The sequence below is a fragment of the Cupriavidus neocaledonicus genome (assembly GCF_000372525.1).
In the GTDB taxonomy this organism is placed as follows: Bacteria; Pseudomonadota; Gammaproteobacteria; order Burkholderiales; family Burkholderiaceae; genus Cupriavidus; species Cupriavidus neocaledonicus.
Genome location: NZ_AQUR01000104.1, coordinates 1 through 324,262, shown reverse-complemented (window position 1 = coordinate 324,262; position 324,262 = coordinate 1). Strand labels below are relative to the sequence as shown.

Genomic DNA, 324,262 nt, shown 5'->3' with positions numbered 1-324,262 from the left:
CACCGCATGGGCACGATGGAGATCGAGTCGGCGCTGGTGGCCAATCCGCTGGTGGCGGAGGCCGCGGTGGTGGGCCGCCCGGACGACATGACCGGCGAAGCGATCTGCGCCTTCGTCGTGCTCAAGCGCGCGCGCCCGAGCGGCGACGAAGCCGTCAAGCTCGCCACCGAGCTGCGCAACTGGGTCGGCAAGGAGATCGGCCCGATCGCCAAGCCCAAGGACATCCGCTTTGGCGACAACCTGCCCAAGACGCGCTCGGGCAAGATCATGCGCCGCCTGCTGCGGTCGCTGGCCAAGGGCGAGGAGATTACGCAGGACACCTCGACGCTGGAGAACCCGGCCATCCTCGAGCAGCTCAAGCAGGCGCAGTAATCCGCCGGTGACCCGGCAAGCCGGAGCCGAACCCTGAACCCGCCGCCGCGCACCCGCGCGCCGGCGGGTTTGTTACGATAGCTTCCCACCGATACGGACTGTCCCCTCATGCCCGAAGCCCAGGCGCGCTTTCGCCGACGGTTGCTGCTCTACTACGGCCTGTTCACGCTGGGGCTGTTCGGCTTCGTGGGCATGATGGGACTGCTGGAACGCTCCAATGCCGATGCGCTGTGGCTGGGCTATGTATTCCTGTTCATCACCATCGCGATCTACGCCTGCATCGGGCTGATCTGCCGCACCTCGGATCTCAACGAATACTACGTCGCGTCGCGGCGCGTGCCGGCCATGTTCAACGGCATGGCGATTGCCGCCGATTGGATGAGCGCGGCCTCGTTCATCGGCCTGGCCGGCATCCTGTTTTCCTCGGGCTACGAAGGGCTGGCCTATGTGATGGGGTGGACCGGCGGCTATTGCCTGGTGGCCTTCCTGCTGGCGCCCTACCTGCGCAAGTACGGCGGCTACACCATCCCCGACTTCCTCGCCGCGCGCTATGGCAACGGCAAGCCCGGCGGGAACCTGCCGGTACGCGCGATCGCGGTGCTGGCCGCCTCGCTTTGCTCGTTCGTCTACCTGGTGGCGCAGATCCAGGGCGTGGGGCTGGTGGTGACACGCTTTATCGGCGTCGAGTTTGCCGTCGGCATCTTTTTCGGGCTGGCGGGCATCCTGGTCTGCTCGTTCCTTGGCGGCATGCGCGCGGTCACTTGGACGCAGGTGGCGCAGTACATCATGATGATCGTGGCGTTCCTGGTCACGGTATCGATGATCGCGTGGAAACACCACCAGGAACCGCTGCCGCAGCTGAGCTACGGCACGCTGCTGACACAGCTGGATGCGCGTGAACAGCAGCTGGAGCGCGAGCCGGCCGAGCAGGCGGTGCGCGACTACTACCGGCAGCAGGCCATCCTGCTGCAGGAGCGCATCGCCCGCCTGCCCCAGTCTTTCGCGCAGGAGCGCGACGCGCTCGACGCGCGCCTGCAGGACCTGCGCAGCCGCAATGCACCGCTGCGCGAGATCAAGGCGCTCGAGCGCGAACGGCTCGAATTCCCGCGCGATGCCGCCGCCGCGCAGCAGCAGTGGCACCAGCAACGCGAAGACGCGCTGGCGCGCAGCCGCCATTCGATGTCGTCCACCGAACCATATCCCGCGGCATCGGAGCAGGAGCGCAAGACCAAGCGCCTCAATTTCGTGCTGCTGGTGTTCTGCCTGATGGTGGGCACCGCCAGCCTGCCGCACATCCTGACGCGGCTCTACACCACGCCTTCGGTCAGGGAAACGCGCAATTCCGTGGCCTGGGCGGTGTTCTGCATCGCCTTGCTCTACGTGTCGGCACCCACGCTCGCGGCGCTGGTGAAATACGAGTTCTTCGAGCACCTGGTCGGCACCCCGTACGCAGACCTGCCCCAGTGGGTGGTGCAATGGCGCAAGGTCGATCCACCGGTGTTCGGCATCCGCGACGTCAACGGCGACGGCATCGTGCAATGGGCCGAAATCCTGCTGCAGCCCGACATGATCGTGCTGGCCGCCCCGGAAATCGCCGGCCTGCCATACGTCATCTCCGGGCTGATCGCCGCCGGGGCACTGGCGGCCGCGCTCTCGACGGCGGACGGCCTGCTGCTGACCATCGCCAACGCGCTCTCGCACGACGTCTTCTATCACATGGTCGACCGCCAGGCGAGCCACCAGCGCCGCGTCACCACCGCCAAGATCGTGCTGCTGGCGGTGGCGCTTTTCGCCTCGTACGTCACATCGTTGCGTCCCGGCAATATCCTGTTCCTGGTCGGCGCCGCCTTCTCGCTGGCGGCGTCCAGCTTCTTCCCGGTCCTGATCCTCGGCATCTTCTGGCGCCGCACCACCGCCGCCGGCGCGGTCGCCGGCATGGTCGCCGGGCTCGGCGTGGCGGTGTACTACATCTTCGTCAACTATCCCTTCTTCACCCGCATGACCGGCATCTTCGGCAACCGCTGGTTTGGTGTCGACCCCATCGCCTCAGGCGCCTTCGGCGTCCCCGCAGGCTTCGCGGTGGCGATCGTGGTCAGCCTGCTGACGCCGCGCAATGCGCCGGTGATCGACCGGCTGGTGACCTACCTGCGCAAGGGATAGGGGAGGGTGGTGACGAGGTACTGGATTCGACGGGCAACTCTGCTATAATCGCGGACTTCCCGGAGAGATGGATGAGTGGTTTAAGTCGCACGCCTGGAAAGCGTGTATGGGTTAATAGCCCATCGGGGGTTCGAATCCCCCTCTCTCCGCCAGAACAACGTCTGTAGTGATGCAAAGCCGTCCGTTTGGACGGCTTTTTTGTTTGCTGGCCCATGGGATGTCTTGGGAGCCAATTCGCCGCTGGTCGTCCGAATTCGGGCGCCATCGTCCCGACGGGGGGCGGCGCAGCCTGCTCGGCCATAACTGCGCTGGAGGGCGGAGGCTGTGTTGCGGACGCAAAGCACACGGCGGCGTCGTCACCTAATGGGCAGCAAAGGATGCCGCCCATTCAAGATCTCGTTCCCTACTGTACGCCAGCCCCATGTAAGGACGCGTGCAAGGAGAGCATCAGCTTGGTCAAGCGCGAGGGGTGGTACGACTCGAGCACTTTTCTTCTGCCGTTTTCTGCGACTTGCTGCAGATCCTGATTGCCGGCGAAGACCCTTTCGAGAAGATCGGTCAGCTGTTCCAGGCTGCGGTATAAGAGCATCTCTTCATTTATCAGGAAATTAGTTTCGAGTATTTCATTTGGCGCCGCGATGACGGCGGCGCCACTGGTAAATGCAGCCAGGGCACGTTCGTGGAAGCCGCTATAGTGCGGGAGAGGGCAGATGACACTCTTCGAGTGTGCCATGGTTTCAATGAGTCGGGGAAATGTTCTCTCCTCTATGAATTGAAGTCTGCTGGCGCCGGCTGGGGGAGCAATCTGCCGATCGGAAATAACGGTAATGGGGAGATGCTGGACTGCGTGAATCAGGCTGTGACGTCTTGAGAATTTAACGAAGTCGAGAGTCGTGGTGATAAGGAAAAGAATATCCGGGTCATCCATCGCAATCGCCACTCGCATTTCGGAAAGAGCCCGGAAGATCTCGAGCAGCGGATCGCAATCTAGGCGATCCAGGGCTTTCTCTGTGACCGCATGGAAGATTTCCTTCAGAAGCCGCTGTCTATGGTTGCGGGGTTTCTCATATCGGTCGAGGACGAGCGTCGGACTAGCCAGGCCCATAGGTAATAGAATATCGATCTCCCGCGACTGGAGTGGTTCGATGCGATCCGGCGAGGCCTGCGGAAATGCTATGCTGGGCGAAAAATATACACGCCGGCTTCCCAGCATCCTGGCAATATTGGCATACGAATAATCGGTGATAAGTAACGTTCTGTAATCACCGGTGGAGCCGATTTGGTGGGACATCGACTCGTGTGCCGGACAGTCGTGCATCAAATCGAAGAGCGGTTTCTTGTAGCAGGCAAAGAGGGAGCGTAAGTCGCCGGGTCCAGCGTTGAGCAGAAGTTCCGAACCGAAGCCGTTATAGCAAACGAAGAAGATGCAATGCGGGTCTTGCGCCGCTTCTGTTACCTGGCGCGGATGAGCAAGGTAGTCAATGGAGGTTGTGCCGATGCCTTGCGTGGCAAAGCATGCGGCCAGTTCATTTGTGAATACCAGGTTGTGCTGATGCTTGTCCGCGCCAGGGTTGGTGAGTGTGGCCACGTAGTTTTTGAATGCTGCCGGCTTCATTATTTGTGGTCTTCTTCCAATTAGTTCATGGTCTGACGGAAATGCGAGGCAATGCGGCTGAATATAATCCGGGCCCGCCTCAATGGCGTCAACCTCAACGCGCGTAGCGCCATGACCTCTGCGCGTCCGTGGGCTTGCATGGGAGATGGCGTCGGCGTGTGGACGACGGTTTCCGCCTGAGCCAGCAGTCGAGCAGCCAGCCTCTTGTTTTCCTCTGCCACGCTCTCGAATCCGCTTGCAAGCTTTCGATATTCAGCCAACAGGTTATCGTGACGCCGTTCTGCATCCAAATGGTTCCCCGCTGCCTGCCTTAGCTTCTCGGTCAATTCGCTGAAAAGCGACATGTCCATGTCGCTCCTTCGCGACGGTGGGCGAACGATCAGCTTTTCTTCGGCGAGCAGTTCATTGGTAATGAGTTGGCAGCGTTTCCACAATTGCTGATTTTTATCGAAGACTTCCAGATACTTTTTCCAGTTGCAGTAGGCGAGCCCGTACAGCTTGTCAAGGTCCCGCAGCAATGCCGCTATCCTCTGTGCTGATTTGTGCGTTTCGTAGTCCAGTAGAATAATATCGACGTCGTCGGTGAATGCGACGTTCATCCTCAGCGGATCGCTAATGCAGTTGAGCACACCGCTGAATCCGGCCTCCATGCAGGCGCCGGTCGGAAAGCCGTCAAATGCCCCGCTGCCGCCCTCGTTTGCAGGCCGGTTGACGGACAGGATGATATCCATGCCCGGATAGAATTCTTTGAAGAAGGAGTTCGGTTGCTTGCCGTGAAAAGTAATGCGGTCGGCAATCTCGTCGAGCGGAATCTGGTCCGACGTATAGTCGCCGACGACGTGAAGGCGCAGGTCTGGGAAAGCGGGGGCCAAGGCTTTTCCTATGGCGATGAACTGATCATATCCTTTTTTCCTGACATCGTTGCCATATCGATGTGCGACGAAGCAAATGTCAAGGGTGTCTTTGTTGCGGCCGTAGCGCTTTTTGTCCCGGTGGAAATCGAATCCATTGTGGGTTTCGTATACCCCACCGTAGATGAATTCGAATTTTTCAATCGGTGCCTGGGTTATGTCGAGCGCGTACGTCTGCGAGAGGTTTTGCGAGACGATAACTTTGCGGCACAGCGGTGAATTTACGACGCGGCGAAGTCTAGCATCGGCTACATCGGTATGCAGGTCAAAACCACCGCCCGGGTAGAGCTGCAAGACAAAAGGGATTGCGCGCTCTTCCAAATACGGGAGTAGCTGGTCGGCGTTGTTCAGGAACGTAATGTAGGCCAGCTTCGGGACGATATTGCGAAGTTCATCGAACTTGAAAACACGTGATTTCGCCTCCGCCGGCAAGTTGCTTTCACTCAGCTGCGACGAAAATCCTAGATTGGAGTAGCCGCCGTGCCAGCCTTCAGTGGTAAGAAGGATCGAGGATCTGAAGTGCGTTAGGTAATGTGAATATTCCAGCAGCCTGAAGGTTGAGAAATTGCAGGGGAGCATTTCATCAATAATGAGCAGGTCGCAGTATTTTGTGCCGATCGAGTCTTGTTCTTGCATGATTTTGAGCTCGGGATTGCGTGGTTAAGCTGCGTTAGCCTTCAATCTTGGGCCGGGCTAATAGATCTGGAGACAAGGTACTGTACAGCACAAGGGTCTGCACGGTTGCGTACGCACGGAGGGACGGGCGAGTCTGCCGCGCAAGGCCTGCCGCTTTACACAGTCCCGGTTATGCTCTCGCCCCATGACCAAACTCAATACGAATTTCGAAATCCGCCCCGCCTTGCCCTCTGACGCGCAAGCCGTGGAGGCCATCCTGATCGATACCTACCTCGGCACCTGGAAGCCGCAACTGACGCCGGCCGCCGCCGCCGCCTTCGAGCAGCAAGGCAAGACCCGCAGTTACGTCGAAGCACGTTTGCAGGAGTTCCATGTTGCCTGCCTGAACGGCGTGCCGGCCGCCATGGTGGATTGGGAAAACAACTTCATCTGGGCATTGCATGTCGGCCGTGCCTGGCAGCGGATGGGGCTCGGCGCGGCGCTGCTGGCGCATGCGGAGGCCGAGATGGCCCGCGCCGGGCATCGCGAGGCGCGGCTGGAGGCGGATACGTTCAACCAGCAGAGCCGCGCCTTCTATCGGCGCCAGGGCTATGCCGAGATCGATTTCTATCCCGATGAGAGCTGGGACAGCGGCTTCACCACGGTGCTGCTGTCAAAGGCGCTGGCGCCGGGCTGAATCCGGGCCTCCGCTGTCGGTGGGGATGCGGCCGCGCTCATGCGTAGATTGCATGACCTTGCGGGGCCGCCCGTGAAAGAATCGGGCATCCCTTTCGAACTGTCCCATGCATCCCATGTCCGACCCCATCGTCCACCTCAACGGCACCCTGACTCCGCTCTCCGAGGCCCGCATACCCGTGCTGGACCGCGGCTTTATCTTCGGCGACGGCATTTATGAGGTGATCCCGTACTACCACGGCAAGCCGTTCCGCGGTGCGCAGCACCTGGCGCGGCTGCACCGGAGCCTGGAGGGCATCGGCATTCCCGATCCGTACAGTGCGGCGCAGTGGCTCGAGCGCGTCGGCGAGGTGGTTCAGGCCAATGGCTTGTCGGATCAGCTGGTCTATATCCAGGTGACCCGGGGCGTTGCCAAACGGACGCATGCCTTTCCGAAGGAGGTGGTGCCGACGGTGCTGATCATGACCAATCCGATGGCGCTGCCGTCGGCGCAGATGGTCGGGCAGGGCGTCGCGTGCGTGACCATGGAGGACCGGCGCTGGCTGAACTGCCAGATCAAGTCGACCTCGCTGCTCGGCAACGTGCTGGCGGCGCAGCACGCGGTGGAGCAGGGCGTGACCGAGGCGATCCAGTTCCGCGATGGCTGGCTGACCGAGGCGTCGGCGTCCAACGTGTGGGTGGTGCGCGATGGCCGCGTGGCGGCGCCACCCAAGGACAACCTGATCCTGGAAGGCATCCGCTACGGCTTCATGGAGGAAATCTGCGAGGCGATGGGGATTGCGCTGGAGTCGCGCCGGATCGCCAGGGACGAGGTGTTTGCCGCCGACGAGGTGCTGCTGTCATCGGCCAGCAAGGAGTTGCTGCCGGTCGTCAGCATCGACGGCCGCCCCATCGGCAAGGGCGTGCCGGGGCCGGTGTTCGCGCGCCTGTACGCGGCTTACCAGGCGGCCAAGGCGGCGCTGTAGGCGCCTGCAAGGGTCTCCCGGCGCGTGCTAGGATGCGTTGGGGATTCAGCCAGGAGTCAGTCATGGCCAAGCGTGAGCGCGGCCGGCGTGCCTTGCAGGACGAGGTCGGCCGGCGTATCCAGCAAATCGATGAAATCGGCGAAGACGGTGCCCGGATCCGGGTGCCGGCCCCACGGCCGCATCCGCGCGATGCGCGCGGCCGCAACTGGGACATGGCTTTCGACAATCTGCACGGCTATGCCGCCAGTGTGCGCGCGGTGGTCGACAAGATGCGCGACGAGTTCGACCTGAACGAGGCGCTGGAGAACCGCGCGCCCAATCCCTTCGACGACTGAGCGGAGGCGCTAGTCCACTGAAACGATGATGGCGACGCGCCGGTTCTCGGCGCGTCCCGCGGCGGTGCGGTTGTCCGCCACCGGGCGGGTCTTGCCCAGCCCGCGGACTTCGATCTGGTCCCGTGCAAAGCCGGCATCGGCCAGCAGCCTGGCCACCGCCTCGGCGCGCCGCACCGACAGCGACTGGTTGTAATCCGCCGTGCCGGCATCATCCGTATGGCCGTCCACGCGCAGTCGTTCGATCCCCACGCCGCTCAGTGCCCGGCCGATGCGCTGCACATTGGCAGCGCGGTCTCCTTCGATCAGGTCCTCGTTGAAACCGAACAGCACCTTGTCGGTGAGGCCCAGTTCCCAGCCTTCGCCGGTCTGCATGAAGCCCTCCTGCTGCAAGACCGCCAGCTGCGCCGGCGACAGGCGCCCGGCCGGCGGTGTGGTCTGGCAGCCGGCCAGCGCCAGGCTGGCCAGCATGACGGCCGCCAGCCAGGGTTTCCATCTGGTTGTGTGCCTGGAGGGGAAGCTGCTTGCAAACATGTGGATTCTCACGGCTTGATGTCGACGCGCGGGTCGAGACGCGGGTCGCGGCGCGGGTCGAGGCGCGGGTCGGGGCGCGGGTCGAGGCGAGGCTCGGCACTTTGCCAGATGCCGCCGGAGCGCCGCTTGGCGCCGTACATGGCGGCGTCGGCGGCGTGCAGCAGGGCCTGGCTGCCTTGCGCGTGGACCGGGAAGACGGCGAGCCCGATGCTGAGCGAGGCCTGCACCGAGCCGCCGTCGGGCAGGTCGATGGGACTGGCCATCGCTTGCAGGATGTGCTCGGCGATCTGGATCGCATCGGCGGGCGCGCGCAGCGCGGTAGCCAGCACCGCGAATTCATCGCCGCCGATGCGCGCCACGGTGTCGCGGCCGCGCAGACTGGCGCGGATGCGCTGGGCCACCGCGACCAGCACCGCGTCGCCGGCGGCATGGCCGTGGCGGTCGTTGACGTGCTTGAAATCATCGCTGTCCAGATATAGCACCGCGGCATATTCGTCGTTGGCGGCGGCGTGGCGCACGGCGTGTTCCAGCGCTTCGACGAAGGCGGCGCGGTTCAGCAGCCCGGTCAGGGCATCGTGGTTGGCGCGGTGGGCGAGCGAGCGGTTTTCGTGCTGCATCTGGTTCTGCCAGGTCTGCAGCTCGTCGAGCAGGCCGTTGAAGTCTTCGCTCAGGGCATTGAGCTCGGCGATGCTGGCCGGCGGCGTGCGCTGCGCGAAATCGCGCTGCGAACGCACCGCGTGCGCCACCCGCATCAGGTTGCGCAGCGGCTCGATGATCTGTACCAGCAGCCGGCTGGCCAGGTAGTGCGCGCCAACCGCGGTCAGCAGCAGGCACGCCAGCAACCCCAGAGCGCCTTGCAGCAGGAAATGCAGCAGGTTGCGCGGATCGCCGCTGACACGCAGCATGCCCACTTGCTGCGCCTGGTGCAGGATGGGCTGCTCGACCGCATCGGGGCCCAGCCATTCGACCAGCGCGTGGCGCAGGCCGGTCAGCGGCGCCTGCCCGGGGCGCTGCCATACCGCCAGCACGTGATGGTCGCGGTCATAGACGCTGGCGCTGGCGATGTCTTCCGAGGCCGCGATCGCGGCCAGTGTCTCGGCGGTCGCCGCCTGGTCGCGGAACACCACCGGCGCTTCCAGCGTGTAGGCGATCGAGCGCGCCACCAGCCGCACGTTGTGGTCGGCGTAGACGCGCAGCGCGGTGACGCCGATCGCGGTCAGCGCCAGGCCGGCGGTGCAGACCGCGATCAGTGCCACGCCCAGGTGGATGCGGCGCAGCACGCTGTAGAGGGTGGGGCGCGCGCCTTGCCCGCGCACCGGCCGGGGCTGGCTCATGACGGCGCCCCCTTGCGGCGGCCGAGCTGCAGCACGCCGGGGTGCATATGTACGCCGCTGCGGGCGAGGGTATCGAGGTTGACGCGGAACGAGACCTGGTTGTCGCGGATGTTGAGGCAGAACATGCTGCCCACCTCGCACTCGAAGTCTTCCTCGGCGATCACCAGCACCGGGCGGCCGGTCAGCTCCGCCGACAGGCGCTTGCGGCGGGGTTCGTTCATGGTGCCCACGTACAGCGCATCGCACGCCGGGTGCAGCATGTCGGCCAGCACGTCGACCTGGCGGGTCTGCACGGCGCGGCCATTGGCGAGCGTGCCGCCTTCCTTCAGGCGGGCCGCATAGCGGCTGGCGTGGTCCACGCACAGTCGCACCGGATCGCGTTCCACCGGCCAGCGCGCGTAGCCGAGCAGGCTGATGACCACGCGCGCGACCAGGTCGGCCCGCTGGGGTGCGGGCTGCGCGGTGACCGCGGGCGGCAGCATGGCCGGCAGCACCGCCAGCGTCACGGCCAGCAGTAGCGCGGTCAGGCCGCGGCGCAGCAGCGGTCGTGCACGGGCGGCGGGCGTGGTCGGCGGGGGGCTGGCTGGGGCAGGCGCCATGGTCTGGAACGAAGGGGGCGAAGCGACCGGTTGCGGTGTCGTTGTGGTGTGGCCGCGGGTATTGTCTGGGGCTGCGTTCCGGGCGGTCAAGCGTGCGGCCTTGCGGCGGATCGGGCGAAAACCGGCGTCACGAGCGAGATTCTGCGGAGACCGGCTCGTGGCGCGGCGTGATACGAAATGTTTATCGGCCCCGGTGTTGCTTTCCTGAAGCCCGCTGTGCCAGCTGTGACGCGCGGCGAGGCTTCGCCGTGGCGGACACAACACTTAGAATGTGGCCATCGCTCCGACTCGTCATCAACTCGCGCCCTGCCGCCGCCGCCATGATCGCCGATCCTCTTCTCCGCTTGCTGCACCTGACCAGCGTCGCCGTCTGGGTCGGCGGCATGTTCTTCGCCTACCTGTGCCTGCGGCCGGTGGCCGGCAGCCTGCTGGAGCCGCCGCCGCGGCTGCGGCTGTGGCGCGGCGTGTTTGCCCGGTTCTTCCCGTGGGTGTGGGCGTCGGTGGTGGCGATCCTGCTCAGCGGTGGCGCGATGATGGCGGCGACGGGCATGGCGGGCGCACCACGCAACTGGCACCTGATGCTGGGCATCGGCGTGGTCATGGCGGGTATCTTCTGCTATGTCTGGTTCGGCCCCTACCGGGTGCTGGGCCGGGCCGTGGATGCGCAGGACTGGCCAGCCGCCGGCGCTGCGCTGAACCGCATCCGGCAGGCGGTAGGGACCAACCTCGTGCTGGGGCTGGCCAATATCGCCGTGGCGACGCTGGGCCGCTGGCTTGCCTGAGCGGACCAGCGCCGCCTCGTCTTGTCACAACCACGCAAACGGAGAGCTGCTATGCGCGTCCTCGCATGTGTTGCCGTCGTCGGCCTGGCCATGGCGGCCATCCCCGCCGCCGCGCAACATGGCGGCCCGAATCGAGGCCTGAGCGCCGACTACGAGCGCTGCATGGGCAAGGCCGTATCGACCGCCGATATGCTCAACTGCGCCGCGCTGGAGTCGCGGGTCCAGGAAACGGCGTTGAACAGCGCTTACCAGGGGCTGCTGCGGCGGCTGGAGGCCCCGCGCACCGGACAGTTGCGGGTAGCGCAGCGAGCCTGGCTCGAGTACCGCCAGGCCAATTGCGCTTATGTCGCCAATCCGGCCGCCGGCAGCGCGGCGCGCGTGGCCGGCGCGTCCTGCCTGCTGGAAATGACTGCCGCGCGCGTGCGCGAATTGCGCGCCTTCGCCACCGAGGCCGCCGGCCGGTGAGCTTGCAGGCCTTGTGCTAGAGTTCCCTGACCCCTGTGCTGCGGCACGTCTCAACCGGAGATGGATCATGGCAACCGAATCGCGCCACAACCTGAAGGCTTTCGTGCAGACCGCACCCCAGTCGGGGCGCTATGTGTGGGTCATCGCGCTGGTGGATTTCAGCGCGCAACAGGTCAGGCGCGCGATCGTGTCGGACGATACCTTCACCACATCCGATGCCGCGCGTGTTGCCGGCGAGGCCCAGCTCAAGGCGATGGCCGAGGATCACTAGCAGCCCGTGCGCGCAAGCCGGGCTTGCACGGAAGTGTTGCGCGCCAACATCCGTAGCCGGCCGGATCGAATCTCGTCTTGCCGGCGTGCCACGGCGCACTAGACTATGGGCATGTTCCTCCACAAGAAAGGACTCCCATGACGGATTGCGCGCTTCGCCCGGCCAGGGCCCTGCTGCTGGCCGCGTTGCTCGGTTCGGGCCTGACCCTCAGTGCCGGCTCGCTGGCCCAGGTCTCGGTCAACATCGCCATCGGCGTGCCGCCGCCGGCGCCGATCTACGAGGCCGTGCCCGCGCCGCGCGCCGGCTACGTCTGGATGCCCGGCTACTGGGACTGGGACGATCACCATCGCAAGCACGCCTGGAAGAAGGGCCGCTGGGAGCGCGAGCGCCCGGGCTATGTCTATGAGTCGCCGCGCTGGATCCAGTCGCGCGATGGCTGGGTACTGGTGCCGGGCCGCTGGGACCAGGGCGGGTACAAGGACAAGGGCAAGGGCAACGGCAATCATGGTCACGGCAACAAGGGCGGCCATTGCCCGCCGGGGCAGGCCAAGAAGGGCGAGTGCTGACCAGCCCGCCGCCCGGCGCGGCGCGGTGACGCCGGACATCCCTGCCATGCTACGATCCCCGCCATGACAACCGCGCCCGCGCGGCGCATCGGCAGCGGATTCCGGAGGTAGCGATGGCAAGGCACGTCTTCACGCGCGCGCAGTATCTCGACATCCTCAACGACAGCCTGCGCAAGCATCCCGGCTGGCAGCCTGGCATGGCCTTTGTGTTCCTGCCGCCCGGTGCCGATGCCAGCCAGGCCACCGCAGTGGGCTGCACCGGACCGATGGAGGCGATCGCGATCTATGCGGAAATCCAGCGGGTGGCGGCCGAGCTGATCGAAGTCAGCGACGCATAAGCGACGCATACACCCGCAGCGGACAACGCCACTGCGGCACCGGCCGGGCCGGTGCCGCGGGTGCGTACAATACCGCCCTCTACAGACTTTCGGAAATTGCCGTGAAGAAAACGGACCTGGAAAAAAACAAGGGCCTGAAGATCGCCAACAGCCTGAAGCAGGCGGCGGCGGGGCGGGGCGGCATTCCCGGCGCCGCGCCGCGCCCGGACCGGCGCGAGCAGCGCCGGCTGGACCAGGAGCAGGGCCTGGTGCCGTTCGCGTGCAAGCTGGATGGCGAGCTGGTGAAGCGCCTGCAGGCGCTGGCCGCCGATCACCCGGGCGGCATGACCGGGCTGCTCAATGAAGTCCTGCCGCGCGCGCTGCCGCAGGATCCGGGCCAGGCCTGAGCGCCGCGCGGCGGCCGCGCCGCCGCCGGCCCGGGCGGTATTTCAGTCCTCTTCCTCGTCGTCGAGGAACTCGCGGCGCAGCATCCAGTTGGCGATGGCTTCGTCGCAGATGCGCTTGAACTTCTGCTTGTCCGGCATCTTGTCGAACAGCTGGAAATTGACCAGCGCCATGCCGGCATCGGTGATGTAGAACATGCGACTGGGGTCGTCATCGTGGACGATGCGGCCGTCGATGGCGTCTTCTTCGCTTTCGGCCGGCATGTCCTCCAGCTCGACCACGCGGCAGGTGAAGCGCGGGCTGCGGGTGTGGGTCAGGTACTCGAATTCGTCGTGCATGACCTCGCCGCCCTTGCCTGCGATCACGGCGAAGCCCCAGATAAAGCGGGGCATCGGCAGATCGGACAGATCTTCAATCTCGTCCATGGTGTTCTCCCTGATTCAATTCCCGCATTATCGCCCGGAACGGCGCGGCTTCAAAAGATGGCGCGGCGCGGCCCTGCCGCTGCCGTGCCCGTTACGGCGGGGCGTGGCAGTTGGCCAGCACCGGCGCGGCGCTTTGCGCCTGCATCAGGTCGCGCAGCGTGCCTGACTCGCCCTTGGTCCACCATTCGTAGCGCCCGCCGACATAGCGCGCGCCGGACGCCGCCACCGTGCTGACCGCCAGCATCGGCTTGCCTTCGATGCGGAACACCGCGGCCTGGTTGTCCGGGCTGTTGAAATAGCGCACTGACAACGACTTGCCGCCGTCGCACTGGTAGCGCATGGTGCGCACCTCGGGAAAGCGCACGCCGTCGATGCCCGGCGCGCGGGCCGCCTGGGCCGTGGCGCTGGCGCAGAGGAAGGCAAGCAGGGCAACGGTGCGGGTCCGCGACGGGAACAAGTGACGGGGCATGGCGTAGGTCTGTGCGAAGTTGGGGTTCGATGGATGGCGCCGGATCGAGGCCGCGCGGCCGCGCCGGGCGATCAGCCCAGCATGTAGCCGGCGGCGAGCGTGCGGAAGCTCTCCACCTCGCGGGCTTGCCAGGCTTCATCCTCACCGAGTTCCTCGGCCAGGATCGCCGCCACCGCCGGTGCCGCCTCGACGGCGGCGCGGGCGTCCAGGAACAGCGCGCGGTTGCGCCGCGCCAGCACGTCCTCGACCCGGCGCGCCAGTTCATGCCGGGCGGCAAAGCGCACATGGGCCTCGGTCAGGCCCGACGCGGCGGCGAGCACCCGCTCATGTCCCGGCAGCGCGCGCAGCAGGCCCAGTTCGTTGCCGTAGTAACGGTCCGGCGCACCCGAATCCGGCGGCGGCAGATCGGCCGGCAACCCGGCCGCGCCATGCAGCGGCAGCTCCGCGGTCACGCACGGCGCCGAGCGCACCATCTGGCGCTGGATCGCGGTCTCGATCACGTCTTCGGCCATCTTGCGGTAGGTGGTCCATTTGCCGCCGGTGACGGTGATCAGCCCGGCCCTGGACACCAGGATCGTATGCTCGCGCGACAGCGACGCGGTGGAGGCTTCGCCGGTGGCCCGCACCAGCGGCCGCAGGCCGGCCCAGACGCTGGTGACGTCGGCGCGGGTGGGGTCCTTGGCCAGGTAGCGCGACGCCGTTTCCAGGATGAAATCGACATCGTCGGCGCCCGCGTCGGGCTCCAGCGGCAGGTCGCGGCGCGGCGTGTCGGTGGTGCCGACGATGGTGTGACCGTTCCACGGCACCACGAACAGCACCCGCCCGTCGTCGGTCTTGGGGATCAGGATGGCGCGCTCGCCCGGCAGGAAGCTGCGCGGCAGCGTCAGGTGCACGCCCTGGCTGGGCGCGACCATGGTGCGCGCATGCCCGTCTTCCATCTGGCGGATGGCATCGACCCACACGCCGGTGGCATTGATCACGCAGTCGGCGCGCAGCCGGAAGGTGGCGCCGCCGAGCACGTCCTGCACCGTCACGCCGCTGATCACCCCGCCTTGCTGGCTCAGCCCGGTCGCGCGCATGTAGTTGAGCGCCGTGCCGCCGACGTCGAACAGCGTTCGCATCAACGCCACCGCCAGCCGCGCATCGTCGAACTGGCCGTCGAAGTACAGGTTGCCGCCGCGCAGCGGGCGCCCGCCGACGTGTTCGGCCAGGTTGGGCGCGGCCGCCAGCACCTCGCGGTGGTTCAGCCAGCGGCTGCCGGACAGGTTGAGGCTGCCGGCCAGCATGTCATAGAGCTTGAGGCCGATGCCGTAGAAGGGCTGGTCGAACATCTGGTAGGCCGGCACCACGAAGCCCAGCGGCCACACCAGGTGCGGCGCGTTGCGCGCCAGCAGGCCGCGCTCGTGCAGCGCCTCGCGCACCAGGCTGATATTGCCCTGCGCCAGGTAGCGCACGCCGCCATGCACCAGCTTGGTGGCCTTGCTCGAAGTGCCCTTGGCAAAGTCCGCGGCTTCGACCAGCAGCGTACGGTAGCCGCGCGAGGCGGCATCGACCGCGGTGCCCAGGCCGGTGGCGCCGCCGCCGATGACGATCACGTCCCAGCGCGGCTCGCGCTCCAGGGTAGCGAGCAGGGCGGCGCGGCCGGGCGGCTGGATCGGGGTGGGAAGGCTGTGCATGACGCTGTGGTGTGGTGGGTGCTGGCTTAGATGTTCAGGTTGTCCGGGGCGTGGCGCGGGGCGGGTTTGATCGACGGTCAGCCGTGGCCGCCGCCGGCGTCGTCCTCGCGCGCCCAGTCGCGTGCGCGCTCGACCGCCCGGTGCCAGCGTGCGAGCCGGTGGCCGCGCTCGTCGGCCGACAGCTTGGGCTCGAAGCGCCGCTCCACCTGCCATTGCTGCGCGATCTGCACCGGGTCGCTCCAGTAGCCGGTGGCCAGGCCCGCCAGGTAGGCTGCGCCGAGCGCGGTGGTCTCGGTCACGCGCGGCCGTACCACCGGGGTGCCGAGCAGGTCGGCCTGCATCTGCATCAGCAGGTCGCTGCGAGAGGCGCCGCCGTCAACGCGCAGCTCGGCCAGCGCGATGCCGGCGTCCTTCTGCATGGCCTCGAGCACGTCCACGCTTTGCAGCGCGATCGATTCCAGCGCCGCGCGCGCAATCTGCGGGCGGCCGGTGCCGCGCGTCATGCCGACCAGCGTGCCGCGCGCAAAGGCGTCCCAGTGCGGTGCGCCCAGCCCGGCAAAGGCTGGCACCAGCACCACGCCGCCGCTGTCGTCGCACTGGCGCGCCAGCGCCTCGGCCTCGGGCGCGCTCTGGATGATCTTCAGGCCGTCGCGCAGCCACTGGATGGTGGCGCCACCCATGAACACGCCGCCCTCGAGGCAATACTGGGTCTGGCCGCGGTACTGCCAGCCGATGGTGGTCAGCAGGCGGTTGCGCGACGTGACCGGCTGCGCGCCGGTATTCATCAGCAGGAAGCAGCCGGTGCCATAGGTGTTCTTGGCCATGCCCGGCACCAGGCAGGCCTGGCCGAAGGTGGCGGCCTGCTGGTCGCCGGCGATGCCGGCAATCGGGATCGGCATGCCGAACAGTCGCGCCGAAGTGCGCGCGACCTCGCCGCTCGAGGGCACCACCTCGGGCAGCAGCGCGTGCGGGATGTCGAGCAGCGCCAGCAGCGCGTCGTCCCACTCGAAGCTGTGAATGTTGAACAGCATCGTGCGCGAGGCATTGGAGACGTCGGTGACATGGCGCGCGCCGTCGGTCAGCTGCCAGATCAGCCAGCTGTCGACGGTGCCGAAGGCCAGTTCGCCGCGCTGCGCGCGTTCCCGCGCGCCTTCGATGTTGTCGAGCATCCAGCGCAGCTTGGTGCCGGAAAAATAGGCGTCGATGACCAGGCCGGTCTTCTCGCGGAACAGCTCGCCGTGGCCGGCCGCTTGCAGCGCCTCGCACATCGGCGCGGTGCGGCGGTCCTGCCAGACCAGCGCGCGGCCGACCGGCTCGCCGGTCTTGCGGTCCCACAGCACGGTAGTCTCGCGCTGGTTGGTGATGCCGATGGCGCGCACCTGCGAGGCGCCGATGCCGGCGTCGGCCAGCACCGTGTGCGCCACTGCAAGCTGCGATTGCCAGATCTCGTAAGGGTCGTGCTCGACGTGGCCGGGATGTGGGTAATATTGGCGGAATTCGCGCTGCGCCAGGCGCACCACGTTGCCGGCATGGTCGAACAGGATGGCGCGCGAGCTGCTGGTGCCCTGGTCGAGCGCCAGCACATATTGCGGCTCGGCGGGAAGCTGGGACGGGGCAGGGCGCTGCGCCTGCGCGGCGGGCTGGTTCATGCGTTCGATCCTGACAATGACAAGGCGCGCCGGCGGGGCCGGTGCATGGAATCCTGATGGCTGAAATGTCTTTCCTTACGGCAGCCGATGCGGACGCAGGTTCCGCTGCCGCCTTCCTGGGCGGATCCGTGGCCGCATCCGCGGCCGGCTCCGTGGCCGATCTCACGGCTGGGATCGCCGCCTCGCTGGCGGCGCGCAGCGGTTTTGATGCCGCCGCCAGGCTGCGCCTGATGGCGGAAGGCCGGCAGGTCGGCTGGCTGCCGCGCACGCATGCCGGCGTTTTGCGCGGCATCGGCGCCGTGCTGGGCCCGGAGCAGCCGCTCGCCGACGGCTCCGTGGCGGTGGCCTTGCTGCCCGGCTGCGACGATTTCGATGCGCGCAGCGACGCGCTGCAGGCGCTGGCCCGCCAGCTGGCCGACGCCGGCCATGTGCGCGGCTGGCGCGACGAACTGTTCGCCGTCACCGCCGCGCTGGACGCGCCCGCGGTCGCGGTGGTGGAGCGCGCCGCGGCGCGCTTCCTGGGGCTGCTGACCTTTGCCTCGCACATGAACGGCATCGTCGACGGCGCTGCGGGCGCCCCCCCGGCCCTGTGGATTTCGCGCCGCAGCCCGGCCAAGTCCGTCGACCCCGGCATGTGGGACAACCTGGTGGCCGGCGGCATGCCCCACGGCAGCGACCCGCTGGCGACGCTGGTGCGCGAGTGCGAGGAAGAGTCCGGCATCCCGCCCGAACTGGCGCAGGGCGTGCAGGCCCACGGCATGATCGAGGTGTTGCGCGACCTGCCCGAAGGCGTGCAGTGGGAGCAGCTCTACGTCTACGACCTGCTGCTGCCGCCGGACTTCATGCCGCGCAACCAGGACGGCGAGGTCAGCGAGCACCGGCGCGTCGAAGTGGCGCCATTGCTTGCTATCATGTCGGCCGGCGCCATGACGGTCGATGCGACACTGGTGACGCTGGATGCCCTTGGACGGCGTGGCTGGCTCGATGCCGGCCATCACGACTGAGCCGCCGCGTGATCCGGCGCCACCGGCCCGGGCATTGCCCGCGGTATTGACCATTGCACTGACCGAGCCCCCCTGGCTTCCCCGGCCCCGCGCCGCGCCACCCAGACAGAACCACACACCATGAGCAACACCGGATTCATCCTGACCCTCTCGTGCCCTGACCAGCCGGGCATCGTCCACGCTGTCTCGGGCCTGCTGTTCCAGCACGGCTGCAATATCGTCGATTCCGACCAGTACGGGGACGAGTTCGCCGGCCGCTTCTTCATGCGTGTGCATTTCACCCCGGCCGCCGGTGGTCCCGACCTGGCCACGCTGAAGGCCGCGTTCGCACCGGTGGGGGACCAGTTCGGCATGCAGTGGGAGCTGAACGATGCCGCGGTGAAGCCGCGCGTGATGATCATGGTGTCGAAGATCGGCCATTGCCTGAACGACCTGCTGTTCCGGGCCAAGGTGGGCGGGCTGCCGGTGGAGATCGCGGCCATCGTGTCGAACCACCGCGACTTCTACCAGCTGGCGGCGTCGTACGACGTGCCGTTCTTCCATTTGCCGCTGATGAACGCCTCGGCGGAGCAGAAGGCCGCGCAGGAAGCGCGCGTGTTCGACGTGGTGCAGGAGCAGAAGATCGACCTGGTGGTGCTGGCGCGCTACATGCAGGTGCTGTCTGACGACCTGTGCCGCAAGCTGGCCGGCCGCGCGATCAATATCCACCATTCGTTCCTGCCCAGCTTCAAGGGCGCCAAGCCGTACTACCAGGCGCACGACCGCGGCGTGAAGCTGATCGGCGCCACCGCGCACTACGTCACCGCCGACCTGGACGAAGGCCCGATCATCGAGCAGGAGATCGAGCGCGTGGACCACAGCATGGACCCCGACCAGCTCACCGCCGTCGGCCGCGACGTCGAGTGCGTGGCGCTGGCGCGCGCGGTCAAGTGGCATGCCGAACACCGCATCCTGCTGAACGGCCACAAGACCGTGGTGTTCAAGTAATCCTTCTTCGCTGCGGTTTGCTCCCCACGTCCGCTCGCGGGCGCGGGGGCGGCCGAGGGAGCAGGCCTGCCGCATCGGCGAGGCAGGCCTCATCGCCCGCTCGGCCCGCGCCAGCGGGGCGGCCCGGGATCGAATCCGGGCGCAATCACTCGCGCTCTGCCACCACACACTGCACCCCACTGTCGGCCAGGATTTGGTCGAACGGCGCCGCCAGCGGCGCGTCGGTAAACAGCCGGTCCACCTCCGACACATGCGCCAGCTCGACCATGGCCTGGCGGTTGAACTTGCTGGCGTCCGCCGCCAGCCAGACCTCGCGTGAATGCTCGATGATGGTCCGCGCCACCTTGACCTCGCGGAAGTCATAGTCGCGCAGCGTGCCGTCGGCCTCGATGCCCGAGATGCCGATCAGCCCGATATCGACCTTGAACTGGCGGATGAACTCCACCGTGGCTTCGCCGACGATGCCGCGGTCGCGCGAACGCAGCACGCCGCCGGCGACGATGACTTCGCAATCGGGGTTGTCGGCCAGGATATTGGCCACGTTCAGGTTGTTGGTGATCACGCGCAGGCCGCGATGGTGCACCAGCCCGCGCGCGATCTCTTCCACCGTGGTGCCGATGTTCAGGATCAGCGAGCAGCCCTCGGGCACCGCCGCCGCCACCGCGCGCGCAATGCGCGCCTTGCCTTCGGCATTGAGCACCTGCCGTTGCCGGTAGGCGATGTTCTCGGTGGTGGAGTCCTCCACCCTCACCCCGCCGTGGAAGCGCGCCAGCATGCCGTTCTCGGCCAGCATGTTGACATCGCGGCGCACCGTCTGGAGCGTGACGCCGAACTTGCGCGCAAGTTCGTCGATGGAGGCAAAGCCCTGGGTGCGGACTTCTTCGAGCAGGGCCGTCTGGCGGGGATTGAGGGTCATGCGGGGATTCTAGTTCAAACAGAAACGAAAACAAAATGATGCGGTGCACTATTGTTTTCTGTTCGTTTTGTTGCTAAAACGAGCGTGAAGCCAAGATTGGTGCGCCTGCATCGAATGCAAGCAGTGATGCCGGCAGCATATCGAACATGGAGACCGGATGCAGCTACGTTTGGAAGGCGTCGCACAGCAGGCAGGTTCGCAGGCGTATCTCTATCCGATGACGCTGGCCCCGGTTCCCGGCGCGGTCACCATCCTGCTGGGCGCGACGCAGGCGGGCAAGACTTCGCTGATGCGTGTCATGGCAGGGCTGGACCGGCCCAGCGCCGGGCGCGTGCTGGTCGACGGCGGCGACGTCACCGGCATGCCGGTGCGCGAGCGCAATGTGTCGATGGTCTACCAGCAGTTCATCAACTACCCGTCGCTCAGGGTCTTCGACAACATCGCTTCGCCGCTGCGGCTGCGGCGCAAGGCGGCGGCCGGCGAGATCGCCGCGCGCGTGCGCGAGCTGGCGGCGCGGCTGCATATCGACCATCTGCTGGAGCGCTATCCGGCCGAGCTTTCCGGCGGCCAGCAGCAGCGCGTGGCGCTGGCCCGCGCGCTGGCCAAGGAGGCCCCGCTGATGCTGCTGGACGAGCCGCTGGTCAACCTGGACTACAAGCTGCGCGAGGAGCTGCGCGACGAGCTGACCCAGCTGTTCGCGCACGGCGACGCCACCGTGATCTACGCCACCACCGAGCCCGGCGAGGCCCTGCTGCTGGGCGGGCACACGGCGGTGCTCGATGCCGGCGAGCTGCTGCAGTACGGCCCGACGCCGCAGGTCTTCCACTATCCCGATTCGCTGCGCGTTGCGCGCGCCTTCAACGATCCGCCGATGAACCTGGTCGAGGGCAGGCTGGCGGGCGGCAAGGTGGCTTTGCCGGGAGGGATCGAGGTGCCCGTGCCCGGCGTGGCGGCGCACGACGGGCCGGTGACACTGGGCGTGCGCGCCTCCGCGTTGCGCCTGGCGGGCGAGGCCGGCGCGGTCGCCGTGCCGGGCCGCGTGGCGCTGGCGGAGTTGTCGGGGTCGGACACCTTCGTCCACGCCGATACCGCGGTGGGCAGCCTGGTGGCGCAGTTCGCGGGTGTGCTCGACCTGCAGCTGGGCGCGCCGGTGACGCTGCACCTGCTGCCCGAACAGCTCTACCTGTTCGACGCGGACGGGCGCCGCATCCATGCGCCGCGCCGGCCCGGCGGGCTCGCCGCCGAGGTGCCTGGCGGCGCCACAACGGCAACGCCGGCGGCGGGAGGCTGAGATGGCGCGCATCGACCTGGACCTGGCGCACTCGTACGTGCCCCATCCGCGCAGCGACGAGGACTACGCGCTGCTGCCGCTGCGCTTTACCTTTGAAGACGGCGGCGCCTATGCGCTGCTGGGCCCGTCGGGCTGCGGCAAGACCACGCTGCTGAACTGCATTTCCGGGCTGCTGCGCCCGTCGCACGGCACCATCGCCTTCGACGGCCGCGACGTCACCGGCGCCACGCCGCAGGCGCGCAATATCGCCCAGGTGTTCCAGTTCCCCGTGATCTACGACACCATGACCGTCGGCGACAACCTGGCCTTTCCGCTGCGCAACCGCGGCGTGCCGGAAGCCCAGGTGCGCGAGCGGGTCGGCCGCGTCGCCGAGATGCTGGACCTGTCGGCGACGCTCGGACGCCGTGCCAGCGGCCTGGCCGCCGATGCCAAGCAGAAGATCTCGCTCGGGCGCGGGCTGGTGCGCCCGGACGTGTCGGCGATCCTGTTCGACGAGCCGCTCACGGTGATCGATCCCCAGCTCAAATGGCAGCTGCGGCGCAAGCTCAAGGAAATCCACCATGAGTTTCGCCTGACGCTGATCTACGTGACCCACGACCAGACCGAGGCGCTGACCTTTGCCGACCAGGTGGTGGTGATGTCGCGCGGCAAGGCGGTGCAGGTGGGGCCGGCCGACGCGCTGTTCGAGCGCCCCGCGCATACCTTCGTCGGGCACTTCATCGGCTCGCCGGGCATGAACTTCCTGTCCGGGCAATGGCGCGACGGCGCCATCGACGTGGCGGGACGCCGCTACCTGCCGTCGTTGTCGCCGGGGGTGGAAGCGGCGCTGCGCGCGGCCGGCAGCTTCCGCATCGGGGTGCGCCCCGAATACCTGCAACTGGCGCCCGAGCGCGACACGCAGGCGGTGCCGGTGCAGGTGCAGCGCGCGCAGGACATCGGCACCTACTGGCTGCTGACCGGCGCGGTGCAGGAGGCGGGCGCGCAGGCCGGCACGCTGCGCGCGCGGTTGGGCGCCGAGGCCGCCGGCCTGCGCGCGGGCGACACCGCGTGGCTGTCGGTGTTCAACCGGCATACCTGCTACTACGTCAACGAGGAGCTGGTGCCATGAAACCGGTAAACCAGAAGGCCTGGCTGCTGGTGCTGCCGGTGGTGGTGTGCGTGGCGTTCTCCGCCATCCTGCCGCTGATGACCATCGTCAACTACTCGGTGCAGGACATCATCTCGCCCGAGCGGCGCGTGTTCGTCGGCACCGAATGGTTCCGCACCGTGCTGCGCGACGGCGAGCTGCACGACGCGCTGCTGCGCCAGCTCGGCTTCTCGCTGGCGGTGCTGGTGGTGGAGATCCCGCTCGGCATCCTGCTGGCGTTGTCGATGCCGGCGCGGGGCTGGAAAGCGTCGGCGGTGCTGGTGATCATCGCGCTGTCGCTGCTGATCCCCTGGAACGTGGTCGGCACCATCTGGCAGATCTTCGGGCGCACCGATATCGGCCTGCTCGGCGCCGCGCTGGCCGGGCTGGGCTTCGACTACAACTACACCGGCAGCGCCTTCGATGCCTGGATCACGGTGCTGGTGATGGACGTCTGGCACTGGACGCCGCTGGTGGCGCTGCTGTGCTACGCCGGCCTGCGCGCGATTCCCGACGCCTACTACCAGGCCGCGCAGATCGACGGCGCCTCGCGCCTGGCGGTGTTCCGCCATATCCAGCTGCCCAAGCTGCGCGGCGTGCTGATGATCGCGGTGCTGCTGCGCTTCATGGACAGCTTCATGATCTACACCGAGCCGTTCGTGCTGACCGGCGGCGGACCCGGCAACGCCACCACCTTCCTGTCGCAATACCTGACGCAGAAGGCGGTCGGCCAGTTCGACCTGGGTCCGGCGGCGGCATTTTCCATCGTCTACTTCCTGATCATCCTGCTCATGTGTTTCATCCTCTACAACTGGATGCAGCGCGCGGGCACCGCCGGCAGCGAGGACATGCCCCATGGCTGAGATCTCTTCGGCAGTGCCTGCCATGATCCCCACCGCGATCCCGGCAAAGGCCAACCGCGCCGCCTGGTGGCGCGCCGGCTTCCTGCTGGCCTACCTGGTGTTCGCGATCGTGCCGATCTACTGGATGGTCAACATGTCGTTCAAGACCAACGAGGAGATCGTCTCGACGCTGTCGCTGTGGCCGGGCCAGTTCACGCTCGAGCACTACAAGACCATCTTCACCGATCCGTCGTGGTATTCGGGCTATCTCAACTCGATGATCTACGTGGCGATGAACACCGTGATCTCGATCGGCGTGGCGCTGCCGGCCGCCTACGCGTTTTCGCGCTACCAGTTCATCGGCGACAAGCATGTGTTCTTCTGGCTGCTGACCAACCGCATGACGCCGCCGGCGGTATTCCTGCTGCCGTTCTTCCAGCTCTACAGCACCATCGGGCTGATGGATACGCACCTGGGCGTGGCGCTGGCGCACCTGGTCTTCAACGTGCCGCTGGCGGTGTGGATCCTGGAGGGCTTCATGTCGGGCGTGCCGCGCGAGATCGACGAGACCGCCTATGTCGACGGCTACTCGTTCCCGCGTTTCTTCCTGACCATCTTCCTGCCGCTGATCAAGGCCGGCGTGGGCGTGGCCGCCTTCTTCTGCTTCATGTTCAGCTGGGTCGAGCTGCTGCTGGCGCGCACGCTGACCTCGGTCAACGCCAAGCCCATCGTCGCCACCATGACGCGCACGGTGTCGGCCTCGGGCATGGACTGGGGCGTGCTGGCCGCGGCCGGCGTGCTGACCATCGTGCCCGGCGGCATCGTGATCTGGTTCGTGCGGCACTACATCGCGAAGGGCTTCGCGATGGGCCGGGTTTAACGCAGGCCTTCGCAAGGAGACGGCGCCAATGCTGAGCTGGATGGTATGGACCACACCGGTGGCGGTGTTCTTTGGCTGCATCGTGGTGATGCTGATCGGCATGACGATCCTGGAAATCCGCTCGCCGTCGGTGCTGCGCAAGGGCTTTTTGCCGATCGCCACCACCCGCGGCGACCGGCTCTTCATCGGGCTGATGTGCGCGGCGTGGATCAACCTGGCGTGGGTCGGGCTGGGCGAAAAGGTCGCCGCATGGCTGGCGCTGCCGGAAGAGCCGTCGGTGTGGATCAGCTTCGTGGCTTCGATGCTGATGCTGGCGCTGATCCTGCGCAAGGGCTAGCGCCGCGCCGGCCGGCATCGCCAGGCATTGAACAAGCATTACAGGGAAACGCGGCTTGTCCCCATCCCGGGGCCGCCACCCAGACCAAGACCGGGGCAGGGGATTCTTGAGGAGACACCGATGAAAGTGCACGTGACGTTGGGGATGTCAGCCCTTGCCTGCGCCGCCGCGCTGGCTTGCGGCGCCGCCTGGGCCGGCGAAGCGGAAGCGAAGAAGTGGATCGACAACGAGTTCCAGCCCTCGTCGCTGTCCAGGGACAAGCAGGCGGCGGAAATGAAGTGGTTCATCGACGCCGCCGCCAGGCTCAAGGCCAAGGGCGTCACGCAGATCAACGTGGTGTCCGAGACCATCACCACGCACGAGTATGAATCCAAGACCCTGGCCAAGGCGTTCGAGGAGATCACCGGCATCAAGGTCAACCATGACCTGATCCAGGAAGGCGACGTGGTCGAGAAGCTGCAGACCTCGATGCAGTCCGGCAAGTCGATCTACGACGGCTGGATCTCCGACTCCGACCTGATCGGCACGCACTACCGCTATGGCTCGATCCTGCCGCTGACCGACTACATGAACGGCGCCGGCAAGGAATGGACCAATCCCGGGCTGGATGTGAAGGACTTCATCGGCACCAAGTTCACCACCGCGCCGGATGGCAAGCTGTACCAATTGCCCGACCAGCAGTTCGCCAACCTGTACTGGTTCCGCGCCGACTGGTTCGCGCGCAAGGACCTGCAGGACAAGTTCAAGGCCAAGTACGGCTACGACCTGGGCGTGCCGACCAACTGGTCCGCCTATGAGGACATCGCCAACTTCTTCACCAACGACGTGAAGGAGATCGACGGCAAGAAGGTCTACGGCCACATGGACTACGGCAAGAAGGACCCGTCGCTGGGCTGGCGCTTCACCGACGCCTGGCTGTCGATGGCCGGCACCGCCGACAAGGGCCTGCCCAACGGCATGCCGGTGGACGAATGGGGCATCCGCGTGGCCGAGGACAAGTGCACGCCGGTCGGCGCCTCGGTGGCGCGCGGCGGCGCCACCAACAGCCCGGCGGCGGTCTACGCGCTGACCAAGTACATCGACTGGATGAAGAAGTACGCCCCGCCGCAGGCGATGGGCATGACCTTCTCCGAGGCCGGCCCGGTGCCCGCGCAGGGCCAGGTGGCGCAGCAGATCTTCTGGTACACGGCCTTTACCGCCGACATGACCAAGAAGGGCCTGCCGGTCGTCAACGCCGACGGCTCGCCCAAGTGGCGCATGGCGCCGTCGCCGTATGGCCCGTACTGGAAGCAGGGCATGCAGAACGGCTACCAGGACGTGGGTTCCTGGACCTTCTTCAAGAACACCGATCCCAACAAGCTGGCCGGCGCGTGGCTGTACGCGCAGTTCGTGACCTCCAAGACGGTATCGCTGAAGAAGTCGCTGACCGGGCTCACCTTTATCCGCGACAGCGACATCCATCACGAGTACCTGACCAAGAACGCGGCCAAGTATGGCGGCCTGGTCGAGTTCTACCGCAGCCCCGCGCGCGTGGCCTGGACCCCGACCGGTACCAACGTGCCGGACTATCCGAAGCTGGCGCAGCTGTGGTGGAAGAACGTGGCCACCGCGGTGACCGGCGAGAAGACGCCGCAGGCCGCGATGGACACGCTGGCCGAAGAGATGGACCAGGTCATGGCGCGGTTGCAGCGCGCCGGCATGAGCCACTGCGCGCCCAGGCTGAACGCGAAGGGCGATCCGGGCAAGTGGTTGTCGAGCGACCACGCGCCGTGGAAGAAGCTCGCCAATGAGAAGCCAAAGGGCGAGACCATTCCATACGACAAGCTGCTGCAGGCGTGGAAGGAGGGGCAGGTGCGCTGAGAGCTTCGAAGCCGCGGCAAACGTCGGGCCCTGAATCGCACATTGGATGCTCCCTCTCCCGCTTGCGGTAGAGGGAGCGAAGCCGCCGCATCCATTCCGCCTGAGCTAGCTTGCTTGGGATGCCAGGCCGGACGGCTCTGCCGTATCGGCCGCCTGCGCGGCATAGCGGGCCTTGCCATGCCGCTTGGCCTGATACAGCGCCATGTCGGCGTGCAGAAACAACTCGCTCACGGTCATGGCGTGCCGCGCATCGCGCAGTGCCGCGCCGACGCTGGCCGACGCCGCCAGCGTATGGCCATCGATCACGAAGGGCAGGCGCGCGGCCTGCACGATGGTGTTGGCCACCGACGCCATCGCCTGGCGGTCGGCAATGCCGTCAAGAATCACCGCGAATTCGTCGCCACCGATGCGCGCGACCGCGTCGCCCTTGCGCACGCAGGCGCGCAGGCGCTGCGCAAACGCCACCAGCAGCTGGTCGCCAATCGGATGGCCGTGGTTGTCGTTGACCGCCTTGAAGTCGTCCAGGTCCACCAGCAGCAGCGCCAGCGGCCCCGCACTGGCTCCGGCGCGTGCCATGGCTTCGGCCAGGCGCCGGTCGAAGCCCTTGCGGTTGAGCAGGCCGGTCAGATAGTCGGAGACGGTCTGTGCCTCCAGGCTGCGCAGCTTCTCGCGCTCGTGCGTGACGTTGCGCCCGAACATGTGCAGGCCGACCACGGTGTCCTGGGCATCGTTCCACGCCGGCTGGCAGGTGATCTCGATGCACTCGCTGCCGTCCGCGCTTTCGCGGTTAAAGGTCACGGCCTGGCCGGTGCCGGCCTGCTGCAGGTAGGGCTGGCAGGCCAGGTATTCCTGCGTGCCCCACAGCTCGCGCAGCGACAGCCCCACGATCTGCTGTGCCGGCAAGCCGTACCGGCGTGCATAGGCCTCGTTGACGAAGACGTAGCGCTGCTGCATGTCGATGAACGAGATGAAGTCCGGTACATGGTTGGCAATCGCCTCGATGCGCTTCTCGCTGGCGGCGGCACGGTCCTTGGCGGCCTGCAGCGCGGCCTCGCGCTCCGACAACTGGGCCACGACCTCGGCGAAGCTCGACGCCAGCTCGCCGATCTCGTCGGCACGGCCGACCGGCAGGTTCGCCACCGCCGACGGGTTGGTGCCGAGCTGGCGCACCGCGCGGTGCAGCCGCTGCAGCGGCGCCAGCAGGCGCCACATCACCAGCCACATCAACACTGCCGCGATCACCATGGTGATCGCCCCCATCACCAGGGTCCGCTGGCGCACGGTGATCAGCGGCGCATAGGCTTCGGCCGCGGGCAGCACCGCGACCACCTCCCAGCCGTTGGCGGCCAGCAGGTAGCGGGCGACGATCGGCTGGGTCGGCGTCAGGACTTCCAGCAACGCCGGCGGCTGGTCGGCGCCGCAGGCCTCGCCGATGGCGCGCGCCGGCGTCAGCACGCGCGACACGTCGGCATGCATTGCATAGCGCGGGTTGGTGCCGGCAGACACCAGGCAGAAGCTGCCGGTGGTGCCGACCCGGCTGTGCGACAGCTCGCGCAGGAAGTTGCTGTCCGCCAGGTTCAGCACGCCGCCGACCACGCCGCGCAGTTCGCCGGCGGGCCCCAGCATCGGCACCGCGAGCACCACGCCCGGTGAGTTGGTCTGCTTGCCCTGGATCAGGTCCGACACGGCGAACGACTGGCCCTGCAGCACGTCGCGGAAATAATCGCGGTCGTTGACGCGCAGGTGCACGCCATCCGGCACGGCGGTGCTGAACGTGAGTTCGCCGTCTGGCTCGGCCAGGAAAACGGCGTTGAAGGTGTCGGGAATATCCACCAGGCCCTGCGCCGCCCGGCGCAAGTCCGCCGGCGTGGCCGCGGGCATGGCGGCAAACTGGCGCGCCAGCCGCTGCAGCACGGCGGCGCGGCCCTGCAGCTTTTCATCCAGCTGCTCGGCGACCATCTCGACCAGCGTGTCCTGCTGCGCCTGCAGCAGGTTCTTCAGGCTGTCATAGGCGTAATACTGGGCGTAGAGCGCGCGCAGCACGACGATCAGCGTCACCACTCCCGCCGTGGCCAACGCCATCCGATACTTCAAAGAGTGCTGCATGATTGACTTCTTTCTTGTGCGCACCGACCCGTTTCCCGTCCGCGCTGGCCGCTGAAAGCCGGCGCTGGAATGACAAGAAGATTAACAGAAGTCAAGCGGCATTTCGAAACTGTTTGCAACAGCGGCGGGAGATCGATGGCTTGCTGCGGGCAGCCTCGCCAAAGCGCGGGGAGTCTTTCCGGGTGCCCGAGGTGGTTTGGGGGAGCGGGAAGCCGGATGCGCAAATGAAAAAAGCCAGCGCGAGGCTGGCTTTTTGAAACTGGTGGGTGGTACAGGGATTGAACCTGTGACCCCTGCCGTGTGAAGGCAGTGCTCTACCGCTGAGCTAACCACCCCTGTCTGCGTCGTCGTTGCCGTCGTGCAGCAGAGAAATGAGATTATGCAGAGGTTCTTGTATCTTGTAAAGCCCTTTTTTGAACTTTCTTATGCGGCCAGCGTTCCGGGCGCTTCGGCCGGGTCTTCCTGCCACACCGTTTTGCCGCCGCTGGCCTTGTCCAGTCCCTTCAGCAGCGCCAGATGGGCCTGCTGTTCCTCGTCGGTGGCGCGCAGCACCGGCAGGGCCAGCCGGGACAGGTCGGCGGTGGTGACCACGCCGCCCTGGCCGCTGGCGCTGTCGAGCGTGTCGATCACGAGCGAATCCTGGCCGCGTGTCATCGCCAGGTAGACCTCGGCCAGCAGTTCGGCATCCAGCAGCGCGCCGTGCAGCGTGCGGTGGGCGTTGCTGATGCCCAGGCGCTCGCACAGCGCATCCAGGGAATTGCGCTTGCCCGGGAACATCTGGCGGGCTTCGCGCAAGGTATCGATCACGTTGCCGACATGCTGGCGAAACGGCGGCAGGCCCAGCAGCTGGAATTCCATGTCGAGGAAGCCGAGGTCGAACTGCGCGTTGTGGATGATCAGCTCGGCGTCCTGCACGAACTCGCGGATATCGTGGACGACCTCGGCGAAGCGCGGCTTGTCGGCCAGGAACTCGACGGTGATGCCGTGGACCGCGATCGCGCCTTCGTCGATATCGCGCTCGGGGTTGACGTAGAAGTGCAGGTGGCGTCCCGTCAGGCGCCGGTTCATCAGCTCGACGCAGCCGATTTCGATCAGGCGGTCGCCGGTGGCGGCATTGAGGCCGGTGGTTTCGGTATCGAGAACGATTTGTCGCATGGCGGGCATTCTAGCGGAGCGGGGCGGGCGTTCCGCGCTTGTTGTTGGCGAGGCTTGCGGGATTCGCTCAGCGGCCGATCGATTCGACGCCGCGGTTGGCCAGCGCGTCGGCGCGCTCGTTGCCGGGGTGGCCGTTGTGGCCGCGCACCCAGTGCCAGGAGATCTGGTGCGGCTGCGCCAGGGTGTCCAGCGCCTGCCACAGGTCGGCGTTCTTGACCGGCTTCTTGTCGGCGGTCTTCCAGCCGCGCGCCTTCCAGCCGGGCAGCCATTCGCTGATGCCTTTCTGCACGTACTGGGAGTCGGTATAGACACGCACCACGCAGGGCCGCTTGAGCGCGCGCAGCGCTTCGATCACGGCGGTCATTTCCATGCGGTTGTTGGTGGTGTTCGGCTCGCCGCCGAACAGCTCTTTTTCGCTGGTGCCGGCGACCAGCACTGCGCCCCAGCCGCCGCGGCCGGGATTGCCCTTGCAGGCGCCGTCGGAGTAGATCGTGACTTCTTGCATGTGATTCCGTGGTGGCCGCCCGCGGGGCGGGCGGCGCATTGAGGGCCAGGGCGCGGCGCGCGCGGCCGCACCGTGTCAGCGTTCCTTGCCCGGGGTCTTGCCATGGGTGCCGGTGGGCGTGGCCACCGGTGCCGACACCGGCGCCAGCGCCGGCTTGGTCTTCCAGGCGGGGCCGACCAGCCGGATATTGCGCACGCGCTTGATCGCCGAAATCATATAGACCGCGCCGAAGATCGGCCACCAGCGATCGCCGGCCTTTTCCATGAAGGCGGCGCGCTGCAGCCAGCGGTCGGTGCGGTACGGCGGGCAATAGCAGCCGAAGCGGCCGCGGATGATATCGAAGCCGAGCAGCTTGAGCCAGTCCTTGATGCGCACGAAGCCGATCTGCTGGGCGTCGGTCGGCAGGAACGGCGTGGCGCCGAGCCGGTTCATGCTCTGGCGCGCGCCCCACAGGCTCATCGGGTTGAAGCAGGTGACCACCACGCGGCCTTCGGGCATCAGCACGCGCGAGACTTCGCGCAGCACTTCATGCGGGTCTTCGGCGAACTCCAGGATGTGGGGCAGGGTGACCAGGTCGATGCTCTGGGTGTCGAACGGCAGTTCGTCGAAACGGCACAGCAGCTGGCGCGCATCCGGATGTGCGGCCCGGGGCCCGTGCGGGCCGCTGGACGGGTCCAGCGCCAGCGCCGAGAACGGCATCCGGTTCTCGCGCAGGGTGTCGACATAGGGCAGTCCCAGCTGGACCGCGTGATAGCCGAAGATGTCGGCCACGGTCCGGTCGTACTGCTGCGCCTCCCAGCGCAGCATGTACTCGCCGGGCGGCGAGGCCAGCCAGTCTTCCCAGCTTACAATCGGGTGATTGGGACGATTGGACATAGGAGCATGCGCATGTTGAAGGTTGAGCCGATCCCGGCGTTCCAGGATAACTATATCTGGGCCATCCACGACGGGCACTGCGCCGCCGTGGTCGATCCTGGCGAGGCCGCGCCGGTGGAGCGCTTCCTGGCGCAAAGCGGTCTGGCTCTGGGCGCTATTGTAATCACCCATCACCACGGCGATCACCAGGGCGGCGTGGCCGAGCTGCTGGCGGCGCATCCGCGCGCACCCTCGGGCGAACCGCTTCCCGTGCTGGGGCCGGCGGGCGAGCGTATCGGCGGGCGCACCCGGGCGCTGCGCGAGGGCGACGTGGCGACGCTCGAGGCGCCGGCGCTGACGCTGCGCGTGCTGGACGTGCCCGGCCATACCGCCGGGCACATTGCCTACGTCGCGGACCTCGGCCAGGCCGGCCCGGCGGTGTTCTGTGGCGATACCCTGTTCGCCAGCGGCTGCGGGCGCCTGTTCGAAGGCACCCCGGCGCAGATGCTTGCGTCGCTCGACAAGCTGGCGGCGCTGCCCGGCGACACCCGCGTCTATTGCGCGCACGAATACACGCGCAGCAACGTGCGCTTCGCGCGCGCGGTGGAGCCCGGCAACGCCGCGCTCGAGGCGTGGGCGCAGCGCGTCGAGGCGCTGCGCGCCGCGGACCTGCCGACGCTGCCGACCACCATCGCCCATGAGCGCCAGGTCAACCCTTTCCTGCGCTCGCGCGAACCGGCGGTACGCGCGGCGGTGTCGGCGCACGGGGGCAACACCGGGGGCGATGCGCAAGCGTTCGGCGCGCTGCGCGGCTGGAAAGACAATTTTCGCTGAGCCCGGACGGCCTTCGGATACCGGCTATGTGGAAAATCTGATTGACGCGATACGCGGTTTTTTTTAGCATCACGCAACCTTTTAGCGTCACGATTTGAGAACTTAATGAAAATTGGTCGATTACTGGCGGTGGTCGCGTGCGCCGCGCTGCTTGCAGCGTGCGCCAGCACCCCCACGCCGCCTGAAGGCGCCGACGGTGCCGCGACCGCCCAGACTGCCAGGCGCCAGGACCCGCTCAACACCCTCAGCGACAAGTCCGCGCTCTCTTCCACTTCCACCATCAACGTCGACCAGGGCGGCCTGGACTGGCTGCGCGGCCCGTCCAACGATATCTGGGACCGCATCCGGCGTGGCTTCGCCATGACGGACCTGGAGGGCACGCTGGTCGACGATCGCACCCAGTGGTATGCGCAGCGGCCGGAGTACATGGAACGGATGGTCGGGCGCTCGAGCCGCTACCTCTATCACATCGTCGAGGAGCTGGAACAGCGCAAGATGCCGACCGAGCTGGCGCTGCTGCCCTTTGTCGAGAGCGCGTTCAACCCGCAGGCGCAGTCCACCGCCAAGGCGGCCGGGATGTGGCAGTTCATTCCCAGCACGGGCAAGTCGTACAACCTGAAGCAGAACATGTTCCGCGACGAGCGCCGCGACGTGCTGGCCTCGACCGACGCCGCGCTCGACTACCTGGCGCGGCTCTACGACATGTTCGGCGACTGGCACCTGGCGCTGGCCGCGTACAACTGGGGCGAGGGCGCGGTGTCGCGGGCGATCGCGCGCAACCAGGCGCGCGGGTTGCCGACCGACTACGCCAGCCTGCCGATGCCGAACGAGACGCGCTACTACGTGCCCAAGCTGCAGGCGGTCAAGAACATCATCGCCAACCCGGCCGCGTACGGCGTCAAGCTGCCCGAGATCCCGGACCACCCGTACTTCGTCACGGTGACCACCTCGCGCGACATCGACGTGAATCTCGCGGCCAAGCTGGCGGATATGTCGGTGGAGGAGTTCAAGGCACTGAACCCGTCGTTCAACCGGCCGGTGATCCTGGGGGCGTCGAACCCGCAGATCCTGCTGCCGTTCGATAACGCCGAGCGCTTCCAGTACAACCTGAACACCTATCGCGGCGGGCTGTCGAGCTGGGCCGCGGTGACGGTGGACAGCCGCGAGCGTGTCGAATCGCTGGCGGCGCGGCTGAATGTCGATGCCGACACGCTGCGCGAGATCAACAGCATCCCCAAGGGCATGCGCCTGAAGGCGGGCTCGACCGTGATGATCCCCCGCTCGGGCCGGCATGACCAGGACATCAGCGCCACCCTCGCCGACAGCGCCATGCTGGCGATGGAGCCGGACCTGCCCGATGCCCGCCGTGTGGTGGTGCGCGCCGGCCGGCGCGATACCGTGACCTCGGTGGCGCGGCGCTATGGCGTCTCGACCGGGCAGGTGCAGTCATGGAACAAGCTCTCCGGCACCAAGCTGGTGGCCGGGCAGAGCCTGGTGCTGATGGTGCCGGTGCGCGGCGCCGGCGCCGTGCGCGCAGCGCGTGCCGAGCGCGCCGACCGGGCCGAACGGGCGGAACGGGCCGAGCGTAGCGAGCAGGCCAGCCGCAAGGAACCTGCCGGCAAGGCCGGCAAGGACGCCAGGGTGGTGCGGGTTTCCGCCAAGGGCAAAAGCGACGGGCGCCAGCGTGTGGTGGTCGAAACCTCGCCGCGACGCGGGGCCAAGACCCCGGCCGTGGCCAAGGTGTCGGCAAAGACCACCACCAAGGCCAGTGCGAAGGGCGTCAAGGCGCGCTGACGGGACCGCATCGGCGCGATGCCGGCGGCACGCCCCTTTTTTCATGTGCCGGCGCCGTCCCGTGCGGCAGCGCGCTGAAACCGTGGCCACGAGCGCCCGGGCCGGTGGCAAACTACGGGCAGATACCAACGACCGCAGACGCGGAGGAGACAGACATGACGGCAAGCCATGCCGTGCATGCCCGTTCGCTGGCCGACCCCGAGGGGTTCTGGGCCGAACAGGCGGCACGCATCGACTGGGAAACCCCGTTCAGCCAGGTGCTCGACAACAGCCGCGCACCCTTCACGCGCTGGTTCGTCGGCGGGCGCACCAACCTGTGCCACAACGCGGTCGACCGCCACCTCGCGGCCCGCGCCGGCCAGCCGGCGCTGCACTGGGTCTCGACCGAGACCGACCAGGCCCGCAGCTTCACCTACGCCGAACTGCACGACGAGGTCAGCCGCATGGCCGCGATCCTGCAAGGCTTGGGCGTGCAGCGGGGCGACCGCGTGCTGATCTACATGCCGATGATCCCCGAAGCCGCCTTCGCCATGCTGGCGTGCGCGCGCATCGGCGCGATCCATTCGGTGGTGTTCGGCGGCTTCGCCTCGGTCAGCCTGGCCGCGCGCATCGAGGATGCCCGGCCGCGCGTGGTGGTCAGCGCCGACGCCGGTTCGCGCGCGGGCAAGGTGGTGCCGTACAAGCCGCTGCTGGACGAAGCCATCCGGCTGTCCTCGCACCAGCCCGAGAAAGTATTGCTGGTGGACCGGCAACTGGCGGACATGCCACGCACCGAGGGTCGCGACGAAGACTACGCCGCATGGCGCGAGCGTGTCGCCGGCGTGCAGGTGCCGTGCGTGTGGCTGGAGTCGGGCGAGCCCTCCTATGTGCTCTATACCTCGGGCACCACAGGCAAGCCCAAGGGCGTGCAGCGCGATACCGGCGGTTATGCGGTGGCGCTGGCCACGTCGATGGAGTACATCTTCTGCGGCAAGGCCGGCGACACCATGTTCACCGCGTCGGACATCGGCTGGGTGGTCGGGCACAGCTATATCGTCTATGGCCCGCTGCTGGCCGGCATGGCCACGCTGATGTATGAAGGCACGCCGGTTCGGCCCGATGGCGGCATCCTGTGGCGCCTGGTCGAGCAATACCGGGTCAACCTGATGTTCAGCGCGCCGACCGCGATCCGCGTGCTGAAGAAGCAGGACCCGGCATGGCTGACCCGCTACGATCTGTCCAGCCTGCGCCTGCTGTTCCTGGCCGGCGAGCCGCTCGACGAGCCCACCGCGCGCTGGATCCAGGACGGCCTGGGCAAGCCGGTGGTCGACAACTACTGGCAGACCGAATCCGGCTGGCCCATCATCGCGATCCAGCGCGGCCTCGAGGCGCTGCCGCCCAAGCTGGGCTCGCCCGGCGTGCCGGCCTACGGCTATGACCTGAAGATCGTCGACGAGAACACCGGCGCGGAATGCCCGCCCGGGCAGAAGGGCGTGGTCGCCATCGATGGTCCGCTGCCGCCGGGATGCATGAGCACGGTGTGGGGCGACGATGACCGCTTCGTGCGCACCTACTGGCAGGCGGTGCCGAACCGGCAGTGCTATTCCACCTTCGACTGGGGCGTGCGCGATGCCGACGGCTATGTCTTTATCCTGGGGCGCACCGACGACGTGATCAACGTCGCCGGCCACCGGCTGGGCACGCGCGAGATCGAGGAAAGCCTGTCGTCCAGTGCCGCCGTGGCCGAGGTGGCCGTGGTGGGCGTGCAGGACGCGCTCAAGGGGCAGGTGGCGATGGCGTTCTGCATCGCGCGCGATCCGGCGCGCACGGCCACGCCGCAGGCGCGGCTGGCGCTGGAAGGCGAGCTGATGAAGACGGTCGAGCAGCAACTGGGCGCGGTGGCCCGTCCGGCGCGCGTGTTGTTCGTCAATGCGCTGCCGAAGACGCGTTCCGGCAAGCTGCTGCGGCGCGCCATGCAGGCCGTGGCCGAGGGGCGGGACCCGGGCGACCTGACCACCATCGAAGACCCTGGCGCGCTGGAACAGCTGCAGGCCGCGTTGAGGGGCTAGGGGCGCGTTGAAGGGCCAGGGGAGAGGGCGATGCGGGTGTCGCGCGCGGCACACCGCATCGCCCCGCCTTGCCATCGGTCGTGATGCAGTCTAATATTTGAAGCATAAAATATTTAATCTTGATCTAGATGGCGGTGTGAGCCGGGACCGTGCGCGATGCGCGCCGCGCCCGGCGCAGCCGGCAGGAGGCAACAGATGCGCGTGCTTTGTATTGGCGGAGGCCCCGCCGGCCTGTACTTCGGCCTGCTGATGAAACTGCAGGAGCCGGCCAACGAGGTCATCGTGGTCGAGCGCAACCGGCCCTACGACACCTTCGGCTGGGGCGTGGTCTTTTCCGACGCCACCATGGACAACCTGAAGCAGGCCGACCCGGCCAGCGCCGCCGAAATCAACGCCGCCTTCAACCACTGGGACGACATCGACATCCATATCGGCGGGCGCACCATCCGCTCGGGCGGGCATGGCTTTATCGGCATCGGCCGCAAGCGCCTGCTCAACATCCTGCAGGCGCGTTGCGAAGCGCTCGGGGTGAAGCTGGTGTTCGAGACCGATGTGTCCGACGACCAGGCGCTGGCGATGCAATACCAGGCCGACCTGGTGATCGCCGCGGACGGCCTGAACAGCCGCATCCGCACGCGCTATGCCGACACCTTCCGGCCGGATATCGATACGCGCCAGTGCCGTTTTGTCTGGCTCGGCACGCACAAGCTGTTCGATGCCTTCACCTTTGCCTTTGAGAAGACCGAGCACGGCTGGTTCCAGGCGCATGCCTACCGCTTCGACGACAACACCTCGACCTTTATCGTCGAGACCCCGGAAGCGGTCTGGCGCGCCGCCGGCATCGAACAGATGAGCCAGGAAGAGGGCGTGGCGTACTGCGAGAAGCTGTTCGCGCGCTACCTCGACGGCAACAAGCTGATCAGCAATGCGGCGCACCTGCGCGGCTCGGCGATCTGGATCAGCTTCCCGCGCGTGATCTGCCGGCAATGGGTGCACTGGAACACCTTGCCCGACGGCCGCCGCGTGCCGGTGGTGCTGATGGGCGACGCCGCGCACACCGCGCATTTCTCGATCGGCTCGGGTACCAAGCTGGCGCTCGAGGATGCCATCGACCTGGCCGAAGAGATCCGCGGCAGCGGCCACGACGGCCTGCCCGATGCGCTGGCGCGCTATGAGGCCACGCGCGGCGTGGAAGTGCTGAAGATCCAGAACGCGGCACGCAACTCGACCGAGTGGTTCGAGAACGTCGAGCGCTATGCCGGCAGCCTGCCGCCGGAGCAGTTCGCCTATTCGCTGCTGACACGCTCGCAACGGATCTCGCACGAGAACCTGCGCGTGCGCGATGCCGGCTATGTCGCGCAGTTCGAGCACTGGCTGGCGCAGCAGGCCGGGGTGCCGGCCGACAGCCTGAAGCTGCAGGCCCACCAGCCGCTGCCGCCGATGTTCACGCCGTTCCGGCTGCGCGGCGTCACGCTGAAGAACCGCGTTGTGGTGTCGCCGATGGCGATGTATTCCTGCACCGATGGCGTGCCGGGCGACTTCCACCTGGTCCACCTGGGCTCGCGCGCGCTCGGCGGCGCCGGCATGGTGGTGGCGGAAATGACCTGCGTCTCGCCCGATGCGCGCATCACGCCCGGATGTCCAGGCCTGTGGAACGATGCGCAGCGCGATGCCTGGAAGCGCATCGTCGATTTCGTGCACGCCAACAGCGATGCGCGCATCGCCATGCAGATCGGCCACGCGGGTCGCAAGGGCTCGACCCAGCTCGGCTGGGAGGCGATGGACCATCCGCTGCCGCAGGGCAACTGGCCGGTGATCTCGGCCTCGCCGCTGCCTTACCTGCCGGGGGAATCGCAGACCCCGCGCGAGATGACGCGCGCCGACATGGAGCGCGTGCGCGATGACTTCGTCGCCAGCGCGCGGCGGGCGGCCGAGGCCGGCTTCGACTGGCTCGAGCTGCATTGCGCGCACGGCTACCTGCTGTCCAGCTTTATCTCGCCGCTGACCAATACGCGCGACGACGAATACGGCGGTGCGCTGGCGGCGCGCTTGCGCTTTCCGCTCGAGGTGTTTGCCGCGGTGCGCGCGGTATGGCCGCAGGACAAGCCGATGTCGGTGCGCATCTCCGCGCATGACTGGGTCGAGGGCGGCATCACGCCCGATGACGCGGTCGAGATTGCGCGCGCCTTCAAGGCCGCGGGCGCCGACATGATCGACTGCTCGTCGGGCCAGGTCAGCCCGGACCAGGCGCCGGTCTACGGCCGCATGTACCAGACCCCGTTCGCCGACCGCATCCGCAACGAGGCCGGCATCGCCACCATCGCGGTCGGTGCGATCTTCGAGGCGGACCATGTCGACTCGATCATCGCCGCCGGCCGCGCCGACCTGTGCGCGATCGCGCGGCCACACCTGGCCAACCCGGCCTGGACGCTGCAGGAGGCCGCGCGCATCGGCTATCGCGACATCGCCTGGCCCAAGCAATACCTGGCGGGCAAGCGGCAGCTGGAAACCAATCTCGAACGCGCCGCGGCGCAGGAGAAGCAGGCATGAGCGGCAGCACGGCGACATTGACCGGCCGGCACGCGCTGGTCACCGGCGGCGGGCGCGGCATCGGCGCGGCGATCGCGCGGCGGCTGCTGGCCGATGGCGCCAGCGTCACGCTGCTGGGGCGCGATGCCGGCACGCTGCAGACGACGGTGCAGGCGCTGCGCGCGCAGGCCGCGGCGGGCGCCGCCGTTTCGTATGTCGCGGCCGATATCGCCGATGCCGACAGCGTGGCGCGCGCCTTTGCCGCGGCCACGGCGCAGGCCGGCCCGGTCGCGATGCTGGTCAACAACGCCGGGCAGGCGCACAGCGCCCCGTTCCTGAAGACCGATGCCGCGCTGTGGCAGCGCATGCTCGACGTGAACCTGACCGGCACCTTCCTGTGTACGCAGGCGGCGCTGCCGGCGATGCTCGACGCGGGCTGGGGCCGCATCGTCAACGTGGCCAGCACCGCGGGGCTGATCGGCTATGGCTACGTCAGCGCCTATTGCGCGGCCAAGCATGGCGTGATCGGCCTGACCCGCGCGCTGGCGCTGGAAACCGCGGCCCGGGGCGTGACCGTCAACGCGGTGTGCCCGGGCTATACCGAAACCGACATCGTGCGCGACGCGGTGGCCAATATCGTCGGCAAGACCGGCCGCAGCGAGGAACAGGCGCGCGCCGAACTGGCCGCGCGCAACCCGCAGCGCCGGCTGGTGCAGCCCGACGAAGTGGCCGACGCGGTGGCCTGGCTGTGCCAGCCGTCCGCGGCGGCGATCACCGGCCAGGCGATCCCCGTTGCCGGCGGCGAAGTGATGGCGGGCTGAAGCACACTGACTGCAGCAGACAACGAGAGAACCCATGACAGAGATCGCACTCGACATGCGCCACCACAAGCGCAGCTTTGCCGGCTACCAGCCCGAGCATTTCCTGTGGTCGGTGTCCGCCGACGGCAAGGTCGGCACGGTGACGCTGAACCGGCCGGAACGCAAGAACCCGCTGACCTTCGATTCCTACGCCGAACTGCGCGACCTGTTCCGTGGCCTGTGCTACGCCAGCGACATCAAGGCGGTGGTGGTGACCGGCGCGGGCGGCAACTACTGCTCGGGCGGCGACGTGCACGAGATCATCGGCCCGCTGACGCGCATGTCGATGCCGGAGCTGCTCGACTTCACGCGCATGACCGGCGACCTGGTCAAGGCGATGCGCGCCTGTCCGCAGCCGGTGGTGAGCGCGGTCGACGGCATCTGCGCCGGCGCCGGCGCGATGATGGCGCTGGCTTCCGACATGCGCCTGGGCACGACGCAGGCCAGGACCGCGTTCCTGTTCACGCGCGTCGGCCTGGCCGGTGCCGACATGGGGGCATGCACGCTGCTGCCCCGCGTGATCGGGCAGGGCCGCGCCAGCGAGCTGCTGTACACGGGCCGCTCGATGAGCGCGGAGGAAGGGCTGCAGTGGGGCTTCTTCAACGCGCTGCACCCGTCCGAAGCGGTGCTGGCGCAGGCGCAGGCGCTGGCCGCGCAACTGGCCGCCGGCCCGACCTTCGCCCACGGCGTGACCAAGAAGCTGCTGCACCAGGAATGGAATATGGGCCTGGACGAGGCCATCGAGGCCGAGGCCGAGGCCCAGGCCATCTGCATGCAGACGCGCGATTTCCGCCGCGCCTACGAGGCCTTCGTCGCCAAGACCAAGCCGGTGTTCGAAGGGGACTGAAGCGCCATGTCCGACAAGACCTACCTCGATCTGCCGCTGTTCGACGACACCCACCGCGCGCTGGAGCGCGAACTCGACGCATGGTGCATGCAACACTTGCGTGTCGACCACAGCGATACCGACGCCGCCTGCCGCGCGCTGGTGCGGCAGCTGGGCGAGGCCGGCTGGCTGCGTTATTGCGTCCCGGCCGCGCATGGCGGCGCGCTGCCGGCGCTGGACTCGCGCTCGCTGTGCCTGCTGCGCGAGACGCTCGCGCGCCATGACGGCCTGGCCGATTTTGCCTTTGCCATGCAGGGGCTGGGCTCGGGCGCGATCTCGCTGGCGGGCAGCGACGCGCTGCGCGCGCACTACCTGCCGCGCGTGGCGCGCGGCGAGGCGATTGCCGCGTTCGCGCTGTCCGAGCCCGAGGCCGGCTCGGATGTCGCCGCGATGCAATGCAGCGCGAAGCTGTCGGAAGACGGCAGCCACTATGTGATCGATGGCGCCAAGACCTGGATCTCGAACGGCGGCATCGCCGACTTCTATTGCGTGTTCGTGCGCACCGGCGAGGCCCCGGGTGCGCGCGGCATTACGGCTTTGGTGGTCGACGCCGACACGCCCGGCCTTGCCATCGCCGAGCGCATCGACGTGATGGCGCCGCATCCGCTGGCAACGCTGCGCTTCGACCAGTGCCGCGTGCCGGTGGGCAAGCGGCTGGGCGAGGCGGGGCAGGGCTTCAAGGTGGCGATGATGACGCTCGATATCTTCCGCGCTTCGGTCGCCGCGGCGGCGCTGGGCTTCGGCCGCGCCGCGCTGGACGAGGCGCTGGCGCGTGCCCGCGCGCGCCCGATGTTCGGCGGCGTGCTGGCCGACCTGCAGCTGACCCAGGCCGCCATCGGCGACATGGCCACCGCCATCGACGCCGCGGCGCTGCTGACCTACCGCGCGGCCTGGCTGCGCGATGTGAAGGGGCAGCGCACCACGCGCGAGGCGGCCATGGCCAAGATGGTGGCCACAGAGAACGCGCAGCAGGTGATCGACCGCGCGCTGCAGATGTTCGGCGGCCTCGGTGTCAAGGTCGGCACGCGCGTGGAAAGCCTGTACCGCGAGATCCGCTCGCTGCGCATCTATGAAGGCGCGACCGAAGTGCAGAAGCTGATCATCGCGCGCGAGACGCTGGCCGGGCATCCGGCCTGAGATCGGACCTGGCGCCCCCGCGCCACCGACGAACTGCCGTACCGATACCGAGCAGACAGGAGACAAGCCATGGCGACCACAGCCCACCTCGACACCTTCGCGCGCGACCGCCTGCCGCCGCAGGACCAGTGGCCGGTGTTCCGCTTCAATGCCGATACCGACTACCCAGAGCGCATCAATGCCGCGGCGGAGCTGGTCGACCGCCACGTGCGCGAAGGCCGCGGCGAGCGCGTTGCCATCCGCCATCGCCGCGACGGCCGCATCGAGACGGTCACCTATGCCGAACTCGCGGCGCTGGTGAACCGCATCGCCCATGTGCTGGTCGAGGACATGCGGCTGGTGCCCGGCAACCGCGTGCTGCTGCGCGGCCCCAACAACCTGATGATGGCGGCCAGCTGGCTGGCCACGCTGAAGGCCGGGCTGGTGGCGGTGCCGACCATGCCGCTGCTGCGCGCCAGGGAGCTCAAGCAGATCATCGACAAGGCGCAGGTCACCGCCGCGCTGTGCGATGTGCGGCTGCGCGACGAGCTCGACGCCAACCAGCGGGCCGGCGGCGATTGCCATTGCCCGAGCCTCGCGCAAACGCTGTATTTCAACGGCGCAGGCGAGGGCTCGCTGGAGGCGGCAATGGCCGGCAAGCCGCAGACCTTCGACGCCTGCGACACCGCCAGCGACGATGTCTGCCTGATCGCCTTTACCAGCGGCACCACCGGCCAGCCCAAGGGCACCATGCATTTCCACCGCGACGTGCTGGCCATGTGCGACCTGTTCCCGCGCCATGTGCTGCGTTCCGCGCCGGACGATATCTTCTGCGGTACCCCGCCGATCGCCTTCACCTTCGGGCTCGGCGGCATGCTGTGCTTCCCGTTGCGCATCGGCGCCAGCACGGTGCTGGCGGAGAAGCTCACGCCCGAGACGCTGCTCGAGCTGATCCACGACTTCCGCGCCACCATTGTCTTCACCGCGCCCACCTTCTACCGGCAGATGGCGGCGCTGGCGCCGCGCTTCGATATCTCCAGCCTGCGGCACAGCGTGTCGGCCGGCGAGGCGCTGCCCGACGCCACGCGGCAGAGCTGGAAGGCCGCCACCGGCATCGAGATGACCGATGGCATCGGCGGCACCGAGATGATGCACATCTTTATCTCGAGCGCCGGCGCCGAGGTCAGGCCGGGCGCGATCGGCAAGGTGGTGCCCGGCTACGTGGCACAGATCGTTGACGAGGAGATGCGGCCGCTGCCGCCGGGCCAGGTCGGCAAGCTGGCGGTGCAGGGCCCGACCGGCTGCCGCTACCTGGACGACCCGCGCCAGGTCAACTATGTGAAGGCCGGCTGGAACCTGCCGGGCGATACCTTCGTCGCCGACGCCGATGGCTATTACTTCTACCAGGCGCGCTCCGACGACATGATCATCTCGGCGGGCTACAACATCGCCGGGCCGGAGGTCGAGAGTGCGCTGATGCAGCACGAGGCGGTGGCCGAATGCGGCGTGGTCGGCGCGCCCGACGACGGCCGCGGCCAGGTGGTGATGGCCTACGTGGTGCTGCGCGAGGGCGTGGCGGCGGACGACGCCACCCGCACCGCGCTGCAGGACCACGTCAAGCGCCAGATCGCCCCCTACAAATACCCGCGCCGCATCGAGTTCGTGCCGGCGCTGCCGCGCACCGAGACCGGCAAGCTGCAGCGCTTCCGGCTGCGCCAGATGGCGGAGCAGGGGCCGGGCGCAGCCAATGGCGGCAAGCCACACCAGGGGCAGCCATGAGCGAGGTGTTCCGCAATACCGTGCAGGTGCGCTTCAAGCACTGCGACGCCGCCGGCATCGTGTTCTATCCGCGCTACTTCGAGATGCTCAACGACCTGATCGAGGACTGGTTCGGCGAGGCGCTGGGCTGGCCGTTCGATGCCATGCACGGCGAGGGCCGCGCCGGCGTGCCGACGGCCGAACTGGAGTGCCGCTTCCTCGCGCCCAGCCGGCTGGGCGAGGTGCTGACGCGCGAGTTGCGCGTGCTGAAGCTGGGCCAGTCCAGCTTCACGCTCGCGGTTCGCTTTGCCGGCCCGCACGACGATACCCGCATGGAAGTGACGCAACGGCTGGTCTGCGTCGATACCGGCGCGATTGCGCCGCAGCCGCTGCCCGAAGCCGTGCGCGAGGCCATGGCGCGCTATCTGGTCGCCGCGGCCTGACCCCGGATTTCCATCCACCCATACCAAGCAACCACAGGGAAACGACATGAAGATCCTCCAGCCGCCCGACTGGGCGCCGCCGCGCGGCTACGCCAACGGCATGATGACCGAGATGCAGGCCGGCAGCCGGCTGCTGTTCATCAGCGGCCAGATCGGCTGGAACAGCCAGTGCGAATTCGAGACCGACGACTTTGGCCTGCAGGTGGCGCAGACGCTGCGCAACGTGGTCGCGGTGCTGGCGGCCGGCGATGCGCGGCCCGAACATATCGCGCGCATGACCTGGTATGTGAAGGACAAGGCCGAATATGTCGGCGCCTATGCGGCGATCGGCGAACATTACCGGGCCATCATCGGCCGCCACTTCCCGGCGATGACCGCGGTCGAAGTGGCGGACCTGGTCGAGCCGCGCGCCAAGGTGGAAATCGAGGTCACGGCGGTGGTTCCGCCGCCGCGGTAATCCGCCGGCGGCAGGTGCAGCCGCGGTAATCCGCCGGCGGCAGGTGCAGCCGCGCATGCGCGAACGGGCAGCACGGCGGCGGCCGGCGCGGCGGGATTGCCGCCTGCCGCGCGCAAGTCCTTGAAAACTTGAGAAATTGGGTGGCTCGGGATATAATTCGAAAGTTTCGCTTTCAGAACCCTTCACCCTAGCGCCTACCGCTTTCCACCTTCCGCCGCCCCCATCCGCGCCGCCGTTGCCGTCTGCACCAGATGTGACGCAATGAGCATGCCGCGACCGGATCCGACCGCATCGGCGCAATGCCGCTGCCGACGTCACGGATCCAGCCTGGGAGGCACGAGGCGTCGATTGGTCGGTCACGGGGTGAGTCCAGCAGGAGCCTACCCGTGTTACCGTCTTTTCCGTCCGCCATTCTCGCGCTAGCAGACGGCACGGTCTTTCGTGGCTATTCCATTGGCGCTTCCGGCCATACCATCGGCGAAGTGGTGTTCAACACCGCCATCACCGGTTACCAGGAAATCCTCACCGACCCGAGCTATTCGCGGCAGATCGTCACGCTGACGTATCCGCATATCGGCAACTACGGTGTCAATCCTGAGGATGTCGAAGCCACGAAAGTCCATGCCGCCGGCCTGATCATCAAGGATCTGCCGATCCTGGCCTCCAACTTCCGCAAGGAACACACCCTGGCCCACTACCTGAAGCAGGAAAAGGTGGTGGCGATCGCCGGCATCGATACGCGCAAGCTGACGCGCATCCTGCGCGAGAAGGGCGCCCAGAACGGCTGCATCCTGGCCGGCGAGGACAACGTGCAGAAGGCCATCGACCTGGCCCGCTCGTTCCCCGGCCTGGCCGGCATGGACCTGGCCAAGGTGGTGTCGGTCAAGGAACCGTACCAGTGGACCCAGTCCGAATGGAAGCTGGGCGAGGGCTACGGCAAGCAGCAGCAGCCGCAGTTCCACGTGGTCGCCTATGACTATGGCGTCAAGTACAACATCCTGCGCATGCTGGCCGAGCGCGGCTGCAAGGTCACGGTGCTGCCGGCGCAAGCGAGCGCGGCCGACGCGCTGGCGCTGAATCCGGACGGCGTGTTCCTGTCCAACGGCCCCGGCGACCCCGAGCCGTGCGACTACGCCATCGCCGCCACGCGCGAGTTCATCGAGCGCGGCATCCCGACCTTCGGCATCTGCCTGGGCCACCAGATCATGGCCCTGGCGGTCGGCGCCAAGACCCTGAAGATGAAGTTCGGCCACCACGGCGCCAACCATCCGGTCAAGGACCTGGATGACGGCCGCGTGGTGATCACGTCGCAGAACCACGGCTTCGCGGTCGACGCCGACACGCTGCCCGCCAACGTGCGGGTCACGCACAAGTCGCTGTTCGACGGCTCGCTGCAGGGTTTCGCGCTGACCGACAAGCCGGCGTTCTGCTTCCAGGGCCACCCGGAAGCCTCGCCCGGACCGAACGACGTGGCTTACCTGTTCGACCGCTTCATCCAGCTGATGACCGACGCGCGCAAGTAAGCGCGCGGGCAAGAGCGAGACAGACACGGGATCCCCCATGAACGCCTTCATGCATACCGCTTTCGGCATCACCGACTTCTGGACCTATGTGCTGGGCACGATCTTCATCGTGCTGCTGCCGGGCCCGAACTCGATGTACGTGCTGTCGGTGGCGGCGCAGCGCGGCGTGCGCGCCGGCTACAAGGGCGCGTCCGGGGTGTTCCTGGGCGACGCGGTGCTGATGGTGCTGTCGGCGGCGGGCGTGGCCTCGCTGCTCAAGGCCAGCCCGGCGCTGTTCTACGTGGTGAAGTACGTCGGCGCGGCCTACCTGGCGTGGATCGGCTTCAACATGCTGCGCGGCGCGCTGCGCAGCTGGGCCGCGCGCGGCGATGCCGCCAGCGCGGCGGCGGTGCCTGCGGCCACGACGGACCAGTCCGACCCGTTCCGCAAGGCGCTGCTGATCAGCCTGCTGAACCCGAAGGCGATCCTGTTCTTCATCTCGTTCTTCATCCAGTTCGTCGACCCGGCCTTTGCTTACCCGGTGCTGTCGTTCGGCGTGCTGGGGCTGGTGTGCCAGATCTGCAGCTTTGCCTACCTGACCACGATCATCTTCGTGGGCGCGAAGCTGGCCGAGGCGTTCCGGCGCCGCCGCCGGCTGTCGGCCGGCATGGCCAGCGGGGTAGGGGCGATGTTCATCGGCTTCGGTGCCAAGCTGGCCACGGCCACGATGAACTGAGCCAGACCACATTTTCGAATCCGGACGGATTCCCTGATTACCGGCGCGGTCCGCAGGCAAGGCGGGCCGGCCCATAAAGAGAGCGTGCAATGCCAAAACGCACAGACATCAAGAGCATCCTGATCATCGGCGCGGGCCCCATCATCATCGGCCAGGCGTGCGAGTTCGACTACTCCGGCGCCCAGGCCTGCAAGGCCCTGCGCGAGGAAGGCTTCAAGGTCATCCTGGTCAACTCCAACCCGGCGACCATCATGACCGACCCGGCCACGGCCGATGTCACCTACATCGAGCCCATTACCTGGGAAGTGGTCGAGCGCATCATCGAGAAGGAGCGCCCGGATGCGATCCTGCCGACCATGGGCGGCCAGACCGCGCTGAACTGCGCGCTCGACCTGCACCGCCATGGCGTGCTGGACAAGTACAAGGTGGAACTGATCGGCGCGTCGCCCGAAGCCATCGACAAGGCCGAGGACCGCCAGAAGTTCAAGGACGCGATGACAAAGATCGGCCTGGGCTCGGCCAAGTCCGGCATCGCCCACTCGATGGACGAGGCCGTCGCCGTGCAGGCCCGCATCGCCCAGGACACCGGCACCAGCGGCTACCCGATCGTGATCCGCCCGTCGTTCACGCTGGGCGGCACCGGCGGCGGCATCGCGTATAACCGCGAAGAGTTCGAAGAGATCTGCAAGCGCGGACTGGACCTGTCGCCGACGCGCGAGCTGCTGATCGAGGAATCGCTGCTGGGCTGGAAAGAGTATGAGATGGAAGTGGTCCGCGACAAGCAGGACAACTGCATCATCATCTGCTCGATCGAGAACCTGGACCCGATGGGCATCCACACCGGCGACTCGATCACCGTGGCCCCGGCGCAGACCCTGACCGACAAGGAATACCAGATCCTGCGCAACGCCTCGCTGGCGGTGCTGCGCGAGATCGGCGTCGACACCGGCGGCTCCAACGTGCAGTTCTCGATCAACCCGAAGGACGGTCGCATGATCGTCATCGAGATGAACCCGCGCGTGTCGCGTTCGTCGGCGCTGGCCTCCAAGGCCACCGGCTTCCCGATCGCCAAGGTCGCGGCCAAGCTGGCGGTCGGCTACACCCTCGACGAACTGAAGAACGAGATCACCGGCGGCGCTACCCCGGCTTCGTTCGAGCCCTCGATCGACTACGTGGTCACCAAGGTGCCGCGCTTCGCCTTCGAGAAATTCCCGCAGGCCGACAGCCACCTGACCACCCAGATGAAGTCGGTGGGCGAGGTGATGGCGATGGGCCGCACCTTCCAGGAGTCGTTCCAGAAGGCGCTGCGCGGGTTGGAAGTGGGCGTCGATGGCCTGGACGAGAAGTCCACCGACCGCGACGAAATCGTCGAGGAGATCGGCGAGCCGGGCCCGGACCGCATCTGGTACGTCGGCGACGCCTTCCGCCTGGGCATGTCGCTGGAAGAGGTCTATCACGAGACCGCCATCGATCCGTGGTTCCTGGCCCAGATCGAGGACATCGTCCGCACCGAGGGCCTGGTCAAGTCGCGCACGCTCGACAGCCTGTCGACCGCCGAACTGCGCTTCCTGAAGCAGAAGGGCTTCTCCGACCGCCGCCTGGCACGGCTGCTGAAGACCGACGCCAAGGCCGTGCGCGAAGCGCGCATCGCCCAGAACGTGCGTCCGGTGTACAAGCGCGTCGATACCTGCGCGGCCGAGTTCGCCACCAACACCGCCTACATGTACTCGACCTACGAGGCCGAGCACGGCGAGTGCGAGGCCGCTCCGACCGACAAGAAGAAGATCATGGTGCTGGGCGGCGGCCCGAACCGGATCGGCCAGGGCATCGAGTTCGACTACTGCTGCGTGCACGCCGCGCTGGCGCTGCGCGAAGACGGGTACGAGACCATCATGGTCAACTGCAACCCGGAAACCGTGTCGACCGACTATGACACTTCGGACCGGCTGTACTTCGAGCCGGTGACGCTGGAAGACGTGCTGGAGATCGTCGCGATCGAGAAGCCGGTCGGCGTGATCGTGCAGTACGGCGGCCAGACCCCGCTGAAGCTGGCGCTGGATCTGGAGCGCAACGGCGTGCCGATCATCGGCACCAGCCCCGACATGATCGACGCGGCCGAAGACCGCGAGCGCTTCCAGAAGCTGCTGCAGGACCTGGGCCTGCGCCAGCCGCCGAACCGCACCGCGCGCGCCGAGGACGAGGCGCTGCGGCTGGCCGAGGAAATCGGCTACCCGCTGGTGGTGCGCCCGTCGTACGTGCTGGGCGGCCGCGCCATGGAAATCGTGCATGAGCCGCGCGACCTCGAGCGCTACATGCGCGAGGCGGTCAAGGTCTCCAACGATTCCCCGGTGCTGCTCGACCGCTTCCTGAATGACGCCATCGAGTGCGATGTCGACGCGCTGTGCGACGGCAAGCGCGTCTTTATCGGCGGCGTGATGGAGCACATCGAGCAGGCTGGCGTGCACTCGGGCGACTCCGCCTGCTCGCTGCCGCCGTACTCGCTGTCGGCCGAGACCGTGGCCGAGCTGAAGCGCCAGACCGCGGCCATGGCGCGCGCCCTGAACGTGGTCGGCCTGATGAACGTGCAGTTCGCGATCCAGCAGAACAACGGCGTCGACACCGTCTACGTGCTGGAAGTGAACCCGCGCGCGTCGCGCACCGTGCCGTACGTGTCCAAGGCCACCGGCATGCAGCTGGCCAAGATCGCCGCGCGCTGCATGGCTGGCCAGTCACTGGACGAGCAGGGCGTCGCCGATGAGGTCATCCCGCCGTACTACAGCGTCAAGGAAGCGGTGTTCCCGTTCAACAAGTTCCCGGGCGTCGATCCGGTCCTCGGACCCGAAATGCGTTCCACCGGCGAAGTGATGGGCGTGGGCAAGAGCTTCGGCGAGGCCCTGTTCAAGAGCCAGCTGGCCGCGGGCTCGCGCCTGCCGGAGAAGGGCGCCGTGCTGATCACCGTGAAGGACAGCGACAAGCCGCGCGCCGTGGCCGTGGCCCGCATGCTGCACGACATGGGGTATCCGATCGTGGCTACGCGCGGCACCGCCTCGGCGATCGAGGCCGCCGGCATTCCGGTCAAGGTGGTCAACAAGGTCAAGGACGGCCGTCCGCATATCGTGGACATGATCAAGAACGGCGAACTGGCGCTGGTGTTCACCACCGTGGACGAAACCCGCGGCGCGATCGCCGATTCGCGCTCGATCCGTATCTCGGCGCTGGCCCACCGCATTCCTTACTACACCACCATCGCCGGCGCGCGCGCCGCGGTGGAAGGCCTGAAGCACATGCAGAGCCTGGAGGTCTACGACCTGCAGGGCCTGCATGCCTCGCTGGCCTGATGCCGTCAAGGTAACCAGGCAACACATGGCCACAGGGCCGGCCGCGTTGCGGCGGTCCTGCCGGGAAAGCCCGCCGGAGTTGCTGCCGGCGGGCTTCCTGGCCTAAACTACGTCAAATTCGTCGATCGAACCGGCGTGCCCGCGTTCGATCCTGTCTGAAAGCCGCGGTTGAGCGGACGTGCCCTGGCGGGGTTTGCCGGGGTTGGCTCCAGCTCCGCTGCGGCTCATTTTTTTGTTGAACGAAGACATGAGCACCATTCCGATTACCAAGCGTGGCGCAGAGCTCCTGAAGGAAGAGCTGCAGCGCCTCAAGGCTGTCGAGCGTCCGGCGGTGATCAATGCCATCTCGGAAGCGCGCGCCCAGGGCGACCTGTCTGAAAACGCCGAGTACGACGCCGCCAAGGAAAAGCAGGCCTTTATCGAGGGCCGCATCCTGGAAGTGGAGGCCAAGCTGTCGGCTGCGCAGATCATCGACCCGACCCAGCTCGATACCGATGGCCGCATCGTCTTCGGCGCGACCGTCGACCTGGAAGACCTGGAGTCCGGCAATCCGGTCAGCTACCAGATCGTCGGCGACGACGAGGCCGACCTCGACGCCGGCAAGATCTCGGTCAGCTCGCCCATTGCGCGCGCGCTGATCGGCAAGTTCGAAGGTGACGTCGCCACCGTGCTGGCCCCGGGCGGCGAGCGCGAGTACGAAGTCATTACCGTTCGCTACATCTGATGCCGGCCCGGCCGGCGGGCTTGTGCCCGCGCCGGCCACCGGAAAGGCCGGCTTGTGTTCTCCACTTCCTATAACAACCTGCCGCCGCTGCCGCACCGCATTTTCCTGCTGCTGACGGTGGTGTGGGCGGGCAGCCTGTGGACCGTCGGCTACATGGTGGCGCCGACGCTGTTTTCGGTGCTGCCCAGCCGCGAGATGGCGGGCATGATTGCCGGGCACCTGTTCCATACCGAGGCCATCGTCGGCGTGACCATCGGCGTGCTGCAGCTGGTGCTGTGCAACGTGATGATCCGCCGCGGCGCCCAGCGCTATCGCAGCCTGCGCTGGCTGGTGCTGGGCATGCTCGGCTGCGTGCTGGTGGGTTACTTCGGGATCCAGCCGTTCATGGGCAGCCTGAAGGAAAAGGCGCTGGCGCTGGGCGTGGGGGTGTCGGAATCGCCATACCAGGCGCAATTCGGCATGCTGCACGGCGTCTCCAGCGCCTTCTACCTGCTGCAAAGCCTGCTGGCGCTGGCGCTGGTGTGGCGCGCTTCGGCGCCGCGTTCGGCCGGGGAGTGAGGCCGGCCGCGGGCACGGCCGCTGGCGCGGCGAGCCGCATCGGGGCGCCTGGCGGCGCCCGCTTAATCCTGATGCCGGCGCTTCAGCCCAGGGCCTTCTTCTTCTGGCTGGTCGGGCGGGCGCGCGAGCGCTTCACATTGCCGCCCGCGGTGACGCGCTCGTTGCCAAGCACCGTGACTTCCTTGCGGGTCGGGCGACGATTGGGCGCGGCGCTGGGCTTCTTCACCGTGACCGTGCGCGGCGCGGCGCCGCCGCGGCGGGCGGGCGTGTGCCGGCCGAGGTCTTCGGCCTGGTTTTCCTTCAGGCGGGCTTCGCCCGGACGCCAGACCACCAGCAGCTTGCCGATATGCTGGATCGGCGCGGCGCTGAGCTGGTCGCAGATTTCTTCGTAGATGGCGATTCGCGCTTCGCGGTCGTCGCCGAACACGCGGATCTTGATCAGGTCATGGGCGGCCAGGCTGCGGTCGATCTCGGCCAGCACGGCGCGGGTCAGGCCTTCGGCGCCGACCATCACGACCGGGTTCAGGGCATGGGCACGGGAGCGCAGGTCGGAACGCTGGGCGGGGACTAGTTGTAGAGCGGGCATAGGTTGGCGCCGGATAAGGCGCTTGAAATAGTGATAGAGCGCGTGGCGCTGGTAATCGGGCGCTGCCGCCCGCGCCGGTCGCGACACAGCGCGCGGGAACTGGCTGCCGACAGCCGCCGAGGGCGGCAAGCCGGGATGCGGATTGGCGCGTATTATCCGTCAATCCGGCACTGTCGGGCAGCAAAATCATCAAAACAGTAGGAAAACCTGCGCCGCCGGCCCGGCCGGCGCGCGCGGGCAGGGAACAGGCTGGTATCTGGCATGGCAAAGAACAAGTTCAATCATTCGTGGCTGCACGACCACATCAACGATCCGTACGTAAAAATGGCGCAGCGCGAAGGCTACCGCGCCCGCGCGGCGTACAAGCTCAAGGAAATCGACGAGCAGGACAAGCTGATCCGCCCGGGCCAGGTCATTGTCGACCTGGGCGCGGCGCCCGGCAGCTGGAGCCAGTACGCGCGCAACAAGCTGGCCGACTCGCCCCGGGCCAGGGACGGTAGGATCGACGGCGCCGTCGTGGCGATCGACCTGCTGCCGATGGAACCGGTCGCCGACGTCACTTTCATCCAGGGCGACTTCCGCGAGGAATCGGTCTTCCGCGAGCTCGAAAGTGTGGTGCTGGACGCCTCCGGCGGCAACAAGATCGACCTTGTTTTGTCCGACATGGCCCCCAATTTGTCCGGTGTGGCCTCCGCCGATGCGGCCCGGATCGAATACCTGTGCGACCTGGCGCTTGAATTTGCGCAGGCCCACCTGAAGCCGGAGGGAGCATTGCTGGTAAAGTGTTTCCACGGGAGCGGCTACAGCCAGATCGTGGAAAAGTTCAAGCGGCAGTTCAAAGTGGTCGCGAAGCGCAAGCCCAAGGCGTCGCGCGACAAGTCTTCCGAAACCTTTATCCTTGGGCGCTACCTCAAGACAGTGGATTGACCGATCTCGATACAAGCCAGGGCGGAATAAGAAATGTAGAGGGAAATACCCTCACCCGGTGCTATCGGCATCATAGTTTCTCTGTTTCCCCTCGAGGGCGGGGGCTGCATTACAATGCAGCTATCCGTTGGCAAGGCAATTGCAAAGGAGTTCGGCCTTGAATAACAACCTGTTTCAAAAGGCGGCAATCTGGCTCGTGATCGCGCTGGTGTTGTTTACCGTCTTCAAGCAGTTCGACAAGCCCCGTGCGCAGGACAGCGTCACCTATTCGCAGTTCATGGATGACGCCAAGAACGGCAAGGTGTCGCGTGTCGACGTGCAGGGCCGCAACCTGGTGGTCTCGCCCAAGGAAGGGGCCAAGTACACTATCATCTCGCCGGGCGACATCTGGATGGTCGGCGACCTGATGAAGTACGGCGTGCAGGTCACCGGCAAGGCGGACGACGAACCCAACGTGCTGGTCCAGGCCCTGTATTACCTCGGGCCGACCCTGCTGATCATCGTGTTCTGGTTCTACATGATGCGTCAGATGCAGGGTGGCGGAAAAGGCGGCGCATTCTCATTCGGCAAGTCGCGTGCGCGGCTGATCGACGAGAACCAGAACGCCGTCACGTTCCAGGACGTGGCCGGCTGCGACGAGTCCAAGGAAGAAGTGGTCGAACTGGTCGACTTCCTCAAGGACCCGCAAAAATTCCAGAAGCTGGGCGGCCGCATCCCGCGCGGCGTGCTGCTGGTCGGCCCGCCGGGCACCGGCAAGACGCTGCTGGCGCGCGCCATCGCCGGCGAGGCCAAGGTGCCGTTCTTCAGCATCTCCGGTTCCGATTTCGTCGAAATGTTCGTCGGCGTGGGCGCGGCGCGTGTGCGCGACATGTTCGAGAACGCCAAGAAGCAGGCGCCCTGCATCGTGTTCATCGATGAAATCGACGCGGTCGGCCGCCATCGTGGCGCCGGCATGGGCGGCGGCAACGACGAGCGCGAGCAGACCCTGAACCAGATGCTGGTCGAGATGGACGGCTTCGAGGCCAACTCGGGCGTGATCGTGATCGCCGCGACCAACCGTGCCGACGTGCTCGACAAGGCGCTGCTGCGTCCGGGCCGTTTCGACCGTCAGGTCTACGTGGGCCTGCCGGACATCCGCGGCCGCGAGCAGATCCTGAAGGTCCATATGCGCAAGGTGCCGATCGGCAACGACGTCGACGCTTCGGTGATCGCGCGCGGCACCCCGGGCTTCTCGGGCGCCGACCTGGCCAACCTGGTCAACGAGGCCGCGCTGTTTGCCGCCCGCCGCAACAAGCGCGTGGTGGACATGCAGGACTTCGAGGACGCCAAGGACAAGATCTACATGGGTCCGGAGCGCAAGTCGACGGTGATGCGCGAGGAAGAGCGCCGCGCCACGGCTTACCACGAGTCCGGCCATGCGGTGGTCGCCAAGCTGCTGCCGAAGGCCGACCCGGTGCACAAGGTCACCATCATGCCGCGTGGCTGGGCGCTGGGCGTGACCTGGCAGCTGCCGGAGCATGACAAGTATTCGAAGTACAAGGACAGCATGCTGGAAGAGGTCGCCATCCTGTTCGGCGGCCGCGCGGCGGAAGAGGTCTTCCTCAACGCCATGAGCACCGGCGCTTCCAACGACTTCGAGCGCGCCACCAAGATCGCGCGCGACATGGTGACCCGCTTCGGCATGAGCGATTCGCTCGGCGCCATGGTCTATGTCGATACCGAGCAGGACGGCATGTTCGGCAAGCTGTCGTCAAAGACCGTGTCGGAAGCCACGCAGCAGAAGGTCGACGCCGAGATCCGCCGCATCATCGACGAGCAATACGCGCTGGCCAAGCGCCTGCTCGAAGAGAACCGCGACAAGGTCGAGGCCATGACCAACGCGCTGATGGAATGGGAAACCATCGACGCCGACCAGGTCAACGACATCATGGCCGGCAAGCCGCCGCGCCCGCCGCGCAGCGCATCGGGCCCGAACGGTGGCGGCAGCACGCCTTCGGGTGGCTCCCCGGTGGCGCCGACCAACGCGCCCGCCACGGCCTGATGCGGCGCTCGTCCCACTGACGACGCCGTAGCGATGGCCGTGTAGTGCCTGTCCCTGAAGCCGGTGCCTGGTGCACCGGCTTTTCCTTTTTGCGCGGCCGAGCCGCGCGCATCGCCGAAGCCTTCCGACCTTGCAGCAGACGATCCAGACCCGGCACTTCCAGTGCGGCCGTTTCCGTTTTGCCCTGGACCAGCGTCCGCTGGTGATGGGCATCCTCAATGTCACGCCCGACTCTTTTTCCGACGGCGGGCAGCATGCGAGCCGCGACGCGGCGCTGCGCCATGCCGAGCAGATGATTGCCGAGGGCGTCGACATCATCGACATCGGCGGGGAATCCAGCCGGCCCGGTTCGGCGGCGCTGCCGCTGGCAGACGAGCTGGCGCGCGTGATCCCCGTGGTGGAAGCGCTGCGCGACTGTGGCAAGCCGCTGTCGATCGACACCTACAAGCCCGAGGTCATGCGCGCCGCGCTTGCGGCCGGAGCCGATCTCATCAACGATATCTGGGGCTTGCGCATGCCTGGCGCGGTCGAGGCGGTGGCGGGCGGACAGGCGGGGCTGTGCGTGATGCATATGCAGCGCGACCCGCAGACCATGCAGGAAGACCCGCACTACGACGATGTGGTTGCCGAAGTGGCGCGGTTCCTGGCCGAGCGCGTCGCCGCGCTGCGCGCCGCGGGGATCGACGATGCCCGCATCTGCCTCGATCCGGGATTTGGCTTCGGCAAGACACCCGATCATAATTTGCGCCTGCTCGGGCAATTGCCGAAGCTGGCGCTGGACGGCCTGCCGGTGCTGGCGGGCATCTCGCGAAAATCCACGCTGGGCGCCATCCTGGGTGGCCGCCCGCCGCAGCAGCGCGTCGCCGCCAGCATTGCCGCGGCAGTCTGTGCGGTGGAGCGCGGTGCGTTGATCGTACGCGTGCATGATGTACAGCAGACCGTCGACGCCGTGAAGACCTGGTGGGCCGTGCGCAACGAATCTGTCAACGCGGACTGAGCCAGGCGCCGACGCCGGTCGGCTACCAGGACAGAACACAGAAGAGAAAGGAAAACAACGAATGACACGCAAGTATTTCGGGACCGATGGCGTGCGGGGCAAGGTCGGCGAGGCGCCGATCACGCCGGACTTCGTGATGCGGTTGGGCCATGCCGCGGGCAAGGTGCTGGCGCACGGCGCCAGGACCGGGCAGGGCAAGCCCACCGTGCTGATCGGCAAGGACACGCGCATTTCGGGCTACATGCTGGAGGCTGCGCTCGAAGCCGGCTTTACCTCGGCGGGCGTGCATGTGCTGCTGACGGGCCCGCTGCCGACCCCCGGCATCGCCTACCTGACACGGGCGCTGCGGCTGTCGGCCGGCGTGGTGATCTCGGCCAGCCACAACCCTTACTACGACAACGGCATCAAGTTCTTCTCGGCCAGCGGCGACAAGCTGCCCGACGCGGTCGAAGCGGCGATCGAAGCGGCCCTCGACGAGCCCATGGTGTGCGCCCCATCCGACGACCTGGGACGCGCCCGCCGCATCGACGATGCCGCCGGCCGCTATATCGAATTCTGCAAGAGCACCTTCCCGTACGAGCAGGACCTGCATGGCCTGAAGCTGGTGGTCGACTGCGCCCATGGCGCGGCCTATCACATCGCGCCGCCGGTGTTCCATGAACTCGGCGCCGACGTGATCGCCATCGGCAACCAGCCCGACGGCCGCAATATCAACGCCGGCTACGGCGCCACCGCGCCCGAGAAGCTGATCGAGGCGGTCAAGGCCAACGGCGCGGACCTGGGGCTGGCCTTCGATGGCGACGCGGACCGGCTGCAGATGGTGGATGCCGATGGCCGGCTCTACAACGGCGACGAGCTGCTGTATCTGATCGTGCGTGATCGCCAGGCCGCGGGCCACGCGGTGCCCGGCGCGGTCGGCACGCTGATGACCAATATGGCGGTGGAACTGGCGCTCAAGCGCGAGGGCGTCGACTTCGTGCGCGCCAAGGTGGGCGATCGCTACGTGCTGGAGGAGTTGAACAAGCGCAAGTGGACGCTGGGCGGCGAGGGCTCCGGCCACCTGCTGTGCCTGGATCGCCACAGGACCGGCGACGGCATCGTGTCGGCGCTGCAGGTGCTGGGCGCGCTGCGCCGCAGCGGCAAGACCCTGGCGCAACTGCTCGACGGCGTGAAGCTGTTCCCGCAGACGTTGATCAATGTACGTGTGCAGAAGGGTTTCGACTGGCAGACCCATGCCGGACTGCAGGCCGCGCGCGCCGAGGTGGAGCCCGAACTGGAGGGCCGCGGCCGGGTGCTGATCCGCGCCTCGGGCACCGAGCCCGTGGTGCGCGTGATGGTCGAGGCAGAGCAGGCCGAGATGGCCGAGCGCGCGGCCAGGAAGCTGGCGGACGCGCTGGGTGCCTGATAGCTCTCATCCACGGAACGGAACGCCGGGCTTGCCCGGCGTTTTTTTATCTAGTAGCGCAATTAACCGCCGTCATATTCCGCTCCCCGCGGCGCCGGAAACTCCGTCATTACCTTGCTGCAGGCCAGTTTCAAGAAGATTTAAAGATGTCACGGAATTGTCATACGGGCAGCATAAAGTTCGTCTTGTCAAAAATTTGTCATTCCCAACCAATGTTCTCTGGAGGACATATGAAGCTGGTCAAGACTGCCGTGGCAGGCATCGTTTCGATGGTGGTGGCGGGTACTGCGTTCGCGGCGGAAATTACCGGTGCAGGCGCTTCCTTCCCGGCGCCCGTGTATTCCAAGTGGGCCGACGCATATAACAAAGCAACGGGCAACAAGGTCAACTATCAATCCATCGGCTCGTCGGGCGGCATCAAGCAGATCGGCGCCAAGACGGTCGATTTCGGCGCCTCGGACGCGCCGCTGAAGGACGAGGAACTGAACAAGCAGGGCCTGGTCCAGTTCCCGACCGTGATCGGTGGCGTGGTGCCGGTGATCAACCTGCAAGGCGTGAAGCCGGGCGAACTGACCATCACCGGCGAGGTGCTGGCGAATATCTACCTGGGCAAGATCAAGAAGTGGGACGACCCCGCCATCAAGGCGCTGAACCCGCAAGCCAAGCTGCCGAACCAGGACATCCTGCCGGTGCGTCGCGCCGATGGTTCGGGCACCACCTTCATCTTCACCAACTACCTGTCCAAGGTCAGCGCTGACTGGAAGGGCACGGTAGGCGAGGGCACCACGGTCAACTGGCCGGGCGGTGGCACCGGCGGCAAGGGCAACGAGGGCGTGGCCGCCTTCGTGCAGCGCCTGAACGGTGCCATCGGCTATGTCGAGTACGCCTACGCCAAGCAGAACAAGATGACCCACGTGAACATGAAGAACGCGTCGGGTGCCGTGGTCAAGCCGGGCGACGACGCCTTCAAGGCCGCCGCCGCCGGCGCGGACTGGAGCAAGAGCTACTACCAGATCCTGACCAACCAGCCGGGCAAGGACGCCTGGCCGATCGCCGGCGCCACCTTCATCCTGGTGCACAAGAACCAGGAAAAGCCGGCGCAGGGCGCGGAAGTGCTGAAGTTCTTCGACTGGGCCTACAAGAGCGGCGCCAACATGGCCGCCGACCTGGACTACGTGCCGCTGCCGGAGAACGTGGTCAACCAGATCCGCTCGACCTGGAAGAGCAGCGTGAAGGACGCCTCGGGCAAGGCGCTGTACTGATCTGACGGCATCGCCGGCCCCGCGCAAGCGCGGGGCCGGTGTCCGGGCAGCCTGGTTCTCGCCTGGACACCGCGCTCCCGCCCAGGCGGGAGCGGCGATCCACCCTGAATTCTCCGATATGGCGACTATCCCCTCCGACACCCGCGGCGTGCAGCCCCCAAGCCGGCTCGGCGACATCCTGTTCGGCGGCCTGACGCGCGGCGCCGCCATCGTGACGCTGTTGCTGCTGGGCGGCATCATCGTCTCGCTGGCGATCAGCGCCTGGCCCTCGATCGAGGCCTTCGGCGCGCGCTTCCTGTGGTCCGCGGAGTGGGATCCTCCCGCCGATGTCTACGGCGCGCTGGTGCCCATCTACGGCACCATCGTGACCTCGCTGATCGCGCTGATCATTGCGGTGCCGGTGAGCTTCGGCATCGCCCTGTTCCTGACCGAGCTGTCGCCGGCCTGGCTGCGCCGCCCGCTCGGCACCGCCATCGAACTGCTGGCCGCGGTGCCGTCGATCGTGTACGGCATGTGGGGCCTGCTGGTGTTCGCGCCGATCTTCGGCGAGTATTTCCAGAAGCCGCTGGCGGCCACGGTGGGCCAGCTGCCGGTGATCGGCAAGCTGTTCCAGGGCGCGCCGCTGGGCATCGGCCTGCTGTGCGCGGGCGTGATCCTGGCGATCATGATCATCCCGTACATCGCCTCGGTGATGCGCGACGTGTTCGAGGTCACCCCGGTGCTGCTCAAGGAATCCGCCTACGGCGTGGGCTGCACCACCTGGGAGGTGATGTGGAACGTGGTGCTGCCCTACACCCGCGCCGGCGTGATCGGTGGCGTGATGCTGGGCCTGGGCCGCGCGCTCGGCGAAACCATGGCGGTCACCTTCGTGATCGGCAACACCAACCTGCTGGACAGCGCCTCGCTGTTCTCGCCGGGCAACAGCATCACCTCGGCGCTCGCCAACGAGTTCGCCGAAGCCGGCGCCGGCCTGCATACCGCCGCGCTGATGGAGCTGGGCCTGATCCTGTTCTTCATCACCTTCGTGGTGCTGGCGCTGTCCAAGCTGTTGCTGCTGCGACTGGCCAAGAATGAGGGCGCAAAATGAGCCAAGCGAGCCAAGCCATGACTTCCGTATCGATTCCCGCCGTCCGTCCCGATGCCGATGCCGTGCGCGCGCGCCTGCAGGGCCGCCGCCGCCGCGTCAACCTGTACGCGCTGACCGCGTCGCTGGTGGCGATGGGCTTCGGCCTGTTCTGGCTGGCGTGGATCCTGTGGACCACTGTCACGCTGGGCGTCGGCGGGCTGTCGCTGGACCTGTTCACGCAGATGACGCCGGCGCCCAATACCGCCGGCGGCGGCCTCGCCAACGCCATCTTCGGCAGCTTCGTGATGGTCGGCATGGCCACGCTGTTCGGCACGCCGCTGGGCATCCTGGCGGGCATCTACCTGGCCGAGTACGGCAAGAGCTCGCCGCTGGCCAGCCTTATCCGCTTTATCAACGACATCCTGCTGTCGGCGCCGTCGATCGTGATCGGCCTGTTCGTCTACGCGCTGGTGGTGACCCGCATGGGCCACTTCTCGGGCTGGGCCGGCATCTGCGCGCTGGCGCTGCTGCAGGTGCCGATCGTGGTGCGCACCACTGAAAACATGCTGAACCTGGTGCCCAACGCGCTGCGCGAGGCCGCCTTCGCCCTGGGCACGCCCAAGTGGAAGATGGTGCTGTCGATCACGGTGAAGTCATCGTACGCCGGCATTGTGACGGGCGTATTGCTGGCCGTGGCCCGTATCGCCGGCGAAACCGCGCCGCTGCTGTTCACCGCGCTGTCCAACCAGTTCTGGACCACCGACCTGAACAAGCCGATGGCCAACCTGCCGGTGACGATCTTCCGCTTCGCCATGAGCCCGTTCACCGAATGGCAGCAACTGGCCTGGGCGGGCGTGTTCCTGATTACGATCGGCGTGCTGGCCCTGAACATCCTGGCGCGCATCCTGTTCAAGAAATAAGCGGCGCGCCCGTCATCCGGACCGCCCCAAGACTGCAAGCGAGAAAACGCAATGACCTCCACCGTCATCGACATTCCCGATTCGGTTCGCGCCAAGATCGACGTGCGCAACCTGAACTTCTATTACGGCCAGTTCCATGCCCTGAAGAACATCAACATGTCGATCCCGGACCGCAAGGTCACCGCCTTCATCGGCCCATCGGGATGCGGCAAGTCGACGCTGCTGCGCACCTTCAACAAGATGTACGCGCTCTATCCCGAGCAGCGCGCCGAGGGCGAGATCAACATGGACGGCGACAACCTGCTGACCGCCAGGCAGGACATCGCACTGCTGCGCGCCAAGGTCGGCATGGTGTTCCAGAAGCCGACGCCGTTCCCGATGTCGATCTATGACAACATTGCCTTCGGCGTGCGCCTGTTCGAGAAGCTGTCGCGCTCGGAAATGGACGACCGCGTGGAGTGGGCGCTGACCAAGGCGGCGCTGTGGAACGAGGCCAAGGACAAGCTGCACCAGTCGGGCTACGGCCTGTCCGGCGGCCAGCAGCAGCGCCTGTGCATCGCGCGCGGTATCGCCATCCGCCCCGAAGTGCTGCTGCTGGACGAGCCGTGTTCCGCGCTCGACCCGATTTCAACCGGCCGCATCGAAGAACTGATCGCCGAACTGAAGGACGAGTACACCGTGGTGATCGTGACGCACAACATGCAGCAGGCGGCACGCTGCTCGGACTACACCGCCTACATGTACCTGGGCGAACTGATCGAGTTCGGCGAGACCGAGAAGATCTTCATCAAGCCGCACCGCAAGGAAACGGAAGACTACATCACCGGCCGCTTCGGCTGACAGGCAGGGCAGGGACTAGCATATCCATAAGCGCCCAGGAGAATCCCATGACTGACAAGCACCTGTCGACCCAGTTCGACGCAGACCTCAACGCCATCAACACCAAGCTGCTGCAGATGGGCGGGCTGGTGGAATCGCAGATCGAGCTGGCCATGCGCGCGCTGACCGACTTCGACGCCGAGATCGCCGACCAGGTGATCGCCCGCGAGATCCAGCTCAACGCGCTGGAAGTCGAGATCGATGCCGATTGCGGCAACATCATCGCGCGGCGCCAGCCGACCGCGCGCGACCTGCGCCTGGTGATGGCGATCTCCAAGACCATCACCAACCTGGAGCGCGCCGGCGACGAGGCCGAGAAGATCGCCAAGCGCACCAAGCACATCATGGAAGACGCGTCGGCGCACAGCATCAACTACGCCGAGGTCAAGCTCTCGGGCGAGATGGCGATCTCGCTGCTGCGCCAGGCGCTCGACGCCTTTGCCCGCCTGGACACGGTCGCGGCTGCGCGCATCGTCAAGGACGACAAGGCCATCGACGAGGAATTCCGCGGCTTCGTGCGCAAGCTGATCACGTACATGATGGAAGACCCGCGCACGATCTCGGTCGCGCTGGATTTCCTGTTCATCGCCAAGGCCGTCGAGCGCATCGGCGATCACGCCAAGAATATCGCGGAATTTATCATTTACATTGTCAAGGGCACGGACGTCCGCCATGTCTCGCGCGAGGACATGGAGCGCGAAGCGCTGAGCTGAGTACAGCCGCCCACGGAGAACCATACACATGCCAAGCAGTATTCTCGTTGTCGAAGACGAACCGGCGATCGCCGAGCTGATCGCCGTGAACCTGCAGCACGCGGGGCATTATCCGATCCGGGCCTATAACGCCGAGCAGGCGCTGTCGCTGATGAGCGATGTGCTGCCGGACCTGGTGCTGCTCGACTGGATGCTCCCGGGCAAGTCGGGCGCGAACTTCGCCAAGGAGTTGCGCGCCAACGACCGCACCCGCCAGATTCCCATCATCATGCTGACCGCCCGCGGCGAGGAGCAGGACAAGGTGATGGGGCTGGAAGCCGGTGCCGACGACTACGTCACCAAGCCGTTTTCGCCCAAGGAACTGCTGGCGCGGATCAAGGCCGTGCTGCGCCGCCGCGCGCCGCAGCTGACCGACGACGTGGTGGCGATCAACGGCCTGCGGCTGGATCCGGCCACGCACCGCGTCACCGGTCAGGATGAGAGCGGCCCGATCAAGCTCGACCTGGGCCCGACCGAGTTCCGCCTGCTGCACTTCCTGATGACGCACCCGGAGCGCGTGCACAGCCGCTCGCAACTGCTCGACCAGGTCTGGGGCGACCACGTCTTTGTCGAGGAGCGCACCGTCGACGTCCATATCAAGCGCCTGCGTGCGGCGCTGACGCCGGGCGGCTACAGCAACATGATCGAAACCGTGCGCGGCAGCGGCTACCGGCTGGCACGCACCCCTGGCGCCTGAGCCGCCGCACGGGTCTCGAGCCGCTGGCAGGGCGCGGCGAAATCGTGGCACACTCCGTCGCAACCCTGCAGGCAGCCGTTTCCGTGGCTGCCTGCGAGCCTGAACCCTGCGCATGAATGTCATCTGGGCCCGTTCCGCGGCCATCCTGATCAGCCTGCTGGTGCTGTCCGCCGGCGTCTACCTGGTCGCCGGCCCGGTACCGGCGCTGGCGCTGGCCTGCGTGTCGCTGCTCGGGCTGCTGTTCTACTACCTGTACCAGATCAACCGGCTGTGGAAGGTGCTGGACGCTCCTGTCTACGGCGAGATCCCGAGTGCGCTCGGCCTGTGGGGCGAGGTGTATTACCGCCTGCACCGGCTGGTCAAGCGCTGGCGCACCCAGGTGCTGCAGGTGGAGCAGCAGCACACCCGCTTCATCCAGGCGATCCAGGCCTCGCCCAACGGCGTGCTGATGCTCGATGACGCCGACCAGATCGAGTGGTGCAACGACGTCGCCGAGCAGCATTTCGGCCTGAACGCCCGGCGCGACGTGCGCCAGCGCATTACCCACCTGATCCGCCGGCCAGAGTTCGTCCATTACCTGACGCGGCAGCAGTTCGACGACCCGCTGGTGATGCGCGACATGGGCGAGCACAAGCACAGCGTGATCGCGGTGCAGATCCTGCCGTATGGCGACAACCGCAAGCTGGTGATCACGCAGGACATCACCAAGCTGGAAAACACCGAGGCGATGCGGCGCGATTTCGTCGCCAATGTCTCGCACGAGCTGAAGACCCCGCTCACCGTGATGACCGGCTTCCTCGAGACCGTGCGCGACCTGCCGGTGTCCGAGGAGGACCGGCGCCGCTATATCGACATGATGCTGGCGCAGTCGGTGCGCATGCAGAGCATCGTCGAAGACCTGCTGGCGCTGGCCAAGCTGGAAAGCGACGCCCAGCCGCCGGGCCATGACGTGGTGCCGGTCCGCGCCATGGTGGCGCACCTGATGCACGATGCCGAGGCGCTGTCGCAGGGCCGGCACCACGTCGCGGCCGAGATCGACCCGACCGTCGGCATGCGCGGCGCGGAAACCGAGCTGATGTCGGCGCTCGGCAATTTGGTATCGAACGCCGTGCGCTACACGCCGGAGGGCGGTCGCATTACCATGCGGCTGGCCTGGGAAGATGGCCACGCGGTGTTCTCGGTGGCCGATACGGGCCTGGGCATCGCGGCCGAACATATACCCCGGCTGACCGAGCGCTTCTACCGCGTCGACCGCAGCCGCTCGCGCGACACCGGCGGTACCGGGCTGGGGCTGGCCATCGTCAAGCACGTGCTGTCGCGCCATCACGCGGAACTGCGCGTCACCAGCGAAGAGGGCCGGGGCAGCGTGTTCCGCGTGGTGTTTCCGCTGGAGCGCAGCGTGCGTTCCGCCGTCGACAGCGCGGACAGCCCCGTGCCGGGCGCGGGTTCGTCGGTCGCGCCGCAGTCGCCCGACAGTTCCCGGCGCGCCGCCTGATCACCATGAAAAAAACCCCGCCATGGCGGGGTTTTTCGTTGCCTGTGCGCGCACTCAGGGCGTGCCGCCGAACATCACCAGCAAATCGTTCTGGCTGATGTGCGGATGCTTGGAGCGCGTCTGATTGCGCATGTAATTGCCGTCCGATTGCATGATCCACGCCGAGGCATTGTCGCGCAGGTGGACCTGCAGGCTCTCCTTGATGACGCGCGCCTTGAGCGCCTTGTCCAGGACCGGGAACGCGACTTCCACGCGGCGGAACAGGTTGCGGTCCATCCAGTCGGCGCTGGAGAGGTAAAGCACGTCTTCGCCGGCGGCCTGGAAGTAGTAGACGCGGTGGTGTTCGAGAAAACGCCCGATGATCGAGCGTACCGTGATGTTCTCGGACATGCCCGGCACGCCCGGCATCAGCGCGCACACCCCGCGCACGATCAGGTCGATCTTCACGCCGGCGCGCGAGGCCTTGTACAACTCGTCGATGATCGACGGTTCCAGCAGCGCGTTCATCTTGGCGATGATGCGCGCCGGCTTGCCCGCGCGCGCGTTGCGGGCCTCGGCGCGGATATGGTCGACCAGGTTGCTCTGCATGGTGAACGGCGATTGCCACAGGTGGTTCAGCCGGATCGTGCCGGCGGTGCCGGTCAGCAGCTGGAACACATGGTGCACGTCTTCGCAGATGGCCTCGTCGGCGGTCAGCAGCCCGAAGTCGGTATAGAGCCGGGCCGTGCGCGGGTGGTAATTGCCCGTGCCCAGGTGGGCATAGCGGCGCAGCTTGACCTGCTTGGCCTTCGGCCCGGTGGGCTCGCGCCGCACGATCAGCAGCATCTTGGCGTGGCACTTGTGCCCGACCACGCCGTAGATCACGTGCGCGCCGGCGGACTCGAGCCGCTCGGCCCAGTTGATATTGGTTTCCTCGTCGAAGCGCGCCAGCAGTTCCACCACCACCGTCACTTCCTTGCCGTTGCGCGCGGCGGTCATCAGCGCTTCCATCACCAGCGATTCGTTGCCGGTGCGGTAGACCGTCTGCTTGATCGCGACCACGTTGGGATCGGCCGCGGCCAGCTGCAGCAGGTCCAGCACCGAGCTGAAGCTCTCATACGGATGGTGCAGCAGCACGTCCTGCTGGCGCATCACGTCGAACATCGACGCGCCGCCGGAGAAGGCCTTGACCGGGGCCGGCACATACGGCGGGAACTTGAGCCCCGGCCGGTCGACCATGTCGGGGATCTGCATCAGCCGCACCAGGTTCACCGGCCCGGAGACGCGATACAGGTCCTGTTCGGCAAGCCCTGATTCCAGCAGCAGCCGGCGCGCCAGCGGCGCCGGCGTATCCGACGAGATCTCCAGCCGCACCGTGTCGCCGAAATGGCGCGCAGGCAGCTCGCCCTGCAGCGCTTCGCGCAGGTCGGTGATGTCGTCTTCCGAGACGAACAGGTCCGAGTTGCGCGTGACGCGGAACTGGTAGCAGCCATGCACGGTGATGGCCGGGAACAGCTCGTGCACGAAGCCCTGCATGAACGACGACAGCATGACAAAGCCGTACGGATAGCCCGACAGCTTCTCCGGCATCTTGACCACGCGCGGCAGCGCGCGCGGCGCCTGCACGATGGCGAGATCGGCATCGCGCCCGAAGGCGTCCTTGCCGGATAGTTCCACCACGAAGTTCAGGCTCTTGTTGAGCACGCGCGGGAAGGGGTGGGCCGGGTCCAGCGCGATCGGGGTCAGCACCGGGGCCAGTTCGCGCTGGAAGAACTCGCGTGCCCATTCGCGCTGGGCATCGGTCCAGGTGGTGGTCAGGTGGAAAAAGACCCCTTCTTTTTCAAGTAGTGGAAAAATGGTGTTCTGCAGCATGTCATACTGCGAGGCCACCAGCCGTTGCGTGCGCTCGGTGACAAGCTGGTAGGTCTGCTGGAACGAAAGACCATCCGGCGTCAGGCCCGAGGCATTGTCGCGCATCTGTTCCTTCAGGCCCGCCATGCGGATTTCAAAGAACTCGTCCAGGTTGCTGGACACGATGCAGATGAACTTGAGCCGTTCCAGCAGCGGGACTTTCGGGTCCGCGGCTTGCGCCAGCACGCGGGCGTTGAATTCCAGGATGCCCAGTTCGCGATTGAGCAGCGTACTGGACGGAGTCGTCGACATGGTCATGACCTTCTTTTGGTAATGTGGCGACTTTTTCATAGAATCGTGTCACTTTCATGACAGTTTGATTTTGTCATGATGCGGACATGACCACGACATATTTTCTCCGGGCCCGAATCGCGGCAGGCCCAGGCACCAGCGTGTCCCTGCCGCGCTTCGCAACGCCAATGCGAACCTGCCCTTCAAGCACACGATGAACAACACTCCACGCCTGCTGGCCGCCGTCGACATGGGCTCGAACAGCTTCCGCCTGATGATCGGGCGGGTGGACGAGACCCCGACGGCCAATGGCCCGGCCAGCCAGATTTTCCAGGTGGACGCGCTGCGCGAGCCGGTGCGACTGGCAGCCGGGCTGACCCCCGACAAGTACCTGGACCAGCCCGCGCGGCGGCGTGGCATCGATGCGCTGCGGCGCTTCGGCGACCGCCTGCGCGAGTTCGCGCCGGGACAGGTGCGCGCCGTTGCCACCAATACGCTGCGGGTGGCAAAGAACGCGTCCGAGTTCCTGATCGAGGCCGAGAACGCCCTGGGCTTTCCGATCGAAGTGATCGCCGGGCGCGAGGAGGCGCGGCTGATCTATCTGGGCGCGTCGCACGATGCGCCGGCCTGCCAGGGCAACCGCCTGGTGGTCGATATCGGCGGCGGCTCGACCGAATTCATCATCGGCAACGGCTACCAGTCCAGGCTGATGGAAAGCCTTTATATCGGCTGCGTGTCGCACAGCCGCCAGTTCTTTCCCAGCGGCAACGTCGACGAATACGCGATGAAGCAGGCCGAGCTGGCGGCGCGTCGCGAGATCCAGGTGCTGGTGCGCCAGTACCGCGCCGCGGGCTGGGAGCAGGCGGTGGGCTCGTCGGGCACCGCGCGCGCGCTGGCCGAGCTGATCGAGCTCAACGGCATGAACGACAGCAATGCCGAGCATGGCATCACGCGCGAAGGGCTGGAGCGGCTCAAGCGCGCGCTGATCAAGGCCGAGAACACCAACCGCGTCAAGCTGACAGGGCTCAAGCCCGACCGCATCCCGGTGCTGCCGGGCGGCTTGTCGATCATGCTGGGGGTGTTCGCCGAACTCGATATCGAGCGCATGGACGTGACCGACGGCGCGCTGCGCCTGGGCGTGCTGTACGACCTGCTCGGACGCAGCCACCATGAGGACATGCGCACGGTCACGGTGGACCAGTTCATGCGCCGCTATGGCGTCGACCGCGCCCAGGCCAGCCGCGTGCGGCGCACCGCGCAGACGCTGCTGTCACAGTTCCCGGACCCGGCCAATGAACGGCGCGAGGACAACCTGGCGCTGCTGGGGTGGGCCGCCAGCCTGCATGAGATCGGCATGTCGATCTCGCACAGCGGCTACCACAAGCATTCGGCCTACATCGCCACCCATGCCGACATGCCAGGCTTTTCCAAGACCGACCAGGCACGGCTGGCAACGCTGCTGCTGGGCCACGCGGGCAAGCTGGGCAAGCTGTCGGGCAGCGGCAAGTTCGTCGACTGGCGCATGCTGTTCAGCCTGCGCCTGGCCTTCGTGCTGTGCCGGCGCCGCTCGGATGTGGCGCTGCCTGACATCCGTGTCACGCAGCTGGCCGAAGCGCTGGATGAAGGCTTTACCGTGCGGCTGCCGAAGGCGTGGATCGACGCCAATCCGCTGATCGAATACAGCCTGGCGCAGGAAGCCGACGAATGGCAGCGCATCGGCAAGCGCTACAAGGTGGTCTACGACTGAGCGGGAAGGCGGCGAGCGGCCGCCGATAGGGCGGCCGCGGCCGGAAGGGCCTTGGTGGCGGGAGCGCCGCTCAGGCGGCGTTGTTCAGGCCCAGGAAGTGGCGGGCGTAGCGCGGGTTCATGTCGTTCACGCGCAGCAGCGTGAGAAAGTCCGCCACGTTGAAGTCCGGGTCCCACGCGGGCTGGCCGCAGATCTTCGCGCCCAGGCGCAGGTAGCCCTTGATCAGCGCGGGCGGCTCGACCGCCAGTTGCTGGTTCAGGTCTTCCACCGGCAGCGGCAGGCGCGGGAAGGCGTGGTACTCGATCGGCGCCAGCGAGCGCTCGGTGAACAGCCGGTGCAGGCTGGCCGCGTAGTGGCCGCCGTCGCTCATCGGCACGCTCGCGCAGCCCAGCATCGATTCGATGCCCCAGCGCTGCAGGTACTCGCCCAGCCCGCCCCACAGCGCCATGATGACACTGCCGGAGCGGTAGTCGCGGTGCACGCACGAGCGGCCCAGTTCCAGCATCTTGGGGCGCAGGTGCGACAGGCGCACCAGGTCGAATTCCGATTCGGCGTACAGGCAGCCCAGGCGCTTGGCCTGGTGGGGCGGCAGCACGCGGTAGGTGCCGACCACGCGCAGCGTGGCCATGTCGCGCACGATCAGGTGGTCGCAATAGGCATCGAACATGTCGACGTCCAGTTCGGGTACCGAAGACGTCAGGCGTGCGCCCATTTCCTCGGCAAAGACCTTGTAGCGCAGGCGCTGGGCCTCGACTACTTCATCCTGGTGGCGCGCCCACGCCACGCTGAGAACAGGCGACTCATGTGCCGGTGTATCCGATGGGCGATGAAGACGCCTCCGCGCCGTCTGGCCGCCGAGGCCATTGGGCAGGGAGTCGAAGAGCGGCTGGGTAGGCGTCGGCAGATCTCGCATCAGTATGTCCTTTTGGTGACGAAACTGTTGCGATGCAATGTAGTCAGGGCCGGTGACATTGCCGTGACCCGGCGATGACGGTTGCGTGACTTCGACTGCCGCGCCGGTCCGGGAAGCCTCCGGGAGCACCCGGGCGGGCACGCACCCCGGCCGGTGTCAGAGGAATTCGGGGTTGATGACCGCGCGCAGCACCGTCTGGGCCTCGCTTTCGCGTGTACGGCCGGTCAGCCACCAGACGCCGCCCTTGCGCACGCTCCAGTTCATTTCCGTGCCCGCCAGCAGCAGGCTGGCGACGCGGCCGATCCAGGGCTGATGGCCGACCACCACCACGTGCTCGGGGCGCTCCGGCCATTCGACCGCGGCGAGCACGGCGCTGACGTCGGCGCCAGGGGCCAGGGCATCGAGGATGTGCGCCTCGCCGGTCAGCGCCGCCGCCGTTTCGCGGGCGCGCACGGCGGGACTGCACAGGACGCGGGTATCGGCTGGCAGATGCGCGCGCAGCCATTTGGCCGAGGCCTCGGCCTGCTTGCGGCCGCGGCGCGTCAGCGGGCGCTGCAGGTCGGCATGGCGGCTAAGGCTGAGGGCGTCGGGGAGGTCTTCGGCTTCGGCATGGCGCCACAGGATCAGGTTCATGTCGGACGGTGCAATGAGCGTGCTTCGAGTATGGTGAAGCGGCCCGACCGGCGCAAGCGCGGCGCAAGCAAAAGCGGGCTGCCGGTCAGGGCAGCCCGCAAGTGTCTCCGGGCGCGGTGTCAGCGGCGTGACAGCGCGTCGGCGCAAATACGCGGCGGCGCCGGTGGCAATGCGTTGCCATCGGCGCCGTCGGGAAACTCAGGACTTGTGGCGGAAGTTGATGCGCCCCTTGGTCAGGTCGTAGGGCGACATTTCCAGGGTCACGCGGTCGCCGGCCAGGATGCGGATGCGGTGTTTCTGCATCTTGCCCGAAGCGTATGCCCAGATTTCAACGCCGTTTTCCAGCGTGACACGATAGCGGTTGTCAGGCAGGGCTTCCGACACCACGCCGCCAAATTCAATGAGTTCTTCCTTAGCCAATCTGTCTTCCTTTTCGGCAGCCCGCGAAGGCTGCATGGTTACGTTTCAAAAAATTCGGTTCGATACGCCCGCCACGGCGCCAACCGCGGCATTTGCGCCGATACGGCCAATCGCGCCTGAGGCGGTTGGGGCAGGGCGCGCATGCTGCGGCGGCAGGCGCCTGCATGACCGGTTCAGTCGGCGGCGTCAGCGGTGTTGCCCTGCGGGCGCGGATTGCTTGGGCGAAAGCCTGGTCGCTGACAGCCGGAGAGGCCGTGTGCTACGCGGAGCAGGCGGGCAGGTGTACCCGGTGGTTCGCCAGTTCGGTGTCGTCGCGGAGGGCCCGCGCCGGCGGCTGCTGTTCGCTCGCAGGAGCGCGCTGGTGAGAACGCCCGGTTACAGGGATGCTCGGACACCCCGGGGGCTACTGCGACATTGTATCACGTACGCGGATGCAGCATTGCCCGCGCATCGGTTGCACCTGCCTGGGGTCCGGCGCAATAAAGTGGCGATAAAGCCGCAGCCTGCGTCGCGCTCCGCTTGGTATTTGTGTCACATGAGCTAGAACTAACGCGTACGGCCGTGCCGGGCCGGATCTCGCAAGGAGACTGCCATGGAACTCCATCTGGAATCGCACCGCTACGTCCGCTGCCGTCCCGACTGGCGCGCGGCGGTGCTGGCGGGGCTGATTGCGGGCGCGGTCTACATGGTGCTGGAGCTGCTGACCGCGCGTTTTTTGCTGTACCAGGGCGCCTGGGGCACCGTGAAGATGGTCGCCGCGATCATCCTCGGCCGTGAGGCGCTGTCGGCCGATGCCTTCAGCTGGACCATCGTGCTGGCCGCGGGCACGGTGCATTTTGCCTTGTCGATCATCCTGGCGACGGCGCTGGCGCTGATCCTGTCGTCATTCCGGCTCGACACCAGCCTGGGACTGGCTTCGGTAGTCGGCATCGTGTTCGGCGTAGTGGTCTACCTGGTCAACTTCTATGTGTTCGGGCGCTACATGAACTGGTTCGACGAAGCGCGCGGCTGGGAGAGCCTGTTTGCGCATGCGCTGTTCGGACTGGTTGCGGCCGATGTGTACTGCAACCTGGAGCGGCGGCGCGGCGAGGCGCAGGCGCAACCGCAGCCGCGCGCCTGAACCGTTTAGCCCATCTGGTTGATATGACGATTAACGCGCTCGCACTACGCTAGAGGCGAACAACCCTAGCGTCTGGCGCCTGGCACGTCCGCGCACAGCCACACCGGAGCGCCCATGCGGGTCGCAATCGTCAGTACCGAGACCACCGGGCTCACGCCAGCCGACGAGCCCGTCAGCATCGGCTTGCTGCTGGTCGAGGTGTCGCCGCGCGCCGGCGGCCTGGTGCGCGAAGTGGCCGAGTACTACGGTTCGCAGGAGCCCACCGTGCCGATCAGCGCGGCGGCCACCGAGACCCACGGGCTGACCGCCGACATGCTGCGCGGACGCCGCTTCTACCTTGGCGCCATGCGCGCCATTGTCGACGAGGCCGAGGTGCTGGTGGCCCACGGCGCCGCCTTCAACGCCAGGATGCTGGAGAAAGTGCTGCCCGGGATCCATCACAAGCGCTGGCGCTGCTCGGTGCGGCAGGTGCGCTGGTCCCAGTATTTCTACGCCGCCAACCACAAGCTCGATACGCTGTGCGAGCACCTGCACATCTTCCGTCCGCGGCCACAGGTCGCGCTGGACGATTGCCTGGCGCTGTCCAGGCTGCTGTTCCGGCCGATCGACGCTACCCGGCAGACGACACCGATGGGCTTCCTGCTGGCCGAAGCCGATTTCATGAGCCTGCTCGCGCCCACCGGCTGCGGGCCCGCCGCGCCGCCCGCCGCGCCGCCGCCTGCGGCAGCGACTGGAGGCCTCAGGTCGAAGCCAGCCAGCACGGCCCCGGGCGGGGACTGGCCATGGCCGCCGTGATTCTGATGCTATGCGCCGGCGCGGTGATCTGGCCGGACTTGCTCCCGTGGTGACCGGGCGGTGCCAGCGCCGCATGCCGCACCGGACGGGCAAGGGCGCAACCGCCCTGCGCAAGCGCGCCGGAAAAAGACGCCGGGAAAGGACGCCGGGAAAGAAAAACGGCCCGGATCTTCCGATCCAGGCCGTTGTTTCCATTGGGTATTTCTGGTCGGAGCGATAGGATTCGAACCTACGACCCTCTGATCCCAAATCAGATGCGCTACCAGGCTGCGCTACGCTCCGAAGCCGGCCATTGTAGCCGCGACGGCAAGCCACGGTCAACGTGCGCCGATGCCGGCGGGTTGGGGCCGGCCGGGGTGCGCCGCGATGCTCCCCCTTCTGGCGGGGGCGCTTTGTCTTGACTTGGGTTTGCGCGCTGCGATAATCCGCACACCGCTCCAGTCCGACCGGCGTGCTGTCGAGAACGCCCGGTTTCGCGTATTTCCTTCCGGACTGACCTGATCACCACAATAAGAACGGCGCTCTCCGCCCTGGGCGAGCGGCTCGGTCTGTCTGCGTTCGCCAACTGGCGGCATGGGCGGCCTGAAACAGGAGTGCGGCATTCGATCACAACGATCCGGCACAGGATCGGCAAAAAATGCAGGCAAGCGCGGTGGCACGCGAAGCGCGGCGGCTTGCCTTGGACGGGAATAAAGATGTTTCAGTCGCACGTGGTTGTGCTCATCGCGGGGCTGTTTGCCTTGCAGATGGCGGTGGTTTGCGTGGTGTTGCGCCGGTCGTCGGGCATGGAGCGCAGCGGCCTGACATCCTGGGCGCTGGGCAGCGTGCTGGCGGCCTTTGCCGCGGCGCTGGCGGCGGTGCAGGCATTGCGGCCGATGTGGCTGGTGCCGGAGTCGACCGACCTGGCGCTGCTTGCCGCGCTTTCGGTGATGGCAGTGGGCGCGCGGCACTTTGCGCAACGGCCGGGCCGTGCCGCGGGCCTGCTGGGGCTGAACCTCGCGGCCGCGGCAGCGGTGGCCTGGGGCGATCTGGCGCCGCGCTACCCGGCCACGTTGGTGGCGCTGCCCGATCTGGCACCGGTGCTGAGCGCCTGCCATATCGTGCTGCTGCTGGATCTCGCCCGCAGCGTGGTGCCGTCGGTGCCTGCCACGCGCGGTACCGGCCGGCTGGCGGCGTGGTCGCTGGCGGCGATCGTGATCGCCGCGGCCGCCATCAATGTCTGGACCGTGTTGCGGCCGCTGGCGGCGATGGCACAGGGTGGCGCCTGGCCGCGGCCGATGCCGTGGGACGGCGAGCTGGCCATCTTCAACGTCTTTGCCCTGGTCGGGGTGTCGGTCAGCTTTGCGCTGATGGCGCACGACCGGCTGCGCCGCATGCTGGAGCGGCGCGCGCGGCACGACGACCTCACCGACGTGCTGTTGCGCGGCGCCTTCTGGGAGGAGCTCGAGGCCGCTTGCCTGCAGGCCGAGCGGCAGCGCAAGCCGATGACGGTCGCGTTTGTCGACCTCGATCACTTCAAGGCCATCAACGATGTCTATGGCCATCTGGCCGGCGACAGCGTGCTGCGGCACTTTGCCGGCCTGCTGCGCAAGACGCTCGGCCATGGCCACCTGGTGGGACGCCTGGGCGGCGAGGAGTTCGCCATCGTGATGCCCGATACCACGCTGGAGACCGGGCGGCTTGCCTGCCTGCGACTGGCCACGGCGGTGCGCGCCACGCCGTGCCCGTCCGAACCCGATCCGATTGCCTATACCGTCAGCATCGGCGTGGCCGCGCGCCAGCCCGGCGAGGGCGCCGATGCGCTGATGCGTCGCGCCGATCGCGCGCTGTATGACGCCAAGCTGAAGGGGCGCAACTGCGTGTCGCTGCACCCGGGGGGCGATACCGCCGAATCGACTGCCGACGCCGCCGGCGCCGGCCGCTACGTCACGCGTGCCCAGCCGCGCGCGGCGTCCTGAGGCGCATCGCTTGTCACCGTGGCCGGGCGCTGCGGTAGAATGCACGCCTTCGCGTCCTTAGCTCAGTTGGATAGAGCACTCGCCTTCTAAGCGAGCGGTCAGAGGTTCGAATCCTCTAGGACGCGCCAGCAGGCCCATCGATTCGCGCCGCCGGATCGTCCCGGGCCGCTCCTGCCGCTGCGCCGGCATCGTCCCGGCGCTATCGCGCGGTCTCCCAATGGCAGTCCAATGGCAGTCCAATGGCCGTCCAAGGGCGGTCCAAGGGCGGTCAATGGCCAATGGCCCAGCCCTGTGGCCAGGCCGGCATGCCCGTGTAGCGATAAGCATACCTTTCGAGGTTGTGCCGGCCTTACCCCTCATCTAGACTGGATTTCACCCGTCCAAGCGGTCAGTACTTAACCTGACCTGCCGAATGCGCGGCGGCGAGGTTGCCGTTCCTGGATCTTGGTGGTGATCTGCAGGGGGAGACAAGCGATGATGCCCACGCCAACTTCGGAGCGCGTGCTGTCGCGCGGACTACTCGATGTGCTGATCCGCGCGGGGCTGATCGCGGTGCTGGCGATCTTCTGCTTCCAGATATTCCGGCCCTTTCTCGACCTCATTGTCTGGTCGGTGATCCTGGCCGTCACCATCTACCCCCTGCAGGTCAGGCTCAGGCGCAAGCTCGGCAACAAGGACGGACGCGCCGCCACGCTGATCGTCGTGGCCGCGATTGCCATCACCGCGCTGCCGGCATACCTGCTTGGCGCCGCCATGGTCGACTCGGTGGCCAGTGCCGTGTCCATGGTCAAGAAAGAAGGCTTGCATATTCCGCCACCGGCCGAGTCAGTCGCGAGCTGGCCGCTGGTGGGTCAGCGCCTGTACGACGTCTGGCTGCAGGCCGCCTCCGACCTGACCGGCGTGATCCAGGCCCATGCGCCGCAGGTCCGGGAGATCAGCCTGGCCGTGCTCGGCGCCGCCGCCGGCATCGGCAAGGGGCTGCTGATATTCGTCTTTGCCTTGATTATCGGGGGCATTTTCATGGCCTACGGCGAGGCCGGCAACCGCAGCGCCGTGCAGATTGCCGCGCGTGTCTTTGGCCCGGAACGGGGCCAGCGCACCGTCTCGCTGTGCACGGCGACCATTCGTGCGGTGGCACAGGGCGTGGTCGGCATCGCCTTTATCCAGATGCTGCTGATCGGCGTTGCCTTCGTGATCAAGGGGATCCCGGGCGCGGGCTTGCTGGCCATGGCGGTGCTGCTGCTGGGCATTGCGCAGTTGCCGGCCACGCTGATCACCGTGCCGGTGATCATCTATGTATTTGCCAGCGAAGGGGCCAGCGTAGCCACCGTCGTCTTCGCCATCTATGTGTTCGTGGCGGGGCTGGCCGATAACGTGCTCAAGCCGCTGTTGCTTGGGCGGGGCGTCGACGTGCCGATGCCGGTGGTGTTGATCGGCGCGCTGGGCGGAATGGTGACCGGCGGCGTGATCGGCCTGTTCATCGGCCCGGTGGTACTGGCGGTCGGCTATCAGCTGTTCTGGCAATGGGTGGAAGACCCGCCGCCGCAGACCGAGCCTGGCAACCAGCAACAGACCTGAAGCCAACCGCGCCGCCCATGCCGCGCCGGAGCCATCGTCTGCGCGCATTGCTGGCCGCCTGCTGCGTGGGGGGCTGCGCGCGCCTCGGGCCGGATTTTCAGCCACAGCAGGAACCGTGGACGCAGCAGTGGCGCAGCCCGGCACTCGATCAGGCCACCGTGCAGCGGGCGTTGCCCGACATCCGCGAGTGGTGGCAGGTCTTCGGCGACCCGGCGCTCGAACGCCTGATCGCCGCAGCCGACGCGCACAATGCCGGCCTCAAGATCGCCGGCCTGCGCGTGATGGAAGCGCGTGCCCAACTGGGCATCGCGCGCAGCGGGCGCTTCCCGCAGTTGCAGCAGGCGAGCGCCGATGTCCTGTACACGGACCGGCGGCAGGCCGGCGGCCGCAACCCGCAGAACAGTCGCTTCTGGCAATACAGCGCAGGGTTCGATATCGGCTGGGAGCTGGATTTCTGGGGGCGCTTCAGCCGCGCCATCGAATCCGCCGATGCCGCCTACTTTGCGGCCCGCGCCAACCGTGACGATGTGCTGGTGCTGCTGCGCGCCCAGGTGGCGGAGACCTACTTTGCCTTGCGCACGGCCGAGGCACGCCTGCGCATTGCCCGCGCCAACGCGGCGCTGCAGCGGCGCAGCCTGGAAATCACCGAGCGCCTGTTCAAGAGCGGCGAGACCGACGAGCTCGACCTGCAACAAGCGAAGACCCAGTACCTGGGCACCCTCAGTACCATCCCCGAATTCGAAAGCCAGATCGCGCGCACCCGCAATGCCCTGGCGGTGCTGATTGGCCGCCCGCCGGGACCCTTGCCGGATTTGCCGGAACTGTCCGGCCAGGAAGGCGTGATTCCGCTGCTCGATCGCGCCGTGCTGCAGGACGTGCCGGCCAGCCTGCTGCAACGCCGTCCGGATATCCGCGCCGCCGAGCTGCAGATCGCCGCGCAATCGGCGCTGGTTGGCGTGGCCGAAGCCGATCTGTATCCGTCGCTGACGCTCCTCGGCAGCATCGTCTGGTCCGCCAGCACGCTGGCGGGCACGCCCAACAGCCTCGTGCTGGCCGGCGGGCCGGCCTTGCGCTGGAACGTGTTCGACTATGGCCGCATCAAGAACACCGTGCGCGTGCAGGATGCCCGGCTGCAGCAGCTGATCGTTGCCTACCAGGATGCCGTGCGGCAGGCGGCGCGCGAAGCCGACGATGCCGCGAGCGCGCTGATCAAGGCGCTGGAGCGCGAGCAGATCCTGCGCGACAGCGCGCTGGCCGCGAGGCGCTCGCTGACGCTGGCCAACGCGCTTTACCGCGAGGGCTATTCGGACTTCCAGCGCGTGCTGGAGGCACAGCGCGCGCTGGCGGCCCAGCAGGACGCCTACGTGGTCAACCGCAGCAACGCCGTCAGCGACCTGATCGCCGTGTACAAGGCGCTCGGCGGTGGCTGGTCCAGCGAGCAGCCGCTGCTCGACCCCGCCACGCGCGAGCAGATGCGCCAACGTACTGACTGGGGCACCCTGCTGGACGAGCCAGGGCCGGCGCCGGCTTCCCCGTCAGGCAACGGTAAACCCTGAGCGAGTGCCGATGAACGACACCCCCCAGCCCTCCGCGGCGCCGACGGTTACGCCGACCCCCGCGCCGCCGCCGCCGCCGCCGCCGCCGCCCGCAGCCGACACGTCAAAGAAGGGCGTGCGCTGGGTGCTGCTGCTAATTGTGCTCAGCCTCGCCTGGTACCTGCTGGCCGACCGCCTGACCCCATACACGCAACAGGCGCGGCTGCAGGCCTTCGTGGTGCCGGTGGCCGCGGAAGTGTCCGGCCGCGTGACCAAGGTGCATGTGCGCAACAACCAGGACGTGGCGGCGGGCACGGTGCTGTTCGAGGTGGATCCGCAGCAATACCGCATCGCGGTGGACCGTGCCCGCGCCGAGCTGGAGTCGACGCGCCGGCAGATCGGCGCCAGCACGGCAGGCATCGAGTCGGCGCAGGCGTCGCTGCGCGCGGCCCGTGCCAACGAAGTCAAGGCGCGGCAGGATAGCGAGCGTCTGGAGCGGCTGTACAGCGAGGACCCCGGCACCATCTCGCTGCGGCGCCTCGAGATGGCGCGCGCCAGCCTGGAGCAGGCCGTCAGCCAGGTCGCCGCCGCCAGGGCCGAGGTCCAGCGTGCGCGCGAGCAGCAGGGCGGCAGCGACGAAGACAACGCCAAGCTGCGCAGCGCCGCCTCGGCGCTGGAAAAAGCCGAACTGGACCTAGCCAATACGCAGGTGCGGGCGCGCGCCGCCGGGCTGGTCACCGACCTGCGCACCGATGTCGGCCAGTTCGCCGCGGCCGGCAATCCGGTCATGACGCTGATCGCCATCCATGATGTCTGGGTCAGCGCCGAAATGACCGAAAACAACCTCGGCCGTGTCGAGGCCGGCACGCCGGTTGCCATCGTGCTGGACGTCTTGCCGGGCAGGGTCTTCGAAGGCCGGGTGCGCAGCGTCGGCTACGGCGTCAACGTCGGTCCGAGCACGCCGCCGGGCAGCTTGCCGACGGTGCAGAACAGTCGTGACTGGCTGCGCCCGGCGCAACGCTTCCCGGTCATTGTCGAGTTCGACCGCGGCGAGCTGGCCGCGCTGCGCGGCATTCGCGTGGGCGGGCAGGCCGAAGTCATGGCGTTTCCGACCGAGGGCAATCCGCTCAATCCGCTTGGCCGGTTGTTCCTGTACCTGATGAGCTGGCTATCCTATGTCTACTGACAGCCGGGCGCCGGCATTGCCCGCGCGCGATCCACGTAGCCAGCGTTGCCTGCGCCTGGCCAGCGGCACGGCGCTGTGCCTGGCGACCAGCTTTGGACTGGCCCTGCCGGTGCCCATGGTCGCGCCGGTGCTAGGGGTGTTCCTGCTGGCCACCCTCAACCGCCCGATGTCGCCCCGGGCCGGGCTGGGCCTGGCGCTGGTGGTAATGCTCACCACGGGCACCGGCCTGCTGCTGGTCCCCCTGCTGCGCTATTACCCCGCCAGCGGCGTGCTGCTGGTCGGCCTGCTCCTGTTCCTGGCCTTTCGCTACGGATTGCGCGGCGGCAACGGCCTGGTGTCGACCTTCCTGGTGGTGGGGCTGACCATGATTTCAGCGGCGGGCACCGTTGATTTCGGCCTGGCGGTCACGGTCATCGAAGCGCTGGTCAAGGGGCTGCTGGTCGCCCTGGTGGCGCTGGCGCTTGGGCACTGGCTGTTTCCCGAACCCGCTGGCGCAAGCGCCCCGCCCGCACCGGCGGACCTGCCGGAAGACCAGGCCGCCCGGATTGCACTGCGCGCCGCGCTGGTGGTCATGCCGGCATTCCTGCTGACGCTGAACGATCCCGCGGCGTACCTGCCGATCATCATGAAGGCGGCGACGCTGGGCCGGCAAACCTGCACTACCTCGGCCCGCGGCGCGGGGCGGGAACTGCTGGGCTCGACCCTGCTTGGCGGTGTGCTGGCGGTCCTGTTCTGGGGCGCGCTCAGCCTGTTCGTGCATTTGTGGATGTATTTCCTGTGGATGCTGCTGTTCGGCCTATTGCTGGGGCGCAAGCTGTATGGCCTGAGCCCCTCGCGGTACCCGCCAGGCTTTTGGGTCAATACCCTGGTGACGCTGATCATCCTGCTGGGCCAGTCCGTGCAGGACAGCGCCGCCGGGAAAGACATCTACATCGCCTTTGCCGTGCGCATGGGCCTGTTTGTCGGCGTTACGTTGTATGCGTGGCTGATGGTCGCGTGGCTCGACCAGCCGCGCGGCGCGCGGCAGTGGTCCGGCTGAAGGGGGCGATCATGCTGCACAACCTGGCGGTCGGCCTACCCGTGATGCTGGTCTGCCTGCTGTTGCAGGCGGTGTTTGTGGCCGTCTGCCTGCGCTACTACGTACGCTTCAAGCATGCGCGGCAGGCAGGCATATCGATGGGCCAGGAGATCCTGCTGCTGACGGTGGTGATGGTGATGACCCTGTTCGGCAACTTCGTCCAGATGGCGATCTGGGCCATGCTCTTCATGGTGCTGGGCGAGTTCGGCGATTTTGCTACGGCGCTGTATCACTCGGGAGTCAACTTTGCCACGCTGGGCTACGGAGATATCGTCATGTCGCCCACGTGGCGACTGCTGGGGCCGCTGGAGGCGGCCAACGGCATCCTGATGTTCGGTGTCTCCAGTTCCGTGATGACCGCGGCAGTGCTGGACGTGGTCAAGTACAACCTGGCCGGGCCGGGACGGGACGGCGGGCCATAGCGCCAGATTGCCGCGCCCCGGCCTGGTTCCGCCGAGGTGTCGGCGAGGTGCCGGCGAGGTGCCGGCGAGGTGCCGGCAGGATTCGCGTTTTTGCCGCACAATACGGCCTGCGCGCCGCACAGGAGCACGCTGGATCGAGCAGAGGCGAGGACTACCTCGCCCGTCAGCGGGCGGCATTTCGTTGAACCCTGCAAATCCTGTACATGGCCGCCCCACATGCACAATCCGCCGCGGATCCTGACCGCGGCGCCGATGCTTCCCCGTCTTCCCGCGCTCACAACCCGTCCGGTCCGCTGCCGTTGCTGGCGCTCGGCGTCGGCAGCTTCGCCATCGGCACCGGCGAGTTCGTCATCATGGGCCTGCTGCCCGACGCCGCGACCGACCTCGGCATCTCGATCCCGCAAGCCGGCCACCTGATCAGCGCCTATGCGCTCGGCGTGGTCGTTGGCGCCCCGTTGCTGGCAGTGCTGGGCGCACGCTGGCCGCGGCGCAACCTGCTGATCGCCCTGATGGCGGTGTTTGCCGCCGGCAATATCGCCAGCGCGCTGGCGCCGTCATACCTGTCGATGATGGTGGCGCGCCTGCTTACGGGCTTTCCGCACGGTACGTACTTCGGCGTAGCGGCGCTGGTCGCGGCCAGCCTGGTGCCGCGCGAGCGGCGCGCGCAGGCGGTGGGTCTGGTGATGCTGGGCCTGACCACCGCCACGCTGGTCGGCGTGCCGATCGCCGCCGCGGTCGGCACCTGGCTGGGCTGGCGTTCGGCCTTCGTCATCGTGGGCGCGCTTGGCGCGCTGACGGCGCTGCTGGTATGGCGCTGGGTGCCGTTCGTGCCGGCCGACCGGCGTGCCAGCCCGCTGCGCGAGCTGTCGGCGCTCGCGCGCAAGCAGGTGTGGCTGACGCTGGGCATCGGCGCGATCGGGTTTGGCGGCATGTTCTCGGTGTTCAGCTATATCAAGCCGACCATGCTGGAGCTGGCGCACATGCCGGCGGCCGGCATCCCGGTGGTGCTGGCGCTGTTCGGCATCGGCATGGTGGCGGGCAACCTCGCTGGTGCCAGGCTGGCCGACAAGGCGCTGATGCCCACGGTGGGCGGGGTGCTGGCGTGGACCGCGCTGGTGCTGGGCGCCTTTACCCTTACCGCGTCGCATGCGTGGCTGGCGGCCTTCAATGTGCTGCTGGTGGGCACCGCCGTGGCGCTGGGCCCGGCGCTGCAGATCCGGCTGATGGACGTCGCCGGCGATGCCCAGACGCTGGCCGCGGCCCTCAACCATTCGGCCTTCAATCTGGCCAATGCGCTGGGCGCGTGGCTGGGCGGGCTGACCATTGCGGCCGGCTTTGGCTGGGAATCGACCGGCTGGGTCGGCCTGCTGCTGGCGCTCGGCGGGCTGGTGATCTATGCCTGGTCGATGCTGAGCATGGAGCGGCGCGTCCCCGCCGCGGCGTAGCACGCGGGCGTGCGCGCCGCGTCGGATCCCAAGTAAAAAGGGGGTGCCATACCGGCACCCCCTTTTTACTGCGCATGTTGCCGGCGGCGGATTTATTCCGCGTCCGCGACGCTCGCGCCGACCACGTTGAAGCCGCCGTCGACATAGGTGATCTCACCCGTCACGCCGCTGGCGAGGTCCGACAGCAGGAAGGCCGCGACGTTGCCGACTTCTTCGATGGTGACATTGCGGCGCAGCGGCGCGGCTTGCTCGAAATGGCCGAGCAGCTTGCCGAAGCCCTTGATGCCGGAAGCGGCCAGGGTCTTGATCGGGCCGGCCGAGATGCCGTTGGCACGGATCCCGCGCGGGCCGACCGAGGCGGCCAGGTAGCGCACGCTCGCTTCCAGCGAGGCCTTGGCCAGGCCCATGGTGTTGTAGTTGGGGACCACGCGTTCGGCACCCAGGTAGGTCAGCGTCAGCAGCGAGGCCTTGTCCGACAGCAGCGGCAGGGCGGCCTTGGCCAGTGCCGGGAAGCTGTACGCGGAAATGTCGTGGGCGATGCGGAAGCCTTCGCGCGACAGGCCGTCGAGGAAATCGCCGGCAATCGCCTCACGCGGCGCGAAGCCGATCGAATGCACCAGGCCGTCGAACTTCTCCCAGCGCTGGCCCAGTGCGGCAAAGGTGGCGGCAATCTGCTCGTCGCTGCCGACGTCGCATTCGAACACCAGGTCGCTGCCGAATTCCTTGGCAAAGTCGCTGATCCGGTCCTTGAACCGTTCGCCGACGTAGGTGAAGGCCAGTTCGGCGCCTTCGCGCTTGCACGCCGAGGCAATGCCGTAGGCGATCGAGCGGTTCGAAAGCAAGCCGGTGATCAGGATCCGCTTACCTGCCAGAAATCCCATAAATTCTCCAAGGTGGTGTATCAGGCACGCTTCGTGCGTCCGCCGTGCGGCGGTGCGGGTGCCGGGCTGTCCTGCGGCCCTTTTATTGCGCCGCGCAGAGGGAATGTCCGGATGGCTGGGGCCACCCCGGACGCATGTAAAATTGTCTCATACTTGGCCCGGCCGCAGAACGCCGGGCCCCACAGGTGACAGTGGAGGAATCCAACAGGATGCCTATTCAAGCACGTTGGCCGCTTCAGGTGGCATGGCAGTGCTTCCGGCGGGATGCAGTACTGCGTGGTTGGGCGGCAATGAAGCTGGCGCCGGCGCTGGCGCTGGCGGCGGGGGTCTCGCTCTTTTCTGATCCGGCATGGGCGGCGCATGGCTTTGCGCTGCATGGGGACCTCAAGTACCAGCCGAATTTCTCGCACTTCGATTACGCCAATCCCAACGCGCCGGTCGGCGGCACGCTGACGCTCGCTAATCCTGACCGGCGCACCAGTTTCGACAAGTTCAACCCGTTCACGCTCAAGGGCACCTCGGCCCCGGGCCTGAACGCGCTCATGTTCGAATCGCTGCTGATCAGCAGCGCCGACGAAAGCGCCAGCGCCTACGGCCTGCTGGCCGAGGACGTCACGGTGGCGCCCGACGAGCTGTCGGTCACGTTCACGATCCGCCCGCAGGCGCGTTTTTCCAATGGCGATCCGGTGCTGGCCTCGGACGTCAAGTACTCCTACGACATGCTGATGAGCAAGGCCTCGAGCCCCGGCTATCGCAGCATGTGCACCGACGTGAAGGCGGTGGTCGTGACCGGCGAGCGCGCCGTGCGCTTCGACTTCAAGCAGCGCAACCGCGAGCTGCCGCTGATCGTCGGCTCGCTGCCGGTGTTCTCGCGCAAATGGACCGCCAAGGTGCCGTTCGAGAAGCTGACCTTCGAGCCGCCGGTGACCAGCGGCCCCTACCTGATCGAGCGTTTCGACGCCGGCCGCGGCATCATCTTCCAGCGCGACCCGAAGTACTGGGGCAAGGACCTTGCGGTGCGGCGCGGCACCTTCAATTTCGCGCGCGTGGTCTACCGCCTGTACAAGGACGAGACCGCCCGGCTCGAGGCCTTCAAGGCCGGCGAGTTCGACGCCATCGTCGAATACAAGGCCAAGAACTGGGCCAAGAGCTACCAGGGCACGCGCTTTCGCAACGGCGAGCTGCTCAAGACCGAATTCCCGCACCGCAACGGCGCCGGCATGCAGGGCTATGTCATGAACCTGCGCAAGCCGGTGTTCCAGGACGTGCGCGTACGCCAGGCGCTGATCCTCGCGCTGGATTTCGAATGGCTCAACCGGCAGCTGTTCTATGGCGCCTACAAGCGCCTGGACAGCTGGTTCTCCAACAGCGAACTGTCGGCCAGCTCCACCTTCGATGGCCGTCCCGGACCCGGCGAACTGCAGTTGCTCGAACCGCTGCGCGCGCAGCTGCCGCCAGAGGTGTTCGGCCCCGACGTGGTCCAGCCCAGCACCGCGCCGCCACGCTCGCTGCGCGACAACCTGCGCCTGGCGCGGCGCCTGCTGGCCCAGGCCGGCTGGACCTATACCGACGGCGCGCTGCGCAATGCCAAGGGCGAGCCGCTGGTGTTCGAGTTCCTCGACGACGGCGGCGCCATGAGCCGCGTGATCACCACCTACGTGCGCAACCTCGAGAAGCTCGGCATCCAGGTGCACCAGCGCACCACGGATTTCGCGCTCTACCAGAAGCGGCTCGAAGACTTCGACTTCGACATGGTGTCGATCCGCTTCCCCGATTCGCAAAGCCCGGGCAACGAACTGCGCGACCGCTTCTCCAGCGAGGCCGCCGGCACGCCGGGCTCGGACAACCTGTTCGGGCTGAAGTCGCCGGCGGTCGACAAGCTGGTGGACAACGTGCTGCGCGCCGATACCCGCCAGGAGCTGGTCACTGCCGGCCGCGCGCTGGACCGGGTGCTGATGCATGGCTATTACATCGTGCCGAACTGGTACAGCGCGTCGCACCGGGTCGCCTACCGCAAGACGCTGGCGTACCCGGGGCGGCTGCCGTATTTCTACACGGCGGAAGGCTGGATCCTCAGCCACTGGTGGCGCACCGACGTGCAGGCGCAAGCCCGCTGAGGCGCTCAGGCGCTGGCGTATTCAGCGCGGACAAGGAAAGAGACGGCCCCAATGCTTGCCTATCTGCTCAAACGCATTCTGCTGATGATTCCGACGCTGGTCGGGGTCATCACGCTGACCTTTGTCGTGATCCAGTTCGTGCCCGGCGGTCCGGTCGAACAGATGATGATGGAGCTGAAAGGGCGCGGCGGCGCCGGCGAAGCCAGCGGCGGCGGCGCCGAATACCGCGGGCGGCGCGGCGTCGATCCCGACAAGATCAAGGAGATCCAGGCCCTCTACGGCTTCGACAAGCCGCCGCTGGAGCGCTACTTCCTGATGCTCAAGCGCTTTGCCCAGTTCGACCTGGGCCAGAGCTATTTCCAGCACCGCAGCGTGTGGGAGCTGGTCAAGTCCAAGCTGCCGGTATCGGTCAGCCTGGGCCTGTGGACCTTCTTCCTGACCTACCTGATATCGGTGCCGCTCGGCATCTCCAAGGCGATCCGGGCGGGCAGCCGCTTCGACGTGGTGACCAGCGTCATCGTGCTGGTGGGCTATGCCATTCCCGGCTTCGTGCTGGGCGTGCTGCTGCTGGTGGTGTTCGGCGGCGGCACCTTCGTGCAGTGGTTCCCGCTGCGCGGGCTGACTTCCGACAACTGGGAGCAGCTGTCGCTGATGGGCAAGGTGATGGACTACCTGTGGCACCTGGTGCTGCCGATCACGGCGTCGGTGGTGGGCAGCTTCGCGGTCGTGACCATGCTGACCAAGAACGCCTTCCTCGAGGAAATCCGCAAGCAGTACGTGCTGACCGCGCGCGCCAAGGGCCTGGGCGAGCGTCGCGTGCTGTGGAAGCATGTGTTCCGCAATGCGCTGATTCCGCTGGTGACCGGCTTCCCCGCGGCATTCATCGGCGCCTTCTTCACCGGCTCGCTGCTGATCGAGACGCTGTTCTCGCTCGACGGGCTGGGCCTGCTTTCGTATGAGGCGGTGCTGCGGCGCGACTATCCGGTGGTGCTTGGCACGCTCTACCTGTTCACGCTGATCGGGCTGGTCACGCGCCTGATCTCCGACGTCTGCTACGTGCTGGTGGACCCGCGCATCCATTTCGAGGGCTTGCACCGATGAAACCGTTCTCGCACGCGGCACCCAACGGCCTGCCGCATTCGCCTTCGCCGCGCCAGCGCGCCTGGCAGCGCTTCCGCCGCAACCGGCGCGGCTACTGGAGCCTGGTGATCTTCGTCTTCATCTTCGTGCTCAGCCTGGGCGCCGAGCTGCTGTCGAGCAACCGGCCGCTGGTGGTGCACTACAAGGGCGAATGGTATTTCCCCATCGTCAAGGTCTATCCGGAAACCACCTTCGATGGCGATTTCCCCACGCCGGCCGACTACCTGGATCCGTATATCCGCGACCGCATCACCACCAACGGCAATTTCGCGGTATTTCCGCTGAACCGTTATTCGTACGATTCGCTCAACTACTTCGCCAAGGAACCCAACCCGGCGCCGCCCTCGGCCGAGAACTGGCTCGGCACCGACGACCGCGGCCGCGACGTGCTGGCGCGGCTGCTGTATGGCTTCCGCGTATCGGTGCTGTTCGCGCTGGCGCTGACCGTGATCGGGGTGCTGGTCGGCACGCTCACCGGGGCGCTGATGGGCTTCTTCGGCGGGCGCTTCGACCTGTTCTCGCAACGCGCCATCGAGATCTGGAGTTCGATGCCCGAGCTCTACCTGCTGATCATCTTCGCCTCGATCTTCGAGCCCAGCCTGGCGCTGCTGATCATCCTGCTGTCGCTGTTCGGCTGGATGGGCCTGTCCGACTACGTGCGCGCCGAGTTCTACCGCAACCGCTCGCTCGACTACGTCAAGGCCGCGCGCGCGCTGGGCCTGTCCAACGTGCAGATCATGTGGCGCCATATCCTGCCCAACAGCCTGACCCCGGTGATCACCTTCCTGCCATTCCGCATGAGCGCCGCCATCCTGGCGCTGACCAGCCTCGACTTCCTTGGCCTGGGCGTGCCGCCCACCACGCCAAGCCTGGGCGAATTGCTGGCGCAGGGCAAGGCCAATCTCGACGCGTGGTGGATCTCGCTGTCGACCTTCGCGGTGCTGGTGGTGACGCTGCTGCTGCTGACCTTCATGGGCGACGCGCTGCGCGATGCCTTCGATACCCGGCTGGGGCTGGCCGCGCTGCGCGGCCGTGTCGAGCCCAAGGTACCCGCAGGCGCGCCCACCGGCGCGGCACCGGAGGCCACGCCATGACCACGGTATCGCCGATGACCTTGCCGGACGTGGAGCCGGCACCGATGCCCGCGCCGGGATCCACGCTGATGTGCGTCGACAAGCTGTCGGTTACCTTCGGCCACGGCGAGCATGCCACCCGCGCGGTGCGCGATGTCAGCTTCGACCTGCGCGCCGGCGAACGCTATGCGCTGGTGGGCGAGTCGGGCTCGGGCAAGACCGTGACGGCGCTGGCCATGCTGCGGCTGGTGGAAGACGCCTATTACGATGGCGCGATCCGTTTCGAGGGCAAGAACCTGCTGGAGGTCTCCGACCGCGAGATGCGCGCGATCCGCGGCGCCGATATCGCGATGATCTTCCAGGAGCCGATGACCGCACTGAACCCGCTGTACACCATCGGCAACCAGATCGTCGAGACCCTGGCGCTGCACGAAGGCCTGGACCGCCGCGCCGCGCGCGAGCGCGCCATCGCGCTGCTGGAGCGCACCGGCATCAGCGATGCCGCGCATCGCTTCGACAGCTTCCCGCACCAGCTGTCGGGCGGCCAGCGCCAGCGCGCCATGATCGCCATGGCGCTGGCGTGCCGGCCCAAGCTGCTGCTGGCCGATGAGCCGACCACGGCGCTGGACGTGACCATCCGCGCGCAGATCCTCGACCTGCTGCGCGACCTGCAGGCCGAGTTCGGCATGGCGGTGATGCTGATCACCCATGACCTCAACCTGGTGCGCGCCTTCGCGCAGCGGGTCGGCGTGATGGAGAAGGGCGTGCTGGTCGAAACCGGCGAGACCGCCAGCGTGTTCGCCGCGCCCCAGCATCCCTATACCCGCAAGCTGATCGACAGCCGCCCGCGCCGCGAGGTGCTGCCGCTGGTGCCGCTGGCGCCGGTGCTGCTGGAGGCCAGCAAGCTGGGCGTCAGCTATGCGCGCAAGCGCCGCGGCCTGGCCGGGTGGTTCGGCAAGGACCAGTTCGTGGCGGTCAAGGATGTCGATTTCCAGCTGCGCGAGGGTGAAACCCTGGGCATCGTCGGCGAGTCCGGTTCGGGCAAGACCACGCTGGCGCATACCGTGCTGGCGCTGCAGCGCAAGAGCGCGGGCACCATCCATTTCCTGGGCCGCAGCTTCGACGCCGCCACCCGCGACGACCGGCGCAAGTTGCGCGCGCGCATGCAGGTGGTGTTCCAGGATCCGTTCGGCTCGCTGGCGCCGCGCATGACCATCGAGCAGATCGTCGGCGAGGGCCTGGCGCTGCACCAGCCCGGCCTGTCGCGCGAGGCCACGCGCCAGCGCGTGATCGAGGCGCTGCGCGAGGTCGGCCTCGACCGTACCGCACTGGGCCGCTATCCGCACGAGTTCTCGGGCGGGCAGCGCCAGCGCATTGCCATCGCCCGCGTGCTGATCCTCAAGCCCCAGATCCTGGTGCTGGACGAGCCCACCTCGGCGCTGGACGTATCGATCCAGCAGCAGGTGCTGGCGCTGCTGTCGCAGCTGCAGCACAAGTACAACCTCAGCTACCTGTTTATCAGCCACGACCTGGCGGTGATCCGCGCCATGGCGCACCGCGTCATCGTGATGAAGGCGGGCGAGGTGGTCGAGGCAGGCGACACCGAAGTGGTGCTTGGAGCGCCGCAGCATCCCTATACGCGCAAGCTGATGGCGGCGGCGCAGGTCGGTGCAGCGTAACCGGCAAGGGTTTTTTGCTGCCGTGCGGTGACCGTGGCGGCCCGCGTCGGCTAGCACCGAATCATGGGATTCATCCGATAAAGAAGATGCGAAAACCGGTCTATATCGTTGATTCGGAAGTCAAATCCGTCGAATTTGTAACGAACTTTGACATGTGAATGACAACCCTTTACCATCCCGCCAGAACTAGTTTTGGGGGTGGTCCGCCCGGCGCATTTGCGCATGCCGCGCACAACTGCGGTGCGGCAACCGGCACGACGGCCTGGCGCGAAGGTTGCGTAGGCTTTGGCCCCATAGTTCACCCGATGATCGCCCGACGTCATTGAAACGTCCGCGCGACATCCACCCAATACCCAGCTGCCCCGGACCTTGTGCCGGGGCTTGCTTTGGAACGATCAACAGGAGAACCAATGCAGCGATCGGTGCTTCATTCCCTGGCGCGCGCCGCCGTCGGATTTGCCCTTGCCTGCGGTGCGACTGTGTCGAATGGAGTGCTGGCGGATACGGTATTCAAGGATGCCGACACCCGTATCGAGTCCGCGGCTCCGGCCGCGGATGCGCATCCGGAAGGCAAGCGCGGCTTGCTGTCGTCGGTGGTGAATTCCACCAGCAACGTCGCCAGCAAGGCCGGCGACCTGGTCATGAATGCGCTGGGCCTGATCGGCGTGCGTTACCGCTTCGGCGGCAATACGCCCGAATCCGGCCTGGACTGCAGCGGCTTTGTCCGCTACGTATTCCATGACACTTTCGGCTTCATGCTGCCGCGCCGCTCCGTCGAAATCAGCCGCGTCGGCACCACCGTGGCCACCAGCGACCTGCGTCCGGGCGACCTGGTGTTCTTCAACACCATGCGCCAGACCTTCTCGCATGTCGGCATCTATATCGGCGACAACAAGTTCGTGCATGCGCCGTCCACCGGCAGCAAGATCCGCGTCGATGACATGCGCGCAGCCTATTGGGTAACCCGCTACAACGGCGCCCGCCGCATCGACGAAGGCAAGGAACGCAGTGCCGAGGGTCTGAGCGACATGGTCGAGACGCTCAAGCGCTACGATCCCAAGGCGGCGCGCGCGTCGATGTACGGCGGCTGACGGCTGGCGACGCGTCAAGCAAAAAAGGACTGCTGCGGCAGTCCTTTTTTGTTTTCCGCAGCAGCGCCGGCGCGGCTACTGCGCCGCGACCTTGCCGGCCGGCGCCAGCCGGGCCTGTTCCAGCCGCTGGCGCAGCGTCGCCATGACCGCCGCGGTGGCCTGTTCGCCCGCCAGCACGGCGCGGTTGCGCGCGTTGAAGTCGCTGCCGCCCATGTCGGGCAGCTCGGGCCGGATCACCACGTCGGCGCGCGCCAGCGCCATCTTGTTGATCGACTGGCCCATGATCGCGGTGGTCTGCAGCAGCACGCCGCTCTGGCCGGCGTGCTGCTGTGCCGACGGGTCGGCCGAGATATTGACCGCAATGACAAAGTCCGCGCCCATGCTGCGCGCGGAATCCACCGGCACCGGCTCGACCAGGCCGCCATCGACATAGTCGTGCCCCTGGATCGAAACCGGCTGAAACACGCCCGGCACGCTGCTGGAAGCGCGCACGGCCTGGCCCGTATTGCCGCGCCGGAACAGGATCTTGTCGCCGCTCTTGAGGTCGGTGGCGACGATGCCCAGCGGCAGCTTCATGGCTTCGATGGGGCGGTTCTGCACCAGCCGGTTGACGTAGTTCTGCAGCGCCTCACCCTTGAGCCAGCCGCCGAAGCGGGTGCCGAACGGCAGCGCCCAGTCGGCAATGGCGGCCTCGTCCATGGTCAGGGCCAGCTTGTTCAGCTCGAAGCCATTGAGCCCGCTGGCGTACAGCGCCGCCACCACCGCGCCGGCGCTGGTGCCGGTGACCAGGTCGGCGCGGATGCCCTGGGCCTCGAGTGCCTTGATCACGCCGATATGGGCAAAGCCGCGCGCGGCGCCGCCGCCCAGCGCCAGCCCGATCCTGATGGGCCGCGGGGTGGGTGGCGTGGGCGGCGTGGCCGCGACCGGTGGCGCGGGGCGTGGGCCGAAGGCGCAGCCCGCCAGCAGGGCGGCGGCGGAGATGCCGAGAAAATGACGTCGTTGCATGCAGCGGGGAATCGGTAACAAGGTGGGACCGGACGGCGGCGATGCGCTGCGGGTGCTTTGCCAGCCACGTTCGCGTCGCCCGGCCTGGCTGCCGGCCACACCTCAGACCGGCGCAAGCATAAATGATTCCGCGCGGCGCCGGGGCGCGCTGCGGGACGGGGCAGGGTGGCGAGGCCACGCAATACGCGTTGGTATAATGCAGGGCCCGCACATACACCAGCCTGCGCGCCGCGGCGCGCGGGCTTTCTTGTTTTCCCCTGACCATGACTCAACGCGTCCGCACCCGCTTTGCGCCGAGCCCGACCGGCTTCATCCATCTCGGCAACATCCGCTCCGCGCTCTATCCCTGGGCTTTTGCCCGCCGCATGCAGGGCGACTTCATCCTGCGCATCGAGGACACCGACGTCGAGCGCTCGTCGCAGGAAGCGGTCGACGTGATCCTCGAAAGCATGGCCTGGCTGGAGCTGGATATCGACGAAGGGCCGTTCTACCAGATGCAGCGCATGGACCGCTATCGCGAGGTGGTGGCGCAGATGGTCGAGGCCGGGCTGGCCTACCGCTGCTACATGAGCACGGCCGAACTGGATGCGCTGCGCGAAGCGCAGCGTGAGCGTGGCGAGAAGCCGCGCTACAACGGCTTCTGGCGGCCGGAGCCGGGCAAGGTGCTGCCCGAACCGCCGGCCGGCGTGGACCCGGTGATCCGCTTCAGGAACCCCATCGGCGGCAGCGTGGTGTGGGACGACGCGGTCAAGGGCCGCATCGAGATTGCCAATGACGAGCTCGACGACCTGGTGATCGCGCGCCCCGACGGCACGCCCACCTACAACTTCTGCGTGGTGGTGGACGATCTCGATATGCGGATCACCCACGTGATCCGCGGCGACGACCACGTCAACAACACGCCGCGCCAGATCAACATCATCCGCGCGCTGGGCGGCACGCCCCCGGTCTATGCCCACCTGCCGACCGTGCTAAACGAGCAGGGCGAGAAGATGAGCAAGCGCCATGGGGCGATGAGCGTGACCGGGTATCGCGACGAGGGCTACCTGCCGGAAGCGGTGCTGAACTACCTGGCGCGGCTGGGCTGGGCCCACGGCGATGCCGAGATCTTCTCGCGCGAGCAGTTCGTCGAGTGGTTCGACCTGGAACACCTCGGCAAGTCGCCCGCCCAGTACAACCCGGAGAAACTGGCCTGGCTCAACAACCACTACATCAAGGCTGGCGACAACCAGCGCCTGGCCACGCTGACGCAGCCCTTTATCGAGGCGCTGGGCGGCAAGGTGGAGGGGGCCGACCTGGTCGGCGTGATCGCGCTGGTGAAGGACCGCGCCAACACGCTGAAGGAAGTCGCGCAGGCCGCGTTGCTGTTCTATCGCGGCGAGCCGCAGGCCGATGCCGCGCTCAAGGCGGAACACCTCACCCCGGAAATCCAGCCGGCGCTGGCCGCACTGTCGACCCGGCTGGCCGCGCTGCCGGCGTGGACCCGCGAAGAGATCAGCGCCACCTTCAAGGCCGTGCTGGCGGAGTTCGGCCTGAAGATGCCCAAGCTGGCCATGCCGGTGCGGCTGCTGGTGGCGGGGCAACCGCAGACGCCGAGCATCGACGCGGTACTGGAACTGTTCGGCCGCGACACGGTGCTGCGCCGCCTGGCTGCCGCGGGCTGAAGGCTGCCTGAAAAGGCGCAAAAAAAGTCCGCGCCGGGGCTTGCGCTTCGGCGAGGACTTGCGCATAATCTCGTTCTCCCTGCAGCGCGGCGGCTAACAAAGCAACCAAGCGGGCCGGCGGATCCGCAAGGATCCTCGTTTTCTCTGGCCGGATTATTGAAGGGCAGGGCAGGCGAAAAAAGCTGAAACGGGAACTTGCAAAGATTAATGATTCATATATAATCTTGGCTTCGCTTGAAACGGTAGTTAATTCGAGCGAAAACACAGCAAGTTGCGGTAAATGGAAGTACCATGGGGCTATAGCTCAGCTGGGAGAGCGCTTGCATGGCATGCAAGAGGTCAGCGGTTCGATCCCGCTTAGCTCCACCAAGATTCAGGCGTCAGTCAGGCAGTATCGGTTGGTGCCAGACGGAACATGTTGAAAGACAAGTTTCTGTCCCCTTCGTCTAGAGGCCTAGGACATCACCCTTTCACGGTGAGTACAGGGGTTCGAATCCCCTAGGGGACGCCATAACAGCAGGGCGTAATCAGACGTCCAGCATGTCGTCTCAAGCAATAGCTTGAGCCGGCAGCCGACTAAGGAGTGGTAGTTCAGTCGGTTAGAATACCGGCCTGTCACGCCGGGGGTCGCGGGTTCGAGTCCCGTCCACTCCGCCAAAACTAAACCCGCATGGTGCACCCACCATGCGGGTTTTTCTTTTGGGTGAGGGATTATGTTGTGAATCACGGTAAATGCAATAAAATATGTTGCATTCGTTGTGAAAACCGCTATATAATCCTGTCTTCGCTGCAAACGCTGCACCAGCGGCGGCGGCAGAGGAATCCAGCAGTAACCGTCCAGAGTATCGGATACGGGGCTATAGCTCAGCTGGGAGAGCGCTTGCATGGCATGCAAGAGGTCAGCGGTTCGATCCCGCTTAGCTCCACCAGAATCTGGGAAGTTTCTGAAAAGAAGCTTCCCAAGCGCGAAAAAGCCTGCTATGATGGCGGACTTTCCAGCGCAAGACAGAAAACGCGTTGAAGAACAAGTTTCTGTCCCCTTCGTCTAGAGGCCTAGGACATCACCCTTTCACGGTGAGTACAGGGGTTCGAATCCCCTAGGGGACGCCAAAACAGCCGGGCGTAATCAGACGTCCAGCATGTCGAATCAAGCAGTAGCTTGAGTCGGCAGCCGACTAAGGAGTGGTAGTTCAGTCGGTTAGAATACCGGCCTGTCACGCCGGGGGTCGCGGGTTCGAGTCCCGTCCACTCCGCCAAATTGAAAAGCCCGCGCAAGCGGGCTTTTTCTTTTGCACGGAGTGGAGCGAGCCGCCTGCGCGGCGCGCGGCGGGACGAGAAGGGCTGCGCCTGCAGGCGCAGCAGCGGCCTGCGGCACGTAGGCGAGTCCCGTCCACTCCGCCAAATTGAAAAGCCCGCGCAAGCGGGCTTTTTCTTTTTGCGCGATTCAGCTTTCCGAGTCCCTGCTGACCCGCCTGAAGTAACGCACCAGCAGCACACCGGCAACGGCCAGGCTGACGCTGTTGGCCAGCCAGAAACCGCTCGCGCCGCGCGTGAAGGCCGGCATGCCGTCGATCAGGCCAAAGCCCAGCACGTAGCCGCCACCCAGGCCGATGCCCCACAGCGAGCCGGCGTAGATCACGGTCGGGATCAGTGCGATCTTGTACGCGCGCAGGATAAAGGCCGTCATCACCTGCACCGCGTCGAAGGCTTGGTAGAACGCCACGAACAGCACCAGCGGCAGCGCCGCGGCGACCACCGCGGGGTCGCTGGCATAGGCGTCCAGCACGGGCTTGCGCAGCAGCCACAGCAGCGCGCCGGTCAGCACCGCGAGTACCACCGCCAGATGGATGCCGCGCCAGGCGAGGCGGCTGGCGCCGGTGCGGTCGCGCGCGCCGAGATGCTGCGCCACCAGCGTCGAGGTGGCGATGCCCAGCGACAGCGGCAGCATGTAGGCCACCGCCCCGAGGTTGGCGATGATCTGGTGGCCGGCAAGCGTCACCGTGCCCAGGCGCGTGATGAAGATCGACATCAGCGTGAACGAGGTGATCTCGATCAGGTAGGTCAGCCCCATCGGCACGCCGAGGCGCAACAGCGCACGCAGTGGCGCGGCGGCGGGCCAGCTCCAGGTGTCGAAGATGCGCAGCGCATGGTAGGCGCTGCCATGGCGCAGGATCAGCAGCCCGGCGATGCACCAGGTCCAGCTGATCAGCGTCGAGGCCAGGCCGCAGCCGGGGCCGCCCATCGCCGGCACGCCCAGGCCGCCGTGGATAAACCAGGCATTGAGCGGCACCTTCAGCGCCAGCCCGCCGACCTGCAGCACCGTCACCATGATCGGCCGGGACAGCGCATTGTTCAGCGCCGAGTAGATGCGGAAGGCCAGTGCCGCAGGCAAGCCGAAGGCGCCGAAATGCAGGTAGGCGGTAGCCTTCTCGACCAGCTCCGGCGGGGCCTTGGCGAAGGCCAGCAGCGGTCCCGGGAACGCCAGCAGCAGCACGCCCGGCAACGCCAGCGCCGCGCCCAGCCAGGCGGCCTGCCGCACTTCGGCGCCGATGGCCTCGAGGCGGCCGGCGCCGTAGAGCTGGCCGGCGATGGGCGAGAGCGCCTGCAGCACGCCCATCAGGCTGATATAGATTGTCACGTAGATCGACCCGCCCAGCCCGACGGCGGCGAGGTCGGTGGCGGACGCACGCCCGGCCATCACCGTATCGATCACGCCGAAGGCGATCACGGCGAGTTGCCCGGCCAGCACGGGGGCGGCCAGGGCGGCAATGCGGCGAAGGTCTTGGAACAGTGTCATTCAGGGCTCGGCAGGCGGGGCGGGGTGGAGCTCCAGCCCCCGCAGCCGCCTGCGGCCGGAATGGTTCGTGGGCGCGTCAGGCGCTGCGGTGTCTCGGGGTGGTGACGGTGGCGACTACCGGAAGACCGCGCTCAGGGCTGGCGCGGCAGGCGGCGTCGCGGCAGGTCGGGGCGCGGGTGGACCGCGCGTGCGGTATCGACCAGGCGGTACATGCGGAAGCGCTCGTCGCGGTCGGCCGGGCGCCGGCCTTCCCAGATCAGCCGCCACTCGAAGTGCGAGATATTGCCGGGCTCGCCGTAGTCGACCGAATCGTGGCGCAGCAGCACGTCGCAGCCGTCGTTGGGCCCGCCGAAGCGGATATGGCCGAAGTAGGCGAACGACGCCAGCTGCGCATCGCCCATGCGGATCGGCTGCACGCACTGGTACGCCGGCGGCAGCGCCATCGACGCCGCCTGGGCCACGTCGCGATAGGTCTTGCCGTAGTTGATCGACGGCAGCCACAGCGTCATCGCCATCACCCACATCAGCGTGGTGCCGGCCGCGGAAATCACCACGGGGCGCCAGATCTGCTTGGGCGCGCGCGACAGGCGCCAGCGCACGATCAGCACCCATGCCGCCGTCGCCGCCAACGCAAACACCACCGCGGCGATGGTGAATTCATGCTGGTAGCCCGGCAGCTGGCGGAACACATTGCGCGCGATGCGCGGCGGCCAGCCGGTGGTCTTGGCGATCCACATGAACCAGACCGTGCCGCCGAAGATGGTGAAGAACAGCAGCGCGAACCAGTCGATGGCGTTGATCACGCCGCGCGCCAGCGTCGGCAGGGCAAAGGCGGCCAGCACGGCCATCGGCGGCAGCAGCAGGATGAACTGCACGTCGCCGGCGCTGCGTTGCAGGAACAGCAGGATCAGCACCGGCAGCAGCAGCGCCAGTGGCGCCGCGACATGGGGCGCGCGGCGCATGCCGGTCCAGGCGATCCAGGCCCAGCCCGCGATCGGCCATACCGGCCACGTGTACAGGAACAGGTTGCGCATGTTGAAGCCGAACGTCGCCATATTGGGCGAGCCGTAGCTGCGGCGGTCATAGCGCGACCATTCGCGGATAAACGTGACGGCCTCGTTGCGGTCGGCAGCGCCGAAAAAAGCGGCCGCCAGCCATGCCGCCACGATCAGCAGCGCCAGCGGAATGGCGACCACCGCAAGCCGCCGCCATGGCAGCGGCTTGCACACCAGCGCGCACACCGCCGTGCCCAGCAGCAGCGCCAGCGCCAGCAGCGGCCCGCTGGCCAGCGTCAGGCCGCCCAGCGCGGCACCATAGATCAGGCTGCCCTGGGTAGGCTTGTCGAGGGAGCGCACCATGCCGTACAGCGCCAGCGCGATGAAGGCGACCTGTCCGACCTGCGGGGTGGTTTCGTGCCCGCGCATGGCCAGGCCCACGCAGGCGAGGAAGATCAGCAGCGCGCCGTCGGCCAGCGTGCGGCCGTAGTCGCGCGCATTGGGCTGGCCGCCGAAGGCATAGGCAAAGGGCTGGACCTCATCGCGCCGGCCCAGCAGGTAGGTGGAATACCAGATGCAGGCGCAGGTCGCGAAGAAGAACAGCGCGGTTGCCAGCCGCGCCGCGTCGGTTGCGCCGAGCCAGGCGCCGAAGCCGCGGATCATCAGCGCGCCGATCCAGAACACCAGCGGGCCGTCCTCGCTGTACGGGCGGCCGACGATGTTCGGCATCAGCCAGTCGTGAGTGCTGCCGGTGGCGAGTTGCCACATCACGCCGAAGCCGGCGGCGTCCTCGTTCTTCCACGGGTCGCGCCCGAACAGGCCGACCAGGCCGTAGATGGTGCAGATGGCCAGCAGCAGCGCGCGCGGCAGTGCGCCGGTGGCGGCAGCGGTCAACTGGACGGGTGAGGTGTTGGCTTGACGCATCGATGCTCAGGTCGGGCCGTGGCGCCATGGCGCGAAGGCCACAGTATCGCGCATGCCGCGGCCGCGTGGCCGTGGCATGGCGGGGAAGCCTCACGGAAAGTGGGGTAAATCCGAATGGCCGGCGCTGCCGGCAGCGCCGGTCCAATGGGCTCCGGCACAAATGCAAAGAGGCAGCCGATGCTGCCTCTTTGCTGGTTCGCGCACGCCCGGAACTGTCCTCGGCATGCGCGAAGCGGGGTCGCTGAACGCGATTACTTCGCAGCCTTGCCCAGCTTGTTGCCGAACTTCTGGCGGAACTTTTCCACGCGGCCGGCGGTGTCCATGATCTTCTGGGTGCCGGTGTAGAACGGGTGCGATTCCGACGAGACTTCGATCTTGGCCAGCGGGTATTCCTTGCCGTCCTTCACGATCGTGTCCTTGGTCTGGATGGTCGAGCGGGTGATGAAGCTGAAGTCGCTGGACATGTCCTGGAACACGACTTCGCGGTAATTCGGGTGAATGCCTTCTTTCATGATGAGTCCTTTCTGGTTGGGTAGCCAGTCCGTTGCAATCCGCAGTTCTCCGCCAGAGGGAGAAGGCATGGCGCGGCCACGAACGAACCACTTGCCGGTTACGGGCAAACCGGGATTATGGCAGAAAAACAAAGACTTGGGGAAGGGTGCAGCGGACCGGCCCGACAAAACGTTGCGCCGGAAAAAGAGGCCCTGGTTTCACATCGAAGCCGGATCCTGCCGATAGAACGTCGCCAGCGACTGGTAAACCATCGGCCAATGCCGCGCCAGTCCCGCAGGCTCGACAAAAAATGCCTCTGACGTCACTGCAAAGAATTCGCTGGGCGCCTCGCTGCCGTAGGGATCGATGATGCGCAGCGCCGCGGGCAGGCGCTCCGGCTGCTCCCAGTCGGCCTCGTCGCGCGCGTCCCAGGCTTCGGCGAAGCGGTCGTACTCGGTCAGGAAGGTCTCGGCCCAGGCCTCGGCGTCGACCTCCGGATGCAGCACGCGCGAGAATGCCGGCACGCCGTCGGGCTCGCCGTCGAGCATGTCGAGCTTGTGGGCGAATTCGTGGATGACCACGTTGTAGGTGTCCGCCGGCAGTTCATGGTCGCTGTCGATGCCGGCGCCGGGGCTGTGCACGTCGGGCCAGGACAGGATCACGGGCCCGTGTTCCCACGCTTCGCCGCTGGCTTCCTCGACCACGCCGTGGACCAGGCCGATCTCGTCCTGCACGGTCCGGCGGATGATGAATTCGCCCGGGTAGAGCACGATGCCGTGCCAGCCGCGGTACCACGGCAGCCCCAGTTTCAGGATCGGCACGCAGGCCTGCACCGCGACGCTGACCACCATGTCGTCGTCCAGCGCCAGGTCATGCGCGGTGGAGTATTCCTTCTCGGCGATGAACAGCGTCGCCAGCTCGCGCAGCGCCGCCAGGTCGGCGCTGCCGTAGCGCTGCACGAACGGCAGCCTGGCCACGGTGCGCGACCAGAGCGCGTCGGGGATGGCGTAGTGCTCGAGCTTGCGGGCGCGCGAGCGCGAACGCAGGAATGTGGTCAGTTTGCCCAGCATGGCATCGTCGAAAAACAAAAAAGGCGTGCCGCGGCACGCCTTCCTGTCTGCGTTGCGGCACGGCCGCAGCGAGGCTTAGCCGCCTCGGCGCATCATATCGAAAAACTCTGCGTTGTTCTTGGTGGCCTTCATCTTGTCCATGATGAATTCCATCGCCTGCACTTCATCCATGTCCGAGATGAACTTGCGCAGCACCCAGATCTTCTGCAGGATGTCCGGCTTGATCAGCAGCTCTTCGCGGCGCGTGCCGGACTTGTTCAGGTTGATCGACGGATAGACGCGCTTTTCGGCCAGGCGGCGTTCCAGGTGCACTTCCATGTTGCCGGTGCCCTTGAACTCTTCGTAGATCACGTCGTCCATGCGGCTGCCGGTCTCGATCAGCGCAGTGGCGATGATGGTCAGCGAGCCGCCTTCCTCCAGGTTGCGCGCGGCGCCGAAGAAGCGCTTGGGGCGCTGCAGCGCGTTGGCATCGACACCGCCGGTCAGCACCTTGCCCGAGGCCGGCACCACCGTGTTGTAGGCGCGCGCCAGGCGGGTGATCGAGTCCAGCAGGATCACCACGTCGCGCTTCAGCTCGACCAGGCGCTTGGCTTTCTCGATCACCATTTCGGCCACCTGCACGTGGCGGATGGCGGGTTCGTCGAAGGTGGAGGCCACCACCTCGCCGCGCACCGAGCGCTGCATCTCGGTCACTTCTTCCGGTCGCTCGTCGATCAGCAGCACGAACAGGTCGGCTTCGGGATGATTGTTGGCGATCGCGTGTGCAATGTGTTGCAGCATCACGGTCTTGCCCGACTTGGGCGACGCCACCAGCAGCGCGCGCTGGCCGCGGCCGATCGGCGCGATCATGTCGATGATGCGGCCGGTGATGTTTTCTTCCGCCTTGATGTCGCGTTCGAGCGTGAGCGGCCGGTTCGGATGCAGCGGCGTCAGGTTCTCGAACATGATGCGGTTCTTGACCGCTTCGGGCGCCTGCCCGTTGACCTTGTCCACCTTCACCAGCGCGAAATAGCGTTCGCCGTCCTTGGGCGTGCGCACCTCGCCCTCGATCGAATCACCGGTATGCAGGTTGAAGCGGCGGATCTGCGACGGGCTGATGTAGATGTCGTCGGTGCTGGCCAGGTAGGAGGTCTCGGGCGAGCGCAGGAAACCGAAGCCGTCAGGCAGAACTTCCAGGGTGCCGTCTCCGTAGATGGTTTCGCCCATCTTGGCGCGCTTCTTCAGGATCGCAAACATCAGTTCTTGTTTGCGCATCCGCTGTGCGTTGTCGATCTCGAGCGTAGCCGCCATTTCGAGAAGCGCAGACACGTGAAGCGATTTGAGTTCTGTCAGGTGCATAGACGAGGGGTACAGATGGGCCCGGACGGGCGAGACCTAAAGGAAGGGGGAGAAAATGAGCGAACGCTCGGGGAGTTGTTGGTGGCATCTTAGCACAATCCGACCGGCGCGCCAGGGTGTGGCGCACGCACGTCGGATCGTGACGAAACCGGGACCGCGGGTCGGGTCCCGGCGCGCAGCTTACAGGTTGCCGTCGAGGAAGGCAGTCAGTTGCGACTTCGACAGCGCGCCGACCTTCTGGGCCGCGACCGCGCCGTTCTTGAACAGGATCAGCGTCGGGATGCCGCGGATGCCGAACTTGGCCGGCACCTGCTGGTTTTCATCGACATTGATCTTGGCGATCTGCAGCTTGTCGCCGTAGTCCTTGGCGACTTCATCCAGGATCGGCGCGATCATCTTGCAGGGGCCGCACCATTCCGCCCAGAAGTCGAGCAGCACGGGTTTGTCGGACTGGAGGACGTCAGCGTCGAAGGAGGCGTCGCTCACATACTTGATTTGTTCGCTCATGGCGGAAAACCTCTGGTTTCGCTCTGTTTATGTTGAAGGCGGGACGGCCGAACCGTTACCTTACACGAGATTGCGCGGACCCGTCGGGCCGCCCCTTTACGCCTGAAGCAGGCGGTGGAGGCCGCTACCGCGCCCGGTGCTGTCGATATGTTACCAGTTTGCCGATTTTCAAGACCGGCCGCCGGCACATCCGGCAATAAGGGCCCGGACAATGCCGTCATTCTGGTGCAAAGGTTTAATTCATTGAAATGCTTATTTTCAATGGCGGCGAGAGATTTGCCCAATCGCCCGCCCGGCCGTTGGTAGGTGCCATGCAATGCACTTATGCGCGCCGGGGTGCCGGATGCGTACAGCGTGCGCGTAGAATAGAAGCGGTCCGCACGGCGCCCGCTGGGCGACTCGCGGCGCACCATTCCTGCACCCTGCGCCCCTGACTAGGTCATCGACATGAACACCGATCCCCGCAAGCCTTCGCAGCCCGAGCCCGGCCAGGCGCCGGACGTCGACCACCTGAGCGATGCGCTGGACCATCTCAGCAGCGCCGTGGAGACCAACAGCATCGCCAGCGGCGCCGCCCGCGGGCTGGTCTACAGCATCATCGAAACGCTCGGCACGCTGGTGGGCGACCCGGACCTGCCCGAGCACGCGCGCTCGGGCTACGAAGGCCTGCTCGAAACCGCGCGCGAAATCCGCGCCCGCCTGGAAGGCGGTTCTGACTGAAGCCGCGCGGCCCGTTCGCGTATCGCGGTGCCTGCGCCGCCGGACGCGCCGGCTGGCGGCGCCGCGCCATTGTTGCTCCGTTGCTCCCGTTGCTCCCGATTCGTTCCAACCCGACGCCGTTCCCGCACCCTTGCGGCCAACGCCCCAATGACGGTCCATGACGTCGCTGAGCTTTCGCCCCGGTCCTGATTTTCTCGTGCAGGCGGCCACCGCTGCCTGGTATTTCCTCGACCGCTGCGGCGGGTCCGAGGCGGATGCGCACGTGGTGGTGCCGACCGCTGCGCAGATTCCGGGCGTGCGCCAGGCGCTGGATGCCGCCGCGCGCGCGGCCGGGCGGCCGCGGCTGCTGCCGCGCGTGCTGACGCTGGGCCACTGGCTGCTCGACCTGCCGCCCGCCGGCGCGCCGGTGCGCAGCCCGGCCGCGCGACTGCTCGCGGTGCAGCAGGCGGTGCGCGGGCAGGACTGGCTGCGCCGGGCCTTCGGCGCGCAGAACGAAACCGCGGCCTGGGGCCTGTCGCAGACGCTGCTGGCGATCTGCGACGAGCTCAGCGCGCGCTGGCTCGAAGACGCCGCCATCCGCGACGACGACGAGATCGACGGCGACGATCGCGCGGGCCTGCTGCAGGGCGCGCTGGCGCGCACCTATGCGCATCTGTCGGAACGTTTCCTGGGCGAGGAGGCCCGCATCGTGATGGCGTTCTGGCAGGCGCTGTCCGGGCCCGACGATCCGCTGCCGGCGCGGCGCCGCGCGCTGCGCGAACTGTCGCAGCCGCTGCGTGGCCCGGTGGTCTGGATCGCGCCGACCCCGCCCACGCCGCTCGAGGCCGCGTTCCTGCGCGATGCCGCCGAACTGGTGCCGGTGCTGCAGGTGGGCTATGACTGGAGCGGGCAGGATCAAGGCGAGGCCGGCTGGTACCACGCGCTGCTGGCCTTGTGGCCTGAAGCCAGGATCGCCGGCGACGACGAGGCCGTCAGCCACGCGACCGCGCCCGCGATGCCAGCGCTGCCGCCGCAGCGCCCGACGGTGCGCGTGGTCGGCTGCGCCCGCTTCGAGGACGAGGCCGCCGCCGCGGCCGCGCAACTGGTGCAGTGGCTCAATGCGGGCCGCCGCCAGGTGGCGCTGGTCGCGCACGACCGCGTGGTCGCGCGCCGCGCGCGCGCGCTGCTGGCTCGCGCCGGCGCGCCGGTGCGCGACGAGACCGGGTGGAAGCTCTCGACCACGCGCGCGGCTGCCGCGCTGATGCGCTGGTTCGACCTGCTGGTGCGCGATGGCGATACCGCGGCGCTGCTGGACCTGCTCAAGAGCCCGTTCTGCCTGCCCGATGTGGCCGCGCGCGGCGCGGCCATCGCGCTGCTCGAGCGCCAGGTGCGGCGCGAGGGCATTACCGGCGGCTGGGCGCGGCTGCGCCAGTTGTTCGCGCACGCGCCGGCCAGCGCGCAGCAGGCCGCCGACGACGAGGACGCCGACCAGGCCCCGCGCCGCGCGGCCCATGGCCTGATTACATTGCTCGCCGACGAGGCCGCGCGCTGGCCGCGCGGTCTCGCCCAGCATCCGCTGGCGACGTGGCTGGAACGGCTCGACGGCATGCTCGATGGCCTCGGCATGCGCGCCGCGCTGGCCGCCGACGATGCCGGCAGCCAGCTGCTCGATGCGCTGGCGCGGCTGCAGGAGCTGCCGCGCGACGAGACCGGCGGCCATGCCACGCTGTCGCAGGGCGAGTTCCGCGCGATGCTGTCGGCGCTGCTGGAATCGGTCGCCTACAAGGAGCCTTCGGCCAGCGGGCCGGCGCGCATCACCATCCTGCCGCTGAACGGCGCGCGCATGCGGCGCTTCGAGGGCGTGGTGATCGTCGGCTGCGACGACGCCCAGCTGCCGTCCAGCGCCGCCGAGCTGATGTTCTTCTCCAACCAGATGCGGCGCGAGCTGGACCTGGAAGACCGCGAGGCACGCTTTGCGCAACAGGCGCGCGACCTGGCCGAGGTGCTGCTCAACAACGACGACGTGGTGCTGACCTGGCAGCGCTACGGCAGCCGCGGCGAGCCGCACCACGTGTCGGGCTGGATCGAGCGGCTGGCGGCGTGCTGCGCGCGCGCCGGGGTCAGCATCGAAGGCGCCGCCGCGCCGCAGGCGCACGAGACCTTCGCCGATGTGCGCGGCATGCCGGCCCCGGCGGCCGAGCCCGCGCTGGTGCCGGTGCGCTGGAGCGCGCAGGCGTACAACGCGCTGCGGCGCTGCCCCTACCAGTTCTTCGCCGGCCGCATGCTGGGCCTGGCGGGGCTGGAAGCGGTCAGCGACGAGCTGGAGAAGCGCGAGATCGGCGAGACCCTGCACCGCGTGCTGCTGACCTACCACAAGGACCTGCACGCGCGGCGCGAGCGCGGCGAGACGCTGTCCGAAGAGCAGCGCCTGGCGCGCCTGGGCGAGATCTCCGACGAGGTCTTCGGCGCGCTGATGGCCGAGGACGGCAACGCCATTGCCTACTACCGGCGCTGGCGCGAGGTGCTGCCGTCGTATGTCGCGTGGCAGTCCGCGCGCGAGGCCGAGGGCTGGTTCTGGCGCGGCGGCGAGCTCGATGCCGGCATCGACCTGCCGATGCCCGACGGCCAGCCGCTGCGCCTGACCGGACGCATCGACCGGCTCGACCAGGGCCCCGGCGGCGCGCATGCCGTGCTCGACTACAAGACCCAGAGCGCCACGCGCCTGAAGCGCAAGCTGGCCGAGGTCGAGGAAGACTGCCAGCTGCCGTTCTATGGCCTGCTGCGCGCCGATGCCGCGGCGGGCAGCTGGGTCTCGCTCGAAGGCGCCCGCGACGGCGCACCGGCGGCGCAGCGCGAGGTCGGCCTGCCGGATTTCGAGGCCGCGGTCACTTGGCTGGAGCGCCAGATGCGCGACGACGTCATGCGCCTGCGCCAGGGCGCCAGGCTGCCGGCCTTCGGCGATGCCTCGGCGTGCGTGTATTGCACCGCCCGCGGCCTGTGCCGCAAGGGTTTCTGGGACTCCACCGCCGTGCCGGCGCTGACATCATGACGCCTCACGATCTGCACGAGGTCCAGCCTTACCAGCGCGATGGCGCGCCGGTTTCCGAGGCGGAATTCACGCGCGCGGCCTGCGATCCGGCGCGTTCGGTGGTGGTCGAAGCCTGCGCCGGCAGCGGCAAGACCTGGCTGCTGGTGGCGCGCCTGGTGCGCCTGCTGCTGGCCGGCGCGGCGCCGCACGAAATCCTCGCGATCACCTTCACGCGCAAGGCCGCCGAAGAAATGCGCGACCGGCTGCTCGAGGTGCTGGCACAGCTGTCGCGCGACAGCGACGACGACGTGGTCGCCGCGCTGGTGCAGCGCGGCCTCTGCGCCGACGCCGCGCGCGAGGCGCTGCCGCGCGCGCGCCGGCTGCATGCGCAGGTGCTGGCCGCGCCGGGGCGCATGGCGATCGACACCTTCCACGGCTGGTTCGGCACGCTGCTGCGCGGCGCGCCGCTGGCGTCGGGCATCGTGCCGGGCGCGGCGCTGCGCGAGGATGCGCTGCGCATGAAGCGCGAGGCCTGGGCGCCGGTATGGCGCGCGCTGGCCACGCCGCCCTACGCCGAGCTGCGCACGGCCTGGGAAACGCTGGTCGATACCGTCGGCGACTTCCAGGCGCGCGCGCTGCTCGACGCGATGTTCCATGCCCGCAGCGAATGGTGGGCGATGCAGGAGGGCGGCGACCCGCTGCAGGCGCTGTCCGACTGCCTGGGCGAGGACGCGCAGGGCGACGTGTTGCTGCAGGCATTGGCCGACGAAGGCTGGCGCGATGCCTGCGAAGCGCTCGCGGCGCGACTGGGCAAGGCCGGCAAGAGCGAGCAGGCCCACGCCGGCCGCATCACCGAGGCGCTGATGGCGATCGCCGCCTGGCGCGAGGCCGGCGCCGCGCCGGGCAAGCCCGCCGAACGCGTGTTCGCGCAGCTGCGCGCCGCGTTCTTCACCACCACGGGCGGGCCGCGCGCGCTGCGGCGCACCGCGGCACTGGCCAAGGCCGCGGGCGGCGAAGGCATGGTCGATGCGCTGCTGGACGAGCATGCCGCGATCTGCGCGATGCTCGACGAGATCAGCGCGCGCTGCTGCGAGGCCGCGGTGCTGGCGATCAACCAGGCCCTGTTCCGTATCGGCGATGCGCTGCTGAGGCGCTACCAGCAGCACAAGGACGAGCAGCGCGCGATGGATTTCGCCGACCTCGAATGGCAGGCCGCGCGGCTGATGTCGGACGAGGAGACCGCCACCTACCTGCAGGTGCGGCTCGACGCGCGCTACCGCCACCTGTTGCTCGACGAGTTCCAGGACACCAACCCGTTGCAATGGCGCATCCTGCAGGGCTGGCTGGCCGGCTATGCGGGGCTGGGCGAGCGCCCGACGGTGTTCCTGGTGGGCGATCCCAAGCAATCGATCTACCGGTTCCGCCGCGCCGATGCCAGGCTTTTCGGCGCCGCCGGCGAGATGCTGCGCGACGCCTTCGGCGCCACCGTGCTGCGCACCAACCGGACCCGGCGCAATCGTGCCGAAGTGCTGGACTGGGTCAACGCCGTGTTCGACGGCGCGCGCGCCGAGGGCCGCTATCCGCTGTACTCGACCCAGACCACGGCGCTGGGCGGCTGCGGCGGGCCGGTGTGGCTGTTGCCGCTGGTGGAGCCCGACGAAGCCAGTGAAAGCGCGGCGGAAGATGCGGACGATGAATTGGCCGCAGTTGCCTCCGCGCATCGCGACACGCTGCTGCAGCCGCGCCGGCAGGCCGGCGATTCGCTGCGGCTGGAAGAAGGACGGCGCGTCGCGGCATGGCTGCGGCGGGTGCGCGAGACCGTGCCGGTGCACGAAGGCAACACCCAGCGGCCCGCGCGCTGGAGCGACATGCACCTGCTGGTGCGCCGCAAGACCCATCTGGCCGACTACGAGCGCGCCCTGCGCGAGGCCGGCATCCCATGCCTGAGCCCGCGCCGCGGCGGCCTGCTGGCCACGCTCGAGGCGCTCGACCTGTCGGCGCTGCTGGCCTTCCTGATGACGCCCGAGTCGGACCTGGACCTGGCGCACGTGCTGAAGAGCCCGCTGGTGGGCGCGACCGACGATGATCTGCTGGCGCTCGCGCAGATGGAGGGCGAGGGCGGCTGGTGGGCACGCCTCGAGGCGGGAGGATTGCCGGCGCAGGTCTCCGACGCGCTGCGCGAAGGCGTGCCGCGGCTGCGGCAATGGCTGCGCATCGCGCCGCACCAGCCGGTGCATGACCTGATCGACCAGATCTTCCACGGCGGCGAGGTGCGGCGGCGCTACGCCGAGGCCGCGCCGCCGGATATCCGCGAACAGGTGCTGGCCAACCTCGACGCGTTCCTGAAGCTGTCGCTCGACCTCGATGGCGGGCGCTATCCGAGCCTGCCAAAGTTTATCGACGAGCTGCAGGAAATCCGCCGCGGCGACGAAGGCGAAAGCCCCGACGAAGGCGGCATGGGCGAGCGCGCCGAAGACCTCGAGCCGGCCGGGGACGATCCGGCCTACGCCGGCCTCGACGCGGTCCATATCCTGACCGTGCATGCCGCCAAGGGACTGGAAGCGCCGTTCGTGGTGCTGCTCGATGCCAACCACAGCGAGCCGGCCGCGGACCGCGGCGGCATCCTGGTCGACTGGCCGCCATCGTCGCCGGTGCCGCGCCATTTCTCCGCGTACGGCAAGCGCAGCGAGCGCGGGCTGGCGCGCGCGCCGCTGTTCGAGGCCGAGGCGGCGCTGGGCGAGCGAGAGAACTGGAACCTGCTGTACGTGGCCATGACGCGCGCGCAGCAGGGCCTGCTGGTCAGCGGTGTCAAGGGCCGCGCCAGCCGCGCCGGTGCCGGCGAGGGCAATGCCGAGATCGCCGGCAGCTGGTATGTGCGGCTGCAGGCCGCGGGCGTCGGCGAAATGGTGCCGGCCTATCCGGACGCGCACGGCGATGCGGCCGGTGCGCAAGCACTGCTGCCCGCGCGACCGAGCGAGCCGGTGCGCTTCACCGACTTCCGGCTGCGCTACCGCGATGCCGTCGATGATCCGCGGCAGCCCGCCTTTGCCGACGACGAGGAAGCCACGGACGAGTCGGAGGGCATCGTCTTCAACGCCGCCGCGGCGCGCCATGGCGAACTCGTGCACGCGCTGCTGGAGCGCCTGACGCGCTATCCCGAAGCCTTTGCCGGCGTGCCCGCGCTCGATACGGTATTGCGCTGGTTCCCGCTGACCGGCGCGCACACCGAGGCGGCGCGGTCATCCTGGCGGCAACAGGTGGAAGAGGCGCTGGCGGCAGTGGCCGCGATGCTGCGCGCGCCGGCGCTGGCGCCGCTGCTGGCCGCGGACGCGGCGCGCAGCGCGCGCAACGAGGTCGAGCTGTACGACGCGCGTGGCCGGCTGCTGCGTATCGACCGGCTGGTCGAATTCGACGACCGTGTCGTCGTCGTCGACTACAAGCTGCGCCTGCTGCCGCAGGAGCATGCCGCCTATCGCGCGCAGCTGGGCCGCTACGCCGCGGCGCTCGCGCCGATGTTCCCGGGCAAGCGCATCGAGGCCGGCGTGGCGACTGCCGAAGGCGAGTGGATTCCCGCCGAGCACCTGGCGCCGCAGGTGCCGCAACAAGGCTCGTTGTTCTGAACGCCGGCGCGGTGCGCCGGCAAGGGCAGCGGAATCGGCGCAAAATGGGGCGCATGGCGCGCGCGATGGCGGCCTGGCTGTACTAAAGTGACAGGGACTGCGCTGCGAGCCGCTGGCGCGCGCGATAGACAGGCGGGAGGAAAGGGTACTGCGGAACGGGCGGAAGGGAAGCGTGAGGTGGACGAGCCTGACCCTCGGCACTGGCGGAAAACGGCTGTGGCTGCTTCGTTCCCGACCTGACCAGGTTGACCGCGCCACCATGCGAGGAGGCCCGTCCGAGCGGCATTGTACCCCAGAGCGCGGGCGCGCGCAGAATTTGCATCGAATGCCCTTGGCGGGCGCGGGTCATTGCCCGCGCCATGGCGCCGGGTTGATCTGGCGCAGGCAATGCGTGCCGCGCTGGCCCGACCATTCACCAACCCGCACACGTGGTGAGCCAATACATGAACGCAAACGACCAGATCATTCGCGGCGCGCTGGCGCCTCAGGAAATCTCCACCGAAGTCCTGCTCGAGAAATACGCCAAGGGCGAAGAGCGCAGCATCGCCGATGTCAGGCAGCGCGTGGCGCGCGCGCTGGCGCAGGCCGAGCCCGAGGACCAGCGCGAAGCCTGGAGCGCGCGCTTCCTGTGGGCGCAGGAAAACGGCTTCGTGCCGGCCGGGCGCATCAATTCGGCGGCGGGTACCGGCATCCAGGCCACGCTGATCAATTGCTTCGTGCAGCCGGTGGGCGATTCGGTGTCGGAGCCGCGCGACGGCCGCCCCAGCATTTACACCGCGGTGGCGCAGGCCGCCGAAACCATGCGCCGCGGCGGCGGCGTGGGCTATGACTTCTCGGCGATCCGCCCGGCCGGGGCGCTGGTGCGCGCCACGCATTCGCGCGCCTCGGGGCCGGTGTCGTTCATGAAGGTGTTCGACGCCTCGTGCGCGACCGTGGAATCGGCCGGCGCGCGTCGCGGCGCGCAGATGGGCGTGCTGCGCTGCGACCATCCCGATATCGAGAGCTTTATCCACGCCAAGGACAAGGGCGAGCTCAGCAACTTCAATATCTCCATCGGCGTCACCGACGAATTCATGCAGGCGGTGCAGGCCGACGCCGAGGTCGAGCTGGTGCACGAGGCCGAGCCGGGCGCCGACATGATCGCCGCCGGCGCGTACCGCCGCGACGACGGGCAGTGGGTGTACCGGCGCGTGCCGGCGCGCAACCTGTGGGACCAGGTCATGCAGGCCACCTACGACCATGCCGAGCCGGGCATCCTGTTCCTGTCGCAGATCAACGCCGACAACAACCTCTATTACTGCGAGCGCATCGAGGCCACCAACCCCTGCGCGGAGCAGCCGCTGCCGTCCTATGGCTGCTGCTGCCTGGGCTCGATCAACCTGACCAGGTTCGTGCGCCAGCCGTTCACGCCGCAGGCTGCGTTCGATTTCGACGCCTTCGCCGAAGTGGTGCGCGTTTCCACGCGCATGCTCGACAACGTGCTCGACGTGACCTTCTGGCCGTTGCCCGAACAGCAGGCCGAGGCCCACGCCAAGCGCCGCGTCGGGCTCGGCTTCCTCGGGCTGGGCAGCGCGCTGGTGATGCTGGGCCTGCGCTACGACACCGAGCCGGCGCGGCAACTGGCGGCGCGCATTTCGGAACGCATGCGCGACGAGGCCTACCTGGCGTCGACCGAACTGGCGGCGCAGAAGGGCGCCTTTCCCCTGTTCGATGCCAGTGCCTACCTGCAAAGCGGCTTCGCCAGCCGGCTGCCGGAGCCGGTGCGCGAAGCCATCGGCCGCCATGGGCTGCGCAACTCGCACCTGCTGTCGATCGCGCCCACCGGCACCATCACGCTGGCCTTTGCCGACAATGCGTCGAATGGCATCGAACCCGCCTTCTCGTGGACCTACAACCGCAGGAAGCGCATGCCGGACAACAGCTACCGCAGCTTCGAGGTGGCGGACCATGCCTGGCGGCTCTACCGTCACATGGGGGCCGACATGGCACAGCTGCCCGACGCCTTCGTCACCGCGCTGCAGATGTCGGCGCTGGACCATATGCGCATGCTCGAAGCGGTGCAGCCGTATATCGACACCAGCATCAGCAAGACCGTCAACGTGCCGGAGGACTATCCGTACGAAGCCTTCCGCAACCTGTACCTCGAAGCGTGGAAGGCCGGCCTGAAGGGGCTGGCGACGTATCGGCCGAACTCCGTGCTGGGCGCGGTGCTGTCGGTCGACGCGCCCGCCGCGCCGCCTGCCCCGGCGGCCGACGACAACCCGCTGGTGCGCCCGTTCGGCAGCCGGCCGGTGGGCGACCTGGAGGGGGTGACGTCCAAGGTCGAATACCTGACCTACGAGGGCCACAAGACCGTCTACCTGACCGTCAACTTCATGCGCGTCGCCGGCGTCGCCGACGGCAAGCCGGTGGAGATCGAGCGGCCGGTGGAGTTCTTCATGCCGGCGGGCCAGCGCAGCGAGGGCCAGCAATGGATCACCTCGACCATGCGGCTGTTGTCGATGGTGGCGCGCTCGGGCGGCTCGGTGGCCAAGGCCCTGGCCGACATGCGCAACGTGGTGTGGGACAAGGGCACGGTGCGCTACGGCACGCTGGTGCGCCAGGACGGCACCGAGGTGCCGCGCTTCCATGACTCCGAGGTCGCGGCGCTGGGCTATGCGCTGCAGCGCATCCTGATCAAGCGCGGCTTCCTCGATGCCGACGGTGGCCAGGTGCCGGTGGCGGCGCTGGCCGCGCGGCTGGCACAGCGCGACGGCGGCGCGCAGCTGGCGGCGGGGGCGGACCTTGCCGGGCCGGCCAGCGCGGCGCCGGGCGCGCCCGGCGTGGGTACCGGCAAGCCCTGCCCGGAGTGTGGCGCGCACGCCTTGCACAAGGTCGACGGCTGCGCCAAATGCGCCAATTGCGGCTACGTCGGCGAGTGCGGCTGAGCCGGGCCAGGGACGGCCGGCGGCCACCGGCGCGGGTCGCCGGCGCCCGGCCCGGATAAAGACGCCGGGGCCGGCGCCGGGGCGGCCGGAGCGGGGCCGCCTTTTGCTACAATCGCCGCCATGAGTTATCAAGTTCTAGCGCGCAAATGGCGCCCCAGGGATTTCACCACGCTGGTCGGCCAGGAGCACGTGGTGCGCGCGCTCACGCACGCGCTGGAACAACAGCGGCTGCACCATGCCTACCTGTTCACCGGCACGCGCGGGGTCGGCAAGACCACGCTGTCGCGGATCCTGGCCAAGGCCCTGAACTGCACCGGCCCTGACGGCAGCGGCGGCATCACCGCCGAGCCGTGCGGGCAGTGCAAGGCCTGCCAGGAAATCGACAGCGGCCGCTTCGTCGACTACATCGAGATGGACGCCGCCTCCAACCGCGGCGTCGACGAGATGGCGCAGCTGCTCGACAAGGCCGTCTACGCCCCCACCGCCGGGCGCTTCAAGGTCTACATGATCGACGAAGTGCACATGCTGACCAACCACGCCTTCAACGCCATGCTGAAGACGCTGGAAGAGCCGCCCGGGCACGTCAAGTTCATCCTCGCCACCACCGACCCGCAGAAGATCCCGGTCACGGTGCTGTCGCGCTGCCTGCAGTTCAACCTGAAGCAGATGCCGCCGGGACACATCGTCTCGCACCTGGACCATATCCTGGCGCAGGAAGGCATTGCCCACGACGGCAACGCGCTGCGGCTGCTGGCCCAGGCCGCGCATGGCTCGATGCGCGACGCGCTGTCACTGACCGACCAGGCCATCGCCTACAGCGCGGGACAGGTCTCCGAGGAAGCCGTGCGCGGCATGCTGGGCGCGATCGACCAGGGCTACCTGGTGCAGTTGCTGGATGCGCTGGCCGCCGAGGACGGCGCCGCCATGCTGGCGATTGCCGATGCCATGGCCGACCGCAGCCTGTCCTTCGCCGGCGCGCTGCAGGACCTGGGCTCGCTGCTGCACAAGGTGGCGCTGGCGCAGGCCGTGCCGGCGTCGGTGCAGGACGAATGGCCCGAAGCCGACGAGGTGCGGCGCCTGGCTGGCGTGTTCGACGCGCAGGAAGTGCAGCTGTTCTACCAGATCGCCAACCTGGGCCGCAGCGAGCTGGCGCTGGCGCCGGACGAATACGCCGGCTTCACCATGACGCTGCTGCGCATGCTGGCGTTCCGGCCGTCGTCCGAACCGGCGGCCACGGCGGGGCAGGGCGGCGGCGCAGCCCCCGCGCGCCCGCGCAATGCCGGCATGCCGGCCGCGGCGCGACCCGCCGAGGCACGCCAGGCGACGACTGCCGCCGCCGCGCCGGCTGCATCCGCTGCATCCGCTGCATCCATTATCGAATCCACCCAGGTGCCGTCCATGGCTGCGCCAGCCGCGCCCGTGGCCGAGCCTGCCGCTGCGCCAGCGGCCGCGCTTGCCACCGCGCCTGCCGCCACGGAACCCGCGCCGGCGCGCGCGGCAGGCGGCGCCATGTCGCCAGCGGCCGCGGCGCTTGCCGCCGCGCGCCAGGCTTCCGCTGCCCGCGGCGGCGCCCGCAAGGCGCCAGCGCCGGCCGTGCCTGCCATGCCGGCCGCTGCGCAGCGGCCGCCGGCGCAACCGTTGCGCGCCCCCGCGGCCGCTGCCGCGAGCCGTCCCGCTGCGGCACCTGCAACGGCTCCTGTTGCACGGCCGGCGGCGCCGCAGCCGCCCGTCGCGGCGGCAGCGCCCGCGGCACGCCCCGTGGCCGCCAGACCGCAACCAGAATCCGTGCCGCCCTGGGAAGTCGCCGGTGGCAGCGATGTGCCGCCGTGGGAAGAACTGCCGCCCGACCTGCCGGTGATCGGGCCCTATGACAGCGATCCGGGCTACAACGACTACGGTTTCAGCGAACCCGCGGCGCGTGCCACGGCACCGCGCCACGGTACCGCCCGCCCGGCCTCGGCCCCGGCGCGCGAGCCCGAGGCGACCCGCGAGCCCGCTGCCGTGCCGTCACCGCCGGCGGAGTCCGCAAAATTCGTCGCGCCGCGTCCGCCCGCCGCGGGCGAGGACGGCACCCCGCCGGCCTTCACCGGCGACTGGCCAGCACTGGCCGCCGGCCTGCCGCTGAAGGGCCTGGCGCAGCAGCTGGCGTACCAGAGCGAACTGACGCAGGTGGTCGGGCGCACCTTCCACCTGCGCATCCCGGTCGCGGCGCTGGGCGAGAACGGCGTCGCCGAGCGGCTGCAGCAGGCGCTGGGCGACCACCTCGGCGAGCCGGTGCGCGTGGTCTGCGAAGTCGGCGGGGTCACGGTCACCGCCGCCGCCGCCGACGCCGAGGCGCGTGCCGAACGCCAGCGCCAGGCCGAGGCCGCGATCGAGGCCGATCCCTTCGTGCAGGGGCTGCTGCGCGACTTCGGCGGCCAGATCGTGCCAGGCTCGATCCAGCCGCGCGCCGCCTGACCGGCGGCCAGCTGGCGTTACCGAATTTCCGTCACCGAACTCTTACCGAATCCAGGAGCATTCCATCATGATGAAAGGTCAACTCGCCGGGCTGATGAAGCAGGCCCAGCAGATGCAGGAAAACATGAAGAAGATGCAGGAGCAGCTGGCCCAGATCGAGGTCGAGGGCCAGTCCGGCGCCGGTCTCGTCAAGGTGGTCATGACCTGCAAGAACGACGTCAAGCGCGTCACCATCGACCCCAGCCTGCTGGCCGAGGGCGAGGACAAAGACCTGCTGGAAGACCTGGTCGCGGCGGCCTTCAACGACGCCGTGCGCAAGGCAGAGGCCACCACGCAGGAAAAGATGGGCTCGATGACCTCGGGCCTGCCGCTGCCCCCGGGCTTCAAGCTGCCGTTCTAAGGCCATTGTGAAAGCGTCGTCGCCGACTTCGCTGCAGGCGCTGGTCGAGGCGCTGCGGGTGCTGCCCGGCGTCGGGCCCAAGTCCGCCCAGCGCATGGCCTACCACCTGCTGCAGCATGACCGCGAGGGCGCGCGCAAGCTGGGCGATGCGCTTCGGGGCGCGGCGGACCATATCCGCCACTGCCAGCGCTGCAATACCTTCACCGAGCAGGAGGTCTGCGAGACCTGCCTGGACGACCGCCGCGACGCCTCGGTGCTGTGCGTGGTGGAAACCCCGGCCGACCAGGTCATGATCGAGCAGACCCTGACCTATCGCGGCAAGTATTTCGTGCTGATGGGCCGGCTCTCGCCGCTGGATGGCATCGGCCCGCGCGAGATCCACCTGGACCGGCTGCTGGCGCGCGCCACCGAGCCCGAGCTGGGCGGCCCGGTGGGCGAGGTCATCGTCGCCACCAACTTCACCAGCGAAGGCGAGGCCACCGCGCACTACATCGGCGAGATGCTCAAGGCGCGCGGCCTCAAGGTGTCGCGCCTGGCGCGCGGCGTGCCGGTGGGCGGCGAGCTCGAGTATGTCGATGCCGGCACCATCGCCCGCGCGGTGATGGACCGCCGCAACCTCTGAGCGCCGCCGCGCCGGCCGGCATGCCTGCCGCAGGCACTGCCACCGGCGCGCGCGCTTTCATTTCCCGTCCGCTCCCATGAACCTGGCTCGCTTCGATCTCGTCACGCTTGGCTTGTTCGTTGCCGTGGCCCGGCAGGGCAGCATCTCGGCCGGCGCGCGCCAGTCGCACCTGGCGGTGGCCGCGGCGAGCAAGCGCATTTCCGACCTCGAGACCGCGGTGGGCGCGCCGCTGTTCTTTCGCCATGCCGCCGGCGTGCAGCTGACCGAGGCGGGCCAGGCCTGCTTCCACCATGCGCTGACCATCCTGCAGGACGTCGAGCGCATGGCCGGGGTGATGTCGGACTATGCCTCCGGCGTGCGCGGGCAGGTGCGGGTGTGCGCCAATACCTCGGCGATCACGCAGTTCCTGCCCGATGACCTGGCCTCGTTCATGCAGCGCCATCCGACCATCCGCATCGAGCTGGAAGAGCAGAACAGCCGCGACATCGTTGCCGCGCTGGTCGAGAACCGCGCCGACGTCGGCATCTTCGCCGACCGCACGCCGGCCGCCGGGCTGATGACGGTCGAATACCGCCAGGACGAGCTGGTCATCATCACCCCGCCCAACCATCCGCTGGCCGCGCGCGGGCCGGTGCACTACGCCGATACGCTCGAATTCGACTTCGTCAGCCTGCCGCAGGAAACCTCGCTGGCGGCGCGCCTGCTGGAAGAGAGCAGCCGGCTGGACCGACCGTTCCGGCTGCGCATCCAGGTGCGCAGCTTCGACGCCATGTGCCGTATGGTGATGGCCGGGCTGGGCGTAGGCGTGCTGCCGCGCATCGCGGCCGAGCCGCATGTCAAGTCGATGGGGCTGTCGCTGGTGACGCTGCAGGATGCGTGGGCGCGCCGCTCGCTGCTGATCGGGCTGCGCGACCCGGCCGGCCTGACGGTCTCGGCGCGGCTGCTGATCACCCACCTGTGCGGGGACCGCGCGCCGTTCTGAGCCGCCGGCATCGGGGTCTTCGGCAGTGCTAAGCACCCTTAAGCAGCCTTAAGCGGCCTTTCGCGTTCCGAGAAAGCCCGCTTCTCCGATTGCCGATTCCTGGCAGGCCCCGCGCTGGGGCAAACTCCGTTCGAACCGCAATGTATGGCAAGCCAGTCAATGGCGCTGCCGCACTGCAACAAGACTGCCGCATCGCACGGAGAGACCCATGGCGCAACAGATCCTCGAGGGCATTCGCGTCCTCGAACTCGGACAACTCATCGCCGGCCCCTTTGCCGCCAAGACCCTGGCCGACTTTGGCGCCCACATCATCAAGGTCGAGCCGCCCGGGCAGGGCGACCCGCTGCGCAAATGGCGCATGCTCCATGAAGGCACCTCGGTGTGGTGGGAGGCGCAGTCGCGCAACAAGGAATCGGTCTGCATCGACCTGCGCCAGCCGGAAGGCCAGGCACTGGTGCGCAAGCTGGCCGCCGAGGCCGATGTGCTGATCGAGAACTTCCGCCCCGGCACCATGGAGAAGTGGGGCCTGGGCTGGGACGTGCTGCATGCCGACAACCCGCGCCTGATCATGCTGCGCGTGTCCGGGTACGGCCAGACCGGCCCGAAGAAGGACGAGCCCGGCTTTGCCGCCGTGGCCGAGGCCATGGCCGGCCTGCGCCACCTGACTGGCGAGCCGGGCCGCGCGCCGGTGCGCGCCGGCCTGTCGCTGGGCGACACCATCGCCGGCCTGCATGGCGCCATGGGCGTGCTGCTGGCGCTGTACCAGCGCGATGCGCGCGGCGGCGAAGGGCAGGTGATCGACGTGGCGCTGTACGAGTCGCTGTTCAACCTGAGCGAAAGCCTGCTGCCGGAATACTCCGCCTTCGGCGCGGTGCGCCAGCCCGCCGGCGGCGCGCTGCCGGGGATCGCGCCGTCCAACGCCTATCCCTGCGCCAGCGGAGAATACGTGCTGGTGGCGGCCAACGGCGATGCCATCTTCAAGCGCATGATGCTCGCCATCGGCCGCGCCGACCTGGCCGACGATCCCGCGCTGGAGCGCAACGACGGCCGCGTCGCGCGCGTCGACGAGATCGACGCCGCGATTGCCGACTGGACCCGCACGCAGACGGTCGAGTCGGCGCTGGCGGTGCTGCGCGATGCGCAGGTGCCGTCGGGCCGCATTTATACCGTCAAGGACATCGCCGAAGACCCGCACTACCGCGCCCGCGGCGTGATCGAGTCGGTGACCTCGGCCGGGGGCCTGACCGTGGAAGTGCCGGGCGTGGTGCCCAAGCTGTCGGCCAGCCCCGGCGCCATCCATGACCGCGCGCCGGCGCTGGGCGAGCATACCGATGCGGTGCTGAAGCAGGCCGGCTTCGACGACGCCGCCATCGCCGACCTGCGCGCGCGCAAGGTGATCGCATGAGCGCCGCCGCCAGCCCCCTGCGCGGCCCGGCCCGCGTCGAGATCAATGAAGTCGCGCCGCGCGACGGCCTGCAGATCGAACCGGTGGTGGTGCCGACCGATGCCAAGGTGGCCTTCGTCGATGCGCTGTCGGCCTGCGGCTTCGCGCGCATCGAGGCCACCTCGTTCACCTCGGCGCGCGCCATTCCCGCGCTGGCCGACGCCGAGGCGCTGATGCACCGCATGCGGCGCCAGCCGGGCGTGCGCTACACCGCGCTGGTGCCCAACCTGCGGGGGCTCGAGCGCGCCCTGTCGTGCCGCCCCGACGAGGTCAACCTGGTGATGTCGGCCAGCGAAACCCACAACCGCGCCAACCTGCGCATGACACGCGCGCAGTCGCGGCAGCAGCTGCTGGCGATGATTGCCGAGGCGGGCGCGGCCGGCGTGCCGGTCAATGTGTCGCTGTCGACGGTATTCGGCTGTCCGTTCGAGGGCGAGGTCGATGCCACCGAGGTCATGGCGCTGGCCAGCGCGTTCGCCGACGCCGGCGCGGCCGGCATCACGCTGTGCGATACCACCGGCATGGCGTATCCGAATCAGGTCGCGGCGCTGTGCGCAGCCTTCCAGGCCGCGCTGCCTGCCACCGGCCTGACCATCCACCTGCACAACACCCGCGGCATGGGCCTGGCCAATGCCGTGGCCGCCTGGCAGACCGGCGTGACGCGCTTCGACGCGGCCGCCGGCGGCCTGGGCGGGTGCCCGTACGCGCCCGGAGCCAGCGGCAACGTCAGCACCGAAGACCTGGTCCATATGTTCGATTGCATGGGCGTGCAGACCGGTGTCGACCTGGGCGCGCTGCTCGAGGTGGTTGCCGGCATGCCGGAACTGGTCGGGCGCGACCTCCATAGCCAGCTGCTGAGCGCGGGACCGCGCCTGCGCACGCACCAGGCGCCGGCCTGGCTGGCCGAGCATTTTGTCGGGCAGGCGTAGCCCTGCACACGCACCGCGACAACGTATCCACAAGACCAAACGGAGACCCTCATGAAGCAAGCCCATCAACACCAGCGCGCCATGCCCGCACGGCGCAAGGCCGTGGCCGCCACGCTGGCAACGCTGGCCGCAATCGGCACGGCATGGTTCGCCCCGGCGGCACTGGCGCAGGACGGCAGCTATCCGGCGCGACCGGTAACGCTGGTGGTATCGGCCGCGGCCGGCGGCACCACCGACATCGCCGCACGCATGATTGCCGAGCCGCTGTCCAGGGCGCTCGGCCAGCCGGTGGTGGTCGACAACCGTCCCGGCGGCAACGGCGGCATCGCCGCGAACCTGGTGGCGCGCGCAAAGCCCGATGGCTACACGCTGATGCTGCAGTACTCGGGCTTCCACGTGATCACGCCGCTGCTGGTGAAGAACCTGTCGTGGGACCCGGTCAAGGACTTCGCGCCCGTGGCCAATATCCTGTCGGCGCCGCAGGTGCTGGTGGTGCGCCCGAGCCTGCCGGTCAAGTCGCTGAAGGAACTGGTGGCCTACGCCAAGGCCAACCCGGACAAGCTCAACTACGCCTCGTCGGGCAATGGCTCGCTGCAGCATGTGTCGACCGAGTTGCTGAACCAGATGGCCGGCACCAAGATCACGCACGTGCCGTACAAGGGCACCGGCCCGGCCATGACCGACCTGCTGGGCGGCTCGGTCGACCTGACCATCACCACGCCGCCGCCGCTGATGGGCCATATCGCCGCCGGCAAGCTGCGCCCGCTGGTGGTGACCAGCAAGACCCGCCTGCCCAGCCTGAAGGACGTGCCGTCGGCGCCCGAGGCCGGCTACCCCGATCTCGACGTGTCGTCGTGGTTCGCGATGTACGCGCCGGCGGGCACGCCCAAGCCGGTGATCGACAAGCTGACCGGCGAGATCGACAAGATCATGCGCACCGAGGCCTTCCGCAAGAAGGCCGAGGAACTGGGCGCCGAGGCCAGGTACATGAACCCGCAGCAGCTGGCGCAATACCAGAAGGCCGAGCTGGCGCGCTGGGCCAAGGTGATCCAGTCCGCCGACATCCACGCCGAATGACGCCAGCGTTGCGGCAAGGTGATCGAAAGGTAAGGGCGCTAAGCTGGCGGATTTGCTAGGTATTGATACCGATGCGGTGCGTTGCACCGTCCGGTAGCATCGCAAATTGCCGCACCGCGGCGCCCCCCCTTCAAGCGCATCTGCCGCGGCGCCAGTCCACACGGGTAGGAGATCTCGCATGTATAACAAGAAATTCTGGAAGCAATTCCTGATCGCGCTGGCGCTGTTCCTGGCCGGCTGGTTTACGTTCGGCCAGGCGCAGGCGCAGGGCAAGCCCGAGAAGACCAAGGTCACCATCGCGGTGGGCGGCAAGAACCTGTTCTATTACCTGCCGCTGACCATCGCCGAGCGCCTCGGCTACTTCAAGGAAGAAGGGCTGGAGGTAGAGATCGTAGACTTCGCCGGCGGCGCCAAGGCGCTGCAGGCGGTGGTGGGCGGCAGCGCCGACGTGGTCTCGGGCGCCTACGAGCACACCATCAACCTGCAGGCCAAGGGCCAGCGCTACCAGGAGTTCGTGCTGCAGGGCCGCGCCCCGCAGATCGTGCTGGTGGTGTCGAACAAGACCATGCCCAACTTCAAGTCGATCGCCGACCTGAAGGGCAAGAAGATCGGCGTGACCGCGCCGGGCTCGTCGACCAACATGATGGCCAACTTCGTGCTGGCCAAGCATGGCCTGAAGCCGTCGGACGTGTCGTTCATCGGCGTCGGCGCCAGCGCCGGCGCGGTGGCGGCGATGCGTTCGGGCCAGATCGATGCCATGGCCAACCTTGACCCGGTGGTGTCGATGCTGACGCAGAAGAACGAGGTGCGCATCGCCTCGGACACGCGCACGCTCAAGGACACCCAGGCGGTGTTCGGCGGCAACATGCCGTCGGGCTGCCTGTATGCGTCGCAGGCCTTCATCCAGCAGAACCCGAACACCACCCAGGCGCTCACCAACGCCATGGTGCGCGCGCTCAAGTGGCTGCAGAAGGCGGGCCCGTCCGACATCGTCAAGACCGTGCCGGAAAGCTACCTGCTGGGCGACCGCGCGCTGTACCTGGCGGCGTGGGAAAAGGTCAAGGAAGCGATCTCGCCCGACGGCACCATGCCGGCCGACGGCCCGCGCACCGCGCTCAACGCGCTGGGCCAGTTCGACGCCGAACTGAAGGGCAAGTCGGTCAGGCTGGAAGAGACCTACACCAACGCCTTCGTGCAGAAGGCCAACGCCAAGTACAAGTAATTTTCCTGCCGTCGACGCCATCGGCCCGCTGCCCGCAGCGGGCCTTTGCTTTGCGGCAGCGACGGCTCCTCCATCATCACTCGCCCGCGCCGCAGCCTGCGCCGCCACGGCGGGTACGAGACGGTTCATCATGAGCATTCCCGCACTTTCACTCGACCAGGTCACCTGCACCTTTGTCTCGCGCGATGACCGCAGCCAGCGCTATACCGCGGTCAAGGACGTCACGCTGTCGATCCAGCCCGGCGAATTCGTATCGGTGGTCGGCCCCACCGGCTGCGGCAAGTCGACGCTGCTGAATGTCGGCGCCGGCCTGCTGGAGCCTTCCAGCGGTGAGGTGCGCGTGTTCGGCGAGCCGCTGCGCGGCATCAACCGGCGCGCCGGCTACATGTTCCAGACCGAGGCGCTGATGCCGTGGCGCAGCGCGCTCGACAACGTCGTCGCCGGCCTGGAATTCCGCGGCACCGCGCGCGCCGAGGCGGTGCAGCAGGGCGAGGAGTGGCTGCGCCGCGTGGGCCTGGGCGGGTTTGGCGACCGCTACCCGCACCAGCTCTCGGGCGGCATGCGCAAGCGCGTGGCGCTGGCGCAGACGCTGGTGCTGGACCCGGACATCATCCTGATGGACGAACCGTTCTCGGCGCTCGACATCCAGACCCGCCAGCTGATGGAGAACGAAGTGCTGGAGCTGTGGGCCGCCAAGCGCAAGGCGGTGCTTTTCATCACCCACGACCTGGACGAGGCCATCGCCATGAGCGATCGCGTGGTGGTGCTGTCGGCCGGCCCCGGCACGCATCCGATCGGCGAGTTCGCGATCGACCTGCCGCGCCCGCGCGACGTGGCCGAGATTCGCAACCATCCACGCTTTGTCGAGCTGCACGCCGCGATCTGGGATGTGCTGCGCGAGGAAGTGCTCAAGGGCTACGCCCAGCAGCGCAAGGTGGCCTGACCGGCCCTGCGTCCAATTCAAACAAGAACTGAATCCCGATGGCATTTCGTACTGATTCCAAGGGCATGCTGCGCGTGTGGCAGCTGCTGGTGCTGGTGGTGATCCTCGGCGTGTGGCACGTGGCCACGCGCTCGCAGCAGGTCGCCTTTTTCTTCGGCGAGCCGCTGATGGTGGCGCAACGCATCTGGAACTGGTTTATCGTCGAGCGCGATATCTACCTGCACCTGGGCGTGACCCTGATCGAGACCGTGCTGGCCTTCGGCATCGGCACGGTGGCGGGGCTGGGCGTGGGCCTGTGGCTGGCGCTGAGCCCGATGACTTCCGCCATCCTCGATCCCTACGTCAAGGCCATGAACTCGATGCCGCGCGTGATCCTGGCGCCGATCTTCGCGGTCTGGTTCGGCCTGGGCATCTGGTCAAAGGTGGCGCTGGCGGTGACGCTGGTGTTCTTCATCGTCTTCTTCAACGTCTACCAGGGCGTCAAGGAAGTGAGCCCGGTGGTGCTGGCCAATGCGCGCATGCTGGGCGCCAGCCAGAAGCAGCTGCTGCGCCATGTCTACCTGCCGAGCGCGACCAGCTGGGTGTTCTCGTCGCTGCATACGTCGGTGGGCCTGGCCTTCGTCGGCGCGGTGGTGGGCGAGTACCTGGGCTCGGCGCGCGGCGTGGGTTACCTGATCCTGCAGGCCGAGGGTACGTTCGATATCAACACCGTATTCGCCGGCATCGTGGTGCTGACCGCGTTTGCGCTGGTGCTGGACTGGATGGTCGGCATCGGCGAGAAGCGGCTGATGAAGTGGCAGCCGAAGACGGGGGAAACGGAGAAGCTGTGAAGCCGGCCTTGCCGGGGGTTTGAGCGCCTTTCCCGCTTGCGGGGGCGTGGCAGGGGAGAGGGCAGGCGGTGGCATTGCGCAGGCGTGGACTTCGTAGAGCCTGCGGCCCGCTCCCCAACCCCCTCCCAAGCGGGAGAGGGAGTACCCAAGTGGCCAACGGGATGTCCTGGTCCCAGCGCGTCAGCCGACGCGTCGAGGTCCGCCCGTCAAGGCACGATCACGATCTTGCCGGTGACCTTGCGCGCTTCCATGTCCTTGAGCGCCTGCGCGGCCTGCTCCAGCGGATACCGCGCCGAGATATGCGGGCGGATCTTGCCTTCCTTCATCCAGCCCAGCATCTGCGCCATGTTGGCCTGGTTGGCCTTGGGCTCGCGCCGCACGAAATCGCCCCAGAACACGCCGACCAGCGACGCGCCCTTGAGCAGCGCCAGGTTCAGCGGCAGCCTTGGGATCTCGCCGTTGGCGAAGCCCACCACCAGGTAGCGGCCGCGCCAGCCGATCGAGCGGAACGCCGGCTCGGCATAGATGCCGCCGACCGGGTCGTAGATCACGTCCGGGCCCTTGCCGTCGGTCAGCGCCTTGATGCGCTCGCGCAGGTCTTCGGTGCTGTAGTTGATCAAGGCGTCGGCGCCATGCTGCTTGCACACGGCGAGCTTTTCGTCGGTCGACGCGGCTGCGATCACGCGCGCGCCGATGGCCTTGCCGATCTCGATCGCCGCCAGGCCCACGCCGCCGGCCGCGCCCAGCACCAGCATGGTCTGGCCGGCCTGCAACTCGCCGCGGTCGATCACCGCGTGGTGCGAGGTGCCGTAGGTGAGCGTGAACGCAGCCGCGGTCTCGAAGTCGATGCCGGGCGGCATCGGCACCACCGACGCCGCCGGCGCCCTGGCCTGGCTGGCGAAAGCGCCATTGCCCAGGTAGGCGATGACCTTGTCGCCGGGCTTGACGTGGGTGACGCCTTCGCCCACCGCGTTGACCACGCCCGCCAGTTCCGAACCCGGGGTGAACGGCAGTTCGGGCTTGGCCTGGTACTTGTTCTGGATGATCAGCACATCCGGGAAGTTGACCGCGGCCGCCTTGACGTCGATGACCACTTCGCCCTTGCCGGGCACCAGGTCGGGCAGGGTTTCGAGGGTCAGCGAATCGGGCGGACCCCAGGCTTTGCACAGTACGGCTTTCATCTTGTCTCCGGTGGTGTGGTTGGCATGCCGCGCCAGTCAAGCTTACGCGGGCCGGCGGGGCAAGTGTAGCGCAGGAATAGCACGGTCGTTCTGTTTCATGCGGAAGGCGTGGAGCCGGTCATTTGCGGCCTGCATACCGCACCGTTTCGAGCCAGCATCGGGCGGCGCGCGGGCCGCTTGCGCGCCTGCGCTCAGGTACAATCGCGGCATGCACATCCTTCTCGCCAACGACGACGGTTATCTCGCGCCGGGACTGGCCGTTCTGCATGCTGCGCTTGCGCCGCTGGGCCGGATCACGGTCATCGCGCCGGAGCAGAACCATAGCGGCGCGTCCAATTCCCTGACCCTGCAGCGCCCGCTGTCGATCTACGAGGCGCGCGAGGGCGTGCAAAAAGGTTTTCGCTTCGTCAACGGCACGCCCACCGACTGCGTGCATATCGCGCTGACCGGGCTGCTCGACGAAAAGCCCGACCTGGTGGTATCCGGCATCAACCAGGGCCAGAACATGGGCGAGGACGTGCTCTACTCCGGCACCGTCGCCGCCGCGATCGAGGGCTACCTGCTCGGGATTCCCTCGGTAGCCTTCTCGCAGGTGGACAAGGGCTGGGAACACCTCGATGCCGCCGCGCGGGTCGCGCGCACCGTGGTCGAGCGCATCATCGGCACGCCGCCGGCCGAGCCGTTCCTGCTCAACGTCAATATCCCCAACCTGCCGTTCGAACATATCCAGGGTTATCGCGCCACGCGCCTGGGCAAGCGCCATCCGTCGCAGCCTGTGATCACGCAGGTCAACCCGCGCGGCGACACCAATTACTGGATCGGCCCGGCCGGCGACGCGCGCGATGCCAGCGAGGGCACCGATTTCCACGCGACCGCGCAGGGCTACGTCTCGCTCACGCCGTTGCAGCTGGACCTGACCCACCGCGGGCAGCTCGACGCGCTCGACCAGTGGCTGAAGTAGGGCCGCCGGTCCCGAGCCGCCCGAGCTGCCCGAGCCGTCGAATCGCCGCGCCGCGCCCCCGATGAGTTCCACGCCCCCTCGCAACAAGTTCCCGCTGCCGCTGGATGCGGTGGTCGAGCGCAAGCCCGCGCCGGAGCGCACCGCCGGCATGCCCGCGGTGGGCGCGCCACGCCCGGCCGCGCCGCTGTCGCCGCCGGCCACGCCGGCCAAGCCCAGGCTGCCGCGCACCGCGGCGCCAGCGCCCGCGCCGGCGCCCGCCAGCGCGGTCGCGCAGCGCGCCTCGGCAGCCACCGCGGGCGGCGGCGGCATGGCCTCGGCGCGTGCGCGCGTGGCACTGGCGGCGCGGCTGCGCGCCGCCGGCATTCGCGACGAGCGCGTGCTGTCGGCCATCGCCACGGTGCCGCGCCACCTGTTCGTCGAGCCGGGACTGGCGTCGCAGGCGTATGAAGATGCGGCGCTGCCGATCGGCCACCAGCAGACCATCTCCAAGCCGTCGGTGGTGGCGCGCATGATCGAGCTGCTGCGCGAGGGCCTGGGCGCCGAGGCGCCGCTGGAGCGCGTGCTCGAGATCGGCACCGGCTGCGGCTACCAGGCCGCGGTGCTGGCCCAGGTGGCACGCGAAGTCTTCTCGATCGAGCGCATCCGGCCGCTGCACGAGCAGGCCAAGGCGAACCTGCGGCCCTTGCGCGTGCCCAACCTGCGCCTGCATTACGGCGACGGCATGCTCGGCCTGCCGCAGGCCGCGCCGTTCTCGGCCATCATCCTCGCCGCGGCCGGCATGGAGGTGCCCGAGGCGCTGCTCGAGCAACTGGCCATCGGCGGGCGCCTGATCGCCCCGGTGGCGGTGATGCCGCCGGCAGGCGTGCCCGGCCAGACCGTGACGCAGCAGCTGCTGCTGATCGAGCGGCGCAACCGCCATCGCTTTCACCGAACCGCGCTTGAAGCCGTTTTCTTTGTGCCCTTAAAATCGGGCACCATCTGAGTCGAACTATGCACAACATCGTGAAATCGCAAAATTTCGCACGCGCCGGACAACTTTTTGCGGCGACGTCGCTCGCGGCCCTGCTGGCCGCCTGCGCCAATTCGCCGATGCCGGCACCGGTCGTCGACCGTACCTCCACCTCCGGTACCACCGCGGCGACGCTGGAACCGGCGCCGCCTGGGTACTATCGGGTCAAGCGAGGCGATACCCTTTACCGTATCGCGCTGGAGAACGGCCAGTCGTATCGCGATGTGGCAACGTGGAACAACCTGACCAATGTGAACCAGATCGAGGTCGGCCAGCTGCTGCGCATCGTGCCGCCGGGTGCCGACGTCAACACTGCGCCGGGCGTGGCCACCATGCCGGTGGCGCCGGGCACGGTGCAGGCCCAGCCGATCGACCAGGCGCGTCCGAACGGCACGCCGGTGCCGCCGCCGGCAGCGCCTGCGGCCGCCGCTTCGGCGCCGGCGGCAGCGCCTCCAACACCCTCAGCGACCGCGCCGGCATCGGCGCCGATGGCCGATGGCTCGATGAAGCTGAGCTGGCCGGCGACCGGCCAGATGGTCGGTAAATTCGACGACAAGGGCAATAAAGGCATCGATATTGCGGGCAAGAAGGGCGATTCGGTGCTGGCCGCGGATGACGGTCGGGTGATTCACGTAGGCCCCTTGCGCGGCTACGGGAATCTTGTCATCATCAAACACAACGAGACATTTCTTACCGCTTACGGGCACAACGACAAGGTGCTCGTCGCTGAGCAATCCACGGTCCGGAAAGGCCAGAAGATTGCAGAGATGGGCAACAGTGATACCGACCGGGTGAAGCTTCACTTCGAAGTTCGCAAGAACGGAAAACCGGTTGATCCGATGCGGTACCTGCCGCCACAGTGAGGGTTCATGCCACGCCAGAAAACTGTCTCCTCCGGAACCGTCGGCAGGGCTCGCCGTCCCAAGCAGCCGGAAGTGAAGGCTGGTGTGGCGCATCCCGACGAACGCGCCGATGCAGAGGGCTTCGAGCCCGACCTCGCCGCCGAGATGCTTCCCGTGACCGACGAGCCCATCGCCACGTCCGCTGCGGTGGGCCTGCGCGAGGCCGACCTGCTCGGCGATGACAATGATCGCAACGAGCGCCACCTGCGCGACGACGACGAGGACGAGTCGGAAGACGAGGAAGACGATGGCGCGGAAAACGGCACCGAAAGCGCCACCGCCGAGCATGACGATTTCCGCACGGTGCTGCATACCGAGCTGGCCGCCGACACCGTCCAGCATTACCTGAACCGCATCAGCATCAAGCCGCTGCTGTCGGCGCCGGAAGAACTGCATTTCTCCACGCTGGCCAAGGATGGCGACTTTGCCGCGCGCCAGGTCATGATCGAGCGCAACCTGCGGCTGGTGGTCAGCATCGCCAAGGGCTATCTCAATCGCGGCGTGCCGCTGCTGGACCTGATCGAGGAGGGCAACCTCGGCCTGATGCACGCGATCGAGAAGTTCGATCCGTCGCGTGGTTTCCGCTTCTCGACCTACGCAACCTGGTGGATCCGCCAGAGCATCGAGCGCGCCATCATGAACCAGGCCCGCACCGTTCGCCTGCCGGTGCACGTGATCCGCGAGCTCAACCAGGTGCTGCGCGCCAAGCGCCATCTGGAGAAGGGCGGCACCGACGGGCGCGATGCCAGCCTGGAAGACATCGCCCACCTGCTGGGCAAGACGCCGGACGAAGTGCAGGACGTCCTGGCACTCAATGAACATACCACCTCGCTCGATACGCCATTCGATCTCGATCCCGGCTCGAGCCTCCTGGATTTCCTCTCCGACGAGCACAACGCCGCCCCCGACCAGGAGGTGGCGCATCGCGAGCTGGAAGGGCTGATGAAGCTCTGGCTGGCACGCCTGTCGGAAAAGCATCGTTATGTGGTGGAGCGCCGCTTCGGCCTCAACCATATCGAGCCCGCCACGCTGGAAGAGCTTGCCGAGGAGATGGGCCTGACGCGCGAGCGCGTGCGCCAGATCCAGCAGGAGGCGCTGGTCAAGCTCAAGCGGCATTTCGCTTCGCAAGGTGTCAGGAAGGACGCCGTTTTATGACCCCTGTGCTGGTATTCGACATCGAGACCATTCCCGATGTCGCCGGCCTGCGCCGTTTGCATGACCATCCCGATGCGATGAGCGACGCCGAAGTCGCCGAGCATGCGTTCTCCGCCCGCCGGGAAAAGACCGGCAGCGATTTCCTCCCGCACTACCTGCAGCGCGTCGCCGCGATTTCGTGCGTGCTGCGGCGCACGCACCGCGACGGCTCGGCGGTGTTCCATGTCGGCTCGCTCGGCACGCCGCAGGACGGCGAGGCCACGCTGATCCAGAAGTTCTATGAACTGATCGCGCGCTACAGCCCGCAACTGGTGTCGTGGAATGGCGGCGGCTTCGACCTGCCGGTGCTGCACTACCGCGGCCTGGTCAACGGCATCACCGCGCCGCGCTACTGGGAGATGGGCGAGGGCCGCGACGAGGACAGCCGCGACTTCAAGTGGAACAACTACATCAGCCGCTACCACATGCGGCACCTGGACCTGATGGACCTGCTGGCGATGTACCAGCCGCGCGCCAGCGCACCGCTCGATGACCTGGCCAAGCTGTGCGGCTTTCCCGGCAAGATGGGGATGGACGGCAGCAAGGTGTGGCAGGCCTTCCAGGCCGGGCAGCTCGACGAGATCCGCGCTTACTGCGAGACCGACGTCGTCAACACCTACCTGATGTACTGCCGCTTCCAGCTGATGCGCGGCGGGCTGTCGCCGCGCGAGTTCGACCTCGAAATGGAGTTCGTCCAGGAATCGCTGGCCGAGCTGCCGGGCGAACAGTGGATGGAATACCTGCAGGCGTTCCGCCTGCAGCGCCTGACGCCCGAAGCCGAAGACCTCGAAGACTGACGGGCGAGCCGCACTGCCGCGCTAGACATTCAGCGACAGCAGGATCGGCTGGTGGTCCGAGGCGTCGGTGCCGGCGTTGACCTCGCAGCGCCGGATGCGGTCGGCGAGCGGCTCGCTCACGAGCATGAAGTCACAGGCAAAGGGCGGCTCGGGCCATTGTTCCTTGTCGTGCAGCGCGCAGGTGGGCGCATGCGGCTGGCCGGGGTGCGCGTGCAGCCAGGCGTCGCACCAGGCCGGGGTGCCGTCGTCGAACGGCTCCAGCATGCGGCGATAGGCGAGGTCGTCGGGTTTGCTGTTGAAGTCGCCGCACAGGATGGCTTCGGCGGGGCGCGGCTCCGGCGTGAACGGACCCGGCCACTGCTCGCTGCGGCCGGGCCGGCGCGCGTGGCCGCAAGCCTCGGCATGCCAGTCGCGCAGGGCTTGCGCCTGCGCCGTGCGCTGGGTCGCCGAATAATATTCCAGGTGGGTGCAGATCACGCGCAGGCGCGTGCTGCCGGCCTCCACGGTGGCTTCCAGCGCCACCCGCGGCATCGACGCAACCTGCGGATCCGCGGGCCAGGGCAGCGCATGCCGGAACACCTCGCGCACCGGCAGCCGGGTGGCGATCAGGTTGCCGAACTGCTTGAGCGCGCCGGTGCGGCCACGCCGGTCGACCGCCGGCGCATAGAGCAGGTGATAGCCGGGCAGCAGCGCGGTCAGCTCGGATACCTGGTCGGCGCCGGGCTCGCCGCGCAGTTCGCCAAAGCCGCGCGTCACTTCCTGCAGGCACAGCACGTCGGCATCGGCCATGGCACGCAAGGTCTCGACCTGCCGCGCCAGGTCGACGCGGCCGTCGGCGCCGCGGCCCCACTGGATGTTCCATGAAATCAGTTCCATGCCTGCTCTCCGTCGATGGCCTGACCTGCGCCGACGAAGGCGGCCCGGTCTGGCATACAATCGCGCTTTCGTAAAACAATACGTCAGGTTTGATCTGGTGTCCCAAGCCGTGTCCTCCCCACAAGAATCGCCGGCCGTGCCGGCTGCTGCGGCCGTCGAAGGTGCTGCCCCCGTCGCAAAGAACTCCCGTGGCCGTGGTGCCGCCCAGGGCGGTACGCCCGTGGACGACCCCGTGGTGACGATCGACAGCCTCGACATGGAGGCGCGCGGCGTCGGCCGGCTGGTCAACGAGGACGGCACGCCCGGCAAGGTGATCTTCGTCGAGGGCGCGCTGCCCGGCGAGACCGTCAGCTATCGCAGCTATCGCCGCAAGCCGAGCTACGAGCAGGCTCACCTGGGCGAAGTGCGACAGGCCTCGGTGATGCGTGTCGAGCCGGGCTGCCAGCACTTTGGCGTCTGCGGCGGGTGCTCGATGCAGCATCTGGATTCGCGTGCGCAACTGGCCATCAAGCAGCGCGTGCTGGAAGACAACCTGTGGCACTTGTCGAAGGTGAAGCCCGACGTGGTGTTCCGCCCGATCGCCGGGCCCGACTGGGGCTATCGCTACCGCGCGCGCCTGACGGTGCGCCATGTGGCCAAGAAGGGCGGGGTGCTCGTCGGCTTCCATGAGCGCAAGAGCAGCTACGTTGCCGACATGACGCGCTGCGAGATCTTGCCGCCGCATGTGTCGGCGATGCTGGTGCCGCTGCGCGAGCTGGTGATGGGGCTGTCGATCCGCGACCGCATGCCGCAGATCGAGCTGGCCGTGGGCCAGGAAGTGACCGCGCTGGTGCTGCGCATCCTGGAGCCGCTGACCGATGCCGACAAGGACCTGCTGCGCGCCTTCGCCGATGTGCATAATGTGCAGTTCTGGCTGCAGCCCAAGGGCCCGGATACGGTCTATCCGTTCTATCCCGCCGAGGCCGAACTGGCCTACACGCTGCCGGAGTTCGGCATCCGCATGCCGTTCAAGCCGACCGACTTCACGCAGGTGAACCACCAGATCAACCGCGTGCTGATCGGCCGCGCGCTGCGCCTGCTCGACGCGCAGCCGGGCGACCGCCTGCTCGACCTGTTCTGCGGCATCGGCAATTTCACGCTGCCGCTGGCCACGCAGGGCAGGTCGGTGATGGGCATCGAAGGCAGCGAGGCGCTGACCACGCGCGCGCTGGCCAATGCGGAATACAACGGGCTGGCCGCCAAGACGGAATTCGCGTGCCGCAACCTGTTCGAAGTCACGGCTGACGACATCGCCGCGTTGGGGCGCTTCGACCGCTGGCTGGTCGATCCGCCGCGCGAAGGCGCGCTCGCGGTAAGCAAGGCGCTCGGCGAGCTGGCGCAGCAGGGCAGCGACGTGCTGCCGCGGCGCATCGTCTATGTGTCGTGCAGCCCCGCCACGCTGGCGCGCGACGCCGGCCTGCTGGTGCACGAGGCGGGCTACCGCCTGAGCGGCGCCGGCGTAGTCAACATGTTCCCGCATACGTCGCATGTGGAATCGATCGCGGTGTTCGACCGCGACTGATCGCAGCGACCAAAAGAAAAGCCGGCCAACTGGCCGGCTTTTTTCATGCTGCGGCGTATGCCGTCATTCGCGGTTGCCGCCGAAGATGCCCAGCAGCGCCAGCAGGTTGGCGAACACGTTGTACACGTCCAGGTAGATCGCCAGCGTGGCGGTGATGTAGTTGGTCTCGCCACCGTTCACCACGCGCTGCACGTCGAACAGGATGTACGCCGAGAAGATACCGATCGCGATCACCGACACCGTGATCATCAGCGCCGGCAGCTGCAGCCAGATGTTGGCCACGCTGGCCAGGATCAGCAGGATCACGCCGACGAACAGGAACTTGCCGAGGCCGGAGAAATCACGCTTGCTGACGGTGGCGATCGACGCCATCGCGCCGAACACGGCCGCGGTGCCGCCAAAGGCGTACATGATCAGTGCCGGGCCGTTCGAGAACGACAGCGTGACGCTGATCAGCCGCGACAGCATCAGGCCCATGAAGAACGTAAAGCCCAGCAGCAGGACCACGCCCATGCTGCTGTTCTTGGTCTTCTCGATGGCAAAGAAAAACCCGAACGCGATTGCCAGGAACAGGATCAGCGACAGGCCGGGGCTGCCCGCCATGAAGCTGAAGCCGGTGGCCACGCCGATCCACGCACCGAGCACGGTGGGAATCATCGAGAGGGCCAGCAGCCAGTAAGTGTTGCGCAAGACCCGATTGCGAACGACGACGTCAGTGACGGTCGACGCACTGTTGCCGAAACCGTAGGTGTTCAGCTTGTTATCCATGGTGACTCCTGTCTCAAAACGGTGAGGCGCCGGCGTTGCGAGACTCCAGATGCGAAGTTTCGTATGGACGCCGGACGGAACCATCGTCAATGTGGCATCGGGCAGGCCGGATTGCAAGGGCGCGGTTATTCAGCAGTCACTTAGCGCGCGCTCGCGTCCGTTCGACGCCGCTCACATTGGATGTTAGCGGCGGCGCTGCGTTCCAGGGATGACAAGGTTGTAATGTGCGGTTCCTGCAACTTGATGGCGGCATGTGCGCGAGGGGCGGGCGGGCCCGTCCGGAGGTCTGCAAGACCCTCGAAACGGTCATAGTCTTCGTGCTAGAATTGCACGTTTAATCCATTTGTAACCCCTTCATTTTTCGGAGTTTTTCATGGCGATCGAACGCACCCTGTCGATTATCAAGCCGGATGCCGTGGCCAAGAACGTGATTGGCCAGATCTACGCCCGTTTCGAGGCCGCCGGCCTGAAGATCGTTGCTGCCAAGATGGTGCACCTGTCGCGCGGCGAAGCCGAGCAGTTCTATGCCGTCCACAAGGAGCGTCCGTTCTTCAAGGACCTGGTCGATTTCATGGTTTCGGGCCCGGTCATGATCCAGGCACTGGAAGGCGAGAACGCCATCGCCAAGAACCGCGACCTGATGGGCGCCACCGACCCGAAGAAGGCCGAGAAGGGCACCATCCGCGCCGACTTCGCCGACAGCATCGACGCCAACGCCGTGCACGGCTCGGACGCCGCTGAAACCGCTGCCGTGGAAGTGGCATTCTTCTTCCCGGGCATGAACGTCTACAGCCGCTGATCGGCTGCTGACTGACACCAAGCCGAGTTTGCCGTCATGAACACTCTCGTCAACCTGCTCGACCTCGACGCGGACGCGCTCACCGCCTATTGCGGCGAGCTCGGCGAGAAGCCGTTCCGTGCGCGGCAACTGCAACGCTGGATCCACCACTACGGTGCCAGCCGCTTCGACGCCATGTCGGATCTAGCCAAGTCGCTGCGCGAAAAGCTTGCGACCCGCGCCGAGATCCGCGCGCCTGCCGTCATCACCGACAACCTGTCGGCCGACGGCACGCGCAAGTGGCTGCTCGACGTGGGCGAGGGCAACGCGGTGGAGACGGTGTACATCCCCGAGGAAACGCGTGGCACGCTGTGCGTTTCCTCGCAGGCGGGATGCGCCGTCAACTGCCGGTTCTGTTCCACCGGCAAGCAGGGCTTTTCGCGCAACCTCAGCACCGGCGAAATCATCGGCCAGCTGTGGATGGCCGAGTTCGCCATGCGCGAGCAACTGGGTCGCGGCCCCAAGGATGACCGTGTCATCTCCAACGTGGTGATGATGGGCATGGGCGAGCCGCTGCTGAACTACGACGCCGTGGTGCCGGCCATGCGCCTGATGCTGGACGACAACGCCTATGGCCTGTCGCGCCGCCGCGTGACGCTGTCCACCTCCGGCGTGGTGCCGATGATGGACCGCCTGTCCAAGGACCTGCCGGTCGCGCTCGCCGTGTCGCTGCATGCGTCCAACGACGCCCTGCGCGACGTGCTGGTGCCGCTGAACAAGAAATACCCGCTGGCCGAGCTGATGGCGGCATGCCGCCGCTACCTGGAATTCGCGCCGCGCGATTTCATTACTTTCGAATACTGCATGCTGGACGGCGTCAACGACGGCGTCGAGCATGCGCGGGAACTGCTGAAGCTTGTCGCCGATGTGCCGTGCAAGTTCAACCTGATCCCGTTCAATCCCTTCCCCGAATCGGGCCTGAAGCGTTCCAACAACGAGCAGATCCGCCGCTTCGCGCAGGTGCTGATGGACGCGGGCATCGTCACCACCATCCGCAAGACCCGCGGCGACGACATCGACGCCGCCTGCGGCCAGCTGGCCGGGGAAGTGAAAGACCGCACCCGCCTTGCCGAACGCGGCAAGTTCGGCAAGATCACGCCGCTGGTGCCGGTCACTGCCAGCGGCCAGCCGCGGGAGGCGCGCCCTGCATGATCCGTCTGATCGCTGCGGCCCTGCTGGGGCTGCTGATGTTGTCCGGGTGCCAGCTGCCGCATGCGCCGGCGCAGGATCTCCAGACCGCTTCCGACCAGACCGAGGCAAGGCGCCGGGCCGGCATCCGGCTGCAACTGGCCACCAACTATCTCGAGGCCGGCCAGAACGCGGTCGCGCTTGACGAGATCAAGCAGGCCATCGCCATCGATCCGTCGCTGGCCGACGCCTATCATGTGCGGGCGCTGATCTACATGAGCATGAACGAGCCGACGCTGGCCGAGGACAGCTTCCGCACCGCCGCGTCGATGCGCGCCAATGACGGCGACCTGCTCAACAACTACGGCTGGTTCCTGTGCCAGCAAGGGCGCTACGGCGAGGCCGTGCCCATGCTGCAGCGGGCCGTGTCGGCGCCGTCGGCCGGTGGCGCGGTCAAGCCGCTGATCAGCCTGGGCGCGTGCGAACTGCGCCAGGGCCACAGCGCCGAGGCGGAGAAGAACCTGAAGGCCGCGCTCGGCTACGACCGCAACAACCCGGTGGCGAACACCAACCTGGCGCTGGTGTTCTACCGGCGCGGCGATTACGTCCAGGCGCGCCAGTACGTCCAGCGCGTCAACAACAGCCAATTTGTCACTGCGCAATCCCTCTGGCTGGGAGCGCGCATTGCCCACCGTCAGGGCGACGGCCGCACGCAGGATGCGCTGGGCGCGCAGCTGCGCAGCCGCTTCCCCGACTCGCGCGAGGTGGCCGCCTACGAACAAGGAGCATGGGATGAGTGAGCACGACCGCGCCGCAGGCCAGGCCGTACCGACGCAAGCAGTCGGCGGGGGCGCGCATGAAGGGGAACGTGAAACCGCGGCGCGCGAGATCGGCGCGGCGCTGGCACGCGAGCGCGAGGCGCAGCGGATGTCGGTCGAGGACGTCAGCGCCCGGCTGAAGGTGGCGGCGAGCAAGCTGCGCGCGATCGAGGCGGCCGACCTGAAGGCGCTGCCCGACGTGACCTTCGCCAAGGGTGTGATGCGCGCCTATGCACGCATGCTCCATGTCGATATCGACCCGCTGCTGGCGCGCTTCCAGCCGCGCCCGGTGGCGCAGGTGGCGGAAATCGCCCGCCAGCGCGAGGGCGGCATCAATGCGGCCTTCGACGACCGCAACCGCTTCCGCTCCGGCGGCAATGGCGGCCGCTGGGTCTGGCTGGCACTGATGGCGGTGGTAGTGGCAGCCGGCGTCTGGTTCGGGCTCGACCATATCCGTGCGTGGATCGATGCGCGCAGCAGCGCCGCCGAAACCGTGGCGGCCGAGGCACCGGCCGCGGACAATGCGAGCACCGAAGCCGGTATCGTGACCGCGGCGCTGCCGCCGGTGATGGCCGCCAGCGACTCGCCGGCACCGTCGGCCGAAACCGTTCCGGCCAGCACCGTTTCAGCTTCGGCAACCGCGGCAGCCCCCGCAGCGGCGGCAGCCACCGCGGCGCCGGCGGCATCGGCACCGGCTGCTCCGACGGCTCCGACGGCTCCGACGGCATCGGCCGCAGCGGTCGGCGAGGGCGAGCTGCAGATCCGCTTTGCCGCCGATACCTGGTTTGAAATCCGCGACAATAGCGGCAAGGTCGTCATGGGCGGCACCGCCAAGGCCGGCCAGACCATGGCTGGCGGCGGCGCGGCGCCGTACCGGGTGGTGATCGGCAACGTCAAGGGCGTCGAAGCGTTCACGCGCGGCGGCACGCCGGTCGACCTGAAGGCAGCGAACCGCAACAACGTGGCGCGCCTGACGCTGCCCTGAAGCAGGGTGCGCGGTGCGGCAAGGTACGTCTTTGCAAGGTGGTAACGCTATGAACCAACAGCTCTGTCTCCCGGTCCTGCCGGGCCCGCTGCCGCGCCGCCAGACCCGCCAGGCGCGGGTCGCGTGGGGCGACAATGTGGTGACCATCGGTGGCGACGCGCCGGTGCGGGTCCAGTCGATGACCAATACCGACACGGTTGACGCCATCGGCACCGCGATCCAGGTCAAGGAGCTGGCGCGTGCGGGTTCCGAGATCGTGCGCATCACGGTGAACACGCCCGAGGCCGCCGCCGCGGTGCCGTCGATCCGCGAACAGCTCGACCGGATGGGTGTCGACGTGCCGCTGGTGGGAGACTTCCACTACAACGGCCACAAGCTGCTGCAGGACTATCCGGCCTGCGCCGAGGCGCTGTCCAAGTACCGCATCAACCCGGGCAACGTGGGGCAGGGCGCCAAGCGCGATACCCAGTTCGCGCAGATGATCGAGATGGCATGCCGCTACAACAAGCCGGTGCGCATCGGCGTGAACTGGGGCAGCCTCGACCAGGACCTGCTGGCACGCATCATGGACGAGAACGCCGGGCGCGCCGAGCCGTGGCCGGCGCAGAGCGTGATGATCGAGGCGCTGATCACCTCGGCCATCGATTCCGCCCGCAAGGCCGAGGAGATCGGCCTGCCGGGCAGCCAGATCATCCTGTCGTGCAAGGTGTCGCAGGTGCAGGAGCTGGTCGCGGTCTACCGCGAGCTGGCGCGCCGCTGCGACTACGCGCTGCACCTGGGCCTGACCGAGGCCGGCATGGGCAGCAAGGGCATCGTGGCTTCGACCGCGGCGCTGTCGGTGCTGCTGCAGGAAGGCATTGGCGACACCATCCGCATCTCGCTGACGCCGGAACCCGGCGCGCCGCGCGAGAAAGAGGTGTACGTCGGGCAGGAAATCCTGCAGACCATGGGCCTGCGCAATTTCACCCCGATGGTGATCGCCTGCCCGGGTTGCGGCCGCACCACCAGCACGGTGTTCCAGGAGCTGGCGGCCAGCATCCAGGCCTACCTGCGCGAGCAGATGCCGCAATGGAAGACCGCCTACCCGGGCGTCGAGGAAATGGACGTGGCCGTGATGGGCTGCATCGTCAATGGCCCGGGCGAAAGCAAGCACGCCAATATCGGCATTTCGCTGCCGGGCTCGGGCGAATCGCCGGCCGCGCCGGTGTTCGTCGATGGCGTCAAGGTGAAGACGCTGCGCGGCGAGCGCATCGCGGAAGAATTCCAGGCGATCGTAGACGAGTACGTTCGCACGCATTACGGCCCGGGCGCTGCGCGGGCCGGCAAAGAAGTGGCAGCCTGAGCCGGACCGGCCAGGGCCAGCAGCCTGACTAGAACAGAATGACGCAAACCGAGAACATGGCCGCCGCCGGTGCTGCCAAGACCGAACCGAAGGTACGCCCCGCCAAGGCCCTGCAGGGCGTGAAGGGCATGAACGACATGCTGCCGGCCGACGCGCCGCTGTGGGAGCATTTCGAGAATGCCGCGCGCGCGATGCTGCGCGCCTACGGCTACCAGCAGATCCGCACGCCCATCGTCGAGCATACCCAGCTGTTCGTGCGCGGCATCGGCGAGGTCACCGACATCGTCGAGAAGGAGATGTACTCCTTCACCGATTCGCTCAACGGCGAGCAGCTGACGCTGCGCCCGGAGGGCACGGCGGCTGCGGTGCGCGCCACCATCGAGCACAACCTGCTGTACGACGGCCCCAAACGCCTGTGGTACACCGGCCCGATGTTCCGCCACGAGCGTCCGCAGCGCGGCCGCTATCGCCAGTTCCACCAGCTCGGCGCCGAGGCGCTGGGCTTTGCCGGCCCGGACGTGGATGCCGAGATCATCCTGATGTGCCAGCGCCTGTGGGACGACCTCGGCCTGACCGGCGTGCGCCTCGAAATCAATTCGCTTGGGCAGGCCGACGAGCGCGCGGCGCACCGTGAGCAGCTGATCAAGTACCTGGAAGGCTTCCAGGACATCCTCGACGACGACAGCAAGCGCCGCCTGTACACCAACCCGCTGCGCGTGCTCGACACCAAGAACCCGGCGCTGCAGGAGATGGCGGCCAACGCGCCCAAGCTGATCGACTTCCTGGGTGAAGCATCGCTGGCGCACTTCGAGGGCGTGCAGCGCCTGCTGAAGGCCAACAACATCCCGTTCAAGATCAACCCGCGCCTGGTGCGCGGCCTCGATTACTACAACCTGACGGTGTTCGAGTGGATCACCGACAAGCTGGGCGCGCAGGGCACCATCGCCGGCGGCGGGCGCTATGACCCGCTGATCGCGCAGATGGGCGGCAAGCCGGCCCCGGCTTGCGGCTGGGCCATGGGCATCGAGCGCATCATCGAACTGATCCGCGAGGAGGGCGTGGTGCCCGAAGCCGTGGGTTGCGACGTCTACCTGGTGCACCAGGGCGAGGCCGCCGCGCAGCAGGCGATGGTGGCCGCCGAGCGCCTGCGCGACGCCGGCCTCGACGTGGTGCTGCACGCCAGCCCGGACGGCAAGGGCGGCAGCTTCAAGTCGCAGATGAAGCGCGCCGACGCAAGCGGCGCGGCCTATGCCGTTATCATTGGCGACGACGAAGTGGCCGCCGGGGTGGTCCAGGTCAAGGAACTTCGACAGCGCGAGCAGGCCGAAGGCGGTGGGCAACAGGCCACCGTGCCGGCCGAAGGGCTGGTCGATTACCTGATCGACGCCATGGTCGGCGCCAGCGAATAAGCGCGCGCCGCAGCCCGACACCACGAGTATCCAACCAACGCAGGTGATTGCCTCGACATGGCTTACGATCTAGAAGAACAGGAACAGCTTGAGAATCTGAAGGCCTGGTGGCGCCAGTATGGCAATGCGCTGACGTGGGCGCTGATCATCGCGCTGCTGGCCTTTGCCGGCTGGAACGGCTGGAAGTACTGGGAGCGCAAGCAGGCCGGCGAAGCCGCGGTGCTGTACGAGCAGGTGCTCAAGGCCGCCGAGGCGCGCGATGTCGAGCGCGTCAAGCGCGCCGCGACCGACCTGGAAGGCAAGTTCGGCCGTACCGCCTACGGCCAGATGAGCGCACTGGTCGCCGGCCGCGTGCTGTACGATGCGGGCGACCTGAGCGCCGCCAAGAGCCAGCTGCAATGGGCCATCGACCACGGCGACGAAGCGTATTCGCACCTGGCGCGGGTGCGCCTGGCGGGCGTGCTGCTGGACGAAAAGGCCTATGACCAGGGCCTGGCGCTGCTCAAGGAAGAGCCGCCGGCCGCATTCGTCGCGCTCTATGCCGACCGCCGTGGCGACCTGCTCGCCGCGCAGGACAAGCGCGACGATGCCCGCACCGCCTATCGCAAGGCGCTGGACAAGCTGGGCCAGGCAGAGTCGGCGATGCGCCAGATCATCCAGTTCAAGCTCGATGCGCTGGGCACGGCCTGATCCGGCCACCGCTTGAACCGTAGCCATACCGTAGCCATACCGTTGATCCCGCGGATCGAACCACAGGACCGTAAAGTTATGACGTCAGTGCTTTCCCATGCCGTACATCGCCAGCCCGCGCGCACGATTTCCCGTGCGCTGGTGGCGGCTGCCTGCCTGGCCACGCTGGGCGGCTGCGCGCTGTTCAGCAAGGAAAACAAGCACCCGCCCGCCGAACTCAAGCCGGTATCGGCCACACTGGCGGTGCGCCAGGCCTGGAAGGCCGATGTCGGCAAGAGCGGCCCCTATTCGATGCAGCCGGCCGCGGCGGGCAACAATGTCTATGTGTCGTCCAACAACGGCAACGTGATGGCGCTCGAAGGCGCCAGCGGCCGCGTGCTGTGGAAGGCGAAGACCGACGTGGACCTGACCTCCGGGCCGGGCAGCGACGGCACGGTGACCGCGGTGGCGGGCGAGAAGGGCGCGGTCTATGCCTTCGACGCCAGCGGCAAGCAGATCTGGAAGAAGCAGGTCAACGGCGAGGTCCTGTCGGCACCGCTGGTCGGCAACGGCCTGGTGGTGGTGCGCACCACCGATACCCGGGTGTTCGGCCTGGATGCCGAGACCGGCGAGCGCCGCTGGATCTACCAGCGTTCGCAGACGCCGCTGAACCTGCGCGCGGCGATGGGCATGGTATTCGCCGGCGACGGCATCGTGATGGGCTTCCCCGGCGGCAAGCTTGGCGTGCTGACGCCGGGCAACGGCGTGCTGCGCTGGGAAAGCGCGGTGTCCTACCCGAAGGGCGTCTCGGAGATCGAGCGCCTGAACGACGTCACCGGCCTGCCCATGGTCAGCGGCCGTCAGGTCTGCGCCACCACCTTCCAGGGGCGGGTCGCCTGCCTCGAGTTGGCCAGCGGCCAGACCCAGTGGGGCAAGGATTTCTCGTCGCCGGCGGGTCTCGCGCAGGATGACAATGCGCTTTACGCCAGCGACGAGCAATCGGTGGTGCATGCCTTCGACCGCCAGAACGGCAGCGAGCGCTGGAAGAACGCCGACCTGCGCAACCGCCGCCTGGGCGCGCCGCTGGCGCTGGGCCGCTCGGTGGTGATGGGCGACTTCGAAGGCTATGTCCACTTCCTGTCGCGCGAAGACGGCCAGGTGGTGGCACGCGTGAAGACCGATGGCAGCGCCATCACCGCCGCGCCCGTGGTGGCGGGGCAGACCCTGGTGATCCAGACGCGCGACGGCGACGTCTACGGTTTCCAGCCTGGCTGACAGGACCCAATGCGCGCTGCCGTACACCTGTCGGTACGGCCGGCGCCGAATCCGGTAGCATGATCCTTGGCGCGGCAATTGCAGCGGGTCGGTGACCCGCGCCGCGCCCGACAGGACAGGCGGCAACCCGCGCCCAGGTGGCGCGGGCTGCCGTTGAAACCCTTGACTCCGGAGTTACCGGGGGGCGGCAGTTGCCGGCCCCCGTTTCCGTTTATGGTATGAAACCAGTTATCGCACTTGTCGGCCGCCCCAATGTGGGCAAGTCGACGCTATTCAACCGCATGACCCGTTCGCGCGACGCGCTCGTTGCCGACCTGCCGGGCCTGACGCGCGACCGCCATTATGGCGAAGGGCGCATCGGCGAACGTCCGTTCATCGCCATCGATACCGGCGGCTTCGAGCCCGTGGTCAAGGAAGGCATCGTCGCCGAGATGGCCAAGCAGACCAAGCAGGCGGTGGTCGAGGCCGACGTGGTGATCTTTATCGTCGACGGCCGCCTCGGGCTGGCGCCGCAGGACCGCGCCATCGCCGATTACCTGCGCAAGACCGGCCGGCGCATCATGCTGGCGGTCAACAAGGCCGAGGGCATGAAGTACACCTCGGTGGCCGCGGATTTCTACGAACTGGGCATGGGCGATCCGTACGCGATCTCCGCCGCCCATGGCGACGGTGTGCGCGAGCTGGTCGATGAAGCCATCGAGCTGGCGGTGCAGGAACGCCCCGAGCTGGCCGAGGAAGCCTCGGACGAGGGCAAGGGCGTCAAGATCGCCATCGTCGGGCGTCCCAATGTGGGCAAGTCCACGCTGGTCAATACGCTGATCGGTGAAGAGCGCGTGATCGCCTTCGACATGCCCGGCACCACCCGCGACGCCATCTATGTGGAGTTCGAGCGCGGCGGCAAGCCTTATACGCTGATCGATACCGCCGGCCTGCGCCGGCGCGGCAAGGTGTTCGAGGCGATCGAGAAATTCTCGGTGGTCAAGACACTGCAGTCGATCGCGGACGCTAACGTGGTGATCCTGCTGCTCGACGCGCAGCAGGATATTTCCGACCAGGACGCGCATATTGCCGGCTTTATCGTCGAGTCCGGCCGTGCCCTGGTGGTGGGCGTCAACAAATGGGACGGCCTGGACGGCCACACGCGCGACCGCATCAAGCACGACCTCGAGCGCAAGCTGCAATTCCTCAGCTTCGCCAACTTTCACTTTGTGTCGGCGCGCGAGCGCACCGGCATCGGCGCGCTGATGCGCTCGGTCGACGACGCGTATGCCGCGGCCATGGTCAAGCTGCCGACGCCGCAGCTGACGCGGGTGCTGCAGGAAGCCGTGGAATTCCAGCAGCCCAAGCGTGTCGGCGCATCGCGGCCCAAGCTGCGCTATGCGCACCAGGGCGGCTCCAATCCGCCCATCATCGTGATCCACGGCAATGCCCTGTCGGGCGTGGCCGAGACCTATCGGCGCTACCTGGAAAACCGTTTCCGTGCGGCCTTCAAGCTCAAGGGCACGCCCCTGCGCATCGAATTTCGCACGAACAAAAATCCGTACGCGGACTCGAAGGAGTGAGTCCGGAATCGGATCCCTGGCGGGCCAGTTTTCGTTTGCGTTCGTTTGGAACTGCGGCTAAATTCACGGTAGCAGGGGCTTCCCTGCGCATTGACGCCAACTTGGTACCGTTTTGATCTTTTTTCTGGCGCGTTTTTGCGCCGCCTGACTTGAACCGGGGATTTCCATCCCCATCATTCACCACTAAACCTATAAATTTGGAGTGTGCCATGAGCAACAAAGGGCAACTGCTACAAGACCCGTTCCTGAACGCGCTGCGCAAAGAGCACGTGCCGGTTTCCATCTATCTCGTCAATGGCATCAAGCTGCAAGGCAATATCGAATCGTTCGACCAGTATGTCGTCCTGCTGCGCAACACCGTGACCCAGATGGTCTACAAGCATGCGATTTCCACCGTCGTGCCGGCACGCGCGGTCAATTTCCGCGTGGATGATTCCGCCGAGGCCTGATCTGACCGATCTGCCCCAGGGCATCGTACGGGCGCCAGGCGGCGCCGCCACGATGCCCGGCGCCGGTGTGCCGACGCACCCGGTGCCGCGCGGCCCGGCGCTTGCCAATGCGCCCGCCGCCACGTTCCGCACCATGCGGCGGCCTGTCCCGGCAGGGGCCAGGACAGTGTCCGAGATCCGCCATCCCTTCCCCTGAACCCGAATTTCCCTGCGCCTTCGCGCCCGCCCTTGGACCCCAGAGCCACCTCCAATACCGCCCCTTCGCGCGCCATCCTCGTCGGCGTCGACTTCGGCAAGCATGATTTCCAGGAAAGCCTCAGCGAGCTGGCGCTGCTGACCACCACCGCCGGCTCGCTGCCGGTGCATACGCTGACGGGCCGCCGCTCGCGGCCGGATCCGGCCTTGTTCATCGGCTCGGGCAAGGCCGAGGAGCTGAAGGAAGCCGCCGACGCGCTGGATGCCGACGTGGTTGTCTTCAACCACGCGCTGAGCCCGGCGCAGCAGCGCAACCTGGAGCGCTTCCTGCACCGCCACGTGATCGACCGGACCGGCCTGATCCTCGATATCTTCGGGCAGCGCGCGCAGAGCCATGTCGGCAAGGTGCAGGTGGAACTGGCGCAGGTGCAGTACCGCGCGTCGCGGCTGGTCCGCGCGTGGAGCCACCTGGAGCGGCAGAAGGGCGGCATCGGCATGCGCGGGGGTCCCGGCGAGCGCCAGCTCGAGCTGGACCGCCGCATGCTGGACGAGCGCGCCAAGCGGCTCAAGTCCGATCTGTCGCGGCTGCAGCGCCAGCACAGCACCCAGCGGCGCGCGCGCGCGCGCAACGACACCCTCAGCATCTCGCTGGTGGGCTACACCAACGCGGGCAAGTCGACGCTGTTCAACGCGCTGACCAAGGCCGGCGCGTATGCGGCCAACCAGCTCTTCGCCACGCTCGACACCACTTCGCGCCGGCTGTTCCTGGATGGCCTGGGCAACGTGGTGCTGTCGGACACGGTTGGCTTTATCCGCGACCTGCCGACGCAGCTGGTGGCGGCGTTCCGTGCCACGCTGGACGAGACCGTGCATGCCGACCTGCTGCTGCATGTGGTCGATGCATCGAGCCCGGTGCGCCACGAGCAGATCGAGCAGGTCAACCGGGTGCTGGCCGAAATCAACGCGCTGGACATCCCGCAGATCGTGGTGATGAACAAGATCGACGCCGCGCCCGAACTGTTGGGCGACGGCCCGCGCATCGAGCGCGACGCGGACGGCATCCCCACCCGCGTGTTCCTGAGCGCGCGCGAGGGCCTGGGCCTGGACGCGCTGCGCGAGGCCGTGGTCGAGGTGGCGCAATGGCTGGCCAGCCGCCCGCCCGAGCCGCAACCCTATGATCCGCGCCTGGACGAGGTGGCGCAGTCCGATGACGCCGGCGAGGGTGACCATGATGGCGTCGACGAGGGCGTGGCGGACGACGGCGACAATGCCGATGCGGCGGATCCGCGCCGGCTGTAGGCCTGGCGGCCACCCGCAGGGCGGCCGCCATCTCGATGCCGCCTCGACGCCGGGTCGACGCCGCCTTGGCGCCGGTTCTGCCCAATTCCGGTGCGGTTGCCGCGGGGATTGCGCGAATTGGCCAAAAGTGGCGCCGATGACTGCTAGAATCCCCCTGTTACAAACTTCCCCGGACCCGTGCACTTCATGCCCCAGTTTCCCCGGAATGCTGATTCGAGCCTGACACCAGGCGGCCGCCTCGCGCTGCGCGCGGGCTGGCAGCGCCTGCGCGCCATCTTCTCGCTGAACGATCCGCGCTGGGGTCGGGATGGGCAGGACGATGACAAGAAGGACGGCCGCGACGACAACCGCCAGCAGAACCAGCGTCCGCAGCAGGATGGCGGCCCGCCGGATCTGGACGAACTGTGGCGCGACTTCAACCGCCGCCTGAACGGCCTGCTCGGCCGCAAGGACAACGGCGGCAACGGCAATCAGGGCTTCGGCGGCCCGCGCACCTCGGGCAAGGGCTCGGGCGTCGGCGCCGGCGTGATCGTGGCCGCGGTGGTGGGCATCTGGCTGGCCAGCGGCTTCTTCATGGTGCAGGAAGGCCAGACCGCGGTGATCCTGCAGTTCGGCAAGTTCAAGTACTCCGCCGGCCCGGGCATCAACTGGCGCATGCCCTGGCCGATCCAGTCGGCCGAGGTGGTCAACCTGTCGGCGGTGCGTTCGGTGGAGGTGGGCCGCTCCACCTCGATCAAGGACAGCAACCTGAAAGACTCGTCGATGCTGACGCAGGACGAAAACATCATCGACGTGCGCTTCACCGTGCAGTACGTGATCCAGGACGCCAGCGAATTCCTGTTCTTCAACAAGACCGACCGGGGTGGCGATGAAGAGCTGGTGACGCAGGCGGCCGAGACCTCGGTGCGCGAGATCGTCGGCCGCAACAAGATGGACGCGGTGCTGTACGAAAACCGCGAACAGATCGCGCAGCAGCTGGCCAAGTCGATCCAGGCCATCCTGTCGGCGTACAAGACCGGCATCCGCGTGCTGTCAGTGAACGTGCAGAGCGTGCAGCCGCCCGAGCAGGTGCAGGCCGCGTTCGACGACGTCAACAAGGCCAGCCAGGACCGCGAGCGCGCCATCAGCGAAGGCCAGGCCTACGCCAACGACATCATCCCGCGCGCCAAGGGTACTGCGGCGCGCCTGAAGGAAGAATCCGAAGCCTATCGCGCCCGCGTGGTGGCGCAGGCCGAGGGCGATGCGTCGCGCTTCCGCTCGGTGCAGGCGGAATACGCCAAGGCGCCGCAGGTGACGCGCGACCGTATCTATCTGGAGACCATGCAGCAGATCTACACCAATTCGACCAAGGTGCTGGTCGACGCTCGCCAGGGCAACAACCTGCTCTACCTGCCGCTGGACAAGCTGATGGCGCAGACCGAGGCTCGCGCCACGCCGCAGCCGGGCCAGCCCGGCGCGGCGGGCACGCCGGCGCCCGCGCCGGATGCCCCGACGGACAACCGGTCGCGCGAATCGCTGCGCAACCGCGACCGCGACTCGCGCTGAGGAGACCGTCATGAACCGACTGATTTCCTTCGCGATCGGCTTTTTCATCCTGCTCGCCGTGGTCTCGTCCATGCTGTTCGTGGTCGACCAGCGCCAGTACGCCGTGGTGTTCGCCTTCGGCCAGATCAAGGAAGTGGTGCGCGAGCCGGGCCTGCATTTCAAGCTGCCGCCGCCGTTCCAGAACGTGGTGTTCATGGACCGCCGCCTGCAGACCATCGATGTCGCCGCCAACGAGCGCTTCCTGACCGCCGAGAAGAAGAGCATGGTGGTGGACTGGTTCGTCAAATGGCGCATCACCGATCCGCGCAAGTTCTTCGTCGCCTTCGGCGGCAACCTGCGCGGCGCGCAGGACCGCATGACGCAGCGCATCGACTCGGTGGCGCGCGAAGAATTCGGCAAGCGCACCGTCGCCGACGTGGTCGCGGGCGAGCGCGAGCAGGTGATGCAGGCCATCCGCAACGGCATGAGCGAGTACGCCAAGTCGGTCGGTGTCGAGATCCTCGACGTGCGCCTGAAGCGTGTCGACCTGCTGCCCGCGATCAGCGAATCGGTGTACCGCCGCATGGAGGCCGAGCGCAAGCGCGTGGCCAACGAGCTGCGCTCCACCGGCGCCGCCGAAGGCGAGAAGATCCGCGCCGACGCCGACCGCCAGCGCGAAGTGGTGCTGGCCCAGGCCTATCGCGATGCCCAGATGATCAAGGGCGAGGGCGACGCCAAGGCGTCGCAGATCTATGGTGAGGCGTTTGGCCGCGATCCCCAGTTCGCGCAGTTCTGGCGCAGCATGGAGGCCTACCGCAACACCTTCCGCGACAAGCGCGACGTGCTGGTGCTGGAGCCCAACTCCGAGTTCTTCCGCTACATGCGTTCCAGCGGCGGCGCCGCGGCCGCGGCCTCGGGCAATGGCGGAGGCAAGCGCTAGCATCGTCGCCTGTGCGTGTGGCGAACTGACGAAACCCCGGCTTGCCGGGGTTTTGTCCGGCTGGAGCCGTCGCTGCGGAGTGATGGCGCGGGCGCGCGGTGCCCGCACCCAGGTTTTTGCCGGGCCCGGCCCGGTCCCTGCAGGCGCTGCGCCGGCAGGCAACTGAACGACTGAGAAGAGATTCACCATGTCCAACCATTGGCTGCTGCCAGAAAACATTGCCGACGTGCTGCCGTCGGAAGCGCGCAAGATCGAAGAGCTGCGCCGCCGCATGCTGGACCTGTTCCGCACCTACGGCTACGAGCTGGTGATGCCGCCGATGCTGGAGTACCTCGAGTCGCTGCTGACCGGCACCGGCCACGACCTCGACCTGCGCACGCTCAAGCTGGTCGACCAGCTGTCGGGCCGCACCATGGGGCTGCGCGCCGATATCACGCCGCAGGTCGCGCGCATCGATGCCCACTTGCTGAACCGGCCGGGCGTGACCCGGCTGTGCTACGCCGGCAACGTGCTGCACGCGCGCCCGGCAGGGTTCCACGCCACCCGCGAGCCGATCCAGATCGGTGCCGAAATCTATGGCCATGCCGGCCTCGAAGCCGACGTCGAGATCCAGGAACTGATGCTGGCCGCGCTGGCCGCGGCGGGCCTGTCGGAGATCCGCATCGACCTCTGCCACGCTGGCATCCTCGAAGCGTTGCTGGCCGGCCTGCCGTCGATCCGCAAGATCGAGGACGCGCTGTTTGCCGCGCTGGAAACCAAGGACGTGCCGGCCCTGCGCGAACTGACCGCCGGCATGCCGCAGACCGAGCGCGACGCGCTGCTGGCACTGCCGACGCTGTACGGCGGCGTGGAGGTGATCGAGCGCGCCCGCGCCACGCTGCCGCCGAGCCCGGCCATCGGCCGCGCGCTGGACGAGCTGGCGGCGCTGGCGGTGCAGGTGCGCGGCGCCAGCGTCAATATCGACTTGTCGGACCTGCGCGGCTACCACTACCACAGTGGCGTGATGTTCGCGGCCTATGTCGCCGGCCTGCCCAACTACGTGGCGCGGGGCGGCCGCTACGACAAGGTGGGCGAGGCCTTCGGCCGCGCGCGTCCGGCCACGGGTTTCTCGCTGGACCTGCGTGAAGTGGCGGCACTGTCACCCGTAGAGGTGCGCGCGCTGGCGATTTTCGCCCCTTGGGATGCTGACCCGGCACTTCGTGCCGCGATTGACGCGCTGCGCGCGTCGGGCGAGATCGTGATCCAGTCGCTGCCTGGCCACACCCATGAGCTCGACGAATTCAATTGCGACCGGCAGCTGGTGCGCAAGGATGCCGGCTGGGCCGTGGTGCCGCGCTGACGCATCGACGCCGCGGCGGTCCAAAAACCCGGAATCGCCCGGCAACAAGAGTAGAATACGTTTTTAACCTATTGACCAAAGCAATATGTCCGCATCCGCAGTAGGCCAGGGACGCAATGTCGTCGTGATCGGCACCCAGTGGGGTGACGAAGGCAAAGGAAAAATCGTCGATTGGCTTACCGACCATGCAAAGGGCGTGGTGCGGTTCCAGGGTGGCCACAACGCTGGCCACACGCTGATCATCGGCGGCAAGAAGACCATTCTCCGGCTGATCCCCTCGGGCATCATGCGCGCCGGCACGGTCTGCTACATCGGCAACGGTGTGGTGCTGTCGCCCGAAGCTTTGTTCCGTGAAATCGAAGAACTCGAAGGCGCCGGCCTGCAGGTGCAGAGCCGCCTGCGCATTTCCGAGGCGGCCACGCTGATCCTGCCTTACCACGTCGCCATCGACAAGGCGCGCGAAGCGCGCCGTGGCGCCGCCAAGATCGGCACCACCGGCCGCGGCATCGGTCCGGCCTATGAAGACAAGGTGGCACGACGCGCGCTGCGCGTGCAGGACCTGTTCGACCCGCAGCAGTTCGCCGAACGCCTGCGCGAGAACCTGGACTTCCACAACTTCATGCTGACCCAGTACCTGGGCGCCGAAGCCGTCGATTTCCAGCAGACCCTGGACGAGGCGCTGGCCTACGCGCCGCGCCTGGCGCCGATGGTCGCCGATGTATCGGCCGAGCTGTATGCGGTCAACGCCGCCGGCGGCAACCTGATGTTCGAGGGCGCGCAGGGCACGCTGCTCGACGTCGACCACGGCACCTATCCGTTCGTCACCTCGAGCAACTGCGTGGCCGGCGCCGCCGCGGCCGGCGCGGGCGTGGGCCCGGGCCGCCTGAACTACATCCTCGGCATCACCAAGGCCTATTGCACCCGTGTCGGTGCCGGCCCGTTCCCGAGCGAGCTGTACGACAACGACAACCCCTCGCGCCAGGACCCGGTGGGCGTGCGCCTGGCCAATGTCGGCAAGGAATTCGGCTCGGTCACCGGCCGTCCGCGCCGCACCGGCTGGCTGGATGCGGCCGCGCTCAAGCGCTCGGTGCAGATCAACGGCGTGTCGGGCCTGTGCATGACCAAGCTGGACGTGCTCGACGGACTCGAAAGCATCAAGCTGTGCGTCGGCTACACGCTCGATGGCAACACCGTCGACATCCTGCCGCGCGGCTCGGATGCCGTGGCGCGCTGCGAGCCGGTCTACGAGGAATTCCCGGGCTGGAACGAGTCCACCTTCGGCGTGAAGACGTGGGACGCACTGCCGGAGCAGGCCCGTGTCTACCTGAAGCGCGTGGAAGAAGTGGTCGGCATTCCGATCGACATGATCTCGACCGGCCCGGATCGCGACGAGACCATCCTGCTGCGCCATCCGTACAAGGCCTGAGCGCCTGCGCAGTATCCGCAGGACCGCCGCGCCACGAGCGCCGCGGTCCGCCAGAAAATATATCGGCCCGCGCAAGCGGGNCGAGCCATATCGGTCAACCGGCCGCACCAGATCACGAGTAAAACGATGAACCTGCCTACCAACGATGACGAGAACCTGTGGGTCTCCTGGGACGAATACCATCGCCTGATCGCACGCCTGTCGCTGAACGTGCATGAGTCGGGCTGGAAGTTCGACAAGATCCTGTGTCTCGCACGCGGCGGTCTGCGCGTGGGCGACCAGATGTCGCGCATCTTCGACGTGCCGCTGGCCATCCTGGCGACCAGCAGCTACCGCGAGGCCGCCGGCACGCAGCAGGGCGACCTCGACATCGCACAGTACATCACCATGACCCGCGGCGAGCTGAGCGGCAAGATCCTGCTGGTCGACGACCTGGTGGACTCCGGCATCACGCTCGAGCGCGTGGGCCGCCACCTCAGGGAACGCTATCCGGCGGTGACCGAAGTGCGCTCGGCGGTGCTGTGGTACAAGGCATGCTCGAAGGTCGAGCCCGACTACCACGTCACCTTCCTCGAGTCGAACCCCTGGATCCACCAGCCGTTCGAAGAGTACGATACGCTGCGCCCACACAACCTCGCCGCATGGCTCAAGCGCGGCAAGCGCGCCAGCCTGCTGGACGACGGCACGCGCGACTGAGCGCGGCGGCCGGCCGCGCCGGCGGGCACGGCGTAGTCGGGCTTAGTAGCCCACCGTGAAGCGCTGGCGCGAATGCGCCGGCTTCTCGACTTCATCGAGCATCGCGATGGCATAGTCTTCCATCGAGATCCAGCTCTTGCCTGCTGCGTCGCTCAGCAGGTCTTCCTTGCCAAGGCGGAAATGGCCGGTGCGCTCGCCCGGCTCGAACAGCGCGGACGGCGACAGGAAGGTCCAGTCAATCTGCTGCTCGTCGCGCAGCGCGTTCAGGAAGTCGCGGCCGGCCAGTGCCTCGGCCTTGTAGGCGTCGGGAAAGTCCGGGGTGTCGACCAGTTGCACGCCCGGCCCGACATGGAGGCTGCCGGCACCGCCCACCACCAGCAACCGCGGCACGCCCGCCTGGCGCACCGCCGTGGTCACCTGCTGCGCGTTCAGCTGGGCGAAGCGCGCGGTGCTGATGACGGCATCATGGCCGGCGAGGGCGGCGCTCAGTGCCGCGCTGTCGGTCGCATCCACATCCTTGCTGGTCACGCCTGCGCGCGCGGGCAAGCCGCTGGCCTGGCGCGCGATGGCGGTCACCTGGTGGCCGCGGCGCACGGCTTCGTCGGTCAGGCGCGTGCCAACGCGGCCGCTGGCTCCAATGATGGCGATCTTCATGGTCACTCCTTGGTTGGGTCAGTTGGATATGAAACTGATGTGGTTACATATCGGGGTAAAAAAATCAGCGCTTGCGGCGCTGGCTGCCACGCTCGACATCGGCCAGCATGCTGGCGATGGTGACGCCGGCCAGGGTTTCGTCCATGGCCGCCTGCGCGCGGTCGGCAACCTTGCGCAGCGCACCGGTGATCTCGCGCCCGACCATGCAGGCCGGATTGGGCGCACTCTGGTGCAGCGTGATCAGCGCGGTGGTTTCGACCACGCGGAACACCTCCAGCAGCGTGATCGACGCGGCCGGGCGCGCCAGCGCGGCGCCGCCGGTGCTGCCCATGGTGGTGGCCACCAGGCCCGCTTCCGCGAGCTGGCCGATCAGGCGCCGGATCAGCGCCGGGTTGGTGCCGACGCTGCCGGCAATCAGCGATGACGGCAGCGGCTCGGCGGAGCTGGCCAGCAGGGTGAGGATATGGACGGCGACGGCAAACCGGCTGCTTGTGCTCATGATGTCGGGTGCGATGTGAAACCATGATAGTTACACATTGGCGGAGCGTCAAGCGTCGGGAGAAAGCGATTGCGGCGAAATGGTTTGCCGTGGCCACCGGAATGCCGGAATCGCCACTGAAGCTGTTACACTCCCCGACATTGCCGTAACCTTGTGGTGCGGCTGCCGCGCGGGGTACGGTGCGCGGTTTCACGGACGGGAAAAAAATCCCGTACGCTCGCAGTTATGACATCGCGGCAGTGCCGCCAAGCAAGGAGTGCAAGTTGCCGGATCTGATGCGCGAAACAGGCGTCAAAAACAAAAAACCCGCAGGACTCGAAAGCGCTGCGGGTTTTCCGGTAATTTGGTGCCCAGGAGAGGACTCGAACCTCCACAGTGTTGCCACCGCTAGGACCTGAACCTAGTGCGTCTACCAATTCCGCCACCTGGGCAGGTGTCGAAACAACCGAAGCGCTCATTATAGAGAGCGCGAGAATTTTGTCAAATAGTTTCCAGAAAAAATTGAATCAGAATAACTATCCGATCCCCAGCCGGGAAGAAATCCTGGGCGTGCTGAGAACGTCGGGATCCCCCCAGTCGGCGGGCGATATCGCCAAGGCGCTGGCCGTCACGCGCAAGGAGCATGACGGCTTCCAGAAGCGCCTCGCCGCGATGGAGCGCGACGGCCAGATCGAACTCAACCGCAAGGGCCGCTATGAGCTGGCGCACCAGCCCAACTTCGTCACCGGCCGCGTGCAGGGCCACCGCGACGGCTTCGGCTTCCTGATCCGCGACGACGGCGAGGACGATATCTTCCTGCCCGAGCGCGAGCTGCAGAAGGCCATGCACAACGACCGCGCGCAGGTGCGCGTGGTGGGCTACGACCGGCGCGGGCGCCCGGAAGGGCAGATCGTCGAGATCATCGAGCGCGCCAACCGCTATGTCATCGGCCGGCTGCTCAGCGAGGGCGGCGTGCTGGTGGTGGCGCCCGAAGACAAGCGCATCAGCCAGGACATCCTGATCCCGCCCAAGGCGCAGGGCAAGGCCCGGGTGGGACAGGTGGTCAGCGTCGAGCTGACCGAATTCCCCGACCGCTATGTGCAGCCGGTGGGCCGCGTGGTGGAAGTGCTCGGCGAAATCGACGATCCCGGCATGGAGATCGAGATCGCGGTGCGCAAGTACGGCGTGCCGCACCAGTTTTCGCCGGCCGCCGCCCAGGAAGCCGCGGGGCTGCCCGATGAGGTGCGCCAGGCCGACCTGGACCACCGCATCGACCTGCGCGACATCCCGCTGGTCACCATCGACGGCGAAGACGCGCGCGACTTCGACGACGCGGTCTATTGCGAGCCGGTCAAGATCGGCCGCGCCAAGGGCTGGCGCCTGATCGTGGCGATCGCCGACGTGTCGCACTACGTGCGGCCGGGCACGCCGCTCGATGCCGACGCGCTCGACCGCGCCACCTCGGTGTATTTCCCGCGGCGCGTGATCCCGATGCTGCCGGAGAAGCTGTCGAACGGGCTGTGCTCGCTCAATCCGCAGGTGGACCGGCTGTGCATGGTGTGCGATGCCGTGATTACCGCCAAGGGCGAACTCAAGGGCTACCAGTTCTATCCCGCGGTGATGCACTCGACCGCGCGGCTGACCTACAACGAGGTCTGGGCGGTGCTGTCCAACACCAAGGGCCCCGAAGCGCACAAGCGCAGCGAGCTGGTGCCGCACCTGCAGAACCTGTACGAGCTTTTCCAGGTCCTGCTCAAGGCGCGGCGTGCGCGCGGCGCGATCGACTTCGACACCACCGAGACCTATATCGTCTGCAATGCGCAGGGCAAGATCGAGCAGATCCTGCCGCGCACGCGCAACGACGCGCACCGGCTGATCGAGGAATGCATGCTGACCGCCAACGTGTGCGCGGCCGATTTCCTCGAACGCTTCAAGCATCCGGCGCTGTACCGCATCCACGCCGGCCCCAGCGACGAGAAGCTGAAGAACCTGCGCGACTTCCTGCGTACCGCCGGCCTGTCGCTGGGTGGCGGCGACAAGCCGCAGGCGTCGGACTACGCCGAGGTGATGGACAAGATCAAGTCCCGCCCCGATGCGCCGATGCTGCAGACCATGCTGCTGCGCTCGATGCAGCAGGCGGTGTACAGCCCCGACAATATCGGCCACTTTGGCCTGGCGTACGAGGCCTACGCGCACTTCACCAGCCCGATCCGCCGCTATCCCGACCTGCTGGTGCACCGCGCGATCAAGGCGGTGCTGGCGCACACCAAGTACCAGCCGGCCTTTGCCCACGGCACCGAGCTGAACACCGCGATCTCGCCGAAGGCGCGCAGGTTGCAGGCCAAGGACGCCGAGCAGAAGGCCGAGCTGACCGCGGCGCGTGCGCGGCGCAACGAGGCCATCTGGGACGAGCTGGGCCTGCACTGCTCGGCCAACGAGCGCCGCGCCGACGAGGCCTCGCGCGATGTCGAGGCCTGGCTCAAGTGCTACTTCATGCGCGACAAGCTCGGCAGCGACTATGCCGGCACCGTCAGCGCCGTGACTTCGTTCGGCATCTTCGTGCAGCTCGACGAGCTGTACGTGGAGGGCCTGGTCCACGTAACCGAGCTGGGCAGCGACTACTTCCAGTTCGACGAGGCCCGCAACGAGCTGCGCGGCGAGCGCACCGGCATCCGCTACCGGCTCACCGACCGCGTGCGCGTGCAGGTGTCGCGCGTCGACCTGGATGCGCGCAAGATCGATTTCCGCCTGGTGCAGGAGCCCTCGGCGAAAACGCTGCGCGCGCGTGTCACGGGCGCCGAGACCCAGCCGCGCGTGCCGGCCGCGCATGCGGTGCCGGCGCGCAAGAAGGGCCGCCAGCTGGCGGCGCTGCTGGGCGGCTCGTCCAAGCCGGAAGAGTCGTTCGACGAGACGCTGGACCGCGTGATCGAAGAGCAACCGGTGTTCGAGGCGGTGATCACGCCGCTCAAGCCGCACCTGAAGACCGGCGGCAAGCCCGGCAAGCGCGCCGCCAAGCCCAAGCCCGCGCACCTGGAAAAGCCGCGCAAGCCGGCCTCCAAGGCGCGCCCGGCCAAGCCGGCGGGCAAGACCGCCGCCAAGCGCACGCCGCGCAAGCGCTGACCGGCGGCATCGGATTGGCCGTCAGGTTGCCGTTCCCGCCCGCGCGGGGACGGCGGCCGGGCGGGTACAATCGCGCCCATGGCTAAACAAAAACTCCTGATCGGCTTTCACGCCGTGACCGCGCGCCTGCGGCAAGACCCCAAGGGCGTGTCCGACATCTACATCGAATCCGCCCGCCGCGACCGGCGCATGCAGGACTTCGTGCGCCTGGCCGAAAGCCTGGGCGTGCGCCTGCATCCGGTCGATGCCGAGCGCCTGCGCGGCATGGCCGGCACCGACCGCCACCAGGGCGTGGTGGCACGTGCCGAAGACGTGGCGCTGGCGCTGAACCTGGACGAGCTGCTCGACGGCATCGAAGGCACGCCGCTGCTGCTGGTGCTGGACGGCGTCACCGACCCCCACAACCTGGGCGCCTGCCTGCGCGTGGCCGACGGGGCCGGCGCGCATGCCGTGATCGCCCCCAAGGACCGCAGCGTCGGCCTGAACGCCACCGTGGCTAAAGTCGCCAGCGGCGCGGCCGAAACCGTTCCCTATATCACCGTGACCAACCTGGCGCGCACCCTGCGCGAACTGCAGGAGCGCGGCATCTGGGTGATCGGCACGGCCGATGGCACCGAGAAGTCGCTGTACGACATCGATTTCAAGGGACCGACCGCGATCGTGATGGGCGCCGAAGGTGAAGGCATGCGCCGCCTCACGCGCGAGACCTGCGACGAACTGGTCGGCATCCCGATGGCGGGCGGCGTGGAAAGCCTGAACGTGTCGGTGGCCAGCGGCGTGTGCCTGTACGAGGCCGTGCGCCAGCGGCGCCTGCCGCGCTGAGGCCATGGCCGACGAGTCGCGTCTGCCGGCACTCCCCGGGCTCGAGGAAGCGCGTCGGCTGATCGACGGCGCCAGCAATATCTTCGTGCTGACCGGCGCCGGTATTTCCGCCGAATCCGGCGTGCCGACCTTTCGCGACGCCATGACCGGACTGTGGGAACAGTTCGATCCGGAAGAGCTGGCCAGCGAGGCCGCCTACCGCAGCCAGCCCGCGCTGGTGTGGCAGTGGTACGTGCACCGGCGCGAGCTGGTGGCTGCGGTGCACCCGAACCCGGCGCACCATGCGCTGGTGGCGCTGGCCGCGCAGAAGCCGGTCACGCTGGTCACGCAGAACGTCGACGGCCTGCACCAGCGCGCGGGCAGCGCTGGCGTGATCGAACTGCACGGCAACCTGTTCGCCAACAAGTGGCTGGATGGCTGCGGGCGCTGCAGCGAGGCCACCGCGGTGCCCGGCACGCCGCCGCGCTGCGATCGTTGCGGGGCGCTGATGCGGCCGGGCGTGGTGTGGTTCGGCGAAGACCTGCCGCGCGTGGCGCGCTACCGCGCCGAGCATGCGGCGCAGACCTGCGACCTGTGCCTGGTGGTCGGCACCTCGGGGCTGGTGTATCCGGCGGCCGGACTGCCGGGCGTGGCGCGCGAGCATGGCGCGCCGGTGATCGTGGTCAACCCGCAGCCGTCGGCGCTGGACCAGACCGCGGATATCGTGCTGTCGGCCGCGGCGGGCGCGTGCCTGCCCCGGCTGTGGCCGCAGCCGGCGCCATCGGCCGGCTGAGGCGAAGGGCAGCGCGCCGGCGCGCGGCGCTGCTTATTGCTGCGCCAGCCCGGCGATCAGCTTCTCCAGCTTGACCGCATCCGCGGCGAACAGGCGGATGCCCTCGGCCAGCTTCTCCGTCGCCATGGCGTCTTCGTTGAGCTGCCAGCGGAACGACGGCTCGTCCGCGGTGATGCGGGCGATGTTGGCCGCCTGGGCCTGGTCGACCGACAGCTTGTGCACCACCGGGCCTGCGCCGCCGGCGAGCTGCTCGAGCAGTTCGGGGCTGATGGTGAGCAGGTCGCAGCCGGCCAGCGACAGGATCTGCGCGGTGCTGCGGAAGCTGGCGCCCATGACCTCGGTGGGATAGCCGAACTTCTTGTAGTAGTCGTAGATCTGTCGCACCGAGCGCACGCCGGGATCGTTGTCGCCGCCGTTGGCGGCCGCGTCCCATTGCTCGCCCGCCTGCTTCTTGTACCAGTCGAAGATGCGGCCGACGAACGGCGAGATCAGCTGGGCGCCGGCTTCGGCGCAGGCCACCGCCTGCACCAGCGAGAACAGCAGCGTCATGTTGCAGCGGATGCCGTCACGCTGCAGGATCTCGGCGGCGCGGATGCCTTCCCAGGTCGAGGCGATCTTGATCAACACGCGCTCGCGCGCGATGCCGCGCTGCTCGTACAGCTGGATCAGGTGGCGCGCCTTGTTCACCGTGGCGGTGGTGTCGAACGACAGGCGCGCGTCGACTTCGGTCGACACGCGCCCCGGCACGATCGCCAGAATTTCGCAGCCGAAGGCGATCAGCACTTCGTCCATCACCGCGTCGACGCCGCCGTTGCCGTGGTGGTCCTGCACCGCGCGCTCCAGCAGGTGGCGGTATTCGGGTTTCTGCACCGCCTTCAGGATCAGCGACGGATTGGTGGTCGCGTCCTGCGGCGTATATTGCTTCATCAGCTGGAAGTCGCCGGTATCGGCCACCACCGTGGTGAACTGCCTGAGTTGTTCGAGCTGGTTCATGGTCGCTAGGTCGTCTGCTTGAGCGTCTGCAAAAAGCGTTCGCGGGGTGTAAGGGGCGCGTGCGGCACCGGTGCGGTCCATTGTACCTGCGCGGTTGCCGCCACTAGCGCGTCGCGCCGCCGCAATCCGCTACACTACGCCTTTTCCCCCAACGCAATCTGGCTGTTGTCATGACTCAGGATGAACTCAAGGCGCTGGTCGCGCAAGCCGCCGCCGACTACGTGAAGCAGGAAGTGCCCGAAGGGGCCGTGCTCGGCGTGGGCACCGGCTCCACCGCCAATCTCTTCATCGACGCCGTGGCGGCGTTCAAGGAGCGCTTCGCGGGTGCGGTGTCGAGCTCCGAGGCTTCGACGCGGCGCCTGCAGCAGCACGGCTTCAAGGTGCTGGACCTGAACGAGGTCGACGAGATCCCGGTGTATGTCGATGGCGCCGACGAGATCGATGCCAGCGGCGCCATGGTCAAGGGCGGCGGCGGGGCGCTAACGCGCGAGAAGATCGTGGCCTCGGTGGCCAGGCGCTTTGTCTGCATTGCCGACGGCAGCAAGCTGGTGCAGACCATGGGCACCTTCCCGCTGCCGGTCGAGGTGGTGCCGATGGCACGCGCCGCGGTGGCGCGCAAGCTGCAGGCCCTGGGCGGGCAGCCGCGTCTGCGCATGACCAAGGAAGGCGGGATCTACAAGACCGACAACGGCAATGTGATCCTCGACGTGGCCGGCCTGAAGATCGACGATCCGCGCGGCCTGGAGCAGACCATCAACCAGGTGCCCGGCGTGGTCACGGTGGGGCTGTTCGCGCTGCGCGGTGCCGACGTGCTGCTGCTTGGCACCGGCGACGGCGTGCAGCGTACGGATTACTAAGTCCGGCGCGCGCGTGTGCCACCAAGCAAAATGGGGTGCCTCGGGCACCCCATTTTTGTTGCCCGGCAGTCCGGCTCAGGACTGCGGCGGCACGTAGCCCTGGGCCTGGTCGGCGCCTTCGCCGAAAAAGTACTTCTCGGTCTGCTTGAGCAGGTACTGGCGCGCACGCGCATCGGCCATGTTCAGGCGGTTTTCGTTGATCAGCATGGTCTGGTGCTTGAGCCAGCCGGCCCAGGCTTCCTTGGACACGTTCTGCCAGATTTTCTTGCCCAGTTCGCCGGGCAGCGGCGGGAAGTCGAGACCTTCGGCTTCCTTGTTCAGCTTGATGCAATGGACCGTGCGGGCCATGGGGACTCCTTGGTATGTTCGTGAGCGCTTCGGCGCTGGCGCTATTGTAGCCAAGCAGGGCGGCCGGCCGCGGCGCGGCGGCGATTGCCCCTACGCCATCACAGCTTTTTCATCAGCACCATCGACTTGCGCTGCCAGTTGTAGAGCTTGCGCTTGTCCTCGGGCAGGTCGTCGACCGTGGCGTGGACGAAACCGCGCTTGAGGAACCAGTGCTCGGTACGGGTGGTGAGCACGAACAGCCGCTCCAGCCCCAGTGCGCGTGCGCGGCGCTCGATGCGCTTGAGCAGGCGCTCGCCGTCGCCCGTGCCCTGGGCCTCGGGCGACACCGTCAGGCACGCCATCTCGCCCATGTTCTCGCGCGGATAGTCGTACAGCGCGGCACAGCCGAACAGCACCCCGTCGTGCTCGATCACCGAGAAGTTGGCGATATCGCGCTCGATCAGGTGGCGCCCGCGCGGCACCAGCGTGCCGTCCTGCTCCAGTGGCGCGATCAGCTGCACGATGCCGCCGACGTCGTCGAGCGTGGCCTCGCGCAGGCTTTCCAGGTCGGTGTCGGACAGCATGGTGCCGACGCCGTCGTGCAGGAACAGTTCCAGCAGCACCGCGCCGTCGAGCGAGTACGGAATCAGGTGCGCGCGCGGCACGCCGCCCTTGAGCGCCTTGACCAGGTGCTGCAGGTAATTGGCCACGTCGGGCGGCAGGTGGTTGTTCTGCAGCCGTTCCACCGCGGTGCGCAGCGACATTTCCTGCATCATCTTGCCGACCGGGTCGGGCACGCCCGGCACCTCGGTGATGAAGATCAGCTTGTCGGCCTTGAGCGCGGTGGCGGTGGCGCTGGCCACGTCTTCCATCGACAGGTTGAAGGCCTGGCCGGTGGGCGAGAAGCCCAGCGGCGACAGCAGCACCACCTTGCCGTGCGACAGCGACATGCGCACGGATTCGGCGTCGATCTTGCGTACCAGCCCGGTGTGCTGGTAGTCGGTGCCATGGACGATGCCGACCGGGCGCGCGGTGACGAAGTTGCCGGAGATCACCGACAGCTGGGCACCGGCCATCGGCGTGTTGGGCAGGCCCTGGCTGAACGCGGCCTCGATGTCCAGGCGCAGTTCGCCGGCGGCCTCCTTGGCGCATTCGAGCGCGGCGTTGTCGGTGACGCGCACGCCGTCGACGAATTGCGATTCGACATGGCGCAGCGCCAGCTGCTCTTCCACCTGCGGCCGCGATCCGTGCACCAGCACGATCTGCATGCCCATCGCATGCAGCAGCGCGACGTCGTTGACCAGCGCATTGAGCACGCCCGACTTGACCAGTTCGCCGGCGAAGGCAATGACGAAGGTCTTGCCGCGGAAGGCATGGATATACGGCGCCACCATGCGCAGCCAGTCGACGAACTGCTGGTGGTCGGGGCCGCTGCGGTCCAGGTCGGCCGTGACGGGCACGGGGGAGGTCGGGGCGGGGGCGGGGAGTTCGGCCGCGGCGGGGGGCTCCGCCTGCGCCGGTGCGGCGGGGGCGGTGGGAGCAGCGGGAGCGGAGGCGGGCGCCGTCTGCGGCGCGTCGGTTCTGGCGTTCATGCCGCGGATTATAATCCCGGCCAATGTCAGAACAACGCCCCGTCAAGCCCAAACCACCGGCGGCGCCGCGCCAGCGCGCCGGTGCCGGCCAGCCCGCATCCCCAGTCCAGTCCCGTACGGCGCCGGCCCCGGCGCGGCCGCCGCAGGCCGGCCCGGCAAGGCCGGCCGGCGCGCGGCCCGCCGCCGAGGGCGGCCAGCGCCAGCCTCGTGGCGCGCGGCCGCAGCGACCCCCGCGTGCGGCCAACCCGCTGCCGCCGATCACCTTCCCCGAAGCCCTGCCGGTATCGGCGCGCCGCGACGAGATTGCCGCGGCGCTGCTGGCCAACCAGGTCGTGATCGTTTCCGGCGAGACCGGATCCGGCAAGACCACGCAGCTGCCTAAGATCTGCCTGTCGATCGGGCGTGGCCCCGGCCGCGAGGGCGGGGGGCTGATCGGCCACACCCAGCCGCGCCGCATCGCCGCCACCTCGACCGCCAAGCGGATCGCGCAGGAATTGGGCACGCCGCTGGGCGAGCACGTGGGTTACCAGGTGCGCTTCAACGACACCATGTCGTCGGGCGCGTCGGTCAAGCTGATGACCGACGGCATCCTGCTCGCCGAAACCCAGAACGACCCGCTGCTGCGCGCCTACGACACGCTGATCATCGACGAGGCGCACGAGCGCAGCCTCAACATCGACTTCCTGATCGGCTACCTGCGCCAGATCCTGCCCAAGCGGCCGGACCTGAAGGTGATCATCACCTCGGCCACCATCGACGCGCAGCGCTTTGCCCGGCATTTCGCCACCGGGGACAAGCCGGCGCCGGTGATCGAGGTCAGCGGCCGGCTGTACCCGGTGGAAGTGCGCTACCGCCCGATCGCCGACGACGCGCCCGCCGCCGGCGCGCCGCGCAGCCCGCAGGCGCGCGAGCGCGACCTGTACGACGGCATCGTCGATGCCGTCGACGAGCTGTGCCGCGCCGGCCCCGGCGACGTGCTGGTGTTCCTGCCCGGCGAGCGCGAGATCCGCGAAGCCGCCGAGGCGCTGCGCAAGCACCACCCGCCGCATACCGAGATCCTGCCGCTGTTCGCGCGGCTGTCGGTGCAGGAGCAGGAGCGGGTGTTCAAGCCTTCCAATGCGCGCCGCATAGTGCTGGCGACCAACGTCGCCGAAACCTCGCTGACGGTGCCGGGCATCCGCTACGTGGTCGATACCGGGCTGGCGCGGGTCAAGCGCTACTCGTACCGCAACAAGGTCGAGCAGCTGCAGGTCGAGGCGATCTCGCAGGCCGCCGCCAACCAGCGCGCCGGCCGCTGCGGCCGGGTCGCCAACGGGGTTTGCATCCGGCTGTACGAGGAAACGGATTTCACCGGCCGGCCGCGTTTTACCGATCCCGAAATCCTGCGCTCGTCGCTGGCCGCGGTGATCCTGCGCATGAAGGCGCTGCGGCTGACCGATATCGAATCGTTCCCGTTCATCGAGCCGCCGCTGGGCCGCGCGGTGGCCGACGGCTACCAGCTGCTGCAGGAGCTGGGCGCGGTCGACGACGCCAACCAGCTGACCGGCATCGGCCGCCAGCTGGCCAAGCTGCCGCTCGATCCGCGCGTGGCGCGCATGATCCTGGCCGCGCGCGAGCACCAGTGCCTGCGCGAGGTACTGATCATCGCCAGCGCGCTGTCGGTGCAGGACCCGCGCGAGCGCCCGCAGGAAGCGCAGGAAGCCGCCGACCAGGCCCACCGCAAGTTCATGGACGAGAAGTCCGAGTTCCTCGGCTGGGTCAGGCTGTGGAAGTGGTTCGAGGACGCCGTCGCGCACAAGAAGTCCAACCGCCAGCTGCAGGACCAGTGCCGCGCGCACTTCCTGTCGCACCTGCGGCTGCGCGAATGGCGCGACGTGCATTCCCAGCTGCTGACCACGGTGACCGAGCAGGGCTGGCGCCTGAACGACAGCGAGCCGACCTACGAGCAGGTGCACAAGGCCCTGCTGACCGGCTTGCTCGGCAACGTCGGCTGCCGCATCGAGGATGGCGACGGCAAGGGCCGGGAGTACCTGGGCGCGCGCGGCATCAAGTTCCACCTGTGGCCGGGCTCGCTGATCGCGCGCAAGGTCGGGCGCTGGGTGGTCGCGGCCGAACTGGTCGAGACCAGCCGGCTGTTCGCGCGCACACTGGCGCGCATCGAGCCCGAATGGCTGGAGCAGGTGGGCCGCCACCTGCTCAAGGTCAGCTGGAGCGATCCGCACTGGGAGAAGAAGGCCGGCCAGGTGCTGGCGCTGGAGCGCGCCACGCTGTACGGGCTGGTGGTCTACCAGCACCGCCGCGTGCACTACGGACCGATGAACCCGCGCGAGGCGCGCGAGCTGTTTATCCGCCGCGCGCTGGTCGAGGGCGAGTTCGACACACGCCTGCCGTTCTACGCGCACAACCAGCGCCTGGTGCGCGAGATCGAGAACCTGGAGCACAAGTCGCGGCGCCAGGACGTACTGGTCGACGATGAGCTGATCTACGCGTTCTACGACCGCGCGATCCCGGCCGACATCTGCCAGCAGGCCGCGTTCGAGCAGTGGTACCAGGCCGAGAGCGCCAAAGACCGCAAGCTGCTGTACCTGAACCGTGACGAACTGATGCGGCACGAGGCCGCCGGCATCACCACCGACCTGTTTCCCAAGACCATGGCGGTGGCCGGCGTGGACATGGGCCTGACCTACCACTTCGAGCCCGGCAGCCACCGCGACGGCGTGACCCTGACCGTGCCGCTGTACGCGCTCAACCAGGTGCGCCCCGAGCGCGCCGACTGGCTGGTGCCGGGCATGGTCAAGGAGAAGGTGCACCTGCTGCTGAAGTCGCTGCCGCAGAAGCTGCGCCGCCACTGCGTGCCGCTGCCGGACTATGCGGCGGCATTCGTCGCGCGCCAGCCGTTTGGCGAAGGGGAGCTGCTGGACGTGCTGATCGCCGACATCCGCGAGCAGACCGGCACCATGGTCCGGCGCGCCGATTTCAAGCTGGAAACGCTGCCCGCGCACCACGCCATGAACTTCAAGGTGATCGACGAGCACGGGCGCCAGCTCGACATGGGCCGCAACCTGGCCCAGCTGCGCGCCGAGCTGGGCGGGCAGGCGCAGCAGTCGTTCCAGCGCGTGGCCGCGCAGGCCGCGGCCCAGGCCGCCACCCAGGCTGCGGAGCAGGCGCCGGCGCTGGCCGCGGCCGAACCCGGCAAGTACGAGGGCCTGACCGGCTGGAGCTTCGGCGAGCTGCCGGAGCTGCTCGAGATCCGCAAGGGCAGCCAGACGCTGTTCGGCTATCCGGCGCTGGTCGACCGCGGCACGCATTGCGATGTCGAAGTCTTCGACGACCCGCAGGAAGCGGCCCGCATCCACCACCTGGGGCTGCGCCGGCTGTTCGCGCTGCAGCTGCGCGAGCAGGTCAAGTTCATCGAAAAGAACATCCCGGGGCTGCAGCAGATGGCGATGCAGTACATGACGCTGGGCACGCAGGAGATGCTGCGCGAGCAGATCGTGATGCTGGCGCTGGAGCGCGCCTGCATGCAGGCGCCGCTGCCGCGCAACGACGCCGAGTTCAATGCCCGCAGGGACGAAGGCCGTACCCGGCTGTCGCTGCTGGCGCAGGAAATCGCGCGGCTGGCGGGCGCCATCCTGGCCGAATACGCCGGGCTGCCGCGCAAGCTGCTGCAGGCCAAGCCGTTCCCCGGCGCCCATGCGGACATGGAGGCGCAGCTGGGCCGGCTGATGGGCAAGCGCTTTATCGACGAAACCCCGTACACGCAGCTGGTGCATTTCCCGCGCTACCTGAAGGGCATCGCCATGCGCGTGGACAAGCTCAAGGGCGATCCGGCCCGCGACAGCCAGCGCATGCAGGAAATGGCGCCGCTGGTGCAGCAGTGGCAGCGGGCCGAGAAGCAGCTGCGCACCCAGGGCCGCGGCGGCGAGGATGCGCGGCTGGAGGAATTCCGCTGGATGCTGGAAGAACTGCGCATCGCGCTGTTCGCGCAGGAGCTGCGCACGCCGGTGCCGATGTCGGTCAAGCGGCTGCAGAAGGTGTGGGAATCGATGCAGCGCTGAGGGTAGCGCGCCGGCATGGCGGTAAATGGTCGTGCCGGCGCAACAATCTGCCAAATTCTTGTCCGCCGTCAGTGGCGACGTCAGCGGAATTAGCCGGCCAAACGTTAGAATCGCCGATTCAGTTCTTCTGGTAGCGGGTCTTATGTTCGCATGGCGGCGGTGGGTGGCTGGTGGGATCACGGTGGGCGCGTTCGCGCTGGGCCTGATGGCGGTCCCGGCTCGGGCGGAGGTGGTGGTGATCCTCAATTCGGGTGATGCCACCGTCACGCTGATCGACAAGGATACGCAGAAGGTGCTCGACACCTTCCCGATCGGCAAGGAGCCTCATCACCTGATCGCCACGCCGGACGAAAAATCCCTGATCGTCGCCAATGCGGTCGGCAACGACCTGGTCTTCCTGGATCCGGTCAGCGGCAAGGTCCAGCAGCGCGTGCCCAATATCGACGATCCTTACCAGATCGGCTTCTCGCCGGACCAGAAGTGGTTTGTCGCCACCGGCAACCGGCTCGACCGCGTCGACGTGTACCGCTGGGACGGCAAGGCGCTGAAGCTGGCCAAGCAGTATCCGCTGGCCAAGACGCCCAGCCATATCGCCTTTACCGCCGACAGCCGCATTGCCTTCATCACGCTGCAGGACTCCAACGAGGTGGCCGCCATCGACCTGGTCACGCAGAACGTGATGTGGCGCATGGAAACCGGTTCGGCGCCGGCGGGGATCTGGGTCACGCCGGACCAGAAATACCTGCTGGTGGGGATGACCGGGGCCGACTACGTCGCCGTGATCGACTGGCGCACCCGCACCGTGGTCAAGCAGATCCAGACCGGCAAGGGCGCGCACAACTTCCGCGCCGTCGGCGACCGGCGCCACCTGTTCCTCAGCAACCGCGTCACCGGCAGCATCAGCATCATCGACCAGCAGACGCTGAGCAAGGTCGGCGACATCACCGGCCTGCCGCCGGGGCCCGATGACATGGAGCTGACCGCCGACGGCAAGACCCTGTGGGTGACCTTCCGCTGGGCGCGCTCGGTCGGGCTGGTCGACGTGGCCAGCCGCAAGCTGGTCAAGACCGTGCGGGTCGGGCGCTCGCCGCACGGCATCTATTTCCGCACGCGCGCGCCGCTGTACTGACGCAAAACGGGCAGGGCAGGGACCATGGCACGGATCCGGGCATTGCGCTCCGCGACGATGAACAGGTGGCTGGCCGCGCTGGCACTGGCGTGCGGCATGCCGCTGGCGCAGCTGGCCGCCGCCGCGCCGGCCGCCAAGGCATGCCCGGCCGGTACCCTCTACCTGACCTTCGACACCGGCAGCATGAGCCAGGCGCAGCTGATCGCCGACACCCTGCGGCGCCACCAGATCCGCGCCACCTTCTTCCTGGCCAACGAGCCGACGGTGCGCCATGACAGTTCGCTCGACCCGTCATGGGCCCCTTACTGGAAGGCGCTGGTGGCCGACGGCCACGCCTTCGGCACGCACACCTTCGATCATGTCTATCTGCGCAGCGTGCGCGCCGGCAAGGTGACCATGCGGCCGCAGTTCGGCGCGCGGGCGGGCCAGGACGTGGCCATGGACCAGGCCGGCTTCTGCAAGGAATTGCGGCGCAGCGCCGAGGCCCTGCGCGGCATGACCGGCGCCGACATGGTGCCGTTGTGGCGCGCCCCGGGCGGCCGCACCGCGCCGCAGACGCTGCAGTGGGCCGAGCAATGCGGCTTCCGCCATGTCGGCTGGGCGCCGGCCGGCTTCCTAGGCGATGAGCTGTCTTCGGAGCGCTATCCCAACGCCGTGCTGCTGCAGCGCGCGCTGTCCAGCCTGCGCGACGGCGATATCGCCATGGCGCACCTGGGCATCTGGTCGCGGCAGGACCCGTGGGCGCCGGCGGTGCTCGAGCCGCTGCTCGCGGGCCTGGAGCGCAAGGGTTTCTGCTTCGCGACGCTGCGCGATCACCCGGCCTATCGCGACTGGATCGCGCGGCCCATCGGAGCACAGGAGGGCGCACGCTGATGTGGGAGACGCTGAACGGCTGGATCGGCCAGATCGAAGGCACGCTGTTCCAGGACGTGGTGCTGCCCGTGGTCTATGACCTGGGCTTCGGGCGCTATGCCGAGGAAGCCTTCACCGGCACCGAGTGGCTGCTGGTGGGGCTGGTGCAGATCGCGGTGATGGCGCTGATCCTGGGTCCGCTGGAGAAGTGGCGCCCGGTCGAGGCCGTGGCCGACCGGGCCGCGATCCGCACCGACATCCTCTACACCGTGATCCACCGTCTCGGCCTGTTCCGGCTGGCGATGTTCTTCCTGCTGGCGCCGCTGACCGACGCGCTGGAAGGCCACCTGCGGCTGATGGGCTGGCACCGCATCAATGTGGAAGACTGGTGGCCGGGCGTGACCTCGGTGCCGCTGGTCAGCTTCTTTGTCTACCTGCTGCTGTTCGACCTGCTCGATTACTGGTACCACCGGCTGTCGCACTCGTTCCGCTGGTGGTGGCACCTGCATGCGGTGCACCACAGCCAGCGCCAGATGACCCTGTGGAGCGACAACCGTAATCACCTGCTCGACGACATGCTGCGCGACCTGGTGTTTGCGCTGGTGGCGCTGGGGGTGGGCGTGGAGCCGTCGCAGTATGTGCTGCTGGTGGCGCTGTCGCAGCTGCTGCAGAGCCTGCAGCATGCCAACCTGCGGCTGCACTTCGGCACCATCGGCGAGCGGCTGCTGATTTCACCGCGCTTTCACCGCACCCACCACGCGGTCGGCATCGGCCACGAAGCCGACGGCGCGCCGGCCAAGCTGGGCGGCTGCAACTACGGCGTGATCTTCCCCTGGTGGGACATGCTGTTCGGCACCGCGGTCTTCACCGAGACCTACCACCCCACCGGCATCCGCGACCAGCTGCCGCCGCCGATGGGCAAGGGCCACGACTACGGCGCTGGCTTCCTGGCCCACCAGTGGTACGGCATCAAGCGGCTGCTGCGGCTGCGCTGATGGCCGCGCGGTCTGCGCATTCGAGGCCATTCCCAGGCCGCCGCGGACGCCGGCGCCCCATGGCGACAAGCGGCGTATGCTAGTGTTCCGGGTTGCCGCCGGCCCGTCACTGCACTGACCCGGCCGGTTCCCCGCGACTTTCCTGTGTTGCCTTCGACTGCATGAACGATATCTTCCGCTCGTTTGGCCGCGCGCTGGTCAGCCAGCTGCATCCGCGCATGCTGATGCTGACCGTGCTGCCTTTCGTCCTCGCCACGCTGCTGTGGGGCGGGCTGCTCTGGTTGGGCTGGGACCCCATCATGGGCGCCACGCGCAGCTTCCTGGAAACCTCGGTGCTGACCAGCTGGATCTACAGCGCACTCGACTGGTTCGGGTTGCAATCGTTGCGCTCCGTCGTGGCGCCGCTGTTCGTGGCGGCGCTGGCGATCCCGGTGGTAATCGCCTCGATGCTGATGTTCATCGGCGTGTGCTCGGTGCCGGCGGTGGTGCGCCACCTCGAGCGCAGCTACCCCGACCTGGCCAAGGCCCGCGGCGGCAGCGTGCTGGGCAGCGTGTTCCATTCGCTGGGCAGCACCGTGGTGTTCCTGTCGCTGGTGCTGGTAACGCTGCCGCTGTGGCTGATCCCGCCGTTCTTCGCGCTGATTCCGCCGGTGCTGTGGGGCTGGCTGACCTACCGCGTGATGACGTATGACGCGCTCGCCGACCATGCCAGTACCGAGGAGCGCAAGACCCTGGTGCGGCGCCATCGCACGCCGCTGCTGGTGATCGGGGTGGCGGTGGGGCTGCTGGGCTCGGCGCCGACGATACTGTGGGTGTCGTCGGCGGCGGTGATCTTCCTGTTCCCGTTCGTGCTCGCCGGCACGCTGTGGCTGTATGTGCTGATCTTTATTTTCTCGGCGCTGTGGTTCGGCCATTTCTGCCTGCGCGCACTGGCGCAGTTGCGGGCCGAGCGCGCCGCCGTGCCGGCCCAGCCGTCCGCGCCCCCTGCGGCGCCGTCGGCGGGCGGCGATGTCATCGACCTGGCGCCGCACGACGTGCGCCGCATCGAAAACTCCTGAAGCGAGGGCAATATGGGTTTCGGCCTGATCGTCATTGGCGACGAGATTCTGTCCGGGCGGCGCGAAGACAAGCACCTGCGCCGCACCATCGAACTGCTGGGCGCGCGCGGCCTGGCGCTGGACTGGGCCGAGTATGTCGGCGACGACCGCGCCCGCATCACCGCCACGCTGCGGCGCACGCTGGCCGGCCCCGACGTGGTGTTCTGCACCGGTGGCATCGGCGCCACGCCGGACGACCACACGCGCCAGTGCGCGGCGGCGGCGCTGGGCGTGCCGCTGGTGCTGCATCCCGAGGCGCGCGAGCTGATCGCGCTGCGCATCGCCGAAACCGCCGGCGGCGACCCCGCCAAGGGCGACCTGACCCTGCCCGAGAACCAGCACCGCTTCAAGATGGGCGAGTTCCCCGAGGGCGCGCGCATCATCCCCAACAGCTACAACCGCATCCCCGGCTTCTCGGTGGGGCACCATCACTTCATGCCCGGCTTCCCGGTGATGGCGTGGCCGATGATGGAGTGGGTGCTGGACCACGACTATGCGCACCTGTTCCACCAGGTCTCGCAGCAGGAGCGGGCCTTCTACGTGTTCGAGGCGCCGGAGTCGACGCTGACGCCGCTGATGGAGAAGGTCGAGGCGGCGCATCCGGGCATCCGCGTGTTCAGCCTGCCATCGGTCGGCGACGTGCAGCGTGGCGACCGCTTCGCGCGCCGCCATATCGACCTGGGCGTCAAGGGCCCGGCCGAACTGCTGGACCCGGCCTATGCGATGCTGCTCGAAGGCGTGCAGGCGATGGGGTACGAGACCGTCGAGCAGCCGCCGCGGCAGGCAGCACCGGCCTAGACGGCCGGGCCGGCCAAAAGAGAAGGGGCAGCCTTGGCTGCCCCTTTGCATCAGGTCCGGGCGGAATCAGGCGCCATGCCAGGGCAGGCCGCGCACGCACCAGCCCTCGACGGTCTTGCGGTGGTGGTGATCGTCGCGGTTGCCCTCGAACCCTTCGAGCACGTCCATGGCGAAGTGGTAGCCGGCCTCGGTCGCCACCCGCGCCGCGTGCTTGGAGCGCGCCGCGCTGCGGCACAGGAACAGCACCGGCACGTCGGACGGCACGCGTGCGCGCAGTTCCTCGATAAAGCGCGGGTTCTGCGCGCCGCCCGGGTAGGACATCCATTCGACATGGGCGAACTGGGCGTCGGGCACATCGACGCCGCCGACCCAGTCCAGCTCGGCCTGCGTGCGCACGTCCACCAGCACCGCGGAAGGGTCGTTCTGCAGCAGGGCATAGGCTTCCTGCGGCGACAGCGCGCCGAAGTACGGCAACTGGTTTTGTTCCTGGCGCTGGCGGGCAGCCTGGAGGAGATCGTCTCGGGTGGTCATCGGCGTGACAAATTGTGTGGGTGGAATCGTGGCGCAAGGGCCGCAACCCGTTATTCTATAGCGCCGCGGTTGCGGGGCGGTGGCAGCGCTGGCCGGGAGGGCCCGGCAAGCGCCGCCACAGGGCGAAAGCAGATCGATTTTGGTGCGTGTGCACTAATACAGTGCCGAGACTTGCTGTTTGCACCATGATGGTGTTCCATGACGCTGGCAACGCTGGTTGCTTGTGTCGCGGGTGCGCCACATGGGCGCCCCGCCGGCCGGAAGGCGTTTTCGACGCCGGCCGGCATGGTGCGCGATTCGCCGGAGTTGCACAATTTTCGGGCCCGTCGCCGCATGGGACGTTTGATTGGCACGCTTTCTGCTAACATCCGTCGTCCTTTCGCGGCGAGGCCAGTCAGGCGCGGCAACGATGCAGCGGCGCCGCTGGCGACAGTCCCAAGAATTGGCTTTCACAGACATTTGCCGAATACCCAGGAGATTGGCATGGCCCACAGCGTTGCAGACGTGATGAAGCTGGTGAAGGAAAACGACGTCAAGTTCGTCGATTTCCGCTTCACCGATACCAAAGGCAAGGAGCAACACGTGTCCGTGCCCGTGTCGCACTTCGATGAAGACAAGTTCGAGAGCGGCCATGCTTTCGACGGCTCGTCGATCGCCGGCTGGAAAGGTATCGAAGCTTCGGACATGCTGCTGATGCCGGATTCGAACACGGCTCACATCGACCCGTTCTATGAAGAGCCGACGCTGGTGCTGTCGTGCGACGTGATCGAGCCGTCGGATGGCAAGGGCTATGACCGCGACCCGCGTTCGATCGCCAAGCGCGCCGAAGCCTACCTGAAGAGCACCGGCCTGGGCGACACCGCCTTCTTCGGTCCGGAACCCGAGTTCTTCATCTTCGACGGCGTGACCTGGAACGTCGACATGCAAGGCTGCTTCGTGAAGATCCATTCCGAAGAAGCCCCGTGGTCGTCGGGCAAGGAATTCGAGCACGGCAACGCCGGCCACCGTCCGGGCAAGAAGGGCGGCTACTTCCCGGTTGCCCCGATCGACACCTTCCAGGACATGCGTTCGGAAATGTGCCTGATCCTGGAATCGCTGGGCATCCCCGTTGAAGTCCACCACCACGAAGTGGCTGGCCAGGGCCAGAACGAAATCGGCACCAAGTTCAGCACGCTGGTGCAGCGCGCCGACTGGACCCAGCTGCAGAAGTACGTGATCCAGAACGTCGCGCACACCTACGGCAAGACCGCCACGTTCATGCCGAAGCCGGTCGTCGGCGACAACGGCTCGGGCATGCACGTGCACCAGTCGGTGTGGAAGGACGGCCAGAACCTGTTTGCCGGCAACGGCTACGCCGGCCTGTCGGAATTCGCGCTGTACTACATCGGCGGCATCATCAAGCACGCCCGCGCGCTGAACGCCATCACCAACCCGGGCACGAACTCGTACAAGCGCCTGGTGCCGGGCTTCGAAGCGCCGGTCAAGCTGGCCTACTCGGCCCGCAACCGTTCGGCCTCGATCCGTATCCCGTATGTGGCCAACCCGAAGGGCCGCCGCATCGAGACCCGCTTCCCGGATCCGCTGATGAACCCGTACCTGGGCTTCTCGGCGCTGCTGATGGCGGGCCTGGACGGCGTGATGAACAAGATCCACCCGGGCGAAGCCGCTGACAAGAACCTGTACGACCTGCCGCCGGAAGAGGACGCAAAGATCCCGACCGTGTGCTCGAGCCTGGACCAGGCACTCGAGTACCTGGACAACGACCGCGAGTTCCTGACCCGTGGCGGCGTGTTCTCGAATTCGATGATCGATGCCTACATCGAACTGAAGATGGAAGAAGTCACGCGTTTCCGCATGACCACGCACCCGGTCGAGTTCGAGATGTACTACTCGCTGTAAGCAGCCCTTGCCCGGCCATGACGCAGGTTGTGACCGGGCAACAGTTGCACCACAAGGGGGCGGCTTCGGCTGTCCCTTTTTGCTTTGCTCGCTAGAATGGGGCATCCGATTCTGTACCGATCCACCCCCCGTTCTAACTGACGCCATGCCCATGGATGCCTTTTCCCGCACGGCCTGCCGCACTCATGCCAGGCCCCGTTCCGTGCACCAAAGCCGACGCCGATTCCCCGTTCTGGTGAGCGCCGCGGCGCTGGCGCTGGCCGCGTGGGTCGGGCCGTCGCTGGCGCAGTCCTCGGATGTCTATGTCTGCACTGGGCCCAACGGCGTGCCGGAATACCGCAACGGCAATGCCGGCAAGGGCTGCAAAAAGCTGAACCTGCCCGAGGTCGTGACCGTGCCGGGCGGGCGCCTCGCCGCACCGGCCAAGAGTGCCGGCAGCAGCGGCGCCAGTGCCGGCAACACCGGTTTCCCGCGCGTGGACAGCGCCACACAGCGCAGCCGCGACAGCGAGCGCCGGACCGTGCTGATGCAGGAGCTGCAGGCCGAAGAGGCCAAGCTGCAGGGGCTGCGCGCCGAATACAACAACGGCCAGCCGGAGCGCCAGGGCAATGAGCGCAACTACCAGAAATACCTCGACCGCACCGCGGCGCTGCGCGACGACATTGCCCGCAGCGAGGCCAACGCGGCGTCGCTGCGGCGCGAGCTCGGCAACCTGAAGGACTAGACTTATGCGTCGCCTGATTCGCGGAGTATCACGCAAGGCCGGCAGTGCCGAGGGCGCGCGGGCCGAGCCGCCCGCGGCGGACCCGGCCCCGTCCGAAACCGGCGCGCGCGTGCTCAGCATCGGCGCGGCGGCATTCCATGCCGGCCTCGACGTGGTCGCCAACCCGGTGCTGCTGGTGCGCCAGCCGGGGCTGTGCGTGGTGTACGCGAATCCGGCCGCCGAGGCCACCTTCGGCGTGTCGCGCAAGGGCATGGTCGAGCTGAAGCTGCCCGACCTGTTCGGCAAATCGGATGAGCTGCACAACATGCTCGATACGGTGGTGACGCGGCAGTTCGACGTGCGCCGGCAGGACCTGATCCTGCATCCGCCGCTGCAGGACCCGATCCATGTGCATGTGGTGATCGCCGCGCTCGAAGCGGTCGGCGACACCGTGGTGGTCGAGATCCTGCCCAACGAGCAGAAGGTGCGCAGCGACCGCGAGGAGCGCATCCTGGACCTGACCTCGGCCAACAAGGAGCTGATCCGCAATCTGGCTCACGAGATCAAGAACCCGCTGGGCGGCATCCGCGGCGCGGCGCAGCTGCTCGAGTTCGAGCTGCCCGAGCGCTCGCTGCGCGAATACACCCAGGTCATCATCAAGGAGTCGGACCGGCTGCAGACGCTGGTGGACCGCCTGCTGGAGCCGCACCGGCATCCGCATATCGTATCGAGCCTGAATATCCACGAGGTGCTCGAGCGCGTGCGCTCGGTGGTGCTGGCCGAGTTTCCCAACGGGCTGGAGATCGTGCGCGACTACGACGCCAGCCTGCCCGAGCTGCGGGGCGACATGGAGCAGCTGATCCAGGCCGTGCTCAACATCGTCCACAACGCCGCGCAGGCGCTGGCCGACCGCATCGCGCGCGGCGATGCGCAGATCGTGCTGCGCACGCGCATCGCGCGCCAGGTAACCATCGCCAAGCGCCTGTTCAAGCTGGCATTGGACTTGCATGTGATCGACAACGGCCCGGGCATCCCCGAAGACATCCGCGAACGCATCTTCTATCCGCTGGTATCGGGCAGGGATGGCGGCAGCGGACTGGGTCTCACACTCGCTCAAACCTTCGTGCAGCAGCACGAGGGCTTGATCGAATGCGAGAGCAGGCCGGGCTGTACCGACTTCCGTATCCTGCTGCCGCTGCACTAGCCTTTGCCGGCGTCCGCAAGCGCGTGCACCGACGTGGCCAGGGCATGCGGAAGACCAACTGACACCGAGCAGACAAGCGACGCACATGAAGCCGATCTGGATAGTCGACGACGATCAATCAATCCGCTGGGTCCTGGAAAAGGCCCTCGCCCGTGAAAGCCTGCTCTCGCGCAGCTTCACCAATGTGCGGGACGCGCTGGCCGCGCTTGAGGAAGACCAGCCGCAGGTGCTGATATCGGATATCCGCATGCCCGGCGGCTCCGGCCTCGACCTGCTGCAGGCGATCAAGGCGCGCCACCCGGGCCTGCCGGTCATCGTGATGACGGCGTACTCCGACCTCGACAGCGCGGTGGCAGCGTTCCAGGGCGGCGCCTTCGAATACCTGGCCAAGCCCTTCGATGTCGACAAGGCGGTCGAGCTGATCCGCCGCGCGCTGGAAGAAAGCCTGCGCGAGGAAGAGATGGACGACCGCCTGGTCGACGCGCCCGAGATCCTCGGCCAGGCGCCGGCGATGCAGGACGTGTTCCGCGCCATCGGCCGGCTGTCGCAGTCGAACGTGACGGTGATGATCACCGGCGAGTCCGGCACCGGCAAGGAACTGGTCGCGCGCGCGCTGCACAAGCACAGTCCGCGCGCCAACGGCCCGTTTATCGCGCTCAATACCGCGGCGATACCCAAGGACCTGCTCGAGTCCGAACTGTTCGGCCACGAGCGTGGCGCCTTTACCGGTGCGCAGACCATGCGGCGCGGGCGCTTCGAGCAGGCCGAGGGCGGCACGCTGTTTCTCGACGAAATCGGCGACATGCCGTTCGACCTGCAGACCCGGCTGCTGCGCGTGCTGTCCGACGGCAACTTCTATCGCGTCGGCGGCCACAACCCCTTGCGCGCCAACGTGCGCGTGATTGCCGCCACCCACCAGAACCTGGAACTGCGCGTCAAGGAAGGGCTGTTCCGCGAGGACTTGTTTCACCGCCTGAACGTGATCCGGCTGCGCCTGCCGCCGCTGCGCGAGCGGCCGGAGGACATCACGCTGCTGGCGCGCCATTTCTTGCAGAAGAGCGCCAAGGAGCTTGGCGTCGAGCCCAAGCGCATGTCGGACGAGGCGCTGGCCTACGTCAGCACGCTACCGTTCCCGGGCAATGTGCGCCAGCTGGAAAACCTGTGCAACTGGCTTACCGTGATGGCGCCGGCGCAGACCATCGAGGTCAAGGACCTGCCGCGCGAGATGCTGGAAGCCGGCACCAGCGAGCCGGTCAATGCGCCGCGGGCGGAGCGCGCGCCCGACCTGCGCGTGGCCGAGTATGAAGGCGCCCAGGAACTGGCCGACTATGGCGGGTTTGCGGTGCCGGTGGCCGAGGCCGACACGGCCACGGTGGTCCGTGCGGCGCCGGCCGCGGCGGTGGCCCAGGCTCCGCAGCAGGCTCCGGCGTCCGCCGGATGGGAAAGCCTGCTCGCCGGCGAGGCGCGCGCCATGCTGGAGGCCGGCCAGCCCGAAGTGATGGACCTGCTGACGCGCCGGTTCGAAAAGGCGGTGCTGGAAGCCGCGCTGGGCGTCACCCGCGGGCGCCGCGTCGAAGCCGCGACCCGGCTCGGGATCGGGCGCAACACCATCACGCGCAAGCTGCAGGAGCTGGGCTTCGACTGAAGCAGGGCAGGGCACTAGGGCCCGGGTTGACTCCTGTTGTTTGCTCCCTCTCCCGCGTGCGGGAGAGGGTTGGGGTGAGGGCCGGCGTTTCGACGAAGTCAAGCCTGCGGTATGCCACCGCCTGCCCTCACCCCCGGCCGCTCTCCCGCACGCGGGAGAGGGAGCAAACCTTCCCTTTGCAAATGCCGCGGCACTAGCCGCGCGCTTCGATCAGCCGCTGCGCCATCTCCGCAAAACCCTCGCCGCCCGCGGCCGCGGTGATGTAAGCCGGCGGCACCGGCAGCTGCGGCAGGATCTCGCGCACGTTGGCCACGCCCACCGACAGCGGGAAATGCGCAAACATCGACGCATCGTTGGCCGAGTCGCCGATAAACAACCACTGGTCGCGCCGCGCATCGACGTCCTCGCCCAGCAGCTCGGCCACGCACAGCTTGCTCATCGACAGCTTGTCATGGCGGCCGAACCAGCCGTTGACATGGATGGAGCTGACGGTGGCCGTCATGCCGGCCTCGCGCATCAGCGTAGCAATGCGCGTGACGGCGTCCTCGGGCAACGGCACCACGTCCTCGGCATGGTCGATGGCCAGGTCGGCGGCATGCCAGGCCTGGTCCGACGCCAGCGCGCAGCCGGGCACCTCGCGCACGATGCGCTGGCCCAGGGCATGGATGCGCTCCAGGTTGCGCGCCCGCGTGGCCGCGTCGTCGAGGAAGCGCGTCTGCAGCCGGCCGTTGTGCAGGTGCGAATAGAACGCGCCGTTCTCGCCGATGATGGCATCGACCGGCCACAGCCGCGTCAGGATCTCGGCCCACGCGATGCAGCGCCCGGTCACCGGGATCACGTGCAGGCCGGCGCGGCGCAGTCCGTCGAGGGCCAGGTAGGTCGAGGCCGGCAGCCGGCCGTCGGTGGTCAGGGTGCCGTCGATGTCGGTCAGCACGCCGCGCACGTTGCGCAGCGCCGTATTAGAGAGCTTGTTCAGGGATTGCATGGCGGGCCATTGTAACCGTGGATCCGCGCCCAAATTCGTTTATTGCACTGCAAAAAGCCGGGGCGCGGCCATACTGGTGAATCTGCTGATTTGCTTGCGCGCGTGCGACCGGCGTAACATGCCGCTGTCACAAAAAAATCACATGCTGTCGGATTTTCGACTGACCGCAACAAGACAGACCAAGGAGAGCCTCGATGTCCGTATCCCGTACCGCGCTCAAACTCGCCGCGCTGGCCGCCCTGACCGGGGCCGGCAGCGCGCACGCCGCCGTTGAAATCCAGTGGTGGCACGCCATGCAGGGCGCGCTGAACGACAAGGTGAACGAGATCGCCAACAAGTTCAACGCCAGCCAGTCCGAATACAAGGTGGTGCCGGTCAACAAGGGCAATTACGACGAGACCATGGCGGCCGGCATCGCCGCCTTCCGCGCCGGCGGCGCGCCGGCGATCCTGCAGGTGTTCGAGGTCGGCACCGCCACCATGATGAGCGCCAAGGGCGCGATCAAGCCGGTGTCGACGGTGATGAAGGACGCCGGCGAGAAGTTCGACCAGAAGGCCTACATCCCCGCCGTCGCGGGCTACTACACCTCGTCCAAGGGCGAGATGCTGTCGTTCCCGTTCAACAGCTCGACCACGGTGTTCTACTACAACAAGGACGCCTTCAAGAAGGCCGGCCTGGACCCGGAAAAGCCGCCCAAGACCTGGCCCGAGGTGATGCAGTACTCGGCCAAGCTCAAGGCCTCGGGCACCAACTGCGCCTATACCACCGACTGGCAGGGCTGGGTCCATCTGGAAAGTTTCTCGGCCTGGCACAACACCCTGTACGCGACCAAGAACAATGGCTTCGGCGGCACCGACACGCGCCTGATCTTCAACAACCCGCTGCACGTCAAGCACATCACCAACCTGCAGGACATGGTGAAGAAGGGCTATTTCAGTTATGGCGGGCGCAAGGCCGAATCGCAGGCCAAGTTCTACAACGGCGAATGCGCCATGTTCACCGGCTCGTCGGCGTCGCTGGCCAATATCCGCAAGAACGCCAAGTTCGCGTTCGCGGTGGCGCAGCTGCCGTACTACCCGGACGTGCAGGGCGCGCCGCAGAACACCATCATCGGCGGTGCCTCGCTGTGGGTGATGGGCGGCAAGAAGCCTGAAGAGTACAAGGGCGTCGCCAAGTTCTTCAATTACCTGTCGCGCCCCGAGATCCAGTCTGACTGGCACCAGGCCACCGGCTACCTGCCGGTGACGATGGCCGCCTACGAGGCCACCAGGAAATCGGGCTACTACGACAAGAACCCCGGCGCCGACGTCTCGGTGCAGCAGATGGTGGTCAAGACCACCGACAAGTCGCGCGGCGTGCGCCTGGGCAACATGGTGCAGATCCGCACCGTGGTCGACGAAGAACTGGAAGCGGTCTGGGCCGGCAAGAAGGAGCCCAAGGCGGCGCTGGACTCGGCCGTGGCACGCGGCAATGACTTGCTGGAGCGCTTCCAGAAGACCGCGCGCGAATAAGGCGCCGGGTCTTGCCAGCAGGCTGACGTGACAGGCGGGCGGCGGCGAAACCTCCGCCCGCTTGCTTTGTGGCCGGCACCGATCGGGGCCGCCTGCCGCTTTGTACCTAATCCGTACCTAATCCGTACCTAGTCCGATGCCGCCATCCGCGGCATCCGCCGGAATCCGTTCATGGAAAAACGCGTCGTGTTCCGCTCGCCGTGGCTGCCGTATCTGCTGGTGTTGCCGCAGATCGCGATCACGCTGATCTTCTTTTTCCTGCCCGCCGGGCAGGCCCTGTACCAGTCGATGCTGCAGCAGGATGCCTTCGGCATCAACCTGGAGTTCGTCGGCCTGGACAACTTCCGCATGCTGTGGAACGACCCGCTCTATGTCGAGTCGTTCCAGGTCACCGCCATCTTTGCCGTGGGCGTGACCGTGGTCGGGCTGACCGCCGCGCTGGCGCTGGCCTATTTTGCCGACCGCGTGATCCGCGGCGCGGTGGGCTACAAGACCCTGCTGATCTGGCCGTATGCGGTGGCGCCGGCGGTGGCGGGGGTGCTGTGGATGTTCATGTTCAACCCGACCCTGGGCGTGGTGTCGTTCGCGCTGCGCAGGCTCGGCGTCGAATGGAACTTCCTGCTCAATGGCAACCAGGCCTTGCTGCTGGTGGTGCTGGCCGCGGCCTGGAAGCAGATCAGCTACAACTTCCTGTTCTTCCTGGCCGGGCTGCAAAGCATCCCGCGCTCGCTGATCGAGGCCGCCGCCATCGACGGCGCGGGCCCGTGGCGCCGCTTCTGGTCGATCGTGTTTCCGCTGCTGTCGCCGACCACCTTCTTCCTGATGGTGATCAACGTGGTCTACGCGTTCTTCGACACCTTCGCCATCATCGATGCGGTCACGCACGGCGGGCCGTTCAATTCGACCAACACGCTGGTGTACAAGGTCTTCCATGACGGCTTCCGCGGCATGGACATCGGTGGCTCGGCCGCGCAGTCGGTGGTGCTGATGGTGATCGTGATCGCGCTGACCGTGGTGCAGTTCCGCTACGTGGAACGCAAGGTCCAGTACTGACGGAGGCAGCCATGGTAGAACGACGTCCTTTCCTTGATTTCCTGACCCATGCGGTGCTGATCCTCGGCATCGTCATCGTGGTGTTCCCGGTGTACCTGACCTTCGTCGCGTCGACGCTGACCGCGGAAGAAGTGCTGGACGCGCCGATGACGCTGATCCCCGGCAGCCAGCTGATCGAGAACTATCGCACCGTGCTGTTCCAGGGCGTGGGCGAGGCCGCTTCGCCGGTCTCGACCATGATGAAGAACAGCCTGATCATGGCGCTCGGCATCGCGCTGGGCAAGATCGCGATCTCGATCATCTCGGCCTTTGCCATCGTCTATTTCAAGTTCCCGCTGCGCAAGACCTTCTTCTGGCTGATCTTCATCACCCTGATGCTGCCGGTGGAGGTGCGCATCCTGCCGACCTACAAGGTGGTGTCGGACCTCGGGCTGCTCGACAGCTACTTCGGGCTGACGATTCCGATCATCGCCTCGGCGACCGCGACCTTCCTGTTCCGCCAGTTCTTCCTGACCATTCCCGATGAACTGGCCGAAGCGGCGCGCATCGACGGCGCCGGGCCGCTGCGCTTTTTCTGGGACGTGGTGCTGCCGCTGTCGCGCACCAGTATCGCCGCGCTGTTCGTGATCCAGTTCATCTACGGCTGGAACCAGTACCTGTGGCCGCTGCTGATCACCACGCAGAAATCGATGACGCCAGTGGTGGTGGGCGTGACGCAGATGATCTCGCGCTCGGGCGATGCCGCCACCGACTGGAACCTGGTGATGGCCACGGTGATGCTGGCGATGATCCCGCCCGCGGTGGTGGTGGTGCTGATGCAGAAGTGGTTCGTCAAGGGCCTGGTCGAAACCGAGAAATAAGCGGAACACAATGGCAAAACTGTCACTACGCAACGTTCAGAAAACCTATGCCGGCGGCGCCCAGGTGGTGCACGGCATCGACATGGAGATCGCCGACGGCGAGTTCATCGTCATCGTCGGGCCATCGGGCTGCGGCAAGTCCACGCTGCTGCGCATGGTCGCGGGGCTGGAAACCATCAGCGGCGGCGAGATCCATATCGGCGACAAGGTGGTCAACCAGCTGGAGCCGGCCGAGCGCGACATCGCCATGGTGTTCCAGAACTACGCGCTCTACCCGCATATGAGCGTGTACGACAACATGGCCTATGGCCTGAAGATCCGCGGCATGGGCAAGGCCGAGATCGCGCAGCGCGTCAACCACGCCGCCGGCATCCTCGAGCTGGCGCCGCTGCTCGAGCGCAAGCCGCGCCAGCTCTCCGGCGGGCAGCGCCAGCGCGTCGCCATGGGCCGCGCGATCGTGCGCGAGCCGGCGGTGTTCCTGTTCGACGAGCCGCTGTCCAACCTCGACGCCAAGCTGCGCGTGCAGATGCGGCTGGAACTGAAGGAGCTGCATCGCCGCCTCGGCACCACCAGCCTGTACGTGACGCATGACCAGGTCGAGGCCATGACGCTGGCCGACCGCATGATGGTGCTCAACGCCGGCCGGGTCGAGCAGATCGGTACGCCGCTGGAGGTCTACGCGCGGCCGGCCAGCACATTCGTCGCCGGCTTTATCGGCTCGCCGCCGATGAACCTGATCCCGGTGGCGCGCAATGCCGGCGGCGACACCAATGCTCAGATGCGCGTGGTGGCAAAGGAGGGCGAAGCCGCCAACGCCACGCTGGGTCACCTGCCGATGGGGCTGCACCTGCCGGAACAGGCGCTGCTGGGGCTGCGTCCGGAGCATATCGAGCCGTGCGCCGCGCATGAGGCGATCGCCGAAGTCGATGTGCGCGTGGTCGAGGCGCTGGGCGCGGATTCCTTCGCCTACGGCTCGCTCGGCGGGCAGGCCGTGGTGGTGCGGCTGGACAGCCATGCGCGCGTGCGCGCCGGCGACCGCCTGCCGGTGACCTCGTCAGCCGAGCACCTGCATTTCTTCGCGCCGGACACCGGCAAGCGCATCGAGGCCTGACATGACCACGGCAACCGACCACGCCTGGCGCTATCCCCGCCATATCGCGCACCGCGGCGCCGGCAAGCTGGCGCCGGAAAACACGCTGGCCGCGTTCCGCCACGGCGCCGCCTTTGGCTACCGCATGTTCGAGTTCGACGTGAAGCTGTCGGCCGACGGCAAGCCGGTGCTGATGCATGACGCCACCCTGGACCGCACCACCAGCGGCCAGGGCAGGGTGGATGCGCTGACGCTGGGCGAACTGGCGCTGCTCGACGCCGGCAGCTGGCACGGCCCGGCCTTTGCCGGCGAGCCGGTGCCGACGCTGGCCGCGATCGCCCGCTATACCCGCGCCAACGGCTTCCTGGTCAATATCGAGATCAAGCCGGTGCCCGGCACCGAGGCGCGCACCGGCGCCGCGGTGGCCATCGATGCGCAGTCGCTTTGGGCCGGCGCCGAGGCGCCGCCGCTGCTCTCGTCGTTCTCGGAAGAGGCCCTTGCCGCCGCGGCGCGCGTCGCGCCCGGCCTGCCGCGCGCGCTGCTGCTCGACAAGCTTCCCGGCGACTGGCTGGAGCGGGTGCGCCGGCTCGGTTGCGTGGCGCTCGACGCCAACCATCGTGAACTGGATGCCGGCGTGATCGCCACTGCCCATGCGGCCGGCCTGCGGGTGCTGGCCTACACCGTCAACGATCCGGCGCGGGCGGCGCAGTTGCTGGAATGGGGCCTCGACGGGTTGATCACCGACGCCGTCGACCAGATCGTCCCCTGAATCAAATTGTTGTGCGGTTGTTGCGAATTCGCCTGACGCGCATGGAATTGTCACGCGCTTGTGTTTCGTATCGCGAAAAGCCCACATTGATCAAACGCAATCCGTGCTATCCTTACCGCCGTGAAGACTTAAGGTCCTTCCCCGCACAACTTGCCCTTTCGGGCCTTGTGAGGCGGCCATCACACGCGGCACCCTGGTGGTGCCGTTTGCGTAAGCGCCTCCGCTGGCTCCCAAGAGTTGTTTGCGATCCGCTAACCGGTCAAGCCGTGTCGCGGAAGGTTGAATAACCCGCTGAACTCCGGCAGACCCGGAGAAAAGTGAGCGTCCCATGATGCAGCAGTATCAGAGCAATTCGTACCTCTTCGGCGGTAACGCCCCCTATGTCGAAGAACTGTACGAAGCCTACCTCCAGAACCCCGCCTCGGTTCCCGACAATTGGCGCGCCTACTTCGACGCCATGCAGAACGTTCCCGCCGTCGACGGCTCGAACGGCCGGGATATCGCCCACGCTCCCATCGTTGCCTCGTTCGCCGAGCGCGCCAAGCAAGGTCCCATCCGCACCATCGTTGCATCGGCCGATTCCGACATGGGCCGCAAGCGCGTCGCCGCCACGCAGCTGATCGCCGCCTATCGCAACATCGGTTCGCACTGGGCCGACCTGGACCCGCTCAAGCGCCAGGAGCGTCCGCCCCTGCCGGATCTGGACCCGGCCTTCTACGGTTTTTCCGAAGCCGATCTCGATATCGTCTTCAACGCCAGCAATACCTACTTCGGCAAGGAGTCGATGAGCCTGCGCGAGCTGCTCAACAACCTGCGCGAAACGTACTGCGGCACCATCGGCTTCGAATTCATGTACGTGAGCGACCAGGCGCAGAAGCGCTGGTGGCAGGAGCGCCTGGAGACCACGCGTTCCAAGCCGGTGTTCACGCTGGAAAAGAAGAAGCACATCCTTGACCGCCTGACCGCGGCCGAAGGCCTGGAGCGCTTCCTGCACACCAAGTATGTCGGCCAGAAGCGCTTCTCGCTGGAAGGCGGCGAGAGCTTCATCGCCGCCATGGACGAGCTGATCCAGCACGCCGGCAGCAAGGGCGTGCAGGAAATCGTGATCGGCATGGCCCACCGCGGCCGCCTGAACGTGCTGGTCAACACCCTGGGCAAGATGCCCGCCGACCTGTTCGCCGAGTTCGAAGGCAAGCACGTCGATGACCTGCCCGCCGGCGACGTCAAGTACCACAAGGGCTTCTCGAGCGACGTCTCGACCGAGGGCGGCCCGATCCACCTGTCGCTGGCATTCAACCCGTCGCACCTGGAAATCGTCAACCCGGTGGTCGAAGGCTCGGCCAAGGCCCGCCAGGAACGCCGCGGCGCGGTCGGCAACATGGAAGTGCTGCCGGTGCAGGTGCACGGCGATGCCGCCTTTGCCGGCCAGGGCGTGGTGATGGAGACGCTGAACCTGGCGCAGACCCGCGGCTACGGCACGGGCGGCACCATGCATATCGTCATCAACAACCAGATCGGCTTCACCACCTCCGACCCGCGCGACGCCCGCTCGACGCTGTACTGCACGGACGTGGTCAAGATGATCGAGGCGCCGGTGCTGCACGTGAACGGCGACGATCCCGAAGCCGTGGTGTACGCCATGCAGCTGGCGGTGGACTTCCGCATGGAGTTCAAGAAGGATGTCGTGGTCGACATCATCTGCTTCCGCAAGCTGGGCCACAACGAGCAGGACACGCCCGCGGTCACGCAGCCGCTGATGTACAAGAAGATCGCCCAGCACCCCGGCACGCGCAAGCTGTACGCCGACAAGCTGGCCGCGCAGAACCTGGTCCCGGCCGACTTCGGTGACGAGAAGGTCAAGGAATACCGCGCCGCGATGGACGCCGGCAAGCACACCGCCGATCCGGTGCTGTCGAACTTCAAGAACAAGTTCGCGGTCGACTGGATGCCGTTCCTGAACCGCAAGTGGACCGACGCCGCCGACACCGCCGTGCCGGTGACCGAGCTCAAGCGCCTGGCCGAGCGCATCACCGCCATCCCCGAACACCTGAAGCTGCACCCGCTGGTCGAGAAGGTGGTCAAGGACCGCGCCAACATGGGCCGCGGCGACCAGCCGCTGGACTGGGGCATGGGCGAGCACCTGGCCTTCGCCTCGCTGGTGGCCTCGGGCTACCCGGTGCGCATCACCGGCCAGGACGCCGGCCGCGGCACCTTCACCCACCGCCACGCCGTGCTGCACGACCAGAACCGCGAGCGCTGGGATGCCGGCAGCTACGTGCCGCTGCAGAACGTGTCGGAGAACCAGGCACCGTTCACGGTGATCGATTCGGTGCTGTCCGAAGAGGCCGTGCTCGGCTTCGAATACGGCTACTCGACCGCCGAACCGAATGCGCTGGTGATCTGGGAAGCCCAGTTCGGCGACTTCGTCAACGGCGCCCAGGTGGTGATCGACCAGTTCATCTCGTCGGGTGAAGTGAAGTGGGGCCGTGCCTCGGGCCTGACGCTGATGCTGCCGCACGGCTACGAGGGCCAGGGCCCGGAACACAGCTCGGCGCGCATCGAGCGCTTCCTGCAGCTGTGCGCGGACCACAACATGCAGGTCTGCCAGCCGACCACGCCGGCGCAGATCTTCCACCTGCTGCGCCGCCAGATGATCCGCCTGTTCCGCAAGCCGCTGGTGATCATGACGCCGAAGTCGCTGCTGCGTAACAAGGACGCGGTGTCGCCGCTGTCCGACCTGGCCAAGGGCCACTTCGAGACCGTCATCGGCGATCACGAAGAGCTGAACGCCGGCAAGGTCAAGCGCGTCATCATGTGCTCGGGCAAGGTCTACTACGACCTGGTCAACACGCGCAAGGAACGCGAGGCCAACGACACCGCGATCATCCGCCTGGAACAGCTGTACCCGTTCCCGCACAAGGCGCTGGCCGCGGAACTGAAGAAGTACCCGAACGCCAACGAGATCCTGTGGTGCCAGGACGAGCCGCAGAACCAGGGCGCCTGGTTCTTCGTGCAGCACTACATCATGGAAAACATGACGGACGGCCAGAAGCTCGGTTATGCCGGTCGCCCCGCCTCGGCTTCGCCGGCGGTGGGCTACTACGCAAAGCACAACGAGCAACAGAAGGCACTGCTGGACGCGGCCTTCGCCAAGCTCAAGGGCTTTGTTCTGACCAAGTAATCAGTCGGCAGCCACGGCGGCGCGCGCAGGCGCGCCGTGGCCTCGCCAGCATCAAGACAACACGCATAACACGAGGAATTCACCACCATGGCTATCGTTGACGTCAAGGTTCCGCAACTCTCCGAATCGGTCGCCGAAGCGACCATGCTCAACTGGAAGAAGAAGCCCGGCGAAGCCGTTGCCCAGGACGAGATCCTGATCGAAATCGAAACCGACAAGGTCGTGCTGGAAGTGCCGGCCCCGTCCGCCGGCGTGCTGTCGCAGATCGTCAAGAACGACGGCGACACCGTCGTGGCCGATGAAATCATCGCCAAGATCGATACCGAAGCCACCGCTGGCGCCGCCGCTCCGGCCGCCGCTGCCCCGGCTCCGGCTGCCTCGGCTCCGGCCCCGGCCGCTGCTGCCGCGCCGGCCGCCGCCGGCGCAGTGGCGATGCCGTCGGCCGCCAAGCTGATGGCCGAAGCCGGCCTGTCGGCCGGCCAGGTTGCCGGCACCGGCAAGGACGGCCGCATCACCAAGGGCGACGCGATCGCCGCCGCCGCCGCTCCGGCCGCCAAGGCAGCGCCGGCCCCGGCCGCGGCCAAGCCGGCCCTGCAGCAGGTTTCGGCCCCGGTCGACTTCGCCGCCCTGGGCGACCGTCCGGAAGAGCGCGTGCCGATGAGCCGCCTGCGTGCCCGCATCGCCGAGCGCCTGCTGCAGTCGCAAGCCACCAACGCCATCCTCACCACCTTCAATGAAGTGAACATGAAGCCGGTGATGGACCTGCGCAACAAGTACAAGGACCGCTTCGAGAAGGAACACGGCGTGAAGCTGGGCTTCATGTCGTTCTTCGTCAAGGCGGCGGTGCACGCGCTGAAGAAGTTCCCGCTGATCAACGCCTCGATCGACGGCAACGACATCGTCTACCACGGCTACTTCGACATCGGTATCGCCGTCGGTTCGCCGCGCGGCCTGGTGGTGCCGATCCTGCGCAACGCCGACCAGATGAGCCTGGCCGACATCGAGAAGAAGATCGCCGAGTTCGGCGTCAAGGCCCGTGACGGCAAGCTGTCGCTGGAAGAACTGAGCGGCGGCACCTTCTCGATCTCCAACGGCGGCGTGTTCGGCTCGATGCTGTCGACCCCGATCATCAACCCGCCGCAGTCGGCCATCCTGGGCGTGCACGCCACCAAGGACCGCCCGGTGGTGGAAGACGGCCAGATCGTGATCCGCCCGATGAACTACCTGGCGATGTCCTATGACCACCGCATCATCGACGGCCGCGAAGCCGTGCTGGGCCTGGTCGCCATGAAGGACGCCCTGGAAGATCCGGCGCGCCTGCTGCTGGACCTGTAAGCCGGTCCCTCCGCGCACGCGCTGGCGTGCGCGGGGAGCGCGCTCCCGTGATCACGGCGCGCCGGCACAAGTTGCCGCCGGCGCCCAACAAGGAATTTCCATGAGCAAACAATTCGACGTGCTGGTGATCGGTGCCGGCCCCGGCGGCTATATCGCCGCCATCCGTGCCGGCCAGCTGGGCCTGAACGTGGCCTGCTGCGAAGGCAATGCGTATGACGATCCCAAGGGCGAAGCCCGCCTGGGCGGCACCTGCCTGAACGTGGGCTGCATCCCCTCCAAGGCGCTGCTGGCTTCCTCGGAAGAGTTCGAGAACGTCCAGCACCACCTGGGCGACCATGGCATCACGGTCGGCGACGTCAAGGTCGACGTGGCCAAGATGCTCAAGCGCAAGGACGATATCGTCGGCAAGATGACCAAGGGCATCGAGTTCCTGTTCCGCAAGAACAAGGTGACGCTGCTCAAGGGCTACGGCAAGTTCGTCGGCAAGAGCGCCGAAGGCTTCCAGGTCGAGATCGCCGGCGAAGTCGTGACCGCTAAGCAGGTCATCATCGCCACCGGCTCGAAGGCCCGCCACCTGCCCGGCATCGCCGTCGACAACGACCTGGTCAGCGATAACGAAGGCGCACTGAAGTTCCCGTCGGTGCCGAAGAAGCTGGGCGTGATCGGCGCCGGCGTGATCGGCCTCGAGCTGGGCTCGGTGTGGCGCCGCCTCGGTGCCGACGTGACCGTGCTGGAAGCGCTGCCCGCCTTCCTGGGCGCCGCCGACGAGGGCGTGGCCAAGGAAGCGCAGAAGCAGCTGACCAAGCAGGGCCTGAAGTTCAGCCTCGGCGTGAAGGTGGATGAAGTCACCACCGGCAAGAAGGGCGTGACCGTCAAGTACACCGACAAGGACGGCGCGGCACAGACCCTGGAAGTCGACCGCCTGATCGTGTCGGTCGGCCGCGTGCCGAATACCGACAACCTGGGTCTCGACGCAGTTGGTCTGGCGGTCGACCAGCGCGGCTTTATCGAGGTGGACGACCATTGCGCCACCAAGGTGCCGGGCCTGTGGGCCATCGGCGACGTGGTGCGCGGCCCGATGCTGGCGCACAAGGCCGAGGACGAGGGCGTGGCCGTGGCCGAGCGCATCGCCGGCCAGAAGCCGCATATCGACTACAACTGCATTCCGTGGGTGATCTACACCTTCCCGGAAATCGCATGGGTCGGCAAGACCGAAGCCCAGCTCAAGGCCGAAGGCCGCGAGTACAAGGCCGGCCAGTTCCCGTTCATGGCCAACGGCCGTGCGCTGGGCATGGGCCATGCCGACGGCTTCGTCAAGATGCTGGCGGATGCCAAGACCGACGAGATCCTCGGCGTGCACATCGTTGCGGCCAACGCCTCGGACCTGATCGCCGAAGCCGTGGTGGCGATGGAGTTCAAGGCCGCCAGCGAAGATATCGGCCGCGTCTGCCATCCGCACCCGTCGATGTCGGAAGTCATGCGCGAAGCCGCGCTGGCCGTCGACAAGCGCCAACTCAATATGTAAGGCGCGTGTCCGCCGTTGCCTGAGTACCGGCGCGCCGTCCTGCGGCGCGCCGTTTTCACTTGCGGCCCGTGCCGCGTGAGCCCCTAGCATGAACGTCACCGAGTACTACGAGAAGGAACTGAAGGAGCGCGGCTACCAGTCCGACGAGGCCCAGCTGCGCGCCGTGGCCCGGCTGCAGCAGTGCTACGACGAATGGGTCGCCTACAAGGGGCGCCGCAACAACGCGCTGAAAAAACTGCTGGTGCGTCCCGATGTGCCGCAGGGCGTCTATATGTGGGGCGGGGTGGGGCGCGGCAAGTCGTTCCTGATGGACAGCTTCTATACCTGCGTGCCGGTGGTGCGCAAGACTCGGCTGCATTTCCATGAATTCATGCGCGAGGTGCACCGCCAGCTGGAAGAACTGCGCGGCCGTCCCGATCCCCTCGACGAACTGGCCAGGCGCATCGCGCGCCGTTTCCGCCTGATCTGCTTCGATGAGTTCCACGTCAGCGACGTCGCCGACGCGATGATCCTGCATCGCCTGCTGCAGCAGCTGTTCGACAACGGCGTGCAGTTCGTGATGACTTCCAACTACCGCCCGGACCTGCTCTATCCGGACGGCCTGCACCGCGACCGCGTGCTGCCGGCGATCGCGCTGCTGCAGCAGAAGCTGGACGTACTCAATGTCGATGCCGGCATCGACTACCGCAAGCGCGCGCTGGAGCAGGTACAGGCCTACCACACCCCGCTGGACGCCAAGGCCAACTCGGCGCTGCGGGATGCCTTCACTTCCATCGCCGGCGTCGCCGACGAATCGCCGCTGCTGCATATCGAGCACCGCGAGCTGCGCTCGCTGCGCAAGGCCAACGGGGTGGTCTGGTTCGACTTTGCCACGCTCTGCGGCGGGCCGCGCTCGCAGAACGACTACCTGGAACTGGCCTCGCAATTTCATACGGTGATCCTCTCCGACGTGCCGCGCATGACGCCGCGCATGTCGTCCGAGGCGCGCCGCTTCACCTGGCTGATCGACGTCTTCTACGACCACAAGGTCAAGCTGCTGATGTCGGCGGAAGTCCCCGCCGACGAACTCTATACCGAAGGCCAGATGGCCAACGAATTCCACCGCACCGTGTCCCGCATCATCGAGATGCAGTCGCGCGAATACCTGGAATCCGAGCGCCGCACCATGGATACGACACTTACCTGACAGGTGTTCCAGGCCCGGGGCGACGTACCCGGGCCGCCTTGATCTATATCAAGTTGAAATCGGGGGGCGGCCTATATCCTCGACCGGGTAGAAAAAGGTCCCCATGTCGCCGCCCCCAGCCACCAGTCCTTCCGTCAGCCTGCTGGCGCCATGTCCGCCGCCCGGCGGGCGCGATCGCGCCGACACGGCTGCGCGCGGCGCCGGCGCGGCGCTGGCCTGCTTCCATTGCGGTTTGCCGGTCACCGATGCCGAACCGCTCGCCGCCGACCTGGACGGCAGCCGCCGCGTGTTCTGCTGCGGCGGTTGCCAGGCCCTGGCGCAGACCCTCCATGCCGCCGGTTTTGCCCACCTGTACGGCGACGAAGCCCGCTTCGCCCGGCCCATCGACGACGAAGCCCGGCGCGAGGCCGAGCCGATCTGGGCCGCCTACGATGCTCCGGAACTGCGCACGCAGTTTGTCCGCCCGCTCGACGGCGGCCGCGCCGAGATCACACTGGCCCCAGAGAATATCCGCTGCGCCGCCTGCGCCTGGCTGATCGAACAGCATCTGTCCCGCCAGCCGGGCGTGGAATCGGCGGTCGCCAACGTCGCCACGCGGCGCGTGGTGGTGCGCTGGCGCGACGGTTCCCAGACGGTCTCGGGGCTGCTGGCCGCGCTGGCCGGCATCGGCTACATGGCCTGGCCCTTCGAAGTCTCGCGCACCGACCAGCAGGATCGCCGCGCGCGCCGCGGCCTGCTGATGCGCATGGCGGTGGCCATGCTCGGCATGATGCAGGTGATGATGTACGCGTGGCCGATCTACACCCACGAAGCCACCATCGATCCCGGCCAGCTGCAGCTGATGCGCTGGGCCAGCTTCGCGCTGACCTTGCCGGTGGTGTGCTACGCCGCCTCGCCGATCTTTGCCGGTGCCTGGCGCAGCCTGCGCCAGCGCCATATGGGCATGGACGTGCCGGTGGCGATCGGCGTCGCCGCGGGCTTTGGCGCCAGTGCGCTGGCTACGGTGCGCGGCGTGGGCGAGGTCTATTTCGATTCGGTGACGATGTTCGTCGCCTTTCTGCTGCTGGCCCGCTACCTGGAGCTGCGCGTGCGCCAGGCCTCGCGCAGCGGTGCCGAAATGCTCGCACGCCAGTTGCCCGCCACCTGCGAACGGCTGGCCGCGGCCGGTGCGGCGGGCGAGCGTATCCCGGTCGCGCGCCTGCGCGCGGGCGACCTGGTCCGCGTCAAGGCAGGCGAGATCATCCCCGCAGATGGCGCAGTCACTTCCGGCATCAGCGAACTCGATGAATCCATGCTGACCGGCGAAAGCCGCCCGGTGCGCCGCTGCGCCGGCGACACCGTGCTGGCCGGCAGCTTCAATACCGCCAGCCCGCTGGAACTGCGCGTGACCCGCGTCGGCGCCGGCACCCGGCTGGCCGAGATCGTCGCGGTGCTGGACCGCGCCCTGGCGGAGAAGCCGCGCCTGGCGACGCTGGCCGACCGCGTGGCGGGCTGGTTCGTGGCGACGCTGCTGGTACTGGCGGCACTGACCGGCATGGTCTGGGGCCTCTGGATCGATCCGTCGCGGGCATTGCTGGTGACCATCGCGGTGCTGGTGGTCAGTTGCCCCTGTGCCCTGTCGCTGGCCACGCCGGCGGCACTGGCCGCGGCCGGCGCGGCGCTGTCGCGGCGTGGCGTGCTGCTGGCGCGCGGCCACGCGCTGGAAACACTCGCCCGCGTCACCGACGTGGTGCTCGACAAGACCGGCACGCTGACCGAAGGCCGCTTTGCCGTGGCGACGGTCGAGCCGCTGGGCGAAGCCGATACCGCCCGATGCCTGGCCCTGGCAGCGGCGATGGAGCGCGGCGGCGAGCACCCGATCGCGCGCGCGCTGGTGGCGGCGGCCCCGGATTCCGCCGGCCTGCCGCTGCAGGTCAGCGAGATGCGCAACGTGCCCGGCCATGGCCTCGAGGCGGTGGTCGCGGGCCGCCGCTTGCGGCTCGGCCGTGCCGATTTCGTCCTGGCGCTGGGCGGCGCTGGCCAACCCGCGCCGGCCGCTGCCGACAACCTGACGCATCCCGGTGCCACCGTGGTCTGGCTCGGCGCCGAGGCCGGCCCGCTGGCGCGCTTCGTCCTGGCCGACGTCGAGCGTCAGGAAACGCCGATGCTGCTGGCCCGCCTGCGCGAACTGGGCGTGCGCTGCCATCTGGTATCCGGCGACAACAAGGCGGCGGTGCACTGGTGGGCCGCGCACTTCGGCATCGAGCGTATCGCCGGCGAGGTCACGCCCGAAGGCAAGCGCGACTACGTGGCGCGGCTGCAGCAGGGCGGGGCCGTGGTGCTGGCGGTCGGCGACGGCATCAACGACGCGCCGGTGCTGGCGCAGGCACAGGTGTCGATTGCGATCGGCAGCGGCGCGCCGCTGGCGCAGGCCGGTGCCGACGCGGTGCTGACGCACGGCGGCGTGGCCGAGATCGCGACAGCGCTGGCCGTGTCGCGCCGGACGCGTCGGGTGGTGCGCCAGAACCTCGGCTGGGCCTTTTTCTACAACGTGGTCGCCATTCCGCTGGCGGCGACCGGGCTGGTGACGGCGTGGATGGCGGGCATCGGCATGTCGCTGTCGTCGCTGCTGGTGGTCGCCAATGCGTGGCGCCTGCTGCGCGCAGGCAAGCCGCGGCGCAAGTCGCGGCATAACGGAGCCTGACGATGGAAACGCTTTACCTGCTGGTGCCGATGAGCCTGGTGCTCGTGGTGGTCATCGCGGGCGCGCTGTGGTGGGCGCTTCATGCCGGGCAGTACGACGACCTGGACCGGCCTGCCGAATCGATCCTGCTGGACAACGACAAGCCGTGAGCCGGCGGCGCGGGCCTCGGACCGCGGCCGCGCGCGCAGGTTCAAGACGTGCCCGGAGCGGCTTGATAAAGATCAACGCACCCGTGGCCTGCTTTTTCTAAAGTCACACTGTCAGTAGGTTTTTTATTTTCTCTAAGCTTTGGGGGTCTGAATGGATGTCACTGCCGCGTCTTCACGCGTCGACACCTTCAATTACGGCGTCGTAAGACAGTTCGCTGTCATGACGGTAGTCTGGGGGATCGTCGGCATGGCCGTCGGCGTGCTGCTGGCAGCACAGCTGATCTGGCCCGAACTCAATTTCAATACACCGTGGCTGTCGTTCGGCCGGCTGCGTCCGCTGCATACCAATGCGGTGATCTTCGCCTTCGGCGGCAGCGCGCTGTTTGCCACCTCCTACTACGTGGTCCAGCGCACCTGCCAGGCGCGCCTGTTCTGCGGCCCGCTGGCCGCGTTCACGTTCTGGGGCTGGCAACTGGTCATCGTCGCCGCCGCCATCACGCTGCCGCTGGGCATCACCAGCTCCAAGGAATATGCCGAACTCGAATGGCCCATCGACCTGCTGATCACCGCGGTCTGGGTGGCCTACGCCATCGTGTTCTTCGGCACCATCGTCAAGCGCAAGACCCGGCATATCTACGTCGCCAACTGGTTCTTCGGCGCCTACATCCTGACCATTGCCATCCTGCATATCGTCAACAACATCGAGATGCCGGTGTCGCTGTGGAAATCCTACTCGGCCTATGCCGGCGTGCAGGACGCGATGATCCAGTGGTGGTACGGCCATAACGCGGTCGGCTTCTTCCTGACCACCAGCTTCCTGGGGATGATGTACTACTTCATTCCCAAGCAGGCCGAGCGACCGATCTTTTCCTACCGCCTGTCCATCGTCCACTTCTGGGCGCTGAACTTCACCTACATGTGGGCCGGCCCGCACCACCTGCAGTACACCGCGCTGCCCGACTGGGCGCAGTCGCTGGGCATGGTGTTCTCGCTGATCCTGCTGGCACCCTCCTGGGGCGGCATGATCAACGGCATCATGACGCTGTCGGGCGCCTGGCACAAGCTGCGCACCGACCCGATCCTGAAGTTCCTGGTGGTGGCGCTGTCGTTCTACGGCATGTCCACGTTCGAAGGCTCGATGATGTCAATCAAGACCGTCAACGCGCTGTCGCACTACACCGACTGGACCATCGGACACGTGCATTCCGGCGCGCTGGGCTGGGTCGCGATGATCTCGATCGGTTCGCTGTACTACCTGATCCCGCGGCTGTTCGGCGAGAAGCAGATGTACAGTGTGCGCCTGATCGAATGGCATTTCTGGATCGCGACCATCGGCGTGGTGCTGTATATCGCCTCGATGTGGATTGCGGGTGTGATGGAAGGCCTGATGTGGCGCGCCACGCAGCCTGACGGCACGCTGACCTACGCCTTCGTCGAAGCGGTCAAGGCCAAGTACCCGTTCTACCTGATTCGCCTGCTGGGTGGCATGTGCTTCCTCTCCGGCATGCTGCTGATGGCGTACAACATCGCCAAGACCATCGCCGGCAAGCCCGCCGTGGATGCGCCGATTCCGGCCAGCATCGCCGCCTCTGCCCACTGATCAATCCAGGATAGAAAGATGTCCGACAAACAACGCTTCTTTTCCCACGAAACGCTGGAGAAGAACATCGGCTGGCTGATCATCTGCACGATCCTCGTGGTCAGCATCGCCGGTCTGGTGCAGATCGTGCCGCTGTTCTTCCAGCACTCCACCACCGAGCCGGATCCGGGCATCACGCCGTATTCGCCGTTGCGGCTGATGGGGCGCGATATCTATATCCGCGAAGGCTGCGTCGGCTGCCATTCGCAGCAGGTGCGCACGCTGCAGGCCGAGACCGAGCGCTACGGCCATTACTCCACTGCCGGCGAATCGGTCTACGACCATCCGTTCCTGTGGGGCTCCAAGCGGACCGGTCCAGATCTGGCGCGCGTAGGCGGACGCTACTCCGACGACTGGCAGCGCATCCACCTGCGCAACCCGCGCGACGTGGTGCCGGAATCCGTGATGCCGTCGTACCCGTGGCTGGAGAAGGTCGAACTGCCCACCAGCGATATCCAGGCACGCATGCGCGCGCTGGTCAAGCTGGGCGTGCCGTACTCAGACGCCGACATCGCAAAGGCGCCGGAAGAGCTGAAAGGCAGGACCGAAGAAGACGCGCTGGTTGCCTACCTGCAGGGCCTTGGCGCCAACCGCCGCAACGTCCGCGTCGATGCCGCCGCAGCGGCTCCGAAGGAGTAAGCCATGGCCATGATCACCGCCATTGCGACCGTCGTGTCGATGGTCGTCTTCCTCGGCATCTGCTGGTGGGCCTGGTCCGCCGGCCGCCAGGCCGCCAACCGCGAATCCGCCATGCTGCCGTTCGCGCTGCCTGACGAAACTACGACAACATCGAGCCGGAACACCTAGCCATGAGCGATTTCATTTCCGAATTCTGGAGTTACTACATTGCCGCCATCGCGCTCATCGGCATCGTCTGGTGCGTCTGGCTGCTGTTTTCGCAACGCAAGATCACCAAGACCCCCGGTGGCACCGAAGATACCGGCCATGTCTGGGACGGCGACCTGCGTGAACTGAACAACCCGCTGCCGCGCTGGTGGATGTGGATGTTCCTGCTGGCCTGCATTTTCGGCCTGGCCTATCTCGTGCTGTATCCGGGCCTGGGCTCGTACGCTGGCGTGCTGAAGTTCTCCACGCAGGGCGAACTGGCCGCGCACCGCGCAGCGCAGGAGCGCATGCAGAGCGAGATCTATGGCAAGTACCTGAAGATGGACGTCAAGCAGGTGGCGGCGGACCCGCAGGCGCGGGAAATCGGCCAGCGCCTGTTCCTGAACTACTGTGCGCAGTGCCATGGCTCAGATGCGCGCGGCAGCCGGGGCTTTCCCAACCTGACCGACAACGACTGGCTATATGGCGGCGAGCCCGAGACCATCAGCCAGACCATCACCAAGGGCCGCAATGGCGTGATGCCGCCGTTTGGCGCGGCCATCGATGCCAAGCAGGCGGGCGACGTGGCGCAGTACGTGCGTTCGCTGTCCGGGCTGTCATCGGATCCGATCCGTGTATCGCGCGGCGAAGGCGCATTCAAGACCACCTGTGTGGCATGCCACGGCGCCGGCGGCAAGGGCAACCAGGCGCTCGGTGCACCGAACCTGTCGGACAACGTCTGGCTCTATGGCAGCTCGGAAGCCAGCATCGTCGAGGCCATCCTGAAGGGCCACAACAACCATATGCCGGCGCACGAGGAAATCCTGACACCCGAACGCATCCGCATGCTGACGGCCTATGTGTGGGGGTTGTCCAATACGGGAGGCGGAGCCGGGCAATGATCGACGACTCATGTGAGCGAGCGCTGTTGGCTCGCGGGAGAACTCGCCCATGAACGCGCCCGGGACCGAAGAAGTGGCCCGGGCGGCCGGCCTGCAGCGGTCGGCCGCCGCGCCGGGCGAAACCTCGGAAGAGACCCTTTACGAGGTCCGCCGCAAGATCTATCCGCGCTCGGTGAAGGGCGCGTTCTCCAGCTGGCGGGTCTGGCTGGTGATCCTGACCCAGCTGATCTACTACGGCACGCCCTGGCTCCAATGGAACGGACGCCAGGCCGTGCTGTTTGACCTTGGCGAGCGCAAGTTCTATATCTTCGGGCTGGTGCTGTGGCCGCAGGACGTGATCTACCTGGCCGTGCTGCTGGTCATCTCGGCACTGGCGCTGTTCCTGTTCACGGCGATCGCGGGGCGGCTGTTTTGCGGCTACGCCTGTCCGCAAACGGTCTACACCGAGATCTTCATGTGGATCGAGCGGCGGGTCGAAGGCGACCGCATCGCCCGCATCCGCCTCGACGGGGACCCGTGGAGCCTGCGCAAGTTGCGCATCAAGGCTACCAAGCATTTCCTGTGGGTGCTGATCGCACTGTGGACCGGCTTTACGTTCATCGGCTACTTTGCGCCGATCCGCGAGCTGGGCGGCGAGGTGATGGCGCTGTCGCTGGGGCCGTGGCAGGCGTTCTGGATGCTGTTCTATGCGTTCGCCACCTGGGGCAACGCAGGCTTCATGCGCGAGCAGGTGTGCAAGTACATGTGCCCCTACGCGCGTTTCCAGAGCGTGATGGTGGACCGCGACACCTATGTCGTGACCTATGACGTCGGCCGCGGCGAGCCGCGCGGCAGCCGCTCGCGCAAGACCGACCATCACCAGGCCGGGCTGGGCGATTGCGTCAACTGCAGCATCTGCGTGCAGGTGTGTCCGACCGGCATCGACATCCGCGATGGCCTGCAGTACGAGTGCATCGGCTGCGGCGCCTGCATCGACGCCTGCAACCAGGTCATGGACAAGATGGACTACCCGCGCGGGCTGATCCGGTACACCTCGGAAAACGCGATGCGCAAGGGCCTGTCCGCCGCGGCATCGCGCAAGCGCCTGCTGCGTCCACGCGTCATCATCTACTCGGTGATCTGGGTGGCGCTGCTGGGCGGCTTCATGGCGTCGATCATGCTGCGCACGCCGCTGAAGGTCGACATCATCCGCGACCGCGGTGCGCTGGGCCGCGAGGTGGACGGGCGGTGGATCGAGAACGTCTATCGGCTGCAGCTGATCAACACCACCGAAGCGCCGATGCAGATCCGCGTGCGTGCCGACAGCGATGAACTGAAGGACCTGACGGTCGAATACGACAAGCAGGCCGAATCGCTGGCGCCGACGTCCAACCGGCTGCTGCCGGTCCGCATCCGCGTGCCGATCGAGGCCGCCAGACAGGGCACGCACAAGATCCAAGTAACGGTAACGAGCGAAGGCACGGAGCAGGGGCATGCCGAAATCCGGCAATCCACCAGTTTTATCGTGCCGCGCGATTTGTGAAGCTAGGCGACTCTTATGCAGTCGCCAGGACCAAGGGGGCAAGATGAATCGGCAAGGCAATCCGTGGTGGAAGGAACCGTGGCCGTGGCTGCTGATGGCCGGTCCGCTGGTGGCCATGGTGGCATGCGGCGTGACGATCTGGCTGGCGTCGACGCACCCTGACATGCCGGTGCAGGGCGCGACGCGGCATGGCCTGGTGGTGGAGAAGGTGCAAGCTGTGCCACCCGGGTCCGCGGCAGCGAGGCGGCCATGAGGCTGCGCTGGCTGATGTGGGTGCTGTGGCCGGGCTTTCTGATGGCGGGCCTGGCGACGGCGACGGTGTTTTCCGTCGTCGATCCGGGCGACCTGAAATTCTTCGGCCATCCGATCGAATCGTCGCGCGAGTCGGTCTATACCGTCGGCTTCCTGCTGGCGTGGGTGTTCTGCGCGTTGTCCAGCGGGCTGACGCTGTACACCATGCCGACGCGGCTGGCGGATACGGACGAACTGGAGTAGGGAGGCGCCCACCGCGTTGCCGGCGCCGCAGGTGGCGCGGCAACGCCGCGGTGGGTCAGCAGCTACGGCTGTAGAGTTGCTTGATGCCGTCGATGTCGATCAGCTTGACATGCCGCTGGCGGATCTGGATCAGCCCCGCCTCGGCAAAGCGCGAGAACAGCCGGCTGACGGTCTCGAGCTTGAGTCCGAGGTAGCTGCCGATTTCTTCGCGGCTCATGCGCATCACGAACTCGGACGCCGAATAACCGCGCGCGGACAGCCGTTCCGACAGGTTGATCAGGAAGGCGGCCAGGCGTTCTTCGGCGCGCATCGAGCCGAGCGTGACCAGCATCAGCTGGTCGTGGGTGATTTCCTTGCCCATCAGGCGCAGGAACTGCTGCTGCAGCGACGGCAAGTCGGCCGACAGGGTTTGCAGATCGTTCATGCGGACCACGCATACCTCGGTGTCTTCGAGCGCGGTCGCATCGGATGCATGCTGCATTTCGCCCAGGCCGTCGAGCCCGACGATTTCACCGGGCAGGTGGAAGCCGGTAATCTGCGAGCGTCCGTCTTCGGTGGTGACATGCGTCTTGAGCGTACCGAAGCGGATGGCGTAGACCGCGGTGAGCGGGTCACCCATGCGGTAGAGGGTTTCCCCCTTGTGCACGCGGATGCGCTCCTGCACCAGCGTGTCGATCTTGGCAAGGTCTTGCTGCGACATGCCAACCGGAAGGCACAGCTGTCCCATCGCACAGGTGGAGCAGCGGGGCGACATCTCGGTAATGGGGATGGAGGTGAGCAATTGGAACCTGCTAGAAATGGCAGCGGGGCACGATATGGACATTTTACCGTGCGATGTGATCCGGCAGGGAGACAGAATTGACTTTTGGCGTCTTGATCAGCGTTTTCCTGCTGGCTCTGCTGGGCGGCGTGCACTGCGCGGCCATGTGCGGCGGCGTGGCGCTGGCTGTGGAGCAGCGACGCGGCAAGGCAGTGCCCGTCAGCCTGGTGCGCAGCCGCACTGCGTGGCTTGGCGAGTTACTGGTGATGCACTTTGGCAGGATTGCCACCTATATGCTGCTGGGTGCCGCGCTGGGCGCCGCCGGCGCCACGGCCTGGAAGCAGGACTACCTGCCGGTGCAGCGCTGGCTGTTCGGTGCCGGCAGCCTCATGCTGCTGTGGTCGGGCTGGCGCTTGCTGCGCGGCAGTACCTTCACCGTGAACTGGCTGGAGCGGCTGGCGGCGCGTGCCAGCACTGCGGTGGCCGGCCGGCTCGGTGGTCTCGCCGGCGCGATGCCGGCCTTCGTGCGGGCGCGCGGCGGGCTGGCGCGGCGTTTCGGCGTGGGCCTGGCCTGGGGACTGGTGCCGTGCGGCATGGTCTACGGCGCGCTGACGCTGGCGCTGCTGGCGGGCAATGCCGGCTCGGGCGCGCTGGTGATGGGCGTGTTCGGGCTTGGCACGCTGCCGAACCTGCTGGTGCTGTCCGGGCTGTCGGGCTATCTCAGGCTCTGGTCGCGGCGCCCGGGCGTGCGCCTGGGCGCGGGCCTTGCCGTGATGGCGTTCGGCGGGCTTGGCATTGCGCGAGCGGTGCTGCTGCCACATTCTTTGGCGGAACAGGGCTTCTGCCTGGTGTTTTGATGCGACACGGGGCATCCTGCGGCGTTGGCACCCCGCGCAAGCAGGATGGTGGTTGCAGGCGGAGGCGGGAATGCCATACAATCGCCAGCATTGCGGTATCGCGCGGAGTCAGACAGGCTGCGGTAAGCAGCGGCGAACAGCGCCTGGCGGCTTTCATATCCGAAAGCGCGCTCGGGACGCGGGAAGCGGAAGGCTTTCGATGAGCGCCAGTCCCCGCGGTCCATCCGGTTCAAAAGATCTGGTTCAAAAGTCCGGTTGGCGCTGCGGCGTGGTAGATGCCGGCCTTGCTCCCGATACCCGTATTTTCTTGCGTTCGAGGCGTTCAGGTCGCCGACCGCGATGTCCGTTTGTGCGGACGCGCGACGCAAGAGGTTCGCTGGCCGATCCATGACGGCATGCGGACGATCTCCTGCCGGAAGCCCCGGCAACTCGATGCAAAGAAAGGGAAGTGCACGGCCTGGGTACGGCAGGTATCCGGCTCGCTGCGCGATGAGATGGCGGTGGCTTTGGCACCGCTGTATCCAAAATCTCCGGTGCCCCGGATCCGTCCGGGAGCAGGTGCAAAGACAGGCTGCACACCATCAACATGAATACCCAAGAGGCGAAGATCGTCCTCGAGACGGCGCTGATCTGCGCGCAGGAACCGTTGCGCGTCAACGATCTGCGCCGCCTGTTCGACGATGACGTCGGCGCGGACACCATCCGCGTGCTGCTGGACGAACTGCGCCAGGACTGGCGCCCGCGCGGCGTGGAACTGGTGGCGCTTGCCAGCGGCTGGCGGTTCCAGAGCCGGCCCGAAATGCGGGAATACCTCGACCGCCTGAATCCGGAAAAACCGCCAAAATACTCGCGCGCGGTGATGGAGACGCTGGCGATCATTGCCTACCGCCAGCCGGTGACCCGCGGCGATATCGAGGAAATCCGCGGCGTGACGGTCAGCACGGAAGTGATCAAGAAGCTCGAGGATCGCAGCTGGATCGAGGTGATCGGCCATCGCGACGTGCCGGGCCGCCCGGCGCTGTATGCCACCACCAAGGCATTCCTGGATGACCTCGGGCTGCGCACGCTGGACGAACTGCCGCCGCTGGAAGATGCCCAGGCGCAGGCGCAGGCCGCCCTGCTGGAGCAGCAGGCGATCAATTTCGAGGACCTGGCGGCCAACAAGCCGGCCAGCGCCGATGAAGAAGCCTTTGCCGAGCCGGCCACGCCGGCCGACACATCGGCAGCGGCGGCGCCCGCGGGCGAAGGCGAAACCGCCGCGCGCGGAGACGGCGCCGATGGCTTTGACGCGCAGCCGCTGCCAGCGGCTGTCGAGGCGGATGCGGGCGATGCCATCGAGCCGGCCGCGCCCGCTGCGAACGGGGCGCGGGACCAGCTGCCTGACGACGGCACCCCGCCGCACCCGAGCGAGCACGACGAGCGCGTGCCGAACTGAACAACATGCAACATCCGATAGTGAATATCTTGTCTGATTCCGTTGAGCAAGACGCCCGCCATGCGGGCGCATCCGCCGACACCGGCGCCGCAGAACCCGGAACGGGCAGCGACGCCGCGCCCCGCCGCAAGGGGCTGCGCCGCGGTCTGAGGAACCTGGTGGCATCGCGCCGCCAGGCGGCGCAGGACCGCGCCGAGGGCGCCGAAGGCGCCGGCGCGGCCGGCCAGGGCGATGCCGGCGAGGCGGTTGCAGCCGCCAGCGCGGGCGCCGCCGGTGCCGGGCGCGGTGGCCAGCGTGGCCGCGGCAAGCGCAAGACGGGCGAGGGCGCGCAGGGCAGCCAGGGCACCAGCAAGGCGGACAAGATCGACCGCGCGGCCCGAGCCGAAGGCGCCGACAAGCCGGAGCAGCCGGCCCGCAAGCGCAAGCAGGGCCAGCGCAGCGGCAAGCCCGCAACGTCCGGCGACAACCAGGGCGCAGGTGCGCGCCAGCAGGGCCGGCGCAAGGATGGCAGCAAGCCGCAGGCCGCGCGCAAGGGCCAAACCGGCGCGGACAAGGCCGCCGCAAGCAGCGAAGACCTGTTCCGCTTCGTCATTTCTGAGCAGTACGACAGCGAAGACACCGTCATCCCGCGCACCAAGGCCAAGCCGGTGCGCGAACTCTCCGCCGAAGACGACGCCCCCAAGCTGCACAAGGTGCTGGCCGAGGGCGGCCTGGGCTCGCGCCGCGAGATGGAAGAGCTGATCCTGCAGGGCCGCGTCTCGGTCAACGGGCTGCCGGCCCATATCGGCCAGCGCATACTGCCGGCCGACCAGGTCCGCGTGAACGGCAAGCTGATCCACCGCAAGGTGTCGACCAAGCCGCCGCGCGTGCTGCTGTATCACAAGCCTGCCGGCGAGATCGTCAGCCAGTCCGATCCGGAAGGCCGCCCGACCGTGTTCGACAACCTGCCGCGCATCAAGACCGGCAAGTGGGTCGCGGTGGGCCGCCTGGATTTCAACACTGAAGGCCTGCTGATCTTCACCACCTCGGGCGACATCGCCAACCGGTTCATGCATCCCCGCTACGGGGTCGAGCGCGAGTACGCGGTACGCACGCTGGGCGAGCTGGCCGAAGCCGACCGCCAGCGCCTGCTGCACGGCATCAAGCTGGATGACGGCGAGGCCAACTTCCTGCGCATTGCCGACGGTGGCGGCGAAGGCGCCAACCATTGGTACCACGTGGCCCTGACCGAAGGCCGCAACCGCGAAGTGCGGCGCATGTTCGAGGCGGTTGGCCTGACCGTGTCGCGCCTGATCCGTACCCGCTACGGCCAGTTCCTGCTGCCGCGCGGTCTCAAGCGCGGCCGCTGGCAGGAAGTGGAGCCGAATGACGTCAAGGCGCTGATGACCAGCGTCGGCCTGAAGGTGCCGGGCAAGGGCGAGCAGGCACCCAAGGGTGCCACCAAGGTGGGCGGGCGCAAGCAGCGCACCGAGGCGGCGATTGCCGGCATGCCGATGCATACCGGCATGGATGGCCTGCCGCGCTTCGAACAGGGCGGTCCTCGTGGCGGTGGCGGCGGCAGCCGCAGCAGCCAGCCGGATCCGATGAAGACGTCGATGGGCTATATCAGCCACGGGCCGACGCTGCTGACTTCGCACGCCGCCAACCTCGGCGGTGGCCGCGGCGCCGGCGCGCGCCAGGGACGTGGCGGCGGTGCCGGCATGGGCGGCATGGGCGGCACTAGGGGCCAGGCAGGCCAGGGGCAGGGCAAGGCCCGCCGCGGCGGCGAGGCCAATGGCAACGTGATGCCGAAGGCAGCCAAGTCGGGCGGCAACCGTTCGCCGCGTGGCGGTGGCGGCAATCGCGGTGGCAACCGCGGCGGCAATCGTTAGGTGCCGCAGGCTGCGCACGGCAGGCAGAACGCCTGCCGGCGCCGCGTGCAATCCGCGGTAATGTCTGGCTTTTGCCTTTTCGACATAATCCGCGTATAATTCAAGTCTATTCAAAAAGCCATCCTCGTCCGAGGATGGGCGAATGATGGGCATTGCGCCCATTTTTTTTTGGTTCGCCCGTTTTTCGGTGCTTCCGCATGGGCGGAAGGGGTGGCGGACAGGCAGCGCTGCAGCAGGGTCGTCCCGGACGGCACCGGCGGGTTTGCCTGCCACGGTGTTGATGGCCATTACTCGGGATAACAGTGCATCTGGCAGATTTGATCGAAACCACCCTAAGCGGCATGGGATATGAGCTGGTCGAGCTCGAGCGTGCCCCGGCCGGATTGCTGCGTGTCTATATCGATCAGCCTGAAACCGGCATTGCCATCGAGGATTGCGAAAAGGTGAGCCGCCAGCTCACCCACGTGTTTACGGTCGAGAACGTCGACTATGAACGCCTCGAGGTCTCGTCGCCCGGACTGGACCGGCCGCTGAAGAAGCTGGCCGACTTCATCCGCTTTGCCGGCGCGGAGGCGCGCGTGACGCTGCGCCTGCCCGTCAACGGACAGAAGAACTTCACCGGCATCCTGCGCGAGCCCACCGGCGCCGCGGGCGAAGAGAAGATCGGCCTGGAGTTCGAGGGCAAGGATGGCCCGGCGCTGCTGGAATTTGCCGTATCCGATGTCGACAAGGCACGCCTGGTGCCGGTGATCGACTTCAAAGGAAATCAAAGAAAAGGGAACAAGCAATGAGCCGCGAAGTTCTGTTGCTCGTCGATGCGCTTGCGCGTGAGAAGAACGTCGACAAGGATGTGGTATTCGGTGCCCTGGAGGCGGCGCTCGCCTCGGCCACCAAGAAGCGTTTCGAGGAAGACGTGGATATCCGTGTCGCGATCGATCGCGAGTCGGGCGAGCATGAAACCTTCCGCCGCTGGCTGGTCGTTCCCGACGAGCTGGGCTTGCAGGAGCCGGACAAGCAGATCCTGCTGTTCGAGGCCCGCGAGGAAAACCCGGGCATCGAGCTGGGTGACTATATCGAGCAGCAAATCGAATCGGTCGAGTTCGGCCGCATCGGCGCGCAGGCCGCCAAGCAGGTGATCCTGCAGCGCATCCGCGACGCCGAGCGCGAGCAGATCCTGAACGACTACCTCGACCGCGGCGAAAAGATCATGACCGGCACGGTCAAGCGCGCCGACAAGAAGGGCCTGATCGTCGAATCCGGCCGCGTCGAAGCGCTGCTGGCCCGCGACCAGATCATTCCCAAGGAAAACCTGCGCACCGGCGACCGTGTGCGCGCCTATATCCTCAATGTAGACCGCGCCGCGCGTGGCCCGCAGATCGAGCTGTCGCGCACAGCGCCCGATTTCCTGATCAAGCTCTTCGAGAACGAAGTGCCTGAAATGGAACAGGGCCTGCTGGAGATCAAGGCGGCGGCCCGCGACCCGGGCGTGCGCGCCAAGATCGCGGTGGTCGCGCACGACAAGCGCATCGACCCGATCGGCACCTGCGTGGGCGTGCGTGGCACGCGCGTCACCGCGGTGCGCAACGAGATCGGCGGCGAGGCGGTGGACATTGTGCTGTGGTCGGAAGACCCGGCGCAGTTCGTGATCGGCGCGCTGGCGCCGGCGCAGGTGCAGTCGATCGTGGTCGATGAAGAGAAGCACAGCATGGACGTGGTGGTCGACGAGGAAAACCTCGCCGTCGCCATCGGCCGCAGCGGTCAGAACGTGCGCCTGGCGTCCGAGCTGACCGGCTGGCAGATCAACATCATGACGCAGGAAGAATCGGCGCAGAAGCAGGCCGAGGAAAGCGATGTGGTGCGCAAGCTGTTCATGTCCAAGCTGGACGTGGACGAGGAAGTCGCCGACATCCTGATCGAGGAAGGCTTCTCCACGCTGGAAGAAGTGGCTTATGTCCCCATCAGTGAAATGATGGAGATCGAGGCCTTTGACGAAGACACCGTCAACGAGCTGCGCAATCGCGCGCGTGATGCGCTCCTGACGATGGAACTGGCCCGGGAAGAAAAGGTGGAAGAGGTGTCGCAGGACCTGCGCTCGCTCGACGGCCTCAACCCGGAACTGATCGGCAAGCTGGCCGAAGGCGATATCCATACGCGTGACGACCTGGCCGAACTGGCCGTGGACGAGCTGGTCGAGATGACCGGTGTCAGCGAGGAAGAAGCCAAGTCGCTGATCATGAAAGCACGGGAACATTGGTTCAACTGAGGGACACGCCCTGGCCGCTGAAACCGGGCAGGGCGCGCTTTCCGCAACAATTTGTCCCGACGTAGAAACCAAGCATTGAAAGGGTTTGAATGGCAAGCACAACAGTTGCCCAACTGGCCGCAGAACTGAGTCGCAGCGCAGCTGCCCTGCTGGAACAATTGCAGGCGGCTGGGGTGGGCAAAGCGACGCCAGAAGACATCATCACGGAATCGGATAAGACCAGGCTGCTGGACTATCTGAAGCGCTCGCACGGCCAGGCCGACGACAGCGCCCGCAAGAAGATCACACTGACCAAGCGCGAAACCTCCGAGATCCGCCAGTCGGACGCCACCGGCAAGACCCGCACGGTCCAGGTGGAAGTGCGCAAGAAGCGCGTGCTGATCAAGCGCGACGACGCTGCCCAGGAGCCGCAGGCCGATGGCGCCGAGGCCCAGGCCCAGGTCGTCGATGCTGCCGAGGAGGCGCGCCGCGAAGCGGAAGAGCGCCGCCAGGCCGAGCAGCTGGCGCGCCAGGAAGCCGAGGCCAAGGCCGCCCGGGAGGCCGCCGAGCGCGAGGAAGCCGAGCGCCGCGCGCGCCAGGAGGCACTCGAGGCCGAACAGCGCCGCCAGGCCGAACTCGCCGCCCGCAAGGCCGAGGAAGAGGCTGCCGCATCGCGCGCCGTGACCGAAGCCAACGAGGACGCCTCGCGCAAGAAGGCCGAGGACGAGAAGGCCCGCGTCGCCGCCGAACGCGCCGAGGCGCAGAAGGCTGCCGACGAGGCCAAGGCTGCCGCCGACAAGGCCCGCGCCGAGCAGGAAATCGCCGCGCGCAAGCGCCGCGAGGCCGCCGAAGCCGAGGCCCGTGCGATCCAGCAGATGCTGAACGCGCCGGCACGCGTGCTCAAGGCGCCATCCGAGCGCAAGGCCGAGGAAAAGAAGGCCGAGCAGACCGGTACGCTGCACAAGCCGGTGAAGCCGGCCGGCACCGAGGCCAAGCCGGGCGAGAAGAAGCCGGTGACCGCCACCGCTACCACCACCACCGACAAGAAGGGCAAGGTCGTCAAGGCCGGCACCTCGTCGACGTGGCAGGACGAAGGCAGCCGCAAGAAGGGCAGCGGCCTGAAGACGCGCGGCGATTCGTCGGGCGGCGTGGGCGGCTGGCGCGGTGGCCCGCGCGGCCGTGGCGGCCGTCAGCAGCAGCATGACGACAGCCGCAGCAACTTCCAGGCGCCGACCGAACCGGTGGTGCGCGAAGTGCACGTGCCGGAAACCATCTCGGTGGCCGACCTGGCCCACAAGATGGCGGTCAAGGCATCCGAGGTCATCAAGCAGATGATGAAGCTCGGCCAGATGGTGACGATCAACCAGGTGCTGGACCAGGAAACCGCCATGATCGTGGTGGAAGAAATGGGCCACAAGGCGTACGCCGCCAAGCTGGACGATCCGGAAGCGCTGCTGGTGGTCGACGGCGAAGAGCACGAAGACGCCGAACTGCTGCCGCGTCCGCCGGTGGTGACCGTGATGGGTCACGTCGACCACGGCAAGACCTCGCTGCTGGACTACATCCGCCGCACCAAGGTGGCCGCGGGCGAAGCCGGCGGCATTACGCAGCATATCGGTGCCTACCATGTGGAAACCGACCGCGGCGTGATCACCTTCCTGGATACCCCGGGTCACGAGGCCTTCACGGCCATGCGTGCCCGCGGTGCCAAGGCCACCGACATCGTTATCCTGGTGGTCGCTGCCGACGACGGCGTGATGCCGCAGACCAAGGAAGCCATCGCGCACGCCAAGGCTGCCGGCGTGCCGATCGTGGTGGCGATCAACAAGGTCGACAAGCCCGAAGCCAACCCGGACCGCGTCAAGCAGGAACTGGTGGCCGAGCAGGTGGTGCCGGAAGAATACGGCGGCGATTCGCCGTTCGTGCCGGTGTCCGCCAAGACCGGCGCCGGCATCGAAGACCTGCTGGAGCAGGTGTCGCTGCAGGCCGAAGTGCTGGAACTGAAGGCACCGGTGGACGCCCCGGCCAAGGGCCTGGTGGTGGAAGCCCAGCTCGACAAGGGTAAGGGCCCGATCGCCACCATCCTGGTCAGCAGCGGCACGCTCAAGCGTGGCGATGTGGTGCTGGCTGGCAGCGCCTACGGCCGCGTGCGCGCCATGCTGGACGAGAACGGCAAGGCCACCAAGGAGGCCGGCCCGTCGATCCCGGTCGAAATCCAGGGCCTGTCCGAAGTGCCCGCCGCCGGCGAGGAAGTGCTGGTGCTGCCGGACGAGCGCAAGGCGCGCGAAATCGCGCTGTTCCGCCAGGGCAAGTTCCGCGACGTGAAGCTGGCCAAGCAACAGGCCGCCAAGCTCGAGAACATGCTGGAGCAGATGGCCGAAGGCGAAGTGCAGACGCTGCCGCTGATCGTCAAGGCCGACGTGCAGGGTTCGCAGGAAGCGCTGGTGCAGTCGCTGCAGAAGCTGTCGACCGCCGAGGTGCGGGTGCAGATCGTGCACGGCGGCGTGGGTGGCATCTCCGAGTCCGACGTCAACCTGGCGACGGCCTCGAAGGCCGTCATCATCGGCTTCAACGTGCGTGCCGATGCGGGCGCGCGCAAGCTGGCCGAGCACAACGGCATCGATATCCGCTACTACAACATCATTTACGATGCGGTAGACGAGATCAAGGCGGCGATGTCGGGCATGCTGGCGCCGGAGAAGCGCGAAACCACTACTGGCACGGTCGAGGTGCGCCAGGTGTTCCGCGTGCCGAAGGTCGGCGCGGTGGCCGGCTGTATGGTCACCGACGGCGTGGTCAAGCGCAGTTCGCTGGTGCGCGTGCTGCGCAACAACGTGGTCATCCACGACGGCGAGCTGGATTCGCTCAAGCGCTTCAAGGACGACGTCAAGGAAGTCAAGCAAGGCTTCGAGTGCGGTCTGTCGATCAAGAACTTCAACGATGTTCAGGAAGGCGACCAGCTCGAGGTGTACGAAATCACAGAGGTGGCGCGCACGCTGTAAGGCGTCGCAAGCAACGGCAGGCTTCGGCCTGCCGTTGTCATCTCGACCAGACTGTATTGCATGGCCAAGAAAGGCAATATCTCCTCCCGCAATCTCCGCATCTCTGACCAGATCCAGAAGGACCTGGCCGAGATGATCCAGCGCGAACTGCGCGACCCGCGCCTCGGCCTGGTCACGCTGCAGTCCGTCACGCTGACGCCCGACTACGCGCACGCCAAGGTGTACTTCACCGTGCTGGGTGCCGAAGCGGCCCAGGCCGAAGCCATCCTGAACGAGAAGGCCGGCTACCTGCACTCGCTGCTGTTCAAGCGCCTGCACATCCATACCGTGCCGACGCTGCATTTCCATCACGACACCTCGGTCGAACACGCGATCGAGATGTCCCGGCTGATCAACGAAGCGAACGCTACGCGTTCGAAAGACGAAGACTGATGCCGGCGCCCATGCCGGCCGGCATGGGCTCTGCTGGCGCGGTCGCCGCGCGTTGCGCCTCGCCGCCTTTCGCTTGTTCCCGATGACCGATTCCAACGCCAACCGTCCGCCGCGACTGCCGCGCCGCGAGGTCCATGGTGTGCTGCTGCTCGACAAGCCGCTGGGGCTGTCGTCCAACGACGCGCTGGTGCGTGCCAAGCGCCTGTTGCGCGCGGCCAAGGCCGGCCATACCGGCACCCTCGATCCGCTCGCCACCGGGCTGCTGCCGCTGTGTTTCGGCGAAGCCACCAAGTTCTCGCAGGACCTGCTCGAGGCGGACAAGACCTATGACGCCGAAGTGCGCCTGGGCGCGCGCTCCAGCACCGGCGACGCCGAAGGCGAGCTGCTCGACGTGCGCCCGGTCACCTGTGACCGCGCCGCGGTGGAGCGGGTGCTGGGGGGCTTCGTCGGCGAGATCGAGCAGGTGCCGCCGATGCATTCGGCGCTGAAGAAGGACGGCCGTCCGCTGTACGAATACGCGCGCGCCGGCCAGACCGTGGAGCGCGCGGCGCGGCGCGTCACGATCCGTTCGATTGCACTGCTGGACTGCGCCTTGCCCGAAGCCCCATCGTTCAAGATGCGGGTGACGTGCAGCAAGGGCACCTATATCCGCACGCTGGCCGAGGATATCGGTGAAGCGCTGGGTTGCGGCGCGCACCTGACGGGGCTGCGCCGCATTGCCGTGGGCGACCTGACGCTCGATGGCGCGGTGACGCTGGCGCAGATCGAGGCACAGGACGATGCGCAGCGCCCGGCCATGCTGGCGCCGGTCGATGCCCTGCTGCAGAAATGCGTGCCGGTGCAGCTGGATGCGGCGGCGGCGGGGCGCTTCCTGCAAGGGCAGCGCATTGCCCAGCGCGACCTGCCGGCCGGCACCGTGCTGGCCGAGCAAAGCCTGGCGCGGGTCTATGCCGGCGAGCCGGCGCGGCTGCTGGGCGTGGCACGCATGCGCGAAGGCGCGTTGCGGCCCGAGCGGCTGGTCAAGCTGTGAGGCGGCGTGCGGCGACGTAGCCGCGCCCGCCGACCGGACAGCCCTTATTCCAATGTGACCTTGGCCGCCTTGATCACGTCGGCCCACATCTTGCGGTCCTGCGCGAGGAAGCCGGCAAAGTGCTCGGGCGTATCGCCCACCGGCTCGGAGCCGAATTCGGCCATCTTCTTCCTGACTTCCGGATTCGCCAGCGCCTTGACCAGCGCCTGGTTGTAGCGGACCACGATCGCCTTCGGCAGGTCCTTCGGCCCGAAGATGCCTTGCCAGGTCGGCATGTTGAAGTCCTTCAGGCCGCTCTCGGCCAGCGTCGGGACCTCCGGCAGCAACGGCGAGCGCTTGCTGCCGGTGACCGCCAGCGCCTTGACCTTGCCGCTCCTGGCGAGCGCCGCCGCGGTGGTGATGTTATCCACCGTCATGGCGATATGGCCGCCCATCAGGTCGGTGATCACCGGCGTGGCGCCCTTGTACGGCGCGTGGACCATGTCGATGCCGAGGCGATGCAGCATGGTCTCGGCGATCAGGTGGTTGGACGTGCCGACGCCCGCGGTGCCATAGGTAACCTGTGGCGTCTTTTTCACGTACGCGGTGAAGTCGGCCATGGTCTTGACCGGCAGCGCCGGGTTGACGATCACGACATTGGGCTGCGTCGCCAGCATGGCGATGGGGGTGAAGTCATCCGCCTTGTACGGCGTGCCCTTGGGGTTGAGCACGTGCGTCACCGCCATTGCGCCGGCAGCGCCCATGCCGATGGTGTAGCCGTCGGCCGGCGCCTTGGCCAGCTTGTCGGCGGCGATATTGCCACCCGCGCCGGGCACGTTTTCCACCACCACCGGCACGCCCAGGCTTTCCGACAGCGGCGCCTGCACCAGCCGCGCCAGCAGGTCGGCCGAGCCGCCCGGGGCAAAGCCCACCAGCAGGCGCACCGGCTTTGCCGGCTTCCATTCCTGCGCCTGCGCGGCGGGGACCATCGCGGCGGCCAGGCCGATCCACATCATGCCGCTTGCCAGCGGCTTCCTCCACTTACCTACCTTTTCCATGCCTTCCAGCTCCAGCAGTGTCATGGGCAATCTGTCAGCGGGCTTGCCCTTACCCTGAATGCGTTCGCCGCGTGCGCGAATCCTGTGCGCGCCATCAAGCCGCCGCGCCAGCCAGTACCTGTCCCAGCAGCCGTGCCACCATGCGGTTCGACAGCAGCACCGGAGCCCCCGCATGGCGCGCCACCATGGCGCGCATGGCTTCGGTGTAGCCCATGCAGTGCATCACCACCAGGTCGCAGCCGCGCAGCGCCGCGCCCGCCTGCGCAAAGCGGCCGGTATCGCTCTCGGCGCTATCGGTATAGGGGGATGCATGCGTGACGCGCAGCTCGCAGGGCACCGGCTGGATCAGGTGAAAGCCGCTCATTTGCGCCGCCAGCGGCAGCACGATGCCGAGCCGCCTGCAGCCCTGCGCCAGCGCTACCGTCAGGTGGTCCACCACCTGCTGCGGTTCCAGCACCAGCGACTGCATCGGCGGCAGCGCGGTGCCGGTGCACAGCGGCACCAGCGCGTCGAAGCCGCCGTCGTCGAGCGAGTTCATCAGCCGCGCCAGCATGGCCTCGGCCGCCGGCTTGCCCATCACCGCCTGCGTGCCGTCGCGCAGGCGGCTGGCGAAGCGGTACTCGCCCGCAGCGGGCGCCAGAGCGGCGATCTCGTCGGACCCCAGCGCGTCCAGGATGCCGAATTCTTCGACTTCGGCCGGCAGGCCCAGGTCGGCCATCATCTGCGGCACCACGTCGGTCCGCGGCGACTGCCCGATGGTGACGAAGGCCACGCGCGGCAGGCGGGGGGCGGCCGCGGTCATGCTTCGGTCCCGACGGTCTGCAGGTGCGCGAGCGAGCCGTAGCGCCGCTGCAGCTCGGCCCATTCCTCGGCATCGTAGAAGGCGCACTGGCCCTGGCCGAACTGCTTGGCGACCTCGATGCAGAAGCGCGTCGCCACATCGATATCGAAGGCGTTGGTGACGCCGGTGGCGCAGCCCGGCACGGTGGTCTGCGCGGTCAGCGCCACGCCCACCACCGGCGCCGCGGTGACGATGGCCGGCTGCATGATCGAATTGACATGCCACAGGCCATTCTCATACGGGGTGATGTCCTGGGTGGTCAGCGGCAGCACCGACGGCAGTTCGCCGCTGACCCAGCCCATCAGGTCCAGCATCCGCTCCGGCAGGCGCAACAGCCAGCCTTGCTTCGCCACCGGCGTCAGCGCGACGCCGCGGCGGTTGACGAAGCGGTTGCCGCGCGTGGTGTCGACCGAAAGGATCGCCGCCATGCCGGGATGCACCTCGTGCGACATCATCGTGCGCATCGCGAAGGGCGATTTCATCATCGGCACCGGCTGGTGCGGCCGCGTCGCGGCGTGCGGGCAGATGTGGGTATGGATCCGCACCGGGCCGGCCAGCACATCGCCGCTGGCGGCCATGTCGGCCAGCTTGAGCGCGGTGGCGACGGCGACGATGGCGCCGTCGGCATCCGACACCAGGCCGGTCACGGCCGGGCGCGCGCCGACGCCGCCAAGGCGGCCGACCACGCCCAGCGCGGGCGCGTCGGGATTGCGGCCGGGCAGGGTGCAGGCGAGAAAGTCGGTGTAGAGGCCGTTCTCTTCCACGCGCGTCACCGTGACGTCGCGGATGCCGCGGGCGCGCAACAACGCGGCAACGGTCTCGCCGTCGACGCTGGCTGCGGACAGCAGCTCGATCGATTCAATTACCTGCTTGATGGACATCTTGCTTCAAGTTCCTTGCTTGACTGGATGGCGAGGGTCAGAGGCCGGCGGCGGGAGCCGGCACGGACAATGCGCCGGGCGCGACGTCGACGATCTGCTGGCCAAGGAACCAGCGTGCGCCATGCGCACCACCCATCTCCATGCGATCGCCCGAGACCCGCACCCAGTTGCCTTCGGGCAGGCCCAGCACCGGCGTCCGCGGCTGCAGCACCGTGAACTCGGCCAGCCGCTGGTCGCGCGTTTCGCCGCGGAAGCCGGGCACCACCAGGTTGAAGTAGTGCGGGTTGATCTGGAACGGCACCAGCCCGAGCGCGTCGAGGCCGCCAGGGTCGGCGACCGGCATGTCGTTGGTGGTGCGGATGGTCGGGCAGGCGACATTGGTGCCGGCGCTCCAGCCGATATAGCGTGCCGCGCCCGCGGCCACCTGGCGCGCAATCACAGGCAGCAGGCCGCGCTCGCGCAGGCACTGCAGCAGCCGGAAGGTGTTGCCGCCGCCGATGACGATCAGTTCGGCCGCTGCCACCGCCCGTACGCCATCCGCATGGTCCAGCCGGTGCGGCGAGTGCACGGCGATGCCGGCCGGAGCGAGTGCGTCGCGCACCAGCGCTTCGTAGCTGTCCCAGTCGCGCGTGACGCCGGCGAACGGCAGGAAGCAGGCACGGTTGCGACCGCCGGCCAGTTCACGGATCGCGGCGTGGGCATGGACGAGGTAGCCCGCGTCGCTGGAGGAGTTGCTGAGTAACAGGAGTTCCATGGGTCTTGGCTGCGGGATGACTATTGGGCGGCGATGTCGACGGGATGGAGCCAGAGCGGATCGCCAATTCGCTGCCCGAGCGGCGCCACCGCCTGCACCAGCGTCTCGCGCAGCGCGCGTGCCTGGGCCTGGCTGACCTGCATCGCGGTGAAGGACAGGCACAGACCACGCACGTCGCCCGAGAGCGGGTCCGCCAGCGTGGTGGCAACGGCCCCGATGCCCGGCATGCCTTCGTTGACGGCGATGGCACTGCGCTCGGCGCGGGCCGTGGCCACGCGCTCGCGCAACTCGGCCACGGTGGCAGGACATCCGGCCGGTGCGTCGGGCAGCTTGCGGGCGCCGGTGACGCCGTAGCGCGCGCTGAATTCGGCCTCGGGCAGGCGCGACAGCAGTACGCGGCCCATGGCGGTGGTAAAGGCCGGCCGGCGCGCGCCCGGCGGCGACAGCACCTGTACCGGGTTGCTGCCGTTCAGGCGCTGCAGCACCACGGTGTCGGTGCCGTCGAGCATCGACAGGTAGGCCGTGAAGCCGGTCGAATCCGACAACGCGGCGAGTATCTCGCGGCACTGGTCATCAAAGGGGTGCGCCTGCGTGGCGGCCTGCGCCGCGCGGATCACCAGTGCGCCCGGGCGATAGCGGCGCGTCGACGGCTGCAGCTCCAGCAGCCGGTAGCGCACCATCTGCGCGAGCAGGCGCGATGCCGAGCTCTTGGCCAGCCCCAGCTCATCCAGCACATCGTTGAACGTGATCTCGTGGCGGCCATGCCCGAACAGGTCCAGCACGCCCTCCACGCCTTCAAGAATGCTCACTCCGCCTCTCCGCCCAGTTTGGTTGCCTTGGTTCCGTTTTTCGGAACTACGGTTCCGTAATTCGGTCGGCAAATCATAGGGCGATGGATGGCGGAACACAAGGGGAAATTTCACTAGCCGGATGCGGGCAAAAAAAAATGGCCCCGAACCGGGGCCATTCCTATGTATCGCTGAACCGGGCGCTCAGTGCGCCGCCATCGCGTCCGCCGAGCCGCCACCGCCGCCCCGGGCCGGCCGCGTCAGCCAGACGAAGCCGATCAGCACGAAGAACAGCACGCCCGAGATCCAGAAGATGTCGTTGGCGCCGAGCATGGCTGCCTGCTGGGTGAGATTGCGCTCGATCACGCCGACTGCCTGTGCCTGGCTCATCCCCATCTGCATCAGGTGGTTGAGCTGGTCGTGGTAGACCGGGTTGTACGGGTTGACCTGCTCGACCAGTTGCGCGTGGTGCAGCGCCGAGCGGTTCTCCCAGACGGTGGTCGAGACCGACGCGCCGATGCCGCCGAAGGTAATCCGCACGAAGTTCGACAGGCCCGAGGCGGCGGGAATCTTCTCCGGGGGCTGGCCCGACAGGATGATCGAGGTCAGCGGGATGAAGAACATCGCCATGGCCGCGCCCTGGATCAGCGTCGGTACCATCAGGGTCCAGGTATCGACCTGCGTGGTGAAGCCCGAGCGCATCAGGCTGACGATGCCGAAGGTGATGAAGGCCGCGGTGGCCACCCAGCGCGCATCCATCTTCGGCAGGTTGCGCCCGATCACCGGCGACAGCAGGATCGCGAAGATGCCGACCGGCGCCATCACGATGCCCGCGTCGGTCGCGGTATAGCCGACGATGGTCTGCAGCCACAGCGGCAGGATCACCAGGTTGCCGAAGAACAGCCCGTAGGCCACCGAGATCGCGACCACGCCGGAACTGAAGTTACGGCCCCTGAACAGGCTGATGTCGACAATGGGATGCTTTTCATAGGTCTCCCAGGCGAGGAAGAACAGGAAGCCGACGATCGCCACCAGGGTCAGCACCACGATCTCGGTCGAGTGGAACCAGTCCAGCTCCTTGCCCTTGTCCAGCATCAGCTGCATCGAGCCGACCCAGATCACCAGCAGCGCCAGGCCGATGCGGTCGATCGGCAACACCCTGGTGGGGGTCTCGCGGTCCTTGTAGATGGCCCAGGTGGCGTAGGCGGTGACGATGCCCACCGGCACGTTGATGTAGAAGATCCACGGCCAGGTCATGTTGTCGGAAATCCAGCCGCCCAGCAGCGGGCCCATGATCGGCGCGACCAGCGTGGTCATGCCCCATAGCGCCAGCGCCATGGTGCTCTTCGCGGGCGGATAGCTCGACAGCAGCAGCGACTGCGACAGCGGGATCATCGGCCCGGCCACCGCTCCCTGCAGCACGCGCGCGGCCAGCAGCGTCTCCAGGTTGGGGGCGACGCCGCACAGCCACGACGCCAGCACGAACAGCAGGATCGAGGTGATGAACAGCCGCACCGCGCCAAAGCGCGTGGTCAGCCAGCCGGTCAGCGGCACCGAAATCGCATTGGCCACCGCGAACGAGGTGATGACCCAGGTGCCCTGGTTGGGCGCCACGCCCAGGTCGCCCGAGATCGCCGGGATCGACACGTTGGCGATCGACGAGTCCAGCACGTTCATGAACGTGGCCAGCGACAGCGCGATGGTGCCGAGCACCAGCTTGCCGCCGGTCAGTGGCTGCGGCTGCTGCGGCAGGGTCCGCGCCGGCGCGGGGCCGGCGTCGGGCTGCGCCCCGGGCGCTGCCGGAGCGGCGGAAGGGGAGGTGGCCATGATCAGGTATTGGCGGGCCGGTCGGACTTGGCGTGGGCGGCGCTGGCCGGGGACAGGCCGGTGCCGCGGCCGCCGTTGTTGGCGGTGATGATGCGCGCGATCAGCTGGTCGGCATCCTGCGCCACCTTGTCATAGACATCGGTCTGCATCGGCCTGGCCGGCGCGGCGGCGGCCATGGCGGCGCCTTCCTCGCGGCGCACGTCGACCTTGACCGTCATCGACAGGCCCACGCGCAGCGGATGGTCCTTGAGCTGCTGCGGGTCCAGCGCGATGCGCACCGGCAGGCGCTGCACCACCTTGATCCAGTTGCCGGTGGCGTTCTGCGCCGGCAGCAGCGAAAACGCCGAGCCGGTGCCGGCCGAGAAGCCCGCGACCTTGCCGCGGTATTCGACCTTTGAGCCATAGACATCGGCTTCCAGCGTCACCGGCTGGCCGATGCGCATATGCGTGATCTGCACTTCCTTGAAATTGGCGTCGACCCAGACCTGGTCCAGCGGCACCACCGCCATCAGCGGCGCGCCGGCGGCGACGCGCTGGCCGACCTGCACCGAGCGCTTGGCGACGTAGCCGGTCACCGGCGCCGGCAGCGCCGAGCGCGCGAACGACAGGTAGGCCGAGCGCAGGTTGGCGGCGGCGCGCTGCACGTTGGGGTGGTGCTCGACCGTGGTCTGGTCGGTCAGCACCTTGTTCGATGCCAGCTGCTCGCGCGAGGCCAGCAGCGCCGACTCGGCGCCCTTGAGGGCGGCTTGCGCGTGGGAGATCTCTTCATTCGACACCGCGCCCGAGCCGGCAATGGCCTGGCGCCGGCGCAGGTCGTCGCGGGCCTTGGCCACGTCGGCCTCGCGCAGCGCCACGTTGGCGGCGAGCGAGCCGTTGTTGACGTAGAGCGTGCGCACTTCGCGCACGGCCTGGGCCAGCTGGGCCTCGGCCTGTTCCAGCGCCACCTGCGTGTCGGCGCGGTCGAGCTGGATCAGCGGCTGGCCGGCGGTGACCAGCTGAGTGTCGTCGGCCGAGATCGACACTACCGTGCCGGCCACCAGCGGCGTGACCTGGACCACGTTGCCGGCGACGTAGGCGTCGTCGGTGCTTTCGAAATGGCGGGCATACAGCCCCCAGTACACGCCATAGCCGATGCCGGCGACGACGATCGCCGCGGTCAGCGACAGCAGCATGCGCTTGCGCTTGCCGTTGGGAGGGGTGGCCGTGGCTTGGTGGGAGGGAGTGGTGCCGGCCGCTTGCTGGTTGTTGCTCATGATGTCTTCTGGATAATCTTGTCTGCGATCACCGGGTGCGCGGCTCAGCCGCGGGCGCCCGCCTGGGTGTGGTCCTGGGTTTGGTCCGGCCGCCGGGCCTGGCCATGCGCCACGTTCTCGTGGCCTGCGGCGGGCTCCTGGTAGCCGCCGCCGAGCGCCTTCATCAGGCCCATCTGCAGGTCGAGCCGCCGCGCCTGCAGGTCGGTCGCCAGGCGACGCTGCTGCAGCACATTGCTTTCCGCGTTGAGGACGGTCAGCTGCGTGCCGAGCCCGGCCTTGTAGCGCGTGGTGGCCAGCGCATAGGCGTGCTCGGCCAGGTCCAGTGCTTCGCGCTGGGTCTGGATCTGCTTGTCGACGCTGCGGATGCTGGTCATGGTGTCGGCGGTCTCGCGCAGCGCATCGACCAGCGCCTGGTTGTAGTTGGCCACGGCAATGTCGTAGCCGGCGTATTTGCCCTTCAGGTCGGCGCGCAGCTTGCCGCCTTCGAAGATCGGCAGCCGGATGGTCGGGCCGATGCCGAAGGTGCGGCTGATGCCCATCAGCAGCCTGGACGGATCCAGCGCGGCCAGGCCGGCGAACGCGCTCAGGCTGACGTCGGGCAGGAATTCTTTCTTCGCGACGTTGATGTCCTTCGACGCGGCCTCGACGCGCCAGCGCGCCGCGACCAGGTCAGGGCGGCGGCCCAGCAGGCCGATGGTCAGGTTGTCGGGCAGCGTCGGCGTGGCCTGTGCCAGCAGCACCGGGCGCTGGATCTGCAGGCCGCGGTCGGGGCCCTTGCCAAGCAGCGCCGCGAGCTGGTTGCGGGCCAGCGCGATTTCCTCGTCCACGCGCTGCAGGTCGGTCCGCGAGGCGGCCACGGTGCCGCGCGCCTGCGTGGTTTCCACCTGGGTGTCCAGGCCGGCCGCCAGGCGCTGGCGCGACAGCTCGGTCAGGTCGCGGCGCTGGGCAATGGCGCGCTCGGCCACGTCTCGCTGGGCGTAGAGCGCCGCCAGGCGCGCGTAGTTGCGCGCGATCGAGGTGGCCAGGATCAGGCGCGAGGCCTGGCTTTCGGCTTCGGCGGCGCGGTCGTCGGAGAGCGCGGCCTCGAGCGCGTCGCGGTTCTTGCCCCAGAAGTCGAAGTCATAGGACAGGCCCACTTGCAGGCGCGACTGGTTTTGCCACGAGCCCGCCAGCGGCGTGCCTTCGAACAGGTCGGTTTCGGACAAGCGCTGCCGGATCAGGCTGCCTTCGAACTCCACATGCGGATAGAGCGCGCTGCGGGTGGCTTCGGCCATGGCGCGCGAGGCTTCCACCCGGGCGAATGCAGCCTGCAGGCTCGGGCTGTCCTTGACCGCTTCATCGACCAGCGCGCTGAGCTGCGGATCCTTGAACTGGGCAACCCAGTCCTGCGACGGCCACTGGCCGTGCTCGCCGGGCAGGGTTTGCGAAGTCGCCAGCGCGGCCGGATCGGTCATGGTCTGGGTGCTGTGCGAATCGCCAAGCGCGGCGCAGCCGGCCAGCGCCGCGGCCGCGATCGCGGTCAGCGCCAGCGTGCCGGCACGGCGCGCCAGCTTGCGGGAACTGGCGGGCTGGGTAAATCGGAAGGAAAGAGCTGGTTTCATGGTGTTGCTCCGTGGCCGGAGCCATACGGTTTCTACGGGCTGCTAGCGGTGTCCGGCCGGACTGGCCAACGCGGACGATCTGGCGTGCCGGAGGTCCGGCATAAGGCCGGCTACCCGCTGTTGTCGATGACCCGCCGCAGCATGCTTCGCAGCAACTGGATTTCGTCCTCGGAAAAACCGCGAAAGTGGTGCGCCAGGACCTTGCAGAAGATCGCCGGCAGCTGCTCGACCAGTTCCTGGCCCTGTGGCGTCAACGACAGGTCGACCACGCGGCGGTCGGCGTCGCGGCGGCGGCGCTCGATCAGGCCGCGTTTTTCCATGCGGCTGAGCAGGCGCGTGACCGAGCCCATGTCGGTGTTCAGTTCGCGGCCGAGGTCGGTGACGGTCGAGGCACGGCCGGTGGCCAGCATCATCAGACAGCTGGCCTGGGCCTGGGTGATGTCCAGGCTGCTGACCTCCTGCTCGACGCCATGCGCCAGCATGTTCTTGGCCCGCTGCATCAGGTAGCCGACGCTGTCGCACATCTGGTACCGGGCGGGATCGAATGCGCCCTCGGGGGCGGCGGGCGGAGCGGAAGAGGGGGCTTGTGACATCTTTGCCTTTGCAATCTTTGCTGAGGCAAATATATGTTCACGTTTAACGATCCGCAAGAACGGAAATTGGTTATTGCGAAATCAGCAAATATTTTCCCTATGCGAGCAGCGGTTCGGGTCAACGCTTCTTGCGCCGCAACATGCTAGAATGTTGGGTTACCTCAGATTCTCCGGCCCTCCTTTGCGAGGGCCCCGTTCTAGCGAGACGCAGCAATGACCCGCGCCATCCGAAATATCGCCATCATCGCCCACGTCGATCATGGCAAGACCACCCTGGTCGACCAGCTCCTGCGCCAGGCAGGCACCTTCCGCGACAACCAGCAAGTCGCCGAGCGGGTGATGGACTCGAACGACCTGGAAAAGGAACGCGGGATCACGATTCTCGCGAAGAACTGTGCCGTCGAGTACAACGGCACCCATATCAATATCGTCGACACGCCGGGCCACGCCGACTTCGGCGGTGAAGTGGAGCGCGTGCTGTCGATGGTCGACGGCGTGCTGCTGCTGGTCGACGCGGTCGAAGGCCCGATGCCGCAGACCCGCTTCGTCACGCGCAAGGCGCTGGCGCTGGGCCTGAAGCCGATCGTCGTGATCAACAAGATCGACCGCCCGGGCGCGCGTCCGGACTGGGTCATCAACCAGACCTTCGACCTGTTCGACAAGCTGGGAGCGACCGACGAGCAGCTCGACTTCCCCGTGATCTACGCCTCGGGCCTGAACGGCTACGCCGGCCTGACCGAAGACGTGCGCGACGGCGACATGAAGCCGCTGTTCGAGACCGTGCTCGACAAGGTGCCGGTGCGTGACGACGACCGCGACGGCCCGCTGCAGCTGCAGATCATCTCGCTGGACTACTCCAGCTACGTCGGCAAGATCGGCGTGGGCCGCATCTCGCGTGGCCGTGCCCGTCCGCTGCAGGACGTGGTGGTCAAGTTCGGCCCGGAAGGCAACCCGATCAAGGGCCGCATCAACCAGGTGCTGAAGTTCCAGGGCCTGGAGCGCGAAATCGTGCCGGAAGCCGAAGCCGGCGACATCGTGCTGATCAACGGCATCGAGGAACTGGGCATCGGCTGCACCGTGTGCGCGCCCGAGGCCCAGGACGCGCTGCCGATGCTGAAGGTGGACGAGCCGACGCTGACCATGAACTTCTGCGTCAACACCTCGCCGCTGGCCGGCCGCGAAGGCAAGTTCGTCACCAGCCGCCAGCTGCGCGAGCGCCTGGACCGTGAACTGAAGTCCAACGTGGCGCTGCGCGTGGCCGATACCGGCGACGACACCATCTTCGAAGTCTCGGGCCGCGGCGAACTGCACCTGACCATCCTGCTGGAAAACATGCGCCGCGAAGGCTACGAGCTGGCCGTGTCGCGTCCGCGCGTGGTGTTCAAGGACATCGACGGCGTCAAGTGCGAGCCGTACGAGCTGCTGACCGTGGATGTCGAAGACAGCCACCAGGGCGGCATCATGGAAGAGCTGGGCCGCCGCAAGGGCGAACTGCTCGACATGGCGTCGGACGGCAAGGGCCGCACCCGCCTTGAGTACCGCATTCCTGCGCGCGGCCTGATCGGCTTCCAGGGCGAGTTCCTGACGCTGACCCGCGGCACCGGCCTGATCAGCCATATCTTCGACGACTACGCGCCGGTGCGTGAAGGCGGCCTGGGCGAGCGCCACAACGGCGTGCTGATCTCGCAGGACGACGGCGACGCCGTGGCCTACGCGCTGTGGAAGCTGCAGGACCGCGGCCGCATGTTCGTCAAGCCGGGCGATGCGCTGTATGAAGGCATGATCATCGGCATCCACAGCCGCGACAACGACCTGGTCGTGAACCCGATCAAGGGCAAGCAGCTGACCAACGTGCGTGCCTCGGGTACCGACGAAGCGGTGCGCCTGGTGCCGCCGATCCAGATGTCGCTGGAATACGCGGTGGAATTCATCGCCGACGACGAGCTGGTCGAACTCACGCCCAAGAGCATCCGCCTGCGCAAGCGCCACCTGAAGGAGCACGAGCGCAAGCGCGCCGCCCGCGAAGGCGCATAAGCGCCCCCAGGCGCTACGCTGCCCACAAAGAAACCGCGCCTGCCAGGCGCGGTTTTTTTATTGCGTGCCCGGCAGTGTCGCCGGCACTGTGGCTCGCGGGCTGCGCCATTCCGGCGGCTTCCACAGGTAGCGCAGGTCGCGGTCGCGCCAGGCATCGGCGAACATGTCGCGCCACTCGTGGAAGGTCAGCGTCAGCGGGTCATGGCTGCGCACCTGGCGCGTAATGCCGTAGACCGGTGCCTCGCGCTCGGGGACGAAGGTGCCGAACAGGCGGTCCCAGAGCGTCAGCACGCCGGCATAGTTGCGGTCGATGTACTGCGGGTTCTTCGCGTGGTGGACGCGATGGACCGAAGGCGTGTTCAGCAGCCGCTCGACCAGCGGCCAGCGTTGCCCCAGCCGCGTATGGACAAAGAACTGGAAGCCCAGGTTCAGGCCCACGGCCAGGATCACCCAGTCCGGCGTGAAGCCGATATACGCCAGCGGAATCCAGAACAGCCACATGCCGGACAGCGGGTAGGTCAGGCTCTGCCGGAACGCGGTCGAGAAATTCATGCCCTCCGACGAATGATGCGTTACGTGCGAAGCCCACAGCCAGCGCACGCGATGGCTGGCGCGATGGAACCAGTAGTAGAGGAAGTCCTGCAGCAACAGCAGCAGCAAGAACGACCACAGCGTCTGCGGCATCGCCTGCAGGCCGTGCTGGTAGCACCACATATAGACGGTGCGGACCATCAGCCAGAGGAAGAACGCGTCCGAGGCCTGGTGCATCAGCGCCAGCGCGGCGTTGCAGAGCGTGTCGCGCAGGCTGTAGACGGCAGGGTCGCGGCGCGCCCAGTACCACGCTTCGGCGCCGATGGTCAGCACGAAGGCCGGCGCGAAGGCCAGCAGCACGAGTCCGGGATCGAGCGATGCGGTGTTCATCCCGGCAGTTTGCCCGTTTGCCATGAATTTGCCACGAGGGCTTCCTCCAAACGGCGCTGTGCGCGCAGCATTCGCCACGTGAGGGAATGATGTACTGCCGCGCAGTTCTGTCACGCATGGGAAGGCCGTCAATACGGGTAAAGGATGCGGCGCCGGCGCCGTAGTTGGACAGGGCAGCGGCGCGGCGCGCCGCCTTCGTTCCAGTTTCCTCATCCCTCCCGGAGCCTCATCCATGTTCAAGAACACGACTATCGGCGCCAGATTGTGGTTCCTCACGATCGCCACCAATTTGTTGTTGCTGATTGTCGCTGCCGTCGGCTGGCTCGGCATGTCGCGCAGCAACGAGGCCACGCACCAGATCTACGAGCAGCAGCTGTCGGCCGCGGTCCACCTGGCCGAGGCCCGTTCGAACCAGTTGCTGGTGCGCGTGCTGCTGGACCAGGCCACCTTTGCCGCCGATCCGGCCGACGCCAAGGCGCGCGCCGCGACCGCGCAAGGCTTTGCGCGCGATTCCGAGCAGGCCTGGAAGGCCTATCTCGCGCTGCCGCGTTCGGCCGACGAAGCGAAGGTGGTCGAAGACGTGACCGCCAAGCGCGATGCGCTGTTCCGGCAGGGTGTCGCGCCCATGATCGCCGCACTGCATGCCGGCGATCGCGACGGCGTGATGAAGGCGGTGCTGGAAACCATTCCGCAGCTCGATATCGCCTTCACCGCCGTCAACGCCGAGCTGAACAAGCTGCAGGTGGCCAGCGCCAGGCAGGTCTACGAGGCCTCGCAGCAGCGCTACCGCAACTTGTTCACGCTGTCCGTGTGCGTGCTGGCAGCGGGACTGGTGTTCAGCACCGTGGTGGCATGGCGCCTGCGCCGTTCCATCGTGCGGCCGCTGGATACGGCGATTGCGCGCTTCGAAAGGATTGCCGGCGGTGACCTGAGCGTTGCCGCCGCCGGCGGCGAAGTGCGGGCCGGCGAAGCGCTGGCCGATGAAGCGGCGCGCAACGAGACCGCGCGCATGCTCGGCATGCTGGGCCGGATGCAGGCCAGCCTGGTGGCAATGGTGGGCGATGTGCGCGGCGGTGCCGACTCGATCGCCGCGGCCAGCAAGCAGATTGCCAGCGGCAACGCCGACTTGTCGCAGCGCACCGAGCAGCAGGCGGCGTCGCTGGAGGAAACCGCATCGAGCATGGAAGAACTGACCAGCACCGTGCGCCAGAATGCCGACAGCGCACGCGAGGCGCGTGCGCTCGCCAGCGATGCCGCCACCCTGGCCGGCCGCGGCAGCGACGCGGTGCTGCGCGTGGTCAATACCATGCAGTCTATCGACGCCAGCTCGGGCAAGATCGTCGACATCATCGACGTGATCGAGAAGATTGCGTTCCAGACCAATATCCTGGCGCTGAACGCAGCGGTGGAAGCGGCGCGTGCCGGCGAGCATGGCCGTGGCTTTGCCGTGGTGGCGGGCGACGTGCGCGACCTGGCGCAGCGCTGCGCCGGCGCCTCCAAGGAAATCCGCGCGCTGATCGGCGCGTCCGTCGCCAATGTGCGGGAAGGCTCGGGGCTGGTCGACGAGGCGGGACGCGCGATGCAGGACATCGTCGACGCGGTGCAGCGCGTCAGCGCCATCATCGGCGATATCAGCGCGGCCTCGGACGAGCAGTCCAACGGCATCGAGCAGGTCAATGTGGCGGTGTCGCAGATGGACAGCATGACGCAGCAGAACGCGGCGCTGGTGGAGCAGGCCGCGGCTGCCGCGGCGTCGCTGGAAGAGCAGGCGCAGCGGCTCACCTCGCTGGTGGCGACGTTCCGGCTGGCCTGAGCGGGCGGGGCGCAGGCCCGGCTGCATGCGTCGCAAGCTGCCCACGCGGGTGCGCTGGCCAAGGTGACTGGCGTAAAATTGCCAGTTGCATTGGAGGAGTACGACATGACTGAATTCGTCACGACCGAGGTCCGCGGAGGCATCGGCTACCTGACGCTGAACCGGCCGCAGGCGCTCAACGCGCTGTCGCTGGACATGATCCGCGCCATCACGCAGGCACTGCAGGACTGGGCCGCCGCGCCCGAGGTCGCCGCCGTGGTGGTGGCCGGTGCCGGCGGCAAGGCGTTTTGCGCCGGCGGCGATATCCGCTATTTCCACCAGGCCGCGCATGCGGGCGATCCGCTGCTCGACCAGTTCTTCGTCGAGGAATACGCGCTCAATTTCCTGATCCACCGCTACGCCAAGCCCTATATCGCGCTGATGGACGGCGTGGTGATGGGCGGCGGCATGGGCATCTCGCAGGGCGCGCGGCTGCGGCTGGTCACCGACCGCACCAGGATGGCCATGCCCGAAACCAATATCGGCCTGTTCCCGGATGTGGGCGGTGGCTGGTTCCTGGCGCGCACCCCAGGGCGCATCGGCGAATACCTGGGCCTGACCGGCACCGTGATCCACGCCGCCGATGCCTTGTATGCCGGCCTGGCCGACGCCTACCTGCCGGGCAACCGCCTCGCGGAACTGATCGATTCGCTGCGCGCGCGGCAGTTCGCCAGCGGCGCTGCGGTGCTGGCGCATATCGATACCTTCACGGCACCGCACCGCGCGGATTGCGTGCCGGCGCAAAGCACGCTGGCCGGGCTGTCGGCGCAGATCGACCAGCTGTTCGCCGGCAACACCGCGCTGGACATCCTTGCCGCCGTCAGCGACGCCCCCGGCGACTGGGCCGCGCAGACCGCCGCCATGCTGCGCAGCCGTTCGCCGCTGATGCTGTGCGTGACGCTCGAGCAGATCCGCCGCGCGCGCAGCATGGCGCTGGAAGACGAGCTGCGCATGGAGCTCGACATGATGTACTACGTGTTCCGCAAGGGCGACGGCGTCGAAGGCATCCGCGCGCTGGCGGTCGACAAGGACCACAAGCCGCGCTGGCAATACGCGCGGCTCGACGAAGTCAGCCGCGAGAAGGCGCTGTCGTTCTTCGACAGCCCGTGGCGCCAGGAGGAACACCCGCTGGCGGCACTGGGCAAGCACGCCTGACATCGCTGCACGGAACGCGCCGGCGCCGACTCGGGTAGAGTGACGGGCAGGGTCTGGTGCCCGCGCACGGCCATGCCGGGCGCGGGCGCCGCCTGTGCCATTCCGTCCACACCGTCAAAGGAGCCGCAATGAGTGATCCTCGTGATGTCGTTGTACTGGTGGGAAGCCTGCGCAAGGAGTCATACAACCGCAAGCTGGCCAAGGCGCTGATCGCGCTGGCGCCAGCGCAGCTGAAGCTGGAAATCGTCGAGATCGGCGGCCTGGAGCTGTACAACCAGGATCTCGACGACAAGCCGACCCAGGCCTGGACTGCATTCCGCGACCGTATCCGCCGCGCCGACGCCGTGCTGTTCGTCACGCCCGAATACAACCGCTCGGTCCCGGCGCCGCTGAAGAACGCCATCGACGTGGGTTCGCGCCCCTATGGCAGCAGCGTCTGGGACGGCAAGCCCGGTGCCATCGTCAGCGCATCGCCGGGCGCCATCGGCGGCTTCGGTGCCAACCACCATCTGCGGCAGTCACTGGTGTTCCTGAACATACCCATCCTGCAGCAGCCCGAGGCGTATATCAGCGGCGTCGACAAGCTGTTCGACGAGCAGGGCGGGATTGGCAACGAGTCGACCAAGGGCTTCCTTGGCAAGTTCTTGAACACGTTTGCCGGCTGGATCGAGCGCAACGCGCCGCGCTGAGGAGGCGCGCAGCGCCAGCTGCCGAACACCGTGAGCAGAAAGCAAAACGGCGCCTGAATCAGGCGCCGTTTTGCAGGGAATTTTGGGGTGGCTGATGGGACTCGAACCCACGACGACAGGAATCACAATCCTGGACTCTACCAACTGAGCTACAGCCACCGTAGAGGTCATCAGCGAAGCGCTGATCGACGAAAAACAAGATTATACAAACAGATTTTCGAGATGGCTAGTATCCCGCACAAAAAAATTTGCGGGATACTGCTCAGGACCGGGACGGGCTCCACTTGGCCTCGAGCAGCACCGCCTGCTTGATCGCCGCGATGGTCTCGGCTTCGGTATCGAACTGGCCCAGCAGCCGGCGCGACTTCCCGTTCAGCACGGCTTCCTGCAACGCCTTGCCCGCGGCTTCCGAGGTGCCGGGGTGCCAGCAGTAGCGCGCGGTCCATTTGCCATCCTGGAGCTGCTCGGCCACCCAGATCACCCTGAAGTCTTCATAGACGACGCCAAACGGCGCTTCTTTTTCCACGTTGTCTTTGTCCATGCTGCCTCCCTGCCGGCACGGTCCGCATACCATGCCTGATCTCGCCTGGGAGCGTGCGGAAATCGTATCACGGGTCCCACATGACTTCCGACCACACCCGCCAGCCAAATATGCTGCGCACAGCCCCTACCTCTGCAGGGTTCATGCGGCACGTGCCCGAAGCGATACTCGAGTCCGAGGGACATTGACCCCCCTCGACCTTCCCGTCAGGCGGCCCGCCCCATGGGCCGCCTGCCTCTTTTTCCTTCCCTTTGGCAACCGACGCTGCCATGCCGCACCAGGGTGCGACGGAACCTCCCGGCCACGCGCGAGCCCAACCGACGTGATCGATTGCAGGGAACAGCCATGCAGGACAAGTGTAGATGGAGGACGAGGATTCTTGCCGTTGCGGCAGTGGCGGCCTTGCTCGGCGGATGCGCTGCGAGCGGCGGTGCCGACGGCAGGGAATCGAGCATCACGACTTACGGCACGCTCGACATCGGCATCAGCCATACGCGATAAACGTGGCGATGCGCCTAACGGTTGAATCGATTTTTTTGCGTGACCGATGGAACGCTTGACCGGAAGGCTGGTCAAATCCGTTCGTCCAGGTGGTGCAGGGCGAGCGCGCAAAAAAAGAGTCCGCAGCGCGGACTCTTAACTTTAGCGATCTCAAATGCCCTGAAGGCCGTTGCACTGTAGCTGCCATGCGGGCAATGCACCATTCGGGTAAACGAAGAGCGATGCCGCAAGCGCGAGATCGCCGACGAAAAAAAAGCCCGCCGGAGCGGGCTAATAATCAGTTGAAGAAAGCCCTGTATTCGAGGGCAGGCACAGTGTAAGAAAGTGCCCTGCCTCAGCGAATTAGGGGAATCCCTTTCCGGGCGCCGGTTTCCGGGCGATCGGGTCTCTCATGTGCGGCGCGCGGAACCGGCGCGCCGCCATGCATATTTTCACGATTCGAAGTTAGAGCGCGGCCTCGGCATGGCGAGAGGCCGTGCGGTTTACGCGGCCAGTGGCTCGTGCGCGTGCGGGCGCAGATGCGTGCGCGCTTCTTCGAACAGCGCCTCGACGTCGGCCCGCGTGCGCGCCGCATGCATGCGCTTCGCATCGGACAGCACGCGGCGCCAGCCACGTCCGCCGGCGACGCCACGATGCAGGCCGAGCATGTGCCGTGTCACGGCACCCATATATCCGCCTTGCTCGACGAAGTCGCTGATATAACGCTGTATCGCCAGCTCGACCTCGAGCCGCGACGGCACCGGCGCACTGGCATCGCCATAGAAGCGCGCGTCCATTTCCGCCAGGATGTACGGCTGGTGATACGCCTCGCGCCCGATCATGACGCCATCGACGTGCTGCAAATGGGCGGCGATGTCGTCATGGCTGGCGATGCCGCCGTTGATCAGGATCTCGAGCTCCGGGAATTCGCGCTTGAGCTGGTATGCCACTTCATAGCGCAGCGGCGGAATCTCGCGGTTCTCCTTCGGGCTCAGGCCCTTCAGGATCGCATTGCGGGCATGGACGATGAACGTGCCGCAACCCGCCTGCGCGACCTTGCCGACAAAATCCCGAACGAAATCGTAGTGCTCGATCTTGTCGATGCCGATGCGATGCTTCACGGTCACCGGGAGCGCCACCGCATCGCGCATCGCCTTCACGCAGTCCGCCACCAGCTCGGGCTCCGCCATCAGGCAGGCACCGAAGGCGCCGCGCTGCACCCGCTCGGACGGGCAGCCGCAGTTCAGGTTGATTTCCGCATAGCCCCACTGCTGGCCCAGCTTCGCCGCCATGGCAAGGTCGGCCGGCTCGCTGCCGCCAAGCTGGAGCGCGACCGGATGCTCGGCCGCGTCGAAGTCGAGGTGGCGCGGCACGTCGCCATGCAGCAGCGCGCCGGTGGTCACCATCTCGGTATACAGCCAGGTGTGGCGGCTGAGCTGGCGATGGAACATGCGGCAATGACGGTCGGTCCAGTCCATCATCGGCGCAACCGAAATGCGGCGGGGATTTACGTTCATGGAAATACAGCAATTGGAGGCGGTCCGGACGCGGCAGCGTCGGCTCTGCAGTTGGGACAGGTGCGGTGACACATGCACCTCACCGCACCCCGGCAGGAACCCAATGCATGGCGGGCCAGCGAGAAGTCGTGAGTATAGGCTACCGCGCCAAGGTCTGCTGCTGTCCGCCGGCGCAGTGGTACGCCGCCCGCGAGCGGCTGGATATCAAACTCGAGTCCGCGGTGGCTCTGGCAATGCGAGGCGCTCCTGAGCGCTCGCGCTCGCCCCGATTTTTGCGCCAATACGAGATGGCGCGTGGCGCGCGCGCGGGTTAGAATCCGGCCCGGCGTCCGCAAAACCTGCACCAATGCTATGAGATTTCAGCGCCAGTGCGGAACAATGCGAAGCCAAAAGCGTTGATTTCATGGGGGTCAATGGCGATAGACGCCGGGATGGCAAATTTCCGTCGTCGTGGGCTCGAGTCCCATCCAGCCAACCCAAGCATTCTCCAGGACGGTGCCTTCCAAGGGCGCCGTTTTGCATTCCCCGGGGGCGGTATGTTGGTTCGAACGGTACTGATTGGCGCAGCAATGGCAACCATGGTGGCAGGGTGTGCCACGGGCACTTCGGAGAAGGACGTCCGCGCTCGCCCGCCGATGCGGCTGTTTACGCCGGTCAAGATGGCCGAGGTCGCGAAATGCCTGCGCAACAATCTGGGCGATGAGGCGACGCTGGTCCAGTTGCCGGCCAAAAACCAGACCGAGATCCGCATCGGCCAGAGCGCGGCAAGCGGTGAGTATCAATACGCCTACCTGATCTCTCTGACGGCACAGGCCGACGGCACGGCGCTCGAATTGCGCAAGACCGATACCTGGTTTCCCCAGCTGACGCCGACGGAACTCGAGGCCGAAGCCAAGGCGTGCGCGCGTAGCTGAGCGGAAAAGAGGCCAGGCGACCCGGCTAGCGTTTGCCGATATCCGTCAGGCGGCCAGCTTTTCGGTGGTTTCAAGTTCCAGCATGCGGCAGATTGCCGCCATGCTGCCGACCATGGTACGGCGCTGCGTACCCTGATAGACGCGTACGCCCTTGCTCTGGCGAAACGGCACGGGCTTGACCGGACGGCGGGCGGCGACGTGGTGGATTTGCGGCATGGTGGCACCTCTTTTTAGGCAAAGCGGGGTCAACACCCGGCAAGCCGGGCGGCGTCTGCAAAGCAATGGAAGCGGATAGGCCCGCGCAGGACGAGTGCCTGCGATGGTGCCCGGCTAGAAGCCGGAAGAGCGGATCAGCCCGACGGCGATGCCTTCCAGCGAAAACTCTTCACCGGGCTCGACGATGATGTTGGTGAAGTCCGGGTTCTCGGCGATCAGTTCGATATGGCCACCGCGCCGCTGCAGGCGCTTGACGGTGACGTCGTCGCCCAGTCGCGCCACCACGATCTTGCCGTTGGCGGCTTCGCTGGCGCGGCGCACGGCGAGCAGGTCGCCGTCGAGGATGCCGGCGTCGCGCATGCTCAGGCCGCGCACGCGCAGCAGATAGTCCGGACGCTCATCGAAGACCGAGGCATCGACCTGGTACTGGCGGTCGATATGCTCGGCGGCCAGGATGGGGCTGCCGGCTGCGACGCGGCCCACCAGAGGTAGCGTCAGCTGCAAGACACCGGCCATCGGCAACGAGAACTGGTCCGGCAGTTCCGAATCGCTGCGCGACACCTTCAGGCGGATGCCGCGCGATGCGCCCGGCGTCAGTTCGATCACGCCCTTGCGCGCCAGCGCCCGCAGATGTTCTTCCGCGGCATTGGGCGAGGAGAAGCCGAACTCCGCTGCGATCTCGGCGCGGGTGGGCGGGAAGCCGGTACGGCGGATCGTATTGCGGATCAGATCGAAAATCTGCTGCTGCCGGGGTGTCAGGGTCGCCATGGGATCGCCGTTCCGTGCAGGGCCGCTGGCCTGGATAAGGAGGAGCTTGCGAAGGTCCTGCTCCGTTATCCAGTATCCGGCGCGCCGGAACTGTATGTTTAAACAGTATGCTGTGATTTTATACAGTATCGGCGTCAGTGCAAGCAGAATTTTGAGGTGTGTCGCATGGACGCCGGTCATAGCGTCTGTTCCCGGCGCTGTGGCGTGCGCGCGCGCCCGCTACAATCGCGGTTCCTTTATCCAGAACAAACTCCTTGCGCGCTCCCATGACTCAATTGCCTCGCATCGTCGTATTGGCCACCGGCGGCACCATCGCCGGCGCGTCAGGCAGCGCCGCCAGCAGCGCCCGCTACCAGGCGGCGACCGTGCCGGTGAGCACGTTGCTGGCCGCGGTGCCGCCGCTGCAGGCGGTGGCCCGCATCGAGGCCGAGCAGGTGGCACAGGTCGACAGCAAGGACATGACCTTCGCGCTGTGGCAAACGCTGGCAGCGCGGGTCGGGCACTGGTCCGCCCAGCCCGATGTCGCAGGCATCGTGATCACGCACGGCACCGACACGCTGGAAGAAACCGCGATGGCGCTGCACCTGACGCAAGCGTGCCCGGTGCCCGTGGTGCTGACCGCCGCGATGCGTCCGTCGACGTCGCTGTCGGCCGACGGGCCGCTGAACCTGCTGGATGCGGCGCGTGTCGCCGCGCATCCGGAGGCGCGCGGCAAGGGCGTGCTGGTGGTGCTGAACCAGCAGATCCACGCGGCGCGCGATGTGGCCAAGGCGCATACCTCGGCGGTCGATGCCTTTGTCTCGCCGTGCGGGCCGCTTGGTTTTGTCCAGGACGACTACGTGCGCTTTGCGCGGGCGCCCCGGACCACGGCAGCCATCGGGCCGATGCCGGCGCTCTGGCCGGTGGTGGAGATCGTGGCCAGCTACGCCCAGCCGGGCCGGGTGGCGGTGGATGCGCTGGTGCGGGCCGGCGTCGCCGGGCTGGTCGTGGCCGCGGCCGGCAATGGCTCGGTCCACGAGGTGCTGGCAGCGGCCCTGGCTGACGCCGCCGCGGCCGGCGTGGCGGTGGTGCGCAGTTCGCGTACCGGTGCGGGGCATGTGGCGATCCCGCCCCAGCCAAGTCCTGCCGACGGTGTGTTCGTGTCGGCTGCGGACCTCAACCCCTATAAGGCGCGCGTGTTGCTGGCGCTCGCCCTGGCGGCGGATGCGGGGCTGGCGCGCGACCCGGCGCGGCTGCAGGCGGTCTTTGCCAGCGCCTGATTTGTCCGTGAAATCAGCGGCTTGCGTTGTTGGCGCGCGGCGGGCTATAATTTAAGGCTATTCAACCTTGCCACACCGGACTCGTGACGCCCGGGTGGCTAATCCCAAAAGGAGCGTCAATGCGTCATTACGAAATCGTCTTCATCGTCCACCCGGACCAGAGCGAACAAGTGCCGGCCATGATCGAGCGCTACAAGCAGCTCGTGACCTCGCAGAACGGCAACGTTCACCGCGTGGAAGACTGGGGCCGTCGCCAGATGGCTTACATGATCCAGAAGCTGGCCAAGGCCCACTACGTTTGCCTGAACATCGAATGCGGCAAGGAAACCCTGGCTGAACTGGAACACGCGTTCAAGTTCAACGACGCCGTTCTGCGCCACCTGATCGTGCAGACCAAGAAGGCCGAGACCGCACCTTCGCCGATGATGAAGGAAGTGCAGCGCGAAGAAGCCCGCAAGGCCGCGCAAACGACCACCGAAGGCCAGGCCGCCTGAGTGCGGACTGCGGTGCGTGCCGTGGCTGACAGCGTCGGCCCGGGCACGAGCGCAAACCGCAACGATTGCAACCAGCAAGAGGCCCCGCGTTGAACCAGCTTCGGCTTGCCGCCACCCTGGCGGAACGCGATGCCCTGCGCTATACCCCGGCCGGGGTCCCCGTCGTGAACTGCATCCTGCAGTACAGCGGCGAGGCCGTCGAGGCGCAGACGCCGCGGCAGGTCGAGTTTGCAATCGCTGCGATGGGGATCGGCCAGGTGGGCCAGCGTCTGGAGCGGCTACCGCTCGGCACGCTGCTCGACTGCGAAGGATTCCTGGCCCGCAAGCACCGCAACAGCAAGGCTCTCGTCTTTCACATCACTGGATGTAAAGCATTCGAAAAGGATTGAATCATGGCATTCGTCAAACGTGACAACAAGAACAAGAAGCGCTTCCAGCAACAGAACCCGCTGTTCAAGCGCAAGCGCTTCTGCCGCTTCACCGTGGCTGGCGTCGAACAGATCGACTACAAGGATCTGGACACCCTGAAGGACTTCATCGGCGACAACGGCAAGATCACGCCGGCCCGCCTGACCGGTACCAAGGCTCACTATCAGCGTCAGCTGGATACGGCCATCAAGCGCGCGCGTTTCCTCGCGCTGATGCCGTACACCGACCTGCACAAGAACTGATCAGGCCCTAGGTCCGTCAAGGAGAGAACACGATGCAAATCATTCTGCTGGAAAAAGTCGTCAACCTGGGCAACCTGGGTGACATCGTCAAGGTGAAGGACGGTTACGCCCGTAACTTCCTGATCCCGGGCAAGAAGGCCCGCCGCGCCACGCAAAGCGCGATCGCTGAATTCGAAGTCAAGCGCGCCGAGCTGGAAAAGGCCGCTGCCGAGAAGCTGGCCGCCGCGCAAGCCGAAGGCGAGAAGCTGAACGGCCTGACCGTCCAGATCTCCCAGAAGTCGGGTGTGGACGGCCGCCTGTTCGGTTCGGTGACCAACGCCGACATCGCTGAAGCCCTGGCAGCCCAAGGCTACAAGCTGGAAAAGGCGCAGGTTCGCCTGCCGAACGGTCCGCTGAAGACCGTTGGCGACCACCCGGTCAGCGTTGCGCTGCACACCGACGTCGTGGTCGACGTGACCGTGTCGGTGGTGGGCGAGAGCGTCTAAGGACGCGCCGCCACGCCGGCGCCCCGCGCCGGCCGACGCCCGCAAGCATTGCAGAAAGGCAGGAGCCCCGGCTCCTGCCTTTTTTGTTGCCCGCCTGCCGTGGACGGCGCTGTCGCCAAATGTCCGGCGAAGTGTGTCCACCCGCCGTTATAATCCCTCCCCATGAACGCGCCCGTCGCCGACCCCCAACTCGATAACCTCAAGGTCCCGCCGCACTCCATCGAAGCCGAGCAATCGGTGCTCGGTGGCCTGCTGCTGGACAATGCCGCCTGGGACCGCATCGCGGACTTCCTTTCCGAGGCGGACTTCTACCGTTTCGACCACCGGATGATCTTCCAGAGCATCGCCCGGTTGATCTCGGCGACCAAGCCGGCCGACGTGATCACGGTCTACGAGATGCTGCAGGTGGCCGGCAAGGCCGAAGAGGTGGGCGGACTGGCGTACCTGAATTCGCTGGCGCAGAACACCCCCAGCGCGGCCAATATCCGCCGCTACGCGGAGATCGTGCGCGAGCGCTCGGTGCTGCGCAAGCTGGTGACGGTGGCCGACGATATCGCCTCGGCCGCGTTCGCGCCCAAGGGGCGCGAGGTGCGCGAGCTGCTCGACGAGGCCGAATCCAAGGTCTTCGCGATTGCCGAAGAGGGCTCGCGCGGGCAGAAGGGCTTCCAGGAAATCCAGCCGCTGCTGACCCAGGTGGTGGAGCGCATCGACGAACTGTATCACCGCGATTCCACCACCGACGTCACCGGCGTGCCGACCGGTTTCATCGACCTGGACAAGATGACCAGCGGCATGCAGCCGGGCGACCTGATCATCGTCGCCGGCCGCCCGTCGATGGGCAAGACCGCGTTCTCGCTGAACATCGGCGAGCACGTCGCGGTGGAGCAGGGCTTGCCGGTGGCGGTGTTCTCGATGGAAATGGCGGGCACCCAGCTGGCCATGCGTATGCTGGGCTCGGTCGGCCGGCTCGACCAGCACCGGCTGCGCACCGGGCGCCTGCTCGACGAGGACTGGCCGCGCCTGACGCATGCGATCCAGCGCATGAACGACACCCAGCTGTTCATCGACGAGACGCCGGCGCTGAACCCGATGGAACTGCGCGCGCGTTCGCGGCGCCTGGCGCGCCAGTGCGGGCAGCTGGGCCTGATCATCATCGACTACCTGCAGCTGATGTCGGGCTCCGGCGGCGGCGAGAACCGCGCCACGGAAATTTCAGAAATCTCGCGTTCGCTGAAGGGCCTGGCGAAAGAGCTGAATTGCCCGGTGATCGCGCTGTCGCAGCTGAACCGTAGCCTGGAGCAGCGCCCCAACAAGCGTCCGGTGATGTCCGACCTGCGCGAATCGGGCGCTATCGAACAGGATGCCGACGTGATCCTGTTCATCTACCGCGACGAAGTCTATAACGCCGACTCGCAGGACAAGGGCACCGCCGAAATCATCATCGGCAAGCAGCGTAACGGCCCGATCGGCACGGTGCGCCTGACCTTCCTCGGCCAGTTCACGAAGTTCGACAACTTCAGCGGCGGCCCGGCCTTCTTCGACAACGACACCTGACGAAGTCAAGCGGGTCGGCGCTCCGCTGTGCCTTCCCGTCTCGTTTGTGCCAAATACGCGGGCAATGTCCCGGTAACCCTGTAAAATATTGCGCTTTGATGACAGCCGCCATCCGCGGCGGTCATGCTCGCGTCCGCTTAATCCCGCAACACCATCCGCAGCGATACCACGCTGCCACAAGGAACATTCCATGTTCGGCCGATTCATGCCCACCGAGGGCAAGTTCTTCGAATATTTCAACCAGCACGCCGACTGCGCGGTGACCGCCGCCCATGAACTGCAGGCCCTGGTCAACGACCTGCCCAACGCCGAGGCGCATGCCCGGCGCGTCCAGGCCACCGAAAAGAAGGCCGACCGCATCACGCACGACACCATCGACCTGCTGCACAAGACCTTCATCACGCCGCTGGACCGCGACGAGATCCACAAGCTCATCACGACCATGGATGACATCCTGGACCTGATGGAAGACGTGGCCGAGACCATCTCGCTGTACGACGTCACCAACCTGACCGACGAGGCGCTGCGCCTGGCCGCGATCTGCGTGCAGTGCTGCGACCAGGTCAAGATCGCCGTGGGCCTGCTCGAGGACATGGGCAACGCCAGCACCATCCTGAAGACCGCGCAGCAGATCGACCAGCTCGAATCCGAGGCCGACCGCGTGATGCGCTCGGCCATGTCCAAGCTGTTCCGCGACGAGACCGACGTCAAGCGCCTGATCAAGCTGAAGGCGATCTACGAACAGCTCGAGACGATCACCGACAAGTGCGAGGACGTCGCCAACATCATCGAAGGCATCGTCCTGGAAAACGCCTGAGGCGGCAATCGGCATGCAGACCATACAAATGAGCCTGTGGGTGATCGCCTTGCTGGTGGCGCTGGCACTGCTGTTCGACTTCATGAACGGCTTCCACGACGCGGCCAACTCGATCGCGACGGTGGTATCCACGGGCGTGCTCAAGCCGCACCATGCGGTGGCGATGGCGGCGATGTGCAACGTCGTCGCGATCTTCGTGTTCCACCTGAAGGTGGCGGCAACGGTTGGCACCGGTACCATCCAGGGCGGGGTCGTCGACCACTATGTCATCTTCGGCGCGCTGGTCGGGGCCATCGCGTGGAACGTCATCACCTGGTACTACGGCATTCCGTCGTCGTCGTCGCATGCGCTGATCGGCGGGCTGGTGGGCGCAGCGGTGGCCAAGGCCGGCACCGGCGCGCTGGTGGCCAGCGGCCTGCTGAAGACGGTGGCGTTCATCCTGGTGTCGCCTTTCCTCGGCTTCCTGCTGGGTTCGCTGATGATGGTCATGGTCGGCTGGACCTTCTTCCGCACGCCGCCATCGCGCGTCGACCGCTGGTTCCGTCGCCTGCAGCTGGTCTCGGCGTCGCTGTACAGCCTCGGCCATGGCGGCAATGACGCGCAGAAGACCATCGGCATCATCTGGATGCTGCTGATCGCCAGCGGCCACGTGCTGGCCGGCGATCCGCCGCCGACCTGGGTGATCGTCAGCTGCTATGTGGCCATCGGCATGGGCACGCTGTTCGGCGGCTGGCGCATCGTGCGCACCATGGGCCAGAAGATCACCAAGCTCAAGCCCGTGGGCGGCTTCTGCGCCGAGACCGGCGGTGCGCTGACGCTGTTCTTCGCCTCGGCGCTGGGCGTGCCGGTGTCGACCACGCATACGATCACCGGCGCCATCGTCGGGGTCGGTTCGTCGCAGAAGATGTCGGCGGTGCGCTGGGGCGTGGCTGGCAATATCGTCTGGGCCTGGGTGCTGACGATTCCGGCCTCGGCCTTCATGGCGGCGATCGCATGGTGGATCGGTCGCCATATCCTGTAACGCGGAACCGGCCGTCGATGCAAAAAAAGCCAGGCAGATGCCTGGCTTTTTGCTTGTCCGCGTCGCGGCTTCAGCGGTTGGCGAAGGCGGCAATGGGATCGTCGTCGTCGGGCGGCGGGGCCGGTTCCGGCACCAGGGGCGCAGGGGCGGGCGCGGGCACCGGTGTCGCCGGCGCCGGCGGCAGGGTCAGCGCACCGGCAACCACGCGCCGCGCGCCGTTGTAGCGCGAGGCCCAGTAGGGCTTGCTCATGTCCTCCAGGCGCACGGTGCCGCCGGACGAGGGCGCGTGGACAAAGCGGTTCTGGCCGACGTAGATGCCGACGTGCGAGTTGGCACGGCCGGTGGTGTTGAAGAACACCAGGTCGCCGGAAGCAACTTCGCTGCGGTCGAGCGAACTGCCGCGCGTACCCATGGCCTCGGTGGTGCGCGGCAAGTTGACATTGGCCGCGCGCGCGACCACATAGCGCACCAGGCCGCTGCAGTCGAAGCCGGCATCGGGCGTGTTGCCGCCGTAGCGGTAGGGGGTGCCCACCAGCGACATCGCCTGGATCGAGATCTCCTCAAGCCCGGCGCTGGGATCGACCATGGGCTTGCCGGGCGTACGCGGCAAGCCGCCTTGGCGCGCGGGCGGGGAACTGGCGCACGCCGCCAGCAGCAGCGCGGCGGCGCACAGCAGCGGCAGGCCGGCCCGGGCAAGCGGGCCGGGCAGTGCGGAAGGACTGGAAGAACTATGGGTACGGCGCAATGGCATCGCTGGATTCCGGTCGCCGGCCTGCCGGCGCACCGGAAGCCTTGCCGCTACCAGCGTAGCTGGGCGTTGCGCGTACCGGTGCTGACCTTGATCGACCTGGCCTGGCCCTTGTAACTGGCCTCGATATTGTAGCTGCCTTCGGGCGCACGTATCAGGCAGCGAGGGCCGGCGGCGCGGAAGCTTGCGACCTCCTGTTCGTCGCGCACCAGCTTGACCGCGACATCGGACAGGAACTCGCCGGCGGCGCCCTGCGTGAACAGGACGCCGATGTTGAAATCCTTCTCGCGCTCGCTTAGCGCCTGGCGCTCGTCGTCGGCGACGCCGCCGCAGACATAGCTGACCGGACCCGTGGTGCGGATCACCAGGTCGTCAGCCGCCGCGCGCGCCTGCGGCAGGCAGGTCAGGAACATGGCGGCGCCGATCAGCGCGGCCAGGCGGAGATGCTGTGGGTTCATCGACGCCTCCAGTGGGGATGCGGGACACAAGCGGACGTGCGGACATCATAGCCGCATTGCGCTTGCCGATCACGACAGCGGGCCCGGGCACCTTCCGCATGGAAGGGTGCCCGGGCCCGCGGCCCGCGTCAGAGCACGTCGCCCGCGTGGTCGGCCAGGCGCGAGCGTTCGCCGCGCGCCAGCGTGATATGGCCGCTGTGGCTCCAGCCCTTGAAGCGGTCGACCACGTAGGTCAGGCCCGACGAGCCCTCGGTCAGGTAGGGCGTGTCGATCTGCGCGATATTGCCCAGGCAGATGATCTTGGTGCCGGGGCCGGCGCGCGTCACCAGCGTCTTCATCTGCTTGGGCGTCAGGTTCTGCGCCTCGTCGATGATGACGAACTTGTTGACGAAGGTGCGCCCGCGCATGAAGTTCATGCTCTTGACCTTGATGCGCGAGCGGATCAGCTCCTGGGTCGCGGCGCGGCCCCAGTCGCCGGCGCTGTCGTCGCTCTTCTGCAGCACTTCGAGGTTGTCGTCGAACGCGCCCATCCACGGCTGCATCTTCTCTTCCTCGGTGCCGGGCAGGAAGCCGATGTCCTCGCCCACCGGCACGGTGGCGCGGGTGACGATGATCTCGTTGTAGAGCTTCTGGTCCAGCACCTGCTCCAGGCCTGCCGCCAGCGCCAGCAGCGTCTTGCCGGTGCCGGCCTGGCCCAGCAGCGTGACGAAGTCGATGTCCGGGTTCATCAGCAGGTTGAGCGCGAAGTTCTGCTCGCGGTTGCGCGCGGTCACGCTCCACACGTTGTTCTTGTGGTGCGTGTAGTCCTTCAGCGTCTGCAGCAGCGCGGTCTTGCCGTTGATCTCCTTGACCTGCGCATACAGCGGCAGGCTGCCGTCCACGGGCTCGAGGTAGACGAACTGGTTGACCAGGAACGACGGCACCAGCGGGCCGGTGAGCCGGTAGAACATCGCGCCGGACTTGGGATCCTGCCAGCTTTCGACGCCCTTGCCGTGCTTGGCCCAGAAGTCGCCGGGAAGCTGCATCACGCCCGCGTAGAGCAGGTCCTTGTCCTCGAGGACCTGGTCGTTGAAGTAGTCTTCGGCCGGCAGGCCCAGGGCGCGCGCCTTGATGCGCATGTTGATGTCTTTCGACACCAGCACGACCTGGCGCTCGGGATACTGCTGCTGCAGCGCGCTGACCACGCCCAGGATCTGGTTGTCGGCCTTGCCCTGCGGCAGGCCTTCGGGCAGCTTGATGTCGTTCAGGCGCGTCTGGAAGAACAGCTTGCCCTGCGCGTCGCGATTGCCCAGGCTGGCCAGCGACAGGCCTTCGTCGAGCACGCCGTCGGTGCCACCCACCAGCGAATCGAGCGTGCGGCTGACCATGCGCGCGTTGCGCGCGACTTCGCTCATGCCCTTCTTGTGGTTGTCCAGCTCTTCGAGCGTCATCATCGGCAGATAGATGTCGTGCTCTTCGAAGCGGAACAGCGAGGCCGGGTCGTGCATCAGCACGTTGGTGTCGAGCACGAACAGCTTGCTCGGGCCTTCGGCCTTGCGCGCGCGGCGCGTGGTGCCGGTCGACGGCTTGACCAGGCTCACCGGCGCGGCGCTGACGGGGGGTGTCGATACGGCGGGGGTCTCGGTGCTGCGGGCGCGGGTGCCGCCGGCGGCGCGGGCCTTGACTTCAGGCACCTGCGTGTCGCCGGTTTCCAGCAATGCCACGCGCTCGAGCGCCGGCACAGGTTTCTTGCCCTGTGTGGCGGCTTTGGCCTTAGGCACCGCGGAAACCGGAGCGAACTCGCTCGGGTCCAGCAATTGGGCAGGCTTGGCGGGCATGGTAGGCAGCGGCATGCTTGGCTTTCCTTTCAAGGGGACAAGAAGGGGGCGGGGATGTCCGGTCCGCGGCGCCGCGCGACCTCGGCAGAGTGCGACGGCATCGGGGCGGCGTGGCGGACCCGGGCCGGGGCATGCATGCGCGAGGCGCCCGGCGCGGTCAGACATGAGGACAGAAGCGGCTGCAAACAAAAAAGCCGCCATGCCTGCGGAACAGGGTTGGCGGCTCTTTGGCGGACTGCCGACATGGCAGGTCCGCTACCGGCCTGTGGCGGGAAGCGCCTGGGCCGGGGAGTCGAAACAGCGTGGCATCCGGAATCTGAACTCATTACGGGCCAATGTATCTGAAGGCTTTGGGTTTGGCAATTGGGTTTGCCAACGTTTGCCGCGACGCGTCCGGATCGGGGCCGTTACGGGCAACGCCAACGCTGCGGCGAGGCTTCAGAGGCCGCGCACGATCTCCAGCACTTCGTCGACGTGGTTGGGCACCTTGATGCCGCGCAGCTCGTGTCGCAGGATGCCCTTGCCGTCGATGACGAAGGTGCTGCGCTCGATGCCGCGGTATTCCTTGCCATACAGCTTTTTCATCTTGATGACATCGAACAATGTGCACACATTGTCGTCGGCATCGGAGATCAGTTCGAACGGCAGTTCCAGCTTGGCCTTGAAGTTTTCATGCGAGCGCAGGCTGTCGCGCGAGATGCCGAATACCTGCACGCCGGCCTTCTCGAAATCCTCGTACTGGTCGCGGAAGTTCATCGCCTCGGTGGTGCAGCCCGGCGTGTTGTCCTTCGGGTAGAAGTACAGCACCACCGTCTTGCCGCGGTAGTCGGCCAGGCGGAAGGTGGCGTCGCCGGTCATCGGCGCGCTGAAGTCGGGGATGGCCTTGTTGAGACTGACGGTCATGCTTGTGGCTCCTTGGGGGAGGGGCAGGGGATCGGTGAGATCGTTGGAATCGGGAGAGGGGCTGCCGCCTCAGCGCGAGCAGATTGGGGCGCCTCGCGCGGACTTCAAGCGTGGCGACTGCTCAACTTTCGCCGGTAGGGCCGCGTCAGCCGGCCTCGGGCTCGAGCAGCAGCACCGCCGCCACCTTGCGCCCCTCGGCCATCAGGATGTTGTAGGTGCGGCAGGCGGCCTGCATGTCCATGGCGTCGACGCCGACATGGCGGCGCGCCAGCGAAGCGGTCAGGCGCGGGTGGGGAAAGCGCAGCCGCGAGCCGGTGCCGAGCAGCACGACTTCGGGTCCCAGTTCGGACAGCTGCTCGAAATGCGCGGGCTCCAGGTCTTCGAAGCGGTCGACCGGCCAAGGCCGGACTTCGCCCTCCGGCATGACCAGCACCGAGCTGGTGTGGCGCACGAGGTTGATTTCGATATACCCGGGCCCGTAGGCCGTGACGGTATTGAGCGACTGGGGCTGGTCGGCGTGGAGTTTCACTTGGGGATCTCGGCGGTAGCCGGCGCGGGCCGGCGGGCGGGTCCGCAAAGCGGAGCGCCGTCGGGCCGGGCGGGCCATGAACGGATGACAGCGGACAGGCGGCCGCGGTGCGCGCGGACAGCGCACGCTGCAATGCAAGAATCCCTGCCGAAGTCTGTCATAATCCGATAAATTATAGCTTTTGCCTTCCTGTCTGCCACGTTTGCGTTGCATCGCAGCGGACGGCGCCTCCGCATTCTTTCAGATTCTGTCAGATCGCCCCGATTCCCAGTCCGGTGCCGCCGACGCGGCACGCCACGCTTGCCCGACATCGCCGTGAAACCCATCCAGAAATCCAACAAACTCAATAACGTTTGCTACGACATCCGCGGGCCGGTGCTGGAAAAGGCCAAGCAGATGGAGGAAGAAGGGCACAAGATCATCAAGCTGAATATCGGCAACCTGGCCGTGTTCGGGTTCGACGCGCCGGAGGAAATTCAGCAGGACATGATGCGAAACCTGCCGAATTCGGCAGGTTATTCTGATTCGAAGGGCATTTTCGCCGCGCGCAAGGCGATCATGCACTATACCCAGCAAAAAAATATCGAGGGCGTCGGCCTGGACGATATCTATGTGGGCAACGGCGCCTCCGAGCTGATCGTGATGGCGGTCAACGCGCTGCTCAATACTGGCGACGAAGTGCTGGTGCCGGCGCCGGACTACCCGCTGTGGACCGCCGCGGTGAGCCTGTCGGGCGGCACGCCGGTGCACTACATCTGCGACGAGTCCAACGACTGGATGCCCGATCCGGCCGATATCCGCGCCCGCATCACGCCGCATACCAAGGCCATCGTCATCATCAACCCGAACAACCCCACCGGGGCGCTGTACTCGGATGAACTGCTGCTCGAGATCGTCGCGATCGCGCGCGAGCACGGCCTGATCATCTTTGCCGACGAGATCTACGACAAGGTCCTGTACGACGGCAATACCCACACCTCGATCGCCTCGCTGTCGACCGACGTGCTGACGGTGACCTTCAACGGCCTGTCGAAGAACTACCGCTCGTGCGGCTACCGCGCCGGCTGGATGGTGGTGTCGGGCGACAAGCGCCCGGCCATCGACTACATCGAAGGCCTGAACATGCTGTCGTCGATGCGCCTGTGCGCCAACGTGCCGGGCCAGTGGGCGATCCAGACCGCGCTGGGGGGCTACCAGAGCATCAACGACCTGGTCGCCGAAGGCGGGCGCCTGCGCCGCCAGCGCGACCTGGCCTATGACCTGATCACCGCGATCCCGGGCGTGACCTGCGTCAAGCCCAAGGCGGCGCTGTACCTGTTCCCGAAGCTGGACCTGTCGATGTACCCGGTGCAGGACGACCAGGAGTTCATCTACGAACTGCTGCAGGAGTCCAAGGTGCTGCTGGTGCAGGGCTCCGGCTTCAACTGGGCCCGGCCCGACCATTTCCGCATCGTGTTCCTGCCGCACGAGGAAGACCTGCGCGAGGCCATCGGCCGCATCGCGCGCTTCCTCGAGGCGTACCGAAAACGCCACGGCAAGGCAGCGGCCTGATCCGGCCGGCCGCGCCGCAACCCATCCTTAGCAACTCAGAAGATTGTCCATGAACCCCATCAAAGTTGGCCTGCTCGGCATCGGTACCGTCGGTAGCGGCACGTTCAACGTGCTCAAGCGCAACCAGGAAGAAATTCGTCGCCGCGCCGGCCGCGGCATCGAGATTGCCGTGGTGGCCGATCTCAACACCGAACGCGCGCGCGAACTGACCAACGGGGAAGTGGAGATCGTCAGCGACGCGCACGAAGTGGTTACGCGTCCGGACATCGACATCGTCATCGAACTGATCGGCGGCTACGGCATCGCGCGCGAGCTGGTGCTCAAGGCGATCGAGAACGGCAAGCACGTGGTCACCGCCAACAAGGCGCTGCTGGCCGTGCATGGCAACGAGATCTTCGAAGCCGCGCGCAAGAAGGGCGTGATCGTCGCGTTCGAAGCCGCGGTGGCCGGCGGCATCCCCATCATCAAGGCGCTGCGCGAAGGCCTGACCGCCAACCGCATCCAGTGGATCGCCGGCATCATCAACGGCACCACCAACTTCATCCTGTCCGAGATGCGCGACAAGGGCCTGGATTTCGACGTGGTCCTGAAGGAAGCGCAGCAGCTGGGCTACGCCGAGGCCGACCCGACCTTCGATATCGAGGGCGTCGACGCCGCGCACAAGGTCACGCTGATGAGCGCGATCGCCTTCGGCATGCCGGTGCAGTTCGACCGCGCGCACGTGGAGGGCATCACGAAGCTGTCGGCCACCGACCTGAAGTATGCCGAGGAACTGGGCTACCGCATCAAGCTGCTGGGCATCACGCGCCGCCGCGACGATGGCGTCGAGCTGCGCGTGCATCCGACGCTGGTGCCGGCCACGCGCCTGATCGCCAATGTGGAAGGCGCGATGAACGCGGTGCTGGTGCAGGGCGACGCCGTGGGTGCCACGCTGTACTACGGCAAGGGCGCCGGCGCCGAGCCGACCGCCTCCGCGGTGATCGCCGACCTGGTCGACGTGACCCGCCTGCATACCGCCGATCCCGAGCACCGCGTGCCGCACCTGGCGTTCCAGCCCGACGAGCTGTCGAGCGTGCCGGTGCTGCCGATCGAAGAGATCAACAGCTCGTACTACCTGCGCATGCGTGTGTCGGACGAGACCGGCGTGCTGGCCGAGATCACCCGCATCCTGGCCGAGGGCGGCATCTCGATCGACGCCATGCTGCAGAAGGAATCGCGCGAAGGCGAGCCGCAGACCGACATCATCATCCTGACCCACATCACCCGCGAGAAGCACGTCAACGCCGCCATCGCCAAGATCGAGGCACTGCCCACGGTGCTGTCCGCGGTGACGCGCCTGCGCATGGAAGAACTGAACTAAGGGCCGGACCGGACCATTGTCATGAAATACCAGTCGACCCGCGGCCACGAGATGCCGCAATCGTTTTCCGAGATCCTGCTGGGCGGCCTGGCGCCGGACGGCGGCCTGTACCTGCCCGCGCAGTATCCGCAGGTCACGGCCGATGAGCTCGAAGCCTGGCGCAAGCTGCCGTATGCCGACCTGGCCTACGAGATCCTGCGCAAGTTCTGCGACGACATTCCGGCCGAGGACCTGCGCGCGCTGACGCGCAAGACCTATACCGCCGAGGTGTACTGCAACGCGCGCGCCGGCGACAACACCGCCGACATCACGCCGCTGCGCACGCTGGGCGAGGAAGGCGGCACGAAGCTGCAATTGCTGGGGCTGTCCAACGGCCCGACGCTGGCCTTCAAGGACATGGCGATGCAGCTGCTCGGCAACCTGTTCGAGTACGCGCTGGCGCGCGCCGGGCAGGAGCTGAACATCCTGGGCGCGACCTCGGGCGACACCGGCAGCGCCGCCGAATACGCGATGCGCGGCAAGCGCGGCATCCGCGTCTTCATGCTGAGCCCGCACCGCAAGATGAGCGCGTTCCAGACCGCGCAGATGTTCAGCCTGCAGGACCCGAACATCTTCAACATCGCCATCGAGGGCGTGTTCGACGACGCCCAGGACATCGTCAAGGCGGTCTCGAACGACCACGCCTTCAAGGCGCGCCAGAAGATCGGCACGGTCAACTCGATCAACTGGGCGCGCGTGGTGGCCCAGGTGGTGTACTACTTCAAGGGCTGGCTGCTGGCGACCGACGGTCCCGGCCAGAAGGTCTCGTTCTGCGTGCCCTCGGGCAACTTCGGCAACGTCTGCGCCGGCCATATCGCGCGCATGATGGGCTTGCCGATCGACAAGCTGGTGGTCGCCACCAACGAGAACGACGTGCTCGACGAGTTTTTCCGCACCGGCGCCTACCGCGTGCGCAAGTCGGCCGAGACCTACCACACCTCCAGCCCCAGCATGGACATCTCCAAGGCCTCGAACTTCGAGCGCTTTGTGTTCGACCTGCTGGGCCAGGATGCCGGCAAGCTGGCGGCGCTGTTCCGCGACGTGGAAGAGAAGGGCGGCTTCGACCTGGCGGGCACGCCGGAATTCGACCGCATCCGCCAGTTCGGCTTCGTCTCGGGACGCAGCACGCACGAGGACCGGCTGGCGACGATTCGCGACCTGTCGTCGCGCTATGGCGTCACCATCGATACCCATACCGCCGACGGCATCAAGGTGGCGCGCGAGCATCTCAGCGCGGGCGTGCCGATGGTGGTGCTGGAAACCGCGCTGCCGGCCAAGTTTGCCGACACCATCCGCGAGGCGCTGGGCCACGAGCCGGAGCGCCCGGCGAAGTTCGAGGGCATCGAGAGCCTGCCGCAGCGCTTCGAGGTGATGCCGGCCGACGCCGCGCAGGTGAAGGCCTATATCGCCCGCCACACCGGCCTGTAAGCGCGCAGGTGCGGAGCTCGGGACGTGGCTGCGGCGCCGCCGCGTGCCGGGTCCGGGCCAACTCGCTACAATCAGGCTGCGGGCCCGATCCACGGTCCCCGGATTGCCAGCCCCGCGCGGGTGCCGGCAATGCGCGGGCCGTTTTTCATGGGCCAACCCTTTCCCACATTGCACCATGACCCAAGCCGCAGCACCTTCCCGTCCCCCGATGCTGACCATGGCCCAGGCGCTCGACGCGCTGCTTGGCGCCGCCCGGCCGCTGGCGCAGGCGGAGACCATCGACACGCTCGCCGCCAACGGCCGCGTGCTGGCCGCGGCGGTGACGAGCACGCTGCGCGTGCCGCCGGCCGACAATACCTCGATGGACGGCTACGCGCTGCGCGCCGCCGAGGTGCCGGCCGAAGGCACGCGGCTGCGCGTGTCGCAACGGATTCCCGCCGGCCATGTCGGCACCGCGCTGGAGCCCGGCACCGCGGCGCGCATCTTCACCGGCGGGCTGATCCCGCCCGGCGCCGATGCCGTGGTGATGCAGGAGCAATGCACGGTCGAGGGCGACGACGTCATCGTCAACCACGTGCCGCAGTCCGGCGCATGGGTGCGGCGCGCCGGCGAGGACATCGAAGCCGGCAGCGTGATCCTGCCGGCCGGCACGCGGCTGACGCCGCAGGCGCTGGGCCTGGCCGCGTCGGTCGGCCAGGCGAAGCTGGAGGTGGTGCGCCGCGTGCGCGTCGCGGTGTTCTTCACCGGCGACGAACTGGCGATGCCGGGCGAGCCGCTCAAGCCGGGCGCGATCTACAACTCCAACCGCTTCACGCTGCGCGGCCTGCTCGAAAACCTCGGCTGCGAGGTCAGCGACTTCGGCATCGTGCCCGATACGCTGGCCGCCACGCGCGAGACGCTGCGCCGCGCGGCGCAGGGCCATGACCTGATCATCACCTCGGGCGGCGTCTCGGTCGGCGAGGAAGACCATATCAAGCCCGCGGTCGAGGCCGAAGGACGGCTCGACATGTGGCAGATCGCGATCAAGCCGGGCAAGCCGCTGGCATTCGGGCAGGTCGGCAGCGGCAGCGAGCCGGCGTTTTTCCTGGGGCTGCCGGGCAACCCCGTGTCCAGCTTCGTGACCTTCCTGCTGTTCGTGCGCCCGTTCATCCTGCGCCTGCAGGGCGTGGCCGAGGTCACGCCGCGGCGCCTGCCGCTGCGCGCCGATTTCGAGCTGAAGCAGGGCGACCGCCGCAACGAGTTCCTGCGCGCGCGCCTCAACGCCGAAGGCGGGCTGGACCTGTTCCCCAACCAGAGTTCGGGCGTGCTGACCTCCACCGTCTGGGGCGACGGCCTGATCGACAATCCGCCCAACCAGGCGATCGCGCGCGGCGACACCGTGCAGTTCATTCCGTTTGACGGCCTGCTCGCGTAGCGGCCGGCATGACCCGATGCAGAAGGCAGCGATGATCATCGAACTCCGATTCTTTGCCAGCGTGCGCGAACAGCTCGGCGTGTCCGCCGAGCGCGCCGACGTGCCGGCCGAGGTGCGCACCGTCGGCGCGCTGCGCCAGTGGCTGCGCCAGCGCGGCGGCGCCTGGGCCGAGACCCTGGCCGAGGGCCGCGCCTTGCGCATGGCCGTCGACCACGCCGTGGCGCGTGCCGATACCGCGCTTGCCGATGGCTGCGAAGTCGCGTTTTTCCCGCCCGTGACCGGAGGCTGAGATGAGCGTCAGGGTGCAGCGCGAGGATTTCGACCTGGGCGCCGAGGTCGCGGCACTGCGCGCCGATAACCCGCAGGTCGGCGCCGTGGCCAGCTTTATCGGCACCGTGCGCGATGTCAGCGAGGGCAGCGCCGTCAGCGCGATGGAGCTGGAGCATTACCCCGGCATGACCGAGAAGGCGCTGGCGCAGATCGAGGCGGCGGCGTGCGCGCGCTGGGAGCTGCTCGGTGTCACCATCATCCATCGCGTCGGCCCGCTGCTGCCGCTGGACCAGATCGTGCTGGTCGCGGTGGCATCGAAGCACCGCGGCAATGCCTTTGCCGCGTGCGAATTCATCATGGACTACCTCAAGTCCGAAGCGCCGTTCTGGAAGAAGGAAGAAACGCCGGAGGGCGCGCGCTGGGTCGACGCGCGGGTGACCGATGAAGACGCGCTCAAGCGCTGGGGCATCCAGTCGCTCAACGCCAGCGGCGAGGACCAGCCCTGATGGGGCCGTTGGGGTTTGTTGCCGTCGGCGTTGGCGCGGCGGCGGGGGCATGGCTGCGCTGGGGATTCTCGGTGCTGTGGAACGCCATCAACCCGGCGATGCCGTACGGCACGCTCGCGGCCAACCTGCTGGGCGGCTACCTGATCGGGGTGGCGGTCGGCTTCTTCGATACGCATGCCGCGCTGCCGCCGGAATGGCGCCTGCTGGCCATCACCGGCTTCCTCGGCGGGCTGACCACGTTCTCGACGTTCTCGAGCGAAGTCCTGGCCAACCTGCTCGCCGGCGACTACGGCTGGGCGGCGATGCACCTGCTGCTGCACCTCGGCGGCTCCTTGCTGCTGACCGCGCTGGGGCTCTGGACCTATCGCATGCTGGCCTGATCGGCATTCCGGATCAGGGCCAGCAGCGCGGCATTGAATGCCTGTGCCTGCTCCATATGCGGGCTGTGGCCGGCACCGGCCACCACGCTGAACCCCGCCGCCGGGTGCAAGGCCCGCGTGGCCATGCCCACCGCCGGCGCATACAGCCGGCTGGCCTCTCCATACAGGTGGAACAGCGGCAGGCGCGCCGTGCGCAGCGTATCGCGGAAATCCTGTCGCGCCATGTCTTCCCACAAGCTGGCCAGCGTTGCGGCATCGCACTGCTGCGCCATGTGCGCGATGCGCTGCGTCGCCGCCGCCTGCGGACGCCGGCCCGCCGCCCACAAGCCTGATGCCACCGACGGCGCCAGCCGCGGCCAGTCGGCGCGGACGCGCTCCGCCATCTGGCCGGCATGGGCCACGTCGTAATGGCCGTGCAGGCCGTGCGGCCAGCCCGGGTCGGTGACCATGCGGGGCGTCATGTCGATGCTGCCCACCGCCGCGAGCGGCAGCTGCGGCTGGTCGCGCAGCAGCGCCCAGGCCACCATCGCGCCCATCGACCAGCCCGCCACCACCACGTCAGCCAGCCCGAGGTACCCGACCAGCGCGGCCACGTCGCGTCCGAGCGCCGCGACGGTCGCGCCCGTGCGCTGCCGCGACAGGCCGTGCCCGGCATGGTCGGGGGCGATCACGCGGAAGCCGGCCAGCGCCAGCGCGCGCTGTCCGTCAAAGGCCGCGCCATTGACCGACCAGCCGTGCAGCAGCAGCAAGGGCCGTCCCTGGCCGACCTCGCGCCAGCCGGGCAGGGCGCCGCGCGCCGGATGGACCGCATAGGGCGGCGCGGCGGGGCTGGCAGGTACCGGATCGGGTGCGTCCAACGGCGTGTCTCGGCTGGCGTAAGGGGGGAGAAGGAGGAGAAGGGGGCCCGGCATGCCGCACCGGGTGAGGGTGCCCCTCTATTGACATCCACGGGACTCAATTTATACGATGAAACATGAATCAGATATCAGGTTTTGCCTGAATGTCGGTTCCCGGCGACGGCAGCGCGACGGCAGGGGCGGGGAGGCACCTGTTCCGCCCGCCTGGCGCCGGCAGCACAGGCAGCGGTCGGCATTTCCATGACAAGGCGCGCAGCGCCACCGGAGACAAGATGTCCACCACCCAGACTGGCGACACCGGCATGGCCGACGTCGACGCCACCGGCCCGGCCGGCGGCATGGGCCCGCCCAAGACCGCGCGCGGGCAGAAGACGCGCGAGGCGCTGCTGCGCGCCGCCGAAAAGGTCTTCGGCGAGAAGGGCTACTATGCCGCGTCGATCTCCGAGATCACGCAGGAAGCCAAGGTGGCGATGGGCACCTTCTACCTGTACTTCAAGGACAAGGAAGACATCTTCCGCGCGCTGGTCGGGCACATGCTGGAGCTGGTACGCGCGCACCTGCGCAAGCACGTGGCTGCCGCCGAAACCCAGATGGAGGCCGAGCGCCTGGGCCTGAAGGCGTTCCTGTCCTTCGTTTCGCGCCACAAGAACCTGTACCGGATCGTACTGGATTCTTATTCGGTCGACGAGACCATCTACAGCAGCTATTTCCAGGTATTCGCCGAGCTCTACAGCCGGCGCCTGACCCGTGCCGAAGAGCAGGGCGAAATCGTCCACGGCGATGCCGAGGTGCGCGCCTGGTGCCTGATCGGCATCAGCAATTTCCTCGGCATGCGCTATGCGCGCTGGAAGCGTCCGCCATCGATGGAGAAGGTGGTCGACACCGCGTTCGACCTGATCGCGCACGGCCTGCAGCCGCACCAGACGCGATAGGTGCGCCCGGCGCGAGCGCAGCCATCGCGCGCCAGCACCGGCCCGCATGCGCCGCCAGCCGGCATGCCCCGCCATTGCAGCAGGTTTCATCCCGACAAGCACAAACAAGACCGAACCCAGGAGACCGCAATGCATCGCAACCCCCACGCCCTACGGGCCCTGGCCCTGGCCGCCGCGCTGCTCGGCACCGGCGCCGCGCTGGCCAAGGACATCCGCATCGCCCACGTCTACGACAAGACCGGCGCGCTCGAGGCCTATGCCAAGCAGACCCAGACCGGCCTGATGATGGGCCTGGAGTACGCCACCAACGGCACCATGACCGTCAACGGCAACAAGCTGGTGGTGATCGAGAAAGACACCCAGGGCAAGCCGGACGTGGCCAAGGCGCAGCTGGCCGCGGCCTACAGCGACGACCGCGCCGACATCGCGGTGGGCCCGACGTCGTCCGGCACGGCGCTGGCGATGCTGCCGGTGGCCGAGGAATACAAGAAGGTGCTGCTGGTCGAGCCCGCCGTGGCCGACTCCATCACCGGCGACAAGTGGAACCGCTATATCTTCCGCACCGGCCGCAATTCGTCGCAGGACGCGATTTCCAATGCGGTGGCGCTGGACAAGCCGGGGGTGCAGATCGCCACGCTGGCGCAGGACTATGCCTTCGGCCGCGATGGCGTCAAGGCCTTCAAGGGGGCGCTCAAGCACGCCAGGATCGTGCACGAGGAATACCTGCCAACCAATACCACCGACTTCACCGCGGGCGCGCAGCGGCTGTTCGATTCGCTCAAGGACAAGCCCGGGCGCAAGGTGATCTTCGTCATCTGGGCCGGCGCCGGCAACCCGTTCAAGATCGCCGACCTGGACCCGAAACGCTACGGCATCGAGATCGCCACCGGCGGCAACATCCTGCCGGCGATGGCCAGCTACAAGAACTTCCCGGGCATGGAAGGGGCCACGTACTACTACTTCGGCATTCCCAAGAACAAGGCCAACGAGTGGCTGGTGTCCAACCACTACAGCAAATTCAAGGCGCCGCCTGATTTCTTCACCGCCGGCGGCATGAGCGCGGGCATCGCGCTGGTCGAAGCCCTGAAGAAGACGCATGGCGAGACCGGCAGCGAGAAGCTGATCGCGGCGATGGAAGGCATGTCGTTCGATACGCCCAAGGGCAGGATGACCTTCCGCAAGGAAGACCACCAGGCGATGCAGTCGATGTACCACTTCAAGATCAAGGTGGACCCGGCCTTTGCCTGGGGCGTGCCGGAACTCGTGCGCGAGATCAAGCCCGAGGAAATGAACGTGCCCGTGCGCAACCACCGCTGATGAACGCGCCAGCCTCCTTTGCCAGGACCGCGCCGGCGCCGTCGCAGCCGGCCGGCCAGCCCGCCGGCGCGGCGTCGTCCGCGGCGCGGCCGTTGCTGGAAACGCGCGGGCTCACCATCCGCTTTGGCGGCCACGTCGCCGTCAATGCGGTGTCGTGCGCGTTCCGGCCCGGCGAGCTGACCTGCATCGTCGGCCCCAACGGCGCCGGCAAGACCACGTATTTCAACCTGATCTCGGGGCAGTTGCCGCCCACTGCCGGGCAGATCGTGCTCGATGGCGAGGACGTGACGCGCCTGCCGGTGTCGCACAAGACCCGGCGCGGCATCGGCCGTGCGTTCCAGCTGACCAGCCTGTTCCCGCAGCTGTCGGTGCTCGAGAACGTGCGCCTGGCGGTGCAGGCGCGGCAGCAGCGCGGCATCGATTTGTTCTCGATGTGGTCGCGCCACCGCGACCTGCAGGCGCAGGCCATGGCCATCCTGGAACGGGTGGCGCTGGCCGGCAAGCGCCACCTGACGGTAGCATCGCTGCCGCACGGCGACCAGCGCAAGCTGGAGGTCGGCATCCTGCTGGCGCTGCAGCCGCGCGTGTTCATGTTCGACGAACCCACCGCGGGCATGAGCGTCGACGAAGTGCCGGTGATCCTGGACCTGATCCGCGAGATCCGCCAGGACCGCAGCAAGACCGTGCTGCTGGTCGAACACAAGATGGACGTGGTGCGCTCGCTGGCCGACCGCATCATCGTGCTGCACAACGGTGCGCTGGTGGCGGATGGTGACCCGGCCGAGGTGATCGCCTCGCCGGTGGTGCAGCAGGCCTACCTGGGCCTGCCGGAAGAGGAGGGCGACCATGCCTGATGCGACCGCGGCGCAGCCGATCCTGCAACTGCAGGGTGTGCAGACCCATATCGGCCCGTACCACATCCTGCATGGCGTCAGCTTCACGGTGCCGCGCGGCGGCGTGACCATGCTGCTGGGGCGCAACGGCGCCGGCAAGACCACCACGCTGCGCACCATCATGGGCCTGTGGCAGGCCAGCACCGGCACTGTCATTTTCAACGGCGCCGACATCACGCGCCGCGGCACGCCGGCGATCGCGCAGGCCGGCATTGCCTATGTGCCCGAGAACATGAGCGTGTTCTCCGACCTGACCGTGGCCGAGAACATGCGCCTGGCCGCCCGCACCGGCGCCATCGACGAACGCCGGCTGGACTGGGTGTTCCGCATGTTCCCGGCGCTGAAGACGTTCTGGCACCAGCGCGCGGGCGTGTTGTCGGGCGGGCAGAAGCAGATGCTGTCGGTGGCGCGCGCCATCATCGAGCCGCGCCAGCTGCTGATCGTCGACGAGCCGACCAAGGGGCTGGCGCCGGCGATCATCCAGAACATGATCCATGTGTTCCGCGAGCTGAAGCAGACCGAGGTGTCGATCCTGCTGGTGGAGCAGAATTTCCATATGGCGAAGTCGGTGGGCGATACCGTGGCGGTGATGGACGATGGCCGCACGGTGCATACCGGCACGATGGCGGCGCTGGCGGAGGATGAACGGTTGCAGCAGCAGCTGCTGGGGTTGTCGCTGGCGGCGCACCAGTAGCGAAAACGATCAGCGAGACCGATGGTTTGCTCTTCTCTCCCGCTTGCGGGAGAGGGAGCACACAGCACGCGGAAGAATCACCGCGGCAGGACGAGACACATGACAACTTCAACCACCTTGCCGGCCGCAACCCCGGCCGCACCGCCCGGCGTCCGCCTCGACTGGACCCCGCTCGCGCTGGCGCCGCTGTTGATGCTGCTGGCCTTTGCGCTGGTCGGCAGCCCGTCGACCTGGCTCACGCTGACCATTGCCGGCCTGGCGATGGGCATGATCATCTTCATGGTGTCGTCCGGCCTGACGCTGGTGTTCGGCCTGATGGACGTGCTCAACTTCGGCCATGGCGCGTTCATCGCACTGGGCGCCTATGTCGCGGCCTCGGTGCTGCTGCCGCTGGCGGGCTGGGTCGAGGCCGACAGCCTGGCGCTGAACCTGTCGGTGTTTGCCCTGGCGATCGCCGCGGCGATGGTGGCAGCCGGCGCGGTCGGGCTGTTCTTCGAGCGCGTGGTGGTGCGCCCGGTCTACGGCCAGCACCTGAAGCAGATCCTGATCACGATGGGCGGCATGATCGTCGCCGAGCAGCTGATCAAGGCGATCTGGGGCCCGGAGACCATCGCGCTGCAGGTGCCCACCACCTTCCGCGGCGCGGTGCTGCTCGGCGACGCGGCGATCGAGAAGTACCGGCTGATCGCGATGGCGCTGGGGCTGGTGATCTTCATCGCCATGCTGCTGCTGCTCAACCGCACCCGCATCGGCCTGCTGATCCGCGCCGGGGTGGAGAACCGCGAGATGGTCGAGGCGCTGGGCTACCGGGTGCGTCGCCTGTTCGTCGGCGTGTTCGTCGCCGGTGCGGCATTGGCGGGCCTGGGCGGCGTGCTGTGGGGCCTGTACCAGCAGAACATCACGGCGGCGATCGGTGCGCAGGTCAATGTGCTGATCTTCATCGTGATCATCATCGGCGGACTGGGTTCGACCACGGGGTGTTTCGTCGGCGCGCTGCTGGTGGGGCTGATGGCCAACTACACCGGCTTCCTGTTTCCCAAGGTGGCGCTGTTCTCCAACATCCTGCTGATGATGCTGATCCTGCTGTGGCGCCCGCAAGGGCTGTTCCCGGTGGCGCGGCGCTGAGGAGCACCACCATGATCCGACTTCTTTCCGGCGACCTGCCGCGCAGCCGCGTGCTGGCGGCGCTGCTGCTGCTGATCCTGGTGGCGCTGGCGTGCGCGCCGTTTGCGTTTCCCGGCGCGCGCGCGCTGAACATGGCGGCCAAGATCTGCATCTTCGTGGTGCTGGTGGCCAGCTATGACCTGCTGCTGGGCTATACCGGCATCGTCTCGTTTGCCCACACCATGTTCTTCGGCATCGGCGGCTATGGCGTGGCCATCGCCATGTCGCGCATGGAGCCGGGCTGGGGCGCATTACTGGCCGGCACGGCCGGCGCGCTGGCGGTGTCGGCGCTGCTGGCCTTCCTGGTCGGGCTGTTCTCGCTGCGGGTGCGGGCGATCTTCTTCGCCATGATCACGCTGGCGGTTGCCACCGCCTTCGCCACGCTGGTCTCGCAGCTGTCGGAGTGGACCGGCGGCGAGGACGGGCTGACCTTCAAGGTGCCGGAGGTGCTGCGTCCCGGCTTTACACTGGGCGACGCCGAATGGCTGGGCGTAGCGCTGAGCGGCAAGCTGCTCAGCTACTACCTGGTGTTCGCCGGCGCGCTGGTGCTGTTCCTGGCGCTGCTGCGCATCGTCAACTCGCCGTTCGGCCGGGTGCTGCAGGCGATCCGCGAGAACGACTTCCGCGCCGAGGCGATCGGCTACCGCACCGTGGTCTACCGCACGGTGTCGACGGTGCTGTCGGCCATGTTCGCCACGCTGGCGGGCGTGCTGATGGCAATCTGGTTGCGCTACAACGGCCCCGACACCTCGCTGTCGTTCGAGATCATGGTCGACATCCTGCTGATCGTGGTGATTGGCGGCATGGGCACGCTCTACGGCGCGGTGATCGGCACCGTGCTGTTCCTGCTGGCGCAGACCTACCTGCAGGACGTGATGAAGCTGGCCAGCGACGGCACCGCCGCGCTGCCGCTGCTGTCGGCGCTGCTGCATCCGGACCGCTGGCTGCTATGGCTGGGCCTGCTGTTCGTGCTGAGCGTCTATTATTTCCCGCAGGGCGTGGTGGGCCGGCTGCGCGGCAGCGGGCCGGTCCAGGACATCGCCAGCTGAGCGGAGGCTAGCCCATGTACGTCATCGACTGGCTGCACCGGAACGCGCAGCATTTCCCCGACAAGGTCGCGCTGGTGGACGTGGAAAGCGGCCGCCACGTGACCTATCGCCATGTCGACGAGCGTGCGAGCCGCTTTGCCGAATACCTGCGCGACCGGCTGCGGCTGGCACCGGGCACGCGCGTGGCGGTGCTGGCGCACAACAGCTCGGACTATCTCGAGATGCTGTATGGCTGCGCCAAGGCCGGCATGGTGATGGTGTGCCTGAACTGGCGCCTGCCCGCGGCCGAACTGCTGCCGATCCTGCACGACTGCACGCCGCAAGTGCTGGTGGCGGGCGACGGCTTCCTGGGCGTGGCGGCGGAACTGGCGCGTGCGGTGCCGCTGCGCGCGGTGCTGCACCTCGCCGATGACGAGGCCGCCGACGTGCCCGGCGGCTGGACCGAATACGAGGCCGTGCTCGATGCCGCGTCCGGCCGCATCATCGAGATGCCGTGCCGCGACGAGAGCGAAATCTGGCACCTGCTCTATACCTCCGGCACCACTGGCAAGCCCAAGGGCGTGATCCAGACCTACGGCATGGTCTTCTTCAACGCCGTCAACGCGATGCTGGCCAACCAGATCACCCGCGACGACGTGTTCCTCAACGTGCTGCCGTTCTTCCATACCGGCGGCCTGAACCTGTACGCCAACCCGGTGCTGCACGCCGGCGGCACGGTGCACATCATGCGGCAGTTCGAGCCGCAGGCCGTGCTGGCCCGGCTCGACCGCCGCAGCGGCGCGGGCATCACCATGTTCTTCGCGGTGCCGGCGGTGTACCTGTTCCTGAGCCAGCACCCGCGCTTCGCGCAGGCGGACCTGTCCGGCGTGCGCAATATGGCGGCGGGCGGCTCGCCGGTGCCCCGGCCCTTGCTGGAGGCCTACCTGGCCAAGGGCGTGACCATCCGCTTCGGTTTCGGCATGACCGAGACCGGCCCCACGGTCTTCGTTTGCGACGAGGACACCGCGCGCCGCAAGCTGGGCAGCATCGGCAAGCCGGTGGGGTCGATGCTGACCCGCATCGTCGATCCGCTCGGCGTGGACGTCGGCCCCGGCGAGCGCGGCGAACTGCTGATCAAGGGGCCGGGCGTGACGCCGGGCTACTGGAACCTGCCCGAAGCCACCGCGCAGGCGTTGCGCGACGGCTGGCTGCATTCCGGCGACATCGCCTATTGCGACGAGGACGGCGACTACTACATCGTCGACCGGGCCAAGGACATGTTTATCTCGGGCGGCGAGAACGTCTATCCGGCCGAGGTCGAGAGCGTGCTGTTCCAGTTGCCGGGCGTGGCCGAGGCCGCGGTGATCGGCACGCCGGACGCACGCTGGGGCGAGGTCGGCATGGCGCTGGTGGTGCTGCGTCCGGGTGCCACGCTGGACGCCGAGGCCGTGATCGCCCATTGCAAGGCACAACTGGCCGGCTACAAGGTGCCGCGTGCGGTGCGCTTCCTCGAGGCGTTGCCGCGCACGCCGTCCGGCAAGGTGGAAAAGCACAAGCTGCGTGCCGGCTTTAACGGAAAGGGCAGCTGATAGCAGGCACCGGTTTGCCGTGGCCCGCGATGTTCGCAACCGCAGTTCCCGCAGTTCCCGCAGTCTTCCATTGACGAAGGTCTCGACGGCCCCGGCGCGGGGCGACACAAGGAGGTTGACATGCAATCCACGCAGCATTCGCCGCGGCGGCACCGCGGCCTCGGGCTCACGGCGCTGGCGGCGGCCGCATCGATGCTGGCCGCATGCGGGTCCAGCGACGACGACAACGGCAATGGCGGCAAGCCCAATACCAAGCCGGCTTATATCGGCGCGGTCACCATCAGCAGCTACGACGGCGCCACCGACGACCTGCTGACCGCAGGGCTGGGCAAGGACGGACTGGCCAGCAGCACGGCGCCGCTGCCGCTCAACCCGGCCGCGCCCACCGCGGCGGAGCTGCGGCGCTATGCGATCTATACCAACTATCGCGCCATTGTCGATACCAGCGCCGGCGGCGGCTACGGCTCGCTCTACGGGCCCAACGTCGACGCCCAGGGCAATGTCACGGCGTCGGAGGGCAAGGTCGCGGGCGTCGAGTACGTAGCTTACTCCGACGACGGCTCGAGTCAGCAGAACGTGACCATGCTGGTGCAGATACCGACCACGTTCAACCCCGCCCGGCCATGCCTGATCACCGCGACCTCGTCGGGCTCGCGCGGCGTCTATGGGGCCATCGGCACCGGCGAATGGGGCCTGAAACGCGGCTGCGCGGTGGCCTATACCGACAAGGGCACCGGCGCCGCCCCGCATGACCTCGATACCGACACGGTGCCGCTGATCGACGGTACCCGCACCACGCGCGCGGCCGCCGGCAAGAACGCGCACTTCGCCGCGCCGGCCGGGGCCACCTCGCTGGAGGAATTCACCGCCGCCAACCCGCACCGGCTGGCGTTCAAGCACGCGCATTCGCGGCGCAATCCGGAGAAGGACTGGGGCAAGTTCACGCTGCAGGCGGTGGAGTTCGCGCTGTGGGCCATCAATGACCGCTTCGGCGCCGTGTCGGCCAACGGCACGCGCCAGCGCACGCTGGACCCGGACAAGGTGCTGGTGATCGCATCGAGCGTGTCCAATGGCGGCGGCGCTGCCGTGGCTGCCGCCGAGCAGGATGCCGGCGGCCTGATCGATGGCGTGGCGGTGGCCGAGCCCAACCTGAACATGCCGCCCAACACCGGCATCGTGGTGCGTCGCGGCGCGGCGCAGGTGGCGGCGTCGGGGTTGACGCTGTATGACTACACCACCACGGCCAACCTGCTGCAGCACTGCGCCGGGCGCGCCACCGCGCTGACCCAGGCGCCGTTCTACAACAACCCCGCCATGGCGCCGTTCTTCGCCGCGCGCTGCCAGACGCTGGCCGAGAAAGGACTGGTCACCGGCGCCAACACCGACCAGCAGAGCGCCAGCGCGCTGCAGGCGCTGCGTGCCGCCGGCTGGGAAGCGGAATCGGATGACCTGCACCCGTCGCTGGCCGCGTTCGACGTGGCGGCCGCGATCTCGGTCACCTATGCCAACGCCTATGCGCAGGCCAGCGTGACCGACCGGCTGTGCGGCTACAGCTTTGCCGCCACGCTGACCGACCTGAAGCCCGCCGCGATCGCACCGGCCGCGCTGGCGTCGATGTATGCCACTGGCAATGGCATTCCGCCGCAGGCACCGGTCCAGCTGATCAACGACCGCGATCCGCAGCACGGGCCATACCTGAACCTGCCGTCAGTGTCCGCCTCGACCCAGCGCGCCGACCTCAACTACGACGGCGCCAGCTGCCTGCGCAACCTGCTGACCGGATCCGATGCCGCGGCACTCGCGCTGCAGGCCGGCCAGGCGCTGACGCTGCGCAACGGCAATCTGCGCGGCAAACCGGCGCTGATCGTGCATGGGCGCAGCGACGCGCTGCTGCCGGTCAACCATACCTCGCGCCCCTACCTCGGCCTGAATCGCCAGCAGGAGGGCGTGACCAGCAAGCTGTCCTACGTGGAGGTCGAGAACGCACAGCATTTCGATGCCTTCATCGGCGTGGTGCCGGGCTACAGCAACCGCTATGTGCCGCTGCACGTCTACCTGAACCGCGCCCTGGACGCGGTCTACGACAACCTGACCGCCGGCAGGGCGCTGCCGCCGTCGCAGGTGGTGCGGACCACGCCGCGCGGCGGCACCCTCAACACTCCGGCGCCGGCGCTGCTGCCCTCCAACGTGCCGCCGTTCGCCGCCACGCCGGCGCCCGGCAATGCCATCACCGTCAGCGCCAATACCGTACAGGTGCCTGACTGATGCACGACGACCCGCCGCGCGTGCTGTCGCAGCGCGATTTCGACCGCTTCGCCGCGCTGTCGCGCGACGACAACCCGATCCACTGCGATCCGGCCTTTGCCCGTGGCACCCATTTCGGTGCCACGGTGGCGCACGGCATGTTGCTGTTCTCGCTGCTGTGCGCGCACAGCGCGCGGCAACTGCCGGGGCCGGCCTTGCCGGTCGCGCAGACGCTGATGTTCCCGGCGCCGGCGTTCGTCGGCGACGCGGTGCATTTCGCGCTGTCCGCGCAGCCGGCGCCCGCCGGGCTTGCCGCCTACGCCACCACGGTAAGCAGTGCGGGCGGGCCCGGCCAGGCGCCGCGGGTGACGGCCGTCGGCGAGTCGCGCTGGCTGGCGGACGCGGGTCCTGCCGCACTGGCCGGCCAGCCTGACGCGGCGGACCCCGTTGCACGGCACGGCGACGCGGTCCTGTACGGCCTGCGTCCGGGCCAGCAGGCGGCAGCGGTGCGGGCCTTTACCGCGGCGGACCTGGACGAGTACATCGCGCTGACCGGCGATGCCAATCCGTTCCATGCCGATGCCGGCTTCGCCCGCGCGCGGGGCTTCGCCGGCGTGCTGGTGCCGTTGCCATTGCTGGCCGGCATGTTCTCCGACCTGCTCGGTACCCGGCTGCCCGGCCGCGGCACCGGCTGGATGAAGCAGTCGCTGCGGCTGGCGGCGCCGGCCCGGCTGGACGAGCCGCTGACGGCGCGGGTGCGCATCGTGCGGCTGCGTGCGGACAAGGATCTCGTCAACCTGGCCAGCGTGGTCACCGGCGCGGACGGCCGGGTGGTGGTGCAGGGCGAAGCGCTGGTGCTGGTGCGCAACCTGGCGGACAAGGGCGCCGGCCGGGCAGTGTAGCGGGCGCGCGTATCGCGGGCATCACATGGTGCCGCGCCGAATTGCCGGCGCCGCGCCATGCCGGTGGCGCGCAATTCCGCGCGGCATGCGGCCTTGAAATGTCACCGCAAAGCCTTATCTTTCGGTATGACATCGAGTGTCCGGCAGGGCATACGGGCGCGGCGGCAAGCACGGCCTGCGCCAGCGCCCCCGCATCAGGACACGACCTATCCGAGAGAGGGAATCCTTATGCGTCTTGACAAGCTGACCACCCGGTTCCAGGAAGCGCTGGCTGATGCGCAGAGCCTGGCGCTGGCCAACGACAACCAGTACATCGATCCGCAGCACGTGCTGCGCGCCCTGCTGGCGCAGGACGACGGCGCCGCCAAGGCGTTGCTGGCGCGCGCCGGCGTCAACGTGCAGGGCCTGCAGACGGCGCTGGACGCGGCCATCAAGCGCCTGCCGCAGGTGCAGGGCAACAGCGAGGTCCAGATCGGCCGCGAGCTGGTGAACCTGCTCAATGCCACCGAGAAGGAAGCGATCAAGCGCGGCGACCAGTTCATCGCCAGTGAGCTGTTCCTGCTCGCCGTCGCCGACGACAAGGGCGACGCCGGCCGCCTCGCGCGCGAGCACGGGCTCAACCGCAAGTCGCTCGAGTCGGCGATCCAGGCGGTGCGCGGCGGCGATTCGGTCAACAGCGCCGAGGCCGAAGGCCAGCGCGAAGCCCTGAAGAAATACACCATCGACCTGACCGAGCGCGCCCGCATCGGCAAGCTCGATCCCGTGATCGGCCGCGACGACGAAATCCGCCGCGCGATCCAGATCCTGCAGCGCCGCACCAAGAACAACCCGGTGCTGATCGGCGAGCCGGGCGTGGGCAAGACCGCCATCGTCGAAGGCCTGGCGCAGCGCATCGTCAACGGCGAGGTGCCGGAAAGCCTGAAGAACAAGCGCGTGCTGGTGCTGGACATGGCCGGCCTGCTGGCCGGCGCCAAGTATCGCGGCGAGTTCGAGGAACGGCTCAAGGCGGTGCTGAACGACGTCGCCAAGGACGAAGGCCAGACCATCGTCTTCATCGACGAGATCCACACCATGGTCGGCGCCGGCAAGGCCGAGGGCGCGATCGACGCGGGCAACATGCTCAAGCCGGCGCTGGCGCGCGGCGAGCTGCACTGCATCGGCGCGACCACGCTGGACGAATACCGCAAGTACATCGAGAAGGATGCCGCGCTCGAGCGCCGCTTCCAGAAGGTGCTGGTCGACGAGCCGAGCGTGGAAGCCACCATCGCCATCCTGCGCGGCCTGCAGGAAAAGTACGAGCTGCACCACGGTGTCGAAATCACCGACCCGGCCATCGTCGCCGCGGCGGAGCTGTCGCATCGCTATATCACCGACCGCTTCCTGCCCGACAAGGCCATCGACCTGATCGACGAGGCCGCCGCGCGCATCAAGATGGAAATCGATTCCAAGCCGGAGTCGATGGACAAGCTCGAGCGCCGCACCATCCAGCTGAAGATCGAGCGCGAGGCGGTCAAGAAAGAGACCGACGAAGCCTCGCTCAAGCGCCTGGAGCTGATCGAGCAGGAAATCGCGCGCCTGGAGAAGGAGTACGCTGACCTTGACGAGATCTGGAAGGCCGAGAAGGGCGCCGCGCAAGGCACGGCCGCGCTGAAGGAAGAGATCGAGAAGGTCAAGCTCGAGATCGCCAAGCTGCAGCGCGAAGGCAAGCTCGACAAGGTGGCAGAGCTGCAGTACGGCAGGCTGCCGGGCCTGGAAGGCAAGCTCAAGGCCGCGACCGATGCCGAGGAGCGCGAGCAGAAGCAGCCCAACAAGCTGCTGCGCACGCAGGTGGGCGCCGAGGAAATCGCCGAGGTGGTCAGCCGCGCGACCGGCATCCCGGTCTCGAAGATGATGCAGGGCGAGCGCGAGAAGCTGCTGAAGATGGAAGAGCGCCTGCATGCGCGCGTGGTCGGCCAGGACGAGGCCGTGCGGCTGGTGTCCGACGCCATCCGCCGTTCGCGTGCCGGGCTGGCCGACGAGAACAAGCCCTATGGCTCGTTCCTGTTCCTGGGCCCGACCGGCGTCGGCAAGACCGAGCTGTGCAAGGCGCTGGCGGAGTTCATGTTCGATTCGGAAGAGCACCTGATCCGTATCGACATGAGCGAGTTCATGGAGAAGCACAGCGTCAGCCGCCTGATCGGCGCGCCGCCCGGATACGTGGGCTACGAGGAAGGAGGCTACCTGACCGAAGCCGTGCGCCGCAAGCCGTACAGCGTGGTGCTGCTCGACGAAGTCGAGAAGGCCCACCCGGACGTCTTCAACGTGCTGCTGCAGGTGCTGGACGACGGCCGCCTGACCGATGGCCAGGGCCGCACCGTCGACTTCAAGAACACGGTGATCGTGATGACCTCCAACCTCGGTTCGCAGATCATCCAGTCGATGGCCGGTGAGCCGCAGGAAGCGATCAAGGGCGCGGTCTGGCAGGAAGTGCGCACGCATTTCCGGCCGGAGTTCCTCAACCGGATCGATGAAGTCGTGGTGTTCCACGCGCTCGACCAGAAGCATATCGAGTCGATCGCACGCATCCAGCTGCAGCGCCTGCAGGCCCGCCTGGCCCGCATGGACATGACGCTGGAGGTCAGCGACCAGGCGCTGGAGAAGATCGCCAGCGCGGGCTACGACCCGGTGTTCGGGGCGCGTCCGCTCAAGCGCGCGATCCAGCAGCAGATCGAGAACCCGGTGGCACGAGCCATTCTCGAAGGCAAGTTCGCCGCCAAGGACGTGGTGCCGGTGGATTACGCCGACGGGGAGTTTACGTTCGGGCGGAAGCTGGACTGAGGCTGCTTGCGCCTCCCTTTACAGGGGAGGCGTGGACAAGCGTTGCTCCACACAATCCCTGCGCGCAAGCGCAGGGATTTTTTCTTTCTGCTCGCCGTGTAATGCGGTCCGCAGCCGTGCAAATATTTCACGCGGCAGTGGGGACGGCGCTACGGCCGTCAACGGATTGCAGGGTGATGCCGAGTGGCACGCTTTTCGCGTTGCAAAAGGGTTGAGTTTCCCTACAAGGCGCTGCGCCCACGCAGCCCCCATCCCCCCAGGAGCCCTTTATGAACGACAAGCCTTTCCTCACAGACGTCAAGACCCTGCGTGAGCGTGCGCGGCAGCACATCGACGAAGGGGCGGTGACCGCGGGCTACGCCGCGGATCGCGACACCGTGCTGAAGCTGCTCAACGACGCGCTGGCTACCGAACTGGTCTGCGTGTTGCGCTACCGGCGCCACTACTTCATGGCCAAGGGGCCGAACTCGAAGAGCGTGGCCGATGAATTCCTGGCGCATTCGAATGAAGAGCAGGGCCACGCCGACCAGATTGCCGAGCGCATCGTGCAACTGGGCGGCGAGCCCGACTTTGCCCCGGACGGGCTGACCAGCCGCTCGCATGCGGAGTATGTGGCCGGCACCTCGCTGACCGACATGATCAGGGAAGACCTGGTGGCCGAGCGCATTGCCATCGACAGCTACCGGGAAATCATCCGGTTCCTGGGCGAGCGCGACCCGACTTCGCGCCGGCTGATGGAATCGATCCTGGCCGTGGAAGAGGAGCATGCCGACGAAATGGCCGACCTGCTGAGCCGGCAGGGCGGCGGCTGATGCGATTGTCGCGCAATTGATATGGGTCAAGCCGCGACGGCGGCCGGCCCGATAAGATCTGCGCTGTCATGGAGATGCGGGGGCGCTCTTCATGACTTGTCTACCCGTTTCCGGAATGGAAACTTCGCCCGCACCGGTTTGCCGGTGCGGGCGTTTTCTTTTGGGTGTGCCGCTTGCGCCACTTGTGCGCACCCTTGCGCGCCGTTATGCACCCTGTGTCGGGTATGCCCATATTTCCGCCGCATCTTATGCAGAAAACGGCGAAGGATCGGCGAAACCCTTCGTTCCGTTCGCCATGCCCCGTCGGTAGTCTTGCTCCTGATACCAGCCCGCCCGTCCGGCGGGCCACGCAAACAGGCGCAAGGCGCCATCCACGACACTGACGGGAGCAACACAAGATGATCCGCAAACTGGCCATCGGCCTGGCCGTCCTGGCAGCTTTCAGCGCGGCACAGACCGCGAGCGCTGCCAACCTGCTGAACGTTTCCTACGATCCGACGCGCGAACTGTATGTCGATGTCAATGCCGCCTTCGCCAAGGCCTGGAAGGCCCAGGGCGGCGACGCCGTGAGCGTGCGCCAGTCGCACGGCGGCTCGGGCAAGCAGGCACGCTCGGTGATCGACGGGCTCGACGCCGACGTGGTCACGCTGGCGCTGGGCTACGACATCGATGCCATCGCCGAGAAGGGCCTGATCAAGCCGGACTGGCAGAAGCGCCTGCCGCACAACGCCTCGCCGTACACCTCGACCATCGTGTTCCTGGTGCGCAAGGGCAATCCCAAGGGCATCAAGGACTGGGGCGACCTGGTCAAGCCCGGGGTGCAGGTGATCACCCCCAACCCCAAGACCTCGGGCGGCGCGCGCTGGAACTATCTGGCGGCGTGGGGCTATGCGCTGCGCCAGCCGGGCGGCAACGACGCCAAGGCGCGCGAGTTCGTCGGCGAACTGCTCAAGCACGTGCCGGTGCTGGATTCGGGCGCGCGCGGCGCCACTACCACCTTTGTCGAGCGCGGGCTGGGCGATGTGCTGATCGCGTGGGAGAACGAAGCCATCCTGGCGATCAAGGAGCTGGGCCCGGACAAGTTCGACATCGTCGCGCCGTCGGTGTCGATCCTGGCGGAGCCGCCGGTGGCCGTGGTCGACAAGGTGGTCGACAAGAAGGGCACGCGCAAGGCGGCCGAGGCCTATTTGCAGTTCCTGTACACCGACGAAGGGCAGGAGATCGCGGCGAAGAACTACTACCGCCCGATCTCGCAGAAGGTCGCGGCCAAGTACGCCGCCAATTTCCCCAAGGTGAAGCTGTTCACCATCGACGAGGTCTTCGGCGGCTGGCAAAAGGCGCAGAAGACCCACTTCGCCGATGGCGGTTCGTTCGACCAGATCTACCAGCCCGGCAAGAAGTAAAAACCCGGGACCGGCGCACCCGGCCGCGTGGGGCGGCCGCGGCGCCGGCCGGTCCCCCAGAACAAGGAAGCCCGATGTCCATCCTGACGCTCTCCGGCAGTCCGTCGGCCCAGTCCCGCTCCGGTCTCGTACTGGCGCACCTGCGCACGGCGCTCGAGGCTGCCGGCGAACGCACCCGCCACCTCGACCTGCGCGAGCTTCCGGCCGGGCCGCTGCTGGCCGCGCGCACGGACGACCCGGCCATCGACGGCGCCACGCGTGCCGTGGCGCAGGCACAGGTAGTGGTACTGGCCACGCCGGTCTACAAGGCCGCCTACAGCGGCCTGCTCAAGGCCTTCCTGGACCTGCTGCCGCAGAACGGGCTGCGCGACAAGATCGTGCTGCCGATCGCCACCGGCGGCAGCCTGGCGCATGCGCTGGCGATCGACTACGCGCTGCGGCCGGTGCTGGCCGCGCTCGGTTCGCGCCAGATCCTGCCCGGCATCTTTGCCGTGGACCAGCAGATCGAAGCGGTCGATGCCGCCGGCGCGCGCCAGGCGCGCTTCGATGCCGCGCTGACGGCGCGGCTCGACGAAGGCGTGCTGCGCGTGCGCGATGCGCTGGCGCATGCCCGCATCGAGGTGCCGCTCGACGTGGTGCCGGGCGCCTATGTCCGGCACGCCGCCGCGAGCGCGGTGGCCGAGCGATGTTCCGCCTGAACTGATGGCTTGACTGTAGTGGCGCCGGCCAGCCCGGCGCAACGGCAGCAACGCGATGCCGCCCGCCACGCGGGGCCGGCAGGGCGACGTGCTGCCGCAACCATCCCGGACATCGATCGCGGCCCGCAGCACAACGACGCGGGCCCAGGAGGACTTCACATGACAACGACCAACCCGCTGCGCACCGCGAGCCAGCGCCGCCGACTCATTACCGCCGCGCTGGTGCTTGCCACTGGCCTGGCCTACGGGCTGCTGCCCGGCCGCGCCGAGGCGCAGTCGAACCATATCGATCCCAAGGTGCTGCGCATCGGCTACCAGAAGTACGGCACGCTGACGCTGCTGAAGGCGCGCGGCACGCTGGAAAAGCGCCTCGCGCCGCAAGGCATCAGCGTCAGGTGGACCGAGTTTCCGGCAGGGCCGCAACTGCTCGAGGGGCTCAATGTCGGCGCCATCGACTTCGGCACCGTCGGCGAGGCGCCGCCGATCTTTGCGCAGGCCGCGGGCGCGCAGCTGGCCTATGTCGGCAACGAGCCACCGGCGCCGGTGGCCGAGGCCATCGTCGTGCCCAGGGGCTCGGCGCTGCGCTCGGTGGCCGACCTGCGCGGCAAGCGCGTGGCGCTGAACAAGGGCTCGAATGTGCATTACCTGCTGGTGCGGCAGCTGGAGCAGGCCGGCATTCCCTACAGCGAGATCCAGCCGGTCTACCTGCCGCCGGCCGATGCGCGCGCCGCCTTCGAGCGCGGCGCCGTCGATGCGTGGGTGATCTGGGACCCGTTCCTGGCCGCCGCCGAAAAGCAGCTGGGCGCGCGCGTGCTGGCCGATGGCCGCGGTGCGGACGGCAGGAACGTGGTCAGCAACCATCAGTTTTACCTGGCGTCGCGCCCCTACGCCCAGGCCCGGCCGGAGATCGTCAGCCTGATCCTGGAGGAACTGGCCACGTTGGGGACCTGGGCGCAACAGCACCCGAAGGAGGCCACCACGGTGCTTACCGATGAAACCGGACTGCCGGCCGAGGTGCTCGCGCTTGCGGTGTCGCGCTTCTCGTACGGCGCGCGCCCGGTCAGCGCCGAGGTACTGGCCGAGCAGCAACGCATTGCCGATGCGTTTCACGCGCTGAAGCTGATTCCCAAGCCGGTCAAGGTTGCCGAGGCGCGCTGGGCCGCGCCGCAGCAGCAGGCCCGGCGCTGACACGGCGGTCAACAACAACAGGAACACGACATGCAAGTATTCTGGTTCATCCCCACCCACGGCGACAGCCGCTACCTGGGCACTTCCGAAGGCGCGCGCGCGGTCGGCTTCGATTACCTCAGCCAGGTCGCCGTTGCCGCCGACACGCTCGGCTATGAAGGCGTGCTGATCCCGACGGGCCGCTCGTGCGAAGACCCGTGGGTGGTGGCATCGGCGCTGGCCGCGGTCACGCAGCGCCTGAAGTTCCTGGTTGCGGTGCGCCCGGGCCTGATGGCACCGACCCTGGCCGCGCGCATGGCCGCGACTTTCGACCGCATCTCCAGTGGCCGCTTGCTGATCAACCTCGTCACCGGCGGCGATCGCGCCGAGCTGGAGGGCGACGGCCTGTTTCTCGACCACACCGCGCGCTACGAGGCCTCGGCGGAATTCCTGCGCATCTGGCGCCAGGTGCTGGCCGCCAGCCATGACGGGGATAAGGTCGATTACGACGGCAGTCACCTGAGCGTGAAGGGCGCCACCGTGCTCTACCCGCCGCTGCAGCGGCCGCATCCGCCGGTGTACTTCGGCGGCTCGTCGGCGCCGGCGCATGCGCTGGCGGGCGAGCAGGTCGATACCTACCTGACCTGGGGCGAGCCGCCCGCGGCGGTGGCGCAGAAGCTGGACGACGTGCGCCGCCATGCCGCGCGCCACGGCCGCACGGTGAAGTTCGGCATCCGGCTGCATGTGATCGTGCGCGAAACCGATGCCGCCGCATGGGCCGCGGCCGAGGACCTGATCAGCCGGCTCGACGACGACACCGTGGCGCGCGCGCAGGCCGTGTTCGCCAACATGGATTCCGAGGGCCAGCGCCGCATGGCCGCGCTGCACGCGGGCGGCACGCGCCGCACGCGCGAAGCGCTGGAGATCAGCCCCAACCTGTGGGCCGGCGTCGGGCTGGTGCGTGGCGGCGCCGGCACCGCCTTGGTGGGCGACCCGCATACCGTGGCCGAGCGCCTGCGCGAATACGCCGCGCTGGGCATCGACACCTTCGTGCTGTCCGGCTATCCGCACCTCGAAGAAGCCTACCGTTTCGCCGAACTGGTGTTCCCGCTGCTGCCGCGCGCGGTGCGCGCGAAGTTCGACAACCTGCCCGGCAAGGTGCTGTCCGGCCCGTTCGGTGAAGTCATGGCGACCGGCATCGTGCCGCGTGCCGCGCAAAGCTGAGGGGGAGGGGCAACCATGACGACTCCGCTATTGCCACCGCCGCGCCAGGCGCCGCAGGCATTGTGGCGCGCGGCCGCGCCGTGGATCGTGCCGATGCTGCTGATCGTTGCGTGGCAGCTGGCGTCGCAGCACGGCTGGCTGTCCAGCCGCGTGCTGCCGGCCCCGCTGGCCGTGGTGCAGGCCGCGTGGGAACTGGCGCGCTCAGGAGAACTATGGCGGCACGTCGGCGTCAGCACCTGGCGCGCGCTGCTGGGGTTTGCCATCGGCGGCGGGCTGGGCCTGCTGCTGGGGCTGCTGACGGGCACCTTCCGCAGCGCCGACACGCTGCTGGACAGCACGCTGCAGATGGTGCGCAACATCCCGGCGCTGGCGCTGATCCCGCTGGTGATCCTGTGGTTCGGCATCGACGAAAGCGCCAAGCTGTTCCTGGTGTCGCTGGGCGTGTTCTTCCCGGTGTACCTGAACACCTACCACGGCATCCGCTCGGTCGACGCGGGGCTGGTGGAGATGGCGCGCAGCTACGGCCTGTCCGGCTGGCAGCTGTATCGCGAGGTGATCCTGCCCGGCGCGCTGCCGGGGATCCTGGTGGGCGTGCGCTTTGCGCTGGGGCTGATGTGGGTGGTGCTGATCGTCGCGGAGACCATCTCCGCGCAGTCGGGCATCGGCTACATGACCATGAATGCGCGCGAGTTCCTGCAAACCGACGTGGTGCTGGTCGGCATCCTGCTCTATGCGCTGCTGGGCAAGCTGGCCGACTGGCTGTCGCGCGGGCTGGAGCGCTACTGGCTGCGCTGGCACCCCGGCTACGCCGCGGCCTGAGCGGCGCGGCACCCAATCAAGGCAAGGAGATCGAGATGCAGATGTATCCGGTGGAACAGGCGGCGCTGGCCGAGCTGGAGGCGGGCCTGGCGCGGCGCGAGGCGCCCGCTGCGGCCGTGGTGCCCGAGGCGCCCGGCAAAAACGCGGCGGGCGGCGTGGCGCTGCGCGTGAAGCAGGTGGTCAAGCGCTACGACGGCCGCACCGTGCTGCATGATGTGGCGCTGGATGTTGCGCCGGGTGAGTTCCTGGCCATCGTCGGGCGCAGCGGCTGTGGCAAGAGCACCTTGCTGCGGCTGGTGGCCGGGCTCGAGGCGGCCGACGGCGGCAGCATCGCCATCGATGGCGAGGCCGCTGCCCTGGGCCCCACGAGCCGCGCGCGGCCGGCGGACGTGCGCGTGATGTTCCAGGACGCGCGGCTGCTGCCCTGGAAGCGCGTGCTGGACAACGTGGCGCTGGGCCTGCCGCGCGCACGCCGCGCCGAAGCGGCGCAGGTGCTGGCGCAGGTCGGGCTGGCCGACCGCGCGCAGGCGTGGCCGGCACGGCTGTCCGGCGGCCAGCGCCAGCGCGTGGCACTGGCGCGCGCGCTGGTGCACCACCCGCAGCTGTTGCTGCTCGACGAACCGCTGGGCGCGCTGGATGCGCTGACGCGCATCGAAATGCAGGCCCTGATCGAATCGCTGTGGCGCAGGCTGGGCTTCACCGCGCTGCTGGTCACGCACGATGTCTCCGAAGCGGTGGCGCTGGCTGACCGCATCGTGCTGATCGAGGACGGCCGCATCGCCATGGACACGCGCGTGGCGCTGGCGCGTCCGCGCGAACGTGGCGCCGCGGGCTTTGCGCAACTGGAAGCCGAGGTGCTGCAGCGGGTGATGCGGCCGTCGCCGCCGGCGGGCGCGCAGCCGGCCGCAGCCGCCGCGCCCGCCGCACCCGCCGCACCCGCGCCGCTGAATGTGAGCTGGGCGGCGTGACCGGAGCGCGGCCGGCCAAACCTGCGCGGTAGTGCCGCGCGGCGCATATCGACAGTGCTAAATCTTCATACGCCGGCGCCCGCCGGGCTCCTATCATGAGCAGGCAGGCGGCCGCCGGCGTCGCGCTTGCCCTATCACCAATCAGACCTCCGGCCCGAGCGGCCCGGTCAACCCAAGGATCACCATGCCAGGCGTGCATGAACCCACGGGCGCAGCGTCTGCGCTCCAACGCTATCTCGAATCGCTGCCGCGCCGGCCGCTGGCGGACCGCCAATTGTGGCGCGATGCGCGCGGGCAGGTGCAGGGCCAGTTCTTCAACTGCTCGCTGACCAGCGCGTTCGAGCCGCTGGTGACGCTGGCGGACCGGCAGGTGGTGGCGCATGAAGGCGCGGTCCATACCTACGCCGAGGACGGTGTCGGCCTGGCGGCGTGGAAGCTGTTCGCGATGGCGGCGGACGATCACACGCTGGTGTCGCTGGACCGGCTCTCGCGCCTGTTGCATGCCATCAACTACTTTGCCGCGGACGGCGAGCACAAGCTGGTGCTGAACGTGCACAACCGGCTGCTGGCCGCGGTGGCCGACGACCACGGCGCGGCCTTCCGGCGCGCGCTGCAGTCGCTGGGATTGCCGCTGGAGCGCTTCGTGATCCAGGTCCCCGCCAGCGCCAACGACGATCTCGGGCTGTTGCTGCATGTGGTCGGCAACTACCGGCGCAACGGCTTCGCGGTGAGCCTGCAGGCCTCGGATCCGGCCGAGGCCGGCGCGCTGATGGCGCATGCGCTGCCGGACTGGCTCAAGCTGGACATGCGCCGCACCTGGACCGACCGCCAGCTGGCCGGGCTGCGCGCCAGCGCGGCCAGCGCCGGCGTCACGCTGATCGGGCGGCGCCTGCAGGACGCCGAGAGCATCGAACGCCTGCAGGCCGCCGGCATCGGCCTGGGCCAGGGCGCCTTTGCCGGCGGGCTGGTAAATGCGGCCGCGCTGCGCGCGGCGGATCGATCAGGCGCGGCATCCCGTGCCGCGACGTTGGATGCACTGAACGAGGAGCCGGTATGACGCCATCGGACAGGACCGCGCCCGGCCGTGCCACGCGGCTGGACATTCCCCGCCACCTGCAGGTGCTGACGGTGCCCGGCTTGCACGGCAGCGGCCCGGGGCACTGGCAAAGTCGCTGGGAACAGCAGTTTCCGGACTGGCAGCGGGTGGAGCAGCATGACTGGTCGCGCCCGAGCCTGCCGCTGTGGGCCGAGCGCGTTTCCGAAGGGGTGATGCGGGCCCGGCGCGTGGCCGCGCGCGGCGCCGTGCTGGTGGCGCACAGCTTCGGCTGCCTGGCCACGCTGCGCCAGGCGGCGCTGGACCCGGTCGGCATCGCCGGCGCGTTGCTGGTGGCGCCGGCCGATCCGGACAAGTTCGGCGTGGCGGCCTTGCTGCCCGCCTACCGGCTGCCATTCCCGACCATCCTCGCGGCCAGCCGCAACGACCCGTGGATGCCGCAGCGCACCGCGTTCTCGTGGGGCACGCTGTGGGGCAGCGAACTGGTCGACGTGGGCCATCTGGGCCATATCAATGCCGATTCGGGACTCGGCGAGTGGCCCGAAGGCCTCGCGCTGCTCGATACGCTGGTGCAGCGCATCGGCGCGGCGGCCGATGCCGGCACGGGAAGTGCCGCAGGCACCCCTTGGGAGGCGGGAGTCGAAGTCGCCTCGACGGTCCCTTATATCTAAACCGTCTAAGAAAATTCATAAAGATTCGTTCTTTTTATAAAGCCGGGTGTGCAGAATCTGTCTCGTAGGCCGGCGCAATATGCGCTGGCGTCATAAGAACGGCGTGCGAAGAGCCGGGGCATCTGGCCTGGCAGCGCACCGCTCACAGACGAGACGACATGCCTCCATCCATCTCCCTGGCGCACACGCCGCCCCCGGCGGCGCCCCGCGCGCCCGAGTCCGGGTCCGGTTCGGCGCGCGCGCCGCGCAACCCGTCCAGGCAGCGCTTCACCGTGCTGCCGGGCTTCGGCCTGTCGCTCGGGTTCACGCTGTTCTACCTGACGCTGATCGTGCTGGTGCCGCTGTCGGCCACGTTCCTGAAGACCTTCACGATGACGTGGGACGCGTTCTGGAGCGCGATCACGGCGCCGCGCGTGGTGGCGTCGCTGCAGCTCAGCTTCGGCGCGTCGCTGATCGCGGCCATCGTCAATACGGTGTTCGGGCTGATCGTGGCGTGGGTGCTGGTGCGCTACCGCTTTGTCGGCAAGCGCCTGATCGATGCGCTGGTCGACCTGCCGTTCGCGCTGCCGACCGCGGTGGCCGGCATCGCGCTGACCGCGCTGTTCGCCGGCAACGGCTGGATCGGCCGCTACCTGGAGCCGCTCGGCATCAAGGTCGCGTTCACGCCGCTGGGCGTGGTGGTGGCGCTGACCTTTATCGGCCTGCCGTTCGTGGTGCGCACGGTGCAGCCTGTGCTGGAAGACGTCGAGCAGGAACTGGAGGAAGCCGCCGCCAGCCTCGGCGCCGACCGGCTGCAGACCTTCCGCCGCGTGATCCTGCCGGCGATCCTGCCGGCGCTGCTGACCGGGTTTGCGCTGTCGTTCGCGCGCGCCACCGGCGAGTACGGCTCGGTGGTTTTCATCTCCGGCAACATGCCGATGGTGTCCGAGATCGCGCCGCTGATGATCTACTCCAAGCTGGAGCAGTACGACTACGCCGGCGCCACCGCGGTGGCGGTGGTGATGCTGGTGATCTCGTTCGCGCTGCTGCTGCTGATCAACCTGCTGCAGGCGTGGACGCGCCGCCACCAGTCCGGTGCGCGCGCCGCGCTGGCTGCCGAAGCGCCCGCCGCGGGCAAGGAGTTCTGAGATGGCCGGAGCAATCTCGGCACGCCTGCGCGGGCACGGCAGCGCCAGGGGCCATCACCGCTACGACGCCACCGGCGAGGCGCCATGGGTGCGCTACACCCTGATCGCGGTGGCGGTGCTGTTCCTGACGCTGTTCCTGTTCGTGCCGCTGGCGTCGGTGTTCTATGAAGCCTTGCGCAAGGGCGTGCAGACCTACTGGGAAGCGCTGGTCGAGCCCGATGCGCTGGCCGCGATCCAGCTCACGCTGACGGTGGCGGCGATCGCGGTGCCGCTGAACGTGGTGTTCGGCGTGGCGGCGGCATGGGCCATCGCCAAGTTCGACTTCCGCGGCAAGAACCTGCTGATCACGCTGATCGACCTGCCGTTCTCGGTGTCGCCGGTGATCTCCGGCCTGGTCTACGTGCTGCTGTTCGGCGCGCAGGGCTGGCTCGGCCCGTGGCTGCAAGCACACGACATCAAGATCATGTTCGCGGTGCCGGGCATCGTGCTGGCCACCATCTTCGTGACCTTTCCCTTCGTCGCGCGCGAGCTGATCCCGCTGATGCAGGCGCAGGGCAGCGAAGAGGAAGAGGCCGCGATCGTGCTGGGCGCGTCGGGCTGGCAGACCTTCCGCCATATCACGCTGCCCAATATCCGCTGGGGCCTGCTGTACGGCGTGATCCTGTGCAATGCGCGGGCCATGGGCGAGTTCGGCGCGGTGTCGGTGGTGTCGGGCCATATCCGCGGGCTGACCAACACCATGCCGCTGCATGTGGAGATCCTCTACAACGAGTACAACTTCGCGGCCGCGTTCGCGGTGGCGTCGCTGCTGACCCTGCTGGCGCTGGTGACCCTCGGCATCAAGACCCTGGTGGAGTGGCGCGCCCGCAAGGAAACCGAAGAGGCCGCGCCCGAGCGGCCGCTGGCAAGCCTGCCGGCTTCAGTGCAAGGACAAGCATCATGAGCATCCAGGTCAAGAACGTAGAGAAGCGCTTTGGCGATTTCGTCGCGCTGGACAATGTCTCGCTCGATTTCGACGAGGGCGAGCTGACCGCGCTGCTGGGGCCTTCGGGCTGCGGCAAGACCACGCTGCTGCGCATCATCGCCGGCCTGGAGCGCGCCGACGCGGGCCAGATCGTGCTGGCTGGGCGCGACGCCTCGGACCAGCACGTGCGCCAGCGCCAGGTTGGCTTCGTGTTCCAGCATTACGCGCTGTTCAAGCATATGAGCGTGTTCGAGAACGTCGCCTTCGGCCTGCGCGTGAAGCCACGCGCCGAGCGCCCCAGCGAAGCACAGATCCGCGAGAAGGTGCATGCGCTGCTCGATCTCGTGCAGCTCGACTGGCTCGCCGACCGCTACCCGGCGCAGCTGTCGGGCGGCCAGCGCCAGCGCATCGCGCTGGCACGCGCGCTGGCGGTGGAGCCGCGCGTGCTGCTGCTGGACGAGCCGTTCGGCGCGCTCGACGCCAAGGTGCGCAAGGAGCTGCGCCGCTGGCTGCGGCGCCTGCACGACGAGCTGCATGTGACCAGCGTGTTCGTCACGCACGACCAGGAAGAAGCGCTCGAGGTGGCCGACCAGGTGGTGCTGATGAACCGCGGCCGCGTCGAGCAGTACGGCTCGCCCGAGGCGGTCTACAACCATCCGGCCACGCCCTTCGTGTTCGGCTTCCTCGGCAACGTCAACCTGTTCCACGGCCGGCTCGAAGTGGGCGAGAGCGGCGGCCTGCTGCATACCGGCGAGGCGGTGCTGCCGGTGGTTGGCAGCGGCCACGAGACCGCCGGCGATGCGGTCGCCTATGTCCGCCCGCACGACCTGGACCTGGAACGCTATGCGCCCGGCGCCGACGGCATTGCCGTGACGCTGCGCCGCGCGCTGACGCTGGGCCCGGTGGCGCAGCTCGAGCTCGAGCGCGAAGACAACCAGGACGTGATCGAGGTGGCGCTGCCGCTCGAGCGTTTCCGCCACGCGGGCTTCCGCGAGGGCGAGCTGCTCGCCGTGCGCCCGCGCCAGCTGCGCGTCTTTACGCAAGCCAACGGCACCGCCCCCACCCAAAAACAAGAGGCCGCACGATGAACTTCCAGCAACTGCGTTCGATCCGCGAGGCGGTGCGCCGCCAGTTCAACCTGACCGAGGTCGCCAACGCGCTCTACACCTCGCAGCCCGGCGTGTCGCGCCAGATCCGCGAACTGGAGGAGGAGCTGGGGGTGGAGATCTTCGAGCGCTACGGCAAGCGCCTGACCGGACTGACCGAGCCCGGCCGCGAGATCGTGCGCATCGTCGAGCGGCTGCTGCTCGAGGCCGAGAACCTGCGCCAGGCCGGCGACGAATACGCCGGCCGCCACACCGGCCGGCTCACCGTCGCCACCACCCACACCCAGGCGCGCTATGCCTTGCCGCGCGTGGTGCAGTCCTTCCGCCGCGAATACCCGCATGTGACGCTGGCACTGCAGGAGGCGTCGCCCACGCATATCGTCGAGCTGCTGCTGACCGGCCAGGCCGATATCGGCATCGCCACCGAGGCGCTGGCGAGCGAGGCCGGGCTGACGTCGTTCGAGGCCTACAGCTGGCAGCACGTACTGGTGGTGTCGCCGGACCATCCGCTGACGCGCCTGCCGGAACCGACGCTCGAAGACGTCGCCAACTTCCAGCTGATCACCTACGACGCCGGCTTCACCGGCCGCCGCAAGATCGACAGCGCCTTTGCCGAGGCCGGCCTGCAGCCCGAGATCGTGCTGACGGCGCTGGATGCCGATGTGATCAAGACCTATGCCGAGCTCGACCTGGGCGTGGGCATCATTGCGTCGATGGCCTATGACGAACGCAAGGATTCCGGGCTGGTGCGGATTTCGGCCGACCACCTGTTCGCGCCAAACACCACCAGCGTGGCGGTGCGCCGCGGCGCCTACCTGCGCGGCTATGCGCACGCCTTTATCAACATGTTCGCGCCGCACCTGTCGCGCGACACCGTCAGCAGCGCGCTGTCCGAGCAGGACCGCCAGGCTCTGACCGCCTGAGCCGGCGCGCGGCGCCGGCGGCACCGCGGCGGTCGGCGGGTACGCCGTCCGCACCCCCCCGGTGCCGTTCGCACCCCGTGCCCGCCGTTCGTCGCAACAGACTTTCTTCCACCCCCGCCGCGGGGTACATTCCCTGCACGTGCCCGCGCTGGCATTCCGCCCTGGCGGCGCACGCGTACCGCAGCGCAACAAAGCTTGCGCACGGCCGCCGGTCGGCAAGGACCGGGCAAGGGAGAGAGAGACGATCATGCGTGACGACGAACCGCTGCTGCGCTGGCAGTGGCGCGGCTATGCCCGCAACCACCAGCATCCCCGCAACCTGCTGCTGCATATCGTGGCCGTGCCGATGTTCATGGGCGGCACCGTGCTGAGCCTCTACGGCCTGCTGCGCCTGAACCTGCCGGCGCTCGCGCTGGGGCTGGTATGCCTGGGCATGTCGATGGCGCTGCAGGGCCGCGGCCACCGGCTGGAAGCCCATGCGCCGGAGCCGTTTGCCGGGCCGGCCGATATCGCGGGTCGGATCCTGGCCGAGCAGTGGATCACCTTTCCCCGCTATGTGCTGTCCGGGCAATGGTGGCGCGCGCTGACGGGCCGCGGCACGGCGCCTGCGCCCGCACCCGCGCGGTCTGGCGATGTGACCGGGCAGGGCGGCTGACGCATCTCGATGTCGGGATCACATCACCCGCTGTATTGCGCGCGGCGAAAGCCGCGCTAACATGAACGCCATGGACCGCTGCTTCTCACACGCCTGCACCGCCATTCCGTCCCGCCTGAATATCCTCGGGCGCGACCTGCTGTTCGTGCTGTGCATGAACTCGGTGATCGCCATCAGCCTGAACTACGGCTTCCAGACCGGCGGCACGCTGTGGCACAACTTCGTCTACAGCCAGCTGATCGGCCTGTCGATCTGGGCCCTGATCGACATCCCGCGCGTGGTGATCTGGTGGAACGACCGCCCGCGCCGCTGGCCTTTCCTGCTGCTCGCCGCCGCGGCCGTGCCCGCGGGCGTGGTGTTCGGCAGCTGGGCCACGCGCGTGGTGCTGGATCTCCCGCCCAAGTCGGCCGACGAGGCCGGCGGCATGCTGCGCATGTGCCTGGTGGTGGGCATGCTGGCGGCGGCGTCGATGATCTATTTCTACTGGTCGCGCGAGAAGCTGGCGTCGCTGGAGCGGCAGGCGGCGCTGGACGCGCTGCAGCGCGAGGAAGCCGAAAAGCAGCTGGTGCGAGCGCAGCTGATGGCGCTGCAGGCGCAGATCGAGCCGCACTTCCTGTTCAACTCGCTGGCCAACCTCGACGGCCTGATCGCCACTGATCCGCCCGCGGCGCGGCAGCTGCTGCAGCGGCTGATCGGCTTCCTGCGCATGTCGCTGGCGCACACCCGCGCCGAGCAATGCACGCTGCGGCAGGAGTTCGAGCTGCTGCGCAGCTATCTCGAGATCCAGGCCATGCGTTTCGGCCAGCGGCTGTCGTATGACATCGACCTGCCGCGCGAGCTGGCGAAGGTGGAAATCCCGCCGATGCTGATCCAGCCGCTGGTGGAAAACGCCGTCACGCACGGCATCGAACCCTGCATGATCGGCGGCCATATCCGGCTGTCGGCGCGCGCCGCCGGCGACAATGCGGTGCAGGTGGTGATCGCCGATACCGGCGTCGGCTTCGGCCATGCCTCGGGCAAGGGCTCGGGGCTGGGCATCACCCATGTGCGCGAGCGCCTGGCGCGTATCTTCGGCGCGGCGGCGACCATGCAGATGGAAGAGAACACGCCGCGCGGCGTGGTGGTGCGGCTGACCTTGCCGCTGGAGCGCCCGGCCGAGGCGCCAACCCTGACCCAGACCGTCACCGCGGTGCCGGAGGGCATGCCGGTATCCGCCGCGGCCATGTCACGGTTCTGACGCGCACGCGCTGTCGGTTCACCTGAAAAGAACAAGCGCTGCAGTTTTCGCCCGGGTGGGCCTGCGGTCGCCACGAAGCTGCGAACGCCAACGCTCCCACGCCCCCATCAAGCCCCATCAAGCCCCATCAAGCCCCCATGACCCCGACCCTGCTGATTGCCGACGACGAAGCGCTGCTCGCCCGCGTGCTGGAATCCGAACTGGCGGCCCTGTGGCCCGAAGCCAGGGTGGTGTCCGTGGTCCACGACGGCGTGGCGGCGCTGGCGGCGGCGCGCGAGCACCAGCCGCGCGTGGCCTTCCTCGATATCCGCATGCCCGGCATGAGCGGCATGGACGTGGCGCGCGAACTGATCGAATTCGATACCCCGCCGCTGGTGGTGTTCGTCACCGCCTACGACCAGTTTGCGCTGGAGGCCTTCGAGCGTGCCGCGGTCGACTACGTGCTCAAGCCGGTGCAGCGCGAACGGCTGGAAGCGACCGTGCAGCGCCTGAAGGACCGGCTGGCCGCGCCCGCGCAAGCGGAGGACGGCGAGGATGACGCGGCGGTGGCCGAGACCGACCGGCTCGGCCAGCTGCTGGCGCGCCTGGAATCGCTCGAGCACGCCACGCCGGGCGCGGCCGGCGCGCCGCAACGCCAGTACCTGCGCTTTATCAAGGCGCTGGTGGGGCAGGAGGTGCGCATCATCCCGGTCGACGAAGTGATCTACCTGGAAGCCACCGACAAGTACGTCAACGTGGTCTCGGGCGCCGGCGAGGCGCTGATCCGCACCAGCCTGCGCGAGCTGACGCAGCAGCTCGATCCCGAGCGTTTCTGGCAGGTGCACCGCGGCACCGTGGTCAACATCGGCTGCGTCGCCAGCGCGGTCAACCAGTCGCTGGGCCGGCTGTCGCTGCGGCTGCGCGACCGGCCGGAACTGCTGCCGGTGGCGCGCCAGTACGCGCACCTGTTCAAGCAGATGTGAGGGCGCGAGCCGGCAGGAAGCGCCAGGCCGCGGGCGGCGTGGCCGGCACCTGCCAGCAGCGGGCAGGGGTTTTCCTCTATGATGCGGGCTTCGGCCCGTATTTTTTTGCCCGCCGCCCGGCCCACCGCAGCACCCTCCGACCGCCCGCGCCATGTCCACCGCCGCCCTCGAGCCCACGCCAAATTCCCTTCGCCACGACGCCCAGGTGATCGGGCTGGTGGGGCTGGCGCATGGGGTCTCGCACTTCTACCACCTGTTGCTGGCGCCGCTGTTCCCGTGGATCAAGGCCGAGTTCGGGCTGAGCTATGCCGAGCTGGGCCTGCTGATGACGGTGTTCTTCGCGGTCTCGGCGGTGGTGCAGACCGCGTCCGGCTTCGTGGTCGACCGCTTCGGCGCGCGGCCGGTGCTGTTCGGCGGGCTCGCCTGCCTGGGCGCCGCGGCCTTGCTGCTGTCGGCCAGCGGCGGCTATGCCGGGCTGCTGTTCGGCGCGGCGGTGGCCGGGCTGGGCAACGGCGTGTTCCATCCGGCCGACTTCACGCTGCTGAACAAGCATGTGTCGCAGCCGCGCCTCGGACACGCGTTCTCGGTGCACGGCATTTCCGGCAACCTGGGCTGGGCCGCGGCGCCGCTGTTCCTGGTGGCGATCGCCAACCTGGCCAGCTGGCGCGTGGCGCTGGCGGCGGCGTCGGCGGTGGCCCTGATCGTGCTGGCGGTGCTGGTGGCGCTGCGCCACGTGCTGGACCCGCGCGAAGTGCAGGGCGCCGTGGGCCGGCCCGCCGCCCGGGCGGCGGCAGCGGACGGGAGCGTGCTGGGCTTCCTGCGCCTGCCGCAGGTGTGGGTGTGCTGGGGCTTCTTCCTGCTGACCACGTTTTCCGCCGCCGGCATCCAGAGCTTCGCGCCCACCGCGCTGACCTACCTGTACGGCATGCCGTTCACGCTGGCCACGGCGTCGTACACCGTCTACATGCTGTGCAGTGCCGGCGGCATGATCGTCGGCGGCTTTGCCGCCAGCCGCACCAGCAACCATGACCGGCTGATCGCGGTCAGCTTCACCGTGTCGGGCCTGATGGCGGTGCTGGTGGGGCTGAACCTGGTGCCGGCGCTGCTGGTGCCGGTGCTGATGGGCGTGATCGGCTTCGGCGCCGGCACCGCCGGGCCCTCGCGCGACCTGCTGGTGCGCGCGGCCGCGCCGGCCGGCGCCACCGGGCGCGTCTACGGCGTGGTCTACTCGGGGCTGGATATCGGCCTGGCCTGCGGCCCGCTGTTCTTCGGCGCGCTGATGGATGCCAGGCTGCCGGCCTGGGTCTTCTTCATGATCGGCGGCTTCCAGCTGCTGTCGATCTTCACCGCGGTGACGGTGGGCAATGGCAACCGCTCGCGCAGCCGGTCCGCGGCCCGGGCGGAGGCCGCCTAGCCCGGCCAGCCCGCCGCCATCCGAATCCGCTTGCCCGAGGAACGTTTCCATGCCAATGACGCCGGCCAACGCCACCCAGCCTGAAGACACCGAGCGCGACACGCCGCTGCCGGGCGGCCATATCCTGGTCGATGCGCTGCTCGCGCACGGCGCCGAGCTGGCCTTCGGCGTGCCGGGCGAAAGCTACCTGGCGGTGCTCGACGGCTTCCACCGCCGCCGCGACCGGCTTCGCTTCATCGTCTGCCGCCAGGAGGGCGGGGCCGCGGTGATGGCCGAGGCCTACGGCAAGCTGACCGGACGCCCCGGGCTGGCGTTCTGCACGCGCGGGCCCGGCGCCACCAATGCCAGCATCGGCGTGCATACCGCGTTCCAGGACTCGACCCCGATGATCCTGTTTATCGGCCAGGTCGGCACCGATTTCATGGACCGCGAGGCCTTCCAGGAAATCGACTACCGCCGCATGTTCGGCCAGATGGCCAAGTGGGTGGCGCAGATCGACCGGGTCGAACGCATTCCGGAATACATCGCGCGCGCCTACCAGACCGCCACCTCGGGCCGGCCCGGCCCGGTGGTGCTGGCGCTGCCCGAGGACATGCTGGCGCAAAGCGCAGCGGTGCCGCAGCTGCAGGCGTACCAGCGCGTCATGGCCTGGCCCGGCGAGGCCGGGCTGGCGCGGCTGGCCGAAATGCTGCACGCCGCCGAGCGCCCGTTCGTGCTGGCCGGCGGCAGCGGCTGGACCCCGCAGGCCTGCGCCGACCTGCAGGCCTTTGCCGAGCGCTTCGCGCTGCCGGTGGGCTGTGCCTTCCGCGGCCAGGACCTGTTCGACAACCGCCACCCCAACTACGCCGGCGATGTCGGCATCGGCATCAATCCCGCGCTGGCCGAACGCATCCGCAAGGCCGACCTGGTGCTCGCGATCGGCCCGCGCCTGGGCGAGATGACCACCGGCGGCTACGCGCTGATCGCGGCGCCGCGGCCGGCGCAGACGCTGGTCCATGTGCATGCCGGTGCGGAAGAGCTGGGCAGCGTGTACCAGGCCGACCTGATGATCCAGGCGTCGATGCCGGCCATTGCCGCGCGCCTGGCGGGCCTGCAGCCGCAGGCCGTGCCGCGCTGGAAAGCCTGGACCGAAGCGGCGCATGCCGACTATGAACGCTACCTGCAGCCGCCGCCGTTCACCGGGCAGGGCGTCGACATGGCCGAAGTCATCCGCACGCTGGACCAGCTGCTGCCGGCCGACGCGGTGGTGACCAATGGCGCCGGCAACTATGCCGGCTGGCTGCACCGCTATTTCCACTATCGCCCGTTCACCAGCGGCGGCCGCGGCCAGCTGGCGCCGACCAGCGGCGCGATGGGCTACGGCGTGCCGGCCGCGGTCGGCGCCAAGATCGCCTTCCCGCAGCGCACCGTGGTGGCGCTGGCAGGCGACGGCTGTTTCCTGATGAATGGCCAGGAACTGGCTACGTCGATGCAATACCAGGCGCCGGTGATTATCATCGTCGTCAACAACGGCATGTACGGCACCATCCGCATGCACCAGGAACGCGAATACCCCACGCATGTGTCCGGCACCGAGCTGCGCAACCCCGACTTTGCCGCACTGGCGCGCGCCTATGGGGCACGCGGTGCCACCGTGACCACTACAGATGCCTTTGCGCCGGCCTTGCGCGAGGCGCTGGCCGCGCCGGTGTCGACGCTGATCGAGATCCAGGTGGATCCGGACGTGATCACGCCGCGCACCACACTGAGCGCGATCCGCGCGCAGGCGCTGGCCAGCCGCAAGCCCTGAAGCCGTACCGCCTGCACCACGGAATACATGGATTTTTTTATCAGGAGACCGTAGATGAAGCCCGTCACCACCGACCTGTGCGACGCGCATGAAGACCGCCTGGCCACGGGCACGCTGCGCGTGATGGCGCCGGTGTTCCGCGCCTTCGGCAAGCAGCCGGCGTTTGCCGGTCCCGCGGCGACGCTCAAGGTGTTCGAAGACAACTCGCTGGTGCGCAGCACGCTGGAGTCGCCGGGGCAGGGGCGGGTGCTGGTGATCGACGGCGGCGGCTCGCTGCGCTGCGCGCTGGTAGGCGGCAACCTGGGTCTGCTGGCGGAGAAGAACGGCTGGGTCGGCATCGTCGTCAACGGCTGCGTCCGCGATACCGCCGAGCTGGACGTGTGCGACATCGGCATCCGCGCGCTGGCCGCACATCCGCAGAAGAGCCAGAAGCGCAACGTGGGCGAGCGCGAGGTCGCGGTGCAGATGCCGGGCGCGGTGGTGCGCCCGGGTGACTGGATCTATGTCGATGTCGACGGGATCCTGGTCGCCGACGAACCGCTGGAGCGCTGAGCATGCCGCGCGTCTTCGTCTACGGCACGCTGCGCGCCGGCGAGGTCAACGACCTGAACGCCGCGGCGCTGCGCCACGGCATTGCCGCGCCCACGCTGCTGGGCACGGGCACGGTGGCCGGCAGGCTTTATGACTTCGGCACTTATCCCGGCCTGGTGCTGGATGCCGGCGGCGGGCCGGTGGTCGGCGATATCTACGAGATTGCCGACGCCCTGCTGCCGGTGCTGGACGAGATCGAGGAGGTCTATCCGGGCCAGGCCACGCTGTTCGTGCGCGAGCAACGGGCGGTGCAGTGCAATGGCCAGCCGGTCGCCTGCCTGCTGTATCCGGTGGCCGACGCCGCGGCCGCCGCGCTGCCGCGTATCGACAGCGGCGACTGGGTAGCCTATCGCCGCGCCCGCGATACGGGCGTGGCCTGAATTTCGCACGCGTTTCAAACAGGCGGCGCCCATTCGCGGCGCCGTTTGCTTTTGCGTAGCATGGCCAACCATGACATCGAACGATGGAACCGACGGCCATGCATGCTCCGCAAGTCCTGCCGCACCTCCCGCCACACATCCCACAGCACATCCCACAGCAAGCGTGCTGCATCGACGCCGGCGACGTGCGTCTGGCCGTTACCCGCTGGGGCGAGCCCGGGCCGATGCGGCCGACCATCGTGCTGGTGCACGGCTATCCCGATAACAGTGAAGTCTGGCACGCCGTGGCGGCGCGACTGGCCGGGCGCTTCGACGTGGTGGCCTACGACGTGCGCGGCGCCGGGCGCTCGACCGCACCGCAGGGAACCGCGGCCTACCGGCTGCAGAAGCTGGCCGACGACTTCATCGCCGTGATCGATGCGGTGTCGCCGCAGCGCGCGGTGCACCTGGTCGGCCACGACTGGGGATCGATCCAGGGCTGGGAATTCGTTACCGATCCACGCCTGCGGGGGCGCATTGCCTCGTTCACCTCGTGCTCCGGCCCGTGCCTGGACCACGCGGCCATCGCGCTGCGCGAACTACGCGGGCAGCGCTCGCTGGCGGCGCTGGGCCAGGTGCTGCGCCAGCTGATGGCGTCGTGGTACATCGGCGTGTTCCACCTGCCGTGGCTGCCCGAACTGGCGTGGCGGCTTTGGCTGGGGCGGGCCTGGCCGCGCTACCTGCGCCGGACCGAGGGTGTGCGCGCCAGGCCGAACCCGACCCAGACCGCGGACGGGTGCCACGGCGTGCGCCTGTACCGCGCCAATATCCTGCCGGTATTGCGCGCGCCACGCCGCCGTCCTGCGGATGCCCCGGTGCAGCTGATCGTGCCGCTGCACGACCGTTACGTGACGCCCGCGGTCACGGAAGGCATGCACGCGTGGACTTCGCAACTGTGGCGCCGCGCCGTGCCGGCGCAACACTGGCTGCCGTTGGCCGACCCGGCGGGGTTTGCGGCCATGGTCGGCGAATTTGTCGGCCATATCGAAGGCGCGACGGCGTCCGCGGCGCTGCAGGCGAGTCGGCTCCGCTAGCAGCTTGCGCCACATCCGGCTATTTTTCACGATGTGGAAAATAGTTTTGGACCGCAAAAATGCCGGTTTGCGCGGCACAACGTCATTTCTCATGATGAAAGATTCTGTCCCGCATCATGAAATATTTAGTACAAGCCATTGATTATTAAGTGAAATAAATCTTGGTATGGCACCGGTCGCGGGCTTGTTGCAACGCGGTAGCGTTCTCTACACTCTTATATAAGACACAGGACATCGGGTGCCGCAACAGCGGCCAACGCAGCGGCGACGCGACGACGCGGCCCCGGGTCACGGTGAGCACGAGATTCTCAGCCATCCCCAATCCACGTTCAGGAGAGCGACCATGAACCGCCAAGAGCAGATCCAGGCCCTGCAGAAAGACTGGGAGACCAATCCGCGCTGGAAGGGCATCAAGCGTAATTTCACCGCCGCAGATGTGGTGCGCCTGCGCGGTTCGGTTCAGGTCGAGCACACCCTGGCGCGCCGCGGTGCCGACAAGCTCTGGCACCTGCTGCACACCGAGCCGTTCGTCAACTCGCTCGGCGCGCTTACCGGCAACCAGGCCCTGCAACAGGTCAAGGCGGGCCTCAAGGCGATCTACCTGTCGGGCTGGCAGGTTGCCGGCGACGCCAACCTGGCCGGCGAGATGTATCCCGACCAGTCGCTCTATCCGGCCAACTCGGTGCCGCAAGTAGTCAAGCGCATCAACAACACCTTCCAGCGCGCCGACCAGATCCAGTGGAGCGAAGGCTCGGGCGACACCGACTTCTTTGCCCCCATCGTCGCCGACGCGGAAGCCGGCTTCGGCGGCGTGCTGAATGCCTTCGAACTGATGAAGGCGATGATCGAGGCGGGCGCCGCCGGCGTGCACTTCGAAGACCAGCTCGCTTCGGTGAAGAAGTGCGGTCACATGGGCGGCAAGGTGCTGGTGCCAACCCGCGAAGCCGTCGCCAAGCTGACCGCCGCGCGCCTGGCCGCCGACGTCTCGGGCGTGCCGACCCTGGTGATCGCCCGCACCGACGCCGAGGCCGCCGACCTGCTGACCTCGGACATCGACGACAACGACAAGCCGTTCTGCACCGGCGAGCGCACCGTCGAAGGCTTCTACCGCGTCCGCAACGGCCTGGAGCAGTCGATTGCGCGCGCGCTGGCCTACGCCGAGGTGGCCGATCTGGTGTGGTGCGAAACCGGCAAGCCCGACCTGGAATTCGCCAAGAAGTTTGCCGAGGCCGTGCACGCCCGCTTCCCGGGCAAGATGCTGGCCTACAACTGCTCGCCGTCGTTCAACTGGAAGAAGAACCTGGACGACGCCACCATCGCCAGGTTCCAGCGCGAACTGGGCGCGATGGGCTACAAGTTCCAGTTCATCACGCTGGCCGGTTTCCATTCGCTGAACTACTCGATGTTCAACCTGGCCTATGGCTACGCCCGCAACCAGATGAGCGCGTTCGTCGAACTGCAGGAAGCCGAGTTCAAGGCCGCCGAGAAGGGCTTTACCGCGGTCAAGCACCAGCGCGAGGTCGGCACCGGCTACTTCGACGCCGTGACCCAGACCATCGAAGGCGGCCAGTCGTCGACGACCGCGTTGAAGGGTTCGACCGAAGACGAGCAGTTCTTCGAAGACAAGAAAGTGGCCTGACTCTCCTGGTCACTCCCGCCGGCTCGTGGGTCCGGCGGGATCGGGAGGGCGTGCGACCATCACGCTCTCTCTTTTAGGCGACGCGCCGTTCTCTCTCTCAGGGACGGCGCGATTTTTTTTGCCCCTTCGATCTGGAAGATTGTCCAAATGCAACAAATTGTCATTTTTGACGGCTTGCAGCATTTGGGTGATTCCCTCGCGCGGGCAGATGGCTTAAAGTGCCGGGGCCTTTATCGGCACCTCCGAGCCACTCCACCCAGAACAACATCATGAAAGCAACTCTCTCGCTCGCTTCCTGCGCCGTCGCGGCGGCACTGCTGGCCGGCTGTTCCGGCGGCATGCCCACCAATGTCGACGGCATGCTGAGCGCCGGCACCTCGCTGGCCAAGGCTGCCACGCTGTCGGACGCCGACGTCAAGAGCCTGTCGGACCAGGCTTGCGCGGAATCGGACAAGACCAACAAGATCGCCGCTGCCAACAGCACCTACAGCAAGCGCCTGGTCAAGATCATGAGCGGGCTGAAGAACAGCGACGTGCCCAACGTCAATGCCAAGGTCTACATGACCAAGGACGTCAACGCCTGGGCCATGGCCAACGGCTGCGTGCGCGTCTACAGCGGCCTGATGGACATGATGACCGACGACGAGGTGCGCGGCGTGCTGGGCCACGAGCTGGGCCACGTGGCGCTGGGCCACACCAAGAAGGCCATGCAGGTGGCCTACACCGCCACCGCGGCGCGCGGCGCGGCGGCGTCGGCCGGCAATGGCGCGGTGGCGGCGCTGTCGCAATCGCAGCTGGGCGAACTGGGCGAGAAGCTGATCAACGCGCAGTTCTCGCAGTCACAGGAAACCGCGGCGGACGACTATTCGTTCGACCTGCTGACCAAGAACAAGTCCAGCACCAAGGGCCTGGTCACGGCGTTCCAGAAGCTGGCCAAGCTCGACGGCGGCAAGTCCAGCATGTTCTCGTCGCACCCGGGCTCGGAAGACCGCGCCAAGCACATCGAGCAGCGCATGAGCAAGGCGTCGTAAGCCGCCTAAGCCAGCAAAAAACCGCCCGCTCCGGTCATGCCGGTGCGGGCGGTTTTGCTTTGGCGCGCGCTGCGCCCGGGACTCAGCGGTAGACGATCACCGGAATGTCGGTATGCGTCAGCACCTTTTGCGTCTCGCTGCCGAGCAGCAGGCCGGACAGCCCGCGCCGGCCGTGCGAGGCCATGAAGATCACGTCGCAGCCGTGGCGCTCGGCGGCGTCGATGATGCCGAGGTAGGGCACGGCAAAGGTCGACATGTCGGCGTCGAAGGTCACGCCGGCCGCCGTGGCCAGGTTTTCGACTTCTTTCAGATATAGCCTGGCCTGGTTTTCGATGCGGTCCTTGAACGCCTGCGGGGCCTCGACCACGATCTCGCTGAACGGCGTGTACGGGTATTCCTCCAGGCAGACATAGGCCGTGACGCGTGCGCCGATGGCCTTGGCGAGCTCCAGTCCGCCGTTGATGGCCTTCTTGGAGAGTTCCGAGCCGTCGGTGGGAAGCAGGATATGTTGGAACATGCGGGGCTCCTTTGCTGACTAGGGTCGGGGCAGGGCGCTTGCCGGCCGGTTGCGGCATGGCCGCGGCGCCGGGCAACGCCTGTCTTGAGTCCATTGTAGTCAGTGTGCCGAGAAGGTCATTGCGTAATGTCAATGTCATCCGGATGGCTCTGCGGCACGCCCCGGGGATTCAGTCCGCCAGCACTTCCGCCGCGGGCAGCGCCGCGGCCTGCTCGGCGCGCCGCCAGTAGGACGGGTTGCCGTAGGTGTTCTTCAGGTGGTCGATAAACAGCCGCACGCGCAGCGGCAGGTGCTTGCGCTGCGGGAACACCGCATGGATGCCGATCGGCGGCGCCTGGAACTCGTCCAGCACCGTCACCAGCCGCCCGCTGGCAATCTCGCTGCCGACTTCCCACCACGAGCGCCAGGCCAGCCCGTTGCCCTGGAGGCACCACTCGTGCAGCACCGCGCCGTCGCTGCACTCCATGGTGCCGCCCACCTTCACGGTCACGGCGCGGCCTTCTTCCTGGAACACCCAGCCGCGCTGCATGTTGGCGCTGGCGCCGAAGGCCAGGCAGTTATGCCGCTGCAGGTCCTCCGGCGTGTTCGGGCGCCCGGCGCGCGCCAGGTATTCCGGCGCGGCCACCACCACGCGGCGGGTTTCGGCCAGCCGGATCGACACCAGGCTGGAATCGGGCAGGTCGCCCAGGCGGATGGCGCAGTCGAAGCCTTCGTTGACCAGGTCGACCACGCGGTCGGACAGGTCAAGGGTGATCGACACGTCCGGGTGCGACTCGATGAACAACGGCACCAGCGGCGCCACGTGCTTGCGTCCATAGCCGGCCGGCGCGGTCACGCGCAGGTGGCCGCTGGCCTTGACGCCGCCGGCCGAGACGCTGGCCTCGGCGTTGTGCAGGTCGTTCAGGATGCGCTGGCAATCCTCCAGGAAGGCCGAGCCCTCGAAAGTCAGGCTGATCTTGCGCGTGGTCCGTACCAGCAGCTTGACGCCCAGCCGCTCTTCCAGGGCATCGATGCGCCGGCCGATGATCGCGGGTGCCACGCCCTCGGCCGCGGCGGCGGCGGACAGGCTGCCGCGCGAGGCGACGGATACAAAGGTCTCCAGTTGTTTGAAATGGTCCACGAATGTTTTGCCTGAGATGCGCGGGAAGTCCCGCGGGGTGCCGCGCTGGCCACGCGCCGGGTGCCGGGCGGGCCTTTGGTCACCAGTGGAGAGGATTTGGTGCGGAGTCTTGTTTTAGTGAGCCAAGATTAGATGGGTAAAAGTAAAAGATCAAGTGACCGACGGCCACTTTGCCGCACTGCAGCGTCTCCCTACAATTCGATGCATTCAATGGTGTACAGAGCCACGCAGCTGTGGTCTGGCCGCCGCTCACCCAGTCGCCCCGTACCGCAGGTTGTCCAGGTTCCCATGAACAAGATCCGCGCCGTCGTCTTCGATGCCTATGGCACGCTGTTCGACGTGTATTCCGTCACCGCGCGCGCGGAGCAGCTGTTCCCGGGACGCGGCGAGGCGCTGGCGCTGCTGTGGCGCGACCGCCAGATCGACTACACGCGCATCCGCACCATGGCCGCGCCCGATGGCGCGCACTACAAGCCGTTCTGGGCCATCACCGTGGACGCGCTGCGCTACGCCGCCGAGCGCCTGGGCCTGCCGCTGGACGAAGCCGCCGAGGCGCAGCTGCTGAAGGAATACGCGTGCCTGTCGGCGTTCCCGGAGAACCTGGGCGCGCTCAAGCGCCTGCGCAAGGCGGGGCTGCCGCTGGGCATCCTGTCCAACGGCAACGCGGAAATGCTCGACATCTCGGTCAAGAGCGCCGGCATGCACGGGCTGTTCGACCATGTGCTGTCGGTCGATGCGGTGCGCCAGTACAAGACCGCGCCGGCCGCCTATGCGCTCGGGCCGCTGGCCTTCGGCCTGGAGGCGCAGGAGATGCTGTTCGTCTCGTCCAACGGCTGGGACGCCTGCGGCGCCACCTGGTATGGCTACACCACTTTCTGGATCAACCGTGCCGGCCACCCGGCGGAGCGGCTCGATGTCGCCCCCGCCGGCACCGGGCACGACATGAACGACCTGCTCGAATTCGTCCGCGCCCGTGGCGTGGCGGCATAGCAGGACGCCCAAGAACCAAAGCTATCGCTATCGTTTAACAGGAGAATACAGATGGCTATCACGCTGCCCGCGGGCATGAAGATTACCGGCGAAATCCTGCCGGCCTACGAAGATATCCTCACGCCGGAAGCCCTGGCCCTGGTAGACAAGCTGCACCGCGCCTTCGAGCCGCGCCGTCAGGAACTGCTGGCCGCGCGCGTGGCGCGCGCCAGGCGCCTGGACGCCGGCGAAGTGCCCGATTTCCTGCCGGAAACCAGGAGCATCCGCGAAGGCGACTGGAAGGTTGCGCCGGTGCCCAAGGCGCTGGAATGCCGCCGCGTGGAAATCACCGGCCCGGTCGAAGCCAAGATGGTGATCAACGCCTTCAACTCGGGCGCTGACAGCTACATGACCGACTTCGAGGATTCCAACACCCCCAACTGGCACAACCAGCTGCAGGGCCAGGTCAACCTGAAGGCCGCCGTGCGCCGCACGCTGACGCTGGAATCGAAGGGCAAGCAATACAAGCTCAACGACAAGATCGCCACGCTGCAGGTGCGTCCGCGCGGCTGGCACCTGGACGAGAAGCACGTCACCATCGACGGCAAGCGCGTCTCGGGCGGCATCTTCGACTTCGCGCTGTTCCTGTTCCACAACGCCAAGGAGCAGATCGCCCGCGGCGCCGGCCCGTTCTTCTACCTGCCGAAGATGGAAAGCCATCTGGAAGCGCGCCTGTGGAACGACATCTTCGTGATGGCGCAGAACGAGATCGGCCTGCCGCAAGGCACCATCAAGGCCACCGTGCTGATCGAGACCATCCTCGCCGCGTTCGAGATGGACGAAATCCTGTATGAGCTGCGCGAGCACAGCGCCGGCCTGAACGCCGGCCGCTGGGACTACATCTTCTCGTGCATCAAGAAGTTCAAGAACGACAAGGACTTCTGCCTGGCCGACCGCGCCAAGGTCACCATGACCGCGCCGTTCATGCGCTCGTACGCGCTGCTGCTGCTCAAGACCTGCCACCACCGCGGCGCGCCCGCGATCGGCGGCATGAGCGCGCTGATCCCGATCAAGAACGATCCGGAAAAGAACGCCATCGCCATGGAAGGCATCATCAGCGACAAGCGCCGCGATGCCACCGACGGCTACGACGGCGGCTGGGTGGCGCACCCGGGCCTGGTCGAGCCGGCCATGAAGGAATTCGTGGCGGTGCTGGGTGACAAGCCGAACCAGTTCGGGAAGCAGCGTCCGGACGTGCAGGTGAAGGGCGCCGACCTGCTGAACTTCCAGCCGGAAACGCCGATCACCGAGCATGGCCTGCGCATGAACATCAACGTTGGCATCCACTACCTGGGCGCCTGGCTGGCCGGCAACGGCTGCGTGCCGATCCACAACCTGATGGAAGATGCCGCCACCGCCGAGATCTCGCGCTCGCAGGTGTGGCAGTGGATCCGCTCGCCCAAGGGCAAGCTGGAAGACGGCACCAAGGTCACGGCCGAGCTGGTGCGCAAGCTGATTCCGGAAGAGCTGGGCAAGGTCAAGGAACTGGTTGGTGGCGACACCAGCACCTATGACCGCGCCGCCGAGATCTTCGAGCAGATGTCGACGTCGGAGGACTTTGCCGAGTTCCTGACGCTGCCGCTGTACGAAGAAGTCTGAGCGGCCTGGCACTGCCATCAGAAACCGCAGCTTCGGCTGCGGTTTTTTTTGCTTCTTCGCGCAACGGCCTGTTAAGTCCGCCTTACATCTGTCATGCAGTGCAGCAACACAGCGTAACTAGTTGTAACATTAGAGATGTATGCTGCACTTTCATTGTCCTGTCTTCAAGACTTTTTGGGTTTATCCCTAGGGTTTGAGTTGGAGGAAACACTCTAGGATGCGGTTTCCATGGTGCGCTGCAAGATTGGCGGCGCGGCACCCTCGGAACGCTTTGTGGCGACCGATTGCCAGCGCTGGCGCGCCATTCCGTCCGATCCATCCACAGGAGATCTGCATGTCACCTTTTACGCCCGAACAATTTGCTGCGGCGCAGAAGTCCAACGTGAGCCATTTGTTCGCGCTGACGAACACGGCGTTTGAAGGTTTCCAGAAGCTGACCGAGCTGAACCTGCAGGCCCTCAGGACCACGCTCGCCGAAGGCCAGGTCAATGTCGAAGCGGTACTGGCCGGCAAGGACCTGCGCGAAGTGTTTGCGGCCCAGGGCAACCTGGCCCAGCCGGCTGCCGAGAAGGCGGTGGCGTATGCCCGCCATGTCTACGAAATCGCCTCGAGCACCCAGGCGGAGCTGAGCAAGGCCGTCGAGGCCCAGTACGAACAGCACAACCGCAATGTCCAGGCTTTCGTCGACACCTTCGTGAAGAACGCGCCGGCCGGTTCGGAAGCGCTGACCGCGTTGCTGCAGTCGGGCGTTGCCGCGGCCAACAGCACCTATCAGTCGTTCCAGGACGCCGCCAGGCAGACCGCAGAAGTCGCCAAGGCCAACTTTGCCAAGACCGCCGCGGCCGCGTCGGCCACGGCCGCGAACGCGACTCCCCGCGCCGCCAAGGCGTAGCGGCACGGCGCTGCCCGGCAGCACCGGGCGGCGCGCTCAACAAAGATCGCCGGGCTGCAGGCCGGGAACCTCGCGTTCCCTGGCCCGCGGCACCGCGACATCGAATTTTCCCGCCCCATCCATGCGCACCGGGACCGGCACCATCCGGCCCGGCATGGCCGCGCTTTGCCTGCGCGACGGTGGCGGGGACTTGCTCGGGGACTACCGGGGGAATGTCCCTTCCTGCCAGGCAGGGGTCTTTCAACTCACGACAACGACGCAATCAGCATGACGAAGAGAATCGCATTGGTAACAGGTGGCATGGGTGGACTCGGCGAAGCCATCAGCATCCGGCTGCACGACGCCGGCCATGCCGTGGTGGTGACGCATTCGCCCGGCAATGCCAACGCCGGGGAGTGGCTGGCCACGATGGCGGCGAGCGGCCGCGAGATGCGCGCCTACGAGGTCGACGTATCCGACTATGAGGCCTGCCAGGCCTGCGCCGCGCGCATCCTCGCCGACGTCGGCCACGTCGACATCCTGGTGAACAATGCCGGCATTACGCGCGACATGGCGTTCAAAAAGATGGACAAGCCGAACTGGGATGCGGTGATGCGGACCAACCTCGATTCGGTGTTCAACCTGACCAAGCCGCTGTGCGAAGGCATGGTCGAGCGCGGCTGGGGCCGCATCATCAATATCTCGTCGGTGAACGGCTCCAAGGGCGCGTTCGGCCAGACCAACTATGCCGCGGCCAAGGCCGGCATGCACGGCTTCACCAAGTCGCTGGCGCTGGAAGTGGCGCGCAAGGGCGTGACCGTCAACACGGTCTCGCCGGGCTACCTGGCGACCAAGATGGTCAACGCCGTACCCCGGGAGATCATGGAGACCAAGATCCTGCCGCAGATCCCGGTGGGCCGCGTCGGCAAGCCGGAGGAAGTCGCCGCGCTGGTTGCCTACCTGTGCTCCGAGGACGCGGCCTATGTGACCGGCTCCAATATCGCCATCAACGGCGGGCAGCACATGCAGTAAGGCGGTCGGGGCCGGGACCCCGGCTCCGCTGGGCGCTCCCGCAAACTCCACGCCGCAAAGTACGGCGGCCAGGCGGCCGCTGGCCCGCGTTGCATTCCGCCGCAAGCCGGATTCTTGTCCATACTGAAGCTTGACCGGCGGGGCGCCACACCTGCGCCGCGAACCAACGCATGGGGAGGGGAATCGTGTTCAAGCACATCTTGCTGGCCACCGATGGCTCGGAACTATCAAGGAAGGCGATGGAGGCGGCGATCGGTTTTGTCAAGACCGATGGCGCCAGGCTCACCGCCTATACCTGCATGGAAGAGTATCCCTACCTGGCATCGGGCGACGCCGGCCATCCCAGGCGCAAGGCCTTCGAAGAGCAGGAAGCCGAACGGGCGCGGGCGCGGCTGGAAGAGGTGGTCGCCGCGGCCAGGGCGGCGGGCGTGCCATGCGCCACCGACATGACGGCAACGGTTCCCTACAAGGGCATCATCGACGCCGCGGCAAGGCACGATTGTGACGTGATCTTCATGGCGTCGCACGGCCGCAGGGGCCTGGACGCCTTGCTGGTCGGCAGTGAAACGCAGAAGGTGCTGACCCACTGCCGGGTGCCCGTGCTGGTCTACCGCTGAAGGCGCGGGCGTTGGCGTGGGCGCGCAGGTCCGCGCTGCGGCCTGCCGCCGGACTCCATTGCAGGGAGGTGCTGCCATGGCGGACATCGAGCAGGAAAAGGTAGTCGGCGTCCTCAATCGGATCCTCGAGGCCGAGCTCGCCGGCGTGGTGCGCTATACGCACTATTCGTTCCTGATCTTCGGCTTCGGGCGCATCCCGATCGTGTCGTGGCTGCGCGAGCAGGCCAACGAGTCGCTGCTGCATGCGCAGCAGGCCGGCGAATGGATCACCACCCTCGGCGCCTATCCCTCGCTCGGCATCGGCGAACTGCTGGACGCGCATACCCAGGATATCGGCGCGATCCTGCGCGAGTCGCTGGCCACCGAGCAGCAGGCGCTGGCGTTGTACCGGGAACTGCTCAGCCTGGTGGAGGGCCGCTCGGTCGCGCTGGAAGAGTATGCGCGCCAGCTGATCCAGCTCGAGGAGCTGCACGCTGGCGAGGTCGAGAAGATGCTGCGCAAGCCCGGCGCGCCCATGATTCCCGATCCTGCCAGACGCGCCGACCAGGCATAAGGCCGGCATCCGTGGCCTTGCGGCCTGTTGCGGGCCCGCTCACTTGCTGCCGTCGCGCGCATCCCCGCCGATCGCGTCGACGATGATCATGGTGCGGTCCAGCACGCCGCGCTCGTCGAAATACGCGCTGAAGTGCGCCGGCTGATACGCGCCAGCGTAGAGCCGGTACGACCACGCCTCGCGTTTCATCATCGGGTAGTACTCGACCGGCTCGCGCGGCAGGCCGAAGTGCTCGGCCACGTCCTGCTTGGTCCACACGCCCGGGCGGGCGGCGTAGATTTCCTTTTCGGTCAGCATCTGGCGGAAGCCGGTCAGCTTGCCGCTGGCGTCGAAGTCGGCGGCATACACCTCGAAGCCGAGCGGCTGCTTGGAATAGATCCAGCGGCTGGTGCCATTGGCGAGCGGATAGGTTTCGGAAGGCGCGCCGAAGGTATCGCGCACGGCGCTCTGCGGGCTGCCGAGCATCTTCTGCGCGGTCTGCACGGGCTGCAGGGTCGCGCAGGCGCACAGCAGGGTTGCCGCGATGGCGGCCAGCCAGACGGACAGGCGAGGGCGCATGGGGATCTCCGGTAAGGGCAGCGGACGGGAATGCGTTCAGCATAGCGCAACGCCTGCGGGCGCGCGCTTGCCGCTGCCGGGGTCCCGGCCATTACCAGCCAAAGCGGTAATCCTTTGCCGGATGCAGCCGCCAGGTGCCATCGCCGGGAAGTTCCAGCACCTGGTGGTGGTACTTCAGCAGCGTGGGCCGGTGGCTGACGCTGACCAGGGTGGCCTGCAAGCCGGCCAGCAACTGGTACAGGGCCTCTTCGTTGCTGATGTCGAGGGCGCTGGTGGCTTCGTCCAGCATCACATAGCGCGGCCTGGCCAGCAGCACGCGCGCGATGGTCAGGCGCTGCTGCTCGCCCAGCGACAGCACCTTGCTCCAGTCCACTTCGGTGTCCAGGCCGCCGAAGCGGCCGGCGATGTCGCGCAGGTTGACGGTATCCAGCAATTGCAGCAGCTCGCCATCGGCGACCTGCCGCCCGACATGGTTGGGATAGAGCAGCTGGCTGCGCAGGCTGCCGACCACCATGTACGGGTGCTGCGGCAGGAACAGCATGTCGTGCGGCGACGGCCGCGCGATGCGGCCGCTGCCGCTGTCCCACAGTCCCGCGATCGCGCGCATCAGCGAACTCTTGCCGCCGCCGCTGGCGCCGACGATCAGCAGGCCCTCGCCCGGGTTGATCGACACGCTCAGGTCGGTGACCAGGGTGCGCTCCTGGTTGGGCGTCTGCAGCGTGACGTGCTCCAGCGCAAGCCCCGCATCCTGGCGGGACTCGATGGTGCTGGCCGCGCGCGGCGCGCTGGCCTTCTTGCCGGTCAGGGTGCTGGAGAACGTGTCCAGGCGGTCGAGCCCGGCCACGAACCGGCTCAGGTCTTCAAAGTTGTCGACGATCACCGTGAGCGCATTCAGCACGGCGGCAAAGGCGCCCGCGGCGCGGATCGCGCTGCCGACCTCGAGCTCGCCGTCCAGCACGCGCGCGGCCACGATGGCGCTGGGCAGCAGGATGGTCAGGAAGCCATAGCCATACTGGAACATGTTCAGCCCGAGCTGCCACCGGATGAGCCGCTCGAAGTTCTGGAACGCCTTGCCGAAGCGCCCGCGCACGTGGGAAGACTCCTGCGGCTCGCCGCGGTAGAACGCGATCGACTCGGCGTTCTCGCGCACGCGGATCAGGCTGAAGCGGAAATCGGCCTCGCGCTTGAGCTGGTAGAAGTTCAGGCCGATCAGCACGCGCCCGAAACAGGCGATCGAGACGAAGGTGCCGGCGATGGCGTACACCACCAGGAAATAGACCAGCTCCCTGGAAATCAGCCACAGCACCGCGCTGAACGCGACCAGCTGCAGCAGCGCGCCGATGCCGATCGACAGGAAGAACAGCGACTGCCGCGTAAAGGTGTTGATGTCCTCGGAGATGCGCTGGTCGGGGTTGTCGATGCCGGCATCCGCATTCAGCTTGTAGAAAATGCGGTTCTTGAAATACCCGTCCAGGTAATGATGGGTCATCCAGCGCCGCCAGTGCAGGCCCAGCTTGTTGCGGATGTAGTAATAGACCGCGTAGACGGGAATGGCGACGATCAGGATATACAGGCAGGTGCGGATCGAGGCCCAGAAGCGGTCGGCGTCGCGCGCCGCCAGCGCCGAGGTGAATTCGCCGGTCTGCTCGTTGATCAGCACCTCGGCCTGGGTCTGGCCCAGCAGCAGCAGGACCAGCACCACCAGCAGCCCGGCGGCCTTCCATCGTTCCTGCGAGACCCAGTAGGGTTTGGCGATCACCCAAAAGCGGGTCCAGACGTGCCGGGTCGACGTGGCGGGGCGTTGGCCGGGGGCCGGAGTGCGGTCGGCCACCTGCGGCTCGGGCACGGCGCTCATGATCCACCTCCGGGGCGAGCGGATTTCATTATCGTCACATGGCGGCACCGGTCCGATCGCGAACAGGCGCGGCGGCGGAAAATGACTATTGAAATATAGCCAGCAAAATCGATGCCCGGCGCTTTTGGTCGCGCCCCGGGCATGTACGCCGGGACAACTGCCGTGGCTTGACGCGCTGTCAGAAGCTGATTTCAATCCGGGGTGACCGTTTCCCTGTACAGGCCGCCCCCGATGGACCGCTTCGACGCGCTGCAACTCTTCACCCGGATCGTGGAACTGGGCTCTTTCACCCGTGCCGCCAGCGCGCTGGACATGCCGCGCGCCACGGCCACGCATGCGATCAAGGAGCTCGAGGCCCGCGTCGGTGCCCGGCTGCTGGAGCGCACCACGCGGCAAGTGCGCCCGACGCTGGACGGGCAAGCCTTCTATGAGCGCGGCAAACAGGTGCTGCAGGCACTGGAAGACGCCGAAACCTCGCTCAGCACGCAGGTGGCCGACCCGCGCGGCACGCTGCGGCTGGACCTGCATGGCACCCATGCCACGCGTATCATCCTGCCGCGCATCGGCGAGTTCCGCGCGCGCTACCCGCATATCGACCTGGTCATCAGCAGCGGCGACCGCCTGGTCGACCTGATCGGGGAGGGCATCGATTGCGTGGTGCGCGCCGGGCGCCCGCGCGATTCCTCGCTGGTGGCCAGGCGCCTGGCGGAGCTGCCCGAGGTGCTGTGCGCCAGCCCCGCATACCTGGCGGCGCACGGCACGCCGCGGCATCCGTCGGAGCTGGCCGGGCACGTCGGCGTGGGCTTCTTTTCGCGCAACCATGACAGCCGCTATCCGTTCACGCTGACCGTCGATGGCGAGGTGCGCGCGTTCAGGGCCAGCGGCTGGATTTCGGTCAGCGATGCCGAGTGCTATACCAGTGCGGCGCTGGCCGGCTGCGGCCTGATCCAGGTGCCGCGCTTCCGCGTCGAAGAGCATTTGCGCGCGGGGCGGCTGGTGCCGGTGCTGTCAGCCTGGCCATGCCCGGACCTGCCGGTGTCGGCGCTGTACCCGTTCCACCGCCAGCTGGCGCCGCGCGTGCGGGTGTTTGTCGACTGGGTGGCGGGAATCTACGCGGAACGGTTCGGGCCGCCGCGGGCCGCCGCCTGAGCCATCGGCCGGGGATCCCGGCCCACGCATGGTGGAAACCCGGGCGTGTCCCCGGCCTGAACACTCACTAAGATGAAAGACCCGCCGCCGGTGCGGCGCACAACGATAACGCGGAGACTTCATCTATGGATCGTCGACAGTTCCTGGGCACCGCGGCACTCGCGGTGGCGGCCGGCGTGACGCCGCACGCGCTGGCCCAGCAATGGCCCGCGCGCGCCATCCGGCTGGTGGTGGCCTATCCGCCGGGGGGCGGCACCGATGTGGTGGCACGCCTGTTCGCCGACTACCTCGCGCGCGTGACCGGGCAGCCGGTGGTGGTGGAGAACAAGCCCGGCGGTGCCACCATTCCCGCCACGCAGGACGTGATCCGCGCCAAAAATGACGGCCAGACCCTGCTGGTGACGCTGGGCTCGTCGGCTACTTCGGGCGCGCATATCAACCGCGTGCCCTACGATCCCTTGACCGACCTCACCGCGCTGGCCGAACTCGGCCGCGCGCCGGTGCTGCTGGCCGCCAACAAGGACGCACCGTACAACACGCTGAAGGAACTGGTCGCCTATGCCAAGGCGAATCCGGGCAAGCCGATCCACTCGGCCTCGTACGGTCCGGGCACGTCGTCGCACTTCGGCCCGCTGCTGTTCAACCGGCTCGCCGGCACCAATCTGGAACCGGTGCTGTACAAGGGGTCGGCACCGGCCACGCAGGACCTGGTGGGCGGCGTGGTGCCGCTGATGATCGATGGCCTGACCACCGGCGTGCCGCTGTACCAGGCGGGCAAGACCAAGGTGCTGGCCACCACCATCCCGGAGCGCTCCGAGCTTGCCCCCGGCGCGCCCACGTTCCGCGAGCTGGGCTACCCCGAGATGGAGCAGCTGAGCGGCTATTTCGCGCTGTTTGGCCCCAAGGCGATGCCGCGCGAGACCGTGGAGGCGGTCTCCGCGGCGGTGCGCAAGGTGCTGGCCGATCCCGCCTACCAGAAGCGGCTGGCGGGCGTGGGCGTGCTGCCGCCGCAGGCGGTCACGCCCGATGCGTTCGCCGCGCAGATCCGTGCCGACCACGCGCGCTGGGGGCAGTTCATCAAGGACATCGGCTTCAAGATCGAGGGCAGTTGAGCCCCCGGCGCTTCACGCGTCCTCTTGCTGGCTGGCCTTTGCCCGGGCACGCGCCGGCGCTTTTTTTGCCGGCCTGGCCTGGTTGAACGCGATCGCGGCGCGGACCAGGGCCTTGAGCGCTTGAGCGTCGATCTTGTCGCCCTCGGCCAGGTCGATCGCGCGCCATTTGTTGCCGCCCAGGCCGGCGTTGAAGAGATGGTCCGGGTCGGGCAGGCTGGCGCCGTTGGTAAAGGTAATCTTCACCTTGGCCTTGTGGGCGTTGGCGACGGCGATGATGCCGTCGCGCGACCATACCGGGCTGCCCATCCATTTCCATTCCTCGACGATGCCGCGGTCGGCGGCGAGGATGGCCTTGCGCAGGCGGGCCAGGGTCTGGCCGCGCCAGTCGGCCAGGCCCGCGATCAGCTGGTCGATCTGTTCGGATGGATGCATCGATGCTCGTTCCTCAAGGTTCTGGCTGACCGACTTATCATAGCCGCTCGGTAAGGCCTCGCCGCCGGCCGTCAACCACGGGAGTTCAGCCATGGCCAACAGCACGTCCAGGACCCCGCCAGGGGGTGCGCGCAAGCCCGCGCAGAAGGCCGCCGCCCGGCCCGCCACCGGCAAGCCGGTGCTGCTGGCGGGCGGCAATCCGCAGATTCCGAAAGGCGACGGCGATGCGCCGGTGCAAGCCTACATTGCGGCGATGCCGGGCTGGAAGCAGGACGCGGGGCGGCGCCTGGACGCGCTGATCGAGCGCAACGTGCCCGATGTGAGCAAGGCGGTGCGCTGGAATTCGCCGTTCTATGGCCGGGCGGGGCAGGGCTGGTTTCTCAGCTTCCATTGCATGACCCGCTACATCAAGGTGGCGTTTTTCCGCGGCATGGCGCTGGATCCGGTGCCGCCGGTCGAATCCCGGGACAAGGACACGCGCTATTTCCATCTCCACGAAGGCGAGCACTTTGACGAGGCGCTGCTGGCGCACTGGATCCGGCAGGCCGCGGCGCTGCCGGGGTGGAAGCCTTAGCCAGGCGCCGCGCGGCCCGCGGGTGCGAAGCGCTTCCCCCGAACGGGGCGTTCCATCGCGGCGGAATTCGCCTACCCTCGCAAGCTTCATCGGCCGGCGGCCAGTTGCCGCACGGCTGCGTCTTCACGATCGCACCCGCGACGGGCGCGCATCCTGTCGGAGATTGCATGAAGGTAGATCCGCTCCGTGACTGGCAATACGCAGAGACCGTGCTGAACGCACGCACGCCGCAGGAAGTGGCACGGGTGGCGCTGCGCGCGGCCCGGGCCATGGGCTTCAACCACCATGCCTACGTCATGAAGCAGCCCGCGCTTGGTCCGCAGGACGACAACGACTTCGTCTGCTTCCACGATTTCTCGGCGGACTGGGCGCGGGCGCGCTACGAGCCGCTGCGCGCGAAGCGGCACGAGGATGGCGACGCGCGCGTGGCGCACGTGCGCGCGGGCATGCCGGCGACGTCGTGGAATGCGCTGGGCGAAGTCGACCACACGCGCCGCGATATCGGGCAGAGCGCGCGCAAGCTGCTGCGCAGCGCGGGCGAGCACGGGCTCAGCGCGGGCCTGACCATTCCGCTTTGGACGCCGGGGATCGACTGGGCCTTCATGACGCTGACCACCGATGCCACCTCGGACCTGCGCGCGCTGCGCACCACGCTGGCGCCGATGAGCTACTTTGCGCATTGCCTGCATTCCGCGCTGCGGCGGCTGCAGGGCGAGGCCGCGCGCCCGGCGCTGAGCCGGCGCCAGCGCGAGATCCTGCACTGGGCGGCGATCGGCAAGACTACGTGGGAGATCTCCACCATCCTCGGCATCAGCGAAAGCACCGTCTACTTCCACCTGAACGTTGCCGCGGACAAGCTCAATACGCGCGGGCGCCAGGCCACCTGCGCGCGCGCGGTAGCGCTGGGGCTGCTTTCCATCTGAGACCGGCGCGGCGCTGACCGGGCGGCCTGCCGTTAACGCGGACGAGCCCCGGGGCAATACCTCTCCGCGGGGCCCGGGCCATCAGCGTGACAACCGCGCGTCAGTTGGCCGGCGTGTAGTAGCGGCCGGCGATACGGGTGCCGGCGTCGCTCCACTGGTTCCAGACCAGCGCCGCATTGCCCTTCTCGTTCACCGCCAGCGCGGGAATCGCGGCGGTGTCGCCGTAGCTCTCGCCCGGCGCAGCGGTGCCCCAGCCGGTGCCGGCCACATAGCGGTTGGTCCACAGGTCGGCCACGCCGCTGCCCTCGGGCGCCTGGGTCCAGGCGACAAAGCCGTTGCCGGCGCCGTCCAGGCCAACCGCCGGCAGGCTCGGCGTGCGCGTGCTGGCATTGAGCAGCACGGTCGCGGTGCCCCAGTCGCCGTTGGCCGGGGCCACGCTGGCCACCAGCGTGTTGTCGTTGCGGCCCCAGGCCACCATGGCGTCGCCGCGCGCATTGACCGACAGCCGGGCCTTGCTGATGAAGGCTTCGGCCACCGGCGGCGCCACCGCCACCGGGCTCTGCCAGGCCGAGGTAAAGCGCCGCGCGTACAGCGTGCTGGCCACGGTGCCGTTGGCGACATCGGATTGCCCCCATACCAGCGTGGCATTGCCGCTGCCGTCCATGGCGATGGCGGGATAGCCGAGCGAGCGGTCGATGCTGTCGTCGCGCACCAGCTCGCTCGGTGCGTCCCAGCTGCCGCCGCTGAAGCGGCTGGTCCAGATGCCGTTGCTGGCGAGGTCGGTCAGTTCCCACACGGCAATCGCCTCGCCCGAAGCGGCCACGGCAAGCTGCGGGCGCAGGTTCTGGATGCTGGCGTCATTGGGCGTCGCGAACGTCGATTCCGTGCCCCAGCCGCTGCCAGCGGTGTAGCGGTTCGCGACGATCTTGAAGGGGCCGAACTGGCCGTCGCGCTGGCTCCACACCGCGATCGCGTTGCCACTGGTGTCCATGCCGACCTGCGGCTGCCCGGCCAGCCCGGCGCCGGTCTCGATGCGCGCCAGCGTGCCCCAGCCGGTGGCCGGGTCGAAGGGCCGGGCCCAGATGTCGTAGGCGCCCGCGCTGGTCAGCTGCGCCCACACCACCATGGCGCGGCCGCTGGCGCGGTCCATCGCGATCTGCGGGCCGTCGGTGGCGCCGGCGGCGTCGTTTTCCAGCGCCACCGGCGCGCTCCAGCCGGAACCTGGCACGTAGCGGCTGGCCAGCACGCTTTCGTTGGCGGTGCCCTCATCAAGCTGCATCCAGACCGCGATGGCATTGCCCGCGGCATCGATGGCGACGTTGACCTGGCCCGCGCCGGCCTCGGTGAAGGGCGCCGGATCGGTCCAGCCCGCCGGCGTGGGGGTACCGGGATTGCCGGGCGTGCCTGGGTTGCCGGGTGTTCCCGGCGTTCCGGGGGTGCCCGGGGTGCCAGGGTTGCCGGAGTTGGGTTGCGGTGTCGTGCTGTTATCGTCCCCGCCGCACGCGGACAGCGCCGCGCAAATCGCCATCAGCAAAATCGTCTTACGCATTGAGTCTTCCCTTTCGGATTTTGTTCTTCAACGATCAATTCGCGGCCGGGGCCGGCATGGCGGCGCCGTGGAGGCGCAGCGGACGCGGCGCCTGGGGCTGGCGCGAATTGCCACGGGCGAGAATAGGGAAAGGCGGGCAGGGCGGCGCGCCCACCCTGTGGGATTCCACAGGGTGGCCACAACGCGCGGCGGCGCGCGCTCATGCCGGGCCGGGCTTCTGGCCTATATTGAAGTCCTGCGGCACGGGCACCGGCGTCGCCGGACCGGCCGCGGCCGGAAGGAGCGCGCCATGAAGATCGCCAGCATCGAAGCCATCGCCCTGCGCATTCCGTTCACGGTCGGCGGCGTGCCGGCCGCGGGTGTCTGGGGCGGGGCCGGCATGCAGGCCGCCGACTCGCTGCTGCTCAAGGTGAGCACCGATGACGGCCTGGTCGGCTGGGGCGAAACCTTCGGCTTCGTCGGCGTTCCGGCGGCCAGGGCGGCAATCGAGCAGATGCTGGCGCCGGCCTGCATCGGCCGTGACGCGAGCCAGATCAATGAGATCGGCCTCGACCTGCAGCGCAGCTTCCATGTGTTCGGGCGCAGCGGGCCTTTGTTCTACGGGCTTTCGGCGCTCGATATCGCGCTGTGGGACCTGTGCGGCAAGGCGGCCGGGCTGCCCGTTTACCGCCTGCTAGGCGGAGCGCGGCGCGGGCAGCTGCCGGCCTACGCCAGCCTGATCCGCTATGCCGACGCCGAAGCGATCGCGGTCAACGTCAGGCGCGCCATCGCCGACGGCTACCGCAGCCTGAAGCTGCACGAAGTCGACCTCGCCGTGATCCGGACCGCGCGCGCGGCCGCTGGCCCGGATATCGAAATCACGCTGGATACGAACTGCCCGTGGACGCTGCACCAGGCCATCGACATGGCCCGCGCCCTGCAGCCGTTGTCGCTGCGGTGGCTGGAAGAGCCGCTGTGGCCGCCCGAGAACTACGCCGGACTGGCGGCGCTGCGCCGGCGCTGCGCGATTCCGCTTGCCACCGGTGAGAATGCCACCACGCTGATGGAATTCGAGCACCTGCTGCGCATCGGCGCCGTCGATGTGGTGCAGCCCAGCCCGGCCAAGATGGGCGGCATCAGCGCCCTGCGCGATGTCTTTGCCCTCGCCAGGGCGCACAACGCGCAGGTGATGGTCCATACCTTCTACGACGGCCCCGGGCTGCTGGCCGCCATGCATGCCACCGCGGCGCTGGGCGACGCCGATGCCATGATCGAATGGCGGTACTTCGACATGGCCGCACAGGTGCTTGGCAATGCCGTGGTGCCGCGCGACGGCATGATCGCGCTACCCGCCGGGCCGGGCCTGGGCCTCGACCCGGATCCCGAAGTGATCCGTCGCTACCGCATCGGCTGACACCGGCGTTCAGAAGTCGACCTTCTCTCCCGGCTGCGGCACGATCACGCTGGTGGCGGCACCAGCGCCCAGCGCCGCCCTGAATTCTTCCGGCGTGCCGCTCGCTTGCGGCGAGGCCTGGTAGTGGATCGGGATCGCGAAGCGGGGCCGGATCAGGTCGCGCACGGCGATCGCGGCCTCCCGCGGCCCCATGGTGGTATACCCGCCAATCGGGATCAGCACCAGATCCGGCTTGTAGATCTCGCTGATCAGGCGCATGTCGCCGAACAGCCCGGTATCGCCCAGGTGCCAGATGCGGAAGCCGTTCTCCAGTTCGATGATGTAGCCCACCGGCTCGCCGCCGTAGTGGGTTTCGTCCTTGCCGGTGGCCGGATTCTTCAGCGCCAGTTCCGACGAGTGTTCCGCATGCACCGCCGTGATCCTCGGCCCCGCGGGGCCGAACGGCATCACCGTGCCGCTCTTGCCGAAGCGCTGCACCTGCGTCTCCGGCACCAGGCCCAGGCTGACCAGCGCCCGGCCCAGGCCGCCGCCGTTGTATACCGGAGCGTTGGTCAGCCGGGCCAGGGCGGGGGTATCGCCGAGGTGGTCGTTGTGGGCATGCGTGACCAGGATCAGGTCGACCTTGCCGAGCGCGGGCAACTGCCTGAAACCGGGCGGGGTTTTCGGGTTGTTGGTCAGCCACGGGTCGATCACGATGACCTTGCCGCCCGGCGTGGTGATGCGCGTGGCGGACTGGCCCAGCCACAGCACTTCGGCCTTGCCCGCGGTGGGCTGGCCGGTCGCAACCGGACGCGGCGCGTCCGCCCGCGGCGTCGGCGCGGCACAGGCGCCGAGCAAGGAAGAGAGGGCGGCGAGGGCGCAGAGCGTGGTGAGGGCGGCGAGACGCTTCGCAAGGTGTCCGGGCATGTCGTGCCTCCGCAAGGGATCGATGCCGTATCGATACGCAACGCAACCCGGACCGCTAGCGCACAAACATGCCCAGGCCTTCGTGGTCATAGAACTCCAGCCACACGCGGTCGCTGAAAAACGCGGCCTGCGAGATCGTGCCCGGCATGGCGTTTTCATTGTCGAGCGTGAAGGTGAAGGTATCGCCGTCCCAGTGGTTCAGCGGCAGCACCAGCGGCGTTGCGCCCAGCGTCATTACCAGCCCGCCGCCCTGGTCCGCGACCTGCAGCGGACCGTAGTAGTCGTTGCGGTAGGTGCCGGTGTAGGCCGACAGCGCGCGCGCGGGCAGCGGATTGGCCGGGCGCGGCTGCCCCACCAGCCGGCCTTCCGGCTCCAGCAGCGGTGCCAGCGCATCGCCGTAGATCTTGCCCCAGTCGCGGCGGATGGCGCCGTATTGCGCCAGGTCGAAGAACTGGGCGCTCAGGATTTCCGGCACGCCGATGGGCTGCGCGTTGGTCAGCGTGACGATCGCCAGGTCGAGTTCCGGCACCGCCATGAAGCTGGTGGCGGCGCCCAGCGCGAAGGCGCCGGAGTGGTTGAGCGAAGTCAGGCCCAGTTCGGTCGTGCCGACGTTGAAGCCATAGCCATAGTAGCCGGCGGGGCGTCCGTTGGCCGGCGGGTTGCTCTGCATCTGCGGGCTCAGCGCCGGCGCCAGCGCGGCGGCGTCGACCACCCGCTGCCCACCGGACTCGCCTTTGGCGAGCAGCATTGCCAGCCATTTGGCCATGTCGTTGACCGACGCACTGACGCCGCCCGCAGGCGATTGCGCATCGGGCATGCGCACCGTCCCCTGCACCCAGTTGCCGTTGACGCGGACGTGGCCGACCGCGCGGTTGTCGCGCGCGGCATAGTCGGCAAAACGCGAGCTGGTGCGCGTCATGCCCAGCGGTTGGTACAGCGCCTGTTCCGACAGCGTGGCCCAGTCGGTGCCGGCGGCGACGGCAACCGCTTCGGCGGCGGCGGTCATGCCGAAGTTTGTGTACGCGTAGACCGCGCGCAACGGATGCAGCGGCAGGAAGCGCAGGCGCGTCAGCACTTGCTGGCGGTCGTAGCCCATGTCCTCGAGACGGTCGCCGGCGTGGTCCGGCAGGCCGGAGCGGTGGGCGTAGAGATCGCCGATGGTGACGGCCGCCGACACCTCGGCATCGGCCAGCGTGAACCAGGGCAGGTGCGTGCGCACCGGCGTATCCCAGCCGATGCCGCCGCGCCCGACCTGGCGCGCCACCACGGTGGCGCCGATGGACTTCGACACCGAGGCCAGCTGGAACACGGTGTCGGCATCGACCGGCGCGGGGTCGGTCACCAGCCGCCGGCCGAAGCCCTTGGCGTAAACGGTCTGGTTGCCGCGCACCACCGCGACCGCCATGCCGGGCACGCGCGAGCTGGCCATCAGGTCCGCGACCAGCTGGTCGAGCTGGGCAATGGCCCGGGTGATCTGCGCCGGCGGCACCGGCTCGGGCGGCGTGGGCTTGGGCGGCGTGGGCTTGGGCGGTTCGTCGTCGTCGCCGCCGCACGCCGGCAGCGCCGGGACCAGCAGGCCGCCCAGCGCGGCTCCCAGGAAACGGCGACGCTCTTGCAGTTTGCCCACGGCAGTTCTCCGTTGTGAGGCGGAACAGGCGTGGCCGGGCCGCGGCCTGTGGATGGAACTACTGTATGCGATCGATAGCCCGGCGGTGAAGGAGAGAGAGAAAGGTTTCGACGCTGCAAAAGCAAAAGGCCCGCACTTTCGTGCGGGCCTTTGCCTGAAACTCTGGTGCCCAGGAGAGGACTCGGTCACGAAAGCGCGACCCCGGCTGCGCTTGCAAGCGCAACCCTTCTCGTCCTCGCGAAAAGCGCTCAAGCGCTTTTCTTCCTGGGCGAAAATGAAAAAGGATCTGCTTGCGCAGATCCTCTTTAAATTTTTGGTGCCCAGGAGAGGACTCGGTCACGCATGCGCGACCCCGGCTGCGCTTGCAAGCGCAGCCCTTCTCGTCCTCGCGAAAAGCGCTCAAGCGCTTTTCTTCCTGGGCGGAAATGAAAAAGGATCTGCTTGCGCAGATCCTTTTTTAAACTTTTGGTGCCCAGGAGAGGACTCGAACCTCCACAGTGTTGCCACCGCTAGGACCTGAACCTAGTGCGTCTACCAATTCCGCCACCTGGGCAGGTGGTGAGCCGCGAATTCTACCGAAGGCGGCGGAATTTGCAAGCCCTTGCGCGGGCGCCGTGCAAAAAAACTTTGACGACCGCGCTCAGCAGCGGTCGCGGCGCCCGTCGGCAATCAGAACGACGGCACCATCGCGCCCTTGAACTGCGCCTTCATGAACTGTCGCACGTCTTCCGACTGGTACGCGGCCACCAGCTTCTTGACCCACGGCTTGTCCTTGTCCTGGGTGCGCACCACGATGATGTTGGCGTACGGGCTGTGGATGTTTTCCAGCGCGATCGCGTCCCTGGTCGGCTGCAGGCCGGCGGCGAGCGCATAGTTGGTGTTGATCACGGCGGCGCCGACATCGGGCAGCGCGCGCGCCAGCTGGGCCGCGTCAAGCTCCACGATCTTCAGCTTCTTGGGGTTCTCGGCCACGTCCAGCGGCGTGGCATTGGAACCGTTGGTGCCGGCGCCGGCCTTCAGCTTGATCACGCCTTGCGCCTGCAGCAACAGCAGCGCGCGGTTTTCATTGGAGGGGTCGTTGGGCACCGCCACCTTGGCGCCTTGCGGCAGGTCCTTGGGCGACTTCAGGTTCTTCGAGTAAATGCCCAGCGGCGAGATATAGGTGTAGCCCACGCTCTGCATCTTGTAGCCGCGCTGCTTCACCTGGCTGTCCAGGTACGGCTGGTGCTGGAAGCTGTTGGCGTCCAGGTCGCCGGCGTCGAGCGCGGCGTTGGGCTGCACGTAGTCGTTGAACTCGACGACCTTCACGTTAAGGCCATTGCGCTTGGCCACCTTCTGGACCACTTGCCAGACTTCGGCGTCCGGTCCGCTGACCGTGCCGACACGGATGGTCTGTTCCTGGGCCGAGGCACTGCCGGCGGCGATAAAACCCACGGCGGACACTGCTGCCGCCAGACGCTTGATGAAAGACGTGCGCATAGGAGTGGTGAAGATCTTGTTGTGGTGTGGCGAGTGAGAGGCAATCGCAGGGCAGGGATCGCCTGTCCGGAGCGAGGGCACAGATTAACGCAATTGCGTCAGGATGGCGCGGCGCGGACGATTCTGGCGTCTATTTCTTTTTCATAAGCTTATGAAGCCAGGTGGGGACCGACTGCCGGCATTAAATGCCCCACGCCGCGGCTCAGTCCGCAAACACTTCGCGCAAGGTCCGCAAGGTCTCGGCCACGGTGCGGTCGCTCAGGCCGCCCGCGCGCTTTACCAGCCGGGACTTGTCGACGGTGCGCAGCTGGTCCAGCAGGATCAGGCCGGTCTTGCGCTGGAAGGTCACCGGGATGCGAAACGGTGCCGGCCGGCTGCCGGTGGTCATCGGCGCCACCGTTACCGTGCGCAGGTAGTCGTGCATCTCGGGCGGCGACAGGATGACACAGGGGCGTGTCTTCTCGATCTCGCTGCCGACGGCGGGGTCGAGCGCGACCAGCCAGACGTCGCCGCGCGCTACCATTTCAGCTCCGCGTCGTCGGCGTTGGGCAGCTCGCCCAGCACCAGGGTATCGTCGCCGGCCGCGGCAATCTGCCGGCTGGCTTCGGCCCAGCCTTGCCGCGGTGCCTGCCGGGGCCGGCGCAGCACCAGCGTGTCGTTCACGATTTCCATTTCCACTTCATTCTCCAGACCCAGCTGTGCCAGGATTGCCTTGGGGATCAGGACGCCTTGCGAGTTGCCCATCTTGCGGATCGTTGCCTTCATGTCTTGTTGCTCATGGTGTGGCCAGTACTGGCGTCAGCACAATGTTATTACACCACCGGCATCAAGGAAACAGGCAGGCACGACACTGCATGGAAATGTGACATCCCGGCGCAGCTGGCAACAGGCGAATTGTCCGAAAACGCCCGCGCCATGCGGAGCCGCCGGCTCAGCCGGCGGCCGTCCCGTACCCCTGGCCCTTCCATTCGATAAAACACAGCCCGTGCCCGAACGGGTCCGACAGCGTGGCCTGCCGGCCCCAGGCAAATTCCTGCGGCCAGTCCTCGATCTCGGCGCCGGCCTCGAGCGCGCGTTCGATGGCCTGCTCCAGGTCGGCGACGGCGAAATCGAGGTGAACCGGGGTCCAGTGGCGGCGATAGTCGCGCCGGGTCGCGGCGCGCGTGGTCGGGCGCGTGCCCGCGGGCTTGGTGAGCAGGTAGATCGGGGCATTGCCGCCCAGCATTTCGGCGACGATGCCGTCGAACAGCTTGCGGCCCAGCCGCAGTCCCAGCCCTTGCGCGTAGAAATCGATGCCGCGCGCCAGGTCGTCGACATCGATATTGATCAGCAACTCCATCACCCCTCCTGCAGCGTTCCGTGTGAAAGCGGCCGCATTGTGCGCCGGCCCTCCTGACAGCTGCTGTCAGGAGTGATGTTTCGGCCGGGTGCGGCGTGGGTGCGGGAAGGACTCCAGCCGGCGCGAGCCTGGCCGATATGAGTGGGAAGGCCGGAGCCGGCCCGGACCATGTTGCAGTGCGCAGACAAAAAGGTCTCGCGAATACGCGGAGACTTCATAATATCGACTTATCGCAAATGGGAGAGTGAAGTTGCGTTTTGAGCACTTGGTGGAGATCAATGATCCGGGCAACCCGCAGCTGGAACCGCTGACGGCCGAGCAGGTGTGGCAGGGCCTGGTACTGCGCGCCGAATCTCCCGAGCTTTTCGTGCTGGGCCTGGACCGCGCCGAAGTGGTGGGGCGGGGCGACAACTGGCTCGACCGCGTGCTGCATTTCGGCGAGGCCTCGATCGAGGATCACGTGGTCTACGAGCCGCGCCGGCTGGTGCGCTATGAAACCGCGGCCACGGCCGAGCATGCCGGCGGCACGCTGACCATGGCGATCGAGACGCCCGGGCCGGGCGCGTTGCTGCTGCGCTTTATCTACGACACCACCATGCCGGCCGTCGATGCCAGCGGCGACGACCGCTACGCCGAGATCGTCAAGTCCGCCTACCACGCGGCCGACATCGACACCGTCCGCAAGATCCGCGAGATCGCCGACACCGGGCGGCTGGGGTGAGCGAGGGCCCCGCCACGCCGGACGGTTCCGGCCAGCGGTCGGATCTGCCGACCCGGCAGTCGCTGCGCGCGCGCTATGGCGAGCGGCTGCGCTGGCTGGTGCTGGCGACGCTGATGCTGGGCACGATCTCGTCGATCGTGTCGTCCACCATCGTCAATGTGGCCATTCCCGACCTGAGCCGGCATTTCGTGCTGGGACAGGAGCGCGCGCAATGGGTCGCGGCCAGCTTCATGGTCGCGATGACGCTGTCGATGCTGCTGACCCCCTGGCTGCTGAACCGCTACGGGCTGCGGCGCACCTTCCTGGGCGCGTCGCTGCTGCTGGGCGCGGGCGGCCTGCTGGGCGGTTTCTCGCCCACCTACGGCGTGATGATCGCGATGCGCGTGGCCGAGGGCATCGCCGCGGGCATCATGCAGCCGCTGCCCAATATCCTGATCCTGCGCGTCTTCGAGGAGCGCGAGCAGGGCAAGGCGATCAGCATGTTCGGCTTCGGCGTGGTGCTGGCGCCGGCGCTGGGGCCCAGCCTGGGCGGCTTCCTGGTCGAGGCCTTCGGCTGGCGCTCGATCTTCTTCGTGGTGGTGCCGCTGACGCTGCTTGCGGTGCTGATGGCGCGCCGCTTCATGGCGGTGGACTCGATCATGATGGGCGAGCGCCAGCCGCTCGACTGGCGCGGTCTGGGCCTGGCCGGCATTGCCACGGTCAGCCTGCTCAACGGCGTGGTCGAGCTGCGCGAGAGCATCGCCGCGGGCCTGGCGCTGTCGGGCTTCGGCGTGCTGATGCTGGCGGCGTTCGTGATGTGGCAGCTGCGCGCGGCGTACCCGCTGATGAATATGCGGCTGTACAGCTACCGTCAGTTCGCGGCCGGGGCGGTGGTGGCCTTCATCTATGGCGCGGGCCTGTTCGGCTCGACCTACCTGTTGCCGGTCTATATGCAGATGGCGCTGGAATACACGCCGTCGCGCGCCGGCCTGGTGCTGTTCCCGGCGGGCGTGATGCTGGCGCTGACGATTGCGGTGGCGGGGCGTTTCACGCACCGGATCGCGCCGCATGTCCAGGTGTCGTTCGGGCTGGCGCTGCTGTCGTTGTCGTTCCTGCTGCTGGCACTGGGCTCGCGCGCGACGCCTTACCTGGTGCTGGTGGCGCTGGCGGTGCTGGGACGGATCGGCCTGGGCTGCATCCTGCCTTCGCTGACGCTGGGCGCGATGCGGGGCGTGGACTTCACGCTGATCGCGCAGGGTTCCAGCTGCATCAACTTCCTGCGGCAACTGGGCGGCGCCATCGGCGTGAGCCTGGCGGGGGTGGGGCTGCAGTGGCGCCTGGCCGAGCATGGCGCACTGCTGGGCCAGGCCGGCGACAGCGCGCTCCAGGCGGCGCGCATCCGCGCCTTCGATGAAACCTTCCTTGCGGTCGGCGTGGTGATCGCCAGCGCCATGCTGGCGGCCTGGCGCATCCGGCCGCGTCCGGCGCCGGCGGCCTGAAGCCCCTGCGCCGGCGCCGTTCAGCTGGCGGCGCCGCTGCGCAGCTCTTCCACCAGCGCGATGTACTGCTCCATCGCCTGTTCGCGCGCGGTGCCGCGCAGCGCTTCCCACGCCTCGAACTTGTAGCGGCCGACGAAATCGGTCATGCCGGGCTTGTCGCCGTGGGCATCGCCCTCGCTGCCTTGCTTGTACAGCGCATACAGGCGCAGCAGGGACATATTGCTGGGGCGCTCGCTCAGCTGCTTGACGTCGATCTGGGCCTGTTCGAAGCGTGCCTGCAGGTCGCTCATGGGGTTCCTCCGTGTGGACTGTCTGGATTGCGGAAATGCAGCCCGATGATAGCTGCCCGGCGCGGCCGCGCCGTCCGTATAAAACCGAAGAAGCCCTCGATTCCGGGCCCAACGGCTACAATCGCGCCATGTCCTGGATTCTTGCTGTTGAAACTTCTACGGAGTGGTGCTCGGTCGCGCTCGGACGCGCGGCAGGCGCCGGCCTCGAGTGCCTGGTGCGCCATGAGCACACCGGTGCACGCTCGTCGGCGCGGGTGCTGCCGGCCGCCGGCGAATTGCTGGCCGAAGCCGGCATTGCGCTGGGCGATTGCGCGGCCATTGCCTTTGGCGCCGGTCCGGGCTCGTTCACCGGGCTGCGCACCGCCTGCGGCGTGGCGCAGGGGCTGGCGTTCGGCGCCGGCCTGCCGGTGGTGCCGGTCAACACGCTGATGGCCTGCGCCGAACGCGCCCGCGCCGCCACGCCGGCGCTGCCGGATGGCACCGCGGTGCTGGTGGCGCTGGATGCGCGCATGGACGAGGCCTATGCCGCGGCCTTCGGCTGGAACGCCGCCGCGCAGGAGTGGACGGAACTCACGCCGATGCAGGTCGGCGCGCCCGAAACCGTGGCCTTGCCCGCCGGCGCATTCTGGCTGGCCGGCAACGCGTCCACCGTGTTTGGCGAGCGCCTGGCGGGCCTGGCCCGTGCCGCCCGCGTGCTGCCGGACGCAATGCCGCATGCGCAGCCGATGGTTGCCCTCGGGCTGCGCGCGCTGGCGCGCGGCGAGGCCATCGACGCCGACCAGGCCATGCCGGTCTACCTGCGCGACAAGGTCGCCCAGACCATCGCCGAGCGCGAGGCCGCGTCGGCGGCGCGCGCCGCGGCCCAGCCGGGGAATGCATCGTGAGCGCCGCGTATCCCCTTGCGGACCGCCACGACTGGCCCGAGGTGCCGGCCATGCCGGCGCTGCCCGAGGGCTGGTCGCTGGGCCGCATGAGCGCGCTGGACCTGCAGGCGGTGGCGGGCATCGAGGCGCGTGCCTACAGCCATCCCTGGACGCGCGGCAACTTCGAGAACTCGGTCAAGTCCGGGCATCTGGGGCTGACGCTGCGCGATCCGGCGGGCACGCTGGTGGCCTACGCCGTGCTGATGCCGGTGGTCGATGAAATGCACCTGCTCAACATCACGGTCGAGCCGCAGCGCCAGCGCCAGGGGCTCGGGCGCCTGATGCTGGCGGTGGTGCTGGCGACCTCGCACGCGCATCGCATCCACACCATGCTGCTGGAGGTGCGCCCCTCCAATGCCGGCGCGATTGCGCTGTACCAGGCGGCCGGGTTTGCCGAGATCGGGCGCCGCAAGGGCTATTACCCCGCGCCCGGCGGCAAGCGCGAAGACGCGCTGGTGCTGCGCCGCGCGTGGCCGGCGCAGGCCGCCGCCAATGAAGGCACGGAGGGCAAGGCATGAGTCGCCGTGCGCAGTTCCTCGAGGTGCTGGGCATTCCGACCGAATGGGTGCCGCGCGCGCCCAGGGCGGCGCACGCAGAGGCGCAGCCCGAGCTGGCAGCGCTGCCGGCAGCGCTGCCGGCAGCCGAGCCGCCCGCGGCAGTGACGGCTGCCCCGCCGGCTGCAGCGGTTGCGCATGCCGAGGCGCCGCTGGCCGCACCCGTGGTGCCGCCGCCAGCCCGTGAGCCGGTTGCGCCAGCACTGGACTCGGCCGGACCCGCGCCAGGCGATGCGCGAGCGGACCGTGACGCGGCCATCGCCACGATGGACTGGCCGGCGCTGGAGGCCGAGGTGGCGGGCTGCACCGCCTGCGGCCTGTGCCAGACCCGTACCAACACGGTATTCGGCGTGGGCCCGCGCCAGGTCGAATGGATGCTGGTGGGCGAGGCCCCCGGCGAGAACGAAGACCTGCAGGGCGAGCCCTTCGTCGGCCAGGCCGGCAAGCTGCTCGACAACATGCTCGGCGCGCTCGGCCTGGCGCGCGGGCGCAATGTGTTCATTGCCAACGTGCTCAAGTGCCGCCCGCCCGGCAACCGCAATCCCGAAGCGGAAGAGGTGGCGCAGTGCGAGCCCTTCCTGCGCCGGCAGATCGCGCTGGTCAGGCCACGCGTGATCGTGGTGCTGGGCCGCTTCGCCGCGCAATCATTGCTGCGCACCACCACGCCGATCGGCAAGCTGCGCGGCACCGTGCATGCGTACGAGGGCATTCCCGTGGTGGTGACCTACCATCCCGCCTACCTGCTGCGCACGCTGACCGACAAGGCGCGCGCCTGGGAAGACCTGTGCCTGGCCCGTGAGGTCCACCACCGTGCGGGAGCTGGGGCCTGATCTCTCGCCGGCCCGCGGCGGCGACGGCCATGGGCCGGCGCACGCGCCGCTGTGGCGCCGCGCCGCGTCGGCGCGCGCGCGCGACCTGGCCTGGACCACGCTGTCGCCGCCGCTGCTCGATGCCGTGCCGGGCGCCGCGCTGGCGCGCTGGCCGGCCGGCACCCTCGAGGCCTGGCAGCGCTGGCTCGAAGGCGCGGATGCCGCCGCGCTGCCCGCCACCATCGACGAACTGGCCGACGGCCACGCCGCGCTCTGCGCCGCTGCCGACCACGACCCCGCTAACCGCAGCCTGCGCCTGGGCCGGCATGCCGAGCGGCTGCTGCATTTTGCCTTGCGCCATATGCAGGGCCTGTCGCTGCTGGCCGCCAACGTGCCGGTGCGGCGCGCGGGGCGGCACGGCGTGCGCACGCTGGGCGAGCTGGATTTCGTCTGGCGCGACCTGGCCTCGGGCGCGGTGGTCCACTGGGAGATGGCGGCCAAGTTCTACCTGATGGCGGCGGCCGGCCACCAGCCGCCGCGGGCACAGGATTTCGTCGGCCCGAACCTGGTCGACCGCCTTGGCGACAAGCTCGGGCATATCGTGCACCGCCAGCTGCCGTTGGCACATACGCCAGAGGCGCGGGCCGCGCTGGGCCATACCGTGGATCGCAGCGAGGTCTACCTGCTGGGCTGGCTGTTCTATCGTGACGGCCAGGTGCCGGCCGGGCTGGAGACGCTCGGCATCGCGCCGGACCACTTGCACGGCTGGTGGTCGACGCTCGATGACTGGGCCGCTCGCGCCGGCGCGCGCCCGGGCCTGCGCTGGTGCCGCCTGCCGCGTACCGGGTGGCTGTCGGGCGCACTGGTGCCTGAGGCCGGCACCGACGATGCCGGCACGCTGCACGCGCTGCTGGCGCAGCGCTTTGCCGATCCGCGCCATGACCACGGCTGGCGCCGCGAGTCGCCGGTGATGCTGTGCGCGCTGGAGCCGGCCGGGCCGCACGCGCCAGGGTGGTGGCGCGAATGCTCGCGCGGGTTCGTGGTACCGCCGGGGTGGCAGGAGCGGGCGCTGGCCCGCACTGAAGAGCCGCCGCGGGCAGGCCCGCGAGCCGGTCAGGACGACGCCTGAGGCGGGCTGGCCGGCCGCCGGCGCGGCCGCGCCATGATGGTGCCGGTGGTGCTAGTGGTGCTTGTCCTCGCCGATCATCGCCAGCGAGTTGAAGGTGCGCACGTTGTACTTGTGCAGCTTGAGCACCAGCGCCATGGTCACGCAGATAAACAGGCCGAGCGCGATGATGACCACGCCGATCGGCACGTTGAGCTTGATCAGCAGTGCGTACAGGCACAGCATCAGCAGCACCGACACGTTCTCATTGAAGTTCTGCACCGCGATCGAGTGCCCGGCCGACAGCAGCACATGGCCGCGGTGCTGCAGCAGCGCGTTCATCGGCACCACGAAATAGCCCGACATCGCGCCCACCAGCATCAGGAACAGGTAGGCAATGGCCATGTACAGCGGCATGTGCAGGCCCAGCACGTCGAGCGTGACCTGCGGCATCGCGTCCTTGGTGTAGAACGCCATCACCATCACCGTGGCGCCCATCGCCACGCCGAACGGCAGCACCGACAGCGATTTGCGCAGCGGGATGCGCGCCGCCGCCAGGATCGCGCCGACGGCCACGCCCACCGCCACCACGGCCTGCAGCAACGCACCCTGGGACAGGTTCAGGCCCAGCGATTTTTCGGCCCATTTCAGCACGATGAACTGCAGCGTCGCGCCCACGCCCCAGAACAGCGTGGTCACCGCCAGCGAGATCTGGCCCAGCTTGTCGCGCCACAGCGCCAGGAAACAGTCGCCGAACTCGGCGATCAGCTTGATCGGGTTCTTTTCCTGCGCCGGATAGCGCGCGCCGGTGTCCGGGATGAACAGGTTGAAGAGCGAAGCGATCACATAGAACAGCATGATCACCACCATCGCGGCCTCGGCCGGGGTATCGATGCCGGTATTGATCAAGGGCAGGTCCAGGCGCAGCAGCAGGCCGGAGACATGCACGGAAATCAACGCACCGCCCACCACCGTGCCGAGGATGATCGAGCCCACCGTCAGGCCCTCGATCCAGCCGTTGGCCAGCACCAGTTTTTCGGGGGGCAGCAGCTCGGTCAGGATGCCGTACTTGGCGGGCGAATACGCCGCCGCGCCGAAGCCGACCACGCCGTAGGCCAGGAGCGGATGCAGCCCGAACATCATGATGGCGCAGCCGACCACCTTGATCGCGTTGGTGATGAGCATCACCCGCCCCTTGGGCATCGAGTCGGCGAAGGCGCCGACGAAGGCGGCAAGAATGACGTAGGAGAGAACGAAGAACAGCTTGAGCAGCGGGGTCATCCACTGCGGGGAATGCAATTCGGTGAGAAGGGCGATGGCGGCGATCAGTAAGGCATTGTCGGCCAGCGAGGAAAAAAACTGCGCGGCCATGATGGTGTAAAAACCCTTCTTCATGCTGTCGACTTTCTCTCCATCGCGCGCTCCATTCAGGTGGGCCAGGCCGGTGCCGGCCGCAGAGGCCATGGTTTGCAGGGAACCTTGTGCCGCGGCCGTGTCGAATTGTGTCGTAGGTGCTGCGCTGCGGCGCCGTGAGGCCTGCCTGACAGTCATTGACATAATGCTTCGCTTTTAGAACATGGCCGGAGCGTCCGGCTTTATATCACGAAAACATGACATTCCCGAACCCCGGCAACGGCTCTTTTTGACAGCAAATTGCCGCGCCGATTCCCCGATGACCCCCGGCAACAGCATCCGAATGTGTTCAAATAACGGCTGCCACCGCGGCCCGCCGGACCGGTCTTTCCCTGATCTGGCGTGTGCCCGGCGAGATATGGTGACGGGGATACCTGGGCGTGCCAATTGCGGGCATCCCGCATATCCGTCGTCACAACCGTCGCCACGGCCGTCGCCACAGCCCCCGCCGGTGCGTGCTGCGGCACACCGACAGGTGACGTTTGCGCCATCGATACTGAGACAGAGCCGTCCTTCCAGTCAGCCCGGTGTGCACGGGCCGACCGCGCCGCTGCCGGCTTTGTCCGCTACCCTGATGTGACTTCCATGCCAAGACCGATCCAAGCCGTCATCCACCAACCCGCCCTGGCCAACAACCTCGACGTGATCCGCCGCAAGGCGCCGGCCTCGCGCGTCTGGGCGGTGGTCAAGGCCAATGCCTATGGCCATGGCATCCGCCGCGTCTTTGCTGCACTGCGTGGTGCCGATGGCTTCGGCCTGCTGGACCTGAATGAAGCCGTGCTGTTGCGCGACCTCGGCTGGCAGGGCCCGATCCTGCTGCTGGAGGGCTTTTTCCAGCCGCAGGACATCGCCCTGATCGAGCAGTACCGGCTGACCACGGCGATCCACTGCGACGAGCAGCTGCGCATGCTGGAAAGCGCGCGCCCCAGGGGTCCGCTGGCGATCCAGCTCAAGCTCAACACCGGCATGAACCGGCTCGGCTTCCATCCCGCGGAATACCGCGCCGCCTGGGAGCGCGCGCGCGCCATGCCGTGCGTGGGCAGCATCGTCCATATGACGCATTTCTCCGATGCCGACGGCCCGCGCGGCATTGCCCACCAGGTCGAGTCCTTCGACGCCGCCACCGCCAACCTGCCCGGCGAGGCCAGCCTGTCGAATTCCGCCGCGGTGCTGTGGCATCCGCACGCGCACCGCGCCTGGGTGCGTCCCGGCATCATCCTGTACGGCGCCTCGCCCACCGGCCGCGATGCCGATATCGCGGGCACCGGGCTGCAGCCGGCGATGTCGCTGCACAGCGAGCTGATCGCGGTGCAGGACCTGCAGCCGGGCGATACCGTCGGCTATGGTTCGCTCTTCACCGCGGAGCGGCCGATGCGCATCGGCGTGGTCGCCTGCGGCTATGCCGACGGCTACCCGCGCCACGCGTCGGGCTGGGGCGAGCAGCGCGCGCCGGTGCTGGTCGACGGCGTGCGCACCGAGCTGGTAGGGCGCGTGTCGATGGACATGCTGTGCGTGGACCTGACGCCGTGCCCGAAGGCCCGCGTCGGCAGCCCGGTCACGCTGTGGGGCCAGGGCCTGCCGATCGACGAAGTGGCGCAGGCCAGCGGCACGGTCGGCTACGAGCTGATGTGCGCGCTGGCGCCGCGCGTGCCGACCACGGTGGCGACCATCACTGCATCGGACAGCGCTGCGCCCGCGGTGGCCTGATGGGGGCCTGATTTGGGGGCCTGATTTGCGCCGCTGAGCGGAGCGGGGCCGGGCGGGCGCAGCGCCGCACGGTTACGCTCAGCACGCGTGCGCTGCGCAGCGCCGCTTCGCCCACGACGCCATCTCCGCAAGCCGGGTCGCTTCAGGCCCGGCTCGATTCTTTCTGCAAGGACCTCCGTTGGCCAAGAGCAAGACTGTCTACACCTGTACCGAATGCGGCGGCACCACGCCGCGCTGGGCCGGCCAGTGCCCGCATTGCCAGCAGTGGAACACGCTGGTCGAGACCGTGGCGGAATCCGCCGCGAACAAGCGCTTCCAGCCGCTCGCGGCATCGGCCACGGTACGCAAGCTGGCCGAGATCGAGGCCGCCGACGTGCCGCGCTTTTCCAGCGGCATCGACGAGTTCGACCGGGTCCTGGGCGGCGGCCTGGTATCGGGCGGCGTGGTGCTGATCGGCGGCGACCCCGGTATCGGCAAGTCGACGCTGCTGCTGCAGGCGCTGGCCAACCTGGCCGGACAGCGCCGCGTGCTCTACGTCAGCGGCGAGGAATCCGGGGCGCAGATCGCGCTGCGCGCGCAGCGCCTGGGCGTCGAAAGCCCGTCGCTGGGGCTGCTCGCCGAAATCCAGCTGGAGAAGATCCAGGCCACGCTGGAAGCGGAGAAGCCCGAGGTGGCGGTGATCGATTCGATCCAGACGCTGTATTCCGAGGCGCTGACCTCGGCGCCGGGATCGGTGGCGCAGGTGCGTGAATGCGCGGCGCAGCTTACCCGCATCGCCAAGAGCAGCGGCACCACCATCATCCTGGTCGGCCACGTGACCAAGGAGGGCAGCCTGGCGGGGCCGCGCGTGCTCGAGCATATCGTCGATACGGTGCTGTATTTCGAGGGCGATACCCATTCGTCGCACCGGCTGATCCGCGCTTTCAAGAACCGCTTCGGCGCGGTCAACGAGCTGGGCGTGTTCGCCATGACCGAGCGCGGCCTGCGCGGCATCAGCAATCCGTCGGCGCTGTTCCTGTCGCAGCATGAAGAGACCGTGCCGGGCTCGTGCGTGCTGGTGACGCAGGAAGGCACGCGGCCGCTGCTGGTCGAAATCCAGGCGCTGGTCGATACCGCGCACGTGCCCAACCCGCGCCGGCTGGCGGTGGGGCTGGAGCAGAACCGGCTGGCCTTGCTGCTGGCGGTGCTGCACCGGCACGCGGGCATCGCCTGCTTCGACCAGGATGTGTTCCTCAACGCGGTGGGCGGGGTCAAGATCACCGAACCTGCCGCGGACCTGGCGGTGCTGCTGTCGATCCACTCGTCGATGCGCAACAAGCCGCTGCCGCGCGGGCTGGTGGTGTTTGGCGAAGTGGGCCTGGCCGGCGAGATCCGCCCCAGCCCGCGCGGGCAGGAACGCCTGAAGGAAGCGGCCAAGCTGGGCTTTACGCTGGCCGTGATCCCCAAGGCCAACGCGCCCAAGCAGAAAATCGACGGGCTCGAGGTGATCGCGGTGGAGCGCATCGAGCAGGCCATCGACCGCGTGCGCCACCTGGACTGAGCCATGGACACCGGCATCGCTTTCGAGACCAGCCGCTTGCGGCTGCGCCAGTGGCGCGATGAAGACTATGCGCCGTTTGCCGCGCTCAATGCCGATGCGCAGGTGATGCGCTATTTCCCCGCACCCCTGACGCGCGCCGAAAGCGATGCGATGGCCGCGCGCTGCCGCGGCCTGATCGCGGACAAGGGGTGGGGCGTCTGGGTCGCCGAACGCAGCGCGGACGATGCCTTCCTGGGGTTCGTCGGACTGCACGAGCCGGCCGCCGCGCTGCCATTCGCGCCGTGCGTGGAGATCGCCTGGCGGCTGGCGCGGCAGGCCTGGGGCCACGGCTACGCCACCGAGGCGGCGCGGGGCGCGCTCGCTTATGGCTTCGGCCGCCTGGCGCTGGAAGAGATCGTCGCCTTCACCACGCTCGCCAATGCCCGCTCGCGGGCGGTGATGGAACGGCTCGGCATGCGCCAGGATGCCGAGGGCTTCGACCATCCCGCATTGCCGCCGGGACACCCGTTGCGGCCGCATTGCCTGTACCGCTTGCCGCGCGCGGCGTGGCTGGCAGCGGGCGCCTGATGTTCCCGCGTCAGTCCGCCACGGGCCGGGGCCCGGCGCCGCATGTGGCGCCAAGGGCAGGCGCGGCAAAATCGGTAATAATGCGCAGCACAGCCGCGCCCTCCCACTGACGGCAATGATTACCGGATCACCTGAGTTCCAATGATGCAAGCCAACTCCCGCGCCTATTTCCTGCTGATTGCCATCGTCTCGTTCGCCCTGGTCGGCGTCGCGCTCTACCTCCAGTTCGAAAAGGGCTACCAGCCTTGTCCGCTCTGCGTGATGCAGCGCTTTGCCTTCATCGGCATCGGCGTGTTCTCGCTGCTGGCCGCGGTGGCGCAGAACACGCGCTCGCTGTGGCAGGGCCTGGGCATGCTGTCCGGCATCGCCGGCATCGCGGTGGCGGTCTATCACGTGTCGCTGCTGCTCAATCCCAAGGCCTCGTGCGGCATCGATCCGCTCGAAAACTGGGTCAATGCGCTGCCCACCGCCAAGGTGCTGCCGCAGCTGTTCTACTCCGACGGCCTGTGCACCGCGCCGCTGCCGCCGGTGCTGGGGCTGTCGGTGCCGGCCTGGTCGCTGATCTGGCTGTTCGTGCTGACGCTGACGCTGGCGGTGGGCCTGATTCGCCGGGAGAAGAATTTCCGCTGAGCCCGGGGTAAGCGATCGATGTAAAGAGAAACGGCGCCATCGGCGCCGTTTCTCTTTTGCGGTGGTGCAAGGCAGGGGACTCGAAGCCGAATCCGATCAGGCAATCTGCTCGATCTGCTCCTGCAGCTCCAGCCACTTTTCTTCCAGCGTCTCCAGTTCACCATTGACCTCGCCCTGGCGCTTGAGCATTTCCATCAGCCTCACCTTGTTGGCTTCGGCGTAGCTGCCTTCGTCGGCCATGAACTGGTCGATCTCCACCTTGGCGGCCTGCAGCACCGCCATGCGCTTCTCGACCTTTTCCAGTTCTTTGGCGAGCGGCTTGCGCAATGCAGACAGCCGCTGGCGCTCGTCGGCCTCGGCGCGGCGCTGGTCCTTGCGGTTGACCGCTGCCGCGGCCTCGCCGGCGTTTTCCGCCTGGTGCGCGGCGGTCGCGGCATTGCGCTTGGCCGCGGCCTGCTGCAGCAGCCAGTCGCGGTAATCGTCGAGGTCGCCGTCGAACGGCCGGATGGTGCCGTCGGCCACCAGCATGAACTGGTCGGCGGTGGCGCGCAGCAGGTGCCGGTCGTGCGAGACCAGGATCAGCGTGCCTTCGAACTGCGCCAGCGCCATGGTCAGCGCCTCGCGCGTATCGAGGTCGAGGTGGTTGGTCGGTTCGTCGAGCAGCAGCAGGTTGGGCTTCTGCCAGACGATCAGCGCCAGCGCCAGCCTGGCCTTTTCGCCGCCCGAGAAGGGCTCGATCGGCGTGGTCGCCATGTCGCCGCGGAAGTTGAAGCTGCCGAGGAAGTCGCGCAGCTCCTGCTCGCGCACGTCGGGCGCCAGGCGCGCGAGGTGCTGCAGCGCGGAGTCGTGGTCGCGCAGCGTTTCCAGCTGGTGCTGGGCGAAGTAGCCGATCTGCAGGCCCTTGCCCAGGCGCAGGTTGCCCTTGAGCGGATCCTGGGTGCCGGCCAGGGTCTTGACCAGCGTCGACTTGCCCTGGCCGTTCGCGCCCAGCAGGCCGATGCGCTGGCCGTTCTGGATCGACAGCGCCAGGTTGTGCAGGATGGTGACGGGCGGATCGGCTTCGGCGTAGCCGCAATCGACGCCGTCCAGCACCATCATCGGGTTGGGCGCGGCATCGGGCTCGCGGAACTCGAAGGCAAAGCCGGCGGCGACGTGCACCGGCGCCAGCCGCTCCATCTTCTCCAGCGCCTTGACCCGGCTCTGCGCCTGGCGCGCCTTGGTCGCCTTGGCCTTGAAGCGGGTGATGAACGATTCCAGGTGCGCGATTTCCTTCTGCTGGCGCACGTAGGCGGCCTGCTGCTGCGCCATCTGCTGCAGCCGCAGGGTCTCGAACAGCGTGTAGTTGCCGCCGTAGCGGCGCAGCTGCCGGTTCTCGATATGCACCGTGACATTGCAGATCGCGTCGAGGAATTCGCGGTCGTGCGAAATCATCACCAGCGTGCCGGGATAGCGCGCCAGCCAGTCTTCCAGCCAGACGATGGCGTCGAGGTCCAGGTGGTTGGTCGGTTCGTCGAGCAGCAGCAGGTCCGACGGGCACATCAGCGCCTGCGCCAGGTTCAGGCGCATGCGCCAGCCGCCCGAGAACGACGCCACCGGCTGCGACACCTGCGCCAGCGTGAAGCCCAGGCCCAGCAGCAGGGCCTCGGCGCGCGCCGGCGCGGTGTAGCCGTCGGCGTCGGCATAGGCGGCGTGGGCTTCGCCTTCGGCGCTGCCGTCGCCGCTGGCCTGCGCCGCGGCAATGGCGGCCTCGATCTCGCGCAGGCGGGTGTCGCCGTCGATCACGTAGTCGACCGCGGTACGGCTGACCGCCGGCGTTTCCTGCGCCACGTGGGCGACCCGCCACTGCGCCGGCACGCTGACGTCGCCGCCGTCCGGATGCAGCTCGCCGCGCAGCAGCGCGAACAGCGTCGACTTGCCGCTGCCGTTGGCGCCGACGAGGCCCACGCGCTCGCCCGGGTTGAGCGTCACGCTGGTGTGGTCGAACAGCACCTTGGTGCCGCGCTGAAGGACTAGCTGGTCGATTCGGATCACGAGAGGGGAAATGCCTGAGTGAAAAACAGAAAAAGCGCCGTGAAATGCCGGCCGCGGCCGGCGTTGTGGCGCTGGCCCGCATTGTAGCGTTTCCGGTGCGCCGAACGCCGTGCCGGTGCAGGCGCCGCGCCAAAGCGGGTCGCGGCGCATCGCTGCGTGCACCGCAAATGTGCCGGCAAAGCCGTCGAATCTAGGGATTACCCTTGGTCTGACAAAACTCTATTTTCTTGGAAGTCTGTTGCGTGTAAATTCATTTTCACAACAGGCCGCCCCCCTGGCGCACTGTCGATCAACCGCTTCCACCATGTCCATTGGCCATTCGATCTCGGACCGCATTGCACGCAGCCTGCCGGCGCTGACGCCGGCGCACCGCCGCATGGCGGAGTACGTGCTGGCCAATTTGTTTCGCGCGGCGACGATGCGCATCGACGAGTTCGCTGCGGCGGTAGAGGTGTCGGTCGCGACGGCGAACCGCTTTGCGCGGGCGCTGGGGTTCGACGGCTATCCGCAGTTCCGGGCCGAGCTGGTGCGCGGTTTCGAAGCCACGCTGGCGCCGGTGGAGCGGCTGCGCAGCGAGCTGGAACGACCCGCCACCGTGGCCGAAGTGTTCGCCGCCTCGCTCGAGGATGCGGCCGCCAATGCCGAAGCCACGCGGCGCGGCATCGACGCGCAGGCGTGCGAGCGCGCGGTCTCGGCGATCCTGGGTGCGCAGCGCGTCTACGTGGCGGGCTTTGGTGCCAGCGGCTTCCTGGCGGGCCTGCTGCAGCACGGCCTGGAAATGCATTGCCGCATGGTGACCTCGGTCGCCGGTGCGGGCGGCGCTTCGCACGCGGCGCGCCAGTTGTTCAAGCTGCAGCCTAGCGACCTGCTGATCGTGATCGCCTTCCCGCGCTATGTCACCGATACCGTCGAACTGGCCCAGCGCGTCAAGGCGCACGGCGGGCAGGTGCTGGCGCTGACCGACGGCCCGACCTCGCCGCTGGCCCCGCTGGCCGATATCGCGCTGTATGCGCAGGCCGGCAACCGGCTCTCGGCCAACTCCGATGCCACCGTGCTGGCGCTGATCGAGGCGCTGTGCGGCGCGGTGGCGCACCGGGCCGAACGCCCGGTCAAGGCCGCCGCCGAAATGACCGAATTCCTGCTGCCGTGGCTGTATGGCACGCCCGATGCCGAGCCGGCGCGCCGGCCCGCGTCAACTTCCGCACCAACCGCCGCACCAACCGCCGCGCAGCCCACCGAAGCCAAGACCGGCGCGCGCCGCGCGCGCTCGTCCAACCCCCGCAAGTCCTGATTCCATTTATGCAAGCAGCTGTCATTGCCATCCACGGCGGCGCCGGCACCATCACCCGCGCGGCGATGGATGCGGCCCGCGAACGCGAATACATCGAAGCGCTGCAACACGTGCTGCAGGCCGGCCAGCGCATCCTGGCCGATGGCGGCAGCGCGCTCGACGCCGTCACCGAGGCGGTGCGCCTGCTCGAAGAATGCCCGCTGTTCAACGCCGGCAAGGGCGCCGTGCTGACCCATGCCGGCACCTACGAGCTCGATGCGGCGGTGATGGATGGCGCCACCCGCAACGCCGGCGCGGTGGCCTGCGTCACGCGCGTGCGCAACCCGGTGCTGGCGGCGCGCGCGGTGCTGGAGCACAGCGAGCACGTGCTGTTTGCCGGCGCCGGCGCCGAGGCCTTCGCGCAGGCGCAAGGGCTGGAGCTGGTAGAGCCGGAGTACTACTTCACCCAGGCCCGCCACGATCAATGGCAGCGTGCGCGCGGCAACGCCGGCATGGCCTTGCTCGACCACGACGCCGCCACGCTGGCCGCACAGCAGGCGCGCGGCACGGCGCCGATCGATCCCGACAGCAAGTTCGGCACCGTGGGCGCGGTCGCCTGCGACAGCCGCGGCAACCTCGCCGCGGCCACGTCCACCGGCGGCGTCACCAACAAGCAGGTGGGCCGGGTCGGCGATACCCCGCTGATCGGCGCCGGCTGCTATGCCGACGACGTGGCCGCCGTGTCCGCCACGGGCACCGGCGAGATGTTTATCCGCACCGTGGCCGCGCACGATGTCGCGGCGCAGATGCGCTATGCCGGCCTGCCGCTCGACGAGGCCGCGCGGCGGGTGGTGATGGAGAAGCTGCCCGCCATCCGGGGCCGCGGCGGCCTGATCGCCGTGGACCGCGATGGCAACGTCACGCTGCCGTTCAATACCGAAGGCATGTACCGCGGTGTCGCCCGGGTGGGCGAGGCCGTCGACGTGTCGATCTATGGCTGACGCGCCGCCTGCCAGGTCCGTCCCGCATCCTGCCATACAAGGAGTTCCCGTGGTCACTACCCCAGCGCCAGCGCGCGTTCCCGCATCCGGTATCGTCCTGCCGCCCGAGCGCGTGGTCCAGGTGGACGGGCTCACCGTGCGCTTCGCCACCTCGGAGCGCACGGTCGAGGCCGTGCGCAATCTGTCCTTCCATGTCGATCGCGGCGAGACGCTCGCGGTGGTGGGCGAGTCGGGCTCGGGCAAGTCGGTGACTTCGCTGGCGCTGATGCGGCTGGTCGAGCATGGCGGCGGCAAGATCGCATCGGGCAGCATGGCGCTGCGCCGGCGCGGCGGCGAGGTGATCGACCTGGCGCGCGCGGCTAACGCCACGCTGCGCAGCGTGCGCGGCGCCGACGTGGCGATGATCTTCCAGGAGCCGATGACCTCGCTCAATCCGGTGTTCCCGGTAGGCGAGCAGATCGCCGAATCGATCCGGCTGCACCAGGGCAAGAGCCGCGCCGCCGCGCGCGCCGAGGCGCTGCGCATGCTGGAACTGGTGCGCATCCCCGAAGCGCGGCGCGTGCTCGAGCGCTATCCGCACCAGCTCTCCGGCGGCATGCGCCAGCGCGTGATGATCGCGATGGCGCTGTCGTGCAAGCCGGCGCTGCTGATCGCCGACGAACCCACCACGGCGCTGGACGTGACCATCCAGGCCGAGATCCTGCAGCTGATCCGCGGCCTGCAGGCCGAGATGCAGATGGGCGTGGTCTTCATCACCCACGACATGGGCGTGGTCGCCGAGGTCGCCGACCGCGTGCTGGTGATGTACCGCGGCGAGAAGGTGGAAGAGGGTACCTCGGACGATGTTTTCCGTGCCCCCGCGCATCCGTACACGCGCGCACTGCTGTCGGCGGTGCCGCGCCTGGGCGCGATGCGCGGCACCGACCTGCCGGCCAAGTTCCCGCTGCTGCGCCTGGACAGCGCCAGCCCCGAGGCGGCCGCGCCGCAGGATACGGTGGCACCCGGCGTGGCGCCGATCCTGCGGGTGCAGGACCTGGTCACGCGCTTCGACGTGCCCGGCGGCCTGTTCGGCCGCGTGACGCGGCGTGTGCATGCGGTGGAACAGGTCAGCTTCGACCTCTATCCCGGCGAGACGCTGGCGCTGGTGGGCGAATCCGGCTGCGGCAAGTCCACCACGGGCCGCTCGCTGCTGCGCCTGGTGGAAAGCCAGAGCGGCACCATCGAATTCAACGGGCAGAACATCAGCAAGATGGAGGGGCCGGCGCTGCAGACCCTGCGCCGCAATATCCAGTTCATCTTCCAGGACCCGTTCGCCTCGCTCGACCCGCGCGTGCCGGTCGGCTATTCGATCATGGAGCCGCTGCTGGTGCACAAGGTCGCCAGCGGCAAGGAGGCCGAGCAGCGCGTGGCCTGGCTGCTCGACAAGGTGGGGCTGGACCCGTCGCACGCGGCGCGCTATCCGCACGAGTTCTCCGGCGGCCAGCGCCAGCGCATCTGCATTGCGCGCGCGCTGGCGCTGAACCCCAAGGTGGTGGTGGCGGATGAATCGGTGTCGGCGCTGGACGTGTCGATCCAGGCGCAGATCGTCAACCTGATACTGGACCTGCAGCGCGAGCTGGGCATTGCCTTCCTGTTCATCTCGCACGACATGGCGGTGGTGGAGCGCGTCAGCCATCGCGTCGCGGTGATGTACCTGGGCCAGATCGTCGAGATCGGCCCGCGCCGCGCAATCTTCGAGAACCCGCAGCACCCGTACACGAAGAAGCTGATGTCGGCGGTGCCGATCGCCGACCCGGCGCGGCGCCACCTGCGGCGCGAGCCGCTGAACGACGAGATCCCCAGCCCGATCCGCGCGGTCGGCGACGAACCGGTGGTGCAGCCGCTGGTGCCGGTCGCGGGCAGCGGGGCGCCCGGTCATTTTGTTGCGCGGCACGCCGTTGGCGGCGCCTACTGAAACGGAAGTCAATCCAAGGAGAATCGAGATGTCTGCACGTATGGTTTCGCCCCGATGGATGGCCGGCGCCTTTGCCGCCGGCGCCCTCGGCATGCTGGCCGCCGCACCGGCCTTCGCGGCCAAGGACGCCGTGATGGCGGTGTATTCGACCTTCACCACGCTCGACCCGTACGACTCGAACGACACGCTGTCGCAAGCCGCGAGCAAGTCGTTCTACCAGGGCCTGTTCGGCCTGGACAAGGACATGAAGCTGGTCAACGTGCTGGCCGAAAGCTACGAGGCCAGCAAGGATGGCCTGACCTACACCATCAAGCTGAAGAAGGGCATCAAGTTCCACGACGGCACCACCTTCGATGCCGCCGCCGTCAAGGCCAACCTGGACCGCGTCACCAACCCGGCCAACAAGCTCAAGCGCTACACGCTGTTCAACCGCGTGGCGAAGACCGACGTGGTCGACGCCAACACCGTCAAGGTCACGCTGAAGGAGCCGTTCTCGCCGTTCATCAACGTGCTGGCGCATCCGTCGGCGGTGATGATCTCGCCGGCCGCGCTGCAGAAGTACGGCAAGGACATTGCCTTCCACCCGGTCGGCACCGGCCCGTTCGAGTTCGTCGAGTGGAAGCAGCCCGACCACCTGAAGGGCAAGAAGTTTGCCGGCTACTGGAAGACCGGCTACCCGAAGATCGACACCATCACCTGGAAGCCGGTGGTCGACAACAACACCCGCGCCGCCATCATGCAGACCGGCGAGGCGGACTTTGCCTTCAGCATTCCGTTCGAGCAGGCCGCGGTGCTGAAGAGCAGCCCCAAGGTGGACCTGATCGCCGCGCCGTCGATCATCCAGCGCTACCTGACCATGAACACCATGGTCAAGCCGTTCAACGACCCCAAGGTGCGCCAGGCGATCAACTACGCCATCAACAAGGAGGCGCTGGCCAAGGTCGCCTTTGCCGGCTACGCGGTGCCGGCCGAGGGCGTGGTGCCGCCCGGCGTGGACTATGCCGAGAAGCTGGGACCGTGGCCGTATGACCCGGCCAAGGCGCGCGCGCTGCTGAAGGAAGCCGGCTACCCCAACGGCTTCGAAACCACGTTGTGGTCGGCCTACAACCACACCACCGCGCAGAAGGTGATCCAGTTCGTGCAGCAGCAACTGCAGCAGGTCGGCATCAAGGCGCAGGTGCAGGCGCTGGAAGCCGGCCAGCGCGTGGAGAAGGTCGAGAGCGTGCCGAAGCCAGAGGACGCCGGCGTGCGCATCTACTACGTGGGCTGGTCGTCGTCGACCGGTGAATCCGACTGGGCACTGCGTCCGCTGCTGGCCTCGGAGTCGATGCCGCCCAAGCTGCTGAACACCGCCTACTACAAGAACGACCAAGTCGACGCCGACATCGCCGGCGCGCTGCGCACCACCGACCGCGGCGAAAAGGCGCGCCTGTACAAGGACGCGCAGGAACGCATCTGGAAGGATGCGCCGTGGGCCTTCCTGGTGACGGAGAAGGTGCTGTTCGCACGCAGCAAGCGCATGAGCGGCGCCTATGTGATGCCGGATGGGTCGTTCAATTTTGACGAGATCGATATCAAGCAGTGAGGGGGCGTGTGCAGGACCAGCCTTCGTTGAAGCTCTGGCCCTCACCCCCGGCCCCTCTCCCGCAGGCGGGAGAGGGGAGAACCCAGTCGGGTTCACTCATGCTGGTGGTTTGCTCCCCTCTCCCGCTCGCTGTATGGACCGGGGACATGGGTAACACATGTGCCAGGACATGGGTAACAGTCCAGTCTCCAGTTTAATAGGCTTGCTGTAGGTCTATCGTGGCCACCTTTTGATGGCAGAAGTAGACGTCAAAGGTGCCGTCCAGATCCACGCGAGGGCGCAGCGCTACGGGCGTTCCGATCAGGGCTCTTCCGACCCGGAACGTCTTTCCCCGGAAGCAGATGCGCCCACCGTCGCCCACCTTCCGCACGATGTCATCGCTGCCGTACTCGATAG

At 67.6% G+C, this 324,262-nt stretch carries 287 protein-coding genes, 13 tRNA genes, 1 other RNA gene and 3 pseudogenes; 224 read left to right on the top strand and 80 right to left on the bottom strand.

The genetic code is table 11. The features are described 5' to 3' along the window. The 3 genes from A3AG_RS0124120 to A3AG_RS0124110 form a co-directional block, all read left to right on the top strand. Positions 1-372 (top strand): AMP-binding enzyme (locus tag A3AG_RS0124120; protein ID WP_026164439.1); only part of this gene is annotated, 372 nt, incomplete at its 5' end. Between the two features lie 108 nt (positions 373-480). Continuing rightward, entirely contained in the window at positions 481-2,532 is a 2,052-nt protein-coding gene (locus A3AG_RS0124115) for a VC_2705 family sodium/solute symporter (protein ID WP_018007874.1), read from the top strand. Positions 2,533-2,593: 61 nt separating this feature from the next. Further along, positions 2,594-2,684, top strand: a tRNA-Ser gene (locus tag A3AG_RS0124110). A 251-nt stretch (positions 2,685-2,935) separates the two neighbouring features. Here A3AG_RS0124110 and A3AG_RS0124105 read toward each other — a convergent pair. Further along, complete coding sequence (locus A3AG_RS0124105) at positions 2,936-4,147, bottom strand: glycosyltransferase family protein (RefSeq protein WP_018007873.1); 1,212 nt, start codon at positions 4,145-4,147, stop codon at positions 2,936-2,938. 20 nt (positions 4,148-4,167) lie between these two features. Further along, positions 4,168-5,694 (bottom strand): glycosyltransferase family protein, encoded by a 1,527-nt coding sequence (locus A3AG_RS32260; protein ID WP_018007872.1) that lies wholly within the window; start codon positions 5,692-5,694, stop codon positions 4,168-4,170. A 184-nt stretch (positions 5,695-5,878) separates the two neighbouring features. On the opposite strand from A3AG_RS32260, the gene A3AG_RS0124095 reads away from it, so the two are divergent. From A3AG_RS0124095 to A3AG_RS0124085, 3 genes are all read left to right on the top strand, one after another. Further along, positions 5,879-6,370 carry a GNAT family N-acetyltransferase gene (locus A3AG_RS0124095; protein WP_018007871.1) on the top strand — a complete coding sequence of 164 codons (492 nt, stop codon included), beginning with the start codon at positions 5,879-5,881 and terminating at the stop codon, positions 6,368-6,370. Positions 6,371-6,485: 115 nt separating this feature from the next. Further along, positions 6,486-7,334: a D-amino acid aminotransferase gene (locus A3AG_RS0124090; RefSeq protein ID WP_018007870.1), complete on the top strand. Its 849-nt coding sequence runs from the start codon at positions 6,486-6,488 to the stop codon at positions 7,332-7,334. A 62-nt stretch (positions 7,335-7,396) separates the two neighbouring features. Beyond that, positions 7,397-7,669, top strand: coding sequence for a hypothetical protein (locus A3AG_RS0124085; protein WP_018007869.1), 273 nt, complete (start codon positions 7,397-7,399; stop codon positions 7,667-7,669). A gap of 9 nt (positions 7,670-7,678) precedes the next feature. Here the strand turns inward: A3AG_RS0124085 and yfiB are convergent, their stop codons facing one another. The 3 genes from yfiB to yfiR are packed head-to-tail and all read right to left on the bottom strand — an operon-like array spanning position 7,679 to position 10,133. Beyond that, positions 7,679-8,200, bottom strand: coding sequence for an outer membrane lipoprotein YfiB (yfiB, locus tag A3AG_RS0124080; protein ID WP_018007868.1), 522 nt, complete (start codon positions 8,198-8,200; stop codon positions 7,679-7,681). 8 nt (positions 8,201-8,208) lie between these two features. Then, positions 8,209-9,534: a diguanylate cyclase DgcN/YfiN gene (gene dgcN / locus A3AG_RS0124075; protein WP_018007867.1), complete on the bottom strand. Its 1,326-nt coding sequence runs from the start codon at positions 9,532-9,534 to the stop codon at positions 8,209-8,211. After that, entirely contained in the window at positions 9,531-10,133 is a 603-nt protein-coding gene (gene yfiR / locus A3AG_RS0124070) for a regulatory sequestration protein YfiR (RefSeq protein WP_018007866.1), read from the bottom strand. Before yfiR ends, dgcN begins: the two co-directional genes overlap by 4 nt. Positions 10,134-10,402: 269 nt before the next feature. Here yfiR and A3AG_RS0124065 point away from each other — a divergent pair, with 269 nt between their 5' ends. The 6 genes from A3AG_RS0124065 to A3AG_RS0124040 all read left to right on the top strand — a co-directional run bounded on the left by A3AG_RS0124065 (position 10,403) and on the right by A3AG_RS0124040 (position 12,941). Continuing rightward, positions 10,403-10,915 carry a CopD family protein gene (locus tag A3AG_RS0124065; RefSeq protein ID WP_018007865.1) on the top strand — a complete coding sequence of 171 codons (513 nt, stop codon included), beginning with the start codon at positions 10,403-10,405 and terminating at the stop codon, positions 10,913-10,915. A gap of 51 nt (positions 10,916-10,966) precedes the next feature. Further along, positions 10,967-11,380, top strand: coding sequence for a lysozyme inhibitor LprI family protein (locus tag A3AG_RS0124060; RefSeq protein ID WP_018007864.1), 414 nt, complete (start codon positions 10,967-10,969; stop codon positions 11,378-11,380). A 67-nt stretch (positions 11,381-11,447) separates the two neighbouring features. Continuing rightward, positions 11,448-11,651: a hypothetical protein gene (locus tag A3AG_RS0124055; protein ID WP_018007863.1), complete on the top strand. Its 204-nt coding sequence runs from the start codon at positions 11,448-11,450 to the stop codon at positions 11,649-11,651. Positions 11,652-11,788: 137 nt separating this feature from the next. Next, entirely contained in the window at positions 11,789-12,217 is a 429-nt protein-coding gene (locus A3AG_RS0124050; RefSeq protein WP_018007862.1) for a YXWGXW repeat-containing protein, read from the top strand. A gap of 113 nt (positions 12,218-12,330) precedes the next feature. Beyond that, positions 12,331-12,555 carry a hypothetical protein gene (locus A3AG_RS0124045; protein WP_018007861.1) on the top strand — a complete coding sequence of 75 codons (225 nt, stop codon included), beginning with the start codon at positions 12,331-12,333 and terminating at the stop codon, positions 12,553-12,555. Positions 12,556-12,656: 101 nt separating this feature from the next. Further along, positions 12,657-12,941 (top strand): hypothetical protein, encoded by a 285-nt coding sequence (locus A3AG_RS0124040; RefSeq protein ID WP_018007860.1) that lies wholly within the window; start codon positions 12,657-12,659, stop codon positions 12,939-12,941. 42 nt (positions 12,942-12,983) lie between these two features. Here A3AG_RS0124040 and A3AG_RS0124035 read toward each other — a convergent pair whose 3' ends face one another. The 4 genes from A3AG_RS0124035 to glpK all read right to left on the bottom strand — a co-directional run bounded on the left by A3AG_RS0124035 (position 12,984) and on the right by glpK (position 17,158). Next, positions 12,984-13,364 carry a hypothetical protein gene (locus tag A3AG_RS0124035; protein WP_012353264.1) on the bottom strand — a complete coding sequence of 127 codons (381 nt, stop codon included), beginning with the start codon at positions 13,362-13,364 and terminating at the stop codon, positions 12,984-12,986. Between the two features lie 91 nt (positions 13,365-13,455). Continuing rightward, positions 13,456-13,833 carry an MliC family protein gene (locus A3AG_RS0124030; protein ID WP_051073562.1) on the bottom strand — a complete coding sequence of 126 codons (378 nt, stop codon included), beginning with the start codon at positions 13,831-13,833 and terminating at the stop codon, positions 13,456-13,458. Positions 13,834-13,904: 71 nt separating this feature from the next. Beyond that, positions 13,905-15,509, bottom strand: a complete 1,605-nt coding sequence (locus tag A3AG_RS0124025; RefSeq protein WP_018007858.1) for a glycerol-3-phosphate dehydrogenase/oxidase — start codon at positions 15,507-15,509, stop codon at positions 13,905-13,907. A 77-nt stretch (positions 15,510-15,586) separates the two neighbouring features. Continuing rightward, a complete protein-coding gene (gene glpK, locus A3AG_RS0124020) occupies positions 15,587-17,158 on the bottom strand; it encodes a glycerol kinase GlpK (protein ID WP_018007857.1) in 1,572 nt (523 codons plus the stop codon). 56 nt (positions 17,159-17,214) lie between these two features. Here glpK and A3AG_RS0124015 point away from each other — a divergent pair, with 56 nt between their 5' ends. Together A3AG_RS0124015 and purU are read left to right on the top strand one after the other, a co-directional pair. After that, on the top strand, positions 17,215-18,162 hold the full coding sequence (locus A3AG_RS0124015) for an NUDIX hydrolase (protein ID WP_018007856.1): 948 nt from the start codon (positions 17,215-17,217) through the stop codon (positions 18,160-18,162). Between the two features lie 120 nt (positions 18,163-18,282). Next, on the top strand, positions 18,283-19,149 hold the full coding sequence (purU, locus tag A3AG_RS0124010) for a formyltetrahydrofolate deformylase (RefSeq protein WP_018007855.1): 867 nt from the start codon (positions 18,283-18,285) through the stop codon (positions 19,147-19,149). Between the two features lie 145 nt (positions 19,150-19,294). On the opposite strand, the gene A3AG_RS0124005 is transcribed toward purU, so the two are convergent. After that, the gene (locus A3AG_RS0124005) at positions 19,295-20,065 is read right to left on the bottom strand and encodes a DeoR/GlpR family DNA-binding transcription regulator (RefSeq protein WP_018007854.1); all 771 of its coding nucleotides are present in this window, start codon (positions 20,063-20,065) and stop codon (positions 19,295-19,297) included. Between the two features lie 157 nt (positions 20,066-20,222). Between A3AG_RS0124005 and A3AG_RS0124000 the strand changes: the two genes are divergently transcribed. From A3AG_RS0124000 to A3AG_RS0123975, 6 genes are all read left to right on the top strand, one after another. Continuing rightward, positions 20,223-21,356 carry an ABC transporter ATP-binding protein gene (locus A3AG_RS0124000; protein ID WP_018007853.1) on the top strand — a complete coding sequence of 378 codons (1,134 nt, stop codon included), beginning with the start codon at positions 20,223-20,225 and terminating at the stop codon, positions 21,354-21,356. Position 21,357: 1 nt separating this feature from the next. Beyond that, the gene (locus tag A3AG_RS0123995) at positions 21,358-22,464 is read left to right on the top strand and encodes an ABC transporter ATP-binding protein (protein WP_018007852.1); all 1,107 of its coding nucleotides are present in this window, start codon (positions 21,358-21,360) and stop codon (positions 22,462-22,464) included. Then, positions 22,461-23,345, top strand: coding sequence for a carbohydrate ABC transporter permease (locus A3AG_RS0123990; RefSeq protein WP_018007851.1), 885 nt, complete (start codon positions 22,461-22,463; stop codon positions 23,343-23,345). The genes A3AG_RS0123995 and A3AG_RS0123990 overlap by 4 nt, the downstream gene beginning before the upstream one ends. Before the next feature lie 22 nt (positions 23,346-23,367). After that, the gene (locus A3AG_RS0123985) at positions 23,368-24,204 is read left to right on the top strand and encodes a carbohydrate ABC transporter permease (protein ID WP_018007850.1); all 837 of its coding nucleotides are present in this window, start codon (positions 23,368-23,370) and stop codon (positions 24,202-24,204) included. Between the two features lie 28 nt (positions 24,205-24,232). Next, entirely contained in the window at positions 24,233-24,541 is a 309-nt protein-coding gene (locus A3AG_RS0123980) for a DUF2160 domain-containing protein (RefSeq protein ID WP_018007849.1), read from the top strand. A gap of 120 nt (positions 24,542-24,661) precedes the next feature. Then, complete coding sequence (locus A3AG_RS0123975) at positions 24,662-26,401, top strand: ABC transporter substrate-binding protein (RefSeq protein WP_018007848.1); 1,740 nt, start codon at positions 24,662-24,664, stop codon at positions 26,399-26,401. A gap of 105 nt (positions 26,402-26,506) precedes the next feature. Here A3AG_RS0123975 and A3AG_RS0123970 read toward each other — a convergent pair whose 3' ends face one another. The 5 genes from A3AG_RS0123970 to A3AG_RS0123950 all read right to left on the bottom strand — a co-directional run bounded on the left by A3AG_RS0123970 (position 26,507) and on the right by A3AG_RS0123950 (position 31,043). Further along, positions 26,507-28,507 (bottom strand): sensor domain-containing diguanylate cyclase, encoded by a 2,001-nt coding sequence (locus A3AG_RS0123970; RefSeq protein WP_240619945.1) that lies wholly within the window; start codon positions 28,505-28,507, stop codon positions 26,507-26,509. A gap of 260 nt (positions 28,508-28,767) precedes the next feature. Further along, a tRNA-Val gene (locus tag A3AG_RS0123965) sits at positions 28,768-28,842 on the bottom strand. Positions 28,843-28,930: 88 nt separating this feature from the next. Further along, positions 28,931-29,671 carry a DNA polymerase III subunit epsilon gene (gene dnaQ / locus A3AG_RS0123960; protein WP_018007846.1) on the bottom strand — a complete coding sequence of 247 codons (741 nt, stop codon included), beginning with the start codon at positions 29,669-29,671 and terminating at the stop codon, positions 28,931-28,933. Between the two features lie 58 nt (positions 29,672-29,729). Beyond that, a complete protein-coding gene (gene rnhA / locus A3AG_RS0123955; protein WP_018007845.1) occupies positions 29,730-30,167 on the bottom strand; it encodes a ribonuclease HI in 438 nt (145 codons plus the stop codon). Between the two features lie 75 nt (positions 30,168-30,242). Further along, positions 30,243-31,043, bottom strand: a complete 801-nt coding sequence (locus A3AG_RS0123950) for a class I SAM-dependent methyltransferase (protein WP_018007844.1) — start codon at positions 31,041-31,043, stop codon at positions 30,243-30,245. 12 nt (positions 31,044-31,055) lie between these two features. Here A3AG_RS0123950 and gloB point away from each other — a divergent pair, with 12 nt between their 5' ends. From gloB to A3AG_RS0123875, 15 genes are all read left to right on the top strand, one after another. Beyond that, positions 31,056-31,856, top strand: a complete 801-nt coding sequence (gloB, locus tag A3AG_RS0123945; protein WP_026164436.1) for a hydroxyacylglutathione hydrolase — start codon at positions 31,056-31,058, stop codon at positions 31,854-31,856. Between the two features lie 105 nt (positions 31,857-31,961). Further along, positions 31,962-33,650, top strand: a complete 1,689-nt coding sequence (locus A3AG_RS0123940; RefSeq protein WP_018007842.1) for a transglycosylase SLT domain-containing protein — start codon at positions 31,962-31,964, stop codon at positions 33,648-33,650. A gap of 122 nt (positions 33,651-33,772) precedes the next feature. Beyond that, on the top strand, positions 33,773-35,698 hold the full coding sequence (locus A3AG_RS0123935; protein WP_276307892.1) for a propionate--CoA ligase: 1,926 nt from the start codon (positions 33,773-33,775) through the stop codon (positions 35,696-35,698). 195 nt (positions 35,699-35,893) lie between these two features. Continuing rightward, positions 35,894-38,248, top strand: a complete 2,355-nt coding sequence (locus A3AG_RS0123930; RefSeq protein WP_018007840.1) for a bifunctional salicylyl-CoA 5-hydroxylase/oxidoreductase — start codon at positions 35,894-35,896, stop codon at positions 38,246-38,248. Next, on the top strand, positions 38,245-39,048 hold the full coding sequence (locus A3AG_RS0123925; protein ID WP_018007839.1) for an SDR family NAD(P)-dependent oxidoreductase: 804 nt from the start codon (positions 38,245-38,247) through the stop codon (positions 39,046-39,048). The genes A3AG_RS0123930 and A3AG_RS0123925 overlap by 4 nt, the downstream gene beginning before the upstream one ends. A gap of 34 nt (positions 39,049-39,082) precedes the next feature. Next, positions 39,083-39,934: an enoyl-CoA hydratase family protein gene (locus tag A3AG_RS0123920; protein ID WP_018007838.1), complete on the top strand. Its 852-nt coding sequence runs from the start codon at positions 39,083-39,085 to the stop codon at positions 39,932-39,934. A gap of 6 nt (positions 39,935-39,940) precedes the next feature. Then, positions 39,941-41,110 carry an acyl-CoA dehydrogenase family protein gene (locus A3AG_RS0123915; protein WP_018007837.1) on the top strand — a complete coding sequence of 390 codons (1,170 nt, stop codon included), beginning with the start codon at positions 39,941-39,943 and terminating at the stop codon, positions 41,108-41,110. 69 nt (positions 41,111-41,179) lie between these two features. Further along, positions 41,180-42,868 (top strand): AMP-binding protein, encoded by a 1,689-nt coding sequence (locus A3AG_RS0123910; protein WP_018007836.1) that lies wholly within the window; start codon positions 41,180-41,182, stop codon positions 42,866-42,868. Continuing rightward, positions 42,865-43,290, top strand: coding sequence for an acyl-CoA thioesterase (locus A3AG_RS0123905; RefSeq protein ID WP_018007835.1), 426 nt, complete (start codon positions 42,865-42,867; stop codon positions 43,288-43,290). The genes A3AG_RS0123910 and A3AG_RS0123905 overlap by 4 nt, the downstream gene beginning before the upstream one ends. Before the next feature lie 46 nt (positions 43,291-43,336). Next, complete coding sequence (locus A3AG_RS0123900; protein ID WP_018007834.1) at positions 43,337-43,747, top strand: RidA family protein; 411 nt, start codon at positions 43,337-43,339, stop codon at positions 43,745-43,747. A 386-nt stretch (positions 43,748-44,133) separates the two neighbouring features. Further along, positions 44,134-45,270, top strand: coding sequence for a glutamine-hydrolyzing carbamoyl-phosphate synthase small subunit (gene carA / locus A3AG_RS0123895; RefSeq protein ID WP_018007833.1), 1,137 nt, complete (start codon positions 44,134-44,136; stop codon positions 45,268-45,270). Positions 45,271-45,307: 37 nt separating this feature from the next. Then, entirely contained in the window at positions 45,308-45,985 is a 678-nt protein-coding gene (gene leuE / locus A3AG_RS0123890; RefSeq protein ID WP_018007832.1) for a leucine efflux protein LeuE, read from the top strand. A gap of 89 nt (positions 45,986-46,074) precedes the next feature. Further along, on the top strand, positions 46,075-49,323 hold the full coding sequence (gene carB, locus A3AG_RS0123885; RefSeq protein WP_018007831.1) for a carbamoyl-phosphate synthase large subunit: 3,249 nt from the start codon (positions 46,075-46,077) through the stop codon (positions 49,321-49,323). Positions 49,324-49,570: 247 nt separating this feature from the next. Then, positions 49,571-50,047 (top strand): transcription elongation factor GreA, encoded by a 477-nt coding sequence (gene greA / locus A3AG_RS0123880; RefSeq protein ID WP_018007830.1) that lies wholly within the window; start codon positions 49,571-49,573, stop codon positions 50,045-50,047. Between the two features lie 54 nt (positions 50,048-50,101). Beyond that, on the top strand, positions 50,102-50,605 hold the full coding sequence (locus A3AG_RS0123875; RefSeq protein ID WP_018007829.1) for a DUF4149 domain-containing protein: 504 nt from the start codon (positions 50,102-50,104) through the stop codon (positions 50,603-50,605). 82 nt (positions 50,606-50,687) lie between these two features. On the opposite strand, the gene A3AG_RS0123870 is transcribed toward A3AG_RS0123875, so the two are convergent. Then, the gene (locus A3AG_RS0123870; RefSeq protein ID WP_018007828.1) at positions 50,688-51,191 is read right to left on the bottom strand and encodes a YhbY family RNA-binding protein; all 504 of its coding nucleotides are present in this window, start codon (positions 51,189-51,191) and stop codon (positions 50,688-50,690) included. Positions 51,192-51,452: 261 nt separating this feature from the next. Here A3AG_RS0123870 and A3AG_RS0123865 point away from each other — a divergent pair, with 261 nt between their 5' ends. The 11 genes from A3AG_RS0123865 to phoR all read left to right on the top strand — a co-directional run bounded on the left by A3AG_RS0123865 (position 51,453) and on the right by phoR (position 63,632). Next, complete coding sequence (locus A3AG_RS0123865) at positions 51,453-52,118, top strand: RlmE family RNA methyltransferase (RefSeq protein WP_012353230.1); 666 nt, start codon at positions 51,453-51,455, stop codon at positions 52,116-52,118. 157 nt (positions 52,119-52,275) lie between these two features. Beyond that, positions 52,276-54,159 carry an ATP-dependent zinc metalloprotease FtsH gene (gene ftsH, locus A3AG_RS0123860; RefSeq protein WP_012353229.1) on the top strand — a complete coding sequence of 628 codons (1,884 nt, stop codon included), beginning with the start codon at positions 52,276-52,278 and terminating at the stop codon, positions 54,157-54,159. 142 nt (positions 54,160-54,301) lie between these two features. Further along, the gene (gene folP / locus A3AG_RS0123855) at positions 54,302-55,156 is read left to right on the top strand and encodes a dihydropteroate synthase (protein ID WP_026164434.1); all 855 of its coding nucleotides are present in this window, start codon (positions 54,302-54,304) and stop codon (positions 55,154-55,156) included. 61 nt (positions 55,157-55,217) lie between these two features. Then, positions 55,218-56,561, top strand: a complete 1,344-nt coding sequence (gene glmM / locus A3AG_RS0123850) for a phosphoglucosamine mutase (protein ID WP_018007826.1) — start codon at positions 55,218-55,220, stop codon at positions 56,559-56,561. 230 nt (positions 56,562-56,791) lie between these two features. Beyond that, positions 56,792-57,823 (top strand): phosphate ABC transporter substrate-binding protein PstS, encoded by a 1,032-nt coding sequence (gene pstS, locus A3AG_RS0123845; protein ID WP_018007825.1) that lies wholly within the window; start codon positions 56,792-56,794, stop codon positions 57,821-57,823. Positions 57,824-57,941: 118 nt separating this feature from the next. After that, positions 57,942-58,910 carry a phosphate ABC transporter permease PstC gene (gene pstC, locus A3AG_RS0123840; protein WP_018007824.1) on the top strand — a complete coding sequence of 323 codons (969 nt, stop codon included), beginning with the start codon at positions 57,942-57,944 and terminating at the stop codon, positions 58,908-58,910. A 17-nt stretch (positions 58,911-58,927) separates the two neighbouring features. After that, positions 58,928-59,809 carry a phosphate ABC transporter permease PstA gene (gene pstA, locus A3AG_RS0123835; RefSeq protein WP_370866960.1) on the top strand — a complete coding sequence of 294 codons (882 nt, stop codon included), beginning with the start codon at positions 58,928-58,930 and terminating at the stop codon, positions 59,807-59,809. Between the two features lie 51 nt (positions 59,810-59,860). Continuing rightward, the gene (pstB, locus tag A3AG_RS0123830; protein WP_018007822.1) at positions 59,861-60,649 is read left to right on the top strand and encodes a phosphate ABC transporter ATP-binding protein PstB; all 789 of its coding nucleotides are present in this window, start codon (positions 59,861-59,863) and stop codon (positions 60,647-60,649) included. Positions 60,650-60,696: 47 nt separating this feature from the next. Then, positions 60,697-61,401 (top strand): phosphate signaling complex protein PhoU, encoded by a 705-nt coding sequence (gene phoU / locus A3AG_RS0123825; RefSeq protein ID WP_018007821.1) that lies wholly within the window; start codon positions 60,697-60,699, stop codon positions 61,399-61,401. Between the two features lie 28 nt (positions 61,402-61,429). Continuing rightward, positions 61,430-62,137, top strand: coding sequence for a phosphate regulon transcriptional regulator PhoB (gene phoB, locus A3AG_RS0123820; protein WP_012353221.1), 708 nt, complete (start codon positions 61,430-61,432; stop codon positions 62,135-62,137). Positions 62,138-62,249: 112 nt separating this feature from the next. After that, positions 62,250-63,632, top strand: a complete 1,383-nt coding sequence (gene phoR, locus A3AG_RS0123815; RefSeq protein ID WP_018007820.1) for a phosphate regulon sensor histidine kinase PhoR — start codon at positions 62,250-62,252, stop codon at positions 63,630-63,632. Between the two features lie 54 nt (positions 63,633-63,686). Here phoR and ppk1 read toward each other — a convergent pair whose 3' ends face one another. Next, positions 63,687-65,813 (bottom strand): polyphosphate kinase 1, encoded by a 2,127-nt coding sequence (gene ppk1 / locus A3AG_RS0123810; RefSeq protein ID WP_018007819.1) that lies wholly within the window; start codon positions 65,811-65,813, stop codon positions 63,687-63,689. 154 nt (positions 65,814-65,967) lie between these two features. Here ppk1 and ppx point away from each other — a divergent pair, with 154 nt between their 5' ends. Continuing rightward, positions 65,968-67,500, top strand: coding sequence for an exopolyphosphatase (gene ppx / locus A3AG_RS0123805; protein WP_018007818.1), 1,533 nt, complete (start codon positions 65,968-65,970; stop codon positions 67,498-67,500). Positions 67,501-67,570: 70 nt separating this feature from the next. On the opposite strand, the gene A3AG_RS0123800 is transcribed toward ppx, so the two are convergent. The 3 genes from A3AG_RS0123800 to infA all read right to left on the bottom strand — a co-directional run bounded on the left by A3AG_RS0123800 (position 67,571) and on the right by infA (position 69,466). After that, positions 67,571-68,413, bottom strand: coding sequence for a GNAT family N-acetyltransferase (locus tag A3AG_RS0123800; protein ID WP_018007817.1), 843 nt, complete (start codon positions 68,411-68,413; stop codon positions 67,571-67,573). A 156-nt stretch (positions 68,414-68,569) separates the two neighbouring features. Continuing rightward, a complete protein-coding gene (locus A3AG_RS0123795) occupies positions 68,570-69,046 on the bottom strand; it encodes a SixA phosphatase family protein (RefSeq protein ID WP_018007816.1) in 477 nt (158 codons plus the stop codon). 198 nt (positions 69,047-69,244) lie between these two features. Beyond that, positions 69,245-69,466 carry a translation initiation factor IF-1 gene (infA, locus tag A3AG_RS0123790; protein WP_008641674.1) on the bottom strand — a complete coding sequence of 74 codons (222 nt, stop codon included), beginning with the start codon at positions 69,464-69,466 and terminating at the stop codon, positions 69,245-69,247. Between the two features lie 592 nt (positions 69,467-70,058). On the opposite strand from infA, the gene A3AG_RS0123785 reads away from it, so the two are divergent. Together A3AG_RS0123785 and A3AG_RS31925 are read left to right on the top strand one after the other, a co-directional pair. Continuing rightward, positions 70,059-70,586, top strand: coding sequence for a hypothetical protein (locus A3AG_RS0123785; RefSeq protein WP_018007814.1), 528 nt, complete (start codon positions 70,059-70,061; stop codon positions 70,584-70,586). Between the two features lie 114 nt (positions 70,587-70,700). Continuing rightward, positions 70,701-71,381: an exonuclease domain-containing protein gene (locus A3AG_RS31925; protein ID WP_240619943.1), complete on the top strand. Its 681-nt coding sequence runs from the start codon at positions 70,701-70,703 to the stop codon at positions 71,379-71,381. Between the two features lie 205 nt (positions 71,382-71,586). On the opposite strand, the gene A3AG_RS0123775 is transcribed toward A3AG_RS31925, so the two are convergent. Then, positions 71,587-71,663 (bottom strand) — tRNA-Pro (locus A3AG_RS0123775). Positions 71,664-72,076: 413 nt separating this feature from the next. Here A3AG_RS0123775 and A3AG_RS0123770 point away from each other — a divergent pair. The 8 genes from A3AG_RS0123770 to A3AG_RS0123735 all read left to right on the top strand — a co-directional run bounded on the left by A3AG_RS0123770 (position 72,077) and on the right by A3AG_RS0123735 (position 80,583). Continuing rightward, positions 72,077-73,339, top strand: a complete 1,263-nt coding sequence (locus tag A3AG_RS0123770) for a GGDEF domain-containing protein (RefSeq protein WP_018007813.1) — start codon at positions 72,077-72,079, stop codon at positions 73,337-73,339. A gap of 51 nt (positions 73,340-73,390) precedes the next feature. Further along, a tRNA-Arg gene (locus A3AG_RS0123765) sits at positions 73,391-73,467 on the top strand. A 346-nt stretch (positions 73,468-73,813) separates the two neighbouring features. Beyond that, positions 73,814-74,917, top strand: coding sequence for an AI-2E family transporter (locus tag A3AG_RS0123760; RefSeq protein ID WP_018007812.1), 1,104 nt, complete (start codon positions 73,814-73,816; stop codon positions 74,915-74,917). A gap of 17 nt (positions 74,918-74,934) precedes the next feature. Then, positions 74,935-76,473 carry an efflux transporter outer membrane subunit gene (locus tag A3AG_RS0123755; protein WP_018007811.1) on the top strand — a complete coding sequence of 513 codons (1,539 nt, stop codon included), beginning with the start codon at positions 74,935-74,937 and terminating at the stop codon, positions 76,471-76,473. Positions 76,474-76,483: 10 nt separating this feature from the next. Next, the gene (locus A3AG_RS0123750; RefSeq protein ID WP_018007810.1) at positions 76,484-77,638 is read left to right on the top strand and encodes an HlyD family secretion protein; all 1,155 of its coding nucleotides are present in this window, start codon (positions 76,484-76,486) and stop codon (positions 77,636-77,638) included. Next, positions 77,628-78,677, top strand: coding sequence for a DUF2955 domain-containing protein (locus A3AG_RS0123745; RefSeq protein ID WP_018007809.1), 1,050 nt, complete (start codon positions 77,628-77,630; stop codon positions 78,675-78,677). The genes A3AG_RS0123750 and A3AG_RS0123745 overlap by 11 nt, the downstream gene beginning before the upstream one ends. An 11-nt stretch (positions 78,678-78,688) precedes the next feature. Then, positions 78,689-79,138 carry an ion channel gene (locus A3AG_RS0123740; protein ID WP_026164432.1) on the top strand — a complete coding sequence of 150 codons (450 nt, stop codon included), beginning with the start codon at positions 78,689-78,691 and terminating at the stop codon, positions 79,136-79,138. 203 nt (positions 79,139-79,341) lie between these two features. Further along, positions 79,342-80,583, top strand: a complete 1,242-nt coding sequence (locus A3AG_RS0123735; RefSeq protein WP_018007807.1) for an MFS transporter — start codon at positions 79,342-79,344, stop codon at positions 80,581-80,583. 92 nt (positions 80,584-80,675) lie between these two features. Here A3AG_RS0123735 and fabI read toward each other — a convergent pair whose 3' ends face one another. Continuing rightward, a complete protein-coding gene (gene fabI, locus A3AG_RS0123730) occupies positions 80,676-81,464 on the bottom strand; it encodes an enoyl-ACP reductase FabI (protein WP_018007806.1) in 789 nt (262 codons plus the stop codon). A gap of 209 nt (positions 81,465-81,673) precedes the next feature. On the opposite strand from fabI, the gene A3AG_RS0123725 reads away from it, so the two are divergent. The 5 genes from A3AG_RS0123725 to A3AG_RS0123705 all read left to right on the top strand — a co-directional run bounded on the left by A3AG_RS0123725 (position 81,674) and on the right by A3AG_RS0123705 (position 88,564). Further along, complete coding sequence (locus A3AG_RS0123725) at positions 81,674-83,581, top strand: extracellular solute-binding protein (protein ID WP_018007805.1); 1,908 nt, start codon at positions 81,674-81,676, stop codon at positions 83,579-83,581. 51 nt (positions 83,582-83,632) lie between these two features. Then, entirely contained in the window at positions 83,633-84,682 is a 1,050-nt protein-coding gene (locus A3AG_RS0123720; protein WP_018007804.1) for a microcin C ABC transporter permease YejB, read from the top strand. Continuing rightward, complete coding sequence (locus A3AG_RS0123715; protein WP_012353203.1) at positions 84,679-85,815, top strand: ABC transporter permease; 1,137 nt, start codon at positions 84,679-84,681, stop codon at positions 85,813-85,815. The genes A3AG_RS0123720 and A3AG_RS0123715 overlap by 4 nt, the downstream gene beginning before the upstream one ends. Before the next feature lie 44 nt (positions 85,816-85,859). Further along, positions 85,860-87,473 (top strand): ABC transporter ATP-binding protein, encoded by a 1,614-nt coding sequence (locus A3AG_RS0123710; protein WP_370866986.1) that lies wholly within the window; start codon positions 85,860-85,862, stop codon positions 87,471-87,473. 410 nt (positions 87,474-87,883) lie between these two features. Then, positions 87,884-88,564 carry a C40 family peptidase gene (locus A3AG_RS0123705; RefSeq protein WP_018007802.1) on the top strand — a complete coding sequence of 227 codons (681 nt, stop codon included), beginning with the start codon at positions 87,884-87,886 and terminating at the stop codon, positions 88,562-88,564. A gap of 75 nt (positions 88,565-88,639) precedes the next feature. On the opposite strand, the gene A3AG_RS0123700 is transcribed toward A3AG_RS0123705, so the two are convergent. Next, the gene (locus A3AG_RS0123700) at positions 88,640-89,569 is read right to left on the bottom strand and encodes a patatin-like phospholipase family protein (RefSeq protein WP_018007801.1); all 930 of its coding nucleotides are present in this window, start codon (positions 89,567-89,569) and stop codon (positions 88,640-88,642) included. Positions 89,570-89,832: 263 nt separating this feature from the next. Here A3AG_RS0123700 and gltX point away from each other — a divergent pair, with 263 nt between their 5' ends. The 7 genes from gltX to A3AG_RS0123665 all read left to right on the top strand — a co-directional run bounded on the left by gltX (position 89,833) and on the right by A3AG_RS0123665 (position 92,489). Continuing rightward, on the top strand, positions 89,833-91,233 hold the full coding sequence (gene gltX, locus A3AG_RS0123695) for a glutamate--tRNA ligase (RefSeq protein ID WP_018007800.1): 1,401 nt from the start codon (positions 89,833-89,835) through the stop codon (positions 91,231-91,233). 293 nt (positions 91,234-91,526) lie between these two features. Then, positions 91,527-91,602 (top strand) — tRNA-Ala (locus A3AG_RS0123690). 66 nt (positions 91,603-91,668) lie between these two features. Continuing rightward, positions 91,669-91,744, top strand: a tRNA-Glu gene (locus tag A3AG_RS0123685). A gap of 69 nt (positions 91,745-91,813) precedes the next feature. Further along, positions 91,814-91,890, top strand: a tRNA-Asp gene (locus tag A3AG_RS0123680). Between the two features lie 196 nt (positions 91,891-92,086). Further along, positions 92,087-92,162: transfer RNA gene (locus A3AG_RS0123675), tRNA-Ala, on the top strand. A 105-nt stretch (positions 92,163-92,267) separates the two neighbouring features. Beyond that, positions 92,268-92,343 (top strand) — tRNA-Glu (locus A3AG_RS0123670). Between the two features lie 69 nt (positions 92,344-92,412). Then, positions 92,413-92,489, top strand: a tRNA-Asp gene (locus tag A3AG_RS0123665). 188 nt (positions 92,490-92,677) lie between these two features. Here A3AG_RS0123665 and A3AG_RS0123660 read toward each other — a convergent pair. From A3AG_RS0123660 to trxA, 6 genes are all read right to left on the bottom strand, one after another. Continuing rightward, on the bottom strand, positions 92,678-94,030 hold the full coding sequence (locus A3AG_RS0123660; protein ID WP_018007799.1) for an MATE family efflux transporter: 1,353 nt from the start codon (positions 94,028-94,030) through the stop codon (positions 92,678-92,680). A 131-nt stretch (positions 94,031-94,161) separates the two neighbouring features. Next, positions 94,162-95,949, bottom strand: a complete 1,788-nt coding sequence (locus A3AG_RS0123655) for an ArnT family glycosyltransferase (protein WP_018007798.1) — start codon at positions 95,947-95,949, stop codon at positions 94,162-94,164. Between the two features lie 251 nt (positions 95,950-96,200). Next, entirely contained in the window at positions 96,201-96,461 is a 261-nt protein-coding gene (locus A3AG_RS0123650) for a type B 50S ribosomal protein L31 (RefSeq protein ID WP_012353195.1), read from the bottom strand. 198 nt (positions 96,462-96,659) lie between these two features. Then, positions 96,660-97,511: a M90 family metallopeptidase gene (locus A3AG_RS0123645; RefSeq protein ID WP_026164431.1), complete on the bottom strand. Its 852-nt coding sequence runs from the start codon at positions 97,509-97,511 to the stop codon at positions 96,660-96,662. Between the two features lie 75 nt (positions 97,512-97,586). Then, positions 97,587-98,849, bottom strand: coding sequence for a transcription termination factor Rho (rho, locus tag A3AG_RS0123640; RefSeq protein ID WP_012353193.1), 1,263 nt, complete (start codon positions 98,847-98,849; stop codon positions 97,587-97,589). A gap of 180 nt (positions 98,850-99,029) precedes the next feature. Next, the gene (trxA, locus tag A3AG_RS0123635; protein ID WP_010814265.1) at positions 99,030-99,356 is read right to left on the bottom strand and encodes a thioredoxin TrxA; all 327 of its coding nucleotides are present in this window, start codon (positions 99,354-99,356) and stop codon (positions 99,030-99,032) included. 447 nt (positions 99,357-99,803) lie between these two features. Here trxA and A3AG_RS0123630 point away from each other — a divergent pair, with 447 nt between their 5' ends. The 3 genes from A3AG_RS0123630 to A3AG_RS0123620 all read left to right on the top strand — a co-directional run bounded on the left by A3AG_RS0123630 (position 99,804) and on the right by A3AG_RS0123620 (position 106,703). Continuing rightward, complete coding sequence (locus tag A3AG_RS0123630; protein WP_012353192.1) at positions 99,804-100,076, top strand: hypothetical protein; 273 nt, start codon at positions 99,804-99,806, stop codon at positions 100,074-100,076. 157 nt (positions 100,077-100,233) lie between these two features. After that, the gene (locus tag A3AG_RS0123625) at positions 100,234-103,104 is read left to right on the top strand and encodes a PD-(D/E)XK nuclease family protein (RefSeq protein WP_018007796.1); all 2,871 of its coding nucleotides are present in this window, start codon (positions 100,234-100,236) and stop codon (positions 103,102-103,104) included. Further along, positions 103,101-106,703 (top strand): UvrD-helicase domain-containing protein, encoded by a 3,603-nt coding sequence (locus tag A3AG_RS0123620; protein WP_018007795.1) that lies wholly within the window; start codon positions 103,101-103,103, stop codon positions 106,701-106,703. Before A3AG_RS0123625 ends, A3AG_RS0123620 begins: the two co-directional genes overlap by 4 nt. 177 nt (positions 106,704-106,880) lie before the next feature. Here the strand turns inward: A3AG_RS0123620 and ffs are convergent. Beyond that, positions 106,881-106,979: signal recognition particle sRNA small type (gene ffs / locus A3AG_RS33600), an RNA gene on the bottom strand. Positions 106,980-107,146: 167 nt separating this feature from the next. Here ffs and A3AG_RS0123615 point away from each other — a divergent pair. The 11 genes from A3AG_RS0123615 (at position 107,147) to A3AG_RS0123565 (ending at position 120,536) form a co-directional block, all read left to right on the top strand. Then, positions 107,147-109,630, top strand: coding sequence for an adenosylcobalamin-dependent ribonucleoside-diphosphate reductase (locus tag A3AG_RS0123615; protein ID WP_018007794.1), 2,484 nt, complete (start codon positions 107,147-107,149; stop codon positions 109,628-109,630). A 120-nt stretch (positions 109,631-109,750) separates the two neighbouring features. Continuing rightward, entirely contained in the window at positions 109,751-112,087 is a 2,337-nt protein-coding gene (locus A3AG_RS0123610; RefSeq protein WP_018007793.1) for a DNA polymerase III subunit gamma/tau, read from the top strand. Between the two features lie 67 nt (positions 112,088-112,154). Then, positions 112,155-112,487, top strand: coding sequence for a YbaB/EbfC family nucleoid-associated protein (locus A3AG_RS0123605; protein ID WP_012353187.1), 333 nt, complete (start codon positions 112,155-112,157; stop codon positions 112,485-112,487). A 7-nt stretch (positions 112,488-112,494) separates the two neighbouring features. Then, positions 112,495-113,109, top strand: a complete 615-nt coding sequence (gene recR / locus A3AG_RS0123600) for a recombination mediator RecR (RefSeq protein WP_018007792.1) — start codon at positions 112,495-112,497, stop codon at positions 113,107-113,109. 76 nt (positions 113,110-113,185) lie between these two features. After that, positions 113,186-114,091, top strand: a complete 906-nt coding sequence (locus tag A3AG_RS0123595) for a LysR family transcriptional regulator (RefSeq protein WP_012353186.1) — start codon at positions 113,186-113,188, stop codon at positions 114,089-114,091. Between the two features lie 208 nt (positions 114,092-114,299). Then, entirely contained in the window at positions 114,300-115,496 is a 1,197-nt protein-coding gene (locus tag A3AG_RS0123590) for a CaiB/BaiF CoA transferase family protein (protein ID WP_012353185.1), read from the top strand. Then, positions 115,493-116,464 (top strand): hydroxymethylglutaryl-CoA lyase, encoded by a 972-nt coding sequence (locus A3AG_RS0123585; protein ID WP_018007791.1) that lies wholly within the window; start codon positions 115,493-115,495, stop codon positions 116,462-116,464. Before A3AG_RS0123590 ends, A3AG_RS0123585 begins: the two co-directional genes overlap by 4 nt. A gap of 51 nt (positions 116,465-116,515) precedes the next feature. After that, positions 116,516-117,541: a Bug family tripartite tricarboxylate transporter substrate binding protein gene (locus A3AG_RS0123580; RefSeq protein WP_018007790.1), complete on the top strand. Its 1,026-nt coding sequence runs from the start codon at positions 116,516-116,518 to the stop codon at positions 117,539-117,541. Positions 117,542-117,719: 178 nt separating this feature from the next. Next, entirely contained in the window at positions 117,720-118,763 is a 1,044-nt protein-coding gene (locus A3AG_RS0123575; RefSeq protein WP_018007789.1) for an ABC transporter substrate-binding protein, read from the top strand. 130 nt (positions 118,764-118,893) lie between these two features. Then, entirely contained in the window at positions 118,894-119,706 is an 813-nt protein-coding gene (locus tag A3AG_RS0123570; protein ID WP_018007788.1) for an ABC transporter ATP-binding protein, read from the top strand. 38 nt (positions 119,707-119,744) lie between these two features. After that, a complete protein-coding gene (locus tag A3AG_RS0123565) occupies positions 119,745-120,536 on the top strand; it encodes an ABC transporter permease (RefSeq protein WP_018007787.1) in 792 nt (263 codons plus the stop codon). 206 nt (positions 120,537-120,742) lie between these two features. Here the strand turns inward: A3AG_RS0123565 and A3AG_RS0123560 are convergent, their stop codons facing one another. Then, the gene (locus A3AG_RS0123560; protein WP_018007786.1) at positions 120,743-121,717 is read right to left on the bottom strand and encodes an NADPH:quinone oxidoreductase family protein; all 975 of its coding nucleotides are present in this window, start codon (positions 121,715-121,717) and stop codon (positions 120,743-120,745) included. A 208-nt stretch (positions 121,718-121,925) separates the two neighbouring features. On the opposite strand from A3AG_RS0123560, the gene surE reads away from it, so the two are divergent. The 5 genes from surE to A3AG_RS0123535 all read left to right on the top strand — a co-directional run bounded on the left by surE (position 121,926) and on the right by A3AG_RS0123535 (position 126,580). After that, a complete protein-coding gene (gene surE, locus A3AG_RS0123555) occupies positions 121,926-122,678 on the top strand; it encodes a 5'/3'-nucleotidase SurE (protein WP_018007785.1) in 753 nt (250 codons plus the stop codon). Between the two features lie 61 nt (positions 122,679-122,739). Beyond that, complete coding sequence (locus A3AG_RS0123550) at positions 122,740-123,660, top strand: protein-L-isoaspartate(D-aspartate) O-methyltransferase (RefSeq protein WP_018007784.1); 921 nt, start codon at positions 122,740-122,742, stop codon at positions 123,658-123,660. A gap of 8 nt (positions 123,661-123,668) precedes the next feature. Continuing rightward, on the top strand, positions 123,669-124,550 hold the full coding sequence (locus tag A3AG_RS0123545; RefSeq protein ID WP_018007783.1) for a peptidoglycan DD-metalloendopeptidase family protein: 882 nt from the start codon (positions 123,669-123,671) through the stop codon (positions 124,548-124,550). A gap of 6 nt (positions 124,551-124,556) precedes the next feature. After that, a complete protein-coding gene (gene rpoS / locus A3AG_RS0123540; RefSeq protein ID WP_018007782.1) occupies positions 124,557-125,744 on the top strand; it encodes an RNA polymerase sigma factor RpoS in 1,188 nt (395 codons plus the stop codon). Further along, entirely contained in the window at positions 125,741-126,580 is an 840-nt protein-coding gene (locus A3AG_RS0123535; RefSeq protein WP_018007781.1) for a 3'-5' exonuclease, read from the top strand. Before rpoS ends, A3AG_RS0123535 begins: the two co-directional genes overlap by 4 nt. Before the next feature lie 21 nt (positions 126,581-126,601). On the opposite strand, the gene A3AG_RS0123530 is transcribed toward A3AG_RS0123535, so the two are convergent. Then, on the bottom strand, positions 126,602-127,456 hold the full coding sequence (locus A3AG_RS0123530) for an endonuclease/exonuclease/phosphatase family protein (RefSeq protein ID WP_018007780.1): 855 nt from the start codon (positions 127,454-127,456) through the stop codon (positions 126,602-126,604). Between the two features lie 232 nt (positions 127,457-127,688). On the opposite strand from A3AG_RS0123530, the gene rlmD reads away from it, so the two are divergent. Further along, positions 127,689-129,017, top strand: a complete 1,329-nt coding sequence (rlmD, locus tag A3AG_RS0123525; protein WP_035849529.1) for a 23S rRNA (uracil(1939)-C(5))-methyltransferase RlmD — start codon at positions 127,689-127,691, stop codon at positions 129,015-129,017. Between the two features lie 63 nt (positions 129,018-129,080). On the opposite strand, the gene A3AG_RS0123520 is transcribed toward rlmD, so the two are convergent. Further along, complete coding sequence (locus A3AG_RS0123520; RefSeq protein WP_018007778.1) at positions 129,081-129,785, bottom strand: Bax inhibitor-1/YccA family protein; 705 nt, start codon at positions 129,783-129,785, stop codon at positions 129,081-129,083. Between the two features lie 373 nt (positions 129,786-130,158). On the opposite strand from A3AG_RS0123520, the gene ndk reads away from it, so the two are divergent. From ndk to A3AG_RS0123440, 16 genes are all read left to right on the top strand, one after another. Beyond that, on the top strand, positions 130,159-130,584 hold the full coding sequence (ndk, locus tag A3AG_RS0123515) for a nucleoside-diphosphate kinase (protein WP_012353167.1): 426 nt from the start codon (positions 130,159-130,161) through the stop codon (positions 130,582-130,584). A gap of 36 nt (positions 130,585-130,620) precedes the next feature. Continuing rightward, entirely contained in the window at positions 130,621-131,775 is a 1,155-nt protein-coding gene (gene rlmN, locus A3AG_RS0123510) for a dual-specificity RNA methyltransferase RlmN (RefSeq protein ID WP_018007777.1), read from the top strand. Next, positions 131,772-132,551, top strand: a complete 780-nt coding sequence (gene pilW / locus A3AG_RS0123505; RefSeq protein ID WP_018007776.1) for a type IV pilus biogenesis/stability protein PilW — start codon at positions 131,772-131,774, stop codon at positions 132,549-132,551. Before rlmN ends, pilW begins: the two co-directional genes overlap by 4 nt. After that, positions 132,544-133,554, top strand: coding sequence for a RodZ domain-containing protein (locus tag A3AG_RS0123500; RefSeq protein ID WP_018007775.1), 1,011 nt, complete (start codon positions 132,544-132,546; stop codon positions 133,552-133,554). The genes pilW and A3AG_RS0123500 overlap by 8 nt, the downstream gene beginning before the upstream one ends. Positions 133,555-133,603: 49 nt before the next feature. Then, positions 133,604-134,896 (top strand): flavodoxin-dependent (E)-4-hydroxy-3-methylbut-2-enyl-diphosphate synthase, encoded by a 1,293-nt coding sequence (ispG, locus tag A3AG_RS0123495; protein ID WP_018007774.1) that lies wholly within the window; start codon positions 133,604-133,606, stop codon positions 134,894-134,896. A gap of 38 nt (positions 134,897-134,934) precedes the next feature. Then, the gene (gene hisS / locus A3AG_RS0123490; protein ID WP_018007773.1) at positions 134,935-136,305 is read left to right on the top strand and encodes a histidine--tRNA ligase; all 1,371 of its coding nucleotides are present in this window, start codon (positions 134,935-134,937) and stop codon (positions 136,303-136,305) included. A gap of 57 nt (positions 136,306-136,362) precedes the next feature. Then, positions 136,363-136,995 carry a YfgM family protein gene (locus A3AG_RS0123485; protein WP_018007772.1) on the top strand — a complete coding sequence of 211 codons (633 nt, stop codon included), beginning with the start codon at positions 136,363-136,365 and terminating at the stop codon, positions 136,993-136,995. A 78-nt stretch (positions 136,996-137,073) separates the two neighbouring features. Then, the gene (gene bamB, locus A3AG_RS0123480) at positions 137,074-138,249 is read left to right on the top strand and encodes an outer membrane protein assembly factor BamB (protein ID WP_018007771.1); all 1,176 of its coding nucleotides are present in this window, start codon (positions 137,074-137,076) and stop codon (positions 138,247-138,249) included. Between the two features lie 218 nt (positions 138,250-138,467). Then, positions 138,468-139,811: a ribosome biogenesis GTPase Der gene (gene der, locus A3AG_RS0123475; protein ID WP_026164427.1), complete on the top strand. Its 1,344-nt coding sequence runs from the start codon at positions 138,468-138,470 to the stop codon at positions 139,809-139,811. Between the two features lie 209 nt (positions 139,812-140,020). Beyond that, positions 140,021-140,260: an RNA chaperone Hfq gene (hfq, locus tag A3AG_RS0123470; RefSeq protein ID WP_012353158.1), complete on the top strand. Its 240-nt coding sequence runs from the start codon at positions 140,021-140,023 to the stop codon at positions 140,258-140,260. 228 nt (positions 140,261-140,488) lie between these two features. Further along, on the top strand, positions 140,489-141,754 hold the full coding sequence (gene hflX / locus A3AG_RS0123465) for a GTPase HflX (RefSeq protein ID WP_018007769.1): 1,266 nt from the start codon (positions 140,489-140,491) through the stop codon (positions 141,752-141,754). A gap of 186 nt (positions 141,755-141,940) precedes the next feature. After that, a complete protein-coding gene (gene hflK / locus A3AG_RS0123460; RefSeq protein WP_020384479.1) occupies positions 141,941-143,299 on the top strand; it encodes an FtsH protease activity modulator HflK in 1,359 nt (452 codons plus the stop codon). A gap of 10 nt (positions 143,300-143,309) precedes the next feature. After that, positions 143,310-144,218: a protease modulator HflC gene (gene hflC / locus A3AG_RS0123455; RefSeq protein WP_018007767.1), complete on the top strand. Its 909-nt coding sequence runs from the start codon at positions 143,310-143,312 to the stop codon at positions 144,216-144,218. Between the two features lie 187 nt (positions 144,219-144,405). Continuing rightward, positions 144,406-145,557, top strand: a complete 1,152-nt coding sequence (locus A3AG_RS0123450) for an ATP phosphoribosyltransferase regulatory subunit (protein ID WP_018007766.1) — start codon at positions 144,406-144,408, stop codon at positions 145,555-145,557. A gap of 85 nt (positions 145,558-145,642) precedes the next feature. After that, positions 145,643-146,983: an adenylosuccinate synthase gene (locus A3AG_RS0123445; RefSeq protein ID WP_018007765.1), complete on the top strand. Its 1,341-nt coding sequence runs from the start codon at positions 145,643-145,645 to the stop codon at positions 146,981-146,983. A gap of 126 nt (positions 146,984-147,109) precedes the next feature. Beyond that, positions 147,110-147,679: a phosphoribosyltransferase gene (locus tag A3AG_RS0123440; RefSeq protein ID WP_018007764.1), complete on the top strand. Its 570-nt coding sequence runs from the start codon at positions 147,110-147,112 to the stop codon at positions 147,677-147,679. Between the two features lie 42 nt (positions 147,680-147,721). Here A3AG_RS0123440 and A3AG_RS0123435 read toward each other — a convergent pair whose 3' ends face one another. From A3AG_RS0123435 to A3AG_RS0123425, 3 genes are all read right to left on the bottom strand, one after another. Then, positions 147,722-148,333 (bottom strand): NAD(P)-dependent oxidoreductase, encoded by a 612-nt coding sequence (locus tag A3AG_RS0123435; RefSeq protein ID WP_018007763.1) that lies wholly within the window; start codon positions 148,331-148,333, stop codon positions 147,722-147,724. Positions 148,334-148,397: 64 nt separating this feature from the next. Next, positions 148,398-148,832 carry an Rrf2 family transcriptional regulator gene (locus A3AG_RS0123430; RefSeq protein ID WP_018007762.1) on the bottom strand — a complete coding sequence of 145 codons (435 nt, stop codon included), beginning with the start codon at positions 148,830-148,832 and terminating at the stop codon, positions 148,398-148,400. A 344-nt stretch (positions 148,833-149,176) separates the two neighbouring features. Continuing rightward, positions 149,177-149,263, bottom strand: a tRNA-Leu gene (locus tag A3AG_RS0123425). Positions 149,264-149,333: 70 nt separating this feature from the next. Here A3AG_RS0123425 and rnr point away from each other — a divergent pair. The 3 genes from rnr to A3AG_RS0123410 all read left to right on the top strand — a co-directional run bounded on the left by rnr (position 149,334) and on the right by A3AG_RS0123410 (position 153,525). After that, positions 149,334-151,931: a ribonuclease R gene (gene rnr, locus A3AG_RS0123420; protein WP_026164426.1), complete on the top strand. Its 2,598-nt coding sequence runs from the start codon at positions 149,334-149,336 to the stop codon at positions 151,929-151,931. Positions 151,932-152,009: 78 nt separating this feature from the next. Further along, the gene (gene rlmB, locus A3AG_RS0123415; protein ID WP_012353149.1) at positions 152,010-152,753 is read left to right on the top strand and encodes a 23S rRNA (guanosine(2251)-2'-O)-methyltransferase RlmB; all 744 of its coding nucleotides are present in this window, start codon (positions 152,010-152,012) and stop codon (positions 152,751-152,753) included. A gap of 4 nt (positions 152,754-152,757) precedes the next feature. Continuing rightward, positions 152,758-153,525, top strand: coding sequence for an SIR2 family NAD-dependent protein deacylase (locus A3AG_RS0123410; RefSeq protein WP_018007760.1), 768 nt, complete (start codon positions 152,758-152,760; stop codon positions 153,523-153,525). Between the two features lie 33 nt (positions 153,526-153,558). Here A3AG_RS0123410 and tal read toward each other — a convergent pair whose 3' ends face one another. Beyond that, positions 153,559-154,518 carry a transaldolase gene (gene tal, locus A3AG_RS0123405; RefSeq protein ID WP_018007759.1) on the bottom strand — a complete coding sequence of 320 codons (960 nt, stop codon included), beginning with the start codon at positions 154,516-154,518 and terminating at the stop codon, positions 153,559-153,561. Positions 154,519-154,688: 170 nt separating this feature from the next. Here tal and rpiA point away from each other — a divergent pair, with 170 nt between their 5' ends. Then, positions 154,689-155,375: a ribose-5-phosphate isomerase RpiA gene (gene rpiA / locus A3AG_RS0123400; protein WP_018007758.1), complete on the top strand. Its 687-nt coding sequence runs from the start codon at positions 154,689-154,691 to the stop codon at positions 155,373-155,375. Positions 155,376-155,450: 75 nt separating this feature from the next. Here rpiA and A3AG_RS0123395 read toward each other — a convergent pair whose 3' ends face one another. Next, a complete protein-coding gene (locus tag A3AG_RS0123395) occupies positions 155,451-155,723 on the bottom strand; it encodes an oxidative damage protection protein (RefSeq protein WP_018007757.1) in 273 nt (90 codons plus the stop codon). A gap of 98 nt (positions 155,724-155,821) precedes the next feature. After that, the gene (gene argA, locus A3AG_RS0123390; protein WP_018007756.1) at positions 155,822-157,294 is read right to left on the bottom strand and encodes an amino-acid N-acetyltransferase; all 1,473 of its coding nucleotides are present in this window, start codon (positions 157,292-157,294) and stop codon (positions 155,822-155,824) included. A 23-nt stretch (positions 157,295-157,317) separates the two neighbouring features. Here argA and hrpA point away from each other — a divergent pair, with 23 nt between their 5' ends. The 6 genes from hrpA (at position 157,318) to A3AG_RS0123360 (ending at position 166,223) form a co-directional block, all read left to right on the top strand. Further along, on the top strand, positions 157,318-161,352 hold the full coding sequence (hrpA, locus tag A3AG_RS0123385; RefSeq protein WP_018007755.1) for an ATP-dependent RNA helicase HrpA: 4,035 nt from the start codon (positions 157,318-157,320) through the stop codon (positions 161,350-161,352). A 142-nt stretch (positions 161,353-161,494) separates the two neighbouring features. Next, on the top strand, positions 161,495-162,481 hold the full coding sequence (locus A3AG_RS0123380) for a YVTN family beta-propeller repeat protein (protein WP_018007754.1): 987 nt from the start codon (positions 161,495-161,497) through the stop codon (positions 162,479-162,481). Between the two features lie 24 nt (positions 162,482-162,505). Beyond that, a complete protein-coding gene (locus A3AG_RS0123375; protein WP_026164425.1) occupies positions 162,506-163,354 on the top strand; it encodes a polysaccharide deacetylase family protein in 849 nt (282 codons plus the stop codon). Beyond that, a complete protein-coding gene (locus A3AG_RS0123370; protein ID WP_018007752.1) occupies positions 163,354-164,328 on the top strand; it encodes a sterol desaturase family protein in 975 nt (324 codons plus the stop codon). The genes A3AG_RS0123375 and A3AG_RS0123370 overlap by 1 nt, the downstream gene beginning before the upstream one ends. A gap of 161 nt (positions 164,329-164,489) precedes the next feature. Continuing rightward, entirely contained in the window at positions 164,490-165,386 is an 897-nt protein-coding gene (locus tag A3AG_RS0123365) for an EI24 domain-containing protein (protein ID WP_018007751.1), read from the top strand. A gap of 12 nt (positions 165,387-165,398) precedes the next feature. Then, complete coding sequence (locus A3AG_RS0123360) at positions 165,399-166,223, top strand: competence/damage-inducible protein A (RefSeq protein ID WP_018007750.1); 825 nt, start codon at positions 165,399-165,401, stop codon at positions 166,221-166,223. 66 nt (positions 166,224-166,289) lie between these two features. On the opposite strand, the gene A3AG_RS0123355 is transcribed toward A3AG_RS0123360, so the two are convergent. Next, a complete protein-coding gene (locus A3AG_RS0123355) occupies positions 166,290-166,754 on the bottom strand; it encodes a rhodanese-like domain-containing protein (RefSeq protein WP_018007749.1) in 465 nt (154 codons plus the stop codon). A 483-nt stretch (positions 166,755-167,237) separates the two neighbouring features. Here A3AG_RS0123355 and A3AG_RS0123350 point away from each other — a divergent pair, with 483 nt between their 5' ends. The 5 genes and pseudogenes from A3AG_RS0123350 to A3AG_RS34890 all read left to right on the top strand — a co-directional run. Beyond that, on the top strand, positions 167,238-168,653 hold the full coding sequence (locus tag A3AG_RS0123350; RefSeq protein ID WP_012353136.1) for a 3-hydroxylaminophenol mutase: 1,416 nt from the start codon (positions 167,238-167,240) through the stop codon (positions 168,651-168,653). 151 nt (positions 168,654-168,804) lie between these two features. Beyond that, positions 168,805-169,377 (top strand): hypothetical protein, encoded by a 573-nt coding sequence (locus A3AG_RS0123345; protein WP_018007748.1) that lies wholly within the window; start codon positions 168,805-168,807, stop codon positions 169,375-169,377. A 4-nt stretch (positions 169,378-169,381) separates the two neighbouring features. Next, entirely contained in the window at positions 169,382-170,560 is a 1,179-nt protein-coding gene (gene glnL, locus A3AG_RS0123340) for a nitrogen regulation protein NR(II) (RefSeq protein WP_018007747.1), read from the top strand. An 85-nt stretch (positions 170,561-170,645) separates the two neighbouring features. Further along, positions 170,646-171,783, top strand: a pseudogene (ntrC, locus tag A3AG_RS0123335) (nitrogen regulation protein NR(I)); the annotation flags it as partial. A 161-nt stretch (positions 171,784-171,944) separates the two neighbouring features. Beyond that, positions 171,945-172,205: pseudogene (locus A3AG_RS34890) on the top strand (helix-turn-helix domain-containing protein); the annotation flags it as partial. A 193-nt stretch (positions 172,206-172,398) separates the two neighbouring features. Here A3AG_RS34890 and A3AG_RS0123330 read toward each other — a convergent pair. Next, on the bottom strand, positions 172,399-173,190 hold the full coding sequence (locus tag A3AG_RS0123330) for an HAD-IIB family hydrolase (RefSeq protein ID WP_018007745.1): 792 nt from the start codon (positions 173,188-173,190) through the stop codon (positions 172,399-172,401). A 194-nt stretch (positions 173,191-173,384) separates the two neighbouring features. On the opposite strand from A3AG_RS0123330, the gene ugpB reads away from it, so the two are divergent. From ugpB to A3AG_RS0123240, 18 genes are all read left to right on the top strand, one after another. After that, positions 173,385-174,701 carry a sn-glycerol-3-phosphate ABC transporter substrate-binding protein UgpB gene (gene ugpB / locus A3AG_RS0123325; protein ID WP_018007744.1) on the top strand — a complete coding sequence of 439 codons (1,317 nt, stop codon included), beginning with the start codon at positions 173,385-173,387 and terminating at the stop codon, positions 174,699-174,701. A 171-nt stretch (positions 174,702-174,872) separates the two neighbouring features. Beyond that, complete coding sequence (gene ugpA / locus A3AG_RS0123320) at positions 174,873-175,754, top strand: sn-glycerol-3-phosphate ABC transporter permease UgpA (RefSeq protein WP_018007743.1); 882 nt, start codon at positions 174,873-174,875, stop codon at positions 175,752-175,754. Between the two features lie 11 nt (positions 175,755-175,765). Continuing rightward, positions 175,766-176,614 carry a sn-glycerol-3-phosphate ABC transporter permease UgpE gene (gene ugpE / locus A3AG_RS0123315; RefSeq protein WP_018007742.1) on the top strand — a complete coding sequence of 283 codons (849 nt, stop codon included), beginning with the start codon at positions 175,766-175,768 and terminating at the stop codon, positions 176,612-176,614. 10 nt (positions 176,615-176,624) lie between these two features. Next, positions 176,625-177,725: a sn-glycerol-3-phosphate import ATP-binding protein UgpC gene (locus A3AG_RS0123310; protein ID WP_018007741.1), complete on the top strand. Its 1,101-nt coding sequence runs from the start codon at positions 176,625-176,627 to the stop codon at positions 177,723-177,725. A 1-nt stretch (position 177,726) separates the two neighbouring features. Next, on the top strand, positions 177,727-178,473 hold the full coding sequence (gene ugpQ / locus A3AG_RS0123305; RefSeq protein ID WP_018007740.1) for a glycerophosphodiester phosphodiesterase: 747 nt from the start codon (positions 177,727-177,729) through the stop codon (positions 178,471-178,473). Positions 178,474-178,801: 328 nt separating this feature from the next. Then, positions 178,802-181,654: a 2-oxoglutarate dehydrogenase E1 component gene (locus A3AG_RS0123300; protein WP_018007739.1), complete on the top strand. Its 2,853-nt coding sequence runs from the start codon at positions 178,802-178,804 to the stop codon at positions 181,652-181,654. An 87-nt stretch (positions 181,655-181,741) separates the two neighbouring features. Beyond that, positions 181,742-182,989, top strand: coding sequence for a 2-oxoglutarate dehydrogenase complex dihydrolipoyllysine-residue succinyltransferase (gene odhB, locus A3AG_RS0123295; protein WP_018007738.1), 1,248 nt, complete (start codon positions 181,742-181,744; stop codon positions 182,987-182,989). 100 nt (positions 182,990-183,089) lie between these two features. Next, positions 183,090-184,514 (top strand): dihydrolipoyl dehydrogenase, encoded by a 1,425-nt coding sequence (lpdA, locus tag A3AG_RS0123290; RefSeq protein ID WP_018007737.1) that lies wholly within the window; start codon positions 183,090-183,092, stop codon positions 184,512-184,514. Positions 184,515-184,602: 88 nt separating this feature from the next. After that, the gene (gene zapE / locus A3AG_RS0123285; protein WP_018007736.1) at positions 184,603-185,700 is read left to right on the top strand and encodes a cell division protein ZapE; all 1,098 of its coding nucleotides are present in this window, start codon (positions 184,603-184,605) and stop codon (positions 185,698-185,700) included. Positions 185,701-185,803: 103 nt separating this feature from the next. Continuing rightward, positions 185,804-188,383 carry a heavy metal translocating P-type ATPase gene (locus tag A3AG_RS0123280; protein ID WP_018007735.1) on the top strand — a complete coding sequence of 860 codons (2,580 nt, stop codon included), beginning with the start codon at positions 185,804-185,806 and terminating at the stop codon, positions 188,381-188,383. Between the two features lie 2 nt (positions 188,384-188,385). Next, positions 188,386-188,532 (top strand): cbb3-type cytochrome oxidase assembly protein CcoS, encoded by a 147-nt coding sequence (gene ccoS / locus A3AG_RS0123275; RefSeq protein ID WP_010809469.1) that lies wholly within the window; start codon positions 188,386-188,388, stop codon positions 188,530-188,532. Positions 188,533-188,683: 151 nt separating this feature from the next. Next, on the top strand, positions 188,684-190,132 hold the full coding sequence (ccoN, locus tag A3AG_RS0123270; protein WP_012353121.1) for a cytochrome-c oxidase, cbb3-type subunit I: 1,449 nt from the start codon (positions 188,684-188,686) through the stop codon (positions 190,130-190,132). A gap of 18 nt (positions 190,133-190,150) precedes the next feature. Continuing rightward, positions 190,151-190,810: a cytochrome-c oxidase, cbb3-type subunit II gene (gene ccoO / locus A3AG_RS0123265; RefSeq protein ID WP_018007734.1), complete on the top strand. Its 660-nt coding sequence runs from the start codon at positions 190,151-190,153 to the stop codon at positions 190,808-190,810. Between the two features lie 3 nt (positions 190,811-190,813). Further along, a complete protein-coding gene (locus A3AG_RS0123260; RefSeq protein WP_010809472.1) occupies positions 190,814-190,978 on the top strand; it encodes a cbb3-type cytochrome oxidase subunit 3 in 165 nt (54 codons plus the stop codon). A gap of 2 nt (positions 190,979-190,980) precedes the next feature. After that, a complete protein-coding gene (gene ccoP, locus A3AG_RS0123255; protein WP_018007733.1) occupies positions 190,981-191,898 on the top strand; it encodes a cytochrome-c oxidase, cbb3-type subunit III in 918 nt (305 codons plus the stop codon). A 49-nt stretch (positions 191,899-191,947) separates the two neighbouring features. After that, positions 191,948-193,420: a cytochrome c oxidase accessory protein CcoG gene (ccoG, locus tag A3AG_RS0123250; protein ID WP_018007732.1), complete on the top strand. Its 1,473-nt coding sequence runs from the start codon at positions 191,948-191,950 to the stop codon at positions 193,418-193,420. Positions 193,421-193,463: 43 nt separating this feature from the next. After that, positions 193,464-193,673: a FixH family protein gene (locus tag A3AG_RS0123245; protein WP_018007731.1), complete on the top strand. Its 210-nt coding sequence runs from the start codon at positions 193,464-193,466 to the stop codon at positions 193,671-193,673. Further along, a complete protein-coding gene (locus tag A3AG_RS0123240; RefSeq protein ID WP_012353116.1) occupies positions 193,670-193,915 on the top strand; it encodes a hypothetical protein in 246 nt (81 codons plus the stop codon). Before A3AG_RS0123245 ends, A3AG_RS0123240 begins: the two co-directional genes overlap by 4 nt. 55 nt (positions 193,916-193,970) lie before the next feature. Here A3AG_RS0123240 and fnr read toward each other — a convergent pair whose 3' ends face one another. Next, positions 193,971-194,696 carry a fumarate/nitrate reduction transcriptional regulator Fnr gene (gene fnr, locus A3AG_RS0123235; RefSeq protein WP_018007730.1) on the bottom strand — a complete coding sequence of 242 codons (726 nt, stop codon included), beginning with the start codon at positions 194,694-194,696 and terminating at the stop codon, positions 193,971-193,973. Between the two features lie 77 nt (positions 194,697-194,773). Here fnr and A3AG_RS0123230 point away from each other — a divergent pair, with 77 nt between their 5' ends. From A3AG_RS0123230 to truB, 8 genes are all read left to right on the top strand, one after another. Further along, complete coding sequence (locus A3AG_RS0123230; RefSeq protein WP_018007729.1) at positions 194,774-195,532, top strand: sulfite exporter TauE/SafE family protein; 759 nt, start codon at positions 194,774-194,776, stop codon at positions 195,530-195,532. A gap of 586 nt (positions 195,533-196,118) precedes the next feature. Continuing rightward, on the top strand, positions 196,119-196,967 hold the full coding sequence (gene scpB, locus A3AG_RS0123225) for an SMC-Scp complex subunit ScpB (protein WP_018007728.1): 849 nt from the start codon (positions 196,119-196,121) through the stop codon (positions 196,965-196,967). A gap of 5 nt (positions 196,968-196,972) precedes the next feature. Further along, positions 196,973-198,838 carry a 23S rRNA pseudouridine(2605) synthase RluB gene (gene rluB / locus A3AG_RS0123220; RefSeq protein ID WP_018007727.1) on the top strand — a complete coding sequence of 622 codons (1,866 nt, stop codon included), beginning with the start codon at positions 196,973-196,975 and terminating at the stop codon, positions 198,836-198,838. Between the two features lie 302 nt (positions 198,839-199,140). Further along, entirely contained in the window at positions 199,141-199,629 is a 489-nt protein-coding gene (gene rimP / locus A3AG_RS0123215) for a ribosome maturation factor RimP (protein ID WP_018007726.1), read from the top strand. Further along, positions 199,626-201,101, top strand: coding sequence for a transcription termination factor NusA (nusA, locus tag A3AG_RS0123210; protein ID WP_018007725.1), 1,476 nt, complete (start codon positions 199,626-199,628; stop codon positions 201,099-201,101). The genes rimP and nusA overlap by 4 nt, the downstream gene beginning before the upstream one ends. 89 nt (positions 201,102-201,190) lie before the next feature. Then, complete coding sequence (gene infB, locus A3AG_RS0123205) at positions 201,191-204,082, top strand: translation initiation factor IF-2 (protein ID WP_018007724.1); 2,892 nt, start codon at positions 201,191-201,193, stop codon at positions 204,080-204,082. 60 nt (positions 204,083-204,142) lie between these two features. After that, a complete protein-coding gene (gene rbfA, locus A3AG_RS0123200) occupies positions 204,143-204,514 on the top strand; it encodes a 30S ribosome-binding factor RbfA (RefSeq protein WP_018007723.1) in 372 nt (123 codons plus the stop codon). Between the two features lie 82 nt (positions 204,515-204,596). Further along, entirely contained in the window at positions 204,597-205,544 is a 948-nt protein-coding gene (gene truB, locus A3AG_RS0123195) for a tRNA pseudouridine(55) synthase TruB (protein WP_018007722.1), read from the top strand. A gap of 44 nt (positions 205,545-205,588) precedes the next feature. Here the strand turns inward: truB and A3AG_RS0123190 are convergent, their stop codons facing one another. From A3AG_RS0123190 to A3AG_RS0123150, 9 genes are all read right to left on the bottom strand, one after another. Further along, positions 205,589-206,581 carry a Bug family tripartite tricarboxylate transporter substrate binding protein gene (locus A3AG_RS0123190; protein ID WP_026164424.1) on the bottom strand — a complete coding sequence of 331 codons (993 nt, stop codon included), beginning with the start codon at positions 206,579-206,581 and terminating at the stop codon, positions 205,589-205,591. Positions 206,582-206,675: 94 nt separating this feature from the next. Then, positions 206,676-207,383, bottom strand: coding sequence for an AroM family protein (locus tag A3AG_RS0123185; protein ID WP_018007720.1), 708 nt, complete (start codon positions 207,381-207,383; stop codon positions 206,676-206,678). Continuing rightward, a complete protein-coding gene (locus A3AG_RS0123180) occupies positions 207,380-208,303 on the bottom strand; it encodes a DUF1177 domain-containing protein (protein ID WP_018007719.1) in 924 nt (307 codons plus the stop codon). The genes A3AG_RS0123185 and A3AG_RS0123180 overlap by 4 nt, the downstream gene beginning before the upstream one ends. A gap of 37 nt (positions 208,304-208,340) precedes the next feature. Further along, on the bottom strand, positions 208,341-209,057 hold the full coding sequence (gene pepE / locus A3AG_RS0123175) for a dipeptidase PepE (protein WP_018007718.1): 717 nt from the start codon (positions 209,055-209,057) through the stop codon (positions 208,341-208,343). Positions 209,058-209,077: 20 nt separating this feature from the next. Next, on the bottom strand, positions 209,078-209,866 hold the full coding sequence (locus A3AG_RS0123170) for an IclR family transcriptional regulator (protein WP_018007717.1): 789 nt from the start codon (positions 209,864-209,866) through the stop codon (positions 209,078-209,080). Positions 209,867-210,049: 183 nt separating this feature from the next. Then, positions 210,050-211,672: a DHA2 family efflux MFS transporter permease subunit gene (locus A3AG_RS0123165; RefSeq protein ID WP_018007716.1), complete on the bottom strand. Its 1,623-nt coding sequence runs from the start codon at positions 211,670-211,672 to the stop codon at positions 210,050-210,052. 2 nt (positions 211,673-211,674) lie between these two features. After that, a complete protein-coding gene (locus tag A3AG_RS0123160; protein ID WP_018007715.1) occupies positions 211,675-212,925 on the bottom strand; it encodes an HlyD/EmrA/EmrK family protein in 1,251 nt (416 codons plus the stop codon). A gap of 44 nt (positions 212,926-212,969) precedes the next feature. Beyond that, positions 212,970-214,526 (bottom strand): efflux transporter outer membrane subunit, encoded by a 1,557-nt coding sequence (locus tag A3AG_RS0123155; protein WP_018007714.1) that lies wholly within the window; start codon positions 214,524-214,526, stop codon positions 212,970-212,972. A gap of 110 nt (positions 214,527-214,636) precedes the next feature. Continuing rightward, positions 214,637-215,119, bottom strand: a complete 483-nt coding sequence (locus tag A3AG_RS0123150) for a MarR family winged helix-turn-helix transcriptional regulator (protein WP_018007713.1) — start codon at positions 215,117-215,119, stop codon at positions 214,637-214,639. Positions 215,120-215,332: 213 nt separating this feature from the next. On the opposite strand from A3AG_RS0123150, the gene typA reads away from it, so the two are divergent. After that, complete coding sequence (typA, locus tag A3AG_RS0123145) at positions 215,333-217,153, top strand: translational GTPase TypA (RefSeq protein WP_026164423.1); 1,821 nt, start codon at positions 215,333-215,335, stop codon at positions 217,151-217,153. A 57-nt stretch (positions 217,154-217,210) separates the two neighbouring features. Here typA and A3AG_RS0123140 read toward each other — a convergent pair whose 3' ends face one another. Continuing rightward, complete coding sequence (locus tag A3AG_RS0123140; RefSeq protein WP_018007712.1) at positions 217,211-218,074, bottom strand: sterol desaturase family protein; 864 nt, start codon at positions 218,072-218,074, stop codon at positions 217,211-217,213. 232 nt (positions 218,075-218,306) lie between these two features. Between A3AG_RS0123140 and A3AG_RS0123135 the strand changes: the two genes are divergently transcribed. The 3 genes from A3AG_RS0123135 (at position 218,307) to A3AG_RS0123125 (ending at position 221,770) form a co-directional block, all read left to right on the top strand. After that, positions 218,307-219,887 (top strand): methyl-accepting chemotaxis protein, encoded by a 1,581-nt coding sequence (locus A3AG_RS0123135; RefSeq protein WP_018007711.1) that lies wholly within the window; start codon positions 218,307-218,309, stop codon positions 219,885-219,887. 105 nt (positions 219,888-219,992) lie between these two features. Beyond that, positions 219,993-221,081: an enoyl-CoA hydratase/isomerase family protein gene (locus A3AG_RS0123130; protein WP_018007710.1), complete on the top strand. Its 1,089-nt coding sequence runs from the start codon at positions 219,993-219,995 to the stop codon at positions 221,079-221,081. Between the two features lie 128 nt (positions 221,082-221,209). After that, entirely contained in the window at positions 221,210-221,770 is a 561-nt protein-coding gene (locus A3AG_RS0123125) for an NADPH-dependent FMN reductase (RefSeq protein WP_018007709.1), read from the top strand. Between the two features lie 83 nt (positions 221,771-221,853). Here the strand turns inward: A3AG_RS0123125 and A3AG_RS0123120 are convergent. From A3AG_RS0123120 to dusA, 3 genes are all read right to left on the bottom strand, one after another. Then, positions 221,854-221,929: transfer RNA gene (locus A3AG_RS0123120), tRNA-His, on the bottom strand. Positions 221,930-222,032: 103 nt separating this feature from the next. Then, positions 222,033-222,311: a hypothetical protein gene (locus tag A3AG_RS0123115; protein ID WP_026164422.1), complete on the bottom strand. Its 279-nt coding sequence runs from the start codon at positions 222,309-222,311 to the stop codon at positions 222,033-222,035. Between the two features lie 983 nt (positions 222,312-223,294). Continuing rightward, entirely contained in the window at positions 223,295-224,308 is a 1,014-nt protein-coding gene (dusA, locus tag A3AG_RS0123105) for a tRNA dihydrouridine(20/20a) synthase DusA (protein WP_018007707.1), read from the bottom strand. A 569-nt stretch (positions 224,309-224,877) separates the two neighbouring features. Between dusA and A3AG_RS0123100 the strand changes: the two genes are divergently transcribed. Beyond that, positions 224,878-225,222 (top strand): hypothetical protein, encoded by a 345-nt coding sequence (locus tag A3AG_RS0123100; protein ID WP_231942128.1) that lies wholly within the window; start codon positions 224,878-224,880, stop codon positions 225,220-225,222. 45 nt (positions 225,223-225,267) lie between these two features. Here A3AG_RS0123100 and A3AG_RS34260 read toward each other — a convergent pair whose 3' ends face one another. Beyond that, entirely contained in the window at positions 225,268-225,438 is a 171-nt protein-coding gene (locus A3AG_RS34260) for a hypothetical protein (RefSeq protein ID WP_012353085.1), read from the bottom strand. A gap of 114 nt (positions 225,439-225,552) precedes the next feature. Next, positions 225,553-226,206: a transcriptional repressor LexA gene (gene lexA / locus A3AG_RS0123090; RefSeq protein WP_012353084.1), complete on the bottom strand. Its 654-nt coding sequence runs from the start codon at positions 226,204-226,206 to the stop codon at positions 225,553-225,555. 266 nt (positions 226,207-226,472) lie between these two features. Between lexA and A3AG_RS0123085 the strand changes: the two genes are divergently transcribed. The 8 genes from A3AG_RS0123085 (at position 226,473) to A3AG_RS0123050 (ending at position 232,507) form a co-directional block, all read left to right on the top strand. Then, the gene (locus A3AG_RS0123085) at positions 226,473-227,465 is read left to right on the top strand and encodes an asparaginase (RefSeq protein WP_018007705.1); all 993 of its coding nucleotides are present in this window, start codon (positions 226,473-226,475) and stop codon (positions 227,463-227,465) included. Between the two features lie 119 nt (positions 227,466-227,584). After that, positions 227,585-227,959, top strand: coding sequence for a 30S ribosomal protein S6 (rpsF, locus tag A3AG_RS0123080; protein ID WP_010809513.1), 375 nt, complete (start codon positions 227,585-227,587; stop codon positions 227,957-227,959). A gap of 89 nt (positions 227,960-228,048) precedes the next feature. After that, positions 228,049-228,348, top strand: coding sequence for a primosomal replication protein N (priB, locus tag A3AG_RS0123075; RefSeq protein WP_012353082.1), 300 nt, complete (start codon positions 228,049-228,051; stop codon positions 228,346-228,348). A gap of 3 nt (positions 228,349-228,351) precedes the next feature. Then, the gene (gene rpsR / locus A3AG_RS0123070; protein WP_006163606.1) at positions 228,352-228,630 is read left to right on the top strand and encodes a 30S ribosomal protein S18; all 279 of its coding nucleotides are present in this window, start codon (positions 228,352-228,354) and stop codon (positions 228,628-228,630) included. 32 nt (positions 228,631-228,662) lie between these two features. Then, positions 228,663-229,115, top strand: a complete 453-nt coding sequence (gene rplI / locus A3AG_RS0123065) for a 50S ribosomal protein L9 (protein WP_018007704.1) — start codon at positions 228,663-228,665, stop codon at positions 229,113-229,115. Positions 229,116-229,277: 162 nt separating this feature from the next. Beyond that, positions 229,278-230,669, top strand: a complete 1,392-nt coding sequence (locus tag A3AG_RS0123060; protein WP_018007703.1) for a replicative DNA helicase — start codon at positions 229,278-229,280, stop codon at positions 230,667-230,669. 190 nt (positions 230,670-230,859) lie between these two features. After that, entirely contained in the window at positions 230,860-231,486 is a 627-nt protein-coding gene (locus A3AG_RS0123055; protein WP_010809517.1) for a DUF47 domain-containing protein, read from the top strand. Positions 231,487-231,499: 13 nt separating this feature from the next. Next, positions 231,500-232,507 carry an inorganic phosphate transporter gene (locus A3AG_RS0123050; protein WP_018007702.1) on the top strand — a complete coding sequence of 336 codons (1,008 nt, stop codon included), beginning with the start codon at positions 231,500-231,502 and terminating at the stop codon, positions 232,505-232,507. Between the two features lie 70 nt (positions 232,508-232,577). Here the strand turns inward: A3AG_RS0123050 and A3AG_RS0123045 are convergent, their stop codons facing one another. The 5 genes from A3AG_RS0123045 to A3AG_RS0123025 all read right to left on the bottom strand — a co-directional run bounded on the left by A3AG_RS0123045 (position 232,578) and on the right by A3AG_RS0123025 (position 236,962). Further along, positions 232,578-233,258, bottom strand: coding sequence for a C40 family peptidase (locus A3AG_RS0123045; RefSeq protein ID WP_018007701.1), 681 nt, complete (start codon positions 233,256-233,258; stop codon positions 232,578-232,580). A 47-nt stretch (positions 233,259-233,305) separates the two neighbouring features. Beyond that, positions 233,306-233,713 carry a hypothetical protein gene (locus tag A3AG_RS0123040; protein WP_018007700.1) on the bottom strand — a complete coding sequence of 136 codons (408 nt, stop codon included), beginning with the start codon at positions 233,711-233,713 and terminating at the stop codon, positions 233,306-233,308. Between the two features lie 128 nt (positions 233,714-233,841). After that, entirely contained in the window at positions 233,842-235,545 is a 1,704-nt protein-coding gene (locus A3AG_RS0123035) for a PhoH family protein (protein ID WP_018007699.1), read from the bottom strand. A gap of 423 nt (positions 235,546-235,968) precedes the next feature. After that, positions 235,969-236,433 carry a peroxiredoxin gene (locus A3AG_RS0123030; RefSeq protein ID WP_018007698.1) on the bottom strand — a complete coding sequence of 155 codons (465 nt, stop codon included), beginning with the start codon at positions 236,431-236,433 and terminating at the stop codon, positions 235,969-235,971. 145 nt (positions 236,434-236,578) lie between these two features. After that, on the bottom strand, positions 236,579-236,962 hold the full coding sequence (locus A3AG_RS0123025; protein ID WP_018007697.1) for an Mth938-like domain-containing protein: 384 nt from the start codon (positions 236,960-236,962) through the stop codon (positions 236,579-236,581). A gap of 315 nt (positions 236,963-237,277) precedes the next feature. On the opposite strand from A3AG_RS0123025, the gene A3AG_RS0123020 reads away from it, so the two are divergent. From A3AG_RS0123020 to crcB, 7 genes are all read left to right on the top strand, one after another. Further along, positions 237,278-238,513, top strand: coding sequence for a pyridoxal phosphate-dependent aminotransferase (locus A3AG_RS0123020; protein ID WP_026164420.1), 1,236 nt, complete (start codon positions 237,278-237,280; stop codon positions 238,511-238,513). Between the two features lie 49 nt (positions 238,514-238,562). Beyond that, positions 238,563-239,873, top strand: a complete 1,311-nt coding sequence (locus A3AG_RS0123015) for a homoserine dehydrogenase (RefSeq protein WP_018007695.1) — start codon at positions 238,563-238,565, stop codon at positions 239,871-239,873. A 21-nt stretch (positions 239,874-239,894) separates the two neighbouring features. Further along, positions 239,895-241,340 (top strand): threonine synthase, encoded by a 1,446-nt coding sequence (thrC, locus tag A3AG_RS0123010; RefSeq protein ID WP_018007694.1) that lies wholly within the window; start codon positions 239,895-239,897, stop codon positions 241,338-241,340. 175 nt (positions 241,341-241,515) lie between these two features. Then, the gene (locus A3AG_RS0123005) at positions 241,516-242,754 is read left to right on the top strand and encodes a molybdopterin molybdotransferase MoeA (RefSeq protein ID WP_018007693.1); all 1,239 of its coding nucleotides are present in this window, start codon (positions 241,516-241,518) and stop codon (positions 242,752-242,754) included. A gap of 31 nt (positions 242,755-242,785) precedes the next feature. Continuing rightward, positions 242,786-243,043: a molybdopterin converting factor subunit 1 gene (moaD, locus tag A3AG_RS0123000; RefSeq protein ID WP_026164419.1), complete on the top strand. Its 258-nt coding sequence runs from the start codon at positions 242,786-242,788 to the stop codon at positions 243,041-243,043. Position 243,044: 1 nt separating this feature from the next. Continuing rightward, on the top strand, positions 243,045-243,530 hold the full coding sequence (gene moaE, locus A3AG_RS0122995) for a molybdopterin synthase catalytic subunit MoaE (protein ID WP_018007691.1): 486 nt from the start codon (positions 243,045-243,047) through the stop codon (positions 243,528-243,530). Beyond that, positions 243,530-243,910, top strand: a complete 381-nt coding sequence (crcB, locus tag A3AG_RS0122990; protein ID WP_026164418.1) for a fluoride efflux transporter CrcB — start codon at positions 243,530-243,532, stop codon at positions 243,908-243,910. Before moaE ends, crcB begins: the two co-directional genes overlap by 1 nt. On the opposite strand, the gene A3AG_RS31920 is transcribed toward crcB, so the two are convergent. Then, entirely contained in the window at positions 243,892-244,767 is an 876-nt protein-coding gene (locus tag A3AG_RS31920; protein WP_035849491.1) for an alpha/beta fold hydrolase, read from the bottom strand. The genes crcB and A3AG_RS31920 overlap by 19 nt on opposite strands. 272 nt (positions 244,768-245,039) lie before the next feature. Here A3AG_RS31920 and A3AG_RS0122980 point away from each other — a divergent pair, with 272 nt between their 5' ends. The 33 genes from A3AG_RS0122980 (at position 245,040) to loiP (ending at position 282,054) form a co-directional block, all read left to right on the top strand. Continuing rightward, positions 245,040-245,699, top strand: a complete 660-nt coding sequence (locus A3AG_RS0122980) for a TetR/AcrR family transcriptional regulator (protein ID WP_026164417.1) — start codon at positions 245,040-245,042, stop codon at positions 245,697-245,699. A 129-nt stretch (positions 245,700-245,828) separates the two neighbouring features. Next, the gene (locus tag A3AG_RS0122975) at positions 245,829-247,016 is read left to right on the top strand and encodes a substrate-binding domain-containing protein (RefSeq protein ID WP_018007689.1); all 1,188 of its coding nucleotides are present in this window, start codon (positions 245,829-245,831) and stop codon (positions 247,014-247,016) included. A 92-nt stretch (positions 247,017-247,108) separates the two neighbouring features. Further along, positions 247,109-247,870, top strand: coding sequence for an ABC transporter ATP-binding protein (locus A3AG_RS0122970; protein ID WP_026164416.1), 762 nt, complete (start codon positions 247,109-247,111; stop codon positions 247,868-247,870). Then, the gene (locus A3AG_RS0122965; protein ID WP_018007687.1) at positions 247,863-248,603 is read left to right on the top strand and encodes a branched-chain amino acid ABC transporter ATP-binding protein; all 741 of its coding nucleotides are present in this window, start codon (positions 247,863-247,865) and stop codon (positions 248,601-248,603) included. The genes A3AG_RS0122970 and A3AG_RS0122965 overlap by 8 nt, the downstream gene beginning before the upstream one ends. A 99-nt stretch (positions 248,604-248,702) precedes the next feature. After that, complete coding sequence (locus A3AG_RS0122960; protein WP_018007686.1) at positions 248,703-249,728, top strand: branched-chain amino acid ABC transporter permease; 1,026 nt, start codon at positions 248,703-248,705, stop codon at positions 249,726-249,728. Between the two features lie 11 nt (positions 249,729-249,739). Then, on the top strand, positions 249,740-250,816 hold the full coding sequence (locus A3AG_RS0122955; RefSeq protein ID WP_018007685.1) for a branched-chain amino acid ABC transporter permease: 1,077 nt from the start codon (positions 249,740-249,742) through the stop codon (positions 250,814-250,816). A gap of 14 nt (positions 250,817-250,830) precedes the next feature. Further along, on the top strand, positions 250,831-252,384 hold the full coding sequence (locus A3AG_RS0122950; RefSeq protein WP_018007684.1) for an acyl-CoA synthetase: 1,554 nt from the start codon (positions 250,831-250,833) through the stop codon (positions 252,382-252,384). 120 nt (positions 252,385-252,504) lie between these two features. Further along, a complete protein-coding gene (locus A3AG_RS0122945; protein ID WP_018007683.1) occupies positions 252,505-254,649 on the top strand; it encodes a D-(-)-3-hydroxybutyrate oligomer hydrolase in 2,145 nt (714 codons plus the stop codon). Further along, a complete protein-coding gene (locus A3AG_RS0122940; protein WP_018007682.1) occupies positions 254,649-255,530 on the top strand; it encodes a MaoC/PaaZ C-terminal domain-containing protein in 882 nt (293 codons plus the stop codon). Before A3AG_RS0122945 ends, A3AG_RS0122940 begins: the two co-directional genes overlap by 1 nt. Before the next feature lie 228 nt (positions 255,531-255,758). Next, positions 255,759-258,347 (top strand): ATP-dependent chaperone ClpB, encoded by a 2,589-nt coding sequence (clpB, locus tag A3AG_RS0122935; protein ID WP_018007681.1) that lies wholly within the window; start codon positions 255,759-255,761, stop codon positions 258,345-258,347. A gap of 269 nt (positions 258,348-258,616) precedes the next feature. Beyond that, positions 258,617-259,159 (top strand): ferritin-like domain-containing protein, encoded by a 543-nt coding sequence (locus A3AG_RS0122930; protein WP_018007680.1) that lies wholly within the window; start codon positions 258,617-258,619, stop codon positions 259,157-259,159. Between the two features lie 398 nt (positions 259,160-259,557). Next, positions 259,558-260,562, top strand: a complete 1,005-nt coding sequence (locus A3AG_RS0122925; RefSeq protein ID WP_018007679.1) for a sulfate ABC transporter substrate-binding protein — start codon at positions 259,558-259,560, stop codon at positions 260,560-260,562. 74 nt (positions 260,563-260,636) lie between these two features. Continuing rightward, positions 260,637-261,260, top strand: coding sequence for an NADPH-dependent FMN reductase (gene ssuE, locus A3AG_RS0122920; RefSeq protein WP_018007678.1), 624 nt, complete (start codon positions 260,637-260,639; stop codon positions 261,258-261,260). 159 nt (positions 261,261-261,419) lie between these two features. Continuing rightward, positions 261,420-262,448: a sulfonate ABC transporter substrate-binding protein gene (locus A3AG_RS0122915; protein ID WP_018007677.1), complete on the top strand. Its 1,029-nt coding sequence runs from the start codon at positions 261,420-261,422 to the stop codon at positions 262,446-262,448. A 30-nt stretch (positions 262,449-262,478) separates the two neighbouring features. Continuing rightward, on the top strand, positions 262,479-263,651 hold the full coding sequence (gene ssuD, locus A3AG_RS0122910) for an FMNH2-dependent alkanesulfonate monooxygenase (RefSeq protein ID WP_018007676.1): 1,173 nt from the start codon (positions 262,479-262,481) through the stop codon (positions 263,649-263,651). Positions 263,652-263,666: 15 nt separating this feature from the next. Next, positions 263,667-264,470: an aliphatic sulfonate ABC transporter permease SsuC gene (gene ssuC / locus A3AG_RS0122905; protein WP_018007675.1), complete on the top strand. Its 804-nt coding sequence runs from the start codon at positions 263,667-263,669 to the stop codon at positions 264,468-264,470. Positions 264,471-264,505: 35 nt separating this feature from the next. Then, on the top strand, positions 264,506-265,438 hold the full coding sequence (locus tag A3AG_RS0122900) for an ATP-binding cassette domain-containing protein (RefSeq protein ID WP_018007674.1): 933 nt from the start codon (positions 264,506-264,508) through the stop codon (positions 265,436-265,438). Positions 265,439-265,622: 184 nt separating this feature from the next. After that, a complete protein-coding gene (locus A3AG_RS0122895) occupies positions 265,623-266,495 on the top strand; it encodes an EAL domain-containing protein (RefSeq protein ID WP_018007673.1) in 873 nt (290 codons plus the stop codon). Next, positions 266,492-267,163, top strand: a complete 672-nt coding sequence (locus tag A3AG_RS0122890; protein ID WP_018007672.1) for an RBBP9/YdeN family alpha/beta hydrolase — start codon at positions 266,492-266,494, stop codon at positions 267,161-267,163. The genes A3AG_RS0122895 and A3AG_RS0122890 overlap by 4 nt, the downstream gene beginning before the upstream one ends. Positions 267,164-267,321: 158 nt before the next feature. Then, positions 267,322-268,290 carry a sulfate ABC transporter permease subunit CysT gene (cysT, locus tag A3AG_RS0122885; RefSeq protein ID WP_018007671.1) on the top strand — a complete coding sequence of 323 codons (969 nt, stop codon included), beginning with the start codon at positions 267,322-267,324 and terminating at the stop codon, positions 268,288-268,290. A gap of 1 nt (position 268,291) precedes the next feature. Beyond that, on the top strand, positions 268,292-269,233 hold the full coding sequence (gene cysW / locus A3AG_RS0122880) for a sulfate ABC transporter permease subunit CysW (RefSeq protein WP_018007670.1): 942 nt from the start codon (positions 268,292-268,294) through the stop codon (positions 269,231-269,233). Beyond that, positions 269,230-270,342 carry a sulfate/molybdate ABC transporter ATP-binding protein gene (locus tag A3AG_RS0122875; RefSeq protein ID WP_018007669.1) on the top strand — a complete coding sequence of 371 codons (1,113 nt, stop codon included), beginning with the start codon at positions 269,230-269,232 and terminating at the stop codon, positions 270,340-270,342. The genes cysW and A3AG_RS0122875 overlap by 4 nt, the downstream gene beginning before the upstream one ends. Beyond that, positions 270,339-271,283 (top strand): CysB family HTH-type transcriptional regulator, encoded by a 945-nt coding sequence (locus tag A3AG_RS0122870; protein ID WP_018007668.1) that lies wholly within the window; start codon positions 270,339-270,341, stop codon positions 271,281-271,283. The genes A3AG_RS0122875 and A3AG_RS0122870 overlap by 4 nt, the downstream gene beginning before the upstream one ends. 247 nt (positions 271,284-271,530) lie before the next feature. Further along, positions 271,531-271,938 carry a DUF962 domain-containing protein gene (locus A3AG_RS0122865; protein ID WP_018007667.1) on the top strand — a complete coding sequence of 136 codons (408 nt, stop codon included), beginning with the start codon at positions 271,531-271,533 and terminating at the stop codon, positions 271,936-271,938. A 61-nt stretch (positions 271,939-271,999) separates the two neighbouring features. Then, complete coding sequence (locus tag A3AG_RS0122860) at positions 272,000-273,175, top strand: sensor histidine kinase (RefSeq protein WP_018007666.1); 1,176 nt, start codon at positions 272,000-272,002, stop codon at positions 273,173-273,175. Positions 273,176-273,312: 137 nt separating this feature from the next. Then, positions 273,313-274,137: a LytR/AlgR family response regulator transcription factor gene (locus A3AG_RS0122855; protein WP_018007665.1), complete on the top strand. Its 825-nt coding sequence runs from the start codon at positions 273,313-273,315 to the stop codon at positions 274,135-274,137. Positions 274,138-274,288: 151 nt separating this feature from the next. Next, on the top strand, positions 274,289-275,551 hold the full coding sequence (locus A3AG_RS0122850) for an MFS transporter (protein ID WP_026164415.1): 1,263 nt from the start codon (positions 274,289-274,291) through the stop codon (positions 275,549-275,551). Between the two features lie 49 nt (positions 275,552-275,600). Next, positions 275,601-277,340, top strand: coding sequence for a thiamine pyrophosphate-binding protein (locus A3AG_RS0122845; protein WP_018007664.1), 1,740 nt, complete (start codon positions 275,601-275,603; stop codon positions 277,338-277,340). A 54-nt stretch (positions 277,341-277,394) separates the two neighbouring features. Beyond that, positions 277,395-277,892, top strand: coding sequence for a ribonuclease E activity regulator RraA (rraA, locus tag A3AG_RS0122840; protein WP_018007663.1), 498 nt, complete (start codon positions 277,395-277,397; stop codon positions 277,890-277,892). A 2-nt stretch (positions 277,893-277,894) separates the two neighbouring features. Continuing rightward, positions 277,895-278,311 carry a gamma-glutamylcyclotransferase family protein gene (locus A3AG_RS0122835; protein WP_018007662.1) on the top strand — a complete coding sequence of 139 codons (417 nt, stop codon included), beginning with the start codon at positions 277,895-277,897 and terminating at the stop codon, positions 278,309-278,311. A gap of 83 nt (positions 278,312-278,394) precedes the next feature. Beyond that, positions 278,395-279,384, top strand: a complete 990-nt coding sequence (locus A3AG_RS0122830; protein ID WP_018007661.1) for an alpha/beta fold hydrolase — start codon at positions 278,395-278,397, stop codon at positions 279,382-279,384. 343 nt (positions 279,385-279,727) lie between these two features. Then, the gene (aceA, locus tag A3AG_RS0122825; protein ID WP_018007660.1) at positions 279,728-281,023 is read left to right on the top strand and encodes an isocitrate lyase; all 1,296 of its coding nucleotides are present in this window, start codon (positions 279,728-279,730) and stop codon (positions 281,021-281,023) included. Positions 281,024-281,292: 269 nt separating this feature from the next. Beyond that, the gene (gene loiP / locus A3AG_RS0122820; protein WP_026164414.1) at positions 281,293-282,054 is read left to right on the top strand and encodes a metalloprotease LoiP; all 762 of its coding nucleotides are present in this window, start codon (positions 281,293-281,295) and stop codon (positions 282,052-282,054) included. An 82-nt stretch (positions 282,055-282,136) separates the two neighbouring features. Here the strand turns inward: loiP and A3AG_RS0122815 are convergent, their stop codons facing one another. After that, a complete protein-coding gene (locus A3AG_RS0122815; protein ID WP_018007658.1) occupies positions 282,137-282,571 on the bottom strand; it encodes a universal stress protein in 435 nt (144 codons plus the stop codon). 169 nt (positions 282,572-282,740) lie between these two features. Next, the gene (locus tag A3AG_RS0122810) at positions 282,741-283,691 is read right to left on the bottom strand and encodes a LysR family transcriptional regulator (RefSeq protein ID WP_018007657.1); all 951 of its coding nucleotides are present in this window, start codon (positions 283,689-283,691) and stop codon (positions 282,741-282,743) included. Between the two features lie 288 nt (positions 283,692-283,979). Here A3AG_RS0122810 and A3AG_RS0122805 point away from each other — a divergent pair, with 288 nt between their 5' ends. The 6 genes from A3AG_RS0122805 to A3AG_RS0122780 all read left to right on the top strand — a co-directional run bounded on the left by A3AG_RS0122805 (position 283,980) and on the right by A3AG_RS0122780 (position 289,392). Next, positions 283,980-284,681 carry a haloacid dehalogenase type II gene (locus tag A3AG_RS0122805; RefSeq protein ID WP_018007656.1) on the top strand — a complete coding sequence of 234 codons (702 nt, stop codon included), beginning with the start codon at positions 283,980-283,982 and terminating at the stop codon, positions 284,679-284,681. A gap of 51 nt (positions 284,682-284,732) precedes the next feature. Continuing rightward, positions 284,733-286,319: a malate synthase A gene (gene aceB, locus A3AG_RS0122800; protein ID WP_018007655.1), complete on the top strand. Its 1,587-nt coding sequence runs from the start codon at positions 284,733-284,735 to the stop codon at positions 286,317-286,319. Positions 286,320-286,653: 334 nt separating this feature from the next. Beyond that, entirely contained in the window at positions 286,654-287,211 is a 558-nt protein-coding gene (gene phaP3, locus A3AG_RS0122795; RefSeq protein ID WP_018007654.1) for a TIGR01841 family phasin PhaP3, read from the top strand. 267 nt (positions 287,212-287,478) lie between these two features. Continuing rightward, on the top strand, positions 287,479-288,222 hold the full coding sequence (gene phbB, locus A3AG_RS0122790) for an acetoacetyl-CoA reductase (protein WP_018007653.1): 744 nt from the start codon (positions 287,479-287,481) through the stop codon (positions 288,220-288,222). Between the two features lie 185 nt (positions 288,223-288,407). After that, positions 288,408-288,839, top strand: a complete 432-nt coding sequence (locus A3AG_RS0122785) for a universal stress protein (RefSeq protein WP_018007652.1) — start codon at positions 288,408-288,410, stop codon at positions 288,837-288,839. A 76-nt stretch (positions 288,840-288,915) separates the two neighbouring features. Then, a complete protein-coding gene (locus A3AG_RS0122780; protein WP_018007651.1) occupies positions 288,916-289,392 on the top strand; it encodes a ferritin-like domain-containing protein in 477 nt (158 codons plus the stop codon). 39 nt (positions 289,393-289,431) lie between these two features. Here the strand turns inward: A3AG_RS0122780 and A3AG_RS0122775 are convergent, their stop codons facing one another. Together A3AG_RS0122775 and A3AG_RS0122770 are read right to left on the bottom strand one after the other, a co-directional pair. Beyond that, positions 289,432-289,950, bottom strand: a complete 519-nt coding sequence (locus A3AG_RS0122775) for a hypothetical protein (protein WP_018007650.1) — start codon at positions 289,948-289,950, stop codon at positions 289,432-289,434. A gap of 91 nt (positions 289,951-290,041) precedes the next feature. Then, positions 290,042-291,805, bottom strand: coding sequence for an ABC transporter ATP-binding protein/permease (locus A3AG_RS0122770; RefSeq protein WP_018007649.1), 1,764 nt, complete (start codon positions 291,803-291,805; stop codon positions 290,042-290,044). Positions 291,806-292,036: 231 nt separating this feature from the next. On the opposite strand from A3AG_RS0122770, the gene A3AG_RS0122765 reads away from it, so the two are divergent. Both A3AG_RS0122765 and A3AG_RS0122760 read left to right on the top strand, forming a co-directional pair. Next, positions 292,037-292,954, top strand: a complete 918-nt coding sequence (locus A3AG_RS0122765; RefSeq protein ID WP_018007648.1) for a LysR family transcriptional regulator — start codon at positions 292,037-292,039, stop codon at positions 292,952-292,954. A 125-nt stretch (positions 292,955-293,079) separates the two neighbouring features. Further along, positions 293,080-294,066: a Bug family tripartite tricarboxylate transporter substrate binding protein gene (locus A3AG_RS0122760; protein WP_018007647.1), complete on the top strand. Its 987-nt coding sequence runs from the start codon at positions 293,080-293,082 to the stop codon at positions 294,064-294,066. A 12-nt stretch (positions 294,067-294,078) separates the two neighbouring features. Here the strand turns inward: A3AG_RS0122760 and A3AG_RS0122755 are convergent, their stop codons facing one another. Beyond that, on the bottom strand, positions 294,079-294,498 hold the full coding sequence (locus tag A3AG_RS0122755) for a DUF1801 domain-containing protein (protein ID WP_018007646.1): 420 nt from the start codon (positions 294,496-294,498) through the stop codon (positions 294,079-294,081). Positions 294,499-294,589: 91 nt separating this feature from the next. Here A3AG_RS0122755 and A3AG_RS0122750 point away from each other — a divergent pair, with 91 nt between their 5' ends. Then, positions 294,590-295,072, top strand: a complete 483-nt coding sequence (locus tag A3AG_RS0122750; protein WP_018007645.1) for a DUF1801 domain-containing protein — start codon at positions 294,590-294,592, stop codon at positions 295,070-295,072. Between the two features lie 167 nt (positions 295,073-295,239). Beyond that, positions 295,240-295,995, top strand: coding sequence for a helix-turn-helix transcriptional regulator (locus A3AG_RS34615; RefSeq protein WP_018007644.1), 756 nt, complete (start codon positions 295,240-295,242; stop codon positions 295,993-295,995). Positions 295,996-296,095: 100 nt separating this feature from the next. Here the strand turns inward: A3AG_RS34615 and A3AG_RS0122740 are convergent, their stop codons facing one another. Continuing rightward, on the bottom strand, positions 296,096-297,544 hold the full coding sequence (locus tag A3AG_RS0122740; protein WP_145987504.1) for a hypothetical protein: 1,449 nt from the start codon (positions 297,542-297,544) through the stop codon (positions 296,096-296,098). A gap of 289 nt (positions 297,545-297,833) precedes the next feature. Between A3AG_RS0122740 and A3AG_RS0122735 the strand changes: the two genes are divergently transcribed. Next, the gene (locus A3AG_RS0122735) at positions 297,834-298,937 is read left to right on the top strand and encodes a mandelate racemase/muconate lactonizing enzyme family protein (protein ID WP_018007642.1); all 1,104 of its coding nucleotides are present in this window, start codon (positions 297,834-297,836) and stop codon (positions 298,935-298,937) included. Between the two features lie 9 nt (positions 298,938-298,946). Here A3AG_RS0122735 and A3AG_RS0122730 read toward each other — a convergent pair whose 3' ends face one another. The 7 genes from A3AG_RS0122730 to A3AG_RS0122700 form a co-directional block, all read right to left on the bottom strand. Beyond that, positions 298,947-299,843: a metal-dependent hydrolase gene (locus A3AG_RS0122730; protein WP_026164413.1), complete on the bottom strand. Its 897-nt coding sequence runs from the start codon at positions 299,841-299,843 to the stop codon at positions 298,947-298,949. Positions 299,844-299,898: 55 nt separating this feature from the next. Then, entirely contained in the window at positions 299,899-301,470 is a 1,572-nt protein-coding gene (locus A3AG_RS0122725; protein ID WP_018007640.1) for a serine hydrolase, read from the bottom strand. Positions 301,471-301,936: 466 nt separating this feature from the next. Then, positions 301,937-302,023: transfer RNA gene (locus A3AG_RS0122720), tRNA-Leu, on the bottom strand. 116 nt (positions 302,024-302,139) lie between these two features. Further along, complete coding sequence (locus tag A3AG_RS0122715; RefSeq protein WP_018007639.1) at positions 302,140-302,949, bottom strand: MetQ/NlpA family ABC transporter substrate-binding protein; 810 nt, start codon at positions 302,947-302,949, stop codon at positions 302,140-302,142. 202 nt (positions 302,950-303,151) lie between these two features. Further along, entirely contained in the window at positions 303,152-303,472 is a 321-nt protein-coding gene (locus A3AG_RS0122710; RefSeq protein WP_018007638.1) for a type II toxin-antitoxin system PemK/MazF family toxin, read from the bottom strand. Next, positions 303,466-303,714: an AbrB/MazE/SpoVT family DNA-binding domain-containing protein gene (locus tag A3AG_RS0122705; RefSeq protein WP_018007637.1), complete on the bottom strand. Its 249-nt coding sequence runs from the start codon at positions 303,712-303,714 to the stop codon at positions 303,466-303,468. Before A3AG_RS0122705 ends, A3AG_RS0122710 begins: the two co-directional genes overlap by 7 nt. 166 nt (positions 303,715-303,880) lie before the next feature. Further along, positions 303,881-304,288: a VOC family protein gene (locus A3AG_RS0122700; protein ID WP_018007636.1), complete on the bottom strand. Its 408-nt coding sequence runs from the start codon at positions 304,286-304,288 to the stop codon at positions 303,881-303,883. Between the two features lie 250 nt (positions 304,289-304,538). Between A3AG_RS0122700 and A3AG_RS0122695 the strand changes: the two genes are divergently transcribed. Both A3AG_RS0122695 and A3AG_RS0122690 read left to right on the top strand, forming a co-directional pair. Continuing rightward, positions 304,539-305,009 (top strand): SRPBCC family protein, encoded by a 471-nt coding sequence (locus A3AG_RS0122695; RefSeq protein ID WP_026164412.1) that lies wholly within the window; start codon positions 304,539-304,541, stop codon positions 305,007-305,009. Further along, positions 305,006-306,487, top strand: a complete 1,482-nt coding sequence (locus A3AG_RS0122690; RefSeq protein WP_018007634.1) for a DHA2 family efflux MFS transporter permease subunit — start codon at positions 305,006-305,008, stop codon at positions 306,485-306,487. Before A3AG_RS0122695 ends, A3AG_RS0122690 begins: the two co-directional genes overlap by 4 nt. 20 nt (positions 306,488-306,507) lie before the next feature. Here A3AG_RS0122690 and A3AG_RS0122685 read toward each other — a convergent pair whose 3' ends face one another. Further along, a complete protein-coding gene (locus A3AG_RS0122685; RefSeq protein WP_018007633.1) occupies positions 306,508-306,777 on the bottom strand; it encodes an acyl-CoA-binding protein in 270 nt (89 codons plus the stop codon). A 128-nt stretch (positions 306,778-306,905) separates the two neighbouring features. Here A3AG_RS0122685 and tsaB point away from each other — a divergent pair, with 128 nt between their 5' ends. From tsaB to A3AG_RS0122665, 4 genes are read left to right on the top strand one after another with little or no spacing between them, the layout of a single operon-like run. After that, a complete protein-coding gene (gene tsaB, locus A3AG_RS0122680) occupies positions 306,906-307,661 on the top strand; it encodes a tRNA (adenosine(37)-N6)-threonylcarbamoyltransferase complex dimerization subunit type 1 TsaB (protein ID WP_026164411.1) in 756 nt (251 codons plus the stop codon). Further along, a complete protein-coding gene (gene rimI, locus A3AG_RS0122675) occupies positions 307,658-308,218 on the top strand; it encodes a ribosomal protein S18-alanine N-acetyltransferase (protein ID WP_018007632.1) in 561 nt (186 codons plus the stop codon). The genes tsaB and rimI overlap by 4 nt, the downstream gene beginning before the upstream one ends. Continuing rightward, positions 308,215-309,084, top strand: coding sequence for a uracil-DNA glycosylase (locus tag A3AG_RS0122670; RefSeq protein ID WP_018007631.1), 870 nt, complete (start codon positions 308,215-308,217; stop codon positions 309,082-309,084). Before rimI ends, A3AG_RS0122670 begins: the two co-directional genes overlap by 4 nt. Then, entirely contained in the window at positions 309,050-310,192 is a 1,143-nt protein-coding gene (locus A3AG_RS0122665; protein ID WP_018007630.1) for a DUF1853 family protein, read from the top strand. Before A3AG_RS0122670 ends, A3AG_RS0122665 begins: the two co-directional genes overlap by 35 nt. Positions 310,193-310,243: 51 nt before the next feature. On the opposite strand, the gene lplT is transcribed toward A3AG_RS0122665, so the two are convergent. Beyond that, positions 310,244-311,563 (bottom strand): lysophospholipid transporter LplT, encoded by a 1,320-nt coding sequence (gene lplT, locus A3AG_RS0122660; protein ID WP_026164409.1) that lies wholly within the window; start codon positions 311,561-311,563, stop codon positions 310,244-310,246. A 603-nt stretch (positions 311,564-312,166) separates the two neighbouring features. On the opposite strand from lplT, the gene alr reads away from it, so the two are divergent. The 4 genes from alr (at position 312,167) to A3AG_RS0122640 (ending at position 316,025) form a co-directional block, all read left to right on the top strand. After that, on the top strand, positions 312,167-313,288 hold the full coding sequence (alr, locus tag A3AG_RS0122655) for an alanine racemase (RefSeq protein WP_018007628.1): 1,122 nt from the start codon (positions 312,167-312,169) through the stop codon (positions 313,286-313,288). A gap of 178 nt (positions 313,289-313,466) precedes the next feature. Then, complete coding sequence (gene radA / locus A3AG_RS0122650) at positions 313,467-314,828, top strand: DNA repair protein RadA (protein WP_018007627.1); 1,362 nt, start codon at positions 313,467-313,469, stop codon at positions 314,826-314,828. A gap of 3 nt (positions 314,829-314,831) precedes the next feature. Then, the gene (locus A3AG_RS0122645; RefSeq protein WP_018007626.1) at positions 314,832-315,395 is read left to right on the top strand and encodes a GNAT family N-acetyltransferase; all 564 of its coding nucleotides are present in this window, start codon (positions 314,832-314,834) and stop codon (positions 315,393-315,395) included. Between the two features lie 144 nt (positions 315,396-315,539). Then, positions 315,540-316,025 carry a disulfide bond formation protein B gene (locus tag A3AG_RS0122640; protein ID WP_026164408.1) on the top strand — a complete coding sequence of 162 codons (486 nt, stop codon included), beginning with the start codon at positions 315,540-315,542 and terminating at the stop codon, positions 316,023-316,025. Between the two features lie 96 nt (positions 316,026-316,121). Here the strand turns inward: A3AG_RS0122640 and A3AG_RS0122635 are convergent, their stop codons facing one another. Beyond that, complete coding sequence (locus A3AG_RS0122635; protein ID WP_018007624.1) at positions 316,122-318,056, bottom strand: ATP-binding cassette domain-containing protein; 1,935 nt, start codon at positions 318,054-318,056, stop codon at positions 316,122-316,124. A gap of 304 nt (positions 318,057-318,360) precedes the next feature. Between A3AG_RS0122635 and A3AG_RS0122630 the strand changes: the two genes are divergently transcribed. From A3AG_RS0122630 to gsiB, 4 genes are read left to right on the top strand one after another with little or no spacing between them, the layout of a single operon-like run. Then, a complete protein-coding gene (locus A3AG_RS0122630; RefSeq protein WP_018007623.1) occupies positions 318,361-319,347 on the top strand; it encodes a MurR/RpiR family transcriptional regulator in 987 nt (328 codons plus the stop codon). An 8-nt stretch (positions 319,348-319,355) separates the two neighbouring features. Beyond that, the gene (locus A3AG_RS0122625) at positions 319,356-320,327 is read left to right on the top strand and encodes an isoaspartyl peptidase/L-asparaginase family protein (RefSeq protein ID WP_018007622.1); all 972 of its coding nucleotides are present in this window, start codon (positions 319,356-319,358) and stop codon (positions 320,325-320,327) included. A gap of 49 nt (positions 320,328-320,376) precedes the next feature. Beyond that, positions 320,377-322,281: a dipeptide ABC transporter ATP-binding protein gene (locus A3AG_RS0122620; RefSeq protein ID WP_018007621.1), complete on the top strand. Its 1,905-nt coding sequence runs from the start codon at positions 320,377-320,379 to the stop codon at positions 322,279-322,281. Positions 322,282-322,309: 28 nt separating this feature from the next. Continuing rightward, a complete protein-coding gene (gene gsiB, locus A3AG_RS0122615) occupies positions 322,310-323,866 on the top strand; it encodes a glutathione ABC transporter substrate-binding protein GsiB (protein WP_018007620.1) in 1,557 nt (518 codons plus the stop codon). 193 nt (positions 323,867-324,059) lie between these two features. Here gsiB and A3AG_RS34350 read toward each other — a convergent pair. Continuing rightward, positions 324,060-324,262: pseudogene (locus tag A3AG_RS34350) on the bottom strand (IS481 family transposase); the annotation flags it as partial.

Bases quoted from the DNA above. Each gene is read 5' to 3' on its own strand.
- A3AG_RS0124115 (WP_018007874.1), top strand. From the start codon at position 481: ATGCCCGAAGCCCAGGCGCGCTTTCGCCGACGGTTGCTGCTCTACTAC.
- A3AG_RS0124105 (WP_018007873.1), bottom strand. From the start codon at position 4,147: ATGAAGCCGGCAGCATTCAAAAACTACGTGGCCACACTCACCAACCCT.
- A3AG_RS32260 (WP_018007872.1), bottom strand. From the start codon at position 5,694: ATGCAAGAACAAGACTCGATCGGCACAAAATACTGCGACCTGCTCATT.
- A3AG_RS0124095 (WP_018007871.1), top strand. From the start codon at position 5,879: ATGACCAAACTCAATACGAATTTCGAAATCCGCCCCGCCTTGCCCTCT.
- A3AG_RS0124090 (WP_018007870.1), top strand. From the start codon at position 6,486: ATGTCCGACCCCATCGTCCACCTCAACGGCACCCTGACTCCGCTCTCC.
- A3AG_RS0124085 (WP_018007869.1), top strand. From the start codon at position 7,397: ATGGCCAAGCGTGAGCGCGGCCGGCGTGCCTTGCAGGACGAGGTCGGC.
- yfiB (WP_018007868.1), bottom strand. From the start codon at position 8,200: ATGTTTGCAAGCAGCTTCCCCTCCAGGCACACAACCAGATGGAAACCC.
- dgcN (WP_018007867.1), bottom strand. From the start codon at position 9,534: ATGAGCCAGCCCCGGCCGGTGCGCGGGCAAGGCGCGCGCCCCACCCTC.
- yfiR (WP_018007866.1), bottom strand. From the start codon at position 10,133: ATGGCGCCTGCCCCAGCCAGCCCCCCGCCGACCACGCCCGCCGCCCGT.
- A3AG_RS0124065 (WP_018007865.1), top strand. From the start codon at position 10,403: ATGTGGCCATCGCTCCGACTCGTCATCAACTCGCGCCCTGCCGCCGCC.
- A3AG_RS0124060 (WP_018007864.1), top strand. From the start codon at position 10,967: ATGCGCGTCCTCGCATGTGTTGCCGTCGTCGGCCTGGCCATGGCGGCC.
- A3AG_RS0124055 (WP_018007863.1), top strand. From the start codon at position 11,448: ATGGCAACCGAATCGCGCCACAACCTGAAGGCTTTCGTGCAGACCGCA.
- A3AG_RS0124050 (WP_018007862.1), top strand. From the start codon at position 11,789: ATGACGGATTGCGCGCTTCGCCCGGCCAGGGCCCTGCTGCTGGCCGCG.
- A3AG_RS0124045 (WP_018007861.1), top strand. From the start codon at position 12,331: ATGGCAAGGCACGTCTTCACGCGCGCGCAGTATCTCGACATCCTCAAC.
- A3AG_RS0124035 (WP_012353264.1), bottom strand. From the start codon at position 13,364: ATGGACGAGATTGAAGATCTGTCCGATCTGCCGATGCCCCGCTTTATC.
- A3AG_RS0124030 (WP_051073562.1), bottom strand. From the start codon at position 13,833: ATGCCCCGTCACTTGTTCCCGTCGCGGACCCGCACCGTTGCCCTGCTT.
- A3AG_RS0124025 (WP_018007858.1), bottom strand. From the start codon at position 15,509: ATGCACAGCCTTCCCACCCCGATCCAGCCGCCCGGCCGCGCCGCCCTG.
- glpK (WP_018007857.1), bottom strand. From the start codon at position 17,158: ATGAACCAGCCCGCCGCGCAGGCGCAGCGCCCTGCCCCGTCCCAGCTT.
- A3AG_RS0124015 (WP_018007856.1), top strand. From the start codon at position 17,215: ATGGCTGAAATGTCTTTCCTTACGGCAGCCGATGCGGACGCAGGTTCC.
- purU (WP_018007855.1), top strand. From the start codon at position 18,283: ATGAGCAACACCGGATTCATCCTGACCCTCTCGTGCCCTGACCAGCCG.
- A3AG_RS0124005 (WP_018007854.1), bottom strand. From the start codon at position 20,065: ATGACCCTCAATCCCCGCCAGACGGCCCTGCTCGAAGAAGTCCGCACC.
- A3AG_RS0124000 (WP_018007853.1), top strand. From the start codon at position 20,223: ATGCAGCTACGTTTGGAAGGCGTCGCACAGCAGGCAGGTTCGCAGGCG.
- A3AG_RS0123995 (WP_018007852.1), top strand. From the start codon at position 21,358: ATGGCGCGCATCGACCTGGACCTGGCGCACTCGTACGTGCCCCATCCG.
- A3AG_RS0123990 (WP_018007851.1), top strand. From the start codon at position 22,461: ATGAAACCGGTAAACCAGAAGGCCTGGCTGCTGGTGCTGCCGGTGGTG.
- A3AG_RS0123985 (WP_018007850.1), top strand. From the start codon at position 23,368: ATGATCCCCACCGCGATCCCGGCAAAGGCCAACCGCGCCGCCTGGTGG.
- A3AG_RS0123980 (WP_018007849.1), top strand. From the start codon at position 24,233: ATGCTGAGCTGGATGGTATGGACCACACCGGTGGCGGTGTTCTTTGGC.
- A3AG_RS0123975 (WP_018007848.1), top strand. From the start codon at position 24,662: ATGAAAGTGCACGTGACGTTGGGGATGTCAGCCCTTGCCTGCGCCGCC.
- A3AG_RS0123970 (WP_240619945.1), bottom strand. From the start codon at position 28,507: ATGCAGCACTCTTTGAAGTATCGGATGGCGTTGGCCACGGCGGGAGTG.
- dnaQ (WP_018007846.1), bottom strand. From the start codon at position 29,671: ATGCCCGCCATGCGACAAATCGTTCTCGATACCGAAACCACCGGCCTC.
- rnhA (WP_018007845.1), bottom strand. From the start codon at position 30,167: ATGCAAGAAGTCACGATCTACTCCGACGGCGCCTGCAAGGGCAATCCC.
- A3AG_RS0123950 (WP_018007844.1), bottom strand. From the start codon at position 31,043: ATGTCCAATCGTCCCAATCACCCGATTGTAAGCTGGGAAGACTGGCTG.
- gloB (WP_026164436.1), top strand. From the start codon at position 31,056: ATGTTGAAGGTTGAGCCGATCCCGGCGTTCCAGGATAACTATATCTGG.
- A3AG_RS0123940 (WP_018007842.1), top strand. From the start codon at position 31,962: ATGAAAATTGGTCGATTACTGGCGGTGGTCGCGTGCGCCGCGCTGCTT.
- A3AG_RS0123930 (WP_018007840.1), top strand. From the start codon at position 35,894: ATGCGCGTGCTTTGTATTGGCGGAGGCCCCGCCGGCCTGTACTTCGGC.
- A3AG_RS0123925 (WP_018007839.1), top strand. From the start codon at position 38,245: ATGAGCGGCAGCACGGCGACATTGACCGGCCGGCACGCGCTGGTCACC.
- A3AG_RS0123920 (WP_018007838.1), top strand. From the start codon at position 39,083: ATGACAGAGATCGCACTCGACATGCGCCACCACAAGCGCAGCTTTGCC.
- A3AG_RS0123915 (WP_018007837.1), top strand. From the start codon at position 39,941: ATGTCCGACAAGACCTACCTCGATCTGCCGCTGTTCGACGACACCCAC.
- A3AG_RS0123910 (WP_018007836.1), top strand. From the start codon at position 41,180: ATGGCGACCACAGCCCACCTCGACACCTTCGCGCGCGACCGCCTGCCG.
- A3AG_RS0123905 (WP_018007835.1), top strand. From the start codon at position 42,865: ATGAGCGAGGTGTTCCGCAATACCGTGCAGGTGCGCTTCAAGCACTGC.
- A3AG_RS0123900 (WP_018007834.1), top strand. From the start codon at position 43,337: ATGAAGATCCTCCAGCCGCCCGACTGGGCGCCGCCGCGCGGCTACGCC.
- leuE (WP_018007832.1), top strand. From the start codon at position 45,308: ATGAACGCCTTCATGCATACCGCTTTCGGCATCACCGACTTCTGGACC.
- carB (WP_018007831.1), top strand. From the start codon at position 46,075: ATGCCAAAACGCACAGACATCAAGAGCATCCTGATCATCGGCGCGGGC.
- greA (WP_018007830.1), top strand. From the start codon at position 49,571: ATGAGCACCATTCCGATTACCAAGCGTGGCGCAGAGCTCCTGAAGGAA.
- A3AG_RS0123870 (WP_018007828.1), bottom strand. From the start codon at position 51,191: ATGCCCGCTCTACAACTAGTCCCCGCCCAGCGTTCCGACCTGCGCTCC.
- A3AG_RS0123865 (WP_012353230.1), top strand. From the start codon at position 51,453: ATGGCAAAGAACAAGTTCAATCATTCGTGGCTGCACGACCACATCAAC.
- glmM (WP_018007826.1), top strand. From the start codon at position 55,218: ATGACACGCAAGTATTTCGGGACCGATGGCGTGCGGGGCAAGGTCGGC.
- pstS (WP_018007825.1), top strand. From the start codon at position 56,792: ATGAAGCTGGTCAAGACTGCCGTGGCAGGCATCGTTTCGATGGTGGTG.
- pstC (WP_018007824.1), top strand. From the start codon at position 57,942: ATGGCGACTATCCCCTCCGACACCCGCGGCGTGCAGCCCCCAAGCCGG.
- pstA (WP_370866960.1), top strand. From the start codon at position 58,928: ATGACTTCCGTATCGATTCCCGCCGTCCGTCCCGATGCCGATGCCGTG.
- pstB (WP_018007822.1), top strand. From the start codon at position 59,861: ATGACCTCCACCGTCATCGACATTCCCGATTCGGTTCGCGCCAAGATC.
- phoU (WP_018007821.1), top strand. From the start codon at position 60,697: ATGACTGACAAGCACCTGTCGACCCAGTTCGACGCAGACCTCAACGCC.
- phoB (WP_012353221.1), top strand. From the start codon at position 61,430: ATGCCAAGCAGTATTCTCGTTGTCGAAGACGAACCGGCGATCGCCGAG.
- phoR (WP_018007820.1), top strand. From the start codon at position 62,250: ATGAATGTCATCTGGGCCCGTTCCGCGGCCATCCTGATCAGCCTGCTG.
- ppk1 (WP_018007819.1), bottom strand. From the start codon at position 65,813: ATGAAAAAGTCGCCACATTACCAAAAGAAGGTCATGACCATGTCGACG.
- ppx (WP_018007818.1), top strand. From the start codon at position 65,968: ATGAACAACACTCCACGCCTGCTGGCCGCCGTCGACATGGGCTCGAAC.
- A3AG_RS0123800 (WP_018007817.1), bottom strand. From the start codon at position 68,413: ATGCGAGATCTGCCGACGCCTACCCAGCCGCTCTTCGACTCCCTGCCC.
- A3AG_RS0123795 (WP_018007816.1), bottom strand. From the start codon at position 69,046: ATGAACCTGATCCTGTGGCGCCATGCCGAAGCCGAAGACCTCCCCGAC.
- A3AG_RS0123785 (WP_018007814.1), top strand. From the start codon at position 70,059: ATGGAACTCCATCTGGAATCGCACCGCTACGTCCGCTGCCGTCCCGAC.
- A3AG_RS31925 (WP_240619943.1), top strand. From the start codon at position 70,701: ATGCGGGTCGCAATCGTCAGTACCGAGACCACCGGGCTCACGCCAGCC.
- A3AG_RS0123770 (WP_018007813.1), top strand. From the start codon at position 72,077: ATGTTTCAGTCGCACGTGGTTGTGCTCATCGCGGGGCTGTTTGCCTTG.
- A3AG_RS0123760 (WP_018007812.1), top strand. From the start codon at position 73,814: ATGATGCCCACGCCAACTTCGGAGCGCGTGCTGTCGCGCGGACTACTC.
- A3AG_RS0123755 (WP_018007811.1), top strand. From the start codon at position 74,935: ATGCCGCGCCGGAGCCATCGTCTGCGCGCATTGCTGGCCGCCTGCTGC.
- A3AG_RS0123750 (WP_018007810.1), top strand. From the start codon at position 76,484: ATGAACGACACCCCCCAGCCCTCCGCGGCGCCGACGGTTACGCCGACC.
- A3AG_RS0123745 (WP_018007809.1), top strand. From the start codon at position 77,628: ATGTCTACTGACAGCCGGGCGCCGGCATTGCCCGCGCGCGATCCACGT.
- A3AG_RS0123740 (WP_026164432.1), top strand. From the start codon at position 78,689: ATGCTGCACAACCTGGCGGTCGGCCTACCCGTGATGCTGGTCTGCCTG.
- A3AG_RS0123735 (WP_018007807.1), top strand. From the start codon at position 79,342: ATGGCCGCCCCACATGCACAATCCGCCGCGGATCCTGACCGCGGCGCC.
- fabI (WP_018007806.1), bottom strand. From the start codon at position 81,464: ATGGGATTTCTGGCAGGTAAGCGGATCCTGATCACCGGCTTGCTTTCG.
- A3AG_RS0123725 (WP_018007805.1), top strand. From the start codon at position 81,674: ATGCCTATTCAAGCACGTTGGCCGCTTCAGGTGGCATGGCAGTGCTTC.
- A3AG_RS0123720 (WP_018007804.1), top strand. From the start codon at position 83,633: ATGCTTGCCTATCTGCTCAAACGCATTCTGCTGATGATTCCGACGCTG.
- A3AG_RS0123715 (WP_012353203.1), top strand. From the start codon at position 84,679: ATGAAACCGTTCTCGCACGCGGCACCCAACGGCCTGCCGCATTCGCCT.
- A3AG_RS0123710 (WP_370866986.1), top strand. From the start codon at position 85,860: ATGCCCGCGCCGGGATCCACGCTGATGTGCGTCGACAAGCTGTCGGTT.
- A3AG_RS0123705 (WP_018007802.1), top strand. From the start codon at position 87,884: ATGCAGCGATCGGTGCTTCATTCCCTGGCGCGCGCCGCCGTCGGATTT.
- A3AG_RS0123700 (WP_018007801.1), bottom strand. From the start codon at position 89,569: ATGCAACGACGTCATTTTCTCGGCATCTCCGCCGCCGCCCTGCTGGCG.
- gltX (WP_018007800.1), top strand. From the start codon at position 89,833: ATGACTCAACGCGTCCGCACCCGCTTTGCGCCGAGCCCGACCGGCTTC.
- A3AG_RS0123660 (WP_018007799.1), bottom strand. From the start codon at position 94,030: ATGACACTGTTCCAAGACCTTCGCCGCATTGCCGCCCTGGCCGCCCCC.
- A3AG_RS0123655 (WP_018007798.1), bottom strand. From the start codon at position 95,949: ATGCGTCAAGCCAACACCTCACCCGTCCAGTTGACCGCTGCCGCCACC.
- A3AG_RS0123650 (WP_012353195.1), bottom strand. From the start codon at position 96,461: ATGAAAGAAGGCATTCACCCGAATTACCGCGAAGTCGTGTTCCAGGAC.
- A3AG_RS0123645 (WP_026164431.1), bottom strand. From the start codon at position 97,511: ATGCTGGGCAAACTGACCACATTCCTGCGTTCGCGCTCGCGCGCCCGC.
- rho (WP_012353193.1), bottom strand. From the start codon at position 98,849: ATGCACCTGACAGAACTCAAATCGCTTCACGTGTCTGCGCTTCTCGAA.
- trxA (WP_010814265.1), bottom strand. From the start codon at position 99,356: ATGAGCGAACAAATCAAGTATGTGAGCGACGCCTCCTTCGACGCTGAC.
- A3AG_RS0123630 (WP_012353192.1), top strand. From the start codon at position 99,804: ATGAACACCGATCCCCGCAAGCCTTCGCAGCCCGAGCCCGGCCAGGCG.
- A3AG_RS0123625 (WP_018007796.1), top strand. From the start codon at position 100,234: ATGACGTCGCTGAGCTTTCGCCCCGGTCCTGATTTTCTCGTGCAGGCG.
- A3AG_RS0123620 (WP_018007795.1), top strand. From the start codon at position 103,101: ATGACGCCTCACGATCTGCACGAGGTCCAGCCTTACCAGCGCGATGGC.
- A3AG_RS0123615 (WP_018007794.1), top strand. From the start codon at position 107,147: ATGAACGCAAACGACCAGATCATTCGCGGCGCGCTGGCGCCTCAGGAA.
- A3AG_RS0123610 (WP_018007793.1), top strand. From the start codon at position 109,751: ATGAGTTATCAAGTTCTAGCGCGCAAATGGCGCCCCAGGGATTTCACC.
- A3AG_RS0123605 (WP_012353187.1), top strand. From the start codon at position 112,155: ATGATGAAAGGTCAACTCGCCGGGCTGATGAAGCAGGCCCAGCAGATG.
- A3AG_RS0123595 (WP_012353186.1), top strand. From the start codon at position 113,186: ATGAACCTGGCTCGCTTCGATCTCGTCACGCTTGGCTTGTTCGTTGCC.
- A3AG_RS0123590 (WP_012353185.1), top strand. From the start codon at position 114,300: ATGGCGCAACAGATCCTCGAGGGCATTCGCGTCCTCGAACTCGGACAA.
- A3AG_RS0123585 (WP_018007791.1), top strand. From the start codon at position 115,493: ATGAGCGCCGCCGCCAGCCCCCTGCGCGGCCCGGCCCGCGTCGAGATC.
- A3AG_RS0123580 (WP_018007790.1), top strand. From the start codon at position 116,516: ATGAAGCAAGCCCATCAACACCAGCGCGCCATGCCCGCACGGCGCAAG.
- A3AG_RS0123575 (WP_018007789.1), top strand. From the start codon at position 117,720: ATGTATAACAAGAAATTCTGGAAGCAATTCCTGATCGCGCTGGCGCTG.
- A3AG_RS0123570 (WP_018007788.1), top strand. From the start codon at position 118,894: ATGAGCATTCCCGCACTTTCACTCGACCAGGTCACCTGCACCTTTGTC.
- A3AG_RS0123565 (WP_018007787.1), top strand. From the start codon at position 119,745: ATGGCATTTCGTACTGATTCCAAGGGCATGCTGCGCGTGTGGCAGCTG.
- A3AG_RS0123560 (WP_018007786.1), bottom strand. From the start codon at position 121,717: ATGAAAGCCGTACTGTGCAAAGCCTGGGGTCCGCCCGATTCGCTGACC.
- surE (WP_018007785.1), top strand. From the start codon at position 121,926: ATGCACATCCTTCTCGCCAACGACGACGGTTATCTCGCGCCGGGACTG.
- A3AG_RS0123550 (WP_018007784.1), top strand. From the start codon at position 122,740: ATGAGTTCCACGCCCCCTCGCAACAAGTTCCCGCTGCCGCTGGATGCG.
- A3AG_RS0123545 (WP_018007783.1), top strand. From the start codon at position 123,669: ATGCACAACATCGTGAAATCGCAAAATTTCGCACGCGCCGGACAACTT.
- rpoS (WP_018007782.1), top strand. From the start codon at position 124,557: ATGCCACGCCAGAAAACTGTCTCCTCCGGAACCGTCGGCAGGGCTCGC.
- A3AG_RS0123535 (WP_018007781.1), top strand. From the start codon at position 125,741: ATGACCCCTGTGCTGGTATTCGACATCGAGACCATTCCCGATGTCGCC.
- A3AG_RS0123530 (WP_018007780.1), bottom strand. From the start codon at position 127,456: ATGGAACTGATTTCATGGAACATCCAGTGGGGCCGCGGCGCCGACGGC.
- A3AG_RS0123520 (WP_018007778.1), bottom strand. From the start codon at position 129,785: ATGGATAACAAGCTGAACACCTACGGTTTCGGCAACAGTGCGTCGACC.
- ndk (WP_012353167.1), top strand. From the start codon at position 130,159: ATGGCGATCGAACGCACCCTGTCGATTATCAAGCCGGATGCCGTGGCC.
- rlmN (WP_018007777.1), top strand. From the start codon at position 130,621: ATGAACACTCTCGTCAACCTGCTCGACCTCGACGCGGACGCGCTCACC.
- pilW (WP_018007776.1), top strand. From the start codon at position 131,772: ATGATCCGTCTGATCGCTGCGGCCCTGCTGGGGCTGCTGATGTTGTCC.
- A3AG_RS0123500 (WP_018007775.1), top strand. From the start codon at position 132,544: ATGAGTGAGCACGACCGCGCCGCAGGCCAGGCCGTACCGACGCAAGCA.
- ispG (WP_018007774.1), top strand. From the start codon at position 133,604: ATGAACCAACAGCTCTGTCTCCCGGTCCTGCCGGGCCCGCTGCCGCGC.
- hisS (WP_018007773.1), top strand. From the start codon at position 134,935: ATGACGCAAACCGAGAACATGGCCGCCGCCGGTGCTGCCAAGACCGAA.
- A3AG_RS0123485 (WP_018007772.1), top strand. From the start codon at position 136,363: ATGGCTTACGATCTAGAAGAACAGGAACAGCTTGAGAATCTGAAGGCC.
- bamB (WP_018007771.1), top strand. From the start codon at position 137,074: ATGACGTCAGTGCTTTCCCATGCCGTACATCGCCAGCCCGCGCGCACG.
- der (WP_026164427.1), top strand. From the start codon at position 138,468: ATGAAACCAGTTATCGCACTTGTCGGCCGCCCCAATGTGGGCAAGTCG.
- hfq (WP_012353158.1), top strand. From the start codon at position 140,021: ATGAGCAACAAAGGGCAACTGCTACAAGACCCGTTCCTGAACGCGCTG.
- hflK (WP_020384479.1), top strand. From the start codon at position 141,941: ATGCCCCAGTTTCCCCGGAATGCTGATTCGAGCCTGACACCAGGCGGC.
- hflC (WP_018007767.1), top strand. From the start codon at position 143,310: ATGAACCGACTGATTTCCTTCGCGATCGGCTTTTTCATCCTGCTCGCC.
- A3AG_RS0123450 (WP_018007766.1), top strand. From the start codon at position 144,406: ATGTCCAACCATTGGCTGCTGCCAGAAAACATTGCCGACGTGCTGCCG.
- A3AG_RS0123445 (WP_018007765.1), top strand. From the start codon at position 145,643: ATGTCCGCATCCGCAGTAGGCCAGGGACGCAATGTCGTCGTGATCGGC.
- A3AG_RS0123440 (WP_018007764.1), top strand. From the start codon at position 147,110: ATGAACCTGCCTACCAACGATGACGAGAACCTGTGGGTCTCCTGGGAC.
- A3AG_RS0123435 (WP_018007763.1), bottom strand. From the start codon at position 148,333: ATGAAGATCGCCATCATTGGAGCCAGCGGCCGCGTTGGCACGCGCCTG.
- A3AG_RS0123430 (WP_018007762.1), bottom strand. From the start codon at position 148,832: ATGAGCACAAGCAGCCGGTTTGCCGTCGCCGTCCATATCCTCACCCTG.
- rlmB (WP_012353149.1), top strand. From the start codon at position 152,010: ATGGCTAAACAAAAACTCCTGATCGGCTTTCACGCCGTGACCGCGCGC.
- A3AG_RS0123410 (WP_018007760.1), top strand. From the start codon at position 152,758: ATGGCCGACGAGTCGCGTCTGCCGGCACTCCCCGGGCTCGAGGAAGCG.
- tal (WP_018007759.1), bottom strand. From the start codon at position 154,518: ATGAACCAGCTCGAACAACTCAGGCAGTTCACCACGGTGGTGGCCGAT.
- rpiA (WP_018007758.1), top strand. From the start codon at position 154,689: ATGACTCAGGATGAACTCAAGGCGCTGGTCGCGCAAGCCGCCGCCGAC.
- A3AG_RS0123395 (WP_018007757.1), bottom strand. From the start codon at position 155,723: ATGGCCCGCACGGTCCATTGCATCAAGCTGAACAAGGAAGCCGAAGGT.
- argA (WP_018007756.1), bottom strand. From the start codon at position 157,294: ATGAACGCCAGAACCGACGCGCCGCAGACGGCGCCCGCCTCCGCTCCC.
- hrpA (WP_018007755.1), top strand. From the start codon at position 157,318: ATGTCAGAACAACGCCCCGTCAAGCCCAAACCACCGGCGGCGCCGCGC.
- A3AG_RS0123380 (WP_018007754.1), top strand. From the start codon at position 161,495: ATGTTCGCATGGCGGCGGTGGGTGGCTGGTGGGATCACGGTGGGCGCG.
- A3AG_RS0123375 (WP_026164425.1), top strand. From the start codon at position 162,506: ATGGCACGGATCCGGGCATTGCGCTCCGCGACGATGAACAGGTGGCTG.
- A3AG_RS0123370 (WP_018007752.1), top strand. From the start codon at position 163,354: ATGTGGGAGACGCTGAACGGCTGGATCGGCCAGATCGAAGGCACGCTG.
- A3AG_RS0123365 (WP_018007751.1), top strand. From the start codon at position 164,490: ATGAACGATATCTTCCGCTCGTTTGGCCGCGCGCTGGTCAGCCAGCTG.
- A3AG_RS0123360 (WP_018007750.1), top strand. From the start codon at position 165,399: ATGGGTTTCGGCCTGATCGTCATTGGCGACGAGATTCTGTCCGGGCGG.
- A3AG_RS0123355 (WP_018007749.1), bottom strand. From the start codon at position 166,754: ATGACCACCCGAGACGATCTCCTCCAGGCTGCCCGCCAGCGCCAGGAA.
- A3AG_RS0123350 (WP_012353136.1), top strand. From the start codon at position 167,238: ATGGCCCACAGCGTTGCAGACGTGATGAAGCTGGTGAAGGAAAACGAC.
- A3AG_RS0123345 (WP_018007748.1), top strand. From the start codon at position 168,805: ATGGATGCCTTTTCCCGCACGGCCTGCCGCACTCATGCCAGGCCCCGT.
- glnL (WP_018007747.1), top strand. From the start codon at position 169,382: ATGCGTCGCCTGATTCGCGGAGTATCACGCAAGGCCGGCAGTGCCGAG.
- A3AG_RS0123330 (WP_018007745.1), bottom strand. From the start codon at position 173,190: ATGCAATCCCTGAACAAGCTCTCTAATACGGCGCTGCGCAACGTGCGC.
- ugpB (WP_018007744.1), top strand. From the start codon at position 173,385: ATGTCCGTATCCCGTACCGCGCTCAAACTCGCCGCGCTGGCCGCCCTG.
- ugpA (WP_018007743.1), top strand. From the start codon at position 174,873: ATGGAAAAACGCGTCGTGTTCCGCTCGCCGTGGCTGCCGTATCTGCTG.
- ugpE (WP_018007742.1), top strand. From the start codon at position 175,766: ATGGTAGAACGACGTCCTTTCCTTGATTTCCTGACCCATGCGGTGCTG.
- A3AG_RS0123310 (WP_018007741.1), top strand. From the start codon at position 176,625: ATGGCAAAACTGTCACTACGCAACGTTCAGAAAACCTATGCCGGCGGC.
- ugpQ (WP_018007740.1), top strand. From the start codon at position 177,727: ATGACCACGGCAACCGACCACGCCTGGCGCTATCCCCGCCATATCGCG.
- A3AG_RS0123300 (WP_018007739.1), top strand. From the start codon at position 178,802: ATGATGCAGCAGTATCAGAGCAATTCGTACCTCTTCGGCGGTAACGCC.
- odhB (WP_018007738.1), top strand. From the start codon at position 181,742: ATGGCTATCGTTGACGTCAAGGTTCCGCAACTCTCCGAATCGGTCGCC.
- lpdA (WP_018007737.1), top strand. From the start codon at position 183,090: ATGAGCAAACAATTCGACGTGCTGGTGATCGGTGCCGGCCCCGGCGGC.
- zapE (WP_018007736.1), top strand. From the start codon at position 184,603: ATGAACGTCACCGAGTACTACGAGAAGGAACTGAAGGAGCGCGGCTAC.
- A3AG_RS0123280 (WP_018007735.1), top strand. From the start codon at position 185,804: ATGTCGCCGCCCCCAGCCACCAGTCCTTCCGTCAGCCTGCTGGCGCCA.
- ccoS (WP_010809469.1), top strand. From the start codon at position 188,386: ATGGAAACGCTTTACCTGCTGGTGCCGATGAGCCTGGTGCTCGTGGTG.
- ccoN (WP_012353121.1), top strand. From the start codon at position 188,684: ATGGATGTCACTGCCGCGTCTTCACGCGTCGACACCTTCAATTACGGC.
- ccoO (WP_018007734.1), top strand. From the start codon at position 190,151: ATGTCCGACAAACAACGCTTCTTTTCCCACGAAACGCTGGAGAAGAAC.
- A3AG_RS0123260 (WP_010809472.1), top strand. From the start codon at position 190,814: ATGGCCATGATCACCGCCATTGCGACCGTCGTGTCGATGGTCGTCTTC.
- ccoP (WP_018007733.1), top strand. From the start codon at position 190,981: ATGAGCGATTTCATTTCCGAATTCTGGAGTTACTACATTGCCGCCATC.
- ccoG (WP_018007732.1), top strand. From the start codon at position 191,948: ATGAACGCGCCCGGGACCGAAGAAGTGGCCCGGGCGGCCGGCCTGCAG.
- A3AG_RS0123245 (WP_018007731.1), top strand. From the start codon at position 193,464: ATGAATCGGCAAGGCAATCCGTGGTGGAAGGAACCGTGGCCGTGGCTG.
- A3AG_RS0123240 (WP_012353116.1), top strand. From the start codon at position 193,670: ATGAGGCTGCGCTGGCTGATGTGGGTGCTGTGGCCGGGCTTTCTGATG.
- scpB (WP_018007728.1), top strand. From the start codon at position 196,119: ATGAATACCCAAGAGGCGAAGATCGTCCTCGAGACGGCGCTGATCTGC.
- rluB (WP_018007727.1), top strand. From the start codon at position 196,973: ATGCAACATCCGATAGTGAATATCTTGTCTGATTCCGTTGAGCAAGAC.
- nusA (WP_018007725.1), top strand. From the start codon at position 199,626: ATGAGCCGCGAAGTTCTGTTGCTCGTCGATGCGCTTGCGCGTGAGAAG.
- infB (WP_018007724.1), top strand. From the start codon at position 201,191: ATGGCAAGCACAACAGTTGCCCAACTGGCCGCAGAACTGAGTCGCAGC.
- rbfA (WP_018007723.1), top strand. From the start codon at position 204,143: ATGGCCAAGAAAGGCAATATCTCCTCCCGCAATCTCCGCATCTCTGAC.
- truB (WP_018007722.1), top strand. From the start codon at position 204,597: ATGACCGATTCCAACGCCAACCGTCCGCCGCGACTGCCGCGCCGCGAG.
- A3AG_RS0123190 (WP_026164424.1), bottom strand. From the start codon at position 206,581: ATGGAAAAGGTAGGTAAGTGGAGGAAGCCGCTGGCAAGCGGCATGATG.
- A3AG_RS0123185 (WP_018007720.1), bottom strand. From the start codon at position 207,383: ATGACCGCGGCCGCCCCCCGCCTGCCGCGCGTGGCCTTCGTCACCATC.
- A3AG_RS0123180 (WP_018007719.1), bottom strand. From the start codon at position 208,303: ATGTCCATCAAGCAGGTAATTGAATCGATCGAGCTGCTGTCCGCAGCC.
- pepE (WP_018007718.1), bottom strand. From the start codon at position 209,057: ATGGAACTCCTGTTACTCAGCAACTCCTCCAGCGACGCGGGCTACCTC.
- A3AG_RS0123165 (WP_018007716.1), bottom strand. From the start codon at position 211,672: ATGGCCACCTCCCCTTCCGCCGCTCCGGCAGCGCCCGGGGCGCAGCCC.
- A3AG_RS0123160 (WP_018007715.1), bottom strand. From the start codon at position 212,925: ATGAGCAACAACCAGCAAGCGGCCGGCACCACTCCCTCCCACCAAGCC.
- A3AG_RS0123155 (WP_018007714.1), bottom strand. From the start codon at position 214,526: ATGAAACCAGCTCTTTCCTTCCGATTTACCCAGCCCGCCAGTTCCCGC.
- A3AG_RS0123150 (WP_018007713.1), bottom strand. From the start codon at position 215,119: ATGTCACAAGCCCCCTCTTCCGCTCCGCCCGCCGCCCCCGAGGGCGCA.
- typA (WP_026164423.1), top strand. From the start codon at position 215,333: ATGACCCGCGCCATCCGAAATATCGCCATCATCGCCCACGTCGATCAT.
- A3AG_RS0123140 (WP_018007712.1), bottom strand. From the start codon at position 218,074: ATGAACACCGCATCGCTCGATCCCGGACTCGTGCTGCTGGCCTTCGCG.
- A3AG_RS0123135 (WP_018007711.1), top strand. From the start codon at position 218,307: ATGTTCAAGAACACGACTATCGGCGCCAGATTGTGGTTCCTCACGATC.
- A3AG_RS0123130 (WP_018007710.1), top strand. From the start codon at position 219,993: ATGACTGAATTCGTCACGACCGAGGTCCGCGGAGGCATCGGCTACCTG.
- A3AG_RS0123125 (WP_018007709.1), top strand. From the start codon at position 221,210: ATGAGTGATCCTCGTGATGTCGTTGTACTGGTGGGAAGCCTGCGCAAG.
- A3AG_RS0123115 (WP_026164422.1), bottom strand. From the start codon at position 222,311: ATGGACAAAGACAACGTGGAAAAAGAAGCGCCGTTTGGCGTCGTCTAT.
- dusA (WP_018007707.1), bottom strand. From the start codon at position 224,308: ATGAACGTAAATCCCCGCCGCATTTCGGTTGCGCCGATGATGGACTGG.
- A3AG_RS0123100 (WP_231942128.1), top strand. From the start codon at position 224,878: ATGGCAACCATGGTGGCAGGGTGTGCCACGGGCACTTCGGAGAAGGAC.
- A3AG_RS34260 (WP_012353085.1), bottom strand. From the start codon at position 225,438: ATGCCGCAAATCCACCACGTCGCCGCCCGCCGTCCGGTCAAGCCCGTG.
- lexA (WP_012353084.1), bottom strand. From the start codon at position 226,206: ATGGCGACCCTGACACCCCGGCAGCAGCAGATTTTCGATCTGATCCGC.
- A3AG_RS0123085 (WP_018007705.1), top strand. From the start codon at position 226,473: ATGACTCAATTGCCTCGCATCGTCGTATTGGCCACCGGCGGCACCATC.
- rpsF (WP_010809513.1), top strand. From the start codon at position 227,585: ATGCGTCATTACGAAATCGTCTTCATCGTCCACCCGGACCAGAGCGAA.
- rpsR (WP_006163606.1), top strand. From the start codon at position 228,352: ATGGCATTCGTCAAACGTGACAACAAGAACAAGAAGCGCTTCCAGCAA.
- rplI (WP_018007704.1), top strand. From the start codon at position 228,663: ATGCAAATCATTCTGCTGGAAAAAGTCGTCAACCTGGGCAACCTGGGT.
- A3AG_RS0123060 (WP_018007703.1), top strand. From the start codon at position 229,278: ATGAACGCGCCCGTCGCCGACCCCCAACTCGATAACCTCAAGGTCCCG.
- A3AG_RS0123055 (WP_010809517.1), top strand. From the start codon at position 230,860: ATGTTCGGCCGATTCATGCCCACCGAGGGCAAGTTCTTCGAATATTTC.
- A3AG_RS0123050 (WP_018007702.1), top strand. From the start codon at position 231,500: ATGCAGACCATACAAATGAGCCTGTGGGTGATCGCCTTGCTGGTGGCG.
- A3AG_RS0123045 (WP_018007701.1), bottom strand. From the start codon at position 233,258: ATGCCATTGCGCCGTACCCATAGTTCTTCCAGTCCTTCCGCACTGCCC.
- A3AG_RS0123040 (WP_018007700.1), bottom strand. From the start codon at position 233,713: ATGAACCCACAGCATCTCCGCCTGGCCGCGCTGATCGGCGCCGCCATG.
- A3AG_RS0123035 (WP_018007699.1), bottom strand. From the start codon at position 235,545: ATGCCGCTGCCTACCATGCCCGCCAAGCCTGCCCAATTGCTGGACCCG.
- A3AG_RS0123030 (WP_018007698.1), bottom strand. From the start codon at position 236,433: ATGACCGTCAGTCTCAACAAGGCCATCCCCGACTTCAGCGCGCCGATG.
- A3AG_RS0123015 (WP_018007695.1), top strand. From the start codon at position 238,563: ATGAACCCCATCAAAGTTGGCCTGCTCGGCATCGGTACCGTCGGTAGC.
- thrC (WP_018007694.1), top strand. From the start codon at position 239,895: ATGAAATACCAGTCGACCCGCGGCCACGAGATGCCGCAATCGTTTTCC.
- A3AG_RS0123005 (WP_018007693.1), top strand. From the start codon at position 241,516: ATGACCCAAGCCGCAGCACCTTCCCGTCCCCCGATGCTGACCATGGCC.
- moaD (WP_026164419.1), top strand. From the start codon at position 242,786: ATGATCATCGAACTCCGATTCTTTGCCAGCGTGCGCGAACAGCTCGGC.
- moaE (WP_018007691.1), top strand. From the start codon at position 243,045: ATGAGCGTCAGGGTGCAGCGCGAGGATTTCGACCTGGGCGCCGAGGTC.
- crcB (WP_026164418.1), top strand. From the start codon at position 243,530: ATGGGGCCGTTGGGGTTTGTTGCCGTCGGCGTTGGCGCGGCGGCGGGG.
- A3AG_RS0122980 (WP_026164417.1), top strand. From the start codon at position 245,040: ATGTCCACCACCCAGACTGGCGACACCGGCATGGCCGACGTCGACGCC.
- A3AG_RS0122975 (WP_018007689.1), top strand. From the start codon at position 245,829: ATGCATCGCAACCCCCACGCCCTACGGGCCCTGGCCCTGGCCGCCGCG.
- A3AG_RS0122965 (WP_018007687.1), top strand. From the start codon at position 247,863: ATGCCTGATGCGACCGCGGCGCAGCCGATCCTGCAACTGCAGGGTGTG.
- A3AG_RS0122960 (WP_018007686.1), top strand. From the start codon at position 248,703: ATGACAACTTCAACCACCTTGCCGGCCGCAACCCCGGCCGCACCGCCC.
- A3AG_RS0122955 (WP_018007685.1), top strand. From the start codon at position 249,740: ATGATCCGACTTCTTTCCGGCGACCTGCCGCGCAGCCGCGTGCTGGCG.
- A3AG_RS0122950 (WP_018007684.1), top strand. From the start codon at position 250,831: ATGTACGTCATCGACTGGCTGCACCGGAACGCGCAGCATTTCCCCGAC.
- A3AG_RS0122945 (WP_018007683.1), top strand. From the start codon at position 252,505: ATGCAATCCACGCAGCATTCGCCGCGGCGGCACCGCGGCCTCGGGCTC.
- A3AG_RS0122940 (WP_018007682.1), top strand. From the start codon at position 254,649: ATGCACGACGACCCGCCGCGCGTGCTGTCGCAGCGCGATTTCGACCGC.
- clpB (WP_018007681.1), top strand. From the start codon at position 255,759: ATGCGTCTTGACAAGCTGACCACCCGGTTCCAGGAAGCGCTGGCTGAT.
- A3AG_RS0122930 (WP_018007680.1), top strand. From the start codon at position 258,617: ATGAACGACAAGCCTTTCCTCACAGACGTCAAGACCCTGCGTGAGCGT.
- A3AG_RS0122925 (WP_018007679.1), top strand. From the start codon at position 259,558: ATGATCCGCAAACTGGCCATCGGCCTGGCCGTCCTGGCAGCTTTCAGC.
- ssuE (WP_018007678.1), top strand. From the start codon at position 260,637: ATGTCCATCCTGACGCTCTCCGGCAGTCCGTCGGCCCAGTCCCGCTCC.
- A3AG_RS0122915 (WP_018007677.1), top strand. From the start codon at position 261,420: ATGACAACGACCAACCCGCTGCGCACCGCGAGCCAGCGCCGCCGACTC.
- ssuD (WP_018007676.1), top strand. From the start codon at position 262,479: ATGCAAGTATTCTGGTTCATCCCCACCCACGGCGACAGCCGCTACCTG.
- ssuC (WP_018007675.1), top strand. From the start codon at position 263,667: ATGACGACTCCGCTATTGCCACCGCCGCGCCAGGCGCCGCAGGCATTG.
- A3AG_RS0122900 (WP_018007674.1), top strand. From the start codon at position 264,506: ATGCAGATGTATCCGGTGGAACAGGCGGCGCTGGCCGAGCTGGAGGCG.
- A3AG_RS0122895 (WP_018007673.1), top strand. From the start codon at position 265,623: ATGCCAGGCGTGCATGAACCCACGGGCGCAGCGTCTGCGCTCCAACGC.
- A3AG_RS0122890 (WP_018007672.1), top strand. From the start codon at position 266,492: ATGACGCCATCGGACAGGACCGCGCCCGGCCGTGCCACGCGGCTGGAC.
- cysT (WP_018007671.1), top strand. From the start codon at position 267,322: ATGCCTCCATCCATCTCCCTGGCGCACACGCCGCCCCCGGCGGCGCCC.
- cysW (WP_018007670.1), top strand. From the start codon at position 268,292: ATGGCCGGAGCAATCTCGGCACGCCTGCGCGGGCACGGCAGCGCCAGG.
- A3AG_RS0122875 (WP_018007669.1), top strand. From the start codon at position 269,230: ATGAGCATCCAGGTCAAGAACGTAGAGAAGCGCTTTGGCGATTTCGTC.
- A3AG_RS0122870 (WP_018007668.1), top strand. From the start codon at position 270,339: ATGAACTTCCAGCAACTGCGTTCGATCCGCGAGGCGGTGCGCCGCCAG.
- A3AG_RS0122865 (WP_018007667.1), top strand. From the start codon at position 271,531: ATGCGTGACGACGAACCGCTGCTGCGCTGGCAGTGGCGCGGCTATGCC.
- A3AG_RS0122860 (WP_018007666.1), top strand. From the start codon at position 272,000: ATGAACGCCATGGACCGCTGCTTCTCACACGCCTGCACCGCCATTCCG.
- A3AG_RS0122855 (WP_018007665.1), top strand. From the start codon at position 273,313: ATGACCCCGACCCTGCTGATTGCCGACGACGAAGCGCTGCTCGCCCGC.
- A3AG_RS0122850 (WP_026164415.1), top strand. From the start codon at position 274,289: ATGTCCACCGCCGCCCTCGAGCCCACGCCAAATTCCCTTCGCCACGAC.
- A3AG_RS0122845 (WP_018007664.1), top strand. From the start codon at position 275,601: ATGCCAATGACGCCGGCCAACGCCACCCAGCCTGAAGACACCGAGCGC.
- rraA (WP_018007663.1), top strand. From the start codon at position 277,395: ATGAAGCCCGTCACCACCGACCTGTGCGACGCGCATGAAGACCGCCTG.
- A3AG_RS0122835 (WP_018007662.1), top strand. From the start codon at position 277,895: ATGCCGCGCGTCTTCGTCTACGGCACGCTGCGCGCCGGCGAGGTCAAC.
- A3AG_RS0122830 (WP_018007661.1), top strand. From the start codon at position 278,395: ATGGAACCGACGGCCATGCATGCTCCGCAAGTCCTGCCGCACCTCCCG.
- aceA (WP_018007660.1), top strand. From the start codon at position 279,728: ATGAACCGCCAAGAGCAGATCCAGGCCCTGCAGAAAGACTGGGAGACC.
- loiP (WP_026164414.1), top strand. From the start codon at position 281,293: ATGAAAGCAACTCTCTCGCTCGCTTCCTGCGCCGTCGCGGCGGCACTG.
- A3AG_RS0122815 (WP_018007658.1), bottom strand. From the start codon at position 282,571: ATGTTCCAACATATCCTGCTTCCCACCGACGGCTCGGAACTCTCCAAG.
- A3AG_RS0122805 (WP_018007656.1), top strand. From the start codon at position 283,980: ATGAACAAGATCCGCGCCGTCGTCTTCGATGCCTATGGCACGCTGTTC.
- aceB (WP_018007655.1), top strand. From the start codon at position 284,733: ATGGCTATCACGCTGCCCGCGGGCATGAAGATTACCGGCGAAATCCTG.
- phaP3 (WP_018007654.1), top strand. From the start codon at position 286,654: ATGTCACCTTTTACGCCCGAACAATTTGCTGCGGCGCAGAAGTCCAAC.
- phbB (WP_018007653.1), top strand. From the start codon at position 287,479: ATGACGAAGAGAATCGCATTGGTAACAGGTGGCATGGGTGGACTCGGC.
- A3AG_RS0122780 (WP_018007651.1), top strand. From the start codon at position 288,916: ATGGCGGACATCGAGCAGGAAAAGGTAGTCGGCGTCCTCAATCGGATC.
- A3AG_RS0122775 (WP_018007650.1), bottom strand. From the start codon at position 289,950: ATGCGCCCTCGCCTGTCCGTCTGGCTGGCCGCCATCGCGGCAACCCTG.
- A3AG_RS0122770 (WP_018007649.1), bottom strand. From the start codon at position 291,805: ATGAGCGCCGTGCCCGAGCCGCAGGTGGCCGACCGCACTCCGGCCCCC.
- A3AG_RS0122765 (WP_018007648.1), top strand. From the start codon at position 292,037: ATGGACCGCTTCGACGCGCTGCAACTCTTCACCCGGATCGTGGAACTG.
- A3AG_RS0122760 (WP_018007647.1), top strand. From the start codon at position 293,080: ATGGATCGTCGACAGTTCCTGGGCACCGCGGCACTCGCGGTGGCGGCC.
- A3AG_RS0122755 (WP_018007646.1), bottom strand. From the start codon at position 294,498: ATGCATCCATCCGAACAGATCGACCAGCTGATCGCGGGCCTGGCCGAC.
- A3AG_RS0122750 (WP_018007645.1), top strand. From the start codon at position 294,590: ATGGCCAACAGCACGTCCAGGACCCCGCCAGGGGGTGCGCGCAAGCCC.
- A3AG_RS34615 (WP_018007644.1), top strand. From the start codon at position 295,240: ATGAAGGTAGATCCGCTCCGTGACTGGCAATACGCAGAGACCGTGCTG.
- A3AG_RS0122740 (WP_145987504.1), bottom strand. From the start codon at position 297,544: ATGCGTAAGACGATTTTGCTGATGGCGATTTGCGCGGCGCTGTCCGCG.
- A3AG_RS0122735 (WP_018007642.1), top strand. From the start codon at position 297,834: ATGAAGATCGCCAGCATCGAAGCCATCGCCCTGCGCATTCCGTTCACG.
- A3AG_RS0122730 (WP_026164413.1), bottom strand. From the start codon at position 299,843: ATGCCCGGACACCTTGCGAAGCGTCTCGCCGCCCTCACCACGCTCTGC.
- A3AG_RS0122715 (WP_018007639.1), bottom strand. From the start codon at position 302,949: ATGCGCACGTCTTTCATCAAGCGTCTGGCGGCAGCAGTGTCCGCCGTG.
- A3AG_RS0122710 (WP_018007638.1), bottom strand. From the start codon at position 303,472: ATGGTAGCGCGCGGCGACGTCTGGCTGGTCGCGCTCGACCCCGCCGTC.
- A3AG_RS0122705 (WP_018007637.1), bottom strand. From the start codon at position 303,714: ATGAAGGCAACGATCCGCAAGATGGGCAACTCGCAAGGCGTCCTGATC.
- A3AG_RS0122700 (WP_018007636.1), bottom strand. From the start codon at position 304,288: ATGGAGTTGCTGATCAATATCGATGTCGACGACCTGGCGCGCGGCATC.
- A3AG_RS0122685 (WP_018007633.1), bottom strand. From the start codon at position 306,777: ATGAGCGACCTGCAGGCACGCTTCGAACAGGCCCAGATCGACGTCAAG.
- tsaB (WP_026164411.1), top strand. From the start codon at position 306,906: ATGTCCTGGATTCTTGCTGTTGAAACTTCTACGGAGTGGTGCTCGGTC.
- A3AG_RS0122670 (WP_018007631.1), top strand. From the start codon at position 308,215: ATGAGTCGCCGTGCGCAGTTCCTCGAGGTGCTGGGCATTCCGACCGAA.
- lplT (WP_026164409.1), bottom strand. From the start codon at position 311,563: ATGAAGAAGGGTTTTTACACCATCATGGCCGCGCAGTTTTTTTCCTCG.
- alr (WP_018007628.1), top strand. From the start codon at position 312,167: ATGCCAAGACCGATCCAAGCCGTCATCCACCAACCCGCCCTGGCCAAC.
- A3AG_RS0122645 (WP_018007626.1), top strand. From the start codon at position 314,832: ATGGACACCGGCATCGCTTTCGAGACCAGCCGCTTGCGGCTGCGCCAG.
- A3AG_RS0122640 (WP_026164408.1), top strand. From the start codon at position 315,540: ATGCAAGCCAACTCCCGCGCCTATTTCCTGCTGATTGCCATCGTCTCG.
- A3AG_RS0122630 (WP_018007623.1), top strand. From the start codon at position 318,361: ATGTCCATTGGCCATTCGATCTCGGACCGCATTGCACGCAGCCTGCCG.
- A3AG_RS0122625 (WP_018007622.1), top strand. From the start codon at position 319,356: ATGCAAGCAGCTGTCATTGCCATCCACGGCGGCGCCGGCACCATCACC.
- gsiB (WP_018007620.1), top strand. From the start codon at position 322,310: ATGTCTGCACGTATGGTTTCGCCCCGATGGATGGCCGGCGCCTTTGCC.